This window comes from Photobacterium sp. HL06 (genome assembly GCF_059552575.1).
Genome location: NZ_CM183914.1, coordinates 1,150,087 through 1,611,459 on the forward strand (window position 1 = coordinate 1,150,087; position 461,373 = coordinate 1,611,459).

At 46.7% G+C, this 461,373-nt stretch carries 385 protein-coding genes, 7 tRNA genes, 7 pseudogenes, 1 riboswitch and 1 other annotated feature (2 of these 401 cut by a window edge); of the genes and pseudogenes, 228 read left to right on the forward strand and 171 right to left on the reverse strand.

Annotated elements, in window-relative coordinates; all coding sequences use genetic code 11:
• Together AC51G0_RS05650 and AC51G0_RS05655 are read left to right on the forward strand one after the other, a co-directional pair.
• Positions 1-653, forward strand: partial view of a glycine betaine ABC transporter substrate-binding protein gene (locus AC51G0_RS05650; RefSeq protein ID WP_496301077.1) — the 3' portion only. It extends 235 nt beyond the left edge of the window; the window shows 653 of its 888 coding nt (coding positions 236-888); the start codon falls outside the window, past its left edge; the stop codon is at positions 651-653.
• A gap of 94 nt (positions 654-747) precedes the next feature.
• On the forward strand, positions 748-1,590 hold the full coding sequence (locus tag AC51G0_RS05655) for a nitrilase-related carbon-nitrogen hydrolase (RefSeq protein ID WP_496301078.1): 843 nt from the start codon (positions 748-750) through the stop codon (positions 1,588-1,590).
• Positions 1,591-1,609: 19 nt separating this feature from the next.
• Here the strand turns inward: AC51G0_RS05655 and AC51G0_RS05660 are convergent, their stop codons facing one another.
• The 4 genes from AC51G0_RS05660 to cls form a co-directional block, all read right to left on the reverse strand.
• Entirely contained in the window at positions 1,610-3,478 is a 1,869-nt protein-coding gene (locus AC51G0_RS05660) for a response regulator (protein WP_496301079.1), read from the reverse strand.
• A 9-nt stretch (positions 3,479-3,487) separates the two neighbouring features.
• Positions 3,488-4,327, reverse strand: coding sequence for a PhnD/SsuA/transferrin family substrate-binding protein (locus AC51G0_RS05665; protein ID WP_496301080.1), 840 nt, complete (start codon positions 4,325-4,327; stop codon positions 3,488-3,490).
• A 272-nt stretch (positions 4,328-4,599) separates the two neighbouring features.
• Positions 4,600-5,487: a LysR family transcriptional regulator gene (locus tag AC51G0_RS05670; RefSeq protein WP_496301081.1), complete on the reverse strand. Its 888-nt coding sequence runs from the start codon at positions 5,485-5,487 to the stop codon at positions 4,600-4,602.
• 612 nt (positions 5,488-6,099) lie between these two features.
• Positions 6,100-7,557 carry a cardiolipin synthase gene (gene cls, locus AC51G0_RS05675; protein ID WP_496301082.1) on the reverse strand — a complete coding sequence of 486 codons (1,458 nt, stop codon included), beginning with the start codon at positions 7,555-7,557 and terminating at the stop codon, positions 6,100-6,102.
• Positions 7,558-7,956: 399 nt separating this feature from the next.
• Between cls and AC51G0_RS05680 the strand changes: the two genes are divergently transcribed.
• The 4 genes from AC51G0_RS05680 to AC51G0_RS05695 all read left to right on the forward strand — a co-directional run bounded on the left by AC51G0_RS05680 (position 7,957) and on the right by AC51G0_RS05695 (position 11,600).
• Complete coding sequence (locus AC51G0_RS05680; RefSeq protein WP_496301083.1) at positions 7,957-9,291, forward strand: sodium-dependent transporter; 1,335 nt, start codon at positions 7,957-7,959, stop codon at positions 9,289-9,291.
• 131 nt (positions 9,292-9,422) lie between these two features.
• Positions 9,423-10,109 carry a TIGR01621 family pseudouridine synthase gene (locus AC51G0_RS05685; RefSeq protein WP_496301085.1) on the forward strand — a complete coding sequence of 229 codons (687 nt, stop codon included), beginning with the start codon at positions 9,423-9,425 and terminating at the stop codon, positions 10,107-10,109.
• A gap of 195 nt (positions 10,110-10,304) precedes the next feature.
• Positions 10,305-10,511: a hypothetical protein gene (locus AC51G0_RS05690; RefSeq protein ID WP_496301086.1), complete on the forward strand. Its 207-nt coding sequence runs from the start codon at positions 10,305-10,307 to the stop codon at positions 10,509-10,511.
• A 150-nt stretch (positions 10,512-10,661) separates the two neighbouring features.
• Positions 10,662-11,600 (forward strand): class I SAM-dependent methyltransferase, encoded by a 939-nt coding sequence (locus tag AC51G0_RS05695; protein ID WP_496301087.1) that lies wholly within the window; start codon positions 10,662-10,664, stop codon positions 11,598-11,600.
• Positions 11,601-11,658: 58 nt separating this feature from the next.
• Here AC51G0_RS05695 and AC51G0_RS05700 read toward each other — a convergent pair whose 3' ends face one another.
• From AC51G0_RS05700 to AC51G0_RS05755, 12 genes are all read right to left on the reverse strand, one after another.
• On the reverse strand, positions 11,659-12,045 hold the full coding sequence (locus AC51G0_RS05700) for a GspS/AspS pilotin family protein (protein ID WP_496301088.1): 387 nt from the start codon (positions 12,043-12,045) through the stop codon (positions 11,659-11,661).
• Between the two features lie 46 nt (positions 12,046-12,091).
• Positions 12,092-12,391 carry a YciI family protein gene (locus AC51G0_RS05705; protein ID WP_496301089.1) on the reverse strand — a complete coding sequence of 100 codons (300 nt, stop codon included), beginning with the start codon at positions 12,389-12,391 and terminating at the stop codon, positions 12,092-12,094.
• A 140-nt stretch (positions 12,392-12,531) separates the two neighbouring features.
• The gene (gene yciA, locus AC51G0_RS05710) at positions 12,532-12,930 is read right to left on the reverse strand and encodes an acyl-CoA thioester hydrolase YciA (protein ID WP_496301090.1); all 399 of its coding nucleotides are present in this window, start codon (positions 12,928-12,930) and stop codon (positions 12,532-12,534) included.
• A 15-nt stretch (positions 12,931-12,945) separates the two neighbouring features.
• A complete protein-coding gene (locus tag AC51G0_RS05715; RefSeq protein WP_496301091.1) occupies positions 12,946-13,485 on the reverse strand; it encodes a septation protein A in 540 nt (179 codons plus the stop codon).
• Between the two features lie 156 nt (positions 13,486-13,641).
• On the reverse strand, positions 13,642-14,844 hold the full coding sequence (locus AC51G0_RS05720) for a dicarboxylate/amino acid:cation symporter (protein WP_496301876.1): 1,203 nt from the start codon (positions 14,842-14,844) through the stop codon (positions 13,642-13,644).
• A gap of 398 nt (positions 14,845-15,242) precedes the next feature.
• Complete coding sequence (gene trpA / locus AC51G0_RS05725; RefSeq protein ID WP_496301092.1) at positions 15,243-16,052, reverse strand: tryptophan synthase subunit alpha; 810 nt, start codon at positions 16,050-16,052, stop codon at positions 15,243-15,245.
• Positions 16,052-17,242 carry a tryptophan synthase subunit beta gene (gene trpB / locus AC51G0_RS05730; protein WP_496301093.1) on the reverse strand — a complete coding sequence of 397 codons (1,191 nt, stop codon included), beginning with the start codon at positions 17,240-17,242 and terminating at the stop codon, positions 16,052-16,054. The genes trpA and trpB overlap by 1 nt, the downstream gene beginning before the upstream one ends.
• Before the next feature lie 14 nt (positions 17,243-17,256).
• Positions 17,257-18,627 carry a bifunctional indole-3-glycerol-phosphate synthase TrpC/phosphoribosylanthranilate isomerase TrpF gene (gene trpCF / locus AC51G0_RS05735; RefSeq protein WP_496301094.1) on the reverse strand — a complete coding sequence of 457 codons (1,371 nt, stop codon included), beginning with the start codon at positions 18,625-18,627 and terminating at the stop codon, positions 17,257-17,259.
• Between the two features lie 2 nt (positions 18,628-18,629).
• Entirely contained in the window at positions 18,630-19,640 is a 1,011-nt protein-coding gene (gene trpD / locus AC51G0_RS05740; protein ID WP_496301095.1) for an anthranilate phosphoribosyltransferase, read from the reverse strand.
• Between the two features lie 21 nt (positions 19,641-19,661).
• A complete protein-coding gene (locus AC51G0_RS05745; RefSeq protein WP_496301096.1) occupies positions 19,662-20,270 on the reverse strand; it encodes an aminodeoxychorismate/anthranilate synthase component II in 609 nt (202 codons plus the stop codon).
• 11 nt (positions 20,271-20,281) lie between these two features.
• Positions 20,282-21,862, reverse strand: a complete 1,581-nt coding sequence (locus AC51G0_RS05750) for an anthranilate synthase component 1 (RefSeq protein ID WP_496301097.1) — start codon at positions 21,860-21,862, stop codon at positions 20,282-20,284.
• On the reverse strand, positions 21,859-22,872 hold the full coding sequence (locus AC51G0_RS05755; protein ID WP_496301098.1) for a bifunctional 3-deoxy-7-phosphoheptulonate synthase/chorismate mutase: 1,014 nt from the start codon (positions 22,870-22,872) through the stop codon (positions 21,859-21,861). The genes AC51G0_RS05750 and AC51G0_RS05755 overlap by 4 nt, the downstream gene beginning before the upstream one ends.
• Positions 22,873-22,957: 85 nt before the next feature.
• Positions 22,958-23,052, reverse strand: a sequence feature (Trp leader region).
• A gap of 117 nt (positions 23,053-23,169) precedes the next feature.
• On the opposite strand from AC51G0_RS05755, the gene rnm reads away from it, so the two are divergent.
• The 3 genes from rnm (at position 23,170) to rluB (ending at position 25,988) form a co-directional block, all read left to right on the forward strand.
• Positions 23,170-24,051 (forward strand): RNase RNM, encoded by an 882-nt coding sequence (gene rnm / locus AC51G0_RS05760; protein WP_496301099.1) that lies wholly within the window; start codon positions 23,170-23,172, stop codon positions 24,049-24,051.
• Positions 24,052-24,059: 8 nt separating this feature from the next.
• Positions 24,060-24,680 (forward strand): L-threonylcarbamoyladenylate synthase, encoded by a 621-nt coding sequence (locus AC51G0_RS05765; protein WP_496301100.1) that lies wholly within the window; start codon positions 24,060-24,062, stop codon positions 24,678-24,680.
• A gap of 240 nt (positions 24,681-24,920) precedes the next feature.
• A complete protein-coding gene (rluB, locus tag AC51G0_RS05770) occupies positions 24,921-25,988 on the forward strand; it encodes a 23S rRNA pseudouridine(2605) synthase RluB (RefSeq protein WP_496301101.1) in 1,068 nt (355 codons plus the stop codon).
• A gap of 289 nt (positions 25,989-26,277) precedes the next feature.
• Here rluB and AC51G0_RS05775 read toward each other — a convergent pair whose 3' ends face one another.
• On the reverse strand, positions 26,278-27,048 hold the full coding sequence (locus AC51G0_RS05775) for a YciK family oxidoreductase (protein ID WP_496301102.1): 771 nt from the start codon (positions 27,046-27,048) through the stop codon (positions 26,278-26,280).
• Positions 27,049-27,743: 695 nt separating this feature from the next.
• Here AC51G0_RS05775 and AC51G0_RS05780 point away from each other — a divergent pair.
• From AC51G0_RS05780 to AC51G0_RS05805, 6 genes are all read left to right on the forward strand, one after another.
• Positions 27,744-27,962 (forward strand): hypothetical protein, encoded by a 219-nt coding sequence (locus tag AC51G0_RS05780; protein ID WP_496301103.1) that lies wholly within the window; start codon positions 27,744-27,746, stop codon positions 27,960-27,962.
• 84 nt (positions 27,963-28,046) lie between these two features.
• Entirely contained in the window at positions 28,047-29,759 is a 1,713-nt protein-coding gene (locus tag AC51G0_RS05785; RefSeq protein WP_496301104.1) for a KAP family P-loop NTPase fold protein, read from the forward strand.
• Between the two features lie 348 nt (positions 29,760-30,107).
• Positions 30,108-31,484, forward strand: coding sequence for a hypothetical protein (locus tag AC51G0_RS05790; RefSeq protein ID WP_496301105.1), 1,377 nt, complete (start codon positions 30,108-30,110; stop codon positions 31,482-31,484).
• Between the two features lie 449 nt (positions 31,485-31,933).
• Positions 31,934-32,395, forward strand: a complete 462-nt coding sequence (locus tag AC51G0_RS05795) for a hypothetical protein (protein ID WP_496301106.1) — start codon at positions 31,934-31,936, stop codon at positions 32,393-32,395.
• Entirely contained in the window at positions 32,362-33,423 is a 1,062-nt protein-coding gene (gene sohB / locus AC51G0_RS05800; protein ID WP_496301107.1) for a protease SohB, read from the forward strand. The genes AC51G0_RS05795 and sohB overlap by 34 nt, the downstream gene beginning before the upstream one ends.
• An 8-nt stretch (positions 33,424-33,431) precedes the next feature.
• Entirely contained in the window at positions 33,432-33,842 is a 411-nt protein-coding gene (locus AC51G0_RS05805) for a DUF805 domain-containing protein (RefSeq protein ID WP_496301877.1), read from the forward strand.
• A gap of 62 nt (positions 33,843-33,904) precedes the next feature.
• Here AC51G0_RS05805 and AC51G0_RS05810 read toward each other — a convergent pair whose 3' ends face one another.
• Entirely contained in the window at positions 33,905-34,156 is a 252-nt protein-coding gene (locus AC51G0_RS05810) for a YciN family protein (RefSeq protein WP_496301108.1), read from the reverse strand.
• A 601-nt stretch (positions 34,157-34,757) separates the two neighbouring features.
• On the opposite strand from AC51G0_RS05810, the gene topA reads away from it, so the two are divergent.
• Positions 34,758-37,403: a type I DNA topoisomerase gene (gene topA, locus AC51G0_RS05815; RefSeq protein ID WP_496301109.1), complete on the forward strand. Its 2,646-nt coding sequence runs from the start codon at positions 34,758-34,760 to the stop codon at positions 37,401-37,403.
• Between the two features lie 53 nt (positions 37,404-37,456).
• Here topA and miaE read toward each other — a convergent pair whose 3' ends face one another.
• The gene (miaE, locus tag AC51G0_RS05820; RefSeq protein WP_496301110.1) at positions 37,457-38,245 is read right to left on the reverse strand and encodes a tRNA isopentenyl-2-thiomethyl-A-37 hydroxylase MiaE; all 789 of its coding nucleotides are present in this window, start codon (positions 38,243-38,245) and stop codon (positions 37,457-37,459) included.
• 384 nt (positions 38,246-38,629) lie between these two features.
• Between miaE and AC51G0_RS05825 the strand changes: the two genes are divergently transcribed.
• From AC51G0_RS05825 to AC51G0_RS05835, 3 genes are read left to right on the forward strand one after another with little or no spacing between them, the layout of a single operon-like run.
• Positions 38,630-39,628 carry an ABC transporter substrate-binding protein gene (locus AC51G0_RS05825; protein WP_496301111.1) on the forward strand — a complete coding sequence of 333 codons (999 nt, stop codon included), beginning with the start codon at positions 38,630-38,632 and terminating at the stop codon, positions 39,626-39,628.
• 58 nt (positions 39,629-39,686) lie between these two features.
• A complete protein-coding gene (locus AC51G0_RS05830; protein WP_496301112.1) occupies positions 39,687-40,586 on the forward strand; it encodes an ABC transporter permease in 900 nt (299 codons plus the stop codon).
• Positions 40,579-41,841, forward strand: coding sequence for a quaternary amine ABC transporter ATP-binding protein (locus AC51G0_RS05835; protein WP_496301113.1), 1,263 nt, complete (start codon positions 40,579-40,581; stop codon positions 41,839-41,841). The genes AC51G0_RS05830 and AC51G0_RS05835 overlap by 8 nt, the downstream gene beginning before the upstream one ends.
• A 92-nt stretch (positions 41,842-41,933) precedes the next feature.
• Here the strand turns inward: AC51G0_RS05835 and AC51G0_RS05840 are convergent, their stop codons facing one another.
• Positions 41,934-42,695 carry a DNA repair protein gene (locus AC51G0_RS05840; protein ID WP_496301114.1) on the reverse strand — a complete coding sequence of 254 codons (762 nt, stop codon included), beginning with the start codon at positions 42,693-42,695 and terminating at the stop codon, positions 41,934-41,936.
• Between the two features lie 322 nt (positions 42,696-43,017).
• On the opposite strand from AC51G0_RS05840, the gene cysB reads away from it, so the two are divergent.
• The 3 genes from cysB (at position 43,018) to AC51G0_RS05855 (ending at position 45,767) form a co-directional block, all read left to right on the forward strand.
• Positions 43,018-43,992: an HTH-type transcriptional regulator CysB gene (cysB, locus tag AC51G0_RS05845; protein WP_496301115.1), complete on the forward strand. Its 975-nt coding sequence runs from the start codon at positions 43,018-43,020 to the stop codon at positions 43,990-43,992.
• Between the two features lie 130 nt (positions 43,993-44,122).
• A complete protein-coding gene (locus tag AC51G0_RS05850; protein WP_496301116.1) occupies positions 44,123-45,319 on the forward strand; it encodes a methyltransferase in 1,197 nt (398 codons plus the stop codon).
• A gap of 256 nt (positions 45,320-45,575) precedes the next feature.
• Complete coding sequence (locus AC51G0_RS05855) at positions 45,576-45,767, forward strand: hypothetical protein (RefSeq protein ID WP_496301117.1); 192 nt, start codon at positions 45,576-45,578, stop codon at positions 45,765-45,767.
• A 50-nt stretch (positions 45,768-45,817) separates the two neighbouring features.
• Here the strand turns inward: AC51G0_RS05855 and AC51G0_RS05860 are convergent, their stop codons facing one another.
• From AC51G0_RS05860 to tyrP, 4 genes are all read right to left on the reverse strand, one after another.
• Positions 45,818-46,531 (reverse strand): sulfite exporter TauE/SafE family protein, encoded by a 714-nt coding sequence (locus tag AC51G0_RS05860; protein ID WP_496301118.1) that lies wholly within the window; start codon positions 46,529-46,531, stop codon positions 45,818-45,820.
• Positions 46,532-46,649: 118 nt separating this feature from the next.
• On the reverse strand, positions 46,650-48,623 hold the full coding sequence (locus AC51G0_RS05865) for a putative bifunctional diguanylate cyclase/phosphodiesterase (RefSeq protein ID WP_496301119.1): 1,974 nt from the start codon (positions 48,621-48,623) through the stop codon (positions 46,650-46,652).
• 187 nt (positions 48,624-48,810) lie between these two features.
• Complete coding sequence (locus tag AC51G0_RS05870) at positions 48,811-49,707, reverse strand: DUF3943 domain-containing protein (RefSeq protein ID WP_496301120.1); 897 nt, start codon at positions 49,705-49,707, stop codon at positions 48,811-48,813.
• 225 nt (positions 49,708-49,932) lie between these two features.
• Positions 49,933-51,141, reverse strand: a complete 1,209-nt coding sequence (gene tyrP, locus AC51G0_RS05875) for a tyrosine transporter TyrP (RefSeq protein ID WP_496301121.1) — start codon at positions 51,139-51,141, stop codon at positions 49,933-49,935.
• 491 nt (positions 51,142-51,632) lie between these two features.
• Between tyrP and AC51G0_RS05880 the strand changes: the two genes are divergently transcribed.
• Both AC51G0_RS05880 and AC51G0_RS05885 read left to right on the forward strand, forming a co-directional pair.
• Positions 51,633-52,862, forward strand: coding sequence for a CinA family nicotinamide mononucleotide deamidase-related protein (locus AC51G0_RS05880; RefSeq protein ID WP_496301122.1), 1,230 nt, complete (start codon positions 51,633-51,635; stop codon positions 52,860-52,862).
• Between the two features lie 474 nt (positions 52,863-53,336).
• Positions 53,337-54,947, forward strand: a complete 1,611-nt coding sequence (locus tag AC51G0_RS05885; RefSeq protein WP_496301123.1) for an EAL domain-containing protein — start codon at positions 53,337-53,339, stop codon at positions 54,945-54,947.
• 2 nt (positions 54,948-54,949) lie between these two features.
• Here the strand turns inward: AC51G0_RS05885 and AC51G0_RS05890 are convergent, their stop codons facing one another.
• The 6 genes from AC51G0_RS05890 to AC51G0_RS05915 form a co-directional block, all read right to left on the reverse strand.
• Positions 54,950-55,249, reverse strand: a complete 300-nt coding sequence (locus AC51G0_RS05890; protein ID WP_496301124.1) for a 2Fe-2S iron-sulfur cluster-binding protein — start codon at positions 55,247-55,249, stop codon at positions 54,950-54,952.
• On the reverse strand, positions 55,246-56,379 hold the full coding sequence (gene nrdB, locus AC51G0_RS05895) for a class Ia ribonucleoside-diphosphate reductase subunit beta (RefSeq protein WP_496301878.1): 1,134 nt from the start codon (positions 56,377-56,379) through the stop codon (positions 55,246-55,248). The genes AC51G0_RS05890 and nrdB overlap by 4 nt, the downstream gene beginning before the upstream one ends.
• 217 nt (positions 56,380-56,596) lie before the next feature.
• On the reverse strand, positions 56,597-58,864 hold the full coding sequence (nrdA, locus tag AC51G0_RS05900; protein ID WP_496301125.1) for a class 1a ribonucleoside-diphosphate reductase subunit alpha: 2,268 nt from the start codon (positions 58,862-58,864) through the stop codon (positions 56,597-56,599).
• Positions 58,865-59,250: 386 nt separating this feature from the next.
• Positions 59,251-59,925 carry an HAD family hydrolase gene (locus tag AC51G0_RS05905; RefSeq protein ID WP_496301879.1) on the reverse strand — a complete coding sequence of 225 codons (675 nt, stop codon included), beginning with the start codon at positions 59,923-59,925 and terminating at the stop codon, positions 59,251-59,253.
• A 191-nt stretch (positions 59,926-60,116) separates the two neighbouring features.
• Entirely contained in the window at positions 60,117-60,824 is a 708-nt protein-coding gene (ubiG, locus tag AC51G0_RS05910; protein WP_496301126.1) for a bifunctional 2-polyprenyl-6-hydroxyphenol methylase/3-demethylubiquinol 3-O-methyltransferase UbiG, read from the reverse strand.
• A gap of 225 nt (positions 60,825-61,049) precedes the next feature.
• Positions 61,050-61,184, reverse strand: coding sequence for a hypothetical protein (locus AC51G0_RS05915; RefSeq protein WP_496301127.1), 135 nt, complete (start codon positions 61,182-61,184; stop codon positions 61,050-61,052).
• Positions 61,185-61,615: 431 nt separating this feature from the next.
• On the opposite strand from AC51G0_RS05915, the gene gyrA reads away from it, so the two are divergent.
• From gyrA to AC51G0_RS05930, 3 genes are all read left to right on the forward strand, one after another.
• Positions 61,616-64,273 (forward strand): DNA topoisomerase (ATP-hydrolyzing) subunit A, encoded by a 2,658-nt coding sequence (gyrA, locus tag AC51G0_RS05920; protein WP_496301128.1) that lies wholly within the window; start codon positions 61,616-61,618, stop codon positions 64,271-64,273.
• A 264-nt stretch (positions 64,274-64,537) separates the two neighbouring features.
• Positions 64,538-65,620 (forward strand): 3-phosphoserine/phosphohydroxythreonine transaminase, encoded by a 1,083-nt coding sequence (serC, locus tag AC51G0_RS05925; RefSeq protein ID WP_496301129.1) that lies wholly within the window; start codon positions 64,538-64,540, stop codon positions 65,618-65,620.
• A 255-nt stretch (positions 65,621-65,875) separates the two neighbouring features.
• A complete protein-coding gene (locus AC51G0_RS05930; RefSeq protein WP_496301130.1) occupies positions 65,876-66,559 on the forward strand; it encodes a beta/alpha barrel domain-containing protein in 684 nt (227 codons plus the stop codon).
• A gap of 57 nt (positions 66,560-66,616) precedes the next feature.
• Here AC51G0_RS05930 and AC51G0_RS05935 read toward each other — a convergent pair whose 3' ends face one another.
• Positions 66,617-67,042, reverse strand: coding sequence for a nucleotide triphosphate diphosphatase NUDT15 (locus AC51G0_RS05935; RefSeq protein WP_496301131.1), 426 nt, complete (start codon positions 67,040-67,042; stop codon positions 66,617-66,619).
• A 168-nt stretch (positions 67,043-67,210) separates the two neighbouring features.
• On the opposite strand from AC51G0_RS05935, the gene aroA reads away from it, so the two are divergent.
• The 8 genes from aroA (at position 67,211) to AC51G0_RS05975 (ending at position 75,585) form a co-directional block, all read left to right on the forward strand.
• A complete protein-coding gene (gene aroA, locus AC51G0_RS05940) occupies positions 67,211-68,491 on the forward strand; it encodes a 3-phosphoshikimate 1-carboxyvinyltransferase (protein WP_496301132.1) in 1,281 nt (426 codons plus the stop codon).
• Between the two features lie 260 nt (positions 68,492-68,751).
• Positions 68,752-69,435 (forward strand): (d)CMP kinase, encoded by a 684-nt coding sequence (cmk, locus tag AC51G0_RS05945; protein ID WP_496301133.1) that lies wholly within the window; start codon positions 68,752-68,754, stop codon positions 69,433-69,435.
• A 99-nt stretch (positions 69,436-69,534) separates the two neighbouring features.
• Positions 69,535-71,205 carry a 30S ribosomal protein S1 gene (rpsA, locus tag AC51G0_RS05950; RefSeq protein ID WP_496301134.1) on the forward strand — a complete coding sequence of 557 codons (1,671 nt, stop codon included), beginning with the start codon at positions 69,535-69,537 and terminating at the stop codon, positions 71,203-71,205.
• A gap of 84 nt (positions 71,206-71,289) precedes the next feature.
• On the forward strand, positions 71,290-71,580 hold the full coding sequence (gene ihfB, locus AC51G0_RS05955; RefSeq protein ID WP_047875172.1) for an integration host factor subunit beta: 291 nt from the start codon (positions 71,290-71,292) through the stop codon (positions 71,578-71,580).
• Between the two features lie 130 nt (positions 71,581-71,710).
• Positions 71,711-71,995 carry a LapA family protein gene (locus AC51G0_RS05960; RefSeq protein ID WP_496301135.1) on the forward strand — a complete coding sequence of 95 codons (285 nt, stop codon included), beginning with the start codon at positions 71,711-71,713 and terminating at the stop codon, positions 71,993-71,995.
• 6 nt (positions 71,996-72,001) lie between these two features.
• Positions 72,002-73,171: a lipopolysaccharide assembly protein LapB gene (gene lapB / locus AC51G0_RS05965; protein ID WP_496301136.1), complete on the forward strand. Its 1,170-nt coding sequence runs from the start codon at positions 72,002-72,004 to the stop codon at positions 73,169-73,171.
• 256 nt (positions 73,172-73,427) lie between these two features.
• A complete protein-coding gene (gene pyrF / locus AC51G0_RS05970; protein WP_496301137.1) occupies positions 73,428-74,123 on the forward strand; it encodes an orotidine-5'-phosphate decarboxylase in 696 nt (231 codons plus the stop codon).
• 190 nt (positions 74,124-74,313) lie between these two features.
• On the forward strand, positions 74,314-75,585 hold the full coding sequence (locus AC51G0_RS05975) for an MgtC/SapB family protein (RefSeq protein ID WP_496301138.1): 1,272 nt from the start codon (positions 74,314-74,316) through the stop codon (positions 75,583-75,585).
• A 50-nt stretch (positions 75,586-75,635) separates the two neighbouring features.
• Here AC51G0_RS05975 and AC51G0_RS05980 read toward each other — a convergent pair whose 3' ends face one another.
• The 6 genes from AC51G0_RS05980 to pspF all read right to left on the reverse strand — a co-directional run bounded on the left by AC51G0_RS05980 (position 75,636) and on the right by pspF (position 82,075).
• Entirely contained in the window at positions 75,636-76,460 is an 825-nt protein-coding gene (locus AC51G0_RS05980) for a peptide ABC transporter ATP-binding protein (RefSeq protein ID WP_496301139.1), read from the reverse strand.
• Positions 76,457-77,458, reverse strand: a complete 1,002-nt coding sequence (locus AC51G0_RS05985; RefSeq protein WP_496301141.1) for a peptide ABC transporter ATP-binding protein — start codon at positions 77,456-77,458, stop codon at positions 76,457-76,459. Before AC51G0_RS05985 ends, AC51G0_RS05980 begins: the two co-directional genes overlap by 4 nt.
• Positions 77,458-78,345, reverse strand: a complete 888-nt coding sequence (sapC, locus tag AC51G0_RS05990; RefSeq protein WP_496301142.1) for a putrescine export ABC transporter permease SapC — start codon at positions 78,343-78,345, stop codon at positions 77,458-77,460. The genes AC51G0_RS05985 and sapC overlap by 1 nt, the downstream gene beginning before the upstream one ends.
• The gene (locus AC51G0_RS05995; RefSeq protein WP_496301143.1) at positions 78,332-79,294 is read right to left on the reverse strand and encodes an ABC transporter permease; all 963 of its coding nucleotides are present in this window, start codon (positions 79,292-79,294) and stop codon (positions 78,332-78,334) included. Before AC51G0_RS05995 ends, sapC begins: the two co-directional genes overlap by 14 nt.
• A 4-nt stretch (positions 79,295-79,298) precedes the next feature.
• Positions 79,299-80,918 (reverse strand): ABC transporter substrate-binding protein SapA, encoded by a 1,620-nt coding sequence (gene sapA / locus AC51G0_RS06000; protein WP_496301144.1) that lies wholly within the window; start codon positions 80,916-80,918, stop codon positions 79,299-79,301.
• A 149-nt stretch (positions 80,919-81,067) separates the two neighbouring features.
• Positions 81,068-82,075, reverse strand: a complete 1,008-nt coding sequence (gene pspF / locus AC51G0_RS06005; protein ID WP_496301145.1) for a phage shock protein operon transcriptional activator — start codon at positions 82,073-82,075, stop codon at positions 81,068-81,070.
• 234 nt (positions 82,076-82,309) lie between these two features.
• Between pspF and pspA the strand changes: the two genes are divergently transcribed.
• The 6 genes from pspA to tyrR all read left to right on the forward strand — a co-directional run bounded on the left by pspA (position 82,310) and on the right by tyrR (position 88,029).
• Positions 82,310-82,975 (forward strand): phage shock protein PspA, encoded by a 666-nt coding sequence (gene pspA / locus AC51G0_RS06010; protein ID WP_496301146.1) that lies wholly within the window; start codon positions 82,310-82,312, stop codon positions 82,973-82,975.
• 48 nt (positions 82,976-83,023) lie between these two features.
• Positions 83,024-83,248 (forward strand): envelope stress response membrane protein PspB, encoded by a 225-nt coding sequence (gene pspB, locus AC51G0_RS06015; protein WP_496301147.1) that lies wholly within the window; start codon positions 83,024-83,026, stop codon positions 83,246-83,248.
• Positions 83,245-83,631 carry an envelope stress response membrane protein PspC gene (gene pspC / locus AC51G0_RS06020; protein WP_496301148.1) on the forward strand — a complete coding sequence of 129 codons (387 nt, stop codon included), beginning with the start codon at positions 83,245-83,247 and terminating at the stop codon, positions 83,629-83,631. The genes pspB and pspC overlap by 4 nt, the downstream gene beginning before the upstream one ends.
• A gap of 168 nt (positions 83,632-83,799) precedes the next feature.
• Positions 83,800-85,197, forward strand: coding sequence for a YcjX family GTP-binding protein (locus tag AC51G0_RS06025; protein ID WP_496301149.1), 1,398 nt, complete (start codon positions 83,800-83,802; stop codon positions 85,195-85,197).
• Positions 85,194-86,225, forward strand: a complete 1,032-nt coding sequence (locus AC51G0_RS06030) for a YcjF family protein (RefSeq protein WP_496301150.1) — start codon at positions 85,194-85,196, stop codon at positions 86,223-86,225. Before AC51G0_RS06025 ends, AC51G0_RS06030 begins: the two co-directional genes overlap by 4 nt.
• 268 nt (positions 86,226-86,493) lie before the next feature.
• Positions 86,494-88,029, forward strand: a complete 1,536-nt coding sequence (gene tyrR / locus AC51G0_RS06035) for a transcriptional regulator TyrR (protein WP_496301151.1) — start codon at positions 86,494-86,496, stop codon at positions 88,027-88,029.
• Between the two features lie 41 nt (positions 88,030-88,070).
• Here the strand turns inward: tyrR and AC51G0_RS06040 are convergent, their stop codons facing one another.
• Positions 88,071-88,559 (reverse strand): methylated-DNA--[protein]-cysteine S-methyltransferase, encoded by a 489-nt coding sequence (locus tag AC51G0_RS06040; protein ID WP_496301152.1) that lies wholly within the window; start codon positions 88,557-88,559, stop codon positions 88,071-88,073.
• A gap of 204 nt (positions 88,560-88,763) precedes the next feature.
• Between AC51G0_RS06040 and rimJ the strand changes: the two genes are divergently transcribed.
• A complete protein-coding gene (gene rimJ / locus AC51G0_RS06045; protein WP_496301153.1) occupies positions 88,764-89,345 on the forward strand; it encodes a ribosomal protein S5-alanine N-acetyltransferase in 582 nt (193 codons plus the stop codon).
• 152 nt (positions 89,346-89,497) lie between these two features.
• Here rimJ and pyk read toward each other — a convergent pair whose 3' ends face one another.
• Both pyk and AC51G0_RS06055 read right to left on the reverse strand, forming a co-directional pair.
• Complete coding sequence (gene pyk, locus AC51G0_RS06050; RefSeq protein ID WP_496301154.1) at positions 89,498-90,943, reverse strand: pyruvate kinase; 1,446 nt, start codon at positions 90,941-90,943, stop codon at positions 89,498-89,500.
• Positions 90,944-91,360: 417 nt separating this feature from the next.
• Positions 91,361-92,215, reverse strand: a complete 855-nt coding sequence (locus tag AC51G0_RS06055) for a MurR/RpiR family transcriptional regulator (RefSeq protein ID WP_496301155.1) — start codon at positions 92,213-92,215, stop codon at positions 91,361-91,363.
• A gap of 318 nt (positions 92,216-92,533) precedes the next feature.
• Here AC51G0_RS06055 and AC51G0_RS06060 point away from each other — a divergent pair, with 318 nt between their 5' ends.
• The 5 genes from AC51G0_RS06060 to fabV all read left to right on the forward strand — a co-directional run bounded on the left by AC51G0_RS06060 (position 92,534) and on the right by fabV (position 100,708).
• Positions 92,534-93,382: an SDR family oxidoreductase gene (locus AC51G0_RS06060; RefSeq protein WP_496301156.1), complete on the forward strand. Its 849-nt coding sequence runs from the start codon at positions 92,534-92,536 to the stop codon at positions 93,380-93,382.
• Between the two features lie 1,167 nt (positions 93,383-94,549).
• Positions 94,550-95,674 carry a M20 family metallopeptidase gene (locus tag AC51G0_RS06065; protein WP_496301157.1) on the forward strand — a complete coding sequence of 375 codons (1,125 nt, stop codon included), beginning with the start codon at positions 94,550-94,552 and terminating at the stop codon, positions 95,672-95,674.
• Between the two features lie 460 nt (positions 95,675-96,134).
• Positions 96,135-96,809, forward strand: a complete 675-nt coding sequence (gene psrA, locus AC51G0_RS06070) for a TetR family transcriptional repressor PsrA (protein WP_496301158.1) — start codon at positions 96,135-96,137, stop codon at positions 96,807-96,809.
• A gap of 46 nt (positions 96,810-96,855) precedes the next feature.
• Positions 96,856-99,132: an acyl-CoA dehydrogenase gene (locus AC51G0_RS06075; protein WP_496301159.1), complete on the forward strand. Its 2,277-nt coding sequence runs from the start codon at positions 96,856-96,858 to the stop codon at positions 99,130-99,132.
• A 373-nt stretch (positions 99,133-99,505) separates the two neighbouring features.
• Positions 99,506-100,708 carry an enoyl-ACP reductase FabV gene (fabV, locus tag AC51G0_RS06080; RefSeq protein WP_496301160.1) on the forward strand — a complete coding sequence of 401 codons (1,203 nt, stop codon included), beginning with the start codon at positions 99,506-99,508 and terminating at the stop codon, positions 100,706-100,708.
• A 67-nt stretch (positions 100,709-100,775) separates the two neighbouring features.
• On the opposite strand, the gene AC51G0_RS06085 is transcribed toward fabV, so the two are convergent.
• The 4 genes from AC51G0_RS06085 to AC51G0_RS06100 form a co-directional block, all read right to left on the reverse strand.
• On the reverse strand, positions 100,776-102,119 hold the full coding sequence (locus tag AC51G0_RS06085; protein WP_496301161.1) for an ATP-binding protein: 1,344 nt from the start codon (positions 102,117-102,119) through the stop codon (positions 100,776-100,778).
• Positions 102,116-102,790, reverse strand: coding sequence for a response regulator (locus AC51G0_RS06090; protein WP_496301162.1), 675 nt, complete (start codon positions 102,788-102,790; stop codon positions 102,116-102,118). Before AC51G0_RS06090 ends, AC51G0_RS06085 begins: the two co-directional genes overlap by 4 nt.
• A 203-nt stretch (positions 102,791-102,993) precedes the next feature.
• Positions 102,994-104,676: an aspartate:alanine antiporter gene (locus AC51G0_RS06095; protein WP_496301163.1), complete on the reverse strand. Its 1,683-nt coding sequence runs from the start codon at positions 104,674-104,676 to the stop codon at positions 102,994-102,996.
• A gap of 190 nt (positions 104,677-104,866) precedes the next feature.
• On the reverse strand, positions 104,867-105,130 hold the full coding sequence (locus AC51G0_RS06100; RefSeq protein WP_496301164.1) for a GrxA family glutaredoxin: 264 nt from the start codon (positions 105,128-105,130) through the stop codon (positions 104,867-104,869).
• Between the two features lie 307 nt (positions 105,131-105,437).
• Between AC51G0_RS06100 and AC51G0_RS06105 the strand changes: the two genes are divergently transcribed.
• From AC51G0_RS06105 to AC51G0_RS06125, 5 genes are all read left to right on the forward strand, one after another.
• Positions 105,438-106,625 carry an iron-containing alcohol dehydrogenase gene (locus tag AC51G0_RS06105; protein ID WP_496301165.1) on the forward strand — a complete coding sequence of 396 codons (1,188 nt, stop codon included), beginning with the start codon at positions 105,438-105,440 and terminating at the stop codon, positions 106,623-106,625.
• Positions 106,626-106,733: 108 nt separating this feature from the next.
• Complete coding sequence (gene nfsA, locus AC51G0_RS06110; RefSeq protein ID WP_496301167.1) at positions 106,734-107,459, forward strand: oxygen-insensitive NADPH nitroreductase; 726 nt, start codon at positions 106,734-106,736, stop codon at positions 107,457-107,459.
• A 188-nt stretch (positions 107,460-107,647) separates the two neighbouring features.
• On the forward strand, positions 107,648-108,889 hold the full coding sequence (locus AC51G0_RS06115) for a hypothetical protein (RefSeq protein WP_496301168.1): 1,242 nt from the start codon (positions 107,648-107,650) through the stop codon (positions 108,887-108,889).
• Positions 108,890-109,307: 418 nt separating this feature from the next.
• On the forward strand, positions 109,308-109,898 hold the full coding sequence (locus AC51G0_RS06120; RefSeq protein ID WP_496301169.1) for an acetate uptake transporter: 591 nt from the start codon (positions 109,308-109,310) through the stop codon (positions 109,896-109,898).
• 151 nt (positions 109,899-110,049) lie between these two features.
• Positions 110,050-111,015, forward strand: coding sequence for an ADP-ribosylglycohydrolase family protein (locus AC51G0_RS06125; RefSeq protein ID WP_496301170.1), 966 nt, complete (start codon positions 110,050-110,052; stop codon positions 111,013-111,015).
• A 114-nt stretch (positions 111,016-111,129) separates the two neighbouring features.
• Here AC51G0_RS06125 and AC51G0_RS06130 read toward each other — a convergent pair whose 3' ends face one another.
• The 4 genes from AC51G0_RS06130 to pabB all read right to left on the reverse strand — a co-directional run bounded on the left by AC51G0_RS06130 (position 111,130) and on the right by pabB (position 116,312).
• Complete coding sequence (locus tag AC51G0_RS06130) at positions 111,130-112,491, reverse strand: L-serine ammonia-lyase (RefSeq protein WP_496301171.1); 1,362 nt, start codon at positions 112,489-112,491, stop codon at positions 111,130-111,132.
• Positions 112,492-112,731: 240 nt separating this feature from the next.
• Positions 112,732-113,985, reverse strand: a complete 1,254-nt coding sequence (locus AC51G0_RS06135; protein ID WP_496301172.1) for an aromatic amino acid transport family protein — start codon at positions 113,983-113,985, stop codon at positions 112,732-112,734.
• A gap of 192 nt (positions 113,986-114,177) precedes the next feature.
• Positions 114,178-114,777, reverse strand: a complete 600-nt coding sequence (locus AC51G0_RS06140) for a CoA pyrophosphatase (protein WP_496301173.1) — start codon at positions 114,775-114,777, stop codon at positions 114,178-114,180.
• 131 nt (positions 114,778-114,908) lie between these two features.
• Positions 114,909-116,312 (reverse strand): aminodeoxychorismate synthase component I, encoded by a 1,404-nt coding sequence (gene pabB / locus AC51G0_RS06145; RefSeq protein WP_496301174.1) that lies wholly within the window; start codon positions 116,310-116,312, stop codon positions 114,909-114,911.
• A gap of 305 nt (positions 116,313-116,617) precedes the next feature.
• On the opposite strand from pabB, the gene AC51G0_RS06150 reads away from it, so the two are divergent.
• From AC51G0_RS06150 to AC51G0_RS06165, 4 genes are all read left to right on the forward strand, one after another.
• A complete protein-coding gene (locus tag AC51G0_RS06150; RefSeq protein WP_496301175.1) occupies positions 116,618-118,126 on the forward strand; it encodes a fumarate hydratase in 1,509 nt (502 codons plus the stop codon).
• 346 nt (positions 118,127-118,472) lie between these two features.
• Complete coding sequence (locus tag AC51G0_RS06155) at positions 118,473-119,507, forward strand: efflux RND transporter periplasmic adaptor subunit (RefSeq protein ID WP_496301176.1); 1,035 nt, start codon at positions 118,473-118,475, stop codon at positions 119,505-119,507.
• A 1-nt stretch (position 119,508) separates the two neighbouring features.
• Entirely contained in the window at positions 119,509-120,597 is a 1,089-nt protein-coding gene (locus AC51G0_RS06160) for an efflux RND transporter periplasmic adaptor subunit (RefSeq protein WP_496301177.1), read from the forward strand.
• Positions 120,597-123,665 (forward strand): efflux RND transporter permease subunit, encoded by a 3,069-nt coding sequence (locus AC51G0_RS06165; RefSeq protein ID WP_496301178.1) that lies wholly within the window; start codon positions 120,597-120,599, stop codon positions 123,663-123,665. The genes AC51G0_RS06160 and AC51G0_RS06165 overlap by 1 nt, the downstream gene beginning before the upstream one ends.
• 58 nt (positions 123,666-123,723) lie before the next feature.
• Here the strand turns inward: AC51G0_RS06165 and AC51G0_RS06170 are convergent, their stop codons facing one another.
• The 3 genes from AC51G0_RS06170 to AC51G0_RS06180 form a co-directional block, all read right to left on the reverse strand.
• On the reverse strand, positions 123,724-124,605 hold the full coding sequence (locus AC51G0_RS06170; RefSeq protein WP_496301180.1) for a patatin-like phospholipase family protein: 882 nt from the start codon (positions 124,603-124,605) through the stop codon (positions 123,724-123,726).
• Positions 124,606-124,829: 224 nt separating this feature from the next.
• Complete coding sequence (gene pyrC / locus AC51G0_RS06175) at positions 124,830-125,858, reverse strand: dihydroorotase (RefSeq protein WP_496301181.1); 1,029 nt, start codon at positions 125,856-125,858, stop codon at positions 124,830-124,832.
• Positions 125,859-126,122: 264 nt separating this feature from the next.
• Positions 126,123-128,126, reverse strand: coding sequence for a methyl-accepting chemotaxis protein (locus tag AC51G0_RS06180; RefSeq protein WP_496301183.1), 2,004 nt, complete (start codon positions 128,124-128,126; stop codon positions 126,123-126,125).
• Positions 128,127-128,505: 379 nt separating this feature from the next.
• Between AC51G0_RS06180 and hinT the strand changes: the two genes are divergently transcribed.
• The 8 genes from hinT (at position 128,506) to AC51G0_RS06220 (ending at position 135,404) form a co-directional block, all read left to right on the forward strand.
• Positions 128,506-128,856, forward strand: coding sequence for a purine nucleoside phosphoramidase (hinT, locus tag AC51G0_RS06185; RefSeq protein ID WP_496301184.1), 351 nt, complete (start codon positions 128,506-128,508; stop codon positions 128,854-128,856).
• A 121-nt stretch (positions 128,857-128,977) separates the two neighbouring features.
• The gene (locus AC51G0_RS06190) at positions 128,978-130,363 is read left to right on the forward strand and encodes a COG3014 family protein (RefSeq protein WP_496301185.1); all 1,386 of its coding nucleotides are present in this window, start codon (positions 128,978-128,980) and stop codon (positions 130,361-130,363) included.
• A 2-nt stretch (positions 130,364-130,365) separates the two neighbouring features.
• Positions 130,366-130,752 carry a YcfL family putative periplasmic lipoprotein gene (locus tag AC51G0_RS06195; RefSeq protein ID WP_496301880.1) on the forward strand — a complete coding sequence of 129 codons (387 nt, stop codon included), beginning with the start codon at positions 130,366-130,368 and terminating at the stop codon, positions 130,750-130,752.
• Positions 130,753-130,811: 59 nt separating this feature from the next.
• The gene (lpoB, locus tag AC51G0_RS06200) at positions 130,812-131,405 is read left to right on the forward strand and encodes a penicillin-binding protein activator LpoB (protein ID WP_496301186.1); all 594 of its coding nucleotides are present in this window, start codon (positions 130,812-130,814) and stop codon (positions 131,403-131,405) included.
• 53 nt (positions 131,406-131,458) lie between these two features.
• Positions 131,459-132,301 (forward strand): phosphotransferase, encoded by an 843-nt coding sequence (locus AC51G0_RS06205; RefSeq protein ID WP_496301187.1) that lies wholly within the window; start codon positions 131,459-131,461, stop codon positions 132,299-132,301.
• 108 nt (positions 132,302-132,409) lie between these two features.
• The gene (locus tag AC51G0_RS06210; RefSeq protein WP_496301188.1) at positions 132,410-133,255 is read left to right on the forward strand and encodes a DUF6279 family lipoprotein; all 846 of its coding nucleotides are present in this window, start codon (positions 132,410-132,412) and stop codon (positions 133,253-133,255) included.
• A 110-nt stretch (positions 133,256-133,365) separates the two neighbouring features.
• The gene (gene ycfP / locus AC51G0_RS06215) at positions 133,366-133,908 is read left to right on the forward strand and encodes an alpha/beta hydrolase YcfP (RefSeq protein WP_496301189.1); all 543 of its coding nucleotides are present in this window, start codon (positions 133,366-133,368) and stop codon (positions 133,906-133,908) included.
• A 206-nt stretch (positions 133,909-134,114) separates the two neighbouring features.
• On the forward strand, positions 134,115-135,404 hold the full coding sequence (locus tag AC51G0_RS06220) for an NAD(P)/FAD-dependent oxidoreductase (protein ID WP_496301190.1): 1,290 nt from the start codon (positions 134,115-134,117) through the stop codon (positions 135,402-135,404).
• Between the two features lie 81 nt (positions 135,405-135,485).
• On the opposite strand, the gene bamJ is transcribed toward AC51G0_RS06220, so the two are convergent.
• From bamJ to AC51G0_RS06250, 6 genes are all read right to left on the reverse strand, one after another.
• Entirely contained in the window at positions 135,486-135,959 is a 474-nt protein-coding gene (gene bamJ, locus AC51G0_RS06225) for a BamJ family beta-barrel-assembly machinery protein (protein ID WP_496301191.1), read from the reverse strand.
• Positions 135,960-136,073: 114 nt separating this feature from the next.
• A complete protein-coding gene (locus AC51G0_RS06230) occupies positions 136,074-136,652 on the reverse strand; it encodes a GNAT family N-acetyltransferase (RefSeq protein WP_496301193.1) in 579 nt (192 codons plus the stop codon).
• A gap of 216 nt (positions 136,653-136,868) precedes the next feature.
• Entirely contained in the window at positions 136,869-137,765 is an 897-nt protein-coding gene (locus tag AC51G0_RS06235) for a peptidoglycan binding protein CsiV (RefSeq protein ID WP_496301194.1), read from the reverse strand.
• Between the two features lie 29 nt (positions 137,766-137,794).
• Positions 137,795-141,250 (reverse strand): transcription-repair coupling factor, encoded by a 3,456-nt coding sequence (gene mfd, locus AC51G0_RS06240; RefSeq protein WP_496301195.1) that lies wholly within the window; start codon positions 141,248-141,250, stop codon positions 137,795-137,797.
• 5 nt (positions 141,251-141,255) lie between these two features.
• On the reverse strand, positions 141,256-141,828 hold the full coding sequence (locus tag AC51G0_RS06245) for a PilZ domain-containing protein (RefSeq protein ID WP_496301196.1): 573 nt from the start codon (positions 141,826-141,828) through the stop codon (positions 141,256-141,258).
• Positions 141,829-141,867: 39 nt separating this feature from the next.
• Positions 141,868-142,026, reverse strand: coding sequence for a hypothetical protein (locus AC51G0_RS06250; protein WP_496301197.1), 159 nt, complete (start codon positions 142,024-142,026; stop codon positions 141,868-141,870).
• On the opposite strand from AC51G0_RS06250, the gene lolC reads away from it, so the two are divergent.
• From lolC to lolE, 3 genes are read left to right on the forward strand one after another with little or no spacing between them, the layout of a single operon-like run.
• Positions 142,018-143,226 carry a lipoprotein-releasing ABC transporter permease subunit LolC gene (gene lolC / locus AC51G0_RS06255; RefSeq protein WP_496301198.1) on the forward strand — a complete coding sequence of 403 codons (1,209 nt, stop codon included), beginning with the start codon at positions 142,018-142,020 and terminating at the stop codon, positions 143,224-143,226. The genes AC51G0_RS06250 and lolC overlap by 9 nt on opposite strands.
• Positions 143,219-143,908, forward strand: a complete 690-nt coding sequence (gene lolD / locus AC51G0_RS06260) for a lipoprotein-releasing ABC transporter ATP-binding protein LolD (protein ID WP_496301199.1) — start codon at positions 143,219-143,221, stop codon at positions 143,906-143,908. Before lolC ends, lolD begins: the two co-directional genes overlap by 8 nt.
• Positions 143,908-145,152, forward strand: coding sequence for a lipoprotein-releasing ABC transporter permease subunit LolE (lolE, locus tag AC51G0_RS06265; protein ID WP_496301200.1), 1,245 nt, complete (start codon positions 143,908-143,910; stop codon positions 145,150-145,152). Before lolD ends, lolE begins: the two co-directional genes overlap by 1 nt.
• 253 nt (positions 145,153-145,405) lie before the next feature.
• Here the strand turns inward: lolE and AC51G0_RS06270 are convergent, their stop codons facing one another.
• Positions 145,406-145,915: a DUF2062 domain-containing protein gene (locus AC51G0_RS06270; protein ID WP_496301201.1), complete on the reverse strand. Its 510-nt coding sequence runs from the start codon at positions 145,913-145,915 to the stop codon at positions 145,406-145,408.
• A gap of 32 nt (positions 145,916-145,947) precedes the next feature.
• Between AC51G0_RS06270 and AC51G0_RS06275 the strand changes: the two genes are divergently transcribed.
• The 5 genes from AC51G0_RS06275 to kdsB all read left to right on the forward strand — a co-directional run bounded on the left by AC51G0_RS06275 (position 145,948) and on the right by kdsB (position 152,122).
• A complete protein-coding gene (locus tag AC51G0_RS06275) occupies positions 145,948-148,278 on the forward strand; it encodes a DNA internalization-related competence protein ComEC/Rec2 (RefSeq protein WP_496301202.1) in 2,331 nt (776 codons plus the stop codon).
• Between the two features lie 119 nt (positions 148,279-148,397).
• Positions 148,398-150,155 (forward strand): lipid A ABC transporter ATP-binding protein/permease MsbA, encoded by a 1,758-nt coding sequence (gene msbA, locus AC51G0_RS06280; protein WP_496301203.1) that lies wholly within the window; start codon positions 148,398-148,400, stop codon positions 150,153-150,155.
• Positions 150,156-150,208: 53 nt separating this feature from the next.
• On the forward strand, positions 150,209-151,216 hold the full coding sequence (lpxK, locus tag AC51G0_RS06285; protein ID WP_496301881.1) for a tetraacyldisaccharide 4'-kinase: 1,008 nt from the start codon (positions 150,209-150,211) through the stop codon (positions 151,214-151,216).
• Positions 151,197-151,376, forward strand: a complete 180-nt coding sequence (locus AC51G0_RS06290; RefSeq protein WP_496301204.1) for a Trm112 family protein — start codon at positions 151,197-151,199, stop codon at positions 151,374-151,376. The genes lpxK and AC51G0_RS06290 overlap by 20 nt, the downstream gene beginning before the upstream one ends.
• Positions 151,376-152,122, forward strand: coding sequence for a 3-deoxy-manno-octulosonate cytidylyltransferase (gene kdsB / locus AC51G0_RS06295; RefSeq protein ID WP_496301205.1), 747 nt, complete (start codon positions 151,376-151,378; stop codon positions 152,120-152,122). Before AC51G0_RS06290 ends, kdsB begins: the two co-directional genes overlap by 1 nt.
• Positions 152,123-152,208: 86 nt before the next feature.
• Here kdsB and AC51G0_RS06300 read toward each other — a convergent pair whose 3' ends face one another.
• The 3 genes from AC51G0_RS06300 to elyC form a co-directional block, all read right to left on the reverse strand.
• A complete protein-coding gene (locus AC51G0_RS06300) occupies positions 152,209-152,565 on the reverse strand; it encodes a YgiW/YdeI family stress tolerance OB fold protein (protein ID WP_496301882.1) in 357 nt (118 codons plus the stop codon).
• Between the two features lie 224 nt (positions 152,566-152,789).
• A complete protein-coding gene (locus AC51G0_RS06305) occupies positions 152,790-154,181 on the reverse strand; it encodes an L-cystine transporter (protein WP_496301206.1) in 1,392 nt (463 codons plus the stop codon).
• Positions 154,182-154,473: 292 nt separating this feature from the next.
• The gene (gene elyC / locus AC51G0_RS06310; RefSeq protein ID WP_496301207.1) at positions 154,474-155,319 is read right to left on the reverse strand and encodes an envelope biogenesis factor ElyC; all 846 of its coding nucleotides are present in this window, start codon (positions 155,317-155,319) and stop codon (positions 154,474-154,476) included.
• A 120-nt stretch (positions 155,320-155,439) separates the two neighbouring features.
• On the opposite strand from elyC, the gene cmoM reads away from it, so the two are divergent.
• From cmoM to AC51G0_RS06360, 10 genes are all read left to right on the forward strand, one after another.
• The gene (gene cmoM, locus AC51G0_RS06315) at positions 155,440-156,276 is read left to right on the forward strand and encodes a tRNA uridine 5-oxyacetic acid(34) methyltransferase CmoM (RefSeq protein WP_496301208.1); all 837 of its coding nucleotides are present in this window, start codon (positions 155,440-155,442) and stop codon (positions 156,274-156,276) included.
• Positions 156,273-157,595: a chromosome partition protein MukF gene (gene mukF, locus AC51G0_RS06320; protein ID WP_496301209.1), complete on the forward strand. Its 1,323-nt coding sequence runs from the start codon at positions 156,273-156,275 to the stop codon at positions 157,593-157,595. The genes cmoM and mukF overlap by 4 nt, the downstream gene beginning before the upstream one ends.
• Complete coding sequence (gene mukE / locus AC51G0_RS06325) at positions 157,576-158,310, forward strand: chromosome partition protein MukE (protein ID WP_496301210.1); 735 nt, start codon at positions 157,576-157,578, stop codon at positions 158,308-158,310. The genes mukF and mukE overlap by 20 nt, the downstream gene beginning before the upstream one ends.
• Positions 158,310-162,770, forward strand: a complete 4,461-nt coding sequence (gene mukB / locus AC51G0_RS06330) for a chromosome partition protein MukB (RefSeq protein ID WP_496301211.1) — start codon at positions 158,310-158,312, stop codon at positions 162,768-162,770. The genes mukE and mukB overlap by 1 nt, the downstream gene beginning before the upstream one ends.
• Before the next feature lie 294 nt (positions 162,771-163,064).
• Positions 163,065-164,099, forward strand: a complete 1,035-nt coding sequence (locus AC51G0_RS06335; protein ID WP_496301212.1) for a hypothetical protein — start codon at positions 163,065-163,067, stop codon at positions 164,097-164,099.
• A 327-nt stretch (positions 164,100-164,426) separates the two neighbouring features.
• The gene (locus tag AC51G0_RS06340) at positions 164,427-165,212 is read left to right on the forward strand and encodes a tetratricopeptide repeat protein (RefSeq protein WP_496301213.1); all 786 of its coding nucleotides are present in this window, start codon (positions 164,427-164,429) and stop codon (positions 165,210-165,212) included.
• 255 nt (positions 165,213-165,467) lie between these two features.
• Complete coding sequence (locus tag AC51G0_RS06345) at positions 165,468-165,641, forward strand: periplasmic nitrate reductase, NapE protein (protein ID WP_496301214.1); 174 nt, start codon at positions 165,468-165,470, stop codon at positions 165,639-165,641.
• Positions 165,642-165,680: 39 nt separating this feature from the next.
• On the forward strand, positions 165,681-166,865 hold the full coding sequence (gene torC / locus AC51G0_RS06350; RefSeq protein ID WP_496301215.1) for a pentaheme c-type cytochrome TorC: 1,185 nt from the start codon (positions 165,681-165,683) through the stop codon (positions 166,863-166,865).
• A 21-nt stretch (positions 166,866-166,886) separates the two neighbouring features.
• Positions 166,887-169,367: a trimethylamine-N-oxide reductase TorA gene (gene torA / locus AC51G0_RS06355; protein WP_496301216.1), complete on the forward strand. Its 2,481-nt coding sequence runs from the start codon at positions 166,887-166,889 to the stop codon at positions 169,365-169,367.
• Positions 169,368-169,795: 428 nt separating this feature from the next.
• A complete protein-coding gene (locus AC51G0_RS06360) occupies positions 169,796-170,233 on the forward strand; it encodes a group II truncated hemoglobin (RefSeq protein WP_496301217.1) in 438 nt (145 codons plus the stop codon).
• Between the two features lie 86 nt (positions 170,234-170,319).
• Here AC51G0_RS06360 and AC51G0_RS06365 read toward each other — a convergent pair whose 3' ends face one another.
• On the reverse strand, positions 170,320-170,448 hold the full coding sequence (locus AC51G0_RS06365; protein WP_496301219.1) for a hypothetical protein: 129 nt from the start codon (positions 170,446-170,448) through the stop codon (positions 170,320-170,322).
• 101 nt (positions 170,449-170,549) lie between these two features.
• The gene (cuyB, locus tag AC51G0_RS06370; protein WP_496301220.1) at positions 170,550-171,260 is read right to left on the reverse strand and encodes a cysteate racemase; all 711 of its coding nucleotides are present in this window, start codon (positions 171,258-171,260) and stop codon (positions 170,550-170,552) included.
• 192 nt (positions 171,261-171,452) lie between these two features.
• On the opposite strand from cuyB, the gene AC51G0_RS06375 reads away from it, so the two are divergent.
• Together AC51G0_RS06375 and AC51G0_RS06380 are read left to right on the forward strand one after the other, a co-directional pair.
• On the forward strand, positions 171,453-172,337 hold the full coding sequence (locus AC51G0_RS06375) for a LysR substrate-binding domain-containing protein (RefSeq protein ID WP_496301221.1): 885 nt from the start codon (positions 171,453-171,455) through the stop codon (positions 172,335-172,337).
• A gap of 146 nt (positions 172,338-172,483) precedes the next feature.
• On the forward strand, positions 172,484-173,254 hold the full coding sequence (locus tag AC51G0_RS06380; protein WP_496301222.1) for a TSUP family transporter: 771 nt from the start codon (positions 172,484-172,486) through the stop codon (positions 173,252-173,254).
• Here the strand turns inward: AC51G0_RS06380 and AC51G0_RS06385 are convergent.
• Positions 173,214-174,059: a LysR family transcriptional regulator gene (locus AC51G0_RS06385; protein ID WP_496301223.1), complete on the reverse strand. Its 846-nt coding sequence runs from the start codon at positions 174,057-174,059 to the stop codon at positions 173,214-173,216. The two genes, AC51G0_RS06380 and AC51G0_RS06385, sit on opposite strands and share 41 nt — an antisense overlap.
• A 116-nt stretch (positions 174,060-174,175) precedes the next feature.
• Positions 174,176-174,667, reverse strand: a complete 492-nt coding sequence (locus tag AC51G0_RS06390; RefSeq protein WP_496301224.1) for a MarR family winged helix-turn-helix transcriptional regulator — start codon at positions 174,665-174,667, stop codon at positions 174,176-174,178.
• A 424-nt stretch (positions 174,668-175,091) separates the two neighbouring features.
• On the opposite strand from AC51G0_RS06390, the gene AC51G0_RS06395 reads away from it, so the two are divergent.
• The 11 genes from AC51G0_RS06395 (at position 175,092) to AC51G0_RS06445 (ending at position 189,039) form a co-directional block, all read left to right on the forward strand.
• Positions 175,092-176,348, forward strand: coding sequence for an imelysin family protein (locus tag AC51G0_RS06395; RefSeq protein WP_496301225.1), 1,257 nt, complete (start codon positions 175,092-175,094; stop codon positions 176,346-176,348).
• An 84-nt stretch (positions 176,349-176,432) separates the two neighbouring features.
• A complete protein-coding gene (locus AC51G0_RS06400; protein ID WP_496301226.1) occupies positions 176,433-177,872 on the forward strand; it encodes a di-heme oxidoreductase family protein in 1,440 nt (479 codons plus the stop codon).
• A 12-nt stretch (positions 177,873-177,884) separates the two neighbouring features.
• Positions 177,885-178,892: an imelysin family protein gene (locus AC51G0_RS06405; RefSeq protein ID WP_496301227.1), complete on the forward strand. Its 1,008-nt coding sequence runs from the start codon at positions 177,885-177,887 to the stop codon at positions 178,890-178,892.
• On the forward strand, positions 178,882-179,988 hold the full coding sequence (locus tag AC51G0_RS06410; protein ID WP_496301883.1) for a DUF1513 domain-containing protein: 1,107 nt from the start codon (positions 178,882-178,884) through the stop codon (positions 179,986-179,988). Before AC51G0_RS06405 ends, AC51G0_RS06410 begins: the two co-directional genes overlap by 11 nt.
• Before the next feature lie 242 nt (positions 179,989-180,230).
• A complete protein-coding gene (locus tag AC51G0_RS06415) occupies positions 180,231-181,922 on the forward strand; it encodes a L,D-transpeptidase family protein (RefSeq protein ID WP_496301228.1) in 1,692 nt (563 codons plus the stop codon).
• A 152-nt stretch (positions 181,923-182,074) separates the two neighbouring features.
• Positions 182,075-182,623 (forward strand): peptidoglycan L,D-endopeptidase MepK, encoded by a 549-nt coding sequence (gene mepK / locus AC51G0_RS06420; RefSeq protein ID WP_496301229.1) that lies wholly within the window; start codon positions 182,075-182,077, stop codon positions 182,621-182,623.
• Between the two features lie 150 nt (positions 182,624-182,773).
• Entirely contained in the window at positions 182,774-183,427 is a 654-nt protein-coding gene (locus tag AC51G0_RS06425) for an MBL fold metallo-hydrolase (RefSeq protein ID WP_496301230.1), read from the forward strand.
• Between the two features lie 512 nt (positions 183,428-183,939).
• Positions 183,940-185,340: a hexose-6-phosphate:phosphate antiporter UhpT gene (uhpT, locus tag AC51G0_RS06430; protein ID WP_496301231.1), complete on the forward strand. Its 1,401-nt coding sequence runs from the start codon at positions 183,940-183,942 to the stop codon at positions 185,338-185,340.
• A gap of 199 nt (positions 185,341-185,539) precedes the next feature.
• Positions 185,540-186,148, forward strand: a complete 609-nt coding sequence (uhpA, locus tag AC51G0_RS06435) for a response regulator transcription factor UhpA (protein WP_496301232.1) — start codon at positions 185,540-185,542, stop codon at positions 186,146-186,148.
• Positions 186,148-187,659 carry a signal transduction histidine-protein kinase/phosphatase UhpB gene (gene uhpB, locus AC51G0_RS06440; protein ID WP_496301233.1) on the forward strand — a complete coding sequence of 504 codons (1,512 nt, stop codon included), beginning with the start codon at positions 186,148-186,150 and terminating at the stop codon, positions 187,657-187,659. The genes uhpA and uhpB overlap by 1 nt, the downstream gene beginning before the upstream one ends.
• A 33-nt stretch (positions 187,660-187,692) precedes the next feature.
• Entirely contained in the window at positions 187,693-189,039 is a 1,347-nt protein-coding gene (locus AC51G0_RS06445; protein WP_496301234.1) for an MFS transporter, read from the forward strand.
• Here the strand turns inward: AC51G0_RS06445 and AC51G0_RS06450 are convergent.
• Positions 189,021-189,683, reverse strand: a complete 663-nt coding sequence (locus AC51G0_RS06450) for a DUF2982 domain-containing protein (protein WP_496301235.1) — start codon at positions 189,681-189,683, stop codon at positions 189,021-189,023. The genes AC51G0_RS06445 and AC51G0_RS06450 overlap by 19 nt on opposite strands.
• A 387-nt stretch (positions 189,684-190,070) precedes the next feature.
• Here AC51G0_RS06450 and AC51G0_RS06455 point away from each other — a divergent pair, with 387 nt between their 5' ends.
• Together AC51G0_RS06455 and AC51G0_RS06460 are read left to right on the forward strand one after the other, a co-directional pair.
• Positions 190,071-190,475: a MarR family transcriptional regulator gene (locus AC51G0_RS06455; RefSeq protein WP_496301236.1), complete on the forward strand. Its 405-nt coding sequence runs from the start codon at positions 190,071-190,073 to the stop codon at positions 190,473-190,475.
• A 296-nt stretch (positions 190,476-190,771) separates the two neighbouring features.
• Positions 190,772-191,077, forward strand: coding sequence for a hypothetical protein (locus AC51G0_RS06460; protein WP_075766450.1), 306 nt, complete (start codon positions 190,772-190,774; stop codon positions 191,075-191,077).
• Positions 191,078-191,243: 166 nt separating this feature from the next.
• On the opposite strand, the gene AC51G0_RS06465 is transcribed toward AC51G0_RS06460, so the two are convergent.
• Entirely contained in the window at positions 191,244-192,434 is a 1,191-nt protein-coding gene (locus tag AC51G0_RS06465; protein ID WP_496301237.1) for an amino acid aminotransferase, read from the reverse strand.
• Positions 192,435-192,983: 549 nt separating this feature from the next.
• Here AC51G0_RS06465 and AC51G0_RS06470 point away from each other — a divergent pair.
• Positions 192,984-194,327 (forward strand): MFS transporter, encoded by a 1,344-nt coding sequence (locus AC51G0_RS06470; protein WP_496301238.1) that lies wholly within the window; start codon positions 192,984-192,986, stop codon positions 194,325-194,327.
• Between the two features lie 108 nt (positions 194,328-194,435).
• On the opposite strand, the gene AC51G0_RS06475 is transcribed toward AC51G0_RS06470, so the two are convergent.
• On the reverse strand, positions 194,436-194,654 hold the full coding sequence (locus tag AC51G0_RS06475) for a VF530 family protein (protein WP_496301240.1): 219 nt from the start codon (positions 194,652-194,654) through the stop codon (positions 194,436-194,438).
• 154 nt (positions 194,655-194,808) lie between these two features.
• On the opposite strand from AC51G0_RS06475, the gene AC51G0_RS06480 reads away from it, so the two are divergent.
• Positions 194,809-195,288, forward strand: coding sequence for a YehS family protein (locus AC51G0_RS06480; RefSeq protein WP_496301241.1), 480 nt, complete (start codon positions 194,809-194,811; stop codon positions 195,286-195,288).
• Positions 195,289-195,356: 68 nt separating this feature from the next.
• On the opposite strand, the gene asnS is transcribed toward AC51G0_RS06480, so the two are convergent.
• From asnS to queE, 4 genes are all read right to left on the reverse strand, one after another.
• Positions 195,357-196,757: an asparagine--tRNA ligase gene (asnS, locus tag AC51G0_RS06485; protein WP_496301242.1), complete on the reverse strand. Its 1,401-nt coding sequence runs from the start codon at positions 196,755-196,757 to the stop codon at positions 195,357-195,359.
• A gap of 88 nt (positions 196,758-196,845) precedes the next feature.
• Positions 196,846-198,465 carry a methyl-accepting chemotaxis protein gene (locus AC51G0_RS06490; protein WP_496301243.1) on the reverse strand — a complete coding sequence of 540 codons (1,620 nt, stop codon included), beginning with the start codon at positions 198,463-198,465 and terminating at the stop codon, positions 196,846-196,848.
• 380 nt (positions 198,466-198,845) lie between these two features.
• Positions 198,846-201,665, reverse strand: a complete 2,820-nt coding sequence (locus tag AC51G0_RS06495) for a hydrogenase expression protein HypA (protein ID WP_496301244.1) — start codon at positions 201,663-201,665, stop codon at positions 198,846-198,848.
• Between the two features lie 214 nt (positions 201,666-201,879).
• On the reverse strand, positions 201,880-202,548 hold the full coding sequence (gene queE, locus AC51G0_RS06500; protein ID WP_496301245.1) for a 7-carboxy-7-deazaguanine synthase QueE: 669 nt from the start codon (positions 202,546-202,548) through the stop codon (positions 201,880-201,882).
• A gap of 374 nt (positions 202,549-202,922) precedes the next feature.
• On the opposite strand from queE, the gene mlc reads away from it, so the two are divergent.
• Complete coding sequence (mlc, locus tag AC51G0_RS06505; protein ID WP_496301246.1) at positions 202,923-204,137, forward strand: sugar metabolism global transcriptional regulator Mlc; 1,215 nt, start codon at positions 202,923-202,925, stop codon at positions 204,135-204,137.
• Positions 204,138-204,231: 94 nt separating this feature from the next.
• On the opposite strand, the gene AC51G0_RS06510 is transcribed toward mlc, so the two are convergent.
• Positions 204,232-206,220 (reverse strand): methyl-accepting chemotaxis protein, encoded by a 1,989-nt coding sequence (locus tag AC51G0_RS06510; RefSeq protein ID WP_496301247.1) that lies wholly within the window; start codon positions 206,218-206,220, stop codon positions 204,232-204,234.
• A 488-nt stretch (positions 206,221-206,708) separates the two neighbouring features.
• Positions 206,709-207,848, reverse strand: coding sequence for a serine hydrolase domain-containing protein (locus tag AC51G0_RS06515; protein ID WP_496301248.1), 1,140 nt, complete (start codon positions 207,846-207,848; stop codon positions 206,709-206,711).
• A 308-nt stretch (positions 207,849-208,156) separates the two neighbouring features.
• Between AC51G0_RS06515 and AC51G0_RS06520 the strand changes: the two genes are divergently transcribed.
• The 3 genes from AC51G0_RS06520 to AC51G0_RS06530 all read left to right on the forward strand — a co-directional run bounded on the left by AC51G0_RS06520 (position 208,157) and on the right by AC51G0_RS06530 (position 211,403).
• A complete protein-coding gene (locus tag AC51G0_RS06520; protein ID WP_496301249.1) occupies positions 208,157-208,468 on the forward strand; it encodes a hypothetical protein in 312 nt (103 codons plus the stop codon).
• A gap of 82 nt (positions 208,469-208,550) precedes the next feature.
• The gene (locus tag AC51G0_RS06525) at positions 208,551-209,744 is read left to right on the forward strand and encodes a serine hydrolase domain-containing protein (protein ID WP_496301250.1); all 1,194 of its coding nucleotides are present in this window, start codon (positions 208,551-208,553) and stop codon (positions 209,742-209,744) included.
• A gap of 147 nt (positions 209,745-209,891) precedes the next feature.
• Positions 209,892-211,403, forward strand: coding sequence for an AGE family epimerase/isomerase (locus AC51G0_RS06530; protein ID WP_496301251.1), 1,512 nt, complete (start codon positions 209,892-209,894; stop codon positions 211,401-211,403).
• A 117-nt stretch (positions 211,404-211,520) separates the two neighbouring features.
• On the opposite strand, the gene AC51G0_RS06535 is transcribed toward AC51G0_RS06530, so the two are convergent.
• The 5 genes from AC51G0_RS06535 to AC51G0_RS06555 form a co-directional block, all read right to left on the reverse strand.
• On the reverse strand, positions 211,521-212,423 hold the full coding sequence (locus AC51G0_RS06535; RefSeq protein WP_496301252.1) for a LysR family transcriptional regulator: 903 nt from the start codon (positions 212,421-212,423) through the stop codon (positions 211,521-211,523).
• A gap of 180 nt (positions 212,424-212,603) precedes the next feature.
• Entirely contained in the window at positions 212,604-213,401 is a 798-nt protein-coding gene (locus AC51G0_RS06540; RefSeq protein ID WP_496301254.1) for a LutC/YkgG family protein, read from the reverse strand.
• A gap of 11 nt (positions 213,402-213,412) precedes the next feature.
• Positions 213,413-214,825: a LutB/LldF family L-lactate oxidation iron-sulfur protein gene (locus AC51G0_RS06545; RefSeq protein WP_496301255.1), complete on the reverse strand. Its 1,413-nt coding sequence runs from the start codon at positions 214,823-214,825 to the stop codon at positions 213,413-213,415.
• A gap of 12 nt (positions 214,826-214,837) precedes the next feature.
• A complete protein-coding gene (locus tag AC51G0_RS06550; RefSeq protein WP_496301256.1) occupies positions 214,838-215,557 on the reverse strand; it encodes a (Fe-S)-binding protein in 720 nt (239 codons plus the stop codon).
• A 109-nt stretch (positions 215,558-215,666) separates the two neighbouring features.
• Positions 215,667-217,247: an L-lactate permease gene (locus AC51G0_RS06555; RefSeq protein WP_496301257.1), complete on the reverse strand. Its 1,581-nt coding sequence runs from the start codon at positions 217,245-217,247 to the stop codon at positions 215,667-215,669.
• 503 nt (positions 217,248-217,750) lie between these two features.
• Between AC51G0_RS06555 and AC51G0_RS06560 the strand changes: the two genes are divergently transcribed.
• Entirely contained in the window at positions 217,751-218,116 is a 366-nt protein-coding gene (locus AC51G0_RS06560) for a thiol-disulfide oxidoreductase DCC family protein (protein WP_496301258.1), read from the forward strand.
• A 116-nt stretch (positions 218,117-218,232) separates the two neighbouring features.
• Here the strand turns inward: AC51G0_RS06560 and AC51G0_RS06565 are convergent, their stop codons facing one another.
• The gene (locus tag AC51G0_RS06565; RefSeq protein ID WP_496301259.1) at positions 218,233-218,796 is read right to left on the reverse strand and encodes an LON peptidase substrate-binding domain-containing protein; all 564 of its coding nucleotides are present in this window, start codon (positions 218,794-218,796) and stop codon (positions 218,233-218,235) included.
• A gap of 91 nt (positions 218,797-218,887) precedes the next feature.
• Complete coding sequence (gene bioA / locus AC51G0_RS06570) at positions 218,888-220,147, reverse strand: adenosylmethionine--8-amino-7-oxononanoate transaminase (RefSeq protein ID WP_496301884.1); 1,260 nt, start codon at positions 220,145-220,147, stop codon at positions 218,888-218,890.
• 217 nt (positions 220,148-220,364) lie between these two features.
• Here bioA and bioB point away from each other — a divergent pair, with 217 nt between their 5' ends.
• From bioB to bioD, 4 genes are read left to right on the forward strand one after another with little or no spacing between them, the layout of a single operon-like run.
• Positions 220,365-221,417, forward strand: a complete 1,053-nt coding sequence (gene bioB / locus AC51G0_RS06575) for a biotin synthase BioB (RefSeq protein ID WP_496301260.1) — start codon at positions 220,365-220,367, stop codon at positions 221,415-221,417.
• Positions 221,404-222,567: an 8-amino-7-oxononanoate synthase gene (gene bioF, locus AC51G0_RS06580; protein ID WP_496301261.1), complete on the forward strand. Its 1,164-nt coding sequence runs from the start codon at positions 221,404-221,406 to the stop codon at positions 222,565-222,567. The genes bioB and bioF overlap by 14 nt, the downstream gene beginning before the upstream one ends.
• Positions 222,560-223,384 carry a malonyl-ACP O-methyltransferase BioC gene (bioC, locus tag AC51G0_RS06585; protein ID WP_496301262.1) on the forward strand — a complete coding sequence of 275 codons (825 nt, stop codon included), beginning with the start codon at positions 222,560-222,562 and terminating at the stop codon, positions 223,382-223,384. The genes bioF and bioC overlap by 8 nt, the downstream gene beginning before the upstream one ends.
• Positions 223,377-224,057 carry a dethiobiotin synthase gene (bioD, locus tag AC51G0_RS06590; RefSeq protein WP_496301263.1) on the forward strand — a complete coding sequence of 227 codons (681 nt, stop codon included), beginning with the start codon at positions 223,377-223,379 and terminating at the stop codon, positions 224,055-224,057. Before bioC ends, bioD begins: the two co-directional genes overlap by 8 nt.
• A 94-nt stretch (positions 224,058-224,151) precedes the next feature.
• Here the strand turns inward: bioD and AC51G0_RS06595 are convergent, their stop codons facing one another.
• Both AC51G0_RS06595 and AC51G0_RS06600 read right to left on the reverse strand, forming a co-directional pair.
• Entirely contained in the window at positions 224,152-224,808 is a 657-nt protein-coding gene (locus tag AC51G0_RS06595; protein ID WP_496301264.1) for a hypothetical protein, read from the reverse strand.
• A gap of 213 nt (positions 224,809-225,021) precedes the next feature.
• The gene (locus tag AC51G0_RS06600) at positions 225,022-225,186 is read right to left on the reverse strand and encodes a hypothetical protein (protein WP_496302022.1); all 165 of its coding nucleotides are present in this window, start codon (positions 225,184-225,186) and stop codon (positions 225,022-225,024) included.
• A gap of 396 nt (positions 225,187-225,582) precedes the next feature.
• Here AC51G0_RS06600 and htpX point away from each other — a divergent pair, with 396 nt between their 5' ends.
• Positions 225,583-226,464, forward strand: coding sequence for a protease HtpX (gene htpX / locus AC51G0_RS06605; protein WP_496301265.1), 882 nt, complete (start codon positions 225,583-225,585; stop codon positions 226,462-226,464).
• A gap of 203 nt (positions 226,465-226,667) precedes the next feature.
• Here the strand turns inward: htpX and AC51G0_RS06610 are convergent, their stop codons facing one another.
• From AC51G0_RS06610 to AC51G0_RS06630, 5 genes are all read right to left on the reverse strand, one after another.
• Positions 226,668-227,879: an MFS transporter gene (locus tag AC51G0_RS06610; protein WP_496301266.1), complete on the reverse strand. Its 1,212-nt coding sequence runs from the start codon at positions 227,877-227,879 to the stop codon at positions 226,668-226,670.
• A gap of 3 nt (positions 227,880-227,882) precedes the next feature.
• Positions 227,883-228,053, reverse strand: a complete 171-nt coding sequence (locus tag AC51G0_RS06615; RefSeq protein ID WP_496301267.1) for a hypothetical protein — start codon at positions 228,051-228,053, stop codon at positions 227,883-227,885.
• 110 nt (positions 228,054-228,163) lie between these two features.
• A complete protein-coding gene (locus tag AC51G0_RS06620; RefSeq protein ID WP_496301268.1) occupies positions 228,164-229,324 on the reverse strand; it encodes a PQQ-dependent sugar dehydrogenase in 1,161 nt (386 codons plus the stop codon).
• 79 nt (positions 229,325-229,403) lie between these two features.
• Positions 229,404-229,691 (reverse strand): hypothetical protein, encoded by a 288-nt coding sequence (locus AC51G0_RS06625; RefSeq protein WP_496301269.1) that lies wholly within the window; start codon positions 229,689-229,691, stop codon positions 229,404-229,406.
• A 141-nt stretch (positions 229,692-229,832) separates the two neighbouring features.
• Positions 229,833-231,251: an aminotransferase-like domain-containing protein gene (locus tag AC51G0_RS06630; protein ID WP_496301270.1), complete on the reverse strand. Its 1,419-nt coding sequence runs from the start codon at positions 231,249-231,251 to the stop codon at positions 229,833-229,835.
• Between the two features lie 116 nt (positions 231,252-231,367).
• On the opposite strand from AC51G0_RS06630, the gene AC51G0_RS06635 reads away from it, so the two are divergent.
• Positions 231,368-232,273: a DMT family transporter gene (locus AC51G0_RS06635; protein ID WP_496301271.1), complete on the forward strand. Its 906-nt coding sequence runs from the start codon at positions 231,368-231,370 to the stop codon at positions 232,271-232,273.
• An 11-nt stretch (positions 232,274-232,284) separates the two neighbouring features.
• Here the strand turns inward: AC51G0_RS06635 and AC51G0_RS06640 are convergent, their stop codons facing one another.
• A complete protein-coding gene (locus AC51G0_RS06640; protein WP_496301272.1) occupies positions 232,285-232,605 on the reverse strand; it encodes a hypothetical protein in 321 nt (106 codons plus the stop codon).
• A gap of 211 nt (positions 232,606-232,816) precedes the next feature.
• Between AC51G0_RS06640 and AC51G0_RS06645 the strand changes: the two genes are divergently transcribed.
• Positions 232,817-232,907 (forward strand) — tRNA-Ser (locus AC51G0_RS06645).
• A 705-nt stretch (positions 232,908-233,612) separates the two neighbouring features.
• Here the strand turns inward: AC51G0_RS06645 and lpdA are convergent.
• The gene (gene lpdA, locus AC51G0_RS06650; protein WP_496301273.1) at positions 233,613-235,022 is read right to left on the reverse strand and encodes a dihydrolipoyl dehydrogenase; all 1,410 of its coding nucleotides are present in this window, start codon (positions 235,020-235,022) and stop codon (positions 233,613-233,615) included.
• An 855-nt stretch (positions 235,023-235,877) separates the two neighbouring features.
• Here lpdA and tnaC (AC51G0_RS06655) point away from each other — a divergent pair.
• The 4 genes from tnaC (AC51G0_RS06655) to AC51G0_RS06670 all read left to right on the forward strand — a co-directional run bounded on the left by tnaC (AC51G0_RS06655) (position 235,878) and on the right by AC51G0_RS06670 (position 239,293).
• Complete coding sequence (tnaC, locus tag AC51G0_RS06655) at positions 235,878-235,976, forward strand: tryptophanase leader peptide (protein ID WP_496301274.1); 99 nt, start codon at positions 235,878-235,880, stop codon at positions 235,974-235,976.
• Positions 235,977-236,197: 221 nt separating this feature from the next.
• The gene (gene tnaC, locus AC51G0_RS06660; RefSeq protein WP_496301885.1) at positions 236,198-236,251 is read left to right on the forward strand and encodes a tryptophanase leader peptide; all 54 of its coding nucleotides are present in this window, start codon (positions 236,198-236,200) and stop codon (positions 236,249-236,251) included.
• Between the two features lie 203 nt (positions 236,252-236,454).
• Positions 236,455-237,924 carry a tryptophanase gene (gene tnaA / locus AC51G0_RS06665; RefSeq protein WP_496301275.1) on the forward strand — a complete coding sequence of 490 codons (1,470 nt, stop codon included), beginning with the start codon at positions 236,455-236,457 and terminating at the stop codon, positions 237,922-237,924.
• A 115-nt stretch (positions 237,925-238,039) separates the two neighbouring features.
• Positions 238,040-239,293 (forward strand): aromatic amino acid transporter, encoded by a 1,254-nt coding sequence (locus AC51G0_RS06670; protein ID WP_496301276.1) that lies wholly within the window; start codon positions 238,040-238,042, stop codon positions 239,291-239,293.
• A gap of 66 nt (positions 239,294-239,359) precedes the next feature.
• Here the strand turns inward: AC51G0_RS06670 and AC51G0_RS06675 are convergent, their stop codons facing one another.
• The gene (locus tag AC51G0_RS06675; RefSeq protein WP_496301277.1) at positions 239,360-240,955 is read right to left on the reverse strand and encodes an MORN repeat-containing protein; all 1,596 of its coding nucleotides are present in this window, start codon (positions 240,953-240,955) and stop codon (positions 239,360-239,362) included.
• 18 nt (positions 240,956-240,973) lie between these two features.
• Positions 240,974-241,942, reverse strand: coding sequence for a hypothetical protein (locus AC51G0_RS06680; RefSeq protein ID WP_496301279.1), 969 nt, complete (start codon positions 241,940-241,942; stop codon positions 240,974-240,976).
• Between the two features lie 460 nt (positions 241,943-242,402).
• Here AC51G0_RS06680 and AC51G0_RS06685 point away from each other — a divergent pair, with 460 nt between their 5' ends.
• A complete protein-coding gene (locus AC51G0_RS06685; protein WP_496301280.1) occupies positions 242,403-242,714 on the forward strand; it encodes a hypothetical protein in 312 nt (103 codons plus the stop codon).
• A 907-nt stretch (positions 242,715-243,621) separates the two neighbouring features.
• On the opposite strand, the gene glpD is transcribed toward AC51G0_RS06685, so the two are convergent.
• Positions 243,622-245,145 carry a glycerol-3-phosphate dehydrogenase gene (gene glpD / locus AC51G0_RS06690; RefSeq protein WP_496301886.1) on the reverse strand — a complete coding sequence of 508 codons (1,524 nt, stop codon included), beginning with the start codon at positions 245,143-245,145 and terminating at the stop codon, positions 243,622-243,624.
• A gap of 422 nt (positions 245,146-245,567) precedes the next feature.
• Here glpD and AC51G0_RS06695 point away from each other — a divergent pair, with 422 nt between their 5' ends.
• From AC51G0_RS06695 to AC51G0_RS06770, 16 genes are all read left to right on the forward strand, one after another.
• A complete protein-coding gene (locus AC51G0_RS06695) occupies positions 245,568-246,419 on the forward strand; it encodes an MIP/aquaporin family protein (protein ID WP_496301281.1) in 852 nt (283 codons plus the stop codon).
• Between the two features lie 20 nt (positions 246,420-246,439).
• Complete coding sequence (gene glpK / locus AC51G0_RS06700; protein WP_496301282.1) at positions 246,440-247,945, forward strand: glycerol kinase GlpK; 1,506 nt, start codon at positions 246,440-246,442, stop codon at positions 247,943-247,945.
• A gap of 299 nt (positions 247,946-248,244) precedes the next feature.
• A complete protein-coding gene (locus AC51G0_RS06705) occupies positions 248,245-249,345 on the forward strand; it encodes an ABC transporter ATP-binding protein (protein ID WP_496301283.1) in 1,101 nt (366 codons plus the stop codon).
• Positions 249,346-249,376: 31 nt separating this feature from the next.
• The gene (locus tag AC51G0_RS06710) at positions 249,377-250,465 is read left to right on the forward strand and encodes an ABC transporter ATP-binding protein (protein ID WP_496301887.1); all 1,089 of its coding nucleotides are present in this window, start codon (positions 249,377-249,379) and stop codon (positions 250,463-250,465) included.
• Entirely contained in the window at positions 250,455-251,324 is an 870-nt protein-coding gene (locus tag AC51G0_RS06715) for a carbohydrate ABC transporter permease (RefSeq protein WP_496301284.1), read from the forward strand. Before AC51G0_RS06710 ends, AC51G0_RS06715 begins: the two co-directional genes overlap by 11 nt.
• Positions 251,325-251,327: 3 nt before the next feature.
• Positions 251,328-252,128 carry a carbohydrate ABC transporter permease gene (locus AC51G0_RS06720; protein ID WP_496301285.1) on the forward strand — a complete coding sequence of 267 codons (801 nt, stop codon included), beginning with the start codon at positions 251,328-251,330 and terminating at the stop codon, positions 252,126-252,128.
• A gap of 11 nt (positions 252,129-252,139) precedes the next feature.
• Positions 252,140-252,412, forward strand: a complete 273-nt coding sequence (locus AC51G0_RS06725; protein ID WP_496301286.1) for a DUF2160 domain-containing protein — start codon at positions 252,140-252,142, stop codon at positions 252,410-252,412.
• Between the two features lie 45 nt (positions 252,413-252,457).
• A complete protein-coding gene (locus AC51G0_RS06730; RefSeq protein WP_496301888.1) occupies positions 252,458-254,164 on the forward strand; it encodes an ABC transporter substrate-binding protein in 1,707 nt (568 codons plus the stop codon).
• Between the two features lie 638 nt (positions 254,165-254,802).
• Positions 254,803-255,942: a helix-turn-helix transcriptional regulator gene (locus tag AC51G0_RS06735; protein ID WP_496301287.1), complete on the forward strand. Its 1,140-nt coding sequence runs from the start codon at positions 254,803-254,805 to the stop codon at positions 255,940-255,942.
• 350 nt (positions 255,943-256,292) lie between these two features.
• Positions 256,293-258,338 (forward strand): CHASE3 domain-containing protein, encoded by a 2,046-nt coding sequence (locus AC51G0_RS06740; protein WP_496301288.1) that lies wholly within the window; start codon positions 256,293-256,295, stop codon positions 258,336-258,338.
• A gap of 552 nt (positions 258,339-258,890) precedes the next feature.
• The gene (locus AC51G0_RS06745) at positions 258,891-260,711 is read left to right on the forward strand and encodes an FG-GAP repeat protein (protein WP_496301289.1); all 1,821 of its coding nucleotides are present in this window, start codon (positions 258,891-258,893) and stop codon (positions 260,709-260,711) included.
• 598 nt (positions 260,712-261,309) lie between these two features.
• Positions 261,310-263,067, forward strand: a complete 1,758-nt coding sequence (locus AC51G0_RS06750; RefSeq protein ID WP_496301290.1) for an ABC transporter substrate-binding protein — start codon at positions 261,310-261,312, stop codon at positions 263,065-263,067.
• Positions 263,068-263,083: 16 nt separating this feature from the next.
• On the forward strand, positions 263,084-264,037 hold the full coding sequence (locus tag AC51G0_RS06755; RefSeq protein WP_496301291.1) for an ABC transporter permease: 954 nt from the start codon (positions 263,084-263,086) through the stop codon (positions 264,035-264,037).
• A 12-nt stretch (positions 264,038-264,049) separates the two neighbouring features.
• Positions 264,050-264,943: an ABC transporter permease gene (locus AC51G0_RS06760; RefSeq protein WP_496301292.1), complete on the forward strand. Its 894-nt coding sequence runs from the start codon at positions 264,050-264,052 to the stop codon at positions 264,941-264,943.
• Between the two features lies 1 nt (position 264,944).
• Positions 264,945-265,931: an ABC transporter ATP-binding protein gene (locus tag AC51G0_RS06765; RefSeq protein WP_496301294.1), complete on the forward strand. Its 987-nt coding sequence runs from the start codon at positions 264,945-264,947 to the stop codon at positions 265,929-265,931.
• Positions 265,928-266,902 (forward strand): ABC transporter ATP-binding protein, encoded by a 975-nt coding sequence (locus AC51G0_RS06770; protein ID WP_496301295.1) that lies wholly within the window; start codon positions 265,928-265,930, stop codon positions 266,900-266,902. Before AC51G0_RS06765 ends, AC51G0_RS06770 begins: the two co-directional genes overlap by 4 nt.
• Before the next feature lie 76 nt (positions 266,903-266,978).
• On the opposite strand, the gene AC51G0_RS06775 is transcribed toward AC51G0_RS06770, so the two are convergent.
• Entirely contained in the window at positions 266,979-267,905 is a 927-nt protein-coding gene (locus tag AC51G0_RS06775; RefSeq protein ID WP_496301296.1) for a histone deacetylase family protein, read from the reverse strand.
• Positions 267,906-268,009: 104 nt separating this feature from the next.
• Between AC51G0_RS06775 and AC51G0_RS06780 the strand changes: the two genes are divergently transcribed.
• Positions 268,010-268,351, forward strand: coding sequence for a histidine triad nucleotide-binding protein (locus AC51G0_RS06780; RefSeq protein WP_496301297.1), 342 nt, complete (start codon positions 268,010-268,012; stop codon positions 268,349-268,351).
• A 76-nt stretch (positions 268,352-268,427) separates the two neighbouring features.
• Here the strand turns inward: AC51G0_RS06780 and AC51G0_RS06785 are convergent, their stop codons facing one another.
• From AC51G0_RS06785 to AC51G0_RS06800, 4 genes are all read right to left on the reverse strand, one after another.
• Complete coding sequence (locus AC51G0_RS06785; protein WP_496301298.1) at positions 268,428-269,351, reverse strand: DMT family transporter; 924 nt, start codon at positions 269,349-269,351, stop codon at positions 268,428-268,430.
• A gap of 172 nt (positions 269,352-269,523) precedes the next feature.
• A complete protein-coding gene (locus AC51G0_RS06790) occupies positions 269,524-270,852 on the reverse strand; it encodes a CoA-disulfide reductase (RefSeq protein ID WP_496301299.1) in 1,329 nt (442 codons plus the stop codon).
• Positions 270,853-270,916: 64 nt separating this feature from the next.
• Positions 270,917-272,317 carry an L-cystine transporter gene (locus tag AC51G0_RS06795; RefSeq protein ID WP_496301300.1) on the reverse strand — a complete coding sequence of 467 codons (1,401 nt, stop codon included), beginning with the start codon at positions 272,315-272,317 and terminating at the stop codon, positions 270,917-270,919.
• Between the two features lie 306 nt (positions 272,318-272,623).
• Positions 272,624-273,307, reverse strand: coding sequence for a helix-turn-helix transcriptional regulator (locus AC51G0_RS06800; protein WP_496301301.1), 684 nt, complete (start codon positions 273,305-273,307; stop codon positions 272,624-272,626).
• Positions 273,308-273,798: 491 nt separating this feature from the next.
• Between AC51G0_RS06800 and AC51G0_RS06805 the strand changes: the two genes are divergently transcribed.
• Entirely contained in the window at positions 273,799-274,413 is a 615-nt protein-coding gene (locus tag AC51G0_RS06805; RefSeq protein WP_496301302.1) for a TetR/AcrR family transcriptional regulator, read from the forward strand.
• Positions 274,414-274,482: 69 nt separating this feature from the next.
• Here the strand turns inward: AC51G0_RS06805 and AC51G0_RS06810 are convergent, their stop codons facing one another.
• The 4 genes from AC51G0_RS06810 to uraH all read right to left on the reverse strand — a co-directional run bounded on the left by AC51G0_RS06810 (position 274,483) and on the right by uraH (position 279,560).
• Complete coding sequence (locus AC51G0_RS06810; protein WP_496301303.1) at positions 274,483-275,847, reverse strand: 8-oxoguanine deaminase; 1,365 nt, start codon at positions 275,845-275,847, stop codon at positions 274,483-274,485.
• Positions 275,848-276,003: 156 nt separating this feature from the next.
• Positions 276,004-277,380 (reverse strand): nucleobase:cation symporter-2 family protein, encoded by a 1,377-nt coding sequence (locus tag AC51G0_RS06815; RefSeq protein WP_496301304.1) that lies wholly within the window; start codon positions 277,378-277,380, stop codon positions 276,004-276,006.
• 184 nt (positions 277,381-277,564) lie between these two features.
• On the reverse strand, positions 277,565-278,914 hold the full coding sequence (locus AC51G0_RS06820; RefSeq protein ID WP_496301305.1) for an NCS2 family permease: 1,350 nt from the start codon (positions 278,912-278,914) through the stop codon (positions 277,565-277,567).
• A 292-nt stretch (positions 278,915-279,206) separates the two neighbouring features.
• Entirely contained in the window at positions 279,207-279,560 is a 354-nt protein-coding gene (gene uraH, locus AC51G0_RS06825) for a hydroxyisourate hydrolase (protein ID WP_496301306.1), read from the reverse strand.
• Positions 279,561-279,953: 393 nt separating this feature from the next.
• Between uraH and puuE the strand changes: the two genes are divergently transcribed.
• The 6 genes from puuE to AC51G0_RS06855 all read left to right on the forward strand — a co-directional run bounded on the left by puuE (position 279,954) and on the right by AC51G0_RS06855 (position 284,983).
• The gene (gene puuE / locus AC51G0_RS06830; protein WP_496301307.1) at positions 279,954-280,877 is read left to right on the forward strand and encodes an allantoinase PuuE; all 924 of its coding nucleotides are present in this window, start codon (positions 279,954-279,956) and stop codon (positions 280,875-280,877) included.
• A 2-nt stretch (positions 280,878-280,879) separates the two neighbouring features.
• Positions 280,880-281,395, forward strand: a complete 516-nt coding sequence (gene uraD, locus AC51G0_RS06835; RefSeq protein ID WP_496301889.1) for a 2-oxo-4-hydroxy-4-carboxy-5-ureidoimidazoline decarboxylase — start codon at positions 280,880-280,882, stop codon at positions 281,393-281,395.
• Positions 281,396-281,462: 67 nt separating this feature from the next.
• Complete coding sequence (alc, locus tag AC51G0_RS06840) at positions 281,463-282,458, forward strand: allantoicase (RefSeq protein ID WP_496301308.1); 996 nt, start codon at positions 281,463-281,465, stop codon at positions 282,456-282,458.
• A 22-nt stretch (positions 282,459-282,480) separates the two neighbouring features.
• Entirely contained in the window at positions 282,481-283,032 is a 552-nt protein-coding gene (locus AC51G0_RS06845; protein ID WP_496301309.1) for an ureidoglycolate lyase, read from the forward strand.
• 45 nt (positions 283,033-283,077) lie between these two features.
• Positions 283,078-284,328, forward strand: coding sequence for a urate hydroxylase PuuD (locus tag AC51G0_RS06850; protein WP_496301310.1), 1,251 nt, complete (start codon positions 283,078-283,080; stop codon positions 284,326-284,328).
• A gap of 151 nt (positions 284,329-284,479) precedes the next feature.
• A complete protein-coding gene (locus AC51G0_RS06855; RefSeq protein WP_496301311.1) occupies positions 284,480-284,983 on the forward strand; it encodes a PaaI family thioesterase in 504 nt (167 codons plus the stop codon).
• A gap of 75 nt (positions 284,984-285,058) precedes the next feature.
• Here the strand turns inward: AC51G0_RS06855 and AC51G0_RS06860 are convergent, their stop codons facing one another.
• On the reverse strand, positions 285,059-285,832 hold the full coding sequence (locus AC51G0_RS06860) for a helix-turn-helix domain-containing protein (protein WP_496301312.1): 774 nt from the start codon (positions 285,830-285,832) through the stop codon (positions 285,059-285,061).
• 130 nt (positions 285,833-285,962) lie between these two features.
• On the opposite strand from AC51G0_RS06860, the gene AC51G0_RS06865 reads away from it, so the two are divergent.
• The gene (locus AC51G0_RS06865; RefSeq protein ID WP_496301313.1) at positions 285,963-287,243 is read left to right on the forward strand and encodes an MFS transporter; all 1,281 of its coding nucleotides are present in this window, start codon (positions 285,963-285,965) and stop codon (positions 287,241-287,243) included.
• Between the two features lie 39 nt (positions 287,244-287,282).
• Here the strand turns inward: AC51G0_RS06865 and AC51G0_RS06870 are convergent, their stop codons facing one another.
• The 6 genes from AC51G0_RS06870 to AC51G0_RS06895 form a co-directional block, all read right to left on the reverse strand.
• Positions 287,283-288,146, reverse strand: a complete 864-nt coding sequence (locus AC51G0_RS06870; protein WP_496301314.1) for a hypothetical protein — start codon at positions 288,144-288,146, stop codon at positions 287,283-287,285.
• Positions 288,147-288,589: 443 nt separating this feature from the next.
• On the reverse strand, positions 288,590-288,739 hold the full coding sequence (locus AC51G0_RS06875; protein WP_496301315.1) for a hypothetical protein: 150 nt from the start codon (positions 288,737-288,739) through the stop codon (positions 288,590-288,592).
• Positions 288,740-288,969: 230 nt separating this feature from the next.
• On the reverse strand, positions 288,970-290,445 hold the full coding sequence (locus AC51G0_RS06880) for a peptide MFS transporter (protein WP_496301316.1): 1,476 nt from the start codon (positions 290,443-290,445) through the stop codon (positions 288,970-288,972).
• A gap of 489 nt (positions 290,446-290,934) precedes the next feature.
• Positions 290,935-291,363 (reverse strand): potassium channel family protein, encoded by a 429-nt coding sequence (locus tag AC51G0_RS06885; RefSeq protein ID WP_496301317.1) that lies wholly within the window; start codon positions 291,361-291,363, stop codon positions 290,935-290,937.
• A 58-nt stretch (positions 291,364-291,421) separates the two neighbouring features.
• Complete coding sequence (locus AC51G0_RS06890; RefSeq protein WP_496301318.1) at positions 291,422-292,660, reverse strand: cation:proton antiporter; 1,239 nt, start codon at positions 292,658-292,660, stop codon at positions 291,422-291,424.
• A 72-nt stretch (positions 292,661-292,732) separates the two neighbouring features.
• A complete protein-coding gene (locus AC51G0_RS06895; RefSeq protein WP_496301319.1) occupies positions 292,733-293,632 on the reverse strand; it encodes a GGDEF domain-containing protein in 900 nt (299 codons plus the stop codon).
• A 1,146-nt stretch (positions 293,633-294,778) separates the two neighbouring features.
• Between AC51G0_RS06895 and AC51G0_RS06900 the strand changes: the two genes are divergently transcribed.
• A complete protein-coding gene (locus AC51G0_RS06900; RefSeq protein ID WP_496301320.1) occupies positions 294,779-296,737 on the forward strand; it encodes a CHASE3 domain-containing protein in 1,959 nt (652 codons plus the stop codon).
• Positions 296,738-296,855: 118 nt separating this feature from the next.
• Here the strand turns inward: AC51G0_RS06900 and bfr (AC51G0_RS06905) are convergent, their stop codons facing one another.
• The 3 genes from bfr (AC51G0_RS06905) to AC51G0_RS06915 form a co-directional block, all read right to left on the reverse strand.
• Complete coding sequence (bfr, locus tag AC51G0_RS06905) at positions 296,856-297,326, reverse strand: bacterioferritin (RefSeq protein ID WP_496301321.1); 471 nt, start codon at positions 297,324-297,326, stop codon at positions 296,856-296,858.
• A 16-nt stretch (positions 297,327-297,342) separates the two neighbouring features.
• On the reverse strand, positions 297,343-297,807 hold the full coding sequence (gene bfr / locus AC51G0_RS06910; RefSeq protein WP_496301322.1) for a bacterioferritin: 465 nt from the start codon (positions 297,805-297,807) through the stop codon (positions 297,343-297,345).
• A gap of 214 nt (positions 297,808-298,021) precedes the next feature.
• A complete protein-coding gene (locus tag AC51G0_RS06915; RefSeq protein ID WP_496301323.1) occupies positions 298,022-298,945 on the reverse strand; it encodes a LysR family transcriptional regulator in 924 nt (307 codons plus the stop codon).
• 236 nt (positions 298,946-299,181) lie between these two features.
• Between AC51G0_RS06915 and AC51G0_RS06920 the strand changes: the two genes are divergently transcribed.
• On the forward strand, positions 299,182-302,115 hold the full coding sequence (locus tag AC51G0_RS06920) for an alpha-L-rhamnosidase-related protein (protein WP_496301324.1): 2,934 nt from the start codon (positions 299,182-299,184) through the stop codon (positions 302,113-302,115).
• Between the two features lie 94 nt (positions 302,116-302,209).
• On the opposite strand, the gene AC51G0_RS06925 is transcribed toward AC51G0_RS06920, so the two are convergent.
• From AC51G0_RS06925 to AC51G0_RS06975, 11 genes are all read right to left on the reverse strand, one after another.
• Positions 302,210-303,229, reverse strand: coding sequence for a patatin-like phospholipase family protein (locus AC51G0_RS06925; RefSeq protein WP_496301325.1), 1,020 nt, complete (start codon positions 303,227-303,229; stop codon positions 302,210-302,212).
• 89 nt (positions 303,230-303,318) lie between these two features.
• Positions 303,319-304,257 (reverse strand): hypothetical protein, encoded by a 939-nt coding sequence (locus tag AC51G0_RS06930; protein WP_496301327.1) that lies wholly within the window; start codon positions 304,255-304,257, stop codon positions 303,319-303,321.
• Between the two features lie 158 nt (positions 304,258-304,415).
• Positions 304,416-305,780, reverse strand: a complete 1,365-nt coding sequence (locus AC51G0_RS06935; RefSeq protein WP_496301328.1) for a hypothetical protein — start codon at positions 305,778-305,780, stop codon at positions 304,416-304,418.
• Positions 305,781-306,357: 577 nt separating this feature from the next.
• Entirely contained in the window at positions 306,358-306,684 is a 327-nt protein-coding gene (locus AC51G0_RS06940; RefSeq protein ID WP_496301329.1) for a hypothetical protein, read from the reverse strand.
• 54 nt (positions 306,685-306,738) lie between these two features.
• Complete coding sequence (gene guaD / locus AC51G0_RS06945; RefSeq protein ID WP_496301330.1) at positions 306,739-308,076, reverse strand: guanine deaminase; 1,338 nt, start codon at positions 308,074-308,076, stop codon at positions 306,739-306,741.
• Between the two features lie 19 nt (positions 308,077-308,095).
• On the reverse strand, positions 308,096-308,941 hold the full coding sequence (gene xdhC / locus AC51G0_RS06950) for a xanthine dehydrogenase accessory protein XdhC (protein ID WP_496301331.1): 846 nt from the start codon (positions 308,939-308,941) through the stop codon (positions 308,096-308,098).
• A gap of 39 nt (positions 308,942-308,980) precedes the next feature.
• Complete coding sequence (gene xdhB, locus AC51G0_RS06955; RefSeq protein ID WP_496301332.1) at positions 308,981-311,392, reverse strand: xanthine dehydrogenase molybdopterin binding subunit; 2,412 nt, start codon at positions 311,390-311,392, stop codon at positions 308,981-308,983.
• Complete coding sequence (gene xdhA, locus AC51G0_RS06960; protein WP_496301890.1) at positions 311,385-312,776, reverse strand: xanthine dehydrogenase small subunit; 1,392 nt, start codon at positions 312,774-312,776, stop codon at positions 311,385-311,387. The genes xdhB and xdhA overlap by 8 nt, the downstream gene beginning before the upstream one ends.
• Before the next feature lie 433 nt (positions 312,777-313,209).
• Entirely contained in the window at positions 313,210-314,049 is an 840-nt protein-coding gene (locus tag AC51G0_RS06965; protein WP_496301333.1) for an energy-coupling factor transporter transmembrane component T family protein, read from the reverse strand.
• Positions 314,046-315,743 carry an ABC transporter ATP-binding protein gene (locus tag AC51G0_RS06970; RefSeq protein ID WP_496301334.1) on the reverse strand — a complete coding sequence of 566 codons (1,698 nt, stop codon included), beginning with the start codon at positions 315,741-315,743 and terminating at the stop codon, positions 314,046-314,048. The genes AC51G0_RS06965 and AC51G0_RS06970 overlap by 4 nt, the downstream gene beginning before the upstream one ends.
• Positions 315,744-315,746: 3 nt before the next feature.
• Entirely contained in the window at positions 315,747-316,298 is a 552-nt protein-coding gene (locus AC51G0_RS06975) for an ECF-type riboflavin transporter substrate-binding protein (RefSeq protein ID WP_496301335.1), read from the reverse strand.
• Between the two features lie 957 nt (positions 316,299-317,255).
• On the opposite strand from AC51G0_RS06975, the gene uvrY reads away from it, so the two are divergent.
• The 6 genes from uvrY (at position 317,256) to AC51G0_RS07005 (ending at position 326,279) form a co-directional block, all read left to right on the forward strand.
• Positions 317,256-317,900 (forward strand): UvrY/SirA/GacA family response regulator transcription factor, encoded by a 645-nt coding sequence (gene uvrY, locus AC51G0_RS06980; protein ID WP_075766377.1) that lies wholly within the window; start codon positions 317,256-317,258, stop codon positions 317,898-317,900.
• A gap of 80 nt (positions 317,901-317,980) precedes the next feature.
• A complete protein-coding gene (gene uvrC, locus AC51G0_RS06985) occupies positions 317,981-319,750 on the forward strand; it encodes an excinuclease ABC subunit UvrC (protein ID WP_496301891.1) in 1,770 nt (589 codons plus the stop codon).
• A gap of 50 nt (positions 319,751-319,800) precedes the next feature.
• Complete coding sequence (pgsA, locus tag AC51G0_RS06990; protein ID WP_496301336.1) at positions 319,801-320,358, forward strand: CDP-diacylglycerol--glycerol-3-phosphate 3-phosphatidyltransferase; 558 nt, start codon at positions 319,801-319,803, stop codon at positions 320,356-320,358.
• Positions 320,359-320,595: 237 nt separating this feature from the next.
• Positions 320,596-320,669: transfer RNA gene (locus tag AC51G0_RS06995), tRNA-Cys, on the forward strand.
• Between the two features lie 402 nt (positions 320,670-321,071).
• Complete coding sequence (locus AC51G0_RS07000) at positions 321,072-323,927, forward strand: FAD-binding and (Fe-S)-binding domain-containing protein (protein WP_496301337.1); 2,856 nt, start codon at positions 321,072-321,074, stop codon at positions 323,925-323,927.
• Positions 323,928-324,692: 765 nt separating this feature from the next.
• Positions 324,693-326,279: an L-lactate permease gene (locus AC51G0_RS07005; protein WP_496301338.1), complete on the forward strand. Its 1,587-nt coding sequence runs from the start codon at positions 324,693-324,695 to the stop codon at positions 326,277-326,279.
• An 80-nt stretch (positions 326,280-326,359) separates the two neighbouring features.
• Here the strand turns inward: AC51G0_RS07005 and AC51G0_RS07010 are convergent, their stop codons facing one another.
• Both AC51G0_RS07010 and AC51G0_RS07015 read right to left on the reverse strand, forming a co-directional pair.
• Positions 326,360-327,262 carry a LysR family transcriptional regulator gene (locus tag AC51G0_RS07010; RefSeq protein ID WP_496301340.1) on the reverse strand — a complete coding sequence of 301 codons (903 nt, stop codon included), beginning with the start codon at positions 327,260-327,262 and terminating at the stop codon, positions 326,360-326,362.
• Between the two features lie 170 nt (positions 327,263-327,432).
• The gene (locus AC51G0_RS07015; protein ID WP_496301341.1) at positions 327,433-328,455 is read right to left on the reverse strand and encodes a PTS sugar transporter subunit IIC; all 1,023 of its coding nucleotides are present in this window, start codon (positions 328,453-328,455) and stop codon (positions 327,433-327,435) included.
• Positions 328,456-329,482: 1,027 nt separating this feature from the next.
• On the opposite strand from AC51G0_RS07015, the gene AC51G0_RS07020 reads away from it, so the two are divergent.
• The 14 genes and pseudogenes from AC51G0_RS07020 (at position 329,483) to AC51G0_RS07085 (ending at position 343,671) form a co-directional block, all read left to right on the forward strand.
• The gene (locus AC51G0_RS07020; protein WP_496301342.1) at positions 329,483-332,371 is read left to right on the forward strand and encodes a pyridoxal phosphate-dependent class III aminotransferase; all 2,889 of its coding nucleotides are present in this window, start codon (positions 329,483-329,485) and stop codon (positions 332,369-332,371) included.
• A 91-nt stretch (positions 332,372-332,462) separates the two neighbouring features.
• The gene (locus AC51G0_RS07025) at positions 332,463-333,707 is read left to right on the forward strand and encodes a carboxynorspermidine synthase (protein ID WP_496301343.1); all 1,245 of its coding nucleotides are present in this window, start codon (positions 332,463-332,465) and stop codon (positions 333,705-333,707) included.
• Between the two features lie 169 nt (positions 333,708-333,876).
• The gene (gene nspC, locus AC51G0_RS07030; protein ID WP_496301344.1) at positions 333,877-335,010 is read left to right on the forward strand and encodes a carboxynorspermidine decarboxylase; all 1,134 of its coding nucleotides are present in this window, start codon (positions 333,877-333,879) and stop codon (positions 335,008-335,010) included.
• A 252-nt stretch (positions 335,011-335,262) separates the two neighbouring features.
• A tRNA-Cys gene (locus AC51G0_RS07035) sits at positions 335,263-335,336 on the forward strand.
• Between the two features lie 78 nt (positions 335,337-335,414).
• Positions 335,415-335,501, forward strand: a tRNA-Leu gene (locus AC51G0_RS07040).
• 11 nt (positions 335,502-335,512) lie between these two features.
• Positions 335,513-335,586 (forward strand) — tRNA-Cys (locus AC51G0_RS07045).
• Between the two features lie 536 nt (positions 335,587-336,122).
• Positions 336,123-336,638: a TetR/AcrR family transcriptional regulator gene (locus AC51G0_RS07050; protein WP_496301345.1), complete on the forward strand. Its 516-nt coding sequence runs from the start codon at positions 336,123-336,125 to the stop codon at positions 336,636-336,638.
• Positions 336,638-337,696: an alcohol dehydrogenase family protein gene (locus AC51G0_RS07055; RefSeq protein WP_496301346.1), complete on the forward strand. Its 1,059-nt coding sequence runs from the start codon at positions 336,638-336,640 to the stop codon at positions 337,694-337,696. The genes AC51G0_RS07050 and AC51G0_RS07055 overlap by 1 nt, the downstream gene beginning before the upstream one ends.
• Positions 337,697-338,045: 349 nt before the next feature.
• Positions 338,046-339,083, forward strand: coding sequence for an ABC transporter substrate-binding protein (locus AC51G0_RS07060; protein WP_496301347.1), 1,038 nt, complete (start codon positions 338,046-338,048; stop codon positions 339,081-339,083).
• A gap of 935 nt (positions 339,084-340,018) precedes the next feature.
• A pseudogene (locus AC51G0_RS07065) lies at positions 340,019-340,801 on the forward strand (sensor histidine kinase); the annotation flags it as partial.
• Between the two features lie 261 nt (positions 340,802-341,062).
• A pseudogene (locus AC51G0_RS07070) lies at positions 341,063-341,377 on the forward strand (sensor histidine kinase); the annotation flags it as partial.
• Entirely contained in the window at positions 341,377-341,604 is a 228-nt protein-coding gene (locus AC51G0_RS07075) for a response regulator (RefSeq protein ID WP_496301348.1), read from the forward strand. The pseudogene AC51G0_RS07070 and the gene AC51G0_RS07075, both read left to right, overlap by 1 nt.
• A gap of 519 nt (positions 341,605-342,123) precedes the next feature.
• Positions 342,124-342,867 carry a helix-turn-helix transcriptional regulator gene (locus AC51G0_RS07080; RefSeq protein ID WP_496301349.1) on the forward strand — a complete coding sequence of 248 codons (744 nt, stop codon included), beginning with the start codon at positions 342,124-342,126 and terminating at the stop codon, positions 342,865-342,867.
• A gap of 69 nt (positions 342,868-342,936) precedes the next feature.
• On the forward strand, positions 342,937-343,671 hold the full coding sequence (locus AC51G0_RS07085; protein WP_496301350.1) for a transglutaminase-like domain-containing protein: 735 nt from the start codon (positions 342,937-342,939) through the stop codon (positions 343,669-343,671).
• 267 nt (positions 343,672-343,938) lie between these two features.
• Here AC51G0_RS07085 and AC51G0_RS07090 read toward each other — a convergent pair.
• A pseudogene (locus AC51G0_RS07090) lies at positions 343,939-344,210 on the reverse strand (VOC family protein); the annotation flags it as partial.
• 241 nt (positions 344,211-344,451) lie between these two features.
• Entirely contained in the window at positions 344,452-344,895 is a 444-nt protein-coding gene (locus AC51G0_RS07095; protein WP_496301351.1) for a GNAT family N-acetyltransferase, read from the reverse strand.
• Positions 344,896-345,889: 994 nt separating this feature from the next.
• On the opposite strand from AC51G0_RS07095, the gene AC51G0_RS07100 reads away from it, so the two are divergent.
• From AC51G0_RS07100 to AC51G0_RS07120, 5 genes are all read left to right on the forward strand, one after another.
• Positions 345,890-346,246, forward strand: coding sequence for a nuclear transport factor 2 family protein (locus tag AC51G0_RS07100; RefSeq protein WP_496301352.1), 357 nt, complete (start codon positions 345,890-345,892; stop codon positions 346,244-346,246).
• Positions 346,247-347,102: 856 nt separating this feature from the next.
• Positions 347,103-348,731 (forward strand): tetrathionate reductase family octaheme c-type cytochrome, encoded by a 1,629-nt coding sequence (locus AC51G0_RS07105; RefSeq protein WP_496301353.1) that lies wholly within the window; start codon positions 347,103-347,105, stop codon positions 348,729-348,731.
• A 17-nt stretch (positions 348,732-348,748) separates the two neighbouring features.
• The gene (locus AC51G0_RS07110) at positions 348,749-349,345 is read left to right on the forward strand and encodes a cytochrome b/b6 domain-containing protein (RefSeq protein WP_496301354.1); all 597 of its coding nucleotides are present in this window, start codon (positions 348,749-348,751) and stop codon (positions 349,343-349,345) included.
• A 35-nt stretch (positions 349,346-349,380) separates the two neighbouring features.
• A complete protein-coding gene (locus AC51G0_RS07115; protein ID WP_496301355.1) occupies positions 349,381-349,707 on the forward strand; it encodes a hypothetical protein in 327 nt (108 codons plus the stop codon).
• A gap of 58 nt (positions 349,708-349,765) precedes the next feature.
• Entirely contained in the window at positions 349,766-351,058 is a 1,293-nt protein-coding gene (locus AC51G0_RS07120) for a rhodanese-like domain-containing protein (RefSeq protein WP_496301356.1), read from the forward strand.
• 76 nt (positions 351,059-351,134) lie between these two features.
• On the opposite strand, the gene AC51G0_RS07125 is transcribed toward AC51G0_RS07120, so the two are convergent.
• Positions 351,135-351,437: a hypothetical protein gene (locus tag AC51G0_RS07125; protein WP_496301358.1), complete on the reverse strand. Its 303-nt coding sequence runs from the start codon at positions 351,435-351,437 to the stop codon at positions 351,135-351,137.
• Between AC51G0_RS07125 and AC51G0_RS07130 the strand changes: the two genes are divergently transcribed.
• Positions 351,436-352,878, forward strand: a complete 1,443-nt coding sequence (locus AC51G0_RS07130; protein WP_496301359.1) for a helix-turn-helix transcriptional regulator — start codon at positions 351,436-351,438, stop codon at positions 352,876-352,878. The genes AC51G0_RS07125 and AC51G0_RS07130 overlap by 2 nt on opposite strands.
• A 128-nt stretch (positions 352,879-353,006) precedes the next feature.
• Positions 353,007-355,706, forward strand: a complete 2,700-nt coding sequence (locus AC51G0_RS07135; protein ID WP_496301360.1) for an alpha-amylase family glycosyl hydrolase — start codon at positions 353,007-353,009, stop codon at positions 355,704-355,706.
• 350 nt (positions 355,707-356,056) lie between these two features.
• Here AC51G0_RS07135 and AC51G0_RS07140 read toward each other — a convergent pair whose 3' ends face one another.
• Together AC51G0_RS07140 and pulA are read right to left on the reverse strand one after the other, a co-directional pair.
• Entirely contained in the window at positions 356,057-356,425 is a 369-nt protein-coding gene (locus tag AC51G0_RS07140; RefSeq protein ID WP_496301361.1) for a hypothetical protein, read from the reverse strand.
• A gap of 120 nt (positions 356,426-356,545) precedes the next feature.
• Entirely contained in the window at positions 356,546-360,961 is a 4,416-nt protein-coding gene (gene pulA / locus AC51G0_RS07145; RefSeq protein WP_496301362.1) for a pullulanase-type alpha-1,6-glucosidase, read from the reverse strand.
• 665 nt (positions 360,962-361,626) lie between these two features.
• Between pulA and AC51G0_RS07150 the strand changes: the two genes are divergently transcribed.
• The 5 genes from AC51G0_RS07150 to AC51G0_RS07170 all read left to right on the forward strand — a co-directional run bounded on the left by AC51G0_RS07150 (position 361,627) and on the right by AC51G0_RS07170 (position 369,116).
• Entirely contained in the window at positions 361,627-361,938 is a 312-nt protein-coding gene (locus AC51G0_RS07150) for a hypothetical protein (protein ID WP_496301363.1), read from the forward strand.
• A 578-nt stretch (positions 361,939-362,516) separates the two neighbouring features.
• On the forward strand, positions 362,517-366,674 hold the full coding sequence (locus AC51G0_RS07155; protein WP_496301364.1) for a response regulator: 4,158 nt from the start codon (positions 362,517-362,519) through the stop codon (positions 366,672-366,674).
• Positions 366,674-367,513: a CheR family methyltransferase gene (locus tag AC51G0_RS07160; RefSeq protein WP_496301365.1), complete on the forward strand. Its 840-nt coding sequence runs from the start codon at positions 366,674-366,676 to the stop codon at positions 367,511-367,513. The genes AC51G0_RS07155 and AC51G0_RS07160 overlap by 1 nt, the downstream gene beginning before the upstream one ends.
• 8 nt (positions 367,514-367,521) lie before the next feature.
• Complete coding sequence (locus tag AC51G0_RS07165) at positions 367,522-368,103, forward strand: chemotaxis protein CheB (protein ID WP_496301366.1); 582 nt, start codon at positions 367,522-367,524, stop codon at positions 368,101-368,103.
• A gap of 2 nt (positions 368,104-368,105) precedes the next feature.
• Positions 368,106-369,116: a GGDEF domain-containing response regulator gene (locus AC51G0_RS07170; RefSeq protein WP_496301367.1), complete on the forward strand. Its 1,011-nt coding sequence runs from the start codon at positions 368,106-368,108 to the stop codon at positions 369,114-369,116.
• Between the two features lie 163 nt (positions 369,117-369,279).
• On the opposite strand, the gene AC51G0_RS07175 is transcribed toward AC51G0_RS07170, so the two are convergent.
• The 5 genes from AC51G0_RS07175 to AC51G0_RS07195 form a co-directional block, all read right to left on the reverse strand.
• Entirely contained in the window at positions 369,280-370,386 is a 1,107-nt protein-coding gene (locus tag AC51G0_RS07175; RefSeq protein ID WP_496301368.1) for a succinylglutamate desuccinylase/aspartoacylase family protein, read from the reverse strand.
• A gap of 149 nt (positions 370,387-370,535) precedes the next feature.
• On the reverse strand, positions 370,536-371,744 hold the full coding sequence (locus tag AC51G0_RS07180; RefSeq protein ID WP_496301369.1) for a PLP-dependent decarboxylase: 1,209 nt from the start codon (positions 371,742-371,744) through the stop codon (positions 370,536-370,538).
• Entirely contained in the window at positions 371,744-372,514 is a 771-nt protein-coding gene (locus tag AC51G0_RS07185) for a 2,3,4,5-tetrahydropyridine-2,6-dicarboxylate N-succinyltransferase (protein WP_496301370.1), read from the reverse strand. Before AC51G0_RS07185 ends, AC51G0_RS07180 begins: the two co-directional genes overlap by 1 nt.
• Positions 372,499-373,431, reverse strand: coding sequence for a 4-hydroxy-tetrahydrodipicolinate synthase (gene dapA, locus AC51G0_RS07190; RefSeq protein WP_496301371.1), 933 nt, complete (start codon positions 373,429-373,431; stop codon positions 372,499-372,501). The genes AC51G0_RS07185 and dapA overlap by 16 nt, the downstream gene beginning before the upstream one ends.
• Positions 373,432-373,521: 90 nt before the next feature.
• Positions 373,522-373,695, reverse strand: a riboswitch (Lysine riboswitch).
• A 251-nt stretch (positions 373,696-373,946) separates the two neighbouring features.
• Complete coding sequence (locus AC51G0_RS07195; RefSeq protein ID WP_496301372.1) at positions 373,947-374,885, reverse strand: LysR family transcriptional regulator; 939 nt, start codon at positions 374,883-374,885, stop codon at positions 373,947-373,949.
• A gap of 179 nt (positions 374,886-375,064) precedes the next feature.
• Between AC51G0_RS07195 and AC51G0_RS07200 the strand changes: the two genes are divergently transcribed.
• The 7 genes from AC51G0_RS07200 to AC51G0_RS07230 all read left to right on the forward strand — a co-directional run bounded on the left by AC51G0_RS07200 (position 375,065) and on the right by AC51G0_RS07230 (position 382,135).
• On the forward strand, positions 375,065-376,315 hold the full coding sequence (locus tag AC51G0_RS07200) for an efflux RND transporter periplasmic adaptor subunit (RefSeq protein ID WP_496301373.1): 1,251 nt from the start codon (positions 375,065-375,067) through the stop codon (positions 376,313-376,315).
• Positions 376,316-376,326: 11 nt separating this feature from the next.
• Positions 376,327-379,521 (forward strand): efflux RND transporter permease subunit, encoded by a 3,195-nt coding sequence (locus AC51G0_RS07205; protein WP_496301374.1) that lies wholly within the window; start codon positions 376,327-376,329, stop codon positions 379,519-379,521.
• Positions 379,521-379,892, forward strand: coding sequence for a hypothetical protein (locus AC51G0_RS07210; RefSeq protein ID WP_496301375.1), 372 nt, complete (start codon positions 379,521-379,523; stop codon positions 379,890-379,892). Before AC51G0_RS07205 ends, AC51G0_RS07210 begins: the two co-directional genes overlap by 1 nt.
• A 450-nt stretch (positions 379,893-380,342) precedes the next feature.
• Positions 380,343-380,429: transfer RNA gene (locus AC51G0_RS07215), tRNA-Leu, on the forward strand.
• An 11-nt stretch (positions 380,430-380,440) separates the two neighbouring features.
• Positions 380,441-380,514 (forward strand) — tRNA-Cys (locus AC51G0_RS07220).
• Positions 380,515-380,887: 373 nt separating this feature from the next.
• Entirely contained in the window at positions 380,888-381,568 is a 681-nt protein-coding gene (locus tag AC51G0_RS07225) for an FMN-dependent NADH-azoreductase (RefSeq protein ID WP_496301376.1), read from the forward strand.
• A gap of 255 nt (positions 381,569-381,823) precedes the next feature.
• The gene (locus tag AC51G0_RS07230) at positions 381,824-382,135 is read left to right on the forward strand and encodes a hypothetical protein (RefSeq protein ID WP_496301377.1); all 312 of its coding nucleotides are present in this window, start codon (positions 381,824-381,826) and stop codon (positions 382,133-382,135) included.
• Between the two features lie 50 nt (positions 382,136-382,185).
• Here the strand turns inward: AC51G0_RS07230 and AC51G0_RS07235 are convergent, their stop codons facing one another.
• Positions 382,186-382,437, reverse strand: coding sequence for a phosphoethanolamine transferase domain-containing protein (locus AC51G0_RS07235; RefSeq protein ID WP_496301378.1), 252 nt, complete (start codon positions 382,435-382,437; stop codon positions 382,186-382,188).
• A 657-nt stretch (positions 382,438-383,094) separates the two neighbouring features.
• Here AC51G0_RS07235 and AC51G0_RS07240 point away from each other — a divergent pair.
• Positions 383,095-384,879: an oxygen-binding di-iron domain-containing protein gene (locus tag AC51G0_RS07240; RefSeq protein WP_496301379.1), complete on the forward strand. Its 1,785-nt coding sequence runs from the start codon at positions 383,095-383,097 to the stop codon at positions 384,877-384,879.
• Between the two features lie 95 nt (positions 384,880-384,974).
• Here AC51G0_RS07240 and AC51G0_RS07245 read toward each other — a convergent pair whose 3' ends face one another.
• On the reverse strand, positions 384,975-385,385 hold the full coding sequence (locus tag AC51G0_RS07245) for a hypothetical protein (RefSeq protein ID WP_496301380.1): 411 nt from the start codon (positions 385,383-385,385) through the stop codon (positions 384,975-384,977).
• Positions 385,386-385,449: 64 nt separating this feature from the next.
• Positions 385,450-386,220, reverse strand: coding sequence for a matrixin family metalloprotease (locus tag AC51G0_RS07250; RefSeq protein WP_496301381.1), 771 nt, complete (start codon positions 386,218-386,220; stop codon positions 385,450-385,452).
• A 240-nt stretch (positions 386,221-386,460) separates the two neighbouring features.
• On the opposite strand from AC51G0_RS07250, the gene AC51G0_RS07255 reads away from it, so the two are divergent.
• On the forward strand, positions 386,461-387,570 hold the full coding sequence (locus AC51G0_RS07255; RefSeq protein ID WP_496301382.1) for a protein kinase family protein: 1,110 nt from the start codon (positions 386,461-386,463) through the stop codon (positions 387,568-387,570).
• Between the two features lie 40 nt (positions 387,571-387,610).
• Here the strand turns inward: AC51G0_RS07255 and AC51G0_RS07260 are convergent, their stop codons facing one another.
• Positions 387,611-388,816, reverse strand: a complete 1,206-nt coding sequence (locus tag AC51G0_RS07260) for a sensor domain-containing diguanylate cyclase (RefSeq protein ID WP_496301383.1) — start codon at positions 388,814-388,816, stop codon at positions 387,611-387,613.
• 314 nt (positions 388,817-389,130) lie between these two features.
• Here AC51G0_RS07260 and AC51G0_RS07265 point away from each other — a divergent pair, with 314 nt between their 5' ends.
• Complete coding sequence (locus AC51G0_RS07265) at positions 389,131-389,682, forward strand: GNAT family N-acetyltransferase (protein WP_496301384.1); 552 nt, start codon at positions 389,131-389,133, stop codon at positions 389,680-389,682.
• Here the strand turns inward: AC51G0_RS07265 and AC51G0_RS07270 are convergent.
• Positions 389,679-390,188, reverse strand: coding sequence for a porin family protein (locus AC51G0_RS07270; protein ID WP_496301385.1), 510 nt, complete (start codon positions 390,186-390,188; stop codon positions 389,679-389,681). The genes AC51G0_RS07265 and AC51G0_RS07270 overlap by 4 nt on opposite strands.
• A 350-nt stretch (positions 390,189-390,538) precedes the next feature.
• Between AC51G0_RS07270 and AC51G0_RS07275 the strand changes: the two genes are divergently transcribed.
• Together AC51G0_RS07275 and AC51G0_RS07280 are read left to right on the forward strand one after the other, a co-directional pair.
• Entirely contained in the window at positions 390,539-390,844 is a 306-nt protein-coding gene (locus tag AC51G0_RS07275; protein ID WP_496301386.1) for a hypothetical protein, read from the forward strand.
• Positions 390,845-390,972: 128 nt separating this feature from the next.
• On the forward strand, positions 390,973-391,377 hold the full coding sequence (locus AC51G0_RS07280) for a GFA family protein (protein WP_496301387.1): 405 nt from the start codon (positions 390,973-390,975) through the stop codon (positions 391,375-391,377).
• A 121-nt stretch (positions 391,378-391,498) separates the two neighbouring features.
• On the opposite strand, the gene AC51G0_RS07285 is transcribed toward AC51G0_RS07280, so the two are convergent.
• Both AC51G0_RS07285 and AC51G0_RS07290 read right to left on the reverse strand, forming a co-directional pair.
• Positions 391,499-392,722 (reverse strand): hypothetical protein, encoded by a 1,224-nt coding sequence (locus tag AC51G0_RS07285; RefSeq protein ID WP_496301388.1) that lies wholly within the window; start codon positions 392,720-392,722, stop codon positions 391,499-391,501.
• A 68-nt stretch (positions 392,723-392,790) separates the two neighbouring features.
• Positions 392,791-393,264, reverse strand: coding sequence for a TlpA disulfide reductase family protein (locus AC51G0_RS07290; RefSeq protein WP_496301389.1), 474 nt, complete (start codon positions 393,262-393,264; stop codon positions 392,791-392,793).
• 368 nt (positions 393,265-393,632) lie between these two features.
• Here AC51G0_RS07290 and AC51G0_RS07295 point away from each other — a divergent pair, with 368 nt between their 5' ends.
• Positions 393,633-394,169, forward strand: a complete 537-nt coding sequence (locus tag AC51G0_RS07295; protein WP_496301390.1) for a methyltransferase domain-containing protein — start codon at positions 393,633-393,635, stop codon at positions 394,167-394,169.
• 218 nt (positions 394,170-394,387) lie between these two features.
• On the opposite strand, the gene AC51G0_RS07300 is transcribed toward AC51G0_RS07295, so the two are convergent.
• Positions 394,388-394,885 (reverse strand): hypothetical protein, encoded by a 498-nt coding sequence (locus AC51G0_RS07300; protein WP_496301391.1) that lies wholly within the window; start codon positions 394,883-394,885, stop codon positions 394,388-394,390.
• A gap of 159 nt (positions 394,886-395,044) precedes the next feature.
• A pseudogene (locus AC51G0_RS07305) lies at positions 395,045-395,496 on the reverse strand (GGDEF domain-containing protein).
• A 314-nt stretch (positions 395,497-395,810) separates the two neighbouring features.
• Here AC51G0_RS07305 and AC51G0_RS07310 point away from each other — a divergent pair.
• The 4 genes from AC51G0_RS07310 to AC51G0_RS07325 all read left to right on the forward strand — a co-directional run bounded on the left by AC51G0_RS07310 (position 395,811) and on the right by AC51G0_RS07325 (position 399,368).
• Positions 395,811-396,494 carry a flagellar brake domain-containing protein gene (locus tag AC51G0_RS07310; RefSeq protein ID WP_496301392.1) on the forward strand — a complete coding sequence of 228 codons (684 nt, stop codon included), beginning with the start codon at positions 395,811-395,813 and terminating at the stop codon, positions 396,492-396,494.
• A gap of 300 nt (positions 396,495-396,794) precedes the next feature.
• Positions 396,795-397,592: a transporter substrate-binding domain-containing protein gene (locus AC51G0_RS07315; protein ID WP_496301393.1), complete on the forward strand. Its 798-nt coding sequence runs from the start codon at positions 396,795-396,797 to the stop codon at positions 397,590-397,592.
• An 83-nt stretch (positions 397,593-397,675) separates the two neighbouring features.
• Positions 397,676-398,623, forward strand: coding sequence for an amino acid ABC transporter permease (locus tag AC51G0_RS07320; RefSeq protein ID WP_496301394.1), 948 nt, complete (start codon positions 397,676-397,678; stop codon positions 398,621-398,623).
• A gap of 19 nt (positions 398,624-398,642) precedes the next feature.
• On the forward strand, positions 398,643-399,368 hold the full coding sequence (locus tag AC51G0_RS07325) for an amino acid ABC transporter ATP-binding protein (RefSeq protein ID WP_496301892.1): 726 nt from the start codon (positions 398,643-398,645) through the stop codon (positions 399,366-399,368).
• Between the two features lie 484 nt (positions 399,369-399,852).
• On the opposite strand, the gene AC51G0_RS07330 is transcribed toward AC51G0_RS07325, so the two are convergent.
• The 4 genes from AC51G0_RS07330 to aceB form a co-directional block, all read right to left on the reverse strand.
• A complete protein-coding gene (locus tag AC51G0_RS07330; RefSeq protein ID WP_496301395.1) occupies positions 399,853-400,107 on the reverse strand; it encodes a hypothetical protein in 255 nt (84 codons plus the stop codon).
• 294 nt (positions 400,108-400,401) lie between these two features.
• On the reverse strand, positions 400,402-401,010 hold the full coding sequence (locus AC51G0_RS07335; RefSeq protein WP_496301396.1) for a LysE family translocator: 609 nt from the start codon (positions 401,008-401,010) through the stop codon (positions 400,402-400,404).
• Positions 401,011-401,381: 371 nt separating this feature from the next.
• A complete protein-coding gene (locus AC51G0_RS07340) occupies positions 401,382-401,810 on the reverse strand; it encodes a GlcG/HbpS family heme-binding protein (protein WP_496301397.1) in 429 nt (142 codons plus the stop codon).
• A 236-nt stretch (positions 401,811-402,046) separates the two neighbouring features.
• Positions 402,047-403,669 carry a malate synthase A gene (gene aceB, locus AC51G0_RS07345; RefSeq protein WP_496301398.1) on the reverse strand — a complete coding sequence of 541 codons (1,623 nt, stop codon included), beginning with the start codon at positions 403,667-403,669 and terminating at the stop codon, positions 402,047-402,049.
• Between the two features lie 306 nt (positions 403,670-403,975).
• On the opposite strand from aceB, the gene gcl reads away from it, so the two are divergent.
• The 4 genes from gcl (at position 403,976) to AC51G0_RS07365 (ending at position 408,996) form a co-directional block, all read left to right on the forward strand.
• Positions 403,976-405,751, forward strand: coding sequence for a glyoxylate carboligase (gene gcl, locus AC51G0_RS07350; RefSeq protein WP_496301399.1), 1,776 nt, complete (start codon positions 403,976-403,978; stop codon positions 405,749-405,751).
• Between the two features lie 34 nt (positions 405,752-405,785).
• Entirely contained in the window at positions 405,786-406,568 is a 783-nt protein-coding gene (gene hyi / locus AC51G0_RS07355; RefSeq protein WP_496301400.1) for a hydroxypyruvate isomerase, read from the forward strand.
• A 10-nt stretch (positions 406,569-406,578) separates the two neighbouring features.
• Positions 406,579-407,466 carry a 2-hydroxy-3-oxopropionate reductase gene (locus AC51G0_RS07360; protein ID WP_496301893.1) on the forward strand — a complete coding sequence of 296 codons (888 nt, stop codon included), beginning with the start codon at positions 406,579-406,581 and terminating at the stop codon, positions 407,464-407,466.
• Between the two features lie 252 nt (positions 407,467-407,718).
• Positions 407,719-408,996, forward strand: a complete 1,278-nt coding sequence (locus AC51G0_RS07365) for a glycerate kinase type-2 family protein (RefSeq protein WP_496301401.1) — start codon at positions 407,719-407,721, stop codon at positions 408,994-408,996.
• A gap of 184 nt (positions 408,997-409,180) precedes the next feature.
• Here AC51G0_RS07365 and AC51G0_RS07370 read toward each other — a convergent pair whose 3' ends face one another.
• On the reverse strand, positions 409,181-409,912 hold the full coding sequence (locus AC51G0_RS07370) for a GntR family transcriptional regulator (RefSeq protein ID WP_496301402.1): 732 nt from the start codon (positions 409,910-409,912) through the stop codon (positions 409,181-409,183).
• 522 nt (positions 409,913-410,434) lie between these two features.
• Complete coding sequence (locus AC51G0_RS07375; protein ID WP_496301403.1) at positions 410,435-412,681, reverse strand: acetyl-CoA hydrolase/transferase C-terminal domain-containing protein; 2,247 nt, start codon at positions 412,679-412,681, stop codon at positions 410,435-410,437.
• A gap of 387 nt (positions 412,682-413,068) precedes the next feature.
• Between AC51G0_RS07375 and AC51G0_RS07380 the strand changes: the two genes are divergently transcribed.
• Entirely contained in the window at positions 413,069-413,434 is a 366-nt protein-coding gene (locus AC51G0_RS07380) for a phasin-related domain-containing protein (protein ID WP_496301404.1), read from the forward strand.
• Positions 413,435-413,517: 83 nt separating this feature from the next.
• Entirely contained in the window at positions 413,518-415,182 is a 1,665-nt protein-coding gene (locus AC51G0_RS07385; RefSeq protein WP_496301406.1) for a wax ester/triacylglycerol synthase family O-acyltransferase, read from the forward strand.
• Positions 415,183-415,621: 439 nt separating this feature from the next.
• Here AC51G0_RS07385 and AC51G0_RS07390 read toward each other — a convergent pair whose 3' ends face one another.
• Both AC51G0_RS07390 and AC51G0_RS07395 read right to left on the reverse strand, forming a co-directional pair.
• On the reverse strand, positions 415,622-415,888 hold the full coding sequence (locus AC51G0_RS07390; protein WP_496301407.1) for an acyl-CoA-binding protein: 267 nt from the start codon (positions 415,886-415,888) through the stop codon (positions 415,622-415,624).
• A 60-nt stretch (positions 415,889-415,948) separates the two neighbouring features.
• Positions 415,949-417,940 carry an SDR family oxidoreductase gene (locus tag AC51G0_RS07395; RefSeq protein ID WP_496301408.1) on the reverse strand — a complete coding sequence of 664 codons (1,992 nt, stop codon included), beginning with the start codon at positions 417,938-417,940 and terminating at the stop codon, positions 415,949-415,951.
• A 271-nt stretch (positions 417,941-418,211) separates the two neighbouring features.
• On the opposite strand from AC51G0_RS07395, the gene AC51G0_RS07400 reads away from it, so the two are divergent.
• The 4 genes from AC51G0_RS07400 (at position 418,212) to AC51G0_RS07415 (ending at position 422,663) form a co-directional block, all read left to right on the forward strand.
• Positions 418,212-419,849, forward strand: coding sequence for a GMC family oxidoreductase (locus tag AC51G0_RS07400; RefSeq protein WP_496301409.1), 1,638 nt, complete (start codon positions 418,212-418,214; stop codon positions 419,847-419,849).
• Positions 419,850-420,119: 270 nt separating this feature from the next.
• Complete coding sequence (locus tag AC51G0_RS07405) at positions 420,120-421,208, forward strand: PGAP1-like alpha/beta domain-containing protein (RefSeq protein WP_496301410.1); 1,089 nt, start codon at positions 420,120-420,122, stop codon at positions 421,206-421,208.
• A 141-nt stretch (positions 421,209-421,349) separates the two neighbouring features.
• Positions 421,350-422,129, forward strand: coding sequence for a metalloregulator ArsR/SmtB family transcription factor (locus AC51G0_RS07410; protein ID WP_496301411.1), 780 nt, complete (start codon positions 421,350-421,352; stop codon positions 422,127-422,129).
• Positions 422,130-422,168: 39 nt separating this feature from the next.
• Positions 422,169-422,663 carry a cyclin-dependent kinase inhibitor 3 family protein gene (locus AC51G0_RS07415; protein ID WP_496301412.1) on the forward strand — a complete coding sequence of 165 codons (495 nt, stop codon included), beginning with the start codon at positions 422,169-422,171 and terminating at the stop codon, positions 422,661-422,663.
• Between the two features lie 47 nt (positions 422,664-422,710).
• Here AC51G0_RS07415 and AC51G0_RS07420 read toward each other — a convergent pair whose 3' ends face one another.
• Positions 422,711-424,348 carry a tetratricopeptide repeat protein gene (locus AC51G0_RS07420; protein ID WP_496301413.1) on the reverse strand — a complete coding sequence of 546 codons (1,638 nt, stop codon included), beginning with the start codon at positions 424,346-424,348 and terminating at the stop codon, positions 422,711-422,713.
• A 309-nt stretch (positions 424,349-424,657) separates the two neighbouring features.
• On the opposite strand from AC51G0_RS07420, the gene AC51G0_RS07425 reads away from it, so the two are divergent.
• The 7 genes from AC51G0_RS07425 (at position 424,658) to AC51G0_RS07455 (ending at position 434,289) form a co-directional block, all read left to right on the forward strand.
• A complete protein-coding gene (locus AC51G0_RS07425) occupies positions 424,658-425,659 on the forward strand; it encodes an ArsJ-associated glyceraldehyde-3-phosphate dehydrogenase (RefSeq protein ID WP_496301414.1) in 1,002 nt (333 codons plus the stop codon).
• A 93-nt stretch (positions 425,660-425,752) separates the two neighbouring features.
• Positions 425,753-426,985, forward strand: a complete 1,233-nt coding sequence (gene arsJ / locus AC51G0_RS07430) for an organoarsenical effux MFS transporter ArsJ (RefSeq protein ID WP_496301415.1) — start codon at positions 425,753-425,755, stop codon at positions 426,983-426,985.
• A gap of 259 nt (positions 426,986-427,244) precedes the next feature.
• Positions 427,245-430,169, forward strand: a complete 2,925-nt coding sequence (locus AC51G0_RS07435; RefSeq protein ID WP_496301416.1) for a bifunctional diguanylate cyclase/phosphodiesterase — start codon at positions 427,245-427,247, stop codon at positions 430,167-430,169.
• A 158-nt stretch (positions 430,170-430,327) separates the two neighbouring features.
• Positions 430,328-430,996, forward strand: coding sequence for an HAD family hydrolase (locus tag AC51G0_RS07440; protein WP_496301418.1), 669 nt, complete (start codon positions 430,328-430,330; stop codon positions 430,994-430,996).
• 70 nt (positions 430,997-431,066) lie between these two features.
• Positions 431,067-431,333 carry a hypothetical protein gene (locus AC51G0_RS07445; RefSeq protein ID WP_496301420.1) on the forward strand — a complete coding sequence of 89 codons (267 nt, stop codon included), beginning with the start codon at positions 431,067-431,069 and terminating at the stop codon, positions 431,331-431,333.
• Between the two features lie 505 nt (positions 431,334-431,838).
• Complete coding sequence (gene ald / locus AC51G0_RS07450) at positions 431,839-432,954, forward strand: alanine dehydrogenase (protein ID WP_496301421.1); 1,116 nt, start codon at positions 431,839-431,841, stop codon at positions 432,952-432,954.
• A 357-nt stretch (positions 432,955-433,311) separates the two neighbouring features.
• The gene (locus tag AC51G0_RS07455; protein WP_496301422.1) at positions 433,312-434,289 is read left to right on the forward strand and encodes a class I SAM-dependent methyltransferase; all 978 of its coding nucleotides are present in this window, start codon (positions 433,312-433,314) and stop codon (positions 434,287-434,289) included.
• Between the two features lie 257 nt (positions 434,290-434,546).
• Here the strand turns inward: AC51G0_RS07455 and AC51G0_RS07460 are convergent, their stop codons facing one another.
• From AC51G0_RS07460 to AC51G0_RS07470, 3 genes and pseudogenes are all read right to left on the reverse strand, one after another.
• Entirely contained in the window at positions 434,547-435,194 is a 648-nt protein-coding gene (locus tag AC51G0_RS07460; RefSeq protein WP_496301424.1) for a murein L,D-transpeptidase catalytic domain family protein, read from the reverse strand.
• 534 nt (positions 435,195-435,728) lie between these two features.
• Positions 435,729-437,210 (reverse strand): annotated as a pseudogene (locus AC51G0_RS07465) (chitinase C-terminal domain-containing protein); the annotation flags it as partial.
• Between the two features lie 108 nt (positions 437,211-437,318).
• Positions 437,319-438,374, reverse strand: coding sequence for a phage integrase (locus AC51G0_RS07470; RefSeq protein ID WP_496301894.1), 1,056 nt, complete (start codon positions 438,372-438,374; stop codon positions 437,319-437,321).
• Positions 438,375-438,578: 204 nt separating this feature from the next.
• On the opposite strand from AC51G0_RS07470, the gene AC51G0_RS07475 reads away from it, so the two are divergent.
• Positions 438,579-439,025 (forward strand): DUF3319 domain-containing protein, encoded by a 447-nt coding sequence (locus AC51G0_RS07475; RefSeq protein WP_496301425.1) that lies wholly within the window; start codon positions 438,579-438,581, stop codon positions 439,023-439,025.
• A 61-nt stretch (positions 439,026-439,086) separates the two neighbouring features.
• Here AC51G0_RS07475 and AC51G0_RS07480 read toward each other — a convergent pair.
• The 9 genes and pseudogenes from AC51G0_RS07480 to AC51G0_RS07520 all read right to left on the reverse strand — a co-directional run.
• A pseudogene (locus AC51G0_RS07480) lies at positions 439,087-439,266 on the reverse strand (site-specific integrase); the annotation flags it as partial.
• Positions 439,267-439,419: 153 nt separating this feature from the next.
• The gene (locus AC51G0_RS07485) at positions 439,420-439,929 is read right to left on the reverse strand and encodes a hypothetical protein (protein ID WP_496301426.1); all 510 of its coding nucleotides are present in this window, start codon (positions 439,927-439,929) and stop codon (positions 439,420-439,422) included.
• Positions 439,930-440,026: 97 nt separating this feature from the next.
• A pseudogene (locus AC51G0_RS07490) lies at positions 440,027-440,153 on the reverse strand (site-specific integrase); the annotation flags it as partial.
• Positions 440,154-440,191: 38 nt separating this feature from the next.
• Complete coding sequence (locus tag AC51G0_RS07495; RefSeq protein WP_496301427.1) at positions 440,192-440,596, reverse strand: NUDIX hydrolase; 405 nt, start codon at positions 440,594-440,596, stop codon at positions 440,192-440,194.
• A gap of 139 nt (positions 440,597-440,735) precedes the next feature.
• Positions 440,736-441,494 (reverse strand): DUF2971 domain-containing protein, encoded by a 759-nt coding sequence (locus AC51G0_RS07500; RefSeq protein WP_496301428.1) that lies wholly within the window; start codon positions 441,492-441,494, stop codon positions 440,736-440,738.
• A 51-nt stretch (positions 441,495-441,545) separates the two neighbouring features.
• The gene (locus tag AC51G0_RS07505) at positions 441,546-442,064 is read right to left on the reverse strand and encodes a GIY-YIG nuclease family protein (protein ID WP_496301429.1); all 519 of its coding nucleotides are present in this window, start codon (positions 442,062-442,064) and stop codon (positions 441,546-441,548) included.
• A gap of 43 nt (positions 442,065-442,107) precedes the next feature.
• The gene (locus AC51G0_RS07510) at positions 442,108-442,584 is read right to left on the reverse strand and encodes a hypothetical protein (protein WP_496301430.1); all 477 of its coding nucleotides are present in this window, start codon (positions 442,582-442,584) and stop codon (positions 442,108-442,110) included.
• Between the two features lie 131 nt (positions 442,585-442,715).
• Positions 442,716-443,483 (reverse strand): hypothetical protein, encoded by a 768-nt coding sequence (locus AC51G0_RS07515; protein WP_496301431.1) that lies wholly within the window; start codon positions 443,481-443,483, stop codon positions 442,716-442,718.
• 79 nt (positions 443,484-443,562) lie between these two features.
• Positions 443,563-444,192 (reverse strand): helix-turn-helix domain-containing protein, encoded by a 630-nt coding sequence (locus AC51G0_RS07520; protein WP_496301432.1) that lies wholly within the window; start codon positions 444,190-444,192, stop codon positions 443,563-443,565.
• Between the two features lie 92 nt (positions 444,193-444,284).
• Between AC51G0_RS07520 and AC51G0_RS07525 the strand changes: the two genes are divergently transcribed.
• The 7 genes from AC51G0_RS07525 (at position 444,285) to AC51G0_RS07555 (ending at position 446,757) form a co-directional block, all read left to right on the forward strand.
• Positions 444,285-444,497 carry a hypothetical protein gene (locus AC51G0_RS07525; protein ID WP_496301433.1) on the forward strand — a complete coding sequence of 71 codons (213 nt, stop codon included), beginning with the start codon at positions 444,285-444,287 and terminating at the stop codon, positions 444,495-444,497.
• A gap of 218 nt (positions 444,498-444,715) precedes the next feature.
• Positions 444,716-445,240, forward strand: a complete 525-nt coding sequence (locus tag AC51G0_RS07530; protein ID WP_496301434.1) for a phage regulatory CII family protein — start codon at positions 444,716-444,718, stop codon at positions 445,238-445,240.
• A gap of 12 nt (positions 445,241-445,252) precedes the next feature.
• A complete protein-coding gene (repB, locus tag AC51G0_RS07535; RefSeq protein WP_496301435.1) occupies positions 445,253-445,537 on the forward strand; it encodes a phage replication protein B in 285 nt (94 codons plus the stop codon).
• A 32-nt stretch (positions 445,538-445,569) separates the two neighbouring features.
• Positions 445,570-445,914 carry a hypothetical protein gene (locus AC51G0_RS07540; RefSeq protein WP_496301436.1) on the forward strand — a complete coding sequence of 115 codons (345 nt, stop codon included), beginning with the start codon at positions 445,570-445,572 and terminating at the stop codon, positions 445,912-445,914.
• A complete protein-coding gene (locus tag AC51G0_RS07545) occupies positions 445,911-446,309 on the forward strand; it encodes a hypothetical protein (protein WP_496301437.1) in 399 nt (132 codons plus the stop codon). Before AC51G0_RS07540 ends, AC51G0_RS07545 begins: the two co-directional genes overlap by 4 nt.
• Positions 446,310-446,311: 2 nt before the next feature.
• Entirely contained in the window at positions 446,312-446,542 is a 231-nt protein-coding gene (locus AC51G0_RS07550) for a hypothetical protein (RefSeq protein WP_496301438.1), read from the forward strand.
• Entirely contained in the window at positions 446,539-446,757 is a 219-nt protein-coding gene (locus AC51G0_RS07555) for a hypothetical protein (protein WP_496301439.1), read from the forward strand. The genes AC51G0_RS07550 and AC51G0_RS07555 overlap by 4 nt, the downstream gene beginning before the upstream one ends.
• Positions 446,758-446,786: 29 nt before the next feature.
• Here the strand turns inward: AC51G0_RS07555 and AC51G0_RS07560 are convergent, their stop codons facing one another.
• The gene (locus tag AC51G0_RS07560; protein WP_496301440.1) at positions 446,787-447,257 is read right to left on the reverse strand and encodes a hypothetical protein; all 471 of its coding nucleotides are present in this window, start codon (positions 447,255-447,257) and stop codon (positions 446,787-446,789) included.
• Between the two features lie 330 nt (positions 447,258-447,587).
• Between AC51G0_RS07560 and AC51G0_RS07565 the strand changes: the two genes are divergently transcribed.
• Positions 447,588-449,789 carry a hypothetical protein gene (locus AC51G0_RS07565; protein WP_496301441.1) on the forward strand — a complete coding sequence of 734 codons (2,202 nt, stop codon included), beginning with the start codon at positions 447,588-447,590 and terminating at the stop codon, positions 449,787-449,789.
• Positions 449,790-449,869: 80 nt separating this feature from the next.
• Here AC51G0_RS07565 and AC51G0_RS07570 read toward each other — a convergent pair whose 3' ends face one another.
• Positions 449,870-451,021, reverse strand: a complete 1,152-nt coding sequence (locus AC51G0_RS07570) for a methyl-accepting chemotaxis protein (RefSeq protein WP_496301442.1) — start codon at positions 451,019-451,021, stop codon at positions 449,870-449,872.
• 322 nt (positions 451,022-451,343) lie between these two features.
• Here AC51G0_RS07570 and AC51G0_RS07575 point away from each other — a divergent pair, with 322 nt between their 5' ends.
• Positions 451,344-451,562, forward strand: a complete 219-nt coding sequence (locus AC51G0_RS07575) for a hypothetical protein (protein ID WP_496301443.1) — start codon at positions 451,344-451,346, stop codon at positions 451,560-451,562.
• 39 nt (positions 451,563-451,601) lie between these two features.
• On the opposite strand, the gene AC51G0_RS07580 is transcribed toward AC51G0_RS07575, so the two are convergent.
• Positions 451,602-451,853: an Ogr/Delta-like zinc finger protein gene (locus AC51G0_RS07580; RefSeq protein ID WP_496301895.1), complete on the reverse strand. Its 252-nt coding sequence runs from the start codon at positions 451,851-451,853 to the stop codon at positions 451,602-451,604.
• Positions 451,854-451,929: 76 nt separating this feature from the next.
• Positions 451,930-452,292, reverse strand: coding sequence for a hypothetical protein (locus AC51G0_RS07585; RefSeq protein WP_496301444.1), 363 nt, complete (start codon positions 452,290-452,292; stop codon positions 451,930-451,932).
• Between AC51G0_RS07585 and AC51G0_RS07590 the strand changes: the two genes are divergently transcribed.
• A complete protein-coding gene (locus AC51G0_RS07590) occupies positions 452,291-452,536 on the forward strand; it encodes a hypothetical protein (protein WP_496301445.1) in 246 nt (81 codons plus the stop codon). The two genes, AC51G0_RS07585 and AC51G0_RS07590, sit on opposite strands and share 2 nt — an antisense overlap.
• A gap of 28 nt (positions 452,537-452,564) precedes the next feature.
• Here the strand turns inward: AC51G0_RS07590 and AC51G0_RS07595 are convergent, their stop codons facing one another.
• Together AC51G0_RS07595 and AC51G0_RS07600 are read right to left on the reverse strand one after the other, a co-directional pair.
• The gene (locus AC51G0_RS07595; RefSeq protein ID WP_496301446.1) at positions 452,565-453,599 is read right to left on the reverse strand and encodes a phage portal protein; all 1,035 of its coding nucleotides are present in this window, start codon (positions 453,597-453,599) and stop codon (positions 452,565-452,567) included.
• Positions 453,578-455,368, reverse strand: coding sequence for a terminase large subunit domain-containing protein (locus AC51G0_RS07600; RefSeq protein WP_496301447.1), 1,791 nt, complete (start codon positions 455,366-455,368; stop codon positions 453,578-453,580). Before AC51G0_RS07600 ends, AC51G0_RS07595 begins: the two co-directional genes overlap by 22 nt.
• Positions 455,369-455,556: 188 nt before the next feature.
• Between AC51G0_RS07600 and AC51G0_RS07605 the strand changes: the two genes are divergently transcribed.
• The 8 genes from AC51G0_RS07605 to AC51G0_RS07640 all read left to right on the forward strand — a co-directional run.
• On the forward strand, positions 455,557-456,483 hold the full coding sequence (locus AC51G0_RS07605) for a GPO family capsid scaffolding protein (RefSeq protein WP_496301448.1): 927 nt from the start codon (positions 455,557-455,559) through the stop codon (positions 456,481-456,483).
• 9 nt (positions 456,484-456,492) lie between these two features.
• The gene (locus AC51G0_RS07610) at positions 456,493-457,530 is read left to right on the forward strand and encodes a phage major capsid protein, P2 family (RefSeq protein WP_496301449.1); all 1,038 of its coding nucleotides are present in this window, start codon (positions 456,493-456,495) and stop codon (positions 457,528-457,530) included.
• 18 nt (positions 457,531-457,548) lie between these two features.
• Positions 457,549-458,259 (forward strand): phage terminase small subunit, encoded by a 711-nt coding sequence (gene gpM, locus AC51G0_RS07615; protein ID WP_496301450.1) that lies wholly within the window; start codon positions 457,549-457,551, stop codon positions 458,257-458,259.
• Between the two features lie 104 nt (positions 458,260-458,363).
• Complete coding sequence (locus AC51G0_RS07620) at positions 458,364-458,786, forward strand: head completion/stabilization protein (RefSeq protein ID WP_496301451.1); 423 nt, start codon at positions 458,364-458,366, stop codon at positions 458,784-458,786.
• On the forward strand, positions 458,786-459,286 hold the full coding sequence (locus tag AC51G0_RS07625) for a phage tail protein (protein ID WP_496301452.1): 501 nt from the start codon (positions 458,786-458,788) through the stop codon (positions 459,284-459,286). The genes AC51G0_RS07620 and AC51G0_RS07625 overlap by 1 nt, the downstream gene beginning before the upstream one ends.
• A complete protein-coding gene (locus tag AC51G0_RS07630; RefSeq protein ID WP_496301453.1) occupies positions 459,261-459,917 on the forward strand; it encodes a phage virion morphogenesis protein in 657 nt (218 codons plus the stop codon). The genes AC51G0_RS07625 and AC51G0_RS07630 overlap by 26 nt, the downstream gene beginning before the upstream one ends.
• A 4-nt stretch (positions 459,918-459,921) precedes the next feature.
• A complete protein-coding gene (locus AC51G0_RS07635; protein WP_496301454.1) occupies positions 459,922-461,037 on the forward strand; it encodes a DUF2586 domain-containing protein in 1,116 nt (371 codons plus the stop codon).
• Between the two features lie 2 nt (positions 461,038-461,039).
• Positions 461,040-461,373, forward strand: the 5' portion of a protein-coding gene (locus tag AC51G0_RS07640; protein ID WP_496301455.1) for a phage protein. The gene runs 122 nt beyond the window's last position; 334 of the gene's 456 nt are visible here — the first part of the coding sequence; the start codon lies at positions 461,040-461,042; its stop codon lies beyond the right edge, outside the window.

The following is a 461,373-nucleotide window of genomic DNA, read 5'->3' on the forward strand; positions in this document are numbered from 1 at the left end:
ATACCGGTACTGGTCTTATCACCTACAACAAGGTTACCGAAAAGCTCAGCCCGGAAGAAACCTACACCCGGGTTAAGGCCCTTGATGCCAAGAAAGGCTTGATTTGGCTAACACCATCGAAAGCAAATAACACCTATGCATTGGCAATGCGCAAAGGTTTTGCCGAGGAGAAAGGCCTGAAAACCATCAGTGATATGATGGCCTGGCTCCAGAGTGACGATGGCAAAGATGCACTGCTGGCAAGCAACATCGAGTTTTCCGCCCGTGCAGATGGCCTTAAGTCACTGTTGGCGGCTTATCATTTTGAGCTACCTCGCCGCAACCTGAAAAAGATGAACTCAGGTTTGGTGTACCAGGCTTTGGCGCAGGAAGTGGTTGATATCTCGATGGTGTTTGCTACTGATGGCCGGGTGAAAGCGTTTGACTTCTATGTCTTAGAAGATGACCGCCAGCATTTCCCGAACTATGCGCTGACACCTGTCGTGCGCCAGGATACGCTGGCTGCCAACCCGCAGTTGGCCAATCAGCTCAATGCACTAGGCAAGCTGATGAATGACGAGGTGATGGCGACTCTGAATGCGAATGTCGATGTCGAGGGTATCTCGATTGAGCGTGTGGCACAGGGCTTCCTAAAAGAAAACGACATGCTGTAATTCAAGCGGAGAGTCATCGCTTGGAATGCATGTTTTGGCAAGGAAAGGCCAACACCGAGGGTGTTGGCCTTTTTATATTGGCGAAGATGTAATAATGAAAAATGAACTGAAAGTCGGTATAGCCCAGATCGCACCGGTACTGGGTAATGTTGCGGCCAACCTAGAAAAACACTTAGTTTATATTGAAACAGCCCGTGCCGAAGGGATTGAGTTGCTGTTGTTTCCAGAGCTCTCGCTAACTGGTTATAGCCTGCAGGAGAAAACGCTGGAGGTGGCAATGTCTGTCGATGCAGGCTTACTGGGTGAACTTGCGGAAGCCGCTGGTGAGATGGCGGTCTGTTTTGGCTTTATCGAGGAAGCGGCAGCAGGTGAATTTTATAACGCCCAAGGCATGGTGAAGAACGGCGAGCTGATCCACCTGCACCGCAAGCTAAACCTACCTAATTACGGCGGATTGGAAGAAGCAAAATGGTATACCAAAGGACAGGATTTGGTGCCATGCCAACCCTTCAAAGGCTGGCTGACTCATACCCTGATTTGTGCTGATTTGTGGAACCCGGCACTGCCGCATCTGGCGATGCTGGATAAACCGGCTTTGATGCTAGCACCGGTAAACTCAGCCGCCGATATTGTCTCAGATGAGTTTTCCAACCCTCAGGGCTGGAAGACAAATACTGATTTTATATCGATGACCTATGGCGTGCCTTTACTGATGGCGAATAGCTGTGCCCGTGAGGGAAATAACCAGTTCTGGGGCGGCTCGCGCATTATGGATGCCTTTGGTAACTGTATTGCAGAAGCTGGTATGGAAGAGACTTTGATCTCCGGTGTTATCAGTTTGTCTGATACCCGCTCAGCGCGTTTCCAGCTGCCGACAATCCGTGATGCTGACAGCAGGCTTGTGCTGGATCTGCTGAAGAAAAAGATCGCAAGTTAGCTAAGCTGTTGCCAGCGGCTCAGGAGCAGTGGCGATATGTGCTGATATCCTGATGGCTGCGTCCTAGCCAGTAACAGATAACCCGAAGCATCTTGTTTTTGTTTATTGGCTTGGTGAGAAAATCATCCATACCCACAGACAGGCATTGCTGCCTGTCTGTGTCGCTGACATTGGCTGTCATGGCGACGATTGGCACATGCTTATTGGCATTAGCAAATTTTCGTATTTCGCAGCATGCATCAAGCCCATTCATTTCTGGCATTTGCAAGTCCATCAAGACCAGTGAAAATTTATTTTTCCTAATAGCCTGAACCGCTTCAAGGCCATTGTTAGCGGTATTAACTTGAAAACCATATTTAGCAAGCATCGTCTTGGCAATTAGCTGATTTGAAGGACTATCTTCGACCAATAATATGGGTAATGCCTGTTGTTGCGCAGTAGGGGAAATGGTGGCTTGGGCATCATACTCCTGGTGGAGGCTGCTAGCCTTGAGTCCCAACTGAAACGAAAATACCGATCCTTTGCCTAACGTGCTTTCTATATTTAATTTTCCTTCCATGATGGCAAGTAGTTTGTTGCTGATGGCAAGCCCCATTCCCGCCCCGCCATAACGTCTTGAAAATGATGGATCACTCTGTACAAATGGTTCAAGGATCGTGTTGATTTTATCTTTTGCAATACCGATCCCACTGTCTTGTAAGGTGAAAGTAATATTAGTGGTGTCATGATTTTTTTCGCTAGTCAGAGTGAGAGAAATAGCGCCATTTTCTGTAAACTTAACGGCATTACCTAGCAAGTTTGTTAATACTTGTGAGATTTTTCCTTCGTCGCCTATTAATTGTGTTCGGCGGGGGAAGTCAGAATGAAAGGTCAGGGCGATTTTCTTTTTTTTCGCTTGTGCAGAGAATATGGCAATGACTTTTTCTGCCGTCATAACAGGTGAAAAGGAGTCTTGAGCGAGCGTTACTTTATTTGAATCCAGTTTAGAGTAATCCAGTATATCGTTAAGTTGGCTTAGCAATAGTTTTGCCGCATTTTGTGCTGTATCAGTTAACTGGTTGGCTGCGCTTGAAAGAGCCTCATCTTTTAAAATATCAAGTGAGCCTAAAATGACATTCATTGGCGTTCGGACTTCATGGCTCATGGTGGCAATGAATTCTGTTTTGCTCTTATTGGCTTCTTCAGCATGCTTTTTAGCTGTTTCTAATTGTTGTTCTTTTTCTTTCTGTGCCTGCAAGACTTCTTGTAGCATGTTGACCGATCTATTGAGCCGCTCTAATTCTGACAGGTACTGAGGTTCTGGTTTGGAGAGGTGAGTAAACTCATTGATAGACAATAGTTTTCTGTTTATTTTCGTGAGCGGTGAAAGGAGCAAAGATTGTGTTAGGAAATAGCTGAACAAGCCAAGTAACAGTAAAGAGGCGGCTGATAAATAACGTATTTGATCGACATGGTGATTGATTTCATTCAAGAGGTTTTCTGTGCTGAGGGCAAGGGTCATAGAGCCAAAGATTTCACCCTCAAAAGAAATGGTACGATGGTATTGTGCGATTAATTTATCATCAGCAGTGGGGGCCTGCCCTGAGCTTGCCAATTGTTTTCCTGTTTCATTAGAGATTAGTACGTAGATGAGATCGGGGCTATGTGATGTTGCCTGCTCTAGTATCGTTTCGAGGTGTGGAATATCTTCTGTCAAAACATCTTCAAGGGCTGTCGATGATAATGCCTGAAAGTAGCTCTGTAGCTGCTTGTTTACCTTCTCCTCAAGATAGTTTTTCTCGAAGACTCTGACTATTTCCCCAGCACTAAAACTGAGCACTAATGTAATCAGTGTGATCATGGAGGCATATTTCAGCCATAGGGGGAGTGACTTAGTATAAGCAGCCATAGAGGGTACCTATTTAGATAAGAAACGGTTATCGGCCATTGCGACACGGATCCTTTCATAGTCGCTATCGGAGCCAGGCAGGAATCCATCTTTTCTGATTGCTTTTAACGCCTTTTGATCCGTTAGTTCAATTAAGCTCTCAGTCAGGCCTGTAACTATCTTGGGTTGTAGCGAAGCACTGGCGATCCACGGCTTGGTGACATTTTCGAAGCTGGCAATGACTCGAAGTGGCGCTCCTTTGTTGACTAATTTTTTGTAGGTGCTTTCTTTCAAAGCGCCGGCATCATATAGCTCTGATGCCACAGCGGCTCCCACTTTGTCGTGGCGTCCTAAGTACCCGAATGAATCTAAGCTTTGAGCGGTAATGTTTTGGTCGGCAAGATAGCTTTGTGACAAGTAACGGCCAATGGTTGAGTTTTCGTCGCCAAATGCAAACGATTTTCCGGCTAAGTCTTTTGCAGATTGAATATTGCTATTTTGGTGTACGCAGATCACGCCGTTAAAAATCTTCCCGCCATTTTTATTTTCAATCGCCAGGATTTTAATACCTGGGTTCTGCTGTTTAGCCAATACATAAGAACTTGGCCCAAAACGAGAGAAATCAACATGGCCCTCGACAAGGTTGGTAAGCCCCTGTTGATAGTTTTTTGAAATTTGCATCCTAATTTGCACCGGCTCTCCCAGTTTCGTTGTCATTTTGCTCTCGAGGGCATTAAGAACAGGGCGAAACTGTTTAACTATGGTTGTTGCCTTGTCTGATGTATAGACACCAAAGGCTAGCTGGATATCAGAAACGGCAGGTAAGCTAATAAAAGCTAGAGGAATGATGAGAAAATGGATATTTTTCATGGCTGCTCTCGATGGGGGGCTTTAGGTTAATAACAGCAATTAGCAGACCATGTTGTGTGAAGGGGGAGATTTATGAACCCGGGCCGTGTGAACACGTTATTGAGTGGGGTATGTACCCAAAGCCATAAGGATCAGAGCTTTGGGAGTGAGTCAGCGCGCCCACTTCGGTGTCAAATGAGTTCAAAAGGGAATGCCATTCCTTCTCTCATTTTCCTTGAATTGAACACGCTGAACTCACTCTGAATCCTGCATCTTGAGGTCACTTGGGTATATTAGTTCGGGTTAGAATTGATAAACTGGGTGTGGAGCCACTGCAATGGCATGCTGAACTCAGAATGCTGGGACCACAGCAGAGAGGCTTTCCAGCTTTCTTGCTCTGTATTGTTAAATGACAGCGTAATGCGTTGCAGGTTGCCTTGTTCGAGATCTTTCTTTACGACAAAGTTTGGTAGGAGAGTGACACCGATCCCCCTTTTACATAAATGCAGCAAGGTATTGAGATCTTCAATGTTCCAACAATGGGAAGCGGTCTCAATTTCATCTAGGCCCATTTGGTGTAGGTCTGAACATGGCAGTAGGAGCTTGGTATTGCAAAAGTCGGTAAATGTGAGTGTCGAGCCATGTGTATTGATAAATTCAGGTGAAGCAACCCATAATGTGTTGATGTGAAAGGCTGTTGTGAAATCAAACCCTTTTTTCTCATTCAGGGGAAACAGGCCAAGCACCATATCCAGCTGTTTATTTTTTAGCTGCTCTTTTAATGACTGACTATTTTGCTGTTTAAGTTTAATTTCAATCGTTGGAAACTGCTCTGAAAATTGTAATAGCAAGTCTTGAATGTGAGGACCACAAATAAGCGGATCAATCCCAATGTTAATCTGTGTGTCAGTTGTTGAGAATAATGCTGTGGATCTTTCAATGAAAATATCATACTGGTTGATCATGGTTTTGGCGTTTTTATATACGCGTTCACCTTTATGAGTTAATGTCGGATATTTTCTTGAGCGGTCAAATAGCGGATAGCCTAAGTCAATTTCAAGGTTCTGTATTGACTGGCTAATAGCGGCTTGGGTTTTATTGGTTTTTCTTCCGGCAGCACTGAAAGAGCCTGTCTCAGCCGCTGCGATGAAAGAGTTAATGTTTTCAAGCTGGATCTTCATTTGCCACTTCTCTTCAAATACAAGATTATAATATTTGTACTTCTATGTATTGATTTTGACAATTATTGCCTTGGTCTAAAGCTGGTTTAGTGAGCTTTTCGCATAAGCTAAATCCTTTAAAGGTATATGTCAAAGTGAAATATATCCTATTGCATTGTTTAATAAGAATAAACTTTAGTATCTATAAAATAAATCTATAGAATTAATCTAGCTTATTGTTCATGGTTGATGAAATGAAATTATGTATTGATTTGTATCGCTATCTTATAAGTAATGGATTTATTAATAAATGTGTTTGGCTGGCAACAAAATAGTTAAACTCTGATACAAGTTCCTAATAGATTCTATACCCAAGCTACCTCAAGATGCAGGATTCAGAGTGAGACCAGCGTGCTCAGTTCAAGGGAAATAACGGTAGGAATGGCAATCCCTTTCAACGTTATTTGACACAGAAATGGGTTCGCTGGCTCACTCCCAAAGGGCGAGTTTACTTGGCTGTTATGCGTTGTTACCGATTATTAATTTAGAGCCACTAGATTTTCAAATCGGTGCCTAGCCTAGCAGCCAAGTAATTCTCGCTGAAACGAGCATCTTGAGGTAGCTTGGGTATATTTATAGCAATGGACTGAACATATAAAAAAACTGCTCTATCAGTTTGTTGGTAACAGGACGCTTCTCCCATTCTTTGAGAACGATATGAACTGAGTCATTGATATATTCCTGCTGTAGCCAGCTGAGCTGCTGGGTAAATTCAGGGTTATCCACTGCCAGCGTGACTTCAAAGTTGAGCCATAAACTGCGCATATCGAGGTTAACGGTACCAATGAGGCAGTGGTTATTATCGATAACGACGGATTTGGTATGGAGCAGTCCGCCATGGAAACGGTGGATCTTAACCCCGGCCGTTAATAGTTCGGTAAAGAAAGAGCGGCTAGCCCATTCAACCATAATTGAGTCATTTTTATCGGGAATAACAATATGGACGCTAACACCACGCTCGGCAGCACTTTCCAGTGCATGGAGCAGGTTTTCGCTCGGCACGAAGTAAGGTGTGGTGATAACCACGCTCTTTTGTGCCTGGTAAATACTCAGCAGCAGTACTTGATGAATGATCTCATCGGGCATGCCAGGGCCGGATGGGACCACCTGAATCATATCAGAGCTGTCAGCAGGAGAGGCCACTTGGCATGCTGGTAGCTGGGGCAAATATCGCTCCCCTGTTTCTACCTCCCAGTCCCAGGCCTGGATACAGTTAAGTACTGCCACCGTCGGGCCTGTCACCCGTACCATCACATCGATCCATTGGCCCACTCCCGCATCTGTTTTGAAAAACTCTGGATCGACCAGGTTCATTGAGCCGGTATAGGCGATATTGTTATCGATCACCGCAATTTTACGGTGCTGGCGTAGGTCAAGGCGTCGCAGGAACATACGAAAAGGCGACACGGCCAGCGCTTCTGTCACCTCGATACCGGCATGACGCATTAACCTTGGCCAATAGGAGCGGAAGAAACGCATACTGCCAGCAGCGTCCAGCAAGACTTTGACAGCAACCCCACGTTTTGCAGCCATGATCAGGGCTGTGGCTACCTCATCGGCGAGGCCTCCCGGGTGCCAGATATAAAACTCGAGGTGAATAGTGTGCTGTGCATGCTGAATATCTTCAATGATGGAGCGAAGGATTTTATGGGGGGAGTCCTGTAAAGAGAGCGTATTGCCACAAAGCGCTGGGATACCCAGGCGGTTTTCACATAAATCACTGATAGGACGGGCATGGTGGCTCATGTGCTGCGGTTGGTGGCCGGGGCAGTCATTCAAGCACTGGAACCAGTCGGCAAATGGCTGAAACATTTCTCGAGCCCGTTCTGCGCGCTTTTTGCCTAGGTTGAGCTCGCCAAATAACAGATAAGCAAAAACGCCACCAATCGGGATGATGTAAATAATCATCAGCCAGGCCAGTGACACACCGACAACGCGACGTTTAAATACAACGCGCATCGTTACACCCGCAATGATCAGCCAGTAGAAGAAGACACCGACCCAAGTGAGTACTTGATAAAACTGTTCCATGTGAATGGCTTATCTGTTTATAGAAAGAGTTATATACCTTCTATTCTGCATTGAAATGACCGGAATACCAACGTTATCTTGTCGATAGTAACTTCTGCCAATACTTTTAACAGAAACGAAACAAATCAACATAAATTGACTAATTTATGTGCAGAAAAGCGTGTTTTTGGGAGAAATGCTAGTGATAGATCAAAAAATAGAATCGCGGGCTTCACATTCTATTCGCAAACTGTTTTACTTGCCAATATTGACGGTGTGATTGATACTTCTTAAATTGTACACAAAACTTTACACCTGAAATAAACACATGGAAATAGCAGCACAATACCAATCGGGATAAGTAAGTGTTCAGATACTTATCCCGATTGGTATCATCATCAACTAGTGTAGAGATGTAGTATGGCAAGTGGATCAAGAGCGCAGTTCAGCTCACGGATAGGTTTTATTTTGGCGGCAGCGGGTTCCGCTGTTGGTTTAGGGAACATTTGGGGCTTCCCGACGCAGGCAGCTAGCAACGGCGGTGCTGTGTTTCTTTTTGTTTACCTACTAATGGTGTTTGCGCTGGCGTACCCATTACTGGTTGCGGAGTTGACGATTGGCCGATATGGCAACGCGAACCCAATTAAGTCGCTCCGTTCCGTTTGGCCTCAGCAACGTGGAGTTGCAACGCTGCTCGGTGTGGCCGGCATGATCGCCGTGTCAATGATCCTCAGCTTCTATGCGATAGTGGCAGGTTGGTTGTTTGGTTTTCTCGTTGGTCCGATCCTTGAGGCAATTGGATTGGTGTCGGCAGCAAACTGGCTAGAGTCTTTCAGCTCGTCCCGTAACTTAGTACTCATGGTGTTCTTCATGGTGCTGACTATCCTGGTGGTACGAAACGGGGTGGCAAATGGTATCGAGCGCTGGTCGACCCGCCTGATGCCGGTGCTACTGGTATTGTTCGTGGTAATGGTGGCCTACATCCTGACTCAGGAAGGAGCTATCGATGGACTGAAAATGTATCTGGTTCCGGACTTTTCCCGCATCAGCCCTGATTTGGTGGTGAGCGCAATGGGCCAGGCATTCTTCTCGTTGTCGCTGGGTGTTTGTTCAATGATGGTTTATGGTTCATACATTAAGAAAGATGTGAACCTACCGAAAACGGCAGCTCAGGTTGCGTTGTTGGATACCTCTGTTGCCTTTATTGCTGGCCTGTTAATTCTGCCAGCGATGTTCGTGGCCCAGCACAATGGTGTTGAAATCTACAGTGATAGCGGTGCACTGCTGTCATCAGATACCCTAGTGTTCAGTGTATTGCCTGCAATGTTCGATACCATGGGGTCTGCTGGTTTGTTTATTGGCGTACTTTTCTTTGTCTTGATGGTGATTGCGGCACTGACCTCTTCTATCTCGATGCTTGAAGTACCGGTTGCCTGTGCAACCGAAGAGCTTAACCAAGATCGAAAAGTGGCGGTATGGTGGATTGGCGGCCTGATCACGCTGTTCTCTGGCATTATCGTGTTCAACTTTGGCGATATGTTTGGTTTGGTGATTTCGATTACCACTGAGTATGCCCAGCCAATCCTAGGCATGCTGTTTGCCCTGCTTGTGGGTTGGGTATGGAAGCGTGACAAGGTACTACAGGAAATCAAAGAAGGTTACCCTGAGCTTGAGCAAGGCCTATTTTGGAAAATCTGGCCTTGGTATGTACGTGTTGTGTGTCCGCTGATGATGCTGTGGGTATTCTTCGCGTAATCCCAAGTTATATTGGACAAAAGATAAAGCCGCTCATTTGAGCGGCTTTTGTGTTTATAGCGTTTGGTATTAATATCAAACGGTATATACTCCGCGTCTCGATTTTCTGTCTCGCTCAATGGTCTTTGGTTATGTTTACTCTGGTTTATCAACATCCTGATTTTTTGGTTATCAATAAGCATCCGGGAGTGAGTGTCCATAAAGACGACAGCGAGCAGCCGTTACTAACAGAAATCGCCAAGCAGACAGGGGATGAGAAACTGTACCTTATTCATCGCCTTGATAAGATGACGTCCGGCCTATTATTGCTCGGGCGAAACCGCCAGGCGGCTTCGGAGCTTTCAACAAATTTTGCCCGCCGCGAAGTCGAAAAATTCTACCTGGCTATCGGGACGAAAAAGCCCAAGAAAAAACAGGGTGTGGTGATCGGCGATATGACCCGATCGCGTCGCAGTAGCTGGAAACTGGAGGCGACCAAAGAAAACCCGGCAGTAACCCAGTTCTTCTCTGCTGCAGGTGGGAATGGACGTCGCTTGTTCTTGTGTAAGCCCCATACCGGCAAGACCCACCAAATTCGTGTTGCACTGCGTAGTGTCGGCTCCGGGATCACAGGTGATGCGATCTATGGTTGCGAGGAGGCTGATCGCGGTTACCTGCATGCATTCGCATTGCGTTTTCCCTATCAGGGGGAGCTGCGCCAGTTTACCTGTGAGCCTGAACAGGGTGAGTTGTGGCAAACCGATGAAGTAGGGCAGGCGTTGGTGGAGTGGAAGTCACCATGGACGCTAGATTGGCCTAAGCTGCCTTTTAAAAAATAACAACTGGTTATCAAATCACCATGTTTTTTAAAATAGAGCGTTCAAAATAGGCCTTAAAGGCCTTTTTTTACACAGAGTCAGTAAAAACATAGATTAATTTCGGCCAACAGGCTGTTAATTGAGCGATCGCAATTAAACTATTGATAAAGATCACATATAATACTGGTCTAGGAAATACCTAGATTGAGGATTACAATGCGCCTTACCCGTTCCACGTCGCTACGTATGCGACAGAAGAAGAAAAAGAACAAATCTCTATTTTGGGGGCTGGCATCATTTCGTCGTAATCGTCAAAAAATCAAATCCCGCGCAAAACGTCAAAGACAAGTCCGTGTCACCGCAGAATATGTCGTCCTCGCCAGTCATCGCATTGCTGATGAAGAAATTAAATTAGTTGCCTGAACCCTGAACCCTGAACCCTGAACCCTAAGCCTCTGCCGTTTGGTCCGTTGCTATCATTGGATGGCGGGCCTTACTGTTGATAATTGTGTGGAATGGCATGAGGTATTGGTATTAGAATAGCGCCCTTATTTCGATCAAGACTGTAGAGTTATGGAAACAAGTGCGCTACCTACCTTAGAACAACACCTGCTCAATGAACTGACGTCGCCGCCGACAGAAGTTCGTCGCTTATTCCATGGCCGTGGACGCTGTTGGCAGGGGTTAGAGCAGCTCACTGTTGATTGGTTGAGTGGCCAGGTTTTAGTTTCTTTATTTAAAGAACCATCGGAGTCGTTTCTCATTGAGTTGAACCGACTTCTGGCTGCTATGACCGAAACAGAGGTTTGGCAGCAAAGTGGTGCGACATCGTTATTGTTGCAGCACCGAGACCGTCTGGGAGCACCGATGGAAGTGCTTTGGGGCGAGAGCGGTGACTATCAGGATGTGGTAGAAAACGGCCTGACCTTTAAGCTGGACTTAGGGCGCAAGCAAAACAACGGCTTGTTTCTTGACATGCGCTATGGCCGTGACTGGGTCATGCGCAATGCCGAGGGTAAGCGGGTGCTTAACCTGTTTGCCTATACCTGCGGTTTTTCTGTTGCTGCTATCGAAGGCGGGGCTGAGCATGTGGTGAACCTGGATATGGCCAAAGCCGCATTGAGCCGTGGCCGTGATAACCACCACCTGAATAAGCATGACTTGAAGAAGGTGAGCTTTCTTGGCCATGAGCTTTTCAAGTCATGGGGGAAAGTTCGAAAGCTTGGGCCTTACGACTTGATCATTATTGATCCGCCATCGTTTCAAAAGGGCAGCTTCGCCCTGACCAAGGATTACCAGAAGATCCTGCGCCGCTTGCCTGATTTGTTAACTGAAGCTGGTCAGGTCGTAGCATGTGTCAATGATCCTTCGGTATCATCCCAGTTCTTGATTGATGGTATGGCGACAGAGGCACCAGAGCTAAGCTTTACCGAGCGCTTGGAAAACCCGCCGGAATTTAAAGATATTGAGCCTGAGGGTGGGCTGAAAGTACTGGTGTTCGACCGTAACTGAGTATGAAAAAATACCGCCTGATGGTTTGATCCGGCGGTATAGGTTGTCGGGAAAAGAATCACTTCGCTAATTCTTTGCAGAAATCGGCATGTACCGGCTGCTCTGCCATGGTGCGGCCACGCATATCCATGATCATTATCTTATAGTTCAAGCCCTCGCTAACCAATGGGCTGAGCTCTCCACTGTTGCAGTAGTTAACGGCTGCATTTTTAACTGCAAGCGAAGGTGGGATCTTGCCGCCACCACCATACAAGATGGTGATTTCGACCGTTTTTTCCCGTGCCTGCGCCTTCATGATCTGGTATTCACCGACCTTGTCATAGGGCGCTTTGTTGTTGATGAGCGACGCACGGCTTTTAGCCAACGCTTTAGCCGTATCATCCTGGTTAGATGCGCAGCCCGCCAGGGCGAGTAATGCGATACATACAAACGTTTTTTTAAACATCAGATAAATAATCTCGGTTTATCGCTGTGTATAGCGCCTTTGCCAATTAGGGTAGGACTTTCTTAAATGGCTTAACGATGACATTGTCATACACACCAGCTTCGATGTAAGGATCGGTATCAGCCCAAGCTTTGGCATCGGCTAACGAGTTGAACTCAGCAATCACCGTTGAGCCAGTGAAACCCGCTTCACCTGGGTTGTCGCTATCGATGGCTGGCATTGGGCCTGCAACCAATAGGCGGCCCTGTTCTTGTAGCTCTTTCAGACGGGCAAGATGTTTTTCGCGAACACTCAGGCGACGCTCTAAGCTGTTTTCAACATCCTGAGAAAAAATAACATACCACATTCGCTGAATTCTCCCTGTGAAATAGATAAAACCAAGCCGTTTCGGTTAGAAAAATGAAAGGCTTGTTGTTGATATTGAGCGCTATCTTAAAGCAAAAAAAAAGCCCCAACCAGAGGCTAGGGCTAATTGTGAGGACAGGTTTACGCTTTTCGTATTGGGCGAGGGCGTCCTTCGCTGTTGATTGCCACATAATTAAAGGTGGCTTCACAGACACGGTAGCGTTCACCAACACCATCGATAGCGACAGGTTTCACCCATACTTCCAGCGCAACACTCATTGATGTGTTGCCGATACGGCTACATTCACCGTAGCAGCACACAACGTCGCCAACACTGACAGGCGCTTTAAAGGCAATACTGTCAACGGAGACGGTGACAACACGTCCTCCTGAAATTTCCTTGGCTAGAATGGCACCGGCCAGATCCAGCTGAGACATGATCCAGCCACCAAAAATATCGCCGTTGGCATTGGTGTCTGCAGGCATTGCTAAGGTGCGGAGCAGCAGCTGTCCGCGTGGGATGTTATTTTCTGTGGTCATGGTTCGATCTTACAATTATTCAGAATCGGTTTCTTTCGGCATATGGTGGTAAATATATCCGCCGGTGGCAAGGGTAAAAATCAAAGTTAAGGCTAATAGGCCAAAGACTTTAAAATTCACCCACACATCAAGCGGCAATTGGAAAGCGATATAGACATTGGCCGTGGCACAAAGAACGAAAAACAGTATCCAGGCGATATTGATCCGCTTCCAAATCAGTTCTGGCAGGATAATTTCGTTGCTTAGCATCCCTTTGATAAGCGGCTTGCCCATATATTGGCTGATGGCTAGCCCCCCGGCAAACAGGATATAGATGATAGTGACCTTCCACTTGATGAAGTTATCATCGTGGAGAAATAACGTCAGGCCACCAAACACAGCGACCATCACGAAGGTAACAAGCTGCATTTTCTCTACTTTTTTGTATAAGAACCAGGTGAGTGCCACCTGAACAGCTGTCGCTGCGATCAAAGCACCTGTTGCAACGTAAATATCATGGGTTTTATACAAGATAAAAAAGACGATCAGCGGGATGAAGTCGATCAATTGTTTCATTCAATAGCAGCCTTGTTATTGCCAGCTCTCTTAGGACCAAGCGGAATGAATGTATGTCGTTGGGTATCTGTTGCGATATAGCTTGTTACAAGTATACCAATAATAAAAAGGCTGCTGACACCTTGCCAGCAGCCTTTTCATGAAAAGTGAAAAAGATTAAGCGTGCTGCGCTTTATCTTCTGCCACCTGGTTTGGCTCTTCGCTCACCATATCATTGATAATAACCGCACATGCAGCATCACCTGTGATGTTTAGGGCGGTACGGATCATATCGAAAATACGGTCTAGTGCGAACAATAGTGGTAGGCCTTCAATCGGGATCCCTGCTGAAAGCAGTACGGCAACAACCAGGAATGACGGGCCCGGAACACCGGCCTGGCCAACAGCACCCAGGGTAGAGGTAACGATAATCGCAAGGTAGGCACTCATCCCCAGCTCAATGTTGAACATTTGGGCGAAGAAAATAGCCACCAGGCCATAGTAGATGGCGTTACCGCTCATGTTGATGGTAGCACCTAGCGGCAGTACAAATGATGCCGTTGAGTTTCTTACACCCAGCTCTTCTTCACAGGCCTCCATTGTTACAGGCAGTGTTGCCATAGAAGATGCTGTCGAAAGGGCCACAGCCTGTGGCTTCTTCATTACTGATAGGAACTTCTTCGGAGATGTCTTGCTAAATACTTTGACCATTAGCGGGTAGAAGACAAAACCATAAACCAGGATTGCACCCACGTAGACAACAAACAGCTTGAATACGACCATCAGGGCGCTAAAGCCAAATGTACCCACGGCATCTGCCATCAGGCCAAATACACCAAGCGGTGCGATTTTCATGACAACATTGATCATCCATACCATGGCATCAACAACTGCATTTACGCCATTGATAAGTGGATCACGACGATCTTTTTCCAGTTTTGATAAAGCGATACCAAAGAAAAGGCAGAACACGAGAATTTGTAAAATATTCGCTTCATTGAGTGACTGGAATACGTTGGTCGGGATCATACCCAGCACGGTAGCCCAGAAAGATGGTAGTTCACCTTTGCTGGCATAGACATTAGAGAACATGCCTTCGACACCGGTTAGGTCAACGCCCATTCCCGGCTCAAAGACTTCACCCATGAACAGCGCAAGTGCTACAGCGACGGCTGATGTAAAGCCGAAGAACCCCAGCGTTGCCAAGCCAACTTTGCCTGCGGAGTGGCTGCTTCCTAGTCCGGCAGCACCTGAGATGATAGCCACGGCAACCAATGGGATCACAAGCATTTTGATCAAGTGGATAAAAATGCTACCTAGTGGTGCAAATACGCTGGCTGTTTGCCCCATCATCGCGCCAGCGAGTGTACCCACACACATGGCAATGACGACCTGCACGCCGATATTGCCTAATAGTCCTTTTTCTTTTAACACCTTCGATACCTCTGTTGTGTTTGTTAATTCTGCTTAGGGTTAAGTGTTGTGTTTGTTGTGAATGTTAACCCAATATTTTGCGGGTGTGTTTTTACACACAATTTTTATGTTTATCAATCATTGTTTTTGATATTTTGCTTTGCTGGTATGGGTTTTTAAAATGTCTGGTGACAAAATCGCTACCCACAACAACTTGGCTACTGTAAGGCGGGTAATGGCGAAGATCTTTGATCTAATACGGGTTTAGCTTTGTTTGCTGGTTGATTGTTAGGCATTTTGGGGGGGTGGGGAGTAAAAAAGCCGCATGAGATGCGGCTTTGAAGGTTATCATTTTGCAGCAAAGCTTAGCTTAATCGTGTTGCTGCTTTCATGCTACTGATGAACTGATTCATTTGGCTTAGCATCTCGTCATTATTACCGAGGTTGTTCTCGATAACTTTTACCACGGCTGAGCCTGAGATAGCGCCAGCAGCACCGGCTTCGATTGCCTCTTTTACCTGGGCTGGCTCAGAGATCCCAAAGCCAAGTAACGCCGGTGGCGCGTTGTGCGCCTTGAGGCTTTCCAATAGGTGGTTGATTGGCATGCCAGCCTTGGTTTCGGCACCGGTCACACCGGCACGTGATAGCAGGTAGGTATAGCCACCGCTGTATTCTGAGACTGTTTTCAGTGTTGCTTCATTGGCATTAGGTGGTGCGATGAAAATGGGATGGATCCCGTATTTTTCTGCTGCAGCCCGGAACTCTGCCGATTCCTTCACCGGAACATCGGCAATCAATACTGAATCAACCCCAGCTTCGGCACACTTCTGGTAGAAGTTCTCGATGCCTGCTCCAAATACAAGGTTGGCATACATCAACAGGCCAATTGGCATGTCCGGGTATTTCGCTCGGATTGTCGTTAGCAGTTCAAAGCAGACTGCAGGTGTAGTACCAGACTCCAGCGCACGGATAGTCGCGCCTTGGATTGTCGGGCCATCAGCCAGCGGATCTGAGAACGGAATACCCAGCTCTAGTGCATCGGCACCTGACTCTACCAAGGTGTCGATGATTTTCAGTGATTGCTCGGGATTGGGATCACCGATAGTAACAAAAGGAACAAATGCGCCTTCGTTTTTTGCCGCCAGGCGGTCAAATTGTGCTTGATAACGATCCATTACAGCGCTCCCTTTGCTTCTAGAATATCGTGAACTGTGAAAATATCTTTGTCGCCGCGGCCAGAAAGGTTAACGACCAGGATTTGTTCTTTTTCTGGTTCTTGCTCAATCATTTGAAGGGCATAGGCCAGGGCGTGGGCTGATTCCAGCGCCGGAATAATCCCTTCATTTCGTGCCAGTGACTGGAATGCTTCCAGTGCCTCGTCGTCAGTCACAGAGCCGTAGACGGCACGGCCTGTTGCGTTCAGGTGGGCATGCTGCGGGCCTACAGATGGGAAGTCCAGGCCGGCAGAGACCGAGTATGACTCCTCGACCTGGCCGTGTTCATCCTGCATCAGCGGGGCTTTCATTCCGAAGAAAATACCCAGCTTACCGTGTTTCAGCGGTGCACCGTGCATGTTGGTATCCAGCCCTTTACCGGCAGGCTCGACACCGATCAGGCCAACCTCTTCATCGTCGATAAAGTCAGCAAACATGCCGATGGCATTGGAGCCACCACCCACACAGGCGATAACAGCATCGGGCAGGCGGCCTTCTTTTTCGAGGATCTGCGCTTTGGTTTCTTCGCCGATAATATGCTGGAACTCACGGACAATCGTTGGGAACGGGTGAGGGCCAGCCGCCGTACCTAGCAGGTAGTGGGCTTTGTCATAGGTCGCTGACCAGTCGCGCATTGCTTCGTTACAGGCATCTTTGAGGGTGGCAGAGCCCGAGTGGACCGGGATCACTTCTGCGCCCATCAGCTTCATTCGAAAGACATTCGGGCTCTGGCGCTCTACGTCTTTGGCACCCATGTAAACACGGCATTTTAGCCCGAGCAGGGCACAGGCCAGAGCTGTGGCTACACCGTGCTGGCCAGCACCGGTTTCGGCAATGATTTCTTTTTTGCCCATTCGTTTAGCCAATAGCGCTTGGCCCAGCACTTGGTTGGTTTTGTGCGCGCCACCGTGCAGCAAGTCTTCACGCTTGAGGTACAACTTGGTCTTGGTGCCTTTGGTGAGATTCTGGCATAGGGTCAGCGCCGTTGGGCGGCCAGCGTACTCTTTTAGTAGAGAGATAAACTCTTCCTGAAAACTTGGATCTTGCTGGGCTTCGACAAAAGCTTCTTCAAGCTGATCAAGTGCAGGAACCAGGATCTGGGGTACGTACTGACCACCAAATTCACCGAAGTAGGCATCTAATTTGCTCATAATGTTTTATATCCTTAATACTTTCTGATTGCCGCAAAGGCCGCATTCAATTTTGTTTGGTCTTTCTTTCCCGGGGTGCTTTCAACACCTGAATTTAAATCCAACCCTTTGCAGCCTAGCTTGGCTGCCTCACAGACATTGTCGGGGTTCAGGCCACCTGCCAGCATGATGTTCTGCTTGTCGGTGTCGCTGAGCAGGTTCCAGTCAAAGGCAATGCCTGTGCCACCACATTGTTGGCCGACCTTGCTGTCGAGTAGGTGCTTGTCGACAGGCCACTGGGCAAAGTCTGGGATAGCACTCGTAATGCCGTGTGCCTTCCAGATCTCACAGTCATCAGGTAGATGGGCTTTGAGGCCCTGTACATACTCAGGCGTTTCATCGCCATGAAGTTGCACGGCTGACAATGACAGGGTCTTTGCAGCCTTGGTTACCGCTTCAGGATCGGCATTGCGGAAAACACCGACATATTTGAGCGGCGCGCCGCTCATCACCATGCGTGCCTGTTCGATATCAACCTGGCGTGGTGACGTGGAGACAAATATCAGCCCGCCGTATACCGCGCCGCTTTGGTAGGCAGCACTGGCATCGTCGGCACGGGTCAGGCCACATACCTTGTTTTCACCAAGCAGGACACGGCGCACGGCCAGTTCCAGATTGTTCTCTGCCATCAGTGAGCTGCCGATCAGAAAGCCGTTGGCATAGGCGGTAAGATCCCGGACCTGCTGGTGGTTGTAGATCCCCGATTCGGAAATCACAATGGTGTCTTGTGGCAGGCGCGGAGCTAGCTCCTTGGTGCGATTGAGGTCAATGCTTAAATCACGCAGGTTGCGGTTGTTGATCCCGACCACTTTGGCTTTTAGTGCGATGGCGCGTTCCAGTTCTTGCTCGTTACTGACCTCGGTTAAAATACCCAGGTTCAGCTTCTCGGCGACAGCGGCGAGTTCGCGGTACTCGTCATCATTGAGGACCGATAGCATCAGCAAAATGGCATCCGCATTGTAATGGCGTGCCAAGTACACCTGGTAGGTATCGATCATGAAGTCTTTGCACAATACCGGTTGTTTCACCTGATTGCGTACCAGGGGAAGGAAATCAAAATTGCCCTGGAAATACTTCTCGTCTGTCAGTACCGATATCGCACTGGCATGGCCATTGTAAACCTTGGCGATATGCTCAAGGTCAAAGTCTTGGCGGATCAAGCCTTTCGACGGCGAGGCCTTTTTACACTCAAGAATGAAAGCCGTCTGATCACCAGAGAGCGCATCATAAAAGTTACGATCACTCGGGATTAGCCCGTCAATGAAGTCGTCAAGAGGTTGCTCCTGCTTGCGTGCGTCTACCCACAGGCGTTTATCAGCAACAATTTTCGCTAGTACGGTTTCCATGGTTAACCTCGTGCTGCCAGTTTCTCAACCAGCTCAAATGCTTTGCCAGACTGCATGACGTCGATGGCTTGCTGGGTATTGGCTTTCAAGTCTTCGTTACCGAACAGGCGCAGCAATATCGCAACGTTGACAGCAACGGCACCTTGCTGGGCATCGGTACCTTTACCGGTCAGGATATTGGTAATAATGGCGCGGTTCTCTTCCGGCTCGCCGCCCTTGATGGCTTCAAGTGGGTAGGCTTCAAGGCCAAAGTCAGCCGGGGTGAGGGTATATTCTTTGATCTCGCCATCGACGATTTCGGCAACGGTTGTTTCACCGTGGATCGCCACCTCATCCAGGCCACTGCCGTGAACAACGGCTGCGCGCTTCATGCCCATGGTCGCCATGGTTTCGGCAATCGGCCGGACCAACGCCTTGTCATAGACACCCATCAGCTCAATCGTTGGGCGGGCCGGGTTAATCAATGGGCCAAGGACATTAAAGATAGTCCGGGTTTTTAGCGTCTGGCGAACCGGCATCGCATGGCGGACACCGCCGTGGTATTCCGGTGCGAATAGGAAGCAAACCCCAAGCTCGTCAAGGGCACCACGGGCGTTCTCGGGCGTCATTGCCAGGTTAATACCAAATTTGTCGAGCAGATCAGAAGAGCCTGACTTGCTCGAAACACCACGGTTGCCATGCTTGGCGACTTTAACGCCACAGGCAGCAGCGACAAAGGCTGCCGTGGTCGAGATATTGATTGTATTGGCACCGTCACCGCCGGTTCCTACGATATCGGCAAAATCATATTGCGGGCTAGGGAACGGGTTGGCATTGGCCAGAAGGGCGCTGGCCGCACCTGCGATTTCAGCCGGGGTTTCCCCTTTGATTTTTAGTGCCGTCAGTACTGCCGATAGCAGGATTGGTTCGACTTCACCCTTGATGATGGCATCAAACAGGGTCTGGCTTTCTTCTTGGCTCAGTGCCTGCTGGTCATATAATTTGTTGGCTATGGTATAAATGATTGCGTCCATAATCTCTTTCTCCCTAAATCTTTATCGTTCGTTCCGGCTGTCCGGTTTCGACATTACCCAGTTCAGCGTGTTGGTGAGCAGCTGAGCCCCTTGTGTCGTTAGAATTGACTCAGGATGGAACTGGTAGCCACAAACGCGATCTGCATCATTGGTGACTGCCATCACCAGGCCATCGACATCGGCTACTGTTGCCAGGCTGTCTGGTACTTCTGTAGCAACCAGAGAATGGTAACGGGCAATGGACAGCGGGCTTGGCAGATCGCCAAAGACAGTATGGCGGCTGTGGGTCATCATGGCAGATTTACCATGGACGATATCACCGGCGCCTTCGACCTTGCCGCCATATGCTTCGACAATAGCCTGGTGGCCAAGGCAAATACCAATCATTGGCACTTTTCCGCGAACCCGCTTGATAAGCTCAGGCATACAGCCTGCATCGGCTGGTGCGCCGGGGCCAGGAGAAAGTACCAGTACCGGGTTATCTTTCTCTGCCAGTGCCTGCTCCATTTGATCCGCGCTCAGGCTATTGCGGTAAATGGTGACCGGGTAACCCAGCGAGCGGAACTGATCGACCAGGTTGTAGGTAAAGGAGTCAAAGTTATCTAGCAATACAATATGTGCGAGTGTCATGGCTTTGCTCCTTATGCTGACTGGGCTGGGGCACTGTGTGCCTTGCGGATGGCGGTGATCACCGCCTGTGCCTTGCCGCGGGTTTCATCGGCTTCGGCCTGTGGCACCGAGTCGTACACCACACCGGCACCGGCCTGCACACTGGCAACACCATCTTCGACATAAGCCGAGCGGATCACGATACAGGTATCCATATCACCATGGCCTGTCAGGTAACCCACCGCGCCGCCGTAGCTGCCACGGCGGCGTTGCTCGACGTCCCGGATCAGCTGCATCGCGCGAATTTTGGGTGCGCCTGTGAGCGTCCCCATGTTCATGCAGGCCTGGTAGGCATGCAGGGCATCGAGATCACCTCGCAGCTGGCCGACGACACGGGAGACAAGGTGCATAACATGGCTGTAGCGGTCGACCTGGAGCAGGTCCGCGACATAGCGGCTGCCTGGCTCGCTGATCCGGGCAACATCGTTACGGGCCAGATCGACCAGCATCATATGCTCGGCGTTTTCCTTCATGTCGCTGCGCAGTTCAAGCTCAATGCGGCCATCCAGATCCAGGTTGATTGAACCATCTGGGTTTTTTCCGCGGTGGCGGGTGCCCGCAATCGGATAGATTTCTACCTGGTTGCTCTCGGTGCAATATTTCAGCGCGCTCTCCGGCGAGGCACCAAACAGGGTGAAATCAGCATCCTGCAGATAGAACATATAAGGGCTTGGGTTACCGATTTTCAGTTCTTTATACGCGACCAGCGGTGACGGACATGGCAGCGTGAACTGTCGAGACGGAACCACCTGGAACACATCACCATTGATGACATGCTGCTTCAGATCAAGCACGGTTTGGCAGAATGCCTCGTCGCTGATACTGGTAACTGGCTCGCACTGGTCAAGAAACTCAGCATTCGGCAGCGGCTTAGGCTCCAGGCATGCTTCTTTGATATGTTGCAGGCGGCGGCTCAGCTCGAAATAGCTAGAGGTATACTCATCGCCACCAAACAGGCTGGCCTGCAGTTTGCCCCGGCGTCGCTGGTGGTCGATAACCAGCAGGGTTTCGGCAATATAAAACAGGTAGTCCGGGCACTTGTTATCCTGGGTGACGTCCGGCAATGGCTCGAAGCTCGCGACGACGTCGTAGGCAAATAGGCCGCCAAGGAACAGGGCCTCACGCGGATGGCCTGAGGTATCAAAAGCATGCTGGATCATTCGCAATGCATCAAAGGATGAAGTCTGACGCAGGCGGCTGTCTTCATCCAGCGTGCGCTCGGCACTCGGGAAATCGAGGATCAGGCAGTGGCTTTCACGCTGGCTCTGGATATCCGCAGGCAATGCCTGCTCAATGGTCTGCAGGACATTGCGCCCGTTGTCTGTTAATGCTTCTAGCCGAACTTGCTTGCCACGGCATACAATGCGTACCGCAGCATCAATCAGCATCAGGCTTTTTAAATCCTGCTTGGAGTCGACCTCGGCCGACTCCAGCAATAAATTATGTGGTCGGTTGCCACAGACGGAGTAATACAACTCCGTCGGATCCGCCACATAGGGTACGTCGAGGCTAAGTAGCTCTAGCTCGCCGGTACCTAGAGGGGTCGTATTCACAGCGTTCTCCCTGCCGCTTCTACAAACGGTTTCAACTCTTGCATTAACTGTTCAAACATTGGACCTGTCAGCGCCTGGTGGCCATCGGATAAGGCCTCACACGGATTTAGGTGTGATTCGACAATGATGCCATCAGCGCCAACCGCTGCCGCTGCACGCGAAAGTGGGATCACCAGCTCGCGAACACCTGTACCATGGCTAGGGTCAACGACCACCGGTAGGTGGGTACGTTGCTTCAGGTAGGCGACAGCATTGAGATCCAAGGTATTCCTTGTTGCTGTTTCATAGGTGCGGATGCCACGTTCACACAGGATAATGTTCGGGTTGCCTGCGTCATAGATGTATTCCGCTGCCAATAACAGCTCTTCGATAGTGGCGGAAAGTCCGCGTTTGAGCAAGACCGGTTTTTTGCTTTCACCCACAGCTTTTAATAAAGCGTAGTTCTGCATATTGCGGGCGCCAATCTGAAGGCAGTCAACATATTCACACATTGAATCCACCTGGCTGACTTCCATTACCTCTGAAACAGTGGGTAGGCCAAGTTGTTGATTGGCTTTATGAAGCAACTTCAACCCTTCAATTCCCATGCCCTGGAAATCATACGGGCTGGTACGCGGCTTGTAAGCGCCGCCACGAAGTGCCACTGCGCCGTGCTTTTTCACGACTTCGGCAACGGCCATCAGTTGCTCTTCAGATTCAACCGAGCAAGGACCGGCAATCACTGCAAATTTGTCACCGCCGACAGCGGCATTGCCAAAACGAACCACGGTGTCGTGTGCCTGGACTTCACGGCTGACCATTTTGTATTTGGTGAGGATCGGCTTGACATTCTCGACACATGGGTAGGCATCAAGGTGTAGCTGCTGCAATACTCGCTCGTCTCCCAATGCGCCCAGTACGATGCGCTCGACACCCGGCATGTAAAGTGGCTTCAGGCCGGCATTTTCGATACGGCTTAGGATCTCTTTGGCTTGCTCTTCAGTTGCATTGGGTTTTAGTACAATAATCATTTCGCTATCTCTTTATCTGTAATGCGCAAGAAAACTATGGGAAGAGGGCGCATCGTGCTGAATGTCGTGTTAGTAAGTTTTTGGCATAAAAAAGCCCGCAGTTAGCGGGCTTGTGTCTGTTAGGCCTTTAGGCACAGCAAATCACACCACCCGTAGAGAGAAGTGCCACCACCAAGAAAAGAAAGCGCGGAGCCGATGATGAATTTGCTGTAACATGTAAATATCCTGTAATTCTATTACTGGGTAACTGCGTACTAGTAAACTAGTTCATGAGAATAAAGTCAAGAAAATAAATATATGTTGTTTGATTTACATAGCCATACCACGGCGTCGGATGGCCGCTTAACGCCGGAAGCGCTGGTAAAGAGGGCGGTTGAGCGTCGCGTTGATGTGCTGGCGATCACAGATCATGATACCGTGGCTGGGCTAGTATCGGCGCAGCAGGCGATTGATGCAGAAAATCTGCCTCTAACTCTCATCAAAGGTATTGAAATATCGACACTTTGGCGAAATTTTGATATTCACATTGTCGGTCTGAACATTGCTCCTGACCATCAGGCTATTACCACTTTAATCGCTGAACAGGTAGCGCGCCGCGAAGCGCGGGCAGAGTTAATTGCTGAACGCCTAGATAAGAATCGCATGCCAGGTGCGTTAGCCGGGGCAAAAGCAATTGCTGGTGAGGCGACATTAACCCGGTCGCATTTCGCTCAGTGGATTGTCGAACAGGGTTATGCCAAGAATATGCAGGCGGTGTTCAAAAAATTCCTAACCCGTAATAATCCGGGTTATGTACCACCAAGCTGGTGTTCGATTGCCGATGCTGTTGATGCGATCCATGCTGCCGGAGGCCAGGCCGTCCTGGCTCACCCCGGTCGTTACAATATGACTGCGAAATGGCAGAAGCGCCTGCTGACAGCGTTTGTTGAAGCCAAGGGGGATGCAATGGAAGTTGCACAGCCCCAGCAAGCACAACAGGAGCGCAGGACACTTGCTGACTACTCGATAGAATATAACTTACTCGCTTCACAAGGTTCTGATTTTCATTATGCCTCTCCGTGGACCGAACTTGGACGCAACCTCTGGTTGCCAAAAGGTGTGACTGAGGTCTGGCAAGACTGGGAAGTTGAAAAGAAGCGAGTTGATGAGGAGGTTCCGCAGAGCTCGGAACCATCATAGGAGGAAGAATGAGCCAGTTTTTTTATGTCCACCCTGAAACACCGCAAGTCCGACTTGTTAATCAGGCGGTGGCAATTATTCGAAATGGTGGGGTAATTGTCTATCCGACCGACTCAGGGTATGCCCTGGGTTGCCAGCTGGAAAACAAGACGGCGCTTGAGCGTATTTGCCAGATCCGCCGCCTTAACGATAAGCATAACTTTACGCTATTGTGCAGGGACTTGTCTGAGCTATCGATGTATGCACGTGTAGATAACTCGGCGTTTCGCCTATTACGTAACAATACGCCGGGCGCCTATACGTTTATTTTCAAAGGGACCAAGGAAGTACCGCGTCGCCTGATGAACCCAAAACGTAAAACTATCGGTATTCGGGTGCCTGATAATGCCATCGCACTGGCTTTGTTGGATGCGCTGGGTGAGCCAATGATGTCGACATCATTGATCCTGCCCGATAGTGATGTGGCCGAGTCAGATCCGGATGATATCCGCGATAAGCTGGAGCATGCTGTTGATTTAATTATCAATGGTGGTTATTTGGGCGAGCAGCCAACCACTGTCATTGACTTCAGTAACGATGAGATGGAAGTGGCGCGTGTCGGTGCCGGTGATCCGGCCCCGTTTGAGTGATAGTTGCCAATTTTCATCTTGAGTTCGTTTAGGGGCTGACACTAAGTGAGTGCAGGGGGCCATCTAATCCGTCTTTTAGGTGGTATCTGCATTCAGCTTTTGGCATAATCCCCGATCGCTTTAAGAGGGCTTAAGGCGTGATACCAAGCAGTGTAATCCTGTTCGCGAAAAGCAGAGATTTGTACTGTTGGTATATTTGATGATGTTTCGACGCCTGTGAAGGCGACAAAGGTTTATCCAATGAGTGAAAAATTACAGAAGGTGCTAGCTCGTTCTGGCCAAGGTTCTCGTCGCGAGCTTGAATTGATGATTCAAAATGGTCGTGTGAGTATTGATGGTAAGGTAGCGAAGCTAGGCGATCGTCTTGAAGATGATCATGATTCAATTGTTCGTATTGATGGGCATAAAATCAATCTATTAGCACCTTCTGATGAAGTGTGTCGTGTGCTTGCTTATAACAAGCCGGAAGGTGAGTTATGTACACGCCATGATCCTGAAGGTCGTCGGACTGTTTTTGACCGACTTCCACGCTTGGAAACGGGCCGTTGGGTTTCTGTTGGTCGTCTAGATGCCAATACTTCAGGTTTGTTGCTATTTACAACCGATGGTGAGCTAGCTAACCGCCTCATGCACCCAAGCCGCAGCGTTGAACGTGAATATATGGTGCGTGTATTTGGTGAAGTCAACGAGCAGATGGTCAAGAACCTTGTTAAAGGTGTTAAGCTCGAAGATGGCATGGCTCGCTTTGAAGATGTGGTTTATGCTGGTGGCGAAGGGATGAACCATACGTTCTACGTTATGCTGACAGAAGGCCGTAACCGTGAAGTTCGTCGTTTATGGGATTCCCAGGGCGTAACGGTTAGCCGTCTTAAACGTGTGCGTTATGGTGACATTTTCCTAACCAAAGACATGCCTCGTGGCGGTTGGAACGAACTTGAGCTTAAAGAAGTTAACTACCTGCGTGAAATGGTAGAGCTGAAGCCTGAAGAAAATACGATGCTGACGGTAGAAGGCCAAAAGCGTAAAAAAGGTGTTCGCCAAATTCGTCGTGCTGTTCGTCGCCACGAAGAACGTGTGAACGATGACTCTCCTCGTGGCCGTCGTGGTCGTCAGGATAACCGTCGCTCTTCTTCTCGCAACAAAGATGCAGAAGCTGCGCCACAAGGTCGACGTAAACCTTCTGGTACCTCTTCTCGCAACAAAGCTGAAGACGCGGCATCCCAAGGCCGTCGTAAGCCTTCAGGCAATGCGGCAAACCGTCGTAATCCTTTGAAGAACAAGCCGGCCAAGCCGCGTACGCGCAAGTAAGCGAATAACCGGATTTTAAAAAGCAGCCTGATGGCTGCTTTTTTTATATCGATGCGGAGAGCGGTGCTATGACCCTGAGGCCCTATGGAAAAGAAGGTACGGAAACCTAGATTCTGGCTCCTAGGAAGAGCGTTTATAGAGCGGTCCTGTGCCCCTAGGAACAACAGGTCCTAGGTTTCTAGGAAAAGCTAAAAGCTTGCCTTTCTCTTAGGTTCTGAGAACTTGACCATAGGACCAAAAAGCGAGAGCCTCGACTCTCGCTTTTCCGTATTTATAGACCAAGCCGCTCTTACGCTTCTGTGCTTGCCGCCCCTGGCTTGCGCTTCGGCTGGGCATCAAGGCACTGACCATTAACGTCTTTACTTTCAGGCCCCATCAGGTAGAGGTATAGCGGCATAATGTCTTCAGGCGTTTTCAGTAGCGAGGTATCTTCCGCCGGGTAGGCCTTGGCACGCATAGCAGTGCGTGTACCGCCCGGATTGATGGCATTGACACGGACATTGGTATTGCTCAGCTCGTCTGCCAGCACCTGCATCATCCCTTCGGTTGCAAACTTGGAGATCGAGTAGGCGCCCCAGAATGCTCGGCCTTCGTGGCCCACAGTCGATGAGGTAAAGATAATGCGGCCGTCTTCGGCTTTCTTGACCAGTGGCATCAGTGCCTGGGTCATCAGGAACTGCGCTTTGACATTAACCTGCATCACATCGTCATAGCTATCCTCGCCCAGCTGGTCGAACGGGCTCATAACACCCAGCAGGCCGGCATTGTGCAGGACACCGTCAAGACGGCCGAATTGGCCATCGATGGTCTCAACCATGTCTTCATAGTTTTGCTTGGTCGCCCCGCGTAGATCCAGAGGGATAATCGCTGGCTGCGGATAGCCCAGCGCTTCAATTTCATCGTAAACGGCTTCAAGCTTCGCCACTGTACGGCCAAGCAAAATAACAGTTGCACCGTGAGCTGCATAGCTGATGGCAGCCTGACGGCCAATACCTTCACCAGCCCCTGTCACCAGAATGACACGATCTGTAAGAGAATCTGCAGCGATTTGATATTTCACGTGTAACTTCCTTATTTGTTTTTTAGTTTTCCTATTCTATACCCAAACCATTTCAAAATGCAGGATTCAGAGTGATTTCAGCAAGTTCAGTTCAAGGAAAATGGCGGCAGGAATGGTGGGCCCCTTTCAACGTCATTTGACAAAGAAATGGGCTTGCTGAATCACTCCCGAAGGGCGAGTTGAGTTGTCCGGTATGCTGTGTTGCTGCTTTTCAACGTAGAGCCACTATGTTTTCAAAACAGCGCCTTGCCTACGCGGCCCGACCTACCTGCCAAGTCATTCTCGCTGAAACGAGTATCTTGAAGTGGTTTGGGTATATTACGATAGCGGTATGGGTGACAACTTGGTTACTACCAAGGGCACTAAACCACTTCTAATCAATGGGATAGATGTTAAGTTAGCCGTGTTATTAAAACATAACTACTACTACAAATGCCAAAAGCCTATTCATACATTCAGTTTTCAACGCCTGAGCAAGCGCGTGGAGATTCCTATCGCCGCCAAACCAAGCTAGCAGAAGGTTATTGTAAGCGTCATGGAGTAGAGCTTCAGCCGCTACAGTATATAGAATTGGGCCTATCTAGGTTCAGGGGGGCTGCATAAAATCAGGTGCTCTGTCACAGTTTATCGAGTGTGTAAGTAATGGTTCTATCCCATCTAACACTTGATTGCTTATCGAGAACTGGGATCGCTTTATGGAAGCTGAAGACGAGCAGGTGTGCACGCATATTCAGGACACAGAGATCAGAATGCTGGATGCTGGTCAGGACTTTGGATGCATCGAGGAGCTGTGCGATACGATTACCCTGATGAGCAGCGTAATATCTACAGTAAGTACAAGCAAGCTGCAGCGAATGATCCTTGCCTTAGGGATGCAGATTAACCCCTCCCTGCAGAGCCAATACTGCATGTGAAGACACAATGTAACTTAATCTAGCTCGTTGAATGTAATACATAAATGCATCAATATATGCACTTAACTTTGTATTGAGGTGCGTATGTCTGATCGAGTTGGGTTTCAGTGGGACGAGAAGTTAGAAATTAGGGATAAGCTAAACGGGGATAAAGTCCTCGAAACCTTTCCTGAAGACAAACTAGATCGGGTTAAATACGCAAACTTCCTTACGCAGTTCTTAGCTAACCAAGGGTATGATAAAGAGACTGGAGAGAAGCATAACTATGTTTTAAACCTCAATTCAGAATGGGGTTCTGGTAAGACATATTTCCTTCGTCGTTGGGCTGAAGACCTCAAGCAGCACTATCCTGTTGTCTACGTCGATGCTTGGAAACAAGATTATTCTGATGACCCACTAATGACTGTTATTTCTTCAATGATTAAGCAGTTGAGAGAACAAGCAGGTAGTGATGAAGACAAGGCTGTTATTAAAGCTTCCCGTAAGCTATTTGGTTTATTGAAAGCCGCTGCTCCAAGTGCTGCAAGAAGTCTTTCTAAACGATACTTAGGCATTGATCCAGTAGCAATTATGGAGGCAGAAGATGATGATCAGCTTGGAAATGCCACAGACGAAAATGGCGATCCTATTGATATGGGGTTTGCGGCGTCTAAAGTTGTTGAGCATCTTATTAGCGAGCATGATGCGAAAGCTGCTGCAATTGAAAGTCTGAAGATTAATGTTGAGCAGTGGGTTGGCGCAGTTGTTGGTAAAGGACAAACGCAAGAAGCTGACAAACCTAAACGAACATACCCTGCCTTTGTCTTCATTGACGAATTAGACCGCTGTAGGCCAAGTTACGCTGTAGAAATGCTTGAGACGATTAAGCATATTTTCGATATTCCTGGTGTTGTCTTTGTAGTAGCTACGGATACTGAGCAATTGCAACATGCTGTTAAGGCTGTCTATGGTGAAGGCTTTGATGCAAGGATTTACCTTGGGAGGTTCTTCAATAGCCGCTTTAGTCTCAAGGCTCCTTCATTTGATAATTTGCTAGAAGTTCATTGTAGAACGCACTTGCTTGAGAACGAGTATCTTGAATCTATTGGTAATGATGTTTGGAATGTCAGTGATGACTTAGGTTCTACAATTAGCAATATAACATCTATTTTAAATTCATTTGATCTTTCTGCTCGAAGTGCTATCCAAATAACAGAAAGGCTTATTGCTACTGTTAGTGATGAAAGTTTAAATGTAAAAGTTGATTTAATTTCATTAATGATATTCTATTGTATTCGTGAGGTTGATGAAAAAGCGTATAATATTATTATTAAAGGTAACTTTGATTCTTCACGTAAAGATGATGATGTAAAGTATATAAATGATTTCAATCGTAGCCTTTCTCATAGTGGTAAATATAAATTAAAGCTAAATGTGAAACCGAAATTAATAACAAGAAACTTCGTTGTTCGTGAGGGCACATTTAGAAATGAGTATCCTCATATAGACTACTCTTGTAGTGTTCATGACTACTATATCGCAATTACAAAAAAAATATATTCCTCTCCGGCTACGGCACTGGGAGGAGTAAAAACACATGGAAGCACTGAGTATATCAATAAGCGCATACCTGAGTTGACAGATACTCTTTGCAAAATACAGCATGACAGAGATGGAAAGCAACCCGTTGGGATGCATTGGATCGAGTATAGGTACTTACATAAAGAGATTGGAATAAAAGCAACAATTGATGTGTACAAAGACCTCGTAGAACTAGCGTCAGCTCTCGATTGGATTGACGGTGAAGACGAAGAGTAAGGCAAGCTTAGCTATGTTAGCAGTGCTAGGGTGTCTTTTTAGCCTCTCCCTCAGCGCTGCTACCACATACCCAGACATAATCATCCCCTCTGCCTCCGTTGTCTCAATCTACGACGGAGATAGCTTTCGCATAGACATATCGAACTACCCAAAGCTCATCGGCCAGAATGTATCAGTAGCGTCTTTGGGCGATAGACTTGTACGTCTTGGCCTTGCGAGGTCTTATGACGGTGGGAAGCGGGAGAGTTGGTGTGGTGAGTGATGGTTTGTTAGACAAGTATCAAGTAACTTGTATGGGTATCTAGTGTAGACTGACATGTAGTTTATGTTGCTACTATTGGATGGTACATGTCTATAATCTCTATTCCTCGTATCAGTGATAACTACTTGATTAAAGTATTTGTTGATGAAGTTCTTAAAAATCATGAAGAGCATGGTATTACACCGACAGCACAGATAGTTATTGGACTTCCGGGATTGAGTGTTGCGTTAAGTATTGATGCTGAGGGAGGTATTCAAAGTAACTACGATTCTATTGTAGAAACTCTACGCGATGCGACCTCCTCTTCAATCCTAAACATTACCTTTCATGATAAAAGTAAACACCCACACTGCAGACTTGTATATAAAAGAAGTCCTGACTCGTTCATAGATTCTCTAGATTTCAGCAAAGAAGCTAAATCAGAAGAAGTAGTTTTAATACAGCAAAAAATCCATGCGATGCTAATTCGTTGTATAGACGGAAACAGTACTGCTGATGTCCGTGATGACGTCTTTTCTGCACACCATGAAATACTCACTAAGCTAGAAGGGTTCAACGCAAATCTTATTGCTGATCAGCATGAACATAGCCAGAAAGTAGAAGGCGAAAAGCATAGCTTTCTTGAAGCTAATGGTGAAAAGCACCAAGAACGCATGGCTACACTGGAAGATGAGTTCAAGAGCAAACGCGATCAGTTAGACAGCGAGTATCAAGAGAAAGACGAGGCATTAAAGGCCAGAGAGCAAGCTGTCTCAGATGCAGATAACACAACTGCACGAAGAAATACCACGACTTCGATGCTTGAAAAGGTGCAGGAGAAGGCTGAACGTTTTAACTTTTCGTCTTCGGTGAATAGTCGTTCTGCTGTAACAGTAGTTCTTTGCTTGGTTCTGATGATCTTAGCTGGCCTTAATAGCTACTATGCGTTGACTGGTCTAGATGAACTTAACTACACATACACTCAATATAAAAACGATATGCCAGTAGAGTCTACTAAGCAGTTAAGACCTACAGCAGAGAAGCCAACAGAAATGCTGTGGTTCTTGTACGTACGTGTATTCTTAGGCTCCGTCTTATTCATCACGTCCACACTGTACCTAATCAAGTGGATGAACTCTTGGACAAACCGTATCGCCCAACAAGAGCTTGAAAACCAGAAGTTCGTACGTGACCTGAACCGCTCACACCTAACCATTGAGATGTGTCTTGAGTGGAACGAGAAGAAAGATGGTCAAATCCCAGAACAGCTTCTAGTGGCCATGACAGAAGGGCTGTTTAAAGATAAGGCTCAGGCGAATACGGAAGTTAATCACCCTATAGACCAGCTAGCTTCTGCCTTGGTTAAGAGTGCTGAAAAGATAGAGTTTCCTCTAGGTAACGGGAAGATTACGACATCGGGTAAGGCCGTAGCGAAAGAAAAAGCCCCTAAGCAAGACATACCAAAAGACGACAAAGCAGCATAAGAGTAAGAGCCATGAGTTTCCTTCGGGATTCGCATGGCTTATTTTTTCGCTGTGCATGTTGATAACTCATTGAATAACTTGAAATAACTCTCAAAGTGACGCATCGGTGTTCTACAACTGACGTATCGATAAGTGACGTGTCATAAACAAAACATCCTAAACAGAACACCAAGAGCATCTAAACAAATCACCCATAAATAAACATCACCTTATTAAATTACCTAAGTACGGCTGCGCATAAAGAGCCTAATAACAGGTCTTTCTTGTCTTTTTTCTTTACGTCTTTGTACGGTAGAAAAGGCATTCGATCAGATTTTGATCTGTTGATGTACCGATGGAATCAATGGGCTGGAATAGGGTATTTGTGAGAGCTAAAATCAGAGGGTTAGGGAGCGCCTTCGGGAGGAGTCACACAGTTTGTCGCGTTTGTACGTGATGGCTTCACCTTCATGCGCTCTAAGCGTCACCAGAACTACAAACGTATCCTGTCTATCATCGCTGAGACTGCTGATAAGAGCCGTGATTGGTCTTGTTACCGTCATCAAGGCTTTATCGCAAAGAAGCTCAATATCAGCCTTGTAACGGTCTCTCGTGCCATTCGTAAGTTCCTTGCTGAAGGCTGGATAGAGGTCATTGGTCGCGAAGTAAAAGCACTAAAAGACGGTGGTGCTGTGTTAGGATTGAACTATTATCGCTTCACAGACAAGCTATTAAACGTGATTGGTCTTGTGCGCGAAAACAAGCATCGTAAGACTATTGGAAAGTTGCAGGACTTGTGGAATGCCTGCGCTGCCCATATCTCTAAGAAGATGCGAAATATAAGCGAATCATTGTCCCTCGTGACAATGGTCAAAATGCCAAAAATGAGGACTCAACATTGGATTTTTTGTTTGATTATGGGCTTTTCCTAGCCAAAATCGCCACGGTGGTGATTGCGATTGTCAGTATTCTTGTTTTAGCGAAAGGATTGAGCGGGCGTCATGGCTCGCAGAAAGGTGAGCTGGAAGTGACTGATCTCACTGAACAGTACAAAAATACCGTACACCAGTTAGAGTCACACTTATTTGATAAGCCATTGCTGAAAGCCCGTGAAAAGGCGGAAAAGAAGGCAGAAAAAGAGAAAAACAAAGAACGTCAGAGTGAGATCAAAAAAGCCGCGAAAGCTGGTGATCTTTCTCATGTTCGTGATCCTCGTCTGTTTGTCCTCGATTTCCACGGCAGCATTGATGCCCGTGAAGTGTCGGCGCTGCGTGAAGAAGTGACTGCGGTGTTGGCGGTGGCGATGGAAGGTGATGAAGTCTTGCTACGCCTCGAGACGGGCGGCGGTATGGTTCATGGTTACGGCCTGGCCTCTTCCCAGCTTGACCGCCTGAAGGCGGCTGGCATTAAATTGACTATCTCGGTCGATAAGGTCGCGGCGAGCGGTGGCTATATGATGGCCTGTGTTGCCGATAAAATCATCTCGGCACCGTTTGCGGTCGTTGGTTCAATAGGTGTGATTGCCCAGCTACCAAACTTCAGTAAGCTATTGAAGAAAAACGATATTGAGTTTGAACAAATTACGGCGGGCGAATTCAAGCGTACTCTTACCATGTTTGGTGAAAATACGGATAAGGCGCGAGAAAAATTCCAGGCTGAAATTGAAGAAACGCACGATTTGTTCAAAAACTTCATTGAAGTACACCGTCCAGAGCTCGATTTGGAAAAAGTGGCTACGGGCGAGCACTGGTTTGGCAAACAAGCCCATGAGCTAGGCCTGGTGGATGAGATTGGTACCAGCGATGACTTTATTACAGCCGCCTGTAAAGATCGTGACGTGCTGGGTGTTCGTTATGTCCAGCGCAAGAAGCTGGCAGAAAAGCTGGCGGGTGCAACGGGGGAAGCCGCTGATAACCTGCTGCTGAAGTGGATCAGCCGCGGTCAGCGTCCAATTGTATAGGGTTAATGATGAATCAGAAATGGGCACTGTTTTCCTTTAAAGGGCGTATGCGACGTCGTGATTACTGGCTGTATAGTTTGCCGGTATTGTTGGTGTCGCTACCGGTATTTATTTACAGCAGCCCGGAAAATGTGGCTGATAGTTTTGCATTAAATATACTGTCGTTAATCATCCTAGGCTTTGTGTTTTGGGCCTCGGCAGCACTGAATGTTAAACGGCTACATGATCGAAATAAGAGCGCTTGGTGGATTATCGTGACATTTTTGCCGATTATCGGACCAATATTCGTTATTGTTGAGTTAGGGATCTTAGATGGGACAAAAGGGCCGAATCAGTTCGGCAATGATCCAAAAGGGCGTGGTGTACCTCCTTCTGACGATGACAACGATAAAAATGACACCATGACGATTGATGTCTGATAGCAGCTTGTCAGTGTACTTACAGCCCCGCCTATGCGGGGCTGTTTTATTCGGTATCTCGGCTATTCGCCCTTGAGCGTGAATTCTGGCGACAACTTGTGTGCAAGGAACTTGAACATATTGAAAACAGCGGTGGTTTTTCTTGTTGGCAGACCGTTATCATCCAAGAAGTATTCCCCCTTGAACACCAGTACATCGTCTTTTTCTTCCACAGAAGTGGCTCGCATTCCTTCTAGGTAAGCTTCATGCTCCTGAATTAACTGGTTAGCAATCATCAGTAAGTCTTCGGAAGAAATAGTTTTTTTATGGCTCATGCTGTTATCTCTTGAATCAGAAGTTGTTCACTTTCATAGCAGCCGATGATTATCAAGGTGCTATTGATGGTGCTCAGTGTATTGAAGTTAACGCGATAAAACAAACCCTTACTAGGGGTGGGGAAATATTCCCAAATTGGTTAAAGAGTGTGTGGTCGAGGTGCAAATTCGACCAATTTATGTGAGCGACGGCAAAAATTTATGGGTTTTAATAGTCAAAGAGGGGATGAGGTGGTAATGATTAGCGCCCTCGGCCACTTTATGGTGATAAATAAAGAGAAAGAGGCGTTGGACAACAACAAATAGTGACGGAAAATCAGCTTTAACTTGGTGTTAACAAGTGGGGAAGGGACGACCAAACAGTCCGTTTTCATCAAAAAGCAGTTGACCTTCTTGGATTGTAGCCCAATATGTAAATACCAATTACATTACGTAACTACTTATCCCGAGCGCCTTTCTCTAAGATTGAGAATGCCTCTAGTGATTAGTTACTTAATCAGTTTGGTTTACTAACGTTGCCGTATCACATTGTGTTTATCAGCGTGCAACTATTTGTTTTATTTTGAAAGTTTTGCGAGCACGAGGACGTAATAGAGTCATTATGGGTAAATCTCTCGTTATCGTGGAGTCCCCTGCCAAGGCGAAAACTATAAATAAGTACTTGGGTAAGGACTTCATTGTAAAGTCAAGCGTGGGTCACGTCCGTGATTTGCCTACGGGTGCACGTAGTACGGGTAAAAAAGCCGCTCCTACCTCGACCAAGGGGTTGAGTGTCGAAGAGAAGGCCCGTATCAAGAAAGAAAAAGACCGTAAGGCGCTGATCGGAAAAATGGGTGTGAACCCGTATAACGATTGGGAAGCGCAGTACGAAGTGCTACCAGGCAAAGAAAAAGTCGTTAACGAACTGCAGAAGCTGGCTGAAGATGCCGACTTTGTTTATCTAGCGACCGATTTGGACCGCGAGGGGGAAGCTATTGCGTGGCACCTTCGTGAGATCATCGGTGGCGATGATGAACGTTATAAGCGAGTGGTTTTTAATGAAATCACCAAAAATGCAATTCAGCAGGCGTTTGAACAGCCTGGTGAGCTGAATATTGACGGTGTGAATGCCCAGCAGGCTCGACGTTTTCTTGACCGTGTTGTGGGCTTCATGGTGTCACCATTGCTGTGGAAGAAGGTCGCTCGTGGCCTGTCTGCCGGCCGGGTACAGTCAGTCGCGGTAAAACTGATTGTTGAACGTGAGCGCGAAATCAAAGCGTTCACACCGGAAGAGTTCTGGGATATTCATGCCAATACGCAGACGGTAGGCAACGATGCATTGCGTCTGATGGTCGCCCAGCAGGCAGGTAAAGCATTCCGTCCGGAAAACGAAGCTGACACCATGGCGGCGAAGTCGCTATTGGAGAAAGCGGCCTACAAGGTTGTCGATCGTGAAGATCGCCCGACTAGCAGCAAGCCGTCTGCACCTTACATCACCTCGACATTGCAGCAGGCTGCAAGTACCCGTCTTGGCTATGGTGTAAAGCGTACGATGGGTCTGGCACAGCGTCTGTATGAAGCGGGTTACATTACCTATATGCGTACAGACTCGACAAACTTGTCGAAGGAAGCAGTTGAATCTGCCCGTGACTTTATCGGTAGTGAGTATGGTGAGAACTACTTGCCTGCTAAACCGAATGTCTATGGCAGCAAAGGCAATGCCCAGGAAGCGCACGAAGCGATCCGTCCGTCTAGCGTGGAAGTGAAAGCGGAAAACCTTGAAGGTATGGAGCAGGATGCGATCAAGCTGTATGACTTGATCTGGCGTCAGTTTGTTGCCTGTCAGATGGTTCCGGCGAAATATGACTCGAGCACAATTACCGTTCAGGCTGGCGATTTTACGCTAAAAGCCAAGGGCCGTACGATGCGCTTTGCAGGTTGGACACATGTTCAGCGTCCATCCGGTAAGACGGAAGACACAACGCTGCCTATGGTCCACGTAGGCGACTTGCTAACCCTAGAAGAGCTCGAACCGAAGCAGCACTTCACCAAGCCGCCTGCGCGCTTTACAGAAGCTGCATTGGTTAAAGAGCTTGAGAAGCGTGGCATTGGCCGACCTTCTACCTATGCGTCAATCATTTCGACGATCCAGGATCGTGGTTATGTCCGTGTTGACCAGCGTCGATTCTATGCTGAAAAAATGGGTGAAATCGTTTCAGATCGTCTGGATGAGAGCTTCTCTGATCTGATGGACTATGATTTCACCGCTCGCATGGAAGGCAATCTGGATATGATTGCAGAAGGCGAAGCGAACTGGAAAGGCGTCTTGGATAACTTCTTCAGCGATTTTACGTCAGAGCTTGAAAAAGCCGAGCGTGACGAAGATGAAGGTGGCATGAAGCCGAACAACATCGTGCTGACTGATATTAAGTGCCCGACGTGTGAGCGCCCGATGGGTATTCGTACCGCATCTACAGGGGTATTCCTGGGCTGTTCGGGTTATGCACTGCCGCCAAAAGAACGTTGTAAGACAACAATTAACCTTGGTGACGAAGAAGGCATTGTTAACGTTCTTGAAGAAGACGTAGAAACCGCAGCACTGCGTGCCAAGAAGCGCTGTCCTAAGTGCGATACCGCGATGGATGCCTACCTGATTGATCAGGAGCGCAAGCTGCACGTTTGTGGTAACAACCCAAGCTGTGACGGTTACATCGTCGAAAAAGGCGAGTTCAAGCTTAAAGGCTATGAAGGCCCGCTTATCGAATGTGACAAGTGTGGCTCGGATATGGAGCTGAAAAACGGCCGCTTCGGTAAGTACATGGGTTGTACGAACGATGAGTGTAAGAACACCCGTAAGATCCTGAAAAATGGTGAGATTGCTCCGCCGAAGGAAGACCCAGTTCACTTGCCTGAACTGCCGTGTAGCCAAGATCCGAATGCTTACTTTGTACTGCGTGATGGTGCTTCTGGCTTGTTTATGGCGGCAAGTACCTTCCCTAAATCGCGGGAAACCCGTGCACCATTAGTGGAAGAGCTGGTTCGTTTTAAAGATCGCCTGTCACCGAAGTTTACTTACTTGGCTGACGCGCCTACCGAAGATCCGGATGGTCGCCCAACTGTTGTTCGTTTTAGTCGTAAGACTAAAGAAAACTACATCCGTTCGGAAGTCGAAGGCAAGCCATCCGGCTGGACTGGTCTCTTCATCGACGGTAAGTGGGAAATTACCGACAAGCGTAAAAAGCCGAAGAAAGAAAAAGCTGAGAAATAAAAAAAAACCGCCGAAAGGCGGTTTTTTATTAATTCAAGGAAGTAAGTGATGCTTCACGCTTCCGCAAACGCCGGTACACCACTATGGAATCGAAACGCCTCATCAGGCGTGCTAATTAATTCCGCTTCCCTGGCTCCAATCACCTTTACCCGCTCGGAGATATCTTCCCCGGCAATTTGCTCGGCCAGTGTCAGGTAGTCCTGGTAATGGCGCGCTTCTGAGCGCAGCAGTGAGATATAGAACTTCTTCAGCTCTTCATCCAGGTAAGGCGCTAACTTGGCAAATCGCTCACAGGAGCGGGCTTCGATATAGGCTCCGACAATGAGTTTGTCGATCAAGGTGGCGGGCTCATGGGTCCGTACCGCCTTCATCAGCCCTTTGGCATAACGACCAGCACGTAGGTTGCTATAGGGAATGTCACGCTGTTCCATGATCTCCAATACTTGCTCAAAGTGGTGAAACTCTTCTTTGATCAGGCGAACCATTTTGTCGATAAGCTCTTGTCCATGCAAAAAATCTGTTTTTGGAACGAGAGGAGCTGACAGGCCATTTTTTTTGCCATGGAAAGCTTCTGTACTACGCGCTTTACCATAGACAAAATCTTCATAGGGCTTGGCCCATGCCAACAGTGCCTTTCCGCTGTCGGCATCCACAGCGTACTTTCGAATTAACCACATCGCGGTCTGGCTAGCTTTGAGTTCACAGTTACAGTGGTCGACAAGGAGAGCCGTTAGGTTTTCAGGTTTTCTGGCTTCTTCAATCCAGCTCTCGGGTGTGTCGCACTGGAGAAATTGTTTGATTGGCGATAATAGTTCGCTAATCATGCGCTGAGTGTCGTTCATGGGAAAATTACTGTTGAGTCTCTGGGTTTATTATATTGGGGGCTAAAAAAGCCACCTGTGTGAGTGGCGAGTATAACAAATCAAAGCTTTGGAACAGAGCACTATAACCTTGGCACAGAGCACGATGATGCTAGATAAAGGCAGTGTTTTAGACTAGATGTTAATAGAGCAGCAGCCATTTGAATTATTTGATAGTGTTCATTTGTTACAGTACTAAACATTTTATTGGTGCTAATGTACTGTAACTAACCGTTATTTAGCGATGTTACTTTGCATAGTGCTAGTGGATTGCTTAGTATACTAACAACATGTGTGTTACTTGAATGTTGTAATACCATGCTTTCAGATGACTGAAGGACCAGAAATCGAGATAAGGACATTGTTATGCGAAAGCTTCTCGCAACATCAGTTTTACTTGCTACGGCCTCATTTACCGCTTCTGCCGATGAGTGTGGTGGTGTCACCATTGCGGATATGAATTGGAACTCCGCAACGCTGATTGCCAATATTGATAAGTTTATTCTCCAGCATGGCTATGGCTGTGATGCCGAGTTGGTTCCTGGCGATACGATGCCAACGGGCACCTCGATGATTGAGAAAGGTGAGCCAGATATCGCGCCGGAGTTGTGGAGCAACTCGATGAAGGCGGCGTTGGATCGCGGTGTAAGCGAAGGGCGGTTGCGCTATGCAGGCGCAACCTTGTCTGATGGTGGTGAAGAAGGCTTCTGGGTACCGGCCTATCTGGTCGAAGAAGATCCGAGCCTAGCGACAATTGCCGGTATAAAAGCAAAACGGCAACTATTTAAGCACCCAGAAGACCCGGATAAGTCAGCATTTATGGGCTGTCCGGCGGGCTGGAACTGCCAGATCACCGCAGGTAATCTTTTCCACGCAATGGAGTTGGATAAGGCGGGTTTTGAGCTAATTGATCCGGGTTCAGGTGCCGGATTGGCTGGTGCTATTGCTAAGGCCTATGAGCGCAAGCAACCTTGGTTTGGTTATTACTGGGCGCCAACGGCTGTTTTGGGCAAATACAAAATGGTGAAGGTTGATTTTGGCAGTGGCATTGATGAAGACCATTTCCGTGCTTGTATTACCAAGGAAGAATGCCTGGATCCGAAGCCGACTATGTACCCACCTTCGCCGGTTGATACGGTGGTCACTGATACTTTTGCCAAGCGAGCCCCTGAGGCGCTGGCTTATCTATCGTCCCGCTCTTTTGGCAACCAGGAGATGAATACCTTGCTGGCCTGGATGGAAGAGTATCAGGCAGACGGCGAGATCGCGATGGAGCATTTTTTGACTGAGTACGAATCGACGTGGACTCCGTGGGTAAGTCCTGACGTCGCGAAAAAAGTGAAGCAGGCCTTGTCGGAACTGTAGTTGGTATATGCCCGGCCGTTGTCCGGGCTTTTTGTTTTTTACCGGATCAAAAGTTGTTATGTCTGATCAATCTTGGTTAACTGAAATCCCCCAGCTCGATCGTCACCAGTTGCTGGAAATTCGCAAAACGCTGGATGGTGCCTATCGCGCATTTTCCCGTGAATATGGCGACAGTATTGAAGCGTTCTTCGATCCTTTGTTGTCTTTTCTTATTGGCTTTGAAAAGTTATTGCTAGGCAGCCCGTGGTGGCTGGTAATTGGTGTCCTTGCTGCGCTGGCTTATGCTGCCAGTCGCTCGTGGAAACTGACTGTCGGTGTCATTGTGGCCTTTGTCATGATTGGTGTTTTTGGTATGTGGGAGAACACCATGCGGACCATGAGCATTATTCTGGTCTCGACCCTGGTCGCCATTGGGCTGGGTGTTCCGATAGGCATTGCGATGGCACGCTCGAACCGGGTGCAGTCGGTGGTGACCCCGATGCTGGATGTGATGCAGACGATGCCTGCGTTTGTCTATTTGATCCCGGTGGTAATGTTGCTTGGGATCGGTAAGATCCCCGGCGTTATTGCGGTCGTGATTTATGCCATTCCGCCTGTTATTCGCCTGACCAACCTGGGTATCCGGTTGGTGGACAAAGAAGTACTGGAGGCCGCGACGGCGTTTGGTGCCAGCCCGACCCAGCGGCTATTGGGCGTACAGCTACCATTGGCATTGCCAAATATTATGGCCGGGATCAACCAGACCATCATGATGGCACTGGCTATGGTGGTTATTGCATCGATGATTGGCGTAAAAGGCTTGGGGCAGCCAGTATTAAAGTCAATTACGAATCAATATTTCACGTTAGGCTTGCTTAATGGCTTGGCGATTGTGGCCTTGGCTATTATTTTTGACCGGGTTACGCAAAGTTATGCCAAACGTACCCAGCAGCACTTAGGAGGTCACGATCATGGCTAGTCAAGAGAGCACAACCCCGTTAATTCGGGTAAAGAACCTCTATAAAGTTTTTGGTCCTAATGCCAGCAAAGTGTTGCAGCAGGTAAAAGATGGTGAGTCGAAAGACGATATCCTGGCCAAAACTGGCCATACCGTCGGCCTCAACGATATCAATATGGATATCTACCCGGGTGAGATTTTTGTTGTCATGGGGCTATCGGGCTCGGGAAAGTCAACCTTGATCCGTCACTTCAATCGCTTGATTGATCCTACCGAAGGGGTGATTGAAGTAGAAGGCAGTGATGTTATGTCCTTTGACCAAGGTGCCTTGCAGCAATTTCGTCGCCATAAGATGTCGATGGTATTCCAGCGCTTTGGGCTGATGCCGCACCGAACGATACTGGATAATATTGGCTACGGTTTGCAAATCCAAGGGATTGCAAAACCCGAGCGTGAAAAACAGGCAAGGAACTGGCTTGAAACGGTTGGGCTAGATGGTTATGAAAAACATTTTCCTGCCAACTTGTCCGGTGGCCAGCAGCAACGGGTTGGCCTGGCGAGAGCCCTGTGTACCGATGCTGAGATATTGCTGATGGATGAGGCGTTTTCAGCACTTGATCCCTTGATCCGTAGTGAAATGCAAGATCAGTTGATTGAGCTGCAAGAGAAGTTACACAAGACGATCGTATTTATCACTCATGATTTGGATGAAGCGCTTCGTCTTGGCGATCGCATTGCGATTTTGCGTGATGGTGTGCTGGTGCAACAGGGTAAGCCGGTTGACATCCTACTCCATCCTGCCGATGACTATGTTGAAGCCTTTGTGAAGGATGTGAATCGTGCCCGTGCCCTCACTGTCGAGACGGTGATGAAGCCTCAGGTGTTCCGTATTTCTGCCGAGACGATTGGCGAGGCGGTGGCCGAGATGCGTAAATCTAAAGATGATTACGGGTACTATATCAATGAAGAGGGTTACCAGGGGGTAATTACCCAAGAAGCGCTGGAGGGCGTCGAACAGTCAGAATACGGTAATGCCATTGATCCATCGTTGCTGGAAGATGTCCCTGCGGTGCATACAGATGCCTTGCTTGAGGAGGTGATCCCCGAGACCTTGGATAACGAGCACCCTTTGCCTGTTATCAATGCTGACGGTGATGTTGAAGGTCGGCTGTCACGCTCGACGCTGGCTGAAGTACTGAGTGATCAGGCGGGAGCAGAAGAAGAGGATGATGACAAAGCAAAAAAGTTGAAGGCGAATAAATCGCTCGCGGCTTAATGCCACATCATAAAAAGTGTTTGATGCCACACCATAAAAAGCAACAAGGCCGCAGAAATGCGGCCTTGTTGTTTGTTATCTGTGGGCTGGAGTTACCACTTACGTTTAGGCTGGAACAGCACATCCAAGTCATCTTGTTCTTTGTCAATGATTTGCTGGCGCTCTAGTTCATGGCTTTGGTTTTGGCTACTATCGATTTCGCCTAGCATCATTTGTAGCTTTTCGCGCGCTTGGTTGGCGTAGTTGTCGTTCTTGCTGGCCAGTACGTCAATGCCTTTTTTAAGTAACTGTTTAGCGGTACCTAGCTGACGTTTTACACGGGCGTCATTGGCACGCTTAATGACATTTTCAATATTGATACGTAATTGAATACTTTCAAGGCGTGCGTTTTCAGCAACAAATGCCTGGGTCGCAAACCGGCCCTTGCTGTGTTCATTTTTAATGACGGTTTTTAGCCGCTTAACCAGCTGCAACATACCGATTGCTTGCTTATCAGTGCTCGGTACTTTGAAGGCAGCAATATCAGCGTTGGAGTAGTTAGCCTGGAGCTGTCGAATTTGTTCGGCAACATTTTTGACGCGCGGCGGCAAGTTTTTATCCGAAGGATCGGCCTCACTCATGTTTTCCAACGCATGAAGGATTCGTTGATTCAAGCATACCAGAAGATCTTTGCTGTATGGCAAGTGGTGAGCGTTACCGATGAGCTCCTCAGTAGCATCAATGATAGCAATGAACTTGGCCAGCTCTTGGTGCTTAGCGCTTTCTAGGCGTTGGCGATACTGGATGATAATGTTGTAGCCAACAATCAGTATCAGCAACAAAGCAATGAGGCCAATCATTAAAGGTATACTCATAAGATACGTCTGTCTTCCGTGCATTTGGTCGAGCCTTATAAGATACACTATATGGCAATTACGGCATAGTATGACAGTGAATTTTGCTACGCTTGTCGGCTATTCGCGGGATCAATTTGTTGTTTTATTGCCTACCAAGAATACCCGGACGCAACATTGTTCTTTTGCGGAACGTCGGCTTTGTTTTTTTCAAACAAAAACATCGTTCACAGGCAGTAAAATCGTAAAGAAATGCTATGAAAATGAAGAGATTCGATATATAACATGATGTAATACATGGTTGCACTGATATGATGTAACGGACTATGAGTTGGGCGGTACCATGAAATTACAACAGTTAAGATATATTGTTGAGGTTGTAAACCACAACCTCAATGTCTCTTCTACAGCAGAGAGCTTATACACATCTCAACCCGGCATCAGTAAACAGGTACGTTTGCTGGAAGATGAACTGGGCATCCAGATTTTTGAGCGTAGCGGTAAGCACCTGACGAAAGTGACACCCGCCGGCCAAGAAATTGTTCGGATTTCACGGGATATTCTGTCGCGTGTCGAAAGCATCAAATCAGTGGCTGGTGAGCATACTCACCCTGAAATGGGAACGTTGAATATTGCAACAACCCATACCCAGGCTCGGTATGCACTGCCTCCTGTAATCCAGGGCTTTACCACTCGATACCCTAAAGTCTCGCTTCACATGCACCAGGGTACGCCGTCACAGATTGCCGATGCTGTTGCCAAGGGGACGACAGACTTTGCTATTGCGACTGAGGCACTGCATTTGTATCAGGACATGATCATGCTGCCGTGTTACCACTGGAATCGTTCCATTGTGGTTAAGGCGGATCACCCGCTGGCCAAAAAGTCAGAAATTACCATCCATGATCTGGCTGCATACTCTCTGGTTACTTATGTGTTCGGTTTCACCGGCCGTTCAGAATTAGACAGCGCCTTTAACCGCTCCGGCTTGACGCCAAGGATAGTCTTTACGGCAACAGACGCGGATGTGATTAAGACTTACGTGCGCCTAGGTATTGGTGTTGGAGTGATTGCCAGTATGGCGATGGATCCGGCAACGGATGATGATTTAGTAGCAATAGATGCCAGCCACATCTTTGATGCTAGTACCACTAAGATTGGCTTTAAAAAAGGCACCTTCCTTCGTACCTATATGTATGACTTTATGGAACGCTTTGCACCGCATCTAACTCGGAATGTGGTTGATCAGGCGGTAGCACTGAAAACGAATGCTGAAATTGAGGCGATGTTCTCCAGTATGGATTTGCCCGTCAGATAGTACATTGAAAAACAGTGTCAGGGGCTGCATTTATGCAGCCCTTTTTATTTGGCCAAAACAATTAAAAATGCCCCAGGTAATTAGTATAAAATAGCTGCCTGATCGTCCTGTTTGCCTGAAGAGTAGTTACATGTCTGGGTATTCCCCGTTGTTTTGCCGCCTCGATGAGTTATTGACTAGAAATCGTGAGTTTTGGCAGTTTATGCCATTTGCTTCCAACCAGCTGGTCTGGGAAGAGAGCCACCCTGAATTTTGTCAGTGGCTGTTGTCACTGAACGAAGAAGAAATTGCGTATTTTATCGAACACGGTGAAGCATTGGCCCAGGCTCTTGCTGCATGGATCCCTGATTCGCTAGATCTATACCAGCTCTCTCAGCTTAAGAGATATCCCCTGCGTGAAAGAACGTTTTCCAAAGGGCTGGATGTTGGGATCCCTGGGCGAAAATGGCAGCAAATTACCGCATTTAACGGAGCGGTACCGGCTTTGCAATTGCCGTGGCTGGAGTGGTGTGCCGGGAAAGGGCACCTTGGGCGCGTACTGGCAGCGAGCCATCAGACAGCGGTAACAAGCCTTGAGTGGCAAAAAACACTATGTGAAGAGGGGGAGGCTGTTGCCCGCCAGCTCAAGCTACCCATCACTTTTGTCCATGGTGATGCTTTTGCCCCTGACAGCGAACAGCATATTTGCTCACGGCAACATGCGGTAGCCCTCCACGCCTGTGGGGATCTCCATGTCTCGCTACTGCAGCGTGTCACCGCCAAGCAAGGGCAGGCCGTGAGTATTTCACCGTGTTGCTATCACTTGATCCGTGCTAATGCCTATCAGCCTTTATCCCAGCATGCTCAGCTAAGTAAACTGACTTTGAGCAAGCATGACCTGCGTTTACCGCTCCAGGAAACGGTGACCGCTGGCCAACGCGTACGTCGGCAACGTTTTGTCGAGGTGAGTTTCCGCCTGGGCTTTGACAGCCTGCAAAGGCACTTACGTGGCTGCGATGACTATATGCCTGTGCCAAATGTGCAAAAAGCCCAGCTTAACGAAGGGTTTGCTGATTTCTGTCGCTGGGCGGCACAAAAGAAACAGATTAGCTTGCCGGAAGACATAGATTATGACTATTGGCAGCAGCAGGGCGAAAAGCGTTTTTCACTGGTGGAGCGAATGGAGCTGGTGCGTCAGCTGTTTAGGCGCCCGGTGGAAATGTGGTTAGTTTATGATCGGGCGTGTTTCATGGAAGAGTCGGGATATCAGGTCTCAGTCGGGACTTTTTGTGCCAAGCCGATCACGCCGAGAAATATTCTAATCCATGCTGAGTTGAACGGTAGTTGAGGGAATAGCCCTTAGTGTATTTCCTTTAGCGGTCAAAGCCTTTGTCGGGTTTACCGAGCGAATAGCCGGCCAGGGTTTCTTACTTGCAGAGTTAGCAAATAGCCTAACATTGCGAGCCGATGCCCCGGCACAGCAGCATGGACTGCAAAATGGGAAGATATATAGCGGGCAAGCTATTTCTCTCTACCTGTATGAAGGGTTACCGAGAATATACAGCAGTTTTCTTGCTTTTCTCTTTTACCGTTGGGAAGTCATTATGCGTGAAACGGCCATACTCGGTGTACTAGGAATAACGACGCTGGGCTTTTATATAGACTCGGCCTTTGAAGATATGCGCTTTGACCGTGCTATGTTTTATATTGTTATCACCGCCTTGCTTTGTATCGGAATTGATACACTGTCCCGTTACATTCGGCAAAAGCTGAACGTCAAACCGAGTTTAGGCTAAGGCCACATCTATCGCTTCTGCGCTGGCATCATCGAACATTATCGACAGCACTAATATAATGCCGAGATAATTGCGGTCATGCCTGATATAAAGCAAATGGCCAGTGACGCTAGGCGAACCGTTTCTTTGGGAATTCGATCGATATAGCGCATTGCCACTTTATATCCAAGATAGGAAGCAGGGAGCAACGGTAGAGACAAATAAAAATGGTGCAAAGTCATATAGCCAATTGGCACTTGCACTATCAAAGACATCAAGCAGCTTACAACAAAAAAAGCAGAAAGGTTCGCTCTGATTAAGTTACCTTCTTGATGCTGTAATAGCAGTGCCATTGGCGGCCCTCCAATTCCTGAACTTGTGCCAAAGAACCCGGAAAAAAAGCCTGCAACCATCATTCTTTGTGGGTTAGGCTGGATACGGAAAGGGAGCAAGCTAGCGCCAACAGCCAGGATCACCAATACACCTAGCCATAGCGATAGTTGATTTGCATCAACCCAATATAAAAGAAATGCACCAGCAATGGAGCCGGGTACACGGCCTATAATTGCCATCCATAAGCCTTTTAGCGAGATGGTCGCTCTATGGTGGCTGGCATTAATTAAGGAAAGGAATAAGCCCACAACAGTGATTGGTGCCGGAACATAATCAGGTGATATTTGAAACAAGATAGGGGCGGTGACAATGGCTAAGCCAAACCCTATTGAGCTTTGCACAAATGAGGCGATAAAAATCAGCACCATAGCGAGTAATATCCCTAATTCCATGTTATCCCAAGTCTTATGGTATTCAGAGGCGATATTATGTCGGAGCAAGCTTCATAAATCACCACTATTTTGGCAATAGGCTGGGTAAATAAAGGCCTCATTTGAGGCCTTATGGTAATCAGTGAAAAGTTGTTCTGTCTGGAACTGTGTTGAGCAAGCTGAAATTGCGTTCTTCAAGTTCATAGGACGGCATAGGTTTACCTAAGTAATAGCCTTGGCAGAAGTCAAATTTACAGTCTTGCAAATATTGTAGCTGGCTGATGGTTTCAACCCCCTCGGCCACCACTTTAAGATCCAGCTTTTCACAAATCGCCTGGGTCGCTTCGATGATCGCCTGGCTGCCTTTATGCTCACCCTGGACGAAACTTTGATCCAGTTTCACGGTACTGATCGGCAAATCCTGCAGCTGAGACAGTGACGAATAGCCAGTGCCAAAATCATCGAGGTATAGCTCAAGCCCCAGTGCGGCAAGATCTTCCAGGCACTGTTTTGCTTCGTCATAGTCTTGCAGCATGGTCGACTCTGTCAGCTCAAGTGCTAGCTGGGCAGGGTCAATATTATACTGATGAATAAAGGTTTCAATCGTGGGGGCCAGGCTTGATTGCAGCTGAGCACGTGACAGGTTGACACTCATGATAAACTTTTGGTCGTATTTTTTGTGCCAGGCGGTCAGCTGCTGGCAGGCTGTTTTTAAGATCCAGCGCCCGAGCGGTACGATTTGGCCGGTTTCTTCAGCCAAAGGAATAAACTCTGCAGGAGAGACTTGGCCAAGTTCTTCATCATGCCAGCGAATGAGAGCCTCAAAGCCTTTGAGTTTGTGGCTTTTCAAATCGACTATCGGTTGGTAGTACAGTTCAAAGGCATTGGCTTCCAAGGCCAGTGTCAAATGATGGCGCAAAGTCATCTTACGGTACAACGCATCGGCCATGTCAGGTGAGAAATGGTGACTGCGGTTGCGGCCGCGCAATTTTGCCCGGTGCATGGCCATGTCAGCTTGTGTTATGAGTGTTTCGATATCTTTGGCATCATCGGGATAGTTGGCGGTGCCGATACTGCAACCAATCGACAGTTCGCCCACTTCTTTGAGGTGAAACGGCCGGTTGAGGCTGGTAATGATCTGTTTGGCAAACTGCGTTGTGTCATCAATATTGCGGTGTTCTACCTGAATAATGAATTCATCACCGCCAAATCGGGCCAGTAGGCCTTTGAACTTGATTGATTCTTGCAGGCGGATCGCTATCGCGCGTAGTAGTTTGTCGCCAATAGCATGCCCATAGGTATCGTTGACAAGCTTAAAACCGTCAATATCTAGGAATAGCAAGCTGTATGGCTGCTGGCTATGCTGAATTTCACTGATGGCATTAGTAATACCCCGGCGGTTGAGCAATCCGGTCAGGAAATCATGCTCGGCATTATATTTTGCTTTATGGAGCTGCTCTTTCTCAAGGCTGATATTGACAAGGCTGAGCAGTAGCTGTTTTTTGTCTTGCAGCCATTTGCCGTCAATGTCAAACCAATGGTGGGTTCTCCCTGTCCAGCATAGTTTCTTGTGGCGGATCGTACCGTGCTGGCGAGCCTCATCGATCCAGTCATTGGCGAGTACGATGTCACCCAGAAAGTTGGCTAAATCTTGCAGCTGGAAACCAAAAGAGTGGCTGAAAGCGTTGTTGGCACTGATCAAATTACCATGCTCTGAGAACAGCAGTGCCAGGTTAGAACAGCCTGAAAAGGCGAGCTCACGGCGTAAGCTGGATTCTTCGGCAACCACTTCGACAAGCATTGCCGTCCTGCCATCGTCAAGGGGGATCCCCGAGAAGTGGCACAGTGCCTTTTTCAAAATATTATTCGGTGTAAAGTACCACCATGTTTTGATGGCCTCTCCGGCATTAAAGCGTTGCTGGTAACCCTCGAGAATGGCATTGACCGCTTGTGACATGTCGGCGCCCAGATCTCTTGAGGTCAGTTCTTCTACAGTGGTGGCTTCCCATAAAGGCAATGAGGCTATGTTGGCCCAAATAATTTTCTTATGGTGAATATCAAAAACCCAAACAGGGGACTGAAGGCGTTCAAAAAGCGAAAAGGTATGGTTCATTACCAATACTTGGACATTAATTATAGTGATTGTTATTAATAGGTTATCTTAAAAATATGCTTATAAATACATATACACTGAAAAAGCGTGAGATTTATTCATTAAACATGAAAAATGTGATGTGAAATGTTGAAATGCAGCAAAAAAAGCGATAGTTCTCACTTTTTGCTGCAATCAATTTAGCTTATTAGTTAAGCGATAGTTTTATCTGTAATCCTATGAATTGGTTGTCATAAGGCGCGCCAGCATCTAATGCGAAGTTAGCTGCGTCGCTATTGCCAAACCATGGGGTATAGGTAAAGCTGACGTCGGTATCACCTTCCCACCAGTTTGTCATCCAGTAGTGGATATGGCCAACCGGATTAAGCAGGAATAAGCTGACATCTCCCAGTGTTTCTGAGCCCATAACTTCACCGCCATTGGAGGTAATCCCCGCCTCTGTTTGGAACATCCATTCACCTACAGCGGCACCAAATAAAGGTGTGACAATAATATCCTGAATGGAAGGGACTTCGGCAAATGCCTCGACGCCATACTCCCAAAAGAATGTTGACATGGTTGCGGAATATAAAAATGACTCCCATTCGTTAAAGCCAGAATGACGGGCTGCAGTATAGTAAACTCCGCCAAAGTAGGGGTGCATAATGTAGTTAAGATAATGCGAATCTTCATCCCAGACTGGTCCGGCGCTAACGTTATCCCACCACTTTTTCCCTAGATTGCTCAGGTTTCGGTCTTCTTCATCCCAGTTTGTCACGCTTTCCGGCAGCAGGGTCATCATACCTACAGTCGCCAGGCTGAGGCCAAAAATCGTATAGGACTGCCCCAGTAAGTAATCCCAGTCCTTTTCTGATGAAACAGACAGGTGCATTGGCAAGGTATTTACCGATGATTGGCTTTTACTGCTATCGGCTTCGGAGATAGGAGTATCGTTTGCGGCTGAGTAATGAATTGTTGCTGCATAGTGATTTAAAAAAGTTGTTTGGCTGTAGGTACCGTAAGTTGTTGGGATATCATTCCAGGCTAGTGCCGAAGTGCTCAACGAGCAACCCAGAATAAAAGAAGACAAAAGTGTAGTGCGCAATGTACGCTCCGAAATAGCAAGAACAGGACAGGATACAGTAAAGGCAGAAGTATCACTGAAAACAGAAGAAAATCCTAGTGCCTAATTAAGGCGTTTTTGCCTAAAATTGCGATTTTGGCTGCAGTTTAGCGGTTTTTTGCTTTTAATTGCGGTGTTTTTATATTAGGAGAGAATAACGGCTTGCATATGCAAGCCGTTTTGTAATATTGACGGGGTGAATGCCAATCAGCCTACCGCAGGGATAAGGCCGGCCATTTGAAGAAACTGAGCAGAAATAATCATAATACCCAGCGCGGTAACAACGAGCAGGGCAGGCGTTCCACCGCTGACCTTATAGCCATTGCAGCTTTCAGGGCGCTGTCGGCGCTGGGCCTTAACCATTGCAACGGGTAAAAAGATAGCCAGGATCACCAGGGCAATTGCCGCAAAGCCTAATGCCATAATAAACCCTTGCGGATAGAACAGGGCAAAGCATAGCGGTGGGATGAAAGTTACCATGGCAGTTTGGATACGTCCTGTTGCTTGGTTACCACGTTTTAAGCTATCAGACAGAAAATCAAACAGCCCCAGGCTCACACCTAAGAATGATGTTGCTAACGCTAAATCGGCAAAGATTGAAACAGACTGGCTTACCATCGGGTTATGTAGCATCTCACTTAATGTCGCGATGAAGGCGCCAAGTGTCGTGCTAGCCATCAGATCAGGCTGGCTTAATACACCCTGGCTAGCCACTTGCCACAGTACGTAGACCATCAAAGGCGTAGCCGAGCCGATGATCATGATTTTTCTCAAGGCCTTCATATCTAGCCCTACGTAGCGAACGATAGAAGGGATACTGCCGTGAAAACCAAAAGAAGTGAAAATGACTGGTAGTGCAGAAAGTAACAGGCCTTTTTGAACCGGCATATCGACCAGGTGCACGCCCTGTACATGCGGAGCCAGCAGGAAAAGCATAGTGGTAAGGGCGATAACTTTCAGCGCAAAAAGAATACGATTGACCATATCAACCGAATGAGTACCGACTGAAACGACAGATGCAATCAACAGGGTGAAAACAATTGTCCCGGCTTGCGGGCTAACATTCAGCCCCATCCAGTTGTTCAGTTTGTCGTTGAGTTGGGCACCGCCACCGGCAATGTAAGCAGCACAGAGAGAGTAAAATAAAAACATCATCGCGAAGCTGGCGATGATCTGGCCTTTTCTTCCGAGCAGTTGATGGGCCAAGGTGTGTAGTGTCGCATTCTGATCGGCGTGTTGGTGGACTTCCAGCATCAGCAGCGCGGTGTAAATCATTAGCGCCCAGATACCAAGCATAGTCAGCGTTGCCGTCGCAAAGCCTAAGCCTGCAGATGCTAGGGGTAACGCCAGCATGCCGGCCCCTATCGTTGTTCCGGCAATGATCAGTGTGCTGCCGAACGTTTTATTCATGGTCATTGAGTCAAAGCTCCCAGTTGTTTGTTATTAGTTAGTTGGGAGAAGGTGGCCGTGTAACATGCGCCTACCTGCGGTCTTATCTCCCGAATAAGGAAATAGCCACAATGGCGAAATCGAGATGAATGGTGATTACCGGCTGGTAACTTATCTTTACACCTGATCGTGCCACTGTGGCTATCGATAGCAGGTATAGTTGTAGTATTTGCTCACGTAATTTTCTCTCTTCTATAGTTGATCAGCCTGCATATCTAAGGATGGGTGCTGATTGCGACTGCTTGCTACCTTAAAGGCAGTGAACCTAACTGTCAACTATCATGTTTTTAAGTGTAATGTTAAGTTTACAGTTGTGATGGGGGGGATTTGAGGGTTGGGGGTCACTTGCTATTTAGCGAAGAGTTCAATATCAACACAGTTCCATATTTGTGCAATTTACGAATGAATTGGTATAAGGTGTATAGACGTAAATTCTAATAATAAGGAAGAGGGAAAGCATGTTGCGAGTCGCAATGATCAGTACCGGGGAAGAAGTGTTGCATGGAGATATCGTGGATTCCAATGCAGCATGGTTGTCACGCCTTTTTTTTCAACATGGTTTTCCTTTGACACGCAGAACAACGGTTGGCGATAAACTGGAAGACCTGGCTGCGGAAATTGAACATTGCAGCCTGACGGCAGATATCGTCGTTGTGAATGGGGGACTAGGCCCAACAACGGATGATTTAACCGCCCAAGCCGCGGCGATTGCTGCCGACTCGGGACTAGAGCAGTCGGATTATTGGGTACAGCAAATGCAGGCTAAGTATCAGGTGCTTGGGCGTGAGATGCCAAAGACCAACTTAAAGCAGGCCATGTTACCGGAAGGCGCAGAATTGCTAGAAAATCCAATTGGCACCGCTTGTGGTTTTGCTATGAAGCTAAACCGGGCATGGCTCTACTTTACTCCGGGAGTGCCGAGTGAGTTCAAAAAAATGGCAGAGGAAGAAATTCTACCTCGCTTAAAGTCAAAGTTTGAGGACACCCCTGCACTTGACTGCCACCGCTTTTATACGTTTGGCCTGTCGGAATCCGGGATCGGCCAAACATTGGCGTCGGTGGAGTTACCTGACGGCTACGAAGTTGGCTACCGTTCTTCTCTGCCGTTTATTGAAATCAAGTTATTTACCCCGCGAAATGATGGGCAGGCAGTATCACTGCAGCAGCAGATGATTGATCTACTGGGTGATAATGTAGTTAGTGTTGGCCAAGATCTCGTCGAGCATATTGGTGAGCGGTTGGTTGCGGCTGATCAGCGTTTAACCGTCGTTGAACAGTTTACCGGTGGCTGGCTGACAAATTGGCTGCAGGATAGTCCGGATAGCCGTAGTGTCTTGCTGCAGGGTTGGACACTACCATCACAGGCTGAATCTGCTTCCAATTGCCAGGATTGCTTGGCGGATGTTGTGGCGATGGCATCGAAGGCAAGTGAGAAGACCGGCTCTCAGCTGGTACTGGCATCAGGTGTATATTCTGATGATGGAGTTATTGTTGCCTTGACAGCACCTGAGGGGGGGTGGGCACAACTCGTCTCGGCCAAACGTAAGTATAATCACCACGCTTATCGTAATGTGATTGCAACTGTCATGTTGGATATGCTTAGGAGGTATCTCAATGGCAAGCCAGTTATTGGCCAGTATGAATCATTGATATGTAAGCAGGATGTTTTTCTGCCTGTACCTAATTAGTACCTAATACCACTGTTTGTTGAACAGATATTTTGTTGAGGCTGCTATTTGGCAGCCTTTTGCATAACAATATTGATTAGTTAGTTAATGACAGAGTTAGTCAGTTATCCCGAAGTATTCCCCATACTCGGGTGATCTCAAGGCGCTGAAATGCGTGCTTTGAGGTTACTTGGGTATATACCTTGTAAGCCTTCCTCAAAAATGCATTTTAATTAAAAAAGTACGAATATTTCGTGTCACAAAAGTCGGTGTTAAGTTGTTGCTGAGTTTATCAATTTTTGTGAATAGGTTCTTGCTCTGAGAAGCTTGTCGCAATATGGCTAGTGTTAATTTTAACTGCTCTTTGTATTTATTGTTTTAATATGTAATAACATCATTCATGTCTTGAAAGTTAGACATTTTTTCTATGATCCTATCACCGAAGAGTAGAAGGAATTAGCTGAATGCTGAGTGATAATGAACAAACGATATAGCATGACATCTGATCAAGAAGGTTTTGGATTACCTCCTCGTGCAAACCGATCTTTATTTCGGGGTGTGGCAGTAATCTATTTATTAACTTTTTTAGCCAGCTTGCCATTTTATTATTGGAAACTTCAGGCCGACCTTTCTCTATTGGGCGAGGAGGCATTGTTACGTATTGATAGTTTCGTTGAGCAAACGGCAAAGAGCCTCGAGCCACTGGTTGCTGAAAGGATGTATTGTAGACGTGCTGATGTTGATGTATTGCGAAAAACGGTTTTCTTATCTTATCGAGTAAAAGAGATAGGTTTAATCAATCCAGACAATATTGTCTATTGCACCAGTAACCATGGTCAGACCTTGATACCGCTCTATGCCAGCACGGTAACACGTTGGGCCAGCTCTCCAGATCGCCGAACAGTCGCTTTGATGCGGGCGAAAATAGGGAAAACAAACTCTTTCTTTGTGTATGTTCGTGGAAATAATGGAATGGGGGCCAATGCACTCATTCCGCCGGATGTCCTTAATGAGCTAGTCGGTAAGGGGATCCCGTACCCTGATCTGCCTTTTGTTGTCAAAGTAGCCGATAAGCCGTTTGCCAGTATCCTCAATGCATCCGTTGATGCCGATGCGAAAAGCCAGGTAGATACGCTAAGCTTTGCTTCCGAGAAAAACCCGATAGAACTTCAGTTTCGAGTGACTCAGCGATTTAAACTCAACTATATGATTGAGCAATATTGGATTTCACTGTTGCTAGGCAGTTTATTTAGCTTGATCTATGCCTATATCAGCCATCGACGAGTGCTACGTCAGTCTCTGCCTGCAACCTTCGAATGGGCCTTAAAAAACCGTGAGTTAGAAGTCTATTATCAGCCGATTATGGATACCAGCCTGGGAGGGCCGCTTGGCTTCGAATTGTTGCTGCGCTGGCACCACCCGGTGCACGGAATGATTTCTCCGCTGATTTTTATCCCCCTTGCCGAGCAGTTGGGAAAAATATCTACGTTGACTGACTTTGTCCTTGATAGTGCAATCGACTTTATCCAAGCTAATCAAGTTTATATGCAGTCACGCTATCTTGCTGTGAATATTAGTCGGCACTCGTTGTTGGACGAGCAGTTTGCCGATCGTATTTGTCAGCGGTGTGGTGACGATATCATGCTAACAAAACACCTGCTGCTGGAGGTGACAGAGGAGCTGGCGTTTTCAGAGCAGGAAATGACAACAGTGATTGCTCAGCTGAACAAGCTCCAGGCGTGTGGTTTTCGTATTGCTGTGGATGATTTTGGTACTGGGTATTCAGGCCTGGATCTGATCCGCCGTTTTCCTTTTGATGTGGTTAAAATCGATAAAGTCTTTATTAAGGGGCTGTCGGAAGAAGGAGCTGCGATCCCTTTGCTTGATTCCATGATAGGGCTTGCTCGCCGTCTTGATATGACCATTATCGCCGAAGGGGTAGAAACTGCCCAGCAAGCTGGCAGCCTGCTTAAGCGAGGGGTTAATTATCACCAGGGTTTTTATTACGCAAAGCCGATGCCGCAACCAACTCTGATGGCGTGGTTGGGTAGGCCGAAGCAATGTGAGCAGAGCAAAGAAAGTAAGGAAATCGACCTGGTGTCTTAAGATCAGCGATTAACGATTGTTTTGTTTGTTTGCGGGGCTTGCGCTAGTCGATAATCAAATTCGACATCGACATTAGTCTTGGGAATAGAGCAGCAGGCCAGCACTTCGTTAGGGGCAACAAAAGCCATTGTATCACCGTGATCGACGGCACCGGCTTTCAATTTGCAGCGGCACGCGCCACACATACCACTGCGGCATTGAAACTCCGGCTGTAGCCCTGCTTTTTCGAGCTGAACCAGTAACGGTTCACGGCGATTGCCGTGGACCGTTTGGCCATTAACCTTGATGGTTAATTGACTCATAGCTCGAAGTCACCCAGATCGTCGGCACTAACGTCGTTGTCAATTTGGCCAACAAGGTAAGAGCTGATCTCTGCTTCCTGCGGGGCAACCTGTACGTTATCCGAAGACAACCACGAGTTAATCCATGGGATTGGATTCTGGGTCGCGCCAGGGTAGGCATGCTCGAGGCCAACGGCCTTCATACGCAGGTTGGTGATATATTCAACATACTGACACAGGATGTCTTTGTTAAGGCCGATCATCGAGCCATCTTTGAACAGGTATTCGGCCCACTCTTTCTCCTGCTCAGCGGCATCTTTAAAGATGTCGAAGCACTGCTGCTCGCACTCTTTGGCAATTTCAGCCATTTCCGGATCGTCCTGGCCGGTACGTAGCAGGTTCAGAATATGCTGGGTACCCGTTAGGTGCAGGGCTTCATCACGGGCAATAAGCTTGATGATCTTAGCGTTGCCTTCCATCAACTCTCGCTCGGCAAACGCAAAAGAACAGGCAAAGCTGACATAGAAGCGGATCGCTTCTAGTGCGTTCACTGACATCATGCACAGATACAGTTTCTTTTTGATCTCGCGAAGATTAACTGTAACCGTTTCACCATTGATGGTGTGAGTGCCTTCACCTAGGCGGTGGTAATCGTTAGTGGCTGCAATCAGAACGTCATAGTATTTTGAAATATCGCCCGCACGCTTGATGATGTGCTCGTTATCAACGATGTCGTCAAAAACAATGGCTGGATCGGCCACGATGTTACGGATGATATGAGTATAAGAGCGCGAATGGATCGTTTCAGAGAAAGACCAGGTTTCAATCCAGGTTTCTAGCTCTGGGATCGAAACGATTGGCAATAGCGCGACATTCGGGCTGCGGCCCTGAATAGAATCCAGTAGCGTTTGGTATTTCAGGTTACTGATGAAAATGTGTCTTTCGTGATCTGGCAGATTGTTGTAATCAATGCGATCACCTGAGACGTCCACTTCTTCCGGACGCCAGAAAAAAGAAAGCTGTTTTTCGATCAGCTTCTCAAAAATTTCAAATTTCTGTTGGTCATAACGAGCAACATTGACAGGTTGGCCAAAGAACATCGGTTCTTTTAGCTGATCGTTATTGGTTTGACAAAAAGTGCTATACGCCATCATATCCTCAACATCAAAGGGGAGCCGAAGCTCCCATTTAATCAGGGCCTGTTTACCTTTCATCGCCTCAGCCCTTTGGGTAGAGGCTAAAAAAGCTTCACTCTGCGTTAGTCAGAACTTACTTAGCTGACTAAACTTCGTTCTTCTTGCCTTGCCTGAAGACTTTTTTAGTCTCTACAGGTGTGGCGCTGAATGGTAAACAGGCCCTTGTATTTAGTTAAATCTTGCAGCTAGTGCAGTCGTCTGCGCCTACATCACCCTGGCTATCAGCCGCGCCGTCGCGGGTGTTGTGGTAGTACAAAGTTTTCACGCCAAGTTTATACGCTGTTAGCAGGTCTTTTAGCAAGAGCTTCATCGGTACTTTCCCGTTTGGCTGAATGCTTGGGTCGTAGTTGGTATTGGCTGAAATTGCCTGGTCGATGAACTTCTGCATAATACCGACCAGCTGCAGGTAGCCGTCATTGCTGCCAATGTTCCAAAGCAGCTCATAGTTATCTTTGTACTTGCTGTACTCTGGCACAACCTGCTTCAAGATACCGTCTTTCGATGCTTTTACAGAGACAAAGCCTCGTGGTGGCTCAATTCCGTTGGTAGCATTTGAGATCTGTGATGAGGTCTCAGATGGCATCAGTGCCGACAGGGTTGAGTTACGCAGACCATGGGTCTTGATCTCTTCGCGAAGGGTTTCCCAGTCGTAATGCAGATCTGCGCTGCAAACCTTGTCAATATCTTTTTTATAGGTATCGATAGGCAGAATGCCTTGGGCGTAAGTTGTCTCGTTAAATGACGGACACGCGCCTTGCTCTTTTGCCAGCCCGACAGAGGCTTTCAGTAGGTAGTACTGCATCGCTTCAAACGCCTGGTGAGTCAGGTTGTTTGCACTGCCGTCAGAGTAGCGCACACCGTGCTTCGCCAGGTAATAAGCAAAGTTGATCACACCAACACCCAGTGTACGGCGGTTCATGGTTGAACGACGTGCAGCAGGAAGCGGGTAGTCTTGGTAATCAAGCAGGGCATCCAGGGCGCGAACAGTCAGTTCAGCCAGCTCTTCCAGATCATCGAGTGATTCGATAGCACCCAAGTTGAACGCAGACAGAGTACACAGCGCGATCTCACCATTTTCGTCTTCGACGTTATTCAGTGGCTTGGTTGGCAAGGCAATCTCAAGGCACAGGTTAGACTGGCGAATAGGTGCAACAGCCGGGTCAAATGGGCTGTGGGTATTGCAGTGGTCAACGTTCTGAATGTAGATGCGACCTGTTGATGCACGCTCTTGCATTAGCAGTGAGAACAGCTCGATGGCCTTGATGGTTTTGCGTTTGATGCTTTCATCCTGCTCGTATTTCACGTACAAGCGTTCAAACTCGTCCTGGTCGGCGAAGAAAGCATCGTACAGACCTGGTACGTCTGATGGCGAGAACAGGCTAATGTTTTCACCCTTGATCAGACGAGTGTACATAAGCTTGTTGATTTGCACGCCGTAGTCCATATGGCGGACACGGTTTTCTTCAACACCACGGTTATTCTTCAGTACCAGCAGTGATTCAACTTCACCGTGCCAGATCGGGTAGAAAAGGGTTGCAGCCCCGCCTCGTACACCCCCTTGAGAACAGCATTTAACTGCGGTCTGGAAGTATTTGTAGAACGGGATACAGCCAGTGTGAAATGCTTCACCACCGCGGATTTCTGAGCCTAGGGCACGGATACGGCCAGCATTGATGCCGATACCGGCACGCTGAGAAACATAACGAACAATAGAGCTTGCCGTGGCGTTGATAGAATCAAGGCTGTCATCGCATTCAATCAGTACGCAAGAGCTGAACTGGCGCGTAGGGGTACGAACACCAGACATAATCGGTGTTGGCAGTGAGATCTTGAATGTTGAAACCGCATCATAGAAACGCTTGATATAGCCAAGACGTGTTTCTTTCGGGTATTTACCGAACAGGCATGCTGCGATCATTATGTACAGGAACTGGGCACTTTCAAAAATTTCGCCGGATACACGGTTCTGAACGAGATATTTGCCTTCAAGCTGCTTAACGGCAGCATATGAGAAGTTCATGTCACGCCAATGGTCAATGTAGCTGTCCATCAGTTCAAATTCTTCTTGGCTATAATCTTCGAGCAAATGATTGTCGTACTTACCTTTTTTGACAAGGTTCGTCACATGGTCAAAAAGTGTTGGTGGCTCGAATTGGCCGTACGCTTTCTTGCGTAGGTGGAAAATAGCCAGACGTGCAGCAAGGTATTGGTAGTCTGGTGTTTCTTCTGAAATCAGGTCAGCTGCTGCCTTGATGATGGTTTCGTGGATATCTTCAGTCTTGATACCTTCGTAAAACTGAATGTGGGATTTTAGCTCGACTTGGGATACCGAGACATTCTCCAAGCCTTCAGCGGCCCATGTGATCACTCGGTGGATTTTATCCAAATCGATACTTTCTTTGCGTCCATCACGCTTGGTAACAGTTAGCTGTTGATTCATTTTTGGTCTTTTTCCCAGTATTTCTTGAATAACAGTGTTTTTTGCAACTTTAACAACAAGGGCAGCAAAGATTGTGATCTTTGTTCATGTCTTATTGTAGACCAAAAAACACTATATATTGGGGTGTTGAGCTTATGGGGTTACAAGATAGTGACGAAGAGGCACTATTGCAAGGTGGTAATTTTTAACCGCCTGTGGATAACATGGGGATTTATAAAAAAAAGTTAGCATCCACTAACCGATTTAGGCAGATGCGCCAATATAATAGAAAAAATCAAATAAAATCCACAGCCAAATTTACAGCAGTAAAAAAATTTTTCCCTTGATTTTTACCGATTTTCGCTTACCTAAAGAAGCGGTGAACTCATTGATTAAGAAATGACTTATTAGGACATGTTTTGCTGTTCCAGCATGTCTATTAATGCTTCTGGAGTGGGTAAAATGCCTTTTGCTTGCCAGGAGCTGGGAGTGTGCTCTGTGCCGATATAACCCCAGCCCGCAACATAGCCATGCATACTGGCTGCGTTGGCTGCAATCATATCCTTTTCGATATCACCAATATAGGCGCATGCGGTATGCGAGACCCCAAGTAGCTCACTGGCGTGAAGTAAAGGCTCTGGATGGGGCTTGGCGAGTGCCAGGGTATCACCGCAGACAATGACCTGTGCTCGCAACAGTTCGGGGAAAAAAGGTAATAGCAGCTCGGTAAGAAAGCCGGGTTTGTTGGTCATGATCCCCCACGGAATTTGTTGACCTTCCAGGTAAGCGAGCAGCTTGTTGATCCCGCGATAGATGGATGTACCTTCACAGATGTTTTGCTGGTAATAGCCAAGGAACTCCCGCCTTAGCTGCTGGGCGTCAAGATGAGAAGGAATAATGCCAAAACCAGCACGGAGCAGCCCTTTTGCGCCATAACTGGTATTTGCCTTAATCTGTTCGTCCGTTAGCGGACCGTGGTGATGATCGGCCAGAACTTTATTGGCCGCATCGGCCATGTCAGGTGCGGTATCGAGCAAGGTGCCGTCGAGATCAAACAGTACGGCTCTGATAGGCGAACTTATCATTACTATATCCTTATAATAAATATGGTTTATCGTATCTTATCTTTCGATTAAGTGTGGCTGGATGGGTGAAAGTTGTGAGCCACTTTCATTATTGTAGTTACTGATTACGGCGGGAAGCGGGAAGTAAGGTGTATTGGCCGTGAGCCAATGGGAAGCGGGCACCGGACAGGTGCCCATAGTCATGCTGATTATGGCTTAACGGTATGAACGATGTAGTTAACGTCTACATTATTTCCAAGCCAATAGTGGTCGGTAAGCGGGTTATAGTGCAAGCCTGTTATATGGCGATCCTGCAATGGGGTCGGGTCGATCATTGCCATTAGCTCCGACGGGCGGATAAATTTATTGTGATCATGGGTACCTTTTGGCACAAGCTTTAGCAGTTGCTCTGCACCGACAATCGCAAACATATAGGACTTAATATTGCGGTTCAGCGTCGAGAAAAAGACATGGCCACCAGGTTTAACCATTTTTGCACATGACGCAATCACGGATGCAGGATCCGGCACATGTTCCAGCATTTCCATACAGGTGACAACATCATAAGTCTCGGAGAACATTTCAGCATGTTCTTCTGCGGTACGCTGGACATATTCCAGTTTGGTGCCTGTTTCCAGAGCATGCAGACGGGCAACTGTCAGAGGCTCCTTGCCCATATCAAGTCCTGTGACTTCCGCACCTTCTATCGCCATGCTTTCGGCCAGAATGCCACCGCCACAACCAACATCGAGCACTTTCTTGCCAAACAGACCACCGGCATGATCAATTACATAATTCAGGCGTAACGGGTTGATTTGATGAAGAGGCTTGAATTCCCCTTCCAGATCCCACCAACGAGAGGCCATTTCTTCAAATTTACTGATTTCTGCCGGATCGACATTCAACTGCTTGGTCATTCTTATCGCCATTTTCCGTAATTGGTTGGCGCTATTATAACGGAATAGAGCGAGTGGAAATAATAGTTTCTGCCTTGTTAGCAGACGAATAGTGGACATTACTCCAGGAGAGAAACCCGTATCGGCACGTACTTGAAGCAGTAGGGAAGTTGCTACTGTCCCAGAACTGTTCCAGAGCGGTCTCAGAACTGCTTCAAGAATGAAGTTCAATAGACATTGTCATTGTTAACCATTGTTCAATGCCAGTAATTCAGGGTTGATTGAACCTGAAAATACCGTCATTGCAGCGAGAATTAACATTAAGATGTATTTGCCGCCAATGATGCAGAGTCCGATAGTATTGATTGCTTTGCCTAACATAATGACCTCACTTATTTTCAATTGAAAAAAATAGTTGTGCAGGTCCGTTTCAAACAGCTAAACGGTTGGGTGCAAAGGCAATTCTACGCCTCACTTTCATGAATAAAGTGACTTTGATCAGAGAACTATTCAGCTCTCAGTCAGGCTTTGCGTTAAGTTGCATAAAAAGCGACCAGGTCAGGTTTTTACAATTAGTAGCACTTTTTTTATTTGAGAAAAAATAGGGATTAGCCGTATTGAGTGAAAAATAACCGTTTGGGCCTGTTTAATGCCACAAAGGCGTCAAGGTAGTATCTGATTTTTGGTAAATCCGCTAAATTACTCACAACATAAGTAGTGAAAGGTGTGCCTATCTAGGCTGGTTTATGCTATATTCTCGCACCTTGCACGTATAAAAATACGACAGAAATTACCTGAGGGATATTGGCTCCATGAGCGATCTTGCAAAAGAGATCACGCCCGTAAATATTGAAGAGGAGCTGAAAGGCTCGTACCTCGACTATGCGATGTCAGTAATCGTAGGTCGTGCTCTTCCTGATGTGCGTGATGGCCTAAAGCCAGTGCACCGTCGCGTATTGTTCGCGATGAATGTGCTAGGCAATGACTGGAATAAAGCTTACAAAAAATCTGCCCGTGTGGTCGGTGACGTAATCGGTAAATATCACCCACATGGTGATAGCGCGGTGTACGACACGATTGTACGTATGGCGCAACCATTCTCGCTTCGTTATATGCTTGTTGACGGCCAAGGTAACTTTGGTTCCGTTGATGGTGACTCGGCGGCGGCAATGCGTTATACCGAAATTCGTATGGCAAAAATTGCCCACGAATTGTTGGCTGATCTTGATAAAGAAACAGTCGACTATGTACCTAACTATGATGGTACTGAGAAGATCCCTGCGGTTATGCCAACTAGAATTCCTAACCTTCTAGTTAACGGTTCTTCTGGTATCGCGGTTGGTATGGCGACTAACATCCCACCTCATAACTTGGGTGAAGTCATCAACGGTTGTCTGGCATATATCGATAATGAAGAAATCACTATCGATCAGCTGATGGATTATATTCCAGGCCCAGACTTCCCAACAGCTGCATTGATCAATGGCCGTAAAGGTATCATTGATGCTTATCAAACTGGCCGCGGTAAAGTTTACATGCGTGCCAAAGCTGATATCGAAGCTGATAAGAATGGTAAAGAAACCATTATTGTCACCGAGATTCCATATCAGGTAAACAAAGCACGTTTGATTGAAAAGATCGCCGAGCTAGTAAAAGATAAGAAAGTTGAAGGGATCAGTGGACTGCGCGACGAATCTGATAAAGATGGTATGCGTATTGTTATCGAATGTAAGCGTGACGCTGTTGGTGAAGTTATTCTAAATAACCTTTACTCGCAAACTCAGCTACAAACTACGTTCGGTATCAACATGGTGGCACTAGACCATGGCCAGCCTAAACTATTCAACCTGAAAGAAATGTTGAAATGCTTCGTGAATCACCGCCGTGAAGTGGTGACGCGTCGTACTATCTTCGAATTGCGTAAAGCGCGCGAACGTGCTCACATTCTCGAAGGTCTAGCGATTGCATTGGTTAATATCGATGAAATCATCGAATTAATTAAAAATGCACCAACACCGCAGGTTGCACGTGAAGGGCTACTTGCTCGTCCGTGGCAATTAGGTGATGTGGCTGCAATGTTAGAGCGCGCTGGTGTTGACGCTGCGCGTCCAGATTGGCTGGCACCAGAGTACGGCATTCATGGTGGTCAGTACTTCCTGACAGAACAGCAAGCACAAGCTATTCTGGAGCTACGCCTACACCGTCTAACCGGTCTAGAGCACGAGAAGATCCTTGATGAATACAAAGGTCTTCTTGATATCATCGAAGAACTACTACTTATCCTCGGTAGCCCAGAGCGCCTGATGGAAGTCATTCGCGATGAGCTATACGCAGTGAAAGAGCAGTTCAACGACGAACGTCGTACTGAGATCACTGCAGCAAGCCACGATATCGATCTTGAGGATCTTATTACTCAGGAAGATGTTGTAGTAACGCTTTCTCACGAAGGTTACGTGAAGTACCAAATCCTGAGCGACTATGAAGCTCAGCGCCGTGGTGGTAAAGGTAAAGCAGCGACACGAATGAAGGAAGAAGACTTCATTGAACGTCTGCTGGTTGCCAATACTCACGATACTATCTTGTGCTTCTCTAGCCGTGGCCGTATGTACTGGCTGAAAGTGTACCAGCTACCATTAGCGAGCCGTACTGCACGTGGTAAGCCAATCGTCAATATTCTTCCGCTAGAAGAAGGTGAGCGTATTACTGCGATCCTGCCAGTGAAAGAGTATGAAGAAGATAAGTTCGTCTTCATGGCAACCGCAGACGGTACCGTGAAGAAGACACCGCTGACTGACTTCAGCCGTCCTCGTAGCGCTGGTATCATTGCGGTGAACCTACGTGAAGGTGATTCACTGATTGGTGTTGATGTGACTAACAGCACAGACCAAATCATGCTGTTCTCTGAAGCGGGTAAAGTGGTTCGCTTCTCTGAAGAGCAGGTACGTGGTATGGGCCGAACTGCTGCGGGTGTCCGTGGTATGAAGCTGGCTGAAGGTGACAAAGTAGTATCACTGATTGTTCCACACAACGAAGGTGATGTACTAACAGTAACTGAAAACGGTTACGGTAAGCGTACATCACTTGAAGAATACCCAGCGAAGAGCCGTGCGACACAAGGTGTTGTATCTATCAAGGTCTCTGATCGTAACGGTAAAGTTGTTGGTGCAATTCAGGCCGAAGACGGCGATGAGTTTATGATGATCACCAACGGCGGTACGCTAGTTCGTACTCGCGTTGCTGAAGTGAGCCGTGTGGGTCGTAACACGCAAGGTGTTACATTGATCCGCACTGCTGATGAAGAACTCGTTGTTGGCCTTCAGCGCATCGATGAGCCGGAAGAAGTCGAACTGGATGAAGATGCTATCGTAGATGGTGAAATCGCAGTCGACGGTGAGCAGGCAACTGATGCTGAATCGACACAACAACCAGATGCTGATTCAGAGCAAGGCGAATCAACTGACGAAGAGTAATATCGTTAGTTAGATATGCTAATAAAAGCGCAGCCTACGGGCTGCGTTTTTTTATATATAAAAAAACAGAATATGTGGATGATCTGTTTGAATACTATCGAACCGTCTTTTTTTCTATAAATAGTTACCTCCAGGTCTTTTCAGAACTGACATAAAGGTGTAAAAACAAAAGTAGTTGATCTTGGTCACAGTAAGCTTTCGGGCAATAAGTCGTGACAAATAGATATATTTTCCCCTATGCAGAGCAGGAGCGAGTCTTACATCATGGAAAAGGTTTACAATTTTTGTGCAGGTCCAGCAATGATCCCAGCAGATGTCTTAAATAAAGCACAGCAAGAACTGGTTAACTGGAGCGGTCTGGGCACCTCTGTGATGGAAATCAGTCACCGTAGCAAAGAGTTTATTGCTGTGGCTGAACAGTCTGAAAACGATCTGCGAGAGTTATTATCCATTCCTGATAACTACCATGTGTTGTTTTGCCATGGCGGTGCACGTGGTCAGTTTGCTGCGGTACCGATGAACCTGTTGGGTGAGGCAGAAACAGCCGATTACATGGACGGCGGATACTGGGCCCACAGCGCGGTTGAAGAAGCGAAAAAGTATTGTCAGCCAAATGTGGCCGATATTACTTGTGAGCGTGAAGGCAAAAAGGCGATTTTACCGGCTTCTGAATGGCCGCTGTCCGATGAGGCTGCATTTGTTCATTTCTGTCCGAATGAAACGATTGATGGTATCGAAATCCGCGATCTTCCTGTTACTGACAAGCCAATTGTTGCTGATATGTCTTCTACCATCTTGTCGCGTAAGATCGACGTGTCGAAATATGGTGTGATCTACGCCGGAGCGCAAAAGAATATCGGCCCGGCAGGCCTGACTATTGTTATTGTTCGTGATGACTTGCTCGGTAAGGCCAAGCAGGTTCTGCCGAGCATTCTTGATTACACGGTATCGGTTGATAAGGAATCGATGTTTAATACCCCGCCAACATTTGCCTGGTATCTTGCCGGTGAGGTGTTCAAGTGGCTAAAAGGGATCGGTGGTGTCGAAGAGATGCAAAAGCGTAATGAAGCCAAGGCGAAAGTGCTGTATGACTTCATCGACCAATCTGATTTCTACCGTAATGAAGTGCATGCTGATAACCGTTCCCTGATGAATGTACCTTTCCAGCTTAAGAACCCTGAACTGGACAAGTTGTTTCTAGAACAGGCAGAGGCTGCGGGCTTGAAGGCGCTTCAAGGCCACCGTGTGGTGGGGGGTATGCGAGCTTCAATTTACAATGCAATGCCGCTAGAGGGCGTACAAGCGCTGGTGGACTTTATGCAGCGCTTCGAGCAAGAAAATGGTTAATAGCTCCTTTTAGTCATGAATAGAAAAGTCGCCCGCTGGCGGCTTTTTTATTACGGGTCTGATCACTACCAAATTGGTGAGTCACTAGGGCTGCCACAGTGTAGCTGGTTTTTATGCACTTAATGGCTGATAAAAGTCACACTTTTTGTACAAAATTCAACCGTTCATATAAACACAGTTTCCCCCAGCAGAAACAGTCTCGACGCAATTTTCTAGTATCATGTAACAAATTATTGCGAGGGATTAGCTAGAACGATGATGAACTCAAACGCATATCAAAAGAAACCATCAGATTTTCAGTTACTGAGTTTGCAAGGTCATGACAAGGAGTGCTTGGTATCTCTATTTAGTGAGCACAAAGCAAGTCAACCACAACAGGGGACTATCTGTTATCTGGTATTTAAGCAACAGACGCCATACTTCTACTCACTCAATAAACACCGAATTGATGCCAGCCACTTTTCCGGAGCCGAAGCGGGTGACGAAAGCCGCTTTCCGCTAAAAGCGGCTATTAACGACAGTGCCATTGCTGAGGTGGAAGTCGACTTTCCGTTAGCTTTGTATCGCTCTGCACTACGTCACGATATCTTTAACCTGTTGCTGTCACTCAAGGAGCAGTGTGGTCATTACACACTTAACCTTCGTTTGCCGTTGAACGAGATCACGTCAGAGTACGAAATCAATGACATTGCCAAGCTCTGTATCGTGGCTGGCGCAGATAACCTTACCATAGTGCTCGATGGCACCCCCGACGAGCAACAAGAAACCTATATCACTTTGCTAGCCAACCTTTTGAAGCGTTTCTTTATTGCCGACAGCTGCGATCTTATTGTTGCAGGTTTGACAACCCTGTCAGCGATGGAACGTGTTTCCGCGCTGTCTAAAGCTGTGCTGGGTGAAAGTTGGGTGGATAATGCATCGCTTAAGTTTGAATGCTAGTTCAGTACCCAGTGTAGATAACGGTGTCACTGACACCGTTATTTTAGCCGTGGGGGCTTATTCAAGGCTGAAGCGGTTTTCCAGATAGCAGCGAATGGATTGTTCGCTGGCATCAAAATGTGGCATGGGGAGGTGCTCAGGATCTACCCACTGCCAGCCTTCACACTTGTCTGGTTCGCGTAACTCTGGCTGGCCACTGAACTGGGTAACCAGTAATGCGACGCTAATATAGTGTTTCCCTGATTCATGGTAGGTTTGCAGGTTGTTGGTCACGGCAATGACTTTCGGATCTATAATGATCAGGCCGGTCTCTTCTTCTATCTCACGAGCGGCACATTGGGTGAATGTCTCACCAATTTCCATGTGGCCTCCAGGTATCGAGTAGTAGGGGGCATGGCTGTTTTGCCGCTTGCCTATGAGTACCTCGCCCTTATGGTTCACGATGATCACCCCAATCCCTACTTTAGGTGTTTCAGATGCCACAATTTGCTCCTTATCTTGAACTGAGCCTATCCGGTTGCCGACGAGTTGCCGACCGACTCATCTTACCATTTTCTGTGATATCGATTGGGTTGAATCAGTACTAGCGAACTGAGGCATTATTCGCTAATCTGCTGGAACGCCCAAAAAACAGGATTGAATAGATAACAGATGGAAAGTTTAACGTTACAGCCGATAAATCAGATCAATGGCGAAGTGAATCTACCGGGTTCGAAGAGTGTTTCTAACCGCGCCCTACTATTGGCAGCGTTAGCACAAGGTACGACACGTCTTACTAACCTGCTGGACAGCGATGACATCCGTCACATGCTAGCTGCGCTAAAACAGCTGGGTGTGAGCTATCAGCTATCTGAAGATAAAACCGTTTGCGAAGTGGAAGGGTTGGGGCGTGCTTTCAAACCTGAGCAGGCGCTTGAGCTATTTTTGGGCAATGCCGGGACGGCAATGCGCCCGTTAGCCGCTGCCCTGTGTCTAGGCGATGGGGAATTTGTTCTCACGGGCGAGCCTCGGATGAAAGAGCGTCCGATTGGCCACCTGGTTGAAGCACTTCGTACTGCCGGAGCCGATATTACTTATCTGGAAAATGATAATTATCCGCCGCTGAAGATCAAGGGCACGGGGCTGCAAGGCGGTGAAGTGGAAATTGATGGCTCGATTTCCAGCCAGTTTTTGACTGCTTTTTTGATGTCCGCACCAATGGCCAAAGCCGATACGGTCATTCGTATCAAAGGTGATTTGGTATCTAAGCCTTATATTGATATCACCCTGCACATTATGGCCCAGTTTGGTGTGGCGGTTGAGAATCGCGACTACCAAGAGTTTGTCGTACCAGCAGGCCAAACCTACCAGGCACCGGGTGAGTTCCTGGTTGAAGGCGATGCATCATCGGCTTCATATTTCTTGGCGGCGGCTGCGATTAAAGGCGGCGAAGTCAAAGTGACGGGGATTGGCAAGAAGAGTATCCAGGGCGATGTTCAGTTTGCAGATGCGCTAGCTGCCATGGGAGCTGAAATCGAGTGGGGTGATGATTATGTGATTGCCCGCCGCGGCGAGCTCAAAGCCGTCGATATGGATTTCAACCATATTCCCGATGCGGCAATGACTATTGCAACAGCGGCATTGTTTGCTGATGGCGTTACCTCAATTCGCAATGTATATAACTGGCGGGTTAAAGAAACCGATCGCCTGGCTGCAATGGCTACCGAGCTGCGCAAGGTGGGTGCCGAGGTGGAGGAAGGTCATGATTACATCACCATTACCCCGCCAGCGCAGCTTAAGCATGCGGCAATCGATACCTATGATGATCACCGGATGGCAATGTGCTTCTCGCTGGTGGCACTGAGCGATACACCGGTCACCATCAATGATCCGAAGTGCACCTCAAAAACCTTTCCGGATTATTTTGACAAGCTGGCCCAGCTGAGTCGCTAAATAACCAAGTAGCTAAGTGCTAAGTCTTTCTACTTACAGAGAAACCCGCCTGCTGGCGGGTTTTTGTTTATTGGTAACCCGCTGTTCTGCCTGATTGGTAGATTCATAGCCATCAGCAATGTGATTTGATAGTACTCCTGTTTTTTTTCCCGTATAATACGCCCCCGCTTAAGAGCTGTAATACCAAACCTATTGGCCAATGCTATTGGCTAAATGTTTGGTATTAAAGCTCGATATTTGAACAAATTCGGAGAAAACCTATGTCTACTCATGCTCCAGTGATCACTGTTGATGGGCCAAGCGGCGCCGGCAAAGGCACGCTGTGTATGCTATTGGCAGAAAAGCTGGGCTGGAAGCTGCTTGATTCGGGTGCGATTTACCGCGTGTTGGCACTGGCAGCGATTCACCATGGTGTTGATCTTGAATCTGAAGAAGCGCTGGTCCCGCTGGCGGCACACCTTGATGTCCAGTTCAAAGCTGAAGGTGAGTTGGTTAAGGTTATTTTAGAAGGCGAAGACGTGTCCGGTGAGCTTCGTAAAGAAGAAACAGGTATGGTTGCTTCAAAAGTGGCAGCCCTGCCACGTGTACGTGAGGCGCTATTGCGTCGTCAACGTGCCTTTAGCGAGGCACCTGGTCTGGTGGCTGACGGCCGCGACATGGGTACCGTGGTATTCCCAGGTGCGGAAGTGAAAATTTTCCTCGATGCCAGTGCACAAGAGCGTGCAAATCGCCGCATGAATCAGTTGCAACAGAAAGGCTTAGATGTTAACTTTGACAGCCTTTTAAGCGAAATTCAGGAGCGCGACGATCGCGACCGCAACCGTGCGGTGGCTCCGTTGCGTCCCGCAGCTGATGCTTTGGTGCTAGACTCTACTGAGATGTCAATAGAGCAAGTTACTGCCCAGGCATTGGATTATATTGAAAAGAAATTATCGGCTGAGTGATCAGCACGATGGCGTCGGTATCACGGATGAATACTGACATTACTACCAACCCCATGCGGTAGGATACCCATGGTTGTTAATCAAATTGAAGATTAAATAATGACTGAATCTTTTGCTTTACTCTTTGAAGAGTCTCTAAACGAAATCGAAACTCGCCCAGGTGCGATCGTTAAAGGTACTGTAGTTGCTATCGAGAACGGTTACGTTCTTGTTGACGCTGGCCTTAAGTCTGAGTCTTCTATCCCTGCTGACGAATTCAAAAACGCTGCTGGCGAAATTGAAATCGAAATCGGTGCAGAAGTAGACGTAGCACTTGACGCAATCGAAGACGGTTTCGGTGAGACTAAACTTTCTCGTGAAAAAGCTAAGCGTCATGAAGCTTGGATCCAGCTTGAAAAAGCTTACGAAGAAGCTGAAACAGTTGTTGGTATCATCAACGGTAAAGTTAAGGGTGGCTTCACAGTTGAACTTAACGGCATCCGTGCGTTCCTTCCTGGTTCACTAGTTGACGTACGTCCAGTTCGTGACACAGCTCACCTAGAAAACAAAGAGCTAGAGTTCAAAGTAATCAAGCTTGACCAGAAGCGCAACAACGTTGTTGTTTCTCGCCGCGCAGTTATCGAATCTGAAAACAGCGTTGAGCGTGACGAGCTACTTGCTTCTCTACAAGAAGGCATGGAAGTTAAAGGTATCGTTAAGAACCTTACTGACTACGGTGCATTCGTTGATCTTGGCGGTGTTGACGGTCTTCTACACATCACTGATATGGCTTGGAAACGCGTTAAGCACCCAAGCGAAATCGTTAATGTTGGCGACGAAATCAACGTTAAAGTTCTTAAGTTCGACCGTGAGCGTACTCGCGTATCACTAGGCCTTAAGCAGCTAGGCGAAGATCCATGGGTAGCAATCGCTAAGCGTTACCCAGAAAGCACTAAGCTTTCTGGCCGCGTAACTAACCTAACTGACTACGGCTGCTTCGTTGAAATCGAAGAAGGCGTTGAAGGTCTTGTACACGTTTCTGAGATGGATTGGACTAACAAGAACATCCACCCATCTAAAGTTGTTAACGTGGGCGACGAAGTTGAAGTTATGGTTCTTGATATCGACGAAGAACGTCGTCGTATCAGCCTAGGTCTTAAGCAGTGTAAAGCTAACCCATGGCAGTCATTTGCAGAAATGCAAGCTAAGGGCGATCGTGTAACTGGTAAGATCAAGTCTATCACTGACTTCGGTATCTTCATCGGTCTTGAAGGCGGCATCGACGGTCTAGTTCACCTATCTGACATTTCTTGGAATGTTTCTGGTGAAGACGCAGTTCGCGACTTCAAGAAAGGCGACGAAATCTCTGCAGTAGTTCTAGCAGTAGACGCAGAGCGTGAGCGTATCTCTCTAGGCGTTAAGCAGATCGAAGAAGACCCATTCAACGGCTACGTTGCAGTTAACAAGAAAGGTGCTCTAGTTACTGGTACTGTTACTGCAGTTGACGCGAAAGGCGCAACAGTTGAGCTAATCGAAGGTGTTGAAGGTTACCTACGTGCTTCTGAAGCATCAGTTGACCGTGTTGAAGACGCAACTCTAGTTCTTTCTGTTGGCGATTCTGTTGAAGCTAAATTCACAGGCGTTGACCGTAAGAACCGCGTAATCAACCTATCTGTTCGTGCTAAAGACGTTGCTGAAGAGCAAGAAGCTATGGCTAACCTGAACAAGCAAGAAGATGCTTCTTTCGGTAGCGCAATGGCTGACGCTTTCAAAGCGGCTAAAGGCGAGTAATTGAGCTTAGGGAGAAAAAGCGTTTTAGCATTTTCTCCCTAAACGGTTATACTATTGAGAAACATACTAAAAACCGGAGTGTTTATGACAAAGTCTGAATTAATTGAAAGACTGTGTAGTCAACAAACACATCTTTCTGCCAAACAGGTAGAAGATGCAATCAAGGAAATCCTTGAGCACATGGCGACCACTCTTGCTGAGGGTGATCGTATTGAGATCCGTGGCTTTGGTAGCTTCTCATTGCATTACCGTGCTCCCCGCGTAGGCCGTAACCCGAAAACTGGCGATAAAGTTGAGCTGGATGGCAAGTACGTTCCTCACTTTAAACCGGGCAAGGAATTACGTGACCGAGTTAACTCAGCGGTTGCTGGTTAATCGCGATTAGAACAAAAAAACGGCATACTGTAAGTATGCCGTTTTTTTATGTCTATTGATCATGGTCTGATGTGTCAAAATCTTGCATAATCAACCCATCAAATATTTGATCAAGTGAGAAGGATTTACGATGAAAATAATTAGCTTTCTTGTTTTAGTTGTCTGCTTTTTGGCCACGCTGGCGCTTGGTGCGCAAAACCAACAGCTGGTTAACTTCGATTTTCTTGTAGCTCAGGGTGAGTTTCAGTTATCTACTTTGCTTGGTATCGCATTCGGTTCAGGTTTTGCGATCGGCTGGCTGATCTGTGGCATGCTGTATCTTAAAACGCGTTTTTCTAAAAACCGCCTAAGCAAAAAAGTAGCAAAGCAGCAACAAGAGCTAAACCAGCTACGTGCTGAGCCTGTTAAGGAATAATCATTAATGCTAGAGCTGTTGTTCCTGTTACTTCCGATTGCCGCCGCCTACGGCTGGTACATGGGTAACAGGAGCGCTAGTAATAAACAACAAGAGCAGTCTCATCACATGTCGCGCCAGTATGTGACTGGCTTAAACCTGCTGTTATCTGATCAGTCAGATAAAGCGGTTGATGTGTTTATTGAGCTGCTCCAGGTTGATAGCGAAACCATTGATACCCACCTAGCTTTGGGAAACCTTTTCCGAAGCCGAGGTGAAGTTGATCGTGCGATTCGTATTCACCAAAACCTGATTGCCCGTCCCAACCTTACTATTGACCAGCGTAACTTGGCACTACAGCAGCTGGCAAAAGATTATATGGCCGCTGGTTTCTTTGATCGGGCCGAAAAAATATTTGAACAGCTACTGGATGAACCTGATCACCGAAAAGGAGCGCTGCAGCAGCTACTGACGATCTATCAGCAGACTCGCGAGTGGGAGAAAGCCATCGAGATGGCCTCTCAGCTGGTCAAAATGGGCAAGTCAAAGCTAAAGCATGATATCGCACACTACTGGTGTGAAATGGCGATGCTCGAAATGAGCGCTCTGAATTCTGATAAGGCCAAGCAATTTTTGAAGAAAGCCCTGTCAGCGGATAAAAGCTGTGTCCGTGCATCAATGATGATGGCAAAAATTCTGATCAGTGCCGAAGATTATAAATCCGCCGCAAAGCAGCTAGAGCGTGTTGCAGATCAAGATATAGACTACGTCAGCGAGACGTTGCCTATGTTGTTACAATGCTATGAAGCAACCAACAACGAAACAGGCTGGCTGAAGTACCTGCGCCAGTGTGTCGAGCAAAAAGCCGGTGCTACTGCTGAGTTGATGCTGGCTGATGAGATTTCCAAGCATGAAGGCTCTGTAACGGCTCAGACATTCATGACCCGTCAGCTTACCAAAAACCCGACCATGAAAGGCTTCTATCAATTGATGGACTACCATCTTGACGAGGCGGAAGAGGGCAGGGCGAAAGAGAGTTTAAGCACCCTGCGTTCCCTTGTTGGGGAGCAGTTGAAAATCAAACCGCACTTCCGCTGCCGTAAGTGTGGTTTTGCCACGCATTCTTTATACTGGCAGTGTCCGTCATGTAAAGGATGGGGGGCCGTTAAGCCTATCCGTGGCCTAGATGGCGAATGAGTCTTTATTGATAACCAGCCCGTTCTTTTAGAATGGGCTTTTTATTGCCTGGTATTAGATAAGAGTAGAGGGAAGCGAGAGTTCTATTTTCACTTAGTGCGAGTCGACAAACGATTGGCATGTTGAGAAAAGTGCTACTTTTGTTAGGTACGAACATAAATTTAATTATTTCTCGAAAAATAACAAATTTACTGTACAATCCTGACCGCGCTCAGGAAGCTGGGCTAGATTGAACAATAACTAAGCAGGAGATGCCATGTTAGACCCAAAAGTGATTGTCGCTCTCGATTACCCTAGTCAAGACGAGGCTCTGGCCTTTGTTGACCGCATTGAACCGGGAAGTTGCCGCCTTAAAGTCGGTAAAGAGATGTTTACTTATTTTGGCCCTGACTTTGTGCGTAAACTGCATGATCGGGGCCATTCTGTATTTCTTGACCTTAAATTTCACGATATCCCCAATACTTGCTCGCGTGCAGTTGCTGCGGCGGCGGATTTAGGTGTATGGATGGTGAATGTGCATGCCAGCGGTGGCGAGCGCATGATGGTGGCATCGCGTGAGATCTTGGAACCATTTGGTAAAGATCGCCCACTGCTAATTGCGGTGACTGTACTAACTAGCATGGAAGCCGCTGATTTGCGTGGCATAGGTATCCAGTGCGAGCCGCAAGAACATGTCCTGAATCTTTCACGCCTCACCAAGAATAGTGGCCTAGACGGGGTTGTTTGCTCTGCGCAGGAAGCTAGCGTGCTTAAAGCTGATTTAGGCAAAGAATTCAAACTGGTCACCCCAGGCATTCGCCCCGCTGGTAGTGCTGCAGGCGATCAGCGCCGTGTAATGACCCCGGTCGAAGCGGTTCAGGCTGGTTCGGATTACCTGGTTATAGGTCGTCCTATCACCCAGGCTGCCGATCCTGCAGCAGTATTGGCAGAGATCAACAAATCGCTGGCTTAAGCATTTGCCGATAATAGCAAACGATAAAATAGCGCCCGGCTTCTGCCGGGCGTTTTTTATGCCCTCATAGTCCTATAAGATTCAAAGTTTCGATAATCATCGACGTTACAAGGGCTATTTTTAAATACACTTATATAGTTATTTCTTTGTTATGTCAGTCATGGATGCAATTTTGCTGAGGAGAGCGAAAATGGACCTGGCATTCGACTTTGATTCTTCATTCTGGCGCTTGTTCATCGCTTTGATACTTGGTGCCATTATTGGTATCCAGCGAGGTTGGGTTGATCGGAATGAGGCCGCGGGCTCGCGGATTGCAGGAATTCGGACCTACTCCCTGATTGGACTGATGGGGGGGCTTTGTGGCTTATTGACTCAAATCTTTTCCGAGCTGTTCTTAGGCTTTTCGTTACTCGCCTTTTCCGTTGTGATTATTGTGGCTTATGTAAAAAGCCAAAGAGTGAAAATAAACCTGAGTATTACCGGCTTGGTGGGCATGCTGATCACCTTTTTGCTTGGTAGTTTAGCCGTTGTCGGCGAGCCTGTTATTGCCGCATCTGCCGCCGTGATCACTGCTATTATTCTCGATAATAAGAAAGAACTCCATGCGGCTTTAATGAAGTTGCAAGAATATGAGCTCGATGCCGCTTTACGACTGCTGTTGATTTCGGTTGTTATGTTGCCGCTACTGCCCAATCAAGGAATGGGGCCATGGCAGGCCATAAATCCCTATGAAATTTGGTGGATGGTTGTACTTATTGCCGGCATTGCGTTTGTCGGTTATTTTGCGATTAAAATCGGTGGAGCAGAGAAGGGGATCTTGTTTACCTGCCTGTTCGCCGGTTTGAGCTCTTCAACGGCGCTGACACTGCAGTTCTCTCATCTCTCCAAACAGCAGACCCACTTAAGCGGTTTGCTTGCCAGTGGTATTTTAATTAGCTGCGGCACCATGTTTCCACGAATTTTGTTTGTCTGCTCGGTGGTGAATTACGCTTTGGTCGAATTACTTTGGCTGCCTATGTTGTTGATGATGCTTGGCTTTTATCTGCCAGCTTATTGGATATGGCACCATAATAAGTTAGACAGTGATAAGCCGCCTGAAGTAAAACAGAACCCGTTGGCCCTATCATCAGCATTCTTTTTCGGGATCGTACTATTGCTGATCATGTTGCTGTCTAATCTGCTGCAAGAATGGTTTGGTAACACCGGGACACTATTGTTAGCAGCTATATCAGGTATTACCGATGTTGATGCCATTACGTTGGCGCTTGGCAGGCAAAGTGCGGATGGCTTATTGGTCAGCACGGCGATGCTGGGTATTTTCATTGCAGCTGCGGTAAATAGCCTGATCAAAATGGGCATGGCCTGTGTCATTGGCGCAAAGCCACTGCGCAAGTTTGTCATTGTACCGATTGTGGGCTCGGTGCTTTTAGGTGCTGGTGCGGTGTGGGATGCTTTTGCTTAGCGTACCCTGAAATTAAACGGGCTGTAGCCAGCCCGTTTGAAGATTCAGTTTTAGCACAAAATTTTTGGTGTCGCACTGCTAATACGGTTGGTTCGATCGTGTGACGGTGCAGAGAAATGGCTATCGAGCAGCTTCTGGGTCAGTGGGTGCTGGGGATTGTTGAATACTTCAGCCGTCTTTCCCTGTTCGACGACTTCGCCTTTTTGCATCACCATCACCTTATCGGTAAAGTGCTTGATAACCCCCATATGCTGCGATACGTAGATATACGACAGCCCCATTTCTTCCTGCAATTCCAGCAGTAGGTTAATGATCTGCGAGCGCATCGACATGTCTAAGCCGTTCAATGCCTCATCGGCCACAATAATGCAAGGCTGGAGGATTAAGGCACGGGCAAGAGAAACACGTTGCTTCTGTCCGGTTGCCAACATTTGTGGATAAAAGTAGGCATGCTCTGGCAGCAGACCAACACGCTTGAGGGTCATCATGATCCGGCGCTCGCGGGCTTGAGGCGTCATATTGGTATTACGCTTGAGTGGCCCTTCTAGTATTTTACCGATCTGGATCCGTGGGTTAAGAGCGGTGTTGGGATCTTGGAAGATCATCCGGATCAGCTTGCAGCGAGTTTGGAAGTCGTTGGGTTCCAGTGGTTCACCGTTTACCCGGATAACTCCCTCGGTTGGCTCGACAACACCCGAGAGCATTTTAGCCAGGGTAGACTTACCTGAGCCATTTTCGCCAATGAATGCGATAGTCTCGCCAGCTTCTAGCGAGAATGATACCGGTTTAACAGCCTCGATCGTGCGGCGGCGGAATAAACCGGAACGGTAGTGATAATCTTTTTTAAGATTCTCGACTTCTAATAGCGCACTCACTTCTTGGTTTCCTCCATATTCAGCGGAAAGTGGCAGCTGAATTTGTGGTTTTTAATTTTCCTTCTTTTCGGCACTTCAACACACTTGCGCTGGGCATGGGGACAGCGCGGGCCTAAACGGCAGCCGATGGGTAGGTGCTGCAGTGGCGGAATAGAACCGGGTAGCGTTTCCAATTTACTCTTATGTGGTAGAACATCCAGATTGAAATCCGGCATCGCGCGAAGGAGTGCTTCGGTATAGGGATGGTGCGGCGATTGCAGCAGTTGTTTTCGGCTTCCTGACTCAACCGATTGGCCACAATACATCACGGTGATCCTATCAGCCCACTGGGTGACGGTGGTCAGATCATGGCTGACCAGCAAAATTGTAGTATTGCCCAATTGGTTCATCCGGCTTAGCAGGCGGAAGATCTGGGCCTGGGTGATTGGATCCAAGTCGTTGGTGGGTTCATCGGCTATCAATAGGCGAGGACGGTTGGCAATAGCCATCGCAATCATCACCTTCTGGCATTCACCGTCAGTGAGTTCATATGGGTAACTTTTCATCACCCGCTTGTGATCTTTGATCCCGACCTTGTGCAGTAGGGCGATGGCTTGCTTCTGGCGCCACTGAAATCGCTGCCACCAATGGCCGCTGAATGATAACGAAGGGATGGCTTCTTCCAGCTGCTCACCGACTTCTTCCGACGGATCCAGGCACGAAGATGGCTCCTGGAAAATCATCGCAATTTCACGGCCGACTATTTTTCGGCGCTCACGTGCTGATAGTGATAGCAGGTCAACATTACCAAGCCTCAGGCGGTCGGCGCTAACCCGCCAGCTGTCTTTTGTTACCCCGGCAATGGCTTTGGCAACTAAGCTTTTGCCTGAACCGGATTCCCCGACTAACCCCCTGATCTCACCTTCGTTGAGGGTCAGGCTCATACGGTCGACCGCTTTTACCATACCCTGAGGGGTTTCAATTTCTATGGTCAGGTTACGAATATCTAATAATGGCATTAATCAATCCCCGCATTGATCGCTTGGCGGAGGCCTTCTCCTACTAAGTTTACAACTAATACGCTGAAGGTGATTGCAAGTCCGGGCAGAGTCACAGTCCATGGCGCCAAATAAATGAGCTCGATGGAATCTCCCAGCATCGCGCCCCACTCGGAGGACGGTGCCTGGGCACCTAGCCCGAGAAACCCCAGTGCGGCAATGTCCAGTGTGGCGATGGATATTGCCCGGGTGAACTCGTTGGTAATAACGGTCAGAATATTGGGCAGAATAGAGTTGTACAGCAGATAGAAGTCATTGGCACCATCAAGGCGCGCTGCAATGATGTAGTCTTTTTCAACTTCGTTATGTACTGCGGTATAAACGGCACGAATAAAACGCGGGATCAGTGCCAGCCAGATAGCCAGAAGGATATTGAGTTCCCCGGGGCCCATATAGGCAACCACAATGATGGCCAATAGCAGAGACGGAATAGAGAGCACGGTATCAAGAATATGATTCAGGAAGCTCGACTTTAACCCGCTGGTCATGCCTGCCATGACACCAATGATGATGCCAATCACGCTTGAGGCCAGGGCAATCAGCAGCGCGTAGCCAAACGTCAGCTGTGAGCCTAGGATTAAACGGCTCAAGATGTCTCGGCCAAGATCGTCGGTGCCAAAGAAAAACTCGACATGGCCGCTCGGATCCCAGGAAGGTGGCATCAGCAGTTCACCCACCTGCTGGTTAGGGGCATAGGGCGCGATAAATTGCGCGGAGAGGGTAATGAGCAGTAGGAAGAATAGGCACCATAACCCGAACATTGCCAGCGAATTGCTCCGGAAGTTCTGCCAGGCCCGTTCCCATTGGGTCGGGATCTTCTGCTCCTGGTAAATGTTATTTGATAGCATACCATTCCTTTCTGACAAGCGGGTTTACAATAGCGCCAGCAAGATCTGACAGAATGTTCGCAATTAGGATAAAACTGCCGACAGTAATAACACCGGCCTGGATCGCAACGTAGTTTTGATCAGCGATTGCGTTTAGCAGCCAGCGGCCAATACCCGGCCAGTTGAAAATTGATTCGGTCAACATGGCAAAGGTCATCATGGTCGAAAATTGCATGCCGAGTTTAGGGATAATCGGTGGGATAGCATTTTTCAGTACATGGCGCATGATAATTTCGAACATCGACAAGCCTTTGGTCTGCGCAACTTTAATGAAGTTTTGGTTCATGACTTCGGCTACAGATGCCCGGGTGAGACGGACTACCTCGGTAGTTGGCGCCATTGCCAGTACCAGGGTTGGCAAGATCAGATGACGAATGGTATCCATCAGGGCTTCGGCGCGGTATGGCTTATCAGAGAGCAGAACATCAATCAGGGCAACGCCGGTAACATGGTCAATTTCATAGAGCACGCTGTAGCGACCGGCCACAGGAAGCCAGCCAAGTTGCTGAGAGAAGAGCATGATTAGCAGGACGGCCAGCCAGAATAACGGGATCGAATAGCCAAGTAAGGCGAGCGACGAAATAGAGGTATCAATAAACCGTCCGCGCTTAACTCCGGCCAGTGTTCCCAGTGGAATACCCGCCAGCAGAGACAGGCTAAAAGCGAAGAAGCAAAGCTCAAGAGTTGCGGGGAATACAGTTAATACCTCCACTAACACTGGAGTCCCACTTTGATTCAAGCCGAGGTTGCCAGCAAGAAGGTTATCTATGTAGGTGAACCAGCCATCCCAAAATGGCTGGTTGCTCCAGAGTGCATTTTGGTCGAGGCGAAGAATACTGAACCCGATCAAGGTCAAAATGGCCATGGTGATCATAAATAGGTTCAAACGTCGAATAGTATAAATAAACATGCTATTACTCGCTGCGGTAAACACTAGAGAAAGAGCGAGTACCGAAAGGACTCATTTGTAACCCACCTAGAGATTGATGGTGAACTTGGAAGTGGACACCGTGAGCGAGCGGAATAATCGGTACCTGGCTATCTAGAATATCCTGTGCGCGATGATAATAATTCACGCGATGCTCGAGCTTGGTGGTGCGCGATGCCAGTTCAAGCAGGTTGTCAAAGCCGAGATCACACCAGTTGGCCACATTCAGGCCGGCACTCTTGGCACTGCATGACAGCAACGGGCGGAGGAAGTTATCGGGGTCGCCATTATCGGCGATCCAGCCGGTTAAAACCATGTCGCTGCTAGCTGTGGTGGCAGTACTTAATCGGCTCAGTACTTCCTGGGTATAGATAGTGAGCTGAACACCCACGGCATTCAGATCGGCCTGGATTAATTCCGCGGTTTTTCTTGGGCTAGGGTTATAAGGTCGTGGTTCTAGCGGCACCCACATCGTAAGGCGTAGGTTTTTGTCATAGCCAGCCTCTTTTAGCAATGCCAGAGATTGAGCCGGGTCATAATCCAGTGCCTGGCTGTTGTGGTTATAAGCCCAGGACATTGGCGGCAAGATACTTTTGGCCTTGGTTCCAGTACCGTAGTATACCGAGTTCAATAGGTTTTCGCGGTTAATTGCAAGGTTAATCGCTTTGCGTACCCGTGGGTCTTTCAACTCAGGCTTGCTGTTATTTAGCGCCACAAAAGCCACATTCATCCCTGTTTGGGCAATGAGTTCGAATTCTTCGCTATTACTGATCACGGGCAGTTGGCTGGCCACGGGAGAAGAGAGGACATCACATTCCTTGCTGAGCAATTTAGCCAGTGTCCCCGTACCACGAGAAGAGATATCAAATACGATTTGCTCCATCGGCGAAGCGCCTTGCCAGTAGCCCCAATGGCGCTCTAGGCGGATCAGGTCGCTGGGCATGTATTGAGCAATGAAAAAGGGACCGGTGCCAATCGGTTTCATGTCCAGCTGCTGCAGTTTGCCGGCTTTTAGCAGGTTTTGTGCATATTCTTGCGAATGAATGACCGCATAGGTGGTGGCCAGGTTTGACAGAAAGGCGTTATCTGGCCGTGATAAGGTAAATTTAACCGTATGGGAGTCAACGAGGTCGATATTTTCAATCAGGCTGCTGAAGCCCTGGCTTTCAAACCAAGGGTAGCGGCCACCGGACACTTTATTGAAAGGGTGGTTGGGATCGATGATTCGCTTAAAGCTGAATACCACATCTTGGGCATTGAGCTGCCGCGTTGGCTTAAACCACTCTGTGGTCTGAAATTCGATACCTTTGCGTAGGTTAAACGTATACTCAAGGCCATCATCACTGACCGACCAGCTACGGGCTAGAGAGGGCAGCGGCTGGTGGCTGATCGGATCTAACCAGAGTAAACGGTCAAAAATTTGCGCAGCGAGAGTATCAGCTGTCAATCCGCCATCAATGAGCTGGGGATTGAAGGTCGTCGGTTTATCTTGCCCGCAATAGACGAAGCCGCGGCTACGAATATTGCTATCTTGGTGAGGTTCAGAGCAGCCAATTAGGCTGAACAGTCCGAAGCACGCAAGCAGTAGACGAGTAAAGGCGCTCATAAAGAAAAGGAATTTTTTGAAAACAAGTGGGTAAATTTAACATTATCCATCACTGTCACCAAGCTATCTCCTTAAATAACCTTCAATAACTCAGTACTATTGCCCTTACAGATATGCTCAAGCAGGGCAATAGAACCGTTTTCTAGCGATTATTCTGAATTGCCAACAAGTTGGTATTTGCGCAATAGGCCTCTAAGTTGATGGTAGCTTAAACCTAATAAATCAGCGGCTTTTCGCTGATTAAATTTGGCCTGCTCCAGGGCTTGGCGAATGACGTTGACTTCCTGATCTTGCTGCCACTGGCGAAAATCGAGCGGGAAGCTGATCTCGGCCTCGGGGGGAGCTGTTATCTCGGTTTGGGCATCTTCAGCTGGCTGGTCGTGCCAGGGGGCATGAAAAGGATCGATAACGATGTGATCGACAGGCTCATCTTCCAAACTATGGCGAAATACCGAGCGTTCAATTACATTTTTTAGTTCGCGGATATTACCAGGCCAGTGGTAAGCCATTAGCTCTTGCCTGGCTGCTGATGTAAAACCAGCAAAGTAGCCATAGCCTAGTTCTCGGCACATACGTACCGCATAGTATTCAGCCAGGGGCTGGATGTCGTCACGGCGTTCTCGAAGCGGTGGCAGGTGGATAATATCGAATGCCAGGCGGTCTAGCAGATCGGCGCGGAACTTTCGTTCTTCGGCAAGTTGCGGCAGGTTTTCATTGGTCGCACAGATCAGGCGTACATTAGCCTGGCAGGTTTTACTGCCGCCGACACGTTCATATTCGCCATATTCAATCACCCGTAGTAGTTTTTCTTGTACGCCAAGCGGGGCGGTTGCCAGTTCATCCAAAAACAGCGTGCCGCCTTCTGCTCGCTCAAAGCGTCCCTGGTGCCGACCTTTGGCCCCGGTAAACGATCCTGCTTCATGGCCAAACAGCTCTGAATCAATAACCCCTTCGCTCAAGGCGGCACAGTTCAGTGTTACCAATGGCTGATCCCAGCGCTTGGATAGGTAGTGGATCCGCTGGGCAATCAGCTCTTTGCCTGTTCCCCGCTCACCCAAAATAAGGATCGGCCGGTTTAGCGGAGCGAGGCGGGAAGCCTGATCAAGCACGGCAAGAAAAGATTCCGACTCACCGATGAGGTTATCTGTTTTTTGCATGGTCAATCTCGCTAATAGTTGGCGTATATTTTCACACCATAGCACTGAATGAAGAAGCCTGCAAAGGTAACTTATTGATAAATAAGTAACAAAAAGTTGGCATAGTGCTTGATATGTATTGGGTACGAGTTCCTGGGAAAGCAGTTCCTAGGAAGAACAAGAGCTTGACCGGTTCATGAGGATTCTGAATTCTGCAGGACCTAGGAATCCCAATCAAATCTAAGGAGATTAACTATGGGTATTTTTTCTCGCTTTGCAGACATTGTAAATGCAAACGTCAACTCTTTGCTGGATAAGGCAGAAGATCCGCAGAAAATGATCCGCCTGATCATCCAGGAAATGGAAGATACACTGGTGGAAGTACGTACATCATCGGCACGTGCACTGGCAGATAAAAAAGAGCTGCAGCGCCGTATTGATTCATTGCAGGCACAAAGCGATGACTGGCAGCAAAAAGCGAGTCTGGCGCTGCAAAAAGGCCGTGAAGATTTGGCCCGTGCGGCACTGATCGAAAAGCAGAAGCTTAGCGATGTCGTATTGACACTGAATGAAGAATATAAGCTGGTTAAAGATACCATCAGCAAACTAAGCGGTGAAGTCGCTGAGCTGGAGCGTAAGCTGCAGGAAACCCGTGCTCGTCAGCAGGCTTTGGTTACCCGACATAAAGCGGCAGGTAATCGCCGTGATGTTCGTCGTCAGCTAGATACTGGTAAAGCCGATGAGGCGCTGTCGAAGTTTGAGCAATACGAGCGTCGAATTGATGAAATGGAAGCCGAAGCCGATAGTTATAATGTTGGCCGGGGCAAAAACCTGGAGCAGGAGTTTGCTGATCTGCAGGCGCAGGATGAAATTGAAAAAGAACTTGAACGTATGAAAGCAAATATCAAGGATAAAGAGTAAGATAGTGACAATATTAAGTTCTGCACGATTCGAGGATGGAGGTAATTTATGGGTTGGATAGTATGGCCATTAATGGCGTTTCTTATTTTTGTGGCGCCATTATGGTTGATTCTGCATTACCGCGGTCAACGTCATGCCAGCCAGGGCTTATCAGGCGATGAGCATGAGAAGCTGCAAACCCTTGCGATGCGTGCAGAACAGATGCAGGAACGCATCAAGACACTGGAGCAGATACTGGACGAGGAAGCGCCACAATGGAGGCAACGCCGATGAGTAAAACCTTGTATCGAGATCCGCAAAACGGAAAGATAAGCGGGGTTTGTGCGGGTATTGCTGAGTACTTCGGTATGGAAATTTGGCTGGTAAGGATCCTCGCCGTTTCTGCTTTTTTGTTAGGGTTAGGCTTCTTTGCTACCGTTGCCTATATAGCGGCAACCTTGATCCTGGATAAAATGCCGGAGGAGAGAAGAGAGCAGCAATATGTTTATCGTGAGCATACGGTAAAACAGAAACCTTGGCAGGCGGGACTGCCACCTGAGCAAATTCTGCAAAATGTCGAGACTGAGCTGGACCAGATGGAGAAGAACCTGCAGCACATGGAGGCTTATGTCACCTCATCGGCCTTTAAGGTGTCTAGAGAGTTTAAAAACCTCTAGGGCAGAGCCCTGATACCCGGTGACTTCATTATTCCTGAAGCAGGCCTTATGCCTGCTTTTTAATGTTTATTATTCCATCCGATATGAATTCAATCAGATAACTTCATTCATCAGTGGTTAATATTGGGATCGGTATTCTTCATATCGAATAATGATTTAGGAAAAAGTATGAATCGAATTGGTAACGAGTTAAATAAGTTAGTGAACCGCAGCTTGGACCGTCACGTACGTCTTGCGGTGACGGGGTTGTCACGTGCGGGCAAAACGGCTTTTATTACATCGCTTGTTAATCAGTTGCTTCATGTTAGCACCAACCCGAGGCTTCCTCTGTTTTCTGCGGTACGAGATGGCCATTTGCTCGGAGCCAAGCGGGTCCCGCAGCTTGATATGCATGTACCTAAGTTTGGTTATGATGAAGGCATGAATGCACTGTTGTCTTCCCCGCCTGCGTGGCCAGACCCAACCCGAGATGTCAGCCAGACCCGGTTGGCACTGCGTTACAAGCCGCAAAAGGGACCGATGAAGCTGTTGCAGGATACGGCAACCCTGTATTTGGATATTGTCGATTATCCGGGGGAGTGGCTGCTGGATTTACCACTGCTTGAAATGGACTTTCTAGGCTGGTCACAGCAGCAGGCTAAACTATTAAAGGGCAAGCGCCAGGAACTGGCTCAGAGCTGGCTTGAGATGGCTGAGAGTATCGATCCGCTGGCTCCGGCGGACGAGGTTCAAATTGAACGGCTTTCGGCAGCATTTACTGAGTACTTGTATAAATGCAAGGCAGAAGGTGGATTGCATTGGGTGCAACCAGGTCGATTTGTGCTTCCTGGCGAGTTGTCCGGTGCGCCAGTACTGCAATTTTTCCCGTTTGTATGGGCCGATAAGTACCCGGAATCCCAGTTGCAACAGGCGGATGAACATAGCAATTTCGGCATGTTAAAGAGCCGCTATAAGTACTATCAGCAACATGTTGTCAAAGCGTTTTACCGTGAGCATTTCTCTAAATTTGATCGCCAGATCATTCTGGTTGACTGTCTGCAGCCACTAAATACCGGGCCTGAGTCGTTCAATGACATGCGCCAGGCATTGGATCAGTTGATGCAAAGCTTCAAATATGGCCGGAGTTCATTGCTGAAACGTCTGTTTTCACCCCGTATTGATAAGGTTCTTTTTGCTGCCACCAAAGCTGATCATGTGACTCCCGAGCAGCACCCTAACCTTGTTAGCCTGCTTCAGCAGATGGTTAATGATGCCTGGCAGACGGCATCGTTTGAAGGGATCAAAATGGATTGTGTCAGCCTGTCATCGATTCAGGCGACCGAGCCTGGATTTGTGTCCCATCAAGGGCAGCAAGTACCGGCGCTACGTGGTCACACCCTGGCTGAACAGGCGCAGATGTTATTTCCGGGAGAAGTGCCGCGTCGCTTGCCAAACGACTTATTCTGGCAGCAGCACGGCTTTGATTTTGTCAATTTCCGCCCGCTCGAGATCCAAAGTGATGAACCCTTGCCACATATTAGAATGGATAAAGTGCTGGAATACCTGTTGGGAGATAAACTGCAATGACACAGTCTTATAAAACGAAAATAGTCTTTGAAGAGCCCGAGCAGAAAGCTAGGGAGCATGAGCCTGAACTGACAGCCCAGCAGCAGTTTGCCAAAGACAATAGTTTTTTACCGGATGCGGCCTCAGAGCCAGATGTGGAAGAGCAGCTGGCCCAGACACTTGCCAGCAAGCCCAAGCGAAGTGGTCGCTGGTTTAAGGGGCTGTTGTTGGCAGCGGCAGCAATGACTGGTTGGCAAACGCTGGACTATGTCGTTACAGCTTATCAAAGTGCTGACTGGCTTGCTCTTGGCTGGAGCGCCATTGTCACCGCGGTTGCCGCAACCGGAATTACGGCACTGGGTAGTGAGCTCTTTAAGCTGCGCCGCCTGAAGCAACGTCAGTCAGAGCGTGAACAAGCGCAGATGCTGCTGGATGCCGACGGTATCGGCCAGGGCAAATCGTTTTGCATGAAGCTAGCTAAGCAGAGCGCGATCAGGGAAGACCATATCGGTTATGATCGCTGGGTACAGTCATTAGCTGCGACTCACAATGATCGTGAAGTGCTGCAACTCTATGATCAGATGGTATTGACACACCAGGACAAGCTGGCTCGTCGCTTAGTCGCGAAATATGCCAGCGAGGCGGCAGTTATGGTCGCAGTCAGCCCATTGGCCGTTGCCGATATGCTGCTGGTCGCGTGGCGAAACTTCAGGCTGATTGATCAGATCTCGGTTGTATATGGTGTCGAACTGGGGTACTGGTCACGAGTTAAGCTGGTGAAGCTGGTACTGGCTAATATGGCTATTGCCGGAGCAAGTGAAATGATTGCTGATACCGGCATGGATATGCTGTCGATGGATCTGGCTGGGCGAATGTCGACACGCGTGGCGCAGGGGGTAGGGGTTGGCTTATTGACCGGGCGATTGGGGTTGAAAGCCATCAGCTTAATGCGTCCATTACCATGGCAGCCTGAGCAGCAGCCGAAATTAAGTGAAATTCGTAAAGATCTCGTGTTACGCCTAACTCGTCAGCAGAAAGACCCTAACTAATCATTGAGAAAAATAGCCGATTGGGGATGGTACCCAGTCGGCTATAACTGGCGTTATATTCAGATTGATACCTCCCAAGCATATTGAAAAATAGCTTGAATGCTCCAAATGTTCTGGTTATTAAACCGGCAAACCCACCTTGGTATACTGTGTGATCTCTCATCATGCACCATCGGTAACTTGACTCGCATACCGTGAAGGCGCACACTTCTCAGGTGTCAACAATTCCTGACACCTTGTAAGAAAAGAAAATGAGAAGGCATGTGATATGAGGCTACAAGTCTTTTGTGAAGACCGAGTTGGCATGACCCGCGAGCTGCTGGATATTCTGACCAGCCAGCAAATTGATTTGCGGGGTATTGAAATTGATCGAATAGGGATCATCTATCTCAACTGCCCGGAGATTGAATTTGAGCAGTTCAGCCAGCTTATGTCGCAAATCCGCCAGCTTGATGGTGTGACTGATGTCCGTAAAATTCAGTTTATGCCGAGCGAGCGTGAACATAAAGAGCTGAAGGCATTGCTAGAGACACTGCCGGATCCGTTTTTCTCTATTAATCTGCAAGGTAAAATTGACTTGGCTAATGACGCGGCCGAGTTGCTGATGGGCAAATCCCGCGGGGATATCTTAGGGGAGAATATCCAGTCTCTTCTTGGCTTTAATTTCCACCGCTGGCTGGAAAAAGAAGAGGCTGCGAAACGCAGTGAGATGGTCGTGATTTCCGGGCTGGATTATATGATGGAAATCATGCCGGTCTACGTTGCCGATGAAAGTGAAAAGTCGGTGCTGGCCAGCGCAGTCATCTTGCTGAAATCATTATCAGAAGCCAAGATGCCAGTCGCTATGCGCGAGATCAGCGGAGACAATGGTTTTGAACACTTCGTAGGACAGTCTTCCCGGTTCAAGCACCTGCTTGCCCAGGCTAAAAAGTTATCACTTCTTGATGCTCCATTGTTAATCCAGGGTGAAACCGGGACGGGTAAAGAAATGTTGGCCCGTGCTTGCCACCAGCGCTCATTAAGGCGTGAACAGCCTTTTTTGCTCGTGAACTGTGTCTCTATGCCGGATAACGCTGCTGAAACCGAGCTGTTTGGTTTTGCGGGCAGTGCGACTGAGCCGGGCAAGAAGGGGATTTTCGAACAGGCAGATAGCGGTACGGTCTTTCTGTATGAAATTGGCGAGATGTCTGCACACCTACAAATTAAACTGCTTCGCTTCCTACAGGACGGTACGTTCCGCCGGGTCGGTGAAGAAAAAGAGATGAAAGTCGATGTCAGGGTGATCTGCTCAACGCAGAAGAAGTTGCCGGATTTGGTCGCGGCGGGTGAATTCCGAGAAGACCTGTATTACCGCTTAAATGTGCTGGCGCTGGTGGTGCCGCCGCTGCGTGAGCGTACTGGTGATATTGTTCCGCTTGCTGAACTGTTCCTCGCGCAATTTTCGCAAGAGATGCAGCAACCGAAGCCAGCTATCTCTGATGAACTGGCACACTATCTCAGCCAGTATGCATGGCCAGGTAATATCAGGCAGTTACGCAACGTCTTGTTCCGTGCGATGACTCAGATCGAAGGTCCTGAAGTGACTGTTGATGACGTACAGCTACCGGAAAATGAATCGGCAAGCATTATCAGTGACGAAACGCTTGATGGTTCTTTAGATGAGATCATGAAGCGCTATGAATCGGGAATTTTGAATAACCTTTATCGCAGCTATCCGTCGACACGCAAACTGGCGAAACGCTTAGGCGTCTCACATACTGCCGTTGCGAATAAACTCCGTGAATACGGAATTAGTAAGCCTTAGTGAAGCCGCAATAAAGTAACAAGGAGGCTTCGGCCTCCTTTTTACTTTGGGGGCTGGAACAATGTCAATTTGCCCGATTCCAGTGCCAATAGCTGCAGGATCATCTCTTGTCCGTAACGGCAACTTGCCTGTCGGCTATTGTCGCCCAGAACCCGGTGGCAGGGAATGATGATGGGAATAGGATTTACATTTTTTGCCATTCCGATAGCCTGAACGGCAGCGGGTTGCTGAATCTTATTGGCAATTTGTTGATATGAGAAGCAGGATCCAAACGGAATTTCAGTTATTGCTTGCCAGACTTGCTGTTGAAATGGAGTGCCCTGAGGGGCCAGTGTGAGAGTGAACGTTTTACGTTGTCCTTGTAGGTACTCCTGAAGCTGGGAGGTGTATTTTCGCATGAATACCGGATTGTGTTCCCAACCTGAGTCCGGGCAAAACCCCCCGCTACCTACTGTAAGTTGCCTGAGCCCTTGGCTATCTGCAAGTAAATAGATTTTTCCCAATACCGTATCAAGGTAGTCGTAATACATAATCATCACTATTAGGTTAAAGGATTACTACTAGGCGGTAGCACTGAGTGATCCAATCATAGCTCAGAAAATAGGCTGGAACGCGTATTTCCTGAGCAAAACGTTAGTCCTGTCATTCATTTATGAAATCACGAAAAGTATGTTGTGTGAAGGTTGCGTGTGATAACGTTTTAAACTTAGATTTGAACAAAAGGTGAGGTACTGTTGTTTCATTCAATAATAAACCGTTCTCCGGCAATCATGGTGGATGATCTCAAAGTACGGCTAATCACTACTCGGGATGCACCGCTGATTGCCGCGTATTATCAGAGGAACAGGGCATTTCTGCAGCCTTGGGAACCACTACGGGAAGAGGCCTTCTTCACAGAAGCTGGCTGGGAGAAACGTTTAAGTCAGCTTGCAGAATTACATAAGCATAAACTGGCTTATTACTTTGTGATTGTAAAGCCTGACTCAGATGAGATCTGCGGGGTGATCAATTACAGTAATTTGGTCAGGCATCCTTTTTTTGCCTGCCATGTCGGCTACTCGTTGGATGAAGGTTGCCAGGGGCTGGGGATAATGCGACGGACCCTTGAGGCGACGGTGGAGTGGATGTTCGAGCAGCAACACTTTCACCGGGTAATGGCGGCATATATGCCAAGAAATCAAAAGAGTGCCGCGGTTCTTAAGGCATCTGGCTTTGAAAAAGAAGGGGAGGCCAAAGACTATCTCTTGATCAATGGCCACTGGGAAGACCACATTCTGACAGCACGGACCAACCCTAACTGGACTCCACCTAAGTAACGAGATGAATCACCGAGGATATACTTCGCATCGTAGGTATTTCGTTTCGAGAGGCTAGAAAAAAGCGAGAGTGCTTGTAGACTCTCGCTTTTTAGCTCTTACTCTCTGCGACGCTTCACGCTTCACGCTTCACGCTTCACGCTTCACTGCTTTTATTCAACCGTCAGAATACGCATATTATTGGTAGAACCAATAATATCCATTTCATCACCCTGAGTGATGATCACCAGATCGTCTTTAGTTAGATAGTTTTGCTCTTTCAGTACTGCGATAGCATGTTTTGCTGCCGCCAGGCCGGCATCGCTGTCACGGTCGAAAAATACCGGTGTTACACCGCGGTATAGTGCGGCACGGTTTAGCGTACTTTCATTGCGTGATAGGGCAAAGACAGGCAGGCCAGAAGAGATACGGGACATCATCAGTGGCGTACGTCCTGATTCTGTCATTGTGATCATCGCTTTAACGCCTTCCATGTGGTTTGCGGCATACATGGTCGACATGGCGATGGTTTCCTCGGCAGACGCAAAAGTGCGAGCCAGGCGGTGGTTAGAAACGTTAATGCTAGGCTCTTTTTCTGCACCGACACAGACGCTAGCCATTGCTTTGACGGTTTCTTCCGGGTATTGGCCCGCCGCCGTTTCGGCTGACAGCATAACGGCATCAGTCCCGTCCAGTACGGCGTTTGCCACGTCCATCACTTCGGCGCGGGTTGGCATCGGGCTGGTGATCATCGACTCCATCATCTGGGTCGCGGTGATCACCGTGCGGTTCAGGCTGCGTGCGCGGCGGATCAGTTTTTTCTGGACGCCAACAAGTTCTGGGTCGCCAATTTCAACCCCGAGATCACCACGGGCAACCATGACGGCATCAGAAGCCATGATAATGTCATCCATCGCCTCGGTGGTTGCGACCGATTCGGCACGCTCTACTTTAGCGACCAGTTTTGCTTCAAGGCCTGCGTCTGTTGCTAGGCGACGGGCATACTTCATGTCTTCGCCGTTACGTGGAAAAGAGACGGCCAGGTAGTCAACTTTCATCGACGCAGCGGTGATAATGTCCGCTTTGTCTTTATCCGTCAGGGCTTCTGCAGATAGCCCGCCTCCTTTTTTATTGATGCCTTTATTGTTCGACAGCGGGCCACCTACCGTGACTTCAGTGTGGACTTTGTTTCCCTCTACCGCGGTTATTCTAAGCTGAACGCGACCATCATCGAGCAGCAGGATATCGCCGGGAATGACATCTTTAGGTAGTTCTTTGTAGTCAAGACCAACGGCATTTTGGTCTCCTTCACCTTTAGGTAAATCGCTGTCCAAGGTAAACTTGTCACCGATAGCCAGCTGAATTTTATCGTCTTTGAAAGTTGAAACTCGGATTTTAGGGCCTTGCAGGTCACCTAAAATAGCCACGTGCTTACCAAGCTTCGCAGCAATTTCACGTACAGTTTTGGTGCGCTGGATATGATCTTCAGGGCTACCGTGAGAGAAGTTCATTCGAACTACGTTGGCACCGGCTGCAATAATTTTTTCCAGATTATTATCGCGATCAGTTGCAGGGCCCAGGGTAGTTACGATTTTTGTACGTCTTAGCCTTTCAGACATTGGAAACTCCATCTTTATTTTGTGGAAGACAATGAAAACGATTGCCTTAAGCAATCAGGCTCATTGAATGTGAATGAAATTTTACTACAAGCTATCGCTTTACTGAGCTGTTCTCAATCAACAAAATGTAAGAAAATACCAAGTCCAGATGAACAAATGATGAATAAATTTTCATTGTCAGCCAGACGGTTGTGTTTGGTACGAGGTAACAATAAGTAACACAGGGCTGACTGATTTATTGCAAGATGCCAGTAATGGCACCCATTTAGGAGCAACGACCTAACTGTAATAAGTGTAGTGCTTCGTCGATTGAATGGGGGAGTGTAAGGTAAGCTCGAAGAGAGCCTGAATAAAAAAGCATGAACTTGCAGTTCATGCTCTTTTGTCGGTGGAGACTGAATGCCAATGCAGCAGGCCCTACATGATGCCTTCTTTCGAGAATCGGGAGTCTTTCAGTGACTCTTTTACCCGTTTAAGGTTTTCACGAAATCCCGCGCCTCGGCGTAGGGTGAAGCCTGTTGCCAATACATCGATTACCGTCATCTGAACAACGCGACTTGCCATCGGCATATAAATGTCAGTGTCTTCTGGTACATCGAGGCAGATGGATAGAGAACACTCACGATCAAGTGGTGAGTCTTTGGCTGTAATACCGATGACAGTTGCACCATTTTCTCGGGCCATACGCGCTATCTCAACCAGGCTCTTGGTTCTGCCTGTATGTGAAATCATGACCACAACATCACCATCTGAGCAGTTGATTACGCTCATGCGTTGCATGACAATATCATCAAAGCAAACGATAGGGATGTTAAAGCGGAAGAATTTATTTTGGGCGTCATGGGCGACAGATGCTGAAGCACCCAACCCAAAGAAAGAAATTTTCTTCGCTTGAGTGAGCAAATCAACAGCACGGTTTACCTGCATTGGGTCCAAGCTGTTTTTGGCAACATCCAGGCAGGCCATGGTTGATTCAAATATCTTTGACGTATAGGCGTCAGGGCCATCGTCCTCTTCAACGTTACGATTAACGTAAGGGGTTCCATTGGCAAGGCTCTGCGCTAAGTGCAGTTTAAAATCCGGAAACCCTTTGGTATCAAGGCGACGGCAAAAGCGGTTCACTGTAGGCTCACTAACATCTGCCATCTTGGCCAGTGTTGCAATACTAGAATGAATCGCTGTCTGTGGTGATGCAATGATCACTTCAGCAACCTTACGTTCAGATTTGCTGAAGTTATCTAAGTTCTTTTGAATTTTCTCTAGGGTATTCATAGCGATTACCGCGCTTCGTTACTGAATTTCATTAGAGGTCCTCATGATGACATGAAGCCAATTTGATGAAACTATACTACTTTTCATGGATCTGCTCCTAGCAATTCCACGAATAAGCCTTTTACTTTTTATTATAGTTTGACAGGGATCGAATTTTTCCTTTCAGTTTTGAAAATTTTTTTAATAAAAATGCCTACCACGTACGAAATAATCGCTTTTTTATGTTGTTTCCTTTCATTTGAAAGGAATTAATTTACAGGTCGAAATAAATGATTGTAGTTATTTTATGTCATACGTTGCATTTGAAGGGGGAGTAATATGAAAATAAGTGTATGTGGTTGTGGCTGGCTTGGACTTCCGCTGGCAAAACAATTAGTGCTAAACGGCTATCAAGTTTATGGCAGCAGTAGAGATCAAAGTCGGGCAGCCGAGATAGCTGGGTCCGGTATTCATGCTATCACTCTGGTACTTCCTGTTGAGCTGCAGGAAAACAAGGCTGATCTTGAACATCAATATAGTGAGTTTTTTAAGACAGATACTTTGGTAATAAATATTCCTCCTGGCCGTGGCGACGGGGCTGATAAGAATTTCATTGCCGCAGTTAAAAGCTTGTCTGCTGTGGCCAAAAGATATGGCTGCAAGCGAGTTATCTTTATCAGTGCAACGTCTGTTTATGGCAGTGTGACGGGGGAGGTAGACGAGGTTACGGCACCTTTGCCTGATACTGCTTCAGGTCATGCCCATTTTCAACTTGAGCAATGGTTGCATGAGCAGTGGGGAGAGAACGTTGTCGTATTACGGCTTGCAGGGTTAATTGGTCCTGGCCGGCATCCGGTGAAGTATTTAGCCGGAAGAAAAGCATTAGCCAATGGTTCGGCTCCTGTGAATTTGGTTCACTTGGATGATTGTATCCAGGCGATAGAACACATCATTGCATGTTGGCCATCTCAAAAGCTATTGCATCTATCAGCACTAGCACACCCATCGCGCCAAACCTATTATACAAAAATGGCCTTAGCCGCAGGGTTGCCAGTACCGGAGTTTCTTGAACCTTCGAGCGGTGAGGGTAAAGTGATTAATGCCAAAAGGACCTGTGAGATTTTAGGTTTAACTTTGATATATCCTGATCTGATGGTGCTGCCCCCTGAGCTACCCCATATTGTGTGAACGTATACCCAAGTGATCTCACACTGAATCCTGCAACTTGAGGTCACTTGGATATAGCAATTCTTGGGCAAAAAAAAAGCGCTGAGAAAATCTCAGCGCAACAATCCATGATATGAATAGGAGTTAAAGCAGCAGTGGCAATTAATAGTTACATGCTCAACTGTTACTTAACATATGCTGAGCCAATAACATCAATCTTACTTAATATGACTACACCGAATTGCGAAGGTTCAAAAAAAACATAGAAAAAGGCAATTTTATTTATTTAGGTCTGCTTCATCTGCAAATCGAGGTCAACGCAAATTAATCGATGAAACATAAGACGAGTAAATAATCTTTACATTTAGTTAGTTAACAATAGTGGCTTCGCAGGCTAGGACGGTAATAGCCTCGCAATCCCTCCCCTTAATGCCAACCTCATTAATAGTAGTGGTTGAACACCAAAGTCATTACAACACGGGGGAAGTATCTATGCAGGAATGGTTGCCTAATTACTGAATACGAGGCAAAAAAATCCCGCTGAAATTTCAGCGGGTTAAATCCTTAACACAATTAGGAGTTTAGCAGCAGTGGCATTGCAGATTAATGAAGAGTTATCTCTAAGAGTGCTCTCCATTAATGTTAATGTCATTAGTTATGACTGCAGTAAAATAGAAAGGTTCCAAAAAAGTGCATAAATAATTTTTTTTTTGAAAAACGCTATAACTCAAGGGCTAACAGATAGGCCATGGGTTTAGCCTGGTATGTCTTTGGTAGCCTAGAAATCCAAATGTTGGAATAAAAAAAAGCCTGCTGAAATTCAGCAGGCAAAGGCTCTATTTACACAATTAGGAGTTTAGCAGCAGTGGCATTTAGAGATTAAAGAGTAAGAAGGCTTGTTTGGCGGCCAGCTAACAAATTAATGTGTCTTTAATCTTAATGTCACTATTTATGACTGATGTTTTGAACGTTGGTTCCACTCAATTCTCAAATAATATGATTATTTTCTTAAGTTGTTGATTTGAAGTTTTATTTTTATAGCTAAGTGGATGTTGGATGTACCGCTTTCGTTTAACGTGGTTATGATTTAAGTCAGGATCTGTTGAGCCACGATCTGGCACATTGTAACCCTTCTGTACCTAGTGACTTAAATCAGTACCTTAGCTCTGAAACGAAAAAGGAGAGCAAATGGCTCTAAATTTTGATCTGCAAACCTACCTAAATCAACTCGAAAAACTGGTCAATGTCGACTGTGGTAGCTATACCCCTGCCGGTATTGCTCAGGTTGCAGATGTACTGACGCCAATGTTTGAGCAAATTGGCTTTACTGTTGTACGTCATCAGCTGGATGAAAAAGCCGGCCCTTGTTTGGAAATCACCAACAAGCCCGGTGCCGATTGTTATGATGTGATGCTTAGTGGCCATATGGATACCGTATTTCCCGAGGGGACGGTGGCAGAGCGTCCGATGACATGTGATGCTCAGAAAATTTATGGCCCAGGTGTAACCGATATGAAGTCGGGCATCTTAGGCGCATGGTATGCATTACAGGCATTGACTACTGACGAGTTAGATCGGTTAGCGATTGTCGTCGCTCTTAATTGTGATGAAGAGATTGGATCTGTCTATTCTCGTGGCTGGCTGGAAACTATCGCTCGCAAGAGCCGACAGGTGCTGGTGTGTGAAGCTTCACGGCCAACCGGTAACCTTATCCGCTCGCGTAAGGGCAATGCTAAGTATGAAATTGAGTTTCATGGCATTGCTTCACACGCGGGATCGGCGCTGGCAGAAGGCGTTTCCGCTATCTACGAGTTGAGCCACTGGGCTTTGGCTATCAAAGCGATGGTTAACTTGGAAACGGGCACGACGATGAATGTCGGGGTTATCGAAGGTGGCATGGCCGTGAATGTGGTACCTGATTATGCCAAAGCAACGGTAGATCTTCGCTTTTGGAACACGGATGAAGCAGAAGCGATTGATGTTCGTCTCCGTGAAATGACCGAAGAACCATTTGAACCTGGCTCAAAAGTGACCGTGAATCGGCTGACCTTCAAACCGTCAATGCAGCCAACTGCCGATACAGAGGCATTAATTCGCCTTGTGAGCAACGAGGCTGACAAGCTTGATATTATTTATGGCTGGGAAGATGCCGGGGGTGGTTCGGACGGTAATTTTACCGCGGCGGTGGGCATACCGACATTAGATGGTTTTGGCCCGATGGGGGCAGGTTTCCACAGTGACAAGGAATATTTGCTGATTGACTCAATCAAACCTCGAATTCAGTTACTGGCGAATGTATTAAAGCGTTTGTAATATCTTGATAAAAAGCAAAAAATGATGATTCTATTGCAATTTCCACTCATCATTGGTGGGGGGGGGGATTGTTCACTGGTTTCTTTGGCACAATAAAGAAAGCCCATCTCCATTAGGTGATGGGCTCTGAAGAATGTCTTCTAAGAAAAAGCAGTGGCATAATATATGACCTGCAATCTGTTTTTTTGTTCCCAATAAATATCATTTTTTCTTATTATTTTTGTGTGGTTTGCCTGTCATTATTTTGACGGTTTTTACTCGTTGATTTAATGGTGTTTTCAAAATGTCTGCAGAGAAAGCCATAATCACCTCTTCAAAATAGATAGGCGATCAGTATCACATCTTGACTCATTTCCTGCTCCAGCCGGAGCAAAATGCATGATTTGAATTTATTTGCAGCTTGTTAAAAATATTAATGAGATGTAAAGTTTAAACATGTGTTTAATACAGGTGAATGAAAATGGCGGGAAAGGGAGAAACTAAAGGCCGGATCCTTGATGCTGCTGAGTTGTTGTTTGCTGAGCATGGATTCAAGGAAACGTCATTACGAACCATAACCAGTAAAGCCGGAGTGAATCTGGCGTCGGTGAACTATCACTACGGTGATAAGAAAACGCTGGTAAGAGCTGTACTGAGCCGCTACCTGGAAGAGTTCATGCCAGCCCTGAAAGCTGAACTAGAAGTGTTGCTTACACGCGATGATTTTTCAATGGAAGATGTCTTCCGTTGTGTCAAAGCGCCGCTAATTGGCCTGAACGAATATCGCCCGAAAGGCGCAACGTTATTTATGTCTTTGATCGGCAGAGGCTATACGGATGTCCAAGGGCACCTACGCTGGTTCATTCTTACCCGTTATGACGAGGTATTTAAGTTATTTACGACTGCTGTTTGCCGAGCCAACCCATCTTTAGATCCTGAAACCTTATTCTGGCGGCTGCATTTTACCTTAGGGGCATCGGTTTTCACTATGGCCTCGACGACGGCCCTGTGTGAAATTGCTGAAAATGATTTCTCCCGCACAGTAACAACAGAAGACTTGATCGAACGCTTGGTTCCTTACTTAGCGGCCGGCGTTGCTGCACCAATCGAACAACCGCTCTCACTGGTGAGTGGAGAGCCGACAGGAACACGATAAGTGACATAAAACCAATAACGACAAATGAGACAAAAGGACCTGAAACATGAGCACGTTAACTAACATGCGAAAACGCTACCTCAGTGATCCCGCATTTAAGATGTTTAAGAAAGTACTACCACCATTATCAGACACCGAGCGCGAGGCAATGGAAGCCGGAAGTGTTTGGTGGGATGGGGAGCTGTTCAGCGGTTCGCCAAACTGGAATACTCTGCTGAGCTACCCGAAGCCGTCACTTAGTGATGAAGAGCAGGCTTTTATTGATACCAAGCTGGAAACCCTGCTTGCGATGCTGGATGACTATCAGATCGTTCAGGAAGAAAAGGACTTGCCGCCTGAAGTCTGGGAATATTTGCGTAAAGAAAAGTTCTTCTCATTAATCATTGGTAAAGAATACGGCGGGCTAAATTTCTCCGCCCATGCCAACTCGACCATTGTGACTCGCATCGCGACCCGAAGCCTGAGTGCCGCTGTGTGTGTCATGGTGCCTAACTCCCTTGGCCCGGGAGAGCTGTTGTCACACTATGGTACCGAGGAACAAAAAGACTACTGGTTGCCTCGGCTTGCCCACGGTGACGATATTCCGTGTTTTGCCTTGACCGGACCGGAAGCGGGGTCAGATGCCGGTGGGATCCCAGATCTTGGCGTCGTTTGCTATGGCGAGTACCAGGGAGAGGAAGTGCTTGGCATCCGAGTCAGCTGGAACAAGCGCTATATTACCCTGGCACCGGTGGCGACTGTACTTGGGCTTGCCTTCAAGCTTCAGGATCCTGATGGCCTGATCGGTGACAGTAAAGATATTGGTATCACCTGCGCATTGATCCCGGCAGATTATCCGGGGGTTGAGATCGGCGAACGCCATGATCCGTTGAACCTGGCATTTATGAATGGCCCAACCCGAGGCCAGGATGTGTTCATCCCGATGGACTGGGTGATTGGTGGCCAGGATTATGTTGGGCGCGGCTGGCGTATGCTGGTGGAATGTCTGTCGGCAGGCCGTGGTATTTCACTGCCTGCGTTGGGAACGGCAGTGGGCCACTTGACGGCAAAAACAACCGGGGCGTACTCCTATGTCCGCAAACAGTTCGGGATTTCTATTGGTAACTTTGAAGGTGTCGCGCAGGCAATGGGGCGTATCGGTGGCTATACCTATATGCTCGAAGCTTCTCGGACATTAACGACTACCTCGCTAGATATGAAAGAAAAGCCGGGTATTGTTACAGCCATCGCCAAGTACCACATGACAGAAATGGCACGAACCATACTCAACGATGCGATGGATATTCATGCTGGCCGGGCTATCCAGCTTGGTCCAATGAACTACTTAGGGCACCATTATTTCGGTATGCCGGTGGCCATCACGGTTGAAGGGGCAAATATCCTTACTCGCAACTTGATGATTTTTGGCCAGGGAGCGACGCGATGCCATCCATTCGTACTGAATGAAATGGAGGCGGCGGCCAACCCAGATACCGAGCAGGGGGCTAAAGAATTTGATGTGTTGCTGTCGAAGCACATCGGTTTTGCCACAGGTAATGTGGCAAAATCAATCCTAAACGCCTTTAGCGGTTCTCGATTTAACCGTGCGCCAGTGAGCGGGGAAACAGCGGTTTACTACCGTCAATTATCACGTATGAGCCGTGCCCTAGCCGTTGCTGCAGATTTTGCAATGCTCAGCCTGGGGGGAGAGCTAAAACGACGTGAGTTGGTATCGGCACGACTGGGCGATGTATTAAGTCACCTCTACCTGGGTTCAGCAACCTTGAAGCGGTTTGAAGATGAAGGTCGCCAACAGGACGATTTGCCAATGGTCCACTATGCGTTGCAGCATTGCCTGCATCAATGTGGTGTCGCCTTTGACGAAGTGCTGAGCAACTTCCCGCGTAAAGGCGTGGGGCGCTTGCTTCGTACTATGCTATTCCCGCTGGGTATTCGTTATCAGGCTCCTAAAGATGAAATCACAGTGAAAATTGCTGAGCTGCTGATGACACCGGGAGCACACCGTGAACGTTTGACCCATATGTGTTACGTCGGCGATAAAGACGATGATCCTGTGGCGATCATGGAACGTGCCTTCGTTGCGATGCATGAAGTGAAAGGAATTGAGCGTAAACTTGCCAAAGCCGTCAAGGCGGGTGAGATCCCGCGCAAGGTTTCTTTAACTGAGAAGCTAGAAATTGCTTTGAGTGCGGGTATCGTCACAGAACATGATGTCGAAAAAATGCACAATGCTGACCAGCTAAGGCAGAGGGCGATCCAGGTTGATCACTTTGCTGCGGCTCAGTTTAAGAAAGGTAGCTTGCAACCGGGAAAGGCTGCCTAAGAGCGAGAGCTCTCTAACGAACAATAAACCTGGTGTCTCCCATGTGCCACGCTAATGCGTGGCACTTTTTTGCCTGTAATTTGGCAAGTAGCCGTAATTCATGACTGTTTACTGTTATTTCGTATGGCCGCGCTTGGCTCGATGGTGTTAATCCACCATTCTGACGAGATCTGTAAGGGTTTTGCTAACCTGTTTACTTCCCTTGTCGTCTTTGAACCGTGGCGGATACTGGTGCAAAAAACGGCAATTTACGCTGAAAAGTGGTGATCAACACCTCCAACCACTACCATTTTTAGCGTTTACAGTCATAAATTTAATGCGAATTTGTCATTAACCTTTTATCCTACAGTCAATTATGTAAGGGAAGTTGAAAATGATCATCAAACCTAGAATTCGTGGATTTATTTGTACAACAACTCACCCAGTGGGTTGTGAAGAGAACGTAAAAGAGCAGATTGCTTACACCAAGGCTCAAGGCCCAATTGCAGATGCGCCTAAGCGCGTACTTGTCGTGGGCTCTTCAAGTGGCTATGGCCTGTCTTCTCGTATCGCAGCGGCTTTCGGCGGCGGTGCGGCGACAATTGGTGTGTTCTTTGAAAAACCAGGTACAGAGAAAAAACCAGGTACAGCAGGTTGGTACAACTCAGCAGCGTTCGATAAGCTTGCAAAAGCAGAAGGTCTTTACTCGAAAAGCCTGAACGGTGATGCTTTCTCTCATGAAGCAAAACAAAAAGTGATTGATCTGATCAAAGAAGATCTAGGTCAGATTGATATGGTGGTTTACTCACTGGCGTCTCCAGTACGTAAAATGCCTGAAACAGGTGAAGTTGTGCGTTCTACCCTCAAGCCGATGGGTGAAACTTACACAGCAACAGCTGTTGATACCAATAAAGACGTGTTGATCGAAGCGAGCATCGAGCCGGCAAACAAGCAGGAAGTTGCTGATACCGTTACCGTTATGGGTGGCCAGGACTGGGAACTGTGGATCAATGCACTGTCTGAGGCTGGTGTACTGGCTGATGGTTGTAAGACGGTAGCTTATAGCTACATCGGTACCGAAATCACTTGGCCGATCTACTGGCATGGTGCTCTGGGCAAGGCGAAAATGGACCTGGACCGTGCATCAAAAGAGCTGAACGAAAAACTCTCAGCAACTAACGGCTCGGCAAATGTTGCAGTACTGAAAAGTGTTGTGACCCAGGCAAGCTCGGCGATCCCGGTAATGCCACTGTACATCGCGATGGTATTTAAGAAAATGCGCGAAGAAGGTGTACATGAAGGCTGCATGGAGCAGATCCACCGTATGTTTACCCAGCGCCTGTACAAAGCGGACGGTACGGCACCTGAAGTGGACGCTGAAAACCGCCTACGCCTCGATGACTGGGAGCTACGTGAAGACATTCAGAAACACTGCCGTGATCTATGGCCGAGCGTGACTAACGAAAACCTATTTGAAGTGGCGGACTACCAGGAATACAAAGATGAGTTCCTGAAATTGTTCGGCTTCGGCATCGAGTCTGTTGACTATGATGCGGATGTGAACCCGCTAGTTGAGTTTGATGTAGAAGACATCTAATCGGACTCAAATTGCAGATATAAAAAAACCGCCGAAAGGCGGTTTTTTTTATATCTATATCAAGTTCTTAGTGCTTAGGCATCCGAATGACAAATGCAGCCCCTTCGATACTGGCTGTCTCGACATGGATCGTGCCCTGATAGCTTTCAACAATTTCGTGGCAGACGGATAAACCAATCCCCTGGCCAGGGTTGAGCTGATCGGCACGCACCCCGCGTTGGAAGATAGCTTCGCGCATTTCCTCGCAAACCCCCGGGCCGTCATCTTCTATCCGGATCAGGTAGCAATCAGCACGCTCTTCGACACATACTCGCACCTCGCTAATGCAGAAGCGGTAGGCATTTTCCAACAGGTTACCCAATAGCTCCATCAAGTCAGTGCGGTTGATTGGCAGCTTGAGCTGGTTGTTGAAGCGGTAACCAAGCTTGACTTTTTTCTCGCTGTACACCTTGCTGAGCAGGCGGCTAAAACTGTCAATGGCGGGTTTAAGCTCAGTCTGATCTTTCTGCAGGCCTTGCTGGCCCATCATCGCTCGCTTGAGCTGGTATTGGACTAACTCATCCATTTGGCTGATTTGCTCCATGACCCGTTGGTTGAGATCCGGGCGGGCGATCTCCTTGTCATCCAGCAGGGCATTGGTAGCGGCCAAACGTGTTTTTAGGCTGTGGGCAAGATCGTCCATAGCATGGCGGTAGCGACCTTTTTGGTCATTACTGATCTGAATAAGACGGTTGAGTGCCAGCGTGACATCCTGAAGCTCCATTGGGTAGTCATCATCAAGCTTGTCACGCTTGGCTTCCGTCATCTGATCCAGCTGCGCTGCCAGTTTGCGCAAAGGCTGGAAGCTCCAGTGAAAGGCTGCAATCAGAAAGGCAATCGCAATGAGTACGAACAGGCCGAGATAGAATGTCGTTCGCTTGTGAAGCTTAGTAAGCGAAGACTGGTAAGAATCACCAGAACGCAGGACAACCAGCTGGTAGATGTTGCCACCTTCACGGTCACGGCTCATGTTGTAGGCAATATAGCTGTCGCCGCTATTGGTTTCGATCAGCGTTGGGACCGGGATATCATCTGGCAGCTCGCTGCAAATATTGCCAATGTTGGCTTCTTTGGCCTCATCGGATAACCATATCGTATGATCTTTCATATCACATACGACTGACATGTAGTCGGTATCTGAGGGGTCGACAGAATCAATCCACTTGTCGACATCTTTGATCAGGCCTGCGCGGTTGAGCTGCGCCACCACCATTGGCATCTGGGCAACCAGCTCAGAAGAATAGGCCGCCATATAGCTTTGGCTATAAAGCTGGTTGATAACGCCAGCCAGTGCCGAGGTGATAAGAACAATAATCGCCACCGAGGTAACCAGTACCCGGCGGCGTAATCTAGGTTGCAGGATCTGGCTCATTGAGCTTGCAACTCAAAAATATAACCCTGGCCCCGGATGGTCGAGATTGGGTTTTCCTGGCCATTGGTGGTGAATTTCTTCCGCAGGCGACTGATCATAACCTCAATGGTATTCGGATCCCCTTCCTGATCTTCATACAATACATCAAGCAGGCGCTGTTTCGATACGACCTGACGGCTATGGCGCATTAAGTATTCAAGCAGATCGTATTCGAATGCCGTGAGTTCGAGCAGGGTTTCGCCGATGAAAACTTGCTTGGCAAGTAGGTCGACGCGGATATCGCCCGCTGTCATCTCGGGTTTCACAAAACCGGCACTGCGGCGTACCAACGCACTCAGGCGGGCGACCATTTCTTCCTTCTGGAACGGCTTGACAAGATAGTCGTCAGCGCCGGCTTCAAGCCCGGTCACTTTGTCCTGCCAGTTGGATCGCGCCGTGAGGATCAGCACGGGTAAACGTAGTCCTTTCTGGCGGATATCTTTAATCAGGCTGATGCCATCACGATCCGGCAGGCCAATATCGACAATCGCCACGTCATTGGGATAATTTTGGGCAAAAAACAGGCCTTCTTCCGCGGTACCTGCACATTGGATCTGGTGTCCTAGCTCGCTGAGTTGGGATTTTAGGTGGTGGCTGAGGATCGGGTCATCTTCGACGATAAGGATACGCATAATTTTGATTACCAAAAATAAAAGTATGTATTCAATATACTGAATAGAAAAGAGACTAGCGAATATCGGGCCACCTAAATGTGTGCTCAAGCGGCACTATTCGCTTAAAAATGCTTGTATTGGTATCACTATAGATAAGAGGACTGAATAGACGCTGACTCATTAATCATAATTAGCCGGATTGATGAGTCAGCGCCAGGAATTTAGTTGAGGATGATGATCAGGGTACCGGCAATAGTGAGCAGTACGTTGGCAATCGCATAGGTACCCGCATACCCCAGTGCCGGGATCGTACTACGGGCGTGCTCGTTGATCATGTCCATTGCCGGTGCACAGGTGCGGGCTCCAATGATGGCACCGAACAACAGGGCACGGTTCATCTTCAGGATATAGGCACCAAACAGGTAGGCCAACACGACAGGGATCACACTGACCATCAGGCTGGTTGCAAATACTGCCAGGCCGACCTGGGCCAGTGACTCGAACAGGTTGGAGCCGGCGCTTAGGCCAATGCCTACCATAAACACCATCAGGCCGAGATCTTTGGTCATATTCAGCGCACCTTGCGGCACGTAGCCAAAAGTTGGGTGGTTGGCCCGCAAAAAGCCGAGTGTGATCCCAGCAACCAGCAGGCCGGCAGCACTACCTAAACCGAATGCGATCTGGCCAAACGTCATGGTGATCGTACCGACCAGCAAGCCAATGATGAAGAAGCAGCAGAAGGCGAGCAGATCGGCTATCTGGCTGTGGACCGAGATGAAACCGATGCGTTCTGCAAGGCCAAGCACACGGCTCTTTTCACCGCTGACCTGTAGGATATCCCCTTTGTTGAGCAGGATATTATGGTCCATCGGCATTTCAATCTGGGCACGAACGACTCGGTTAAGGAAGCAGCCATATTCAGACAGGTTAAGATCGGATAGCCGTTTGCCTGCTATGCTGTCATTTTTAACCACGATTTCTTCTTCGACAATGCGCAGGTCGAGTAGGTCGCGGTCGAACACCTCTTTACCGTTTCGAAAGCTCGGATCCAGGCGGGCGTGGCTGTCTGGGTAGCCAACTAGCGCGATTTCATCACCTTCTTGTAAAATGGCATCACCATCGGGATTGGCCAAAATACCGTTACGGCGGACTCGCTCGATATAACAGCCAGTCTGGCGATAGATCCCCAGTTCACGCAAGTTACGGCCGTCAATCCAGTTGATTAGCTCGGGGCCAACCCGGTAGGCTCGGATAATTGGCAGGTAGACTTTGCGCTGTCCGACCTCACCGATCCCACGCTCACGGGCAATTTGCTGTGAAGATTCAGCCAGGTTTTGTTTCTGGAGCTTCGGCATCAGTTTTGCCAGCACAATTAGGCTGACCAGGCCGACCAGATAAGACATCGCGTAACCGACACTCAGGCTATCAACCATATACTGGACGACCGAGGCGTCGGAAATGCCAGCCAGGCCACTATTTAGCGCATCTTTCGCACCAACCAGTACCGGGGTCGCCGTCAGAGAGCCCGCCATCAGGCCAGTGGCTAAGCCCAGCTCAAGGTTCAGGTAGTTGGCCATGGTCATGGTGATGGCAATCGCCGAGAGCAGGACGACCAGGGCCAATAGCAGATAGTGCTTGCCGTCGCGGAAGAAAATTCCGAAGAAGTTCGGGCCAGCTTCAATACCGACACAGAAAATGAACAGCATAAAGCCGATATTTAAAGATTCGGCATTAAAGGTAAAACCGGCATTGCCAAATAACAACGCAGTGAGAAGAACACCGATAGAGTTACCAATTTGAAGGTTGGCGATCCTGAGTTTACCAACACTAAGACCAACGGCGAGTACAACAAAAAGCAACAGAATATCATTCTGATGGAGGAGGGCGGCGACATCGATGTTCACAACAACATTTTCCGGAGAAGAAAGACAGCAACAAGAGTGGTGGAATTCTAGCTGATTTTAGGCGGCGGTTATACCGAAAAATGGATTATTGCTATAAAAAAACACAATGTTTTTTAGTGCCAAACCAAATTGATGGCAATAAAAAAGGCTGATGAGTCAGCCTTTTTTAAGTGTTTGTTAAAACTAGGTTTTATTGAAACAAGCCTAGGTTTTCTTTTGCGTATGCTTCGAATTCTGTACAGCCGCCAATGTGCTCTTGGTCGATGAAAATCTGAGGCACGGTTTCTACAGGCTTACCGACTGTTTTTTCTAGATCAGCCTTGCTGATGCCTTCGGCATGGATGTCAACGTAGCGGTAGTTGAAGCCTTCACGATCTTCTTTTAGCGTGTCTGCCAGCTCTTTGGCACGAACACAGAATGGGCAACCTGGGCGACCGAAAATAACAACGAACATAATCTCTCTCCTTTATTCTGATGCGCTAACTATATCGTGACTGGCGGGGATGAGAAAGTGGGTTTTATCTCTTGCTGTGATAGATAAATTCGATTGGTTGCGAGGCTGCTTTGTCAAAGCAGGAAAAATGCCACTCGGCGAAGTCGTATTGCTGTCGTGGGTTGCACAAACGAAGTGTGATGGAGGGTTGATTCTCGCTCCAGGGGAGGGCGATCTCGGTAAAATCTTGCTCAGAATCAAAATCAGGATCCGTCTAGCGGTCACACTCGATGATAATAAAATTATTCAATTGTGTAATGGAGTGCCTATGTTCCAGTTTATGACATCCACCCGGATCATATTCGGCGAGGGAGCCCTGAATAATTCACTGTCATCGCTCAATCAATTTGGTTACAGCGTGCTGTTGGTGACAGGGAAAGACAGCCAGCGGGCGGAGCCTGTGATCAGTTACCTTAAGCAGCAGAATATGCGTTATCAACAAGTCGCTGTTCATGGCGAACCGCTGATAGCGATGATTGAAGAAATGGCCGCAATGGGCAGAAAGTTTCGCCCGGATATGGTGCTGGCCATTGGCGGGGGCAGTGTCTTGGATGCCGGCAAGGCACTGGCTGCGATGATCCCCAACCAAGGCAGTGTCTATGATTATGTTGAGGTGGTGGGACGAAACGTACCGCTACAGGCAAAGCCACTGCCATTTATCGCAGTGCCGACAACGGCAGGGACAGGTTCGGAGGTGAGTAAAAACGCGGTACTCCGTTCGGCACAGGAAAATGTCAAAGTGAGCCTACGTAGCCCGGATATGCTGGCTGATCTGGCTATTGTTGATCCAACCTTAACTTATGGTATGGATCCGGTTATGTCAGGCTGCTGTGGTATGGATGCCTTTAGCCACTTAATGGAAGCCTATGTATGTGGTGAACCGAACCCGCTGACCGATATGGTATGCGAGGAAGGGCTGCGGCGTCTATCGGGCGCTATCCTGGCTGCCAGCGAAGATGATGATCCCCGCGCACGCTCTGACATGTCATTCGCTGCCATGCTGGGAGGAATGGCATTGGCTAATGCCAAGCTGGGCGCAGCACATGGGCTGGCTTCTTCACTCGGCGGCCGCCTGAAAGCCCCTCATGGCCTGATCACCGCCCAGTTGTCTCCTTATGTTATGCAAGAAAATGTACTGGCAGCCAGGGAGGCGGGCAGGGCTGATGTACTCAATCGCTATCGTCAGCTCGCATGCATCCTGACGGGGAGGATGAATGCCGAAATTGTCGACGGTATTTTATGGACCAAGCGGACCTTGAAGCGGCTTAACCTCCCGCCTGTTTCGGAGTATGGACTGTGCGATATCATGTTTGATGAAGTCGCTGAAGATGCCTTACTGTCCAATGCGATAAAAGGCAACCCGCTGCCATTGAACAAACAGCGGTTATTAAGCATTCTGGAGCAAATTTGCGATAGCTGCCATGTCAGGCACTCATCGATGACAGATCCCTGCTGACAGAGCAAAAAATTACTCAGTTTGCTCTATACCTTAATGATAGGAGGGGGGAATTTGTGTTACATTGGGCATCCCCTCCCAACTTTCTGCAGTGTGATAAGGATATCCATGAATCAGACAATTGAGACCATTCTTCAGCATCGTTCAATCCGTAAATTTACTGAACAGCCGATATCGGCAGAGCAACTCTCTGCAGTAATTGACTGCGCCATTGCTGCATCATCATCGAGCTTTATTCAGTGCGTCAGTATTATTCGGGTTACCGAGACGGACAAGCGGGAGCGGCTGGCTGAATACGCTGGTGGGCAACCTTATGTTGCCTCGGCGGCAGAGTTTTTGGTGTTCTGTGCCGATTTCCATCGACATAAACAGATTCACCCCGAAGCGCGGCTAGGTTTCACTGAGCAGACATTGATCGGAGCCGTTGATGCGGCACTGATGGCACAAAACGGGTTGGTTGCGGCTGAGTCGATGGGGTTAGGCGGGGTTTATATTGGGGGGATACGTAATAATCCTGCAGACGTATCTGCATTATTGTCACTTCCACACCATGTGATCCCACTATTTGGTTTATGCTTGGGGTATCCGGCACAATCTCCAGAACTGAAGCCTCGATTGCCTCAGCAGATGATTGTCCACCAAAATAGCTATCAGCCAGATCTGAATAGCGCACAGTTGGAACAGTATGATACTGAGGTACGCGATTACTATCGGACTCGCACTGGTGGAAATAAAGACACCTCTTGGTCAGAGCAAATAACAGCGGCACTCAATAAAGAAGCACGGCCATTTATGAAGGACTTTATTAAAAATAGAGGTTTTAGCGTTAAATAATAACAAGATAGAACTTTAGAACTCAATCTGGGTCCTATACACTTAACTGAGTATTTGCTCAGATGCTGGTTGATAGTGAATGAGTTTTAACAGAATTGATACCGATGCATAGATAGAGGGCTGCTGTCATCAGTTGGTAGATTTCAATCAGTATTGTGTTTTTGCAAATTTTAATAGCGGAATGAGATATGAAACAAACGGGGAAAGTAGCCTGCATTATCTGCCTGGTTGCTTTACTAAGTGCCTGCCAGAGCACGCCAGAAGGTGAAGACGGAGTTTTATCTCAAATTAATACAGAAAACCTCTTTCAGGGCGCATTGAAAGCACACCAGATTTGGCTGAATAGGCTGGAAGGTACAGAGCACCTCAAAATCTATTCACCTGATAAATATGGCTTGATGATGTCGAGCTGGCAAAAGGCAGATTCAATTTTCCAAGAATTTAAGGAAACACCGGAAACCGCATTCCAAAGCTATTCGTTATTTTCATCATCCACCTATCTTGATCGTTTTTACGAAGAGATTGTGACGGTGGAAAAAACATTATCGGAGCTCGAGCATTTGAAGCGAGTCGCCGATGATGTGCTCAAACCAGCGATTACCCAATTGAATTACCTGAATTCAATTGATGCCCGCCAGTATTATCGAAGTGAATATGTCAGGCTGACGCGTCTTTACGCCAAGTTGTTCCGCCTGGTGGAAGATGATGAGTTAAGTGATGCCAGGGAGGAGCAGGAAGAGTTTCTCGAACGTGGGCACAGCCTGGAAGTACGCACCATCAAGAAGATTTATATTTCCCCACAAGAAGATGCATTGCGAGAGCTGAAGCGTAATGATGTTAAATACTATGCGCCTATAAGCTATTTTCGGGTGGAAGCTGAAATATCGAGCGGAAAGGGGTTGATTGAGCGCTCACCACGCGCTTTTGCTGAGATAAAGCAGGCAGTGTCTGAGATCCAGTTTGAGCTAGCACATGCCGAGCACATTGCACTGGAAGTCCAAGGGCTGCGCGACCGTAGCAAAGATGAATATGAGAGCTTTATTTTAGATATTGAAACAAAGCTGCTGCAGATTTCATTGGCACTGAATGATAATGACCTCAGGGATCAGTCGCTTAGAACGCAAGCGGCGCAGATCAAAGACGAAGTAGTGGCTGCCCGTCAGCAGTATGCATCTTCTCGTCAGGACAACACGATAAAACGTGAAGATGATGAGCAGGTTGCCTCTTTGTCAGCTTTGATCGGTATTCAGCAAAAGCAGATAGAACAGCTTAAGGCTCGCCTCGCGAATCTTACCGATAGCCGACCTGCTCTAAATGCCGAACATGCGGGTGTTCAAATTCGTGGTGACGGGCTAGGAGCCCAATCGCAGCCTACGTCAGGCTTGATTTCACCGAGCCGGACAGTGCGCAATGAGCAAGAGGTCGAATGATGGATACTGAGAGTGTTGTCTGAATAGCCAGATATCATGTACAGAGACGTTTAGGTTTTTGGATAAATAAGCAGCTTAGTGCTGCTTTTTTTATATTGATTCAAAATGTAAATCAGCACTGTAATGTAAGTGAACTTGTTATATTGATTAAAATCAAACTCTTAGGTGTCATTTTTGTCTGATTTGAGTGTTTTGTGTTGATGTCTGTCACATTCACTAACACTTGTTGTCGTTACTAATTACAAAAAAACTTTACAAATTCAGGTGGAAATTCAACTTTTTTTGCATTTGGTCAGAAATCGACCTGGAATTGGATTGATTTGCCCCTCATCATCCTTTAGAATTCGCCGCGCATCAAAAGTGCACCCATTTTTTAATTTTTATCACATTTTTTGAATTACTCCTGTAGGGGAACTAAATGTCAACGAAACTAGCTAACCCAGCGCCACTTGGCCTAATGGGTTTTGGTATGACCACTATCCTTTTGAATATCCACAATGCGGGCTTTTTCCCTATTGATTCGATGATCCTTGCAATGGGTATTTTCTATGGTGGTATTAGCCAGGTAATCGTCGGCATGATGTGCTTCAAGCGTGGTGATACGTTCGGTACAACAGCGTTTACTTCATATGGCCTGTTCTGGCTAACTCTGGTTGGTTTGATTGTTATGCCTTACATGGGTCTTCCAGCTAGCCCTGCGAGCTTCATGGGTTGGTACCTACTGCTTTGGGGTATCTTCACTGGCTTCATGTTCATTGGCTCACTATGCTACCCACGTGCTAAGCAGTTTGTATTTGGTTCACTGACTGTACTGTTCTTCCTGCTTGCAGCTCGTGATTTCACGGGTAGCGAACTGATCGGCACTATCGCTGGTTTTGAAGGTATCATCTGTGGTGCAAGTGCGATTTACTTCGCAATGGCGCAGGTACTGAACAACGAGTACGGCCGCACTATCTTGCCTGTTGGCGAGCTGAAAAAAGAGAAAGCAAGCCTAAAAGCCGCTGCTTAATCTGACAGAATTTTGAAAAAACCTCGCTCCGGCGAGGTTTTTTTATGTCTGTAATTTGGCCTACTAGGCGATGATAAACAAGGAAGCCATTAAGCGAATGAAATTGGTATAAGCTTATGATTAGTATTTTCTAAGCAGAAGGAGTGAGACAATGGCGCAACGTTACGCAGCATTAATGGGCGCATTAGTTGCCGATGCCGCCAGTATGGGTACCCATTGGATATACTCACCCGAGCGGATGAAATTGCTTACCGACTTACCGCACTTTCCATTTATTGAGCCAGATGCCAAACATTATGAAGGGGTTGATAGCTATTATGCCCACGATAAGCTCACGGCCGGTGAACTAACAGTCTATGGTGAATGGCTGGCACTATATATCCGCTTATTAGGCCAGGCCGACACAGATACCCATACTATCCAACAGCATATCCTGGAGTACTTCGGGCCGGGCGGGGAGTTTATCGGTTATATCGACAGTCCGACCAAAGCGTTGCTGCTCACCTTGTTCTCCCTACCTCCTGAAGATTGGCCTGAAGACTCAGGCAGTGATGACGATCAGAACCCGGCTTTATGTGCGATCCCGGCTTTGGTTTCGCTGAAGATGCCTTCAGAGCAGATGGAGCAGGAAATTGAACGTATTATTGGCATCACCCACCAGAATGAAACGGCGTTGGCTTGCGCCAAGGCATTTGCCAGTGCACTCAATGAAGCGTTGCGATCAAGGCGAATGGAGCCTGTACTGAATGTCCTCAAGATCAAATCACCGGAAGAAATCTGCGAAAAGATAGAACAGGTGAGGCTGCTGAGCGGGGATGTGAATGATCTCAGTCATGTATTGGCGCTAGTGAACCAGGCTTGCCATCTTGCTGATAGCCTCCCGATGGCTGCATGGATATTGCAAAATAGCGATAGCTATACCAAAGCGATTATCAAGAATATATTAGTCTCCGGTGATACCTGCGGCCGAGGGATCTTAGTTGGGGCGTTAGCTGGTGCCTGTTATGGTTTTGGCAATGAGAAAGGAATACCCATTTCATGGGTCACAACACTGCAGTGCGGGGAAGCGCTGGCGGAAGATATCGAGGTGTTATTAGCTAAAGCCAATACTAAGTGATAAATCGGTAACAGGGAAAATTACAAATAAAAAAGCTACCCACATTAGGGTAGCTTTATATTCTCTAGTTTCTAGTTTCTAGTTTCTAGTTTCTAGTTTCTAGTTTCTAGTTTATTAACAGACAACCTTGATTGCCAAACCACCCTGAGAGGTCTCACGGTATTTCGCGTTCATGTCTTTACCTGTCTCAAGCATGGTCTCGATAACTTTATCCAGAGAGACGCGTGGCTCAGAGGCACGGCGTAGCGCCATGCGGGAGGCGTTGATAGCCTTAACCGCGGCAATACCGTTACGCTCGATACATGGTACCTGTACCTGGCCGGCAACCGGATCACAAGTCAGGCCAAGGTTGTGCTCCATTGCGATTTCTGCTGCCATACAGACTTGCTCAGGGCTACCACCCATCAGCTCTGCAAGGCCAGCGGCTGCCATAGAACATGCCACGCCCACTTCGCCCTGACAACCGACTTCGGCACCAGAGATAGACGCGTTACGCTTGTACAGGCCACCGATTGCTCCGGAGGCTGCGAAGTAGCGGGTGTACTCTTTAGGGCCAACCGACTGGATAAACTTATCGTAGTAAGCTAGTACCGCAGGGATGATACCGCAAGCACCGTTTGTTGGTGCAGTAACCACTCGGCCACCGGCTGCGTTTTCTTCGTTTACCGCAAAAGCATACATGTTGACCCAGTCAACCACGGTCATTGGGTCATTGCTTAGCTTCTCGGTTGTCATCAGCTGTTGGCGTAGTGCAGCGGCACGACGTGGTACACGCAGTGGACCAGGCAGAATGCCTTCTTCGTTCATACCGCGTTCCATACACTCACGCATGGTCTTCCAGATATTTGAGAAGTAGGTATTGATCTCATCTTCAGCATTCATTGCACGTTCGTTAGCCATGACTAGCGAGCTGATAGAAAGGCCATTCTCTTTACATTGTTCAACGAGCTCTTCAGCCATAGTGAACATGTAAGGCACTTTAACTGTTGATTCTTGTTCTTTGCCGAAGTTCTCTTCATCAACGATGAAACCACCGCCGATAGAATAATAGGTCTTGGTATAGGCTTCTTCGTCACCAATCCACGCATGGATGGTCATGCCGTTTTCGTGCAAAGGAAGGTTGGTAGTATGAAAGTTCATACCGCTATCACGAGGAAAATCTACAGTGTGGCAGTGCATGCCGACAGGAAGGCGCTCGGTTTCTTCAACACGTGCGATAAAACCTGGGATGCTATCGATATCAACATGTTCTGGGCTGTTGCCTGCAAGTCCCATAATGATAGCGATATCTGTGTGGTGACCTTTACCGGTAAGAGAAAGTGAACCATAAACGTCAACGGTAATTTTAGTTACATCACGTAATTTGCCCATAGCACGCAGGTCGTCGATAAACTCTTTACCTGCTTTCATTGGACCAACCGTGTGCGAACTGGAAGGGCCCACACCAATTTTGTAGATATCAAAAACACTGATCATGCGAATTACCTCAGTCGGGGGAAGCGATCTTGCCTCGGCCAAGACTGTCATAGTTTTTATAATTCTCGCCCCTTCCTTGGCGAGATCACTAGAAAAACAAAAGAGCAGGTGGCGTAGGCTTCCTGCTCTTATGTATCGTCTATTTTACTCAAATTGCCTCAGAAGACTATGCGTTGTAGCACATTTTCTCAGATGGACAAGTTGGTAATTGATATATATCACTGTAGTAGTGATGCTCTCTTAGAATGCGCCGTAGATTACAGAAGTAATTGCCGCAATACCACAAAGAGCTGTGAAAATCTGTACTGGTGCAGATGTTTTGTACTTAGCCATTGCTGGTACTTTGTACATTGCAAACACAGGCATCAGGAACAGGATTGCCGCAATCATCGGTGCACCCATCGTTTCAATCATACCTAGGATGCTTGGGTTGATAACCGCAACAATCCAGGTAGTCACTACGATGAAACCAAGAGAGATTTTCTCAATCTTCTTAACTGGCATCTTAGAGCTAGATTTTGCCAAGCCTACAAGACCTTCGTGTGCACCCAGGAAGTGACCGAAGTAGCTTGAAGTGATAGCAGCAAAAGCAACTAATGGACCAAGCAAAGAGATAAGCTGAGATTCGTGAACATTCGCTAGGTAAGACAGAACACTAATGTTTTGTGATTTCGCTGTAGCAAGCTGCTCTGGAGACAGAGACAGAACAACAGAGAATACGAAGAGCATTACGAAGCCCATTAGCATCATTGCTGCGCCACCAGTGATCATGTCAGTCTTTTTCGCTGCATCATCACCGTAAACGCGACGCTGCTCTTTAGAGAACTGGCTGATTACCGGGCTGTGGTTGAAAGAGAATACAATGATTGGGATTGCTAGCCAGATAACAGCAGGCATTGTGCTCCAATCTGGGCTTACAGATACCATTGATGTATTCCAATCTGGAATTAGGTAAACAGATAGAGCCAGTAGGATGAATACTAGAGGGTATACCATTGCAGACGTTGCTTTAAGCATCAATTCTTTGCCGAAGACTACACCTGCAGTCATCAGAAGGATCAGGCCGCCAGACAGTAGCCAGCGCGGAATTGACTCCATGCCAAGCTGGTTAACCATGAATGAATCAACAGTATTGGTGATACCTACACCGTAGATAAGAACGATTGGGTAGATGGCAAAGAAATAAGCAAAAGTGATGATTTTAGCGCCAGATTTACCAAAATGCTCTTCTACAGTATCAGTGATATCTGCTTCAGGGTTTTTCGCTGAAAGTACAAAACGTGCCAGGCTTTTGTGTGCAAACCAAGTCATTGGTGCAGCAATAAGAGCTAGAATGACTAGAGGCCAGAAACCGCCAGCACCTGCTTTAATCGGAAGGAAAAGTACACCGGCACCTACAGCTGTACCGAATAGTGAAAGGGCCCAAGTAAAATCTTTATACGTCCATCTTGCTTTTTCAGCAGAGGATACTGCCGTGTTCGAAGTGGTATGCATGGTTATATACCTAAAGTTAAATTACGGAACGGAAATTAGGAACGGCGCGCATTTTGAGGATTTATGGCAGGAAAACTTTGATCAAGATCTCGTTATGTAATGGGTGCAAATTGCAATACAATTAAAGGTGATCTTGATCACATTAGATGTTGCGGCAAGGTTAGGGGAAATGATGTGTTAGAAGGTGGTTTTTTAATACCAGAGCTGTTTTGATAACAACTTAATCATCTGGGCAGTTGCCCCCCAAATAGAATATTTACTAAATGAAATTGCATAAATATTGTGTTTCATGCCATCAATGGTGAATTTCGCAGTGCGCATATTCACTGGGTTTAATAGGTACTCGATCGGGACTTCAAACAGGTCATCGACCTCGTTAGGATCCAGGTCTGGCCTGTAATCAGGTGATATGATGGATAAGTACGGAGTGACGATATAACCGCTGATTGTTGGCAGGGTAGGTAGCTGGCCGAGGATGCGCGCCCTATTGCATAAAATCCCAGTTTCTTCTTTGGTCTCGCGGATAGCAGTTTCAATTAAATCAATATCTTGAGACTCATATCCGCCACCAGGAAAAGCGATCTGGCCTGGGTGGTGTTTGAGATGGCGTGCACGACGTGTAAGGACGACATTGAAGGTATTTTGACGGGGAACGAGGGGGATCATCACAGCAGCTTGTTTAAAGGAGCCGGACGCAGACACATGCTGGCGAACCCGAGCCGAATGGCTCTGATCATAGCTTGCCTGTGGTGCTAGCAGAAAACGCGCTAGCAATTGTTGTTGATCGTTCATAAACCGTCCGTGGTTATTGCTTTATACTGTGACAGGCTTTGCCTGGTACACAGTTGGAAGGCGACAAACTTGTCACCTTCGTGTTGATTGTCGGGCCAATCTTTTCTTTCGCTTTACGCTAGAGAAATCGCCTACTTTTCTAAGATTGGCAGAATTTTACTCAGTTTGTCCAGTGTTTCTTGATATTCACTGTTGGCTTCACTATCGGCAACGAGTCCGCCCCCCGCCCAGGCATATAGGGTATCCTGCTGAGAAATAAGGGTTCTGATTGTAATGCTGGTATCCATTCGGCCACATCGGCTGATATAGCCAATACTGCCGCAGTACACGCTGCGACGGTGTGGCTCCAGCTCTTCAATGATTTCCATTGCCCGAATTTTGGGTGCACCAGTAATCGAGCCGCCAGGGAAGCAAGCGCGAAGCAGGTCCAATGAAGAATAGGGGCTATCAAGCTCTCCGGTCACCGTACTGACCAGGTGGTGAACGGCAGGAAAGCTTTCGATATCGAATAGGTTCGGTACTTTAACTGAGCCTGGTTTGGCAACCCGGCCAATATCATTCCGCAGCAGGTCAACAATCATTAGGTTCTCAGAGCGATCTTTGCTGGCATGGCGCAGCTCATTGGCATTGTCGCTATCTTGCTGTTCATCTTCCGCGCGGGGGCGGGTGCCCTTGATGGGCTTCGTTTCAACGTAGCCTTGATTATGTTGAAGGAAACGCTCGGGTGAAACGGACAGCACTGCGCCTTCAGGGGTGCGGATGAAACCTGAGAAAGGCGCACCGTTGGTATGTTCCAAACGAAGATAAGCTTGCCACTCGTCACCTTGGTAACTGGCTTGAAAACGCTGTGCCAAGTTGATTTGGTAGCAGTCGCCTGATAGTAGGTACTCTTGTACCTGATCAAACTTGTTGCAATAGGTTGCCTTGCTCATATTGGCAACCCAGCGACTTGTTAATGCAAATGAGGACTTTTGTTGTAACGTATTTTTTGCCTGATGTTGCTTGAAGGCGAGCTGTTGCTCAAGGAGCCATTGTAGTCGGTCGCTCCCTTTCGGAGAGATAAGGAATAACTCGCGGGTATGGTGATCAGCAACCAGGGCCCAGTCATAGATCCCCACAGCCATGTCTGCCGCATGGATATCATGTTCGGCAATCGTATCAATCTTTTCGACCCTGCGTCCAAGATCGTAGGCGAAATAGCCGACTGCGCCACCAATAAATGGCACATCTGTCAGAGGCTTAAACGATGGCAATAGCGAGGACTGAACATCTTCAACAAGCTTGAAAGGATCAGCGTTGCTGGTTTCTTCATCACCATTTGAAAACTTAATACGAGTTGTTTCACCATATGTCTCTAAAGTGGCTAAAGGATCAGCAACTAAAATGTCAAAGCGATTATCAGGGTGATCCTGGGCGGCCGAGCGTAATATCATAGCCCATGGCTGGCCCGCTAAAGGTTCAAACCACGAGAGCGTCGCTGCTTGGGAGTAATCGAGTTGTTCAATACTCAGATGAGGATGTGATTTACAAATCATTTTCTTTTTTGTGACAGGTGTTCGATTGGCGCATGGCGCGAAATTGTCCGCAAGAGTATCATAAACGCAGAATTTAATACGACGCCCAAGGACGATCCTTTGTGTTTTATTTTTACTAGCACGGTATAAATGGTTTACAAAGGACATTGCCATGAGGATCATGGCCGCGTGGTTGCATTGTTCCCTGCATGCTTTATTCCCTATGCGCAGGGCACGAATGATGTGAATCACACCCTACACTGGAAGCATGCTGTAACGGCAAAAAGTCGGGCGCCATGGAACGATAATAATCAACGAGGGCAATTATGACCGTCATTCGTAAACAAGATGTGATTGATAGTGTAGCGGATGCGCTACAGTATATTTCATATTACCACCCGCTGGATTTTGTTCAGGCTTTAGAAAAAGCCTATAACAAAGAGCAGAGCCAGGCCGCGAAAGATGCCATTGCGCAGATCCTGATCAACTCGCGCATGTCGGCAGAAGGGCACCGTCCAATCTGTCAGGATACTGGTATCGTAACCTGTTTTGTCAAAATCGGTATGAATGTACAGTGGGACAGCGATCTGACTGTGCAGGAAATGATCGACGAAGGTGTTCGCCTGGCCTACACCAACCCGGATAACCCGTTACGAGCCTCTGTCGTCGCGGACCCTGCCGGAAGTCGTAAGAATACCAAGGATAATGCACCGGCTGTCGTGCATATCGATATGGTTCCGGGTGATAAGGTTGAGATCCAAATTGCTGCCAAGGGTGGTGGTTCAGAAAACAAAACCAAGATGGTGATGCTGAACCCGTCGGATGATGTTGCTGAATGGGTTGAAAAAACGGTTCCGCTGATGGGAGCAGGTTGGTGCCCGCCGGGTATGCTGGGTATCGGTATTGGCGGTACGGCTGAGAAAGCAGCAGTACTGGCTAAAGAGTCGTTGATGGAATCCGTTGATATCCACGAGCTGCAAGAGCGTGGCGCGCAGAATGCCGAAGAAGAGCTCCGCCTCGATATCTACAACCGCGTCAATAAACTGGGTATTGGTGCCCAGGGCCTAGGTGGCCTGACAACGGTTGTTGATGTGAAAATCAAAACAGCCCCAACGCATGCGGCGTCCAAGCCGGTGTGTATGATCCCGAACTGTGCGGCAACCCGTCATGTTCACTTTAAGCTAGATGGTTCAGGTCCTGCTGATCTGACGCCACCGAAGCTGGAAGACTGGCCGGAAGTGACTTGGGAAGTGGGCGAGAACGTCCGCCGGGTCAATATTGATGAAGTCACCAAAGCCGATGTTCAGGAATGGAAGTCCGGCGAGACAGTTTTGTTATCAGGTAAAATCCTGACAGGTCGTGATGCCGCCCACAAGCGAATTCAGGATATGTTGGCGAAAGGTGAAGATTTCCCTGTCGATTTCAATAACCGCTTTATCTACTACGTTGGCCCAGTTGATGCTGTCGGTGATGAGGTCGTTGGTCCGGCAGGTCCTACAACTTCAACGCGCATGGACAAGTTCACAGAAATGATGCTTGGCCAGGCGGGCCTTACCGGTATGATTGGTAAAGCAGAACGTGGCCCGGCAGCGATTGAGTCTATCAAAGAGCATAAAGCGGTTTATTTGATGGCTGTAGGCGGCGCTGCCTACTTGGTTGCCAAAGCAATCAAGAAAGCACGCGTGGTGGCCTTTGAAGATCTTGGCATGGAAGCTATCTACGAGTTTGAAGTCGAAGATATGCCGGTTACCGTTGCCGTTGATGCTGAAGGTACCAATGCCCACCAAACAGGCCCTGATACCTGGAAAGTAAACATTGCGGAAATGGATGCATAGTCGCCAAATCCCGGTTAGTCATTAATAAAGGAGCCTTGTAGGCTCCTTTTTATTTGTTTGATATTCAATTACACCTGATTTAACACCTTCATCCTGATTCTCTCTGAAATATCTCTTCTGCAGGTGCTTAATCCCCCTAAGGGGGGGCGTCACCTTTCAATTGTGCTTAATGAGTTGTTTTTTCTTATTTTTCGCTGTTTGTTGGGTTTCTGTGTTGTTTTATTGGCTACACTATTAACTTGCAATTAAAGGCTTTTTGTAATGAATGAGTCGGGGCTGTTGGATGTTCTTGCGCTTGATACCAGAAGAAAAACGAGAGCGAACAATAAAAACGTAGAGGGGTTGTATGGGGCGCGCGATATTAGTGACCGTCATCGCTGGCTTGCTATTGTCAGGGTGCGGTGAAAAGAAGGTTGAGGTTCCTGAACCGGAGTCAAGGCCGGTAAAGTTGCAAACGGTCTCCGTGGGCAATAACGAAACGTATCGGACATTTCCTGCTACCGTTGAAGCCGGAGACAAAGCGGTATTGGCATTTAGGGTTTCAGGACAAGTTACCTCTTTGGATGTGAAGCCTGGAACCAATGTTAAGCGTGGGCAACAATTAGCAAGCTTGAACAAAGATGAGCTCACGCTGTTGGTTGAACAAGCACAGGCGAATTATGAACTGGCGTATGTTCAGTTTAAGCGAGATGAAGAGCTTAGAAAAACCAATGTAGTTTCAGAACTCGATTACGACACCTCAAAAGCTGAGTTAAAACAAGCCAAAGCCGAGTTGAGCAAACAAAAATCTAACTTAGGCTATGCAACATTAGTTGCACCCTATGATGGGACATTGTCTCTATCATTAATCGAGAACTATGAATATGTAATGGCCAAAGATCCTGTTGTACATATCCAAAGTGCAGGCCTTATTAATGTTACCTTCCAATTACCCGATCATCTATTGGCTCGCTTCCAAGGTAAGTCTCAGACTCAGCCAAGCGTCATATTCGATACCATTCCGGGAGAAGTTTATCCTGCGCAGTTTAAAGAGATCGATACTGAAGCAGATGCAAAAACTTCCAGCTATAAAGTGACACTATTTATGGAGCGCCCTGAGAGTAAAAATATCCTTCCCGGTATGGCTGGTTTGGTGAAAGTTGCTATTCCCAAAGGGAGCTCAGGGGCAATTTCCAAGCGGGCGATCATGAAAGAGGGGAATGCAATCTATGTCTGGTATATCGACGAAGCCGGTATTGCGCATAAAACCCAAGTTGAGCTTGATGACAAAGGGCGAGTGGTGAAAGGGTTGAATGATGGCGATCAAATTGCGACTTCTGGGATCGCTGAACTACAGGATGGTCAGAAAGTACGGGCTTGGGTTAAGGAGAGAGGGCTGTAATATGAAAAAACTATCCCTTATCTCAATGGCGCTGGCGACGGTATTTATCCTGTCTGGTTGTGAAAAGCCGTTAGTTGAAGAGAGACAAGTTGTTCAGCTGGTTAGTGTGAGTGTTGTTGCCTTGGCTGAAGAAGCCCCTCAGCTTACCTTTCCGGCTGTAGCTGCGGCTGCTGACAAGTCGAGCCTGTCATTTCGAATCCAGGGTGAGGTGATCCGTATTGCAGTGCGCCCAGGTGATTTTGTAAAAAAAGGCCAGTTGCTAGCAGAACTTGATCCAACAGACTACCAGCTGGAAGTTGACGATGCACAGGCAAAATACAATGTTGCGGACAGCCAATACCGCCGCTCTGCCAAGTTGGTGGACAAGGGTTTTTTGGCTCAGTCACAGTTTGATGAGTTGAGAGCGCACCGTAAGATCGCCCATGCAAGGCTCAAGATTGCCAAACTTAACCTCACATTTACTAAGCTGAATGCCCCGTTTGACGGCGTGATCTCACGGGTTCCTATGGAGCAGTTTGAAAATGTGCAAGTCGGACAGCAAGTGATGAATATTCATAGTACCAAAATGGTGGATATTCTTATTCAGGCACCTGATCTTATTTATTCCCAAAGTACTGCTATTGATATTCAAGAATCTAGGCCTGGCTCTCGGATTGTGATGACTGATGGGACTGAGTACAGGGCTTTGTTGAAAGAGTTCACTACCGAGCCCGATCCTGAATCCGGTTCATTCCTGGTGACTTTGACCATGCCGATGCCGAAAGATCGTTTTGTTCTTGATGGCATGGCGGTTGAAGTTCGAGCGGATGCGCAAAAACTGAAAATCTATAAAAAGGGTGAGCCTGTGATCCCACTGGAAGCCATTTTCAATGAAGATGGTGATGGTTTATCACCAGCCGAAAAATTTGTTTGGGTTGTCAATGCTGACAAGACAGTGACCAAGCGCCGCGTGGTAACAGATAAAGTTGTACCTGAAGGTGCCCGGTTGCAGGCTGGTTTGAGTGAAGGGGAAACCATTGTTGTCGCAGGAGGTAACCGATTACGGGAAGGCCAGCAAGTGGAAGTCATTAGCAAGGAGGCTGAACAATAATGAAACAAGATATCGCAGCCTATTTCATTAAAAACAAAGTGATTAGCTGGATGGTGTCCCTGATCTTCCTGATCGGCGGTACGATGGCATTTTTCGGTTTGGGGCGATTGGAAGACCCGGCATTTACCATTAAAGATGCCATGGTAGTTACGGCTTATCCTGGGGCCACACCGCTCCAGGTTGAGGAAGAGGTGACCTATCCGATTGAGAAGGCGATCCAGCAGTTAACGTATGTTGATGAAGTCAACTCCATCTCCAGCCGTGGTTTGTCTCAGATCACCGTGACGATGAAAAACAATTATGGCCCGGATGACTTACCACAGATCTGGGATGAATTGCGGCGTAAGGTGAATGATCTCGAGCCGAATTTACCTCCCGGTGTAGCCTCCCCATCGGTGATTGATGACTTCGGTGATGTCTACGGCATTCTGCTGGCCATTACGGGGGAGGGGTATTCGTATAAAGAGCTGAATGATTATGTTGACTACTTGCGCCGTGAGGTCGAGCTTGTCAACGGGGTCGGTAAAGTCTCTGTTACGGGCACGCAGCAAGAGCAGGTTTTTATTGAAATATCGATGCAGCGTTTGAGCAGTTTAGGTATTTCGCTGCAGACAATATACAACACGCTTGCGATGCAAAACATAGTCTCGAGCGCCGGTGCGGTAAAAATTGGTACAGAATATGTTCGTGTCCACCCAACCGGGGAGTTTACCGATGTTGATGCCCTCGGAGATTTGATCATTACCGATAGCGGGGCCGAAGGCTTGATCTATTTGCGTGATGTCGCCGAGATCAAGCGTGGTTTTAAAGAAGTACCTGATAACCTGGTTAGCTACAATGGAAAAGTAGCGCTGAATGTCGGGGTCTCGTTTGTTTCTGGTGTCAATGTTGTCGAAATAGGTAAAGGTGTCTACCGCCGCCTAGATGAACTCAAAGAGCAGCAGCCCATCGGTATTGATATCGGTGTAGTCTATAGCCAGCCGGATGAAGTAGATAAGTCCGTTAGGGGGTTCATTGTTAGCCTTGGCCAGGCGGTGGCGATTGTTATTGTCGTTTTGCTGTTCTTCATGGGGTTGCGCTCTGGCCTCTTAATTGGTTTGATTTTGCTGTTAACTGTGTTGGGTACGTTTGTCTTCATGAGTTGGATGGCGATTGACTTGCAACGTATATCGCTCGGGGCCTTGGTAATTGCTCTCGGGATGTTGGTAGATAATGCCATCGTGGTCGTCGAAGGGGTTCTGATAGGGATACAAAAAGGGCGAACGCGGATGCAGGCGGCATCGGATATAGTGACGCAGACCAAATGGCCTTTGTTGGGGGCGACGGTTATTGCAGTCACAGCGTTTGCGCCAATCGGGCTGTCACAAGACTCGACTGGCGAGTATTGTGCAACGCTCTTTAGTGTCTTGCTGATCTCTCTGATGCTGAGTTGGTTTACGGCCATCTCACTGACCCCGTTCTTTGCGGATCTGTTTTTCAAAAGCGTTAAGGCTAATGGCGACGGCGAAGACAGCGACCCGTACAAAGGGGTTGTTTTCGTGATGTATAGGAAATCGTTGGAAGCGTGCATGAAACACGCATGGGTAACTGTGATCGTGTTGATTGTGATGCTGGGGGCGAGCTTGTATGGCTTTACCCAGCTAAAGCAGTCTTTCTTCCCGTCTTCGACGACACCGATGTTCATGGTTGATGTGTGGTTGCCGGAAGGGACAGATATTCGTTCAACCAATGATAAGTTGCGTGAACTGGAGAATTGGGCCAGTGAGCAAGAGCATGTTAGCCATGTATCATCCAGTGCCGGTAAAGGTTCACAGCGCTTCATGCTGACCTATTCGCCAGAAAAGAGCTATTCATCGTATGGCGAGCTGATCATTCGCCTCGACAGCTATGGCGATGTGATGCCAATGTTACACAAAGTCAGTGCTGAGCTCGACGCCAAGCATCCCGACATCGAATACAAGCTAAAACGTATTGAGCTGGGCCCATCGTCAGGATCAAAAATCGAAGCGCGTTTGGTTGGGCCAGATCCAACCGTTCTTCGAACCCTTGCCCAGCAGACACTTGATATCATGCGGGCTGATCCTGGTGCATTTAACGTCCGTCATGACTGGCGTGAGCGCACCAAGGTCCTTGAGCCGATCTTCAATGAAAGTCAGGCACGTCGCTACGGGATCACAAAATCCGAAGTGGATGATTTACTACAAATGGCTTTTTCTGGTTTGTCTGTTGGTATCTACCGTGATGGCACCAACTTGATGCCGATTGTTGCCCGCTTGCCTGACGAAGAGCGGGTGGACGTCAGTACGATTGAAGGCATGAAGATTTGGAGCCCGGCAATCCAAGGCTATGTGCCTCTCCAGCAAGTCATGCTCGGGGTGAATGTACGGTGGGAAGATCCGTTGGTGGTGCGCAAGAACCGTAAGCGGATGCTCACTATTATGGCAGACCCTGATCCATTGGGTGATGAAACAGCTGCAACCTTGCAAGGGCGTATTCAGTCAAAAATTGAAGCATTGGATTTCCCTCCGGGGTATTCATTGGAGTGGGGCGGTGAATATGAATCATCAGCTGATGCGAAGGCGTCACTGTTCCAGACTATGCCGATGGGATATCTGTTTATGTTCCTGATCACTATCTTCTTGTTCAACAAAGTGAAAGAAGCTGTGATTGTATGGGCGACGGTTCCGCTGGCGATTATCGGGGTCACGACGGGATTGCTAGTGCTGAATACTCCATTTGGCTTTATGGCCTTGCTGGGCTTTTTGAGCCTGTCTGGCATGCTGGTCAAAAACGGTATTGTACTGCTTGATCAGATTGAAATAGAAATCAGTAGCGGCAAGGAGAAGTACCAAGCCGTGGTTGATGCGGCAGTGAGTCGTGTGCGCCCTGTGTGTATGGCAGCTATTACAACAGTTCTCGGTATGATCCCGCTCTTGCCTGATGTTTTCTTTAAGCCAATGGCGGTAACTATTATGTTCGGGTTGGGCTTTGCGACAGTGCTAACACTGATTGTGGTGCCTGTTCTTTACCGGATGTTCCATAGTTTGAAGATCCCCCAGACGTCATAGTTTGTGGTTATCGTATATAAATCCCCCAGCCTGCCGGTAGGGGGATTTATGCCATTTTCTACACGCAAAAATGACAATTCTCGTCGTCTAACCCATGGAGCCCCTGTAGATTGGCCATATGCTCTTGCCCGGCGCTTAAACCCATCTCATAGCCTTGTTGCAATAAGGGTTTCTTCATCGTAAGCCGTTTCACCGCAAAGCCCTCTGACGGTGCGATCACCCTGATAATCGTGCCTTTGGGCGGATTGCGGATAAAATCGAGCGATTGATTATAATTTTCGGCCCTTACGTTCATCGCATTCGCTAGCTCTGGATGACGGGCGAGCAATTTTTTCATTATCCAGGGGTATTTGCTTGGCTGCTTTTGATAACTCAATGGATGAGACAAAATAACAGTGATGTCACGGGCACCTCGGCGGTAGGCTTCTTTTACCGGGATAGAGTTAGCAACACCGCCGTCGGTAAAGCAACCGCCAGAAAAGCAGGGGGTAGACTTAAAGGCAATGGGAAGCGCTGCGGTCGCGACCATGGCATTTTCCAGGTTATGCTCGTTAACTTGGTAATAATCCGCCTCGCCAGTGTCAATATTGGTCACTGTGGCCAAAAGCGGTATTGACGAAAACAGTTGTTCTTTATCGACAGGAAATTGCTTATTTGATTCACTCCAGAGCCATTTCACATCGGTTAAGTCGCCGCCTTTGAGAAAACGTGGTGGATTGAAAAAACGCTTGCTGGTGGCGAGTTCAGTTATCACCTGGTAACTGCGGCCCGGTGCGTGGGCGATATAACCCAGCAAGTTAGAAGCGCCAGCCGATACACCGATGGCAAAGTCGTACGGTTGAAAGTCAGCCTCCATGAAAGCGTCCAGTACACCACTGGCAAAGATCCCGCGCATCGCCCCGCCCTCAACGATTAATGCTCGGCTATTATCAAAATGCATATCTACCTCAACTGTGATTAACGTACGGAGGATACGTTTAATCGCGTTGTCGAGATAATGGATAATGTTTATTGAATTGGTAGGTGAAACCTATCTTGCGTGAGGGTCGAGATAAAAAAATCCCCTACCTATGGGTAGGGGATTGAGAAAACAGAAGTAACCCGGAGGCTCTTTACTGGCAGCTTGCTAATACCTTTGCGCTAGAAGGTATTAGTCGCTTGGGTTTAGATAACTTTCCAGCTCATCGTTTCACCTGCACGGATTGGCACGACAACATCGCTGCCAAATGCCATGGCCTCAGGCACTGTCCAGTTTTCTTTTACCAGCGTAATGGTATCGGTATTGCGTGGCAGGCCATAGAAATCAGGGCCATTGAAGCTGGCAAAGGCTTCGAGTTTTTCCAGTGCACCAGCTTGCTCAAAGACTTCTGCGTACAGCTCAATTGCAGCGTGGGCGGTGTAAGAGCCCGCACAGCCACATGCCGATTCTTTGCGGCCCTGGGCGTGAGGGGCAGAGTCAGTACCAAGGAAGAACTTAGGGCTGCCGCTAGTTGCTGCTTCAACCAGTGCCTGCTGGTGAGTGTTGCGTTTTAAGATTGGCAGGCAGTAGAAATGTGGGCGGATCCCGCCAACCAGCATGTGGTTGCGGTTGAACATCAAGTGGTGGGCGGTGATGGTTGCCCCCACGTTTGGCCCGGCATTGTTGACAAACTCTACCGCATCTTTGGTGGTGATATGCTCGACAACAACCTTAAGGTTTGGCATCTGCTCGACAATAGGTGCCAGCACAGTATCAAGGAAGGCTTTTTCACGGTCGAAGATATCGACATCGTGCGTTGTCACTTCGCCATGGATCAGCAAAGGCATACCGACGTCTTCCATTGCCTGAAGTGTAGGCAGCAGCTTGTCGATAGAGGTAACGCCTGAATCTGAATTCGTCGTTGCACCTGCAGGATACAGTTTTGCCGCATAGATATGGCCTGTGGCCTTGGCTTTGCGAATTTCTTCAGGAGAGGTGTTGTCGGTGAGGTAGAGGGTCATTAGAGGAAAGAAATTGCCTTGAGGCTTTTCGGCTAGAATACGATCGCGGTAGGCTAATGCGGCTTCGGTATCGGTAACCGGTGGAACCAGGTTCGGCATAATGATCGCCCGCCCCATGTATTGACTGATATCGCGAACGGTATCTTTTAATACGTCGCCATCACGTAAATGCACATGCCAGTCATCAGGACGTGTAATTGTCATAGTCGTCATAATTGCTTCCCTCCCAAAATTTTGCCCGATTCTAAAAGCATCCCTACCTTAAGTAAAGCTCAACAATCAAACAAGATACCCAATTGATGATTAATAGCGCAATCGTTTGCAGAGGCAAGGGATTAGGAGCGGGAATAATTAAGCCAGCAGTAATTGCTGGCTTTGCTTGTTAATAAGAGTAAGTGGGTTCAGGGTACTGGATATCTCCGTCACTACGCTCTGCTTTATTCCCTAGGCCCTGCTCCTCCTAGGACCTTATCTTCCCTACAACTTAAACCGCGTCACCAAGTCTTTTTGCTGGTGGGCTAGACTATCTAGCTTACTACTTGCTTCAGCGACTTCTTCCATTGCGTTGTAGTTGGAATCGGCAATATGACTGATATCTTCCAGGCTCCGGGCAATCGACGTGGTGGTGGTACGCTGTTCTTCGGCAGCCTGTGCAATCTGTGAACTCATTTGGCTGATTTCGAAAATGATAGCCTGGATTTCTTCCATGGCGCTATTGGCATCGGATGCCTGGTTAATGCTGTTTTCCATTTCGGTCACACAGCTTTGCATCACTGATACGGCCTGGCCGGAACGGGACTGAAGGTTTTGGATCATCCCTTCAATTTCAGCCGTCGAATCGGTGGTGCGCTTTGCCAGAACCCGGACTTCGTCGGCAACCACCGCGAAGCCTCTCCCTTGATCGCCTGCGCGAGCCGCTTCAATCGCCGCGTTAAGTGCCAGCAGGTTGGTCTGATCGGCGATATTACGGATCACATCGAGGATAGAGCCGATATTACTGCTCATTTCCTGGAGCTTCGATACGGCATTTACAGATTCATCAAGTCGCTCGGAAAGCTGATGGGCCGTATTGATATTTCGGCTCATTACCTCACGGCCGGTGTTAGAGGCTTTCTCGACTTCATGAACGCGTTCCATGGTGTTTTGCGCACTGTGTGAGACATCCGTCACGGATTGTTCCATTTCGGTCATGGCTGTCGCGACAGATGCTGTTTGCTGTCGTTGCTCGTTGAGACGGTTTTTCGCTTCAGATGTTGTCGTCTGGTTTTCCTCTGCAACGGTTGCCAAATCGCCTGACGCCTGGCTGAGTTTACCCAGCACCTCTTGTAAGTTATCTGCCAGCGTATTGATGTGACGGCTGAGTTTGTTGAATTCGACGAAGTTGTTGTTGTCGCTTCGCTTGGTCATGTCACCATTGGTGAGTGCTTCTAAGGTTTTAAGCGTTGATTCTAGCGGCTTGCGAACACTTTGTGCCAGATACCAGCCGATGAAAACAGCAAATAGGGTAGCACCGATACCGATCATGATGGCATTGCTGAGCCCTTGGCTATAAGCGTTGTCAGCATTGGCAATGGCACTGTCCATATCGGCGTTAGCCTGGGTTCTGAAGGTATCGAGCAGGTCAGTGGCTTGGTCAATTTCCGTGGCCAGGGTGGCGATATTGCCGTAAAGGCGGTTGCGGGCATCAATAAAGCGGTAGTGGACATCCAGTACACCGCCAGGTTTTCCGATATCGAGTGTGTATTGTTCAATGGACTTGTCGAAAGTCGCCTTTAGCTCCGGCATTAATTCGGTTAGTGAGCGGTAGGCATTACCAAGGTGGTTAACGTAACGCTTGTTGTCTTTGACGGCTTTATCGATGATCGTAATATCATCAGTTGCCAATGCATCGGAAGTGAGGGTTTCTGTCTGGCGAAGCTTAATGAAGTAGTTCTTGGCGATCATCTTGACCGAAATACTGTCTTGATCTTCGACGTATTCTTTCATTCGCGTATTCAGCTCGTTGTGCAGTTGCTGAAAACGGCGTGCCGATTGTAATCGTTCTTCCTGGGCCAATAATTGAGCGCGGTAGTTTTCCATGGCGACATGGGCTTCGGAAAAATACCGCTCCTCAAGTGCAATCAGTTCGTTTAGCTGAGTGCTGAGGGCGCCATTGCCTTTAGCTGCCCCCTCAAGTTGATCTAGGGCTTCGATGAACGCGCGATGCGCCTGGCTAAAGTTTTCCTCATAGGCTTTCATTCGTTCAGGGTTCTGGCTGGTAAGAAAGTCTTTGAAAACCTTGTCGGCGGCCAGCAGCCGGACGCTAGTTTGGTTTGCTGTAGACACCAAAGGCAGTGCATCCGAAGTCACGGCTTTGAGCTGGCTGTGAATCCGGTTTGTTCCGTCAAGCATCAGAACAATCGTTGCGGCAAATAGGATAACCATTACCGCAAACCCAGTGTACATACGTCGTATGACAGAGGTTTGTCTCATTGTCTTCATAATATCCCTAAAAATGGCAAATGCGGACGACAGCAAGCCCACATAAAGTACAGTAATACGAAGCTGTAATTATGTTATTGACCTTCGTATAAAATGTGATGCCGAAATTTCAAGCGTCAAAATAAGCACACTAAAAAGGACAAAATCGACTCACTTATCACTCAGACTTGTTGTCTTGGGGAGGAGTGACAGCCTCTGATGATAAATGAATAACACCTACGCATACTTTGACGACTGCATCAAAAAAAAACATCTTTTGTGAAATATTCACTGGAAAAATGGTTTAAAACGGTGTTCAATATTGCTCTATAGTTTTGAGTCAAGCATACTCCACAGTTAGGACATAGCCTAAGACACAACATAGTAAATGGAGCATGATATGGCAGAAGAAACCATCTTCAGCAAAATTATTCGTAAGGAAATTCCGGCAGATGTTTTATATCAGGATGATTTAGTGACTGCGTTCAGGGATATTAATCCTCGTGCACCAAGCCATATCTTAATCATCCCGAATAAGCTGATCCCAACGGTGAATGATGTCGATGTGGATGATGAAGCGATGATGGGGCGCTTGTTTACTGTTGCGCGTAAGCTGGCGGAAAAAGAGGGCGTGTCAGAAGACGGGTACCGTCTGATTGTTAACTGTAATCCTCATGGTGGCCAAGAAGTCTACCATATCCACATGCACCTTCTTGCTGGTCGCCCGCTAGGTCCAATGCTGGTTGGGTAATACGAAATAGTCACCCGTGATAGACGCGGGAACTAATATTGCTGAGTCAGGTCTGAGTGGATTATGTTTTTGAATCATAGACACTCAGACTTTTTTGTATAGAGAACTGGTTATTAATACAATGCTAAAACATGCTGCAGTGCTGGTGCTATCGTTGAGCATGACGGCTTGTGCGAATTTATCGACTCAGAGTTTATTCAGCCATTATAGTGCGTCAAACGCGCAGGCTCATGAAGCCCTGCAACAGGGGAAATACCAGCAGGCGATCGAAGCGCTTCCCGAGGCTCCGGCGGGGGATATCCTTGATGGTATGGAGCGGGGACGGGTTAATTTCGTCGCTGAGCAATATCCAAATAGTTTTGTGGCCCTGCAACGTGCCGATATGGCAGTAAAAGAGCAGCAACGTCAGGCTAGCATTCAAATTTCCGAAGGATTAAACCAGGCAGGGGCGCTGCTAACCAACGACAATATGATCACCTACCAGCCAGCTGATTATGAACTTGGTTTTTTGCACCTGTATTTAGCGCTGAATTATATTCAGCAGAAAGATTTAGAAGGGGCGCTGGTTGAAGTCCGGCGTGCCAACCAAGTTCAGGAAGCTGCACGGAAACAGCGCGAGGCAGAACTTGGACGAGCTGAACAGGAAGCACAACGTAAAGGGCTCAGTCAGAACCTGGGTGCAGTATTGGCGCGGTATCCGGATACCGGGGAAAAGTTAGCGAATGTCCAGAACGGCTATTTGTTTTACCTGTCTGGAATACTGTACGAGGCCGACGGTGATTTAAATAGTGCTTATATCGATTACAAGCGCGCTTTGGCAGTAGCTCCGGGTAATATGTATATCGCCAATACGGTATTGCGCCTGGCGACCCGTATGCAGATGAAAGGCGACCTTAACAAATTGCAGGCACGTTACGGCAAATATACTCCCGCCCAAGCAGGAAGTGGACGGGTTGTGATCCTTGATGAACAAGGCGTGGTCCAGGCCCGTGATGGTTGGCGCTTGCCACTGTGGTTGCAAGACAGCCGGGGCGATGGCGTAATTTATAACCTTGCTTTGCCTTATTACGGTAATACGCCGAGCCCGCGTTTGAGTCCGTTAGTGCTCGATAGCCAGTCAGTGAATAGCAGTGAGCTGGCCAATGTCAACAATATGGCCAAGAGCAGCCTGAACGAAGAGTTACCGGTGATTGTTGTTCGCCAGGCACTGCGGGTGTTGGCGAAAAATGAAGTCAGAAAGTCAGCCGCCAAAAATGGCAATGATGTCGGTAATGTACTGGCGAATATTTTTAACACCCTGACTGAGCAGCCCGATACCCGAAGTTGGCAATCTTTACCATCATCTATCAGTATGTATCATACTGATTTAAAAGCAGGGAACCATCAGCTCAGCTGGAACGGCCAGAACTTGGATGTGAAGGTTGCGGCAGGCCGAACTACCATGGTTTGGGCCTCTCGCCAGGGTAACCAGCTTAGCTGGTGGTCGGTAATATTAGGAGGAAGCTAATGATGAAATATCTTTCTGTCTTGCTGTTTGCGCTGGTGTTGTCTGCCTGCTCGTCAGCGACTTCAGGGATCAGTATTGAAAGCAGCAATCAAAATGTAGTGATTGGCAATACGTCGCTAGCGCACCGGATTGCGATTGAGAAAGCCCTTATTTCTGATGTCAATGGATTGATGAAAGCCGGTGTACCTGTCACCAGTAAAACTGATTCGGATATGAAGCTGCAATATCGTTTCTATTGGTATGATGCCCAGGGGCTTGAAGTCGATGGCAGTGATAGCCCATGGCGCCAGTTTGTTCTGCATGGCAAAGACTCCATGACCTTGCAGGCGGTTGCCAGGAAACCAGAAGCAAAACAGTATCGTATCTACATCCGTCAGGCGGACTATTAATTGGGAATGTGCCACCATGGTGGCCGGCCTTGCGACAACAGTAATTTAAAGGTAATAAAATGAATAAAAGCGTAATTGCATTATTAGGTGTAGCTGCATTAATGGGTGGTTGTGCGCAAAAAGTCAGCTACGGTGATGCGCAGGAAGCAGAAACCACAACCATCGAGTTTGGTTCTACGGACTTGCAGAAGATTGCAGAAGAAATGACTGACAGCATGCTGACCTCTGGCTCGGTGGCTTATATCACTGGCAATGGTCAGCGACCAATTATTGTGGTTGAGGGTATCAAGAACAAAACCAGCGAGCACATTGATACCGAATCTATCACTGACTCAGTCAGTACTCGCATGCTGAATTCAGGCAAGTTCCGCTTCGTTGATATGACCCGTGTCGAAGCAGCCCGTAAGCAGCTAAATTTCCAAAACAATGATGAGCTTGTTAACCAAAGTACCGCGATTCAGTTCGGTAAGATGGTTGGTGCGGAATACATGCTGTATGGCAACCTGGCAAGCATTGTAAAGCAAGCTGGCAGTGATAAAGATGTTTATTACAAAATGACCATGCGCCTGATGGATCTGGAAACCGGCCTGATTGAGTGGGCGGACGAAAGTGAAATTCGCAAGCAAGAAGCCAAGAGCCTGCTTGGCTGGTAATGGTTGCTACTTGGTTGAATATGGCAGGCTGTGCTTTGCCAGCGAGGCGTTGAGTGAATACGTTTGATCCCTCTTTACTGAGCGCCTTGCCGGATCTCGAGATACTTTCTGCCAGGCCACTAACAGGTGGCCTGAGCAATCGCTGTTGGGTACTCGAGCTTTGCAACACGCAAACGTCAAAGTGCTCGAAAGCCGTTTGGCGTCCGATCGCGGAATCCACCAAGGCTTTCGGGCTTTCACGCCAGCATGAGCATCAGGTATTAGATAGTCTTCAGTCGGTGGCCATCGTCCCGCGTAGCATTGCGCTGCTAGAGCATGGCCTGCTGGTTGAATGGGTCGAGGGCGAGATGGCCGGGGATGAGCTATCGGAGCAGGATTTACTTCAGCTTCAGGTTGATATCCATGCCTTGCCTGTTCCACACTGGCGTCTTGATGTGCAAGAAAAAGCCGCACATTACTGGCAGCAGATCCCCGATAAGTATAAGTCCCCTTCGCTACAGCAGCTTTTCCATCACTATCAACAGCTACCCTCACAAGCCTGGTTTGACGATACCTGCTGTCATCATGATTTAGGCCGATACAACATTATTTGCCAACCCGATGGCAATAAGCGGGTGATTGACTGGGAATACGCGGCAGCAGGGGATCCTTCCCTTGATCTAGCCCTGACAATCAGTGCTAATGGTTTAGATGTGGAACGTGCAGTGGCGACTTACTGCCAATTACAAGGCCGGCAAGATAGCGAACGCTGGTTGGCTGCCGTGAGAGACTGGCTACCTTGGTGTGATTATCTTGCCATGCTCTGGTTTTATGTCGGCGCTTCGCTTTGGCAGGATAGAACTTATTTGTCTGAAGCTGACAAGCTGCAGCGAAAGCTGATTGTATGTCTGAATTAAGTGGCAACCTATTTCATTACTGTGAAATATACAACCGAAACTCAGGTCTACACTATTAACTCACCGATTAGCTGTTTTACAAGGACGTAAAATTGAATGGGGGTTAAAATGCCTCAAAGTATTGCCCGTTTTTTTGCAGGTGCGTTTATCTTATTGATGCTATTCGGGTGTGTTATGCGCCTGGGCTACAATACTCTCGATTTTTGGATCCCTTACTACCTGTCTGATTATGTCAGCTTGAACTCAAGTCAGGAGCGGGTGTTTGGTGCCGAGCTTGACAAGGCACTGGCTGTTCACCGCCGGCAGGAGCTTCCTAAGCTCCATCGAGAGATCTTTGCTTTGCAATCAGATTTAACAAAGCCGCTGACGTATAGCCAAGTCCGTGGCTATCACTATTCATTTACCGCTCTCGGCCAAGATTCAATGGCCTTGCTGGCCAAACCGCTGGCCGTGATGTTAAGGCTGCTGGATGATCAGCAAATTGCGCGGATGAACAGTAAGATCGAGTCTACCATTGATGAGATAAGAGAAGAGCGCGAGATCCTCACGACCAAGCAGAAAATCAAGAAACGCGCTGAGGCGCTTCAGGGTACCTCCGCAGATTGGGTTGGGCCATTAACCAGTAAGCAGCAAACCCTGTTGAAAGAGCTGGCAGGCTACCAGGTTGAAATGGAGCCGGCGTTTTTTAATGTCTGGTATCAGTTTCTGCAAAACTGGCGCTTTTTGATGAAAAACCGAAGCCAACCGGACTTTGAAGCCAGATTGAGTCAGGAGCTTCAGCAGCTGGTGGCCCTCGAAAATGATGACATTCAGGTTGAGTTGAACTTTTACCTTAACCGTCGTTTTGATGTTCTCAGGCGGTTCAATCACAGCCTAAACGATAAGCAGCGTCGTTTTTTCGATAGTCGGTTAACCGCTATTCGCAAAGATGTAGCTGTTTTGATAAATCAATAGCGCAATTGGCGTTTTTTTTGTTAACAATGTCATGTTTTTTACCTTTTAAACCATACAAAACGTGTTAGATTAAATTCAAGGTAGAAAAGAAGAACGACAGGGGATAAGAGATGATCATCTATCTGCATGGCTTTGACTCCACAAGCCCAGGTAATCATGAAAAGGTACTACAGCTTCAATTTATTGACCCTGATGTTCGCTTTGTGAATTACAGCACGCTGCATCCTAAGCACGACATGCAGCATTTGCTAAAAGAAGTACATAAGTTGCAAGAAGAGTCCCGTGATCCTCATCCACTGATTTGTGGTGTCGGGCTTGGTGGGTTTTGGTCAGAACGCGTTGGTTTTTTGTGTGGAATAAAACAGGTTATTTTTAATCCAAACCTACACCCTGAATTGAACATGGAAGGAAGAATTGACCGACCTGAAGAATATACCGACATATCGACTAAATGTGTTACTGACTTCCGTAAAAAAAATGCCGGTAATTGCCTTTGCATACTTTCAACCAATGATGAAGTGTTAGATAATCGCCATACAAAAGATGCATTGGGTGATTACTACGAAATCATCTGGGATGAGACACAAAGCCATAAATTCAAAAAAATCTCACAGCATCTACAAACTATAAAATCCTTTAAAGAAACATTGTAACTACCTCCTACCCTCCGCAGACGGAGCCAATCCGTCTGCTTCAATACCAAATTGAACAGTGAGCTTTGGTGTGCCCGCATACCCAGAGCATTGTTCAGTTTGGTATTAGTTAGTCAGCCAGAGCATTGTCATCTGTCATTTAAGGATGAATAACAGGCATAAGGCTCTGAGCAATAAAAATTTATACAAAATAAGAGGAAGTTATCGTGACTCGTATTATCGTAGTTGGTGGCGGTGCGGGCGGTCTTGAGCTTGCGACCAAACTTGGTCGTACCTTAGGGCGTAAACGTCGTGCAACAATCACACTTGTTGATCGTAAAGCCAGCCATTTGTGGAAACCGCTTCTGCATGAAGTAGCGACTGGTTCAATGGATGCCGGGGTCGATGCCCTGAGCTATCGTGCCCATGCAAAAAACCATTCGTTTGATTTCCAAATGGGCAGTCTGCAAGCGATTGACCGTGAGAGTAAGATAATCAAATTGGCCGCGCTCTATGATGAGCATGATGAGTTGCTAATGCCAGAACGTGAGCTGGAATACGATATTCTGGTGATGGCAATAGGTTCAACATCCAATGATTTCAATACGCCGGGTGTACGTGACAACTGTATCTTCTTAGATAGCCCGGAGCAGGCACACCGCTTCCGGACTGAAATGAACAACCAGTTCCTGAAACTACATGCGAATAAAGATCAGAAAACGGTTGATATTGCGATTGTCGGGGCAGGCGCGACCGGCGTTGAGCTTTCAGCCGAGTTGCACAATGCAGTGAAAGAGCTGCGTACTTATGGTTTTGGTGATCTGGATAGCTCACGCTTGAATGTTAACCTGGTTGAAGCGGGTGAACGAATTCTACCAGCCTTGCCACCTCGTATCTCTGGCGCTGCACATAGCGAGCTGACAAAGTTAGGCGTGAATGTTCGTACTGCCACCATGGTGACCAAAGCTGACGAAACAGGTTTGACAACCAAAGATGGCGATCATATCCCGGCTCAAATTATGGTATGGGCGGCGGGTATTAAAGCGCCAGATTTTATAAAGGATATTGCTGGCCTTGAAACGAACCGCATCAACCAGCTGGTTGTTAAACCGACATTGCAGACCACCCGTGACGACGATATTTATGTTATTGGTGATCTGGCGTGCTGTGCCCAGGAAGACGGTAGCTTTGTACCGCCGCGTGCCCAGGCAGCCCACCAGATGGCTAGCCGGTGTTTCTCTAATATTGTTGCGAAGATAACTGATCGTGCCCAGAAGCCTTATGTGTATAGCGATCATGGTTCATTGGTATCACTAAGCCGTTTTTCAACTGTCGGTAGCCTGATGGGTAACCTGACCAAAGGTTCAATGATGGTCGAAGGCCGTATTGCCCGTGTGGTATATATTTCTTTATATAGAATGCACTTGGTGGCGTTGCACGGTGTATTTAAAACCGGCCTGATGATGTTAGTTGGCCGTATCAACCGAGTGTTGCGTCCAAACCTGAAGCTGCACTAAGTGACAATAGCTGTTAGCTGCTACACCAATAAAAACGCCGCTATGTATTAGCGGCGTTTTTTTAAGGTGGGTTATCGTGGCTTAGTTAATTTTGATGAGTTCGACATCAAAAATCAGCACCGAGCCTGATGGGATTGTGCCAACAGCCCGGTTGCCGTAGGCAAGCTCTGATGGGATAAATAGCCGGGTCTTTTCGCCTTCGACCATGAGTTGCAGGCCTTCAGTCCAGCCTTTGATAACCTGGCCTAGGCCAAACTGAATAGTTTCGCCACGTTCAACCGAACTGTCGAATACGCTGCCATCAAGTAGGGTACCATGATAGTGAACCGTGACCTTGTCAGAGGCTTTCGGGTGAACGCTCCCTGTGCCTTCTTGCAGTACTAAATACTGTAGGCCTGATTCAGTGACTTTGACCCCTTCTTGTTGCTTGTTGCTGGCAAGAAATTCTTCCCCAACTTTGATATTTTCAGCCGCTGACTGTTTATTGCTTTGAGATCGCTGCATGAAAAAAATGACAAGGCCGATGATCGCAATAGTGATGATAATTTTAAACACGATAGATACCCGTTCCTTCGCTTGAGGTTGGCCCTAATAGTACCTTAACCGCTTAATTCATACCAACTTTGTACGCTGCCTGAGGGTTGCTGCTACTTTGTTTTTCTCAGGACATCATTTGCTGGGGTAGGGCGGCTTACTGTGGCGTAAATCATCCGGGATCAGTGAAAATACAATCCCGTCATAGGCTTTGCCTGACGAGAAAATACGGTTTCTGGCGGTACATTCAAACTTAGCCTGGCAGGCGAGCGCGGTTCGCTGACTGGCAAGGTTTCCGGTGTGGGTGACAATCTCCAGCCGTGTGAGCCCAAGGGTGTTGAAAGCAAAATCAGCTATTGCCTGGCACGCCTCGGTAGCAAAGCCTTGTTGCTGAGCGTGGGTTCTTATCCAATAGCCCAGCTCAGCCGAGTTCGACAGTATTGATAGGTTATTGAGTGAAATACTACCGACTAATTGTTCTGTATAGCGTTCAAAAATGGCCAGCTCATAACTGATGTCATTTTGCCAGTTTTGACGGCTGGCATTGATCCACTCATAGGCATCATGCTGGTCATAGTCCTCTGTACACCAGGTCAGCCATGGACTTAGCTGGGTGAAAGATGTCTGCACTGCATCAAGAAGGTCGTTGAGGTCGACAATCTTGTAAGGGCGGAAAAGTAGCCGCGTGGTGGTTATTTCGAAATCGGTTTTCATGGGCTTGATCGGGTACTTTCCTTAGCATCGAGATCTGTAGGATGAACACCAAGCATAGGTGGGGGGTAAGAGATCGGCAATGGATTGGCGCGATATCTGTGAAAGCCGTCCGTGAATGAGTCATAGTTGAATAGCAAACAAAAAGGCTGCCGTTTGGCAGCCCTTGTCTTTGTCAAAGTGGCAGGTGATCACTCTGCTAGCAACTGGCTTACCTGACTAGTTCGCCGGCTCTTCCTCAACCCGGCGGATCTGGATCACCATGCCCATCAGCGGATGATCAAGGTAATGTGTTTCGCCGCTACGCATCTTGCGTTGTTGTTCAAAACGGTAGGTTTTAAGGAACTCTTCGACTTCAACCTTTTTCTTCACTTCCTGTAAATGGCCAATCTGAACATTGCTGTCCTCAGTCAGTAAATCGCTTTCAATATCGATAGGCTCTGCACCGACAATAACTTCACGGCGGCCTGGTTCACGTAGATCCAAGCTAGTTTCCGTAAAGAGGAAGTGTTGTACATAGACGCGGATCTTACCCTCTAGTTCATACAGCGGCGGCTCTGGCGTTGCTGCGGCAACACTGATCTCAGAGCTGATCTCAGAACTGGTTCCAGAACTGGTCCTAGAGCTGGCCTCAGATGGAAGGCTGTTCGTTGTATCAACAATTCCACTTTCTGCATTCACAGGCGCTTCTGGGGCTGACATTTCATTGCGGCGTAGTTCTTCTTTCGAGGTGCCATCTGGCAGGTACTGTGCCGAGAAGTCTTTGCCTGCTGTCAGGTGAAACTTAGGTGCAGCCCCTTTGCTCAAGTCACCCTGGCGCCAACCGAAATGGGCCAGTGGCGTAAACCCGGCATGTCCTTTCAGCTTATCGTACTGGGAGGTCAGCTGGTATTGCCCCTGTGTCATCAGGGTTATGCCTTTTGCCGCCAGCTGGCTATCATCACCAAAGGAAATCGTGCCTTTCATATTGATAGGCTTTTGTTGATCCGGCCAGGACTCACTGACTTGCGCCGGATCGATATTGCGCTTAAATAGAATAACTTCAATATCAAATTGTCGTGCTGCCAGGCTTGGCCAGCTAATAGCGATAAGCAGCAAATAAATCAGTTTTTTCAAGATAGTACTCCGCACGATAGTGCCATCAATTATAGAGTGTTTTCGGCAAGCTTTGTTAAAAGCCCGTCAACATACTTAATTCGGTCTTTGCGATCACTCATTGGTGCCATGACTTTTAGTTTTGTCGGGCCTTCCATACGGTAATGCTGTGGTTGTGATTGTAACAAATTGACCAGGAAACCAGGGTTTATTGATGCATTTTGTGCAAACTCAACATAGCCTCCTTTTTCTCCTGCCTCAATTCGACGCACACCCAGTCCAGCCGCTTTCAGCTTTAGCCTGTTCACGGTCAGCAGGTTGGTAGTGGCGTCCGGCAATAGTCCGAAGCGGTCGATCAGCTCGACTTTTAGTTCGTTCAGCGCAGTTTCACTGTCTGCACTGGCGATACGTTTATAGAGTGACAAACGGGTATTGATATCCGGGATGTATTCGTCTGGCAGCAAGGCAGGCAGGCGTAGCTCGATTTCTGTCTGCTGGCGCAGCAGATCATCAAGTGATGGCTCTTTGCCTTCTTTCAGTGCCTCGACAGCTTGTTCAAGCATCTCCATAAACAGGGTGAAACCAACCGACTGGATCTGGCCGCTTTGTTCGTCACCAAGGAGTTCTCCGGCACCGCGAATTTCAAGATCATGGGTAGCAAGGGTAAAGCCAGCACCTAGATCCTCGAGTGAAGAGATAGCTTCCAGACGCTTCACGGCATCTTTGGTCATCCGTTTTGGATGTGGTGTCAGCATATAGGCATACGCCTGGTGATGCGAACGACCTACTCGCCCCCGTAACTGGTGCAGCTGTGCCAGGCCTAAATGGTCGGCACGGTTGATAACAATCGTGTTGGCGGTCGGTACATCGATACCCGTTTCGATAATTGTGGTACAGACGAGCAGGTTGAAACGCTGGTGGTAGAAATCACTCATGATTTTCTCCAGCTCGCGCTCGCGCATCTGGCCGTGGGCAAAGGTGATACGTGCCTCCGGGATCAGCGTCGCTAACTCTTTCGCTGTTTTCTCTATTGAGTCGACATCATTATGCAGGAAGTAGACCTGGCCACCTCGCATGATCTCACGCAGAACTGCCTCTCGAACAAGCACGTCTTCGCGCTCACGGACAAACGTCTTGATAGCCAGGCGGCGTGCCGGCGGAGTCGCAATAATTGACAGGTCACGCATGCCACTCATTGCCATGTTCAGCGTTCGAGGGATTGGGGTCGCTGTTAAGGTCAGGATATCGACATCCGAGCGGATCGCCTTGATTTTTTCTTTCTGGCGAACGCCGAAACGGTGTTCCTCATCGACGATCAGTAATCCCAGATCCTGATATTTCACCGATGCATTGAGCAGCTTATGGGTGCCGATCAGAATATCAATTTTTCCTTCCGCAACATCGGTTAGGATCTGTTTCTGCTCTTTGGCTGTTTTAAAACGAGACAAAACTTCGACGCGAACCGGGGTGTTGGCAAAACGGTCGCGGAAGTTTTCGAAATGCTGTTGTGCCAACAGGGTAGTAGGAACCAGTACGGTTACCTGCTTGCTGTTATCTACGGCGACAAAGGCAGCGCGCATCGCTACTTCTGTTTTACCAAAGCCGACGTCACCACAGACCAGGCGATCCATGGCTTTGGCCTGGCACATGTCGGATATGACGGCGTTAATAGCCAGTGCCTGATCATGGGTTTCTTCAAATGGGAAGCCGGTACAGAAATCGGCATAGGCTTCTCGATCCAGTTTGAATTTAAAGCCGGGCTTCATTTCGCGTTTGGCATAAACATCCAGCAATTCAGCCGCGACATCCCGTACTTTTTCAGCGGCTTTTTTACGGGCCTTCGCCCAGGTCTCTCCGCCCAGTTTGTGGATTGGGGCTGTCTCTTCAGCACCGCCGGAGTAACGGCTGATCAGGTGCAGGGAAGCCACCGGAACATACAGTTTTGCACCGCCTTGGTATTCAAGGGTGACATACTCGGTGGTGATCCCACCGGCTTCCAATGTCTGCAGGCCCTGATAGCGACCAATACCATGATCGAGATGGACAACTGGCTGACCAACCTGTAGCTCGGCAAGGTTGCGGATGATGGTGTCGGTATTTAGGGTTTTCTTGTCTTCACGACGGCGGCGCTGAACAACACGTTCACCCAGTAAGTCGCTTTCGCAGATGAAGGCAATCGAAGGGCTTTCCAGAATGAAGCCTTGCTCAGCCGCGCCGATAACGAGGGCAAACTTGGTCTTCGCATTGGCAGCCTCATGAAGGTTGCCACATACCATAGGGCGAAGTTTGATCCGTGCCAGCAGATCCAGTAGGGCCTCTCGGCGGCCTTCGGAGGCCACGGAGAAAATGATTTGGCCGTCAAACTGTTCTGAGAAGCGGCGCAGCTCGGCAAGCGGCTCCTTGAGCTGGTGATTGATAGCCAGCTCTGGGATCGGTCGCAATGAAGGGTTGTAGCGGCCAGCTTTTTCAGGTTCAGCATCTTGGTGAATGCGTACCTTCGGCAGCGTTTTGAAGCCACTGAACATTTCGTCTTTGCTGAGCCATAGTTCCCGCGGACTCAAAAGCGGGCGCAGTGGATCAACCCGGCGTTGGTCATAGCGGTACTCGGCATCACCGAGGAACTGATCAACCGCGGGTTCCAACTCGCCGACAGTGATTAGCAGGCTTGAGTCGGGCAGGTAATCAAACAACGTCTCCGTTTGTTCAAAGAACAATGGCTGCCAGTATTCAATCCCGGCAGGCCAGGTGCGTTTACTGACTTGCTGGTAGATGGATTCGGGCTCGCGGCGGGCTTCAAACCGCTCGCGCCAGCGCATGCGGAAGTTCTCTACCGCGATTTCGTCAGTTGGGAACTCATGGGCTGGCAAGAGGTGAATGTTGTCAATTTCACCGGTAGAGCGCTGGTTTTCCGGGTCAAACTGGCGAATCGAGTCAATTTCATCATCAAAGAAATCGATACGGTAAGGCTGGTTGCTACCCATAGGAAAAAGATCCAGCAGCGAGCCGCGACTGGCATATTCGCCATGTTCCATTACCTGGTCAACATGGCGGTAGCCGGAGGCCTCGAGCTGTAGGCGTAGTTTGTCCAGCGATAGCCGATCACCCTTGGTGACTATCAGTGCATGCTGGTGGATAAATTCTCGTGGCGTAAGGCGCTGCAACAGGGTACTGATGGGAACCAGAATGATCCCGTTCTTTTGCGTCGGTAACCGGTACAGGCGCGACAGGCGGTCAGAAATGATGTCCTGATGCGGGGAGAAATTATCGTAGGGCAGGGTTTCCCAGTCCGGGAATACACTCACTTCGACATCGGTAAATTGGGTGATTTCAGGCTGTAGACGAAGGGCTGTCTGCGTGTCAGAAACAACAGCGAGAACTGGCCCCAGATGTGATTGTGCCAGCTCTGCAACAGATAAGGCCAGTGCAGCGCCTGATACATTACCGATAAATCGGCTGTCCCCGTGTTTATCCGGTAAAGGAAGAGAAAGTAAAAAATTCGATTTCATGTGTTTTATTGGGTATCTGTTCGCTGTTGGGCGCGCTGGCGCAGTAGTTTCTGTTGGATATAGAGAGCTGCTCGTATTAGCAAGTCTCGATCATCTTCCAGAAGGCGGTTGTATTTGAGCGTGACTTCAACTTTATCGCCCTTCACTGCATTGCCAATCACTTCGGTATAGCAATAAACCGCTGCCGATGGTTTGTCTAAAAATAGCTTAACCCGGGCAAAACTGCCGACCGGTAAACCGTTACCAGACAAAAACGTGAGCCGGCTTGCACCAAAGGTTTCTGTGGTATAGCGATGTGCCGGGTTGTCTTGTTGTGACAAGACAAAAGACAATAGTAGATTAATCTTGCTGTTCTGGGCCGCGAGATAATCAAGCAGCGGCTTGGTCTCATCCTTGGTTAACTTACTGAGCGACTGCTCGACACCTTCTTCGAGGCCTGAACACTCGCTGGCAACACGAAACAAGGGCGGGATTTCCTGGCTGAATGTTAACTCATCGGGAAGCTGCTCTTTAGGGGAGAGCGGCTCAACATTGATGGTTAGCCCGGCATGGACCGAAAAATACTCGTCCTGATTCATGTCATACTCGTGATAAATTAACTATTCTTCGATTATCACTTACCCATCGCCTTCGAGCAAGTGCAGTACGGTCGCAGTGTCTGTTTTACCCTCTGTTTTTACGTTACTTTTACGCCCTTGCATGGTAATCATGAGCAGCAACGGGTATTCTTGCGGGCAGTTTATAACAGGATGGTTTCGACTTCGTTTATGTTTCATCCAGTCTCTTTTTTTATCGGCCTGCGCTATTTGCGGGGGCGTTCCGGGGATCGCTTCAGCCGCTTTGTCTCCTATATGTCCACGGCGGGGATCACCATTGGCGTGCTGGCTTTGGTGACGGTTCTCTCGGTGATGAACGGTTTTGAACAGCAGCTCAAAGAGCGCATTCTTGGGGTAATGCCCCAGGCGGTGGTTTCACAGCCAAATGGCAAAATGGTGTGGGAGGATGAGCCTCCGGCATCGCTAAGCCAGCTGCCTCATGTTTCTATGGCTACGCCGCTGACCCGCAGTGAAACGATTGTGCAAAGTGCCGCATCGTTGTCTGCAGGTTCATTACTGGGCGTTGATCCTAATGCGTTCGAGCCGGTTGCTTATCATATTACCCAGGGTGAATTAGCCAATCTGACCCCGGGTAGCTATCGCATTATCCTTGGTCAGTCACTGGCGGGGCAGTTGGGTGTCAAAGTCGGTGACAAGGTTCGCCTGATGGTGACAAGCGCCAGCCAGTACACGCCCCTGGGACGCATTCCGAGTCAGCGAAATTTTATTGTTGAGGGCATGTTCAATACCGGCTCGGATGTCGACAAGCAGCTGATCCTGACCAACATTATTGATGCCGGCAAGCTACTGCGCTATAAGCCTGGAGAAATGACTGGCTGGCGTCTATTTGTTGATGACCCCTTTGTGGTGACTGAATTAGCCCAGGAGCCACTCGAGAATGATTGGGTTTGGTCTGACTGGCGCGAGCAGCGCGGTGAGCTTTTCCAGGCGGTTAAAATGGAAAAGAACATGATGGGCCTGATGCTTGGCCTGATCATCGGGGTGGCGGCATTTAACATTATTTCAGCGCTGATCATGGTAGTGATGGAGAAGCAGGCTGAAGTGGCGATCCTTAAGACACAAGGGATGACAAGCCGCCAGGTCTTGATGGTCTTTATTGTCCAGGGCGCCAGCAGTGGTGTGATTGGTGCCGTATCAGGCGGCCTGCTGGGTACGATTCTGGCCTTTAATTTGAATTCTGTTTTATCCGTACTGGGTGTGCAGCTGCTGATGGTCGGCGGCTCGCTACCTGTGGTTGTAAAGCCTATGCAAATTGTTTTAGTGATTGTCGGGGCTATTGTGCTGAGCCTGCTGGCAACTGTTTTTCCTTCTTATCGTGCAGCATCTGTTCGTCCTGCTGAGGCATTGCGTTATGAGTAATTCGTTATTGGTTTGTCATGGGTTGCGTAAGGTTTACCGCGAAGCCCAGCTTGAAACCGAGGTATTGAAAGATGTTGGTTTTAGCCTCAATGCTGGCGAGCTGGTCGGTATTGTGGGCGCTTCCGGTTCGGGGAAAAGCACCCTGTTACATTTGTTGGGGGCGCTAGATGAGCCGACTGACGGTGATGTCTTTTTCAAGGGGCAGAAACTGAACGCAATGAGTTCAAACAAGCAGGCGAAAATCCGTAATCAGGAGGTGGGTTTTGTCTATCAGTTCCATCACTTGTTGGCAGATTTTAGTGCGGTGGAAAATGTAGCAATGCCGCTGTTGATAGGGGGCATCGGGGCTGATAAAGCCCGGTCCCAGGCAGAAAGTATCCTGGAGCAGGTTGGGCTCCATCACCGTTTTGAGCATCGGCCGTCGGAGCTGAGCGGAGGGGAGCGTCAGCGCGTCGCGATTGCCCGCGCGTTGGTGAACAATCCTGCCTTGGTGCTGGCGGATGAACCGACCGGTAACTTAGATCATAAAACGGCATTGGAAATTTATGATCTTATGCGCAAGTTGAATAAAGAGTCCGGCACAGCGTTTTTGGTAGTGACCCATGACAACGAATTGGCAGGCAAGCTGGATCGCTGTATGCACATGCAAGATGGTGTGCTGGAGCAGGTAGAGGTGGCTTAATGTTCCGACCACTTTCTCTGTATATCGGCAGCCGTTTTAGCCGAGCGAAACAACGTAACCGGATGGTGTCCTTCATCTCGATTTCATCGACCTTGGGTATTGCCGTCGGTGTGGCAGTGATCATCATTGGCTTGTCGGCGATGAACGGTTTTGAGCGGGAGCTGCAAAACCGGGTGCTGGCGGTGATCCCGCATGGAGAACTTGAAGCCGTGAAGCCACCTTTTACTGAGTGGACATCGGTGTTGAATACCGTACAGGAACACCCGCGGGTGACGGGTGCTGCACCCTATATTCGGTTTACGGCTTTGCTTGAAAAAGGCAGTCGCCTGAAGGCGGTTGAAGTTCGAGGGGTCAATCCGCAGGAAGAGCGCAAAGTCAGTGCGATTCCGGATTACGTGAAAGGCAATGCCTGGCAGCAGTTCACCGCAGGTAAAAAACAGATCATTTTGGGGCAGGGAGTAGCTGATAAGCTAGGTATCTCTGAAGGGGATTGGATAACAGCAATGATCCCCAATCCTGATCCCGCCCTGAAGCTTAAAGCCCCGCACCGAATCAGGCTTCAGGTGTCCGGGTTGCTGGCACTGGGTGGGCAGATTGATCATAACTTTGCATTGGTGCCGTTGGCAGATGCCCAGCAGTATTTGTCAATGGGGGAAGGTGTATCGGGGATCTCACTTAATGTTGATAATGTGCTTGATGCGCAAAGTATCGTGAGGGAGGTCGGGTTTACCTTACCTGTTTATGTCTACCTCAAGAGCTGGACCCAGAAGTACGGTTATTTATATCGTGATATCCAGATGGTGCGTACCATTATGTATTTGGTGATGGTGCTGGTGATCGGGGTGGCGTGTTTTAACATCGTTTCAACCTTGATGATGGCAGTGAAAGATCGCTCGGCAGATATCGCGATTTTGCGTACCATGGGGGCTGGCGATGGTTTGGTGAAGTCTATCTTTATCTGGCATGGCATCCTTTCTGGTGTTATCGGCAGCCTGCTTGGTGCGACTTTAGGATCACTCGTCGCCATTAACCTCACCACACTGATCAAAGGCCTGGAAAACGTTATTGGCCACCAGTTCCTTTCTGGTGATATCTACTTTGTCGACTTTCTGCCTACCGAGCTTGCGATGCAGGATGTGGTGATTGTTGCCCTGACAGCGATTGTGCTGAGCCTGTTGGCAACATGGTATCCGGCAAGGCGGGCTAGTGCCCTGCAACCGGCACAGGTGCTGAGCGCTAAATAGTCGAAGATAGTGGGAGTCAGAGCCATATTAAACTCTGGTTCTTTAGGCTTAGGCTGCTATTGCATAAGTTGAAGGGAGCGGGTTAAACCGTGTGAATGGGATCGCGTGTTGGATGTTAGTTACACTACTTGGTGCTAGCAGTTTGATAGCTGGTCCCCATCCCCGTATTTTTCGGTTGTACATCTGCCGCCCTGAATATAAAAAACCTCGCCTAGGCGAGGTTTTTTGCGTTATGCCCTAAGGCAAACAGGTCCTAGCGGAATCTTCGCTTGTTCCAGCTACGTACGACCGAATAGCGCCACAGGCCCCGAATGCCGAAGTAGCCTATAAGGCCAAAAAGGATGCCACAAACGGTACAGCCTAATAAGAAAGGAGGCCCGATTTGGCTCATTTGATTCAGCAGAAACTCCCACGAAAGTTCAAAGTGAAAAGGTTGGTGGGGAGAGTTCATCAGCCAGGCACCGACTTTATAGGCACCATAAAAAAGCACTGGCATGGTAACTGGATTGCTAACCCAGACAAGGCAGACCGACAGCGGCAAATTGACACTAAACAAGATAGCAAGGCCGGCCGCCATGATCATCTGGCTGGGAAGAGGGACAAATGCCATGAACAGGCCCACGGCAAAAGCCCCCGAGGCCGAACGGCGATTGAGGCACCACAAATTGGGGTTGTAAAGCACATTGCCGAAAATCTTAAGCGCTTTCTGGCGCTTGATCACGTCATGGCTTGGCAAGAAACGTCTAATAACTTGTCTTGGCATTTTAATTCATTTGTTATTTTGGCAATACGGTTATGAACCAAGCCGTAGCCGGTATTGCGTTAGGAATTTTGTCGCTTCATTTTTGGCCGTTTATTCCAGATTACAGCTGGTTTGTTACAGCCTTCATGATTGGTGGTGTAGTTTCATATTTTTTACGACTCAAATTTTTGATCTGGGTCGTGATTGGTACTCTTGTGGCGAAGATTGGAGCAACATTCTATGTAGATGCGGTTCAATTGATACCTATTGAGCGCAGAAATATTACCATAGTTGGTGAAGTTAGTAGCCTATTAAATCCAAATATCCCAACCTCCCAGTTTGATTTTACCCTGTCTGCAATAGAACAGCATAAAATATCGTTTATAAATCCGTTACGGGTACGGTTAGAGTGGCCGCATGCTATTGAAATGAAACAGGGTGAGTCGTGGCGGCTGGAAGTGAGATTACGTCGGCCCTACGGTAGGGTCAACCGTGCGGGGTATGATGCAGAACGCTATTTCCTTGGCTATCAATTGCATGGCAAAGGCACCGTTATTTCCGGTCAAAAAAACTATTTTACCAATGAATACCAGCCGAATACTTCCCGGCCGACGTTGCGCCAGCTTGTTTTCGATCAGGTCGTCGAGTTAACGACTGGGCTGCAGTTCCAGCCTTATTTGCTGGCGCTAAGCTTTGGCTTTCGAGATGGGCTGGATAACGCAGACTGGCTTCGGCTGCGCGACAGTGGGCTTTCACATTTGATGGCGATTTCGGGGCTGCATATTGGCCTCGCTGTGTTATGTGGCTGGTGGCTGGGAAGCCAAATTCGAGGCATTGCACCGGAGGGCGAATTGTTGCTCTGGTTACCATTGTGGCTTGGCTTATTGTTTGCCTTGGGGTATGCCTGGCTGGCGGGCTTCAGTATACCGACGCAGCGGGCACTGATGATGAGTGCGATGGTCATGGGGTTAATTCGGTTAAGGCTGCAATGGCCGGGCTGGCAAGTTCTGCTTGTTGCCCTGATGATATGTCTGGTAATCAATCCTATGGGCTCGTACGCCGCTGGCTTTTGGTTGTCATTTTCTGCCGTCTTCGTGTTGTATTTGGCGAATGTCAGTGGGTTGCGTGCGGGTAAGGCCGCAAAATCGCAGCGACACGCTTGGCGAGAAAAGGTTAAATGGCTGGCTTTATTGCAGCTGACTTTGATGTTCATGATGCTGCCATTGCAATGGCAGTGGTTTGGCGGGGTATCACTGATTGCGCCAGTGATTAACTTCTTGGCAGTACCTTGGGTTAGCGCCGTGACAGTACCGCTGATTCTTGCGGCAATGGTGACACTGTGGCTGCCTTCGCTATCTGAGTGGCTTTGGTGGCTGGCCGATCTTTCGTTACTTCCCGTCATGAGGCTGGCCGATTTCTCAAGTGGTGCGTGGTGGAACTTGCCATCGTCTTGGCTACCGTATGTGCTCGGCGGCCTTGGGCTGATGGTCTTACTGTGGTTCTTGCCTTTTCGAATGTTTAAAACACTGCACTTGGTGGTTGCACTGATAGTTGTCAGCTGGCGGGGGATACCTGTGTTGACTGAAGACGAGGCTAAACCGTTCACCGGGTGGCAGCTTGAGATGTTGGATGTTGGGCATGGCCTGGCAGTACTGATCCGGCGCCGTGATACCGCGGTATTGTACGATACCGGCAATCGCTGGGGATCCGGTAGCATTGCCACCGCCGTGATCGAGCCGGTTTTACTCAGTTATGGTGTTAATAAGCTCGATGGGCTGATACTCAGCCATGCCGACAGTGATCATGCCGGTGGGCTGGTGGATGTGGTTGAGCGGTTACAACCAGAGTGGAAACGCAGCAGCGACAAGCGAGATGGGTTTATGGCTTGCCGACGTGGTGAAACGTGGCAATGGCAGCAACTGGATTTTCGGGTACTTTGGCCTCCAAAACGGGTTGCACGCGCAGCAAACCCCCATTCGTGTGTAATAGAAATTAGTGATAGGGCATTGAATCCAGTTAATTCGACATCAGTATTACTGACTGGTGATATTGATGCTATTTCTGAGCTGTTGCTGGCCCAGCTCGAACCAACCCTCGATCCTGATGTGCTTTTCGTGCCTCATCATGGCAGTAAAACCTCTTCGACCAATACATGGTTGGCAACAATGGCTCCGGATTATGCGCTGGTTTCAGTGGCTCGATATAATCCGTGGCAGCTGCCGTCGGCCGAAGTCAGGCAGCGTTACCTTGATAAAGGTACAGTCTGGCTCAGCACCGCAGATAGCGGGCAGGTCAGCGTTCTAGTCCGTGATGGTAACATCAACATTTTACGCTATCGGCAAGAGGTCAAAGCTGGCTGGTTTCGCCAGCAACTTGGTGAGTAATGCATTGATAAAATGCCTAAATATTAGGCAGTTTAAGAAAAGGAAGTAGGAACTTATTTGGTGCATTGGCCCGAACAGAGTAGAATGTGAAGAATTGTCTTCAAGAAAAACTGGTTTTCATGACACAACCAACAGATCAATCCACTTGGGATACCTTTAAGCGGCTTTGGCCTTCAATCAGCCTGTATAAGGCTGGCCTTGGCGCTGCGGTCGTTGCGTTAATTATCAACGCTGCAAGTGATGCACTGATGCTTTCAATGATCAAGCCCTTGATGGATGAAAGCTTCGGAGGCTTAGATAGCCTTGAATCAAACTTCCTGGCAATGATGCCTATTTACCTGCTAGGACTGATGATCCTTCGTGGCATCAGTGGCTTTGTTTCCACCTACTGCCTGTCGTGGGTGTCTGGCAATGTCGTTATGACATTGCGTCGCCAGATGTTCAATCACTTCATGAAAATGCCAGTGGGCTTCTTTGATAAAGAGTCTTCCGGCAAGCTACTGTCCCGCATTACCTATGATTCAGAACAAGTCGCATCCGCAACCAGTAGTGCTTTGGTCAGCTTGGTTCGCGAAGGGGCAACCATTATTGCTCTGATGGGGATAATGTTCTGGAACAGCTGGCAGTTGTCGGCAATCCTGTTGGTTATTGCGCCTGTCGTTGCGGTGAGTATCCGTATCGTATCGAAGCGTTTCCGTCGCATCTCAAAAAATATGCAGGATGCAATGGGCTCTGTAACCTCCTCTGCCGAGCAGATGCTAAAAGGTCATAAGGTTGTTCTTAGCTATGGCGGTCAGCAGGTTGAACAAGAGCGTTTTGAGCAAGTCAGCAACCGCATGCGCCAGCAGACGATGAAGCTGGTTTCGGCACAGGCGATTGCTAACCCGGTGATCCAGGTGATTGCCTCTATGGCATTGGTGGTGGTACTGGTGTTAGCTAATACCGAGTCGCTACGTGCAGAACTGACTCCAGGTACCTTTGCTCTGATTTTCGGTGCAATGTTTGGCCTGATGCGCCCGCTAAAAGCCCTGACCAATGTTACCTCTCAGTTCCAGCGCGGTATGGCTGCCTGCCAGACCCTGTTTGGCCTGATGGAGCTGGAAACGGAAAAAGATCATGGTACCCATGTGGCCGAGCGTGTGAAAGGTGATATTGACATCAAAGATGTAACCTTTACATACCCAACCAAAGAGACTCCCGCATTGCGCAATGTGAGTTTTTCGCTACCGGCAGGGAAGACCCTGGCACTGGTAGGACGCTCAGGTTCGGGTAAAAGTACCATCGCTAATCTGTTGACCCGCTTCTATGATATTGACTCTGGCCAGATCACTATTGATGAACATGATCTTTGCGATTACAAGCTAGCCAATCTGCGTGATCAGGTAGCTGTTGTGTCGCAGAATGTGCACCTGTTTAACGATACCATTGCCAACAACATTGCTTATGCCAGCGGCGAGCAGTTCAGCCGTGCTGAAATAGAGAAAGCCGCTGAGTTGGCTTACGCGATGGACTTTATTAAAGGCATGGACAACGGTCTTGATACCATTATTGGTGAGAACGGTGTTAGCTTGTCGGGTGGTCAGCGTCAGCGTATTGCCATCGCTCGTGCCTTGCTGCGAAATGCACCGGTTCTGATCCTTGATGAAGCAACGTCTGCGCTGGATACGGAATCTGAACGTGCTATCCAGTCGGCGTTGGACGAGCTTCAAAAAGACCGTACAGTACTGGTTATTGCACACCGTCTTTCGACGATTGAAAATGCCGATCAGATCCTGGTAGTCGATGAAGGCGAAATTATTGAGCGGGGCGTTCATGCTGAGCTGCTGGCTCAAAATGGCGCTTATGCCCAGCTGCATCGCATCCAGTTTGGCGAGTAATTACTTGGTAAACAATAGCTTTGTTAACAATAGCTTGGTGAACAATGGCGACCATTATTGAAAAAATCTGGTTTGAGCAGCATCCGGCAGGACAGTTGCTTAAACCTCTGCTCTGGCCCCTGAGCAAGCTGTTTGGTTTGATCAGCCGCCGTCGTCGCCAGCAGTATCAGAGCGGTGATAAATCGGCATTCCGGGCACCGGTACCGGTGGTGGTGGTCGGCAATATTACCGCTGGCGGTAATGGCAAAACTCCAGTCGTAATATGGCTGGTTGAGCAACTGCAGGCCAAAGGCTTAAAGCCAGGCGTCGTTTCCCGAGGCTATGGCGCTAAAGCGCCGTATTACCCTTATCCAGTGAGCATAGATACCTCGACGGGTGAAGCAGGTGATGAACCTGTTTTGATCCATCGTCGTACCGGCGCACCGGTAGCGGTGGCGCCAAAGCGTGCCGAAGCCGTGCAGTTACTGCTTGAGCAGGATGTGGATATCATCATTACCGATGACGGCCTGCAGCATTATGCGCTTGAGCGTGATATTGAAATCGTGGTAATTGACGGTCAGCGCCGCTTTGGTAACCAACAGCTGATCCCGATGGGGCCACTACGTGAGCCCTGTGAGCGATTGGCCGAGGTTGATTTTCTGATCTGCAACGGTGGTCAGTCGCAGCCAGGTGAAGCGCCAATGCAACTGCAGCCCTCACCGCTGATCAATGTAAAAACCGGAGAGCGCAGGCAAGTCGCCGAGTTGGCCGATGTGGTTGCGATGGCAGGTATTGGCCATCCACCTCGGTTCTTTAATACACTAAGTATGTTGGGAGTTACTCCTGTGGTGTGTCAGCCGTTTGCTGATCACCAGGCTTTCTCCGAGCAAGAATTAAAACAATTGGCCCAACAAGGCCAGCATTTAGTAATGACAGAGAAAGATGCGGTGAAATGCCACACTTTCGCTCAGCCTAACTGGTGGTATTTACCTGTAGATGCCGTGCTGCCAGTACCTGAGGCTGAAGCCATTATTAACCGGATTATTGAGGTAAAGGAAGAATATGGATCATCGTCTGCTTGAAATCGTGGCTTGCCCAGTCTGTAAAGGGAAGCTGAACTACGATAAAGACAAGAGTGAGCTGGTTTGCAAATTTGACCGTCTTGCCTATCCTATCAAGGATGGCATCCCGGTTCTGCTTGAGCCGGAAGCGCGTACGCTAAGTCCTGACGAGGTGAAATAATGTCATTTACGGTTATCATCCCGGCGCGTTACCAGTCATCGCGCCTGCCGGGTAAGCCGTTGGCAGACATTGGCGGCAAGCCAATGATCCAGTGGGTTTACGAGCAAGCGAGCAAAGCCGGTGCCGAGCAGGTGATCGTTGCGACCGATGACCAGCGTATCGTTGATGCGGTAAAGGGCTTTGGCGGTGAAGTCTGCATGACGCGTGATGATCATGAGTCGGGCACTGAGCGTTTGGCGGAAGTGGTTGAGAAATACCAGCTTGCCGACGATCAGATCGTGGTGAATGTGCAGGGAGACGAGCCGTTAATTCCTGAAACGATCATCCGTCAGGTTGCTGATAACCTAGCCCACAATGATGCGCCAATGGCAACCTTGGCGGTTGAGATTGATCATGCTGATGAAGTCTTCAACCCCAATGCGGTAAAAGTGGTTACGGATAAAAGTGGCTATGCGATGTATTTTAGCCGTGCATCGATTCCGTGGGATCGCGATAACTTTGCCAAGCGGCCGCAGGAGATCCACCAGAACCTGATGCGCCACATCGGTATCTACGCTTACCGTGCTGGGTTCATCAATACCTATATCAACTGGGAGCCGAGTGCGCTGGAGAAAATTGAAGCGCTGGAACAGCTGCGTGTGCTTTGGTATGGCGAAAAAATCCATGTTGAGGTAGCGATTGACGCGCCGCCAGCAGGGGTTGATACACCAGAAGATTTGGAAAAAGTGCGCGAGCTAATTGGTTAATTGGTTACCCGCCAAGCTTAGAATTTGAGAAGGGCTGATCGTGATGAACAGCCCTTCTTTTGTATAGGAGCCATGTGGAGCAGCCATTATAGAAGCTGAACTCTGTCTACTTCGATTTCAGGTGTCACCCCACCTTCTACTTCCCCATATATCCGCAAACGGGTATTGGCAGTGATGGCCTGATCCAGGCGAATATCATCATCCAGTTCAACATTGATTTCTTTAACACCATCGCTGAAGACAAAGGTTTCGGTATCAATCTGCTTAATTAGCTTACCTTCGAGAATAATATCTTGCTCAGAGAACAGGTTAGTTTGATTCAAAACTTCGCTTACTGTCGTGGTTTGGATCGGGCCTTTGTACGATATACCGTTAGGGTTCGCCAGTGCGACTGCTGGCATGATGATCATCGCTGCGGTAATTGCGTAAACAGTTTTCTTCATCATGGTCATCCTACCTATTTCATTGTTGGGTTCATCATTAGTTGATGAGGCTATTAAACACTGGTGCGGCTGAACTTGGCGTGAGCAGTAAATTCATGTTCCGTTTATGCAGAGTTGAAATAAGTAGCGATGTGGCAGATGACCAGATTCTTGGATGCTATCGTTAGGCAGTAAAAAGGCCACCGCTCGGTGGCCTGAAAAATATTAAGGGCTCAGTATGCGGGTTAAGCTTTAGCTGGCTTACCTTCGGTGAATTCATCAGACTCAAAAATACGGTTATCAGCCTGGCCAAGCACTCGTGAGGTAATGGTACCTGCAGTTATGGCACCGCTAACATTAACGGCAGTGCGTCCCATGTCGATCAATGGCTCGATAGAGATCAGCAGTCCAGCCAGTGCCACAGGCATATCGAGTGCTGAGAGAACAATCAGGGCTGCGAACGTTGCCCCGCCGCCAACACCGGCAATACCAAATGAGCTTATTGCGACAATGGCAATCAGTGTCGCCATAAAACCGGGATCGAGCGGGTTGATGCCCACTGTCGGTGCGATCATCACCGCCAGCATGGCTGGGTAAAGGCCCGCACAGCCATTTTGTCCCATGGTGGCGCCGAATGAAGCTGAGAAGTTAGCGACGGCCTCACCGTTGCCCAGTTTTTTCACCTGAGTATCGACATTCATCGGGATTGAACCGGCACTTGAACGTGATGTGAAGGCAAACGTCAGTACCGGCAGGATTTTTTTCAGGTAACGAACGGGATTGACGCCAACCAGTGTTACCAATAGCAAGTGCATTACCAGGATCAGTGCCAGGCCTACGTAAGAAGCAGCAACGAAATGGATCAGGCTTAAGATATCATCGTAGTTTGAACCTGCGACAACCTTGGTCATCAGTGCCAGCACACCGTAAGGGGTAAGGCTAAGTACCATACGAACCAGGGTGCGAACGATCTCCTGGGCCACATTGATGAATTTTTCAAAACTGGCACCTAGTTCGGGCTGGGTACGCATGACTGTCAGGCCTGCCACACCGATGAAAGCCGAGAAAATAACGACTGCAATGGTGGATGTCGGGCGGCTGCCTGCAAGATCTGCAAAGGGGTTGCCAGGGAAGAATGAAATGATCATATCGGCAAACGACAGTGATTCAACACTGACCAGGCGGGTTTCCAGTAGTTCCCCACGTGCTATCTCACGGGCGCCTTGGACGATCCCTTCTGCAGACAGGCCGAAGAGGCTGCTCACCAAAATACCAATCAGTGCTGAAGCTGCCGTTGTGGCAAGAAGAATACCGATACTCAGGCCGGAAATTTTACCCAGTGAACCCGAGTCTTTGACCTTAATGATTGCGCCGATGATCGACACAGTAATTAGCGGCATGATGATCATCTTCAGCAGGCTGACATAGCCCGCCCCAACGATATTGATATAGTCTAAGGTAGCGGAAATCACCTGGCTGCCACCGCCGTAAACTAGCTGTAATGCGCCACCAAAGAGGACGCCAAAGCCAAGGCCGGTAAAAACACGTTTTGAGAGGGTGCGTTCGGCCTTCTGTTGCTTGAACAACAAGCCAATAAGCAGGGCGAAGATCGCCACATTGATAATCTGATACATCATGCTGAGCAGTTCCAAGTTTATTCTGTTGCCCGAAACTCCATTTCCAGACTTATCAATAAGATGAGGCGGGCAATAGTATGACGTAAGTCTCAAAATCGGAACGACTTTTACTAATTCCAAATATAAAAAAATAGAACATAATAAAACAAATTGGAATAAAGATAGTAAAACATGCAACTTGAAGACGTTTTGTACGCGTTTTAGGCGTCAATTTGTCTTTTTGGGGAATGGATATAGCACATGGGAAAGCTGATCCACTATCAGGCCAGTTACCTGGCCTGATAGAAAGGGGTTAAGCTGAGGCCTTGATGGTGTTTAATGCCAGCTCGGTCGACACGTTGGTCGTTGATTCTGGCTGCTGGGGAGCCTGTTTCGGTTCACCAAGTAGGTTTCTCAGGCGTTGCCACCATTGGCCCAGTGTTTCGTGCCAGTAGCGTTCAGTTTGCTCAAGGTATTTGGCCTGGGGTTTATAGCGCTCCCATGGCTGTTTGATCTTGTTACTGGCAAGGAAGTTCGTAGGTGCCGGGGTCGGAGTTAGGCCCGCCTGTTTAAACTCGCTCAATGCCCGGGTCATATGGCTGGCAGATGTCACTAGTACTAATTTTTTGTCGCCGACCACAGAGGCAGCATGAAAGGCCTCCTCCCAGGTATCTTTGGCGGTTTCAAGCAGTAGTATATCGTTTTTGTTGGCACCCAGTGCTAGTGCGACCTTCGCCATCATTCTTGCCTGGCTGATACTTGAGCCGCCGCCATAACCCGATAAGATCAGCTTTGATCCCGGGAACAGCCGGTGGATACGCATACCTTCTGCCAGGCGCATTAACGAGGTACGCGAAAGCTCAGAGGTAATTGGCATCGCGTGATCAATAACATGCCCGCTGCCTAATACCATCACGTAGTCGACAGTTTGGGATGAAGGCACATACGGGTTATTCTCGCGCTCCAGCGGCCGTAGCAAACTGGTTGCAATCGGCTGGAAGGATACCAGGAAGATCCCCAAAAAAGCGAAAGCAATGAAAAAGGATGCCACCCCTTTACGCCGGGTAAACCAAAGTATCATTAAGCCAAATACCCCGATAATCAGCAGTGCGGGTAGGGGCATCAGTAATGCAGAAACAATTTTTTTTAGTTCAAACATGCAATGTAGTCCGAAAATTCAGCAGTTGAGCTCGAAAAAGCACCACAAGCCTTTATTCCTATAACGCTTGTGAGAAAATAAGCCACATTTTTTCAACCGCTATCATAACGTAAAGCTGACGTGATCAAAGATCGAAATTTTGACGACCTAGCGCAAAAATTTGCGAAAAACATCTACGGCACCGCGAAAGGCCAAATTAGGCAGACCGTTGTCTGGCAAGATCTTGAGCAGATTTTAGCCTTGCTAGACGCACAAACACCGTTGCATATCCTTGATGCAGGCGGGGGGATCGGCCAGCTGTCGCAAAAGATTGCAGAGTTGGGCCATCATGTCACTTTATGTGATCTTTCTGGTGAAATGCTGAAGTTGGCAGAGCAGGAAATTGCTAAAAACGGCCTTCTTGAGCAATATCGTCTGGTTCATAGCTCGGTCCAGGAAATTGGCGAGCACTTGAGTGAGCCGGCGGATCTGGTTTTATTCCACGCGGTGATGGAGTGGCTCTCTGATCCGAAGGAAGCGCTTGAACGGTTGCTTGAGCAAACCAAGCCCGGTGGAGTGATTTCCGTTATGTTCTACAACTACAACGGGCTGCTGTTCAAGAACCTGATTTGTGGCAACTTAACGCATATTGAAGAAGGAATGCCACATCGCAAGCGCTTTAAATTACAGCCGCAACAGGCCATAAAGCCGGAAGATGTCTATAGCTGGTTAACCGATGCCGGATGTACCATCTTAGGCAAGACCGGCGTGCGTACCTTCCATGACTATATGCAGACAACCATGGTAGGTGACTACAGTTTTGAACAAGTTCTTGAGATGGAGCAAAAGCTTTGTCGCCAGGAGCCTTATTTGTCTTTGGGCCGCTACATCCACGTATACGCCCAGAAGCCAGTATGCCAAGAAACACTGGCGGATAAAGAGACAAACAATGATAACAGCAATAAGGACAACGGATGAGTGATGTATCCCAGACCGTTCCTGAGTTGGTGAGTTGGGTTAAGCAGCATGAATTTTCGCTTAACCTGCCAACGGAGCGGCTGGCGTTCTTGTTGGCGATTGCTGTCTTAAGCGGCGATCGCTTTGATGAAGAATTAGGGGAAGGTGAGCTGATCGATGCGTTTCGTATTGTGAGCGATATGTTCGATCAGTCACAGGAAACCCTGGCCTTTCGTGCCAATAACGCCATAAATGAGTTGGTTCGCCAACGTTTAATCACCCGCTTTACCAGCGAGGTGACCGACGGTGCCAGTATTTACCGCCTCAGCCCGCTTGCGCTGAGTATTACGGATTACTATGCCCGCCACCGTGAGTATTCATCCCTGAAACTGTCGATTCAGCTGGCGATGGTCGCCGATGAAATCAACAAAGCGGCGGAAGCCGCGCAGGAAGGCGGTGACGAGAAACACTGGCGTCAGCAAGTTTACGCTGTGTTGAAATATTCTGTGGCGGAAATTTTCGATCGCATTGACCTCAACCAGCGCACCATGGATGAGCAGCAGCACCAAGTGAAGCAAGATATTGCCGAGCTGCTAAATCAGGATTGGCGCGCGGCGATCACCAACTGTGAAAGCTTGCTGAATGAAACCTCCAGCACCTTGCGTGAGTTGCAGGATACGCTTCAGGCGGCAGGTGATCAGCTGCAGACTCAGCTACTGGTGATCCAGGAAGAGACTCAGGGCAACCCGGATCTGGATTTTGTCGACGGGATGATATTCATTCTGCAGGCCAAACTTGACCGGATCATTAATTGGGGCCAGCAGGCCATCGATTTATGGATTGGCTATGACCGCCACGTTCATAAGTTCATCCGTACCGCGATTGATATGGATAAGAACCGTGCCTTCAGTCAGCGCCTGCGCCAGTCAGTCACAGACTACTTTGATACCCCATGGCTGTTGACCTATGCCGATGCTGAGCGCTTGCTGGATATGCGTGATGAAGCATTGGTACTGCGTGACGACGAAGTAACCGGCATTGTGCCGGAAGAGATGGAATTTGAAGAGCTCAGCCTGGTGAACGACCAGCTGGCCGACCAAGTTGCTGCAATGCTGCAGGCCCATAAAGAAACGGGTGCTGCGATTAACCTAAGTTTGCTTCTTAAAGATTATTTGGCTCAACATCCCTTTGCGCAGCATTTTGATTTAGCGCGCATTGTGATTGATCAGGCAGTAAGGCTCGGTTACTCAGAGTCAGACTTCAATGCAATACAGCCTGATTGGGAAGCAATCAACGACTACGGAGCCAAGGTACAAGCTAATGTCATCGATAAATATTGAAGAATTTATGCCTGAAAAGCTGGCCAAGGCGATTGCCAACCCGCTTTTCCCGGCACTGGATAATGCGTTACGTTCTGGCCGCCATATTGCCAGCGAAGATCTGGATAACCATGCCCTGCTGATTGAGTTCGAGCAGCCGCTGGTGATGTTTTACAAGCGTTATAACGCCGAGCTGGTACGTGCGCCGGAAGGTTTCTTCTACCTGCGTCCCCGTTCAACCTCATTGATCGGTCGTTCGGTGCTGTCAGAAATCGATATGCTGGTAGGAAAGGTGCTGTGTTTCCTTTACCTGAGCCCTGAGCGGTTGGCTCATGAAGGGATTTTCTCCAATCAGGAGCTGTTTGAAGAGCTGCTGGCACTGGCAGATGAAGCCAAGCTGATGAAGCTGGTCACAAACCGTGCATCAGGCTCCGACCTCGACCGCGAAAAACTGTTCGACAAAGTCAAAACCTCGCTACGTCGCCTTCGTCGTATCGGTATGATTATTCCAATCGGTGAAAACGGTAAATTCCGCATCAGCGAGGCGGTATTCCGTTTTGGTGCCGATGTGCGTACTGGCGATGATGTGCGTGAAGCGCAGCTACGTCTGATCCGTGATGGTGAGGCCGTGGTTGTGCACCAGCAGGAACCTAGTCAATCAAGCCTGTTGGATGCAACCGGCGAACAAGAAAAAGAACGAGAAACAGAGCATGCCGGACAGGAGGGTGAAGCCTGATGGAACGCGGTAAGTATCAATCGCTGACAATGGTCAACTGGAACGGCTTCTTTGCCCGTACTTTTGATATTGATAATTTGGTCACCACCTTGTCGGGTGGTAACGGTGCCGGTAAGTCGACCACAATGGCGGCATTCATTACCTCGCTGATCCCCGATCAAAGTCTGCTGCACTTTCGAAATACCACGGAAGCCGGCAGTTCAAACGCCTCCCGTGACAAAGGCCTGCACGGTAAGTTGAAGCCGGGTGCCTGTTATGCGGCCTTGGATGTCGTTAACTCGAAGAAGCAACGTATTGTTTTTGCAGTAAAACTGCAGCAAGTGGCTGGCCGTGATAAGAAAGTGGATATCAAGCCATTTATTATCCAGGGCTTGCCGTCTGACGTTAAGCCGACTGAAGTGCTGGTTGAAACGCTGTCAGATAACCAGGCGCGCGTTCGCCAGATCAATGAAGTCAAAGAGATTGCGACCGAGTACGAAGGGGTACAGTTCAAAGCGTTTAACTCGGTGACCGACTACCATGCTCAGATGTTTGAATTTGGTGTATTGCCGAAGAAACTGCGTAACAGCAGCGATCGCTCTAAATTCTATCGCCTGATCGAGGCTTCATTGTACGGCGGTATTTCAAGTGCCATTACACGCTCTCTGCGTGATTACTTGCTGCCGCAAAACACCGGGGTGAAGAAAGCGTTCCAGGATATGGAAGCGGCACTGCGTGAAAATCGGATGACGCTGGAAGCGATCAAGCTGACACAGAGTGATCGTGACCTGTTTAAGCACCTGATCACCGAAGCCACGAATTATGTTGCAGCGGACTACATGCGCCATGCCAATGAGCGCCGCAAGAAGCTGGAAAAAACATTGAGCCTACGTGGTGAACTGCTCGGTTCACGTAAGATCTTAGATGATCAGCAACAATCAATGATCAACATGACGGGTGAGCTGGATGAGCTGACCGAGCGTGAAGGCGCACTGGAGCAGGATCACCAGGCTGCATCCGATCACCTGCAGCTGGTTCAGACCGCTGTACGCCAACAAGAAAAGATTGAGCGTTACCGTGAAGATCTAGAAGAGCTGACCGAGCGCCTGGAAGAGCAGGTGATGGTGGTTGAAGAAGCCGCCGAACAGCTTGCTATGGCTGAAGAGCAGGCACTCTTAACTGAAGAAGAAGTTGATAGCCTGAAAACCCAGCTCGCTGACTACCAGCAGGCACTGGATATGCAGCAGACCCGTGCTCTGCAATACCAGCAGGCGGTACAGGCGCTGGAAAAAGCACGCGAGCTGTCTGGCGATCACCAGCTGCTGGCCGATCAGGCAGTACCGTATCTTGCTCAGCTCAAGCAGGAGCAGGAAGTTCAGACTACCGCATTGCTTGCGCTGAAGCACAAACTGGATATGTCCTCGGCAGCTGCCCAGCAGTTTGATAAGGGCCTGCAGATTGTAACGACTATTGCGGGCGCCATTGACCGTACCCATGCCGGTGATAAGGCCCGCGAACTGATTGCGCATGCCCGCCAGCTTCGTGCGGTGGCAGAGCGTGGTGAGCAGCTTAAGGCGCAGTACCGTGATCTGGAGCGCAGTGTGCGCAACCAGCGTCAGGCGACTGAGCTGGCTGAAACCTATACCAAGCGCTTTGCTGTAGCTATCGATAGCGAATTAGCGATGGCAGAAGAACAAGCGCGCCATGAAGCGACGGTGGAAAGTTTAGAGCAGCAGCAAGATAGCCTGGTTGAGCAACGTGGTGAGCTACGCCGTCAGGAGCAGCAGCTGTCATCACAAATCTCTTCGCTGGAAGCCTCGGCACCGACGTGGATTGCAGCATCAGAAGTGCTTGAGAAGCTGTCTGAACAATCCGAGCGTGAGCTGTTTGACAGCCAGGCAGTAATGGATGCAATGCAGCTGACGCTGGATAAAGAGCGTGAGGCGTCTGCAACGCGTGATCAGCTTGCGGCTCGCAAGAAGCAGCTGGAGCTGGATATTGAGCGTCTGGCACAGCCGGGTGGTAGTGATGATTATCGTCTGCGCGCCCTGGCCGATACCCTGGGTGGTAGCCTGCTGTCTGAAATCTATGATGACATTACACTGGCCGATGCCCCTTATTTCAGTGCGATGTACGGCCCTTCGCGCCATGCGATTGTGGTGCCGGATCTAAAAGGCATCAAAGACAAGCTGGTGGCACTGGATGATTGCCCGGATGATCTTTATATCATTGAAGGCGATGCGGACTCGTTTGATGACAGCGGTTTTGATGTCGACGAGCTCGAAGATGCGGTATGTGTTCACCTTAACGATCGCCAGCTGCGTTACTCACGCTTCCCGAAAGTACCACTGTTTGGCCGTGCGGCACGTGAACAGCGCCTTGAACAGCTACGTGAAGAGCGTGAGCAGGTTGTCGAAAATCACGCCAAGGCAGCGTTTGATTCACAGAAGCTGCAGCGTTTGTACCAGAGCTTCAACAGCTTTGTCGCCACGCATATGGCAGTCGCTTTCAACGCTGATCCGGAAGCAGAGCTAAAGGTAGCACGTGATAAGCGTAACCAGATCGCTCGTAACCTGTCTGAAGCCGATGCCAAAGAGCAGCAGCAGCGCAGCCAATTGGTAGCAGCGCGTGAAGGCTTGGCATTATTAGGTAAGCTGACGCCGGTGGTGAACCTGCTGGAAGATGAGACTCTGACTGAGCGCTTTGACGAAGTCGAGCAGCAGTTGTCGCAGCTTGATGAGGCACGAAACTACCTTGACCGCCACGGTAAGGCGATTGTCGAGCTTGAAGGCCTTGTTTCTGCCTTGGATGCTGACCCAGAGCAATTTGATACCCTGCAAGCTAAATATGAGTTGGCTGATAACACGCTGCAGTCGCTGAAAACCAAAATCTTTGCAATTGCCGATCTGGTTGAGCGTCGCCACCACTTTAGCTACGCCGATTCGGTTGAGCTACTGAACAAGAGCTCGGAACTCAATGAGCAGCTGAAGGCGAAGCTGGTAGCGGCCGAGCGAGAGCGTACCCGCAGCCGTGAGACACTGAAACAGTCCCGTGCTCAGGCTAGCCAGTACAACCAGCTGATGGCCTCCCTGAAGAGTTCCCATCAGGCGAAGCTGGAAACGGTTCAGGAATTTGAACGCGAGCTGCAAGAGCTTGGCGTACGTGCCGATGTTGAAGCGGAAGAGCGTGCACGTCTGCGCCGTGATGAGTTAAACGAGCGCCTGCACAGCTCACGTAGCCGTCGTAGCCAGCTGGAAAAGAGCATCACCTCGGTTGAGCTGGAAATGAAAGGCCTGGTGAAACGCCTACGTAAAGTCGGTAAAGAATACCAGGAAATCCGCAAGCTGGTGGTTACAGCAAAAGCAGGCTGGTGTGCCGTTCTGCGACTGGCCCGTGAGAGTGATGTTGAGCGTCGCCTGCACCGCCGTGAAATGGCTTACATGTCTGCCGATGAGCTACGCTCGCTATCGGATAAGTCACTCGGTGCTCTGCGTCTGGCAGTGGCAGACAACGAAGAGCTGCGCGATGCATTGCGCGCCTCGGAAGATGTGTCACGTCCTGAGCGCAAAGTTCTGTTCTATATTGCGGTATACCAGCATCTGCGCGAGCGTATCCGCCACGATATCATTCGTACCGATGATCCGGTCGAAGCGATTGAAGAGATGGAAGTCGAGCTGGCCCGCCTGAGTGAAGAGCTGACCGCACGTGAGCAGCGTCTGGCTATCAGCTCTGATTCGGTAGCGAATATTATCCGCAAGACGATCCAGCGTGAGCAAAACCGTATCCGCATGCTTAACCAGGGCCTACAGAATATCGGCTTTGGTCAGGTGAAAGGTGTACGCCTGAATGTCAAAGTCCGTGATACCCACGAAGCGCTGCTGAGTGGCCTGGCGGAGCAACAAGATCAGCACCAGGATCTCTTTGGTAACAACCGGCTGTCATTTTCTGAAGCGATTGCGAAGTTGTTCCAGCGCCTGAACCCACATATTGAAATGGGTCAGCGTTCGCCACAGATCATGGGTGAAGAGCTGCTGGACTACCGTAACTACCTAGAACTCAGCATCGAAGTCAACCGTGGTACGGATGGTTGGCTACAGGCTGAATCCGGGGCGTTATCGACCGGTGAGGCAATCGGTACGGGCCAGGCCATCTTGTTGATGGTTGTCCAGAGCTGGGAAGAAGAGTCCCGTCGCCTGCGCGGTAAAGATATCATCCCATGCCGCCTGCTGTTCCTTGATGAGGCTGCCCGTCTGGATGCGAAGTCGATCGCGACTTTGTTTGAGCTCTGTGATCGCCTGGATATGCAGCTGCTGATTGCGGCGCCTGAGAATATCAGCCCTGAAAAAGGCACGACCTATAAACTGGTTCGTAAAATATTCAAGGATCGTGAGCACGTTCATGTAGTTGGCTTGCGAGGCTTTGGTCAGGAGCCGAAACCACAGACCAATATTCAGGAAATGCTTGAGCTCGATCTTGCGTAAAATGCGCGACCAAGCAGAATAGACTGACAGTGAAGGCCGGAGAAATCCGGCCTTTTTTTATGCCATCCTTCTATTGTATTGGCTGGCTAGAGATTCATTTTTGACCTCATGTCTTGTTCATAAGATACCTATCTCATTACTTAATTGCGTTACCGATAAATTATTTGCGGTGTCATTAACCTCTAAAATTTTAACTGTTGGATTCGGCCATCCAGAATTACAAGCCAAACTGAGCGGCGGCCCGCGAATCCGTTTGGTCACGGCCAATTTATACATTGTCGTAGGGGTGAAGACATGAAAAATATAATATTAACGATGCTCACCACGTTAGTGGTGGCTGGGTGCGGCGGTTCGTCGGGGGATTCAGGTGCGGGAAATGTGGCTCCGGGTTCAGGTGCCGATGAAGTACCGGTTTCATTAGATATCTCAACACCGCCAACAGAGGTCCCGGAAGTGCCTGATGATGGCGACCAGTTGCAGGCTTGTGTCGCGATTCAAAGCGTTAAACTCACTAACCTTGCTGGTGAGATTGTTGAGTGGACCACGAGGAGCATGAATAGTGAAGTTGAAAGCTCTGAGTTATGTATTCCCGAAGGCTCAGAAATTCCTGTTTATGACGATGGTACACCTAAATTTATCGTGGTCGACCTTTATGATGTAGCTGGGGTTGATCTTGTCAGTTTGATTTCAGAACAACTCGTGCCTGTTGGTGAATATGTCAGCATGGCATTGTCTCTAGCTCAGGGGGAGTATGAGTTTCTAGATGATTTACCTGTTGATGTACCAATGGATGAGTTCATGGGTGTACCGTACTCCTACGTTGGTAGCTGGATCGACAATAAGGCAATTGCAGGTGACTTAACGTTTGACGGTTTGAATATCAATATCGATGCACCTGAATCTTTTGTGATGACATTCGATTTTAGAAGCATGTTTGAGCTGGTCGAGGATGCCTACAAGTTCAAAAAAGAGGCGTTCCATTTACTCAGCGAGACGTTATCAGGCAGTATCTTCGGCGACATTGACACTTCATCATGCCCATCTGTCGATGACGCCTATGTATATCTCTATGAATCCGATGATGAGCAGGAGAAGTATGGTGATTTGGGCTCTGATGAATATACGCCGACGATGACGGCCAAGGTTTCGGAAGGCCATAACTACGCTATGCCTTACGTACCGGCGGGAGAGTATGACGTGGTCTTGGTGTGTGATGGCTTGTTAGATCTGCCGGACCAAATTGACCTAGACATCGACCTTGATGGAGAGGCTTCTAAGTATACAGGTCAACACCTTGATAGTGGTGAGGATAAGTACCTACCACTCTAATAGGCAACGATCAAGCAGTTAAAACCTGAAGCCGTCAGTGGTGACTGACGGCTCTGGTTTGAATGCAGAAGAAGCATATTCTGCGTTGATTCAGCTTTCATTAAGCATATACCCGTAGTATATATGGTGAAAGAATACGATCTATATCTCATAATCAACAATGCGCTGTCAGCTATTTTCCTATCTAACTCCCTGAGCTCTCTTTGAATAATCCCATTTGTCAGCAATTGTAGTCATAATTGCCTATCTTTTTACGGTTGTTTTTTAATCACCACTTCTATAGATTTCATTTCAACACCACGAAGCTAGATTGAAAGAGAACCTGATATGCCTGCAGTTAAGAACCTAAAGAAAGTTGTTTTCGGTGCAATGCTTGGCCTCGCTGTAGTTGGCTACGGAACAGCCCAAGCTTCTGTAACGACATCCCCTGAGAACCACTTGTTGGCAACTTTGAACTATGTTGAACTTGAAGCCGAACAGGGCGATAAAAATATGCAGCTTTTTTTAGGGCGTGCTTATCTTGAAGGTTCAAACGGACTACAAGCTGACCCGATGAAAGGTATGTACTGGCTACAGAAAGCGGCCGTTGATATGCCAGAAGTGAAAACCATGATTGGTGACCTATTCAAGGCAGGCCAAGTACTACCGAAAGATCATGCCCAGGCGGTGCGTTGGTATACGGAAGCTGCAGTGGAAGGTGATGTGCCAGCAATGGTTGAGCTGGGTGCTTACTATGCTTCTGGTGCAACTGGAAAAGTAGATTGCGGTAACGCCATCAAGTGGTTTAACGAAGCATCGAATGGTGGTTCTCTAGAATCAAAGCGTAACCTGGTATGGTTATATGCGACTTGCTCAGACGAGCGTATGCGTGATGGCGAGCGTGCTTTAAAATTAGCCAAGCAAGTACTGAGCCGTACAGGAACAGGCGATGCAGGTGATTATGATAACTTGGCTGCTGCTTACGCTGCATGCGGTGAGTTCCGTCAGGCCATTGATGCGCAAGAAGTGGCAATTGATAAGCTGGAAGAAACCAAAGGCCAGCGTTATGCAAAATTTGAAAAGCGCTTGAAGCTCTATCAGCAAAACCAGACTATCTTCATGGCTTCGCTATAATACAGGCAGATTTTTAAAAAAAGCCGGCTTCTTTGAAGCCGGCTTTTTTATTGATACTTTTCAATTAGCTCTGAAGGTTCAATTTTTATCATCCCCGCCAGCTCCCTCTCCTTTGGGTGGCTGCAGAATATATAAACGGTTTGTAATTTACCGCTCAAATGTTATGCCATTGACATCCTTAACTATACTTTGTGGTGCATTACCCCTTTGGCAGTACCTAAAGGGGATAACCATAATAACGATAGGATGTTAGCAATGAATAACTCTGAAGTTGTTGATAAAAAAGACAGAGCCAAATATGAGTGGCAATCCTTCCTATTTATTGTCATTTTTCTATTCCCCATCCTTTCTGTTGTGATTGTCGGAGGCTATGGCTTCTTAGTATGGGCGATGCAGATTCTGTTCATAGGGCCTCCTGGCCACGGTTAATTTGCCCATTACTGCTTAGTTAACGGAAAGGTGATGTTTATGATTAGCTTGATAAACAAACTGTGGGCGACATTCTGGCGTCCGGCAGTGCATATTAGTTTAGGTGTGTTGACCTTAGGTGGGTTTATTGCCGGGATAATTTTCTGGGGAGGATTTAATACTGCCCTGGAGTTTACCAACACCGAGAAATTCTGTATCGGTTGTCATGAAATGCGCGACAACGTTTATGAAGAACTCCAGTCCACAGTACATTGGTCGAATCATTCCGGGGTGCGGGCAACGTGCCCCGACTGCCATGTCCCCCATAACTGGACCGATAAAATCGCCCGGAAAATGCAGGCTAGCAAAGAAGTCTTTGGTGCGATATTCGGCACTATCAATACCCGTGAGAAGTTTCTCGATAAGCGGCTTGAACTGGCGAGCCATGAATGGAAGCGTTTCTCAGCCAACGGGTCGCTTGAGTGTAAAAATTGTCACGATTACGACAGCATGAATTGGGAGTTAATGTCTGATCTGGCAAAGACCCAGATGAAACAGGCGGCTGAACGTGATCAAAGCTGTATTGATTGCCACAAGGGGATAGCCCACGAGTTGCCGGGCGATATGGATACGTCTGGCGGTATGGTTTCTGAGTTAGTCCAGAAAGCGAGTAATACTAGTTATTCTGAAGGAGAGAGCTATTTCAGTGTTCGTTATTTACCGATGTACGAAGACGAGGCTATGACGGTTGACGGTGGTCAACTAAACCCGGCATCCGAAGTGAAAGTCGTGCAGGTGAAAGACAATGTGATTCAGGTTGAGATCGCTGGATGGCGGAAAACCAAAGGGTTTGGCCGGGTGATCAATGAAGACTTTGGCCTTAATATCCCCACAGCAGCTCTTAGCAAAGAAGCGGCTCTCAATGAGACCTTGGTTGAGAAGTTCGAAGAGAAAGAAGATGACTTAACCGGGCTTGTCTGGCAGCGCGTGTCGCTAAAACTGTGGATGCCGAAAGAGTCCTTGATGGGTGATGTCGAAGAGATATGGGCGGTTGCAGGTCCGGCCTACAAAAATAATTGCAGCGTGTGCCACACCCAACCAGCTGAAAATCATTTTGATGCCAATACCTGGCCGGGCATGTTCAATGGGATGCTGGCATTTGTGAACCTGGACAATGATAGTGAAGCCCTGGTGCTTAAATACTTACAAAAACATTCATCAGATTTTTCTGATGGCGGTCATTAAGATGCAAGTGAGGGATAAACAATGTCATTAAGTCGACGTAAATTCTTAAAAGGCCTAGCGACGACCTCGGCTGTGTCTGTGATTGGTCCGAGCCTGCTTGTTCAGGTTGCAAAAGCGGCTACTGAAGACGCCTCGCCATATTCGTCTGATGGTATCTGGAAGGTATCTGGTTCCCACTGGGGCGCTTTTCGAGCCCGGATATATAACGGGAAAGTCACTGAAATCAAGCCGCTCGAGAGAGATAAATATCCGACGGATATGATTAACGGGATCAAAGGTATTATCTATAACCCGTCACGGGTGCGATACCCGATGGTGCGTCTGGAGTGGCTGAAAAAGCATAAGTATAGCGGTGACACGCGAGGCAACAATCGCTTTGTTCGGGTGACTTGGGATGAAGCATTAGATCTGTTTTATCAGGAGTTGGAGCGGATCCAGAAAGATTATGGCCCGTGGGCACTCCATGCAGGAATGACGGGCTGGCGGCAGACGGGGCAATTTCATAGTTGTGGTAACCATATGCAACGGGCAGTGGGTATGCATGGCCGTTTCATGACCAAGGTCGGTGATTACTCGACGGGGGCCGGGCAGACAATACTGCCGTATGTACTGGGATCAACAGAAGTCTATGCCCAGGGAACCTCATGGCCGGACATCTTGGCCAATAGTAAAACGATCATTTTGTGGGCCAATGATCCGGTGAAAAATACCCAGGTGGGCTGGCAGTGCGAAACCCACGACTCATATGGCTACTATGAGCAGCTGAAGGACAAGGTGGCCAAAGGTGAGATCAAAGTGATCTCGATTGATCCAGTACGCTCGAAAACTCAGAATTACCTGGGCTGTGATCAAGTTTATGTCAATCCGCAGGCCGACTTACCTTTAATGCTCGCTATTGCGCATACCTTGTATAAAGAAGAACTCTTTGATAAGAAATTCATCGAAACCTATGCATTGGGGTTTGAAGAGTTTATTCCTTACGTACTGGGAAAAACCAAAGACAAGGTAGAAAAAACGCCGGAATGGGCTGAACCTATTTGTGGAGTCAAAGCCGATCAAATTCGCGAGCTTGCCCGGTTGATGGCAGGAGCAAGGACTCAGCTTATCTTTGGTTGGTCTATCCAGCGCCAGCAGCATGGTGAGCAACCCTATTGGATGGGGGCTGTTATTGCAGCCATGCTGGGGCAAATTGGATTACCCGGTGGGGGGATCTCCTATTCGCACCACTACAGTGGCGTCGGTATCCCACCGACAGGGGCATCGGGGCCTGGCGGTTTCCCACGAAACCTTGATGAGGGTAAAAAGCCGAAGTGGGAAAATGATGATTTCAAAGGGTATAGCAGTACTATTCCTGTTGCCCGGTGGATTGACGCCATTCTCGAACCCGGCAAAGAAATTAACTATAACGGCAACAAGGTCAAACTGCCCGAGACCAAGATGCTGGTGGTCAGTGGCTGTAATCCGTGGCATCACCACCAGGATCGTAACCGGATGAAGACCGCATTCCAGAAATTGCAGACAGTGGTGACCATTGAGTTTGCTTGGACGGCAACCTGCCGTTTTTCTGATATTGTTTTGCCCGCTTGTACTCAGTTTGAACGCAATGATATTGATCTCTATGGTGCTTACTCAGCATCGGGCATTCTGGCGATGCATAAGCTGGTCGATCCGCTGTACCAGTCAAAAACAGACTTTGAAATCTTTACTGAGCTCTGTCGCCGTTTTGGCCGCCATAAAGAATTTACCCGGGGTATGGATGAGATGGAGTGGGTCAGAATGCTCTATGCCGATTGCCGCGAGGCAAATAAGGGCAATTTTGACATGCCGGAATTTGACCAGTTTTGGGCAGATGGTGTGGTGGATTTCGGGGAAGGGAAGAACTTCGTGCGCCATGCGGATTTTCGTGAAGATCCCGAGATTAACGCTTTAGGTACCCCATCAGGCTTTATCGAAATATTCAGCCGTAAGATCGACCGTTATGGCTATGAGCACTGCCAGGGGCATCCGATGTGGTTTGAAAAAGCCGAGCGGTCTCACGGTGGGCCTAAATCGGACAAGTTCCCGTTATGGCTTCAGTCTTGCCACCCCGATCAGCGTTTGCATTCACAGATGTGTGAGTCGGAAGAATACCGGGCAACCTATGCTGTGCAAGGTCGGGAGCCGATTTATATCAGCCCCGAGGATGCCAAGAAACGCGGGATCAATGATGGCGATCTCGTCCGTGTGTTTAATGACCGCGGGCAGTTATTGGCTGGGGCACGTGTCTCGGATAATTATCCTCCCGGCGTGGTACGTATCCATGAAGGGGCCTGGTATGGGCCGTTGAATGAGAAGGTCGGTGCCATTGATACTTACGGTGACCCGAATACCTTAACCATGGATATCGGCTCTTCAGAGCTTGCGCAGGCGACCTGCGCTAATACTGTCGTGGTTGATATTGAGAAATTTGAAGGTGAAGCACCGCCAGTAACGTCCTTTGGAGGCCCGATCTACGAGAGCTAATCCTTTGCTTACTGACAATATAGAGCTGCCGTGAGGTGGCTCTATATACCCAAACTATTTCAATATGCTCGTTTCAGCGAGAATGACTGTTCTGGTAGGCTAGGCGCTGATTTGATGACATAGTGGCTCTACGTCAAAAAGCAGCAACACAGCATACCAGCATAGTCAACTCGCCCTTCGGGAGTGATTCAGCAAGTCCATATCTTCGTCAAATGACGTTGAGAAAGGGATACACCATTCCTATAGCCATTTTCCTTGAGCTGAACTCGCTGATATCACTCTGAACCCTGCATCTTGAAGTTGTTTGGGTATACTGCCTAAGTGCGGGGAATGCTGTATCTGTGATCGCTTGAGGGTGATCTAACCGAGCCATGTTGTACAATAAACAAGTATTGTATTTACACCAATTATAAGTAGTAAGAAGTAACATGAAGCCACAACAAGAAGATATTTCTGCAGTAACTAAACCAACAGCACCTGTTTACGGTGTTGGAGACAGTACCTTACAAGCTGCCGGCGGAGAAGCTGGTGTTAAAAAGCTGGTCGATGCGTTTTACGACTACATGGATACCCTGCCAGAAGCCGAAACGATCCGGGCGATGCATGCCGAGGATTTAACAGAGTCGAGAGAAAAGCTAACTACGTTTTTGACTGGTTGGATGGGCGGTCCATCACGCTATGCTGAAAAATACGGCAGCATGAATATCCCAGGTGCCCACAGCCACCTGGCGATAGGTATTGCCGAAAAAGAAGCCTGGTTGTTATGTATGCAAAAAGCATTGGACGATCAGGGATACGACGAAGTGTTCAAGCGTTATGTGATGGTGCAGCTGTCGTTCCCGGCTGAAATGTGCCGAAACCGATAACCCCTGACTAGGAACCTGAGCAGATCCCTGAGCAGGCTCCTGAACAGGTGAAAATGGTATTGAAGGTGGAGTAGGCACTCCACCTGTTATTGTTTGTCCCAGTGTTGGCGAAAGAACTCGTCAATCGCTTCTATCGCTTTTTCAACAAGTTCTTCCCAGTCGTAGGGTTGAATTTGTCTGGTATCCTTCCGCACTTTTCGTTCAAGGCTTACCATATTATTTCAGCCTCCAGCTATCGCTGGTTTTATCTTGTGGCATTAATAATTATAGATAGCCTGCCGGTGACATGTTTCGGTGAGCAGCAAGAACATCAGCGTTAGGCGACCAGCTCGGGTGCATCCTCTTGTGCCCATCGAATACATTGCTCGGCTAAGATATCAAGTGAATCCAGACAGTGTTGAGGCTGTTCTATCGTTTGCTCAGCAAGGGCTACAGGGATTTCGGTGCAGCCGAATATGACCGCTTCCGCCCCGCGTTCCAGCATGGCTTCGAAGACCGGTATCATTAGCTGTTTGCCGCGTTCGACTTCGCCAGCCTTGACCGCATAGATGCCGTTCATGACAGCTTGCTGCTCTGATTCGGTCGTTTCGATAGCGTTTATTTGCTGCTGGGCTAGCTTGGTTTGGTACATCCCTGTCATCATGGTTGCGCTGGTCGCAAGCACGCCGACTTCGCGGTATTGCCGTTTCTTCGCTTCACTTACCACACTGTCGATAATACTGATGGTGTGCACATTGCAGGTCTGGGTCAGGCGCGGATACCAGTAATGAGCAGTATTGCATGGCATGACGATGCATTCAGCACCAGCCTGTTGCAGTTGTTCCATACCTTGTTTTAGAGCAGGAAAAGGGTCTTGGCCGTTGCTGATCAGGTAAGCCGTGCGATCTGGGATCTGCGGGTTATTACTAACAAGCATCGGGATATGCTGCTGATCATTGTGAGCAGGTGTTCGGGAAATGATCTTTTGCATAAATTCAACCGTTGCTAATGGGCCCATGCCACCAAGAATTCCTAATTTTCTGCTCATGCTCTCATTCCTACAATATTTTTAACTGTGTTTACTATAAGGCTACTGTTTTTTGTTGAGAAATGCCGTTGCTGAGGCTGTCATGCCGGATCGGTATGGATAATTGTTAAAACTGTGATCAATCGTGGTTGAAATATGTCTGTCTCATAATTCGGCTTGGTTATACTGCATTTTTTCTTCGTGTGAATTGCTATGAATATAGAAAGTAAGTGGCTGGAAGATTTCCTCGCTCTCGCTGATGTTCGAAATTTCTCTGTGGCTGCACAAATGCGCAATGTGACCCAGCCTGCCTTTAGCCGTCGAATTAAAGCGTTAGAACATACCGTGGGTGCAGAGTTAATTGATAGGAGCAAGACGCCAGTTGCCCTGACCCCGAGTGGTCGGTTGTTCCGGATCACAGCCCGCACCTTGATGAACCAAATGATGGACGGGATCGGCCAGCTGTCAGATCTGTCAAAACTTGGCGGCAATATTGTCCGGGTAGCAGCCGCTCACTCGTTAGCAACCAACTTGGTTCCTTCTATTCAGCCTCAGCTACTGGCCGGCAAGCATAGCCCGCTGCTGAGTGTTGAGGCGATTGATGTTGACCAGGCGATTGAAGAGCTGCAAGAAGGTGGCTGTGATGTATTACTGGCGTTTGATGATGACTTGCTCCGGTTGCCTCCGTATCAGTCATTGCAAATTGGACAGGCGGAGCTACTGCCGGTTTGTGCCTGTGATAGTGAAGGTCAGCCGCTTTATCAGTTAAGTAAAACCAAAGAGGTTCCATGGCTGGCTTACAGCCCTAGTTCCTATATGGGGCGACAGGTTGAGGCTATTCGTGATCAGGTTAACTTGAAAGCTGTTTTTTTATCATCAATGACCGATCTGCTGAAAGCATTGGTGCTACAGGGCCAAGGTGTAGCCTGGTTACCGGACTATTCAATACAGGATGAACTGGCTAGTGGGAAAGTCGCGGTGGTGGGTGAGCCGCACCTAAGGTTGCCGATCACTTATTATGCTTACCGCTATCAGGCTCGTTTGCATCCAGCAGGAGAGCAAGTATGGCAAACACTACGCAACCTGATAAGTCAGTAAGGCTGATGCAATAACTAAGCAGTGCTGTTATCTATTCTCATTGATTCCAATTGGGAATAGGTTGTCATCCAATCTTTCGCTGTTCGTTGTTAGGCCGCAGTGCTAACGTCTTCGCTCAGTTTGATTGACAGAAGAGATGTTGCAGGATGGATTTTTCGCTCGATATTATTGCGCTGCTTTTTTTAGTGGCGGGCCTAGCAGGGTTTATTGATGCGATAGCTGGGGGAGGCGGCTTGTTAACCGTACCTGCGCTATTGGCAGCAGGCGTACCACCGACACAGGCGCTGGCGACCAATAAACTGCAAGGGGCATTTGGCAGTTTTTCTGCTTCATTGTACTTTGTCCGCAACGGCTTTGTGAGCCTGCGCGAGATGCGCAATGCGATTGGCTGTACATTTGTCGGCTCGGCAATAGGGGCAGAACTCGTCCAGCGAATTGAGGCGGGGGTACTAACTAGTCTGATCCCTGTTTTGCTGGTGTGTATTTCGCTCTATTTCCTATTGGCACCCCAGGCCGGTAAAGGAGGCGGTACACCAAAGCTGTCGGATAACGCTTTTGCGCTGACTGTTGGGGCCGGTGTTGGTTTTTATGATGGTTTTTTTGGGCCAGGAGCGGGGTCATTGTTTACGGTTGGTTTTGTTGTTATTGCCCAGCTGGGCCTTGTTGAAGCCACGGCAAGAACGAAAATCCTCAATTTTACCTCTAACTTTGCCGCACTTCTGTTCTTTATTTTTGCCGGGTTGCCGATTTGGGAAATTGGTTTGGTGATGGCAGTTGGTGGATTTATTGGTGCTCGCACGGGGGCCAAAGTGGTGGTGACTAAAGGGCGAAAGTTAATTCGGCCGATGGTGGTTATTATTTCGATGGTGATGGCGATTAAATTGCTTTGGGAACAACATCCGCAATGGTTTCAATAAGGGTACGAACTCGCTCTGATTGATAGCTACTCTGACGGTAGCAAAGGTGAACCGGGCGGGTGAGCTCATCGAGGAAATCGAAATGGTGGCAGAATGTTGCATCGATTTTTAAGGTTTTGACTATCGACTTTGGTACCAAGGCTGGTGCCACGCCTCCAAGTGCCAATTGGGCGGCGGCTGAGTAGGAGTCCATTTCCATCAGAGGAATAATTCCTACCTTTTGCAGTAAGCTGGCCTGATTCGCGTTGGCGGGGTTTTTAAAATCATTAACAAGCAGGGCATGGGGAGTTTGTTGTAGAGGCTGGTGGGCGATGACGGCAAACGGCTCATCAAACAGGTGAAGGGTTGACAGCCCGTGCTGTGGCGGCAGATGACCGGCACAAAAGCCGATAGTTGCATCACCTGACTGGACTTTCTCAATGCTCACCGGGGTGTGGTGCGTTGAGATAGAAATGTAAGGATCTTTTTGAATATAGTTGCCCATCATTTCACCGAGGTACCCGGCGACCAAAGTCTCTGAGCAGGCAAGGGTGATGATGGTGTGATCCTCGAAACGCTGTTGGTCGAAGATCAGGCCTTTGATTTCTTTATAGCTAGGGCCGACACTCTCTATCAGAACAACGGCATCGGCTGTCAGCTTTATCCGGCGACCGGAAGGTTCGATTAGTTTTTTTCCTAATCGTTTCTCGAGCCTGGCAATACGTTTGCTGACCGCGCTCTGGCTGATATACAGATAGCTGCCAGCCTTGCTCATTGTTCCTTCTTTTGCCAGTACCAGTAAGGTTTCGATCCCTTCAAGTAACACCTTGATACTCCAGAGTTTAATAGTTAATAGTTAATAGTTATATCGTTTATCGGAGAACGGCCGAAGGGAAGTGCTAAAGCGCAGTAACAAATAGCCGGTGCCCCGGCTATCTTGTATTAGTTAGGGATGGTTTCTTCTTGCTTGGTAATACTACCGACTTCAAGTACGGCGGCAACGTCAAGGTGCTCAGCATTCATCATGGAAGAGATCCGTTGCACAGATGACAATAGCAGCGATTGTTCCCACTCTTCAAGTTCATGAAAACGGGAGACAAAGTTCTCCTGAAGCGGAAGCGGTGCTTTTTCGAGAACTTCTTTGCCTTTATCGGTTAAATAGGCATGTACTTTTCGCTTATCTAGCTTACTTCGCTCGCGTACGACCAACTCTCGCTTTTCCAAACGGTCAAGGATCGTTGTCGCCGTAGCCTGGCTCATATTTGTATTGTTTGACAGCTGACGAATGGTGACTTCACCTGAGTCACGAATCGCTCGCATCAGAACTAATTGAGGCCCCGTTAACCCTGCGACTTTATTGAGTTTTCTCGAATGCAAATCGATAGCTCGAATAATTTGTCGAAGGGCAATGAGGACTTCTTCGTGCTTGTCCATTTAACTCTCCCAAATTAGTGTCGCGAAGGTACATCAATATTAATAAACATGAAAGACTTAGTTGTCGTAAAGTCGACAAAACTGCAATTCTTAAAAGGTATTATCGCTGCCATAGGTAACTAACACAATTTAGTTGTTGAGTTTAAGTGTTTTTTTTGGGGGGAAGGGCTGAAACTCCTGACGGCCAGATTGGGGAAAATTGGGAATGGTTTGTCAGCGATAAGCAGCGTGGTTTTTCGGGCCTGCACACGGATCCATTGGGTTAGTGAATTGTGTGATGTTACTGTTTTTTTAATTCATACGATGATTAGTTATTCCAATATGTAAAAATCATGGCTATCATATTTGAATAAAAATAATTCTCACTAGCATACGTATTAGTGACTTTAGTTAAAGCAGCTCTCAATAAGGATGAAAAACCATAATGAACAATAAATTCACCCGTAATCTTATTGCGGCGTCATTACTGACGCTTCCTGTTTTTGCACAGGCAGCACCAACCAAAGCTGAAGTTGTCGAACATTACGCTGATCTTGCTCACAGTGTATACAGCGATGCCCTGATCACAGCTAAGTCTCTTGATGATGCCCTAGATGCGCTGATTGCCAACCCAACAGACGCTAACCTTGCGAAAGCCCGCCAAGCTTGGAAAGCCGCACGTGTACCATACCAACAGTCTGAAGTGTTCCGTTTTGGTAATGCGGTTGTCGATGATTGGGAAGGGCAGCTAAATGCCTGGCCGCTGGATGAAGGCCTGATCGATTATGTTGCGGATGATTATCAGTATGAGCTGGGGAATGATGGTGCACAGGCCAATATTATTGCCAATGAATCACTGCAGATCGGCAATGCTAAGATTGATGTTAAGAAGATCACGCCAGAACTACTGGCTGAGCTGAACGAGCTCGGCGGCTCTGAAGCGAATGTTGCGACTGGTTACCACGCAATTGAATTCCTACTATGGGGACAGGATCTAAATGGCACCAACAATGGTGCGGGTCAGCGTCAGTACACAGATTTTGCTTACGGCGAAGCATGTACCAATGGTAGTTGCGAACGTCGCCGTGACTACCTAAAAGCGGCATCTGGGCTGCTGCAAAATGACTTGAGCTGGATGGAGCAGCAGTGGTCTGCTGACGTTGCCTCTAACTATCGTGCTGAGCTTCTGGCTGACTCTGCTGATAACGGTCTGCGCAAAATGCTATTCGGTATGGGCTCCCTATCTCTTGGTGAGCTGGCCGGTGAGCGTATGAAGGTTGCATTGGAAGCGAACTCAACCGAAGACGAGCATGATTGCTTCTCGGACAACACCCACTACTCACACTATTACAACGAGCAGGGTATCTATAACGTTTACACCGGTACCTACATGCGTGTGAACGGCAGCTTGGTTTCAGGCCCAAGCCTTCATGATCTTGTCGAGAAGAAAGACAAGCAGGCGGCAAAAGAGATCCAGGCTGGATTCGACCGTGCGCGTAGCCAAGTATATACCCTCGTTCAATCTGCCGAGAAACAAGATCAGCATTTTGACCAGCTAATTGCAGCCGGCAATAAAGCGGGCAATGCTCTTGTTGGCAAATCTATCACGGCACTGGTTAAGCAGACGGCGGAAATTGAGCGTGCTGCCGGTATTATCGGGGTGAACAGCCTAAATCCGGATACGGCTGATCACCAGTTCTGATTGTTATAACTACTTAATAACAACAATACGTTAAGGGGCTCTATTGAGCCCTTTTGCCGTCATAATAAAAAGAGTGTGTGAGCTATGAAGTTGTACTTTGCCGCAGCGTTTCTCTCTCTGTCTGCTTTTTCTTTCGCAACTTATGCCCAACAGGCCAGCGCTGGCCCTGCAAAGGCAAAACAAGATCCAAGTGTCGTCAATGCCTTGAAGTCGGGTGGTGATACGACAGTTAAAAAATCAGGTGCCAATGCCTTTTCACTACCGGCGGGTAATTTGCCACTGTCAAAGCGCCTTGATTTCAGTGTGGGTAACAGTTTCTTCCGTAACCCTTGGGTCCAGGCACCAGCTACGACAGATGCCAGGGATGGTTTAGGGCCACTATTTAATACCAACGGTTGTCAAAACTGCCACATCAAAGATGGCCGCGGTCACCCTCCTGAACCGGGCGATAGGAATGCCGTCTCTATGTTGGTTCGCCTCAGTATCCCGGCAATGACCGTTGAACAGAAAAAAGCGTTGATCACTGATGGGGTTATACCCGATCCGATTTACGGTGGCCAGCTGCAAGACTTTGCTTTGTCAGGTGCTAAGCCAGAAGGGCAGATTAACCTTACCTATAGCGATGTTCCTGTCACGTTTACTGACGGTGAAGTGGTGACCTTGCGTAAGCCAGAGCTAGCAATTAGCGATTTGAACTACGGCCCGATCCATCCGGATGTGATGATGTCGGCACGTATAGCACCTCCGATGATTGGCTTGGGGCTACTCGAGCAGATCCCTGAGGTTACCTTGTCTGCGATGGCTGAAGAGCAGCAAAGCGCCGGGCAGGGAATTTCTGGCAAACTGAACAAAGTCTGGGACGTTGAAAAGCAGCAAACGGTGACCGGGCGCTTTGGCTGGAAAGCTGGCCAGCCGACCTTGATGCAACAAAATGCTGCCGCATTCAATGGTGATTTGGGGCTGACCAGTAACTTGTTCCCAAATGAAAACTGTTCAGTGCTGCAGTCTGTCTGCAGTGAGTTGCCCGATGGCGGCAAGCCTGAAGTTAGCGACAATGTACTGACATTTGTTGAGTTCTATTCGCGCCACTTGGCGGTACCTTCACGCCGGAATGTGGCTGAGCCACAAGTGATAAAGGGTGAAGCTCTTTTCTCAGCACTAGGTTGTGAAAGCTGTCACCAGAGCAAAATCAAAACTGGCGTGAATAAGGCGCTTCCGGCGATTTCCGAACAGTTGATTAACCCGTATACCGACTTATTGCTGCATGATATGGGTGAAGGACTGGCAGATAATCGTGGTGAATTCTTGGCTAACGGTCGTGAATGGCGGACAGCACCGCTTTGGGGGATAGGCTACACCGAAGAGGTTAATGGTCATTCTTATTTCCTTCATGATGGCCGGGCGAGAACCTTGATGGAAGCCGTACTTTGGCATGGTGGTGAAGCTCAGCAGAGCCGGGACAAGGTACTTACGTTGTCTAAAGCCGAGCGAGATGCACTAATAGCGTTTCTGCAGTCATTGTAAAGGGAAGTCCAGATGAAATTATCAGTTATATCGCTATCAGTGGCGGCCGTTATGGCTCTTACTGGCTGTAATGACCAGCAGAAAACGATGAGTAGTGCCATTCACCAGCAACATCTTCAGTCAGCCGAACAGTTCGCCGTGGCAACTGGTCAGCTCAATGAAGAGTTGGCTCAATTGTGCCAGAGCTATGGCGAATCCCAGTTGCAGGATACACAACAGTCATGGCAGCAAGTGATGGTACCGTGGATGGCTTTGCAGGGCCGAGAAAAAGGCAGCGAAGAAGCATTGGCGCTGAGTTGGCAGATCCAATTCTGGCCCGATAAAAAGAACACGACCGGCAGAAAGCTTAATCAGTTGCTAAAGCAAGATAAACCATGGACGGCAGCTGATATTGCACAGCAGAGTGTTGTGGTTCAAGGGCTTGGTGCAATTGAGTGGTTTCTGTATGAGCAGCAAGCGAAACTGAAAGGCGAAAAGGGGTGCCAGTTAGCAGGTGCCATCGGTGACCGTCTGCAGCAAAGTGGTGAGCGACTAGCTGTGGCTTGGCAGAGCGATCCTTGGCAGCAAATGACCCCGGAGTTAGCGCTGGGCGAATACCTTGGTGCACTGAATAACCAGCTTGATTACAGTATGAAAAAGCTAAGCCGCCCGTTAGGAAAGCCCGGCTCGCCGAAACCTTACCAGGTTGAGTCATGGCGCTCTCAAACGTCTTTGAACAATTTAAAAGCCAATGTTGAAGCGATGCAACAGCTTTATCTGGCGGGTGGAAATGGGCTTGACACACTACTGCGACAGCGTGGCCTTGTCGGTACTGCCGATAGAATTGCCAACCGCTTTGCCTCTTTGCTGGAAAGCTGGCCGGGTACAGCCGCGATGGTGCCAATGCTGAAGACTCGGGAAGGTTATCGAGAGCTGCTTAATATTTACAATGGATTGGAATATATTCAGATTGCGCTACAGGATGATGTGGCACTAGAGCTAGGTATTGTGGTGGGGTTCAATGCAACAGATGGTGACTGATTTTACACGTCGGAAATTACTGCGTTCGGCGATGGGGGCGGGTGCGCTTGCTACGGTACCTGCGGGCGGGTTGCTCACTGCATGTTCAAGCACCCAGGCAGCCCGTTCTCAACAACCTAAAATTATCGGTTGTAGCCGGACGCCAAGCGGTGGCTATGGTGTGGTGATTGCGGCTCAGAATGGCCAGCCGATCTACCAGTTCGCACTTCCTGCCCGTGGCCACGGCATCGCAATTCAACCTAGTGGTTCACTAGCGGCGGCTTTTAGCCGTTGTCCCGGGCAATACTTGCAGGTATTTGACTATAAAAATGGGAAAGAGTGGCCGATCAGGGCGGTTGATCCAAAACGTCATTTTTACGGTCACGGTGTGTTTTCGGCAGACGGTAACTACCTGTTTACGACCGAAGGCGTAACCGCTAGCAGTGCTGGGGTGATAGGGGTTTATGAAGTCAAACCCGGAATGCCGAAAGTCGCTGAGTATTCAGACTTTGGCATTGGGCCACATGAAATTGTATTGGCTGATGAGAATACATTAGCGGTTGGTGTTGGTGGCGTGCATACCCAAGGACGCACCCCGATGAACCTTGATTCGATGCAGCCTGCATTGGTTTATCTTGACTCCCAGACAGGCGAGCTGTTGGAACAGGTTGAACTGGAAGATAAACGCCTGAGTATCCGCCATTTAAGCGTGACCGATACGGGAGAGGTCGCCTGCGGTCAGCAATATCGCGGGGAGCCCGAGCAGGCGGCACCGCTGGTTGCATTGCATCGCCGTGGTCAGCCGCTTCGCCATCTTCAGGCTGACGATGAGCAGTGGCTTCGATTCAATCATTACATTGCCAGCATTGCCAGTGTAGATGGCTATTTACTGGCAACGTCTCCCCGTGGCAACTGTTATGGTATCTGGCATGAAGCGAGTAGGGAGCTGGTAGAAATCAAGCCATTAATTGATGCATCCGGCGTAGGCGTGGTCGATGGGGAGTGGCTGGTCGGTTCCGGTTCGGGAAAAGTATTGACGATTGCCCCTCCGAATCAGATCACTGCATTCCAAAGCCCGGTAATGTGGGACAACCACTGGAACGTGCTATTGGGTTAAGACTCGCCGCTTTTAAATTAGTACTTATTTACTATTGTATTTTTATAGAACCTATAGTTGTTATATAGTTGTTTTAATTCAATGTCATACAACACAGTCGGTTTTGTTGATGCTTGTGTTTTTGTTGATAATAATGCTCGAGTTTAAGAATTGAAACACTGCTGATATCCCCCTGAAGCTAAATTTAAGTCCGTTGGTTTATCAATTTGCCATACTTAAAGTGTTGCTGACGGGGATCTCAAATGGCTGTGTCAAAGCTTAGTTGTATCGGGCTTGTCCTGATGGTCGCTTGTACGCAGACGGTGTTGGCTGAAACGCTACCGTCATTATCACAATCACAACCCCTTGCCGTAGCCACTGAACCACAGCAACCCGCTGAAGGTGTGTTACAGCAGCAAAAAGCCGAACAATGGGTCCATCAAGTCGCAAACAATATATCGGCAATCCGGTATATTGATAAACTTGCCCAGCTTTACCATGCCATCGGCTATACCCCTCTTTGGCAAGATACATTCGCTGCTACCGAATTTGAAGATCAGCTGAGGCTATTGGCCCAGGCCAGTATCAGTGCTGATTTTTCTCGCCGTTTTTCGCTTCTGCAACACTATAAAAATTCGAATGACTGGCGCCAATATGACTTGTTGGCCACTGACTCTCTGTTGGCATATATGAGTTATGTCGAGAGTTTGCCCGAGTTTGGTCGTGGGTGGTTGTTTGGTGCCGGGATTGAACCACGTTTGCCTGCACCATCTGCAATAGGGATCAAGCAATTGCTAACTGCGGTAGAAGTTGACCGGCTGCGGTTCTTTATTACTGGCTTCAAGCCTGCTGATGATCGCTACACCCAAATACAATTGGCAATAAATGAACTGGAGCAAGTGGCAAGCAAGCGCTGGCCCGGATTCTACCAGCAAGGCTTTATACGCCTTGGAACCCGCTTAAAGAATCCTGATGGCTTGATCACAATGTTAGAAAACCTCGGTGATTTGAAGGATTATGAGGCCGAGCAGTTACGGGAAGCGGGTGTTCGCACTTATAATATCGATCTTGCTAATGCAATAAAAAGCTTCCAGCAAAGGCATGGCCTCAAGGTTGATGGCACCATTGGGCCTAACACCCGGTACTGGCTTGCTATGCCTGCGCAAGAGAGGATCAGGATACTGGCGCTTAATGCCCAGCGGTTACGCTTGTGGCCGGTGGAGCACCCTTCAGTGCTGATTGTCAATATACCTGATTATGGGTTGAGCCTATGGCTGGACAATAAGCATGTACTTGACAGTAAAGTGATTGTCGGCAGACCAAGCCGCCGTACACCTTTGATGACATCAACTGTCGCTTCGGTTGTTTTCAACCCTTATTGGAATGTCCCGATTTCCATCATGCGCAAGGATATCCTGCCTAAAGCGCGTTATGACCGCGGTTACCTGTACCGGAATGACTTTAGAGTGATCCGTAGTTGGACAAGCTCCGAGCAAATCCCGATCCACACGATTAACTGGCGCATAGTGAATGCTAAGGCCTTCCCTTATCGGCTGAGACAAAAGCCGGGTAAAAAAAATGCGCTAGGCCGGTTTAAGTTTAATATCCCGAATGATCACTCTATCTATCTTCATGACACGCCAGCTAAAAGTCTGTTTAATAAAGATGAAAGGGCATTTAGTTCAGGCTGCGTCAGGGTTGAGCATGCCGATGACTTAGCGATGATTCTGCTCAATTATTCAGGCGTGCCAGAGCAGCGCGTTAATGAACTTAAAGCCCGGACGAAAACCAAAACAGTTGGTCTCAACAACCGGGTTAAAGTACATGTGATTTATCAGACAGCATGGGTAGATACTCAAGGCTTGGTGAATTTCCGTAACGATGTCTATAGCTATGATCGAATGATTGAGATGTCTCAAAAGGGAGAAAAATTTACAATTAATTACCATGAATAAATTTCTTATAAGTCAGTAAGTAGGCGACAGTTGCACAATAATTGATCGTTTTATTGTGTTTTGGAGGTTTGACTGAACAAAAACTGAACGGTATCTTGCTTTTTGTTTCACGGCTTTGGCCCGATATTAGCAAGAAAGTGGTTTTGTTTAGGATGTCTGAGATTGATTACAAGCGCCGCCAGTTATTGGTTGCTGGGGGATTGGCGGTTGGCGCATGTTTATTGCCAGGAGTGGCATTTTCTAGCCCGTATAAAGCAACGAGCGCACGAAATATTTCGTTGTGTAATATTCATACCCGTGAAGATCTGGAAACCCAGTATTTTGACGGTCAAAACTATATCAAGGAAGAATTACAGCGAATCAATCATATCTGTCGTGATTTCCGCCGCAATGAAGTGGCCCATATGGATCGGCGTTTGTTTGATGCGATTACCCAAATTCAGGAAGGTCTAGGCCATAAAGGGCAGGTGCGAATTATTTCTGGCTACCGCTCTCCCGAAACCAATCAAGCGTTGCAAAAAAATGGTGGTGTCGCTAAAAAAAGCTACCATATGAAGGGTGAGGCGATTGATTTCAATCTTGAAGGAGTGCCGCTTTCGAAAGTTCGTCGTGCAGCTCTAGAGTTACGTCTAGGTGGTGTAGGTTATTACCCGAAGAGTGGCTTCGTTCACATAGACACAGGCCCAGTCCGCCGCTGGTAAGTGTTCTTTCAACATCCTATCGAATAATTCCAAAGCCGGTTTCTATCTCCCTCTCTTGATAGTTTCCGGCTTTGTTGTCTCTGGGTTTTTGTTGTTACCGCCACTGGCGTGTTATCCTGCAACGAGATTATTGTCAGTTAGGAAAGGGCTATGAGTCTCCAGTTTGAAATTGTTCCAGTTACCCCGTTTCAGCAAAACTGTTCCATCATCTGGTGTGATGAAACTAAAGAAGCCGCAATGGTTGATCCAGGTGGTGACATTCACCTGTTGAAAGAAAAAGTTCAGCAGCTGGGGTTGACGGTAACCAAGCTTATTTTGACTCATGGCCACCTCGATCATGTCGGTGGTACCGCTCCGCTAGCAGCAGAGCTGGGTGTGCCCGTGATCGGCCCGCATAAAGACGATGCGTTTTGGCTGCAGGGGTTACCTCGTCAAAGTGAAATGTTCGGTTTCCCGCTGACAGAAGCGTTTGATCCGGACCAGTGGCTGGTTGACGGCGATATCGTTACTGTGGGTAACCAGCAGCTGAATGTGCTTCATACTCCAGGCCATACGCCGGGTCATGTCATACTTCATAGTGACGAAGCCAGCATTGCCTTTGTCGGTGATGTCTTGTTTAAGGGCGGTATCGGCCGTACTGATTTCCCTAAAGGTGACTATCAAACTTTGATTGATTCAATCAAAGGCAAGCTATGGCCTCTGGGCAACGATGTCACGTTTGTACCGGGCCACGGTCCGCTTTCAACATTTGGCAATGAGCGTGCTTCGAACCCATTCGTCGCGGATGAAATGCCGGTGTATTAAGGCTTCGCCTTGGAAGCGAGTTACGCTTCGCTCCGTGAAGCGGGAAAGAGCGAGAGTTGTTGTTGACTCTCGTTTTTTTGTTTTTACAATCTTCCCGCTTCCCGCTTCCCGCTTCCCGCTTCCCGCTTCCCGCTTCCCGCTTCCCGCTTCCCCATAATAATAGTGTGACTACTTTCACGCTTTTCCGACTGTTCTAGTAAAACTAGGAATCTTTCCTAATTGTTTTAGGCCACCTTCTCAAGCCAGCAAAGCTGGCCGTCTTTAGAATCCTCAACCAATCGGGTTAGCCATCATCATGTCTTCAATCAATAGCCATGCTCGTCACGAACGCATGCGCGGCTTATAGAAGGCATGACCTGGACATATAACTATTCATCTTGCTCCCGATGATATCCAGCGAGTCTGCTTACTGAATGCTGCGTGACTTACCGGAACCATTCCGGAACCGTACCGGAACCGCCCAGTATTTAGTAAGCAGGCTTATTTTCAAGTAAATCTGTTGAGGATTTCACATGTTTAAATTGTTGGACCAGGTCAGAAAACCAACTCTCGACCTGCCTGTAGAAGAGCGCCGCAAAATGTGGTTTAAGCCATTTCTGCAATCATATCTGGTTGTATTTATTGGCTACATGACCATGTATCTGATCCGTAAAAACTTTAATGTTGCCCAGAACGATATGATTTCGACTTACGGCCTGTCGATGACAGAGCTGGGTCTGATTGGCTTGGGCTTCTCCATTACTTACGGTATCGGTAAAACAGCCGTTTCTTATTATGCCGACGGGAAAAATACCAAACAGTTTCTTCCTTTCATGTTGATCCTGTCAGGTATTGCGATGTTGGGCTTTAGTGTCAGCATGGGTGGCTCAGGGATTAGCTTGTTCCTGATGATTGCTTTTTATGGCTTGAGCGGTTTCTTCCAGAGTACCGGTGGCCCGTCAAGTTATTCCACGATTACCAAGTGGACGCCTCGTAATAAGCGCGGCACATACCTTGGCCTGTGGAATATGTCACACAACGTCGGTGGTGCTGGTGCGGCGGGTGTTGCCCTGTTCGGTGCAAACTATCTGTTTGACGGCCACGTGATCGGCATGTTTATCTTCCCGTCGATTATTGCATTGGTGGTTGGTTTTATCGGCCTGCGCTTTGGTAGTGATTCACCGGAAGCTTACGGCCTGGGTAAAGCGGAAGAGCTGTTTGGTGAAGAGATCAGCGAAGAAGATGTCAGCGCCGAAGAAAACCAGATGACCAAGCGCGAAATTTTCATGGAATACGTGCTAAAAAACAAAATCATCTGGCTGCTGTGTTTTGCCAATATCTTCCTATATATCGTTCGTATCGGTATTGACCAGTGGTCAACCGTTTACGCCTATCAGGAACTGGGCTTGTCAAAAGAGACGGCAATTCAGGGCTTCACACTGTTTGAGGTTGGTGCTCTGGTTGGGACATTGATGTGGGGCTACCTGTCTGACCTGGCCAATGGCCGTCGAGCAATTGTTGCCTGTGTGTCGCTGGTCCTGATTATTTTTGCCCTTGAGTTTTATCAGACGGCAACCAATGAATACATGTACCTGGGCTCGCTATTCGTTCTTGGTTTCCTGGTCTTTGGCCCTCAACTGTTGATCGGTGTTGCTGCCGTTGGCTTCGTACCGAAAAAAGCAATCAGTGTTGCCGACGGCATCAAAGGGACATTTGCCTACCTGATTGGTGACAGTTTTGCCAAGCTAGGCTTGGGTATGATTGCCGATGGCACGCCAATCTTTGGCCTGACAGGCTGGAAAGGCACATTTGCAGCATTAGATACCTCTGCTGCGGTCTGTATTGGTTTGCTGTTCTTCGTCGCGATAGCTGAAGAGAAAAAAATCCGCCGCGAAAAACGTTTGCAGAAACAGGCTGAGCTGGAATTGGCGTAAGCTGGCTTTGATACTAAACCACCCCGCGGGGTGGTTTTTTTGTATTCGCAAACGCAGGAAATAACGCGTGGAGCGCTGGCTTTACCGTTTCCTGCCACTCGCTACGCTATGAATTTTGGCATTTAATTTTTCAGCCTTGCCTGACAAGGCGGATGGATGTAGTTTATGCCTCTTTTTTGCTCTGACTGGGTGTTTCTAGATGATCAAAGTCGTACTGGTAGATGATCACATCATTGTTCGTTCGGGGTTTGCACAACTCCTTTCTCTAGAGATGGATATTGACGTTGTCGGAGAGTTTGGCTCTGCGCAAGAAGCCCGGCAGGGCATACCGGGTAGCCAGGCGAATGTTTGTATACTGGATATCTCTATGCCTGATGAGAGCGGTTTATCCTTGTTGGCCGATATGCCTGAAGGGATGGCCTGTATCATGTTGAGTGTCCATGACTCGGTGGCGATTGTTGAGAAATCCCTGGAGTCTGGTGCTCGGGGTTATCTGAGTAAGCGTTGCAGTCCAGATGAACTGATACAGGCGGTACGCACAGCAGCCACGGGAGGTTGCTACCTGACACCGGACATTGCATTAAAACTGGCTTCTCCGGACCGGGGAGCCAAATCGCTGACCAAGCTTACCAAGCGAGAGCGCCAAATTGGCGAGATGCTGGCATTGGGTTTAGATGTCAAATCGGTGGCTGCCAAACTTGGCCTAAGCCATAAAACTGTTCATGTCCACCGTGCAAATGCGATGGATAAACTGAATGTGAAAAATAATGTCGAGCTGGCAAAGTGCTTTGCGTCTGAGGCGCTTTGATGCGCAATTTTGCTATTACCTCCCTGTGTAGCTGGCTGCTGATATCCTGCTGCTGGTTCTGCCTGTGGATCATTGCTTCGTATTTCACGCTTGATCCTGAGCTGGCGGTATTGTTTTTCCCGTTTGCAATGCGGCTGGGGGTATCGCTCCATACGCCGAAAGCCTATTGGGCTGCGGTGTATGGTGCCGAATGGTGGTTGATGGTGTCACTGGCAGTGCTGCTGGAACAGCCGCAGTGGGTTTCGGTGCTCGCGGCTAGCTTGCTCAGCCTGCCAGTTTTGTGGCTGGCACAGCAATATTATTATGGCTCTCAGTGGCGCAGGCTGTGTGTGATGGGGGCGGTAATTGGTATGACAGCACTCATCAATACTTTCGTTGTCGGCTTGGCTAGCGGCCATAGCCTGATGGTGCTGCTGGTCAGTATTACCGGCGGGCTAATGCTGGTGCCGAGCTGCTATCTGATCTGGAGCTATCTGTTTCAGAAGGCATGGATCCCACTTACCGTTAACTTGGTCTCCCGTCCTGTTGAGCTGCGCAGCCGGCATGTAGTGCTCTATGCCTCGCTGTTTATTATCAGTATTGCCATCCAGCTCGGCCTACCTGATGAAATGCGCCGTTTTGCGCCTTTTTGTCTTGCCATACCCATCATTCTTCTTGCCTTTCGTTATGGCTGGCAAGGGGCCTTACTGGGTACTTTGCTAAACAGTGTGGCCCTGATTGCCGCCCGTACCGGGGGCAGTAACCTTGAAATTACCGATCTCTTGCTATCGTTGTCAGCCCAGAGCCTAACAGGCATTCTGTTGGGGATGGGGATACAGCGCCAGCGGGAGCTGAACCAGAAGCTACGTCATGAATTGGTTCGCAACCATAGCCTTTCCCGTCAGCTGGTAACTGCCGAAGAGTCGGTACGCCGTGAGGTTGCCCGTGAGCTGCACGATGAAATTGGCCAGAACATTACGGCTATCCGTACCCAGGCCTCGATCATTCAGCGAGTCGAAAACACGCCGATGGGAAAAAATTGTGCCTCGACGATAGAGGGGCTGTCGCTGAACATTTATGACACGACCAAAGGGTTGCTAACCCAGCTAAGGCCCAAGTCACTCGATGATCTCGGGCTAGAAGAGGCTGTCCATCAGCTGGTGCGGGAGCTGGAGTGTGAAAGCCAGGGAATTGAGACTTATATTGCCTGGCATCATGATGGGCAAGAGCTGGCGGATCTCAGTGATACCATGAGCGTGACGTTATACCGGATCTGCCAGGAAGCGCTGAATAATGTAGTGAAGTATGCCAGTGCATCACAAGTGAGTATCTGCGTGCGTGTTAGGGATGAGGTTGAGCTGGTGGTAAAAGACAACGGCATCGGCTTCAAGCCAGAGCATACCCTGCAGGGGCTTGGTTTACGCGGGATGCGCGAGCGGGTTCAGGCCTTGGGAGGCACATTTACGCTTAGTAGCCAGACCCAGGGCGAAGGGAAGGGTACTGAGCTTCGGGTGATCCTGCCTGCGTTATAAGTGGGCTTCTGGCTAAACAAAGAGTATTGATTGATGCTTGGTTATTTGAAATCCCCACCGTCGACTGTTGTTGTCACCGAGGCCGAACAGGTCGATGAAATGTACCGCTACTGGCGGTTTCACATTATGTTTACCATGTACATCGGCTATGCGGTGTTCTATCTCACCCGCAAAAGCTTTAACTATGCAATGCCGGCGATGATCGCTGATCTGGGGTTGGATAAAGCGGACATTGGCATGATGGGCACGATGTTCTATATCACTTACGGCTGTTCTAAATTTCTCTCCGGGATCATTTCCGACCGCTCTAATCCGCGTTACTTCATGGGGCTTGGTCTTATTGCGACAGGAGTGGTGAATATCCTGTTTGGCTTTTCGAGTTCTTTATTGGTACTGACAAGCTTATGGGTGCTGAACGCATGGTTTCAGGGCTGGGGGTGGCCGCCGTGCTCTAAGCTGATGACGACTTGGTATTCACGTTCGGAGCGTGGGTTTTGGTGGTCACTGTGGAATACGGCCCACAATGTGGGTGGAGCATTGATCCCGTTATTGGTGGGCTACCTGACCCTTCACTATAGCTGGCGTTATGGGTTTATTGTCCCCGGCTTGATCGCGGTGATCGTTGGCCTGGTGCTGTGCTGGCGTCTAAGGGATAAACCGAGCACGCTAGGCCTGCCAACGGTCGGTCGTTGGCGTAGGGATCGGCTGGAGCTGGCACATGAGAGTGAAGGGCTAGGCTTGAGCCATAGCGCCATTTTAAACAAGTACGTATTGGGCAATAAATATATCTGGTTGTTGGCGTTTAGCTATGTATTGGTTTATATCGTACGAACAGCAATTAACGACTGGGGAAATCTGTACCTTACTGAACAGCATGGCTATGGTTTGATCACCGCCAATACGGCATTGTCGCTGTTTGAGGTGGGGGGCTTTGTAGGCTCTCTAGTTGCAGGTTGGGGGTCCGATAAGCTATTTGGCGGCAACCGTGGACCAATGAATTTGATCTTCTCTATTGGTATCTTCCTTTCGGTGGCAGCGCTGTGGCTTATGCCGATGACGGGCTTTGTTTTGCAGGCGGGATGCTTTTTTGCTATTGGTTTCTTTGTTTTTGGGCCGCAAATGTTAATTGGTATGGCAGCGGCAGAGTGCTCTCATAAAGATTCAGCTGGAGCCGCAACAGGGTTTGTGGGGTTATTTGCTTATATGGGGGCCGCACTGGCAGGCTATCCACTGGCTCTGGTTATGGAGTATTACCACTGGGCCGGCTTTTTTACGGTGATATCTTCTGCCGCGGCTGTAGTTGGTTTATTGTTATTACCATTTTTGAAAGCCCAGGCAACTGAAGCCCACGAGGAGAGCTGCTATGAGGCTGCCAGGTAACGCCGGGTAAGGCCAACAAACTCATCTGTTGAACGGTCAAGCAGATCTTCAGAGATAAAAAAATCAAACCCAAGAAATTCTCGGTTATATTTCATGCGGTTGGCTAGCATGGCGAGCAATCCCTTGAATGTTTTCCCATTCTGGGTGATGTAATGCCTGTCATCAAATAGCATATCTTCGATTTTATGTGGGGGATTCTCCACCCGCTTGTAAGCGAGGAGCAGCAGGGCTCGCTGCTCTATCAGGATCCTGCTGGCGATGCGAGGGCAGATTGAGTCGAGGAACTCTTCATAGTCCTTTAGCCTTATCCCAACCCAGGGTAAAGGTTGATACCAGCCTTGGTATGAAATCGTTGCCTGGCCAATTTCGGAAATGTTCTTCCAGCGAGCGAGCCAGCCGCCGCTGGAGCAGTGGAACTGAATGTGCATAAAGGTCAGAGTAAAAGAAAGCTCTGGCTCCTGTGCTTGTTTTATCCCAATGATCAGCATGGTGAATGCCGCCAGCAACAGGATTGCCACAGCAGCGGAATTCACTGCCGGGAATAGGAATACAGCCAGGCCAAGGGCAATAAATGCAACCAGGCTGAATATCAACAGCAAGCCCCCGGGCTTTGCTGTCAGTGGCTTAATATAGCGTGTCTCCAAGCCATTCTCCTTCATTGCTATCTCTATTAATTATGGCTGAAACTTAGGCAATACAGCCTTGTGCGTTTTAATGCATATTATTGTGTGTCATTTTACTGAAGTCGTCATAATTAGACCTATTTGCCGCAAATACCCTCTCAGTTACGGGTTATCACTTGATATTCGGTACATTTTTGAGCAGCAAATATTTGTCAAAAATGAGAAGCCAGCGCTCATTTTTGAGTAATATCATGTTTTGTTGCGGGTTAAATGACCGTTTGCTGGCATTTCTCTAACAGACTTGGTATAACACGCGCTTACTTTTTCCCGCTGGAAATACCAAACTCAGTAATTATCTGATTGGTATATGGTGGTGACTGAAAGTAGTGCAACGGAGTAGGAAATTTAATGAGAATCTCTCACAAACGTAAAGTTCAGCTTAAGCTGCAAAAGCGCGTAAAAGCAACTGTAGCAGTAGCAAAACCAGCAGCAAAAGTTGCTGTGAAAAAAGCACCAACTGCAGAAACAGTAAAAGCTGCCCCAGCGGCAAAATCTGTTGAAGAGCAAAAGCCAGTTGAAGCGGTAGCACCGGCTGCGGCTCAAGTGTCTTTAACTCCAAAACAGCAGGCAGTGCTGGATATTGTTGTTAAAAACGTAGAAGGCATCAACCCTAAGGGTATCGGTCTTCAAGCTGGCCAGGAAGATGCAAAAGCAGCTTCATGGGCAACTGGTGCGCTGAAAAAACTGGCTGAAGAAGGCCTGGTTGAGCGCGTCCAATTAGCAGGTAACAAAGTGCTTTATAAAGCACTTTAATCTCTGCTGAGCCCGTTCCTGTTGTAGCAGGAACGGGTGTCCCTCTGTCTCTCCCCTCTAAATTGTTCAATTTCTCAGACCACGTTGTTTATTTCTAAGACATTGTTAGCTCCAATCTTTCCTGGCTTTCAATTAGTACTCTGCCTTCTCCATCATTAGTGGTTAAGCGACTTCTATTGGCACTTGATTTTATTGATAAATTTACTTTGACGCTGTCGATATTCCGGAGCTCTGCTATAACTTACTTATAACGGAGTAAACTTTTCAGGGAAATAGATACTCGGAGGCGATTTTTTATGACAATGATAAGTGCTAGAGAGTTTTCTGACTGGCTCCGCAATCGCTTTGCTGATGAAGATCAAGGGGTATGTTTAACGCGCGAAGATATCAATCAGTTAACGGGCAGGCAGAGCTTCTCTCTGGGATTTGTCCATGATATCCATTATGAGCTGATGCAGCATGGAATGGCTTTTGTTACTGATACTTCAAGAGAAACCTTCTATTTGGTCCCTGTTTCTAACAAGCCCTGGCGAGAGCAGTTAGAACACCAATATGAGAGGGAGCTTTTTTGCAATGTCCTGCCCCTCGATAAATCTGGCTGAAGAAACAAAGCGGCTTAGGGAGAAAGCAAAAGGCAAGGATAAAGATAAGTAAGCCTCAAATTTAATCTGTGAGTGACTAAATTTAAGACATGCTTGAAACTGTCTTTGCTGTGAATTAAAAAGGGCGCTGAGAGCGCCCTTTTTGTTTTTACAGTGCGAGTTTTGCTTATAGTACTGCTGCAATGCCTTTACATAGCGGTGGCATGTTAGTTTTTGTCATGCCAGCAACACTGATACGGCCAGAGCCAACAATGTAGATACCAAACTCTTCTTTTAGGCGGTTAACCTGATCTTTATTCAGGCCAGAGAAAGAGAACATACCGTTCTGGCGTTCAATGAAGCTGAAGTCGGCTTCTACACCGAGATCTTTGAGTGTCTGCACAAACAGAGTACGCATTTCCTGAATACGGTCACGCATGTCAGCCACTTCCTGCTCCCACTCTGCACGCAGTTCGGCATTGTTTAGGATTTCAGTGACGATGGCAGCGCCGTGTGCAGGAGGGTTCGAGTAAATAACACGGGCAATGCTCTTCACTTGGCTAAAGGCCGTCACTGCCAGCTCGGTGTTTTCAGCAACCAGGGTAAATGCACCAACACGTTCGTTATACAAACCGAAGTTTTTGGAGAATGAGCTCGCAACAAGCAGTTCTTTACACTGAGCGGCGAAAATTCGCAGGCCTTGTGCATCTTCCTCGACGCCTTTGGCAAAGCCCTGGTAGGCAAAGTCGAACATTGGTAGCAGTTGCTTCTCAACACACAATTCTGCCAGCTTCTGCCACTGTTCAGCATCTGGGTCGATACCCGTTGGGTTGTGGCAGCAGCCGTGAAGCAGGACAATATCGCCAGGGGTGGCATTAGCCAAATCAACCAGCGCTGCGTCAAAATCCATGTCTTTGGTTTCAGCATTGTAGTAAGCGTATTGTGCGGTTTCCAAACCAGCCGCCTTAAATACACCCATGTGGTTTGCCCATGTTGGGTTGCTGATCCACACTTTCACATCGCCAAGCTGACGCTTGATAAACTCGGCAGCGACACGCAGGGCACCGGTACCACCAGGTGCCTGGGCTGTTTGTGCGCGTTTGTCTGAAATAATTGATGCATCTGCACCGAAAAGTAACTGCTGAACAGCTAAACCATACTCTGCTGTACCCGGGATACTCAGGTAAGATTTAGTGGTCTCTTTTTCCAGTAAAATGGCTTCTGCTTTTTTTACCGTTGCCAGAACAGGGGTATTGCCTGACTCGTCCTTATAGATACCGACACCCAGGTTAATTTTCTCTGGGCGGGTGTCTTTTTTGAACTCTTCAGTCAGGCCTAAAATTGGGTCGGCAGGTGCAGCAGTAATTTTCTCAAACATTGTGGTCATCCATGCTGATAAAAACAAACGGTCATAACCTTATTTATACCCTTTGTAAGCAACTATTGACAACAAAATGCAACAATTTCATGAAAGATTTTTTCAAAGCCGCTCATAGTTATAGCTTTTGCTTAACTCGCACCTGGCTTCCACATTAATCAGTAATTAATTTTGCAATAAAATTACGACAAAAAATCACCCAAGAAGGTGTAAATATATACTTTTTGGGCTTATTTTCGTATTAAAAACATAAAAAGTGGTAATTTTACAAGATTTCCGCATGTGGGAATTTGTTGGTGTGAAACTGATCACAGATGGTAGGGGTGAGCTTCACATAGGATCACTCCCCGATGGAAAACGGTCAAATATGATGAATCCGGTCTGTTTATGATTCTAAAGGGTATAAAAATCCTGCTTTAATTTCACCCAAGCGATAAACATGCCAAATTACGATTATTGCAGTCTTCATCATATTCGGCCGAAGGTTGGAAAATTGCCACAGTAGCCGCAGAATTTCAGGTTACGGTGGTATATATCGGGGATATATCAATGGAAAAGCCACGCCTTTCGTTTTGGCAAATATGGAATATGAGCTTTGGGTTCATGGGGATTCAGTTTGGCTTTGGTCTACAAAATGCCAATGTCAGCCGGATTTTTGAAACCTTGGGAGCAAGTATTGATCAAATCCCTGTCTTATGGATTGCAGCACCTCTAACAGGTTTACTAGTGCAACCTATTATCGGTTATTTTAGTGACCGCACCTGGACAGGCCTAGGCCGTCGCCGTCCTTACTTTTTGTTTGGTGCGATTGCATCATCGCTCGCTCTGATTGTTATGCCTTATTCCCCCTATTTATGGGTGGCTGCAGGTATGCTGTGGATCCTTGACGCATCGATAAACATTTCAATGGAGCCTTTTCGCGCGTTGGTCGCTGACAACCTGCCATCCGAGCAGCGTACCCAGGGCTTTGCGGTACAAACCTTCTTTATTGGTGTAGGATCGGTTGTCGCCTCTGCCATGCCTTACCTGCTGAGCAATGTGTTTGGCGTGGCAAATACAGCGCCTGCCGGAGAGGTCCCGCCATCTGTAAAAATTTCCTTTATCTGCGGCGCGGTTGTGTTCATTGGTTCGATCCTATGGACAGTGCTCCGTACCAAGGAGTATTCACCGCAAGAGCTGGCTAAGTTTAACAATGAGTCGTTTGAGCCAGAAGAAAAAGCCAGTTTGAAAGAGATCATCACCGACATCAAAGCGATGCCAAAGACAATGGTACAACTTGCCGTGGTCCAGTTTTTCTCTTGGTTTGCTCTATTTGCGATGTGGATTTATACCACTTCGGCAGTCACATCACACATATTCGGTGCCTCTGATACCAGCTCTGCGTTGTATAACGAAGGGGCTGACTGGGTTGGATTATGCTTTGCAGCCTACAATGGCATCTCAGCGCTCGCAGCATTTGCATTGCCCTGGCTTGCCCAGCGCACCAGCCGGAAGTTTGTCCATAGCTTGAGCCTGATCATCGGTGGCCTGAGCCTAGCCTCTATTTCACTGATCGAAACGCCATCAATGCTGATGCTAAATATGGTGGGCATTGGTTTGGCATGGGCCAGTATCCTGTGTATGCCTTATGCTATTTTGGCCGGCGCGCTGCCAGCGAAGAAGATGGGCTTCTATATGGGGGTATTCAATTTCTTCATTGTGCTACCGCAGATTTTGGCAGCGGGTATTTTAGGTTTCTTCACCCGTTGGGCTTTTGATGGCGATACCATGATGGCAATAGTGCTTGGCGGGGCATCAATGGTCTTTGCCGGCCTGATGGTGTTCATGGTCAAAGATGAAGACGAGCCGAACCAAGCCGGTGAGCAAGCATCCGCTCAGCCTGTGACTGTTTGATTCAGTCTTGAACAATGATGAGGCCAGCACTATCAGTGCTGGCCTTTTTTGTTCTTAGTTAACGCGAGTAGGGGACTTTTCAATAAATGCACTGACCGCATTGGAGAGTTAGATAAAGAAGGTATCAAGATACAGCTGTTCAACTTCCTTTCTTGCCCATTCAGTACGGCGGAGAAACTTAAGGCTCGATTTTATGCTTGGTTCGCTGTTAAAGCAGCGGATATTGACCCGTCTGCCAAGTTCTTCCCAGCCATAGTGATCAACCAGCTCGCCGAGTAGGGTTTGCAGGGTAATGCCATGCAGCGGGTTATTGGGTTGAGTTTTCATGTACGTTGTTTCTTCGCGTGATCTGTGAAAGGTGGCCACTATACCAGCTTTAAATCAGCGTTTGTAAACTAATGGACGATATATCTGGTAAAATAGGAGACAACTTCGCAGCACGTCATTTCGGCAATGCTGCACTTATTTACTAGGATTTACTGTGCTCAACAACGACATCTTGCGACGTATTCGCTATACCTTTGATTTTAATGATTCGGCGATGATCAGTGTTTTTGCTGCTGCTGACCATGAGGTAACACGTGAGCAAGTTAGCGATTGGTTGAAGAAAGAAGATGATGCGGCTTTTAAAAAATGTACTGATCGTGAGCTCGCAATTTTTCTGAATGGCCTGATTAATACAAAGCGCGGCAAGAAGGAAGGCGTACAGCCTGAGCCTGAGTCACGTCTTACCAATAACATGATTTTCATGAAGCTACGTATTGCATTGAATTTAAAGGCTGAAGATGTGCTCGATATTATGAAATCTGTCGATTTCGATATGAGTAAGCATGAGTTGAGTGCTTTTTTCAGAAAGCCGGACAATAAGCACTACCGTGAGTGTAAAGATCAGATTTTACGTAATTTCCTGTTAGGCGTGCAGCAACGCTTCCGCCCTCAGGAGCAGGGTGAAGCAGAGTAATATCAATCTTGATATAAACAAAAAAAGGCTACCCGAGGGTAGCCTTTCATATTCAGGGTAACTTCAGATTAGAAGTTAGCAGAACGCGGTGCACGTGGGAATGGGATCACATCACGGATGTTAGCCATACCAGTTACATAAGTTACCAGACGCTCAAAGCCCAGACCGAAGCCTGAGTGAGGCACGGTGCCGTAACGACGTAGGTCGCGGTACCAGTCTAGGTGAGTAGGGTCGATACCCATCTCTTCAATACGCTTGTCTAGAAGCTCTAAACGCTCTTCACGCTGAGAACCACCGATGATTTCACCGATGCCTGGTGCTAGAACATCCATCGCCGCAACAGTCTTGCCATCATCGTTCATACGCATGTAGAACGCTTTGATGTCTTTCGGGTAGTTTTTAACTACAACTGGTGCTTTGAAGTGTTCTTCAGCAAGGTAGCGCTCGTGCTCAGAAGACATATCGATACCCCACTCAACGTCGAACTCGAAGTCACGACCAGAAGCTTTTAGGATTTCGATAGCGTCAGTGTAGTCAACCTGAGCAAAGTCAGAATCTACAAACTGCTCAAGACGAGTGATCGCTTCTTTGTTGATGCGCTGGGCAAAGAACTCAAGATCGTCGCGGCGCTCTTCAAGAACGGCTTTGAACACATACTTCAGCATGTCTTCAGCCAGTTTTGCCACATCGTCAAGTTCTGCGAAAGCAACTTCAGGCTCTACCATCCAGAATTCAGCTAGGTGGCGGCTGGTATTTGAGTTTTCAGCACGGAACGTTGGGCCGAATGTGTACACTTTGCTTAGGGCACAAGCGTAAGTTTCAGCATTCAACTGACCTGATACTGTCAGGAACGTCTCTTTACCGAAGAAGTCTTTATCAAAGTCAACTTCGCCAGCGTCAGTCATTGGTGTGTTCACCAGATCTAACGTTGATACGCGGAACATTTCACCGGCACCTTCACAGTCAGATGCTGTGATCAGTGGTGCAGACATCCAGAAGTAACCTTGCTCGTGGTAGAAGCGATGAATTGCCTGAGATAGACAGTTACGAACACGTGCAACCGCACCGATCACGTTGGTTCGTGGGCGCAGGTGAGCTACTTCACGAAGGTATTCGATAGAGTGACGAGTTTTCGCCATTGGGTAAGTATCAGCATCTTCAACCCAGCCAACAACTTTTACTTCAGTCGCTGCTAGTTCAAAATCCTGACCTTTTGCTGGTGATTCAACAATCTTGCCTGTGACCTCAACAGAGCAACCAGTCGTCAGTTTAAGTACTTCTTCCTGGTAATTATTTAACTCATTAGGGACCACGGCCTGAATCGGGTCGAAACAAGAGCCGTCATAAATGGCAAGAAAAGAGATCCCAGCTTTGGAATCACGACGTGAGCGGATCCAGCCACGAACAGTGACTTCAGTGTCTACTGCTAGCTTTCCGCTTAGTACGTCTGTTACAGGCGCGTAAGTCATGTTTAAATTATTCTCCGTTAAGGCACTTTTAGATCTGTGCTTAAAGATACAGTCCGAAAGAGCAATATTACCTGTCTTACGTCAAGCATCAAGCTTTGTTATCACTTGAAAGGGTAAATTGATGAAGTAATCGCTCTAGTTGTTCTACCAACTGTTCAAGATTTACACTAATCTCACGAGATTGTAGTGCATGGGCGGAGGTATCGTCTGCATGACTGGTGATGGTTTCGACTTTTGTTCTGATGGAATCGACCATATTGGCTTGCGTGGTACTTTGTTGCTGGATGTCATTCGCGTGGTTATTAACCACTTGAATACCGCCACCTATTTCAGACAAAGCCTGAGAAAGCTGTTCGATGGTCGCCATTTTGCTATAGGCCGTCTGGCAGGTATTTTCAACAGCACTGGCGGAGGCTTCACAATCATTGTGCAGCGCCTCGATAATTGACTGGATATCGCCAGTTGCCTGATGGGTGCGGTTGGCCAGATTGCGCACCTCTTCAGCAACAACGGCAAAGCCACGACCTTGTTCTCCGGCTCGAGCCGCTTCGATGGCAGCATTTAAAGCCAGCAGGTTAGTTTGCTCTGCGATTGCACGGATCACGTCCAATATACTGGCGACTTGCTGGCTTTGCTCATTGAGGTTATCGATACGGTGTTTGACGTTTTCAATATCGGTTACCAAGAGTTTTATGTCATTGCCTGCTTCACTAGCCAGTTGGGTACCTAGAATGGCTGACTGGGAGGCATTTTGGCTTAGTGTGGCGGCCTCTGTGGTCCGTTGCTCGACATCATGCTGCTGATGCTGCATGTCATCGATAGCCGTGAACATTTCAGACGTTTCGTTACGCTGGCTATCAGCGGCAGTGGTCGTGTCTGCCGACACCTTGATTAACTGGTTGGCCTGCTGTGTCAGCGATTCTGAGGTATTTTGTACCTGCTGCAGACTGGCTGAGAAATTATCGAGCAGTTGATCGTAGCTGTGGCATAACTCGCCGATTTCATCGGTACGGGTTTCGTTCAGGCGGCTACTTAAATCTTTATTGATGCTGGTTTGCTTCATGTAGTCCGACACCCGGCGCAGCGGGCGAACGATCATTCGACGGATCAAGGTGAGTGAGAAAAGGAAACCGGTAGCTGCAATGGCTGCCATGATCCCGCCGGCAACCAGGAGTTGTTCGTTGACGCGCTGATAGAGTGGGACGAGGTTATATTCCAACCTTACCACTCCTAATACTTCCCCCTCTGGCACAATATGGCACTGCAGGCAGTTAGTGCCACGGTAATTGGCGCTGGCCTTCATTGGCAGGGCAACAAGCAGGGTTTGGCCGTTATTGGTATTGATCGTTTCGGTGATCCGCTCGCCTTTAAGGGCGCGCTGGTCAAATTCATCAACAGGTGCCTGATCTTTCAGGCCGGGACCAAATATATTTGTCACCGCCGGGCTGCGAATAACACGGACGTTTTCTATCCCGTTGTGGGAGAGCACTTTATCGCGCAAGGTTTCCCGCTGGGCCATGGTGCCTGTCAGCATCATCATATTCAGGCTGTCAAAGTAGTTACCCGCTTTATCTAATGTCTGCTCGCTAATTACGGACTCGAGCAGAGCCTTCTGCTGGCGTGACTCATAGGCTAATGACGTGATCAGCACGACGGTAAATACAATAAAAAGCGTTAAGAGGAGTTTGTGAGCAATTGTTAAGCGCATCTTCCATGATCTCTTTTGTAGGGCATTTCGTCGCAAACTGAATAGATTCCGCCCCTGACCTTTCTTTTTGCCAAATACAGCAGCTACGCAACGACGACTTTAATTGCTTTGATTCTGATCTGGATGAAGAACGACTTTGGTTGGTTCAGATAACAGTTCAGTCTGTTATTTTTTATAGTTTTATATGCGCATAGTGTAATTGCTACGATTGTTAAAAAATAGTGTAGCTCTGGTTATTGTGAAGTTGAACGTGACACTTGGATCACAAAAAAAACAGAATTTGGAAAGTATCAGCATTTTCGTGGAAATTAAGTAAAAGCTCGCTGATTCGAGCTTTTACTTGCTTAAATTACTGTGTATTAAATCAGTGGCAGGGTGATTTATGGTGTAGGCTCCGGTTCTGTTGGAGGCGGAGGAAGGATACATTCCAGTCCATCATTGAGGACTGTACCTGCAGTTTCTCCCTCTGCTGGGGTTTCTAACACAATATTAGGGACACTCGTAGCATCGACCAGAGATACTATGTCGCTCCATACCTCGCCGTCTTCAGCCCCGAATTGTAAGGTTTCATCAGTCTGCCAACGAGTCTGGTGGTTGAATGCTTTGATAGCAAAGCGGAAACCGTCCGTGTCAGTCATCGATATCCGTTCATTCATTGAGCCGTCGACTGCTTCATAGTAGAGCGTGCCGTCCTCTTCGAGTTTCCAGAGAATTTCAAAGTCAAAACCACAACCGTCAGAATCTAAGTATCGACCTTTGAAAAAGTCACCAATAAACTCATCACTGAGTTGCAAGAAGCGCGAGCTGTCACCGGAAAACCGTAGGGCTTTGTCGTCACTGGTATTGCCAGTTTGCCCAATTAACAGTGCCTCAGTAAAACGAGGTACCCGTTGCTCCCAGGTTTCATTACATTGTGAGGCTTGGTTTTGATACTGAGCTAGGGTTTTTACGGTGATAGGGCTGGTCGTTGGCAGATCCCACCCAGAGTCTTGGTCAGTACAGGTTGCCAGTTGATCGGGGGCATACTCTTTGGTCATCAAGGTGGAGATCTGATTATTACCATTTTCCGGGTCTGCCGAGTACACTTTGACTGCCAGAATCCCCCTGTCACGATCCAAATTGGTTAACGCCCAATAATCGAAATCATCAGGATTGGCTGTATTCGGTGTTAGTTGCAAATACCCCTCTTCAGTCAGAGCCCATCGGCGATTGGCTGACTCTAGAGTTGTATTGCTGTAAGACTCCCAGCTATTGTTGCTACGAAGTATGGTTGTGGAAATGTCCCCTTGCTCGGAGATTTGTATCAAATGCTGATTGATGAAGTCGTTGACGGATTGAGTAGTAAAACGTTCGTCACCCCCGCATTCTGTCACGGCATTGAGGTAATTGCTCATGTTGGCACCGAACATATTGCTAAAGTTACAGACGCCAAAGGGGGGCAGGTTATCTCGGCTTGCAGCTTCAAATATCTGCAGCTTGGCATTATCGTCAAAACCTGAGTAATGGAATGTTTCTTTATCGAGCAAGGTTTCACCGATATGGACAAAATCGCGGTCCTTGACCAGAAATAGGTTCTGGTGAGCAAAGCGGTAATTATCTGACAGCTGTTTGATGATATCTGGCACATCAAACCGGAACATGGCTTGCCCGGAGGCGTTAATGGGGGCCCATGCACTTACCTCCTGTACACTCCAGCTATCGGCTGCAATATTGACCCAATATCTGGCAGTAAAGACGTTGTCTTCTATCAGTTCGACAACGACGTTGTCTGCAATTTTGAATCCATTAACCGCGTTAATATTTTCGACTGTGCTTTCAACCACTGCTAAGTCGGGGGAAGTAAGCACATCGCTTAGCTCGGGATAGGGGCTATTGGGCAGGGAGGCAGGAGAGACCCTACAGGCCGTGGCCGTATTGTTGTTTCGGTTGTCACACAACAGGTAAGTTTCGCTTTCAGGCCGCCAGGTGAAATAAAACCCGAATGCGCCTTCTTGGAATGTTGCATCTTCCTGAATGTAACGGGTGATGTAATGATTGTCTTTGCTTGAAAGGAAGTCATGGATTTTTTTGCTGGCCAGGGGATAAACCTTGGCATCCATAGTGATACCAGCTTCATCGTCTTTGCTCAAAGCCGCATCGGTCAACAGCATTGTCGCTGATGTTGCTACTTCTACTTTTAGGTAGTTAAATAGGCCAACCCAACCTTCCGAGGTTAAAACAAAATGGGTAATATCGTCAGACCCAAAGTCGGTCGAGTCACTGAGATAGGTGAAAACCTCAGTCAGCGAGATATCTTCACCACCATTTTTATCCCAACGGTATTCTTCAACACTGGTTTCTCCAAGTTCAGTTTCTTGTCCGCTATAGGAGGTTTGTTCAGTAAGGATCCCACTGCCGTCATTAGAACTGAAGGTACTGATTTCCCAGTATCCGTTATTTAATATTAACTGGATGTTGGCTTTTGCAGCGGCCTGCTCTGTGACAAACCGCTCCATTCTGCCTTTAGTCATGGTCTGAACGATTGAAAGTGACAGTAAATCCCGGAGTCTGATGCCCTGCAAGCCGACTTTGGGAAGTATAGTGGCTTCGAGATCGTCAGCGATAGCGTTAAGATCCTGCTGGAATCGGAAGATTTTGCTACGCGATGCATTGAAGAAAACCTCTTCGAAAACCCCCCAGCTCTCATCGAGCAATATGCGCTGGGTTAAGGCGTAATAAGCCAGGGTTGACTTCAAGTCTACGCCAATCCTCTCTTCAGTTAACGGTGTGATATAGAGGTGAGAAGGAAGGGCGTCGCCGATTGTAATGGTGGTATCAGGAGTCGGGGATAAGTCGACCAACAATACCGCATTGATACGAATATTGGTGCCAACTTCTAGTTCATAGGTGCCATTGCCCAAGCTGTTCCAGCTGGTGATGTCTATCTGTTCAAATATCTTCCCTTTGTCGTCAAGCCAGACGGCCGCGAAGTTTTGTTCATTGAGATCGGCCTGGGCTTCAGCAAATGCTTTATTGATAAGGCTAAAGCTGTGGGTTTTGGCTGTTAATAAATCAGCGGGAGTATCAACAGTAACAGTAAATTTAGTTGATACAGGAGCAGCTTCACCTACTGCTACAGGTTCGTCTTTCCCTCCGCCGCCACATGCAGAAAGAACAAGGCAGCAGACAGCGACAAGGCAATATCCTAGATAAGCGCGCATAAAAAAGTCCCCAAACATTTATTATGTTTTGCGCTCAGTATAGATTTGGGTGAAATTAGGTGTGTTAAAGGAGCGGCACTGTCTTGCAGATTGAGCAAGGATCTAATTTGTAAGAATGAAATCAGTCGCAGTGAAGGCTGTCACGATGAAATCAGCCGCTGTAAATTAGCGGCTGATATTAAAGGTGTTCAGCTTGATTCGAGATGATTTGAATTTAGGCAATGGCGAGGTATTTGTGTGTCTGAATAGACAGGCGCCAATTGCGTTTTACACAGGTATCGATACAAAGTTCGGTAGCCCGAGGCTTCTGGCTGATCGGCTGTAGGGCAATGCTGACATCCGCCTTTAGCGCAATACCTTCAAGTAGAACATCAAGTTGTTCAATGTCTTTTGAGGTACCGACAGGATGTTTGATTTCGTTCGCACGCTCTAGGGCCGAAGGCAAGACGGGAAGTTTCGCTTTCATATTGATTTTGGGCGATACGGTGACCCAGGTATCGGTCGTTGCCTTGACCTCGGATGTACCGCTGGTTTCAATTTGGCAGCGAAAGCCAGCCTCTTCTAAAGACTGAGTTAGCGGAATTAGATCGTAGACACAAGGTTCACCACCTGTGATCACAACATGCCTAGCGGTATAGCCCTGTTCGGTTAATAAGTTAACAACGCCATCAGCATCAAGGTTGGTCCAAAGCGGTGAATCAGCTTTCTTCGCCATAATCTCTTCTAGAGAAGAAAAATCTTGTGGCTCTGCTGTCCAAGTCTGTTTGGTATCACACCATGCGCAACCGACAGGGCAGACCTGCAAACGGACAAAAATGGCAGGAACGCCGGTAAATACACCTTCACCTTGAATGGTTTCAAAGACTTCGTTAATTTTGTACACCGCTAACCTCGTGGCGAATTGAACATGTTTTTCTGTGACAAATCATCTGCAAAATAGCAGCAGGACATTATGTCAAAACTCTCTGCTGATGTCTTTAGTCAAAAATGGCATGTTCAAAAAGGTGAGTATACAGTGATGAAATGTTGGTGAGGTTAATAGCGGGCCATAAGTAACAATGTCTTAAATTTCGGTTGTAAAAAAACTGCCTAAAAAGGGGGCTTGTCCCCTCTTCTCAGCACAAAAAATGGCTACAATTGAGCATTGGCCGTGATGGGTATCACGTCCTTGAAAGATTCGACTTCACAATTAGTTCGCAAAGTAAAAAAATTAATCCTGTAACGTTTATTTTCACTTTTAATGTCTGGAGTATTGGCATGTATGTCGCTCAGCCTGGTCACATCGATCATATTAAAAGAAATAATGCCGGCAGCGTCTACAAGCTTATTGACCAGTACGGCCCTATTTCACGAATAGAATTGTCGAAACGCAGTTTGCTTGCCCCTGCTAGTATCACCAAGATCACCCGCGAGCTGATTGATGCCCACCTGATCAAGGAAACCCAATATCAGGAATCAACTAGCCGGGGCCGTCCGGCCATAGGCCTAGTGCCAGCGAACGAAGGGTGGCAGTTTTTGTCGATTCGTCTTGGGCGGGGGTATTTAACGATAGCCTTGCATGAACTCGGCGGTGATATTCTGGTTGAGGAACGGCAAGATATTGAAGTATTACATCAGGATGCAGTGCTCAGTAAGCTGCTTACTGAAATCAATACTTTCTTTGCCAATCATGTGAGTGAGCTGGATCGGATCACCGCGATTGCTGTATCGCTGCCAGGGTTGGTGAACGCCGATAAAGGCATCGTGCTGCAAATGCCGCATTATGATGTGCATAACTTAGAGCTTGGCCCGGCTATCCATGAAGCCACGGGATTACCTGTTTTTATCGGTAATGATACTCGCTCTTGGGCTCTGGCTGAGAAGCTGTTTGGTAACTCAAGAGATGTTGCCAACTCTATCCTTGTTTCCATCCATCATGGGGTGGGGGCTGGTATCATACTGGATAATGTAGTGCTTCAGGGGCGAATCGGTAATATCGGCGAATTAGGCCATATTCAGATTAAGCCCTATGGTAAGCGTTGTTTCTGCGGTAACCACGGTTGCTTGGAAACGGTTGCAAGCCTAAAAGCTGTCATTGAGCAGGTCGAACAGCGTTTACGGGAAGGTCATCCTTCCGTCCTTCATGGCAAAGTTCTGACGATAGAAAAGATTTGTGATGCGGCTGTTGAAGGCGATACGCTGGCCAGGCAAGTCATTGTCGAGCTGGGGCATAATTTGGGACAGGCCATTGCAATCATGGTGAATTTGTTTAACCCCGAAAAAGTTTTGATCGGCGGCGAATTTAACCGCGCAAAAAGTGTGCTCTATCCGGCGATAATGGAATGTATCCGTACTCAGTCCTTACCCGTTTATAATCAGGATCTCGTGCTTGAACAGAGTAGTTTCTATACTCAGGCCACGATGCCGGGGGCGGCATTGGTAAAGCAGGCGATGTATGATGGTCATTTGTTGATGAAGCTGGTTGAGGGGTAGGGAGGACTGCCCAAGCCCTATCCACATAATCTTAAAATTTAGCAGCCGGTAAAGGCTGCTAATTATTTTGATTACGGGTAAACACTATCTCTAATCAGTTGAGCTTAAATTGCTTCACAAGTTCACTGAGTTGCTTGTTAGCAGTAGATAGATCGTGGGTAGAAGAGGTGGTTTGCTGAGCGTTGTCGGTTAGCATCTTAATGATATTTTGAATTTGATTCATATTCTGATTAATTTCTTCTGTCACAGAATGTTGTTCTTCGGCTGCTGTCGCAATGTGGGTACTCAAATCATTGATCTTGTTCACGGCACCAATCATTCCATCTAATCCTCCGTTAACGCGCTGCGTATCATCAACGACGACCTGACAGCGGGTCTTGGTACTGCCCATCGCTGTGACCACAGTATTGACCCCGGTTTGCAGACGGCTTAGCATTTCATTGATTTCTGAGGTGCTGTTTTGGGTACGTGCAGCGAGTGCGCGAACTTCATCGGCAACGACAGCAAAACCTCGGCCTTGCTCACCGGCCCGTGCCGCTTCAATCGCTGCATTTAATGCCAGCAGATTTGTTTGCTCCGCAATATCACGAATAACATTAAGGACTGAGCTGATGTTTTGAGTTTCCTTGTTCATGTCCGTGACATTTGCCGATGCTGTTTCAATTTGATCCATCAGTAATGAAACACTTTCACTGGCTTTGTTGATGGTCTGCTTCGATTGGTCAGCAGAGCTAGTGGTATTGTGAGTGACCGTTGCAGTGTCAGTTGCATTACGGGCGACTTCTTCTGCAGTCGAAGCCATTTCATTTATTGCTGTGATCACCTGTACCGTTTCATCAGCATGTTGATCAACAATATCTTGGTTGGTACGACTCTGGCTTTCAACTTTATCGATAATACCTGAAATCTGATCACTGGCGTTAGACACCGAGCCCATCATATTGCGCAAGTAGATAATAAAGTGGTTAACAGATACTGCAATATCTCCTACTTCGTCATGTTTATTAATATTGATCTCAGCGGTTAAATCAGCCTCGCCTGATGATAAAGACTCAATGTTATTGCGTAAGGACTCAAGGCGCAGGGTTAGTCGCGAGAAGGCAATGAAGCAAAATACGATAATGGCTGCGGCAATGGGCAATTGAATTGAAGCTAAGGTTGCTAGAATAGAGTGGGTTGTTACTTCAAGTAAGGCTGTTTCAGTACTGAAAGCCACTATCCATGGGGTTCCAGAAATTCGATTCATGAAAAGGGTATGAGCGATACCGTTACTATCATAGTTGATCTGTAATGGATTACCTTCTTTAACTTGCGAGAGATAGCGGTGAACATTGGCTGCAAAAGGCGATAGCTGAATGACTGATGAGAGGTTTTCAAGGACAAGCGGGCGGCTAATACTCCGTGTGTTGTTGAGTATTTTTCCATCCGATTCAATGATAAGAATATTTCCATTTAACGCTTGCTCGTTGTCGGCTGCAAGGTTGTTGAAAAAGCCCAGAGTGAGATCAATGGTTGCCACACCGTAGCGCTGACCATTTTTGAAGATTGACATCGCACAGTTTGTCCTAGCTTCAGTGCTGGCCGAATCTTTGTAGGCCGGAGCCCAAGCACACTGTCCTTCAGGCGCAGCGAGGCCATTTTTGTACCAAACTTGCTCGTAGTAATTAAGCGAGTCTGCAGAGTTCCAGTAGGTATTCTCGATCAGTTTGTTATTGGTATTACGGTGAAAAAAGGTACTGAACTTCTCAATGTCTTGCTGGCGTTGCCCGGGAAGCGGCCAGATCCCCCCTCCAAACACTTTGCGGTTGCCGTATTGGTCGACCATACCCGGTAGTATTTGGTCAATTTGTTCACTAGAGACAAGTGGAATTGTTTGGGTGATCACTCGCTGCTGTGCTTGAACTTGCTCTAATTCCATCGATATTTCATCATTAAGAGCTTGCAGTACGCCTTCTATGATGGTTTCTTCGTTTGCAACTAATTTGGGTGATACCCAGTAGGTTATTCCAAGTGTGGTTACCAGCCCCACAATGAGCATGAAGCAAGTAAAATAAAGTGGATATATATACCGAATTGATTTCATGTTCCCTCGTGCCATGTTTTTCCCTATCTCAGCAGCGCTGATAAATTGTGTGATTAATTGTTCTTATATTGATGGATCATTTGTGTAGTAGGACGTGTTAGCCCCTCTGCTTATCGTCCATTATTTTCGAATTCGAAGTCTTAAGTTTCGAATCCGAGTAATGCTAAACAAAAAAAGTGTGGCTGTATGTGATCTAAGCTTGAGTAATCCCCAGAAAACTCCAGTAAAAAGCATCGAAAATGAGCCATGAGGTTTGTTACTGAGTAGTTGAAGATACTAAGATTTTAGAATGGTTTTATGCAGAAAGCCTGACAAAGTCGACGGTTTGACAATATCTACAATTGATAAGAACAAATTGTGAAATGTTATGCTCGAACGAAGCTATCAATAATTATTGATAGCTTCGTTTCCATATTCAGTTCACACGGTAACGCGGGCAGCTGTAGCCAAACAGGCGGTGTATGTTGATCATTTGTTGTTGAAGATGATTAGGAAGCCTTCCAATTATATTCTTGCTCGATGCACCTGATTAACTCACCAATCAACCCTTTGTCCTGATGGCATCCCGGATCAGAATTCATCATTACTACAGCTCCGGCACCGAGGTAGGGATAAGCGATAAGCATACACTGGAAGCCAACCCCCCAGCCTAATGACATCATGCGTGTTTGCGCTTCTTCTCCCCCTAGGAATGCCCCTAATCCTGCCCAGTCAGTCACACCTTGTGATGTCAGCATATCTTGAACGAGGTTTGATGAAATCTGCAGTTTTCCGGTTCCTTCCAATGATCGGTGTAATTCGATGATTAGCAGGCTCAAATCGGAGGGTGTCGACCATACCCCTGCAGCGGCTGGGTAGGGATAGATTGGTCTTCTTTCGTCGACAACGTTGCCTTGCTTGTTGTGTCCAAACGCTACATGAGGGGCATTCATAGACTCAATAGTAGGTTGAAAGCAGCTGTTTTTCATTCCTAAGGGATCAAAAACTAGTTCTTTTACAGCCTCTTGAAGTGACTTCCCAGTGTTATCGATAATAAGCTGTTCTATCACACAAAAACCAGCGTCAGAGTATGAAAATTGACTGGCTGGTAAGTATTCAACTTGAACAGGCTTGGTATTGTATTCTGATCTTCCTTGTAGAATATCATGCAATTGAGGGTAAGGGTTTTCAGCTTGGTAAACACCAAAGCAGCCATCTTGATCAACGATACCTCCTTGATGGCTTAGCAGGTGGCGCAAAGTGACGGGGTGTTCCTGGGTGAGTGCATTATCTGGCATTTTCCACCCATTCAGTTTTAGATTGATGTCCTCATCGAGAGTTAACACATTGTTTTGAACCAGTTTTAGCACAGCTATTGTGGTGACAAGTTTACTCATAGAGCATGCATGAAAGAGTGAGTCAGTACTCACAGGTGAACTCTCTCCCTTTGCTAGCTGACCATATCCCCGGGCCCATTCAAGCCTGCCACCATTAACAACGGCGATACTAACTCCTGGGATATTAAGATGTTTCATCCGCTCCTGAAGGCTAAATGATTTACATGTAGGCGTTTGTTGGCTATCTGCGGGTGGCGTAAGTCCATTTTCAATTCGTGAGATAGCTAATGTTAAATCATTCGTCACGGTCATATTGAAATCCATTATTGAGTATCGCTCTTTCACTATTGTTGTCGTTAAACAGTGCAAGACTGTTGCTGGTGAGGGATGCAGCTTCATGAGAATTGAAGCTTAGCTCGCGTATTGAAAGAGTATACAAATCAAAAGGCACTGTATAAAAACACAGTTGTTTTTGTGATGTTTATCACGCTTTGTTTCATGTTTTTTGTCTGTGATGAAAGGTTAGTGTTGCTGTTGATTCATATTATTTGATATCTGCTGTGAACTGTGACTTTTTAACTTGTGGAAAAATTTGAGCTGTGTCGTTATATGGTTATTCATTGTCAGATGTTGCTGTGAAACTTATGGCTAAATATCAGTTTTTTACCCAACCAAATACAAAACGAAGAAATTATACTTTTCTCAATTCAGACTCTGAAAGTGTTATTAAGGAGAAAGAACAGCTAATGCAGCAAGGCTTCGTTGTTGAAGATGATTATATTTATGCAGATAACGAAAAAGAAGCTGATGAGAAATTCAAGTCTAATTATAGTTATGCGCTAGATGAATATAACGCTTCTTATCCGGAGTCAGGTTTTGTTATTTTTGTAAGAGAGCTATTTAGAGCCGTGTTAAGAAAAATACGAAAATAAATTATCCTCAATACACAGTACTTATTGTTTTGTGTACCCAGCTTATCAGAATCAAAAAAACACAATTCTACCTAGGTATATTATGATTGAAAATCATTCCCGTAAATGGCTGTTGATAGTACCTTTGAGCGTATTAGCAGTGTTCGTTATTGGCTGGCTCATATTGAGGCCAGCAAAAATAGATATGAGTACTTTTAACTGGACTCAGGCTTCTGCTCAGAGTGATTGGAAGGTCAGTCCGCCAACCGATCTTGGCTTTGATCCCAATACCTTAATAGATCTGCATAATCACGTCACGCGAAGAAAGAGCAAACGTGTCCAGTCGCTGCTTATTGTACGTGAGGGGCAGCTTGTGTTTGAGCAGTATTATCCGGTAAGAAGTGCCAAAGATGGGACTCCAATGCCTGTCTATTTTCCACCATCGGCCGATACTTACCATCAGATGCGTTCAGTGACTAAAACAGTCACATCAACACTCATCGGTAACCTGCTATATAGAAAGATGATCCCGAGTATCGATGTGCCTTTGTTTGATTACTTTGCTGATAGAGATGTTGCTGATCTTGATAAGAAAAAGCATATTCAGCTAAAACATGCGCTGAACTTCAACAGTGGCCTTGATTGGGCTGAGTGGGGAGCTTGGCCGAGTGACGCAATGGGGATGTGGCTATCTCCAGATCCTTACGCTTACATCCTTAACAAAGGGGTTGCGTATGAACCAGAAGAGCAGTTTGTCTACCAAGGGGCAATGAGTGTACTCCTTGGTGGTGTGATTGAAAATATAGCTCAAATGGATCTAAGGGAATATGCCGAACAGGCCTTATTTAAACCGCTTGGAATTTCTAATTATGATTGGTTTGCTCATGAGAACACCGGTGATTATTTGGGGTCATCCGGCCTTTACTTAAGATCGCGTGATTTAGCCAAATTAGGACAGTTATACCTTAATAATGGCGTTTGGAATGACAAACGGATTTTCTCAAAAAATTGGGCTGAAGAGAGTTTGCAGCCCAAAGGAAAGTTTTGGCCAAACAAAACGATTGAATATGGTTATAATTGGTGGTTTCCGCAAATAACAGTAAATGGAAAGCGATTAAAAATTGCTGGTATGCGTGGTTTTGGTGGACAGGAAATGTTTATCATTCCAGACTTAAAATTAGTTTTTGTAATGACATCGGGTGCTTTTATTGGACAGGATGAGGATTATCCTTTTAAGCTGCTCGTAGACTATATTTTTCCTTCAATTGGTCTAGAAGGTGCAAAACATGAATCTTAGATCTCGTAGCTGTTAACTTAACTCTGCGTAACCATATCGAGATGAATTAAGTATAAGGTCTGTTGTGCTGTGATCTTGAAGACAGAATGTGCAATTCAAAGTCATTATATTATCCGCCTACTTTAGTGGATACTATAGAGGCTCACCATGGAAGCTCGTATAAAAATTCCCAAGCGGTTGCTGTTGTCTTTTCTAAGTATATTGTTTGTTTTTCAAACAGCGGTAGTGCAGGCTTCTACAGAGCAATATCCATTGCCGACTGGTGAGCAATGGCTCAAGCATGTAGAAAGCGGTTTACGGCCCTTTTGGATGATGGACACAGCGAAAGGAAAGCCAATAGGTAATTTCCCGACCTTTCGCTGTGATAACGGTTCATTGCTAAACATTGAAAAGCCCTGCAATGAACTTAACCAATCTTGGATAAGTAACAACTTTACCCGTGATTATACCCGGATGAAGTCGAGGCAAATTTATGCCTATGGGGTACTTTTCCATCTGACAGGTGAGGTTGAAGCGCTGAGGCTGGCAAAGGCTGGTGTGGATTTTCTGTTAGAAGAGCTTAAAGATCAGCGCAATGGTGGGATGATCAGTTTCCGGGAAAACGGAAAGCCAGGCCTGAAGTGGCAACAACGCACTTCTCAAGATCAAGCCTATGCGATCGTGGGCTTGGCCTTCTATTATTACCTCACCCGCGATCCTATCGTTGAGCAAGTGCTTATAGAGCAGCAAGAGTTCATTTTCAGCAAATACCGCGATAGAGCGACCAACCAACTGCTGTGGGTGATTGAAGACGGGGACGAACAATATCGCAAACAGCAAGAGCTTGTTGCACAGCTGGATCAGATCAATGCCTACCTGTTACTGGTTACGCCGTTGTTACCTGAAGCGCAGCAGAAAAAATGGCGCGAGGATCTCTACTGGCTAACCGAGCAAATGCTGGCTCAATATCATGCCGCCGATGAACAGCGTTTTTACGGCGCGATTCACCATCCCGCAGTAAAAACCTTTGATGCCCGTCATAATGACTATGGGCACACCATTAAGGCGTACTGGATGACCTACCTGGTGGGACGCTACCTGAAACAGCCTGAATGGGAACAGCTCGGCCAGAAAGGAATGAAGGTGACTCTGGATCGGGCGGCTTATACGATGCCCTCGGAGCAGGCTAAACCATTCTTATCAGAGGGTTTGTACAAGGAGTGGCAAGGTATGCCCGCCATTCCCACCTGGCGCAGCGGTGAATACAATTGGTATATCTCTTCCTGGCAATGGGCGGAATTGGATCAGGCTGCCTTGACGCTGAATATGCTGGAGCCGGGGATAAAAACGGAGCAGTTGTACTTTACACTGAATCAATACTTTGATGTCTGGGTGGATCATCAATATGGGGGAGTGGGGTTAAACCCCAAGTCCACCAAGCAATTTCACTGGGGCAATGGGTACCATCAGTTCGAACATGCGTTGGTGGGTTATCTGGGCGCACAATCATGGCATAACAAAGTGGCACGGCTTTACTATGCCCTCCCTGCTGATTTCAATGGAGAACTACAGCCCTATTATTTTCGGGGTGAGGCGGCCAAGGTTATAGAGGAGGGGCGCTTAAATGATTTTCAAAACCGCCAGAGAGTGGCTGTTGAGTTTACTCATATTCGACCGTAGCGATCGGGTGTCTAGTAATTGCATGCCCTCTAGATAGTGAATAGCTGATGAAAGAACCGGTAACGAATAGCTTGCCGGTTCTTTTTTAGGCGCCTGTAAGGGCCTTAAGATATGAAGCTAAAACCGATCTTTGATTTCCAGGTAACGCTCGCGGATATGCTCAATCAGTGCCTGAATACGTTTGGCGGGCTTGCGGGTATAAGGATAGACAGCATAGATGCCGACAACTTTACCAGTATGCTCAGGTAGTACCTCGATCAAATTCCCTTTCTGAAGATCGTCATAGATCAAACACGTTGGCAGGTAGGATAGGCCATTACCTGCCAGCGTGGATTTGCGAAGTGCGGCGGCATTGTCTGAAGAAAAGTTGCCAGCGACTTTAAGGGTATAGAGTTCCCCATTGCGCACAAACTGCCAGTCAAACGGCCCGGTACTTTGCTGGTTATAGCCGAGGCAGTTGTGATGCTGCAGCGCTTTTGGCGTCATTGGGATGCCGTTTTGCTCGATATATTGTGGGGATGCACAAATGATCCAGCGTGAGTTAAAGATATGGCGGGCAATAAGGCTGGAATCTTCGAGGTAACCGGTACGGATCACCAAGTCGACATTTTCGGATAGGAGATCGACGAAATGGTTATCCAGCGACATATCAACGGTCATGCCGGGATGTTTTTGACAAAAGTCGGAGACGGCTTCTGCCAGTAATAATTCACCTGAAATCGTCGGGACAGACATCCGGATATGGCCGGACAAGGTTTCGCTGAAACCCGTGACAGCATCAAATGCCGACTGGGCGATCTGGCGAATATCTTTTGAACGGTGATATAAAATTTCACCGGGCTCGGTGAGGGTCAGTTTACGTGTTGTACGGTAGATGAGCTGGACACCGAGCTCTGACTCGAGTTTGCTGATACGCTTGCTGACAACAGATTTTGTGATCTTATTGAGTTCAGCGACTTTGCTGAACGAGCCGTGTTCTATCACTTGGGTAAATAAGACGAGATCATCAATTTGGGGCATGGAAACAGTTACTCCTCGAAACTGACAGCATTATATACCCAAACCACTTCAAGATGTCTGTTTCAGCCTCTTGAAGTGGTTTGGGTATAGCTAAATGTGACGGTGGCAGAAACACAAAAGATGCGACCTTTCGGCCGCATCTTTTATGGATGAACAGGGATCAGGGAAGTTGCGATCTGATCACATATCGTTAATCACGATATAAGTGGCATAGACCGGGCCATGAACCCCGACAACCTTGATCAATTCAATATCAGCCGTTGAGCTCGGGCCTGAAATAAAGTTCACACAAGACGGAATGCGTTCACCGTTCTTGGCTTTTTCATGCAGGGCGGCGGTTGCCTGGGTCAGGCGTGCAACCAATGCACTCTGGGGTACGACAAATACCGAAGCTTCCGGCAGCAGGCTAACGGCCCGGCCCTGGGCTGGGTTGCTATAGAGCACCATGGTGCCAGATTCAGCCAGCGCCTGTTCGGCAAAGACCACACCGACCTTTGCCCGCTCGGCAATGGTAATATTCGGCTCGTAACCAGCAGACTGGTTCCAAACATGCACGACGTGCTGTCCTTCTTCCAGCTCTGATGGATCAACCAGGGCCAGCAGCCTTTTATCTGCGGAAAGAATAGTTTCGCCTTCGTAGTGCTCGGCATCACCTTCGGCGCTGGTTTCTTCGTTACTGCAATAATGCAGGCAAACCGATTTCAGTGTCTTTGCCAGATTGGCCTTTGTCGTTTCTACCGCACGGGCGCCTAGGGCCGTCTCGGTATACTTGATTAGATCGGCTTTAAGCTCCGCCTGGCTGTTGTTTGCCATCACATCATGATGACAGCGGTATTTCAGGGCTGGGCGCTCGACAGGCGTTGTTTTGCGCTCGCGGCCTAGCTTTTGGGCAATATTGTCCAGGAAACTATCACGGTTATAGATTCGCTGGTCAGTTTGTTGCTGATCCATCGTTTTTTCTGAGTCGTAGTTAGTCATAATTTCCACCTTTATCCCTGATTACGTTTTTTGAACCAGCTACGGAACGACTCACCATCTGGCTCTGGTAAATCACGTGATTCGGTCCATGCGCTGACGCCAACATTGACGGGTAGCTTACCGTTTCGGATCAGGCCGCTGGCCATTGTTGCTCCGACTTTTACGGTATTGCCCCATAGCAGCGGGCGGGCATTGACGAAGTTGAAGGCACTGACAGAGGCACGCTCAAGCAGAGGTGTCTGCTTGCTCTCAGCCATTTTTTGACGGTGCTTGAGCAATAAATCTGATAGTGGGATTTTTACCGGACATACGTCGTGGCAAGATCGGCATAAGCTACAGGCATATGGCAGATCCTTAAAGTCATCGTAGCCACCTAGCAGAGGCGACAGCACCGCACCAATTGGTCCTGAATAGATTGAACCGTATGACTGGCCACCGATATGGCGGTAAGCCGGGCAGGTATTGACGCAGGCAGCACAGCGAACACAGCGAAGAATATCTTTAAACTCAGAGCCAAGAATGTCGGAACGGCCATTATCAATGACCACAAGGTGGAACTCTTCCGGTCCGTCACAGTGTTCATCTTCACGAGGCCCGGTCAGCGCCGTCACATAACCTGTCAGAGGCAGGCCAACGGCGCTGCGGCATAGCAGGCTGATAACGATATCCAGCTCTTCAAAGCTCGGGACGATACGCTCCATGCCCATGACGGCAATGTGGGTCTTAGGCAGGCTGGTGGCCAGACGGGCATTACCCTCGTTGGTTACCAGAGTAACCGTGCCGGATTCTGCCACGGCGAAGTTACACCCGGTAATACCAATGTCTGCTTCCAGGAAGTCATGGCGAATGTAGTTACGTACATAGCGAGTCATTTCTTCCGGATCGTCCGAGCCCTGATAGTCAATTTTTTCCTTGAACACATCACGGATTTGCATCCGGTTTTTGTGTAGCGCCGGTACCACGATATGGGATGGTGGATCGCAGTCATCGACCTGCAGGATATACTCGCCAAGGTCGGTTTCTACTACTTCGCAATCATTGCGCTCAATGATTTTGTTCAGGCCGATCTCTTCTGTCACCATTGACTTGGATTTGACGACCTTCTTGGCATTTTTCTCTTGGATGATGTTTTCGACGTAGGCCGTCGCTTCTTCAGCGGTACGGGCGAAGAAAACATGGCCGCCGTTTTTTTGTACGTTGTCGCTTAGCTGCTGGAGGTAGTAGTCCAGGTTTTCCAGTACGTGGTTACGGATGTCCATTCCCATCTCGCGCCACTCTTCCCAGTTGCCGAGCTTTTCAGCGGCGATAGCACGGTTGGTGAACATGCGTTCCTGCGCATTGGCAACAGACTTGCGCATGAAGTCGTCTTTCATCTGAACGTCTAGACGATCTTTAAATTTTATATTGCTGGTTTTCATCGACATAACAACGCCCTCTTAACGACTCATCAGCACATCAACAATGTGCAATACTTTGACCGGACGCCCTTCACGGGTCATACGTCCACCGATGTTCATCAGGCAGCTGATATCGGCACCAATGAGGTACTCAGGTTCGACTTCGCTGATGTGGTGGACTTTTTCTTTGACCATCTCTCCGGAAATTTCAGACATTTTGACGGAGAATGTACCGCCAAAACCACAGCAGGTTTCCTGGTTCTTGATTGGCACCATCTCAAGGCCTTCGACATTGGCCAGTAGACGTAGTGGCTCTTCGCGTACGCCCAGCTTGCGGATCAGGCTGCAAGAGGGATGGTAAACCGCACGGCCTTTAAGGCGAGCACCAACGTTTTCGACACCCAGCTCGTTAACGATGAATTGGGTCAGTTCAAATAGGCGATCAGCCACTTTCTGAGCACGGGCTGCCCACTCAGGCTCATCGGCTAGGTATTCCGGATAGCGTTTGATCGAGGCGGCACAAGAGCCAGCAGGCGTAACGATAAGGTGATCATTTTCTTCGAAGGCGGCGATCAGGTTTTTTATCGCCGGCTTGCTGCCTTCAATGTAGCCACTATTCAATGAAGGTTGGCCACAGCATCCTTGTTTCTCGGGGAAGATGATCTCGCAGCCAAGCTGTTCCAAAAGCACGACAGACTTTTTGGCAACCTCGGCTTTGACCGTGTCGCACAGACAGGTGGCAAAAAAGTTTACCTTCATGATATAGCTCCAGTGACGGTTAAACCGTTGTTTATATTGTGGTAGTTATTCGTTGTGTACAGCGTGATGGTTCACGCTGTACACGGATTGCGATATAGGGTCGACTGTATTAGATAAATGCGCTAACCAAGCCGACAATCACACCGTATAGCACCATCGGCACGACGGTACGCTTGATGATATAGCCTTCTTTGTTGGCGATACCCAAAATGGTCGATACGGCAATAATGTTGTTGATGCAAACCATATTACCCATCGAGGCTCCCACTGATTGCAGGGCAAGAATCGTCGTTTCAGGTATTGCAACGCTCTGCGCGATAGTTTGCTGGATACCACCGAAAGTCAGGTTGGATACCGTTGCAGAGCCAGAGAAGAATGCACCTAGTGCGCCGAGGTAGGATGCGACCCACTGCCAGTTGGCACCCATGAGGTTGGAGAAAGCCTGACCGGTTGTCATGATTGGGGAGCTCTCGCCGCCAATCATCATGAACTTCACCATGATCAATGCGCCGACCAGGGCAATAAATGGCATCTTGATACGGCTTGCCGTTTCGACAAAAGCCTGCTTGACCGTACTGCGTTGCATGCCCAGTACCGGGATAGAAATCAGTACCACCAACAGGAAAGGGATCAATGCTGGTACGTACAGTGTTTTGTAGGCCCAGCTGGTTTCTGTTCCCAGAATATTGCTTAGCTTAATGATCAGTGCCTGGCTGACGCTTAGGTCACTAAAGCCAAGGCTCAGGTTAAATAGCGGGGTACTGTCAGTCAGCATGCCCTTGATACCCAATTGCTGAATACGAGTAACGATCAGGATCAGGATCAGCAGCAGCGTCGGGCTCATCGCCTTTAGTACCGTCTTGAAAGGGATCGGTGCGTTTTTTGCCTGAGATGTTGACTCAGGGGTTTCCAGGCCAATGTTATATCGTGCCAGTAAGATAGACAGCGTCAGGCCGATAGCACCACCAATCAGGGACGGGAACTCGTAGTTCCACTGGGCAAACAGTAGATATGGAACAGTACAAGAAAGTATGCTGAGTTGGATAAACAGCAGGTTACGTCGAATTGCCTGCCAGCTGACAACAAATTTTAGTGCGATCACTGGGATAATAAAGGCAGCAATCGAGTGGAGCAGGGCAGACAGGCGGCCTGTTTCCATCAATGTTGCTTCATCCAGTCCCAGGCTGCTAAAGCCAAACCAGGTCGGTGTACCTACAGCACCGAACGAGACAGGTACTGAGTTCATCACCAACGCCAGCATAGCGACTTTCAATGGGTTAAAGCCTAAGCCGACAAGAATAGGGGCGGCAATAGCGGCTGGAGTACCAAAACCGGATGCCCCTTCAATCATGAAGGCAAATGCCCAGCCAATGATCATCAATTGGGCTGTTTGGTTGCGGCTGATCCCTTCGAGCCATTGACGGATAACCGCTTCAGCACCAGAAAGGGCTATAACACGGTTCAGTAAAATGGCGCCTGCAATGATAGAAATTGGGGTGATTGCAGACAGCATGCCGGCGATCATATTGGCAGAGAGCAAGGTGACATCTGTACCAAAGTAAAAGAGTTGCAGTAAGCCAATGATTAGGGCGGTGACAGGAAGCGCAATATGTGAAGGTAGGGCGTCTTTCTTTGTCATCATCCAGATAAGAAGCAAAATCGGTACAACGGATATTGCAAGGTTTATCATTCTTTATCCCACTCTATTATTAGTCGATGTTTGGATTGTGTTTTTTGAAGTTATTTTTCTAATTATTCATTGTCGGTAGAGGCATAGTGGCCCGGCGACGTTGTGGGGGGAGTATTCTAGGTAGGAAAATGAATCTGGCTATTTGTTTTTGCACCTCAATAAGTATGACAAATAGGCGATTTGTGATTATTATCCGAATGTTAAAATTGGCTTTGATATATTTATTTTGTTTTTCAGCTTGTTACAGTATTTTTTTTGTGACGGGGCAAGCCATTAGTTCAGTTATGGAAACAATTATTTCACTATATTTAATCAATTTGGCTGGTGAGAATTTAGCTAAATTTTCTAGTTTTCCGCATAAATAATAATGGTTATCACTATTATCACCTAAATTTGTCGTAAACTTACAACAAAATGCTCATCTAGGGCTTAATTTTGGTGCTTGTTTCCTACAATTAATAGAGCAGCTTAGGATGTGAGATATGACCTGAGGAGTAGGTGTAATGGCTAAAGCTCGCTTGACTGTATTTTATGATGGCTCCTGTGCCAGCTGTGTCGAAGATCGTGCCCGGTATGAGCTCTGGCTAGGTAAGCATATTGACCAAGTCAGGTGGTTTGATATTACTGGGCAAGAAGGCTACCTGATGCAGCACGGTATCGATCCGGCGTTGGCTCTCAGGGAGCTTCATGTTCGGGATGAGGAGGGGAGGGTTTACCGGGAAATTGATGCCTACATTTTATTGCTGAAGCAGATTTGGTGGCTGAGGCCTGTGGCATGGGTTATCCAAATCCCGTTTGTTCGCTGCCGGTTATCAAGTTGGTACCGTCGGCAAGTGGATGAACGGCTAGCGCGTGATGGCAGAGGGTAGTGCCAGATTGGCCGCTGGAGTTGTCTGGTGATGTGGGATCTCAATCATGTCGCTGTGAATCAGCACGTCCATAGACATAGATTGAGACTTATCTGAAAGAAACCGCCTGTCTCGTATTATTCTTGGTTTAATTGCTCATCAATCATGTTGTGTAGAAAAGACAGGGCGGCACGATGATCACTACGACTCATAAACCATTGTTTCTGGTTGGTTTCCAAAGGTAATATTTCCAGCCAGCGCTGACATACCCATGTCATATCGTTGTAATCCGGTATGGGGTAGTTTGTTGCATGCTCAGGGTATTCATCAAACAGGGCTCTTAGACTATTGGAAATATCACGGTCGACAAATTTTATCTCCGTCGGAGACCAGTTTTTCATTAATGTGATATCACCAAATCGTAGTCCATCGTCCTCTTGCCAATGATTGTTGATGACAAACTTTTCGACACCTTTGACAGTGACGCCTAATAGGCCATCGGATAAACGTTCAAAGTCGGTAATGATGGCACGAGTGCCAAAGTGGCAAAGCGTGTCATCAGCTTTCATGCAAAGACCAAAGCCTTCACCTGAAGCCATCGCAAGTTTGACTAAGCGCGTATATCTTGGTTCAAAGATCCTGAGTTTGCTGATACCACCCGGTAATAAATAAAGTTGTAATGGAAAAAGGGGTAACTGCATAATTCATAGCCTTCACTGACGTTATGTAATAGTAGTAACGTTAGTGATTAGTATAAGCAGACAATTTTGGGATATTGTCTGCTTTTCGATACTACTGCAGAGTTCGCAACATTGCGGAAGTCAGGCGGCTAAGTTCCTGTGGTTTAATGATAAATGGCGGCATAATGTAGACAAGTGTGCCAAAAGGGCGAATCCAGACACCGTTGTCTACGAAATCCTTCTGTATTTTGGCCATATCGACAGGTTCGTAGAGTTCAACCACCCCGATTGCCCCCAGCCAACGCACATCTTTTACCTTATCAAGCTTGCCGATCTCGGGCAGGGCTTCAGCCAGTTGTTTTTCAATGTTGGCAACTTGTTGTTGCCACTGGCCTTGCTGCAGCAGTTCAAGGCTTGCATTGGCAACGGCACAGGCGAGCGGATTGCCCATAAATGTCGGCCCATGCATGAAGCAGCCGGCTTCTCCACCACATACGGTGTCAGCAACGTGTTTGGTTGCCAGGGTGGCAGAGAGCGTCATGTAACCGCCGGTCAGTGCTTTGCCGACACACATTATATCCGGGCTGATCCCAGCGTGCTCGCAGGCAAACAGTTTGCCGGTACGGCCAAAGCCGGTGGCAATTTCATCGGCGATGAGCAAGATACCAAATTGGTCGCACAGTTCGCGTACCCGCTTGAGGAAGGTCGGATGGTAGATCCGCATGCCACCGGCGCCCTGTATAATTGGCTCGATGATCACCGCTGCAACATCATTCTGGTGGGATTCTAATTTGTTTTTGAAGTCCTGAACGTCTTCCTCGCTCCATTCCTCATCAAACTGGCACTCAGGCGACTGGGCAAAAATATGCTCGGGCAGGAAGCCCTTATAGAGACTGTGCATGGAGTTGTTGGGATCGGTAACCGACATAGCCGCAAACGTATCACCGTGGTAGCCATGTTTGACGGTCAGGAACTTTGACCGGCGCTCGCCCTTGGCATGCCAGTACTGCAATGCCATTTTTAGTGCGACTTCAACAGCAACCGACCCTGAATCGGCTAGAAAGACATGCTGTAACGGCGCTGGTGTCATATCGACGAGCTTCTTGCATAACTCGACAGCTGGCTGGTGGGTAATGCCGCCAAACATCACATGGGACATTTTATCAATCTGCGCCTTCGCTGCCTGATTGAGCGCCGGGTGATTATAGCCGTGAATGGTCGACCACCAGGATGACATGCCGTCAATAATCTCACGTCCGTCTTCCAGTTTTAGGTAGACCCCGTCAGCACTCTCTACCGGGTAACATGGCAGTGGGTTGAGTGTCGAGGTATAAGGATGCCAGACGTGCTGCTGGTCAAATTCCAGATCAATTGTGTTGATTAATTTTTGCACAGATGTAAACCTTGCTCCTTGTTGGTGGTTGACAGTCTACTAAGTCAAAGTAGACTAGCCAAGTATTGATATCCGTTTGAATCGAGATTTAATGTCATGATTCAAATGAAAACAGAAAAATAAAGTTGCTGCTTAGCTGATGGCCCTAATCATTCACCAACTGCTGAACAGCCACTGACTAAAGAGGTTATTACACGTGGAAGTACGTCACGACTGGACAGTCGAGGAAGTTCAAGCCTTATTTGACAAGCCGTTTATGGATTTGGTGTTTGAAGCTCAGCAAGTTCACCGCCAGCATCACGAGCCAAATAAGGTACAGGTAAGTACCTTGCTTTCGATCAAGACAGGTGCCTGTCCGGAAGATTGCAAGTACTGCCCGCAGAGTGCCCATTATCGTACCGACGTTGAGCGTGAGCGCTTGCTGGAAGTCGAGCGCGTATTGGATGCTGCTAATAAAGCCAAGGAATCCGGTGCGACCCGATTCTGTATGGGCGCAGCCTGGAAGAACCCGAAAGCGCGCGATATGCCGTATCTGCTTGATATGGTACGCGGTGTGAAGGGAATGGGGTTGGAAACCTGTATGACCCTTGGCATGATCACTGGCGATCAGGCCAATGAACTGGCTGGGGCCGGGCTTGATTACTACAACCATAACCTTGATACCTCGCCAGAATATTACGGCAACATTATTACTACCCGTACCTACCAGGACCGCCTAGATACCCTTGGCCATGTTCGTGATGCGGGAATGAAGATTTGTTCAGGCGGTATTATCGGTATGGGCGAAAGCGCGCGTGACCGCGCCAGCCTGCTGGTTGAGCTGGCTAACCTGCCGACCCACCCGGAAAGCGTGCCGATCAATATGCTGGTTAAGGTAAAAGGTACGCCGCTGGAGTCAGTTGACGATGTTGACCCATTTGATTTCATCCGCATTATCGCAGTAGCGCGTATTATTATGCCGCAATCGGCAGTTCGCCTTTCTGCAGGCCGTGAAGATATGAACGAGCAAATGCAGACACTTTGCTTCATGGCAGGCGCTAACTCAGTATTCTATGGTTGCAAGCTGCTTACCACGCCGAATCCGGGTGAAGATAAAGACATGCAGTTATTTGAAAAGCTGGGTATTAACCGCCAGCAGCAAGCTGCAAAACCTGATGAGGTACAAGAGCAGGAGTTGCTGGGTCAGGTTGCTGAGCGGGTAGCTGCGCGTCCGACGAAAGATGATCTTTTCTACGATGCCTCACTTTAAACACCGCATTGGACAGGCCCTGAGCGAGCGAAAAGCTCAGGGTTTGTACCGTCAGCGTACCCGGCTTGACCGTCGCCAGCAGATGATCGATTGCCATGGGGAGTCGTTAGTTAACTTTTCCAGCAACGATTACCTTGGGCTGGCACAAGATCCGGAATTGGTTAAGGCTTGGCAGCAAGGTTTGAGTCTGTATGGTACCGGAAGCGGTGCTTCGCCATTGGTTACTGGGTTTCACTCTGCACATCATGAGCTGGAAGCGCAGTTAGCTGATTGGCTCGGTTATGACAGGGCGCTGTTATTTAGCAGCGGCTTCAGTGCCAACCAGGCGGTGTTGTTTACTTTGCTCGAAAAGGGCGATGTGCTGATCCAGGACAAGCTCAACCACGCGTCGCTGATGGAGGCAGGGATGCTGTCACCAGCAACGATGCGACGTTTCCCGCATAACGATACAAGCGTACTACATCGAATACTGTCACGTTGTCACCAACAGCAACCTGAGACTGCCAGTATGGTGGTGACCGAAGGTGTCTTCAGTATGGACGGCGATGTGTCACCGCTTGGTGAGATGAAGTCACTGTGTGTTGATCACAATAGCTGGCTGGTTGTTGATGATGCCCACGGTTGTGGGGTGTTGGGCGAGCAGGGCAGCGGAAGCTGCAGTCAGGCAGGGATCAAGGCCGACATGTTGATTGTCACCTTTGGCAAAGCCTTTGGTCTGCAGGGGGCGGCAGTGTTGTGCAGTGAAGAGACGGCGGACTATCTGGTGCAGTTTGCCCGTCATTTTATCTATTCGACAGCGATGCCTCCCGCCCAGGCTTTTGCATTGAGCAAGGCGTGTACCTTGATTAGACAAGGACAATGGCGACGGGAGAAACTGCAAGAGCTGAGTGAATTGCTGAGCGAGCGTGTTGAGCCGGAGATTGACTTAGTTGCCACATCCACACCCATCAAACCGCTGATCATTGGCGACAGTGACAAAGCCATTGCGGTTTCCCAGGCATTGAAAGATCGCGGGATCTGGGTGAGTGCCATTCGCCCTCCGACGGTTCCGGCCAACAGTGCACGCTTGCGTATTACATTGACGGCGGCTCATAGCCGCGCAGATGTAGAGAAGCTCGCAACAGGTATTAATGAGGTGGTTCATGACTAATGGAATGAATGCAGTCACTCATGGTCAGCATGAGATCCAGGTACAAGATAAGCAGGCCATTGCTGAGGCTTTTGGCCGTGCAGCAAGGCACTATGATAAAGCGGCAGCCTTTCAGCGCCAGGTCGGTCACCTGTTGCTAGATAAGCTCCCGGTTGTCAGCCCGGCGGGTAGCCGGGCGCTCGATCTCGGCTGTGGGACTGGGTATTTCAGTGAGCAGTTGCTGCAGCGTGGTTATCAAGTCTGTGCGGCTGACTTATCGGTACAAATGCTCAAGCATGCTGAAATGCGTTGCGGTGACTTGGCCCGTTATTTTGAAGCGGATGCTGAAAACCTACCATTTGCCGACAACCAGTTCGACCTTGCCTTTAGTAGTCTGGCATTGCAGTGGTGTGATGATCTGTCTGTACCTCTCAAAGAATTAAAGCGGGTCGTAAAGCCAGGTGGCCTGATTCTGCTTAGCACATTGGCTGACGGCTCGCTGTATGAGCTATCACAGTCTTGGCTGCAGGTTGATCAATATCAACATGTGAACGAGTTTCTTTCGCAAAAAGCAATAAAACTTGCGCTGGCGCAAGCGGGTTGTCCGAGTGATGGCCTAGAATTTAGGCCGATTACAATGCATTACATTACGGCAGTTGAACTCATGAAGGACCTTAAAGGGATAGGGGCGACACATCTGCAGCAAGAGCGCAAAGCAGGCTTGGCCGGTCGTAAAACGATTCAGGCATTAGAAAGCGCTTACGATGAGTTTCGAGATGAGAATGGCCAACTGCCGGCAACATACCAAGTCTGTTTTGGAGTAATAATTAATGACTAACGCTTTCTTTGTAGCAGGAACAGATACCGAAGTCGGTAAAACTGTTGCCTCTCGCGCAATTTTACACGCAGCTGGCAGCGCGAATATTAAGATGGCGGGTTATAAGCCTGTTGCGTCTGGCAGTGCGCCGACTGACGAGGGGATGCGTAACTCAGACGCACTCTATATTCAAGATGCCTCAGTAGTAGAGCTCGCATACGATGAAGTGAACCCGTATGCGTTTGAAGCTGCTGTATCGCCGCACCTGGCTGCTGAGCAGGAAAACCGGGTAATTGATTTTGATACCTTGTCACAAGGCTTGGAACACCTTAAATCAAAATCTGAAGTGGTACTGGTTGAAGGGGCTGGAGGTTGGCGCGTACCGGTCTCTCGCACTGATTTTCTTTCTAGCTGGGTGAAGCAAGAGAAACTGCCGGTAGTACTCGTTGTTGGCGTCAAACTTGGCTGTTTGAGCCATGCCATTCTGACCGCGGAAGCGATTAAGAACGATGGCTTGGAGCTGGTAGGCTGGGTTGCAAACCGCATCAATCCGGGTACGGAAAACTACGCAGAAATTATCCGTATGCTGGAAGAGAACTTACCCGGGCAGAAGCTTGGTGAGATCCCGTATATGCCTGGTATTAAGAAGCGTGATTTGTCGAAGTATATTGACTTGTCACCGTTGGGTTTATAACTAGCCCTATTACCATTCTGATGGTTTGATAAAAGAAAACCCTGCACTCAATGCAGGGTTTTTTGTTGTCAGTTTGTCTAAAGGTTTCGGAGGCCTACTTACTATTTTTGAACAGTTCAGGCAGGCAGTACCAGGCGGCAGCGAACACGATCAGGCTGTAAGCTAGCAGCTCCACGCCTTCTTCTGCCAGGTCTTTTACCGATCGCATGTAGTTTTCTTGCATGGCTCCCTGCCATAAGTCCCCCATGCCATAAATACGGGCAAAGACTAACAGCGTTGCAACTCCGGCTAGCATCAGGCCATAGCTTTTATGGTTGACGTATTCGGTTAGCGGCTTGAGCGATGTTTCTTTGTGCATAAAGGCATAGCCAATTGCACTGGTAGCCAATAGCCAGGCAGGGTACTTCCAACAACCGTGGCTGATTTGGTCGAACACTCCGTCAAGTTCTCGGACCAGCATGATATAGAAAAAAGCGCTAGCCAGGAACGCAAATCCCCGTTGTTCACTGCGCTTAAACGCCACTGCAGCAAAAAGACTTCCGGTAATGAAGAGGTAGCCTTCCTGTAGGTATTCTACAAGCGAATTCTCACCGACATTTCCATTGATCTGGCTAACTTCAAGGTGGATGACCAGAGCCGACGCTGCAAGCAGGAGTGCCAGCCCAAAGAAGTATGCAGTTGAAATGATTAGCGGATGTAATGGTTGCACCTCGGTGTGGGTGCTTTCATTGTTGATTAGAGTAGATTGCATAATAAGAACCATATTCCCTGCATACAGATAGCTCGCTGTTGACGAGGTTCCGGTAGCTGCAGGATAAGTTATCTTAGATAGTTATATGGGGCTATTATGCTGTCACGATACTGAATGTAGGCTGTATTTAGTGACGAGAGTCACATTTTTTCGTGCCAGAAAGAAAAACCTCCTCAAAAGAGGAGGTTTCAGAAATCTGGTAATCGCTCTAGTTTAGTTATCGCCGGTAAGACCGATAAGCGCTTCCTGCGTATCAGATAACTTTTTGTTTCCAGCTGGCTCAATACCAAGTTCTTTATGAGCTTCGTCAGCTGACATCCCCAGATGGCAGCGTAGGATATCAATAGCAACCTGGTAGTTTTCGTGATCAGCCATCATTCCTCCTTGATTATTCGACGACAGTATACGGCATGTTCAATGCTATACCTCCGACAATAGAGGAATGCCTTCCTACTTTCAATAAGACTAAAGTCTAAAGCTGCCATTTATGATCCAAATCACCGACCGTTCAGCGTGCTTACAGCCTTGTTCAGCAATGGCGAGCTATAGTGATTGGGGGGCAATTTGTGTGAAATAACAAGGTGTCAGAGGGCGAGTTCAGCGGGTAATCATAACGAAACGTAACAATTTAGCTCTTTTACTTGTAATTAGTTTGATCGACCATACTATAAATAACAACTAGGTTGGATGACGCCGTATGGCTTTCTGTGGAAGGTATTCCAGCCTTTGAACTGAATTTAGAACGCGTTCTTGCGATTGGAGAAAATAATAAATATGAAGCGAATTGCATTATTTCTGGCAACTAACCTTGCTGTGATGCTGGTCTTCAGTGTTGTCTTGAACATTATCTATGCTTTTACCGGTTTGCAGCCTGGTAGCTTGAATGGCTTATTGGTAATGGCAGCACTGTTCGGTTTTGGTGGCTCACTGATTTCACTGTTTATGTCGAAATCGATGGCGCTGCGTTCAGTGGGTGGAATGGTGATTGAGCACCCTCGCAATGAAACCGAGCACTGGTTGATGGAGACAGTTTCACGTCAGGCCCAGCAATCCGGTATCGGTATGCCAACCGTCGCTGTGTATGATTCGGCCGATATCAATGCCTTTGCAACTGGTGCAAAGCGTGATGATTCGCTGGTTGCGGTATCAACAGGCTTGCTCCATAGCATGACACGTGATGAAGCTGAAGCGGTACTGGCGCACGAAGTCAGCCACATTTCTAACGGTGACATGGTAACGATGACGCTGATGCAGGGTGTGGTCAATACTTTTGTTATTTTCGTATCCCGCTTGGTCGCTGGTGCTATCAGCGGGATTAATGATAGTGAAGAAGAGGGGGGGGAAGGTGGCAGCTTTATGACCTACTTCATCGTATCAACGATCATGGAAATACTGTTTGGCTTCCTGGCGAGCATTCTGACAATGTGGTACAGCCGTCATCGTGAATTTAAAGCCGATGCTGGCTCGGCGCACCTTGTTGGGCGCGAGAAGATGATTGCGGCGCTTGAGCGCTTGAAGGTCAGCCATGAATCGCAATTGGAAGGCTCTATGATGGCTTTTGGTATCAATGGCAAAAAGTCATTGTCCGAGCTGTTCATGACGCACCCGCCATTGGACAAGCGCATCGATGCCCTTCGTCGTGGTGAGCACTTGTAAGGCCTGATTATTTGTAACGAAAAGCCCTTTTGTTCAAGCCTTTTTGAGGTGTCGGCAAAAGGGCTTTTTTACACCAAGAGCAAAGTAATCTATGAAACTGGGAGTGAGGTTCGAGGTGTTTGGGTTTGCCCTGAAATGTTACGGTAGAAAGTAATAAAAATGCCTATGTGAAAGACATAGGCATTCTTGGTTAGAGCTGCGATCTAGGCGGCTGTAGCGAGTCTTGGTACCGGGCGATCGTCTACAGGCAAGTGGATGAGTGCTGCAAGGAAGGCCATAACAACGGTTGTCCACCAGATAGGTTCGTAAGAGCCGTAATAGTCATAAATACGGCCGCCGAACCAGGCTCCCAGAAAGCTGCCGAGCTGGTGAGTAAAGAAAACAAGCCCGTACAATGTCGATAGGTAGCGGGCACCAAAGATCTGCCTGACTAGTCCGGATGTCAGCGGTACGGTTCCCAGCCAACAAAAGCCAATGGCTCCGCCGAAAAATGCGGCTGTTTCAACCGTGACAGGAAAGATAATGAATGCTGCAATCACCACTGTACGGATCAGGTACAACGAAGACATGACATAGCGTTTGTTGTATTTGTCTCCGACCACCCCCCAGAAGTAGGTACCAAAGATGTTGAAGATCCCGACATAAGCCAATGCCATTGCAGCGGTAGTGCCAGGTAACCCTTTGTCCGCCAGGTAACTGGGTAAATGGGTGGCAATGAACATGACATGGAAACCACAGACGAAGAAGCCCATGTGGATCAGCCAGTATCCCCGGTGGCTAAACGCTTCTTTGAGTGCTTCGCCCTGGGTTTGGTGCTCTTCACCGTCACCATTCTGAGTGCCGGAACCGGGGTTGTTGCTTCGTATAAAGCACGAGAAAGCCAGCATCAGGCAGCAAAGCATGGCAAAGATTTGTAGGGTGGTTTGCCAGTTAAACTCACTGAGCAAAACCTGGGCGCCGGGGATCACGGCAAACATGCCAAAAGAGCCCGCGGCCGTTGTTAGGCCAAATGCTTTGGCGGTATGCTTGGCCGGCACGACGCGTGCGACGGCACCTAAAATAATTACATAGCTGGTGGCACTTAGCCCCAAGCCGATAAGGGCGCCCAATGACAGATATAGCCAGCTTGGCTCAATGGCAATGGAGGTCAGGTATAGCCCGAGGCCATATGCGACGGCACCTGCCCAGATAACCTTTTGTGCCCCCCAGCGATCAGCCGCCATACCAACGAATGGCTGGAAAACGCCAAACAACAGGTTTTGCAGGGCAATAGCAAGGCTGAAAAACTCCCGGCCAGTATCAAAATGATTAGAAATTGGCATCATGAAGATACCAAAAGACTGCCTGATCCCTAGGCTGATAATTAGTGTTCCAATGCCCATCCACACCAGTAGTGGAAAGCGAAAAATGCTCATGGTTTAAAGCCCTGAATAGTTGGGTTCAATGGTACTTTGCTGATGGCAGCCGCCGCTCATGGCTTGCTGCGCCAGAGAGTCCAGCAATGGCTGGCAATGATGAACACCGAAAAGGGTAATTGTCAGCAACAGACCCATACGGATCAGCTGGGCAATAAGAGATTGGGAAAACATCAATGCCTTAAGTTTGTAAACAGAGGCGGGATAGTAGTGGATCGTTATTTGTGATACAAATGAATAAAACTCAGTATTGCCATGCATAATATGCATAGCAAATGTGGTGGTTAGTTTTCTGAACGCATATAGGGTGAAATTCGGTACAGGTTACCATTGTCCGTAGTGAAATAGATCCAGCCATCGGGGCTTTGCACAATAGCCCGGATCCGTTCCTGTAGCTCTGCAAGCAAGCGTTCTTCCGAGGTAATTTCGCCGTCTGAACTGAGGGTGAGGCGATTGATATGTTCAAGTTTCAATGCGCCGGCAAATAGATCATCTTGCCAGCCGGGGAAGGCTTTGCCGCTGTAGTGCAATAGGCTGCCTGGTGCAATGGAAGGAATATACACTTTCTTCGGTGACTCAATGCCCTCTTTTTCCTTGGCTTCTCCGACTGCGATTGGCCCCCAATACTCTTTGCCATGCGAGGTGACAGGCCAGCCGTAGTTGAGGCCTTTTTTGATCAGATTAACCTCATCCCCCCCTCGTGGTCCATGTTCAATCACCCACAGTCGGTTGTTGCTGGTGTCATAGGCTAATCCTTGTGGATTGCGGTGGCCATAGCTCCAGATCTCGGCGCGTGCTGTCGGGTGCCCAACAAAGGGGTTATCGGACGGAACAGTACCGTCTAAATTTAGGCGCAGGATACTACCGGCATGGGTAGTCAGATCTTGTCCGTTAGAGCGCTCTCCACGATCACCGACAGAAAAGAACAAGTGTCCTTGCTGGTCGAAGGCAATACGGCTGCCAAAATGGCGACTGGTTGATGTTGCAGAGTCGGTAACAAGCAGCTCTTGCCATTGTTGAAGGGTATCTCCATTAAGCTTGCTCCGAGCCAATACAGTAACAGCGCTATTATCGACAGCCTTGCTATAGGTGAAATATAACCAGTCACCAGGCTGCCGGTATCCCGGTTCGGTAATAACGTCGAGCAATCCGCCTTGTCCTCTGGCAACCACATCAGGCAGCCCCTGAACTTGGGTTTGGTTATTGTTGGCTATATCGATAATAACGGCTTCACCGTGGCGCTGGGTGATCAACAGTTTGTGGGGAGCAATAAAAGTTATCCCCCAAGGAATAGCTAAGTTATTGGCAACCAAAGAAACCTGGTAGTCCATGTTATGGCTTGTACCTGTCAGTCGTGGAGAGCCATGGCTACTGAAAGAGGTTGCCAATGCAGCAATGATTGCGGGTAACAAGCGAAAAAAATAAAGCCCAGAAGTTATCTTCATCAATTTATGCCTCCGGCTGCACGCGTATATTTCACAGTTTAAGACTAGAAAGTCTTCCCTTCGGTCTTGTGGTTAAGGCCTATAAGCTGACCTTGGCGACAAAGTTGTTTTTATGCGGAGTGCCGCTTATCTTGACGCTAGGCTCTAGTTGGCAGGGGGTAATATCATGTTCATTTGATATATAAAGTGTACTGATCTGGCCTGAAGGGCTCACCAATAAATAGGCTGTATTGCCATTTTGATACTGACATTGAGCGAGCGAAATAATGTCGTTATTAATGGCTGAAACCAGCGTCTTGTTCAACGTTATGCCTTCTTGGCCAGCAATAGAAACTTCATGCATCTGCTCCAGTTTATCGACTGTCATTTCGGGGTCTTTGAAGAACCCAAAGGCAATCAACAATAAAAATTCTATGATGCCGCCCATGCTATACCTCTGTGAACTGGAGTGCCTACAGTTGATAAATATACTTTATTCTTAACACTTTAGCTTTTTATTTCTATTTGATCATTGTTTCTGGAGGTGACACGCAATTATTCTGGCGAGTGTTTCCAGTCCTTTATTCCACTGGGTGTTCTCATCAAAAGTGGCGAAGCTTAGGCGAATACAATGGTTGTGTTGATTCTGGGTACTAAACATATTGCCAGGCAGTATGCTGATGTCGTGATTAAGCGCTTGTTGATAGATCTCGGCGCAATCTGCGTTTTCGGGCAAGGTTAGCCAACACAGAAAACCACCTTCAGGCTGCGATAAGTGATAGTGGTTTTGTAACCATGGGTAGCGGTCTAGCTCCGCGGTGAAAGCCTGATAAAACAAGCGTTGTTTCCTGGCGTAACTTTTACGGATTTTTCCCAGGTGCTGGCGGTACTTGCCAGTCGTTAAGAATTGTCCCACGGCAGACTGCATCAGGTTCAAGCTTCCCATGTTGTCCGTCATCAGACGCATTTCAATTTGGTGCTGGTACTTACCGGCAATCACCCAGCCGATGCGAAGCCGAGAATCCAGTGTTTTTGATAGCGAACTGCAATAGATCACCCTGTTTTCTGTATCCAGCGCCTTGAGGGGAAGTGGCCTGCGGTTGTAGGCTAGCCCACCAAACACATCATCTTCGATGATAGGAATACCACGGGTAATAGCTAAAAATTGCAGCCGATCAGGCTGCGACATGAGATAGCCAGTGGGATTGTTAAAGCTGGGGTTGATGATAATGGCACTGACAGGCCAGCGCTCAAGGGCCTGTTCCAAAGCAGCCAAATCCATCCCACAGGTTACACTGGCTGGGATCTCGACCACTTTGAGCCCAAGGGATTCAAGCAGTAGTAGGTTGCCAAAGTAGCTAGGAGACTCAACCAAGACAATGTCACCGGGCTGGGTGATAGCCTGCAGGCTGAGGCTGATTGCCTGCTGTGCTCCATGGGTGATCAAGATACTCTGTGCAGAGGTCGTGACGCCCAATTCCTGGGTGATAAACACCAGTTGCCTGATCAGATCTTCGTTTCCCGGCGGCAGCTGGTAGTGGCTCGGGATATTGGTTTGGTATCGGCTATGGCGTCCTATTTCGGCATAGAGGGATCGAATGGCAGGAAAGTCAGTATCCGGATGAGCGGAACCTGCAGGTAATACCCGACGGGTAAGGGGCAGACTCATTATTTCCTTACTTAGCGACATCAGATCAACATATCCGGGCTCACTGATCTTGGCGGCATTGGGTGAATTCGGTTTGGCCACCAAATACCCCGAGCGTGGGTGTGCCTCTATCCGCTGGCTGGCCTCGAGCTGCTGGTAGGCACGAATAATGGTGTTCTTGCTCAGCGACAGCTGGTTGCCTAAATCCCGTATAGAAGGAAGCTTATCGCCAGGTTGGTAGCTCTGTTTATCGATTCGCTCGTTGATGAGATCGACGACCTGCTGATATTTCTTTGACACACTGCCCCCTGAGGTTGGAAATCTGTACCCTAAAAAGTGTTCAAATCTGTCTCTATTAACTTCGCTGTACCTGATTAAAGTAATGTCTAACAAATAAAAAAGAAAGGGAAATAGTGATGGTAGCTCGCATGATACCGCTTATTTTTGTTGTGCTCTGGAGCTCGGGCTTTATCGGCGCACGTTTTGGATTACCTTACGCCGAACCTGCGACATTTCTTCTCATCAGAATGGTTGCCAATGTTGGGGTTTTCTTATTACTGATGTTGATCCTGCGTGCCCACCTACCACGAGGTAGGGCATTACTGCACTCGATGGTAGCAGGCTTGTTGATCCACGGTTTCTACCTTGGCGGAACCTATGAAGCAATTTCGCTAGGGATGCCTGCTGGCCTATGTTCATTGCTTGTCGGGTTACAGCCGATTTTAACGGCGGTGATCATGGTAATGCTTTGCCATGAACGGATGCGGCTTTCCCAGTGGCTGGGCTTAGTCATCGGTTTTATTGGGATTGGGCTGGTACTGCAGGGGAATATGGAATGGCAGCAAGAGGGGAGCCGTCAGGCAGCCTATGTCTTTACACTCTTTGCTTTGCTGGGGATCACCTTGGGTACCCTATATCAGAAAAAGTTCTGTCAGGGTGTTGATATGGTCGGCGGGGCGGTGTGGCAATATACTGCGGCAGCATTGCTGTTTATGCCAGTAGCACTGACCACCGAAACCATGGTTGTGAGCTGGACCCCTGAATTTATCTTTGCCTTAGTATGGTTAGTCTTGGTGCTGTCGGGTATCGCGATTTTATTGCTTCTTTATATGGTAAAAAATGGCGAGGCATCGAAAGTGGCATCAACCTTTTATCTGGTACCGCCAATGACTGCTTTCCAGGCGTGGCTTGCTTTTGGAGAATCATTTGACGGTTACGGTGTGATCGGTTTCTTGCTCGCAGCGACGGCGGTTTATCTGGTTACCCGCAAGCCCAAACTACCTTCAGATATTGCACCAGCAGCGGTTCGAACCGAAAGCTAGCTTACGGACATTCAGTCGAGGCGGTCAGTATTAAAACTCTGGCCGATCTCGGCCCTGCGAGAGCGCTTGTCATAGATACATATCATGGATGATTTAGGCGCACGCAGCCCGGAGCTGCGGCGTAACTTTCCTTTCGCAAAAGCAATCCCGTATGACTCTGAGCCATAAGGGTCAATGTGTATCTGGTAGCGGGAGAACTCACGGTCAAACAGAATGCTGCATTGTACTTTGATGGCATCTTCAAGCTCTTGCCGGGCCTCAGGAGTCGATGCCGATGAATCGTGGGTAGATAGAATTGCAATGAATGCAAGGGGTAACAATCCGGGCTTCACTTAGCGCTCCTTAATGATTAAGCCTCTGTTTTTAGTATCATACCAATCTATCAGTGTGCAAATCGGAGAAGAAATTCGATTCCATTGGCTAAGCACGAGAATAATAGGCTATGAAATGGCTAAAAAAGTACAGTGTGATTGATAACTGAGCAGTTGAACGGCTAGGGTATTTACACCTACAAACTGAGTGTGTATTATTCGCCGCACTTACGGAGAGATGGCTGAGTGGTTGAAAGCACCGGTCTTGAAAACCGGCATACGTTTGTAGCGTATCTAGGGTTCAAATCCCTATCTCTCCGCCATATTCAAAGAAGCCAGCTTTATTGCTGGCTTTTTTACATCTGTTGCTTGGGAGAACCAAGGGTTCAAATCCTCTAATACCCAAAGCGCTCCGTCACATTCAAAGAAACCGCTGACATTTCAGCGCTTATTTATGCCTGAATTTTGTGTTTAAAGATAGGGATGCAGAATCCTAGACTGGGTTCAACGCCAAACGGCAGTTATCGCCCCCGATTCTGTTTATCAAAAGTATAGAAAGACACAGGCTTCCCCTTTGACATCGAGTTTTCGTCATTAACCAAAGAGCGAGTGGTTGCAACTAGCCGAAATGCTGCAGTTGTGGCCAAATTGCACCCTATCCATACAGATAATATTAATGAGCGATTGTCTGAAATCGAGCCTTATGAAGGCGGTAATCTGAACTGCTTCGAGACAAAAGCTAGTTAAAATGGCGTCACAATTGGTAAGAAAGGTGTTATCACACAAGCAAATACATCACTTGCGATGGTTATTCCAACTAGTGAAGAGCTAGTTATCGCGAGAGAGTGTGCAGAGCGCACCTAAGGCGCTGATAAAGATTAGATAATAAAAACCGCCAGTAGTGATGCTGGCGGTTCTTGTATGTTTGATATGTTGGAATGGCGATAGTAATAAAGAGTGCTATATCTTCCTAGGTCCAATCTTGCTGGGAAGATCACCCTTCGTTCTTAGATCCATACAGCTGGAAGCTAACGTTTCCTTTGAGGTAGCATATCAGTAATGGTGCCATCCACCAGTTCAGCGGCAAAGGCCACCGTTTCTGCCAGTGTCGGATGAGCGTGAACAGTATTAACTATATCTTTTACCGTAGCCCCCATTTGCAACGCCATCACCGCTTCGTGAATCAGTTCCCCTGCATTCACTCCGCATATTCCCGCACCAATGATCCTTCCTGATTTTTTATCGAACAATGCCTTAGTTACCCCGTTTGCAGCACCAACGCTCTGAGCTCTGCCACTGACTATCCAAGGCACTTTACCTACGTGATATTCAATATTTTTTGCTTTAGCTTCTTTTTCAGTTAGTCCCATCCAGGCTATTTCAGGGCTGGTGTAGGCAACCGAAGGAATTGTCATCGGGGTAAAGCTCACCTTATGCCCTGCGATGACCTCAGCGGCCACTTTAGCTTCATGGGTAGCTTTATGAGCAAGCATCGGTCCAGATACGATATCTCCAATGGCGTAGATATGCGGAAAAATAGTCTGCATATGTTCGTTAACTGGGATTAGCCCCTTTTCATCTACCTGGATCCCTAGTTCTTCTAAACCGATTTCCTGAGAATTTGGTTTACGACCAACGGCCACCAGTACGGCATCATAGATCTCTGACTCCGGTGCTTTGGCTCCATCCATGGTAACTTGAATTCCAGCCTTCTGAGCCTGCATTTCTGTTACTTTAGTTTTTGTAAAAATTCGGTATTCTTTTTTCAGCTTTTTGAGCAGAGGTTGAACGACATCTTTATCTGCCTGGGGTATGACTTGCTCAAGTGCTTCAACAATAGTGATTTCTGAGCCGAGTGCGGAATATACCTGTGCCATCTCAAGGCCGATAATACCACCACCTACAATAAGCAGTTTCTCGGGTATGTTACTTAAATTTAAAGCATCAGTAGAATCCCAGATACGTGTATCGTCAGGCGCGATTGGTAGTGAATATGGGTGTGATCCCGTAGCAATGATTGCGTGTTTAAAGTTCACCAACTGACCGCCAGTATCTTCGATTTTAAGTGTATTTTTATCCTGAAAGCAGCCCCTCGCTTGTACTTTGATAATCTTCCTGGCTTTACAAAGAGCATCCAGTCCACTGGTTAAATTAGTGATGGTTTTTTCTTTGTGACTTCGTAACTTATCCAGGTCAACACTTGTTTCACCGAAGCTAATACCCATAAGTTCTGTGTCCTTGGCTTCTTCAAGGATCGCAGTAGCGTGCAGTAATGTTTTTGAAGGAATGCAGCCTACATTAACGCATACCCCTCCAAGGTTTTTTTGTTGTTCAATGATACATACTGATAACCCCAGATCCGCAGCGCGAAAAGCAGCGGTGTAGCCACCTGGTCCACCACCAAGTACAGCAACATCGACGTTGATAGCTTCAGTCATTTGATTCTCCTTTAGTATTCGTATTGTCAGGAAGTGAGGCTAATGCCCGTCGGTGCATCCCAACGAATAGTGGTTATCCTAAGTAATTGTTGCTACCAGCCATGTATTACGAGGTTTCATGCTAAGTTGCCTGGTCAAGGTTCGTACTAGCTGTCCGTTTAATATACTCATCAACCATAGGGTGATCAACAAAAGTTTCCTATAGGAAACTTTTATTCCAAGTGTCAGGTGTTATAGCTACAGGATATTTCTGAGGTGGATTTGAATTGGTCACTTCCGCCTTAATTCTGCGGTGGAATCAGCATAAGTTTCCCTACATGCTTTTTCTCAAGAAACGCTGTTTTGCAATACTATACCTTTGTCAACCAATGAACAGTGGGCATTTGCTCAGGGCTGGAACTGTTGCGAATTAGATCTTGAACTCGAATACACTTATAACTGTTCCTTTGTGAACAAAGTGAGCGAGATGTTTTACTTTTAGAAGTTCTTTTAGATCATTCCTTCTGTAGAACGATAAAATCCCTTTAATACATCACATAATAGTGAGGCATCATGAAGCTTTATGTATCTAAACCAATGGTGGTGATTCACATTAGTAATGTTTGAATATTTTCTAGAGATTATGTTGATCTATAAGGTATGAGCTTAGTCGATACTGTAAGTGTGAAAATAAATGCAAGGACATTTTTTCTTTAATGCGCGATCTCCGTCGTAAACTGGTAACCTTTTACTCTGCATGTGAGATTTTAATTGTTTGGATCACACTTATTGATAACAAGCATATATTTATCAATTTAACTATTGGATACTAGCTCCATTGGTTTAAAGCATTGCTTTTTCATATAGGAACATAAAATGAACGTGTACCTCAAATGGCAATCCACTTCGTCGCTAACATTGTTGGCCTGGTATAACGTTGATCACAAACTTTCCTTCCACCTGTCTTCAGAATAAATTTCAGAGGCGCTGTTTACGCCGCCTTGAAAATGTCCGATATATTTTTATAATTAATTTTTGGTATTGTTAAGGTTAAATTGAATTTGCGAGAGCAAAGTTATTTCAATACATTAATCTAGAATGCTGACTATTAGACTTTAACTTTGATTTTCATGTGGGAACATAAAGTGAATATGTGTTTTCAATGGCAAACTCCATTGTTGCCATTACCATTGCTTATGCAGTGGTACAATGAAGATTATAAGATATCTTACTATTTTCCTTTAAAGTGAATAATGGGAGCATTTACGCCTCTATTATTTGAAATGAAATTAATTCTTTCAATATTCGTTATTTGTTTGGCGCGGTTTTACTCACCGTAAAATCAACGCATCAGATATCTTTGAAGGTATGTAGTTAATTTAAAACTTAGTCATATAAATTTAACGGTATTTAATGGTGAATTAAAATACCAAATAAGAGTAAAGGCATTATTATGGAAAACTTTAAACACTTACCTGAACCATTCCGTATCCGTGTTATTGAGCCTGTAAAACGTACTACTCGTGAATATCGCGAAGAAGCAGTTTTAAAAGCGGGCATGAACCCATTTTTGCTAGATAGTGAAGATGTATTTGTTGACCTTCTTACTGACAGTGGCACGGGTGCAATTACTCAAGAAATGCAAGCAGCGATGCTTCGCGGTGATGAAGCATATAGCGGTAGCCGCAGCTACCATGCACTTGCGAACGCAGTAAAAGATATCTTTGGCTATGAATTAACAATTCCAACTCACCAAGGTCGCGGTGCCGAGCAAATCTATATTCCTGTTCTTATCAAGAAACGTGAAGCAGAGAAAGGGCTAGACCGTAGCAAGATGGTAGCACTGTCTAACTACTTCTTTGATACAACACAAGGCCACACTCAAGTGAACTGCTGTGTAGCAAAAAACGTGTATACAAAAGAAGCGTTTGATACAGCTGTCAATGCAGATTTCAAAGGTAACTTTGACCTAGTCAAGCTGGAAGAAGCGATCCTAGAAGCGGGCCCAGCAAACGTACCTTACATTGTGAGTACAATTACCTGTAACTCTTCAGGTGGTCAGCCTGTTTCTATCGCTAACCTAAAAGCAGTGTATGAGATCGCGCAGAAATATGACATTCCAGTGATTATGGACTCCGCTCGTTATGCTGAGAACGCCTACTTTATTCAACAGCGTGAGCCTGGTTATCAAGATTGGACTATCGAAGAGATCACTCGCGAAACTTATAAGTATGCAGATGGCCTAGCGATGTCTGCGAAGAAAGATGCCATGGTACAGATGGGTGGTCTGCTTTGCTTCAAAGATGAATCCACGATGGATGTGTACACAGAATGTCGTACTTTGTGTGTGGTTCAGGAAGGCTTCCCAACCTACGGAGGCCTGGAAGGCGGTGCAATGGAACGTCTTGCAGTTGGTCTTTATGATGGTATGCGTCAGGAGTGGCTGGCATACCGCATCGGTCAAGTTCAATACCTTGTAGATGGTCTAGAGGCTATGGGTATTGTATGTCAGCAAGCGGGTGGTCACGCGGCATTCGTTGACGCTGGTAAGCTGCTGCCACACATTCCTGCCGAGCAATTCCCAGCGCATGCACTCGCTTGCGAACTTTATAAAGTTGCGGGTATCCGTGCAGTTGAAATCGGCTCTTTATTACAAGGTCGTGATCCAGCTACAGGTAAACAACATCCTTGTCCCGCGGAGCTACTTCGTCTGACTATCCCACGAGCGACTTACACTCAAACGCATATGGATTTCATTATCGAAGCGTTCCAAGAAGTGAAGAAAAATGCAGCGAATGTGAAAGGCCTTGACTTTACTTATGAGCCCGCGGTGCTTCGTCACTTTACAGCTCGACTCAAAGAGGTTGAGCCAGCGAAGCAAGAAGCAGCGAAAAAGGAAACCAAAATACTAGAAGAAGCTTAATAACAATAAAAGAGCGCAACCCCTTAGGATTGCGCTCTTTTCCTAAACACATAATCAAATAATACAGTTTAGGTTTATTGATCCAATAACGTGAAATTAGAAGAGTGACTGAATTATGGAAAAGAGTCCGACATTAATAGCAAGTGACAGAATTAAGGAAAAGAATCCGTCGATAATAGGAGGAGCATGCATTATAGCCAGTGTCTGCGTTGGTGCTGGTATGTTAGGGCTCCCAAGTGCGGGAGCGGGTGCATGGACAACTTGGTCAATTCTCGCGATTACATTAACAATGATCGTAATGACCGTTTCGGGTTGGATGCTGCTAGAAGCATTTAAGCATTATGACTTAAAGGTATCTTTTAACACGGTAACCAAAGATATGCTTGGTGAGAAGGTCAACATGTTCAATAACCTGACGGTGTATTTTGTAGGGGGTATTTTACTGTACGCCTACATCACTTCTTCAGGCCTTATCCTTCAAGATGTTCTGGGCGTTAATAGCAAAATCACCTCTATCTTGTTTGTCTTGGTGTTTTCAGCCTTTGTGTGGCACTCAACTCGAGCAGTAGACCGAATTTCCGTTGTTTTAATTTTATTTATGGTCTTAAGCTTTGTATTTGGAGTGTCAGGGTTGGCGATCAAAGTAGATATGTCCATCTTGTTTGATACCATCAATGAAAAAACGAGCTACGCACCTTACGCAATGGCGATGCTGCCAGTCGCTTTGACCTCGTTTGGTTATCACCACTCCGTGGCTTCAATGCGTGCTTATTACGGCGAAGAGAGAAAAGCGAAATACGCGATTTTGGGAGGCACCGTAATCGCATTAAGTCTGTATTTTCTATGGTTGTTCAGCATTTATGGAAATTTACCGAGAAACCAATTTGGGCCTGTGATTGAGCAAGGTGGTAACGTAGATGCACTACTAACCGCGTTAGGCTCAGTCATTGAATCTGAAAAAGTGGCGAGTGCTATCAATACTTTCTCAATGGCGGCAATTCTATCTTCTTTCATTGGTGTTGGACTTGGGGTGTTTGACTATTTGGCTGATCTATTCAAGTTCGAAGACACCAAACAAGGTCGTGCAAAAACGTGGCTTGTGACTTTCTTACCACCTTTGATTATGTCACTACTGTTCCCGTTTGGTTTTGTCATTGCCATTGGCTATGCGGGTGCCGCAGCTACAGTCTGGACATGTATCATCCCAGCTCTACTTGTGAGAAAGTCGCGAGCGTTAGATACAGGTGGTGAAGGTTTTAAAGCGCCAGGTGGTCAGGCCATGATAGTTTTGGTGATTGGCTTCGGTGTTTTAACGGCTGTGTTCCACTTTATGTCGATGCTAGGTATACTCCCAGCATTTACAGGCTAAACAAATTTAAATCAATATAATAATGCTCACAGCACCATACTTAGCTGTGAGCATTTTAGCTTTGAATTAGTATTCAACTGTACGTTCTACCTCGCGAAATTTTTGTACGTTCCCATTATTTCTCTTATATAAGCTTGAACAGGCTTTTACCTGATTCTTTCTACACTTATATGTATTTCTTAACTGCTTAAGCGCTCCTGACAAGTTGTAAATTTCCGCGATATCACGATCATACGACTCGATTCCAACCTCACAATACAGTAGGGTGCCACTAATCATTTTCCCACTTTGTTGATGCTCACTAGAAGTGTAAGAACGATTCCTATTACGAACAAAATTTTCACAGCCAACATAATCTACAGCACTTTCTAATGTGTCATGATCGGTGAGTGATAAACGCTGTACTGGTCCGTCACACCACCATTTCTTCGTTTCTTTCGATTGGGCACAATAAGCCATAGATTCCACACGAATGAGGTCGATTTCGGTTTTGGTTCGTTTAGGCTTCGCCGTATTTGAGGCTTTTATCTTTGCCGTTTGGTTAGCTCCGCTAATATTTTTAGAAGCAGTGCTGATAGGTGTGTTTGAAGTTGCGTTAATCGGTGGCTTCACTTTCTTACTCGAAGGCGATGTATTAGTAGTGGAATCGCGTACGAGTTGTGACTTAGCTGTATTTGAACGAGCGACACCTTGTTCATATTCTTTGTAAACAATAGAGTTTTGCGCAGCGTATTGAGCTTCTATGCGAGCGACATCTTGAGAAATTTGTTGTTCTAACTCTTCCGCCGAACGGTCAAATTTTAAGTTACTGGTCGCCTGTTCTAGTTGTTGAGCATCGCCATCATTAACTAAGTTGTACATGCCAACACCAAGCTCAGCAGCAGAATCACTGGTTAATCCAGAATTAACACCATAAGCAACGGTAGAGACAGCACCAGCAATGGCGAATAGTTGGGTAAAGTCAACGTCGTTTTGGGAATCAAGACGCTCATATCTCGCTTGTTCACGCTTTTCTTTCTCATATAGCTGTTTGAATTGTGCGATTTTCGCCATGTCCGAAGTGACAAGGCCAGTACCATACTCACCCATAACCAAAGAAGTACCAATTGGATAGTCTTTTCTGGCTAGCACGACTAGCTCACTGTCTTTACCAAATTCCAGTTTACCGGTAAAGACTACATTCGCGATCGACCAGGGGTGGTTTGACCCAGGGTTCTCTTTGTACCAGTGTGTTAGGTAACCTCTTGTTGGAATGGCAAAGAAACGGCCTACATATCTAGCACCAGTTGCTGAATGGTAGATACCTTCGTTTGGAAAAAAAATCGTTTTGCCGGAGAATGGGTCGTAGTAGGATTGCCACGAGCCATTAAAAAAGTCGAGTTTATTGCCGTGTTGATTGTAAAACTTCACTCCTTGGACTGGCCTACCGTTTTGATATTTTGCAGTGTATTCAGCCCCTTTATAGTTAATAAGATACTCCCCATTGGAGATGTTACCTCCATCCCATTGTCCTTTATATTTAAGTCCTAATTCAGAAGAGTACAACGTTCCTTGTCCGTTGCTGCAATCACCCTCTATACAGTTGCCATAACCGATATTGTGTGGCATCAATGTTGTGGTTTGACATGCTGCCAGTAAACCACTGACAGCTAAAATTATCATCGCTCTCATCAGTACGCTCTAGAACCTTTCACACGTTGATGTTTGCACAATGTTGCCATTTTCAAAACAATGGGTTGTGTCACCGAACTGTTTATTGATAGATTGAGTTTCTCCATGAACTTTGCCATCTTTTGTTCGACTTATTGCCGCCAACTCTTTTCCTGAGTAGGTCGTAGTTCGTACTCTGTTTTCTGTTAGGTTTACTGATTCAGAAGTCATGTAAATACCTTGAGTACTCGCAGTATCCATAAAAGAAACGCCACCTTGCTCATCATGGAAGGAGTAGATAAACGTTGGATCATTCATATCATTTAAGTTAATAACTAAACTTGACATCAAGCCGTCATGCAAGCTGCCACCAAATGTTACTGATGAGGCGCTGGTTACGAAAGTACCGTTCGATTTGCGGTCCGTACCAGTAACGATATGAGCTTTGGTTTCCGATGTGCTTTCGTGTATTTCACCTGAGACATCAATTTTCACTTCAATAAGGGAACTATAGCGATATTCTACTAAGTAGCGAGCAGGAGTTTGTTCAGAAAGTAGTTCAGAGAAATCTTCAGGTTTTGCCATCACAGATCCATCTGCCCAAGTATAAGTTGTTCTCGTTTTAGTTGATGACTGCTGAGCGGCTGTGGAGTTTACTCTTTCTGCCAATGACTTAGAATTGTCTTCGTTCCCTTCACTATTTATATCGTTAGCAATCTCGACCAACTTAGTGAACCCGACAACCTGCTGTAACTCCTTTTTGCTCAAAGAGCACGCTTCGAAGCCTGTAACGTCAAATGGTAGATTTCCAGATTTTCGGAAATTGGTCACTTTCGTTAAAAATTGAGGTTTCAGTACGTTAAAGTCGGTTCTTGTTAGTGTAGGTAAGTCGCCTTCTTTTGAACCGTAAGCATCTTTGGTCATGGATGCTGTGGATACACAACCTAATAAAGTACTGGTAGTTAAAGAGATTAATAGAATTTGATATGAGCGCTTCATTGATAATCCTGATCATTACTGTCGGCCAATTATATGGTTAACCAATAAGATGTAACTATAACCAATAGGTAGTAGTTGATTGATTGTTATGAGTGATGACTAGGCCGAGGTTTTGTCTATGAATGACTTTAGTGCCTCTGAAGTCACACACATTTGATATGCATTGGAACTTTAAGCGTATAGGGAAATGACGCAAATGATAGAGTTTGTCATCGCGCTATAAATATAAAACCAGGCTCATAGTGAAAGTGGAAAGTAATAACATTAGAGATTTTACTTTAAATTAATATAAGTAGCTAATATTTAACTAATTTCACCAAAATATTGGAATTAAGTTATCACCCAATTCATATAAACCAGCAAAAAACAGAGGGGATGGAATTTAAAAAAACTTGATTTTAGTTGAGAATTAAGTTATTAATACGATTGTCACTAATGCTATTATTAAGAAAGGACTTTTATGAGAAGCATTGCCGATTTTATCGAGACGATTGAAAGTGAAAAACATAATTTTGATATCTGGATATATTCCAGTGAAGGTCACTATTGTCAATTTGATACTCAAAGGAGTAAACCAGGTACTCTCCAACTACAGAAAGCAATTGAACAGAACTTACAAGTTATAGTAGAAATGCATAACGATGAAATTGATAATGTTTTTCTCTTGTTACCTGAAGTGCAGGTTGTTGTGCCAGTAAAATTTCGTGGTAATAAAGTACTCTCAATAACTAGACCGCAAGCAGCATCTATCCTTGTATTGAGGAAAGAATAACGATTGAGAAATAAACTATAGCTAGGTTATTTATTAATTGCTCAGGACAAGCGTACTAATCGTTAAAATAATAGCGTTTCGTCGTCTAGTCAATTTCTACTCGTAATTTAAGAGATAAATTTACATGTGCTTTGTCATTTTAATGGTCTTGTCCTGCTCAATTTTTCTAATCAATGAAGATAAAAGAAAACAGATCTGATGGGCAGGATCACACTCAGCTAATTAGCTGAGCTTTTAATTATTCTTGCGATCTTGTCGGTGTTATGTTTCTTGTTTTATCTGCTATATCTTCTGGCTCTGAAGGGGGCAAGATATTGAAAGATGTGGAGAGTTAAAGCTCGACTGGCTACGTCAGCATTGTTCATTCAAGCATGGGCTCCCGAGGCGTCCACGATTGCCAGAATCATAGGAAGTGTTGACTGTCAGAGTTTAATTCTGGCATTACTTAGCTTGAAAAATCAACAGCGTAAGCAATCATCGCTTTAGATGGAAAGATATTACGAGGTTCATACAATGAAAATCTAAGTGAGGCTCTACACTCTGTCGCAGCTAAACTTGTTGAAGCTCTATAAGAGATTCTTCGTTAAATACATTTGAATTTCTATTAATGATAGATCCTTCATTGTCATAAATCTGTGGGGATACCAAGCGGTTTAATCCAATATTTGTTAGTACACCAATGGATACGACGAAAATAAGAAAGTAAACTGGAAAAATATGTTCAATCGATTTCATTTTACTATTCCTGTAAATATACATCAGTGGAGAAGGTTAGAACTTTAAAAAATCACTAATGTTGAGATATGAAATAACTCCTGACTACTACTAAGTACACCTATTGTCACAAGTCCTCAAGAATACGTATATTTTGTTGTTTTTCACGACCTCCATTTACATGGTGATATATTTACCCCGTATGTTTATACGTTAAAATTTTAGATGTTTTTTTAGTTATTAGGTCTTCTAGCAGGTTGATCTCCTCAGGTTTCAAGTAAAGCCCTAACTTAGTTCTTCTCCAAAGAATATCTTGCAATTCAGTAACAAACTCTTCTTTTATCAAATACTCCAACTCTTTTTCATAGAACCCATTACCAATATGAACGCCCATGTCGCTTTGTTGCTGCACTCCAGCCAGGAGTGCCCATGACAATTCACCATAAGTGGTTGCATAACGTAACGCTGTTTCGGAATTCATCCACAAATGCTGAGATAGAAGCTCCAGCGCCAGTGTTTCATGATTATAATTCTTTTTGCTTCCCGGAAGGTACGTTTCAGCAGTTTTTGATTCAGGCAGATCGGGGAAATATTTTCTTACACTATCAACCGCCGCTTTAGACAGTTTTCTGTATGTTGTCAGTTTTCCTCCAAAAATAGAAACCAATGGTGCTTTTAACTGTTCGTCATCTAATGACAACGTATAGTCGCGAGTGATTGCATCCGGAGAATCAGATTCATCATCACACAGCGGACGAACACCACTGTAGCTCCATACAATATCTTTGTGGGCTAATTTTTTCTTAAAGTGTTTATTGTAAACGTCTAAGAGATAAATAATTTCCTTTTCATCAATCGAGACATCCCGTACATCGCCTTTATATTCAACATCAGTTGTACCAATAATGCTGAACTTATCTAGATAAGGAATAACAAAAACAATCCGTTTGTCTTCATTTTGCAGAATGTACGCCTGTTTGCCAGTATTCACTCTTGGAACGACTATATGTGAGCCCTTTATATGGCGAATATTATACGGTGATTCAACGCCTTCAATATTGCTATAAAACTCTCGTACCCAAGGGCCGGCAGCATTGACCAGTACCTTGCATTGGCGAGTAAATATTTCATCTTTCTGCTTGTCATAGATGCTGACTACCCAATGGTCAGCTTTCCTTTGCGCACCAACAACCTTGCAATAGTTTCTGACTTCAGCGTGATGCTTTTTAGCCAACATGGCATTTAAAACGACTAATCGGGCATCATCTACCCAGCAATCAGAATACTCAAATCCCTTTTTTATATGAGATTCAAGAGGTGACTCTGGCCCGAATTTAATACTCTTACTGGCTGGTAAAGTTACACGTTTCGCCAGGGTGTCATAAAGAAATAATCCAGCCCTGATCATCCAAGCCGGTCGCAGATGTGGGCGATGCGGAAGCCTAAACCTCATAGGCCTAGCTATATGCGAGGCGATTTCCAGTAACACTTCCCGTTCTGCCAATGCCTCTTTAACCAACCGAAACTCGTAATGCTCTAAATACCTTAACCCGCCATGAATAAGCTTAGAACTGGCTGATGAAGTCGCAGATGCAAAATCTCTGGATTCAAACAGTCCTACCTTCATTCCTCTGATTGCAGCATCAGCCGCAATCCCTGCGCCGTTAATTCCTCCGCCAACAACAAGTAGGTCTAACTGTTTATCTTGTGCCTTCATCATTCTTTACCTTTATGACCATCGCTGCGCTCGATATCGAACATTCTGTGACTAAGCATATTGCAATAGTAGCACTGGATAACACTTATTCAACATGTGCATTACATTGCGATCTCATCTGTGATCGTATTTTGATGGTGTAAATAACCATAATATGTGAGAGTGGCGACATTTAAAGCTATAAAATCGGTTGGTTTAGGTTGGTGATGTTGGCTTTTAAGGCTATTCAGAATATTTAAGAAATCTGAGTAGGGTGCTCGAATGGTGAGTTCTGTCACGAAAATGGCTCGAAATCGAAAATAACTTGCGCGGTATATGTACATTTCATCTTGCTCTGGCATATATTGTGTTGCACGGATGTTGCGAAATGACATTTGCGCAACATGTATAAAACAAGTTGATGGCGATGAAGAGGAACTCTTATGAGTATTCAAAATGGAAAGACACTTGCCGGAGAGTGCATAGCAGAATTCATTGGAACGGGTTTGCTGATATTCTTTGGTGTTGGATGCGTCGCGGCTTTGGTGCTGGCGGGAGCCAGCTTCGGGCAATGGGAAATCAGCATCACGTGGGGGCTGGGTGTCGCCATCGCTATCTATTGTACTGCAGGAGTCTCAGGTGCCCATATTAATCCGGCAGTGACTATTGCCCTGGCCTTATTCCACGGTTTTGATAAACGTAAAGTCGTGCCATATATTGTTGCACAGTTGCTGGGGGCGTTCAGCTCGGCTGCACTGGTTTACTTTCTGTATAGCAATTTATTTACAGAATATGAATCTGTTAACCAGATTGTTCGTGGTACTGAGGCTAGCCTGGCTACCGCCGGGATCTTTTCAACCTACCCACATCCAGCCTTGTCATTTGGCGGAGCATTTGCTGTAGAAGTTGTGATTACTGCGGTACTGATGTTTGCCATTCTTGGGATTACAGACGAAAAAAATGGTGCACCTCGTGGCGCTATGGGGCCTCTGCTGATTGGTGTCCTGATTGCGGTTATTGGCGGTTCACTGGGGCCTCTGACTGGCTTTGCCATGAACCCGGCACGTGATTTTGGCCCTAAATTCTTTGCTTTCCTGGCTGGCTGGGGAGATGTTGCACTCACGGGTGGTAAAGATATTCCATACTTTATCGTGCCTGTTTTTGCACCAATCATCGGTGCCTCATTCGGCGCTTGGTTATATCCAAAAGCGATCGCACTTTACTTACCAAATGGTATCAGTACCGACAACGAACAAGCTCAAACCAGCAATGCAGCAATTACTGACAAAGCTTAATCATAGAAAAGGATTACACCATGACTATTGAAAAAAAATATATCGTAGCACTTGATCAAGGTACAACCAGCTCTCGTACCGTTGTATTGGATCACGATGCTAATATCGTCAGTACTGCACAGCGTGAATTTACTCAGATTTATCCTCACGCAGGCTGGGTAGAGCACGACCCATTAGAAATTTATGCCACACAGAGCTCTACACTTGTTGAAGCGCTGGCCAAAGCGGAGATCAGTACGGATCAAGTGGCAGCGATCGGTATTACCAACCAGCGTGAGACAACCATCGTCTGGGATAAAAACACCGGCAAACCGGTTTACAATGCCATTGTATGGCAGTGCCGTCGAACCGCTGAAATCTGTGAAGAGTTGAAATCGCGGGGCCTTGAAGAGTATGTAAAAGAGAACACCGGCCTGGTATTAGACCCATACTTCTCTGGCACAAAAGTAAAATGGATCTTGGACAATGTAGAGGGCGCAAGAGAAAAAGCGGAAGCGGGAGAACTTCTGTTTGGTACTGTCGATACCTGGCTAACCTGGAAAATGACCCAAGGTAAAGTTCACGTTACCGATTACACCAATGCTTCACGTACCATGCTTTTCAACATCAACACTCTGGAGTGGGATGAAAAGCTGCTGTCAGAATTTGATATTCCTCTTAGCATGATGCCATCCGTGCGGAAGTCTTCTGAAGTCTATGGCATGGCAAACCTCGGCGGAAAAGGGGGGACCCGTATTCCTATTGCCGGCATAGCCGGTGATCAGCAGGCAGCGCTGTTTGGCCAAATGTGTGTAAGTTCAGGAGAGGCTAAAAATACCTATGGTACAGGCTGCTTCTTACTGATGAACACAGGTGAAACAAAAGTGACTTCGGCTAATGGTCTGCTAACGACTTTGGCTTGCGGCCCTGAGGGTGATGTCAGCTATGCCCTGGAAGGTGCTGTGTTTATGGCTGGTGCATCGATCCAGTGGCTCCGTGATGAACTAAAACTGATCACCGATGCCGCTGATACTGAGTACTTTGCCGAAAAAGTTGCAACCTCGAACGGTGCTTATGTTGTTCCTGCCTTTACCGGCCTGGGTGCACCGTATTGGGATGCCTATGCACGTGGGACTATCGTTGGTTTGACCCGCGGTGTTAACAGCAACCACATTATCCGTGCCACGTTAGAAAGTATTGCTTATCAGGCCCGTGATGTTTTAGATGCGATGCAGGCCGATTCAGGTATTAAGTTAGACAGCCTGAAAGTCGATGGTGGTGCCGTAGCCAATAATTTCCTGATGCAGTTCCAGGCGGACTTGCTTGATACCGAGGTTCATCGCCCGGTTGTGACAGAAGTTACGGCATTAGGAGCTGCTTATCTTGCAGGCCTTGCCGTCGGGTTCTGGAATAATTTGGATGACGTAAAAGAAAAAGCGCAATTAGATCGCCTGTTCACGCCTGATGGCGATCAAGAGAAGAGAGAGCGCCGATACTCTGGTTGGAAGCGCGCAGTTGCTTGCTCTAGAGGTTGGATCGAGCACTAATTACATTTCCCCAAAGCCCATCACTATCACAGTGATGGGCTGTCCAGCGATACCATTCAGAAACGCGTAAAATTCGCACATCAAAAACGATTACCCACTCTTTGATGATTAGCTTCAGAGGTGTTCATATAGCGTTAACACTTTATAGTGTTATAAGAATTATAATTTTCTCCTTTTATCAGAAAAATAATAAATATTATTATTCAAAGAACTACATACTCATGTTGCATAAGTAACACACTGGCACAGTTCGTGCCCTATACAATACAAATAAATATTAAACAGGGTGTAAGTGACAGATGTCGCTCGTGCTGGAAAATATCAATCGCATCGTCGATGGCGAGCATTGGATAAAGGACACGAATCTCGTATTGGAGCCGGGTTCATTTAATGTGCTTCTCGGTCGCACGCTTGCCGGGAAAACAACGCTGATGCGTTTAATGGCGGGGCTGGACAACCCCAATAGTGGCCGGATCATATTTAACGGGATTGATGTTACTGGCGTGTCAGTACGCCATCGTAATGTGTCCATGGTTTACCAGCAATTTATTAACTACCCCAACTTGACCGTATTTGAAAATATTGCCTCGCCACTTTGGTTGGTAAAGCGGGGTAAAAAGGAAATAGAAGAACGTGTTCATGCTATAGCGAAAATTCTGCACATAGAACAATTCCTCAATCGTCATCCGCTCGAGTTGTCAGGAGGTCAACAGCAGCGCACGGCGATGGCTAGGGCGCTAGTTAAAGATGCTGACTTAATTCTGTTTGATGAACCTTTGGTTAATCTCGACTACAAACTCCGGGAAGAGTTACGACTGGAAATGCGTGAGCTTTTTGCATCACGCAACACCATTGCAGTCTACGCCACCAGTGAGCCAAATGAAGCGTTAGCACTAGGCGGTAATGTGTTGCTCATACACAATGGTGAAGTCATTCAATTCGGTCCAACTGCAACTGTTTATCACACTCCGGCATCGGTAACGGCGGCGGAACTGTTTGGCGAGCCGCCTATCAATGTCATATCCATCATCGTCAGTGAGAAAGATGTCTCGTTTGCCGACTGCATTCACTTTCCTCTAAATACCGATTTAGGGAACCTTGTACCGGGTGAATATCAACTTGGTATCCGTCCGAATCACTTGAGTTTGGTGCCAAATGACGATGATGATCTTGAACTCACCGTTAAGGTTGAGCTAGCAGAAATCAGTGGCAGTGAAACCTTTCTTCATGTGCGAAATGAAACATTTTCACTCATTCTGCACCTGCCTGGCGTTCATGAATACGCCGTTGATGAAAAAATCAACATTTATGTGCCGACACACAAGCTCTACGTATTCTCAAAAGACAATCGGCTGATTCAAGCTGCGCGTCGTGTAAAAAAGGGGAGATGCAGTGGCTGAAATTCGTTTGGAATCTTTGGCTCATAGCTACATGAAGAGTCCACAATGCAATGACGATTATGCGATTCGCCGAATGAACCATGTATGGGCGGATGGTGGTGCATATGCATTACTTGGCCCTTCAGGCTGTGGTAAAAGCACCATGCTGAATATTATCTCTGGTTTACTCCTACCATCGGAAGGTTCTGTCAAGTTTGACGGAGTGGAAGTAAACAACCTGGAACCACAGGAACGTAATATTGCTCAGGTTTTCCAGTTCCCGGTGATCTACGACACGATGACGGTGTTTGATAATCTTGCCTTTCCACTGCGTAATATGAAGGTTCCAAAAGCTAAAATTAACTCAAAAGTCTCTGAAATTGCAGATATTTTAGAGCTGACGCCTGTCTTAAACAAAAAAGCGCGTAATCTCACAGCTGATGAAAAACAGAAAGTGTCGATGGGACGAGGCCTCGTTCGTGATGATGTATCAGCGATCTTGTTTGATGAGCCGCTAACGGTCATTGATCCGCATTTGAAGTGGAAATTGCGTCGGAAACTAAAACAGATCCACGAGCAGTTTGACATCACGATGGTCTACGTGACCCACGATCAACTCGAAGCGGCAACGTTTGCCGATAAAATTGCCGTTATGCACGACGGCAAAATCGTCCAGTTTGGTACACCGCGCGAATTGATAGAACGACCTAATCATACTTTTGTCGGCTTTTTCATTGGTAGCCCAGGCATGAACATCTTTGATGTATCAAGGGCCAAAGAGGGTGCAGTGACCATTGGTGACATTCGAGTAACGCTCTTTACGACTCAGTTAGAAGCATTGGCAAAGACCGACAGTAATAACATCAAGATTGGCATCCGCCCTGAATTTGTCCATGTGTGGGCTAAAAAGCACAACAATGCCTGGCCCGCTCAGATAACGCATCTCGACGATCTGGGTACTTATAAAATCCTGACCGTGAAGTTGGGTGAGCAATACCTGAAAGCTCGTCTTACTGAAGATGAGGAAGTGCCCGTCCGAGATGTCTGGATCAGCTTCCCTTCACAGTGGGTTAAGCTCTACATTGATGAATACTTGGTAGGTGAAGAAGCTGAACAACAAGGGGGGCATAATGCAGGTTAAAACGGAAAACAACCGCGCATGGTGGTTAGTGTTGCCTGTCTTCTCTCTGGTTGCTTTCTCCGCCATTGTGCCGCTGATGACCGTTGTTAACTACTCAATTCAAGATATTTTTGATCAAAGTACTGCTTATTTCGTTGGAGCAGAATGGTACAAAGAAATTCTCAATGATCCTCGATTGCATGACTCGTTGATCCGACAGTTTGTTTACTCTACCTGTGTACTGCTTATTGAAATTCCGCTGGGTATTATGGTTGCCCTGACTATGCCGAGCAAAGGTATTAAGTCCTCGATCGTACTGATTGTGCTCGCTGTTCCTTTGCTGATCCCCTGGAATGTAGTCGGTACCATTTGGCAGGTTTTTGGCCGCGCTGATATCGGCTTGCTAGGCTGGTTTCTTAATGAAGTCGGTATCGATTATAACTATGCCTCTAATCCGGTAGATGCCTGGGTGACGGTGTTGGTCATGGATGTATGGCATTGGACCTCACTAGTTGCTCTGTTGTGCTACTCAGGCTTACGTTCTATCCCTGATGTCTACTATCAGGCCGCGAAGATTGATCGTGCCTCGAACTGGGCTGTATTTCGCTATATTCAGCTCCCCAAGCTGAAAAACGTATTATTGCTCGGTGTGCTGCTGCGCTTTATGGACAGCTTCATGATTTACACCGAGCCGTTTGTCCTGACTGGCGGTGGCCCTGGTAACGCTACCACCTTCTTGTCACAGGCACTGACCAAAATGGCTATTGGCCAGTTTGATCTTGGCCCGGCAGCGGCCTTCTCGATTATTTATTTCCTGATCATATTACTCGTCAGCTGGATGTTCTATACAGCAATGACCGTAATGGATAAGGAGAAATAAACTATGGTTAAACCTAAAACCCTTGGCCTGCTAACGTATATTGTGTTTCTGATGTTGCCAATCTACTGGCTCCTGATGATGTCATTTAAGACCAATGAAGAAATTCTGGGTGGGCTATCGTTCTGGCCAGAGAACTTCACATTTGCCAATTATATGGTGATCTTTACTGACCCAGCGTGGTACAGCGGTTACTTGAACTCACTGACTTATGTTTCGATGAATACCGTTATCTCATTGCTGGTTGCCTTGCCTGCCGCTTATGCATTTTCCCGGTACCGATTCATTGGTGACAAGCATTTGTTCTTCTGGCTGCTGACAAACAGAATGGCGCCACCCGCCGTCTTTCTTTTGCCATTTTTTCAGCTTTACTCCTCGGTAGGGCTGTTTGACACCCATATTGCCGTTGCATTGGCACACTGCTTGTTTAATGTGCCACTTGCGGTATGGATTCTTGAAGGGTTTATGTCAGGTGTACCGAAAGAAATTGATGAAACGGCCTACATTGATGGTTACAGCTTTCCGAGATTTTTTATGCGGATTTTCCTTCCAATGATTAGATCGGGGATCGGGGTAACTGCTTTCTTTTGTTTCATGTTCAGCTGGGTCGAGCTCCTACTGGCGCGAACACTAACCTCAGTGAATGCTAAGCCGATTGTCGCCATCATGACTCGTACAGTTAGTGCATCCGGTATTGATTGGGGGGTACTTGCTGCCGCTGGAGTGCTCACAATTTTACCTGGCTTGTTAGTTATCTGGTTTGTCCGTAACCACGTTGCAAAAGGTTTCGCGCTAGGTCGCGTATAAGGGGGAACATAATGAGTTGGATGGCATGGACTCTACCTAGTGCATTGTTTTTTATAACCATTGCATGCATTTTGATAGTAATGACAACTTTAGAGATCTTCAAACCGTGCGTTGAACGAAAAGGCTTTTTGCCAATTAGTACCACTCGTGGGGATAGATTGTTCATTGGCCTGCTGAGTAGTGCTTATATCCATCTGCTTTTCATCGGAACAACCGACTTCACTGTATGGATACCATTGGGTATATCGGTTGTGTGGCTCACACTTGTTCTTCGTTGGGGATAAGGACAATCAATAAACAGGAGTTCACATATGAACCTAATGTCAAAAATGCCAAGACATGTGACATTCAGTTTGATTACTTGCTTGCTGTTGCCACTTGGTGTTTATGCCGATCAATATAATGACGCTGCAAGAAAATGGCTTGAAAACGAATTCACTCAGTCGTCACTCTCACCGGAAGAGCAATATAAAGAACTGACCTGGTTTGCCAAAGCCGCAAAACCGTTTCGCGGTATGAAAATAAAAGTCGTTTCTGAAACTATTACCACTCATGAATACGAATCAAAAGTGCTGACTAAAGCTTTTGAGGAAATCACGGGGATCAAGGTAACACACGACTTGATTCAAGAAGGTGATGTGATAGAAAAACTACAGACTGAAATGCAGTCAAATCGCAGTATCTATGATGCCTACGTAAATGATTCCGACCTGATAGGAACCCATTTCCGTTATGGCAAAGTGATCCCTATTAGCGACTATATAAAGGGTGAAGGGAAAGATGTGACGTTGCCTACACTGGATTTGGATGACTTTATCGGTCTCGAGTTCACTACAGGTCCAGATGGCAAAGTATATCAACTCCCTGATCAGCAGTTTGCCAACCTATACTGGTTCCGTGCTGATTGGTTTGAGCGCGAAGATCTACAGAAACAATTCAAAGAACTTTACAGCTATGAATTGGGTGTCCCAGTGAACTGGTCAGCCTATGAAGATATTGCTGAGTTCTTCACGGTCCATGTCAAAGAGCTCGATGGTGAGAGCGTTTATGGCCATATGGACTATGGGAAGAAAGATCCGTCGCTCGGTTGGCGTTTTACCGATGCTTGGTTCTCAATGGCTGGCGCGGGTGATACAGGTATTCCAAATGGTAAGCCTGTCGATGAATGGGGCATTCGTGTTGATGGCTGTCGCCCTGTAGGGTCCAGTGTATCACGAGGTGGTGCTACAAATGGCCCAGCGGCGGTTTATGCAACCACTAAATATGTCAACTGGCTACGCAAATATGCACCACCCGAAGCACAAGGTATGACCTTTTCAGAAGCTGGCCCTGTTCCCGCGCAAGGTAACATCGCACAGCAAATCTTCTGGTATACGGCTTTCACGGCTGATATGACCAAACCAGGCCTTGCCGTTGTAAATCTGGACGGTACACCGAAGTGGCGTATGGCCCCATCGCCCAAAGGCCCATACTGGGAAGAAGGTATGAAGCTAGGTTACCAGGACGCAGGCTCATGGACATTGATGAAAACCACAGATCCAATGCGCCGTAAGGCGGCATGGCTGTATGCTCAGTTTACTGTAGCAAAAACGGTCTCACTCAGAAAAACGTTAGTGGGCCTAACTCCAATTCGTGAGTCAGATATAAATTCCGATGCGATGACAGAGGTTGCCCCAAGGCTGGGGGGGCTGGTTGAATTCTACCGTAGCCCTGCTCGCGTACAGTGGACACCAACCGGTACGAACGTTCCTGATTACCCAAAGCTGGCGCAGCTTTGGTGGCAATACATTGCGGAAGCAGCGAGTGGGGAAAAATCACCGCAAGAAGCACTAAATGGTCTGGCTACCGCACAAGACAAAGTATTGAAGCGCCTTGAACGAGCTAACGTGCAAGGAGAGTGCGGCCCGAAACTCAACAAAAAGCGAGATGCTGAGTACTGGCTTTCTCAACCGGGTTCACCCAAGGCGAAACTTGCTAACGAGAAACCTCAGGGTAAAACCATCAAATACAGCGAATTACTAAAATCTTGGCAGTAGTAAGTTGTAAAAGTTCAAGCCTGCACTTTTATAACTCATGGGGGAGGGTTCAAATCCCTTTCTCCCCGCCATATTCTAAAGCCTTAGCAGAAATACTGGGGCTTTTTCGCTTTGCAAAGTAGGGTTCAAATCCTCTAATACCCAAAGCGCTCTGCCATAATAAATAAGGAAAAGTCGTTGATTATCAACGGCTTTTTATTTCGAGGTGTTCTGGCTTACAGATAACGCAACATCTTGATCTCTTCCAAGTTGTTGTAAATCTTCATCCATGATCCCGTGAAAACTACAACTTACTCTGAACGAGTCTATTCAGTCCAAACAGCACTCAGGCGCTCTTGGATGCAGGCTATGATAAACGGCTGCGGTTTCTTCTGGTAATTGTTCAAAGAAAGCGCTGAGAACATGTGATGTCCGACCGTATTCAACTCATATACAGTCAGAATCAAAGAAAGCATAATTGCATGTATATCCGCATATATCATAAGGAATAAATAGTATGCAACTTTACGTATAGTTTTGGGAGCTAGTTCACTGATTGTAATGACTGATGGGTTACTATTTGCCCTAATAATACGAATAAATTGGAAAGGCTAGAATGATATATCAGCTATTTAGCTTTGCGTTGTCGGTGTCTCCCGATGGTTAACGATAGACTCAATGATTTAGTCAACAAACTATATGCTTCACTTTTAGAACAAGATAGTTTTCAGTCATTTATAGCGTCACTCATCAAAGCTTGCCAGTTCCGCTCAGCTGCTGTTGTGATCGTTAATCAGTCAACAGGTACCGCCAAGGCTATATGGGCACAGGGCTTTGATGTCAAATGGCAACAAATATACGAAAAAGAGTTTAAAGATCAGGATCCTCTTTTAGAAATGGTCAAGGCTTCACCTGTCGGGAAATTTGTCTATATAACAGAGGAATTTGTTCAACAGGAAATCTTTATAAAAAGTGATTTCAATCAAAAATGGCTAAAACCACAAAACATTGCTTATGCCGGAGGCATAACCTTGGTGCAGGAAGGTGATTGGATAACCCAACTATTCGTGCAGCGATCCCAATTTGACGGCCCTTTTAATGAACAAGATATTGAATTAATCAATAAGCTCATTCCTCACTTACAACATGCGGCTCAGATCTTTCAGCGCCTGTATGAGTCTGGTAAGAACAGTCTGTTAGCTGGAAGTTTATTTGATAATGTTCAAATTCCGGTACTGCTTCTCGATGTTTTCGGCAATGTATGCCACCAAAATCGCAAAGCAGACGTCTTTTTTCGCCAGCAGACTCTGTTAAAACAAATAAATAAGCGTTTGTCATGTATTGACAGTCAGAATACAAGCCATCTTGAATCTGCTATTTACGCCTCCATCACACATAAAAACAATTCCCTGCAAACCGTCGAAACTTTTCATATTAATAATGGATTGGATCGTTCAATCTCCCTCATGATCACCCCACTACACAATCAACAAACTGACTGGGCTGTGGGGGCGGCAGTCTATGTTTTCGATACGCGAGAAAGGTCAAATATTTCCCGCAGAGCACTTAACTCACTCTTTCAGTTAACAGATGGTGAAAGTCGTGTATGCCAAGCGTTAGTTACAGGCAAATCACCTGCCGAAATAGCACTATCTCTCCACTATTCAATTGAAACTGTCCGCAGCTACTTGAAACAGGCCATGAAAAAAAACGGTACGTCGAGACAAAGTGATCTCGTTGCCCTGATACTTTCCAGCCCGGCATTTTTTTACCCTGCAAGAGAGTTAGAACTGTCATAACACTGCAAGGAAACGTGTTTAAGTTCACATTTTTGCAACATGCCCCAAAATGGGGACAGGTAATAACAATAGTTCCCACCTAGACTCTAAAGAAGTTGAAATGTGTATGTTTTTTTAACCTTTTATGGGTTTCAGAGGGAATTACATATGCTCATTAGTAACAGGTTGTCCTGTATGTTGGATTTAGCTTGCTCTGTTTTGTTGGGGTGGGGGCTCATTTATCTCACAGGTGGAAATTCTCATAGTGCCAACAGCCAAATTGTATAACCACCCACTTTACCGTTATCTGTGCCAAGCCCTTTTCTGAGCTGTACGAATAAGAAAACAAATGGATTTTGGAAGGAACAAAAATGATTGGCAATAATATCAAGTTACGCACCAAACTAGTGACTGGCTTCGCCATTCCTGTCGTGGCGTTCATAATTATGGCGATAGTGGTATACAGCAGCGTGAACTCCTTGTTGAGGGCAAATCACTGGGTAGATCATACTCACAAGGTGATTGGCGAAGGCAAGGCCATACTCTCCAGTATGGTGGACATGGAAACCGGGATGCGCGGTTTTTTGGTTGCTGGCAAAGAAGAATTTTTGGAACCCTATAATGCTGGCCAGCAGGTCTTCACCAAAACCATTTCCGAACTGAAGCTGACGGTGAGCGACAACCCTAAACAGGTAGAACGACTTGGCGTTATCGAGCAAATGAAGGCTAAGTGGGTCTCCGAGGCCGCCGAGCCACAGATCAACGTGCGCCGGGAAGTGGTCAAGAGCGAAGGGGCAGTCAAGCGGTTTAAGGAACTGTCGGCTCGCACCGTAGGCAAGGAGAAGTTTGACGGTCTGCGCGCGGCACTGGCTGAGGTTGACAGGGAGCTGATCCGGCAAGAGGATCTGCAGGGGCGTTACATATTGCAAGCCATCCTTATGGATATGATCAACCAGGAGACCGGCCAACGAGGCTTCTTGTTATCGGGCCAGGAGGCCTCACTGGAGCCTTTCGTTAAGGGGCAGAAGGAATTTTCCCGTCATGTCTGGGAGTTACGTACACACTTAGACCGCGCCTTATACAATACCTCTTCGCTGCAAGATACATTAAGTCAAGCAGTCATCTTGGCTGAAGACTGGGTTAAAGAAGCTGCTGAACCAGAGATCGAAGCTCGGCGGGAGATGAATCGGGTGAGTGCTACTCTGGACGATGTCACCGCTTTGATCGAGACAGGCAAAGGCAAACGCAACATGGACGCTATCCGTGACAAAATTCATGAATTCATTAACGAAGAGAATGGACTTATCGGAGTGCGTGCCCAGGAGGCCGACGATATCGCTTCTATGACCATCAGCTTGGCTATCATCAGTGCCCTTTTCTCTGCCATCATTGTCAGCATATTGGGTTTCTATATCATTCGTAGTGTGCAGCAGCAGGTGGGGGGAGAGCCGGATCTTATGGCTGACATCTCCCGACGAGTAGCCGACGGCGATCTAAGCATGGTGCTGAACAATACCGGTACAGAAACAGGCATCTACGCTGCCATGCGCGATATGACAGAACGGCTACGCGCCATGTTGGCCAAGATTTCCGAAGCTGCAAACTCGCAGACCGCTGCGGCCGAAGAGTTGGGCACCATCACCGAACAGACGAACCAAAATGTTCAAGTGCAAACCAGCTCCACTGATCAAGTGGCAGTCGCCATCGATCAGATGCAGGCTACTGCCGTAGAAGTGGCAAACAGCACCACCGCTGCGGCTGAGTCTGCTAATCAGGCTCGAAAATTGGTGGATTTGGGCAATCAAAAGGCGGAAGAAGCCGCCGGAGAGATACAACAGCTTTCAGCTAATCTCGATGATGCGTCCAATGTTATCCAGGGATTGGCCAGCAGTGCGGAGAGCATCTCCAACATTCTTGACGTAATCAAGGGCATCGCGGATCAAACTAATCTTCTGGCACTTAACGCCGCCATCGAGGCTGCCCGTGCAGGTGAACAAGGGCGAGGCTTTGCCGTTGTGGCTGATGAGGTACGTTCCTTGGCGCAGAACACGCAAAACTCCACCTTCGAGATAGAAGCTATGATCGCTAAAGTGCAAGATGGAGCCAAGGCCTCGGTGCAGTCCATGACTAGCGGTCAGCAACAGGCGGATAGCATTGTTGGTCAGACGATGGATGTAAAAAATGCCCTGACGGAGATCAAGGCTGCAGTAGACAATATTACCGATATGACCACACAGATTGCTAGTGCCGCAGAAGAGCAAAGTGTCACTGCTAGTGAGGTGAGTCAGCGTGCTGTAGAGATCCGGGAGCAGTCTGTACAGACAGGCACCGGTGCCCAGCAAATTGCTGCGTCTACAGGAGAGTTGTCCCGATTGGCCATTCAACTGAACGAAGAAGTATCGCAATTTAAGGTGTAAGCGTTGAGGCGCGATATCGTTTTAGATAGCGCGCCTCATCCATATTTTAACATGATGAAATATTAGCAAAATCTTAATACCATTTGATGCGGTAACTAAGTCGACTAACTTGATGGGGCGGAAACGAGCCTGAAATTAGCGGTTTTGGCTGTGGATATTGAGGTTGCCTGAATGGCCTCCTTAACACGTAATGGTTATAAATAGAATTATATAATGTCAAGTGTGCTCCTCAAATGTTCAACCTGATTTAAGGTTTATTAGGTATGCATTAATTCGGTGTGTAAATGTTCTTGCTGTTTCTGAAATAGTTACAGTAAATAATTGTCACCATTGCTTAGAACTGCCGTTTGTTTTCGGAAAAGGTGTTTTACTGCTTTGGGTATTCGCCCTCGTTGATCCCATACATTATTAACTGTTATAGCCGATTTTTACCGATCTGTTCTACCCTCCTTATTGGTCACCTATGTTTGAATGTATTTAATGAATCCAAAAATACCGATTCACTGAATACAAAATCATACCTTTACCTTAATTCAACCAATGGGTGTCTAAATGAAAAAAGGAATTTTTGTTTTACTCTCTGTTATATTATTTGGGTGTGGTGGGGGAGGTGGTTCAGAGACAATCCATTCACCAACTCAGACTGCTGCGCCTAAAAGCTTCAATATTGAAACCATTCAAGCCAGTGTGACAGGAGTTAAGACCTTTCAGCTAACATGGGGCGTAAGCCAAGGCGCAACGTCTTATCAAGTTTGTCTAAAAAATACATCTAAGCCTGATAATTGTGAAGCTCTTGGTGTGCCTGTTTCTACCACTCAAACTGAGATTACATTAGATAAAGTGTTGCTAAATGATAAGTTGGATTTCTTTATAATGGCATCAAATATAGTGGGAAAAACGTCTAGTAATGAAAAAATACCGGATGCTACCGCTATAACTGCGGCTATTGGCTATTACAAAGCCTCAAACCCGGAAGCAGGGGACTATTTTGGCACTTCCGTGTCTTTAAGCGCTGACGGCGCCACCTTGGCGGTCGGGGCTTTTGGTGAAGACTCCAATGCCACAGGGATTGGCGGTGATCAGACGGATAACAGTACGACCGGTTCGGGGGCGGTGTATGTGTTTACCCGTATCGGCGGGGCATGGACGCAGCAAGCGTATGTCAAAGCTTCAAATCCAGATATGGATGACCAGTTTGGCAATTCCGTGTCTTTAAGTGCTGACGGCACCACCTTGGCGGTCGGGGCTTATGGTGAAGGTTCCAATACCACAGGGGGTGACGGCGATCAGGCGGATAACAGTGTTCCCTATGCGGGGGCGGTATATGTGTATACCCGTACCGCTGGAGCATGGGCGCAGCAAGCGTATATCAAAGCCTCCAATTCAGATGCGGATGACAAATTTGGTTATTCCGTGTCATTAAGTGCTGACGGCACCACCTTGGCAGTCGGGGCTCATGGTGAAGACTCCAATGCCATGGGGGCTGACGGCGATCAGGCGGATAACAGTGCTGACCATTCGGGGGCGGTATATGTGTTTACCCGTACCGCTGGGGAATGGACGCAGCAAGCATATGTCAAAGCCTCCAATACGGAAGCAGATGACAGATTTGGCTATTCCATGTCATTAAGCGCCGACGGTACCACCTTGGCAGTCGGCGCTCATGGTGAAGACTCCAATGCTGTGGGGATTGGCGGTGACCAGACGGATAACAGTGCTGAGTACTCGGGGGCAGTGTATGTGTTTACCCGTACCGCTGGGGGATGGACGCAGCAAGCATATGTCAAAGCCTCCAATACGGAAGCAGATGACGGATTTGGCGAATTTTCCGTATCTTTAAGCGCTGACGGAGCCACCCTAGCGGTTACGGCTCCTGGTGAAGACTCCAATGCCACAGGGGTTGGCGGCGACCAGGTGGATAATAGTGTTGACGACTCGGGGGCGGTATATGTGTTTACCCGTACCGCTGGGGAATGGACGCAGCAAGCATATGTCAAAGCCTCAAATCCGCAAATAATTGACTATTTTGGCAGTTCCTTGGCTATAAGTGCTGACGGCACCACCTTGGTGGCCGGGGCTTATGGTGAAGACTCCAATGCCGTGGGGGTTGGTGGGGACCAGACGGATAACAGTATTTTCTATTCGGGAGCCGTGTATGTGTTTACCCTTACCGACGGGGTATGGACACAACAAGCGTATGTCAAAGCCCCCAATCCAGGAGTGAGAGACGGTTTTAGCTTGGTTATGTCTTTAAGTGCTGATGGCACCACGTTGGCGCTTGGGGCTCACGGTGAAGACTCCAATGCTGTGGGGATTGGCGGCGACCAGGCTGATAACAGTGCTAGCGGATCAGGGGCGGTGTATCTCTATTAAAGTTTTTATCATTCTTATTTCCCCGTTACATAAAAAAATCCCTGGCTGAATTGTCAGGGCTTTTTTTTATGGTTTGTCCCGCTCCAAAAAACAACCCTCCCTTATTTACACATAAAAATTAATTCACTTGGATATTGAAGAATAAAGTCAGGTTGAATTGACCAGCCTTTTGCGTCGCACCACTGTAAGCTGCCGCCACAGTTATAGCAGTCATCTGTATAAAACCTGTATTCCCATCAAGCCTAGCTTTTACTTACAGCCGATCTGTAATGGGAGTAGGCAATGTCCATTACTAAATTGGCATAATCCACTTTTATATGGACGTTGATGATTGATTAAAATTTGTCTTACCTCCCATTTGTGCTGCAAGTTTCTATAGTTGTTGTTTCATATGGTGTAATGTTCTTTTTATAAATTGCGGCTTGGCACTCTGGCGACAACTTGATGCCAGAGATTATTCGAGCGGATCCTCGATTGCCGTGACTATTTACAGTCGCTTGCTTCGGCCCAGTTTAGAGTAGGAAATGACTATTCCTGCTCAGGTATGTAGCACTCATGGAAGCAGTTAAAGCATGAGATTTAATTAACAGGAAGTTATATGAAAAAGTTCACTTTGTTACCGCTGGCGGCGCTTGTGGCCTCTAGCTTGGCTATGGCGGATGACATCAAGGTCTTGAAGTTCTCTGAAGACGGAGCCCCAACCACCTTTGACCCGGTCCAATCGGGCACGACTTATGCCAATACTGTCACTACCGCCGTTTATGACACGCTTTACGAATACAAATACTTGAAGTCTCCCTATGAACTAAAACCTAGTCTGGCTGTGGGAATGCCTCAAATCTCTGAAGATGGTTTGATTTACACCATTAAGTTAAAGCAAGGCGTTAAGTTCATTGATGATCCAGCATTTGCGGATGGAAAAGGACGTGAACTGACAGCTGACGATTTTGTATATTCGATAAAACGTCATTTCGATCCGAAAAACCGCTCCCAGGGGGCGTGGCTGTGGACGGGCAAGATTGTTGGTTTGGATGATTGGAAAACCCACGGCTCTGACTATGCGAAAACGATTGAAGGCCTCAAAGCCTTAGATCCTCACACGGTGCAAATTAAGCTGGTCAAACCCTTCCCTCAGCTCACTTATACATTGGCGATGGGCTTTTCCGGTATTGTGCCTGTGGAAGCCGTTAAAAAGTATGGTCGTGAGCTGTCTGTACATCCCGTGGGATCTGGCCCATTCAAGCTGGTATCACACAACAACACCAAAACAGTCCTTGAAAAAAACACCAACTACCGTCAAGAAACCTTTGACGTAGCCGGGGCTGGTTACGATGAAAAAGTACACGGGTTTACCGGTATCGCCGAATTAGATGGTAAGACATTACCTATTGTTGATCGTGTTGAGCTTAACTGGGTGAAACAAGCTTCAGCGCGTTGGAACTCCTTCAGTAAAGGAACTGAAATTGTAAATACAACACTGCAAAATGAGCAGATGAATGAAGTGCTGGCGAGCAAGAATCCAGTGAAACTCAAGCCTGAGTATGCCGAGAAGTTTAACTTCCGCGTGAACCCTGAAGCAGGCCTGGTTTACAACTTCTTCAATTTTGATGATGAGTATTTCGGTTATTCTGATGATCCGGAAACCAATGCAGCCAATAAGGCACTGCGCTGTGCAATTGTGAAGTCGTTTAACTGGCCGCAGCGGGTTTCTCGCTTTTACCTAGGTATTGGCGAAGCCTATCCTGGTTTTATTGTTCCGGGGACTGACGGTTTTGATCCCAATATGGACCCATCTTCTATCCAGCAAGATATAGCTGGTGCAAAGAAGCTGCTGAAAGAGCACGGCTGGAACAAGAAGACCCTACCAGTATTGCACTACCCAGCGATATCCAGCACACGACATAAACAGTTCTTTGAACAGTATCGGGGTAATTTGACCAAGATCGGCTATCCGAAAAACAAGATTAAGTTTAAGTCGTATGCGACCTTTGGTGATTTCAACAAAGCCGTCAAGATGAGCAAGACGCAGCTCGTACCTATGGGATGGGGGTTGGATTATCCGGATGCGGAGAATACCTTGCAGTTGTTTTACGGGCCAAACCGTTCTCCGGGCTCCAATGGTTCGAACTACAACAACCCTGAATTCAATAAGCTATATGAACAAGCCGCGGTGATGCAGCCTAGCCCGGAACGTACCGAGCTCTACAAGCAGATGAACCAGATGGTGGTTGATGACTGCGTAGGTATTGGTGGCTACTCACGCACCCGTATCCGTATGTGGAACAAGAACGCCGTTATGTGGCCTCAGCGTGATGTTGTGGGCAACTACCTAAAATATGTTGATGTCAAATCATAACTAAAGCTGGGTCATTATGGAGATTTTAAAACACTGTTTCAGAAAGCTGATGTACAGCATTCCACTGCTTTTCGGGGTGACTCTGATCAGCTTCATTCTGATGGTATATTTCGGGCCGGATAAGACCTATGACTTGCTGGGCCGTAACCCCACCATCGAAGAGATCAACGAGATCCGGCACCAGCTGGGTTATGACCAACCTTTTTTTGTACGCTACTTTGAGTACGTCAAAGAAGTGCTGATATTTGACTTTGGTTATTCCGACTCCACTGGCGAGAGGGTGACATCGATTTTGGCCAAGACTATTCCGGTCTCGATTGCCTTGCAGCTGCCGGGGTTTATTCTTGGCAACGTGTTAGGGATCTTGCTGGCGCTGTTTGCCGCTATGCACAGATCGACCTGGCTTGATAAGCTGATTATGTCATCCTCTGTGGTCGGTATGAGTATCTCGTACCTTATCGTGATCATTACGACACAGCTGATTTTCTGCTCCAGTTATGGCCTGAACCTCTTCCCAGTCTATGGCTGGGAAGTGAACTCACTTTCAGATTATCTCTACTACATAACGGTACCGACCATTTCCTCAGTGTTTGTCGCCTTGGGCTACAACACCAGGTTCTACCGTGCTGTGATTGTTGAAGAGACTACCCGAGATCATGTCCGCACAGCCAAGGCTTTTGGCCACAGTGCCAGCACGATTTTGTTCAAGCATGTCCTGAGAAATGCATTGGTTCCTATTGTGACCCGCATTGTGTTTTCCATTCCCTTTGTGGTGGTGGGGGGCGCGCTATTGCTGGAGAGCTACTTTGGGATCCCGGGGGTAGGGCTGACTGCCTACGATGCGATTACTACGGGTGATTTACCTGTATTAAAGGCAATTATCGTATTGACGACAATCATGTTTATTCTGGTTGTGAGCTTGGTGGACATTTTGTACCGCGTCGTCGATCCGCGTATTTCACTTAAATAAAGGACCATAGCAATGTCGGATACATTGATGGAGCAGGGAAGTAGCGCGGTGGTAGTGACAAAACGTGAATCCCTTTGGACTAAAGCCTTTTCTAAATTTATTCGCGATAAGGTCGGCATGGTAAGCCTGTCTGTCGTTGGGTTGTATCTCTTACTTGCTATTTTGGCGTGGCTTGGATTGATTGCCCAAGGGTGGGATGAACTTCTGGCTGACGGACAAATGGGGCCGACGGCCGAGTACTGGTTCGGCACTAATATTAACGGGCAGGATATTTTCCAACGCGCTATTTACAGTACTAAAACAGCGTTTGAAGTGGGACTGACTGTCGCGGTTGTGGCAACGATCACGGGGGCCTTGGTGGGTTCGACCACCGGATATTTTTCAGGTACGTGGATTGACGAGTTATTTCTATGGCTGATGAACTGTCTTGACTGTATTCCATATTATTTGATGGTGGCAGCCTTTGCTGTGGCCTTGGCAGACAATCCTTACGCTATGCATATCGCAATGATGTCCTGTTTCTGGATGGGGACGGCGCGATTGGTGCGGGGGGAGGTTATCAAGCTGAAAAATATGGAGTTCGCCGAAGCCGCTCGATCATTGGGGGTGCCGGTGTACCGGGTGATCTTCAAGCATCTGCTGCCTAACACTTCACACATCTTGCTGGTGGAGATGACGTTGCTGTTCATCACTGCGATTAAAAGTGAGGTGATCTTAAGTTTCCTCGGTTTAGGCGTGAAAGATAGCATTAGCTGGGGACTCATGATTGCTGAGGCCAGTGGCGAGGTAACGGCAGGGCATTTTTGCAACTTCTTTGCCGCTTCAGGCATGCTGTTTGTACTCGTGTTGGCTTTCAACATGTTCTCTGATTCGCTGCAAGACGCGCTGGATCCAAGGAAGATTTAATATGTCTGAGCAAATCCCACTGTTATCGGTGGATAATCTTACGGTTGAATTTAAAACCGACAAAGGCACGGTTCGCGCGATCAACGGAGTGAACTTTAAAGTTATGCCGGGTGAAACGGTGGCTATCGTCGGCGAGTCTGGCTGTGGTAAGTCAGTGAGCTCGCTGTCGATTATGGGCCTGGTACCATCGCCGCCGGGAAAAATTGTCGATGGTAGTATTACCTTCAAGGGACGCGAGCTTGTCGGGCTGAGCGAGAAAGAGTACCGCAAGGTTCGCGGTAACGAGATCTCGATGATCTTCCAGGAGCCGATGACGGCGCTCAACCCGGTGCTGAAGATCTCGACCCAGATGGTCGACGTGATACGGCTCCATAACGATGTCAGCAAGAAACAGGCGCGTGCTCGGGCTATCGAGATGCTTGATACTGTTGGGATCCCTTCGCCAGAGAAAAGGATCGATCAGTATCCTCATGAACTCTCTGGAGGAATGCGTCAGCGGGTGATGATTGCCATGGCACTATCTTGTGGCCCTGATCTGCTACTAGCTGATGAACCGACGACGGCTTTGGATGTAACGATTCAGGCCCAGGTGATGGATGAGATGGTTCGGCTGCAAAAAGAGCTGAACATGGCGGTCATTTTGGTTACCCATGATTTGGGTGTGGTGGCTGAATCTTGCCAGCGCGTGGTGGTGATGTACTGTGGTCAAATTATTGAGGAAGGACCGGTAGAAGCTATCTTTGCCAACCCGAAGCATCCCTATACCAAAGGACTGCTGGAATCGATCCCGGTAATACGGGACAAAAAGATCCCTCGTTTGCCAACCATCAAGGGGGTAGTACCCGATCTGCTGCATCTGCCAGACGGCTGCCGCTTTGCTGATCGCTGCGACAAAGTACACGCCCGGTGCCATGACGCGATTCCTGAGTTGAATGGGGATGAAATGCATAAGGTCGCCTGTTTTAGCCCGAATGGAGATGCCCAATGAGCGAAGTATTGTTAGAGGTAAACGGCCTGAAGAAGCACTTTTCGGGCGGCAGTCGCTTTTTTGGTACGCAGGCAGTTTGTAAAGCGGTGGACGATGTCAGTTTTAGCATCAAACGAGGAAAAACGCTCGGTCTAGTGGGTGAATCAGGGTGCGGTAAGTCGACCTTGGGACGTTGTGTGCTACGGCTACATGAGCCGACCTCCGGTGAGGTGAGGCTGGAGGGGCTGGATATCTCTCAGCTAAGTGGTCGCGAGCTAAAAGCGATGCGGCGTGATATGCAGATCATTTTTCAAGATCCCTATGCTTCGTTGAATCCGCGCATGACGATTCATGAGATCCTGCGAGAGCCTTTGGATACTCACAAAATTGGGACTGAAGAAGAGCGGGAAGCAAAAATTGCTGAAGTGATGGCCATTGTTGGTCTGCGCCCGCAGGTGTTGAACCGTTATCCCCATGAATTTTCAGGTGGTCAGCGACAACGGATCGGTATTGCCCGGGCGTTGGTATTAGAGCCAAAGTTCATTGTTGCCGATGAACCGGTATCAGCATTGGATGTGTCAGTGCAGGCTCAGGTGCTTAACTTGATTGCGGAGCTGCAAGAGAAAAAGGGTATTTCCTTCTTGTTTATTGCCCATGACTTGGGTGTTGTACAGCATATCTGTGATGAAGTTGGGGTGATGTACCTTGGCAGGATTGTTGAAAAAGCGCCAGCGGAAGTGCTTTACCGTAATCCTAAGCACCCTTATACCCAGGCATTGTTGTCAGCAATTCCAATCCCCGATCCTACTGCCAGCAAAGAGTCGATGAAGCTGCAGGGGGATGTGCCTTCACCTTTGGCACCACCAAGCGGATGCACTTTCCGGACTCGTTGCCCTCATGCTATGAGTCGGTGTAAGGAGGAACGGCCAACGGCTCATAATACTGGTGAACAAGGAGGGGAACATCTCGTTGCTTGTCACTTGTTTGATTAAAGCGCTAAAATCCAAAGCATAGCTTTACCTAAAGGCCAGCAATATACCGATTGGATGTTGCTGGCCTTTTCAATATTCAGTTATTACTCGCCAAAACGTCTATATGGGTATGGACACTGTAGGCCAGGGCCTGCAAGTCATACCCTCCTTCCAGTACAGACACAATCCTATTTTTGGCAAAGCAAGCTGCCGCTTCAGCGATGAGGTTGGTTACCCAGCGGTAGTCACTTTCATCAAGCAGAAGCTGCCCAAGCGGATCATCTTTATGAGCATCGAAACCGGCTGAGACAAAGATCATTTGTGGTTGGTGGCGGTGCAGAGCCGGTAGCCAGTCACGCTCAACAGTACGGCGAAACTCGCTGCCTTTGGTTCCGGCGGGCAACGGCGAATTGATAATGTTGGGCCGCTGGATATCATAGTACCTAAGGGGATAAAAAGGGTGCTGAAAGGTTGAGCATACCAGTACCTCTGGCCGATCCTTGAAACAATCAACCGTGCCATTGCAGTGGTGGACGTCAAAATCAAGGATGGCGACTCTTTCTATCTCAGCATGGCTTAGCGCATGTTCAACCCCAACCGCGATATTGTTGAGAAAACAAAACCCCATGGCAGTGCTTCTTTCGGCATGGTGCCCGGGAGGCCGTACGGCACAAAAGGCGTTGGTGATCTCTTTGTCAAGCACCATGTCGGTTGCCATGGTTACTGCGCCGGCGGCTAGGCGCGCAGCTTGCATGGTGTGAGGGTTGAGTGCTGTATCGGGATCGGCGTAAACCAGCCCTTTTGTAGGCTGTAGGCTGTCAAGCCAGTGGATATAGTCTGTAGGATGGACCTTCTCCAACATCTGTTCAGATGCGGGTTGGGCTGCTAACCACTTTACTCGGTCGCCGAGTTCAGTTGATGCCAGATATTGGGTTATGGCCCCCAGCCGCTCTGGACATTCGGGATGATCTTCACCCATCGTATGTTTTAAGTAATCTCCATGGGTGATAAAGGCTGTAGTCATAGCAGATCATGCCCTCTAGCGTCTGCAGATAGGTATAAACTTTCACCACTAGGTGAACTGCTTTTAACTATAGTTGAATGTACCAACTCAGAGGGAGGATTCTAATGGACTGTATTTTCTGCAAAATCGCAAGCAAAGCGATACCGTCTAAGCTGATCTATGAAGATGAGCAGATTGTCGCTTTTCATGATAATGATCCCCAGGCCCCGACACATATTCTTATTGTTCCACACCAGCATATTGCCACCATTAACGAGCTGGATAAGGAAGATAGTGCTCTGATTGGCCACATGGTTTTGACAGCAACCAAGCTGGCTAAGGATTTGTCACTGGCTGAGGATGGCTACCGACTAGTTTGGAACTGTAACCGCCAGGGGGGGCAGGCGGTATTTCATATTCACCTGCATCTTCTCGGTGGCCGTAGTATGCATTGGCCTCCGGGTTGAGACAGGCTTTTTTATTGTTAGCACCGGACTGTGCGCTTTGGCGCTAGCAGTCCGGCACAAGCTTTCAAGTTGTAGGTTAGCTAGACGTTCTGTGGCGACGAATAGCCATGATCAGCGATGAACCACCAATCATTACCATCATTGAAAGCATCACAATAACTACGCCAAAACCGACATGAGACCAAGGCTCGATATGGCCCAGAGCGCGATTTACCAATAACACCATAACCGGGATCAGGTAGGTGTAAGCGGATACTTGTTCCGGGGCCAGAGATACACTGCCTTGCTGGAACAAAAAGAAGCTCAGTGCTGTCGCAAAAACAGCTAAGTATCCAATACCGAGCCAGATATCAAATGAAATGGCAGACCAGCTTGTCGAGACCAGCTGCGGAGCTGCACCTAGCGTAAGTAGCCCTGTGGCACATATTAGCGTCCAGCAGGTCATATGGGTGATCGACTCACCACGGTAAAACTTCTTGACCACAATTGGGTTCAGCGCCATTGCCATACAGCCGAGCAGATAGATTTTATTAGAAGACGTCAGGGCTATAGAGCCCGCCGCTGATAAATCGCCTCGGAAAATGATCAATCCAGCGCCCAGCATACCGCCAAGTAGGGCAACGATAACGGTCAATGGGGTGCGGCGTTTAAAGATAACAGCGGCCAGTACGGCACTCATGAGTGGAACTGTCGTATACAGCGCGCTGGTATCAAGCGCACTGGTGTCCTGCAACGCGATAAACATGGTCACGAAGTAGGTCAGTGCCGGGAGGCAGATCAGCGTATAGCGGGCAAAGTCTTTCGCACTTGGAATGCGAAACTGCTTTTGGCCAATCATTAAGCCAACAAAGAGTAAACTGGCCAATAGGTAACGCACCCAGGTAACAACCAGAGGGTTCAACTGCGCAGTGATGTGGCTACCAATCGGGAACGAAAGGCTGATCAGAGCCGTAAAGGCAAACATCTTCAGGTGCGCAGTGTGGCTGGTTGTCATTGTCATAGGCAAGTTACTCGTTAAAAAGGTGATTAGGATCAAATTGCGGGCTATTTAACCAATACTTGACCCATTGGTCAACAAATTTGTGATGTTTATCACGCGCCTAATACGGTTTGGCCAGGAACTCATATAGATGAGATCCTAGCCATTTGGTTTTTATCGCAGCAGTGCGGCGTTACTTGGCAACATTACCAGCGACGTTCATGACATCCCAGGTGCGAGCAAACGGTGGAGCATAGGCAAAGTCCATCATGCCAAGCTGCTGGGTGGTTAGCCCGGCTGTAATGGCCACCGCCATGGCATCAATACGGTGAACGGCACCTTTGCGACCGATCATTTGGGCACCCAGTACCTTTTTCGACTCTGCTTCGTATACTAGCTTCAGGTAGATATCAGACTGGCCTGCACAATAATTGGTGTGGCATTTGTCTTTGATCACCACTGTTTTGTAATTGATCCCCGCAGCCTGTGCTTCAGGCTCTGAAATACCGGTACGGCCAGCCTCAAGCCCTAGTACCTTGACGCAGCTGGTACCGAGCGAGCCAGGGAAGGTCAGTGCCTTGCCTGCAATATTTTCGCCGATCAGACGGCCGAGCTTGTTGGCACCCGTTGCCAGCGGGATGTATACGTTTTTTTGCAATACCGCATGCCAGATGCTGGCACAGTCACCTGCTGCCCAGACATCGGAAAGTGAGGTACGGCCTTGTTGGTCGATACAGATTGCCCCATTAGGCAATGTTTCAATGCCTGTTTCTTTTAGGAAAGCGGTATTAGGCCTAACACCTGTGCACACGACGACCAAATCTGTCGGGTAGAGCTCTTTGTCAGTTTTGATTGAGGTGACCTTGTCATCACCGAGCACTTCACTGAGTGATTCGCCAAGGTGAACCTCAACGCCAGCAGTCTGAAGCTCCGTTAGGAAGTGCTCGCTAATTTCGACGTCGAATGCATCGGGGATCAGGCGCTCGGCGCGTTCAATCAAGCGCACTTTCTTGCCCTGGTGGATCATGGCTTCAACAACTTCAAGGCCGATAAAGCCAGAGCCAATAACAGTAACATGTTCACAGCCAGGCTGGTTAATTGCCGCTTTTAGCGATAAGCCATCATCCATACGGCGCAGGCTATGGACACCTTGTTTGTCGAGTCCGCTAACAGGCGGTAGTACTTCACTGGCACCGGTGGCGATCATCAGGCGGTCGTAATGGGTGGTGAATATCTCTTCACCGTGCTGGACTGCCAGTTTTTTGCTCTCGGCATCGATATTGATAACTCGATGCGATGTCAGTACTTGTACTCCGCGCTCGGCAAATTGTGCTGGGGTGAATTCAGCCATGTAGTTATGGTCCTGGAATTCATCACCAACAAAATACGGTAGGCCGCAGGCACCAAAGGAAATGACTTCAGAGGCTTCATAAACAACGATTTCGGCATCACGGTCAACTCGTCGCGCTTTGGCTGCTGCGCTCATTCCTGCGGCTTCACCGCCAATAATTACAATCTTCATGGTTGTTTCTCATTATTATGTGGGAAAGGGAGACCGGAGCCTCCCTTTGAATCATTATTGTGCCTTAAGCAGTCGCATCTTCGCCATCGAGGTTCACTTCAGCATCGCTGTTGAAGATCTCCATGTCGGTCTGCCCTAGAACCTTACTGGTCACTGTACCGGCGGTGATGGAGCCTGATACGTTCAGTGCGGTACGGCCCATATCAATCAACGGCTCGATTGAAATTAGCAGACCAGCCAGCGCCACTGGGAAGTCCATCGCCGATAGAACAATCAGCGCGGCAAACGTTGCACCGCCACCGATACCGGCAACACCGAATGAACTTACGGTGATAATGGCAACCAGCGTTGCCAGGAAGCTGATATCCATTGGGTTAACACCGACAGTTGGTGCAATCATCACAGCTAGCATCGCAGGATAGATACCGGCGCAGCCGTTCTGGCCGATAGTGGAGCCGAATGACGCGGAAAAGTTGGCGATACCGCTTGGGATACCCAGGTGTTTTTCCTGAGTCTGGACATTCATCGGAATTGAGCCTGCACTTGTACGGGATGTGAAGGCGAACAGCAGAACAGGAATGACCTTTTTCAGGTGGCGAATAGGGTTGATACCAACGAAAGCAACCAGTGCCAGGTGAACACCGAAGACAATGAAGATTGCACTGTAAGATGCAACAACAAAGTTAGCCAGATTGATGATATCGGCATAGTTTGAGCCAGAGATCACCTTGGTCATCAGTGCCAGTACGCCAAACGGGGTCAGGCGCAGCACTAAGGTCACCATACGCATTACAATTGCCTGAGCGACGCCGACAAAGCTTTCGAAAGAGGCGAAGACTTCAGGTTTCTTACGGGCGATCCCTGTTGCTGCGATACCGATAAATACCGAGAAGATCACAACTGCGATTGTTGATGTACGGCGCGCACCTGTCATATCCAGGAATGGGTTGGCAGGCAGGAACTCAATCATTAGCTTGGCAAACGACATGGCCTCAACGTTACCAAGGCGGTTTTCCAGGGCTTCACCACGGGCGATTTCGGCAGCTCCAGATGTCAGGCCTTCTGCGGTCAGGCCAAATAGGTTAGCCATTGCGATACCGACAGCGGCAGAGATCATGGTGGTGACAATTAGGACACCGATTGTCATGCCACTGATTTTACCCAGGGAGGTGCCACCATTAAGACGAAGGATCGCCGAAATAATAGAGACCATAACCAAAGGAATAATGATCATCTGGAGCAGCTTGACATAGCCGACACCGACGATATTGAAATAATCAATACTGGTTTTAATGACCTCTGAACCGGCTCCGTAAAATACCTGTAATGCACCACCAAAAATAATACCTAAACCCAGGCCGGCAAAGACACGTTTGGTAAAGGTGACATATTTAGTTTGAAGTCGGTATAAGAAAAGTATTAACCCAACAAATATTGCGAGGTTAAATATAACACTAAAAGTCATCTGCTAATCCTTAAAAGATGGCGAGCGAATCCGTAATTAAACACATTAGTTTAATTAATCCCACTCAATAATTATCATAATTGATATTTTTTGATTGTCTTTGGTCGTTAGAGCCCAATTGCAATCGAGTTTGAGTAACTATTAAAATCCGTTATAAATAACTGTAATTCTTGAAAGTAGGCTCTACATATTGGCTTGTGGAATGGGTGTTCTAACAGTCCTAATTTTTTTCATGCTCAATCCTAAAGTGTGTGAAAAATAATAGTCATAAACTGACAAAATAATAATTAAAGGTGGTTATTAAAACTATGAAATCAATAAATCATTCTTATGGTTTCGAATGTGTAAATAAACAGTATGTTTTGAAATACCTAGCATTTCGGCAACTAAAGCTGGAGAATCTTTTAACTCAAAAATACCGCGGTCAAATAACTGGCAAACAACTTCTTTATTTTTAAGGTTACTGGCCAAATTAGGATCATTATTAACCTGATTGATAATTTGGCTCACGAGATCGTCTACTGAGGTGGCAAATGTTTCACTGCGGATTTGCTCTTGTGCATTCGGCATTTCTGCTGGCAGGCTAAATGCGTCAATCATGCTGGCCAGTGGTGCATTGAGGCTAAAATTGACACAAAGCATTCCGATTGGTTTACCTGTTCGATTGCAGATTGTTGTTGATGCTGATTTCATCACCTGACCATCCTTGGTTCGGGTAAAGTAGGTGCTCCACTTTGAACCACATGAAGAAGTCAGCTTCTGCAGGGCAAAGTCTGTGACAGGCGCGCCGGCCTGTCGTCCGGTGACATGTCCGTTGGCAATCTTGGTGACTGAACACTGTAAGTTGTTGAATGAGTGCAGAACAACCTCGCAACTTGTGCCGAATAAGGCAGCCAGTGCATCTACTGCTGGTTCCCATGATGCGATTAGATGTTCATCTTCGGTTAGCTCGGTTACCGATTGGTTAGTCTGAGCTACTTTTATATCCATATTCAACTCCTCACTCAACGGGAGTTAATTTACCTTTGATGAACTTACAAAAAATTGAGTCAGATCGGTTAGTGATAAGCCGTATGTAAAGTAAGGTAATTTTGTGTAGAAACTTAGTGGTTGGGCACAAAACCAGCCTTGGTAATCTTCTTTTTGATAAACCTGTTATTACCATTGGGTTACGGGTTGATATCCAATCGTTAACATTTGTCATATTGGCGATCTGGTTGTAACTTATTGTAAATTCATGGTTTTTATGTGTTGATGGGTGTTGATTTGTTGTGGTTATGTTGTGTGTGTTTTTTGAGCGACAGGTGTGGTACTGATGAGTTATCTATATGATGCTTTTACTGCAATCAGAGATCCATTAATATAGAAAAACCAAATAAAACAATGCGCTGGCATATTGAATAATAACACTGTTCAGTTGCTAATGACTCCGGTGGTTGCTTCGTTTGGAATTTGGAATTATCGGGAAGGCTGGGCTGTCAATGTCACGAATAAGAGAAAAGAACCAAGAGCTGATTATTAAGGTTGCTTGCCAGCTGTTCGCTGAGCAAGGGTATGCGGCAACCAAGATGGCTGACATAGCCAAGGCCGCCGAAGTACCAAAACCCAATATCTATTATTACTTCAAGGCCAAAGACAACTTGTATCGGGCTGTGCTTGAGAGTGTGACGTTACCTCTGCTCGAGGCGTCGAAACCGGTTGAACTACTTGATGATCCAGCTGAAGCGTTAAGTGAATATATCAAGACCAAACTAAGAATATCCCGTGACCACTCATATGCCTCCAAGGTGTTTGCCAATGAGGTCATGTCCGGTGCCAAGTATTTGCCGGAAGATATTGCCGATAAGCTTCATAGCCAATCAAAGATGATAATCGCCAAATTTGATAGCTGGATCGAACGTGGAGCGATGGCGCGTGTCTCACCACAGCATCTAATGTTTACGATTTGGGCTGCGACGCAGACCTATGCAGACTTCAGTTGGCAGATCTGCAAAGTCATGGACAAAGAGCAGCTTGATGAACAGGATTTTGCTGATGCTGCAGAGTTTTTGACTCATTTGGTGATCAACGGTTGTCAGCTAGAACAACCTAAATAAACGTTTCTGACAGTAGCAATCAAGCCAGCCGTATTAAAGGCTGGCTTGTTGTTTCTGGTAAGGTAAGGGTTACATCAAATCTTGAGCTTTATGAGCCAGGCGTTTGGCCGCGTTGCGGTGTTTAGACAGCAACTGCTCGAGATCTACACCGAGTACCTGACCATCATGAACCCGCCACTGGCCAGCAACCATTACACGATCAGCCTGATACGCACCGCACAGAATCAATGCAGCGAGCGGATCGTGGGCACCGGAAAAGCGAATATCATCTAGCCTGAACATGGCAATATCCGCCTGCTTTCCAGCCAATAGTGTACCGAAATCATTCCGTCCCATTGCTTTGGCTGATCCCGAGGTCGCCCAGCGCAGTGCATCAAAATGGCTGACATTGGCAGAACCATAGCGCAACCGTTGGATATACAATGCCATGCGAACTTCATTGATCAAGTTCGAGCCGTCATTTGAGGCCGAGCCGTCAACACCCAAGCCGACGTTGGCACCTGCAGCCTCCAGCTCTTTGTTTCGGCAGATCCCGGAAGCCAGCATCATGTTTGAAGACGGGCAGTGGCAAATGCCGACATTGGCCTTGCCGAGGCGGGCAATTTCCTCATCATTAAAATGAATGCCATGGGCTAGCCAGGTGCGGTGATTCAGCCAGCCGACATCTTCGAGGTAGTCAACCGGACGAAGGCCAAAGCGCTGCAGGCAGAAGTCCTCTTCATCAATGGTTTCGCATAAATGGGTGTGAACCATGACATTTTCGGCTTTGGATATTCGTGCCGTTTCTTTCATCAGATCAGTGGTGACGGAGAAAGGCGAGCACGGGGCGAGTGCCAGCTGAATCATGGCACCGTCACCTCGCTGGTGGTAGTCACGGATCAGCCGTTGGCTATCATCAATGATGGTTTGTTCGGTCTGAATGGTATGGCGCGGTGGCAATCCACCGTCATCTTCTCCCAGGCTCATTGACCCACGGGTGAAAATGGCCCGAACGCCCAGTTTGTTAGCTGCCTCGATCTGGAGGTCGATGGCATGCTCAAGGCCTGTTGGAATGAGGTAGTGATGGTCGGACGCTGTGGTGCAGCCGGACATCATCATCTCTACCAGTGCGACTTCCGTTGCCAGGCTCATCATTTCTTCATCTAACCCAGCCCAGACAGGGTAGAGCGTTTTAAGCCAATGGAACAACTCTTTGTTGAGCGCATCGGGGTAGGCGCGTGTCAGGGTCTGGTAAAAGTGATGGTGGGCATTGACCAACCCGGGTGTCACAACATGCTGGCTGGCATCGACAACCGTATCGATTTTATGGGTGGGCTCGTGACCTAAACGGATCAGCTCAATAATGGTGTTACCTTGGATGACCACACCCCCGCGGGCATCTTCATCGGTTCCGGTGTACATTGCTAAAGGGTTTTTAAGCCAGATGGTTTCCATTCATAGTAATCCTTAGCCATCTCAACCTTTTCAGGGGAGAGGGTCTTTATCACATTGCTTGTTAATAGAGAGGTTTGGTTAAGTAATCGTATTGCCAACAACGACTATTATCGGTGTTGCTGCCTGAACGTATATATTATCCAGGCAGCAAATGGTTTATCGCTCGGAGTCTGCTATTTTTGGCGATGCCAAAGGTTGTGCATCTACCTCTGATAGTTGCTCGGTACCACTTTCAGGCTCTTCATCACTAGTTTCTGAGTCAGGCAGCAGTTGGTTGAGCAGTACGGTGACAATCGTGCCTGTCGTAATGCCCGAGTGGAACAGGTTTGCAATATCATGGGGCAGGTGCTGGATCAGGCGCGGCTCGATGGTGACGGCCAAGCCTGATGCAATACCCACACAGATTACCAGTGCGTTACGTTTGGTGTCTGCGGCTTTGATCAACATACGGATACCGGCGTAGGCGATCATGCCGAACATGACAAAACCGACTCCACCAAGAACCGGTTTGGGGATGGTGACTGCAACAGCTGCTAGTTTAGGGAATAAACCGCCAAGGATTAATAGTCCACCAGTTGTTGCCACGACAAAACGGCTGGCCACCCCGGTGATGCCGACAATGCCGACATTCTGGCTGAATGAAGCCAATGGCATTGCTGTGAGGAATGCCGCTAGCGTACTGCCAAGGCCGTCGCCTAGCAGGCCGCGTTTAAGATCATTGCCCGAGACTTTGGTATGACAGTTGTTGCCCAACGCCATGAAGTCGCCGGTTGCCTCGGCGATCACCACCAGATACACCAAGCTCATGCTGATAATCGAAGAAACCGAGAACGTCAGGCCATACTTGAGGATCTCCGGTCGGCCGACCCAGTCCGCTTCTGAGATTTGCTCAAGGTTAACCATACCCATAGATAGCGCAACGATATAACCACCCGCCAGGCCGATAACAATGGCTGAGGCGGCAACAGCACCTTTACAGTAAACGGATACGCCAATCACGATTGCCAAAGAGGTAAAGGCCAGAAAGAGTTTGGGCAGGGTAGCGAATTCCTGGCTGACAGCAGGCGCATCACCAACCCAGTTCATTGCCACCGGCAAGATAGTGAGGCCAATCAAGGTGACAACGACGCCGCTGACCACCGTCGGGAACAGCTTGCGAATTTTATCCATATAGAAACTGGCAGCGATAACCACAAAGGATCCGGCTAAGCTGGCCCCCATGATCCCGCCAACACCGTCTTTGTTACCGATGGCGATGGCGATGCCAAGGAAGGCAAAGCTGGACCCCATCACAACAGGAAGTCGGATCCCAACCGGGCCGATGCCAAGACACTGGGCAATAGTAACAATACCGGATGCCAATAGCGCGGCATTGATCAGGGTGACGATTTCACTCGTCGGTAAGCCGATTGACGCGCCGACAATCAGGGGAACGGCGACAATTCCCCCGATTGATGCGAGCATGTGTTGCAGTGCCAGTAACAGGGTGATCCCATAAGGGGGACGTTCATTAAGTGTGTAGAGAAGTTTCATTGGTGATCCTCTGTAATCCATCGTTCGAATTAACGTTTTCTGTACAAAGAATGACTTCTACAAACAGCGTAGCGTCACACTGGTTTCTGCTTTTTGGCCAGGGAGCAAAACTGGAGTTCGGTTACCCCAAATGGAGTGAGTATTAAAAGGGCGCTTTCATCCCGGATGAAAACGCCCTTTTGGCTTAACCGATATAAATCAGCTTGGCGACAAAGATGGCGGTCAAAACGTACATACTGATCGACACATCTTTAGTCTTGCCGGTAGCAACCTTCAGGACTGTGTAGGTGATAAAGCCCAGCGCAATCCCGTTGGCGATTGAGAAGGTTAGCGGCATCATCAGTGCGGTGATGGCAGCAGGCGCCGCGTCGGTAAAGTCGTTCCATTTGACATGCTGCATACTGCTCATCATTACAAAGGCAACATAAATCAGGGCACCTGCCGTGGCATAGCTTGGGATCATGCCAGCCAGCGGCGAGAAGAAAATTGCAGCCAGGAACAGGGCGGAGATAAAAATGGCTGAAAGGCCGGTTCGTCCACCTGCAGCAACCCCTGAAGCACTTTCTACATAACTGGTTACCGGCGGACAACCGACACAGGCACCTGCAACACTGGCAATACTGTCGGCTTTTAGGGCCTTGCTCAGCCCTTCAATCTTACCGGTTTCTTTATTGACCAGGTTGGCGCGATCCGCCACGCCCATTAAAGTACCCGCGGTGTCAAACATGTTGACGAACAGGAAGGCGAGGATCACGCTGACCATTGAAATGTTTAGCGCGCCGGTAATGTCCATAGCAAACAGGGTTGGTGCGATACTTGGTGGTGATGAAATCAGCCCCTGGTACTGGACAAGGCCAAGCATCATGCCAACCAACGTCACACCAATCATGCCGATTAATACGGCACCAAACACCTTACGCTCGCTCAGTACCGCGATGATCAGGAAGCAGATGGCTGCCAGCAGGGCTTGTGGCTGGGTAAAATCGCCCAGGGTCACTAGCGTTGCCGGGCTTTCGACCACGATTCCGGCTGTCTTTAGGCCGATAAGGCCAAGAAACAGGCCGACACCGGCAGTCATCGCATAGCGCAGGCTTTCAGGTATGCTTTCGATGATCCATTCCCGGACCTTGTAAAAGCTCATGCCAACAAAAAGCACACCTGAAATAAAGACAGCGCCAAGCGCGACTTCCCAGCTATAGCCCATCTCACCGACGACAGTGAATGAGAAGAAAGCATTGAGCCCCATTCCCGGAGCCAGCCCGACAGGCCAATTGGCAAACAGCCCCATCAACAGGGTACCAATCGCGGCCCCGATGCAGGTAGCAACAAAGACTGCTCCGGCGTCCATTCCCGAGGCAGACATTATGCTCGGGTTTACAAAAATGATATAAGCCATGGTCGCAAAGGTGGTGAGGCCACCGATGAGCTCATTTCTTACGTTAGTTCCATGTGCCTTTAATTGGAAAAACCGTTCCAGAAAAGGGGCTGACCCCATTTCCTTTTCATTTAGCACTTCTGCCTTAGTGTCATTCATGACTACATTCCTCTATCTAACGTTCTAAAAATGAACTCAATTTTTGTCTGTATCGTTCACAATTAAATGTATAGCTACCATTTGTCTGGATAGTTTACGTAAGCGTTTTAAATATTCATCGTTGGTAAACATCGTAAAAAGCATTCCAGCTTTTTGTATCATCCAGAACGGTGCATGCCGATGCCTGTGAATACCACAATCATTCAAAGGGGAAGGCGAGTAATGATTTCCTATTTTGGTGTTAATGGGCAGGCGGTGTTGATTGCTGCCCGATCTGAGATAGTTTGACGCTCTAGCTCCCCCGGTAAGTTGAGAAACTATAAGGGGATACAAGCAGAGGCACATGGTAGTGCGAATCTGTGTCTGAGATGCCGAAACGGATCACTACGTCATCAAGGAAGGGAATATCAGGCAGCTCAACACCCAGTTGTTTGAAATAGTCGGCAGTATGGAAGACCAGCTGATATTTTCCCTTGCTGAAATTGTCATCTTCCAAAATCGCTGAGTCTGTTCGGCCATCTGCATTGGTATAAACGGTTTTTATCCGCTGCAAAGATGTATCTTCAACTCGATACAGTTCCACTTTTATTTCTGCGCCTGGAACACCATTTGCAGTATCAAGTACATGTGTCGTTAATCGTCCCATGGTCTGTCACGCGCTGAGCGCTCTCCTTAGTTAACTTAAAAAGATCAATATCGATAAGAGGTTGCATGTCAACAGGTAGTCGCCTATGACAATGGGCTCTTATTCTGAATTGTATTTAACTTTTACTAACTATGTACACAATGCACCTGGATAGTAAAGCGCATTGTAACTGAAATGTTAAGTCTTTTTGTGGGGTAAATGACAAATTTTGAAGTTACACGTTGATAGTAAAGGGCTTTGGTGAGATTCTGTTATTTGACCTCAAAGTCAATTAAACAAAAAATTTACATTTTGACTTTCGATTGTATACAATCTGTGTTAAATATTTAAATAACACGTTGCCAAGCAGCAGGATCGTGATTGGCATTTGAATCGTTAGAAAGGAGTCATGTGATGAGTACAGACTATCCGCGTAATCTGATTGGCTATGGTGAGGCGCCTCCTCATCCTCAGTGGCCAAATGATGCCCGAGTCGCGATTTCTTTCGTGCTGAACTACGAAGAAGGTGGCGAGCGCTGTATTTTGCACGGAGATAAAGAGTCAGAAGCTTTCCTGTCAGAAATTCCATCAGCGCAGCCTTTTGAAGGCCAGCGGCATATCAGCATGGAATCGATTTATGAATATGGTAGCCGTGCTGGTGTATGGCGGGTGCTAAAGCTCTTCAAAAAATATGATATCCCGCTTACTGTCTTTGCCGTGGCTATGGCTCTGGAGCGCCATCCCGATGTCGCAAAGGCATTGACTGAAGCCGGCCATGAAATTTGTAGCCATGGCTATCGCTGGATTGACTACCAGAATATGGATTACAGCGAAGAGCGTGATCATATGGTAAAAGCGATTGAGATCATTGAGAAGATCACCGGGCAGCGCCCGCTTGGTTGGTACACCGGCCGAACTGGTCCCAATACCCGCAAGATTGTCGCAGAAGAAGGCGGCTTCCTATATGACTCTGATGCTTATGATGACGACCTCCCTTATTGGCATGAAGAGGGCGACAAACCGCAACTAGTGATCCCTTACACCCTGGACGTCAACGATATGCGCTTTGCGACTGTACAGGGATTTAATGCTGGTGATCAGTTCTTCAATTACCTCAAAGATACCTTCGATACCTTATATGAAGAAGGTGAAACCGCCCCGAAAATGATGTCGGTCGGCCTGCATTGTCGTCTGATCGGCCGTCCGGGCCGCATCGCTTCACTGAAGCGTTTTCTCGACTATGTCCAGCAGCACGACAAGGTCTGGGTTTGCCGCCGAATTGACATTGCCCGGCACTGGCATGAACACCATCCGCACCCAAGTATGAAGGAGTCTTAATGATGGCGCGCTTTAACACCTGTCAGCCAGCTCAAATGAGCCGTGAAGAATTTGTCGCCCACTTTAGCGATATCTACGAGCACAGCCCGTGGGTGGCGGAGCGGGCCTATGATGATGGCCTTTCTGAAACCGACAACCGAGTTGAAGAGTTGCATCAGCGAATGGCGGGCATCTTGTTGCAAGCCGACGTCAAGGAACAGCTGGCCCTGATCAATGCACACCCGGATTTGGCCGGCCGCGCTGCTGTGAATGGTGAGCTGACAGCGGCTTCAACCGCAGAGCAGGCCGGAGCGGGGATTGATCAATGCTCCCCGGAAGAATTTAAACAATTTACCCAATTTAATAACAGCTACAAAGAGCGCTTCAAGTTTCCCTTCATCATGGCAGTGAAAGGGGCCAATCGTTACCAAATTCTCGAATCCTTTGAGATGCGATTAGGAAATGACAGTGCAGCTGAGTTCGCCAAGGCGATAGAAGAGATCAATAAAATCGCGCTTTTTCGCCTGCAGGACATGTAAGCCTCGTCTGATGTCCCAAGAACTTACTCAACCCACGCATTTCATCACTAATGGAATTGATAAAGGAATGGAAATGACAACGAAATTTGAACAGTACGTCAATCTGGCAGATGCAAAAATTGGCGCGGAAGCGATTTATGCCACTGATGATTTCTTTGCCGATAAAAGCCGCTTGATCAGTAATGCACTACCGGTATTTAAAGACGACCTGTATGACGATAACGGCAAATGGATGGATGGCTGGGAATCACGCCGCAAACGTGGTGAAGGCTACGACTATTGTGTTGTCCGTCTCGGTTACGCGGGCACTATCAAAGGGCTGGATATCGATACCTCGTTCTTTACCGGGAACTTCCCGCCATCGGCATCTGTCGATGCCTGCTACAGCCCGGATTGTGATCCAACGGACACAGCCGAGTGGCAAGAGATCCTGACCTCGCAAAGCCTTCAGGGTGATAGCCACCATGAGCATGAGATTGAAAATGAAAAGGTATTTACCCATGTACGCCTGAATATCTATCCTGATGGCGGTGTGGCACGCTTGCGGGTTTTCGGTCTACCAAGTGTGGACTGGGAAAATATCTCTGCCGATGAAGAAGTGGATTTGATTGCTTTGGAAAACGGCGGCCGTGCACTGGCATGCAGCGATGAACACTTCGGAACAAAATCGAATATTCTTCGTCCGGGACGTGGTGAGAACATGGGAGACGGCTGGGAAACCGCCCGACGCCGTACACCGGGTAATGATTGGGTAATTGTCGCGCTGGGCCATACGGGATCTATCAGCAAAGTTGTTCTCGATACCGCACATTTCAAAGGCAATTTCCCGGATAGCTGTTCTATCCAGGCAGCTTATGTACAAGGTGGCACTGATGATCAGGTGGCAACCCAAAGCCTGTTCTGGCGCGAGCTGCTGCCATCACAAAAACTTGCGGCTGATAGTATTCATGAGTTTGCCGATCAGGTGAATGATCTTGGGTCGATCACCCACGTACGCCTGAATATCTTCCCGGATGGCGGGATCAGTCGTCTGCGTTTGTTTGGTTTTAAACATCAAGAGTAATCATTTAGCTCAGGAGAGAATAATGCAACCAGCGACTACGGTAATGCAGCTGACCATTGAACCGCTAACACAGGAAGCATTCCAGCCATTTGGTGATGTGATTGATAAAGAAGCCAGTGACTACTTTATGATCAACAACGGATCGACCCGCCGTTATCACCGGATGGCTGATGTAGATGTGGCAGATGAAGGCGGAACGCCAATTATCAGCATCTTTGAAGCCACGCCGCTGCAATACCCACTGCCGATAAAAATGATGGAGCGTCATCCGCTCGGCTCGCAGGCATTTATTCCGCTTCTGGGCAATCAATACCTGATCCTTGTTGCCCCCAAAGGCGACAAGCCAGATCCCACGGCCCTGAGAGCTTTTTTGAGTAATGGCAAACAAGGGGTGAATTACCACAAAGGTGTCTGGCATCACCCGGTATTGGCTCTCAGCGAGCAGGATCAGTTCCTGGTCGTTGATCGAGTAGGCGAGGGCAACAACTGTGACGAAGTTTATTTCACCGATGATGTACAGGTGGTGTTGGCTTTGGACAGTTTGGAGCAGGCGGCGTTAACCGAAGCATTCTGATAAGCCAAGGGGCGATCAGAGCGCTGAACATGACAGGAGTTAGTTATGGATCCACATATGACTGAATGGTTGAACCTGGCGATTCGCTGGATTCACATGATTGTGGGTGTAGCATGGATAGGTGCTTCATTTTACTTTGTATGGTTGGAAAACAACCTTAACCGCGTTAATCCGAAAACCGGGTTATCCGGTGATCTCTGGGCGATCCACGGTGGCGGGATCTACCACCTGGAGAAATATAAGCTGGCTCCCCCGACAATGCCGGAAAAGCTGCACTGGTTTAAGTGGGAAGCATACTTCACGTGGATTTCAGGTATTTGCCTGCTAGCGGTCGTGTACTACCTCAACGCAGAAATCTACCTGATTGCACCGGGATCGGGGCTTGAACCATCCACGGCGATTGCTTTAGGGGTTGCTGCCTTGGTCGCGGGCTGGTTTATCTATGATTTCCTTTGTGACTCGAAACTGGGCCAGACCCCTATGCTGCTCGGGGCGATATTGTTCCTTGGTCTGGTCGGCACGGCATATGGCTTGAGCCAGGTATTCAGCGGACGTGGTGCCTATATCCATGTCGGGGCGATTATCGGTACGATCATGGTGGGGAACGTATTCCGTGTCATCATGCCGGCTCAGCGCGGTTTGGTTAAAGCAATTGAAGAAAATCGGGAACCGGATCCGGAACTGCCAGCGAAAGGGTTGCTGCGCTCTCGTCACAACAACTACCTGACGCTGCCGGTCTTGTTCATCATGATCAGCAACCATTTCCCTAGCACTTATGGCTCAGAGTATAACTGGTTGATTTTAGCTGGCATTGCGGTATTCAGTATCCTTGTCCGTCACTACTTCAATACCCGTCATGATAGTCAGAAGTACGCCTGGACAATTCCGGCTGCCGCTCTTGGGATGATCACCTTGGCGTTTGTCACTTCACCGTATGCAGCAAAAATGTCTGCAGCGCCAGTAGCATCGGTGAGTGCTGAGCAGCCAGCAACCGCGCAGGCTAATACGGACGTCGCCCAGGCCCAGTCAGATACGATCAGCTTCAATGATGTGAACCACGTCATTCAGGAGCGTTGCTCGGTATGTCACTCAGCCAATCCAACCCATGCCGCGTTTAAAACGGCTCCGGCAGGGGTGATTTTAGATACCCCGGATGAAATTAAAGTCAATGCGCCCCGTATTATGGCGCAGTCGGTACAGACCAGGGTGATGCCGCTTGGGAACCTGACTCAAATGACTGATGACGAGCGCGCGCTTATCGGGAATTGGGTAGAGCAGGGCGCGGTGATCCAGTAGCAGTCTTAACATAAATAATCTCCTTGCCTCTTATTTGCGCTCCCCGGCATGAACTTGTCGGGGATTTTTTACATTTTTCAATCATGAATTTGACTTTTCCAAGCCCTAGGGCTTAACTGGTCTAATGAGTTGATAATAAAGTGAGAAGGCAATGGAAAGCAGAGTCGCGAAAGCCAATGAGATGCTAAAACAGTTTGGCAAACATAAGGTTAAGTTGATTAATTACTGTACTCCCGAGATCTTGGAGATCAGTGACGATCATTTGTCGCTTAAAATCCCACTGAATGAAAAGACCAAAAATCATCTCGAGAGCATGTACTTTGGCGCATTGGCCATCGGCGCGGATGTGGCCGCAGGCCTGCTGGCAATGGATATGGCCAATAGCTCAGGGCTGGATGTTTCCCTTGCCTTTAAATCGGTGCAAGGAGAGTTTCTGCGCAGGCCAGAAGATGATGTGATCTTCAGCTGCTACCAGGGGAAAATGATCCGCGAGATGCTGACACAAAGTCATGAAACTGGTGAGCGGATCAATGAGCCAGTTTCGGTAACAGTGACTTGTCCGGCCTGTGATGGGGATGACCCCGTTGCGACGTTTTCCCTGACACTCTCGCTCAAGGTCGTCTCGACGAGTGCTCCCATAGAGTTGAGTTCATAACCGCATATAGTGCTGGCTGTAATTCATCGGCAGATGTTTACAGCTAGCGGTCATGATAGCTCCACCAACCCAAGCTTAACTAACTGGAGTTGCTTTCATTGCGGTTATAGGGGGTAAATCATCATGGAATACGCCTTGGGCTGCCATCATTGCAAACGTGTATTCTTTTGAGTTTGGCGCTAATTCTGCTGAGCTCTGGTTATTGCACATTTCTCCAAACAACCACTCTTCTAATTTATGGTTGATTTCTTTAAATTGGGTTGGTGTCAGTGACGTTTTAACCATCAGAAAAAAAGCATTTTGATCATGTTTTTCAATATTTGATGTTCTCTTATACAGTCGGCTGATGACCTTGTGTTTGAAGTAATTTGGAAATTTTGAGCCAACGGCAAATGCAGTCTGTTTTTTGATTAGCAAGGAACATGAACTGTTTGAAGTCATACGTACTAAAGCTAATCGCTCAAGTTCTCTTAGGTATAAATAAAGAGAGTGTTTGTTTAGTTGATGCTTCTCGGCAATATCGCAAGCTTTATTGCCTTCCATCAGCTCGACTAAAAAAGAATACAGTGATGGGTTGTTACAAAAGGCATTATCTTGAGACTCTGTATAAAGGGCAACTCCCTGAATACTTTCCTCGGCTTCTTTTATAATTTTTGAAGAAGGGATATTCAAAAAATCTGATATCGAAAGAAGCCTTTGCATGGAAAAGGCTTGCTGATTGTTCATCAGGCGCTTGATGCTAATTTCAGAAACATCCAAATATACCGCAAGGTCTTTGTATGAATACCCAGCGCTTTTTACATATTTTTTGAGAATAATACAAATTTGTTCCTCGAGCGATTTCTTCACTATTACTGCCTAGATATCATCATAATTTCCTTTAGGTATCATACATTGATACTTTTTTGAAGTTTCTTGTCAAGATGGCTCAGATAATTGATGCTTGGTTTCAATAATTTCAGAAAGAAGTTAGATTGAGATGACAAGAAAAAAACTAGTAATTATTTATGCGCTACATCAGGCTATACATTGGTTCATAGTCGGAATTGGTATTCCATTTATCATCTTGCTATTTCAGGCTCGAGGACTTGAGCTGGGACAGATTGGTTTAGTGATGGCATGTTGGATTGGCAGTACAGCCTTGTTCGAAGTACCATTTGGTGGCGTTGCAGACAGGCATGGTAGAAAGGTCGTATATCAGTTATCGATGGGTGTTAACTGTATTGGTACAAGTTTGCTACTGTTTGCTAGCTCACTACTGCCTATCATTGCTACTGTTGTATTGTTAGGACTTTCCAGGGCTCTGTATTCAGGCACACTGGACGCGTGGTTTTATGACAGGTTTATTGGTTTGAGAGGGAACCTAGATTATTTTAAAGCGACTTCTATTGTCAGTGTCTTTATCACCATTGGGTTATCATTAGGTGCACTAACAGGTTCTTATCTTCCTAGTTACCTTTATGATCTAACCGTCTATTTAGGACTGAGTGAGGCGATGGAAATCAATTTGATTGTGATTGTTGCTCTTACTATGTCTTTAATCGTTGCCACACATTTCATGATAGATGAAGAGGTTATGAAAGATGATATAACAAGCGATACTGAACAAAAATTGACATTTATTCAGCATAGCATGGAAGTGTTGAAGAGCAGTGCTAGCCATCCAGTGCTCAAGTGGCTATTGATGACGACTGCTTTCTATGGTGCTGTTCTGGCGAGTGTTGAAACCTATTGGCAACCCCAGTTACATATATTAGTTGAGCAAGAAGGATTGGGGCTGGTTTATTTTGGAGTATTGTCAAGCTTGTACTTTTTAATGTCAGCATCATCGTCTTTGGTGTCAATGCTGAGTATAAAATTGTTTAAGGGCTCTCATCGAATGTTATTAATGACAAGTCGTATTATGGCTGGAGGTTTATTATTACTGCTAGCAGAATCGACACATGTACTTTCATTTAGTATCGCTTATTTAGCCTTTTTCTTTCTATTTACTCTGGGGGCAAGCTCTGAAAGAACACTGCTGCATCAAAACACCGAAAGTCGTTATCGCTCGCAAACTTTGTCAATCGTTTCTCTAAGCTTGACGGTTGGCAGTGTACTTGCCTCATTAGTCTTTAGCCTTATTGCTGATGAATATGGAATACGGGTTGTATGGCTAGCATGTGGTATCATTTTAGCAACTTCATCAAGTTTGTTTATGAATATACCGTCAGGGTGCGTACCGCAATCTAAGTCATTTTCGAGCTCGGGTACTTTGTGAACATTTTGCAGGCGGTTATTGGTTGTTGCTTAATTGGCCTTAGGATGGTTTGTTACTCGGAGCTGCATGCACTTCAACACCCAGAAAAGAAGCGATCAGAATGCACTGAAGTCCGAACGGGAAATAGCCGGCATAGCCCAATAAAGGCATTTCAAACAGATGAAAATCGTTAACAAAAGGAATGTTGTACTTCCAAGGAGCCGCGCTGCCATAGTTCCACAGTTCCCAAAAAAAACCACATTGCAGCCCGGCTAGTGCAGGCAGGCAGAATGGCCGCCAATCTCCCCTTTGCAATACAGAAAAGACTGTCTTTTGGCCAGCAAGGACCTGCAATGACACCAATACAATCAGTGGAGATACCCAGACTAGCGGATAAAACGAATTAGGCCATGCTCCGAGAGCGAACAGTGACAGGGTTGAAGCAATCAAGCTAAGAAGTGCTACGAACCTGGGGTATGGCACACTGAATGTCCAATAGTTGGTATAAGCATGGTGTACTCGCCTGAACGTTGCCATCCAGTAGACAGTACTGAGCACAGCAGGCAGCACCGTTGAAAATGACAGACTGGCAGTGAGGACGCGAGTGAGTGGTGTGATAGGGGGCCCCAAGTAATACCAGTTATGTACAAAATGGTTGAGAAATTCAAAGAACCACCAGAACACTGAGCTAACGAGAAATAGCAGCAGAAATATTTTCGGCCGCTTTAACATAAGGCAGCTGCCACTACGTTTTACGCTCAGCGCATTGATTAACAGTATGTATCCCAGCCAAAGCGGCGTGAAGGTATACCGTTGCCAACCGTTCGGCACATCGAAGTTTATCCCCGTGAGGGTCCAGTTGACTGCGATCAGCGCAATGCCAAGCCAACCCCACCAAGGAAACGGTGTATACATCTGGGCCATGTTTGCAGGTAAACTTTTCGTATGGAATAGGCGATACAGAAAGGGAAGGCTGCAAACCGATATCAATACACCCAGAAAAATAAAAATAGGCCATGAAAAGGGAGGTTGCTGCACATAGACTGTTGAGGGCAACAAATCTAAATACGGTGCCAGAGGTTTACCTGACCAGTATGCCCCTGCCAGGGGAGGCAGTACTAATAGCCCTGCCGCGAGTATTCCCCTTGTTGGCCACCACCATTTAGAATTGCCTATAGCACTGAGCCCGAAAGCCATCTTTGCCGCCCACTAAATTTTTCCGATACAGCTATAGTCTAGCTTACTAGGAAAAAGGACGTTTTAACGTGTGGATTTTATAGAGAATGTGATTGACTTGTCTATCTAATTACTATAGGGAGATCGACGGTCAGATTTCTATAGTTAGTTATCAAGACAAGTATAGATTTCTATTTGTGCTGGTTATCTTTGGCTTGATGTTGATAGCCAGAAAATGAATTCTGAGACATTGCATAGTCCAACCGAGATTTCAGTTTTGCATGTTTATCTTCAGCACGCTTACGCATCAATACGTGAGAAAGTAACCTGGTCAAGCTCATAACCGCCCTCCTGTTTTAATGATGATTGCAGGATAAATTTAACATCAATGACAAAAAAGTCCTACAAGCCCAAGTGTAGGGGATGTGAAGATAAAAGCCATAACTCTAATGGGGAAACTGGGGTTGTGAGCTAACTGGTAATGCCTGGCTGTAAAATAAAAAGGCCTCCAGCAAGGAGGCCCTTTCAATATATTGCGACGAATCCAACTGGATGAGTTGTTTTAGGTTGATTAACCTTCAGCTGGCGCAGAAGCCATCTCTTGTGCTTCTTCGCTGCTTTTTAGCATAACGCGGATAACGCGGGATGCCATAAGGGCTACAACCACCATTACAACAGCCAGGATGGTTAGTGTGCTGAAGTAGCCGCCGTATACACTCTGTACGATTTCCTGAGTGATTTCCTGGCCTTTCTCAAGTGCGATCGAAGTAGAGAAAACTGCACCGACGATCCCACTCATAGCGATAGCGACTGAGAACAGGCTTACAGAGAAATTCTCAATGTGCTTGGGAGCAACAGATAGAATAAAGGCAACGACCATACTACCTACAATTACCTCAGCAAGTGCCTGGAAGAAGTGGATAGCCAGGAATACCTCTGGACGTATCACCACGTCAGTGCCAACTGTCATAACTGCAAAGGTAAGGATACCGAACGCTATGGCCGTTAGAATAAACGCAAAACCGACTTTAGTCGCTGTCGAGAAATTGATGTTACGCTTCTCTAAAGAAGAGAATGTCATGGCAATGAGTGGTCCACCCACGATACACCATAGGGGATTCATCGCCATTGAAGCTTCTGGAGCAATTGGAATGAATCCAAATAGGTCACCACGCATTGTGTTGATGGTTACCATGGTCATGGATGTCATCATCTGGCCGTAGTAGACGAAGAAGGCTGTCGTCAGCACTGTCATGATAAGGATAGTACCCATCTTCAGTGAGTCAGACTTCTTGGCTTTAAGCATCAAAGAAATGAAGTAGCCGATTGCAGCCGCGCCGATGGCGTAAACGATGTTCTTACCGATATCCATGTTGGAGAACATGAAAAATACCAGTCCAATCATCGAAAGTGAAATACCGACAAATGCAATCAGGTTCTTAGGGCTTACAGGCTGTTGATCAATCTCTGCGCCAACGGATAACAATGGTTTACGAGAAATAACCAGAATCACAAATGCGATGAATGCCATAGAGGCAGACAACATGAAGCTGCCATTAAACCCAATCGCAAGAACGAACATCGGGAATAGGTATTGTCCAAAGAGTGCACCGATATTGTTAACTGAATAGTTAACCGGATAGCCATTTTCAAACTCTTCTTCAGTAGTAAACGTGCGCTTAAATAGGCTCGGATAAGAAGGAGACATCAGGCCTCGGGAGTAACTGGCCAACGCAATACCGACAAGGCTTAGTGAGATATTTGTTGTCGAGGCACCTAATACCAACAGCGCATATCCGGCTGCAAACCCACCATAGGCGAGTGTCAGAGAGCGGTATGCCCCCAAGAACTTATCGGCGATGAATCCGCCGGCGATAGCAAATAGAGGACCTATAGAGGAGAAGGCACCTACCACCATCATTGTATCAGCTTCACTATATCCGAGATCTTCTAAGAAGAATCGGGTCAAAATTACCATCACGCCGTAAAATGATAGGCCAAACATCATCTGGCAAACCATCATTGACTTATTCAGTCTATTCCACATAACCACATCTCTTTGTTAATGGATAATAAAGGAAAAATTTTGTAATAAATTGTAATTGCGGGAGGGATGTTAACATTACAGGGGTTACCAAACACGGGCGCTCTGTCGCAAAAAATGATCTATATTCATTATATTTTCTAATGTCTATATTCATATTTTCTTATACTGATCTTTAACGGATAATTTTGATTTGGCATGAGTTTTGTGTTTTTTACTCTATTTGCATGGGATCTATGTACTTTTTATGCGGGGTGTTACAGGGTTTTCTATGAGGCAAACGGTTGCATCAAATTAGTTTACCTATGCCAAAGGTCGACGATGGGCGATAGCCTTTGAGCCTCTTCCGAGGTATCCTCTTCAGCGCTCGGGCGGCCACAACTGACAGTAAGGTGAGTATTTTTTAATTGCTGATGCGCAATTCAGGGGAATGCTAATTCTGGAATATGCTGTCGTAGGGCTAACTGCTATTGTTAGGAATGCTCGGATAGCTTATTTGCCTATGCTCCAATAGCGCCGCATTTCAAGGTAAAGGAATGAAGCTGTCCAAGTGATCAAGACCAAACCGATTAGCGACTCTATTCCTGTCAGGTATCTTAGGTTGCCCGTTGGTTCAATATCGCCAAAGCCGAGGGTCGTAAAAGTTGTAAATGAAAAATAGGCGCAGTCGAACAGACTGCCATTAAAGTTTCCTGACAGATGCCCCCAACCTTCAGAGTGGTGCATAAAATAGTAAGCAAAGGCAAAAACCCATACTTCCACGGTGTGGGCTATCAAGGCACCGAACACCCCAAAAACAATTCTAAGACGGTGGAGCATGATCATTTTGGGGATCAATGTTGTGAGGTGATATAAAAACTCGTAGTGGATAATCACGGCGATTACGGCAATAATACTATTAACTAAAAATATCGTTATCACATTGCCCCCGCGGTTATCTATTTGCGCTTTGGTAGCTAACTATGTGTAAAGCTTAATTTTACGAGGCTGATCTTTTCGGTGGTGCATAAATGTATTTTAGTAATATTGGTGTCAGCAGCGTAGTCACTACAGCCATGATGATAACTGCTGAGTAGATATTTTCGGTTATTGGTGTGCTCACCGTTAGATCATTGAATAATCCGGCTTTGAGTGCAATGTCAGCTATCACAAGTTCCACCGCTCCGCGGGCACTCATTCCGACACCGACGGCCGTGGCTTCTTGCCAGGAAAGCCCCATTAAGCGAGCTGTAGCCCCAGCCGCTAGGAATTTGCCCAAGAAAGCGGCGAGAAGGAGAAACCCGACAAATAGTGGTACCTCAAAGATGGCAGATAAATCTAAATGTAGCCCGACTGATGCAAAAAAAATCGGGGCTAAAAAGCCATAGGTCATGGCAGACGTTTTATCATGGACATCGTCGTAGGATGCTTGGTCGATGGTCTTACGGTCAAATAATAGTCCGGCCATAAAGGCACCAATAATAAAATGCAGATCGAGGGCTTCGGCCAGAACGGCAAAAGCCAAAGCACCAACTAACAGGGCACTAAATTTGATCTCCTGTTGTTTAATTGCGCTGATGAAACGGCCACCGAAAGGGAAAATAAAGACGCCAATAAGGATTGTGATCGTAAAGAATGCGATTACTTTGAGGAACATCGGCAATAATTCGACACCACTTCCAGTAGATCCATTGCCAATTAAAGCCGTGAGCCAAGTTAGTAAGAGCAGGCTGAGAATATCATCGAAAACAGCGGCCGATATGATAATTTGTCCTGACGGTGATCCGAGTTTACCAAGATCCATTAATATTCTTACTGTCGCGGGTACCGCAGTAATTGCCAGTGCCGTGCCAAGGAAAATGCATTGGGCAAAAAGGAGATTTGATGAAGGAAGGAATAGCCACCCAAGCCCGATGCCAAATATCATTGGTAGTACCATACCACTGATGGCAACAGACAAGGCAACCCGTGAGTACTCGATGAGTCGGTTAGGTTGCAGCTCAAGCCCGGCAAACAGCATGATAAAAAACATACCTAGATCAGTGATTGTGTTAAAAACAGGGCTGTCGCCGAGATCATTGAGATAGGGAATTTCGTCAACATATTGGGCTGCGATGGCACCAAGCATAATACCGGCAATAAGTTCGCCAATTAGGCTAGGCTGACCGAGTTGCTCGGCGATTTCACCAAAAATCCGGGTGGTTACAAGCAGGATAAGTAAAATGAAAAACAGTTCCATGACTAATCCCTTCTATGACGAATAGTGCTGTTTTCTAAATCGTCAAATAAAATCCTCTCACTGGGCTATATCTTAGCCCTTGGTGTTATTCAAGCTAGGTGAATTTATAGGATAATTGGCAATTTCTAGACAATTTCTGCCCTGTGCCTTAGCTCGATAAAGCGCTTTGTCAGCACTTTCAATAAACCTTTCCAGTGTTCCTTCTTTTGCGTAGCCAATGGCTAGACCGAGGCTGATCGTGCACTTAACTTCTTGCTGTCCAACGTTTATGTTTAGTTTTTCTACGCAAACCCGAATTTTCTCTGCAACCCATTGGGACTCTTTGAGGTTGGTGTCGTACAGGAGTACAGCAAATTCCTCCCCTCCTAACCGACAAATATAATCATTTTTCCGAAGGGTAGATTTCATGGCTGTTGTTATTTTCACTAATACTTGATCGCCACACTGATGTCCATAGCGATCATTCACCTGCTTAAAATGGTCTATATCTATAATGATGACACTTACCTGTCTGTTGTTTTGATAGAGGTTATGAAGCATTAAGTTACTTTTTAGGTCAAATGCTCGTCTGTTTAACAGCCCTGTGAGAGGGTCTAAATTTGCCAGCCTGCACATACGCTTAGATTGCTTTTCATGAAAATCTACCCAGCGGAAATTGGCATATATAAACAATAAAAACCCCACGGGCATAAAAATATCTTCAAGAACATCGAGAATGGCGATCCTAACCGTTAATTCATCTGCAGCATCTAATAAATGCCCAAGATACAAGAAGATGGAAGATATCAGAAGAAGTCGGTAAATGTTACGTGAACCTTTAACATTTAACTGTTCAACCCAAAACATCAGAAAAAGGCAACTGAAGGCAATGCCTCCTTCTGTGAATACCTCTAAATACTCAGCTTCGTCTGTAGAGGAATAAAACATCAATATACAAGATACCAATATAGATGAAATAAATACGACGGCCATCTGAATCTTGAATCTTGATAAACTAATCACTTCTTTGTGCCTAAGAAAACAAAACTATAATAATTTTAGCATAAGAAAATCACACAGGTTGAGTATGTCTAGCGTTGCTATGGAGTGATTGGTGTTTCGGTTATGTTGAGGGGGATATGATGACTATAATCTTTGGCCCGACGCATTGATAACACCATGCTATTGATAGCGATTGGAGGGGGCATCTAATGGCACCAGCTGGTTTCTCTAAGATAGAAAAGGATAGAATTTGTTACCCTTAATTTATTAGGTGTAAATATTGCTCTTTGTGAATAGGTAAGATAATAAATTGCACTATGTAAATAGTGGGGGGTGCTTTTGTGTTAAAATAATTATATTTTTAGCGCAATCCACTTATTTAGCATTCACGGTAAAGCCATACTCATGGCGCGTCACAATTACAGTCTGTTTTTTCTAAGTCAATATCTTGAACTTTTCGCCGTCCCAATGCCAATTGTTTGGCGTTGCTATACTTAATGGCCAATATCAATACTTGGAATAATCACTCTAATTAGAAAACTATCCATAGCAGCTGATCAGACCACAGTTTGTGTTGTCTGCATTACCGGTCAATGATGCCCAAATTTATTTATATGGCGAGAACTTGTGAGGCCTTGCTACTTGGTATCGGTAATTCTTCGATTTGTATATCAAATATCAAATATCAAATATCAAATATCAAATATCAATTACTCACCTCTTTGTGATGACTACCACTTTAGTGGTATGTGTTTTTTGTGTTAGCATGTGCTTACGTTATTTAATAAAGAGCCCTTCATTGGTTCAATAGTCGTGGAGATAATAAACAACTGGTAGTTAATGACTTATCAGTCAGTGTAAAAAATAACCTATCGGTGGTTTATTTTTTACTCTGCAAAATCAAAATTAAATTTGTAGCACTCTAGATGGAATAGGCAGACATGCTGCAGGGTAGGTGTTGCTTGCTATTTGAATAGTTACTGAATGTTTTTAGGCTTTTAGTGATAATTCGGATATTAGCATTAACCGCGCCGTTTTTTAAGGTGAGTCAGAGTCTTAAAAAACGGGTTCACCAACCAAAATTCTAGTTTATTGCTCTTATTGAATTAATCCACACCAAGAAGGTTAGGTGATTATATGAATATATCAAACATGTCGATACGAAATAAGCTACTGCTTGGTAACTGCATAACAGCAACCATTCTCATTATCCTTTTTTTAGTGGTTTTGAATTCCATTAATACTATGGAATCGACATCCAAAATGGTAGAACACACCTATAAAGTTATTGATAATTCCAATGGGCTGGTTAATGCCATGGTTGATCAGGAAACAGGGTTACGAGGTTTCGCAATAGGTGGCCAAGATGATTACCTGGAACCTTACATTGCGGGTAAAGATAAGTTTCAGTTGCATTTAAAGACAGTTAAACACCTTACTAGTGACAACCCTGTTCAACAGAAGCGATTTGATGACGTTGCAAAAGATGCTGCTGGCTGGCAAGCCTATGCAGAGAGAATTATTACCCTAAGAAAAAATATCCGCGAAGGGGAAAAGTCCAATCAAGCGCTTAAGACGTTGATTGCTTCTGGTATGGGTAAACAGAAAATGGATGGGCTACGTGCCGAAATCACCAACGGTGAATTCGGTTATGTTGGCGATGACATTCTTGCCGCCATGATCAATATGGAAACCGGGCTACGCGGGTTTATGCTCAATCGACAAGAAGCTTTTTTGGAACCCTATAAGGGAGGACGAGAGAGTCTTGCAAAACTGTTACCCACAATTCGTGGAACTGAACTTGCCCGAAATGTGAATGAGTGGGTCAACAATTATGCTGAAAGAGCGATTGTTCTTGTTCGAAAAGCAAATCAGTTCAATATGATGGATGATCTTTATCTCGAGCTATCTCATAAAAATGGCAAAGCCTATATGGATGGTTTACGTGAAAAAGTCGCTACTATTGTCGGTGTTGAAAATGAATTAATGCAACAGAGGAAAGTTGCGTCAGAGGAAGCTTCTTCCCTAGCCATTATGGTGATTATGGTGGGTGGATTAGTAACGCTTATTATGGCTTTCGGATCTGGAATACTGATCTCTAACAGCATTACAGGGCCTATTGGCCGTGCTGTTGATGCTGCTGAACAATTAGCTAAAGGGGATCTGACCATTCAATTAGAACAAGGTGGGAGTAACGAAGTTGGCACCTTGATAAACGCGTTGCAGACTACATCAGATAGCCTGAAAAGGATCATTGGCAACATGGCCAGTGCAAGCGAACAGCTCGGAAGCGCTTCTGATCAATTGACCTCAATTACATCCAGCACCAGCAAAGGTGCCCAAGAACAACAGCATATGACTGACCAAGTGGCTGTTGCAATGAACCAGATGTCTATCTCAGTGCAGGAAGTTGCGCAAAATGCGGTTCATGCTGCTCAGTTTGCCAATGAGGCCCATAGTGAGGCACAAACGGGAATTGCGGTGGTTCAGGGTACAATTGAAAGCATCAATAAGCTGGAAGGTGAAATTTCCCAAACCTCGACCCGACTAGGTCAGCTGGAGCAGGAAGCTGACAATATTGGTGGCATCCTTGATGTCATCAGGGGAATTGCTGATCAGACTAATCTACTGGCCTTAAATGCAGCCATTGAGGCAGCTCGTGCGGGGGATCAGGGGCGCGGCTTTGCAGTTGTTGCTGATGAAGTACGTGGGCTTGCCAAGCGTACCCAAGATTCAACCACTGAAATTCAGGAGTTGATTGAAGGCTTGCAGCAGGGTACCCGAGATGTTGTTACAAGAATGGAAAAGAGCAACGGCTTTGTGAAATCCAGTGTTGTAGAGGCCGGGAAGTCTGGCGATGCGTTTAATGTCATTTCTGAGGTTATTGCCAAAATTAATGATATGAATGCGCAGAGTGCCAACGCTTCAGAAGAACAGAGCGTAACAACCGAGCAGATTAACCAAAATGTGGTTAGCGTTAATAAGATTTCCCAACAAAGTGCGGTTGATGCTGAACAGACGGTTGAGTCGAGTAAGGAGCTTGCCAACTTAGCGCTAACATTGCGGGGAATTGTCGGTCAATTCAAAGTGCAATAGGCTACACATTGCTCAAGCAAGCGATGGCAACAAGCAACATCGTCAGAAGTCACTGGTAAGTTTCAGTAACATCAAATCACTCGGGGGAGTAACTCTCCCCCGGCTGGTTTTTTTCCAGTCATCCCATTTGTGACTGGAGGTAATTTTGCAACCCCACTTTCTTGATTAACCCTAATTGCTTTTCAAGCCAATAGGCGTGGTCTTCCTCAGTATCGGCCAGCATTACTTCGAGGATCTCACGTGATTGGTAGTCTTGCTCATCTTCACAGATTTTGATCGCGGCTTTAAGCGCCTTGTCTACCGAGTACTCCAGCTGAAGGTCATTATTCAGCATTTCAGGCACATCTTTGCCGATCATGAGATCTTCACGTTTGGTTAGATCGGGCGTGCCTTCCAAGAATAAAATACGTTCAATCAAACGGGATGCATGGCCTTTTTCATCATCAAATTCGTGATCAATACGTTCATAAAGCTTCTCCAATCCCCAATCCTGATACATTCGGGAATGGATAAAATACTGATCCATGGCGGTGAGCTCACCAGCTAATAAAGAATTAAGCGTGTTGATTATTTTGGTATTACCTTTCATATGCGTCACCTATTTCCTACATCTGAGATTGGAGATAATTTTCAATGCCAATATTGCGGATCAGTTCTTGTTGGGTTTCAATCCAGTCGACATATTCTTCTTCGTAAGCAAGGATATCTTCCAGCAGCTCACGGCTGACAAAATCGGCTTCGGTTTCACAAAATGCGATAGCTTCACGTAGTAGTGCCAGTTGTTCCATCTCCAATACCAGATCACACTGGAGCATCTCTTCGGCATCTTCGCCGATACGCAGTTTTTCTAAATGCTGCAGGTTGGGTAAACCCTCAAGAAAAAGAATACGTTCAATCAGATCATCAGCTTGCTTCATATCTTTGATTGATTTTTTATATTCTTTCTCATTCAGCTCATCCAGCCCCCAGTTTTTGAACATCCTGGCGTGCAAAAAATACTGATTAATCGACGTTAGTTCTATGGTAAGTACCTGGTTCAAGTAGCTGAGCACTTGGGTCTTGCCTTGCATAATACTTCCTCCATAAGTGGCACATATAAATATTATTTTTGCCAGATTTAATCATAGGCGCTGATTTTCAACTGTGGGTAGCTGATTGTGAAAATGCTTGAGCAAGAGAGGAAAAAGGGCGAACAGCTTAAAATAGACAATAATTATAATACTTCTCATTTCTGTTGAGAGGCTAACAAGTGCAGCGATAGCGATATGGTTACTGAGTGATAGGTTACTGCCTGTGGCAAAGGCGATCAGAAGCGAATGTCTTGATGAGGCTTAGCAACTGGTTATGTTCATCTGACAACTCTTGTGCCAGGCAGTATATGCCGACGGTGCCACGAAAAGCGGGTTTGTCCATGGCGAGCGGTTTGAGCCCGAAACGGCTCAGGTAGTCAGTCATTACATTAGGGTAGGGCATGACGGCACAAGTTTCTAAGGCCATATCAATACTGGCGAGTAATGAATCGACCTCATAAACAGTGCGCTCATCCAATTTTTGCTTGTGGCTTTCAACCCACTTGGGCATTGGGTCGTCGATGATGTGGCTGAACTTGCTTGAGTCATAGGTTACGGTAATGGAAGGGTAGTTTTCCAGCATCGCCTCGGTGGCAACTTGAGCCAACAGCGGATGGTCAGGGTTGACGAAAAAGGCATCATGGGTTTGCAACAGTGGAGTGAAGTTGACATTGTATTTTGATGACAGCCCAATGATCTCATGACCAATAAAGAATTCGATTTGATCGTTGATCAATGACTCCATCAGCGATAAATGGTTACCGAGTTCAACCTGAACTGATGCAGATGGAAAGTGTAGGCGTTGCTGGTGAAGGGCATCTTTAACAAAAAGTGTCCACCACGCATCACCAGTACCGATCCGAATTTTTCCGGACAGGCATTGTTTTCGTTCATTGATACGGTTCATCATCTGCTGGAATTCATGTTGCATGCGAGAGCTGTGCTCATACAGGATTTGGCCAAACTCTGTCATGACCATACCGCTCGCTTTGCGTTCGAATAAGCTAACCCCTAAATTTTGCTCCAGCTTCTTGAGGTTACTGGTGACGGTTGGCTGGCTTAATCCCGCCTTTTGAGCAGCTGCACTGACACTTTGCAGGCGGGCAACGAGTAAAAACTGCTGAAGTAATTTGTCCATGGTTGATGGATTCCTATTGATATTATTCTGAGCCACACCGTGACTAAGTTTTTTATCAGCATCACATTTTGATAATTTCATATCAATACCCATCTGGCTAATCTATTGATTAGGGTCACCTTTAAAACAAGCAATATAGGTTTTATCTATACCTTGGTGTCTGACATCAATTTTTATTTTGATGTTGAGAGGTTCAGAATTTTGTCAGCTGACCTTAAGACGAAAGAGAATTGAAAATGAAACCAACCATACTTGCGATTGCCGTAGCTGCAACGTTAGGCTTGATAGGGTGCCAGTCTGACAACTCGGTTCCTGTTGCCAGGGAGGTGCCGGTAAAACCCGATACGCCCATTACACCCGAGAAAAATGATGATATTCCTCTGATCAAAGAAGCTCTTTACCTGCGGGGGCTAAATGGCAACTGGGGCACGGCATCTCATGCCCGTCTGATTTATCAGGGGCAGAATAAGTATGAAACCGTATTGCGGGTTGCAAGAGGTACCAACTCGTTCAAGATTGCGGATGAGAGCTGGCAGATCGAATACACAAACTACCAGTCTCCAGCTGCCATAGGCAATGTGAATAGTTATTTTCCAAAGCCTGAAGATAAAACCCCTTGTATGAACGCAGACTGTAACTCGGTAATCACTTTCCCGGCAAAAGGCTACTACAAGTTCAGTGTGACGATAGCCGATACTGCTAGTGTCGAAATGGTAATAACAGAGGCGAGTCAGGAAGAAGCACAGGCCTATTATCAGGATGCCATCACCGATCCCGAGCTTGTGCATGAAGGCCACCAGCAAAAAGCCAATGTGCAATTTGATAATTTTGATGCCTCGAAAGAGACTGTCACTTTCTCGGTGAAAGACCAAAAGGCACCATTGAGAGAGTTCGGTATTTCGACCACAGCAGATTTGCGTGATGCGCTGGACCAAGGGTTGTATGTTAACGAGTTGGCCGGTAGCCCGAAGGTGGTGACGGGAGATGTGGCATTCGATTCTCTGTTTGCCCTATCACTGCAAGAGCTGGATCAGCTGGCAGTGTCTGAGATCCGTGATGGTAGTTATAATCACAACCAGCCGATTGCCGCTGAGGTATTTGAAACAGGTGCCAAATGGCATTACGTTTGGACTCGCGATCTGGCCTATGCTGCCGATCTGTCCCTGGCCATGCTGAATCCGCAACGGGTGAGAAACGGTCTCGAGTTTAAGCTCTCTGGCTTTAGGGAAGAAACGGGGTTGCAATATGACGGTGAGCAGATCATCCAGGATACCGGTACTGGCGGAAGCTGGCCAATTAGTACTGACCGCGTAACTTGGGCGTTGGGTGCTGAACGCTTGCTATCTGTTCTGTCGGGCGAGGAGTACGATCAATTTGCGAAGCGTACCTATAGCGCAGTTAAAAATACCGTCGAAGCTGATCGCCAGGCTGCATTTGATACTGTTTCCGGCCTGTATCGTGGCGAGCAGTCCTTCCTTGACTGGCGTGATCAGACCTATTCAAGTTGGAGCCATGACGATGTCAATGTCATTGGTACTAGTAAGTCTCTTTCGACCAATGTGGCACATTATCGGGCACTGTCGCTGGCGGCCAAACTGGCGGAGGGGGTCGATTCCACTGCTGCTGTCCGGTATAAGCAGTGGGCAGCCGATCTCAAAACGGCGATAAACCAACATTTCTGGGATCCGGCGAGCGGTATGTATGTCAGTTATTTGTTTAATAACCGTGGTGATCTTCAAATAGATAAGTTTGATATGTTGGGCGAGGCGCTGGCCATTACTAGTGGCATTGCCACGGATGAGCAAGCCAAACAAATTATGCAGAATTATCCGCACTCACAATTTGGTGTCCCGGTCTATTTTCCGCAGCAGCCCGGGATCCCTGTTTACCATAACCGTGCTATTTGGCCGTTCGTAACAGCGTATAGCCTGAGGGCTGCCAATCAGACTAAAAATGTGGCTGCAGCCAATAACGCCTACCAGTCGTTGATCCGCGGCACGGCAACCAACCTGTCAAATATGGAGAACCTTGAGTGGTTATCCGGCAAGTCTCAGTTGCTCCATAGTGACTATGGCCAGGATGCATCACTGGATGGCCCTGTGATTAACTCACAGCGCCAACTGTGGTCGGTAGGTGGGTACCTTAGCATGGTGATAGAGCAGGTATTTGGTATTGATACGGCATCAGGAGAGCTACGCATAGAGCCGTTTATTACTGGCTGGCTTCGTAATACGACATTCAGAAACAGTGATGAGATCCGGCTTGAGAATTTCAGTTTCAAGGGCCAGAACTATACCGTTACTGTCAAGCTGCCAGCGTTGTCGGAAAACCAGGAAGGGTATTACGATATTGCTTCGGTTAAAAAGAAAGACAATAACTATACTGTCACACTTGGGGACTTAATCGAGAGTGATCAGACTATCAAGGTTATTGCTGATGTGAAGCCGTATGCGGCGGGTGATAACAAAGTTTACTCTCCGCAAGAGCCTGTACTCAGTGCCGATTATAGCAATGGGCAAGTGAAGATCGATGTGCAGAATAAGGGCGAGCACAAGATCAATCTGTATCGAAATAATGTGCTGGTCAAATCGCTGGTTGATGGTGTGCAGTTTGATGACGCCTTGCCAACCGGTCAGTTCGCTTGCTATACCGCAGAAACAGTAAACACTGTTGGCCACCGCTCAAATCCGAGCCGCCCGGTGTGTGCCGGTAAGAAGCAGGATCTGCTGTTTGATGGTAAATACCAGCAGCTAAAAGAGGGGGCTGACGTCGTCACCCTGGAAGGCATAACAGGTATGGTCGGCAGCAAGGAGAGCTTTACGGTAGAGAGCTCAGGTGACTATGAGTTCAGTGCTCTGTATAGCAACAACCAAGGCCAGCTAAACACTGGTATCACCAATGCGGTGAAGGTGCTGACAGTAAGTAATGAAGTAGGCGAAAAAGTCGGAGGGGGGCTCCTGCAAATGGGTCATATCGGCGAACAGCAGGGCCTGCGATATTCAACCCCGGTAACCGTAAATTTGGAAGTGGGCAAAGCATATCGGTTTGAACTCACGGATTACTATAACATGAGTTATCTGACTTCTAATGCAACGTATATTTATGCAGGAGGAATGGATGGGATTGTTAACGCTGTGGACTTGGTGAATATGCGTGTGACACGTCATTGATGTCCGAATTGTGATTTCTCGGGCTTAACCTGAGCGTTCCTAGTATCAGGCCCAAGCAGTGCTTGGGCCTGATTTTTTGCTATATGGTTCACTGTTATGAAATAGGCAGGCCTGTGTCTGCGTCGATCCGATCCAGTGAGGGCCCTTGGTAGTTATTCAACAGTAATGCAACCACATCATTGCCATATTGCTTAAACCAAAAATCCCCTAGTTTTCTTAACCGCTGGATGTTTTGCTGGCTGATATCATCCATTGCATCGTCCGGAGCCTGGGGGAAGCCAGGTTGTGATTTCAATTCGGCGTTAACGCGAATATAACTGCCCGGTTTGGTGATGCTCATTGCCTGATACGCAACGACGCGTTCGTCGCTGAGTATGTCGAGAATATGCCCTTTGGCAAACCATTGCAATGCCCCCCATTTACGTGAATCCGGGCCGTTTATCTTACGGGTACGATAGCCGGTTCCGACAGATAAAACCCGCATTTGGTCAATTGAGGTGTTAGTCCAGACTTTCTTGGCTTCGGCCAATGCGCACATTGTCGGATTGTTGGCTGTAACACCGCCATCAATGAGCCAGGATTCTATGCTTGATGCTGAGGTGTTGAACTCTTTGGTCGGGAAATAAGTGGGTGCCGCACTGGATGCGTCGGCTGCCATGTAGGATTGGGTATTTTGAAACGTGGGATCAGTTGATTTGATAATCACGGGTTTGCGTTTTTCTACCCCATAAGTGACGACCAAAATGTGCTTGTCTGCGGGGACATCGCTGATTTTGGCGCTGCCGAAATTAGTCTTTAGAACCTTGGTTTTTCCTGATGCTTCGTATTTAGGGGCGTTTATTCCGTCGATCTCGAATAACCCTTTATTCTCGGTAAAGATCTTCTTTGCGTTTTGGTAGTTGTAGAGTTGGTTGATGTCACTGACCGATAACTGAGTTGTTGCAAGAGCCAGGGCGATGATACTGCCGGTGCTAGTTCCGGCATAGAAATCAGCACAGTCTCGGATAGAGGTTTGATGGTTGGTGTTGAGTTGGTTTTCGATATGATTGAGAAACTGTGCAGTGGCGGCACCGCGTATACCACCGCCATCTAATGACAGGATTAATTTGGACATGATTAACTCCTTGTAAGTTTCCACATGCTCTGCAATTACCACAAGTACTAACCCGTTCATGCCTGTCGTCAGGCAAGATTAGCCCGGTATTAAATAGGAGCGACATTCACAGCGACTATAATGGCTTGCTCCGATTCAGAGCTCAGTGTGTATGTTGATTGATCACTATTGGTTGTAGCCTTCTGCTTGCTCGCATTGGTAAATTCGACGGGGCCGAGACGGAATTGAGATCCGTGTGTTAATTGGTTGTCGTTACTTTGAACAAAGTTTTTGCTGGCACTTAATTGAGTGCTTGGTTGGTAGGCAACCAGTAATTCCGATATACGGCAGTTTAGAAGCCCTTGTGGGCCAAAAAAAGTATCAAGGTTATATCCGCCTTTCAGGCTAGGCTTTTGCTCTTTGATCAGGGTAAGCAGGCTACTGTTAAACCAAGCGCCAGGTGTGACTTTAATTCTTCCCCATGCTTTGGCCGATATCTCCAGGTAATTTTTTCGATGAGCCAGTGGCAAGCTTGAGTACTCACTATCTGGTGCTATAAAATGCAATGTCAAAGGTGTATTAGTGGGAATAGGAAAACGGATTGTTTGGGGATTGCTACCTTCGGTAATCGTTGCTAGCCATTGTTTGGGCCAGGTACTAATACTGTAAGTGGGTGTCCAGCGTATTATCTCAGCGCCATCGTTTATTTTAGCCCAGCCAAGTGGTGCGATATTATCGCTGGTTGGTGAGTATGCTGGCCTTTGCGTCATTCTTTTGGCTTCAATGAGTAACTCTTGCGGTACGAAGCTATTGTCCAGCAAATCGAGCAGCAGGGTATAGCTGTCAAACAGCCTTTCTGAACGGAAATAGAAATTTTCGGCACCTTGACAGGACTGTGGGAGCGTATCGCAAAAGTTGACCATATTTCGGGGAAGGGTGCCTGAGCCTGATATATTCCAGCTCCATGCTTTATTTGGTACTAAAATCTGCTCCTGAAAAACGGGAATAGATTTGTTATCGGCAGTATATTTGATACTTAAATGCGCCATGATAACCAATATAGTTAGTGTGATGATCACTAGTATTATGTAGTGAATCAGCTGTGTGTTGGCGGAATTTGTTTGCAAAATAAATTTCGCCCCTGAAGGTAATAAATAAAATAGTCATAAAAGGGCTGCCATATCAACAGCCCTTTTATTGGGGTTAATTAGGCCGTAATTGGATCTTTATTTTTGGCCGATATATTGACATTGGGTTCAACGCCGCCAGGGAAGCTGACCACTACACCCAAAATAACCGGGTTCTCTGAAGTGCTCTCGCCCTTGAAGGTGTTTTTGCCTGAAGTGCTGTGAACATAATCGCTTTCGTGGCCACCGTCACCGCCAAAACTAAATGGACCGATACGGAAACCACCGCCACCGTTGAACTTCTCGTAGTTGCGCTGGTAGGTTTCTTCACTCATGGTGACTTCGAAGCTAGGTTTGTAGGCGACCAGTAGCTGTACAACGCCTGTAGTCAGGATGCCATGCTGGCCAAATAATGAACTGCTACCTTCCGGGCCGTTGGCTACCCAAGGGCTGGTTATAGTGAAACCTTGACCGGATGGCCCTTGTTTTGCCTTGGCAAGCTCATTGAGGAAACCACCGTCGTACCAAGCTCCGGGCTGGACGTCTACCAAGGTGCTGCTTTGAACTTTAATGACAGCCTTCAGGCTTGAGTCATTGCTGCTAATGTCGAGTTTCTGCCAACCACCACTGCCATGAACCCCCCAGAAGAATGCATCATAGCCTGCGCTGCCACCTGCCCATGATTTGTTCAACGTGGAATTGCTCTCGCCAGAATCAACCGTAATAGTAAAGGCTCCCTGACTGCCACTGGACAGTTGGTTGCGCCAGTCGCTACCACTTGTTCCGACTATAAAGTCAGGTTGCCAGCGCAGTATACCGCTGCCATCGGGAACTTTGACCCAGCCTCTAGGGGCCGTGGAAGTTGCAGGATCGCTATCAGGCATTTTGCAGGCATTTCTTGCGTTTTGAAGCGTTTCCGGCATCAATGAATTGGCCAGCTGCTGCTCGAAGTCAATTGCTTTTTTCGCTGTTTCGGCTGCAGCCTTGCTCTCCTTGGCATAGACTTCGGCTTCAGGGGATTCTTTAACCCAAGTCGCCACATCAGGATATTTGGCTGCAAAGACAATACCACCGTTTTGCTTGGCAGTGAGGTAAGCCTGGTTACAATCTGAGTTGACTTTGTTGAGTGCATTGTTCGCTTCTGTTACCTGATCTTTCGCGTTTTGCAGGGCCTGCTGCTGCTCAGGGCTGGCCTCAAAAGTCACATGATCGAATATCTTGCTGTATGCATCAAAGAAGCGGGTTGTGGTGGGGAGAAACTGACCGATAGGAGACCAGTTAGGCATAGCACTTAACATTAGGTAGGCTTCGGGATCAATTTGACCGGTCGGGGCTACATTCCAAGCAAAGTTTTTCGGTGTTCCATTCATTTGTAGGTATTTTATACCGAGTTGAGTACTGAGTTGTTGATAAACCTGGCCAAATAAATCTTTGTTATTAGACATGCATAATTTCCTTGTGAGTTTGCAGTTAACCCTGAATTACAAACAAACTACGTTTCATGGTTTAACTTAATGAAGTTAATGTAAATACAGATAAACCATTGCATGGATAGGTATACAGCATGTGACTATCACTAGTTTAACCGACAGCACTGTAAAGCTAGGTGAAGGTATTAAATTGTTCCAGGGAAATATTGTGAGCAAGGTGTGACTTTGAATTGAAATGATGTAATTACATGACTTTGTAATTAGGTGTGAGACTAGTGGTTATGTGACTGGTTATATACGTGCGCCTTCTGTTATTGCATGAAATTAGAGATTAAATTCACTGCGTTAAGAGTTAGTAAGTAACTTGGAGGTGGTTGTATTAATTCTTTGTGTGTTAATTAATGATGACTTGCTGAAAAGATTTTTTATGAGTGTTTTTATGAATTGAGCGTTATTTTAAATGTGAACGCAACATAATGTCTAGGTGATAGTAATCATGATGATAATAAACATGCCTGCTTCTAAATCGGCAGGCATGAAATAACGTAGGCTGTTTTGAAGGACTACCAGATCCTAGCAGATACGGTAATGTCTATTTAGGATAAATAGTCTGGCGTCCGCACCCCGCACAGACACCGTGCTGGATGCGTAACTCGCAGTCATGGGTGGTCGGTGTTCCATGCGGGCAGTCGTCATCAATGCCAGAGACAAAATCTAGGCTGAATGTGCCGTCTCGTCCGTCGCCGCGCGGATCGTATTCGGCATGCTCGCCGAACCCACCTTGCTGTTTGATTTGCTCTAGCATGGTATTCAATTCGCCAGTAAAAATATCGGCGTACCTAGCGTCTTTGCTGACCATTTCACTCATGCGCTGCAATACGGTGGCCACGCGAGTTTGGGTATTCTTGTTATTGGACATAAGTACAGTGCTCATGGTTAGGGTGGCTGGCTGCCGGGCAGCCAGATAATTAGGTTAAACGGCTATCTTATTTCTTGGCTCTTCACCATTGATATCGTAAGCCTTTTCACCGTAGATATAGGTCTGGCTGACGGTTCTGTCATCGCCCAGGCTCATCAACACAAATAGCTTTTCGTCCAGTGTGGTTGCTTGGTTCATACGGAAGCGCATTAGCTGGGTTGCATGCAGATCAAGGACGACGAAGTCAGCCTCTTTGCCTATTTCGAGGTTACCAATTTTGTCATCCAGACGTAGCGCTTTAGCGCCACCTAGGGTAGCCAGAAATAAAGATTTCAGCGGATGCAGCTTTTCTTGTTGTAGCTGCATGATTTTATAGGCTTCGCTCATAGTCTGAAGCAGCGAGAAGCTGGTTCCTGCGCCGACATCGGTCCCCATACCGACATTGATGTTGAATTTCTCCAACTTAGGCAGGTTAAACAATCCGGATCCGAGGAATAGATTGGAGGTGGGACAGAATGAAATTGCCGAGCCGGTATCGGACAAGCGCTGGCATTCACAATCCGACAGGTGGATGCCATGGGCAAATACCGACCGTTCATGCAACATGCCGAAGTGATCGTAGACATCGAGGTAGTTGTCGCGATCCGGGAACAGCTCCATCACCCATTCGATTTCCTTTTTGTTTTCGGACAAGTGGGTATGCATGAATACATCCGGGTATTCCTTCAGCAGCTTGCCGACTGTTTCCAGCTGAGCATCGGTGCTGGTTGGCGCAAAGCGTGGGGTGACGGCATAGAGCAGGCGGCCGCGGTTATGCCAGCGCTCGATAAGCTCTTTGGAATCTAAATAGCCTGACTCAGGCGTATCGGTGAGGTAGTCAGGGGCATTTCTGTCCATCAGGACCTTGCCGGCAATCATCCTCAGCTTGCGCTTCTCGGCTTCCTCAAAGAACACCTCGACGGACTCTTTATGCACCGTCCCGAAGACTAATGCTGTTGTCGTCCCGTTGCTGGCCAGCTCATCTAAAAATAGCGTGGCCACTTTCTTGGCATAAGTTGGGTTTTTGAATCGCAGTTCTTCTGGGAAGGTATAATTTTCCAACCAGTCGAGCAGCTGCTCACCATAGGAGGCAATCATTCCCGTCTGCGGATAATGAATGTGGGTATCAATAAATCCTGAAGTGATGAGCTTATTTTCAAAGACGTTAACTTCAATGCTGTTAGGTTGACGAGCCAATACGTCCTGAGCATCGCCAATATCTGAGATATGACCGTTTTCAACCACGATCATGCCATCGTCAAAATACTGGTAGCTATCTTCCAGGCCGACATCTTTAGGATCGGCAATACTGTGCAATATTGATGCGCGATACGCGATTTTGTCCGTTGTCATTGTGCTATTCCTTTATCGCTCAGGCGATAGTGTTGCTTGCCTGATTTTCTGGCTCTGCGGCACTCGATCTGGCCGGGCGCTTTTGTTCCAGCGGCTCACCCTGGTAATGGGCAATCAACTCACCGGCTACCGAGACCGCAATTTCTGCCGGATGTTTTCCTTTTACGGCATTGATACCGATCGGGCAGACCATTCGCTCGATCGTTTCTTGACTGTAGCCGCGCTCTGTTAATCGGTAATCGAACTTCTTCCTTTTGGTCAAAGAACCTATCATGCCGAAATAAGCCGTATCATTTCTGTTGAGAATGGCTTTAGCGAGGTCAAAATCTAACTGGTGGTTATGGGTCATGACCAGATAGTAGCTGTTAGCTGGCATATCCTTGACTTCTGCAACGGGATCATCGGAGACCAGTTTTTTTACGCCAGTCGGCAACTCGTCAGGGAATTCATTTTCCCGCTCGTCTACCCATGTCACACGGAAGGGCAGGGTTGCAACAATATGGAGCAGGGCTTTGGCAACATGGCCTGCCCCAAACAGTACTAGATGGTTTTGCTGCTGGCCGATAGGCTCGAAACTGAGCGTTGCCATACCACCACAACACTGACCAAGCCGGGCACCCAAGTTGAAGTGCTCAACTTTGGTGTGCCTGTCACCAATTAGCAGCATTTCTCGTGCCATTTTTACTGCCTTGTGTTCAAGATGACCACCGCCAATGGTCGCAATAATGTTGTTACGGGTGACTAGCATTTTGGTTCCAGCATCTCTAGGGACGGAACCTTTGTCAGCCAGTACCGTTACCATGACGCAGGCTTCGCCGTTCTCATCTAGCTTGGCCAGCTCATGAATCCAGTTATCGTTAAACATGTCATACTCCTTGGCGGTTGTTATCTTAAAAAAGGGCTTCTATTTGATATCGTTCGTTATAGCCTCTGCAGGGTTCTCTTGGGTTTTATCATCCGATTGCGGTTGCTGAACTGCATTGACTGCCCACAGTACGCGCTCTGGCGTGGCCGGCGTATCTAGCTTCGGGATCGCACCATCGATGGCAACAGAGGCAATGGCATCTCTGAGCGCGCTCCAGACTGACATCCCCAGCATGAATGGGGGTTCGCCCACTGCTTTGGAATTGAACACGGTATCTTCCGGGTTGCTACGGTTTTCCAGCAGGTGAGTGCGGAAGTCAATTGGCATATCGGCAATGGCCGGGATCTTGTAACTTGCCGGGCCGTTGGTCATCAAACGGCCTTGCTCATTCCAGACCAGCTCCTCGGTGGTTAGCCATCCAACACCCTGAATGAATCCGCCTTCAACCTGGCCGATATCAATGGCTGGATTGAGGGAAGCGCCTACATCATGAAGAATATCAGCACGTAAGATCTTGTATTCGCCGGTAAGTGTATCGATGACCACCTCGGAACATGATGCACCATAGGCGTAATAATAAAATGGACGGCCTCGTGCTTTTTGATGGTCGTAGTAAATTTTTGGTGTGCGGTAGAAGCCGGTACTCGACAGTGATACCTGGTTGAAATACGCTTGTTGGACAAGCTCTTCGAACGGTATGAACTGATCGCGGACCTGGACGATGCCATTTTTGAAGACGATTTCTTCCTTGTCGACCTTGAAGTGCGAGGCTGCGAAATCAACCAGACGCTGCTTGAGGATTTGCGCTGCGTTTTGGGCAGCTTTACCGTTTAGGTCCGCGCCTGACGATGCTGCTGTCGGCGAGGTATTCGGCACTTTGTCAGTATTGGTCGCGGTGATTTGAATTCGGTCAATATCGACCTGGAACTCCTGCGCCACAATTTGGGCGACTTTGGTATTGAGCCCCTGGCCCATTTCCGTACCACCATGATTAAGGTGGATACTGCCATCGGTGTAGATATGGATCAGCGCACCCGCTTGGTTTAGGAAGGTGGCGGTAAAGGAGATCCCAAACTTAACAGGGGTGATCGCCAGGCCTTTTTTCAATATCGGGCTGGTTTTGTTGTATTCAGCGATCTCTTTGCGGCGTTGATGGTAGTCGCTGCTGGCTTCGAGCTGTTCGGTGATCTCGTGGATGAAGTTGTCTTCTACGGTTTGGTAGTAGTGGGTGACATTGCGATCATCATGGCCGTAGTAATTATGCTTTCTGACTTCAAGTGGATCTTTTTTCAGGTACAGCGCAATTTCATCCATGATGTGTTCAATAGTCATCATGCCCTGCGGGCCACCAAAGCCACGGTAGGCGGTATTCGAAGCGGTATTGGTTTTACAACGGTGGCCAGTGACGGTGGCATCACCCAGGTAGTAGGCATTATCTGAGTGAAACATTGCCCGATCAACAATTGAGCTGGAGAGATCCGGCGAGTAACCGCAGTTACCGGCAACGGTAATATCGATCCCCTGGATCCGGCCGTTGTCATCAAAACCCACTTTATATTGGTTGTAAAAAGGATGCCGTTTACCCGTCATGGTCATATCTTCATTGCGATATAAGCGCATTTTGGTGGGGCGGCCAGTTAAGGTGGCAATGACTGCGGATAAGCAAGCTGGAGCTGCTGCCTGTGTTTCCTTGCCGCCAAAGCCTCCGCCCATACGACGCATGTCGATAACAACTTTGTGCATTGGCACACCCAGCACTTCGCTAACCAGCTTCTGGACTTCCGTCGGGTTTTGGGTGGAGGTATAGACAATCACTCCGCCATCTTCAGTCGGCATCACACTGCTTACCTGGGTTTCCAGGTAGAAGTGTTCCTGGCCACCAATATGAATGTCGCCTTCCAGAACATGCTTGGCTTTTTTCAGGGCTGCTGCAGAGTCCCCTCGTTTTTGCTGGTGGCTTTCGGTTACAAAGTGTTTTTTGGCTAATGCTTCTTTGACATCCAATACGGCTGGCAGTGGTTCATATTCGATAATTGCTGCCTGGGCGGCTTTGCGGGCAGTATCAAGATCGTTGGCAGCAACAGCAATGACAGGCTGGCCGTAATATTCTACTTTGCCGTCAGCGAGCAGAGGGTCGCCCGGAAGGATCGCGCCGATATCAAGCTGGCCCGGAATATCCTTGCTGGTAATAGCTATTGCCACACCGTCGAATTCGTAGCATGGAGTAACATCAAGTTTGGTGATCTTGGCATGGGCCTGAGTACTTAAGCGGGCGTAGACATGAAGCTGATTTGGAAACTCCAGCCGATCATCGATATATACCGCTTCACCTGTGACTTGTTTACCGGCGCTGTCATGTTTCACGCTCTTTCCGACACCGGTTTTCAGATCTTTCTTTACCAGTGCGACCATCTCCTCGTGGGTCATCGCCTGATGATTGTGATTAGACATATGAGGTCACCCTTGTTTCGATTTGGCCATTGGTATTTTGTTGTTCGATGAAAAAGCGATGCAGCATGTTGGCTGCTGTTAGTGTGCGGTACTCTTTGCTGGCCCGGAAATCACTGAGAGGTTCGAAGTCCTGCTCTAGGGCTTGCATTGCGGCTTTTACCGTGGTGATTGACCAGGTTTTACCTATTAATGCTTCTTCGCAGGCAGTTGCACGTTTCGGCGTGGCAGCCATCCCACCAAAGGCAATGCGGGCATCAGTAACTTTGCCGTTATCAAGCTCGATGTTGAATGCTCCGCAGACTGCTGAAATATCGTCATCCAAACGCTTGGACAGCTTGTAGGCGCGAAATTCTTTGTGGGCTGATGGCTTGGGAATGATGATCTTTTCGATAAACTCGGAAGGTTGCTGCGCCGTTACCTTATAACTAATGAAGTAATCTTCCAGTGCAATGGTGCGGTGCTCATTGCCCTTGCGCAGTACTAGCTGTGCATCAAGAGCTATCAATAATGGTGGGGCATCGCCGATAGGGGAGGCGTTACCAATATTACCGCCAAGGGTGCCTTGGTTACGTACCTGCAATGAGGCAAAACGATGCAGTAGTTCGCCGAAATCCGGGTAGTGTTTGCTGACTGCCTGGTAGCTATCACTAATCGGTAAGTTGGCACCGACTTCAATAGTGTTGTCCGTTTCGCGAAGGATTTTCATGTCACTGACTAAGCCGAGGTTGATCAGTTTATCAATCGGACGGTGAAACTGAGTGACTTCCAAGGCGAGATCGGTTCCGCCAGCAACGAGTCGTGCATCAGGGTGAGTGAGCAATAGCGTAGCGAGCTCATCAGTTGATGTGGGTGAAAAGCTGTAACGGTTGTCATGGGTTAGCGTCGCTGGCTGATCGCTGAGCTGGGTTAGTTTGCTAATTGTTGCTTGTTCCAGCTCGGCGAACTGATCCAATAAAGGCTTTTCAGTACTTAGTGATAGGGCGGCATCGACAATGGGACGATACCCTGTGCAACGGCACAGGTTGCCTGCCAGTGATTCGAAGATTTCTTCCTTGTTGGCATTAGGCTTGTTTTTGCCCAGGGCAAACATGGACATGATAAAGCCTGGAGTACAGTAGCCACACTGCGAGCCGTGAAAATCCACGACCGCCTGCTGGACGGGATGCAGCGAGTTGCCATTTGGTTGCAAGTCTTCAACGGTGATAAGTTGTTTGCCATGCAAAGCTGAAACGAAAGTCAGGCACGAGTTGACTGAACGGTACTGTAGTTTTCCATCAACTAACTCTCCGAGTACGACGGTACAAGCACCACAATCTCCAGAACCACAACCTTCCTTGGTTCCTGTCTTTTTTACATGAGTACGTAAGTAGTTTAACACCGTCATATTCGGTGAGATCTGGTCTTCCTCACGCACTTCCTGGTTGAGTAAGAACTTAATCAAGGGACCTCCTGTTCTCGGTTGTGATTAATTGACCTTTGAGTCAATATTGGCCTTTGTTGACTCTTTGGTCAACTTTTTTATCACAAACCTGCAACATTTGGTTGTGCTGATGGTGTTTTATTCATTTGTAATCAATGGTTTATATTGTTTTATATTTCACCTCTAATTGTATGCAACTTTTTGGACGGACAAGATCATTGCTTTAGGCTGTTGTGGTATTCAGTGGTGAGTTGATATGTTGTCTTGTGAGTTTTCGCTGGTGGAAGTCACCATTAACTCTGGTGTATGTGGTGGATTTTACTTTAGTGTGACGGGATGGTTTTGAAAAAAAGCCGCAATATGCGGCTTTTGATAGAGTCTGTTTTCTCAGTGATTTTTAGAACGGATACCAGAATAATTGCCTGGACTGGTAGCGGTTTATAAAGCCTAGAACCAGTACCAAGGCAATAATAGCGAGCACCATGAAATCACTTTTTGTCATCGGTTTGAGGCTATACCATGATCGTTTTTTGTTGCGGCCAAAGCCACGTAATGTCATGGCATTGGAAATCACATCGGCGCGATCAAGGCTTGAGAAAATCAGCGGGCCAAGGATTTTGGCGACATTTTTGATGCGTGTCAGCACGGGGGCATTCTTGGAAATATCGACCCCGCGAGCTTGCTGGGCATGCATAATGTTCACGAAGTCTTTGGTCACTTCCGGCAGGTAGCGCAGGGTCAGGCTGACAGCGTAGGCAATGCGGTACGGTACCCCAAGTTTGTTCAGGCTGGCTGAAAACTCGGTGGGATGGGTTGTAAAGACGAAAACCAAGGCAATCGGGAACATGCTGAAATATTTCAGCGTCACTGTCAGCAGGTAGAACAAGGTTTCAGTGGTAATGGCGTAATTTCCTGCCATTGCGAGCAGTACCGTTTCGCTGCCCATGTATTCAACGCCCTGCTGCGGGGCAATCAGGAACATGAACAGGGCATTCATTAGCAATACGGATGCAGTACCGATCATCAGCGGCTTGTAGGTCGCAAAAGGAACTCGGCTGAGTTTCAGCAGGCTAAAACCAACCAGGATCAGGCCACAAATTACCCGTAGGTCAAAAGTGATCAACACCATGGTCACCCAGCCCATAAATAAGATGAACTTGGTGATACCGTTTAGCGCGTGCAAAGGGGAACCAGTATTGGCATAGCTGATTCCGAATTTTATTTTATTTGTTTTCATGCGGTTTTATTTGCCTCATGGTCAATGAAGCAACGGATAAAGTTGTCGATTCGTTCGATACCTAATTCTTTAGCCATGGTATACAGGCTGGTTACCGTTAGGTTGGCTTTTTCCAGTAGCTCTGGCTGGCTGAAAATGGTGTTGACCGGCTGGTCGGCCAGCAACTGGCTATCGGCAATGACAATAGCGCGGTCGGTATACTCCAGAACCAGGTGCATATCATGAGAGATGATCAGGATAGTGATCCCCAGCTTCTGGTTTAACTCGCGGATGAAGCTCATCATGGCGGTGTAGTGATGGTAGTCCTGGCCGGCTGTTGGCTCATCAAGGATCAGTAGCTCTGGTTCAAGCACCAGGATTGTGGCGATGGTAACCCGCTTTTTCTGGCCGTAGCTCAAAGCTTCAATTGGCCAGTGGCGGTATTTGCCCAGGCCGCAAAGCTCTAGTACTTCAATAACCTTTTTCTCGACCACTTGTTCCGGTACGCCGCGGTTACGAAGCCCCGAGGCCACTTCATCGAAAATCATGTGATGGGAAATCATATGATTTGGATTTTGCAGAACTATCCCGATGTTCTGGCTGCGTTCGAAAATAGAGCACTCGTTAAGATCGCGACCGTTAAATTCGATATTGCCGCTGTCGGGATCAAGCACGCCCATGATAAGGCGGGTTATTGTCGACTTGCCGGAACCATTCTTACCCAGGATTGACGCAAACTCTCCTTTATTAACCGTGAAGCTGACATCATCTAGAGTCATACGCTGGCCGTCGTAAGAGTAGCTCAGGTTATTGACCGTAAGTAGAGGTTGGTCCGATTCAGGCTTGGTTGCTGCCTCACCTTGCTGATACCAATTGAGCAGCTGGGGTTTGAAATTATCAAGCGCTAACGTCGACAGGTAGGCCGGTTTATCGGCAGCTGTTACCTCACAGCCTGCCGCTTTGAGTGCTGAAAGGTAGAGAGGCTCACGGATACCGTGCTGAGATAGAAGTGGGCTGGCCAATAGCTGGTCTGGTGTCATATTAGCGACAACTTCACCGCGCTCCATCAGGATAACTCGATCGACATTGCGGTGGAGCACATCTTCGAGGCGGTGCTCGATAATGATGACAGTTTTACCGGTATCCCGGTGCAGCTGATCGATAATTTCAATCGTTGCCTTGCCGGTTTTCGGGTCAAGGCTCGCCAGAGGCTCATCAAACAGCAGGATATCAACATCATCTACCATAACCCCAGCCAGCGATACCCGCTGTTTCTGTCCGCCGCTGAGATCGAACGGAGACAGGTGAAGCATATCATCCAAATCAACCATTTCTGCTGTCTGTTTGACGATGCTGTGCATTTCGTCTTGTTCGACAACCTGGTTCTCTAGGGCAAAAGCGATGTCCTCGCCAATGCTTAGGCCGACGAACTGGCCGTCAGTATCTTGCAGAACAGTGCCGACCATATTAGTGCACTGGTGGAGGTCCATATTTTTGGTGTTATGCCCGTTGATTGACAGGCTGCCAGAGATATCACCTTTGACTGCAAATGGGATAAGCCCGTTTAAGCATTGGCCAAGGGTCGACTTGCCACTTCCGCTCGGGCCGATGATGACAACCTTTTCACCCTTTTCGATTGTCAGGTTGATATCCTTGAGGGTCGGTTTTTCTAACGCCCAATATTTGAACGTGAAATTAGAAAACTCAATTGTCATGCTTTAATAAGCCTCTTTCAGGTTGTAGCTTTGCTGTTTTCGCTTGGCAACGGCAGTAAGAATGAAGTGGCCGACGATGGCGATGAGAAGTGTGTTGCCAGCGGCAATAATCGTAAGCTGAGCCAGTACCTTGGTAAATGGTTCTGCATAAAGGACGGCGTCAAGAAATGCCGAGCAGCCGTAACCGAGCACATTGCCGATGAAAGCAAGTAAGACAAATAGGGTAAAATCCAGTTTGGATAGTTGGCCTTTTTCCAGGCGCGCTTTGGTAATTTTTGGATAGAGGCCAATCAGCATCCCCACAATCCCTGAGCCAAGTACCCAGGTGATCCACACCCCCCAGCCTGCAAACAGATCCGTTACCCAGTGGCCGATAAAGCCAACCAGAAAGCCCACCAAAGGGCCAAATAGCACACTGAATAGGGCTAATACTGCCATTGCTGGTTTCAGCGTGGTGTTAGCAAAGACAGGGATACCGAACATAGGTAACCCACCTATGCCATATAGGGCAGCACCGATGGCAATAAGAACCACAGTCTTGGCAGAAAGATTCATGACATAACCTTCAATTTACTCTTAATGGGTATTTTCATCGTCATGCCCACCTGAAAAGCTTGCTAGAAGCAGACAGCCGCAATGCGAATCAACAGGAACAAAAAAACACACCTAAGTGTGTTTGGGGCCTGCGTTCAAATATCCGTTTTGAGCAAGAGCGGTTATGTGGGTAGACATAAGCGGTGGCAATCATACCTGAAGCGAGTTCAGAAAGGAAAGCTTTACATCTAGACGTCTAAATATTAAACGTTTAGCAGATGTTTGAACCATAGGTTTCTGTAACTTACTGATGCTGAAAGACATTAGTCCTAATAAGCCTGATATTGAGATTTTATGCTACTTGTCATGAGGTGCCTCAACGGGCAATGTACAGTTAACGTGACAGCCAAATCGCAAAAGTGAGACATATTATGTTTTTCGGTGCTAATCGACAGGGGTATGTGAACTTTTTACTAGGCACTTTAAGCTAAAATTGTACCAGTAACTAGTCATTCGTGGCTGAGTAGCTATACAGGTTTTTTTAATATCGCCTTTTTGTAACTCATAGACAACCAAGGAAAAAATCACTATTTGTTTGAGAATTACTCAAGATGATTTGGGTTAAGTACGTAACAGTGAAGGATGGGTGTGAAAATTTACTATTAAGTGCACTATCAGTACGGTTGCTGTGAGTCATTTTTTCTGTTTAACAGATAAGCATCTGGATATATTGAATTTTATACTTTATTTTTTTGTATATATGGTAAATACTGCTGTGCGGCACGTTTTTTTTTGAAGCATGCAAAAACAGCATTAGAGCCAGTTTTGTCAAGCGATAACTTGAAGAGAAATTTTGCGCTGATACACAGAAACAGTGTTAGTTCAGATTTCAAGTTAAGGTAAAATTGGGTAAGATCAGTAATAGCAATCCCGCCAATTCCGGCTGGGTGCAGAGCCAAATCATATTGGAGATACAGCTTGATTAATGTATTCCTTGTAGATGATCACGAACTGGTTCGCACAGGGATCCGACGTCTTCTTGAAGATGTCCGTGGTATTAAAGTGGTAGGGGAAGCCGACAGTGGTGAGGAAGCCGTAAAATGGTGCCGTGCAGAGCATGCGGACATCATTCTTATGGATATGAATATGCCTGGGATCGGTGGACTTGAAGCGACGCGAAAAATTTTACGCTTTAATCCCGATGTCAAAATTATCGTTTTAACTATTCATACAGAGAACCCGTTCCCGACGAAAGTCATGCAAGCGGGGGCGGCAGGTTACCTGACCAAAGGGGCAGGTCCGGATGAGATGGTTAACGCGATCCGCATGGTCAATAGTGGCCAACGCTATATTTCCCCTGAAATTGCACAACAAATGGCACTAAGCCAGTTTGCACCAGATTCTGAGAATCCTTTTAAAGATCTTTCTGAGCGAGAATTGCAGATCATGATGATGATCACCAAAGGCCAGAAAGTCACCGAAATTTCGGAGCAGCTGAATTTAAGCCCTAAAACGGTTAACAGCTACCGCTATCGTCTGTTCAACAAATTGGACATTAATGGCGATGTAGAGCTGACCCACCTTGCAATTCGTCATGGAATGTTAGACACAGAGACGTTGTAGTGTCCGAACCTTTTGACGCAAATAGCTTTGATTCCAAGAGCTTTCTGAAAACTGTCACTCATCAGCCAGGCGTATACCGAATGTACGACGAGGCTGATGAGGTCATCTATGTAGGTAAAGCTAAAGATCTGAAAAAACGCCTGTCGAGTTATTTCAGAACCAATGTCGCGGGTGAGAAAACCCGAGCCCTGGTGAAGAATATTCGTAAAGTGGATGTCACCGTGACTCACACTGAGACAGAAGCGCTGATCCTTGAGCATAACTACATCAAATTGTATTTACCTAAATACAATGTCTTACTGCGTGATGATAAGTCTTACCCTTATATTTTCCTCAGTGCCAGTGCCCACCCCCGCCTGACTACTCACCGGGGTGCGAAAAAGCGCAAGGGTGAATATTTTGGTCCTTACCCTGATTCAGGGGCTGTGCGCGAAAGCCTTCACTTATTGCAGAAAATATTTCCAGTACGCCAGTGTGAAGACTCGGTCTATGCAAACCGAAGCCGCCCGTGCCTGATGTATCAAATTGGCCGCTGTCTTGGCCCATGCGTCAAGGGGCTGGTGAGTGAGGAAGACTATAAAGAACAGGTGAATTTTGTTCGTCTGTTCTTGCAGGGAAAAGATCGCCAGGTCATCACCTCGATGGTTGAAAAAATGGAACTGGCGAGCCAGCAGCTGGCTTTTGAAAAAGCGGCTACCTACCGTGATCAAATTCAAGCCTTGCGCCGGGTGCAGGAGCAACAGTTTGTTAGCCATGACAGTGATGATGATATGGATGTGATTGGCATTGCCCATGAGCGGGGAATGGCTTGTATCCATGCACTGTATATTCGCCAGGGCAAGATCCTCGGTAGCCGTAGTTATTTCCCCAAAATGCCCAATGATGCAGAACTGACAGAAGTGTTATCCAGTTTTGTCAGCCAGTTCTATCTTAACCAGGCAGAAGGCCGGGTGATCCCTTCTGTGATCCTTCTTGGAGCAGACTTAGGTGAAGAGAAAACCTTGATTGCTGATACGCTCACTGAGCTGGCAGGCCGTAAAGTGGAGCTGAAGACGCAGTCCCGCGGTAATCGGGCCCGTTATCTGAAGTTAGCGCAAACTAACGCCAGTACAGCCTTAACCAGTAAGCTGAATCATAAGATGACGATTCAGCAGCGCTTTTCGGCATTGACCAAAGCATTAAGTCTTACAACCCTTGAGCGTATGGAATGTTTTGATATCAGCCATACCATGGGGGAAAAAACGGTTGCGTCGTGCGTGGTGTTTAATCAGGATGGGCCTTTGAAACAGGAGTACCGACGCTACAATATTACCGGAATCACCGGAGGTGATGACTATGCCGCTATGGCGCAGGCGCTCGGTAGAAGGTATGGAAAACAATTAGATCCAGATAAGATTCCTGACATTATTTTTATTGATGGGGGTAGAGGTCAGCTCTCAAGAGCGTATGATGTAGTCAATCCTCTGATGAAAGAGTGGCCGAAGCGATCAATGTTGGTGGGCGTTGCAAAGGGAACGACACGTAAACCCGGGTTGGAAACCCTACTTCTAGTAACCGGGGAAGAATTCTCGATGCCGTCAGATTCTCCCGCTTTGCATTTGATCCAGCATATCCGTGATGAAAGTCATAACCATGCTATCAGTGGCCACCGAGCTCAGCGAGCAAAGGTCAGGAAACGTAGTGCATTGGAAGATGTTGAAGGTATCGGTCCGAAGCGCCGCCAGGCATTATTGAAGTATATGGGTGGTCTACAAGAACTAAAAAGAGCAAGCAGAGAAGACATTGCCAAGGTCCCTGGGATCAGTAAGTCCTTAGCAGAAAAAATATATGACGCATTGCAACATAGCTAGCTTTGCGGCACCCTAATGAAGTCAATCATAAGAACTAAGAACTAAGAATTATGCGTTTAACGATTCCGAATATCCTGAGCTTCATCCGGCTATTGCTTATCCCATGTTTTGTGATCACGTTTTATTTACCCTATAGCTGGTCTCCGTTTGCTACTGCTCTTATCTTTTTTATCGCTGGCGTTACGGATTGGTTCGACGGCTATTTAGCCCGTAAACTCAATCAGACAACGCGCTTCGGTGCATTCATTGACCCTGTTGCTGACAAAGTCATGGTGGCTGCTGCCATGGTGCTGGTTGTTGAACACTATCATTCAGTTTGGGTAACTATTCCGGCCATGACTATGATCGGCCGTGAAATCATTATTTCTGCTTTGCGTGAGTGGATGGCAGAGTTGGGCAAACGTTCGAGCGTCGCAGTCTCTTGGGTTGGCAAGGTGAAAACCGGATCGCAAATGTTCGCTCTGCTTGTTCTGTTATGGCACCCAACCGAATGGTTAGTCTGGGTTGGCTATATTGCCCTTTATGTAGCAATGGTTCTGACATATTGGTCGATGTATATTTATTTGAAAGCAGCAAAAGATGATTTGCTCAATTCAGAAGATATCTGATTGAGAGTGAAAAGAATGTAGAAAAGCGGCTTTTGAAGCCGCTTTTTTAATTCTTGGTTGGTCTGTTAGGTTTACCTACTGTTAGTAAAGGCATCATTTAGATGTTGTTTTGATACCATTGGTGGAAATTAGAGCGAACGGTTTCGCTTTCTCATTTTTTTCGTGACAGCCTCTACTGATTCTGTACAATGGCGCCCATACCGAACAGGCTTAGCCCTTAACGGTCAATAACAATAAGGCGCGTTGGCAGAGTGGCTATGCAGCGGATTGCAAATCCGTGGACCTCGGTTCGACTCCGGGACGCGCCTCCATTTCATCTTGGTGAAATGCTATTAGACCAGCTTAATGCTGGTTTTTTTATACCTGTAATTTGGTGATAGCATCCTCACTAGCCCATTCTTTCCCCGAAATACTGCAAGTCACTTCAACTAACTGCTATCCCACTCTTTGATCAATCAGCTAAAAATAGCATGCTGCTAGTATTAGCAGAGAGTGCCGAATGGTTTGCTTGATACCCTCTGACAATTGGCGCCGCGCTGCAAAGTCGATTGATAAACTTTTTGCAACGAACTTGTGAATTAAAGGTTATTTATTTACTAAAACACCCTCTATAAAATAAGGCTATTACAATATTTGCCTAAACCGTACAGCGAAGCAAAAGTCCGACTGATAACAATAGATGCATTTAGCATATGGAAGCACACGGAGCCACAATGCAGCAGCCCTACACGACACTCATTGACCAACTACAGGGTCAAATTGATGATAAGCGGATTATCACTGATCCAACCCTAACCTTAGCGTATGGGACTGACGCCAGTTTCTACCGCCTGGTACCCAAACTGATCCTTCAGCTTGATAATTTAGATGAGGTGGTTTTCGCCATTAAGTCGTGTTACAGCCTGAATATCCCTGTCACCTTCCGTGCGGCGGGTACGAGTTTGTCTGGGCAGGCATTGTCTGATTCTGTGCTTATTACCCTGACGACGAATTGGCGCCATCACAAGATCCTTAATGAAGGCAAACAGATTTGGCTTCAACCGGGTGTCATTGGGGCTGATGCCAATAAGTTCCTTGTTCCGTTTGGCCGTAAGATTGGCCCCGATCCGGCTTCGATAAATACCTGTAAGATTGGCGGTATTGCCGCGAACAACGCATCAGGAATGTGCTGTGGAACGGCACAAAATAGCTACAAGACCTTGGCAGGGATGACTGTAGTGCTGGCCGATGGGACCATCCTCGATACACTTGATGCCGATAGTGTTGCGGCGTTCAAACAAAGCCACAGTGAGCTGCTTGCGGATTTATCTAATTTGGCCCAGTACTGCCAGGACAACCCTGAGCTCGCTGACAAAATCAAACATAAGTACCGCTTGAAAAACACCACGGGTTATAGCCTGAATTCGCTGGTGGATTATGATGATCCTATTGAGATTTTGCAGCACCTGCTGATCGGCTCAGAAGGGACGCTTGGTTTTATCGCTGACATCACCTACAACACCGTGATTGATCACGCTTTCAAGGCATCGGGGCTGTTTGTTTTTAAAGATATAGAAAATACCTGTCTGGCCGTTAGCGAACTGGGCAAAACTAAGGTTGCGGCTGTCGAGCTGATGGATAGCCGGGCTCTGGCTTCGGTTGCGGATGAACCTGGTATGCCTGATTTTATAGCGAAACTAGGCTCTAATGGTAATGCAGAAGCGGCGGCGTTACTGGTTGAGATCCATGCTGAAAATGATGACGAACTATCAAAGCAGAGTGAGTCACTGACGACCCTTATCAATGGGTTCTCTCCGATTGAGCAGGTCGCTTTCAGTCGCGATGCAAAAGTGTGTGCCCAGCTTTGGGGGATCCGTAAAGGGCTATTTCCCGCCGTGGGTGCTGTTCGTGAAACGGGCACAACCGTAATTATTGAAGATGTTGCGTTTCCTATCGAGCAGCTTGCACCTGCCGTTAGGGAACTGCAGGAACTCTTCATTAAATATAACTACCATGAAGCGATTATTTTTGGCCATGCGCTGGCCGGTAACCTGCACTTTGTATTTACCCAGGCATTTGATACCGAAGAAGAAGTAGCGCGCTACAGTGCCTTTATGGATGCTGTGGCCCAGTTGGTCGCGGTTGACTACCAGGGCTCGTTAAAAGCGGAGCATGGTACTGGGCGAAATATGGCCCCGTTTGTCGAGCTGGAGTGGGGCGCCGAAGGTTATGCCCTGATGCAACAAATCAAGCGCATCTTTGATAGCACAGGGATTTTGAACCCTGGCGTGATCTTAAATGATGACCACCAGGCACATGTCAAAGATCTCAAAGCAATGCCAGCAGCAGATACCTTGATTGATAAGTGTATTGAGTGTGGGTTCTGCGAGCCAGTCTGCCCTTCACGTGATCTTTCGTTAACACCTCGCCAGCGTAATACGATATATCGCGAAATTAGCCGATTACGCCGTACCAATGAAGATCCGGCACGGTTAGCTGAAATGGAGAAATCTTTTCAGTACCAAGGCATTGATACCTGCGCGGCGACGGGGCTGTGTGCCGAGCGTTGTCCTGTCGGGATCAATACCGGCGATTTGATGCGCAAGCTTCGCGAGAATCACTCAAGCATGGCTAAGAGTATTGCACGTTGGACGGCGGATAATTTCGATGGCATTACGGCGGTTACCCGAGTCGGGTTGAGTGCGGCAAACGGTATGCACTCTATGTTGGGTAGCAAAAATATGCAGGCACTGACTAAAGCAGCGCATAAGCTATCAGGTCAGAAGATCCCGCTTTGGACTCCCCATATGCCAAGATCGGCAGGTAAGATGCCAAAGCCAGGTGCGATGGTCATTCATTCGGTTTCCAAGCAGAAAGTTGTTTATTTCCCTAGCTGCGCCTCAAGAAACATGGGGACTGAGAAGCAGGCGATGGATCCACGGCCTCTTGCTGAAGTCACTATTTCGCTGCTGGCAAAAGCAGGCTATGAAGTCGTTCTTCCTAATGATTTGAATAGCCAGTGCTGTGGTATGCCATACAAGAGCAAAGGCTTCGTTGATACGGCGAATAGCAAGGCCAAGCAGCTTGAAGAGGCCCTTTGGGAGGCATCAGAACAAGGGACCTTACCAGTGCTTATGGATACCAGCCCTTGTGCCAGTTTGAGCAAAGATACCTTGCGTAGCGACATTACCATCTATGAGCCGTTTAAGTTTGTGGCGGAGTTCGTAATGCCTCGCTTAGATATCACTCCTCAGGAGGCGCCTGTGATGTTACATATTACCTGTACCTCTAGGAGAAAAGGTCTAGCTGGCGTGATGCAGCAAGTGACCGAGGCCTGTGCCAATCAGGTAATTATTCCGGAGGATATTCAATGTTGTGGTTTCGCCGGGGATAAAGGTTTCACAACACCAGAGCTGAATGAATCCGCATTGTCACCACTGAAAGCACAAGTGCCTGAGAATTGCCATGAAGGGTATTCAAATAGTCGTACCTGTGAGATTGGCCTATCTGAACATAGTGGCATCGAGTATCGTTCCATTTTATATCTGGTTGATAAAGTGAGTCAGGTACGCACGAGCAGAGACCACTAATTGTAATAGTTAACATGTAGTTAGTTCTTCAAAAGAGCAAGTTGGGTTGACCAATTTGCTCTTTTTTATTGTTATCCCTCAATACCTTTCACTCTTCATACTGTTTTTATCAGCTTTACTTGAACTGTCAATTACTCTAATTGTTTATTTGTCTTGATTTCTTTGTTTAAGATTGTGATAAGTTAAAATATATTTTGTCTGGTTGCTAATTATTTTATTGGTGCTGTATTTTATGCTTTAAAGTCGCAATTTCAACTTATATCTTGTCTTATGTGTCATTAAATTCCATTGTTACTTGCCTTTATCTGAGATAAGAGTGTTTTAGTGATTTCATAATGTGTGCGTATATTATAAGTTCTGAGCATAGGCCTTATGTGGGAGATAGTGATGGTGTAGTTGTTCTCTATATTGAATAGAGACTATTTACGAAACATATTGTGTCATTTACTCGCATAGTTTAAATCTTGCTAGTGGGTGCTTGTTGCTTATCTTATTGTTTTTAAAGTTTAATTCCCACTTGTCAGGTGCTTGATGCTGTTTGGTTTTTTAATTGTGTCAATATGTTACTAATTATTGCTAATGTCTTGAGTAGCATTATTTAAAAACCTCATTAGAATGTCTTTTCATAATAATAATCATGTCAGCCAACAACAATAATTAATGAGCGTGTTGTTACACCTCAAATTGATAGCAAGGCCCTAATTACAATATACATGCTATGTAATATGGCAATAACAGGGTCTTAATACACGGAGTAGATTTTTAATGACGTCCCTATTTTTATCGGTAATACCTATTGTCATTCTTATTTGGATGATGACAAAGAAAAATGGTGTACCATCGCATATTGCACTGCCTATTACGGCTTTAATGGTAGGCGCACTACAGCTCTTTTACTTTGGTACCGATATTACCTTAATTAGCGCCAATATTATTGCCGGTATGCTGTCGGCCGTTACACCAATCTCAATTGTTGCCGGTGCGATTTTACTCAACCGAATGATTTACCTATCGGGAGCCGAAGATGTTATTCGCCGTTGGCTTGAAGGTATTAGCCGCAACCAAGTTGCACAGCTGATGATCATTGGCTGGGCGTTTGCTTTCATGATTGAAGGTGCATCCGGGTTTGGTACCCCGGCGGCCATTGCGGCACCTATCCTTGTCGGCCTTGGCTTCAACCCATTAAAAGTTGCTATGCTGGCATTGGTGATGAACTCAGTGCCGGTTTCATTTGGTGCTGTTGGTACGCCAACATGGTTCGGTTTCTCAAACCTGGGCCTGGACGATGTGACATTGCTTGAAACGGGTAAGATCACCGCGCTAATTCACCTGATCGCCGCATTCATTATTCCTCCGATGGCACTTCGCTTTATTGTTAGCTGGAGCGAAATTCGTCGTAATTACTTGTTTGTCCTGATTAGTACTTTGTCATGTACTGTGCCTTATTACTTATTGGCACAATGGAATTATGAATTCCCGGCTTTGGTTGGCGGTGCTATTGGCCTAGTGCTGTCAGTCGTTGTTGCGAGAAGTGGCTTTGGTTTGGTAAAAACTCAGCCAAGCAATAGTGACAGTGTAACGGCGGCCGTTGCAGCGGGGGATGTTTTCAAGGCGATGACGCCGACAATCTTGCTCATCGTGATTTTGATTGTTACCCGTATTAAGCAATTTGGCATCAAATCAATGTTGACTGACAGTACGGAGATGTTCAGCATTTCGTTTGGTCCATTGGGCGATTTCAGTATCAGCCAGGCATTGATTTTCAAGCTGAGCCATATTCTAGGGACAGATGTGTCCTGGGCCTATAAAACACTATATGTACCTGCGCTTATTCCATTCCTGTTGGTGGTGCTGATCTCAATCCCGTTGTTTAAGTTGCCAGCGAATGTCGTTAGGCAGATGTTTGTCGAAACCGGAAGTCGTATAAAAATGCCATTTGTTGCCCTTGTTGGCGCGCTGATTATGGTCAAGCTGATGATGACGGGTGGTGAGAGCTCACCCATCATGACAACGGGTCAGGCGTTTTCAGATTTGATGGGGACGAGCTGGCAATATGTGGCGGCTTACCTGGGAGCGTTGGGGGCTTTCTTCTCAGGCTCTGCGACGGTATCGAACCTGACATTTGGTGCGATTCAACAAACCATTGCACTTAATGTCGGGTTGCCGCAGACGACCATTCTGGCGCTGCAATCTGTGGGCGGAGCGATGGGTAATATGGTCTGCATCAATAACATCATTGCCGTATCTACGATCCTTGGTATTGCTAATAAGGAAGGCTTTATTATCAAGCGTACGGTAGTGCCTATGCTGGTTTATGGTATTGGCGCAGCAGTTATGAGTACTCTCATCTAACAGTGGGTTGTCAGTACTGACATATAATTGCGTGTTGTGAGGAAAAGCGTGGCCATTACTGGCCACGCTTTTTTTAGGTATTAAAATTTATCTTCATGGAGGCGGTAACATTGGTAGAGATGCTCAATGAACAGCCGTATTTTGGCAGGTTGATGGCGGGTATAGGGATAGATGGCGTAGATCCCCAGGCACTTTGCAACCTGGTGCTGCAAGACTTCAACCAGCCTTCCCGCTTGCAGATCATCGGCGACCAGCACTTTAGGAACATAGACCAGCCCCTGGCCAATTAGGGCTGCGCTTCTTAGGGCAGAGGCATTATTGGTACTGAAGTTCCCTGCAACTTTGACGGTAAATGGTGAGGACTTCCCTTTAAACAGCCATTCCGTCGCCCCTGTTTCTTGATAGGAGTAGGCAAGGCAATTGTGATCAGCAAGATCCTGGTAAGACTCTGGTGCCTGACAACGGGCAAAGTAGGAAGGGGCACCACAGATCACCCAGTGGGCATCAGTGAGACGGCGGGCGATGAAGCTGGAATCGGGCAATACACCAGTGCGGATGGCAAGATCGTAGCCTTCTTCAACTATGTCGACAAACCGATTATCCAGATCCATATGAATATTGATATCTGGGTATTTTGCGCTGAACTCGGCAATGGCTTGAGGCAAAATCAATTCACCTGAAATCGTCGGCACCGTAATACGGATAGTACCGGAAAGGCTTTCTCCCAAGCCGCTCATGGCATCTTCGGCATTTTGTACTGAAAGGTAAACTTCTCGGGCATGGCTAAAGAAGACTTCGCCCGCTTCGGTCAGGGTGAGCTTGCGGGTTGTTCGATAGAGCAGCTGAACGCCGAGCTCTTCTTCAAGGCGGGTAATACGCTTGCTGACAACAGATTTTGTCAGCCCAACTTGCTCCGCGGCCTTGCTGAAAGAACCCTGTTCGATAAGGTGAAAAAAAATAAGGAAGTCGTCGGTGTTTCGCATTATTAGTGTACTTTTTGCAACAATTTCTGATTTGGTTGAAATTATAGCAGGTAATCGTAGGGCTTAGGGAAATGGATGGATTGGGGTGACTGTTTTGCTTTGCTGATCACGTAACAGCAAAGGCTTACCGAAAGGTAAGCCTTAGTACCCGTTGCTTAACTGATCGTTACTTAACCATTTGCAAACTGTTGCAATGGAATACGCTCAGCTAACAGGCGTTTGTAAACTTGGTTACCAATGACACCGCCGACCATTCCGGCAAAGGCTGCAGCGACCACTGCCATAAATAAAGTCAGTGGATCGTTGAAGGCGATGGAAGCGAGTAGGCCTGGGATTGGAGCTGCACTACCTGGCGCGTCATTGACGATGCCAAAGTACGCGGCGATGGTTCCTGCCAGTGCACCACCGAGGAAGTTCGACATAAAGATAGGGACAGGGTTACGGGTGACAATATGTGCTTGGGTCAGCGGTTCAAGCATGACACTAATGGTATTACTGGATTTTCCGAGCTTGAGGGTATGGAAAATATAACCATTGGTGAACGAGCCACCGACACAGGCAATGGCTGCAATACCCATTGGTAAGCCGGTTAACCCCAGCATGGCTGTCAATGCCATCGAACTCAACGGGGACGTACAGACCATCTTGATTAATCCGCCAAGCAAAAAGCCCATTGCAAGCGGTGATAGCAATGTTGCTTCCGTGATCATATTGGCCAGGGTGCCCATCAGCATATCTAGTCCTGGGCTGATGAAAATACCAAGCAGCCTTGCTAGCGGTGCTAAGGTCAAGACACCGACAATGACATCGACGCCTTCGGGTAAATATTTCTTAAACAGTGGCGTTGCGAAAGAGAACAGGTAGCCGGCGATAAAACCTTCGAGGATCCCGAGATTGGCCATCGCTAAACCTGTGACGATGGCGAATACGGGTTGTACGCCCATTCGCAGCATCACTAACGTCGCAGCCGCGACGCCGCCCATCCCACCGACCATGTTGCCGAAATCAGCGAGATACTCGATGCCAAGCAGGTTTCCCATCACATATTTATGGATAGCTTCGACCAGAAATGTTGCGATTGCGGCGTCCGCCAGACCGCTCATGGCTGCGCTGCCATTTGGCGCTTTAAAGCTAAAGACAGAAAACAAACCCAAGGCTGCTAATAGGGCAGCAATACCCAGAATAATTTCCATATTATTTCCTCATCATTGTTTATTGCAGGCGTACGCACAGAGAGCTACGCCCAAAGTAATAACCTAATAAATGAAAGAGAAAGCGGGAGCTAACCTGGATCAGGTACCGTGATATTGAGGTGGAAGTTGAGTTTAGCCGGGGAGATGAAGTAGGTCATGCTGTACAGACTGTCAGCGTGATGTTTACCTCAGGGGTGGAGATGGCCTATGCAAGCCGATACCATGTTTTTTGACAGAAAACGATTGTCCATAAAGATCACCATTGCCGAGACATAGTCGAAATAAATCTTTGATTCTGTCTGGTAAACCTAACATAACTCTGTTGTATGAATTTTGAACTGCTTCATGTTCTGTTATGAAAGCTAATTTATATCTATAGGTGCGGTCACAAAGATTCACCAACTAACGGGAACTGTGGGAGATTGGCTTGATGCTAAGGGGTTATATAGAAGGGACTAACAAACACGATATTAGCTGCCATCTATAACAAGAAGCATAGTGAAATAACAGTTGGCATCCACACCAACAATGTGTTACTTTTCTGCGCAATCTCAGGGGGTCGTTGTACTGAGACATATCGTTGTGATGAATTCGAGCTGATTGTGTCACAACGTGCCGTAGGTACTGGCGAATCTATCGTCAGTAGAAGGGCATTAATAGCGCGGACCTGCCAAGAAGTAGAGCAGGAGCATATTGAAGGAACCCAACAGTGAAAACTCTAACATTGAAAGCCAAAATCAGCTTTTTCTTACCTAATTGCAGTATTATTACTGAGCCTTGATATTTCCTATCTAAATCATTTCAGCTTTTTGCTGTAAACCTGTTACCTCATTAGCATTTTGCTAATGGCATCTTTGTGTTTACCGGCAGGAAAACTCTATCTGAATACCCGACTCTTCGCCATAACGGTTATGCAATAGTTAGCTAATCGTATGGAGTACTATATGTATTTGCGTCGGAAACGATACAGCTATGATCTGCCGAACGTCATGTTTCATATGACGTGTTTATTTTTTGGATGACACCCATGAGTAATGTGTTTGATTTAGACGATATCAAGCTAGCCTCGAATATACCTGTTGTGCACGAGTTGTACGATTTGACGCCTGATGAGCTCCTACTGAGCCAAGAGCATTATGAGTCGGAAGTTCGCTCTTATCCGAGACGCCTCCCACTTGCTATCAAGAAAGCATCAGGTGCACTGGTGGAAGATAGCCGAGGCCAACTGTTTCTAGACTGCCTGGCAGGTGCCGGCACGCTGGCGCTGGGCTACAATCACCCAGAAATCAACCAGGCGATCATTGAACAGTTAAACCAGGGCTTGCCTTATCAGACCCTGGATATTACCACCCCAACTAAAGATAAATTCATCAAAGAAGTGATGAACTTCCTGCCGGATGACTTTGCCGCCAATGCACGTATTCAGTTTTGCGGGCCATCAGGTGCAGATGCTGTCGAAGCCGCGATCAAGCTTGCCAAGCAAACAACAGGTCGCAACACAATGGCAGCCTTCCATGGTGCATACCATGGTATGACAAACGGAACGATGGCATTGATGGGCAACTTGGGTACCAAGGAGCGCCGTCAGGGCCTGATGTCTGATGTCCACTTCTTGCCGTTCCCATACAGCCTTCGCTGCCCGTTTGGCCTAAACGGCAATGAAGGGGCAAAACAGAGCATCCGTTATATCGAACGTATGCTGAGCGACGATGAGAGCGGTGTACAAAAACCGGCTGCGATCATTGTTGAACCCGTACAAGGCGAGGGCGGTGTGATCCCGGCTCCGGCATTCTGGCTACAAGAGCTGCGCCGTATTACCAAAGAGCATGGCATTTTATTGATCCTCGATGAAATCCAGTGTGGTATCGGTAAAACAGGCCATCGTTTTGCCTTTGAAGAATCAGGCATTACGCCGGACATCCTTTGCCTGTCGAAGGCTGTCGGTGGCGGCTTACCAATGTCTATTCTGCTATTTGATAAGTCGATTGATACCTGGCGTCCGGGTGAACATACCGGTACGTTCCGTGGCAACCAGCTTGCCATGGCGACAGGTGCAAAGGCACTGGAAATCATCCGTCGAGACCACTTGGTAGAGCATGCTGAAAAAGCAGGGCAGTACCTTCGTGAAGGTATTGAGCGTATTGCAGGTTATACCGACTGTATTGCTGAAGTACGCGGCAAAGGCTTGATGCTAGGTGTCGAAATCGTTAAGCCTAACGGCCAAAAGAACAAGTTTGGTGAGCCAGAAGCTGATCCAGAAATGACGGTAAACATCCAGCGAGCAGCGCTGGAGCGTGGCCTGATCATTGAAAAAGGCGGGCGTCAGGGTTCGGTGCTGCGTTTTCTGCCACCACTGATCATTAGCTATGAACAAATCGATTTCGCTCTGGATGCATTGAGTAAAGCTATTCTGGCAACCGCAGGGCCTGCAAAGATTGCAGAAGCAAATACCGAATCAGAGCAAGAGCAGTGGCGTTCTTATTTCATTCACACCGGTGAAGGCGGTGCGGATGAGCTTGAAGTAGCACTTAACCAGACCACTCAGGTACTAAAGCAAGTTTTCGAAGCTGCAGACGCGCCGTATTCCGGTCTAGAGCCGTTGGTACTGAAAAACCTAATCAATAATATTGACTTGGATGATCAGCAGCTGCCACTGGAAACCGTGATTGAGCAGACCGGGGAATTAATCGCCAAGAACTCTATCATGGTGCAACACCCTAACTGCATTGCACACTTGCATACCCCGCCTTTACTGCCAGCGGTTGCAGCCGAGGCATTTATTAGTTCCTTGAACCAATCAATGGATTCTTGGGATCAGGCTAGCTCAGCAACATATGTCGAACAGAAGGTCGTAGACTGGCTGTGCGGTGTGTATGAGTTAGGCGATCAGGCTGACGGTGTCTTCACCAGTGGTGGAACCCAAAGTAACCTGATGGGACTGTTGCTTGCGCGTGACTGGGCCGCCGATACTATTTCTGGTCATAACATCCAGAAAAAGGGTTTACCGGAATATGCGGGCAAACTTCGTATCCTTTGCTCGAAGAAATCACATTTCACTGTACAGAAATCGGCGTCGTTACTGGGACTTGGTGAGCATGCCGTTGAGTGTGTGGATACCAACCCTGATGGCACTATCAAGCTGGCTTCATTGGTTACGACCATTGATACCATGAGAAATGACGGCCTGATGCCATTTGCCCTAGTTGGTACGGCGGGTACGACCGATCACGGTGCGATTGATGATCTGGCCGGACTGGCTGATGTTGCCCAGCAACACAACCTGTGGCTGCATGTTGATGGGGCTTATGGTGGCGCATTGATCTTAAGCCGTCATAAAACACGCTTGCATGGTATTGAACGAGCGGATTCACTCAGTGTTGATTTCCATAAGTTGTTCTATCAGCCAATCAGCTGTGGTGCGGTATTACTAAAAGACAAAGAGAACTTTAAGTACTTGCTGCACCATGCAGATTACCTGAACCGTGAAGATGACTTGTTGCCAAATCTGGTTGATAAATCAATTGCAACCACGAAGCGTTTTGATGCCTTGAAAGTGCTGATGACCATGCAGTGCGTAGGCACGCAGGCGCTCGGTGCGATGTATGATCATTTGCTGGGCCAGACGCAGCAAGTTGCAGACTTAATTAACCAGTCTGCTGATTTTGAATTGTTGGCCGATCCGGCACTGTCTACCGTTTTGTTCCGCTGTATTGGCGATCAAACGGTCGATGTCGATCAACTCAACAAGCAACTTCGCATCGAAGCCTTGGTGAAAGGTGTAGCAGTACTGGGTGAAACCGTAGTGGATGGCAACGTTGCCCTGAAGTTCACTATCTTAAACCCGTGTCTGACGATGGCTGATTTTGAATCTTTACTAAACGATATTAACCAGCTAGCGCGCTCGCTGGTTCACTAATTGACTTATTAATAAATGTGCTGCTTTGATCTCGCGGGTAAGCAGATCAAGCAGCAACAGTTATTCTGATTATTACGGAAGAAAAATAACGATGGCAATTCTACAAATTGGTGCTGGTGGTGTTGGTTGGGTTATTGCGCACAAAGCAGCTCAGAACAATGAAGTACTTGGCGATATCACTATTGCCTCTCGCACTGTATCTAAGTGTGAAAAGATCATTGAATCGATCCAGAAGAAAAATAACCTTAAAGATCCTTCAAAGAAACTAGAAGCACGTGCAGTTAATGCTGATGATGTAGATGCACTGGTTGCATTGATCAAAGAAGTACAACCTGATCTGGTCATCAACGCAGGTCCTCCGTGGGTTAACATGGGCATCATGGAAGCGTGTTACCAGGCTAAGGTATCTTACCTAGATACATCTGTTGCCGTAGATCTATGTTCTGAAGGCCAGCAGGTACCACAAGCATACGATTGGCAGTGGGGCTACCGCGAGAAATTCAAAGAAGCTGGTATCACAGGTATCTTAGGTGCTGGTTTTGATCCGGGTGTGGTAAGTGTATTTGCCGCCTATGCGGTTAAGCACCTGTTTGATGAAATTGACACCATCGATGTGATGGATGTTAACGCGGGTGATCACGGCAAGAAGTTCGCGACCAACTTCGATCCTGAAACCAACATGCTGGAAATCCAGGGTGACTCTTTCTATTGGGAAAACGGTGAATGGAAGCAGGTTCCTTGCCATACCCGTATGATGGAATTTGACTTCCCAAATTGTGGTAGCCACAAAGTTTACTCTATGGCGCACGATGAAGTACGTTCAATGAAAGAATTCATCCCAGCAAAACGTATTGAGTTCTGGATGGGCTTTGGTGACAAATACCTGAACTACTTCAACTGCATGCGTGACATTGGCCTGCTAAGCCCAGAGCCAGTTACCCTGCAAGACGGTACAGTTGTAGAGCCACTGAAAGTACTGAAAGCTATTTTGCCAGATCCAACATCGCTGGCACCGGGCTACACAGGCTTAACCTGTATCGGTACTTGGGTACAAGGTAAGAAAGACGGCAAAGAGCGTAGCGTCTTCATCTATAACAATGCCGATCACGAAGTGGCTTATGAAGATGTTGAGCATCAGGCTATTTCATACACCACAGGTGTTCCAGCGATCACTGCTGCACTTCAGTACTTCCGTGGTACATGGGCAGAAGCGGGTGTGTTCAATATGGAACAGCTAGACCCGGATCCGTTCCTGGAAACTATGCCAGGTATTGGCCTTGATTGGCATGTTCAGGAGCTGGAAGTAGGGCAGCCTCTGATCAACATCCTCAAGTAAGGTCTCACACTGGCTATTTCGCGCCATGACGTTGTCGGAAGTGCTCATTTATGGACATAAATTCCGCGCTTCCTCCTAGTCACGGTGCGAAATCCCTGCGTGTGAAACGCTGACTTATGAATAAGTAAAAGCCGGTGTCGGGAACGACATCGGCTTGTTGGTAACTAAGATGCAGAAAAACGATTTAAAAACTCCTTTCTTCATGATTGATGAAGAAAAACTGATCGCCAATCTTGAAAAAGCCAAGCTGCTGAAAGAGTTGTCTGGCGCAAAGCTGGTACTGGCACTGAAATGTTTCTCGACCTGGGGCGTGTTTGACATTATCAAACCCTACCTGGACGGCACAACCAGCAGTGGTCCGTATGAAGTCAAATTGGGGTATGAAACCTTTGGTGGCGAAACACACGCTTACAGTGTTGGCTACAGCGAAGATGACGTAAAAGAAGTGGCTGAGATCTGCGATAAGATGATTTTTAACTCGCAGAGCCAGCTGGCAGCCTACCGTCATATTGTTGAAGGCAAGGCATCTTTAGGCTTACGTCTAAACCCTGGTGTAAGTTATGCCGGGCAAGATTTGGCAAACCCGGCACGTAAATTCTCCCGCCTTGGCGTTCAGGCCGATCATCTTAATCCAGAGGTGTTTGATACTTTGGATGGTGTGATGTTCCACATGAACTGTGAGAACAAAGATGCTGATGCGTTTATTGGTTTGCTTGATGCTATTTCAGAGCAGTTTGGCCAACATCTGGACAAGCTGGAATGGGTGAGTTTGGGCGGTGGGGTGTTCTTCACTTGGCCGGGGTACGAGCTTGAGAAGCTGGCTTCAGCACTGAAGGCATTTTCTGAAAAACACGGTGTTCAACTCTATCTGGAACCGGGTGAAGCGATCATCACCAAAACGACGGATCTTGTCGTCACAGTTGTTGATATCGTAGAAAATGAAGTGAAGACAGCAATTGTAGACAGTGCAACCGAGGCCCACCGTTTAGACACCCTGATCTACGATGAGCCTGCATCGATTGCCGAAGCAAGCGAGGCCGGCGAGCACAAGTATGTCATTGGCAGCTGTTCGTGCCTAGCTGGCGATCAGTTCTGCGTAACACAGTTCGATAAGCCGCTGGAGATTGGCCAGCGACTTCATATTATGGACAGTGCAGGCTATACCATGGTGAAGCTGAACTGGTTCAATGGCCTGAAGATGCCTTCGGTTTACTGTGAGCGCAAGAACGGTGAAATTGAAAAGCTGAACGAATTTGGTTACGAGGATTTCAAACGCTCGTTGTCGCAGTGGGCGGTGAGTTAGTCCGAGCTTTGATTTGCAAAGAGAAAGGTCGCTATGCGGCCTTTTTTGTTTTCTATGCCATAAAAGCTGTGTTGCGTATTTGAGCAAAATTGGCGTGGTTTATGGCTGATTTTATTGCTTTTTGACCAGTTGAAAGAAAAACGACATTTTTTCATTGACTCATTATTTAAAATCAGTAAATTACACCACGTACCGCAGCGGGGAGACTTGTTAAGCGGTAAGTCGGAAGACTGCTTTTATATGTAACACGAAGGCGCGTTGGCAGAGTGGCTATGCAGCGGATTGCAAATCCGTGGACCTCGGTTCGACTCCGGGACGCGCCTCCAAATTAAAGTCTCATGGCGAAAGCGATGAGAAACAGATGGTGTTTAACTTTTCAGTTAGCGCATCGCATGAAATTGCGTGCCCTGGTGGTGGAATTGGTAGACACAAGGGATTTAAAATCCCTCGACGTTCGCGTTGTGCCGGTTCAAGTCCGGCCCGGGGCACCATCTAAATATAAGGCGCGTTGGCAGAGTGGCTATGCAGCGGATTGCAAATCCGTGGACCTCGGTTCGACTCCGGGACGCGCCTCCATTTTCTTGTGAAAATACATTCGACACTAGCTCATCTTAGAGTGCAACCTTACCAAGGTTGAGATTGTTTCTGTTTATTAAGTTAATGGAACCTTGTGTGTCAGTCCAAATTGTGAAGCCTCGACAAAAATGTCGGGGCTTTTTCGTCTTTGCTTTAAACCTCTTCTATACCACTCCTACACATTGGACCTTCATGGCTCAGTTCAATATAGCCGAAAGTGATGAATCAGACGGTCTATCCGTGACGCTCGAAAACTCCCAAAAGTAATATCAATCAACATAAGTACCTGATCATGCTTGCTGGTTAAAATCACCTATTACTACGTCAGAATTTTTGTAATTAGAACCACTAGTTACAGCAAATTCTTCCTTGCCTTAGGTGATTTTTCCTGAGCAATTATCTGAACACTTACTTATCCCGATTGGTATAAGCCAAACTCAGCAGTACATTCCTATTATCTAACAAAGTGTATTGACAGGGGTAGAATGGACACTTTACCCTATAGGTAGAACAAATATTCTACCTATAGGGTAATTATGCTTAGAGAACAAATTGCCGCTAGTCTTGAAGAGGCATTCAGTAAACATGGTTTCGCCGAGCCGAGCGTTGCTCAGCTAAAGGCTGCGTGTAACGTCAGCCTGCGAACGCTATACAAACACTATCCATCCAAAGAAGCGATGATAGTCGGTGCTCTGGAGTATCGTCATCAAAGATACCTCACTTTTCTGCTTAACGAGTCGCCTGCTTGTGGTGTTGAGTCTGTTTTGCATATTTTTAATAAACTTGAACAATGGATGAAGGAGTTCGCGCCACACGGGTGCCTGTCTATGAACGCTATTGCCGCTTTTCCCGACAATCCACTTATCAGTAAGGCAGTTAAAGAACACAAGGAAGAAGTCCGTCAGTTCTTAGGCCTGCAAAGTCAGAGAGAAGATCTTTCTACGGCTCTTTTTTTACTGCATGAAGGCGTATCAAGCGCATGGCCTGTGCTGGGGCGAAACGCGGTAACATCTGCTCAAAAGGCGCTATTACAACTTTTAAAGGAAGATTAATGATGACCACTATTCCAAAGACCATGAAGGGCGTTCAGCTTATCGGTCATGGTGGCCCAGACATGCTCCAATACCGTGATGATATTCCAGTCCCAACACCAACTTCAAATGAAGTGCTGATCCGTGTCTCTGCCGCCGGAGTTAACAATACCGACATCAATACCAGGACAGCGTGGTATTCGAAAAACGATGGCGGTAGCTCTGATGCAGGCTGGTCTGGTAGTGCCTTGGCTTTTCCTCGTATTCAAGGAGCTGATGTTTGCGGCATTATCGTTGCGGTCGGTAATAACGTTAGTACAGAGCGTATCGGGGAACGAGTGCTTATCGAACCTTGTCTTAGCGGAGCTAACGATCAGCCACTTGACTCACCTTGGTACTATGGCTCTGAGTGTGATGGAGGATTTGCGGAATACACCGTGATCGCAGCCAAGCATGCCTATGCGGTGAATAGCCCTCTCTCTGACATCGAATTGGCTTCATTTCCTTGCTCTTATTCAACAGCTGAGAATATGCTTACCCGAGCGAACGTCACATCACTGGACAGAGTGTTGATATCTGGTGCCTCTGGCGGTGTTGGCTCGGCAGCGATTCAGCTTGTCAAAGCTCGCGGAGCGTATGTTATCGCCATTACCAGCCCAAGCAAAAATCAACAACTGCAGGAACTGGGAGCTGACCAAGTAATATCGCGAGATGCTGACTTGGCCGAAGCTCTAGGTGAAAACAGTCTTGATGTAGTTATCGATTTAGTCGCAGGAAAGCAGTGGCCTCAGTTTTTACGATTGTTAAGACCAGGTAGCCGATATGCCGTGTCTGGTGCGATTGGCGGAGCTTTGGTTGAGTTGGATGTCAGAACGCTTTATTTAAAAGATTTAAGCTTTTTCGGCTGCACTGTGCTAGAGCCTGGAGTATTCCAAAACTTAGTTAACTGCATCGAGCAACGTAAAATTAACCCAACCGTTGCGCAAACTTTCCCACTGGAAGAGATAAATACGGCTCAAGACGTTTTCTTGAAAAAGAAGCACGTAGGAAAAATCGTTCTAACGGTATCCGAACAATAACGACGACTTAACGAAAAACAGTGGGTGAAGAAATGGTCTTGGTAAACCAAATATGTAATGTCTCGCTTTCAACAGTGACACAGCTCGTTGAAGAATAAGCAAGCCGGTGCTAGGTTGTTAATTGCATAACATTTTCTGAGAGTGTTTTTCTGAGCCAAGTATCTGTTCGAACATAGACAGAATTATTGGTAATACACTGTTAGATGACTGCAATGGGTCGACTAGAGCAAGCCGTGGTTCGGGAGCATCCAAGTTGGAAATTGGGTACCACGAAAGAAAGGTCCTAACTGTGTCCTTTTACTGCGTTACGCTGCGCCTATCTTAAAAGTGAAGAAAAAGAGGACAAGGAATGTCTAAAAAGCTTGTTGTCGTCACCGGTATTTTGTTGGCTTTAATCATCGTCGGTTTTGTCTGGTGGCAGTCTGCCCCGAAGGTGGAAGAAGGGCCGAAGACAACCGGTCTGCCGATGAAGGTTGCCCGTTATTATTGGCCTGGGACGTACTGGGTAGAAATCGCTGATAAAAAAGGCTGGTTTGCAGAGGCTGGCCTGAACATTGAGCTTATCGATTCTAACCCTGACTATTGGGGGTCATTGCAGGATACAGTTGATGGAAAAATAGACGTCAGCAACTTCACCCTGTTTGATCTAATGCGTTTTAACGCAGAGGGAGCTGATCTGGTTCTGGTCACGAATAGTGATAACTCTACCGGCTCAGAGGCCATCGTTGTGAGGCCTACTATTACAACACTAGCGGACTTGAAAGGGAAAACCATCGGTGTTGATACCGGGACCTATTTGGAATACATACTGGATGTCGTACTAAGACGTTATGGGCTAATGCCCGGTGATGTTACTAAAATAAAGATCGCCGGCGAGAAGGCCGCAGAAGAATTTGAGAAAGGTAAACTGGATGCTATTGTCACTTGGGAGCCTGTTGTATCTCAGGCAATAGAAGCATTGAATGGCCGAAAGCTCTTTGATACTTCAGCGATTCCTGGCATATCTCCTGGTGGTCATACTTTCCGTCGTAGCTTCATTAAAGAAAGGCCAGGTGATGTTCAGGCTTATGTCAACGTATGGCACAAAACTACGTTATTTATCAAGGAGAATCCAGATGAGGCATTTGGCATCATTGCTGGGATTTACAATGTCACTTCTAGCGAGGCACTGGCGTTTGCACGCTTAGCCCAAATACTTGATACCCGGGATAATCTTACCTCCTTCTCTTACGGCGCGGGGTTTGAATCGCTTCACGGTACTGCCCGGCAGATAAATAACTTTCTTATAGAGCAAGGTGCGACTAAAACGCAGCTGAACAGCACGGAATTTATTGACGCAACCTTTATCCGTACTCTCATGCATTCGTTGCAGCAGGAAGCGCTATGAAATTTGCATCCAAAATCACGCTATCGATTGTAATAATGTCTTTTATTGTCGTACCAGTGCTGGTTTTGGGTACTTTTTATTCCGCCAGAACTGTGCTTCTGAAGAACATTGCCAACAATTATCAGGAAATTGCTCAGCATCAAATGCTGAGCATTGACCGGGTCCTCTATACCGCTTATCGAGATATCCAGATGATCGCCGAAGACGAATCATTACAAGCTTTTATGGAAACTCGAAAAAAAGCGGAAGACGTAATTCCAGCTCTGATAGTCAAAGATTGGGAGGAGCGTATCTTCTTAACAGGCCCATGGGACCAGTTAACGCTGATTGACGGACAGGGTTCAATCCTTATGTCGACAGATAAAGAGAGTGTTGGAAAACATATAGAGGAATATCCACCAAGCAGTGTCGCCTATCACAATGCCATGAAGGGTAGGCAGTATTATTCTGACTTGGTGCAGCCCGGGGAGACCGGCAGGCCCACGGTCATGTTTACCGCGCCGATTAGAAGCAATTGGGGAGATAATTCTATTACAGGTGTGGTTATCGGTCATTTTGCCTGGCCTGTGGTTATGCAGATGCTGGATGACATTGCCCCGCCAGCCATTGCACATCTTTTCAATCAAGAGGGTATGACCATAGCCAGCATGACAGCCCATGCTGATCATATCTTACAACCTCGTCACGCCAATGATGAACTGGTAAAAAAGATACTTGCAAACGCTACTCTGGGAAAAGTTGTTATTGATACAAGCTCGCATGAAGAGCTAGGGACTGTGCTGGCCGTATCCTCCTTGCAGAGCGGCCTTTTCGGTTATAAAGGGAGTGGTTGGCAACTGCTGCTGGAGGTCCCGCTTGAAAAGGCGCTGGCGCCAGTTAATCGGCTGGCAAGAAATATCGCCGCTCTCGCTATGATTGTTATGATGGTTCTGATTATGGGTCTCTATTACATCGGTAGATTACTTGCCCGACCTGTTGAAAGGCTAACTGAAACGGTAGAGGAAGTTTCGCGCGGCAATCTGGCAGCAAAGGCCGAAATAACCACAAAAGATGAAGTTGGAGAGCTGGCCGGTTCATTCAATAGGATGACCGAAGCACTACAGAGGACGACGGTTTCGAGAGATTATGTTGACAATATCCTGAAGACGATGCCAGGTTCCCTTATCGTGATGGATTCTGGTGAATTCATTGTGTCGATGAACCAGGCTGCCCTTAACCTGTTGGGCTATGAGGAAAAAGAGCTGATTGGCCTGCCGTTTGGCGTCATTTTAGAAGAAGGATCCATTTTTCAGGAAAAAAAACTTGATGCCTTAATCAAGCAAGGTTTTATTACCAACGTTGAGAGATCCTATATTGGCAACGATGGCACCAGGATACCGGTGCTGCTCTCCGGTTCGGTGATATACGATGGTGACGGAAAGGTTCAGAACATTACTTTCGTTGCAACGGATATCAGAGAACGTAGGGCATATGAAGAAAAATTACGCCAATCTAACAATAAATTAGCGTCAAGCAACCAGGCATTAAAAATTGCCAAGAATCAACTGATCCATTCAGCAAAAATGGCTTCAATTGGTGAAATATCGGCAGGTTTAGCGCATGAAATTAATCAGCCGCTTGGTGCTATTCAGCTTAACGCAGAGCTAATTCATACCATTGCTAGTGAAGAAGACTTGATCAATAAGGAAGAGCTGACACCGATTTACAATAAAATAAATCGTCAAATAAACAGGATAACGAAGATAGTCCAACATCTGAGAATATTTAGTCGAGATGATAAGCTCGTGGAGTTTGAAGAAGCGGATATTGTCAGTTTAATTGATGACTCTTTAGTACTGTTTTTACAACGCTTTAGACTGAATAATATACAACTGGTGAAAGAATTCACCGCCAATATACCTAAAATTAAATGCAGCAAGATCCATCTTGAGCAAATATTGATCAATCTATTGACGAATGCAGAGCATGCTCTGTCAAACTCAATAAATAAAACTATAAAAGTAAGAGTTTATATAATAAATGATTATCTTGTCGTCGAAGTTGAAGATAATGGTTATGGCATTGCCAAAGAACACCTGAGTAAAATATTTGATCCTTTTTTCACAACGAAGCAAGTTGGTGAGGGAACCGGGCTTGGTATGTCTATCAGCTACGGTATAGCCAAGTCACATAACGGAAATTTATCCGTAAAAAGTGAATTAGGTAAAGGAACAACCTTTACGCTTTCGCTGCCAATTAAGCAGAATCGAAGAATAAAAACAGACGAACAAGAAAGCTTACAAGGAGTGAGCTAATGAAAGTGCTATTGATAGATGACGATCAAGACTTCAATGATGCGGTACACCAACAGCTTATCAGAAAAGGGCTTGAAGTCCACATCGCCTACGACGGGATACAGGGGTTACGAAAGTTTCAGTCAATAAAACCGGATCTCGTCATCATGCCAGTAACTCTGCAGAAAATTATATGTTGCAAAAACCTGCCCCAAGTTCAGAATCATGACCGAATCATACTTTGTTAAGAAAGCAGGAACATCGCTGATTTATAGGAAAGATTATCAGGTAGAATGTAGGGCAAACGGAGAGAATACGGTTCCCAGTATTTAACCTACGTTCGCTAATAAAAAGTAGTCATGTTAATGTCCGCTCTTTGTGTTGTTATACATATTTAATATAAATTCTGCTCGCTTGTTTTTACCAATACCGAACGTAACCACCAACTTCTACTAACGCTGTAGCATTGAATAGTTACTCGAACATTGCTCGCCGTTGTTAGAGGGTTCACAGTTGTTAGAGGGTTAACTTTAACTTGGTTTTGCCCCTTTCCGCGTTAGAGCTGAAACTCATCTATATCCTGTTAATGTCTATTAGCCATATGTGAACTAATGAATAGAGAAAAACTCAAGACCGCTTTCAACGCAATAGACTTTGTTTTTACTCAATTCGCACACTGATTCCCCATGCTGTATCTAGTACAATCAAAATAGGTAAGTACAGTCGAATACTTGAACAAAATGCAATTTTTAGAGAGACGAGCAGTGATGAAGTCTAATGTTTGGATCAAGGCAGGTATAGTGATCATATATGGTTCATCTATAGATGCTTCTCCTCATCGTCACCATGCGATTCAGTTGGCTTGGCCTAGAAATGGCGATAGCTGCAAACTAGATAATAATGAAATATCGACACCTGTAATTATTGATTCTAACGTCGAGCATCAGCTACAAGTTGATGAGGGTTGGATCTTGTTGGTCGAACCCACTAGCGAATTAGGGATCGCGCTATCTAAGAAATTGGCAGGGCAACCTTCAAAAGTACTTATAGCACCTTCACCCAACTTTAAACATACAGAACACACTGATGATTTAACTGTACTACTTTCTCCTTTATTTGAAGGTTTAGATCTTTCAAATCAATTCCCTCTCATCAATGAAAGCCAAATCACGGATCATCGCATTAGGAAGCTGCTGCATGAACTCAACCAGTGCTTAGATGGGAAGTGCCTTAAACCAAGCAATTGGCGGGCGTCTGATGTTGCTCAAAAACTCGCTCTATCGGAAAGCCGTTTTCTTCATTTATTTAGCAAAGAGCTTGGCATTCCTTGGCGACCATATTTGCTATGGTGCCGAATGATTTGTGCTGTAAGAGCAATATTAAATGGAGAGCCTGCAACAGATGCCGCTCATATGGCAGGGTTTTCTGATAGTGCGCATTTAAGTCGAACTTTTCGAAAGACATTTGGAATGACGATTCGCCAAGCAAAGACTATTTTTCAAAAAAGTTAGCCAGTTTATTCAAGTTTTGGCGCGGAGAATTGGTTACTCTTTTCACGTATTCGATGAAAGGAGTTACCCATGAGCGAGCTATCAAAAGATTACCTACAAGAAACGTCAATGCTGGATTTCATGCATCCACATATCCAAAATCTGGTTGAGAAAAAAGAATGGAAAACACTGTCTCAATATGACGCTATTGGTGCAATTTATAATTATGTACGAGATGAGGTTCGTTTCGGCTATAACAAAGATGACCGTTTGTCTGCCAGCCAAGTATTAAAAGATGGTTACGGGCAATGTAATACCAAAGGAACGCTGTTAATGGCAATGCTTCGTGCTGTGGGGATTGCAACTCGTTTTCACGGTTTTACCATTTATAATGAGTTACAGCGAGGGGCTATCCCGAACTATCTTTTCAAGGTCGCGCCAGATCGCATCATCCATAGCTGGGTGGAAGTTTATCAAGGTGGACGTTGGGTTAACTTGGAAGGCTATATCTTAGATAAAGATTATTTAAAGCAAGTTCAAAATCGATTTGCCAATCAAAGTGAATCGTTTTCAGGTTACGCGATTGCAACCAAATGCTTATCTAATCCTGATATCGATTGGGACGGACAAGATACTTATATACAGAGTGAAGGGATTGCTGATGACTTTGGTGTATACACTCAGCCAGAAGATTTCTATTCAATACATGGTAGTAATTTGTCTGGTATTAAAAAAGTGATGTTTCGCTATGTACTTCGCCACTTAATGAACTTAAATGTGAATAACATTCGCACAAGCGGAATCTCAAATAAAGTGGCAATTTAAACAGACAATAACGTTTGCTTTAACTAGCTTTATTTAGATCAAGTCCAGCATTAGAGACTGAATAATTGGACTATTGCGTTTTCAATTTGGGCTTTGTCATCTATATATCTAGACAGTGAGCTTGAGCATAGTCTCTAGTTCATTATTGCCCCATAATACGTTAAAGCTGAAGCTCATTCACAGGTTGTTAATGTTGAATTGTAATATATTTTCTAATGTTTTTCTGGATGTGATAACACTAACTAAAGGTCTGTCGAGTGCAGACCTCTATTCTTTTTTATTAGATATTGCCAATTTTACATTCATCGAATGTAGACCAAACATATTGCCTTCAGTATCTATTACTAGAGATATGAAACCATACTGTCCAATTGTCATTTTGACTGTTGGATACTTCCGCCTGCCTTCATAACTCTCGACTCTTCTATCTCACAGTCTTCACAAGAAAAATAAACTATCGTGCTATTGCGACCAGCAGAGAAGCCCTCCATTTTGACGAGAGCACCAGTTGCACCGTATTGCTCCATGTTTGAAGGGAAAAGCCATATCAATTACAGGTGAACTCCTCAGGTTCCGGCAAATTTTTTCATTCTCAATGAATATAGTCCGGACCGGATAAAATCGGCCTCGTTCTAAATGATTGTGGTCCCATTCTCAATCAGCGTGGTTCCTTAATATCTTATAGTCGCAATGATTGTGGGCTGGAAAATGCGGATAAAAGCGATCCTGACAATTATAAAACTGGTCCGCCACAGTTACGAATTCGACTTTAAAGCATTGTTATGTATTAACTTTCAACTCCATAATGAACTTTGTTTCTTCAACACAAACTACCTGAAACCCATGAGTTTCATAAAGTTTCACGAGGTGATCTTCACAACGGAGATAAAGAGCTGGTAGTTGTAACTCAATAGCCTTGGATTTAGCAAACTCAATTAGTGCTGTTGATATACCTTTTCCACGATACTCTAAAGGAACATAGATCCCATCTAACCAATAGTTATAACTTGAATATTCTGGATACTCACGATATTTAAGTTCGCCAGCTCCAGCTAACACTCCATCAACATGCGCTACAAACGCAGTTCGGTTGGCAACCGAAGATACTTTTTTAATTACACTTTCTAGAGTTGCTTTCGGGTCTTTATGATCCCACTCATTAAAGTACCACTTGGCAATAGCCTCAGTCTCACTTGGATAATCCACTAAATCCGAAATTTTCATATTGCTTCGATTACACATAACGCCCTGTTCTCAGGAATCCCCACAAAAATTCCTTGTTATTCAATAATTAGGCACGCACCTTGCCTCCTGAACTAATGAATTCACCACAATAACAAAAGAAGAAAACAAAATGCGTGATATTCAGATACTACCTTTTCAGTTTTGTTATGTACATTGACTTTTGACTCTAATAAAAAGGTAAAAGATTTTCCGTTTATGGCTAAGTACAAGCTCGCGAAAACACATAAATATCTAATAAATGAGCGAGGGATCGAATTAGCATATGCAACAGTGCTCATCAACGGAGAAAACTAATGTTCTGCGTTAACCTAATTAAACTAATGACATCCAGCCCCTATAGATCAACAACTCTAACGCATTTCTGTCCAAAAATGTGTTTGAACTATCGGTAGTAATGTGTGATCGGTAGTAATGTGTGATGACGGTCCACCTTTGTGACGGCCCACCTTTCTACACCGGAGCCCCTAAAAGCGGAAACCAGCCCAAATGACTTTGCATCCGCTTTCGTCTGCGTAGATAACTGCCAAAATCTCTGGTCAATCTCCGGTTCCGCAGGATTATAAAGTAGTATTTTAGTTGGTGGTTCTAAGTCAGGATTCAATATAACTAATTATATTGTGCAAACATTATGGAGAGGTGTTAGTGAAAAGAACGTTTTGAGTTAATTAAAATAAATTCTTTGTTTTCTTATGTGTTGATAACTCTATGATTGATTAAATTTTATTGAATACTAATGGTTATAAAAACCTCATATAAGGAAAAGTTATAGTTTCAATAGAACAAATCTATTTTTAATTATTGTCTTGCTTTTATAGACTTGTTCATATTGTGATATTTCTTGGTTACAGCTCCATATTATAGGCATCTGTGGGGACAGATGAACACGAGCTTGGTGATATGTTTAAAAATAAAGTCGAGTGCTGATGATTAACGGCTGTTGCTTGATAATAAGTATATTAAGAGGGAATTAAGAATGAATAATGTACATGAATATATGAAAAGTCTTTATCAGATTGTTGATAATCGAGATGTTGATGCCCTAGCAGATTTTTTGCATGACGACGTTTGCTTCTATTTTTCAAATGCCGAGTCGGTGTCTGGGAAAAGTGCTGTACTTGATATTAACCGTCAGTTTTTTGATTCCATTGCCAATATGTCTCATACACTGAAGGGAAGCTGGCAGCAGGGCAGTGAGCGCATCTGTAACGGACAAGTTGATTATGTCAGAAAGGATGGCAGTTATTATTCAGCTCAGTTTGCCACAATCCTTACCATCCGGGAGGGGCTGATCACCGATTACCGGATTTATGCAGATGTTTCGGAACTCTGACTGGGACTGGATACACTTTAAATCTAAATCTAAATCTAAATCTAAATCTAAATCTAAATCTAAATCTAAATCTAAATCTAAATCTCAATGAAGAAGGCAGCATTGTAGGCTGCATAATTTCCTTTAAATACTAGATTATAAAACCAATATGGTAGCTGAATTATACTAAGCTATCAGCTCATCTATTCCGAGGTGGACACCTAGCCTAATTAAAATTGTTAATAAGGTTTCGTGTCCGCTTGCCCACTTGTCCAACGGCTCATGGCCTCCAAAGTCCGATTTATCCCCGGTTCCACGAAGTCGTAAAGTTATTCTTGTGCGAAATTGCCTATGTACGATTCTGTGCCACTATCCATTCTCATAATTCGTTATGCGCGAGTAGAACTGAAATCAGTTTGAATTATCGCAATCAACTATTGTGTGCCACTGGTAGTGGAATTGGTAGACACAAGGGGCTTAAAATTCCTCGATGTTCACGTTGTGTCGGCCAAAACCTCGACCATCAAATCCAAACTCATCATGGCTGCTGCTAGGTGAAGGTGAGCAGTATTGTGATCAAGGTATAGAAATGAGTAAACACCTCTATAGCCATGTGTAAATTGTGGGTATCTGTACTATGTTAGCAATAGCTATATAAGCATTTTATGTTTTAGTGCTTCCTAAATCATGCTTGATTAGTACTATTACTCAAAACTTCCCCCCTAAGTGAACAACCTTTGAGGGGCCGTTTTTAACTTACATTAGAACATTGTTGAAAGCTAATTGTCATTCGGTGACGGTGGCTTTCACTCTTGGATGATAATGAGTGGCGTAATCAAGCAGGTTGGAATCTTGTTGCTTAAGGTGACCTGTGATCATGAAAAAAGAAATTACTCTGCTGTTTACGCTGCTCTCTTGTTGGGTTACTTCAACCTACGCTTCTGGTGGAGAGGAGGCCGATAACACAACGCGTGAGATCTCGTCGATTGCCGGTACGGCAGACCATTCCACATTTGAGATCTTGAATCAGGACTTTGACTATGCGCCAGATGTGACCGAGGCCTGCCTCAGTTGCCACACCGAGGCATCAAAACAGATACATCAAACCTTCCACTGGTCTTGGTCGAAGGAGGTAGATGGCGTCAAAGTGGGTAAAGGGCGGAACGGTTTCAATAACTACTGTGTGTCCGCCAAAGGCAACGAGAGCTGTACCCAGTGCCACATTGGATATGGTTGGCGTAATGATGACTTTGAGCACGATGCTGAGGAAAATGTCGATTGCCTGGTTTGTCATGATCAAACAGACACATACAAGAAATCAGCAGCCTCGTCAGGCCATCCTTACTATGAAGCGACTAAAGTTAACGGCAAGCTTCAGGAGGCGGTTGACCTGAAGTATGTCGCGCAACATGTTGGTAGTCCGGACCGTGAAAATTGTCTGGCGTGCCATGCTGTTGGCGGCGGCGGTAACGGGGTAAAACATGGTGATACGGATCTGTCGCTGATCAACCCTGACTTTGCGCTTGACGTACATATGAGTCCGGAAAAGCTGAACTTCAGCTGCCAGACATGCCATACCGCCAACGAGCACAAAATTTCTGGTCGTTACAATGATCGAGCAGCATTCATTGACCATGAATTGAATAAAGGCCGGGTATCTCGCGAGGGTAACAGCGTTTCCTGTGAATCTTGCCATAGTGCGATGCCACATCAGCAGCGTACTCTCGATAATCACACGTCTAAAGTGGCTTGTGCCTCATGCCATATTCCAGAAATGGCTCGTGGCCCCTATCTGACTAAACTTTCTTGGGACTGGTCAACAGCCGGGCAGATGAAAGATGGCAAGCCCTTCACCATTGACGAAGAGTTTGATGGTGTCACTAACCATGCCTATATGAGCAAGAAGGGTACTTTCACCTGGGGCCGCAATGTCGTTCCAGAATACCGTTGGTATAAAGGTGAACTAAAGCAGAAAACACTGCTTGATACCATCGACCCAGATAAGGCACCGATTGATATCAACCCTCCCACAGGCAATTACAACGATCCTGATGCGCGTATCTGGCCATTCAAAATCCATCGCGGCAAACAGCCTTACGATACAGAGCTCAATCGTATGCTTCCAATCAAGCTCTATGGCCGACCAGGTTCGGGTGCATTCTGGACAGAATACGACTGGGGCAAGGCGCTTGCTGCCGGCGTAAAGCTAAACGGCGTGGAATTTAGCGGCCAATACGACTTTATCGAAACCAATGGCTACTGGCCGATCAAACACATGGTTGCACCAAAGGAGCAAGCAGTCGCTTGTGAATCTTGCCATAGCCGAGACAGCCGCTTGGCCGGGCTCAACGATTTCTATCTTACGGGCCGTGATAGCAATTCCCTTGTTGAATATTTTGGCGCTATTGCTATCTGGGGCGGACTTTTCGGCGTCCTGCTACATGCGCTTACCCGCATTGTGACAATACGCCATAGAAGAGCCAAAGCTGCGAGTAACCAGAAGTAACGAATACGGGAAAAATAATGAAAAAGACAATTGTAATTTTTAAACGATTTGAGCGCTTCTGGCACTGGGGGCAGGCTGCATTAGTGTTACTGCTTATCCTTACTGGGCTGGAGAGCCATGGAGTTATTAACTTGCTCGGTTTTGAACAGAGCACAACGTTTCACCATTGGGCAGGCTTTATCTGGACTGCTGTCGTTATCCTGATTTTTACTTGGGTATTTACGACAGGCGAGTGGAAACAGTTTGTGCCTGACATGAAGGGTATTGATGGCGTATTGCGTTTCTATCTTTATGGTGTCTTTGTCGGTGAACCTCACCCTCACCATATGTCACCTGAAAACAAATTTAACCCCCTACAGCGATTCGCTTACCTGGGGCTGCTATTTGTATTGATCCCTGTCCAGATCATTACGGGGTTGATTTTCTACTTCTTCCCTGAGCTACGCGCTGCAGGTTATATCGATCAGATAGGAACTGTGGCTGTGATCCACACATTTTCAGCCTATATCATTCTCGCGTTCCTGATAGTGCATTTATACCTGATCACCCTGGGTGCCAAGCTTTCGAGCCACCTCAAAGCGATGCTCACCGGGAAAGAAACTATTGACGAATAACGATATTTATATATTCACCATAAGAGGTACCTACGATGAAAAAAATTATTCTTGGTGTGATGATCGCTTTGATGTCTTTTGGAGCATCGGCTGATGCCGGAAAAGGCCAGCAATACTATCTGAAATACCTGCGCCCTCACTTTGAATATAACGGACAAGAGTTCGCGGCTCAGCATTTGAAAGTCGAGTGGAAGCGTTACTTTAAAAAGGACGGAGAGAAATTCATCAAAAAATACAGTAAAAAGCATCCTGAATCAGCTGAATTCCTAGCAAGCGATAAATTCCAAAAAATCGCACCGCATATAAAGGACTTTGCAATGAAGTATGCAGCGGATAGTGGAGAGCTCCCTAGCTGTAATTGAGTTGATTATCTTCAACGTTTATACAAATCGTTTAGGTGTCTTTAAACGGAGGTTCCCCATGTATAAAAAAGTAGTTATATTCTTGCCCCTTTTCTTTATGTCATTTTCACTGATGGCAGAAGACATTGTCGGCAAGATCCAATCGATATCTGTGCAGGCAAAAGTTATTCAGTACTTTAACCCAAAGACAAAAACTGTCAGTGTCATTAAGTTTACCGATGAAACCAAACTTGAGAGTGCTGAGTCTTTTAAAGACTTAACGGTTAATACCAAATTTAAAGCCACTATTGATGACAACATGGTGGCTAGCAAGATCAAGAGGATTCTGGTCAAACTACCCAAAGATCAGGTGATTGATACGGATGAACTGGCTGATCTGATAGAGAGTGGCCAGCCTCTTTTTATTGGAGATGCCCGCCCTAAGAGTAAATACAACATTGGTCATATTCCGGGTTCTAAGGCGACTCCCGTCAGCGACCTTGATAAAAATATAAGTTGGCTACCGGAAGATAAAGCCACGCCGTTGGTATTCTATTGCGGTGGTGTAACATGCCCGCTGAGCCCAAAAGCATTAAAGATTGCCAAGGCGAATGGGTACCAAAACGTCAGAGCCTATGTAGAAGGCTTCCCGGCTTGGAAAGCAGACGTTTTTCCATCCCATGTTAACCAAGAATGGTTAGCGAGAAACCTTGATGCTCACCATGTTATCCTTGATGTAAGAATGGCTCCGAAAACCATTATCAAAGGGGCTGTTCACTATCCGACGTCAAAGCTGGTACAGATGCACGAGCAGTGGAATAAGGAAAAATACCCGACACAAAAGCGCACTATATTTGCACTCAGAGATAAAAAAGCGCCTATCACCATCGTTGCTAATAGTAATTCAAGCGATGAAGCGATCGAAGCCTATGAGATACTGACATTCTGGAAATTCAAGAATGTCGCAATTTTAAATGGCGGGATGCCAGCGTGGAGAAAAGCACAGCTTCCTGTTGAAAGCGGTAAGATTACAGGTGAGCTCAATTATGTTAAGAAGCTAGCAAAAGGGGCGATTGACGAGAAAGATTTTGTCAATGCAGTGACTTCTGGCAAGGCAACGATTATTGATGTCCGATCCGCTGACGAAGCGAGGAAAGGTCGCTTGGAAAATTCAATAAATATTCCCCTTGAGGAGCTTGAACAGCACTTAAATAAAATTCCTAAATCGGGTTTGGTTGTATTACATTGTGTCGGTGGAGCCCGTGCATCCCTTGCGTATACCACATTGACCAAGAAAGGGTATAGCAATGTTAAATTCCTCGACGACACATTCGCAGAAGTGGTAAAAGACTATGGAATTACGCTGATTTAGGGAAATTTTTAGGCGTTATGTAAAGAAACTAGTGCTGCCAGGAGCGTGATCTCTAATTCGTTTGTTCGCAACAAAATTAGTTAGCGAGTAAAGCTGGTCTAATGCTGAATTTTTTAGCCTGAAATTCAGCATTCAATTCATAGCTACTAATTTCCTCAAACGTTTTTCCCGCTCTCTGTGGTTTATAGAGCTTCGGTAGATGACAGAGAAGGACCACAGGCTTGAGCTTGTGGTTGAAGATCTGGCCATTTTGATAGCTGGCAGGAAAGCTCTTCACGCCATTTCTCATTATTCCAGATTGTAATTGGTTACTATACAACTTAGGAATAACTTCAAGGCGATAGTTTTCATTGAATAGTAATACTCTGGCTTCAGTCATGGCCAAGCAAATTGGTGTAACTCATTTTAGAATTGGCAGTGAAGAGTGGTCTATAAGCGAGTTACTTTGTTTACAAAAGCTGTTGTTGTTGCATGCTCCTGATATTCGGACTGGGATGATATGGTGGAGTAAGTCCATTTCGTTGTTCAACCGCCGTGTGTATGCCGAGCCACAGGTAAAGTCTGGATTTTTCTCTATACCTTTTTTGACTGGAGATCAAAGCAAGTTGCCAGATTGGGCAATTACCCTTGCTAACGATCTCGTCTCTGAACTGTCTTCAAGAGCGCATTTTAGCCACTCATGGTATCAAGGCCCTTGCCATACAATCCCACTGTTGCGGGGTGAATATAGCCCATCGTTTACACTCTTTTTTGATTTGGATGAAATCAACATGATTTCTTCCTCCAGTTCTGAACTATTTCAATTGGCGAAACAGACGTTATTACTGTTACTCCACCAAAATATTGAAAAGCGCGATCTACTGTCACGGTTACGTTCATTGATTAGGGATGAATTCGATCAACCGCTAAGGATCCATGATTATGCCTCGCGCCTAAATGTTTCCCCCCGGACTTTACAAAGAAGGCTGCAGGGCAGGCAGCTAAGCTTTTCATCTTTAATTGAAGAAGAGAAGAAAGCCGCGGCGCTTAAGCTACTTGCGGATACAGATTTGAGTACGAATAGGGTGGCTGAAAAGCTGGGTTATGATGATCCATCTAATTTTCATCGTGCTTTTCGTAAGTGGTTTCCTGTTTCACCTAAGAAGTATAGAGAGCTCTGCAAAGAAAATAGGAGCCTGAAAAAGGCTAGCCCGATTCGATTGCATTACGCAAGAGGAAGCATTGGCCAAGATGGCACTCATACCGCTAAGGAAGGCCGGGTATGGCTAGAAGTGGATAATATCTCTTTTGAAAAAAAAGTGTCGGTAGAATGTATAGACCGAGATGGAGTGTGGCGTCACTATCCTGCTTTTTTTGAAGGCTTTCTTAACTTGGGAACGGAGTTGTGGTCTACAGCTAACCTTCCGGTAGCCATGCCCTTAACTTTTAGGCTTAGCTATGAAGTGGATGGAAATAAATATGTGGATGACAATCTTCAGCGAGATTATGTCGTCAATGGTAGGCTCCTGATTGGTAGCCCTACCGTTATTGTTACTAACCAAACCGTTATTAAAGAATCGCAGCTATTTCGTGTAGTTATTGAGCTTGTATGTCGAAACGAAAATATAGGCCAAATAAATTGTATGTTGAACAAATCGAACAATGAGTTTCGATTGAGCAGGGTAGGGGTACAAGATGGCTATACTGTCTGGACCTTATCAACGTGCATTGAGCAATACCCGGAATATTGTACCTTTAGCCTTACCTCGGAAGAAGGTGACAGGCTTCTCTGCGCTAATCATCAGCATAAATACCAATTTTCTCCCCCACTAGGCTTATAAAAGTGTTACCACTTTCAAATTTGGCACTAAGTGGCATTAAATCACTTGGTTATTGGCGCAATATGACACTAAATTGTTCCAAAGAATAAAATATTGTACCTCCACTTATCTAGAGCGGAGACAATTCTATGTCACTTTTTCAGCATAATAGTCTAAACAAACTAAAGATATTACCTTTATCTATAGCAATAGCCTTGTCTGGGTGTAATTCTGAAGGCCAAAGCGCTACAACCACAGGAAACGATAAAGAAAACCCAATAGAAACCCCTAAAGAAAACGGTAGCCATGTGGCGTCACCAAACTGGCAAGATCAAATTATCTATTTCCTGATGATCGATCGCTTCAACGATGGTAATAATGCGCTAAACGATCAGGGTCATGATGAATATAATCCGACTTCCGATAAAAAATTCAGTGGTGGTGACTTGCTCGGCGTTAACGACAAGCTTGCCTATATTCAAGATTTAGGGGCTACGTCTGTATGGATCACTCCACCGATAGCCAACCAATGGTGGGATGCAGAACAAAATTACGGTGGCTACCATGGATACTGGGCCAGAGACTTTCAAAAAATCGACGAACATTTTGGCGATCTTGAGACGTATCAAAGTCTGGCCCGTGAACTGCATAGCCGTGATATGTATTTAATCCAAGATATTGTCACTAATCATGTCGGGAATTATTTTACCTATGACGATCCGTACGGCTATGATTCAAGCATTTCCTGTGACGGATTCAGGTTGATCGATACTCCGCTAGCCCCTGGCCAGTCGTTACCTTATCCGCTTAACAAGAATCAGTGTAAGGAAGATGGTTCTGGGTCTTATCATTGGGCACCAAGCATTACTGATCATAATAATTCACAACAAGAGAAAGAATGGCAGCTATCAGATCTCGATGATCTTAATACTTCAGACCCGGAAGTAAGGGCTTACCTTAAGGAAAGCTACCGTAAATGGATTCGTGAAGTGGGTGTTGATGCATTTCGGATCGATACGGTTAAGTTTGTAGAGCATGATTTTTGGAATGATTTTCTCCATGCCGACGATGGCGTTATGGAACAAGCCAAGCAAACCGGAAGGCAAAATTTCCTGACTTTTGGTGAAGTATTTGAAGCCTCGACGCCATATCATACCGAGGGTGAGGAAAAAATGCTGACCTATATTGGTGAGAATGGGATGCCGGAGCAGCTGACCGCCGTTTTAAATTTTCCTCTGCAGACAACCATGACTCGGGTATTTGCATCGGGTCAACCGACAGATTACTTGCGTTATCGCCTTGAACGTATGATGGAGATGTTCCCGAACCCATATATCATGCCGAACTTTATCGATAATCACGATATGCCCCGCTTCTTGTCTCAGGGCAGCAAGGAAGATATGAAGCAAGCGTTAGTCACTATGATGACATTGCCTGGTATCCCGGTTATCTATCAGGGGACAGAGCAGGCGATGTCTGCCAGCCGGGACGCAATGTTTGCTGGTGGTTACCGTGATGACGGCCAACAGGTTGATTCATTTGATACCAACAGTGAGATGTATCAATTTATTCAAGATCTTGCTGAACTTCGTACTCAAAATTCTGTAATGACTAGGGGCGATATCAAGGTACTTGCCAGTGATAAAGCAGGGGCTGGGGTATTTAGTTATATTCGAACGCAAGGTAACGAAGAAGTATTAGTTGTGCTAAATACGTCGTCTTCACCAATGCTGTTAAATCAACTGGATGTTAAGCAGCCTGGCGGGACTATTTTTGAACGACGCCTGCAGTCAAATTGGGATCAAGCACCGCTAACCCTTACCACTGACGCTGATGGAGACATGAGTTTAGAGCTAGCGCCGAAGTCTGCCGTTATCTACTTCAAAACCCACCGTCTTGGTGATGTTGCAGAACCGAGCATTGACGTAGACTTAGATGATGGCTGGCAAGATGTCACGATTACCGTTGATACTCAAATCACTGGCACGGCAACCCCAGACATTAAGCTTAAACTGGTTGTCGATGGTAATTTGGAAACAGCAACAGATATACAGGTAGATAGCTTGGGAGGTTGGTCAACAACGTTGTCGACAAGACATTTTGTTATCGGTGAGCAAGCACACCGGTTCGCTATTTATTCTATTGAAGAGAATGCTGGCACCGAAGATGTTTACTTCACCTCTGATCTTGCATGGCCTGACTCTCCAGATGTACAGGTCGATGACTCTGGCGATGCAAAAGATGGCTCTGCTGGGATCAACGGCAATTACTCGCTACCTACCGATCCAACGTTTGACAAAGTAAATAGTCAACTGGCTATTAACAAAGCAGAAGTCTTTTCTGTGGGAAGCAACGTTCGCTTGAAGTTAACGATGGATAAAATCACCAATAGTTGGTTGCCACCTAATGGGTTTGACCATGTAGGCTTTTCTATCTTCATAGGTCTTCCAAACGAAGCCTCTGAAGGTCTGACTGAGTTGCCGAAAATCAATGCGACTATGCCAAGTGGACAGTGGAATAGAAACGCTGTGGTCTTTGGTTGGCAGAGCTCTATCTATGACACTGTTGGTGCCACCGAAAATACTTGGGGATCTACTGTCACACCTGCGCCAAGTGTATCTGTTGATATGGAAAATAATGCCATCTACTTCGATTTTGCCAGTGATGCACTAGGGCGGCCAGATTCACTGGATAGCATCAGCTTCTATATTACAACGTGGGATTTGGATGGCTTGTCAGCGGCCTACCGTCCACTAGAAGTAGAAAGTGGACCTTGGAATTTTTCAGGTGGGAGCCCAGAGGAAGCAAAAATCTGGGATGAGCTGCCAATAATTACACTTTCTGAATAATGTTACTCAAGCCCCTCTCAATAGAGGGGGGCATGATATTGGCCGTGACAATAGAATATGCACGTTGAGGTTGAATTACTGCCTAAGGTGAGGTCTCACGCTCGTTACATGCCATTAAACCTAGCTTTAATAGGCAGGTTAATATTGATTTCAGCGACATGGAAAACTCTATTAGTGATATTTAATAAAGAACCTTAGCAAGATAACCTCGTATTTTTATCGAGAAATAAAAATAATCACATAGACACAGTGGTATCTTCAGTTGTGCTCTTGATATTGTTGAGCACGGCTTAAATAGTGTGGAAATTGGAAGCGTTTAAGGAAAGCCCTTAATTGAGGGCTTTCCTTCATTAGCAACCATTACTCACCAAGGTCTGAATGATCTCTTTTTTATCGTGCCTGTTAACGACCTCTAAGTAGCATTGACCTTCTGCAACTTTAAAATTTTCGCCTTCATTGACAATGATTACCGCCGATGAGTTTTCCGCTTTACCGCCATCAATAATCACCATGTCGGTGTTTAGGGCTTTCTCTAAATTATCCTTAGTCATGACAATATTGCCACCAATCGTAGCTATTGTTTCGACAGCACCGCTTGTTTTTTCAATGCCTGCAATTGCTGCTTTTCCGTAAACAATAGCGTTAGCGCTTTCTATTGCGCCGGACGCACCTTTTAGTGCAGCAATACGGGCATCAGATTGCAGGTTAAGGAACCTCATTTTCGGGGTTATATTATTGCTGAATTACTTTAGTGCGGCTTGCTTGGGGGAAGGGGGATTAGTGATGGATAAAAAAGCGCCAGTTAAAATTAACTGGCGCTTTAAGTTAAGGACTAGCCGTTATTTCTTTTGGATATCGACCTCTTTGGTCAAAATATTAAAGGTTACTTGGTAAATACCACTTTCAGCAGGAGTGAACTCAATGTTGCTTGAGCCTGAGAACACTAGGCTGCTCTCTGCTGCAACAACGTCGCTGGCAGCATGCTCAAAGACACCCCAGTCACCACCGGTAAACTTGAATTCATACTTAGTATCAGCAGTCAAAGAGGCTGTTGTGAAGCTGAATTCGGTTATTGAATCGGCTGTCATTTGGCGATCTGCAGTATGGTCCCATGCGCCTGAAATGGTGCCCGGAATATACCAAGAGATATCGGTATAGTCGTCTTCAAGTTCGGCACTGATAACCGGTGACTCTGGGTCGGTTGCATCCATTGAAAGTGTGTACATACCGAGCGCAGTGTACTCAACAGAGCAGTTACCGCCATTGCAGCCAAAGGCTGTATCCCAGTTGCCAAAGGTAAACTTGTAATCAGTGCTTGCGCTAAGGCCTACAGTTGCGTCGTATACGCCTTTGCCGGCGTATGGTGCTTTAGTGCCTGCTGCATCCCAGCCGTTGAAACCACCTGCGATAAAGACTTCCTGGTTGGCACCAAACGGAGGAATATCTGCTTTTTGTGAAACAGGCAGACCTAACCCGCGGTCACCATCACGTGGCTGAACAAAGACGGCACTTGACCATGCTGGAACAGTGAACTTGCCGTCAGCAAAGCTGGCGTTGCCGGCGATAGAGTTTGCCTGGTTGTGGGTAGAGCTCAATTCGAAGCCAGCAAGCTCGATGGCCTCGTTGTTGTTGTCAAGGAAGCTGCCTGTGGTTTGCTCTTCAGGCGTGGCGTTAATCACGATAACAATGGAATCAAGCGTATCATCGAGATCTGATGTTTGCATTGAACCATTGTCAATGGTCATCACAATCATACCCGGAGTTTGACTCTCACCCGTATTCCGGAAGTCAACTCGTTTCATGATTTCGTCAGCGCCAGGCAACGTCATCAACGGTGATGCTTTACGCAGTTGGAGTAGCTCTTTGTAGAACTCAAACATCTGCTCAAGATCTGCAGCAGCTGGCTGAGCATCTGCTGTCAGTACGTCCTCAATAACAGCATAATTGGCCTCGTCTTTGTCTTTCGCTGGAAGGCCTTTGTCCCAGTTATTGTCATTCAGGGTAAAGTCCACACGGTTATACCAGTCACCGTAGTCGTACGAGTCTCGCTGCATCGATTTAGAACGCAGCAGCTCGCCGCCCATATGGTTGAATGGCATCGCCTGGCCTAGCAGAACCGTTGACATGCCGATAGCTTGCATGCGAACGCGATCTTCTAGCGAGGTATCATGAGAGATTTTGTACATGTTGATGTCCCAAAGCGTTTGGTTATCATGCTTGGACACATAGTTTTGGACTTCCCAAGGCTCTTCTGCATAACCAGCAGCCTGGCCGTTGTAGTCCAGTGTGGAACCCTTCTGGGCATCGCCTTTAGAGTCAATGAACTCGAAGTCCTTGAGGTTACCTGCCATACCCAGGCGGGTTAGATCCGTTTGATGAAGAGCACGTGCCAGTTCATCAGATACACCATCTTCATTGTCATCAGCTTCAATATCGACTAGTTCATTTGGCTGTACATAGGCACCTGTCGCAAAGCCAGGGGTTTTGCGGATCCCTTCGCCGCCATCAAATGGGCTGCCGCCTCGGACTGCATCACGTAGTCGGTCAGAGAACGAACCGATACCTGTGCCGCCTAAGTGTTTTTGGGTTGCCTGAACAAAACGCTTGTCATCTTGAACTTCACCAAAGTTCCAGCCTTCACCGTAGAAGTACACCTCTTCATTGACTTTACGTGCAGCTTCAAGGGTTCCTTGCATTTGAGAAAGAGGGTGGTGACCCATCAAGTCCCAACGGAAGGCATCGATCTTATAGGCTTCTACCCAGGTCTGAACAGAGTCGTCGATAAGCTTGGCAAACATCGCATTTTCTGGTGCCGTGTTATCACAGCATGTTGATGTTTCCACTGTACCGGTATCTGGAACTAGGCGTTGGTAATAAAGAGGAACCACCTTATCGAGAACTGATTTGTCATTCAGTCCAGATGCATTGGTGTGGTTGTACACAACGTCCACCACGACATTCATCCCGATGTCTTCCTTGACGGATTTCACCATCTCACGGAATTCTAAAATACGGGTAGTACCTTCAGCGTCAGTTGCGTAAGAGCCTTCTGGCACCGTGTAGTGGAATGGGTCATAGCCCCAGTTGTAGCTATCGACACTACGAACATATTCATTGAGCGCTTCTACTTTCGCATTGTCTTTGCTGTCTTCGTCGGCAAGCTCAGCAAACGCATCTGCAATTGTGCCGCCACTGGCGCAGTAGCCTGAGAACTCAGATTGTTTAACTGCCGGGTTCACTTCACAAAGCTTGCTAAATGGTTCATCGATGTTGGCAACTTCGGCAGGATCTTCGTTGATGGTAGCAATATCAAATACCGGCATTAAGTGCAGGTGGGTCATGCCCGCCTCACTTAGCTGCTTAAGATGATCAACTGGTACGGAGCCTTGTTCAGTAAAGGCAAGGTACTTACCTTTGTTTTCTGTGCTTGCGTCGCGGGCAGAGAAATCACGGACGTGTGATTCATAGATCACCATGTCAGATAGGTCGCTGCCTTTTTGCGAGTGAGGCGCTTCTAAGCTATCCCAGCCACTTGGTTTTAGTTCATCAGAGTCTAAGTCAATCGCCTGGCTATAGATTGAGTTGGTTGAAAGGCTGACCGAGTATGGGTCAGTTACCTCATAATCGTAGCTTTTTTGTTCACGAGGCTGGAATACTTTCATGGCATAGCGATAAAACTTCCCATCGACTGCATCGGTATCAAGAGCAATACTCCAGCTACCCGATGCGCTATCTTCAACCATAGCGATGCGTTGAGCTTCAGATTTATCACTGTTGTAGATAACCAGCTTAACTTCAGCAGCAGTCGGAGCCCATAAACGGAAAGTGACGTTGTCATCATTATAAATAGGGCCGTATTGCAGCTCTGTGGCTTCTTGGGCAAATAGGGCATCCAATGCACCAGCATACTGAACACCGGTGGCAGAGCGAAGTTCACCATCGCTGGTGGAAGCGATCGCGACCATGCTGCCTTTTACCAATGAAGAAAGTGCGATACCTGTCGGAAGCGCTGGCAGAGAAAAGGCTGGGTAGTCCGCAAGGTGTGGGTATTGTGCTTTTTGCTCTGAAGTCAGCGTGGCGGATTTGAGGACAATAGAGGCGCCACTTACAACGTTCCTTGTTTCTCCGCCTTGGATTTCTTCTTCAACCTTGTAGTTACCATCGTGGCTGAACATGATTTGAACCATGTCGGCATTTGCACCACCTTTCCATACTAGCGTATTGTCATCTAGCATGATCGCGCCCAGAGTATCAACTGAAAAGTCAGATGACGGCCCGGCTAATTCAAAGGCTTCTTCCCGGGTATCGTACTGAGTTGAGCTACCTGGTATAAACGTTAGCGAGTGGTTTTCGCCCATAGAAGCGATATCAATTTTAATGTCCGCGCCGATGAGCTTATCTTTGTTAGCATTGCGGAAAATGACATTGAAGCATCCTGACTCTGTGTCAGGAGCTGAGAGGTACCAGACAGGGCCGAAGTCGTCACTATCATCTGGTGTTACTGATATATCATCCCAACCGTCATTTCTGGCCGAGTCACTGAGTCCCTCACAACCGCCATCAGGGGTAGTATCAGTTCCCCACAGGTGTAAGTTCATGGTTTCATAAGGGGCATAGTCACCCATTGGATCGTAAAGCTGAAGGGCTATTTTGCCCGCAGGTGGCTCGGGAAGATCACCCGGGTTGGTAACTATGGGTAAAGTGACATCAGTGCCAGTCTGCGGAAGGCCTTTCGCTGCCAGCAAGCCGTCTTGGCGCGAGCCTTCAACAATTATTGCTGTTTCCGTGCCAACGCTAACAACAGAAAACTCTTTTCCTAGAGAGGCTTCGGTAACGGGTACTGTCGCTTTAGGTGATTGATTCTCGTCTTTTATCTGTAGTTCACTACAAATGTCGAGTACATCTTTATTGACCAGCCACATTGGGCCAAATTTATCCGAGCTAGTTGCAGAAAGTGGTTCTATGCCATCACAGTCAAGCGTCCAGCTGTTGTAGCTAGAAACACCACTTTTCAAACTAGCCGCAGCTGAAGTGTCAACGACATAACTGACTGCAATTTGTTCTTCTGATGGTGCGGTAGCGTCAGCAGGTAGATCGATTATTGGCTTAACTGGAGCGGGTTCTGAGATGTTTGGGTTTAAAGATGTATCAGACGAGGCATCGTCATTACAACCGACAATCAGAGCCGCAGAGCACAGCGGTATGATTATTTTCGCAAGTGTTGAGTAGTTAAACTTCTTAGTATTTATAGTCACAGTCCTAATCCACTAGTCGTTAATAAATTGGCGATGGGAAACAAAAAGTTGTTATCAAAATGATAAGTGAACTATTGATAATGAAATCAACCTTACTAATAAGGGCTAGGGGGATGAGGTTGAGGGAGGAGAAAATAATAAACTTGAAACGACGCACACTAATTAGGCTTAGTGTTGTTATTTCATAACAAAAACCATACACGGATGGATAAAGCCATCACTTTTTGTAGGTGGGGTGAGGAATAAAATGTAATTTATTAATAAATCATTAATAACCAAGCGTGGATGAGCAAAGCGTATTTTTGTGACTGCGGCTTTGTTTCTCAATCTAATTCTCAGATTAATTACACAGCTTTAATGGTGTGAATGTCATACATCGCGTTAGTCATTTCACCTAACAGTATCAGCCTTTATATGGTTTAAGACTTTTTCTGGAAAAATTGGTACATGTTCTTTTTTTTGATTAACTATATGAAATATAAGATATTATATTGTTTTTCTGGAGGTCCGTTAAGCATCCTTTACCTAGTTTTATCACTATCCAACATACGTTTAGCGGTATGAGGCTACGCTTAATGTAAGCTCGGTTGTTTCCTCATCGTGCAATGGACTGTTTAGTAAGTGGTGGAAATAGTCGGTGTGATAAAAAGGTGGAGAAACTAAAAATGAAAAAAGTACATATTGCTCTAGCGACTATGGTGATTGCTTTTTCTTCAACATCATTTGCTGATATTAGAGTGACAGATTCACCAAATGGTGCTTGGGTAAAAGTGACAGATAACGGTCAGCCAGTGGCGAATGCAACGGTTTCACTGGAGAATTACCCTCAAGTTAGGCAAACATTTAAAACAGGTGAAAGTGGCCGGGTATTTATACCTATTTCAGTGACTAATTCCCGTTCAATTAAGTTTAGAGCTGTGACGGAAGAGGGTATGGTCTATAGTCGCTATGCATTCCATAGTGACAAAAAACGGTAAAGATAATTGGCTGATATCCTTTGGGTTAGTCAGCATGGCTTCTATGTATAAGCAACGTTATGGCCATAATTAAGACCCGGTGCCGATGCTAAGGGGAGCCTTGGTGTTGGCATCGTAAGTTCTAATTTATCTATTTGCATACCTTCCTGTTTACTTCTTTCGTGCGTGATGCCGTTTAGAGCAATCCGATATGGGTAGTGGATAAAAAACTCTTCTTCTTATCTGACCGTTCTAAATGTTATGTGCGAGGTTATGAATTGAAACCCATCGTGTGGGTCTATGTGCGTCTGGGTGCGTATAAATGTGATGTTTAGTTGCTTCACATTGCATATTTAGTTAATACAATTAAGAGCACCTAGGGGTGTTAACCGTATCTCAATAGAGTTAACCGTTTGTCTGAGTCGCACTCTTACGGAGTTCTTATTGATTTTAGTTATGAATTTATGAAAAATATGCCGGCGACTTATAAGGCCTCTATTCGAACCCTCTGGTTGAACTCATCGTCACCCAAGATTTCCCTGATAGATTGAACGCTTGTATCTGAGCGCATGGGCTGCTTTTAAAATTTTGGAGTAACAATGATTCGCTTTGCCGATTTTCGTATTCGCCCCAAGCTGGTGGGGCTGCTTGTTATCACTGGTGTTATCCCTATGCTGATAGCGGTTTATTTCAGCAGTCGACTTGCTACTGAAGCACTGATCGAAGAATCGTTTGATGGGCTTATCACGATTCAGTCGATCCGAAAGGGGCATATTGAGGACTTTTTCAACGAGCGTTTTGCGGATATTGATGTTTTAGCTGACTCTGAACGCGTCATTGAGCTATCACAGCGGCTAAATCAGCATGAGAAAGGGATTGATACGGGAGCCACTTCCTCTATAGATATTAAATCTCATGCGTATTCTCAATTAATCGGAGGCTTTCTTCCTCATTTCAAGAATTATGTTGAAGCTTATGGTTACAGCGATCTCTATATTCTTGATGCCGATAACGGTCATGTCATGTTCTCTCTCTTTGGTAGCGATATTGAAGGAACCAACCTGGCCCACGGAAGATACCGGAATAGTGGACTGGCCAATGCGTGGCGTAAAGTCATCTCGACAGGCAAAGTAGTGTTGACTGACTTTGAACCCTACGAACCTTCCGCAGATAGTGAAACAGCGTTTCTCGCACACCCAATCTCTGACGAACGCGGACAAATGATCGGAGTATTGGTTCTGCAACTGTCGCCAGAACTTATCACACGGATTGTCGATTCTCGTATTGGAATGGGGCTAACAGGGGAGTCCTATCTGATAGGCTTCAATAAGCAGGATGGATCCTACGAGTTTCGTAGCAATATGCAAACGATGGGTAACGGGCGCTATGTGGTCGGGTACTCTTTGAACCCGCCCCTTGATTATTGGCTCAAGGCTGTGGAAACCGGTGTTGGCGGAGGATTTAATACTTATATTGACAGTGCTGGTGTACCAGTGCTGGTGACCTATAACAAAGTAAATGCGCCGGGCGTTGATTGGTATCTGATCTCTAAAATTAATGAAAATGAAGTGACCCAGCCAATACATGTGATTTACAAGACACTGGCTATTGTGGGTAGCTTGCTGTTGGTGTTGATTGCTATTGCCGCTTTATTTATCTCTCGGACCATCACCAAACCTTTAATCGAAGGGATGCATTTTGCGCAAGCGATCGCGAAAGGTGAGCTGACATCAAGCCTCGAGTTGCCTCGTAAAGATGAGCTTGGAGATTTGGCTCAGGCGCTAAACAATATGGCTAGCAATCTTCAAGAGCAAGACTGGCTTAAATCGGGGAAAGAGGCCCTGGACGACCAGTTACGTGGTGATTTGGGTACGGCAGATCTTGCGACTCGATTTATCACTTTTTTTAGCAAACATATGGGGGCCCAGTTGGGCGCTTTATATCTAGCTAATGAGGATGTGCTAGAGTTGCAGGCAAGTTACGCGTTTACCGATCGCAGAGGGAACTTTAACTGTATTAAGTTGGGTGAAGGCATGGTAGGGCAGGCCGCACTGGAAAATGAAATTATTACTTTCACCCATATTGTAGATAATGTACCAACCATCAATTACGGTGCCGGAGAAGTAGTTCCTCAAAACTTCATGGCTATTCCTATCACCATTGATGACAAGCTGATTGGTACTGTATTGCTTGGCACGTCTGAACAATTCACTTCGCTACACCGACGCTTTGTGGAGCAAGTGATCCTCAACGTCGGTATCTTGTTTAATGCGGCTAACAATCGCCAGGTGATCCGTGAATTACTGGCGCAAGCTCAGAAACAACAGGAAGAGCTGCGGGTGACCAATGAAGAGCTGGAAGAACAAACTATAGCCCTTAGGAAATCGGAAGAAGTACTTCAAACGCAGCAGGAAGAGCTCCGCGTGAGTAATGAGGAGCTTGAAGAGCAGGCTAAAATACTTAAGGAATCCGAAGCGGAATTGCAGGCGCAACAAGAAGAGCTGCGAGTCACCAATGAAGAGCTGGAGGAGCACACCAAGGCGCTAGAAGAGCAAAAAGGGGAAATGCTCTCCAAAAATGAAAAACTGGTGCAAGCGCAAGAGGTAGTAAAAGAAAAAGCTCGCGAGCTTGAAATTGCGAGTAAATATAAATCTGAGTTTCTTGCTAATATGTCCCATGAGCTGAGAACGCCATTAAATAGCATTCTTATTCTTTCTCAGCTGATTGCTAGCAATAGAGACGGTAACCTAACGGATAAACAGGTCGAATCTGCCAATGCGATCAACTCCTCCGGATCGGATCTTCTGTCGTTGATTAATGAGATTTTGGATCTGTCTAAGATTGAGGCTGGCAAGGTTGATCTCTTTATTGAAGAGGTGGGTATCGATGGTTTGATCACGGATCTTAATCGCATTTATAAAGATATTGCCAATGAGAAAGGGGTCGCGTTTGAGCTGAATATTGCTGACGATGCCCCGACATCCTTACACACTGACTCTCAGCGTCTGCAGCAGATTTTACGTAACCTCCTGACTAACGCCTTTAAATTTACCCATGATGGGGCTGTGCAGTTAGCGATTTCCCGGCCTGCCCCACAGGTATGTAAGCAGTTAAGTGCTGAGCCTGAGTCTCTGATTGCGTTTGCGGTTAAAGATGATGGAATAGGAATTGTGAAAGATAAGCAAGCCGCTATTTTCCAGGCGTTTCAGCAGGCCGATGGCAGCACCAGCCGCAACTATGGCGGTACTGGGCTTGGGCTTTCTATCACCAAAGAGTTAACTCACCTGTTGGGCGGCACTATCTCTCTGGAAAGTGAAGAAGGGCAAGGAAGTGTCTTCACCATTGTGCTGCCTCTTGCACATAAAGGCAAAGCCGCCCATACCAATGATATGCTGTCCAACCCAGGAGTTATTGTTGATACCACACCTGAAGCTAAGCCGCTAACCCTCATAAAGGCTGAACCAGAAGAAAACACTGAACCTCGTGAATCAAAGTCCTTGTTACCTGCTAATGCGGTGCAATCACTGCAAACTCCGCCCATGGATAGCGAGTATGTTGATGATGATCGCAAGGCGATAACTGCGGAAAATAAGAGCTTGCTAATCATTGAAGATGATCGTGCCTTTGCCAAGATTATGCGCGACTTTGGTCGGGAACGAGGCTTTAAGTGTATCGTTGCTGAAGATGGTGAATCGGGCCTGCACTTTGCCGATTACTATAAGCCTAGTGCCATTATTCTCGATATTGGTTTGCCGGGCATCGATGGCTGGACGGTGATGGAACGCCTCAAAGACAACTCTGAGTTGAGACATATTCCGGTGCATTTTATGTCCGCCAATGACAGTACTCTGGATGCCATGCGAATGGGCGCCATCGGTTACCTGACCAAACCCGTTGATGTGAGTAAGATGGAGAAGGCATTCGGTAAAATCGAAGATATTATCTCTAAGCAGGTGAGTAGGCTGTTAGTGGTAGAGGATGATGATGTACAGCGAGAAAGTATTAAAGAACTGATCGGTGACGGGGATATCAGCATTACCGCGGTAGGCTCTGGTAAAGAAGCATTACAGGAGCTGGAAGACAGCAGCTATGACTGCATGGTACTGGATCTGGGGCTTGGTGATATGTCCGGGTTTGAACTTCTGGAGTGCATTCGTAAGAGCGAAACGGCAGCCCGGGTGCCGATCATCATCTATACCGGTCGCGACTTAACGCGTGATGAGGAGAAAGAGCTCAATCGTTACGCTGAGAGTATCATCATCAAAGGGGTGAAATCGCCGGAGCGGTTGCTCGATGAGTCAGCTCTGTTTCTGCACCGTGTTGAAGCTAACCTGCCGGAAGAGCAGCGTGGTATGCTCAAGATGATCCATGATAAGGAAGCCGTTTTGAGCGGAAAAACGATGCTGCTGGTGGATGACGATATGCGTAATGTGTTTGCGCTATCGAGTGTGCTGGAAGAGAAGGGCATGGAGGTTATTATTGCTAAAAACGGACTCGAGAGCCTTGAAAAGCTTGAGAAGGAAAACAACATTGATGGCGTTCTAATGGACATAATGATGCCCAAGATGGATGGCTATGAGGCGATGCGTGAGATCCGCAAACAGCCGAAATTTGCGAAGCTGCCCATTATTGCTTTAACTGCCAAAGCAATGAAAGGTGACCGCAGTAAATGCATTGAGGCTGGTGCCAGCGACTATTTGGCTAAGCCTGTAGATACCGACAAACTGCTATCTATGCTAAGGGTATGGTTGTACTAATGTCTAATACAATAACTATTTCAGACGAGCAGTTGGAGATCCAGCTTCTGCTAGAAGCCATTTTCCGTAAGTATGGCTATGATTTCAGGAATTATGCATTTGCTCATACCAAGCGCAGGTTGGAAAATCGGCGGGCGTATGAGGGGCTGAGAAGCTTTTCGGAGATGCAGCACCGGGTGATCCGAGAGGAGTCATTTTTTAATAAGGTCTTGGTTGACCTTTCTATTAATGTGACTGAGATGTTCAGAGATCCCTGGTTTTACGAGCGGATCCGCGACACTGTCATCCCCCATCTCAAAACCTATCCTTTTATCAAAGTGTGGCATGCGGGGTGTTCATCCGGTCAGGAAGTCTATTCGATGGGGATCTTGCTGGAAGAGGAAGGGATAAAAGATAGAGTTCAGATCTACGCCACTGATTTTAATGAGCGGATCCTTGAAAAGGCGAAGCTAGGTATCTATCCGATGGATCTTGTTCGGGAGTACACGGCTAATTACCAAAAGTCGGGTGGAGCCGGTTCCTTATCTGATTACTATACTGCCGATTATGATAATGTAGTGATCAAGAACTCTCTTAAAGATAAGGTGTTGTTTTCTCAACATAACTTGGTGACAGATGGCGTATTTGGAGAGATGAATATCATTTGTTGCCGAAACGTATTGATTTATTTCAATAGAGAGCTGCAGAACCGGGTACTGCAGTTGTTTTATGATAGCTTATGTCCCGGGGGATTCCTCTGCCTGGGTTCAAAGGAGAGTCTCAGGTTTTCTGATGTTGTTGATAAGTTTGAAGTGGTATCAGAGCGAGAAAAGATATACCGCAAAAAACGCACAATTTAGGAAGGGTGATGAGTAAAAGCAGACAATATCGCGCGGTAGTTATTGGTGTTTCGGCTGGAGGACTGGCTGCCTTAGAAAAAATACTGCCTGTTCTTAAGGACACATTTTCGCTACCTGTATTGGTTGTTCAGCATCTCAGCCCGACATCTGAAAATTACCTTCCCATTCATTTCAGTCATCACTGTTCGTTGGAAGTAAAAGAAGCTGAAGATAAAGAACCAATCGAGGGGGGCGTAATCTATTTTGCGCCGCCAAATTATCATTTGCTGGTTGAGTGCAACAGGTTTGTCGCGCTCTCAACAGAAGAGCGTGTGAATTTTTCTCGTCCCTCCATAGACGTGTTGTTTGAAACAGCCGCTGAGGCCTATCAACATGAGTTGATAGGAATTGTTCTGACTGGGGCCAACTCAGATGGTGCTGTTGGAATGACTAAAATCAAGCAGCTAGGAGGGCTGGTTGTCGTGCAGTCTCCTGAGACAGCCGAGTCTGATGCAATGCCAAAAGCAACTATTGATGCTGTAGAAGTTGATCACATCTTACCTTTAAATGAGATTGGTCATTTTTTGAATATACTTTGCGAAACTGAATAATTATGGGTATTCCCAAGATACTGATTGTTGATGACAAGCCAGAAAATCTATTAGCGCTAGAGGGGCTGCTTGATCCGTTTAATATTGAGCTGGTTAAAGCTAATTCGGGAGAGGAAGCGTTAGCTCATACTCTTGATCATGATTTTGCGTTGATCCTTCTCGATGTTCAGATGCCAGGCATGGATGGCTATGAAGTTGCGGAATTGATGCGAGGAAACAAGAAAAACCGACATATCCCGATCATTTTTGTCACTGCCGCCTCTAAAGCACCCGACCACATATTTAAAGGTTATGAGTCCGGCGCTGTCGATTATCTGCTGAAGCCTTTGGTTCCCATCGTCTTCCAGAGCAAAGTTGGTGTGTTTATCGAGTTATTTGAACAAAAAGAAGCATTGCGGGAAAAAACACAAGAGTTTGACCGCAAACTTGTTGAGCTTGAGGAGTTACAGCAGCAGCTAGAGGAAACGAATGAACAACTACTGATGTTGTCCACCACCGATGGCCTGACTGGCCTGTTGAATCGGCGGCGTTTTGATGAGGTATTTAACGCGGAGTGGAAGCGGGGAATGAGAGCCCAAAGATCTCTCTCCTTGATCATGCTAGATATTGATCATTTTAAAGCCTACAACGATACCTACGGGCACCAGGTTGGTGATGACTGCCTCAGGGAAGTTGCACGTACGCTTTCGAGCATTCCACTGCGTGAATTGGATAAGTTTGCTCGTATTGGTGGTGAAGAGTTTGCCATTATACTCCCTGAAACCGATAGTGAAGGGGCAATGCAAGTCGCAAAACGTATCAGAGAGAGCATTGAGATATTGAGTAAACCTCATAGCTCTTCACCTTCGAGCAATTACCTTACTGTGAGTGTTGGTGTCTCTACCGTTATTCCTAATCCAAATATTTCTGCTCGTAAACTGCTGGAAGTTGCGGATGATGCTTTATATGAAGCGAAACATAGTGGTCGAAACTGCTGTTGTAGTATGGCAGTAAGTGCAAAAGTAGACACTTAAGTGGTACCCCTTGCTTTCTTATGACAGTCGTTGGCGATGAGGGATAGCATTTTAATCATATTCAAAAGGGAGGAAAGAGCCTCCCTAGAAAAAAGTTCAATCATAGAGCCAGAAATCAGGTAGTGATACTGGATTCGAAGGCACTAAGCCTGCTTTATCAGGCCTAAAGCATAAATGTATTGGTCAGTACCTTATACAGCTCCGTTCCTTGTTGTACGCTTGCTGAGGCAAAGTGCAAGACCGGGATGCTGTCACAGGGCAGGGTAAGATCACGGCTTAGGCAAGACTCACTGCCGAGGGTATTAAAGTGCCAAAGGGTAGCGAGGGGCTCACCAGCAGCAAGTGGCTGATTAAGCTGAGCCCGATATTCGACCTGACCGCCCGCCGGGCTGTGATAGGCTTTATAGTCACTTAGATCACAGGCATAGAGCGAGACAGGATCACAAATAAATGGATTGTCTTGCCACACACCCTGGTGCTGTAGGTAATTGCAGATCCCTAGCGCATCACGCTCGGCTGCGTTCACATCTAACAGCTCTTGCGAACCTAGCTCTATGGTAAAGGCATCCACCATCACGGGTAGCTTGCGGCCAAGTTTGGCAAATTGCTGGCTTAGCTGCCACCAAGGGCTAAAGCTGGCTTCATCCAGTGCGCCGCTAAAGTCACTTGGGATCAGGATATTTAGCGGGATATTAAAGTGGCGGGCTCGCTCGCGGGCATATTCCGGTACATAGAGATGGCGAGCAGAGATAGGGCCGGTATGCAGGTCAAGGACAATATCGGCTTCCATGGCCATTTTCTGCAGGTTGATGGCCAAATGCTGACCACAGGACAGGCCCCATGCTGAGCTCTGGCGTTCTTCAAGTTGCTCCCTTAGTTCTTGGCGAAACGCATCACGGATCACGGCCTCGTCGGCATCTAAGTATTGTTGGCTGAAAGGTTCAAGCAGGCTGCTATTAAAATGATATTGGCGATTCCAGTTGATACCTGTAACCGGATCAAAACGGCCAAGGGTAAACTCGCCACTCTTTTGGTTGATGCCAAGAGGGTTAGCTTGAGGAACCATTACCACATCCCCTTGCGGCGGATGCTTGCGGAATAGGTCTAACAGCTGGTAAATAACGGCATTTCCCTGCACTTCGGCACCATGGATATTGGCCTGAATATAAACACGCGGGCCATCGCCCCGACCTTTAATATGGATCACCGGCACTTCCATCGGATCGCCGGTTGGCTGTTCGCCAACTTTGACAGTAGTTGTTTTTATCATCTGCACTGCCGGATATGTTGATCCGGCTCCTTTCCATGTTGTGGCAACAGCATAACACTTGGTGGTTAGAAGTGTATGCTGTTGCAGGTAACGCTGAAAATTGCTAGCCGTGACAGGGCTGGCTATTTACCCCTGAGCTCACTATTTGCCTAAGCTAAATAATGGCTGGCTGGAGCACTTGCTCGCACAACCTTCATACCTTCTCGAGAGAAAGTTAACTCAGCAGGGAGGTTGTGGCACAGGAAGTAGGGCATACTTTCGGTAAAACCATACGCTCCTGCTTGAGAGAAGATCAACCACTCACCACGCTGCAGGCCGCCTGGCAACTGTAAGCTGCCGAGGCAATCTAGCCCGGTGCAGAGGGCGCCGTGGATCTGGTAAGACCTAAGTAGCGAATCATCAGCTTGTAGAGTTTCAACTGGGAATGCTTGCTCTGTGAGTGCCGGACGCAGCAGGTGCTGGCTTCCGCCTTCAATGACGGCAAAGCGGACACCTTGGTTATGTTTGATGTCGGCCACTTTACTCGCATAATAGCCATAAGGGCCAACCGCATAACGGCCTAGTTCCATCCAGCACTCGCCAAGCTGGAACTCGCTTTTTAGCTGTGTTAGCCCTTGGCAAACCTGCTGCCAGTCAAGTTCTTGCTGTTGTCCGGCATAAGGGATACCAAGCCCGCCGCCTAAGTCGACAATCGGTTCTTCTATTTGCCAGGCATCAAGTAGGGCAGCAAGTCGCGGCATAGCCGCCCACCAGGTTTGCACTAGGGTATCGGCACAAAGGATATTGCCCCACTGGAAGCAATGCACGCCCAGCAGCTCAAAGTCGTCAGGTAGCGTGAAAGCATCCGGCATCCACTGCTCAGGTGTCAGCCCGAACGGGGTTGGAGAGCTTCCCCCTAAGACATTCATCTTGTCTTCTGGATTTTGAGCCCACGGCAGTTGCACCCGTAATAAGACCTGGACGCGAATTTGCTTTTCGCTGGCGATCTTGGCCAGATCATCGGCCTGCTGGTGACTCTCCAGCACAAAAATGCGGACGCCATGCTCGATAAATTCGGCCAGGTGCTCTGGTGTTTTTACCGGCCCGGTATTTAAAATACGTGCCGGGTCGACGCCTTGCGCCAAGACCTGATGTAATTCGCCTAAGCTCGCGACATCAAAGCCAAAGCCCCTGGCGTCAAGGGTTTGGATGATGGACGATAGCGGATTTGCTTTAACGGCATACCATAATCTGGCTGGCGCATCTGCAAGGTTTGCCAAGTGTTGATCGAGTCCATCAAGATCGTAGGCATAAAAGGAGTGTGGTTGTTGCTCGCTGGCCAGTTGCAGCGCTTTGCGAACGTGCTCAGTCAGTGCCATTAACGCAGTGCCTCTTCCAGTACCAGTGAAGCATCGCTGCTGTCATCCCGGTATTTGATGATAATCGGGCACTGTACGCTCAAACCCATCTTCTTGCCCCACTCACTGCTGGCAGGTCGGCTGCCCGGAACGACAACTGCGCCTTCTGGGATTGGTGCCCCTTTTGGTAACTGGCACTCATTGACCAGATCATAAACAGCAACAGCCGCAGACAGAGTAACACCTGGTGCCAGTACCGCTCCTTTTTTGACGACTATCCCTTCAACGATCACACAACCGGCCCCGATAAAAGCATCATCTTCGATGATCACAGGTGTTTGACCAACAGGCTCCAGCACACCGCCGATTTGCACACCCGCGGAGAGATGGACATTTTTGCCGATTTGGGCACAGGAGCCAACGAGGGCGTGGCTGTCTACCATCGTACCGCTATCGACATAGGCGCCGATATTAATGTAGGCCGGTGGCATGATCACAACGCCTGGCGCAACATAAGCACCGCGTCGAACCGCTGAACCTCCCGGTACCATGCGAACCTGTTCTTCCGGCCTGAATTGGCGTGGATTCAGGTTATGTTTGTCGACTGCGCCAGGGTATTCAGGCCCGAAGCTAACGAGTTCGCCAGCTGGAAAAGCGGCTAGGATCCCTTGTTTCACGCCAGCATCGGCGTGCCATTCTCCTTGTGGATCCTGGGTGGCGGTACGCACTTCGCCGCGCTCAAGTTGGTCAAGTAAAAGTTTCCAGTCTGGGGCTACTACTGATTCAGACATGTTTCCATCCATTGGTTTATTTTTAAATCGGCATTGATAATCGGGGTTAATTCTTGCATCTCGTCCATGTAAAGCGGGGGACGCAGTCCGGCGTTATTGAGACGACCCTGACGCTGCATCAGGGCTTTTACCGGGATTGGGTTAGAGGCACAGAACAAGCTGTTGCTGGCTTGTTGCCATAGGGCCTTGAAGTCTGGCGCTGGTTGGCTAAAGCTCTGGCGCACATAGTGCGCAGTGGCTTCGGGCCAGGCGTTGGCGGCCACAGATACCAGGCCGCAGGCACCGGCGGCAATAAAATCGACCAGCAGGCCATCATCGCCACAGAAATACTGTAGTGACGGGGCTGCGTTGTGGTAACGGGTGAAAGTCTCGACGCATCCACTGGCTTCTTTCACAGCCCATGCGTTGGAGTGACTAGCTAGTGAACTCAAGGTTTGTTCGTCGAGGGCGACACCGGTGCGTGAAGGCACGTTATAAATCATGCATGGCCATTGGCTGGCATCAAGTAGGCTGTTAAACCACTTCAACTGGCTAGCGGCACCAGGCTTGGCGTATAGCGGAACCGGTATTAGCAGGGCATCAACAGGATAACCTGCCAAGAACTCCAGCCATTGCATCTGTTGTTGCAGTTGGAAGCCGCCGACGCCCACCATGAGTGGAACAGAAAGCTCCAGTGCGCAGATATGGCGGATCACGTCCTGCTGTTCAGCAGCTGTCATCGCTAATGCTTCGCCGGTACTGCCAAGGATCAGGATCCCATTGCCAGCCGCTTCTTGCTCTTTTGCCAATTGGGCCAGGCTAGCAAAGTCAATCGACTCATCGGCGTGGAACGGGGTGATGAGGGCCGTCCATAAAGTAGTTTGCTGTAAGCGTGCATTCCCGGCAGCGGGAGCAGAAATAGAAGTTTGATTAGGCATCTCTCATCCGAACTTTTTAATATCAGTTCAGAGAGCTTGGTTTTGCGAAGGCACCAATGGCAATGAGCCACTTTGGGGCAATAAAGCACAAATACCAGAAGCTCTCCACCATAGGTGACAGTCCTGAGGATTCAGCCTCAGCAACCGGTAAGTCTTGCTTCCAAACGCAAAACACTTACCTCGGCGTTAATCCCCCTTATCTGCGGTCACGGGTACTTGGATACCTCGAGCAGACTACCTGGTTAACGCACCTCTTCTGATCCCAACAATACTTGGGATAGCTTGATTCAAACATCAAATGTAGATAGGTGTCAACAATATCGTGAATATTTATGCGTATAGACTATCGCTTTCTGTCATCGATAAGGCAAGAGGGGCTGGTGTGTAGAGAAACAAATCCATGCGAAAATGGAAGTTAATTCTTATCTGGGATTGCATAAATGCGGACAGGGTTTATCACTATACCCTTTTGGAGTCGCCAAACCAGCCTAATGCTGGTTTGGCTGTCGGCTTGTTTACGAGCAGACACACTCAAAGACTTCCCGGAGGTTTTGGTTCCACCGGGTAACGAATTTTTCCTGAATATGGTCCCTCAGCCATTGTAGGCCTGCATCCTTGTCCTGGCGTTTGTGCCACCACATTGAAACAGAGCCTCGGGGGATCTCTATCGGGCTGTGGGTGACGGAAAGCTTACCGCTGGCAACGTGCTTATAGGTTGCTGCTGCCGGTAGAATGGCAATGAGATCACTGTCAATGAGAAGGGGGGCTGCAGAAGCAAAGTGATTGACCGTAACGGCTACTCGTCGCGTCATCCCAAGCTGGTGCAAAGCCCTGTCTGTCGCTCCATAGCTATCGCCCGATAGCGAAACCAGCAGGTGATCGGCATTGGCAAACTCTTCAATGGTTAAATCCGGTTTTGCCAACGGGTGGTCTTTTCGCATTGCGCAAACGTGGCAGATATCGAGAAGGTGTGTTGAACGGATACTTTCCGGTAGCGGGGTAGTCGCCCCCATGACCAAATCCACTTCGGCATCATCCAAGACTTTTTGGGCATTGATGATGGTATAGGGAACCGCATGCAGGTTGATACCCGGCGCGTGTTCTTCAAAATAACGTCGTAAGTCCAACCAGACGGTATCTACGACGATATCGCTGACGGCGATCCTGAATGTGCGTTTAGCGACTTGGGGCTCAAAGGTATCAGGTTCAATAGCGCGATTTAGATCGTGCAGAGGATCCCGTATTTGATCCCAGAGGTTTTTCGCATAAGTTGTTGGCTGGATATTACGGCCGTCTTTGACAAACAAATCATCCTTCCACGCCCCCCGCATCCTGGCTACCGCGTTAGAGATCGCTGGCTGTGTCATTGATAACCGCTCAGCAGTACGGGTGATCGATTTCTCGGTCATGATGGTATCAAAAATGACCAGGAGGTTGAGTTCTTGCGGTCGCATACCTAGCTCCCTGCTTATGTATTGGAGTGCGATACATCATAGTATTTTATGTATTGGCTGGCTAGTATTGGTCAATACATCATAAAAATTTATGTGTGTGATAACAATTTAAAATTATTTGTGATGTGTTAGGCGGCATAGAATGCTCTCCATAAGAACTACATTCCATGGAGAATAAGATGAGAGCACAACAAGGATTACGGAACCTGGTGCTAGCTACAGTAGCTGCTGGTGTGCTGGTGGCCTGCCAGCCGCAGATTGGAGAGCAGGCCAGCCATGGCCAACCGCCAGCTCCGCAGATCACGGTTGCACAAGTGATCAGCGAGCGGATCACCGAATGGGATGAATTTACAGGTCGCTTGCAGGCACCGCAAACTGTTGAACTAAAGCCTCGAGTCTCTGGCTACGTTGAGCAAGTGGTCTTCGAAGAAGGCACATTGGTTAAGGCGGGCGATGTGCTGTTTTTGATCGATGCCAAACCCTTAGAAGCTCAGGTAAGTCGTCTGAAAGCTGATCTGGTTGATGCACAAAGTCAGGCGCTGCTGGCTCAGCGACAGCTTGCACGTGGCAAGCAACTGATAAAAAAGAATGCTATTTCTCAGGAAGAGCTCGACAATCGTGCTGCAAGTCAGCAGCAGGCAAACGCCAGGGTACAATCACGTAAAGCGGCATTGGCACAAGCCCAGTTGGATCTTGAATATACCCAGGTTAAAGCACCGATTTCCGGCAGGGTATCAAGCGCCTTGATCACGAAAGGGAACTATGTGACGGCAGGGCAGAGCCTGCTAACAACCCTGGTATCGACAGATACAATCTATGCCTATTTCGATGCTGATGAACAGACTTACCTGAAATACAAGCGTCTGGCACGTGAAGGCAGCCGGCTTGACTCCCATGACAGCAAATCACCAGTCTTGATGGGCTTGGCTGATGATCAAGGCTTCCCCAATGCCGGCCATATTGATTTTATGGATAACCAGGTTAACGAGCAAACCGGTACGATCCGGGGCAGGGCAGTGTTTGAAAACAGTGACGGGCGTTTCACTCCCGGTCTCTTTGCCCGGATTAAAGTGGCAGGTAGCGCGAGTTACCAGGGCATTCTTATTGATGATAAAGCCGTCGGTACCGATCTAAACAATAAATTTGTGTTGGTGTTAGATAGCGAGAACAAGGTCCGGTACCGCCCCGTTACGTTGGGGAAAAAGCATAATGGCTTACGCTTGGTTAAGGATGGCCTATTACCTGACGATACGATTGTGATCAGCGGATTACAACGTGTACGACCGGGCGCAGGGGTCAACCCTACCGAGGCTGCGATGGCCAGTGATGAAATATTGGTACAGATGCAGCGCCAGCAACAACGGGTGGATGCATTGCAAGCGGAAGTAACAATTGCCGCTAGCGACCAGCATTCAGGCAATCGCGGTTAGGGGGAGCAAGGATGAAGTTTTCTCAATTTTTTATATCACGGCCGATTTTTGCTGGCGTCATCTCGTTGATGATCATGATCGCCGGGGCGATTGCCGTATTTCAATTACCCATTACTGAATATCCTGAAGTCGTACCGCCGACAGTTGTGGTTACTGCGAGTTACCCGGGAGCCAACCCAACCGTAATTGGTGATACCGTGGCAACGCCACTGGAGCAGGCAATTAATGGTACAGAAGGCATGCTGTATATGTCATCGCAGGCGACTTCTGATGGTAGTCTCAGCCTGACAGTTACATTCGAGCTGGGGACGGATATCGATGACGCTCAGGTACTGGTGCAAAATCGGGTAGCCCGTGCATTGCCGCGATTGCCGCAGGAAGTGCAGCGCCTCGGGGTGGTGACTGAAAAGTCATCGCCGGACTTGACGATGGTCGTACACTTAACCTCGCCTGATGACAGCTATGACATGCTCTACCTGTCTAACTATGCCAACCTCAATGTGAAAGATGAGCTGGCGCGTGTCGAAGGGGTGGGTAGTGTTCGTCTGTTTGGTGCGGGCGAATATTCGATGCGAATTTGGCTCGATCCGCCCAAAATGGCGGCTCGTAACATGACAGCGATGGATGTTGTTAGTGCGATCCGTGAGCAGAACCAACAAGCGGCCGCCGGTAGCTTAGGTGCCCAACCGACTGCCGAGAACAATTTTCAGCTGCTTATTAACTTAAAAGGCCGACTAAGTACGGAAGAAGAGTTCCGCAAAATAGTGATTAAAGTCGGGGAACAGGGGCAAATTGTTCGCCTGAGTGATGTCGCACGTGTTGAACTCGGTGCAAATAGTTATTCATTACGCTCGCTACTTAACAACAAGCATGCGGTAGCAATACCTATTTTCCAGCGCCCAGGCTCAAATGCTATCGAAATTTCTGATGGCGTGCGTGCCAAAATGGCGGAGCTGAAAGAAACTTTTCCGCAGGGTGTCGATTATTCGATTGTCTATGATCCGACAGTATTTGTTCGTGGTTCCATTGATGCTGTGGTGAAGACGCTGTTTGAAGCTTTGTTGCTGGTTGTGGTTGTCGTCGTACTCTTCCTGCAAAACTGGCGCGCAGCAATCATCCCCCTAGCGGCAGTACCTGTATCTTTGGTTGGTACCTTCGCGATCATGCATGGTTTGGGTTTTTCGCTCAACGCGTTATCACTGTTTGGCTTAGTGCTGGCCATTGGCATCGTGGTTGATGATGCAATTGTGGTGGTGGAGAACGTTGAACGGAATATCGATGATGGGTTGTCACCAGTTGCGGCCTCTCGGCGTGCAATGAAGGAAGTGACGGGACCGATCATCGCCACCACCTTGGTGCTGGCAGCGGTGTTTATTCCGACGGCCTTTATGTCTGGCCTAACCGGTCAGTTCTATCGTCAGTTTGCCTTAACCATTACCATTTCTACGGTGATTTCAGCATTGAACTCGCTGACTTTGAGTCCAGCGTTATCAGCATTGCTACTGCGCAGTAAAGACGCACCGAAGGACGGCTTGAGCAAAGTAATCGATTGGTTATTTGGACGTTGGCTGTTTACGCCTTTCAACCGTTTATTTAATTGGGGGAGTAATACTTATACCAGTATCGTTAAGCGGGTGATCCGTGGTGCAGGTATTGTCATGGTGATGTATGCCGGGCTGTTGGTATTGACGGCTAATCAGTTTGTTGAAACGCCGACTGGTTATGTGCCTTCTCAGGATAAACAGTATTTGGTGGCTTTTGCCCAGTTACCTGATGCGGCATCACTGGATCGCACTGAAGCCGTGATCCGTGAGATGTCCCGTATTGCACTAGACCATCCGGGGGTTGAATCATCCGTTGCCTTCCCGGGGCTTAACATTAACGGGTTTACCAACAGCCCTAGTTCCGGGGTGGTTTTTGTGACCCTTAAACCGTTTGCGGAACGCCAAGAAGAGCACTTGTCAGGTAACGCGATTGCTTGGGCGCTTAATGGCAAATTCTCAAGCATTCAAGATGCCTTTATCGCCATTTTCCCGCCACCACCAGTAAATGGCTTGGGTAATATTGGTGGCTTCCGCTTGCAGATCCAAGATAAAGGTAACCTAGGTTATGAGGAGTTGTATGCGGTTACCCAACAAGTGATCATGAAAGCCTGGCAGGCACCGGAGCTGACTGGCGCCTTCACCAGCTTCCAGGTGAATACGCCTCAGATCGATGTGGACGTCAATCGTGAAAAGGCCAAGATGCAAGGTGTCTCCGTGGATGACATTTTTGCCACCATGCAAATCAATTTAGGGTCGCTGTATGTCAATGACTTTAATAAGTTTGGCCGTAACTATCAGGTGAATGTGCAATCACAAGACAGCTTCCGCCAAGAGCCAGAGCAGATTGCCCAGTTGAAAGTACGTAATGCTAACGGCGATATGATCCCCTTGGGGTCTTTTATCTCGGTTAACCATTCTGCAGGTCCAGATCGCGTGATGCACTACAACGGTTTCACTACCGCTGAGGTGAATGCGTCACCGGCACCAGGGTTTAGTACGGGCCAGGCACAAGCGGCAATTGAAAAAATTCTGGCTGAAACACTGCCACACGGTATGAGCTATGAGTGGACAGAGTTGACCTATCAGCAGCAGCTAGCTGGCAATACAGCAATGTATATCTTCCCGTTGGTGGTGTTGTTGGTATTTTTGGTGCTGGCAGCTCAATACGAGAGCCTTAGCTTGCCGTTGGCGATTATCTTGATTGTACCGATGACCTTATTGTCGGCGATTACTGGTGTGATCATCTATGGCGGCGACAATAATATCTTCACTCAGATCGGCTTCATCGTATTGGTGGGATTGGCAACGAAAAATGCCATCCTGATCGTCGAGTTTGCGCGTGAAAAAGAGCAGGAAGGGCTATCCGTACGAGAGGCAATACTTGAAGCCAGCCATCAGCGACTAAGACCTATTCTGATGACGTCGATTGCTTTCATCATGGGGGTGCTGCCTATGGTGGTGTCAACAGGAGCGGGTGCCGAAATGCGCCAGGCGATGGGGGTTGCTGTGTTCTCCGGAATGATTGGTGTCACTATTTTCGGCTTGCTACTCACCCCAGTGTTTTATGTGCTGATACGCAAGTACCTGGGAAGAGCTTCGTTGAAAAGTGGACAAGCAGCAAAATCTGATGTTGTGCCTGATGAGATGATTGAGGCTAACTAATGAATATCATTGACTATTTTTTGATTGCATCTTCACTGTCGCTAACTGCGTGTAGCTGGGTCGGGGTTGAATGCCAACCCCCGGCACTGATAGCAGGTGAATTGGCCTTTATTCAGGCGCTGGATGATGAACGGCAGTGGTGGCAATTTGATGGTATCGATACATTTGGGAGTGCTGATGTTGAACCTCAATACAGCAAAGATCTGCAGGCTAGTTTGATGTCTGAGCGCTTGCAAGATCCTAGTTGCCAAAGTGACGAAAGCATTGAACTGACGTTGGGCTCTGGTTGGACAATTATGCCGATTAGCGCCAGCTTGTGCGGGGTTGATTCAGGCAGTGTTGAACACGTTGCAGTGATCAATAGTCAATAATCTGGTGATAGCTTATGCCGTTGACTAGGATTTGAATCGGTTGATGGTTGTTGAGCATTAGATAGGTGAGGGGGAGAGGCTTGATGTTACGGCTTCTCCCCGTTACCAATTACAAGGCTATATGTAGCGTTAGCTTCTTGTACTGACATCGAACCATATTCACCAGTAATAACGTGATGCCTCCGCAGAGTTAAAATTTGGTTATGCGCTATTTTTATCCGTTTTGAATGGAAACTATAACTGGAGATCGCTTTTTAAGCAGTTGAGTGAAAAGGATAAAACTTCCTGTTGACTCACAATTTAAATCAGTTAAAGTACGCCTCGTTCTCAGGACAACATGGTTCAGAGAAAAAGAATTTTGCGGTATTGATACTTCTAGTTTTGAAGTGTCGGTATTAAAGATGGTGTCTAACTTAAATCAGTTACGAGCACCGCAATCAAGCATTGCGTGCCCTGGTGGTGGAATTGGTAGACACAAGGGATTTAAAATCCCTCGACGTTCGCGTTGTGCCGGTTCAAGTCCGGCCCGGGGCACCATCTAAATATAAGGCGCGTTGGCAGAGTGGCTATGCAGCGGATTGCAAATCCGTGGACCTCGGTTCGACTCCGGGACGCGCCTCCACATCTCGAAAAGCCCCAGCAGAAATGCTGGGGCTTTTTTGTTCCAGTTACATATCAATTCAAACTGATGGCCAACTAGGATAGTTACCTTATCGTTGTGCTCTTTGCGCACTCCCATATTACAACCATACCTTAGGCAATTTATTTAAATGAATTGTTTAACTTTATGAATTTAAGAACCCTTGAAATATGATTAAGTTTACAGCTAATATCTATCATATTGTTATATAAGTATTTTTTATCTTCATTGATTGCAATTTGGCTCTTCGAAAAATTCGAATAACTACAGCTAATTTTTACGCTATCTTGATCTGGGCGCTATCCCTATAGTTACTTCAACAGCGAAAAGCATTGAACCTAGTAAGGATAGCAATATGTCTAAAGTTCTCGTTCTGAAATCAAGCATTCTTGGTGACTACTCTCAATCTAACGGCCTCATTGACCACCTAGTTTCTTCTTGGGGCAGCAACGTTTCTACGGTTACAGTGCGTGATTTGGCTGCGCAACCTCTACCTGTTCTGGACGGCGAAATTGCTGGTGGCCTGCGTGGTGGTGATGATTTGTCGCAGCGTCAAAAAGAGGTGGTTGCACAGTCTGATCTGCTTATCGAAGAATTGAAAGCGCACGATACTCTTGTTATCGCAGCGCCTATGTATAACTTCCATATTCCGACCCAGCTCAAAAACTGGATTGATCTGGTTGCCCGCGCCGGCGTTACTTTTAGCTATACCGAAACTGGCCCGGTTGGTTTGATCAAAGATAAGAAGGTGGTGGTTGTTACAACACGTGGCGGTATGCACAAAGACGGTCCGACTGATGTGATGATCCCATATCTGAAGACGGTACTCGGGTTTATTGGAATGACCGATGTCGAAGTCGTTTATAGCGAAGCGTTGGCAATGGGTCCTGAAATGGCTGAGAAAGCTATTGCGGAAGCTAAATCTGATCTGGAAAGCCTCTCCTTGGGTGAAAAGAAAGTTGAACAGGGAATGGTTGCCTCTCAGAAGCAAACACCAGTTTGGAAAAAGCTACTCAGTAAACTGGGCCTAAATTAATCCTACGTAGGCAAATTTGTTGGGTGGAACTCTATAATGCCAATCGGCTAAATCGTAGTGTCGATTGGTACTCTATAGATATACAAACATAACCCGCATCATTCTTTACTTAACTTTATATTCGTTCAACTTTGGTTTACCTACAGAGCGCTATTATTTGTAACAAGTTGATTGCTTCTTCTGCACAGTAAGTGCTACTTGCCTAGCAAGTTGAAGGTAATAACAGCGGTAAAATTAAATGATGGAGAAATCAAAATGAAAAAAGTAAATATTGTACTGTCATCTGTAATGCTTGCATTCTCTTCAATGTCATTTGCCGATATCAGTATTACCGATACGCAAAATGGTGCCTGGGTTACTGTTACTGATGGCGGTCAGCCGTCAGCGAACGCGACAGTTTCAATAGAAAACCAGCCTCAAGTCCGGAGTACGTTCCAGACAGATGACAGTGGTCGTGTATTTGTACCGCTTTCCTTGAATCACTCAAGATCAGTGAAGTACAAAGCCGTGACTGAAGACGGCAACGAGTTTAGTCGCTTTGCTTTCCACGGAGTGCAGAAGCGCTAATAAAAAGACGACCTTGTTGTCGCAAAATCGCCTTTTCATGGAAGAGAAGGCTAGTTACGACATTGATAAAACAAATCCATTTCTGCGTTATAAGCCTCAGTTTCAAAAATGTTTTCAATCATACCGTAGTCAAAAATGACGCCATAGTTGTACATGGCGTAGCTAACCATACTCGACAAAATAAGGAGGAGTGCAAAAAAAGGTCGAGAAAAATATGGCCAGCTGAAAAGGTTAAAAATAAAAATAAAAATAAAAATAAAAATAAAAGCGGCAATAAGGAATACTGGGTTCGAGATTATCAATCCAATTTTAACGTTTTCTAAACTGCTGCTGATCCCATATCTTTTGCGCGCCCACTTAGTTCATGTCAGTCAGAACCGGTTGCGTGAGTTATATGGGTTATCCCTGTTTTTCCTGGTTTCATATTCATCTCAGTTTGTGTTGTGCAGTCCATAGAAAATGTGAGTCCGATAGCGTAGGGATTGTAGGGACTACGATGTGGATAAAAAGTGAAAATAGGTGAACTTGTCTTTCAAATTAATATGGTGATATTAAATGGGATATTGCGGTGTTAATAAACACGTGCCGCGTAAGCACTTGTAAGGCAGAAGTCGATAAATGTACGTGAATGTAAGATCGTAAGGGGTAGGGCATTTAATAGATGGAAAGTTTAATAGAGATATTGGTCTTAAGTGATGAAAATATTACTAACTGTTTCAAGGTTTTAGATACTTATATTGTGCACGCTGTCTCATGTTGGGTGGAGTATTTATAGATGTTGTTGTGAGTGATATACATACAGTGACTACATCCAGGCATTCCCAGTAGCAATCTTGAGTTTAACTGTACTGTTAGCAAGCGCATAAAAAGGTATGATGATTTATATCAATCTATTCGAGCTTCGAATGCTTGATGATGTGCCCGGATTGAGAACATTACTGCTACTGAGGACCACCTAGATGACGGGTCTAGAAGAAAAATTAGAAAATTTCGATACGAATCATGCAATTGAGTTAGCACCGCGTGTGTGGTGGGTGGGGCATGTCCAGGAGGGAGACCCGTTTCAGTGTCATGTTTATCTTATTGAGCAGGGTGAACAATCAATACTGATCGACCCCGGTTCAAAGCTCACCTTTGCGAATACGCTAAGAAAAATTAACGAGGTCGTCCCGTTCACTTCAATCAAGTATTTTGTCTGCCAGCATCAGGATCCGGATATAACGGGCGCAATTCAGTTAATTGACCAGCTTCTCTGTCGTGATGATGCAGTGATTGTGACCCACTGGCGAACGAAGATGCTGCTCAAGCATTATGATTTCGGGATCCCGTTTTGGCTGATCGAAGACAATGACTGGCAGCTCGCGTTAGACGATCGCACGTTGAGTTTTTGTTTTACACCTTATGCGCATTTCCCCGGGGCATTTACCACATTTGATCCCAAATCTGGAATTATGTTTTCAAGCGATATTTTTGGTGGCCTCACTGAAGAGTTTGCTCTGTTTGCCAAGGATGAAAGCTATCTGGAGTGTATGAAGCCATTTCATCAGCACTACATTCCAAGTAATGATATTTTGCAATATGTACTCAACGAGATAGAACAATATCCAATGGAGATGATTGCTCCCCAGCATGGGTCAATCATTCCAAAGTCGTTGATCCCTTATATGATTGATGGACTTAAGTCTCTTGACTGTGGTTTGTATTTGCTACTTCGGGGGACGACAGATTTCGTCAAGCTGGCCAAGTTTAACGAAACACTCAAAAACATCACCAAAACGATGACGATCTATCGTGATTTTAGAGAAATTGCGGCAGCATTGTTTAAGCTAATTCAAGGTGAAATAGCGATAAATAGCTTAGACTTTTATGTCCGTGATACGGATGGCGATATGCTCCATTTTGCCGAGACAAATCATTACCGTGGTCATACTATCGCCAAAATGCCAGCTATGGTTACTCAGATCTTTGAAGCAAAAGAGGAGCCGGGCAAGGAGGCGCGTAGCGAGCGGTATGAGATCACACAGCTGGAAGTTGACGGGGTTATTTGTGAGAGCTTGCTTATTCCACTTATTTTGCCAGATGAAGGGAGTGCCCAGGCTGTTATTTTGATAAGTCTAGAAGATCACAACAGCGATCAAGAGAAAATTCAGCGTGTGGTTGAACAGATGCACTTGCCGCTGCAGATCTCGATTGAAAGGGAAATGATCTATCGTGATATGGAAAAAGAACGAGAAAAAATCTACCAGCGTTCAATACGTGATCCGTTAACGAATTTGTACACCCGAATCTATATGAAGGATGTTGTTCAGAAATTGTTTGATCAACAAGATAGGGACACTGGCTCCAATATGGTTGCTGTTATGGTGGATATTGATCATTTTAAGAGTATTAATGATACCTACGGGCACAGCCAGGGGGATGTTGTACTACAAGGTGTAGCATCAACAATTTTGAATAATTGCCGCAATGCCGATATTCCAATCCGACTCGGTGGTGAGGAGTTCGTGATTTTCTCTCAACTCGGGCTAGAAGGTGCGCTTGCTTTTGCAGAAAGGCTTCGCCAGCAAATAGAAAGCCTGCAGTGGGATGGTCTTGAAAAAGGAAGAGTAGTGACAGCGAGCTTTGGGGTAGCTTTACGTCAGCCTGGGGATTCGCTGGAAACCTTGATTTCACGGGCGGATGTTGCCCTGTACCGTGCTAAACATCAAGGCAGGAACCGTACATGCATACTTCAAGACAGCTAGGCTACATTTGTTGATACCGGCCTGGGTAACCCTATAGAATGTGACGGCTATTGTCGCGATAGGTTTATGAACGCAAACCATCAGAATACTAATTATTATGATGGTTTGCGGCATGAGTTAGCAGCTAAGCGTTTCATCCATTTGTTATATTCAGGGCTCTCTAGCTCCATTGCCTTAAATTGTGCCGGATGATTAACAATAAAATAATCTGATGTATTTACAGCACCTTTTAAAAACCAGAGCCCTTTTTGCCCCTCTTTGAAGAACAGCATATCGCTGCTTATCGGTGCATTTGGATTAGGCACTTGGAAGGCAAGCCATCGGGAGCTTTCATTGCTTTTAGCATGGTCTGGAGACAGCAGCACAGCTTGAATGTTAATGAATGACAGGTAAATACCATCATGTATGAGATTAATATCTCTTGGCGCAGAGCTAAAGTCTCCGTAAACAATATACTCCGACTCACAAATTAATTGTGAGTTGGATTTAGGTGCCCAATAAGCCATAACTTGCCCACTGAAGAGTAATAGTATTATTAGGCCAATTCGCATCTGTGTTCACTCCAATGCATCAATCATGCTGTCTGCGTTTCAACGATATAGCAAGCATAGCAAAACTTAGCATCATTAATAATGTAGTATCAGGTTCAAATACATCTTGTGGTGCCCCATATATGGCTTGGGCACCTGCGATATCATCCGCCTGCGGGCCACTAAAAGCTTCTGAGTAAAATGGTTCCAATAAGGAGCCACTTGCGCCGGTATGATCTAAACCTATCGCATGGCCTATTTCATGTGCCATTACCTGAAAAATGTCGAAGCCAGCACCGCCAAACCCGATTTTCCACGTATCAGCGGTATCAAAATGGATATCACCTGCGGCGGTAGCACCATTTGGCGGCGGGAAAAAACCATGGGCCAAGGTCCCCCCGGCTCCATCAAAGGCATGTCCTCCAATGCGGATATCTCCGGATGTTGTCGCTGCATTAAAAGCGGCACCATCATCAGCAACCTGGTTAAAGGTTATATCGGCAACTGCGCTCCAGGCCGCAAAAGCGTTCACAATTTCAGTAACAGCACCTGTGGGCATAAAATCAGTAATACTGGTAATAGTACAGCCTACAAACTCAGCGGCACAAGAGGTGCCTGTAGGCATTAAGCTCCATGTGACTGTTGTTCCTGGGCTTCCGTCTCCCCATGAACCACCTTGAAGAATGAAAGCATTGGCATTGAATGAACTTAACCCGCAGGCAAGTAAGCCGATAGCTGCGACACTTTTTATTTTCTGCAAACTCATAGTTAACCCCTGTTCAAGTCGAAACCCGTTTGGATTTTTAATCATTTTTTGGGAACTTAATAAAAATATAAATTTCCTAATCAACTAAGCAAAGATAGTGCCATATAAATAAATCAATCACTTAGCGTCAAATAAAGTTCTATATGTAAAGTAACTCGACAATTTGGCGGATAGAATAAAGAAACGTCAGAGTCAAAAAGTAATATTTCCATCACGGTTTGTAAGGCATCACTCTCTATATATTCACTATTTGTTGTTACCTAGTAATTTAAGGGAAGTAAGAGAATGGAACAGGAACGCCAGCAAGCACAGTTAGCCTTTGTCGAAAGTGGGCAGAACATTGAAATAGGAACCTTGCAGGGCGTCCCTATCACTGTTGAACAACTTAAAGCCACAACAGCAGAATCAGACTATGTGGTGGAAACATTCAATTCTGGCCTGACGGCGGTGGTTTACCACCTGAGAATTGGTGATCAACATTGGACTTTAAAGCAGAAAAGGGCCGTAAGTTTGGTTAACAATGTTGACGGTCAAACGTCGTTTCTGAATGAAGTTCAACGTCGGCGGGATCTCAGTGTTCTGAAGCAGAAGTACCCTGAGAGCTTCAGCCATATTGTTGATACTCAGTATGCCTCCTACACAGACGGCATTATGCTTTCTCCATGGGTTGAAGGGGAGCCTTTGGCAAACTTGGATCGCGATGTATTTCAGCAGATTTTTACCGCCATCGTTAACCTGGAACTCAATGGTTTGTTTGAATGGGATTTTTGTCCGGGTAATATTTTGCTCAATAGCCAGGGGGAGATAAAGCTATTTGATTTTGGGTACATGTACTCGTTTGATCCCCTGTCGGATTTTAATAGCAACGGCCTGGCGACTCCTCTCTTCCATGGCGTTGAGCGATTTGAAACCCGTTTCCTGTTTGATTATTTGCTGAAAAACCCGCTTGGCTTAACAGAAGATGCCTTGTTTGAACTATACCGCGATGAGAAGCAGTGTGCTTTAGCTGCCTATCAGTACAAGTTACAAAGGTTGGTTGAACTTGGTGCCGGTGAGGCGGTGATCGCCCGTCAGCAGACCATCAATAAATGCTGGGAGCAGGCGCTTGCTGATGAGGAAGCCCTACAGACACTGTATTTGATTGAAAGCTACCGTTCAAATGTATTGGATTTATTAGATGATTTGCATGGCCAATCTTGCTCGCCATATACGCTTAAAAAAGCAGACTTAGTGCTGCAGCTAATTGAAAAGCATTTTGAACAGCTGCAAGCAGGTGATGCATTCTTTTTCGGTGATGAAGTGTTGGGAAAAAATGAGTTAGTGGGCAAGTACCGCAAGCTTCGCCAGGATGCCGAATGTTATCAGCTTGATAGCACTGTTGAAAAAACAGCTTAAGGGCTAGTCGTGTGGTGAGGTGGCATGAGCCATTTTGGTATTATTCACCTGCTACAATGGCTTGGTTTTTTCCGCGCTGTTTTGCCAGGTAGAGCGCTTCATCGGCTCGGGTTAGTAGGTGATCGATCGTGTCATCATTTCCTGCTATTGCAGCGATTCCCATACTGATGGTAAAACTGATCTGGTTGCTGCCGGTAGGTACTTTGAGTTTGGCAATGTCCTTGCCGAGGCGGTGTGCGATATGCTTCGCTTGTTCAATGTGGGTACCTGGAAGCAGCAGGACAAATTCCTCCCCGCCCCAGCGACCTACAAAGTCGCTGTGGCGGATGCTGTTCCGGCAGGTTTCAGCGAATAGCTTCAACACCTCATCGCCGGTATGGTGGCCGTATTGATCGTTAATGGATTTGAAGTTATCGATATCAATCAATACACAGCATAATGGCAAAGCGTGAGTTTGGTGGTTAGTGATTTGCCGCTCAAGTAACTCAGTGAGTGCCCGCCGATTGAAGAGGTTGGTAAGGACATCATAGTTGGCTCGGTGCTCAAGCTGCTCGCGAAGCTGGTGCTGCTGGGTGATATCCATTGTTGTTACTTGCACCACTTGTTTACCGTTCCAACGAATTGGGCGGGCTAGTAACCCCAGCCAAACGACGGTACCGTCGGCTCGGATGAACTTAGCTTCGGACTTGACTGATGTTTTCTGGCCACTGACAAGCACTTGGTTATTCTGCAGTGCTTTTTGGTGAAAGGCGGGATCGTAAAGCGGCAGAACGGAATCAATGGCCGTTAAGGCGTGTTCATTTTCATACCCCAGAATTTGTGCGTAGGCTTTGTTGCAGAATAACGGCTTGAAGTTGTGGTGGACCAAAATTCCCTGTATCGAGCCGTCAACCAGTTCTCGGTATCGCTCTTCGCTGGCCTGAAGTTTCTTTAGGGTATCGACCTGGTTAGTGAGATCCATCACTGTAGTTTGCATGGCTGGCTCATCTAGCCAGTTAATTACGTGGTCGACAGTTAATACAATAAACTCGTTACCTTCATTATCGATATTTCTATAGGTCTGAATCCCCGGCTTTTCCCTCCCGGCCATGATGGCATCATAGGCCCTGATTACATTGCTACGTTCGTTAGGGGCAATCAGGTCCAGTAGGCTGTTGAGGGAAAGCATCTCTTCTCCGGACTCACGTCCAAAGAACCGAGCGTAGTTATCATCGGCATATAGGGGTTTGAAGTTCCGGTGGATCACCACACCGTAGTGGGAATCAATCAGAAATTTTTTATCAAAAGTCGGAATAGCGTGTACTCACCTATCAGCTGAGCTAGGAAATATTACTTGATCTAGCCACCTTCATGAGGTTTAGAATTCCACTCATTGGGATAAACTTCAAGTCACGGTACCTACGAAACCCAATAATTTGACTGGCGTCATATGAAAATAGAGAATTAGTCTGATGTTCTGGATGTTGGTGTACAAAAACAAATAAACTCATTGGCTCGAAATACCAGGTCTCTTGGTACCTGGCAGTGATTAGACAGTTACTCAAGACACAAGGATATGTGATGAAAGTAGTACCAGCCTCGTTAGATATTATTGAGCAATACAGTGAATACGTTTGTGAATGCTATCGAGCAGGAATTAGCCATTATGCCGATGCAGTGAATGCACCATATGTCTACCTTCAAAAAATTATCGATTACTCCCATGGCCGGAATTTGCCACCAGGATGGGTGCCTTCGACAACATTTTTTTGTATTAGTGAAGGGCGTATCCTGGGTGCTATACGGCTACGCCATACTACAAATGACTATATAGAGCATGTTATTGGACATGTAGGTTATGAAACCAGGCCGTCAGAATGGGGGCGTGGGATTGCCAGGTATTTACTTACTTGGATTCAGACCAATCAACTAAACACTGGTGTAATCATTACCTGTGCAGAAACAAACCTAGCATCGAGAAAAGTTATTGAGAGTTGTGGTGGCGAATATTTGAATGGTACTCATGATGGCGACATAAATGCAATGCGGCTTCGGTATAGGTTACTACCAACCAAAAGAAAGAGGATAAAGCATCCTCTTTCAAACAGTGACATCATGAATCAATGTGATTAGAACTTATAATCCAATGACAATATAATTTGCTGTGAGTAATCGATTTTGGTGTTGTTTTTATCATAATTTTGATCGATGTAACGATAGGTTAGATCTGTCGACCATTTTTTGTTGATCTCATATATCGCACCTACCTGGCCGCCCCAGGCAAAGTCAGTTGAACTACTACCTTGGATTTCGCTGTCTGCCCAACCTGCAGAGATACCTGCATATATATCAACGCGTTTTGCTACAGGGTGAAGGTAGTCATACGATGCTAGGAACAAGTCTTGCGAAGACTTATCCATGTAACTATAAGTACCCATTAGACGGTGATGGTCATTAACAATGGCACCACCACGTAACTGGTAAGTACCGTCTTCACCATTCTTTTCAAACTCTCCTTTGATGTTGTCTTCCTGATAACCGACACCTGCACCTACAAACCACTCGGTGCTAGCTGCGTAAACCGGAGATGCTGCAACAGTGACCAAAGCAAGGGTTGAGATAATCGATAATTTCCTCATCAGTGAAGCTCCTAATTGGGCCGAGGCTCCAATCAACAATTGAAGCCTTTATCGGCTTCGAATGAACTATAATTATGGCCCCAAAAGGTGAACCTTGCCGCTTTTGGATGCCAGTAGGTTAACGCTCTGCTACGGAAGGTTTTTTCACCGCTCCCCTACTGATTAATATTCATTATTGATTGAAATTAAAGAATATTATTTGTAACCCGTGGACAGTGATATTGGCCAGCGATGCCTTTGGGAACCACTTGTATTTGATCGAACAAAACAGTTAAAAATGAGGGCTCAAAATGATGCACAGCAATCTATACTTTAACTGGATTTGCTAATAGAGATCAGGGACAGGATAAATGTACGCTAAACATCGCTCATATACTCTTGCTGGGAAAACACATCACCATGCGCATCTCGCTGTTAATCCTACAGGCGTTTTATCAGTAGAAATTGAGGAGGAACACAAAAAACTAGAGGCTGAATTCGACGATTTATGCTTTTCAACGCATGGTAAAATAACGGGCTTAGACTGTGTAGAGCACTGTAAACCCACACACACCCTATGGCATATTGATCTCTCTTGTAGCGATGCAAGGGATCTTACCCAGTTAATCGATGATGCCAAGGAAGAGTATGAAATTATTATGCGGGATCTTTGTTAACACCTTGTAGAGTTAGAAGCCATGTACTCTTACGAGTCAATGAGCTTTCGCGGTTGTAACTGAATTCATCATACCTGTGTATGATGTTTTTTTGTCTCGGCTAAGTGTATCCAAGGAAGGGAAAGAATATGCTCAAGAAAGTAGGTGACACCGATATACAGCTGAAACACAAAGCGTCATGCCACTGTGGAGCTGTTGTACTGGAACTAACGTTACCCAATGGTATCGAAGACCCTAGACGATGTGATTGCTCGATTTGCCGCAGGAAGGGAGTTATCGTCGGCTCAGTGCTGTTGTCGGGTATTAAGATCCTTCAAGGTAAGGGTGTCTTGAAACTGTATCAATTCAATACCAATACAGCCAAGCATTATTTTTGCTCGAACTGCGGTATTTACACCCACCACCAACGCCGCTCAAACCCTCAGCAGTACGGTTACAATATAGGCTGCCTAGAAGGGGTGAATCCGTTTGATATTGATAACATTCCGATCAGTGATGGCGTAAACCATCCAGCAGATAGGGCAGGGAGCTGATACTTGTATTTGCTAAGGGAAATTAAAACGCTAGATAGTCATGAGTTGGTGTGTACTATCAAAAGCGACGATGCTTGGCCGTCGCTTTTGATTAGGGGGATAGGGTTTAGACCATCGTGAACTATAGCAATACGCGGGCTGTTCTTACTTGATTTGATTCACCAACTTGAGTCCAGGATAGATAGACTTCGCCACCTGAAGCAGTAATAGAAGGGAAGCCTGTTGAGCGTGCAGCTTGAATTTCAGCCACTGTTACCTTGTTAAGTAACTCTCCTGCAGGACTATATTTAGCCGCCATAACTTGTGCAAGCTCGCCTACATTATCCATCCAGCTTACTACAATGTCGCCAGAATCAAGGGTTGCGACACCTACACGCCCCATGGTTTTGCCTTTGCTCACTATCGCAGGCGCGTTAAAGCTTTCTCCTGAGTTTTGAGAGAACGCCAATTTCACCTGAGGAACATTGTCACTCATTGTAAACCAGGCAACGGCAACCTGTTCATCATCTGCAGTAATAGCTGGGCCGTTTACCGGGCACCCCTCGATTTTCCAGTTGTCGTTATGCACGGCAGTAGGCTTAGTCCACTGATTAGCAACATAACGCACGACGGAGATATCGCGGATCTCTTGCTCAGAGCGGTCACGGAAGGCGACAATTGGCCCCTTGCTGGTCATGGCGGCACTGGTTTGGCAGCAGTCGCAGACGCGGTGGTCTAATTCCCATTCATCTACGGTATTACTTTGGCTATCGAATATGCCGGCACGGAGAGTCATCGCTCCACCGCCATGTCCATGAGAATGGCTGTCTTCACCATGCCCGGTTTTGGTAAAACGCCCGTCTAACCATGTGATGAAGGTCTGCTGGTTAGTCATCGGTAACATGCTCACAAAGCCATGCTCAGCGCTGACACCGTCTTTGTGCGGGGTCATTGGCTCATTCCATTCTCGGCCGTTATTGTTGGAGAATGATACTTTGACATCGTAGTCATATTTACCGCCGGCACGTTTTTGTAGCCAATGCGCTGTTAAGCGATCATCATCAGCAATGAGTGACGGAAAGTCAGCCCAGTTAACAAACCAGTCATTTCCCGAAGCAACAGGAATAGGTGTACTCCACTGGCCATCATTCAGGGTGGAATACAGTAGCTGGCTGGTGTTAGTACTGGTATTTTCCTCTACCCATGACAGGTAAACCTCACCCGTGTTACTGGTAAATAACCTGGAAAGACTGCTGTTCAAACTCGCAGGGCTAGCAAGCGTAGCAACCTGGGGTTGTTGAGGCTGAGTGGCGCATGCGGATAAAAATAGCAATGGTAGGCCCACTGAGCTGATCAGGCGCTTCATATGTTGTCCTTAAAATAATGGTTGATTTAGCTTTTTATAGTTAGTTAGATATTGGTACTGATTGCATATTATATTTCAGTTTTTGACTTAACAGAGTCTTGCAGTTTATATAATGTATTGCGGATGCTCTGTTGTGTTTGCTCACCCACAAGGGTGCCGGCTATATTTCCATCTGAAGTGAGAATATAGGTTGTAGGTAAAACCATTGGCTGAGGCAAGCGGATTTTCTTTAACGAGTTTGTATCCAGCACAGGGAATTGAATGTCCAAACTTTCTAATGTCTGAACAAGGTTGTTATTATTCAAATTGTCATAGTTAATCCCGACAACAAGTACTTGCTCTTCCTCTAGCTCTTTGGCTAATTCGTTAAATTCAGGGATTTCACGGCGGCATGGGCCACACCATTCTGCCCAGTAGTTAACGACTCTCCATTGGCCTTCCCAGGCTATGGGAGCTCCATACGCGTCCTGAAAGGCATGAGCCGTTGAGGTGTTTAATAGTCCAATGAACAACAAACTCAGGAATTTAATTTTATTTTGCATCCTGTTATTCCGATACTCTGCTTTAAATCTTGTATTGACCATAAAAGGTTGAGGTCATAAACATATATGGATAATGCAATAATTGGTATTGTTAAGTGTTAAGTTTGTGATTAACAACTTGTTAACCGGAGAGGATTTGATCCATATCAAGCCTATAGCGACCTATGAGCAGCTGTATATGCTAGAAAGAGCTAATACAATGAAAATAATATGAAGTTGGTTGTGTGGCGTTTGATATGAGAGGCGACAGGAAACAACCACCATCAGTTTAAAGAGAAGTTATGGCGGGAATTGTTATTTTTGGTGTCTTCTTTATAGCAAATTGAATATTCTTTAGCCAAGAAGGCAAATGAAAGGTTAGTAGTGATATGGCAATTCATGGTGAACAGGTAGCGCACTCCGTGCTGGTGGAGAAGTTTTCAAGTGAGCTGATACAAGCTTCTAAGCAAGGTGAAATCTTAGACTTAGCGTGTGGGAGTGGCCGTAACGGATTGTATCTGGCCCGACAGGGGCTTCCTGTTGTGTTCGCCGATCAAGACGGTGAAAAGCTAAGTCAGATTGAGCAAATCATCCAGGCAGAGCAACTCCCAGCAAAAACGTGGCTGGTTGATCTTGAAAATGGTACACCATTGGCTGATAAAACATTTGGCGCCGTTATGGTATTTCGCTATTTACATAGGCCACTATTTGAGGCAATCAAAGCCAGTATCACATGTTCGGGGGTGGTGGTGTATGAAACGTTCAATGTAGGGCAAAGAGCGTACGGAAGGCCTCGTAACCCCGACTTTTTGCTGCAAGAAAATGAACTAGTGGAAGAGTTTGCTGGGTGGCAAATCCTCCATCAGTTTGAGGGCGTGATCAGAGAGCCTGAAAGTTCGATTTCACAAATTGTTGCATGCCGTTAGGGCAGGGGAAGGTACCATTGAGCTTGTATTATAAACGGTTTGATAAGTATAAATCTTTTTTGAAGTCAATCGTTTAAATATCTGACAGCAGATTTGGAACGGAAGAATATGGTCAGCGTTACGCTGACCATTTAGGTTAATCTATTGGTTGCCTATTGCAGTGCTCTTTCGAAATGAAAACCTTTAACTAAGTGACAGGCATCTAGAGTTGAATAGTTCTAAGTATTATGACGAAAGCTCTTGGCTATCCGGCTAAAATATCCTTCCATTTCCTTGATTGAGGTAACGGTTGTCTGTTCAACCTTATTTCTCGACATATTGAAATTATGGGTAATGTTATTACCTGTTCTTTCCATAAAGTCTCCAGCATCCATTTTGGCTAGGTGACTTTGCAGAGCAGCGTGGTCAAGTTCAGTTTTTGCCTGGCTAGTCGTCTTGTTAGCGAGTTTTTCAAAAGATTCGCTGATATTTTGCCATTTGTCGTGTGCTTCCATAGCTGCCAGATGGGCCTGCAGGGCTGCTTCATCAGTCTTGCCGGCAAGATGATTGGAGGCTTCACCAAGTTTATCGTTAATCTCAGAAAGTCGATCCTTGGCGTGTTGCCACACTTGCTTGGTGTTTTCTGAAAACCCCTCTGATTTGTTCTCAATTTCTTTGGTTATTTCCCGGATTTTTTCACGAGATTGAGAAATCTTTTCATTAAGCTGGTCTTTCATGCTAGCTCCGTCTTTTCGCAGTTATGTCACTTAGGTCACATTGCATTACGAGACTATGCTTGACGGTATAGGGAAGCCGTTAGTGGAGTCTCCTGTGCGATGACCGTTCTAAGTATAGACACTAAGCCTGTAAAAATAGCTGACCTATTAGCCTGCAACTCACCAGCAGTTTCTTCCCGCAGCTTTGGCTTCATAGAGTAATATGTCCGCTCGTTCTATAAGTGTATCTATTTCAACACCTTCCGCGTTGTTACTAACCACCCCAAGACTGACTGTGCATCTTACTTCTTGTTGATTGTGGGGGATCGCCATCTTCTCGATGTTTGTTCGGATCTTTTCCGCAATTAGCGTGGCGTCCTTGCTATCTGTATCGTCAAGAAGGATCACAAACTCTTCACCACCAAGCCGGGCAATAGAATCCGTTTTTGTAGTGTTGAGTTGACTGTACTAGCAACTTTAGTCAGTACATGGTCACCTAAAAGGTGCCCATGGCTATCATTCACCTGTTTGAAGTGGTCAATATCAAAAATAATGATACTGATTTGTTTCGTCGCCTGGCCTTTGTGTTGAACTAACGACTGGGCCTTGTTAGTAAACGCTCTGCGATTCAATAGCCCTTACCGACGGGTAATACACCAAAACAAAGGCAAATAATGAGCTAGGGAGGAGCAAAATTAGCGACGGAATTTTGGTGTTTAAAATGCTGCCCATTTGATCTTTTCTCCGCCGGAGCACTAACTTAAAAAAGTGCATCTTATCATGCGCGAGAGATATATCTGTCATATGGAAGTTAGAAAACCCTAAGTGATGTGTTATTTGGGATATAATGCCAATTGCATTACTATAGGCTGCATGAGTCTCGGGAATAGCCTGGATGCGATGATGCTCTGGTGGTATGCGCCCTAAAGAAAATTAGCAATAGAATATGAAGACAGTTAAACCAGAGAATAATATTGAACCACTAAAACTAATGCATATTGGTGTGCGTTTGCAGGTTGAGGTGAACCTCCCCAATGGCAAAAAATCATTAGCGACATCACGGTTAATTGGTTACAAGATAAATGAGTTTATATTGATCGAATACCCAACCAGCCGCGATACTGAGTTTGAGAAAATCTATCTTGAAAATGCTGAAGTTATAGTTCGAGCGATTACAGATACAAGCCTTCGCGATATTGTGGCTTTCAAAACAAGGGTTAACGCAATAGCTTATAACCCCATTAAAATGCTATCGCTTGATATGCCTGCAAATATCGCGAGCCATAGCATTCGCAGGCAACCTCGAATTGAGACCGAATATGATGTATACCTCAAGTTTGGCGGGCACAAAATTCCAGCCAAAATGCTGGACTTTTCCATCTCAGGCTGTCGCTTAATAACAGGGCAGCAGCCCTCGCCTATTAGTGAAGGGAGTCAAATCACAATTATTTTCTCGCTTTCACCGCATCTAAAAGGGCAACTTGAGGGGCTGGCTGTAACCATTCAGGCTGGTTCTGGTCAATGTCAAGTCGGCGTACAGTTTGATGACCAGCAATTAGAATTGAGAAAGGATATTTTCCACAGCAGCCTCGTTGATATGCACAATTTTAGTAAGACAATGGGTGGTTAGGTTAAAGAGCTGGCGAGCCGTAATACAAATCGAATGTCAAAAAAATGAACATTTTTGTTAAATTTCAGTTTTGATAATATTTTGGATGTTTAATTCAGTTTGTCTTGGGGTTGCCAGTTGATCTATCTGGATACGCTTGCACTATCAAATCAATTGTCTGCATGGTTATTCTCTTTTTGTGCCTTTTTATTGGTCTGGCAACTCATCCATTTGAGTTGATGATATTTTATTTGCTATAAACAACCCTGTATCAGCTTGATACAAGCCAATTCACCAATAATAAAGGATACAAGGATGTCTATGCGCAAGTTATTCAGTGGTTTTGTCGCAGCTATGGCTTTGATGACAGCTTCCTCGACCGTTTCGGCCGGACCCATTCTCGACGATATTGCAAAATCAGGTGAGCTTCGGGTGTGCTTTGATGCCGGTTACATGCCATTTGAAATGAAAAGCAAAAACGGCTCATACATCGGTTTTGATATCGATATCGGCAAAATAATGGCTCGCCAGATGGGCGTTAAATATGTACCGGTAAACACGGCCTGGGACGGTATTATTCCAACCCTCTTAACGGGTAAGTGTCACCTAATTAATGCCGGTATGACCATCAATGCCAAGCGTAATATGCGTGTTAACTTTGCCGACCCTTATATCGTTGTTGGCCAAAGTATTTTGCTAAACCCTGAGCTGGAAGGAAAAGTGTCCAGCTATAGAGATTTGAACAACAGCAAATACACCATTGCAACAAAATTGGGTACCACTGGCGAGCAAGCTATCAAGCGTATGATCAGCAAAGCCAAGTTAAATGTATTTGAAACACAAGCTGATGCTGTATTAGAAGTGGCGAACGGTAAAGCGGATGCGTTCATTTATGATATGCCATTCAATGCAATCTATGCTTCGCAAAATGCAGGTAAAGTGGTTCACCTTGAACAACCATTTACGTTTGAACCTTTGGGCTGGGCCATCGCTCAAGGGGATATGGATATGTTGAACTTTTTAAACAACTTCTTACGTCAAATTAAAGGTGATGGTAGTTACGATCGCATTTATGATAAGTGGTTCAAGAACGATAGTTGGCTAAGCCAAGTTCAATAATGATCTTTTTGTGGCCGGGTGTTTGCTTGGCCACAGCCTTTCGCTTTTCAGACACGTTTCAGTGCTCCTAATGGAAGATGTATATGCTTAGGAACTCAAATCGATGGCTTTGGCACGGTATTTTTGCAGCCATTTTGGCTGTTCTAGCCTTTGCTGTTTACCAGTCATCACAAACAATAAATTACAATTGGCAGTGGGAGCGTATTACGCCTTTCCTGGTGGATACGAGCCCAAAAGAAATCCGTGCCAATGGCAGTGGAACCGCTGTAATTAATGCCGATCGCAGTATCACCATTAACTTTGATTATGGTGATGAAGCACAGCAGATCACTAACTATGATGAACGTTTAGTCGAAGATGGCGATTTAATTTTTGAGGGTGATCTTGTTGCTCGTAGTGAACAGTGGACAGTGGGCCCTTTGGTTATTGGGTTATGGGTAACCATTGAAATTTCAGTTATTTCTCTGTTCTTCGCAATAATTCTCGGTTTAATTACCGGGCTGATGAGGATCTCACATAACCCGGTTACCAAAAACTTTGCTTACCTGTACGTCGAGGTGATCCGTGGGACGCCTTTATTGGTTCAGATTTTCATTGTTTACTTTTTCCTTGGCACCATCCTAGATTTAGACCGGTTCGCTGCCGGTATTGTTGCCTTATCTATTTTTACGGGCGCCTATATTGCGGAAATTATCCGATCCGGTATCCAATCTATACCTCCTGGGCAAATGGAAGCGGCACGCTCTCTTGGGATGAGCTATCCGAGAGCAATGGTCTACGTGATCCTTCCCCAGGCGTTTAAGCGGACATTACCGCCAATGGCCGGACAGCTGATCACGCTAATTAAAGATTCCTCACTGGTCTCTGTGATTTCGATTACTGACTTAACCAAGGCTGGACGTGAAGTGATTAGCGGCAGTTTTGCGACATTTGAAGTGTGGTTTGTTGTTGCTGGTTTATACCTGCTTCTTACTACCACTTTGTCTTGGGGTGTTCAACGTATAGAGAAGAGGCTGGCGACCAGTGACTAGAAACTATGATGGCGACGATATGATCGTCGCAACGAAAGTGAATAAAGTCTACCCGAACAAATGCCATGCCTTGAAAGATGTTAGCGCTACTATCAAGCGGGGTGAGGTGGTGGTGATTATCGGTCCTTCGGGATCAGGCAAGTCGACATTCCTGCGTACCCTGAATCAACTGGAGGTGGCATCTTCGGGGGACATTTGGGTTGATGGCTTAGATATGTATGCTAAAACAACCAATATCAATACGCTTCGAGCCAATGTTGGAATGGTGTTCCAGTCCTTTAACCTCTTTCCGCATAAGACCGTAAAGGGGAATGTGATGCTGGCACCTGTTAAGGTATCTGGGCGTCAGGTTGCAGAGGTTGAACAGGAAGCAGAAGATCTACTGAAACGAGTTGGCCTTGCCGATAAAATGGATGTGTTTCCAAGCCATTTGTCAGGTGGTCAACAGCAGCGTGTTGCAATTGCCAGGGCGCTGGCAATGAAACCTGATGTGATGCTTTTTGATGAGCCGACATCAGCCCTTGATCCTGAGATGGTGGGGGAAGTGTTAGACGTCATGAAGGATCTGGCTGCAGAGGGGATGACGATGGTTGTTGTAACCCACGAAATGGGCTTCGCCCGTGAGGTGGCCGATCGCGTGCTTTTCATGGAAGATGGTGAACTACTGGTTGGTGATATACCTGAGCATATTTTTGATACGCCTAAGCACCCTAGGCTTCAGCAGTTCTTGTCAAAGATTCTGTAGAACGATTCACCCGTGGAGGGAGCCAGTTGGCTCCATCCACATACATCCGCAGATAGAGCTGTAATACCAATTGATAATTTATGCGGAACGATTAAGGGACAGTCTCTGTTCAGAATAAATCCGTATGATTGGCTTTTGGTATGTAATCAGCCCCCTGTATTGGATGTGCAAATGTATAACAATGAAAGAGTAAAGCGGTTAGTTCGGGAAATCTCAGAGAAAGTGAAGAAAAAGCACCTGAGAAAGAATCCTCAGTCACAGTAACCTAGTAAGACTACTTCTAAAATATTACTTGTCGCCTTTAACTTACGCTAGAGTTTTGCGTTGTCAAAGTAACCTGATTAGGCTTCAGTAATGATTCCTCTCGCAGTGAAAAATAGTCAATGGCTATAATTAATTATTTCAAATAATTAGGCTGGGCATATGTTAGGCAAAAAAAAGCCAACAGCATGCTGTTGGCTTTCTTCAGAATAAGTTGCTCTGACTAGGCAGATTCGCAGGAAAGACTCGCTTGTTTGCGCTCTTGCTGCATCTTGGCAAGGAAATAAACGTTAACGCAAGCAATAAAACCATTCGTTACAACCACTGGCATTGCATCAATCATGAAGCCGTAAGTGGTGAAAAGGACACAGCCAACGAAGTTTAGAACACGTAGCCATACAATGTCTTTCATCATGAGTGAGATAGCCACCATCAGAGAAGACGCATAACCCAAAATTTCAACTGTGTTAAATTCCATAATGTTTACCCTCTAGTTTTGCCAATCACCTCATCATGAGTCTGTTACCAATCAAAGATTGGTATAAAGGGGGAGATTCCTTGCCCCGAATGGTCTTGTATAAATAATGTTGTAATTATAACAACCGTGAATGTGATATTGAACCGGTAATATGGCGTAAAGGGAGCGTTAGCGATTACGCAATCGTTTAACCTGTAGGTTTATTACTTTCATCAACATTGTTGTAATGAATTTTTATGAGTTCGGTTTCTTATTGTTATCATATGCATCAAGTTGTGATTCGGTGTCAAGATGCTATTTTGCAAGCTCAACAAAGTTATAAACACCAAACAGACAGATCATCAAACCGCCGAGTAGTTGTAAGTAAAACGGAAAGGTTAGGGTTTCAAAGTGGCTTTTATATGCGGAACCAAAAATGGCCAGCAGACATTGGATCAGCAAGCTTCCCGTAAAAATAGCGCCAGCGAGCTGCAGGGCAAATAGTGGGTTAGCATGGCTCGTGGAATGGCCGATAAAGGCTGAGAGGGCAATAACCGCGATTGGGTTGGCAAGTGTTAGGTAGAAAGCTGCCCGGAAACCAAGTTTACGGGTCGGTCGGTCAAAGTTGGCAAGCAGTTTGGTGTTTTGCAAGGCCCCGAACATCATATAGAAGCCGACAAAGATAAGTACCCAAGACGAGAGTAAAATGATCTGGTAATGATATTCCGTAAAAGAGGTGATAATCCAGGTACCTGCCATAAAGCTGATCACGGCATAACAATAGTCAGCTAACGCTGCCCCAATTGCACTTCTTACTGCGACCGTGTAGCCATGTTGGATACCATTATTGAGAACCAGTATGGCAATCGGCCCGATAGAGAGGGACAAGATAAAGCCGAACACAAATGCTTTCATTACTTCCATAAGCTCTCCTTTCAAACTCTGACAACCAAAACGTCCAGTGAGAAAAATATTGTTTTATATTAAGCATAGTCACGGTTGTAAAAGATGTGCCACATCTAATGCCCTGTTTATAAAGCGCATAATCTTGCTAAATATAAGATGCGTTAAGTCAGTTAAAACGGGAGGTGTTAGCGAATGGATGAAATGATCGGTGTGTTTTTATGCGGAACTTATGAATAACTGATCACTATTTGGAAATGAAATTTTAGTATTAATAAAAAACGTCCCATTGATTCAAATGGTTACAGCTTGGAGTTAGTCTTGTGTTTCTTCTGAGAATAAAGCCCGCTATCTCATTGGAAATAAGGGCTTTTATGCAGAGATACTTATTATCAACTTTCATCAGGAATTAAATTGGCGGCTTTGATGCCAGTGATGGCACATAGTTCATCGAGCTCTGATAAATCTCCGCTGATCCCAACAGCACCGAGCAGCTGTTTGTCATCGTCACGGATCAATACACCTCCCGGGACGGGTAGCATGTTGCCTTCCGCGAGCACATTGACAGCAGATATAAAGGCTGGACGCAGTTTGGCATCATCGGCCAATTTTCTTGAGGAGCAGCCTAATGCAAGGGCACCCCATGCTTTGGCAATGGCAATATCAGGTCGCATCATACTGGAACCATCCTGACGCTGGAGGGAAATGAGCTTTCCGCCGTTATCCAGCACTGCGATTGTTAAGGGTGCTGAGCCTTTGGTAATTCCTTCACTGAATGCCCCTTTGGTAATGGTTAAAGCATCGTTAAGTGTTAAGTTCATTGTGTATCCCTCCAATCATAATTTCAGACATTAATTGATATATATGAGCCAGCAATACTTTGATATTGGTTGCTGCAGATACACCCCGTTGCAGCAAAACTGCTTTGAGCATAGGCGACGGCAATTTTCTAACGTGGTGCAGGCTATGTGGTGTAGTCATTAGATCGGTATCACCAGCCTGCGATTCTGAGGTTATCACGGCTGGTGTAAGGCGCGTTTAACTCTATAGTTAGTGCTTACTCTACTAGTAGTGGGTAGCTAGGTAACGTCAGGAAAGCTGCGAATTTTTCAGCTGTTGAAATGTTATCAAACAGCGTTGCAGTCTCTTCAAAACGACGCTGAGAATATGCATCTGCACCTATTTCGTATTTTATGGCATCGAGTTCTTGTGCTAACCAGCGGCGGAATAGTGCAGCGGTAAATACCTGGCCATCATCTAACGTAACGCCGTGGTGGATCCACTGCCAAATGCTGGCACGTGAAATTTCAGCGGTAGCAGCATCTTCCATCAACCCATATATAGGTACGCAGCCAACGCCCCGGATCCACGCTTCGATGTAATACAGTGCAATGCGGATATTTTTACGTACGCCTTCTTCATTACGTGTTCCTTCACAGGGAGAAAGCAACTCTTCTGCTGTAATGTTGCCTGCAGAGTCGGGGAAGAAATCAAGCTGGTTTTGACGTTCGCCAAAATGGTTGTCGAAGATTTCCATTGCTACATGGACAAGGCCAGGATGGGCGACCCATGTACCGTCATGGCCATTTTGAGACTCGCGCTGTTTATCTTCGACCACCTTAGTCAGTACTTGCTGCATTTCGGTTGGGTCTTTGCTAGGAATGAAGGCCGACATCCCCCCCATTGCCAAGGCACCTCGCTGGTGGCAGGTATTAATGAGCAATTGGCTATAAGCGTTCAGGAAGGCTTTATCCATGGTAACACCATGTCGATCAGGCAGGATCTTGTCTTTATGGTTTTTCAGCGTTTTGATATAGCTAAAAATATAGTCCCAGCGCCCGCAATTCATCGCCACGATGTGTTCACGCATGGCGTAGAGGATTTCATCCATCTGGAACACTGCAGGTAAGGTTTCAATCAGTACGGTTGCACGGATTGTACCCTGCTTTTTGTTGAAGTAGTTCTCGGTAAAATTGAATACATCATTCCACCATTGCGCTTCTTCCATACTTTCTAGTTTTGGCAGGTAGTAGTAAACCCCAAGTCCTTTATCTTCCCGAGCTTGGTGGTTGTGATAAAAGTAGAGGGCAAAGTCCATCAGGCAGCCAGGGATAGCTTTGCCATTAAAGGTAATATGATACTCCGGCAGGTGCAGGCCCCGCGGCCTGGCAATGAGGAGTGCCGGGTCGTCATTGAGATGGTAGCTCTTGTCTTTTTTCTTATCGTGGTAGCTGATACTGCCGTTGTTGGCATCACGTAAATTAATCTGACCTTGGATCATGTTGTCCCAAGATGGTGCGGTCGCGTCTTCAAAGCAGCACATAAACACCTTAGCACCAGAATTGAGTGCATTAATCACCATTTTCCGCTCAACCGGACCGGTGATTTCGACGCGGCGATCTTGAAGCGGGGCTGGGATTGCTGCGATTCGCCAGCTTTTATCTTCACGTATTGCCTTGGTGTCGTCCCGAAAGCCGGGCAGGACGCCGTTATCAAAGCTTGCTTGCTTTTCCTCGCGCATGAACAGTAATGATTGGTGGCGGTCGGCAAAATTCTCGACGAGTTTCTGGAGGAAAGCCAGGGTACTGGGGGTAAGAATAGTCTTGTATTCGTCAGTCTTAATGCTTCCTTTTACCTGCATACATAACGGTTGTCGCTCCATGGTACTTTCCTGATTCATAGTCGTCTCCTTTAAAACAATATTTCACATCGTTGTATACATAATTATCTGTGAACGTACATATCTATACCGCAAAAGGTATAACAAGGCAAAAGTAATTTTAAAGGCTTGTAACCGAATTGTTGCTTGCTTGGCGTTTGGTTGACGACCTTAATTCATTGTTTTTAAATAGCTTAGGTCTTGTTGGATACGGTGAGAATGCGCTTATTGTATAAAAAATGTAAATTTCCACTTGCTTAAATCTCAATCGGGCGATAATAATACAATTAAGTTTTAAATTGTATACAAAGTCGATTGGAGGCTGGCATGGCGAGAATGAAAGCAATAGAAGCGGCAGTAGAAGTATTAAAGAGAGAAGGTGTTGATCTTGCCTTTGGCGTTCCAGGTGCGGCGATTAACCCTATGTACGCGGCATTGAAAAAACTGGGCGGGATTGATCATGTTCTTGCCCGCCACGTCGAAGGTGCCTCGCATATGGCAGAAGGCTATACACGAACCAATGATGGGAATATTGGTGTTTGTATTGGTACCTCGGGACCTGCGGGCACCGATATGATCACTGGTTTGTATTCAGCCTCGGCAGATTCAATTCCAATCCTTTGCATTACCGGGCAGGCACCACGCGCACGTCTGCATAAGGAGGATTTTCAGGCTGTCGATATTGAGACGATTGCCAAGCCTGTGACGAAGTGGGCGACGACAGTACTAGAGCCTGCACAGGTGCCAAGGGCCTTCCAACAGGCATTCCACCTGATGCGATCGGGGCGCCCTGGACCGGTATTGATTGATTTGCCTCTTGATGTGCAGTTGGCTGAAATTGAGTTTGATATCGATACTTATGAGCCTCTTGAAGCCTACAAGCCTACGGCTACAAGAGCGCAGGTTGAGAAAGCGCTGAGCATGCTTAACGACTCGGAAAAGCCACTGCTGGTTACCGGTGGTGGGGTTATCAATGCCGGGGCCTCGGCTCTGCTGCAGCAATTTGCCGAGATCACCGGGGTGCCAGTTGTTCCTACCTTAATGGGCTGGGGGGCACTACCTGATAACCACGAATTAATGGCGGGTATGGTCGGCCTGCAAACGGCCCATAAATATGGTAATGCAAATATGTTGGCCTCTGATTTTGTATTCGGTATCGGCAATAGATGGGCAAATCGCCATACTGGCTCGGTAGATGTGTATACCAAAAACCGTAAATTTGTTCATATTGATATTGAACCAACTCAAATTGGGCGCGTTTTCTGTCCTGACTTGGGCATTGTTTCGGATGCCAAGGCGGCACTTGAACTTCTGGTTGATGTTGCGCGCGAAATGAAAGCGAAGGGAGAGCTAAAAGATCGTTCAGACTGGGTGTCCGAGTGTCAGCAGCGCAAGGCAACAATGCTGCGCAAGACGCACTTCGAGACCACGCCCGTCAAACCAATGCGTGTTTATGAAGAGATGAATAAGGTATTCGATGAAGAGACCTGTTATGTCAGTACAATCGGGCTTTCTCAGATCGCTGCAGCGCAATTTTTGCATGTCTATAAGCCTCGTCATTGGATCAACTGTGGCCAGGCGGGCCCGCTAGGCTGGACGATCCCTGCGGCATTAGGTGTACGGGCCGCTGATCCGAACCGCAAGATAGTGGCGATCTCTGGTGACTACGACTTCCAGTTCATGATTGAAGAGTTGGCGGTGGGTGCTCAGTTTAACCTTCCTTATATTCATGTTTTGGTTAATAACTCATACCTTGGTTTGATCCGCCAGGCTCAACGCCAGTTTGATATTGATTATTGCGTACAGCTGGCGTTTGAGAATCAGAACGCACCAGAACTGAATGGGTATGGTGTTGATCACGTTGCTGTTGTCGAAGGCCTGGGCTGTAAGGCAATTCGGGTTACCGATCCGAACAACATTGCAGAAGCTTTTATTGAAGCACAAGCCTTAATGAACAAGCACAAAGTACCAGTAGTGGTTGAAGTTATCCTTGAGCGGGTAACCAATATCTCGATGGGCGTTGAAATCGACAGTATCAATGAATTTGAAGCGTTGGCAGAAGGGGCTGATGACGCACCAACTGCGATTACATTCAATCAGTAATGTGTTCTGAAAGTGATATCAAAAGGGATTTAAGATGCCGAAACTTGCTGCAAACCTATCCATGCTGTTTAACGAAGTACCATTTCTAGACCGCTTTGAAGCGGCGGCCAATGCCGGATTCCATGGGGTTGAATATCTATTTCCATATGGTTTCGATGCCGCTGATATTGGGCAACGTCTAACACAGTTTGGTTTAACCCAAGTGTTGTTTAACCTTCCTGCCGGAGATTGGGAACAAGGCGAACGGGGGATCGCAGTTGACCCTAATCGTATTGATGAATTTCGCGCAGGCGTTCCTGAAGCGATTAAATATGCCAAGGCACTGAACTGTACCCAGGTTAACTGCCTGGCTGGTATTGTGCCAGCCGGTGTTAGCGACGAAGTTGCTAATGACACCTTTGTGGCCAACCTAAAGTTTGCTGCCGCAGCGTTGGCTGCAGAAAATATCAGCTTAGTGGTTGAAGCCATTAATACCCGTGATATTCCGGGATTCTTCTTGAACAACACCAGCCAGGCTCTTGATGTGCTAGAGCAAGTGGGCAGCGATAACCTGAAACTGCAATACGATATTTATCATATGCAGATTATGGAAGGGGATATTGCCACAACCCTCAGCCGGGAGCTTGACCATATTCAGCACGTTCAGCTAGCCGATAACCCTGGCCGCCATGAGCCGGGAACGGGCGAAATCAACTACGCATTTATGTTTAGCCATTTGGATGAATTGGGCTATCAGGGCTGGGTTGGCTGCGAATATAAGCCGAAAACAACCACCGACGCTGGGCTGCACTGGCTGAAAGATTTCAATCAAATCTAAGGAGAGAATGATGAGTACAATTGCTTTTATCGGTACAGGCATTATGGGCAAGCCAATGGCGTTGAACCTGCAACAGGCAGGTCATCAGCTGGTGTTTACCGAACATTTCAATAAAGCCCCAGCAGAGCTAGTCGCGGGTGGCGGCATTGCCTACTCAAACCCAAAAGAAGCGGCTGCAGCAGCGGAATATATTATTCTGATGGTGCCAAATACCCCTCAGGTTGAAAGTGTACTGTTTGGTGAGAACGGTGTGGTTGAAGCTCTGGAAGCAGGTAAAACTGTGATTGATATGAGCTCGATCTCTCCTATCGAAACTAAGGACTTTGCCGCCAGGGTCAAAGAGACCGGTGCCCAATACCTTGATGCTCCCGTATCGGGCGGTGAAGTCGGGGCGATAAATGGGGTGCTAACTATTATGGTCGGTGGCGATGAGTCAGCCTTTGAAGATGCCAAGCCTTTGTTTGAAATCATGGGTCAGAACATCACCTTGGTAGGTGATAATGGTGCTGGTCAAGTCTGTAAGGTAGCCAATCAGATCATTGTTGCTCTAAATATTGAAGCGGTGTCTGAGGCTTTGGTATTTGCTTCCAAAGCCGGAGCTGATCCCGCTCGGGTTCGAGAAGCTCTAATGGGTGGCTTTGCTAATTCAAAGATCCTGGAAGTGCACGGCGAGCGGATGATCAAAGGAACTTTCGACCCTGGCTTTAAGATCGCCCTTCACCAGAAAGATCTAAACCTAGCTATTACAGGTGCCCAGGCGCTGGGAGTCAGTCTGCCTAATACGGTGATGGCACAGGGTTTGTTTGATGAATGTGTCAAATTGGGTGGAGAAGGCTGGGATCACTCAGCAATGATCCGCGCGATCGAGAAACTGGCTGATCATGATATTCGTCAGTAACCCAAACTGAACTGATTGATATGAATTAACTGCAACATAATTTGGGCAGCCGTCGTTTTTGCTAATGCGTTCAGCGGCTGCCCGCCAATTACTAACACATAACTTTCGTCTCCTTTGTTATGTGATCCCGGAGCCCCTGTGCGGTTCGGCAAATCATTGGCCTAAATTGTTACTGTATAGCCGCTATATGATTTGTCGTTCAGGTCTAGCTCCGGTTTTTTTAAAGTCTTTCCGTTGACAGGGAGCCTCACCATGCAAGTAGATACGCACCAATTTCTGGTTTCATTATTTGAACAGGCCGTTGATCATGCTTTGCCAAAAGGCCACATTGCAGACTATCTGCCACAGGATAAATCCGGTAAGGCGGTGGTTATTGGCGCGGGCAAAGGCGCTGCATCGATGGCACATGAGCTAGAAACGCTGTGGCAGGGAGAATTAGATGGTGTTGTAGTCACACGGTATGGCCATACGCAGCCATGTGAACACATTGAAGTGATTGAGGCTGCCCATCCTGTTCCTGATGATGCCGGACGTGAGGTTGGAGAGAAGATCTTTAATTTGGTCTCTGCGCTTGGTCACGGTGATTTGGTCATTTGTTTATTATCCGGCGGGGGCTCGGCGTTGCTGAGTATTCCAGCACAAGGGATCAGCTTTAGTGATAAGCAAATGATCAATAAAGCATTGCTCAAATCAGGTGCAGCGATAGACGAGATGAATTGTGTTCGCAAACACCTTTCGGCAATTAAAGGTGGACGCTTGGCGAAAGCAGCGTACCCGGCCACAATGATCACTTTGGCAATTTCTGATGTGCCTGGTGACGAGGCGACGGTGATTGCATCTGGTCCCACGGTTGCTGATCCAACAACAAGGCATGATGCCTTGGCCATACTGGATCGTTACGGCGTAACAATGCCTGATTCAGTCTTTGAGTGGCTAAATGACCCGCGGTCCGAAACGGTCAAGCCCGGTGAACCCTGTTTGGACAAGAGTACCTTCCATATCATCTCCAGCCCGCAGTCGGCATTGGAAGCCGCTGCCGAGAAGGCGCTTGATTGGGGGATACCCGCCCATGTGTTAAGCGACAGAATTGAAGGGGAGTCGCGTGATGTGGCTAAAGTACATGCTGCGATTGCGAAACAGGTGGCCGCCAATGGTCAGCCATTTGAACCCCCTTGTGTATTGTTGTCCGGTGGTGAAACAACCGTCACAGTAAAAGGCAACGGGCGGGGGGGCAGAAATAGTGAGTTTCTACTTAGTTTGTGCCAAGAGTTACAAGGCCACCCGCAAATTTTTGCCCTCGCCGCGGATACTGACGGCATTGACGGTATCGAGGATAACGCGGGTGCAATATTGCAACCCGAGGATTTTATTGCCAGCAAAAAGCTTGGGTTAATCCCCCAGCATTATCTCGATAACAATGATGGCTACAACTTTTTTTCTCAGTTAAATCGGCTTATTACAACTGGGCCCACACTGACGAATGTGAATGATTTCCGGGCTATCTTGATTTTACCCCAGAGCGCGACTTGATCTGTTATCGGTAACAAACCCTGGCTGATTAGGTTGCCAGCTGAGAGATTGCTGGTACCAGAGGATAGCAGCAATTGTTCAGTCATAACCTGATTGGTAGGCGCGGATCACGGTGTCCGGGCCCTTTGGAATAGTGTTTTATATGCTATTCCTTTTTTTGTTTCTATTAGCCATTTCAGCTTGGCTATTTTTTCTTGATAACGTCAGAAAAAACGGCGTGTAGATCTTTAGTGATGGCTTCTTCATCGAGAGCCAGTTTCGATTTAATATGCTCAAGGTGAGTTTTCATCAGGCTTAATGCCTTGGCTTTATCACCCGATTCAATAGCATCAAGCAAGCTGTTATGTTCATCAAAAGAGCATTGGCTGCGAGTGCCAACTTCATACAGGGCAATAATGAGTGATGTCTGCGACACGATACTACGCTGGAAAGAAAGCAGTGGGGTATTATTTGCCATATTGCCCAGCTGGATGTGAAACTCACCGGATAAACGGATCCCTCGGCCGATATCACCCAGATCAAAAGCCTGATGTTCTTCTATGACAAGTTGGCGTAGAGACTCAATCTGTTCGCTGGTGGCATGTTCAACCGCCAGCTCGGTAATGGCAAGCTCCAGCACTTCTCGTGCTTTCAGCACCTGTTTGGCTTCTTCGATGCTAGGGGCAGCAACAATCGCACCACGGTTTGGTCGTATATTGACAATTTGTTCAACAGATAAACGCAGCAAGGCACGGCGAATGATCGTTCGGCTGACGCCAAAAATTTCACCGAGTGCTTCTTCATTGAGTTTGGTATTCGGCGGTAGGCGCTGCTCTAGAATGGCATCAAAAATGTGCCCATAGACCACATCATCCTGGGTCTGACCAGCTTGATCAGAGGCTGATTTCTTCAGCGCTGGTTTTTTCTTCTCAGGCATTTTAACTACATTTCTCCTAAATGCTCATCTAGTACCGTTCGACACTGTGTTTAGTGGTTCGAGCGATTGGATGATAACCCTTTTAGAAAGGTTTTCGTCTAGTTAGCGGGTGAACTAAATGGATAATCGGTACTAGCTATTTGATTACTGCAACATTCAGTTACATAGAGTATGAGAAAATAAAATTATTACCACCATTTATCTCTGATTTTGTATACAAGTTCGCGAAGGTTTACTAAAAAAGCTTCGTCTTAGTCCATATTGGCACCAATAAACAAGAAAGAAAGCGCGATGGCTTTCTTTCTTGTTGATGCAATGGCGCATACATCGGTATTACTTGTTTTGTACCTCATTAGCCTTAGGCTTTAGAGGCTGATCCCCAATGGTGGTTTTCCCCGGACAGATTTTTTTGACCGGGCACTTAGGGCAGCCCCAAATAGCGGCGTAGGGACACAATGCTATTTCCTTGTTTTTTCTTGCCATGAATTACCTCTTTCAGCGTGCTCACATTGAATGGGCCGTTTACCGGCCTCTGAGTTCCGCGATTAGCAAACGTTGTGTCAGCTTATCTTGGATACTGGTTGGGTTCTCTAAACCAATTCGTTCTAATAATGGTTGCAAAGCCTGATCGGACTTAGCTGAAGTGATAGCATGCAATATACATTTGATCTTACCTGTTGGTGTTGCTGTCTTCGCCTTTAGAGATTTTAAGGCTTTGCCTAGCTGAAGTTCCTCTGCTGTGAAGCTACAGCCAAACGGGAATGGACCAAATATATTCTGCTGGGTATATTTTTGATAAACGCTCTTAATCGCCTGAGGGGTGTTGTTGCCGAACTCCACTGGGATCGTATAGTCTTTGGCGACTTTACCAGCCGCTTTCGCCTGTTCGAGCAGCTGCTGCTGGAAACGTGAATCGGCAATTTTAATCAACTCAGTGTATACAACATGATCGGGCTTACCGCGTAAGTCGGCAATACCGTATTCTGTAATAACGATGTCGCGTAGCTGGCGAGGTATGGTGGTGTGGCCGTAGTTAAACATAATGTTCGACTTCAGCTTACCGTTTCGTACCGTACAGCTACGGAGTTTCATGATTGAGCGTGAATCAGGTAGCTGATGTGATTGGGCTACAAAGTTGTATTGACCGCCAACGCCACTGACCACTTGGCCATTTTCTAGTGCATCTGAAATCGCTGAACCATTCAGTGTGACCATCATCGCCGAGTTAATGAAACGTGCATGCTTACGCTGAGCCTGTTTTAACTTCTGGTTGCCAATGAAATGATCATATAGATCATTCACATAGTTAACACTGGTCATACAGAACTTCTTATGCTCCTCATCACTCATCGCATTAAGTGCATCATAGAAGTCTTTCGGGCCGATGAAAAATGCACCATGCATGACAACGCCACCGGCAAGTTTGTCGCCTAAGCAGTACTTCGTGATCCACTGAAGGGCTTCGGCATTGGCAAGGTTTGCCGACATTGTCTGGTGGTGAGCCTGTAACTGGCCGTTGGCGAAGTCAACCGATTGATGAAATACACCAATACGCTTCAGGTAGCTAACATCCTGTACGGTTAACTGTTGCTCAATTGCACCGTGCTCGAGTAGTGTCAGCAACGTCGAAACCGTCACATCGGTGGTTATTTTCTTTCTGTTGAGCAAGGTCTGAATGGTGAGATCTTCAAATACCTCACGCTTCAAGATACCTGCCTTGAACAGGTTGATAAAGCCGTCTACCATCAGCTCACTACAGCCATATAGACCTTCTTCGAATGTGCCTCGGTCACCCACAGTACGGCAAACCGGGAACTTTTCAGCGACTTTCAGTTCGTCCATGATCTGGTTATAAACACCGTTATTTTGGTGTCTAAGTAAAGCACTGTAGATAAGAGCACTACTGAGTGAACCAATCCCAACCTGCAGTGTGCCGCCATCTTTCACCAAAGTACTGGCATAAAAGCCAATCATATGATCTTCGGGTGAAATACTGGCGTGAGGAGCGGCAAACAGGGCGTAATCTTTATGCCCAGGCTTTAAATTCTGATCGAGGACAAAATCAAATACATTATCAGCGACTTCGGCATGGTTTCGCATGAAAGGCATATTCGAGTTGACTTCTGCGACCATGGCAACAGGTGTGCCATTGTCTTGCATCTCTTTCAAGACAGGTGCAAAGTCGAGGGCCAGATCCGAGTTACTGCATAAGCTGTAAGTAGTCACTCCATCGATAGTTCGTTTGGCTACAAGCTGGGTAACAACATTTACTCCCTTGTCTAGCAAATCGCGAACGGCATGGGTGTAGTTGGTGCTGGTGTAGTTAAGCTGCTGCGGGCTATTCATAAAACTGCCCGCTTTAAAGAAAAATTCACTGATGGTGATATTTGCGGGTACGGCCCCTTTTCTTAAGTCCATGATGTAGTCAATATCAGGGACATCGGCAAATTCACGCTCAACAAACGGTTCGAGAAAGTTTTTCTCTAATTGACTTTTTCCGACCGGTTTTTCCAGTGTGATCCCGGTTTCAATGCGCAGCGAAATACTGGGATCAGACTTTGCCCGTTGATACAACGCGTTGATAAAGGAGACTGATTTACCTATTGCCAGAGGGGCACCAAGTACAATCTCTTTACCTATAACCTCAATGATGTGGTCAACCAGCTTGTCAGCTTCAGAAAATTCCGTGGCGGCTGGTTTTGCTTGTGAGGTAGCAGTAGCGGTAAGGGCGGTAGTAATACTGGTATCAACTAACTCTAATACTGACATTTTGCATTCCTTGTTCAATTTTCTTATTGGAGGTAAGCATTTTTTTATTATTATTTCTGAGCATTTTTAGCTTTAAGAATAGAGTCGTCACTCTAGTTTTATAATTTGATGATTGTTTTATTCCAATAAATTGAACTCAGTCACAGTGAACATATTTTATACAAAAAAAATACGATTAGGTGGAGTATTCTAATTTATTGAAGGTGTCGAACGTGTTGCTTGTAAGGAGCTGAAAGTTAAAGATATTGCCGTATGGCAACAATCTGTGATCTTGCTATCAGTAAATAGAATAGATTAGAAAGAATGATCTAATTATTATTGTTAGGCTCAGTTTCAGTTATAGATTTAATTTTTAATTCTCTGTGAGACATTAATAGGAAACGAGTTATGATTAATCCAGTGAAAATGATTGGCAATATTAAATCAGCGACTGATATCGGTGAGGCATCGCTGAAAAATGTCGCGTTGGCTAGCCTGGGCGCATACAGTAAAGGTATAGAGCAGGTGGGTATGGCCCAGCATTTAGTGACAAAGCGATTTAACGGCTTGGTTGAGAAAGGTCAAGAGGTTGAATCCGAAACACTGGAACGCGTTAAAATGACGCAGTCTGCCATTACCGAACGCGCAGAATCTCAGTTTAACTGGACCCTGAACAAGACCTGTGGACTTGATCGCAATCGCCTGTCAGATTTTGAAGAAAAGGTTGATCAACTGCAGCAAGCGGTAGAGAAACTGACTAAAGAAGTAAAATAACAGCAACTAACGATTGTTTTAGGTTCACTGATTATTGTTTGAGGCAGATTGGCCGCCAAGCAAGCTAGATAAAGGAACATCATATGCCAAGTTTGTCTCTTCTTGATTTCAGTTTCATTGCCTTTGAAACCGCAAAAACACCGATGCATGTGACTGGGTTGGTTATTTTAGAGCCGCCAGAAGAGCATGCAGACTCGTTTGCCCAGGAACTTTACAGCCACTTCCTGCAGCAAACTGAGGCCGTTGCCCCGTTTAACTGGAAGTTGAACTGGTCGCTGACAGGTAAGCCCCGTTGGGATGTTCAGTCCAAAGTTAACCTAGAGGATCATTTGCGGATCACCATGCTGCCTTCTCCTGGAACGGAGCAGCAGCTTCAGCAAGTGGTTGGTCGCCTTCACAGTCAAGTGTTGGATCGTAGCCGCCCGATGTGGGAACTATGGGTAATTGGTGGGCTTGAAAACAACCGTGTTGCCTTAGTGATGAAAATTCACCACTCCATGGCAGACGGGGTACGAGCAGGGCGCATCTTTACGGACAGCTGCTCAGCAGATGTTGAAGACTCGTTTGCCAAACCATTCTGGCAGTGTGATTTACGTAAGAGTAAATCGGATCGCCGTGCAGAAACACACCTGACAGATATGGTGATGAAAACAGCGATGGCAGCCTCTAAACAGATTTCGCTGATCCCATCGATGTTCCGGCTTGGCAGCAAGTTAGCGCTTAAGGCCGTGAAGCTTGCCGACTGTGATTTAAAAGTACCTTTTACCGCACCCAAAACACCGTTTAACCTTAGCCCGAAACGCAGCCGGGCTGTTAGTCTGGGCCACTTCTCGATTGGGCAGCTAAAGCACATCAGCCGGATCACCGGCGCTTCAATGAACGATGTTTTGTTTACCGTCAGTGATATTGCACTCAACCGCTACCTCAATGATCGTGCGATACCGCTGCGAAAGCCTTTGGTTGCGATGATGCCGATCAACTTGCGTGGCAAAGGCGATGCGGAAGCCAAAGGTAACAAAATGTCTGTTGGCCATGTCGAGCTAGGTAAACCGCACCTAAGTGCACTGGAACGCTTAGAGGCAATTCAGCATGCGACTCTAGACCTCAAGAAAGAAGCCCTGAATATCTCGCCAGATGCCTATGTCAATTATTCATTGCTGGTCAATGGCGTTTCGTTGTTTAGTGGCAAGTTTGGCCTGAATAACTTTATTCCGCCAGTCAGTAATTTGCTTATCTCTAATGTACCCGGCGCGAAAGAAAAGCTGTATTTTATGGGTGCCAAAGTGCAAGAGCAGTATCCGGTATCACTGCTAATGCCTGGACAAACACTGAATATCACCTTCTTCAGTAATGCCGATACCATGTATTACTCACTGGTGGCTTGTAACCAGTCGCTGCCTGGCTTTGAAATGATTGCAGAGTATATGAATGAAGCGCTGGCAGACATCGAATTTGAAGTGATGAATACGGCGGTGTCGGCAGTTTCAGAGCAACTTGAATATCAAGAAGATGAAACGCTTGCAGTTGAAACAGCGGTTGAGGCAGCGAACTACTCGTTAACGCCTGAAGATGAAGAATTCGAGCGCTTGTTTATTGAAAAGCAAAAGAAAGTAGAAGAACTGGAAAAACAGTTGGCTAAACTAACCGAGATGCTGTCGGCGACAGTTGAGGTTGACCCTCAGGAGAGAGCGAAAAATCAAGATAGCCTTGAAACGCAAGAAAAGGCAAAAGCGGTGAACTTGCACTGATTCTGAAACTCCTCTTGTAACTAGAAGCCATATAACGTTGTGTTATATGGCTTTTTTACGCTTGAGATTTGCTTAACTGACTGGAACCAAACGCTTTCAGGCCACAAAGCAATGTGCAAACAGCAGGCTGGTCCAATAGGTGATTTTACTGAAGCAAGGCTGGTGTTCATTTTGATGTGAACGTATAAGTGCAGGCCTGTTAGGAGCACTTTGTTGAAGACAGGTTATTATTAGGCTCGTTGCAGGATGGAAACAGTCGCTGCTCGACTGGATGAATTGATGAGAGGATACGGTGTGACAATCTGGGAGTTATCAGTCGAGGGTGTGATCCGATAGATGGAATTATAAATACTGTATAAAAGTACAATGCTATATCTAAATTATTAATTAGAACAAAAAAGGCCGCTATGCGGCCTTTTCATTATTTAACAAAAAGTCTTTATGCGTAAGCAGCAGCTAGATCAGCAACTTTATCTACATACTGTTGCATTGCTGTCTCAGCGTCCATGCCCTTTAGGCCTTCCCATGCTTCATACTTAGCAGCACCTTTGAAATCAAACATACCAGGACGTTTACCATGCACATCACCGTCTGTTGCCTGCTTGTATAGCGAATATAATGCCAGCAGTTCATCGTTTGATGGGCGCTTAGTCAGTTTTTTAACGTCTAGTTGAGCTTGTTCGAAGTTTGCTTTTAAATCAGCCATGATTTTTTCCTTAAATAATAATTATCTAGCCAACACTTCAGTAGTAAGTGCTTGTTACTGTTACAAATGAATACCTTTCAGCAGCGCAGAGAATGCAATGAGCTCTGCCGAAGAGGCTTTTTCGCCTTTTTGTTCTTTTCCTTGCTCACTTTCTTTAGAGTCAGGGAACATGCGGAAACTGCTGTTCATGATAATTTCAGCCAGTTTCGGGAACAGGGCATGTACGAGGGAGCCAAAAATTCCCAAGTTAGTGGCAATGCGCTTTGGCTTATCGATAATGGCCGTTGCTAGCATATCGGCAGCTTCGTCTGGTGTTAACGTTGGTACCGATTTGTAGATCTTGGTTGGTGCAATCATCGGTGTTGCCACCAAAGGCATGTTAATGGTGGTGAAATTGATATTTACATCAGAGTATTCAGATGCAGCGCAGCGAGTGAATGCATCCATTGCCGCTTTTGATGAAACGTACGCAGAAAATCGCGGTGCATTAGTTAGCACACCAATTGACGAGATGTTGATAACATGACCACCTCCCTGTGCTTCCATGCTTGGCAGTAAACCCAGAGTCAGCTTCAACGCGCCAAAATAGTTCAGCTGCATTGTGCGCTCAAAGTCATGGAAACGATCAACGGAATTGGCAACGGAGCGTCGAATTGAACGACCGGCATTGTTAACGAGAATATCAACGCGGCCGTGATCTGCGAGTACACTTTCAACCAAAGTATCAACTTGTTCAATACTTGATAAATCACATTGGTAGGTGTGTGCGATACCACCGCGTTTCTCAACTTCTAGCTTGGTGTGGGCAAGTTTCTCTTCATCGCGAGCGACCAAGATGATCTCAGCGCCATTTTCCGCTAGTTTGTAGGCGGTTGCCTGACCAATACCAGAGCTAGCTCCTGTGATCATGATGATCTTGTTTTCAACGCGACCTTTTAAGCTGCGATCACCAGAGATCTCCGGATCCAAGTGGCGCTCCCAGTAGTCCCAAATTGCAGGGGCATAGGTCGGAAGGCGAGGGCACTCGATACCTGAACCTTTCAGTGCTATTTGGGTTTCACGGCAATCAAATTCAGTCGGGTATGTGAAAAACTGCAGGGCTGAAGAGGGAATTCCTAAGTCTTTCATTGTGACTTCAGCAATTTGCTTGATAGTCGGTAATGAAAGAATCGCGTTTCTAACCTGGTTTGGGATAAAGCCAAACAGTCTTGTATCTAAGCGTAGTGCCATGCGCGGAGCATGACCGGCTTCAGCAAAAATATTGAGAACTTCACCAGAACGATAAGGTTTTGGATCCGTTAAATGGAAGCAGCGGCCATCAAGCTCATCTTTATGGGCAATATGGTCTAAAGCATCAATAACATAATCGACAGGTACGATATTCAAACGCCCGCCTTCAAGGCCGATGGTCGGCACCCATGCAGGCAGTACATTACGAATACGCTGTATCATCTTGAAGAAGTAATACGGCCCGTCAGCGCGATCTGCAACGCCTGTTTTTGAATCACCAACGACCATTCCAGGGCGATAGACGCGGAATGGAATCGTACATTTGTCTCGGACCACTTTTTCCGATAAATGCTTGGTTGAGAAGTAAGGGTGATCTAGGTTCTCTGCTTCATTGAACATGTCTTCGCGGAAGTGACCTTCATAAAGGCCAGCAGCAGCGATAGAGCTGATATGGTGGAAACAACCTGCGTGTAGCGCTTCTGCGGCATCAACAGCATTTTGAGTACCGGCAACATTGACGGCTTCCTGAGCTTCAGCCGTCGCTTTGAGATCATAGATCGCAGCAAGATGGAAGAAGTGAGAGATTTTCCCTCTAAGTGCGGCAATATCTGATTCTGATAACCCTAAGCCTTCCTGGGTAAGGTTCCCCTGAACTGACATTATGCGATCAGCAGGGACATTCCATTCCTGTAGGCTAGAGGCTAAACGATCTTTCGCCAACTTATCGTGACAAAGTACATAAATAGTACCCTCACGCTTCAATAAACGGGTGATAAGGTTACGGCCAAGAAAGCCTGTACCACCAGTCAGAAAATATGCCATTCGATCTCCTTAATGTTCCAGCAACGTTTTTCATATTCCTTTCAGAAATATAAACTACACTGGTCAGAGCTGTTGTCTTTAATTAATGGTGAAAAATATTAAACAGATCACCTTTTTATTTTGTAAAACTGAATAATTCACAATTTAGCGAAGGAAAGAAATCAAAAAACGTTAAAGTAATCTATGATTTAAGTTGTAATAAATAAGCAAGACTAATGACTGGGTTTATAAATTGGCTGGCAAATCATCGCGATTAACTTGAGAGGATATTATGTATGATTTCATAATTGTGGGGGCAGGCTCGGCAGGGTGTGTACTTGCTAATAGGCTGTCTTCAGATCCGACTATTAAAGTTTGCCTGGTTGAAGCTGGCCCGAAAGATTCCAGTGTAATGGTTCATGTTCCTCTTGGCCTCATAGGTATGATGCATTCAAAGAAAATGAACTGGCGTTATTACACTGAGAAAGAGCCTAATTTGAATAACCGAGAGTTATTCTGGCCACGGGGAAAAACACTAGGGGGAAGCAGTGCGTCTAACGCGATGTGTTACATACGTGGGCATGCCTGCGATTATGACGAATGGGCATCGCTGGGTAATGAAGGATGGGGCTATCAGGATGTGTTGCCGTACTTTAAGAAGTCCCAGAATCAGGAGCGAGGTGGGGATGCCTACCATGGGGCCAATGGCCCGCTGAGTGTTTCTGACTTGAGGATAAAAAACCCACTATCAGAAGCTTTCATCAAGGCAGCCAAACAAGCTGGTCATAGGTTTGTTCAGGACTTTAATGGCGAGGAGCAGGAAGGCGTTGGTTATTATCAGGTTACGCAAAAAAATGGACAGCGCTGCAGTACGGCTGTCGGCTACCTACGGCCGGCAGAGCAAAGAGATAATCTGACTGTTATTACCGATGCACTTACAACACGGGTATTGTTTGATGGGAGGGAAGCGACAGGGATAGAGTACCTTAAAGATGGCCGGAAACAGACGTTACGCTGCCGTGGGGAAGTACTGCTAAGCGGTGGGGCGATTAATAGCCCACAGTTGTTACTTCTATCGGGAGTTGGGAGCAAAGAACAACTAAATCAACACAATATACCTGTTGTTTGCGACCTTCCTGGGGTTGGTGAAAACATGCAGGACCACTTGGATGTGTTGGCGGTAACCCGTGAGAAAACCTTCTATTCAGTCGGATTTTCACCCGTTGCGTTGCTACGCTCTTTAAAGGGTATTGTTGATTATGTCTTGTTTCGAAAAGGAAATTTCACCAGCAATATTGCTGAAGCCGGTGGATTTGTGAAAAGCTCACCCGATCAGGCAGTTCCTGATGTGCAGTTTCATTTCTCCCCCTGTTTCCTTGATAACCATGGCCTGAATTTATTGCAGACGGTCAGGCACGGATACTCACTTCATGCCTGTAACCTACGCCCTAAAAGCCGCGGACGCCTGACACTTAGGGATCGCAACCCGAGTACGCCACCATTAATCAAGGCAAACTACCTCGAGAATGAAGAGGATATAGGCATTATGGTGAAGGGTATTAAGTTGTCTCGTGAAATTCTGAAGCAGCCTGCGTTTGATCGCTACCGAGGTGTTGAGGTGTTTCCTGGCAAAGATGTTCAGACAGACGAGGAGCTGGAAGCATTCATCCGCCGGAAAGCAGAGTCTATATATCACCCGGTAGGCACATGTAAAATGGGAACAGATAACATGGCGGTGGTTGATCCCCGGTTAATGGTAAAGGGGGTAACAGGCTTGCGAGTAGTGGACGCTTCAATAATGCCGACGTTAATTGGTGGCAACACAAATGCGCCAACAATTATGATTGCTGAGAAAGCGGCAGACATGATTTTGGAAGATTATCTAAAAAAGTCACTAAATGATGAACTATTATCAGTAGAAGCTTTGTAATTAATAGTGGTTATAATTTCAGGCTATTTATATATAGCCTGAAATTATTTTCAAATTAATAATAAGATTAGGGTGAACGTTCTAATTTTTATTGTCATACTTGCTTTGCATCTTTCTCTATTTAAATTATTTAATATTTATATTTCCATATGAATTGATTTTAATAGTCTCAAAATTGAAAAATCAGACTTTCCTCAATTAGAATCACTTGATTTCATTATTCAGCTAATCAATGATGGTTAGAGAAAATGGCTTAACAAAGGTTGAAGTATGATTTCTAGGAATAACCTGAGTCAGAAATTTCAGACGCTAATGGATGAGCTCTCATCAAAAGTGTCTGAAAATAGAGTGGTGGCTAAGGATAAACTTGGCGACTTCATCGAACACGGGCTGCCACCAGTACAGAGCGAGGCCGTCATCGCCACGTTGAATGGCATCTTAGGGGATTACCTGGTTCAGCGTGATAGTCGCTTTAAACAAGAGATGGCCATCCGAGATCAGCGTCAGACACTAAGCCTTGAAGCCGACAAATTGAACCAGCAGTTACCGGAATGTAGTGATCGCATTGTGTTGTGTGTCCATGGCTGGTGCATGAATGATGTACAGTGGAAACGCAAGGATCACGATCATGGCCGCAGTCTCGAAAAGTATGGTTATACACCCATCTACTTACGTTATAACACTGGCCAACATATTTCAGTTAATGGTGAAGCATTTGCGATAATGTTGGAGCAGCTCATCTCAGCCTGGCCATGCAAAGTGAACGAGCTGGTGGTGATCGGGCATAGTATGGGGGGCTTGGTTACCCGCAGTGCCTGTTATTATGCTCAGCAGCATGAACTATCCTGGCTGTCTACTTTGCGTACCTTTATCACGCTTGGAACGCCTCACAACGGTGCTCCGCTGGCACAGCTTGCTTGCTGGATTGATGGCAGGATCGCTGAGGCACCTTATTTGAAGATGCTCACCAAGCTGTCTGAAATTCGTAGCAGTGGTACGAAAGACCTGAGCAAAGGTTATGTGCGCCACGATGACTGGGAACCGGATGAAGGAGATGCTCATGCTCTACTAGCCCGTCCGTTGCTACCTCAAGGTGTGGTTTGCTGTGCGGTTGCCAGTTGCCTGGGACAAAACCTAAACGATGAGAATAACCTCAAATTAGGAGACGGATTAGTCCCGGTCTCTAGTGCATTAGGTGAGTCAACACCTGAACAGCGTGCATTGAATTACCCTGAAGAAAACAAATGGGTAGGAGTGGGGATCAACCACTTAGACTTGTTAACGCATCCACAGGTAACTGGAAAAGTAGAACAGTGGGTATTATCTAATACAGCCGAAACGCCTGATACCTTAAGTTAGTGATTCAAATCAATATGCGCCCCGCTCAAAGGGGCGCTGCTTTATCCTCTCTAATCTTGCCCTTTCGTATCAATATATGGTTATTGTTATATATATAGAATCATATATACTGGCGTTAGTTCATTATTCACTTGGAAGATCATGAAGAAGATACTTTTTCTTTGTACGGGAAATTCTGCCCGATCACAGCTCGCAGAAGCATTGATGCGCCATATGGCCGGCGAACAGTATCAAGTAATGAGCGCAGGTATGAAACCTGAAGAAGTTGATCCTCGCGTCTATCAGGTATTGGCTGAGCATGGCGTTTGTGCGGATAATTTGCAAAGCGTGTCAGCTATCGACATTCATGATCAACACTTCGATGTCGTAATTACCTTATGTGATAAAGCAAGTAATGAATGTGCTTTGTTCGCCGATTCTGATGCCCTTATTCATTGGGATTTTAAAGATCCTAAGCCAATGGAAGGCGTCGATGGGTTTAGAGAAACCTTTGATGGCCTACAAGCCCGGATTGCGCTGTTTTTGATGCTCAACGGCGAAGCACAACATAATGTTGTCGGGCCGGTCGAGCTGTTCAAGATCATGAGTGATCCTCTTCGGCTCCGGATCCTAATGCTCATTGAAGATGAGCAAGCGCTGACCGTTGGTGATCTGACAAAAATTCTGGACGTAAGCCAACCAAAAGTTTCCCGTCATCTCGCTCTACTTCGTGATGGTGGGGTGCTTCAAGATCAGCGAGAAGGATTATGGATCTTCTACCGGTTGGCTGATCAGCTGCCAGCCTGGATCCGCCATACCCTGGCGACAGTAAGAAACGGCAACCCGGGAATGATTAATCAGGAAAAACTAAAATTAACCCTGATCAAAGATCGGAAAAAGCCCGGATTTAGCCTTAAACCAAACAACCAGCTTGGCGCTTGAGCTATCAAACAATTTTACTTAAATCTACAGGAATGCATTATGTCTAACACGCATCCATTTTGGACGTTACCTTTAACTGGCGGTGCAAAATTACTGCTTACACCTTGCCCAGGGACGAAAGAGGCTAATTTGCAAGAGTCTTTGCAACAGTTAAAAGATGCAGGGGCAACGGCAGTGCTAACAGCGTTGGAGCCGGGCGATTTACCGGAAGATGGCTTAAGTCACTTGGCTGAACAGTGTAAATCCTTGGGGTTACAATGGTTTCATTTACCTATCGAAGATGATTGTGCTCCAGGGGCAGAGTTTAACGCTAACTGGCCTGAGGCAAATAAAGCGGTGCAGGTAATGTTAGATAACGGTGGGGCTTTAGTAGTTCACTGTATGGGAGGTTCAGGTCGAACTGGCTTGATTGCTGCCCGTATTATGCTTGATCGCGGTGTTGCGCTTGATAGTGCTATTGAACAGATCCAGGCACTGCGTCCGGGGGCTTTTACCCGTCAAGCACATATCGATTATATCCAGCAATATAAATAGCTTCATTGATAGAGCCCCATCAGTGGGGCTCTATCGTTTTTTGCATGTTACTGTCCAGCTAAGAAGTCTTTAGCTTGCTGTAATCGTGGCCGTTCTGTATCTCCCATTCCTGCTATATCAACCATCATCTGATAGTAGTAACCAGCCCTGCTCTTATCACCAGCCAGTTCTGCAGATTTTGCTGCGCCATACATGCTGTTAAAACGGTTCTTGCTTCGGTTTAGGGATCTTTCATATTCAGCAAAGGCTTGCTGATATCTTTTCATTTCAAAAAGCATATCGGCCAGTAGTTCTCTGGCCGGTATTACCTCACCCGGGGTGACGGGATGTTTTTCTGTCGTTGCCTCCATATCGGCTGCCTTTTGCATTGTAAGCAGCGCCTGATCATGTCTGTCTTGGTGGAAGAGAAGCCAAGACAAAGCAGACAAACGTTGAATTTCAACCTGTTTGGCCCAGTATGCTGATCCCTTTTCGGCTTGATCATGTAATTTACTGAGAGTATTCAGAGCTTGCTCTGCTGCTTTCTCGTTGCCTGATCGGGCAGAGCCGAGCGCAATGGCAAAGTGGGTGATTGCCTCCATGGCAGGGTAGTTATCCCAAGGATAACTGCTAGGTATTCTAGGTTTAAGTTTGGCAGCTGCTGTCCATTGTTGCCTTTCTAAGGCATAGCGAGCCGGAATAGCGGCTAGGGTATAGGCCGAGGCGACATGAGGTTGAAGTGGATCGCTGATCGCCTGGGTTGTTTTTACGACTTCCAGCGCATGTTTGTCTTGTGCCAACTGAAGGTAAGAATAAGCCATATAATCAAGTGCATGGAGGTAGTGAAGAGAGATCTTATCTCCGGCAGGGTGTTGCTTGGCCGCTTTTGCTGAGCGAATATTCATGGATATCGACTCTTCCCATAAACCAAGCCGAGTGAAAATATGAGTCGGCATATGCAGGGCGTGGGGGATTGATGGTGCGATATCACCATATCTACGTGCAACCGCTAATGCTTTTGGCGCCAGCTCAGGATAGTCGTAAGCATGAATGATATAGTGGTGGGCCCCTGGATGTGTCGGTATTTTATCCAAAACTGTAGCGGCAGTTTCTCCCGCTTTTTTCTGCTTCAAATAGTTCTTATCTTCCGGAGAGGCGGTAGCCAAATGTGCCAGTGCATAAAAGGCGGTAGCTTCTGGATCTGATGGAAAAGCTTGATGCACTTTTTGCCAACCTTGTTCAAAAGCGATGAGGTTATCGGTTTCTTTGGCTTTCCTCCCCTGGGAATAATAGCTTTCCACAGCTGCAATATAAGCAAGCTCTCGCGGATCTTTCTTTCCTTTACTATTGGCCAATTCAAGCATTGCTAGGCCTTTAGCAAAGCTATCATTATTAGGTGGATCCGACCAGAGCGGGTGGATCATTGACATCGCCACTCCCCAATAAGCCATTGCACAGTCAGGCTCTTTGTTAACCACAGCTTCGAATGTTGCTCTGGCCTTTACATAGGTCATGTGGTGGAGCAAGGCTAACCCTTTTTCCAGCAACGCCTGGCTTTCTTTACTACAAGATGTTGGGAATTGAACCATACCAAGTTTATCTTTGTCATTGCCGTGGGAAGCTGCGTGTAGATTTTGGCTAAGTAATGCCGTGCAGGACAAGAATGTCGCCGCCAATAGCCAGCCATTCCTACGATTTGTTTTCATATTATTTCTCCAAAAATCTTGGATTCGTTATTGCCTTGGGTTTTTTAAAACAATCAGTGGTTCACCTCTTTCGCTATGGCAATCTGCTTAGGGTCAACAGGTGAGGTCGAGCTATTGAGAAAAGTATAGGTAAAAAATTGAGCGCGATGAGCGGGTTTCACTCTTCCGATTTAATTGTTCTTTTAGTAAAAAAGATCTGGCGATGAATGACGGATATCATTACTATATGCGGAAAGGCATATATATGCTCTTCCAAATGTTAAACTTGGGCTATATTGCTTGTAGCACTCTCATAAAAGGACAGTAACAATGGCAATTAAAGTGGGTATCAATGGTTTTGGTCGTATTGGTCGTTTGGCTTTACGCGCGGCTTATGACTGGGCTGAAATTGAATTTGTTCAGATTAACGATGTTGCTGGCGATGCCCATACACTGGGGCACCTGCTGGAGTTTGACTCAGTGCAAGGCCGCTGGCATCACGAAGTGAAAACAGACGGTGACGCTATTGTGATTGGCGAGCACTGCATTCGTTGTACCAAAGAGCGTGATATTGATGCGGTTGATTGGTCAGGTTGTGATGTGGTGCTGGAAGCTACTGGCGTTCATCGTAAAACATCATTTTTGCAGAAATACCTGGATCAGGGCGTTAAGCGCGTTGTTGTTTCTGCACCTGTTAAAGAAGAAGGTGTATTGAATGTGGTCGTTGGTGTTAACGATCATCTGTTTGATGCTGAAAAACACCGTATTGTGACTGCTGCGTCTTGCACAACGAACTGTATCGCACCTGTAGTTAAAGTGATCCACGAAAAACTGGGTATTGAGCAGTCGTCATTCACAACGATCCATGATTTGACTAATACCCAGACAATCCTTGATGCTCCTCATAAAGATCTGCGCCGTGCCCGCGCTTGCGGCATGAGCCTGATCCCAACCACAACGGGCTCTGCAACGGCGATCGTCGAAATATTCCCTGAGCTTAAAGGTAAGATTAATGGCCACGCAGTTCGTGTTCCACTAGCCAATGCATCACTAACTGACATCATTTTTGACGTAAGCCGTGACACCACTGCCGAAGAAGTTAATGCATTGCTGAAAGAAGCTGCAGAAGGCGAGTTGGCTGGTGTACTTGGTTTTGAAGACCGCCCACTTGTGTCGATTGATTACAAAGGTGATCAGCGCTCAACGGTGGTTGATGCCCTGTCGACCATGGTTGTGAATGACCGCATGGTTAAAGTGTATGCTTGGTATGACAATGAGATGGGCTATGCAACCCGTACGTCTGAACTGATCCGTAAAGTTGGTTTGGCATAACAGCTAAACATAAATAGTATCAGTGATGACCATATTACCAGCCAGCGTCGTGCTGGCTGGTAAAATGACCGGACACCAATAAGAGAGCTCTGCATGATAGCCGCTTTTTCAAACCTTTCTAAAGATGTGCGTCAGTATATGCTGGTGACCTTCAATTACTGGAATTTCACAGTAACAGATGGTGCCTTAAGAATGCTGGTCGTCCTTCACTTTCACCAGCTGGGTTATAGCCCTCTACAGATAGCCTCATTGTTCTTGTTCTACGAGTTTTTTGGTGTGGTCACTAACCTGATCGGTGGTTGGCTAGGGGCGAAACTCGGCCTTAATCGGACGATGAACATCGGCCTGGCGATGCAGGTGGTTGCATTGTTTATGCTGGCTGTACCTTCAGCCTATCTGACAGTACCTTGGGTGATGCTGGCCCAGGCGTTATCAGGCATTGCCAAAGATTTAAATAAAATGAGTGCCAAAAGTGCCATTAAAACGCTGGTTCCTGGTGATCAACAAGGGGCGCTCTATAAGTGGATTGCCATCTTAACGGGCTCTAAAAATGCCCTGAAAGGCGCTGGATTTTTTGTCGGCGGGCTTCTGCTGGCAACAATTGGCTTTAAAGGTGCCGTGATTGCAATGGCATCTGTACTGTTTGTAGTGTTGCTCATGAGCCTGACATGGCTTGAAAAGGACATGGGTAAAGCAAAGAAGAAAGTGAAGTTTTCCCATATTTTCTCCAAGAGCAGCAGTATTAATATCTTGTCGGCAGCACGGATGTTCTTGTTTGGCGCCCGTGATGTCTGGTTTGTGGTTGCACTGCCTATTTATATGGGGCAGGTGTTTGGCTGGGATCATACTTGGGTCGGAGGCTTTTTGGCACTTTGGGTGATTGCCTATGGGGTTGTCCAGGGTTTTGCACCACGGATCACGGGTAAGGCGAAAGGCATTGTGCCTGATGGCAAAGCAGCATTAGGTTGGGCTGGGTTACTTTCTGTTATTACGGCAGCCGTTGCGTTTGCAATCCAGACGGGCTGGCAGCCAGAGATCACTATTGTGGTTGGATTGCTCATCTTTGGCGCTGTTTTTGCGGTGAACTCATCGCTGCATTCTTACCTGATCGTGAGCTACGCCAAAGACGATGGTGTCTCCCTGGATGTTGGGTTCTATTATATGGCGAATGCCATGGGACGTCTGATCGGTACGATTTTGTCTGGGTGGCTGTATCAAGTTGCCGGCTTGGCCGCTTGTCTATGGGTGTCATTTGCCTTTCTTGCCATAACAACCGTTATTTCCATTCGGCTGCCTGCACACCCTAAAGCTCAAGTAGCTAATTAAAACTACAGTAAGCAGTCGGGTACCGAAGCCTGGCTGTTTTTCTGTGCTACAGGGTATACCTCATGCTGCTGAGGTATGAGTTGTAGCCTCAATTGTGGCTACAGTGACGTTAATCAATATTTTTGGATAATGGCATACGCAACTTGTAGAGTTTTCTTTAATAAAAATATCTCATGCTGTAAAGTCTCATCCGTTTCGCATATATAACCAAGATAATCCTTGGGTTTGCATTTTAGTTCAGAGTGTTGCTAAACGAGTGATGAATAAAACAATAGAAAAAGCGCTGCAAAATTTACATGGAAATCAGTTATTTGACAAAATCACTAGTCTCCTGTTTGAACGTTTAGCGCCTAGGCATTGCTTTATTGGCTACTTTGATGAAACCAGAAAGTATGCTAATACCCTTTCTTATCGCGATGCTGGCAGATTAAAAGATAACTTCTCTTATCCGTTAGTTGGGACCCCTTGCCAGTTAGTTCAGGGTAATAGCCAATCTTGTTGCTATTCTTCTGATATCAAGGAACTTTTTCCCCAGGATTTAGCGTTGCAGGCGCTAGATGTTGAAGGCTATCTGGGAATTCCTGTTTTTGCCCAAGGCCATGAGCCTGTTGGCATTGTTGTCTGCCTGTTTGAAGACCATTATGAACATTCTGAAGAGGCACAGAGCTGGTGCAACGATCTCAGTTATCTTCTTGGTGTTGAACTGAAATATTCCGCTTTGTTATCAAAACAAGAAAAGCTGCTATGGGAATTGGAGGAAGGCCAGCGAGTTGCCAAGCTTGGCAGCTGGTCCTGGGACTTAACCTCAGACACCATTACCTGGAGTCAGGAGGTGTACCGTATTTATGGTATTGAAGATACAACGGTAACGCCATCCATCGACTTGCTGTCGGAGTATATCCATCCTGAAGACAGAGAGTGGGTACTCAGTACGCTAAATGGCTCCATTGAGTCGGAGTCGGTAACCTATAATCTTGTTCATCGTGCATTATTGGCTGATGGCTCGATTAAGTATTTGCGTAAGCGTGCTGATGTGACGCGTGACAGCGATGGCAAGCCTCTGTTGATGCGCGGCACGGTGCATGATGTTACAGATGTCTACCAAATTTCAGCCAAGTTGACTAAAACTTCCCACAAGCTGAATACGACATTCAACTCTGTTGAAGAAGGGATCTGGGAATATGATCTCGTTACCGGTGAATTTTTCACCTCGCCGAAGTTTTGGAGCATTCTTGATCGGAAAAAACCGCAAAATGGCAGTGACTTTTCAGAGTGGATAGACTGTATTCATCCGGAAGACCGTATCGAAGGGCTGAATTTTTTCCAGCGCTTTATTCAGCAAAACTTCACCAGTGTGTTCCAGTTTGAATTCCGCTTGAGTGAAGTGCATTTCCCGCAGCTTGCTGATGGCTGTGAACGCTGGCTGAAACTGAAAGGGAGTGTAATTGCAAAGGATACTAAAGGCCATCCTATCAGGATTGCAGGTATTCAGCGCGACATTACGACTACAGTAGAAGCGAGACGTCAGTTAAACCGTGCCCAGGTAGTTTTCGATAATACCTCTGAATGTATTTTGATCACCGACAAGACCAACAAAATCATTTCCGTCAACCGTGCCTTTGAAGAGACGACAGGGTACCGGGAAAAAGAGTTACTTGGCCTAACACCTAACATGCTGTCTTCAGGGCTTCATGACCATGAATATTACCAGTCGCTTTGGTATAGCCTAAATTCTAACGGCCATTGGAAGGGTGAAGTTTGGAACAAACGGAAAAACGGCGAGATTTACCCGGAAGAGATGTCAATCAATGTCATTCGGGATAGCAATGATGAGGTTATCAACTATGTCGCTGTTTTTAGGGATATCAGCCATTGGAAGAAAGCAGAAAAGCAGCTGACTTTTTTTGCTTATTATGATCCCCTTACTGGTTTGGTGAATCGCCGTAGCTTTATTCATCGCGTTGAACAGCAGATCAATTCAGTACACAAAAATAGCCAGGTGTTCTCACTGCTATTTATTGATATGGATGACTTTAAGTCGATCAATGATCTGTATGGCCATGATTTTGGTGACAGGGTACTCACCCACATTGCAGAGCGGCTGAAAAAGCTCTTTCACGAGAAGGACAATATTTGTCGCTATGGTGGTGATGAGTTCTGTATTTTATTGCCAGATGTCTCTGCAGAAGATGCTAAAGAACGTGCACAGGAGGTTGTAACCGCTATTTCCAAGCCACTGGAAATTGATGGCATAGAGATCAACACCACGGTGAGTATCGGTATTTCGGCCTTCCCTGAGAGCGGCTTGACCCATCATGCACTGCTGAAAAATGCAGATTATGCCATGTATAACATGAAGGGGCAGGGGCGAAATGGGTTCTGTGAATATGACGGTGAACTCCAGTCTGAGTATATCCAAAAGCTCAAGCTGCGTGATCGGCTAAAAAAAGCGATTGCCGAAGAAGCCCTGACGGTGCATTACCAACCCATCGTGAATGCCCAGACAGGGGAAATCAATAAGTTTGAAACGCTCGTTCGTTGGCATGATGAAGTGGGGGGGGATATTTCACCGGCTACCTTTATTCCTGTTGCTGAAAAATACGGTCTCATTAAGCAGGTAGGCTCATTTGTCCTTCATCAGGCGTGCCGCGATTTGAAGATGCTGCATGAGGCTGGCTATACCCATTTGAGCTTTTCTGTTAACCGTTCGGTGAAAGAGTTCATCAATAACAGCGAAGAGCCACAGGTTTGGGAGGTGATAGAGCAATATGGATTGCCCGATAGAGCCATTATCATTGAAATTACCGAATCGACTGCCTCTCAAGAAAGCAATGACATACAGAGTTTGCTGAGCAATTTTAAGCAACGTGACATTCAGGTAGCCCTGGATGACTTTGGTACCGGCTATTCGTCGCTGAGTGCTGTCGTTGAATTACGCCCGGATATCATCAAAATTGATAGGGGGTTCATTAAAGAGCTCGGCTCGAGTCAAGATAGCCTGACTTTAGTTTCCCTGATCATCGATCTCAGCCATAAGCTTGGTATTAAAGTTGTCGCTGAAGGGGTTGAAACCAAAGCACAGTTGGATATCTTGCGAGAGTTAAAGTGCAAGTATGTCCAAGGCTACTATTTTAGCAAGCCGATGCCACTGGATAGGTGTATAGAGTTGCTAATTAGACGCTAACTTCGGGACTTATGAGGTATTGGCTTGATTAACTTTCACCATTTCGGGGGAGGTGTTCAAGCCTTTTTGATCGTACGGTTTCTTCTTATTTGCGAAAATGATTGTGACTCCATACTATAGCGGGTTTGAAGTAGCTGATAGCTAGGATAAAAAGTCACATGCAGGCAATTTGTTTTGACTTCGATGGCACCTTGGTGGATTCGGAAGTGTTTCATGCTAATAACTGGTCGAGTTATTTGGCACAGTACGGTAAAGAGATGTCCTCGGCGTTGTTCTTGCGTGAATATGCGGGAGTCACCTGGGATAAAGTCGCTGCCGCCTTACAGGCACGTTTTTCACTAGATCTTTCCATCGAGCAAATGCTTGTACAAATGGAGCGGCTAACGCGCAGTGCCTTGCTACAGGGCAACATCCCAGCTAAGGTTGGCGCGGAAGATATGCTACATCAGTTGCATGGCCATTTACCTTTGGCTGTGGTGACTGGTGCCCCGAGAGAATATGTTGAGGGAATTTTGCATCACCACGGCTGGCTTGATTTGTTCGAGCATGTATTCTGTGGTGAGGACGTCGATAAGAATAAACCCGAGCCGGATATCTACCATCTTGCTTGCGAAACCTTGGGCTACAATTCATCACAGGTAATCGCCATTGAAGACAGTTTAACAGGGGTGCAATCGGCCAGCTCGGCTGGCTTGAGAGTCGTGTTGGTCAACGAAGAGCAGCCTGATTGGGCTATTACCCCTGATTATCATTTCACAACGATGGTTGAAGCCCACCCTGTGGTCGCTGACTTAATACAGTATTCCAAACGAGCTGCTGATAAATGACATGTGCATGGGTTAAAGCGAGCAATATTAGTATAAAATAGAGTTGTTAACGTAATTTACAGGCTTAATTATGCAAAATGATGAAATCATGACTGGCGATATGCTGGTGGAAACGGTAGAAAACCAGCTGGCAGAAGGCAATCCTATCAAAGTTAAGGAAACGCTAATGCGCCTGATGATGACGGGGACACCAAGAGAAGAAGCAATTCAAATGATTGCCTGTGCTTTGTCTATTGAAGTATTTGACGTTGCCAAAAATGAAGGCAGCTTTGATCTAAAGCGTTACAGTGAAAATCTGAACGCATTGCCAGATATGCCTTGGGATTTCGAAGACTAACTTGTCCAGCCACATCTGATTTTATAAAAGCCGCGGAAGCGGCTTTTTTTGTGCGTAATAGACTGTGCTCTACAGCACAAAACGATCACACAATTGTTGCTTTTGTGTGATCATTTGTTGTCCGGTGTGGTTGTTGGAGACAACCTACCTCATGCGTATAATTCTGCTATTAAAGCGCAAAATTCTGCATTTTCCTCTTTTATTAACGCCATAACACATTGAAATAATCTGCATTTGCGGGTTTTTGCTTAGTCATTATGACTGCTGCCTATCTCATTGGTGGTAATAATCACTAGATCTTGGTGAAAAGGTGGTTTAGTGGTCTAATTTCTGGTCAAAAACCGAATTAATCTTGTGTGAGCTAGGTCAAAAACAGTTTATTGTGCCACAGCAGAAGAAAATCCTAGATGCATTTGTTGTGATTAGGTTAAAAAACGGTGGCACATTCCAAGAGTTTTTCATTATTGTGTATATAACTTTTAAACAAGGCAGCAAGGATACAAAGATGATTATTGGTGTACCTAAGGAAATTAAAGTTCATGAGTACCGTGTGGGTATGGTTCCAGCTTCAGTAAGCGAAGCGGTAGCACATGGTCATACTGTGTATGTTGAAACACTAGCGGGTACAGGTATCGGCTTCAGTGATCAGGATTACATTGATGCGGGTGCTCAAATTCTGCCAACAGCAGAAGCTGTTTTTGCTGAATCAGAAATGATCGTTAAAGTTAAGGAGCCGCAGGCTGTTGAGCGTGCGATGCTTCGTGAAGGCCAAATCCTATTTACTTACCTTCACCTTGCCCCGGATCCAGAGCAGACTATGGATCTAGTGAACAGCAAAGCAGTATGTATCGCGTACGAAACAGTCACTGATGACAAAGGCCGCCTACCACTGCTGGCTCCTATGTCTGAAGTTGCAGGCCGTATGTCTATCCAGGCTGGTGCGTTTGCCCTTGAGAAATCAAAAGGCGGCCGCGGCATGCTACTTGCTGGTGTTCCAGGTGTTGAGCCTGCAAAAGTTGTTATCATCGGTGGTGGTGTTGTTGGTGCTAACGCAGCGCAAATGGCTGTTGGCCTACGTGCAAACGTTGTTGTTCTTGACCGTAACATTGACGTACTACGTAGCCTAGATGCGCAGTTTGGTGGCTCTGTACAGTGTGTGTACTCAACCAAAGATGCTATCGAAAAACACGTATTGGAAGCTGACCTTGTAATCGGTGGTGTATTGGTTGCTGGTGCTGCTGCACCGAAACTGGTTACTGCTGAAATGATTAAGAACATGAAGCCAGGCGCTGCGATTGTTGATGTTGCAATCGACCAGGGTGGTTGTGTTGAGACGTCTCACGCAACAACACACAGCGACCCAACTTACATTGTTGACGATGTTGTTCACTACTGTGTTGCGAACATGCCTGGTGCCGTTGCTCGTACCTCGACGTTCGCACTGAACAACGTGACCCTGCCTTACATCCTGAAGCTAGCAGATAAAGGCTATAAAGCTGCACTACAGGAAGACAAGCACCTACTAAACGGCCTGAACGTATACCGCGGCCAGATCACTTGTGACGAAGTTGCCGTTGCTCTGGATCTACCATACGTATCAGCTGAAGACGTACTTGCTTAATCGCATTACGCTTTAAAATGATTACTAAATCCCTGCTTAGGCAGGGATTTTTTTTGCCTCAATGTCTTTATACCAACCTAAATGAATATCTGGTCATTCCTCATGGTTAAAATCACCAATTACAGCGTTGGAAATTTTGTAATTAGAGCCACTAGTTACTGCAATTTCCGCCTTGTACTTGGCATTTTTTCCACATGAAAAACCGACCATCTACTTATCCAGGTTGGTATTAAATCAATGATTGAAAAGCTGAGCTAGTATCAAATAACGATGCTGATCATGTTGGTTATAGATCAAATATGCTTCGACTAGAGTCTCTCTGCTCTGGCTCTGAACATTGAGGGTTATGCCTATTGTATGAACGTAATAGCCTTAGTCGTTTTCATTGTTGTCCAAATTACCTTTATCCCCTTAGCCGTTTTAGGGCTGATGCTGGTATTTTACAAGCAGACTTATATCAGTAAAAAACTAGGCGTGGCCTCGACGGCAGTTGAAGTTATTAACGGTCGCTGGGTCATGCACCTCTTTGGGTTGAGAGACGATCCTGTATCTCTACAGCTTAATCGTGCTCTGCCTAATAACTCTTTGCTGGGGCTGTGGCTGGTGTTGTTTCCGAGTTACCTTCGCTACAAGATCAGCGGCAAAACGTATGGTTACCCAGCGATCCCGCAACGAGAAGAAGAAGGACTTTCACACCTAGTCACTGCTCGTACTCTCTATTTTGATCAACTTATTGAAAAGCATCAAGACAGTATTGAGCAGTTCGTCTGTATGGGCGCAGGCTTCGACACTCGCTGCTATGGCAAACTCAAAGGCCATAAGCTACGCTGCTTCGAATTGGATCAGCTAAAAATCCAGCAACTTAAGCTATCTAGCCTCAGGAAAGCAGGTATAGATGCCAGCCATGTTCATTTTGTAGCGGTGGATTTTTCAACAGAGCATTGGTATGAAAAGCTGAAGAATGCTGGATATGACTCGTCTAAGAAAACGTTGTTCCTGTGGGAAGGGGTTACCCTTTATCTCGACGAACAGTCGGTTAGGAATACGCTTCGAGAAATTCGGGATCATTCCGTTTCAGGTAGTGTTTTGGTCTGTGATATTTATGCCGATAGCTTTGTTAAAGGTAACTATGCGGCCGGAATGAAGAAGTCTCAGGCTATATTGAAGATCACTGGCGAACAGTTCGGTTTTGGTTTGGATTGTAATGGTAACGCCAATAGGGAGATAACTGACTTTATGGCAAGTGAAGGCCTCGCTGTGCAAGACATTTATTTGATGGGAGCGAAAACAAAAAAAGGAATTTTTATGGTAGTACTAGAAGCACTAATTGGTTAGTAAATATCGGTAATATTGCGTTTTATTATTGCTTAAGACAACAGAAGAACGATTCCTGAACGCAATGTGCCTGATTATACTGTTCTCTAATGTGTTGATAATATAAGAACTATAGGAATAAAGGTAAACTGTTATAACTCAATTAGTGAAGGTTATCTTCACATTAAGTCTAAATTCAGGTAGCAAGTATTATATTACTTGGAGAAGCAAATATATGACTGCTGTTAAAAATAACAGCCATATATTTACTACAGATATTAAGCATGGGCGTAAATAACGCTACCACCCTTAATTGTATCAATGATTTGGCGAGACAAACCTCTTGGCAGAGCAGGGCAACCCCAGCTACGACCCAGATATCCATTACGCTTGATAAAGGTTTCTGTTGCGTAGTCGGCACCGTGTACCACGATATAACGCCGGCGTGCGTTGTCGTTAACACCATGGGTCAGGCCATCGAGCTTTAACGAGTAACCATTACCACCATAGTATGTTGTGTCTGTGAGATAGGTACCTAAAGATGTCTGCCTGGAGTTAACTGTGTTTGAAAAGCGTTTGGCTTCTCTGCCACCGCTGTTAACGCCATGTGAGACATATGTGTTGTAAACCAGTATGTTCCTTTTTAAATCAATAACAAAAAAGCGTTTCTCAGTCGAAGGCTTGCTGTAATCAATAATGGTAAGTAACTGTTTTTTTCTCCCCTTAGTATTATAGTAAGCGTTATAGCCTTCCTTAAACACTTGATAATCAATAATTCCTTTTAAATTCGCCTTTTCATATACATGATTAATGACGACATCAGGATTGTTAACATTACTATATGAGTTGCTATGAGTATTACTTGCTGATACTTGTAGCGGCAAATAGCAAAAGACCAAGATGAACAGGTAAATCGCCTTTTTCATTGTTCTTATTAAACACTCTATTGTTTGATTTATGACTAAGATGGCGAGACTTTACCATAAAAGATTATAAAGTTTAGGCTTGAATACCATGTCTATTGATGAGTGGCATAGCAAAATAATCCGGTATAATTTAAGATAAATTTATCATTTCTATTAAAATACATTAAGTTAAATATGGATTTTATTATTATCTCCTTATCTATGTCATGTTTGTGTTAAATATCTTAAAGATGAGAAAGTTGATATTGAGGAAACTGTAATTGACTGTTTTACAATCACAAAAAAGTGAACGCAACTCATAAAGAATGAATTATCGTCATTAGAACTGTTTGTCTGTTTTTTGAGCACAATATCGCATTTTTTTCCTTGGTTTTTGAACCGTCAAATTTCCGTTAGTAATCAAGTTGCGTATGTGTGCTGGAATTTTGACGCTGCTTCTTGTGTGAAATGAATGGCTAACTGGCCAAAAAATAGGCGATTTTAGTTAAAAAGCGCGGGAAACTTCCCGCGCTAGGCTAGCAGATTAACAATTGCTTAAATTGTGCACACTTTTGTCCAGCTACCGTCGCCACCCGGTGTTGAGCTTGTCCACCAGTTTGCTTGGTAGACCACACCATTATGGATGATCTTGTCGCCTTGGTTGGCGTGGGTAGGGTTTCCTGCCCAATCAGTTTGTGGCCAGTTAGGGTAGGTATTTACGCCTGTGGTGACACAATCACCTCCTCCAGGAGTGCCACCGCCTGTTGATATGTCGCCGAGCGGCAGATTTGGTTGCTCGAACTTAAAGGCGTAATCTTTACCATTTACGTTAACGCTATAGTTCGCCGGGCCAGAAATTGGTAGGTAGTAAACCATGTCCAGTTCATAGGTTCCGCCTGCCGGAAGGTTTTTCCAGCTTGGTAGAGTGAAAGCGACTCGATGCATATCACCTTGAAGTCCGCCAATATTGTTGGCAGCGGTATGGCCAGAAGCAATGACTTTTAGTCCTCCTCCTGATTGATCCTTGGCGTTATCAGGAGCCGAAGTAGGAATATCAAACTGGAATTCAGTACCGCCCGGTAGTTCTTTGCCTGTGTTATTGGTAAAGGTGAGCTTAGGATTGATTGGGTAGTTCTTATCACCAACCTTAAAACCACCAATGGTTACGCTAATATCGAGGGATTCGGTTGGAATGGCTCCCGTGGCAATTTTGTTTCCATATGGCGCTGCTGACTTGAACTTATCGTAGATAGCTTTAGTCATCGTGTTACCCATGTGGTACTCACCATTGCCCGTTGCACATGCTTGTTCTGTTTCATCAACGGTTGTTCGGTTACCGGTTGCATCTAGAACGTAACAGCTATAGTCGCCGGCTAGTTCCCAGAACATGATACCGCCAATTTCTTTATCTTTAATGTAATCCGCTTTTATATTGATCGACGCCTTGTCTTCGGTTGAAAGGAATACGCTCTTTTCAGCGTTCCATAGCCAAGGTGCTACCGCTATATTGTCATAATGGCGAGTGTACGTACCGACCAGTTTATCTGCAGGGTCGTTCACTGGATCAAGTTTGTAAGCGTTCGCATAAGATCCCCAGATCCCTTTTTCTAGGTTCTTCGCGTGCCACATTGGGTTGGAACCTGCACCCATTTCGTTGCCTTTAGGGTCAGTATCGTGCCACATGTTGTCGATGCCTAGTGCGCCGTTACCACAGTTGTTCTTTTCTCCTTCACCAGTACCTGGAGCACAATCAGCTTGGTTGGGGAGTGCCGCACGTCCCCATAGGCCATTTTCGCCACCAGTCACACCTTGCCAGCCACGGGTGTAGTAGGGAACCCCGATATTGATCCGGCCCGCTGGCATCGAGCCACGGAAGTAGTGGTAGGCCCAGTCGGTGTTGAGGTAACCAATACCACCATATGCCGCGGTACCATAGACATTCCACATGGCGAGTTCGGAGTCTTTACCGGTGTCGTAAAGCGCAGCGTTATGACCAACATGATCGTTCCATGCCCCGTGCAAGTCATACGACATGATATACATAGCCTTTCGAACACCCCGTAAATACTGGCTTTCCGCACCTTTTCAATTGGTTATAAAAAGCCTTAAAACGAGTGTGAACGAGAAAAACCGCCTGAAAACGACTTATGCCGCCACTTTGTCGCCACTTTTTGGCGGCAGGGAGAGCTGGCAAAGAGGGTTTAGTTCGCGAACTTCAACCAGGTGATCGGGGCTTAGGTGGGCATAAACCATAGTCTGTTTTATGTCGGTATGGCCGAGTGCTTTTTGCAGTGCCAGGATGTTTCCGCCACCCATCATAAAGTGGCTGGCGAACGTGTGGCGAAGCACATGCGTAGATTGCCCCTTGGGTAAATCAGGGAAGGCTCGGGTAATCCACTTGTGAACCACGCTATAACTTACATTGAACAAACGCTCTGAAGTGGGTTGGTAGATTTCATCGTAGAGTTCTTTACTGATGGGTAGGGTACGGTTCCGTTTCCCTTTGGTGTTAGTGAAGGTGATTGAATACTTAGATAGCTGCGAACCACGCAGTTCGACAGCTTCCATAATCCGTGCACCAGTAGCCAGGCAAACCTTCATGACCTTTTCAAGCTGATCACTAACACGGCTATCTTTGATAACCTCGAACAAGTGGTACATTTCATCATGGGTTAAGTAAGTCAGCTCATTTTCAGAGAGCTTGATTTTCTTTACGCCCTGCATCGGGTTTGGATACTTCACTTCACCCATTCCAATTAGCGTATTGAAGACAGTAAGCAACCACTGCTGATCATAGTTATGAGAAGCAGGGGAGAGCTCAGTACCGCATAACTTGCCACTGCCTTTATTGGTGCGATTAGCACGATAGTGAACATAGTCGCGAGCAGTGAATCGGCAAGCAATCGGGTTACCCAGCTCTTCACAAATCAGCATCAACCGATACTTGGCATGGCTACCAGATTTTAAGTTCTTGCCGTGCAGCTTGTACCACAGCTCAATGATGTCACACAACCGACGGGTATCATCTTTTTCACCAAGCCAGGGCTTATCGTCCACTTCATTCATGGTGAAGCGTTCAAAAGCAAGCGCTTCGCCTTTGGTGGCGAAGCGCTTACGAATGCGTTTACCGGAACGGCCTTGCGGGTAGCATTCGCAGAGCCAGGGTTTTTTGCTGCTGTCTTTTAGGTTTCGTATTGCCATAATCACCAATAACTGTGTGTACATACAGTTCAATGATATGCGAAAAGTTTCATTTTGACATACGAAATAAACAAATGACGTGATCTTATTGAGTTATAAAAATGGTGGGCTTGGAGCACGGTTTCTTTTGACCGGTTTGAACTTGCTTCTAAATTTTGCTAGATTTTATAAAAATCCCGAATGAGTTCAGTTAAAGTATCACGCATGTCTATGATAAATGGATTTTTCAGAATATTTGGTATCAATAACAACCGGGCCATACCGAAGGAAACGGACTCGAATCACAGCCAACAAGCAACAATAAAAAGGGTGCATCACCGGGGCTATCTTATGGAAAGCTCAACTGAAGGTTTTGATAACTGGAAGGCTAAGATTAACGGTAAGGTTGTTATTGGTGAACAAGCTTTTATCAAAGAAAGCATTGATTGGTGGTGTGATAATAAAACGGAGTTATCACCTGAAAAAACCGTCAACAACGATACATCGAAACGTAAAATTGAAGTTTACCAAGGGTTCAAATTAATAAATGATACTGGTGAACACAATGCATGGTACATGTTACATAATGGCAAGTTATTAAAAGGGACTAAGAAGGGCATTGAATCCAGGATAGATGTTGCTCTTGAAAGGTTACGAAGAAAACAAAAGTAATTTGAATTTAATTTGCCATTGCCTTTAGTTGTGCAACTGGCACGATAGTGAATATAGTTTTGTACCGCAGCTCAATGATGTTAGATACCCGTCGGGTATCATCCTTTTCCCCAAGCCAGGGCTTATCATCCACTTCATTCATGGTGAAGCGCTTACGAATGCGTTTACCGGAACGGCCCTGTGGGTAGCATTCGCATAGCCAGGGTTTTTTGCTGCTGTCTTTTAGATTTCGTATTGCCATAGGTGCTCACGACTGTGTATGCATACAGTATTATGATAAGATAAAACTACACCTTTGGCATAACCAAGGAACGGATAATGCGAACAACACTTAAAGATTTCAATCGAGATATTGATATTCTGACCACCATCTCAATTATTACATTTGTCTGTATTATTCTTCTTTCGGTTTCTCATTTTGCATCTTATCCCCAGCGTTCCCATTTGGTTGAACGGGTGCAGATACTTGAGCAGAAGGTTTTGAGCCAGCAAGTAACGAAAGATAATCTTTCAAATCAGACCACGATGATGCAACAGAGATAGCTAAACTCAAGGCGGCAAGAGCCAAAGAAACCTTGGTATATATACCGGGCTTGCTCGCTTTCTGAATTGCTCGACGAGTAAGTTCTGATTGAACTGAAAACTGAGTGCCAGGATAAATAATTTCATCCTGGTTGGCACCCTTACCATCAAGAAAAGCGAGCAGTTCTTCGTCCGTCATGCTGCCCATATCTTGTTTGGACAGCTTTGCAGCTTTAACTAATTTTTGCTCAGTTTGTGCCACAGCCTCAGATCTAATTGGCTTGGGCATCACAAAACTTTCAAGAAGCTCAGGGTGAGCGTCTGCATCAGTGGGTGTCTTTTCTTCTTGAGTTCTTTTTACCTTAATGTCGAGTTTGTCCATGTGAGATTCAGCCATTAATATGCGCGAGGGTTAATATCTTAATGGCTTTTGATATTTTAATTCTATGGGTTGTGCTGGTTTTTGTCTTTTTTGCGATAAATGCAGCTACTTCGCCTTTGGTGGCGAAGCGCTTACGAATGCGTTTAGGAACGGCCCTACGGGTAGCATTCGCAGAGCCAGGGCTTTTTGCTGCTGTCTGTTAAATTCCATACCCAAAGTACCAAGTGTAACGCATCACCTTGATGGCCTTTAGTTAGGCATTTTATGCCGATATTAGTGATACTGATTTAAGCCAATTCATTGTAATGACCGTTGCCAATGAACAGATAGATTCATCGCTAGCATCTACAAATTTTAGCTCTTCAATTTCAGCGTCTGGGAGCAAGTCACCATTAAAACCTGAAAAATAACATGTTAGTTTTACTGATACACCGCTATCTTTACCATCAGCTTGTGCTGTAAATGTTTCTGCATATTGAATCGTATTTGGAAGCAGATCTACTGATAGCTCTTCTTTAACTTCTCGAATAAGTGCTTGCTCATCACTTTCACCTTCTTCGCGCTTACCGCCAGGAATATAAAATAAATCCTTTCCTTTGGAACGAACAACTAAAAGCTTCCCATCACGAATGTATAACCAAGCTAACTTATCAATTACTTTTTTCATTTATGACCTCAATGCCATGTTCATTTTAAATTTCTACGCCTGCAATAAGGTGCCCACGACCAACTTACAAAGCCGAAACGAACTCTATATCAAAACCGCCGAGTGTAACGCATCACCTTGATTGTCTTGTATGGGCATATTAAAGCGCACACCTCTCGACATAAAGACCATGTTTCATTTTTTCTTTTTTCAATTTATATGCACTTGGTAAGTCAATCATGTGATACACAGTTATTTCGGAGTTGATATATTGTCGAACGTAGTTATCTAGTTCAATTGGCGACTTACAACCTATTATAATTTCTTTGACTAATGATTTATCGAATTTCTTGATCCCATATCCATCAGTTACAACTCGAAATTCTTTCTCATACGCCCAAGAAGTAGACTTGTTAAAGAACACTGCCTTATAAAAGTCTTCAACTGCCTGTGAGTAATACTTAAACTCAGGTACGTCATTACTATATGCGACAGGTCCCTTTGCTTGATAATCCTCTATCGTGTTTAAGATCTCATCATCAAACCCTATGCAAAAACCTGTATGAGATTTTGCATAATGCGACCACATTAGATAGTTTTCAGGCTCTGTAGTAAAGCAGACAACTCCGGTAGCATTCAAAAGGTTTTGGCGTGTCTGATAGCCGATGTGCCATTTGTTATTTTCGTTCAGAGAGCTATACCAACGCTCAAATTCATGTATAGATTTTGAGGGGTTATCAACGAAGAAGCGTTCCTTAATGCTCCCTTTATCTGCTTCAAAGTTATATTTAACTTTGAACTCTGATGGGTCATTAAAAGTTCTAGGATTGCTTGCCATGATGCTCCCATCATTAACAAAATATTCTAGTATATTAATCGATTCTTCAGGACTATTTGTCCCAATATATTTATAAATCATTGTGAATATCTACCTATACCAACGCCTGTAATAAGTCATCTTGATGGCCTTTTAGGCTTGTCCAAAGTATTGCTCTATATCATTGATGTCATGTTCACTTAATGCAAACCATTCACCCCGAATACGCTTTGCTTTAAAAGTACGATGCAGGTTATCCTCATCAATCATTGAACCTACCCAAGAACCTACTAATTCAACTTCTGGCTCTTGAGATTGTAAGGTTGATTCACGATATTGTGGTTCTTTTGTAGTAAAACCTATCTTGTAATACCCATTACGCATATTGACCATTAGATATACATTGCCAACCTTAATTTCACTTGCGCGAGGTTCACTCTTAGATTTTTGCGCTTCGTCACACTCTTTCTTCCACTCATCTTTTTGACTCTGATTCAAAAGGTCTATCTCTTGGTCTGATAATTCGTCAAGATATTCGTCGCATGCCTTTTTAAGTTTTTCGACCTCAATTCTAGAAGGAAGAAGACGGCTAACTTCGTTTGTGATGGATATACCAGCTTCCGAAAAGACAATTAGGTAAATATCGTCTTTATATCTTCGTACAATTGACAATTTTCGATTCCTTCTATTTAAAGCCTAACGCCATAGTCGTTTGTTATAACCCGCCTCCCGGAACATTAGGATATGCTTTTATCCAAGGGTCATCGTTATCACTATCTTTGTACCATTCAATTGTCGCATTTAACATTTCAATACCAACCTCTATTGGCGCATCAGAATAGCTACTTTTTGAATCCTCTTCATAAGGATAACGAGCTTCAATAAATAGGTTGTCAAATCTTTCAATCCAAAATTCTTTGAAACCTAATTTTAGGAGAAGTGATTTATCAATCTTTTGGTATAGCTGAGTAAGCCTATGGAATCTTTTTTTTATCTCATACTGTTCAGATACAGTATTGATTCTTTGATTTTCGACAGGGTCAGCGATAAAACTTTTAAGCAATATCTCCAATGCAATAGCGGCATTCACAACGGAGACTCCCTGTAAATGGGGTTCACCCCATAGCAATTTTGCGGCTCTCAAATAACTGTGAGCTGTAGATACCATATAAGCGGATTGATTACTGCTCATTAATTCACCTTAGAGTTATAAAACGTCGCGATAACGGGCGCTCACCAAACCGCCCAAAAACAATTTAATTGCTTGTATTAAACCACTTTTAATAGCAGCTGCAGTTACAAAGCGTCCCGTTTATTACCTTGTTAAGCATCTGGGACACGAACCAAAAATTTGCTGAATTCGGCTTCCATTTTCGTGTTATTTGTTTCGATAGCATTGCGATACTCTGATTCATTAAAAGGCATATCAAGTTCACTACGAATGCAAGTGATGGCCTTTATTTCCAACTCAGACAAACTTATTGATGCTTCCATGCACTTAACAAATAACCCTTTCATTTCTCTATTTAGCTCAGCATATTTTGAGTCTCTATCTTGAATGATTTGATTAACCTGAGAAGAATGGTAATCAAAATTATCTTGTAATGTTTGCCACAACCTCGGGTCACTTTCTCCCCTTAGATTGTATGCAGTCATTTCATTGAGCATCTGATTCTGCTTCTGGAAGTTACCATCTAATTGAGAAGTTAGAATTTGAATATCCGTTCTAAGGTTATCTAAAGGTAGCTTTTCAGGAATTAGGGTAAGAAGCGCCTGACCAATAGCGGCAGAGAGATCTGTGACCGCTTGTACAGTTGAATTATCTGCAACAATAGTTAGCTTTGCTGTAGCCACTCCTTTAGCTGATGAGCTCTCCATTTCTTGCAGTGAGATATTAGGAAGTTTCATTAGCATTAGCTTAGAAGCTGCCAGTTGCTCTGCGGCCGCCATGTATATTTCAGATTTTATAGCATGTTCTCTATCTTCTTTTTTTGATTTTGACTGGTAACGATTAGTTAGCCACATCCCAACAATCGTAATAAATGATCCGATTGTTGCTCCTAGAACTACATCTGAGATTAAATTTTGCACTAAGTTCTCCATGATGCTTAACATTTATATATAATATGCGCACCGAATGCGTATATCTCCCTCAAAATGGAAGGCTGCATCACGCCTTAGCCATAGTCATAACTATCCTGCCAAGCACCTTGATATCACCCTCTGCAACCTCAATCGATGAATCACCAAAACTCATAGCTAGCTTCTTACCAGGAAGTCTTTGCAAATCGTTTAATGAGAGTAGGTCATCAATTGTTACTAAATACTTTCCACTGATGATAGTTGTTTCATCTTTATCAACTACATAGGTGCAGTTAGGTTCTTCGATCGCAATTAGGTTATGTGAGGCAGATTCCTCAACAACTGATTTATCCAAAGTCAGTTGGTTTTGCTCTACTAGCTGTCCACTTTTGATAAGAAATCTATCAACTAGAAGGGCGTTTGGATTGGTACTGCTAGTAACAACTTGGGAAGGGAAGGCTTCACCTTCATCTAGCAACAACCATCTTAGTGATACACCTGTAGTCAAGTGCGCTCTGATTGCAATCTCATACGGAGTTGTTTCTCTAGTATGCCAAGTAGAAACTGTTCCTCTTGGTATAGAGAAAACTTCAGCCAGATCTTGATATTCATTCACATGCAGCACGTCACACAATTTTGATGTGACGGACTTCCCACCCTTGTACTCAAATGCAGCAATTTTTGGTGTTGCTGCATTTTCATCTTGACTATGCATCATATGTAGATCTACCATTTCAAATGTAGCGTGGGGCTACAGAAGTTGACCGATTGAAACCGAATAAAACGAATTTGACAGATGAGGATACCATTATGTTGCCATATCAAATAGCGATAACCGTCCCATTCGTAACCATTCAGCAGTATTCCGCCCTTACTGGCATGCCGCTAGGCACCATTAAAGACAAGATTTCGAAGGGCCAAATCATTATTAAGAAAAAAGAAAAGACCCGTGAACTGCCACTTGTGAATATGATCGCCATGCAGCAAATCGCTATGCGAGAAGCAGAAATGCAGGTGGCGTAATGCAAGTACGCAAATGCAACCTTTCAAACCCTGTGCCAGCTGCGCGTATCAACGGCCACCTTGGTGGATTCATTGAAGTGCAGCCTGGCTTATACATCCAACCGGGTAAAAAGAAAGCAGAGCAGGAATGTCGCCAAATGGCTAAAACTTTGTGCTCATGCTTACTTTGCGTACTCATTTTGTTCATTTGAATAATTACATGATAGGGAAGTTATTCAATGTATGTACTAGACCAGCCCAAACAAGACGCCTTTGACGCAGCGTGTGTGCGATTTGCAGATTCAGAGAACCTTGAGCAGATTGCAAATGAAACTGCAATGCGTCCTCAAATGCTGCGCAACAAGCTGAACCCAAATCAGCCGCACCAACTGACCGTTCGTGAACTGGTAAGCATCACCAAGAACAGCGGCAACGAAGGCTTAGTCAATAGCGTGTTGTTTGCGTTGGATATGACTGCAGTGAAACTTCCAACCCAAAGCGGCGAAAGCAAATCACCCGTAATGGCTGCAATGTCCATCAATACCTGTGCTGGCGACATAAGCCGCAGCATTTGTGAAGTGGAATCAGAGCAGCGCCTTACCCGCCGCAAGAAAGATGAAATCGTCGGCAAAGCCCAGAACGCAGTACGTGAACTGGTCTTGCTGATGAGCGATGTAGAAAACCGTTGTCAGGGAGCGACACCGTTTGTGTCTATGTGCGCCGATGCTGTGATGAACGGTTTACCCATTCCAGGATTAGCATAGGAGAACACCATCATGGCACAGGCACAACTTCAACCTTCCGCCCCGGCAGCTGCCGAATCAATAGCCAACATACACGCGCTATTTAATAGCGATTCCCGTGGCGGGTTGGTTTACGACCATTTACCAGAAAACATCAAGGCAACGCTATGTTATGGCGCTCGCCTTACCAAGAACCACGTAACCATGAAGCTGGCCGACATGGATGAATTCGACCGCGCCAAACTTCATCGAGCAATCAACCAACTGGCAACAGCACTAAAACCGCTGATGACTTGCCCGTTATCTGAATTCCACTAAGCACTTTTTCGCACGAAGGTTGGGAGAGAACCATGAGTAACGAGAAGAAAACCGCATTGGAAATGCTAGAAGAAATTAGAACAAACCGTAATTGCCAAGATGTGGTTCTTGGCATCATGCAGCTAGCGCTGATGAACAAAGATGTGATTGAAATTAATGTGCGCTATCAATGTAATGTGGATGAGTTTGGCGTTCGTGTTCACCCAGCTGGTACAGAACATAATGAAGAAACATCACCTATCTATAAATACAGTGTTTATTTGGATATAAATAGTTTTGAAGATAATACCCCACCTCTTACTAATCTATTAAAAATCGAAGACAAACTGCTTGAGCTGATCGCCGAAGCCAAAGACAACGCGGAGGTGGCAGCATGACCATTCACACAATTATGGTCACGCAAAGTGACTTATTCGAAGCCCTAAAAGGGATGATGAACTTCAACCAGGACGATGTTGAACACTTCATCTCAATGTTCGATTACATCGAAGACAACTCAGGCGAATGGTTTGCGCTAAGCAAAAGCCTTTCACTAGTTCAGCATTGCGAAGTGATTTCACCAGAGAAAACCCAGCTAGGCTGGTTCGCGTTCTGGATGTGTGTATTCAACAGCAGCGACAACGGCAGCCCATTAGAGTCAGATTCTCTTGGCGCAATCCGTAGCCTGTATTTCCTCTGCCGCCATCAAAGTGATCTTGTTGTTGATGCAATTGAAACATGGTGGGAGCAAACAGAACCCCTTCACCGCTGCAAATCACTTCAGGAGCAATAGCCATGATGAACTATCTAGCGGTTTGCCTGAATTCTGGCGGTGGTGTTGTTCGTAATTCTGAAACTCAGGAAGTAATGAACATGCAGGTGGGGGAGTTTGAATCCCGCGATCAGGCAATCGAAAACGCCTGCGTTCAGCTGGATTGCGCCCATGTAAAAAATGGGGTGTTGGTGAAGGGCCAGCACACTGGCGGTTATATGATTTGTGATGCACAGGAGTTTGCTGAGTTATGAGTAACCAAACATTCCAAACCGCCCATGGCGTTGTAACCGTAAAACCACGCCACTTCAACTGGCTGATGAATGCTTTCGTTATTGAGTTAAAGCTAACACCGCCAAACCTTTGGGGGTGGGGTGTGACAGCAACACTGCCAGAAGAAATGGAAAATAAGGTGACGCAAGAGTTTGCTAATGCTTGGGCAGGTGAGGCAATTGGCAAGTTGGTGTGAAGAATCAACGCCCCAAGAGGGGCGCGATATTAGCGATTATTCGTTCGAGATAGGTTTTCACCCGCAAGAAAAGACATAACGAGTTCAAGCCGAGTTAGCGTGATAGTGGAAACATCACAGCCAAGCTCGATACCGGCTCTTACATGAGCAGCAGTATCAAAGATTTGTAATACAGCGGTATCTTTGCCCTGAATCGTTTTGTACTTAGTAAGTAGTTCATCATCACAAGTTGGTTCCTCCGTTTGAAGGTCAACATACTGCTTGTGCTGGTATTCAGAATGAACTGCTTTTACTGCAGGTTGAATGGTATGTGTGATAGCGGCAACGAAAGCAATGAACAGCCCAATTTCAATATTAAATTGAGTACCAGAAACAACGGCTGAACCTAAGAATATCTGAAGGATAGACATTGTTTTATCTAATCGATGATAGAAGCAGGCATTCATTTGCTCCATTCGGTTGGAATAACGAATTTTAAATTGGGTGTCATGCCTAGACATATTTAGTCCTTATTTTTTTGTGGTTGAGGTATCGGGGTTTGACGTTTAGGTACATGGAATTTTTCAGAATCATTGTTTGAACGTTGGTCAGTGTAGCCAGTCATTTGGCTCTCCTTTTTTGCTGGGTTGTTATGTCGAAACAACATCTTAGCTAACGTGCGCCAGCTACGTAAATGGGCCGGATTCCCCCACGTTACGGGGGATTTAAGCAATACGAACGAGTAAAAACGGATAAAACTGAATGCGAATGAATAAGAGCCTGAAATAAATTTTAGAAATTATTTGAATTGTATTTTTTAGGTGAAAGAAACCATGAAAAGGTTTCCTTACATGGCTGGGAAGATGATGTTATCTAATAGCGATCTCTATTATGCGGCTGGTAGTGTCCAGCCGCATGACAAAACAGAACAACACTTAGCCGCTTATAATAGCGGTTTTTTAGGATTCGATTTTTGTGGGCCACGCCCAAGCCGTTTAAATCCAGAACAGATTTGGAATTTGAATCGCGTTAATCGTGAAAATCAATTCCTTGTCGAGAAGCAAAAAGAGCACGCTGCTTCTTTGCCATTTTATAGCGCAGAACACATCCGCGAAGCGGCGGCACGCAGTGCCGAAAACAATAGGCTTGTCCAAGGGCGCAAAAGTCCGACACACCCACAACAAGCCCAATTAGATAAGATTCTGCGACAGGAGCGTAAGTTACAGCGTGGTAATACGGTTTTTGGTAGCACAGAGTCATTCTATTCTGAAGACACGTTATACGCGCTTACAGAGGAAGGTAACAAAGCGCGAGTATTGCCGCCAAAAGGCAAATCGAAGATTGCAGAGCCAAAAGTCAGTCCAAATTCAATCAGGTTGATGAAACGAGATTGGTCCGGCGGGTTCAAAGTTCAATATCATACCCAAACACCTTCAAGTGCAGCCCCTGATGCACAAGAAGGTGATCGATTTACTGAGAGCCTGACTAAGCGTGCAGTCAGTAAAATTTTTGAATCGGGCGCTTATGTTGCAACATGCTGTGGTGGATTTACTACGTTCCTAACCCTGACCTTTAAAAATGAACAACGAAATAAAATATTTGGGGGAATGGTAGAAGGTGATGCCGCACCATATTCCACATTGCCAGAACCACCACTTCCAGCCAGTAAAACACGTGGTCCACGTTCAATGCTGCGCGGTCGCCCACAGCTGAAATGTACTGATGGAACTAACACCCCCATAAATATTAAGCGCAATATGGCGAAATCTGTTGATCATATTGCGGGGCCCTATTGTTACATTGACACGTGTGCCGATGACCCCGCGGCCACCGTCGATATTCATGATGATGGTTCGGTTAAAGTGATGAACGAAAACGGTGATATTGCCGGGCCATATACTCCTATCTTTGCCAAGCCAGAAAAAGAATTCACATTAACAAAAACGGCTGAGACAACCATAGGAAAAGAAGTTTCCCGTTTTCTTGATGGTGCCAAAAAGATGTATCACCGTGGTTGGGTGGCAAATCATACCGTTGAAATTGATGCTGAAAGCGGCGCGGAATATTGCAAATTAGAAGAAAAATCCATAAGCGGTTACACCAAAGCCAGTGACGTTGGCCCGACTCAAGAACCTGCAGACTTTCATTATATCTGGGTGGCTGAATGCCCGGCCAATGAATACGGTGAACCTAATCCTCACGTACATGTTTTATTAAATTGGTCAGTGCCTAAACCGCAGTTTTCTGCCTGGTCAAAACGGCTAGAAAAGTTATGGGGTAATGGTTTTGCTAACTTGCAACGTATCCAGCAACCAAAAGCCGCAGGAACTTACATCATCAAAGCCGTTGGTTATGCTGCGAAAGGGGAAAATGCCGACCAAGGACTAATTAAAGGAAACCGCTACAATATTGCTCAGTGTAGTCGCGCCCCTGCGTGGGAATGTGTTGCCAGCTTTGAAGCCGATAACATGGCAGCAATTATCAAAGAATGTGGCTACAAGCTAGAGCAATGGCGTAAACCATTAAACCGAAGCATAAGGCGCATTGAAAAGCAGTTAGACCAAACCATTAAAGCGAAATCAATTGCGAAACAAGCCAAAAAACCACAAGACACCATTAACAAATTAACAGGCAGAATCATTCGTCTCGAAAACCAAATTAAAACCCAACGTGATAAAATGAAAAGCCGTGGCGTTCATGCCAGCACTAAAAATATATTTTGTATTGCCTTCGATGGCGAACAGGCCGAAGACAAAGCTTATGATTTTCTACTTTGGGCTGCGGGTGCACGTGGTTGGTCGATGGAATCTAAATCTGAAGATGAAACCTATCGCCAAACCGTAGCAGAAGCCAAACAAACCGCATGTATCGAATACGCCAACAGCTATTTCCGATTCAAAGAAAAGCGTGCTTACTGGCAAAGCGTTTTAAGTGATGAGCGATTTCTTAATGAAAATGAGGGTGATCATGAGGATGAATTGTCTAAGAGCATGCTAATGATTGAGCAATATGAGAGGTATCACAATACCGGTGATCCGTACCTACTGATGTGAGGGAATGATTATGTGTGACGAAGAAAAGCGGGTACTGGAAAAGTAGGTTGTGCTGTAATAGCCACAACCTATAAATCTGGTTAAAGCGTAAATTTAGCAACTGATGTTGAAATTGCGTCTTCCATTGTATGTTGCTCATGAATACGATGTGTAATACGGGTGATTGTTTGGTGATTACTGTTGGAATGCTGGCTAATCAGATTGATGATTTCTGTCATACTCGCGCTCATATGTTGTAAGTCATGAGCAAGTTGCGATGTCTGATCGACTAGCTCAAGCGTAGAACTTCCTTCTGTTGCCGTTTGCTGGATTATGTTTACTGTTTTATCCATGCCAGATTGCATCTCATCTAGTCTCTTGATTTGCCTGTTCATCTGTCCAGTCGCTTGATTGGTAGCCTGAGTAATTTCGCCGACAATTTGATCAATTTCACCAAGACTTTTCTGAGTGCGAGCAGCAAGTCCACGTACTTCATCTGCAACTACAGCAAAACCTCTTCCTTGTTCTCCAGCACGTGCGGCTTCAATCGCTGCATTTAGAGCGAGTAGGTTAGTTTGATCTGCGATACCTGCGACAACTGTTAATACGCCTCGTACCTTATCTGCACTGTTGTTGAGACGATCTAGATCCTGTTCCAACTCCGCATTATTTAGTGTGTAGTCGTGTAATAGCTTTTCCAGCGAGGTAAAGTTTTGCTGTACTTCTTGCAGGTTACTATTTATGTGGTCGATATTGTTGTGAGAGTCAGTGGTGCTGGAGGAGAGTACAGTTGCCAACTGGTCTAGTTCAATCAGTTTTTCACTACCTTGGAGCACAAGATTATTAGAATTTGCAGTTAGCTTTAAAACATTGTCCGCCATCTCAGCAACCTGTCCTGCATTATCTAAACTGGTGTGTGAGTTGGTTTTTATTTCTTTTAATACGGCGCTAATTTCACTGCGTAAATTGTCTACGACTGTAAGTAGTTGGGCAAGTTCAGCATTATACCGGGCATCGACATCGCAAGCGTGGGATAGATCCTTCTGTGAGATACTCTCTAAGTAGTGGCTCACTTGAGCTAATGTATCCACTCCCCAACGCTTCTCGTCAAGATCATGGATTAAAATGACCGCAGCAATAATTAGCTGGATAATCGTGGATAGTAAATTTTCTGTGAGTAAGAGTGCATTTAGCACTAGTAGTAGGATTCCAATCCAGTGAACTGTGCGCATTCTGATAAATAGTGACTTCATTCCGTGTTCCTATCACATCTAATGAGTCTGGTTTATTAATTATTTTGAATAAACCAAGTTGTTAATAGCTTTAGTAATTACATCTATCAGTAGCAGATTAAACATTCATCTACAATACATCAATGTGTTTATGTATTGGACAGCAATTTTCTGGATGTCTGGTTTTGTTGAAGCGTTTCAATACCCCCTCAGATTATACTGTTATGTAGTAAGTACCCATGGTAGACAAGCCCTGTAAATTCGTTAAAGGACTGAAAACTGTACACACACATCAAAACTACTGTATATTTGCACAGTACTATTTTTTAGGTTGGCTGTGCTGATGAAAAACGAAGAACAATTTATGGAAGCTATTGAATTCATTGTTGATAGTGTTGTGCAGAATACGGGTGATGAAAACAAAAGCGCGATAGGTATCTACTTGGCCAGCTTAGTATTGGCAGATAAGGCTGAACATTTCACTCCAGAAGTGCTTTTAGGCCTAAAGGAACTTGTAGATCAACTGGATGTAACAGCGATAGCTCTCGAGAATAGAAGCTGAACAGAGAAGGGCAGCTAGACGCTGCCCAGGTAGAAGAGATTAAAAAATTGATAACTGACTATGAAGCTGCTTCGCCTTCTCTGGCGACATCGTCTTAACCAAAGCTGTCACTAAATCGGTGGTGTCTTTTGCCGATGGGCTGAGAGTGTGGCTGAAACCTAACGACATAACGAAGGTATGGCCGCACTCTGGGTCAGCACAGGAACAATATAAATCAGCCGAACGGCTAGTAAACCAATTCGTTTTTTCAATACGGGCTTTATGCCCGCACTGAGTGCAATTAATCCGCATCGACATTTGAATACCCTTGACTTGATCTGATGTATCAATAGTAATCTAGTTGCCTGTTTTTTTGTACAGTTGCGTGTTAATCTTTGTTAAAATCTTCTCCAGTTTTATCATTTTCGTAGAAAGTGATTCTACCTTGCTTGGTTGCTGAGAGAATTTTTATGATGTCTTCTGGGCTGTAGCCTTTTGCTTCTTCAAGGTTGCCTTTATTATCGAATTTTGCATATCGTTCTTTGTTTGAGTTAACCCAAGCAATCATAACTTTTGCAATGGCATTCCACGGCATGGCATCAAAGGTAGCGCTAATAGCACGTAACACAGGGGTTTCAGGGGCGTTAGAGAAAGTTAATATTTCACTGTTTTCAATATTGGCCTCTTCTAACAGGGTAAGTACATCGTCTGCAATGGCAGGGTGTAACACTAATTCAAGGTGATAATTCATGTATATGCTCGGTTTTCATCCAAAAACAATGACCAGGCGATTAAGCATGGTGTGCTTCATGATTTGCTCTGCATTTCGATTGCTAGTTATAGGCCGTTACTACTGGGTGGGTAGTCTTGCCAAAGATCAATCAAAAGCAGATAAAAATCATTCGGATATAAACGTATATGAATTGGTCGATTGCCGTAAAGCCAATCAGCTCGCAAAACCTGACGATTTAGTGAAAGACATCATAAAGCTATGAAAAACAGGCCGTTAAATGGCCTGTTTTGCTATGCGACTAACTGAAGCCGGTATCGCTTAGGAATGTCGGGATCTTGATTTATTGCGTCAATAGTCTTTCTCGCCAGCGGGATAGATTCATTCTTCTTATAGGCTTCATCGGCCTTTAGCGGGTCGCCAAGGTTCTGATTACCTGATGGAATAATGCCACCTAGTGATGATGGGAACCGATGAGCCGCTAGCATGTCTTGCGCTGTTACTGATTTGATACTGGTAAAATCATCTTTAGTGGCAATGTCACCCACAGGGATGATCTTAATGCCGTCTGACTTACCGTTGGGGATATTGATAAACATACTGCTGAAGTTACCCACGCCTTTGCTACTTTTCATCGCTTTCTGCATCTCTTCTTCTTTATCCGCATCTAGCCCTGGGTCGGTGGCATAAAAAATAAAACCACAGTGAGCGCCATTCTTATAATATTTGCGGCGGAACAGGGTAGCGTCGGTGTTCAGCATGGCAGATTGCAAGCCGCCCATGTAATCGGGAATGCCATAAATTTGTTGGTACGGGTCGTATTGCTTAATGAAGATAATGTCATTAGCGGAATAGGTTTTAGGCTTGTTATCGCGCTGCATGTATTTAAAACTGCCATCTTTGCATACGCGAAGCCAAATGCTGGAAAGGCAAATCAGTTCAATAACACGGCCTAAGCGATCCCGAATTTTTAGCAGTGCGGCATCACCGAACATCAAGTAATTATAAAGAAAGGCTTCATATTCATGGCGTTTAATTAACGACGTCAGCTGAACTTGTTCTGCTGCCATATTGCGCCGGCTAAATATAATCGGTCCGTGATATGGGTTAGATTTGCTGACTTTAAGCAATAAAGTGCGATCAAGCGGTGGAACCCAAAACTCGTTCCAATCGTCATAGAAAATACAGCCACTGTCATCTAAACAGTTAAGCATGTCGAACCCGCTAACCGAATCCCACCCTTCATTACCAAATGAAAACATCAATGGCGTTTTAGTGCTGGCTTCGCTGTTATCTACGTCTTTGTTTACGCTGCTATTGTCGTCCATGATGATTTCCGTTTCGTATTATGGTCTAAGGGTTCATTGGCAGCCGCATGAGAAATAGCAAAGAATACATCTGCATGGCCTGTGCTTTCGGTGCGGTCGGCTTTAAAGGTCATTTGGTTGGTGCTGCCAGTAACCCCGCGCTTAATAGCCAGGAATGAAGCACCAATATCCTTGTGCTCGGCATCCCAGCTAATCCGTTGGTTTTCAATTAAATCAATCATCTTCAATACCAAACGGGTTTTACTGTCCACACTGTAATGAATCGCATGGGCTTCGCGTGGGAAAAGGTTGTGCAGCATATCGAATACACCGCCACCTATTCCGGTAATGTCGACACCGATATAGGTCACGTGGTAACGCTGGTAAATGCGTTTTATCTGTTCAACATGGTGCTGGAAGTTGAGCCCGCGCCAATGGTGCTTTTCCAGTACCCGGAATTTTTCACCCTCAAACTGAGGCGGAGCCAATACAACCAGGGTGGCATTGTCTCGGGTTCGGGCAGGGTCGTAGCCCAGCCATACTTCACGGCTGGCAAATGGCCGTATATTTTTCGGCTTGAAGTCGCGCCAGCTGGCGGAATCAACACCACAGCTTTCCAACTGGGCGAACTTGAACACAGATTGCGAATCATCAACAAACATGCACATGAACAAGTTTTTGAAATCATCTTCACTGTATTCGTCGCGTAGTTCCTCGATATCGAATAAGTTACACCCACCATTGGCGGCATCTTCAATGGTGACGATATAACGCCATTGCCTGTCGGGGCAGAGTCGGCCGCCGTCCCGCATATCATCGAAGGCTGGAAACTCTTTGAGCTGGCGATCCTTCTTATCACCTTTCCACTTGTCGCCAGTCCAGAACCCGTACGCCGGGTGCCCTTTGGCGGATGGGGTGCTGAAATAGGTTTTCCGCCAGTTCTTGTGGGTTGCCATTGCAGACGCGAGCTTGTTTAGTTTCTCGAACTGCGGGATCCAGAAATACTCATCAATATAAACATGGCCGTGGTAAGACTGGGCCGTATTGCTATTGGTAGAAAGGAAGCGAAGTTCAGCATCACCATGGGCGGTATGTAAAGTGATAGGGTTGCCGGAAAGCTCAACACCTAAAAACTGTTTGGCAATGGCAATAATGTAACTGCGGAAGACTTCCGCCTGGGCGCGGGAGGCCGACAGGAATATTTGCGGGTCGCCAGTAAGTACGGCATTTTCGAGTGCTTCACCTGCAAAGTAATAGGTGGCCCCAATCTGGCGAGACTTCAGAATGTTTCGAGTTCTTTGGTGAAGGTTGTCACGCATTACATGCTGATAGTCGAACAGGCTATCGTTCCACCCATCAAAGTCGGATGCTGTCAGCTGGCTAACATCGTTCTTTTTCTTCTTGCCTTTCTTCTTATTACTCGGCTTACCGCTTTGATTCTGCCCCTGATCATTGTTCCCAGTTTCGCTATCACTATCAGCCGGTTGAGCTTTAGCTTTCTGCTCCTGGGCTCGCTGCTTCTTCAGCTTCACATGCTTTTCAATCAGCATGTCGAGTTCTTTGATCTGGTTTGGTGATTTCTCTGGAATATCAGTAAGCATCACGATTCGACGGGAAATCGCCTCGTCCACTTCTTCTTCACGTAATAAATCACGCCAGCTGTATTTATCAGCCCAGTAATAAATCACCCGAGCATTCGGTAGCTCAAGTTCGCATCGTATTTCATCTGGTGTCCAACGCCGTAAATAGAGGCGTTTGGCCGCTTCGCGGATTTCGGGAGAGTATGCCATGCCGCAATCATACAACTGCAAATACTTCAATTGACGCAATACTGTTCGGATGGTTTCGGATAACGTAAAAATCCGAATTTGTCAGAACAGTATCGAATGCGTGAGGTTGTTCAAATGCGTATTCTTGCCGTGACTTGATATTCATTTGAACAAAGCACTGACCCTAGCAACAGAGTGAACCACGGACGATGCCTAAACACGGACAGTTAAAAACCGAACGGATTCGGGTGGCCACGGAAGGCCAAACCATCGACGGTCGAACCATTACCAAAGACTGGATCGACCAGATGGCAGAAACGTACAACCCCGATGAGTACACCGCACTAATTTGGCCGGAGCACCGTCGTTTTAATTGGTTTGAGGGTAAAGACGAAGACAACTGGGGTGAAGTGCTTGAATTAAGCGCTGGTAAAGAAAATGGCAAGCACCGTTTGTTTGCTGTTCTTCGTCCTAATAGCCATCTGCTACTGGCAAACGAAAAAGGCCAGAAGCTATTTACCTCTATCGAACCAGACCCAGATTTTTGCGATTCAGGTAAATGTTACCTGAAAGGCCTAGCAGTAACCGACCGCCCAGCCAGCACCGGTACCACTCGATTAGAGTTCTCCGAGAATAAGTCACAGGACGTGACGGAGTTAGAACCGTTAGAGCTGGAGTTTCAATTCACCGAGCAGGTTAAAAAATCACTGGCAACCCGATTTTTCTCGATGCTGTTTGGTGAAGAACAGAGCGACACAGATAACCATCTACCAGACAAGGATGATGAAACCATGAAAACGGAGCAATTCAACGCTCTGACCGAATCCATTACTAAATTGGCGGATGGTCAGGCTGCGCTTCAAACAACTTTGCAAAACCACTTCTCAAAAGATGGTAGCGGTGAAGGTGGTGAGCAACCGCCAGCAGATAAACTCAAAGGTGCTGATGATAATCCGAAGGATGAAGGTTCTGTCACCACTGAACAGTTCAGTGAACTAACGGGTGCATTAACTAAGTTGGCAGAAGGCCAAACCGCGATGCAACAGCAGTTCAGTAAGCTACTGGAAGAAGGTGGCGACCAACGCCCTGATCTTTCTGGTGGTTCTGACGACTTCAATTATAACGATCTGGTTTAAGGAGAGACCATGCAACTTAATCAAATTGCTCGTAACAACTTAAACCAGTACAGCCAGAACTTAGCAAAAGCCTTCGGTGTTACTTCGGTTAAAGAGCTGTTCTCTATCACTGGCCCAAAAGAAACCCAACTGCGTAAAGCACTGATGGATTCAGTGACGTTCTTAAACCTGATTACTGTGGTTGATGTTGATCAGATCTCTGGTCAGGTGGTTGAAATTGGTGCACTTGGCTTGCATTCAGGCCGTAAAAAAGATGGTCGCTTCAATAAGAAAGCATCACCAGATGGTTTTGAATACAAGCTGACTGAAACAGATTCCAACTGTTCAATTACCTGGGACACCCTGAGTGTTTGGGCGAACTCGGGCAGCAATGGCGAGTTCATGAAGCTGCTGAACGAATCCGCCAATATGGCATTTGCACTGGATATGATCCGTGTCGGCTTCAATGGTACGTCAGTAGCAGAGACAACTGACCCGGCAGCTAATCCTAACGGTGAAGATGTTAACAAAGGCTGGCAGCAAATCGTTAAAGAACAAGGTGCGAAAGAAGGGGAAACCAGCCGGATTGTAGCACTCGATGTTTATTTAGATGGCGATGGCGGTGGTGATTATAAGACGCTGGATGCAATGGCATCTGATCTTATCAACAACTACATTCCGGCACAGTTCCGCAATCATCCTGGTTTACGTGTTCTGGTTGGGGCTGACCTTATCGCCGAAGAATCTGCTCGCATCTATGACAAAGCAGACACCCCAAGCGAGAAGAAAGAAGCGCAGCACTTGCCGTTCTCTATTGCGGGTCGCCCTGCGATTGTGCCGCCGTTCTTCCCGGGTAAACGTATGACGGTAACCATTCCGAAGAACCTGCATATCTATACCCAGAAAGGCACTCGCCACCGCAAGGCCAAGCACGAAGAAGATCGCAAAGCGTTCGAGAACAGCTATTTGCGTTGGGAAGGCTATGCCATTGGTAACTTTGAAGCTTATGCCTCTTTCGATGAAGCGAAAGTGCATATTGGCGCTAAACCAGCAGAACCAGCAGAGTAAATATTGAGAGCCTAAAGCATGAGCCTTTCACCGTGTCGTCGCGATAAACAGATTAAGTTAGCCAAAAAGCAATCTATGCAGGCTAAAGAGTCCGGTATCGCACCAGAAAGCAGCAGTCTTCACCTTCAGTTGATTGCGCTGGAAGACGACATTAAACGCTTGAAACAGTGTGACCGCATCGCAGACAAAATCACCATGAAGCGTGAAGAGCTGCTACCCAAGTACCGCCCTTATGTAGAACGGTACTTATCAGAAGGGGATGTGTTCACCAATCAGGTGTTTGCTCATGTGGTGATCTGGTTGTTCGACACAGAGCAGTTTGACCAGGCAATTGAATGGGCATTGGTCTGTATTGAGCAGGGGCAACCAACCCCGGATAACGTGAAGCGTAACTGGCCGCATTTTATTGCCGACAGTGTGCTGGTTTGGTGTGAAAAGCAGGCCGAGCAGGGCAACAGTGTAGAGCCGTACTGTTCCAGCGTGTTCGAGAAAGTCCGTAAAGACTGGCGACTGAACGAAAAGTTAACCGCTAAATGGTTCAAGTTCTGCGGCTTACTTTTAATTCGAGATATGAACGGCAAGCCTTTAGCCAGTGCTATCGATGATGTGGAAAGGTTAGAACAGGCTCAAAAGTTACTGTTTGAGGCTAATAGCTTCAACAACAAAATTGGGGTGAGAACCCTGATCGAAAAAATTGATATGCGCATACGTGCGCTAACGGAATCATAAAGACTCCCAACCCCCCAAGGGTTTTTGGCCGAGGTGTTGCCCAGCAATGGAAAACAATAACCGTCGACACCAATTAACCCTTACCTATTTAAGTAGGTGACGTGATGAGCTTTGGTGGCAAACCTAACACTGATGACAATACGCAAATTGCAGGTGCAGGCTGGCCGGATTTATCAACCGATGAGTTCCGCAAGGTTCGCCGCGTTCCTACGACATTCGATAACGATTCTATGGCAATGGCAATACGTATTGCTGCAAAGGCGGTAAAGAAACAACTGGTTTCGCTACTGGATGAAGCAGGCCAGCCGCCAGTGTTGGATGAAGATGATACCGCCATCTATAAACGTGCTGTGTATGGCCGGGCGCATGGTGATTTGTTGCCAGAGTTCGCCACGCAAGACCGCCGTAAAGAAGCCAATAATGCGGCAACGGATGAGCCCGACCAGCAAGATAAATTCTTGGCCCAAAGCACACGAGACACCCGCCAATTGCTTGGCCTTGGCCGAGCGTCAGTAGGGGTGATCTGATGTCAGATGAAATCTATACCAAAACCAAGTTAGAGCACCTCACCGAATACATGGTTGATCACCTGAAAAGTGATGTGCTCGAAAACAAATTAGATGCCTGGCAGGAGTCGGCAACCATTCAGGTGGATGGTGAAGACCGGGGTAATGGCGGCCACATCGTTGCCCAGTGGCGTTACACCGCAGTGATATCGATTGAAGATTTACCACATCAGCAGTTAGACCCGCGTAACGTTTTTGCGCTTGTTGCTTGTTGGCTGGCTGATTGTGACCGCGACCGAAACGAATACGAACTGGGAGATCCAGAAGTGACCGTGGACGTAAATAGCCAGGAATCAGCCGATGTATCAATTGAACTGGAGTTGATGGAGCCGATTGAATTGATCCCTGACCCGCTCGGCATGGTGTCATGGCGTGGTCAAACCTACCGTGTTCAAACTGTGCCGATTGATGTGGCCGAGGATATTGAGGTGGCAAATGACACCGATCATCCAACTGAATGAACGGCACCGGCTGAACTTCAATGAAAAGCTGGCTTTGATGGCAATGCCACCGAAGAAGCGAGTTTGGATCCTTAAAACGCTTGGACGGTGGGAACGAAAAAACACTAGGCAACGCATTCGCCAGCAAAAAGATATTCGCGGTAAGAAGCTTCAGCCAAAGCAATCGAAGAAGAAAGGCAAGATGCTCAAGCGAATGGGCAAAGGGTTGGAACCTTATGTTCGCAACGCCAACCGCTTAGAACTGACATGGAAGAACAAGTTAACGGGCAGAATTGCAGCCCGTCACCACTTGGGCCAGAAGCAACGAGTAACTGCCGGCCAGATGAAAAAACGCTGGGGCACACCGGATTACAACGCGCAATGCACCAAGGGGCAGGCAAGGAAGCTGCGGGAACTGGGTTATACGGTACCGCGAAAAAGTGGCAAAGGACGAAAGAAGCCGACCTTACGCCACATTATGGAAACCATCACCCACGGTAAGGCAGGGTTAATCATCAGGGAGTTGAGCAACCAGCCTAATCAGACCGCATGGGATATCCCACTGGCAGAACGCCAGATACTGGGTAGCCGAGAACAGGAAGTGAATCGCCAGCTCATTCAAATTATTGAGCAGGCTCGCAGAAGGAACTGAAACAATGGCAATCGGTAAGGTAGAGGTTAACAACCTCAATTTAGGGCAGGGAACACCGCCTGAAATTGAACGCCACATGCTATTCATTGGAAAAACAACAAAGGCTGAATTGCATGGCAAGGTAACACGCATTAATGCCATGACTGATTTAGATGATGTTGTCGATAGTGACAGCTTGGGTGACAACGTTAAAGCGGCACAGCTTAACGGTAAACAGAATTGGACTGCAGCTATTTATGGTTTGGCTGATGGTGCTAGCTGGGAAGATGCCATTGACCATGCCAACGAAACGGACAGCTTCGAAGGTGTTGCCTTGTGTGATGTCACCACAGATAAGGCTGACTTTGACACTATGCAATCCAAGGCCGAAGAGCTAACCAGTAAGTTAGGCCGTTGGGTGTACATTCTGGCTGCTACGCCGGGCATTGATACTGATGCTCAAACATGGGCGCAATATGAAACGGCCATGATCCTCTTAACCAAAGATGTCGCTGCCCGCTGGGTGACGCCGGTTCCTATGCTCAATGGCAATAACATTGGTGTACTGGCTGGCCGTTTGTGTGACCGCACGGTAACAGTGGCAGATACGCCAATGCGAGTATCAACCGGTTCAGTTTTGTCTCTGGGTGCAATGCCTGTTGATAGTGCGGGTAAAGCGTTGGCAATGTCGACCATTGCAACACTCGCAGAGGCTCGCTATTCGGTACCGCAATGGTACGCCGATTATGAAGGCACATACTGGTCTGATGCGATGACGCTGGAAACCAAAACAGGTGATTACCAGTATTTGGAGTATGTGCGTCCCGTTCATAAAGCTAACCGCCGGGTTCGCTTCAAGGCCATTGCACGTATTGCCGATCGCATTCTTAACTCTACCCCTGCAAGTATTGAATTGAACCGCAGTTACTTCCGTAAAGTGCTGTTCGATATGAGCGAAACCACAGAAATCGGCGGTATTACTTTCCCTGGTGAAATCATGACGCCACGTGATGAAGACGTGACGATCCAATGGGTAAGTAAAACCAAAGTCATTATCAGCATCATGATTAAGCCGCATAACTGTCCGAAGCACATTGTGGTGAACATTGCGCTTGATTTAAGTAACGGAACGGAGGCCTAACTATGTCAATGCGTATTTCTGGCAAGAACATGCATTTCACCTTGGGCGATATCAAACTGAAAGCCCAAAAGAACACTCTATCTATTACCGATAATTCAACCACCAATAAAACCAGTGGTGTACCTGATGGTTATGTCGATGGTGATGTAGAAGCCTCGGGCGAAATGGAATTAACGACGGCACAGTTCAACCTGTTAAGCAAAGCGGCCAAGAACGCAGGTTCATGGCGTGGCCTGCCTGAATTCGATGCCATGTACTACGGCAAGATTGATAAAGAAGAACTCAAGGTTGAAGCCTTTGGTTGTCGTATCAAGCTATCTGACCTCTTAGATATTG

Coding starts and splice junctions, on each gene's coding strand:
- AC51G0_RS06720 (WP_496301285.1), top strand. CDS start 251,328: ATGGTTAAACCTAAAACCCTTGGCCTGCTAACGTATATTGTGTTTCTG.
- AC51G0_RS06775 (WP_496301296.1), bottom strand. CDS start 267,905: ATGACTACAGCCTTTATCACCCATGGAGATTACTTAAAACATACGATG.
- uhpB (WP_496301233.1), top strand. CDS start 186,148: ATGCGCAATTTTGCTATTACCTCCCTGTGTAGCTGGCTGCTGATATCC.
- AC51G0_RS07595 (WP_496301446.1), bottom strand. CDS start 453,599: ATGGACGACAATAGCAGCGTAAACAAAGACGTAGATAACAGCGAAGCC.
- AC51G0_RS07005 (WP_496301338.1), top strand. CDS start 324,693: ATGACGTCCCTATTTTTATCGGTAATACCTATTGTCATTCTTATTTGG.
- asnS (WP_496301242.1), bottom strand. CDS start 196,757: ATGACTTACGCGCCTGTAACAGACGTACTAAGCGGAAAGCTAGCAGTA.
- cls (WP_496301082.1), bottom strand. CDS start 7,557: ATGGAACAGTTTTATCAAGTACTCACTTGGGTCGGTGTCTTCTTCTAC.
- AC51G0_RS06845 (WP_496301309.1), top strand. CDS start 282,481: ATGCAACCAGCGACTACGGTAATGCAGCTGACCATTGAACCGCTAACA.
- AC51G0_RS07385 (WP_496301406.1), top strand. CDS start 413,518: ATGCCAAGTTTGTCTCTTCTTGATTTCAGTTTCATTGCCTTTGAAACC.
- tyrR (WP_496301151.1), top strand. CDS start 86,494: ATGAGGCTACAAGTCTTTTGTGAAGACCGAGTTGGCATGACCCGCGAG.
- sapC (WP_496301142.1), bottom strand. CDS start 78,345: ATGCTATCAAATAACATTTACCAGGAGCAGAAGATCCCGACCCAATGG.
- glpK (WP_496301282.1), top strand. CDS start 246,440: ATGACTATTGAAAAAAAATATATCGTAGCACTTGATCAAGGTACAACC.
- AC51G0_RS07520 (WP_496301432.1), bottom strand. CDS start 444,192: ATGATGCATAGTCAAGATGAAAATGCAGCAACACCAAAAATTGCTGCA.
- AC51G0_RS07105 (WP_496301353.1), top strand. CDS start 347,103: ATGAAAAAAGAAATTACTCTGCTGTTTACGCTGCTCTCTTGTTGGGTT.
- AC51G0_RS07600 (WP_496301447.1), bottom strand. CDS start 455,368: ATGGCATACTCTCCCGAAATCCGCGAAGCGGCCAAACGCCTCTATTTA.
- AC51G0_RS07575 (WP_496301443.1), top strand. CDS start 451,344: ATGAAAAACGAAGAACAATTTATGGAAGCTATTGAATTCATTGTTGAT.
- AC51G0_RS06360 (WP_496301217.1), top strand. CDS start 169,796: ATGAAGCCACAACAAGAAGATATTTCTGCAGTAACTAAACCAACAGCA.
- pyk (WP_496301154.1), bottom strand. CDS start 90,943: ATGTCTGAAAGGCTAAGACGTACAAAAATCGTAACTACCCTGGGCCCT.
- AC51G0_RS06810 (WP_496301303.1), bottom strand. CDS start 275,847: ATGGAAACCATCTGGCTTAAAAACCCTTTAGCAATGTACACCGGAACC.
- AC51G0_RS06365 (WP_496301219.1), bottom strand. CDS start 170,448: ATGGTAAGCCTTGAACGAAAAGTGCGGAAGGATACCAGACAAATTCAA.
- AC51G0_RS07160 (WP_496301365.1), top strand. CDS start 366,674: ATGTCTAATACAATAACTATTTCAGACGAGCAGTTGGAGATCCAGCTT.
- uraH (WP_496301306.1), bottom strand. CDS start 279,560: ATGGGACGATTAACGACACATGTACTTGATACTGCAAATGGTGTTCCA.
- AC51G0_RS06495 (WP_496301244.1), bottom strand. CDS start 201,665: ATGCGCGCTTATCTAGGATATTGCCTTGTCGCTGTCTGCTGCCTTGTT.
- AC51G0_RS07330 (WP_496301395.1), bottom strand. CDS start 400,107: ATGGAATTTAACACAGTTGAAATTTTGGGTTATGCGTCTTCTCTGATG.
- AC51G0_RS05715 (WP_496301091.1), bottom strand. CDS start 13,485: ATGAAACAATTGATCGACTTCATCCCGCTGATCGTCTTTTTTATCTTG.
- AC51G0_RS07335 (WP_496301396.1), bottom strand. CDS start 401,010: ATGGAAGTAATGAAAGCATTTGTGTTCGGCTTTATCTTGTCCCTCTCT.
- AC51G0_RS06105 (WP_496301165.1), top strand. CDS start 105,438: ATGTTCCAGTTTATGACATCCACCCGGATCATATTCGGCGAGGGAGCC.
- AC51G0_RS06340 (WP_496301213.1), top strand. CDS start 164,427: ATGCCTGCAGTTAAGAACCTAAAGAAAGTTGTTTTCGGTGCAATGCTT.
- AC51G0_RS06475 (WP_496301240.1), bottom strand. CDS start 194,654: ATGAAAACTCAACCCAATAACCCGCTGCATGGCATTACCCTGCAAACC.
- AC51G0_RS06635 (WP_496301271.1), top strand. CDS start 231,368: ATGGTAGCTCGCATGATACCGCTTATTTTTGTTGTGCTCTGGAGCTCG.
- AC51G0_RS07440 (WP_496301418.1), top strand. CDS start 430,328: ATGCAGGCAATTTGTTTTGACTTCGATGGCACCTTGGTGGATTCGGAA.
- lpdA (WP_496301273.1), bottom strand. CDS start 235,022: ATGACTGAAGCTATCAACGTCGATGTTGCTGTACTTGGTGGTGGACCA.
- AC51G0_RS05840 (WP_496301114.1), bottom strand. CDS start 42,695: ATGAGTATACCTTTAATGATTGGCCTCATTGCTTTGTTGCTGATACTG.
- AC51G0_RS06415 (WP_496301228.1), top strand. CDS start 180,231: ATGGCTGTGTCAAAGCTTAGTTGTATCGGGCTTGTCCTGATGGTCGCT.
- AC51G0_RS07060 (WP_496301347.1), top strand. CDS start 338,046: ATGTCTAAAAAGCTTGTTGTCGTCACCGGTATTTTGTTGGCTTTAATC.
- AC51G0_RS07170 (WP_496301367.1), top strand. CDS start 368,106: ATGGGTATTCCCAAGATACTGATTGTTGATGACAAGCCAGAAAATCTA.
- tnaA (WP_496301275.1), top strand. CDS start 236,455: ATGGAAAACTTTAAACACTTACCTGAACCATTCCGTATCCGTGTTATT.
- AC51G0_RS07080 (WP_496301349.1), top strand. CDS start 342,124: ATGAAGTCTAATGTTTGGATCAAGGCAGGTATAGTGATCATATATGGT.
- ycfP (WP_496301189.1), top strand. CDS start 133,366: ATGATCATCTATCTGCATGGCTTTGACTCCACAAGCCCAGGTAATCAT.
- puuE (WP_496301307.1), top strand. CDS start 279,954: ATGAGTACAGACTATCCGCGTAATCTGATTGGCTATGGTGAGGCGCCT.
- AC51G0_RS06455 (WP_496301236.1), top strand. CDS start 190,071: ATGAGAATCTCTCACAAACGTAAAGTTCAGCTTAAGCTGCAAAAGCGC.
- AC51G0_RS07120 (WP_496301356.1), top strand. CDS start 349,766: ATGTATAAAAAAGTAGTTATATTCTTGCCCCTTTTCTTTATGTCATTT.
- AC51G0_RS06380 (WP_496301222.1), top strand. CDS start 172,484: ATGGATTTTTCGCTCGATATTATTGCGCTGCTTTTTTTAGTGGCGGGC.
- AC51G0_RS05890 (WP_496301124.1), bottom strand. CDS start 55,249: ATGAGTCAATTAACCATCAAGGTTAATGGCCAAACGGTCCACGGCAAT.
- AC51G0_RS06890 (WP_496301318.1), bottom strand. CDS start 292,660: ATGGAACTGTTTTTCATTTTACTTATCCTGCTTGTAACCACCCGGATT.
- AC51G0_RS06040 (WP_496301152.1), bottom strand. CDS start 88,559: ATGTATTACGACTACCTTGATACGGTATTGGGAAAAATCTATTTACTT.
- hyi (WP_496301400.1), top strand. CDS start 405,786: ATGCCGAAACTTGCTGCAAACCTATCCATGCTGTTTAACGAAGTACCA.
- AC51G0_RS06925 (WP_496301325.1), bottom strand. CDS start 303,229: ATGTCCAAATTAATCCTGTCATTAGATGGCGGTGGTATACGCGGTGCC.
- mukF (WP_496301209.1), top strand. CDS start 156,273: ATGAGTGATGTATCCCAGACCGTTCCTGAGTTGGTGAGTTGGGTTAAG.
- AC51G0_RS06615 (WP_496301267.1), bottom strand. CDS start 228,053: ATGTTTTCCCAATCTCTTATTGCCCAGCTGATCCGTATGGGTCTGTTG.
- AC51G0_RS06820 (WP_496301305.1), bottom strand. CDS start 278,914: ATGAATGACACTAAGGCAGAAGTGCTAAATGAAAAGGAAATGGGGTCA.
- pspB (WP_496301147.1), top strand. CDS start 83,024: ATGGGTTGGATAGTATGGCCATTAATGGCGTTTCTTATTTTTGTGGCG.
- AC51G0_RS06620 (WP_496301268.1), bottom strand. CDS start 229,324: ATGAAGATAACTTCTGGGCTTTATTTTTTTCGCTTGTTACCCGCAATC.
- AC51G0_RS06180 (WP_496301183.1), bottom strand. CDS start 128,126: ATGAAGACAATGAGACAAACCTCTGTCATACGACGTATGTACACTGGG.
- AC51G0_RS06755 (WP_496301291.1), top strand. CDS start 263,084: ATGGAGATTTTAAAACACTGTTTCAGAAAGCTGATGTACAGCATTCCA.
- xdhB (WP_496301332.1), bottom strand. CDS start 311,392: ATGTCTAATCACAATCATCAGGCGATGACCCACGAGGAGATGGTCGCA.
- AC51G0_RS07100 (WP_496301352.1), top strand. CDS start 345,890: ATGAATAATGTACATGAATATATGAAAAGTCTTTATCAGATTGTTGAT.
- xdhA (WP_496301890.1), bottom strand. CDS start 312,776: ATGACGGTGTTAAACTACTTACGTACTCATGTAAAAAAGACAGGAACC.
- dapA (WP_496301371.1), bottom strand. CDS start 373,431: ATGCCTAATCAAACTTCTATTTCTGCTCCCGCTGCCGGGAATGCACGC.
- rpsA (WP_496301134.1), top strand. CDS start 69,535: ATGACTGAATCTTTTGCTTTACTCTTTGAAGAGTCTCTAAACGAAATC.
- AC51G0_RS07295 (WP_496301390.1), top strand. CDS start 393,633: ATGGCAATTCATGGTGAACAGGTAGCGCACTCCGTGCTGGTGGAGAAG.
- AC51G0_RS07455 (WP_496301422.1), top strand. CDS start 433,312: ATGAACGTAATAGCCTTAGTCGTTTTCATTGTTGTCCAAATTACCTTT.
- AC51G0_RS07525 (WP_496301433.1), top strand. CDS start 444,285: ATGTTGCCATATCAAATAGCGATAACCGTCCCATTCGTAACCATTCAG.
- AC51G0_RS05975 (WP_496301138.1), top strand. CDS start 74,314: ATGGACCTGGCATTCGACTTTGATTCTTCATTCTGGCGCTTGTTCATC.
- rluB (WP_496301101.1), top strand. CDS start 24,921: ATGAGTGAAAAATTACAGAAGGTGCTAGCTCGTTCTGGCCAAGGTTCT.
- AC51G0_RS05885 (WP_496301123.1), top strand. CDS start 53,337: ATGACATCTGATCAAGAAGGTTTTGGATTACCTCCTCGTGCAAACCGA.
- AC51G0_RS05960 (WP_496301135.1), top strand. CDS start 71,711: ATGAAAATAATTAGCTTTCTTGTTTTAGTTGTCTGCTTTTTGGCCACG.
- AC51G0_RS07445 (WP_496301420.1), top strand. CDS start 431,067: ATGCAAAATGATGAAATCATGACTGGCGATATGCTGGTGGAAACGGTA.
- AC51G0_RS05755 (WP_496301098.1), bottom strand. CDS start 22,872: ATGATTATTGTACTAAAACCCAATGCAACTGAAGAGCAAGCCAAAGAG.
- xdhC (WP_496301331.1), bottom strand. CDS start 308,941: ATGTTTAACGATAACTGGATTCATGAGCTGGCCAAGCTAGATGAGAAC.
- bfr (WP_496301322.1), bottom strand. CDS start 297,807: ATGCAAGGCAAGACCCAAGTGCTCAGCTACTTGAACCAGGTACTTACC.
- AC51G0_RS06465 (WP_496301237.1), bottom strand. CDS start 192,434: ATGTTTGAGAAAATTACTGCTGCACCTGCCGACCCAATTTTAGGCCTG.
- AC51G0_RS06855 (WP_496301311.1), top strand. CDS start 284,480: ATGGAAAGCAGAGTCGCGAAAGCCAATGAGATGCTAAAACAGTTTGGC.
- repB (WP_496301435.1), top strand. CDS start 445,253: ATGGCACAGGCACAACTTCAACCTTCCGCCCCGGCAGCTGCCGAATCA.
- AC51G0_RS06025 (WP_496301149.1), top strand. CDS start 83,800: ATGAATCGAATTGGTAACGAGTTAAATAAGTTAGTGAACCGCAGCTTG.
- AC51G0_RS06815 (WP_496301304.1), bottom strand. CDS start 277,380: ATGAAACTTCTCTACACACTTAATGAACGTCCCCCTTATGGGATCACC.
- AC51G0_RS07340 (WP_496301397.1), bottom strand. CDS start 401,810: ATGAACTTAACACTTAACGATGCTTTAACCATTACCAAAGGGGCATTC.
- uvrC (WP_496301891.1), top strand. CDS start 317,981: ATGTACGACGAGGCTGATGAGGTCATCTATGTAGGTAAAGCTAAAGAT.
- yciA (WP_496301090.1), bottom strand. CDS start 12,930: ATGACCACAGAAAATAACATCCCACGCGGACAGCTGCTGCTCCGCACC.
- AC51G0_RS07125 (WP_496301358.1), bottom strand. CDS start 351,437: ATGACTGAAGCCAGAGTATTACTATTCAATGAAAACTATCGCCTTGAA.
- ubiG (WP_496301126.1), bottom strand. CDS start 60,824: ATGACCAAGCAGTTGAATGTCGATCCGGCAGAAATCAGTAAATTTGAA.
- hinT (WP_496301184.1), top strand. CDS start 128,506: ATGGCAGAAGAAACCATCTTCAGCAAAATTATTCGTAAGGAAATTCCG.
- AC51G0_RS06335 (WP_496301212.1), top strand. CDS start 163,065: ATGAAAAATATAATATTAACGATGCTCACCACGTTAGTGGTGGCTGGG.
- AC51G0_RS06470 (WP_496301238.1), top strand. CDS start 192,984: ATGGAAAAGCCACGCCTTTCGTTTTGGCAAATATGGAATATGAGCTTT.
- mlc (WP_496301246.1), top strand. CDS start 202,923: ATGTATGTCGCTCAGCCTGGTCACATCGATCATATTAAAAGAAATAAT.
- AC51G0_RS06300 (WP_496301882.1), bottom strand. CDS start 152,565: ATGAAGAAAACTGTTTACGCAATTACCGCAGCGATGATCATCATGCCA.
- pspA (WP_496301146.1), top strand. CDS start 82,310: ATGGGTATTTTTTCTCGCTTTGCAGACATTGTAAATGCAAACGTCAAC.
- AC51G0_RS06600 (WP_496302022.1), bottom strand. CDS start 225,186: ATGATGGCTGATCACGAAAACTACCAGGTTGCTATTGATATCCTACGC.
- rnm (WP_496301099.1), top strand. CDS start 23,170: ATGTTGTTTGATTTACATAGCCATACCACGGCGTCGGATGGCCGCTTA.
- AC51G0_RS06085 (WP_496301161.1), bottom strand. CDS start 102,119: ATGAGCCAGATCCTGCAACCTAGATTACGCCGCCGGGTACTGGTTACC.
- AC51G0_RS07270 (WP_496301385.1), bottom strand. CDS start 390,188: ATGAGGAAATTATCGATTATCTCAACCCTTGCTTTGGTCACTGTTGCA.
- AC51G0_RS06675 (WP_496301277.1), bottom strand. CDS start 240,955: ATGATAATTTTAGCTGTCAGTGGTTTACTGGCAGCATGTCAAACCACA.
- AC51G0_RS07610 (WP_496301449.1), top strand. CDS start 456,493: ATGCAACTTAATCAAATTGCTCGTAACAACTTAAACCAGTACAGCCAG.
- AC51G0_RS06800 (WP_496301301.1), bottom strand. CDS start 273,307: ATGGATATAAAAGTAGCTCAGACTAACCAATCGGTAACCGAGCTAACC.
- AC51G0_RS06065 (WP_496301157.1), top strand. CDS start 94,550: ATGGCTCTAAATTTTGATCTGCAAACCTACCTAAATCAACTCGAAAAA.
- AC51G0_RS07395 (WP_496301408.1), bottom strand. CDS start 417,940: ATGGCATATTTTCTGACTGGTGGTACAGGCTTTCTTGGCCGTAACCTT.
- AC51G0_RS06710 (WP_496301887.1), top strand. CDS start 249,377: ATGAAGAGTCCACAATGCAATGACGATTATGCGATTCGCCGAATGAAC.
- AC51G0_RS05855 (WP_496301117.1), top strand. CDS start 45,576: ATGCGTGAAACGGCCATACTCGGTGTACTAGGAATAACGACGCTGGGC.
- AC51G0_RS07130 (WP_496301359.1), top strand. CDS start 351,436: ATGGCCAAGCAAATTGGTGTAACTCATTTTAGAATTGGCAGTGAAGAG.
- AC51G0_RS05670 (WP_496301081.1), bottom strand. CDS start 5,487: ATGAAGATCCAGCTTGAAAACATTAACTCTTTCATCGCAGCGGCTGAG.
- AC51G0_RS05780 (WP_496301103.1), top strand. CDS start 27,744: ATGGAAGCTGAAGACGAGCAGGTGTGCACGCATATTCAGGACACAGAG.
- AC51G0_RS06685 (WP_496301280.1), top strand. CDS start 242,403: ATGAGAAGCATTGCCGATTTTATCGAGACGATTGAAAGTGAAAAACAT.
- AC51G0_RS07200 (WP_496301373.1), top strand. CDS start 375,065: ATGAGAGCACAACAAGGATTACGGAACCTGGTGCTAGCTACAGTAGCT.
- AC51G0_RS05685 (WP_496301085.1), top strand. CDS start 9,423: ATGTTTACTCTGGTTTATCAACATCCTGATTTTTTGGTTATCAATAAG.
- AC51G0_RS06940 (WP_496301329.1), bottom strand. CDS start 306,684: ATGTCCAATAACAAGAATACCCAAACTCGCGTGGCCACCGTATTGCAG.
- AC51G0_RS05985 (WP_496301141.1), bottom strand. CDS start 77,458: ATGCCATTATTAGATATTCGTAACCTGACCATAGAAATTGAAACCCCT.
- AC51G0_RS07285 (WP_496301388.1), bottom strand. CDS start 392,722: ATGAAGCGCCTGATCAGCTCAGTGGGCCTACCATTGCTATTTTTATCC.
- AC51G0_RS07460 (WP_496301424.1), bottom strand. CDS start 435,194: ATGAAAAAGGCGATTTACCTGTTCATCTTGGTCTTTTGCTATTTGCCG.
- AC51G0_RS06375 (WP_496301221.1), top strand. CDS start 171,453: ATGAATATAGAAAGTAAGTGGCTGGAAGATTTCCTCGCTCTCGCTGAT.
- AC51G0_RS06730 (WP_496301888.1), top strand. CDS start 252,458: ATGCCAAGACATGTGACATTCAGTTTGATTACTTGCTTGCTGTTGCCA.
- lapB (WP_496301136.1), top strand. CDS start 72,002: ATGCTAGAGCTGTTGTTCCTGTTACTTCCGATTGCCGCCGCCTACGGC.
- AC51G0_RS05700 (WP_496301088.1), bottom strand. CDS start 12,045: ATGTTTAAAAAAACGTTTGTATGTATCGCATTACTCGCCCTGGCGGGC.
- AC51G0_RS06565 (WP_496301259.1), bottom strand. CDS start 218,796: ATGCAGTTACCCCTTTTTCCATTACAACTTTATTTATTACCGGGTGGT.
- AC51G0_RS07155 (WP_496301364.1), top strand. CDS start 362,517: ATGATTCGCTTTGCCGATTTTCGTATTCGCCCCAAGCTGGTGGGGCTG.
- AC51G0_RS06270 (WP_496301201.1), bottom strand. CDS start 145,915: ATGCCAAGACAAGTTATTAGACGTTTCTTGCCAAGCCATGACGTGATC.
- torA (WP_496301216.1), top strand. CDS start 166,887: ATGTCATTAAGTCGACGTAAATTCTTAAAAGGCCTAGCGACGACCTCG.
- aroA (WP_496301132.1), top strand. CDS start 67,211: ATGGAAAGTTTAACGTTACAGCCGATAAATCAGATCAATGGCGAAGTG.
- AC51G0_RS05790 (WP_496301105.1), top strand. CDS start 30,108: ATGTCTATAATCTCTATTCCTCGTATCAGTGATAACTACTTGATTAAA.
- nrdB (WP_496301878.1), bottom strand. CDS start 56,379: ATGGCGTATAGCACTTTTTGTCAAACCAATAACGATCAGCTAAAAGAA.
- AC51G0_RS07585 (WP_496301444.1), bottom strand. CDS start 452,292: ATGAATTATCACCTTGAATTAGTGTTACACCCTGCCATTGCAGACGAT.
- AC51G0_RS07435 (WP_496301416.1), top strand. CDS start 427,245: ATGAATAAAACAATAGAAAAAGCGCTGCAAAATTTACATGGAAATCAG.
- AC51G0_RS07255 (WP_496301382.1), top strand. CDS start 386,461: ATGGAACAGGAACGCCAGCAAGCACAGTTAGCCTTTGTCGAAAGTGGG.
- glpD (WP_496301886.1), bottom strand. CDS start 245,145: ATGAAGGCACAAGATAAACAGTTAGACCTACTTGTTGTTGGCGGAGGA.
- AC51G0_RS06745 (WP_496301289.1), top strand. CDS start 258,891: ATGAAAAAAGGAATTTTTGTTTTACTCTCTGTTATATTATTTGGGTGT.
- pspF (WP_496301145.1), bottom strand. CDS start 82,075: ATGCAAAAAACAGATAACCTCATCGGTGAGTCGGAATCTTTTCTTGCC.
- AC51G0_RS06305 (WP_496301206.1), bottom strand. CDS start 154,181: ATGATGTATCAGATTATCAATGTGGCGATCTTCGCCCTGCTTATTGGC.
- AC51G0_RS06740 (WP_496301288.1), top strand. CDS start 256,293: ATGATTGGCAATAATATCAAGTTACGCACCAAACTAGTGACTGGCTTC.
- bioD (WP_496301263.1), top strand. CDS start 223,377: ATGACTAACGCTTTCTTTGTAGCAGGAACAGATACCGAAGTCGGTAAA.
- AC51G0_RS06525 (WP_496301250.1), top strand. CDS start 208,551: ATGATTGAAAATCATTCCCGTAAATGGCTGTTGATAGTACCTTTGAGC.
- trpA (WP_496301092.1), bottom strand. CDS start 16,052: ATGGATCGTTATCAAGCACAATTTGACCGCCTGGCGGCAAAAAACGAA.
- AC51G0_RS07605 (WP_496301448.1), top strand. CDS start 455,557: ATGCCTAAACACGGACAGTTAAAAACCGAACGGATTCGGGTGGCCACG.
- AC51G0_RS07185 (WP_496301370.1), bottom strand. CDS start 372,514: ATGTCTGAATCAGTAGTAGCCCCAGACTGGAAACTTTTACTTGACCAA.
- tyrP (WP_496301121.1), bottom strand. CDS start 51,141: ATGACCATGAATAAAACGTTCGGCAGCACACTGATCATTGCCGGAACA.
- AC51G0_RS06760 (WP_496301292.1), top strand. CDS start 264,050: ATGTCGGATACATTGATGGAGCAGGGAAGTAGCGCGGTGGTAGTGACA.
- nfsA (WP_496301167.1), top strand. CDS start 106,734: ATGAATCAGACAATTGAGACCATTCTTCAGCATCGTTCAATCCGTAAA.
- gpM (WP_496301450.1), top strand. CDS start 457,549: ATGAGCCTTTCACCGTGTCGTCGCGATAAACAGATTAAGTTAGCCAAA.
- AC51G0_RS06075 (WP_496301159.1), top strand. CDS start 96,856: ATGAGCACGTTAACTAACATGCGAAAACGCTACCTCAGTGATCCCGCA.
- miaE (WP_496301110.1), bottom strand. CDS start 38,245: ATGAACGACACTCAGCGCATGATTAGCGAACTATTATCGCCAATCAAA.
- AC51G0_RS05850 (WP_496301116.1), top strand. CDS start 44,123: ATGTCTGGGTATTCCCCGTTGTTTTGCCGCCTCGATGAGTTATTGACT.
- AC51G0_RS07205 (WP_496301374.1), top strand. CDS start 376,327: ATGAAGTTTTCTCAATTTTTTATATCACGGCCGATTTTTGCTGGCGTC.
- AC51G0_RS07225 (WP_496301376.1), top strand. CDS start 380,888: ATGTCTAAAGTTCTCGTTCTGAAATCAAGCATTCTTGGTGACTACTCT.
- AC51G0_RS06895 (WP_496301319.1), bottom strand. CDS start 293,632: ATGGCCGTCGTATTTATTTCATCTATATTGGTATCTTGTATATTGATG.
- AC51G0_RS07075 (WP_496301348.1), top strand. CDS start 341,377: ATGAAAGTGCTATTGATAGATGACGATCAAGACTTCAATGATGCGGTA.
- lolC (WP_496301198.1), top strand. CDS start 142,018: ATGTTTCATCCAGTCTCTTTTTTTATCGGCCTGCGCTATTTGCGGGGG.
- AC51G0_RS07380 (WP_496301404.1), top strand. CDS start 413,069: ATGATTAATCCAGTGAAAATGATTGGCAATATTAAATCAGCGACTGAT.
- AC51G0_RS07290 (WP_496301389.1), bottom strand. CDS start 393,264: ATGCAAAATAAAATTAAATTCCTGAGTTTGTTGTTCATTGGACTATTA.
- mukE (WP_496301210.1), top strand. CDS start 157,576: ATGTCATCGATAAATATTGAAGAATTTATGCCTGAAAAGCTGGCCAAG.
- AC51G0_RS07540 (WP_496301436.1), top strand. CDS start 445,570: ATGAGTAACGAGAAGAAAACCGCATTGGAAATGCTAGAAGAAATTAGA.
- nspC (WP_496301344.1), top strand. CDS start 333,877: ATGCAGAAAAACGATTTAAAAACTCCTTTCTTCATGATTGATGAAGAA.
- AC51G0_RS06770 (WP_496301295.1), top strand. CDS start 265,928: ATGAGCGAAGTATTGTTAGAGGTAAACGGCCTGAAGAAGCACTTTTCG.
- AC51G0_RS06790 (WP_496301299.1), bottom strand. CDS start 270,852: ATGAAGATTGTAATTATTGGCGGTGAAGCCGCAGGAATGAGCGCAGCA.
- AC51G0_RS05690 (WP_496301086.1), top strand. CDS start 10,305: ATGCGCCTTACCCGTTCCACGTCGCTACGTATGCGACAGAAGAAGAAA.
- AC51G0_RS06555 (WP_496301257.1), bottom strand. CDS start 217,247: ATGATAAACCTTGCAATATCCGTTGTACCGATTTTGCTTCTTATCTGG.
- AC51G0_RS07165 (WP_496301366.1), top strand. CDS start 367,522: ATGAGTAAAAGCAGACAATATCGCGCGGTAGTTATTGGTGTTTCGGCT.
- pabB (WP_496301174.1), bottom strand. CDS start 116,312: ATGATTTGTAAATCACATCCTCATCTGAGTATTGAACAACTCGATTAC.
- guaD (WP_496301330.1), bottom strand. CDS start 308,076: ATGACAACGGACAAAATCGCGTATCGCGCATCAATATTGCACAGTATT.
- AC51G0_RS07365 (WP_496301401.1), top strand. CDS start 407,719: ATGCAAGTAGATACGCACCAATTTCTGGTTTCATTATTTGAACAGGCC.
- AC51G0_RS06290 (WP_496301204.1), top strand. CDS start 151,197: ATGGATCATCGTCTGCTTGAAATCGTGGCTTGCCCAGTCTGTAAAGGG.
- AC51G0_RS06060 (WP_496301156.1), top strand. CDS start 92,534: ATGAAAATAAGTGTATGTGGTTGTGGCTGGCTTGGACTTCCGCTGGCA.
- AC51G0_RS07265 (WP_496301384.1), top strand. CDS start 389,131: ATGAAAGTAGTACCAGCCTCGTTAGATATTATTGAGCAATACAGTGAA.
- AC51G0_RS06805 (WP_496301302.1), top strand. CDS start 273,799: ATGTCACGAATAAGAGAAAAGAACCAAGAGCTGATTATTAAGGTTGCT.
- AC51G0_RS06715 (WP_496301284.1), top strand. CDS start 250,455: ATGCAGGTTAAAACGGAAAACAACCGCGCATGGTGGTTAGTGTTGCCT.
- AC51G0_RS06510 (WP_496301247.1), bottom strand. CDS start 206,220: ATGAAATCAATTCGGTATATATATCCACTTTATTTTACTTGCTTCATG.
- aceB (WP_496301398.1), bottom strand. CDS start 403,669: ATGAATCAGGAAAGTACCATGGAGCGACAACCGTTATGTATGCAGGTA.
- AC51G0_RS06935 (WP_496301328.1), bottom strand. CDS start 305,780: ATGTCTAATAACAAAGATTTATTTGGCCAGGTTTATCAACAACTCAGT.
- AC51G0_RS07630 (WP_496301453.1), top strand. CDS start 459,261: ATGACACCGATCATCCAACTGAATGAACGGCACCGGCTGAACTTCAAT.
- lolD (WP_496301199.1), top strand. CDS start 143,219: ATGAGTAATTCGTTATTGGTTTGTCATGGGTTGCGTAAGGTTTACCGC.
- AC51G0_RS07475 (WP_496301425.1), top strand. CDS start 438,579: ATGTCTATGATAAATGGATTTTTCAGAATATTTGGTATCAATAACAAC.
- htpX (WP_496301265.1), top strand. CDS start 225,583: ATGAAGCGAATTGCATTATTTCTGGCAACTAACCTTGCTGTGATGCTG.
- AC51G0_RS06795 (WP_496301300.1), bottom strand. CDS start 272,317: ATGACTTTTAGTGTTATATTTAACCTCGCAATATTTGTTGGGTTAATA.
- AC51G0_RS06680 (WP_496301279.1), bottom strand. CDS start 241,942: ATGAAGCGCTCATATCAAATTCTATTAATCTCTTTAACTACCAGTACT.
- AC51G0_RS07580 (WP_496301895.1), bottom strand. CDS start 451,853: ATGCGGATTAATTGCACTCAGTGCGGGCATAAAGCCCGTATTGAAAAA.
- AC51G0_RS06140 (WP_496301173.1), bottom strand. CDS start 114,777: ATGAACGATCAACAACAATTGCTAGCGCGTTTTCTGCTAGCACCACAG.
- AC51G0_RS07550 (WP_496301438.1), top strand. CDS start 446,312: ATGATGAACTATCTAGCGGTTTGCCTGAATTCTGGCGGTGGTGTTGTT.
- AC51G0_RS07310 (WP_496301392.1), top strand. CDS start 395,811: ATGAAGACAGTTAAACCAGAGAATAATATTGAACCACTAAAACTAATG.
- AC51G0_RS05810 (WP_496301108.1), bottom strand. CDS start 34,156: ATGAGCCATAAAAAAACTATTTCTTCCGAAGACTTACTGATGATTGCT.
- AC51G0_RS06625 (WP_496301269.1), bottom strand. CDS start 229,691: ATGACAGTCGATAAACTGGAGCAGATGCATGAAGTTTCTATTGCTGGC.
- tnaC (WP_496301274.1), top strand. CDS start 235,878: ATGAACGTGTACCTCAAATGGCAATCCACTTCGTCGCTAACATTGTTG.
- AC51G0_RS06245 (WP_496301196.1), bottom strand. CDS start 141,828: ATGAATCAGGACGAGTATTTTTCGGTCCATGCCGGGCTAACCATCAAT.
- sapA (WP_496301144.1), bottom strand. CDS start 80,918: ATGAGCGCCTTTACTCGTCTACTGCTTGCGTGCTTCGGACTGTTCAGC.
- cmk (WP_496301133.1), top strand. CDS start 68,752: ATGTCTACTCATGCTCCAGTGATCACTGTTGATGGGCCAAGCGGCGCC.
- AC51G0_RS07175 (WP_496301368.1), bottom strand. CDS start 370,386: ATGATAAAAACAACTACTGTCAAAGTTGGCGAACAGCCAACCGGCGAT.
- AC51G0_RS06920 (WP_496301324.1), top strand. CDS start 299,182: ATGAAACCAACCATACTTGCGATTGCCGTAGCTGCAACGTTAGGCTTG.
- AC51G0_RS07195 (WP_496301372.1), bottom strand. CDS start 374,885: ATGCGACCGCAAGAACTCAACCTCCTGGTCATTTTTGATACCATCATG.
- AC51G0_RS06705 (WP_496301283.1), top strand. CDS start 248,245: ATGTCGCTCGTGCTGGAAAATATCAATCGCATCGTCGATGGCGAGCAT.
- AC51G0_RS06670 (WP_496301276.1), top strand. CDS start 238,040: ATGGAAAAGAGTCCGACATTAATAGCAAGTGACAGAATTAAGGAAAAG.
- bioF (WP_496301261.1), top strand. CDS start 221,404: ATGCCTCACTTTAAACACCGCATTGGACAGGCCCTGAGCGAGCGAAAA.
- ihfB (WP_047875172.1), top strand. CDS start 71,290: ATGACAAAGTCTGAATTAATTGAAAGACTGTGTAGTCAACAAACACAT.
- AC51G0_RS06735 (WP_496301287.1), top strand. CDS start 254,803: ATGGTTAACGATAGACTCAATGATTTAGTCAACAAACTATATGCTTCA.
- AC51G0_RS06190 (WP_496301185.1), top strand. CDS start 128,978: ATGCTAAAACATGCTGCAGTGCTGGTGCTATCGTTGAGCATGACGGCT.
- AC51G0_RS07370 (WP_496301402.1), bottom strand. CDS start 409,912: ATGCCTGAGAAGAAAAAACCAGCGCTGAAGAAATCAGCCTCTGATCAA.
- cysB (WP_496301115.1), top strand. CDS start 43,018: ATGAAATTACAACAGTTAAGATATATTGTTGAGGTTGTAAACCACAAC.
- uhpT (WP_496301231.1), top strand. CDS start 183,940: ATGTTTAAATTGTTGGACCAGGTCAGAAAACCAACTCTCGACCTGCCT.
- AC51G0_RS07300 (WP_496301391.1), bottom strand. CDS start 394,885: ATGAAAGACCAGCTTAATGAAAAGATTTCTCAATCTCGTGAAAAAATC.
- pyrF (WP_496301137.1), top strand. CDS start 73,428: ATGTTAGACCCAAAAGTGATTGTCGCTCTCGATTACCCTAGTCAAGAC.
- mepK (WP_496301229.1), top strand. CDS start 182,075: ATGTCTGAGATTGATTACAAGCGCCGCCAGTTATTGGTTGCTGGGGGA.
- AC51G0_RS06165 (WP_496301178.1), top strand. CDS start 120,597: ATGAAACAAGATATCGCAGCCTATTTCATTAAAAACAAAGTGATTAGC.
- AC51G0_RS06425 (WP_496301230.1), top strand. CDS start 182,774: ATGAGTCTCCAGTTTGAAATTGTTCCAGTTACCCCGTTTCAGCAAAAC.
- AC51G0_RS07635 (WP_496301454.1), top strand. CDS start 459,922: ATGGCAATCGGTAAGGTAGAGGTTAACAACCTCAATTTAGGGCAGGGA.
- AC51G0_RS06930 (WP_496301327.1), bottom strand. CDS start 304,257: ATGGCGCATTTAAGTATCAAATATACTGCCGATAACAAATCTATTCCC.
- AC51G0_RS06195 (WP_496301880.1), top strand. CDS start 130,366: ATGAAATATCTTTCTGTCTTGCTGTTTGCGCTGGTGTTGTCTGCCTGC.
- uhpA (WP_496301232.1), top strand. CDS start 185,540: ATGATCAAAGTCGTACTGGTAGATGATCACATCATTGTTCGTTCGGGG.
- AC51G0_RS07280 (WP_496301387.1), top strand. CDS start 390,973: ATGCTCAAGAAAGTAGGTGACACCGATATACAGCTGAAACACAAAGCG.
- AC51G0_RS06390 (WP_496301224.1), bottom strand. CDS start 174,667: ATGGACAAGCACGAAGAAGTCCTCATTGCCCTTCGACAAATTATTCGA.
- AC51G0_RS07055 (WP_496301346.1), top strand. CDS start 336,638: ATGATGACCACTATTCCAAAGACCATGAAGGGCGTTCAGCTTATCGGT.
- AC51G0_RS07115 (WP_496301355.1), top strand. CDS start 349,381: ATGAAAAAAATTATTCTTGGTGTGATGATCGCTTTGATGTCTTTTGGA.
- AC51G0_RS05805 (WP_496301877.1), top strand. CDS start 33,432: ATGAATCAGAAATGGGCACTGTTTTCCTTTAAAGGGCGTATGCGACGT.
- AC51G0_RS07545 (WP_496301437.1), top strand. CDS start 445,911: ATGACCATTCACACAATTATGGTCACGCAAAGTGACTTATTCGAAGCC.
- AC51G0_RS06410 (WP_496301883.1), top strand. CDS start 178,882: ATGGTGACTGATTTTACACGTCGGAAATTACTGCGTTCGGCGATGGGG.
- AC51G0_RS05830 (WP_496301112.1), top strand. CDS start 39,687: ATGTCTGATCAATCTTGGTTAACTGAAATCCCCCAGCTCGATCGTCAC.
- AC51G0_RS07110 (WP_496301354.1), top strand. CDS start 348,749: ATGAAAAAGACAATTGTAATTTTTAAACGATTTGAGCGCTTCTGGCAC.
- AC51G0_RS07085 (WP_496301350.1), top strand. CDS start 342,937: ATGAGCGAGCTATCAAAAGATTACCTACAAGAAACGTCAATGCTGGAT.
- lolE (WP_496301200.1), top strand. CDS start 143,908: ATGTTCCGACCACTTTCTCTGTATATCGGCAGCCGTTTTAGCCGAGCG.
- mfd (WP_496301195.1), bottom strand. CDS start 141,250: ATGAAATCGAATTTTTTACTTTCTCTTCCTTTACCGGATAAACACGGG.
- uraD (WP_496301889.1), top strand. CDS start 280,880: ATGGCGCGCTTTAACACCTGTCAGCCAGCTCAAATGAGCCGTGAAGAA.
- AC51G0_RS06550 (WP_496301256.1), bottom strand. CDS start 215,557: ATGAAGGTAAACTTTTTTGCCACCTGTCTGTGCGACACGGTCAAAGCC.
- AC51G0_RS07590 (WP_496301445.1), top strand. CDS start 452,291: ATGTATATGCTCGGTTTTCATCCAAAAACAATGACCAGGCGATTAAGC.
- AC51G0_RS07360 (WP_496301893.1), top strand. CDS start 406,579: ATGAGTACAATTGCTTTTATCGGTACAGGCATTATGGGCAAGCCAATG.
- AC51G0_RS06405 (WP_496301227.1), top strand. CDS start 177,885: ATGAAATTATCAGTTATATCGCTATCAGTGGCGGCCGTTATGGCTCTT.
- gcl (WP_496301399.1), top strand. CDS start 403,976: ATGGCGAGAATGAAAGCAATAGAAGCGGCAGTAGAAGTATTAAAGAGA.
- bfr (WP_496301321.1), bottom strand. CDS start 297,326: ATGAAAGGTAATACCAAAATAATCAACACGCTTAATTCTTTATTAGCT.
- AC51G0_RS07025 (WP_496301343.1), top strand. CDS start 332,463: ATGGCAATTCTACAAATTGGTGCTGGTGGTGTTGGTTGGGTTATTGCG.
- AC51G0_RS06595 (WP_496301264.1), bottom strand. CDS start 224,808: ATGCAATCTACTCTAATCAACAATGAAAGCACCCACACCGAGGTGCAA.
- AC51G0_RS07140 (WP_496301361.1), bottom strand. CDS start 356,425: ATGAGGTTCCTTAACCTGCAATCTGATGCCCGTATTGCTGCACTAAAA.
- AC51G0_RS07050 (WP_496301345.1), top strand. CDS start 336,123: ATGCTTAGAGAACAAATTGCCGCTAGTCTTGAAGAGGCATTCAGTAAA.
- AC51G0_RS06965 (WP_496301333.1), bottom strand. CDS start 314,049: ATGAAAACAAATAAAATAAAATTCGGAATCAGCTATGCCAATACTGGT.
- AC51G0_RS07415 (WP_496301412.1), top strand. CDS start 422,169: ATGTCTAACACGCATCCATTTTGGACGTTACCTTTAACTGGCGGTGCA.
- AC51G0_RS06250 (WP_496301197.1), bottom strand. CDS start 142,026: ATGAAACATAAACGAAGTCGAAACCATCCTGTTATAAACTGCCCGCAA.
- AC51G0_RS07375 (WP_496301403.1), bottom strand. CDS start 412,681: ATGTCAGTATTAGAGTTAGTTGATACCAGTATTACTACCGCCCTTACC.
- AC51G0_RS07320 (WP_496301394.1), top strand. CDS start 397,676: ATGCTTAGGAACTCAAATCGATGGCTTTGGCACGGTATTTTTGCAGCC.
- AC51G0_RS06115 (WP_496301168.1), top strand. CDS start 107,648: ATGAAACAAACGGGGAAAGTAGCCTGCATTATCTGCCTGGTTGCTTTA.
- lpoB (WP_496301186.1), top strand. CDS start 130,812: ATGAATAAAAGCGTAATTGCATTATTAGGTGTAGCTGCATTAATGGGT.
- AC51G0_RS05995 (WP_496301143.1), bottom strand. CDS start 79,294: ATGTTTATTTATACTATTCGACGTTTGAACCTATTTATGATCACCATG.
- AC51G0_RS06880 (WP_496301316.1), bottom strand. CDS start 290,445: ATGTGGAATAGACTGAATAAGTCAATGATGGTTTGCCAGATGATGTTT.
- AC51G0_RS07530 (WP_496301434.1), top strand. CDS start 444,716: ATGTATGTACTAGACCAGCCCAAACAAGACGCCTTTGACGCAGCGTGT.
- AC51G0_RS05695 (WP_496301087.1), top strand. CDS start 10,662: ATGGAAACAAGTGCGCTACCTACCTTAGAACAACACCTGCTCAATGAA.
- AC51G0_RS06785 (WP_496301298.1), bottom strand. CDS start 269,351: ATGACAATGACAACCAGCCACACTGCGCACCTGAAGATGTTTGCCTTT.
- AC51G0_RS07485 (WP_496301426.1), bottom strand. CDS start 439,929: ATGGACAAACTCGACATTAAGGTAAAAAGAACTCAAGAAGAAAAGACA.
- AC51G0_RS06560 (WP_496301258.1), top strand. CDS start 217,751: ATGGCTAAAGCTCGCTTGACTGTATTTTATGATGGCTCCTGTGCCAGC.
- AC51G0_RS06125 (WP_496301170.1), top strand. CDS start 110,050: ATGGCGCAACGTTACGCAGCATTAATGGGCGCATTAGTTGCCGATGCC.
- psrA (WP_496301158.1), top strand. CDS start 96,135: ATGGCGGGAAAGGGAGAAACTAAAGGCCGGATCCTTGATGCTGCTGAG.
- AC51G0_RS05680 (WP_496301083.1), top strand. CDS start 7,957: ATGGCAAGTGGATCAAGAGCGCAGTTCAGCTCACGGATAGGTTTTATT.
- AC51G0_RS07565 (WP_496301441.1), top strand. CDS start 447,588: ATGGCTGGGAAGATGATGTTATCTAATAGCGATCTCTATTATGCGGCT.
- AC51G0_RS06170 (WP_496301180.1), bottom strand. CDS start 124,605: ATGCATTTTGATAATAGCCGAGCATTAATCGTTGAGGGCGGGGCGATG.
- AC51G0_RS07020 (WP_496301342.1), top strand. CDS start 329,483: ATGAGTAATGTGTTTGATTTAGACGATATCAAGCTAGCCTCGAATATA.
- elyC (WP_496301207.1), bottom strand. CDS start 155,319: ATGTTTGAACTAAAAAAAATTGTTTCTGCATTACTGATGCCCCTACCC.
- cuyB (WP_496301220.1), bottom strand. CDS start 171,260: ATGAGCAGAAAATTAGGAATTCTTGGTGGCATGGGCCCATTAGCAACG.
- AC51G0_RS05915 (WP_496301127.1), bottom strand. CDS start 61,184: ATGTTAGGCAAAGCAATCAATACTATCGGACTCTGCATCATTGGCGGC.
- alc (WP_496301308.1), top strand. CDS start 281,463: ATGGAAATGACAACGAAATTTGAACAGTACGTCAATCTGGCAGATGCA.
- AC51G0_RS06160 (WP_496301177.1), top strand. CDS start 119,509: ATGAAAAAACTATCCCTTATCTCAATGGCGCTGGCGACGGTATTTATC.
- AC51G0_RS06875 (WP_496301315.1), bottom strand. CDS start 288,739: ATGAGCTTGACCAGGTTACTTTCTCACGTATTGATGCGTAAGCGTGCT.
- AC51G0_RS07010 (WP_496301340.1), bottom strand. CDS start 327,262: ATGCGAAACACCGACGACTTCCTTATTTTTTTTCACCTTATCGAACAG.
- AC51G0_RS06780 (WP_496301297.1), top strand. CDS start 268,010: ATGGACTGTATTTTCTGCAAAATCGCAAGCAAAGCGATACCGTCTAAG.
- AC51G0_RS06210 (WP_496301188.1), top strand. CDS start 132,410: ATGCCTCAAAGTATTGCCCGTTTTTTTGCAGGTGCGTTTATCTTATTG.
- AC51G0_RS06535 (WP_496301252.1), bottom strand. CDS start 212,423: ATGCCCCAAATTGATGATCTCGTCTTATTTACCCAAGTGATAGAACAC.
- AC51G0_RS07150 (WP_496301363.1), top strand. CDS start 361,627: ATGAAAAAAGTACATATTGCTCTAGCGACTATGGTGATTGCTTTTTCT.
- bioC (WP_496301262.1), top strand. CDS start 222,560: ATGACTAATGGAATGAATGCAGTCACTCATGGTCAGCATGAGATCCAG.
- AC51G0_RS07240 (WP_496301379.1), top strand. CDS start 383,095: ATGACGGGTCTAGAAGAAAAATTAGAAAATTTCGATACGAATCATGCA.
- AC51G0_RS05665 (WP_496301080.1), bottom strand. CDS start 4,327: ATGAAAAATATCCATTTTCTCATCATTCCTCTAGCTTTTATTAGCTTA.
- AC51G0_RS07425 (WP_496301414.1), top strand. CDS start 424,658: ATGGCAATTAAAGTGGGTATCAATGGTTTTGGTCGTATTGGTCGTTTG.
- AC51G0_RS06725 (WP_496301286.1), top strand. CDS start 252,140: ATGAGTTGGATGGCATGGACTCTACCTAGTGCATTGTTTTTTATAACC.
- AC51G0_RS06155 (WP_496301176.1), top strand. CDS start 118,473: ATGGGGCGCGCGATATTAGTGACCGTCATCGCTGGCTTGCTATTGTCA.
- AC51G0_RS07275 (WP_496301386.1), top strand. CDS start 390,539: ATGTACGCTAAACATCGCTCATATACTCTTGCTGGGAAAACACATCAC.
- AC51G0_RS06090 (WP_496301162.1), bottom strand. CDS start 102,790: ATGCGTATCCTTATCGTCGAAGATGACCCGATCCTCAGCCACCACCTA.
- trpD (WP_496301095.1), bottom strand. CDS start 19,640: ATGGACGCAATCATTTATACCATAGCCAACAAATTATATGACCAGCAG.
- AC51G0_RS07570 (WP_496301442.1), bottom strand. CDS start 451,021: ATGAAGTCACTATTTATCAGAATGCGCACAGTTCACTGGATTGGAATC.
- arsJ (WP_496301415.1), top strand. CDS start 425,753: ATGATAGCCGCTTTTTCAAACCTTTCTAAAGATGTGCGTCAGTATATG.
- AC51G0_RS07250 (WP_496301381.1), bottom strand. CDS start 386,220: ATGATTAAAAATCCAAACGGGTTTCGACTTGAACAGGGGTTAACTATG.
- AC51G0_RS07470 (WP_496301894.1), bottom strand. CDS start 438,374: ATGGCAATACGAAACCTAAAAGACAGCAGCAAAAAACCCTGGCTCTGC.
- AC51G0_RS06100 (WP_496301164.1), bottom strand. CDS start 105,130: ATGTTCGTTGTTATTTTCGGTCGCCCAGGTTGCCCATTCTGTGTTCGT.
- AC51G0_RS05705 (WP_496301089.1), bottom strand. CDS start 12,391: ATGTGGTATGTTATTTTTTCTCAGGATGTTGAAAACAGCTTAGAGCGT.
- AC51G0_RS06150 (WP_496301175.1), top strand. CDS start 116,618: ATGACCGTCATTCGTAAACAAGATGTGATTGATAGTGTAGCGGATGCG.
- AC51G0_RS05865 (WP_496301119.1), bottom strand. CDS start 48,623: ATGAACCATACCTTTTCGCTTTTTGAACGCCTTCAGTCCCCTGTTTGG.
- AC51G0_RS06610 (WP_496301266.1), bottom strand. CDS start 227,879: ATGAGCATTTTTCGCTTTCCACTACTGGTGTGGATGGGCATTGGAACA.
- kdsB (WP_496301205.1), top strand. CDS start 151,376: ATGTCATTTACGGTTATCATCCCGGCGCGTTACCAGTCATCGCGCCTG.
- AC51G0_RS05860 (WP_496301118.1), bottom strand. CDS start 46,531: ATGGAATTAGGGATATTACTCGCTATGGTGCTGATTTTTATCGCCTCA.
- AC51G0_RS05745 (WP_496301096.1), bottom strand. CDS start 20,270: ATGACACTCGCACATATTGTATTGCTAGATAACTTTGACTCCTTTACC.
- AC51G0_RS06865 (WP_496301313.1), top strand. CDS start 285,963: ATGACAAGAAAAAAACTAGTAATTATTTATGCGCTACATCAGGCTATA.
- AC51G0_RS06870 (WP_496301314.1), bottom strand. CDS start 288,146: ATGGCCCAGATGTATACACCGTTTCCTTGGTGGGGTTGGCTTGGCATT.
- AC51G0_RS05930 (WP_496301130.1), top strand. CDS start 65,876: ATGATGAACTCAAACGCATATCAAAAGAAACCATCAGATTTTCAGTTA.
- AC51G0_RS07410 (WP_496301411.1), top strand. CDS start 421,350: ATGAAGAAGATACTTTTTCTTTGTACGGGAAATTCTGCCCGATCACAG.
- trpCF (WP_496301094.1), bottom strand. CDS start 18,627: ATGGAAACCGTACTAGCGAAAATTGTTGCTGATAAACGCCTGTGGGTA.
- nrdA (WP_496301125.1), bottom strand. CDS start 58,864: ATGAATCAACAGCTAACTGTTACCAAGCGTGATGGACGCAAAGAAAGT.
- AC51G0_RS06055 (WP_496301155.1), bottom strand. CDS start 92,215: ATGAATACCCTAGAGAAAATTCAAAAGAACTTAGATAACTTCAGCAAA.
- mukB (WP_496301211.1), top strand. CDS start 158,310: ATGGAACGCGGTAAGTATCAATCGCTGACAATGGTCAACTGGAACGGC.
- AC51G0_RS06120 (WP_496301169.1), top strand. CDS start 109,308: ATGTCAACGAAACTAGCTAACCCAGCGCCACTTGGCCTAATGGGTTTT.
- AC51G0_RS07620 (WP_496301451.1), top strand. CDS start 458,364: ATGAGCTTTGGTGGCAAACCTAACACTGATGACAATACGCAAATTGCA.
- AC51G0_RS07500 (WP_496301428.1), bottom strand. CDS start 441,494: ATGATTTATAAATATATTGGGACAAATAGTCCTGAAGAATCGATTAAT.
- AC51G0_RS05825 (WP_496301111.1), top strand. CDS start 38,630: ATGCGAAAGCTTCTCGCAACATCAGTTTTACTTGCTACGGCCTCATTT.
- AC51G0_RS06850 (WP_496301310.1), top strand. CDS start 283,078: ATGGATCCACATATGACTGAATGGTTGAACCTGGCGATTCGCTGGATT.
- AC51G0_RS07420 (WP_496301413.1), bottom strand. CDS start 424,348: ATGAAAACAAATCGTAGGAATGGCTGGCTATTGGCGGCGACATTCTTG.
- AC51G0_RS06030 (WP_496301150.1), top strand. CDS start 85,194: ATGACACAGTCTTATAAAACGAAAATAGTCTTTGAAGAGCCCGAGCAG.
- serC (WP_496301129.1), top strand. CDS start 64,538: ATGGAAAAGGTTTACAATTTTTGTGCAGGTCCAGCAATGATCCCAGCA.
- AC51G0_RS05765 (WP_496301100.1), top strand. CDS start 24,060: ATGAGCCAGTTTTTTTATGTCCACCCTGAAACACCGCAAGTCCGACTT.
- AC51G0_RS06345 (WP_496301214.1), top strand. CDS start 165,468: ATGAATAACTCTGAAGTTGTTGATAAAAAAGACAGAGCCAAATATGAG.
- AC51G0_RS07625 (WP_496301452.1), top strand. CDS start 458,786: ATGTCAGATGAAATCTATACCAAAACCAAGTTAGAGCACCTCACCGAA.
- pspC (WP_496301148.1), top strand. CDS start 83,245: ATGAGTAAAACCTTGTATCGAGATCCGCAAAACGGAAAGATAAGCGGG.
- pyrC (WP_496301181.1), bottom strand. CDS start 125,858: ATGACGACTATGACAATTACACGTCCTGATGACTGGCATGTGCATTTA.
- AC51G0_RS05880 (WP_496301122.1), top strand. CDS start 51,633: ATGTTGCGAGTCGCAATGATCAGTACCGGGGAAGAAGTGTTGCATGGA.
- trpB (WP_496301093.1), bottom strand. CDS start 17,242: ATGAGCAAATTAGATGCCTACTTCGGTGAATTTGGTGGTCAGTACGTA.
- AC51G0_RS06970 (WP_496301334.1), bottom strand. CDS start 315,743: ATGACAATTGAGTTTTCTAATTTCACGTTCAAATATTGGGCGTTAGAA.
- AC51G0_RS06130 (WP_496301171.1), bottom strand. CDS start 112,491: ATGATCAGTGTTTTTGATATCTACAAAATTGGTGTGGGCCCTTCCAGT.
- AC51G0_RS07400 (WP_496301409.1), top strand. CDS start 418,212: ATGTATGATTTCATAATTGTGGGGGCAGGCTCGGCAGGGTGTGTACTT.
- AC51G0_RS07015 (WP_496301341.1), bottom strand. CDS start 328,455: ATGGAAATTATTCTGGGTATTGCTGCCCTATTAGCAGCCTTGGGTTTG.
- gyrA (WP_496301128.1), top strand. CDS start 61,616: ATGAGCGATCTTGCAAAAGAGATCACGCCCGTAAATATTGAAGAGGAG.
- AC51G0_RS06765 (WP_496301294.1), top strand. CDS start 264,945: ATGTCTGAGCAAATCCCACTGTTATCGGTGGATAATCTTACGGTTGAA.
- AC51G0_RS07230 (WP_496301377.1), top strand. CDS start 381,824: ATGAAAAAAGTAAATATTGTACTGTCATCTGTAATGCTTGCATTCTCT.
- AC51G0_RS06530 (WP_496301251.1), top strand. CDS start 209,892: ATGGAAGCTCGTATAAAAATTCCCAAGCGGTTGCTGTTGTCTTTTCTA.
- AC51G0_RS06275 (WP_496301202.1), top strand. CDS start 145,948: ATGAACCAAGCCGTAGCCGGTATTGCGTTAGGAATTTTGTCGCTTCAT.
- AC51G0_RS07095 (WP_496301351.1), bottom strand. CDS start 344,895: ATGAAAATTTCGGATTTAGTGGATTATCCAAGTGAGACTGAGGCTATT.
- AC51G0_RS07180 (WP_496301369.1), bottom strand. CDS start 371,744: ATGGCACTGACTGAGCACGTTCGCAAAGCGCTGCAACTGGCCAGCGAG.
- AC51G0_RS06400 (WP_496301226.1), top strand. CDS start 176,433: ATGAAGTTGTACTTTGCCGCAGCGTTTCTCTCTCTGTCTGCTTTTTCT.
- AC51G0_RS07315 (WP_496301393.1), top strand. CDS start 396,795: ATGCGCAAGTTATTCAGTGGTTTTGTCGCAGCTATGGCTTTGATGACA.
- torC (WP_496301215.1), top strand. CDS start 165,681: ATGATTAGCTTGATAAACAAACTGTGGGCGACATTCTGGCGTCCGGCA.
- AC51G0_RS07135 (WP_496301360.1), top strand. CDS start 353,007: ATGTCACTTTTTCAGCATAATAGTCTAAACAAACTAAAGATATTACCT.
- AC51G0_RS06515 (WP_496301248.1), bottom strand. CDS start 207,848: ATGACCGTGACGAATGATTTAACATTAGCTATCTCACGAATTGAAAAT.
- AC51G0_RS06545 (WP_496301255.1), bottom strand. CDS start 214,825: ATGTCGATGAAAACCAGCAATATAAAATTTAAAGATCGTCTAGACGTT.
- AC51G0_RS06540 (WP_496301254.1), bottom strand. CDS start 213,401: ATGACTAACTACGACTCAGAAAAAACGATGGATCAGCAACAAACTGAC.
- fabV (WP_496301160.1), top strand. CDS start 99,506: ATGATCATCAAACCTAGAATTCGTGGATTTATTTGTACAACAACTCAC.
- AC51G0_RS07510 (WP_496301430.1), bottom strand. CDS start 442,584: ATGAGCAGTAATCAATCCGCTTATATGGTATCTACAGCTCACAGTTAT.
- pgsA (WP_496301336.1), top strand. CDS start 319,801: ATGCGTTTAACGATTCCGAATATCCTGAGCTTCATCCGGCTATTGCTT.
- AC51G0_RS05720 (WP_496301876.1), bottom strand. CDS start 14,844: ATGTGTGTGGGTACACTCGCTGGCGCGATGATGGGGCAAACAGCCAGC.
- AC51G0_RS07495 (WP_496301427.1), bottom strand. CDS start 440,596: ATGAAAAAAGTAATTGATAAGTTAGCTTGGTTATACATTCGTGATGGG.
- AC51G0_RS06230 (WP_496301193.1), bottom strand. CDS start 136,652: ATGAAAACCGATTTCGAAATAACCACCACGCGGCTACTTTTCCGCCCT.
- AC51G0_RS06695 (WP_496301281.1), top strand. CDS start 245,568: ATGAGTATTCAAAATGGAAAGACACTTGCCGGAGAGTGCATAGCAGAA.
- AC51G0_RS07325 (WP_496301892.1), top strand. CDS start 398,643: ATGATCGTCGCAACGAAAGTGAATAAAGTCTACCCGAACAAATGCCAT.
- topA (WP_496301109.1), top strand. CDS start 34,758: ATGGGTAAATCTCTCGTTATCGTGGAGTCCCCTGCCAAGGCGAAAACT.
- AC51G0_RS06490 (WP_496301243.1), bottom strand. CDS start 198,465: ATGCGCTTAACAATTGCTCACAAACTCCTCTTAACGCTTTTTATTGTA.
- AC51G0_RS07000 (WP_496301337.1), top strand. CDS start 321,072: ATGCAGCAGCCCTACACGACACTCATTGACCAACTACAGGGTCAAATT.
- AC51G0_RS07555 (WP_496301439.1), top strand. CDS start 446,539: ATGAGTAACCAAACATTCCAAACCGCCCATGGCGTTGTAACCGTAAAA.
- AC51G0_RS06445 (WP_496301234.1), top strand. CDS start 187,693: ATGCTTGGTTATTTGAAATCCCCACCGTCGACTGTTGTTGTCACCGAG.
- AC51G0_RS06750 (WP_496301290.1), top strand. CDS start 261,310: ATGAAAAAGTTCACTTTGTTACCGCTGGCGGCGCTTGTGGCCTCTAGC.
- AC51G0_RS06460 (WP_075766450.1), top strand. CDS start 190,772: ATGACAATGATAAGTGCTAGAGAGTTTTCTGACTGGCTCCGCAATCGC.
- AC51G0_RS05660 (WP_496301079.1), bottom strand. CDS start 3,478: ATGGCTGCTTATACTAAGTCACTCCCCCTATGGCTGAAATATGCCTCC.
- AC51G0_RS06900 (WP_496301320.1), top strand. CDS start 294,779: ATGAATATATCAAACATGTCGATACGAAATAAGCTACTGCTTGGTAAC.
- AC51G0_RS06915 (WP_496301323.1), bottom strand. CDS start 298,945: ATGGACAAATTACTTCAGCAGTTTTTACTCGTTGCCCGCCTGCAAAGT.
- AC51G0_RS05795 (WP_496301106.1), top strand. CDS start 31,934: ATGCGCTCTAAGCGTCACCAGAACTACAAACGTATCCTGTCTATCATC.
- AC51G0_RS05785 (WP_496301104.1), top strand. CDS start 28,047: ATGTCTGATCGAGTTGGGTTTCAGTGGGACGAGAAGTTAGAAATTAGG.
- AC51G0_RS05835 (WP_496301113.1), top strand. CDS start 40,579: ATGGCTAGTCAAGAGAGCACAACCCCGTTAATTCGGGTAAAGAACCTC.
- AC51G0_RS07560 (WP_496301440.1), bottom strand. CDS start 447,257: ATGTCTAGGCATGACACCCAATTTAAAATTCGTTATTCCAACCGAATG.
- AC51G0_RS07245 (WP_496301380.1), bottom strand. CDS start 385,385: ATGGCTTATTGGGCACCTAAATCCAACTCACAATTAATTTGTGAGTCG.
- AC51G0_RS06135 (WP_496301172.1), bottom strand. CDS start 113,985: ATGCATACCACTTCGAACACGGCAGTATCCTCTGCTGAAAAAGCAAGA.
- AC51G0_RS07390 (WP_496301407.1), bottom strand. CDS start 415,888: ATGGCTGATTTAAAAGCAAACTTCGAACAAGCTCAACTAGACGTTAAA.
- AC51G0_RS06395 (WP_496301225.1), top strand. CDS start 175,092: ATGAACAATAAATTCACCCGTAATCTTATTGCGGCGTCATTACTGACG.
- AC51G0_RS05655 (WP_496301078.1), top strand. CDS start 748: ATGAAAAATGAACTGAAAGTCGGTATAGCCCAGATCGCACCGGTACTG.
- AC51G0_RS06975 (WP_496301335.1), bottom strand. CDS start 316,298: ATGAATCTTTCTGCCAAGACTGTGGTTCTTATTGCCATCGGTGCTGCC.
- msbA (WP_496301203.1), top strand. CDS start 148,398: ATGACACAACCAACAGATCAATCCACTTGGGATACCTTTAAGCGGCTT.
- ald (WP_496301421.1), top strand. CDS start 431,839: ATGATTATTGGTGTACCTAAGGAAATTAAAGTTCATGAGTACCGTGTG.
- AC51G0_RS07210 (WP_496301375.1), top strand. CDS start 379,521: ATGAATATCATTGACTATTTTTTGATTGCATCTTCACTGTCGCTAACT.
- AC51G0_RS07405 (WP_496301410.1), top strand. CDS start 420,120: ATGATTTCTAGGAATAACCTGAGTCAGAAATTTCAGACGCTAATGGAT.